Annotated in this window: 337 protein-coding genes, 6 tRNA genes, 1 other RNA gene and 8 pseudogenes; 142 read left to right on the top strand and 210 right to left on the bottom strand. The window is 60.2% G+C overall.

Annotated features, from left to right (window positions below; all coding sequences use genetic code 11):
* From ACSQ83_RS05785 to ACSQ83_RS05770, 4 genes and pseudogenes are all read right to left on the bottom strand, one after another.
* Window positions 1-420 (bottom strand): annotated as a pseudogene (locus ACSQ83_RS05785) (hypothetical protein); the annotation flags it as partial.
* Window positions 417-1361 carry an ABC transporter substrate-binding protein gene (locus ACSQ83_RS05780; RefSeq protein WP_436227484.1) on the bottom strand — a complete coding sequence of 315 codons (945 nt, stop codon included), beginning with the start codon at window positions 1359-1361 and terminating at the stop codon, window positions 417-419. The pseudogene ACSQ83_RS05785 and the gene ACSQ83_RS05780, both read right to left, overlap by 4 nt.
* A gap of 87 nt (window positions 1362-1448) precedes the next feature.
* Window positions 1449-2477, bottom strand: coding sequence for an ABC transporter permease (locus tag ACSQ83_RS05775; RefSeq protein ID WP_031361871.1), 1029 nt, complete (start codon window positions 2475-2477; stop codon window positions 1449-1451).
* Window positions 2470-4026, bottom strand: coding sequence for a sugar ABC transporter ATP-binding protein (locus tag ACSQ83_RS05770; RefSeq protein WP_436227483.1), 1557 nt, complete (start codon window positions 4024-4026; stop codon window positions 2470-2472). The genes ACSQ83_RS05775 and ACSQ83_RS05770 overlap by 8 nt, the downstream gene beginning before the upstream one ends.
* 276 nt (window positions 4027-4302) lie before the next feature.
* On the opposite strand from ACSQ83_RS05770, the gene ACSQ83_RS05765 reads away from it, so the two are divergent.
* The gene (locus ACSQ83_RS05765) at window positions 4303-4995 is read left to right on the top strand and encodes a FadR/GntR family transcriptional regulator (protein ID WP_414967845.1); all 693 of its coding nucleotides are present in this window, start codon (window positions 4303-4305) and stop codon (window positions 4993-4995) included.
* 318 nt (window positions 4996-5313) lie between these two features.
* Entirely contained in the window at window positions 5314-7515 is a 2202-nt protein-coding gene (locus ACSQ83_RS05760) for a TonB-dependent receptor (protein WP_414951978.1), read from the top strand.
* A gap of 164 nt (window positions 7516-7679) precedes the next feature.
* Here ACSQ83_RS05760 and ACSQ83_RS05755 read toward each other — a convergent pair whose 3' ends face one another.
* The 6 genes from ACSQ83_RS05755 to ACSQ83_RS05730 all read right to left on the bottom strand — a co-directional run bounded on the left by ACSQ83_RS05755 (window position 7680) and on the right by ACSQ83_RS05730 (window position 12944).
* Window positions 7680-9263, bottom strand: coding sequence for a PepSY-associated TM helix domain-containing protein (locus tag ACSQ83_RS05755; protein WP_436227482.1), 1584 nt, complete (start codon window positions 9261-9263; stop codon window positions 7680-7682).
* Between the two features lie 4 nt (window positions 9264-9267).
* Entirely contained in the window at window positions 9268-9576 is a 309-nt protein-coding gene (locus ACSQ83_RS05750) for a hypothetical protein (protein WP_436227481.1), read from the bottom strand.
* The gene (locus tag ACSQ83_RS05745) at window positions 9573-9860 is read right to left on the bottom strand and encodes a hypothetical protein (protein WP_414951981.1); all 288 of its coding nucleotides are present in this window, start codon (window positions 9858-9860) and stop codon (window positions 9573-9575) included. Before ACSQ83_RS05745 ends, ACSQ83_RS05750 begins: the two co-directional genes overlap by 4 nt.
* Before the next feature lie 610 nt (window positions 9861-10470).
* A complete protein-coding gene (locus ACSQ83_RS05740; RefSeq protein WP_436227480.1) occupies window positions 10471-10734 on the bottom strand; it encodes a hypothetical protein in 264 nt (87 codons plus the stop codon).
* A gap of 97 nt (window positions 10735-10831) precedes the next feature.
* On the bottom strand, window positions 10832-11971 hold the full coding sequence (locus ACSQ83_RS05735) for a Rieske 2Fe-2S domain-containing protein (protein ID WP_436227479.1): 1140 nt from the start codon (window positions 11969-11971) through the stop codon (window positions 10832-10834).
* 337 nt (window positions 11972-12308) lie between these two features.
* Window positions 12309-12944 (bottom strand): DUF938 domain-containing protein, encoded by a 636-nt coding sequence (locus ACSQ83_RS05730; RefSeq protein WP_436227478.1) that lies wholly within the window; start codon window positions 12942-12944, stop codon window positions 12309-12311.
* Between the two features lie 569 nt (window positions 12945-13513).
* Here ACSQ83_RS05730 and ACSQ83_RS05725 point away from each other — a divergent pair.
* The 4 genes from ACSQ83_RS05725 (at window position 13514) to ACSQ83_RS05710 (ending at window position 17449) form a co-directional block, all read left to right on the top strand.
* Entirely contained in the window at window positions 13514-14080 is a 567-nt protein-coding gene (locus ACSQ83_RS05725; protein WP_414951985.1) for an ankyrin repeat domain-containing protein, read from the top strand.
* Window positions 14081-14234: 154 nt separating this feature from the next.
* The gene (locus ACSQ83_RS05720) at window positions 14235-15359 is read left to right on the top strand and encodes a hypothetical protein (protein WP_436227477.1); all 1125 of its coding nucleotides are present in this window, start codon (window positions 14235-14237) and stop codon (window positions 15357-15359) included.
* 14 nt (window positions 15360-15373) lie between these two features.
* The gene (locus ACSQ83_RS05715; protein ID WP_436227476.1) at window positions 15374-16666 is read left to right on the top strand and encodes an MFS transporter; all 1293 of its coding nucleotides are present in this window, start codon (window positions 15374-15376) and stop codon (window positions 16664-16666) included.
* Window positions 16667-16705: 39 nt separating this feature from the next.
* Window positions 16706-17449 carry an enoyl-CoA hydratase/isomerase family protein gene (locus tag ACSQ83_RS05710; protein WP_414951988.1) on the top strand — a complete coding sequence of 248 codons (744 nt, stop codon included), beginning with the start codon at window positions 16706-16708 and terminating at the stop codon, window positions 17447-17449.
* Between the two features lies 1 nt (window position 17450).
* Here ACSQ83_RS05710 and ACSQ83_RS05705 read toward each other — a convergent pair whose 3' ends face one another.
* The gene (locus ACSQ83_RS05705; RefSeq protein WP_436227475.1) at window positions 17451-18848 is read right to left on the bottom strand and encodes an FAD-containing oxidoreductase; all 1398 of its coding nucleotides are present in this window, start codon (window positions 18846-18848) and stop codon (window positions 17451-17453) included.
* Window positions 18849-19075: 227 nt separating this feature from the next.
* On the opposite strand from ACSQ83_RS05705, the gene aldA reads away from it, so the two are divergent.
* From aldA to ACSQ83_RS05685, 4 genes are all read left to right on the top strand, one after another.
* Complete coding sequence (gene aldA / locus ACSQ83_RS05700) at window positions 19076-20500, top strand: aldehyde dehydrogenase (RefSeq protein WP_436227495.1); 1425 nt, start codon at window positions 19076-19078, stop codon at window positions 20498-20500.
* A gap of 86 nt (window positions 20501-20586) precedes the next feature.
* Window positions 20587-21918, top strand: coding sequence for an MFS transporter (locus tag ACSQ83_RS05695; RefSeq protein WP_436227474.1), 1332 nt, complete (start codon window positions 20587-20589; stop codon window positions 21916-21918).
* Complete coding sequence (locus tag ACSQ83_RS05690; RefSeq protein WP_436227473.1) at window positions 21915-23132, top strand: mandelate racemase/muconate lactonizing enzyme family protein; 1218 nt, start codon at window positions 21915-21917, stop codon at window positions 23130-23132. Before ACSQ83_RS05695 ends, ACSQ83_RS05690 begins: the two co-directional genes overlap by 4 nt.
* 15 nt (window positions 23133-23147) lie before the next feature.
* Window positions 23148-24815 (top strand): GMC family oxidoreductase, encoded by a 1668-nt coding sequence (locus tag ACSQ83_RS05685; RefSeq protein ID WP_436227472.1) that lies wholly within the window; start codon window positions 23148-23150, stop codon window positions 24813-24815.
* Here the strand turns inward: ACSQ83_RS05685 and ACSQ83_RS05680 are convergent.
* Window positions 24782-25678, bottom strand: a complete 897-nt coding sequence (locus tag ACSQ83_RS05680) for a LysR substrate-binding domain-containing protein (RefSeq protein ID WP_414952091.1) — start codon at window positions 25676-25678, stop codon at window positions 24782-24784. The two genes, ACSQ83_RS05685 and ACSQ83_RS05680, sit on opposite strands and share 34 nt — an antisense overlap.
* A gap of 340 nt (window positions 25679-26018) precedes the next feature.
* Between ACSQ83_RS05680 and ACSQ83_RS05675 the strand changes: the two genes are divergently transcribed.
* Window positions 26019-27320 (top strand): cation:proton antiporter, encoded by a 1302-nt coding sequence (locus ACSQ83_RS05675; protein WP_436227471.1) that lies wholly within the window; start codon window positions 26019-26021, stop codon window positions 27318-27320.
* Between the two features lie 61 nt (window positions 27321-27381).
* Here the strand turns inward: ACSQ83_RS05675 and ACSQ83_RS05670 are convergent, their stop codons facing one another.
* Window positions 27382-28491 (bottom strand): saccharopine dehydrogenase C-terminal domain-containing protein, encoded by a 1110-nt coding sequence (locus ACSQ83_RS05670; protein ID WP_436227470.1) that lies wholly within the window; start codon window positions 28489-28491, stop codon window positions 27382-27384.
* 150 nt (window positions 28492-28641) lie between these two features.
* Window positions 28642-29103 (bottom strand): Lrp/AsnC family transcriptional regulator, encoded by a 462-nt coding sequence (locus ACSQ83_RS05665; RefSeq protein WP_031356349.1) that lies wholly within the window; start codon window positions 29101-29103, stop codon window positions 28642-28644.
* 339 nt (window positions 29104-29442) lie between these two features.
* Between ACSQ83_RS05665 and ACSQ83_RS05660 the strand changes: the two genes are divergently transcribed.
* Both ACSQ83_RS05660 and ACSQ83_RS05655 read left to right on the top strand, forming a co-directional pair.
* Entirely contained in the window at window positions 29443-29961 is a 519-nt protein-coding gene (locus ACSQ83_RS05660) for a Spy/CpxP family protein refolding chaperone (RefSeq protein ID WP_436227469.1), read from the top strand.
* A gap of 179 nt (window positions 29962-30140) precedes the next feature.
* On the top strand, window positions 30141-30578 hold the full coding sequence (locus ACSQ83_RS05655) for a PGDYG domain-containing protein (RefSeq protein ID WP_436227468.1): 438 nt from the start codon (window positions 30141-30143) through the stop codon (window positions 30576-30578).
* 30 nt (window positions 30579-30608) lie between these two features.
* On the opposite strand, the gene ACSQ83_RS05650 is transcribed toward ACSQ83_RS05655, so the two are convergent.
* The 8 genes from ACSQ83_RS05650 to ACSQ83_RS05615 all read right to left on the bottom strand — a co-directional run bounded on the left by ACSQ83_RS05650 (window position 30609) and on the right by ACSQ83_RS05615 (window position 38399).
* The gene (locus ACSQ83_RS05650) at window positions 30609-30977 is read right to left on the bottom strand and encodes a DUF3022 domain-containing protein (RefSeq protein WP_414951997.1); all 369 of its coding nucleotides are present in this window, start codon (window positions 30975-30977) and stop codon (window positions 30609-30611) included.
* Between the two features lies 1 nt (window position 30978).
* Window positions 30979-31806, bottom strand: a complete 828-nt coding sequence (locus tag ACSQ83_RS05645) for a YhfC family intramembrane metalloprotease (RefSeq protein WP_436227467.1) — start codon at window positions 31804-31806, stop codon at window positions 30979-30981.
* Window positions 31807-31819: 13 nt separating this feature from the next.
* On the bottom strand, window positions 31820-32908 hold the full coding sequence (locus ACSQ83_RS05640) for a LacI family DNA-binding transcriptional regulator (protein WP_436227466.1): 1089 nt from the start codon (window positions 32906-32908) through the stop codon (window positions 31820-31822).
* A 79-nt stretch (window positions 32909-32987) separates the two neighbouring features.
* Complete coding sequence (locus tag ACSQ83_RS05635; protein ID WP_414967836.1) at window positions 32988-33956, bottom strand: NAD(P)-dependent oxidoreductase; 969 nt, start codon at window positions 33954-33956, stop codon at window positions 32988-32990.
* 49 nt (window positions 33957-34005) lie between these two features.
* Complete coding sequence (locus ACSQ83_RS05630; RefSeq protein WP_436227465.1) at window positions 34006-35304, bottom strand: MFS transporter; 1299 nt, start codon at window positions 35302-35304, stop codon at window positions 34006-34008.
* Window positions 35305-35342: 38 nt separating this feature from the next.
* Window positions 35343-36341 (bottom strand): sugar kinase, encoded by a 999-nt coding sequence (locus ACSQ83_RS05625; RefSeq protein WP_436227464.1) that lies wholly within the window; start codon window positions 36339-36341, stop codon window positions 35343-35345.
* A 57-nt stretch (window positions 36342-36398) separates the two neighbouring features.
* Window positions 36399-37157 carry a sugar phosphate isomerase/epimerase family protein gene (locus ACSQ83_RS05620; protein WP_436227463.1) on the bottom strand — a complete coding sequence of 253 codons (759 nt, stop codon included), beginning with the start codon at window positions 37155-37157 and terminating at the stop codon, window positions 36399-36401.
* A 351-nt stretch (window positions 37158-37508) separates the two neighbouring features.
* Window positions 37509-38399, bottom strand: coding sequence for a LysR family transcriptional regulator (locus ACSQ83_RS05615; RefSeq protein ID WP_436227462.1), 891 nt, complete (start codon window positions 38397-38399; stop codon window positions 37509-37511).
* 115 nt (window positions 38400-38514) lie between these two features.
* On the opposite strand from ACSQ83_RS05615, the gene ACSQ83_RS05610 reads away from it, so the two are divergent.
* From ACSQ83_RS05610 to ACSQ83_RS05600, 3 genes are all read left to right on the top strand, one after another.
* Window positions 38515-39600 carry a YeiH family protein gene (locus ACSQ83_RS05610; protein WP_436227461.1) on the top strand — a complete coding sequence of 362 codons (1086 nt, stop codon included), beginning with the start codon at window positions 38515-38517 and terminating at the stop codon, window positions 39598-39600.
* Window positions 39601-39774: 174 nt separating this feature from the next.
* Entirely contained in the window at window positions 39775-40509 is a 735-nt protein-coding gene (locus tag ACSQ83_RS05605) for a glutathione S-transferase (protein WP_436227460.1), read from the top strand.
* 44 nt (window positions 40510-40553) lie between these two features.
* Window positions 40554-41357, top strand: coding sequence for an aldo/keto reductase (locus ACSQ83_RS05600; RefSeq protein WP_414952007.1), 804 nt, complete (start codon window positions 40554-40556; stop codon window positions 41355-41357).
* Window positions 41358-41456: 99 nt separating this feature from the next.
* Here ACSQ83_RS05600 and cadR read toward each other — a convergent pair whose 3' ends face one another.
* A complete protein-coding gene (gene cadR, locus ACSQ83_RS05595) occupies window positions 41457-41888 on the bottom strand; it encodes a Cd(II)/Pb(II)-responsive transcriptional regulator (protein ID WP_436227459.1) in 432 nt (143 codons plus the stop codon).
* 80 nt (window positions 41889-41968) lie between these two features.
* On the opposite strand from cadR, the gene ACSQ83_RS05590 reads away from it, so the two are divergent.
* From ACSQ83_RS05590 to ACSQ83_RS05575, 4 genes are all read left to right on the top strand, one after another.
* Window positions 41969-44278: a heavy metal translocating P-type ATPase gene (locus ACSQ83_RS05590; RefSeq protein WP_436227458.1), complete on the top strand. Its 2310-nt coding sequence runs from the start codon at window positions 41969-41971 to the stop codon at window positions 44276-44278.
* 98 nt (window positions 44279-44376) lie between these two features.
* The gene (locus tag ACSQ83_RS05585; protein WP_436227457.1) at window positions 44377-46113 is read left to right on the top strand and encodes a ClcB-like voltage-gated chloride channel protein; all 1737 of its coding nucleotides are present in this window, start codon (window positions 44377-44379) and stop codon (window positions 46111-46113) included.
* Between the two features lie 300 nt (window positions 46114-46413).
* The gene (locus ACSQ83_RS05580; protein ID WP_414952011.1) at window positions 46414-46689 is read left to right on the top strand and encodes a hypothetical protein; all 276 of its coding nucleotides are present in this window, start codon (window positions 46414-46416) and stop codon (window positions 46687-46689) included.
* A 110-nt stretch (window positions 46690-46799) separates the two neighbouring features.
* Entirely contained in the window at window positions 46800-47042 is a 243-nt protein-coding gene (locus ACSQ83_RS05575; RefSeq protein ID WP_414952012.1) for a DUF2795 domain-containing protein, read from the top strand.
* A 24-nt stretch (window positions 47043-47066) separates the two neighbouring features.
* Here ACSQ83_RS05575 and ACSQ83_RS05570 read toward each other — a convergent pair whose 3' ends face one another.
* Window positions 47067-47687 carry a TetR/AcrR family transcriptional regulator gene (locus ACSQ83_RS05570; RefSeq protein ID WP_436227456.1) on the bottom strand — a complete coding sequence of 207 codons (621 nt, stop codon included), beginning with the start codon at window positions 47685-47687 and terminating at the stop codon, window positions 47067-47069.
* Window positions 47688-48091: 404 nt separating this feature from the next.
* On the opposite strand from ACSQ83_RS05570, the gene ACSQ83_RS05565 reads away from it, so the two are divergent.
* From ACSQ83_RS05565 to ACSQ83_RS05550, 4 genes are all read left to right on the top strand, one after another.
* Window positions 48092-49180 (top strand): efflux RND transporter periplasmic adaptor subunit, encoded by a 1089-nt coding sequence (locus ACSQ83_RS05565; protein WP_414952092.1) that lies wholly within the window; start codon window positions 48092-48094, stop codon window positions 49178-49180.
* The gene (locus ACSQ83_RS05560) at window positions 49177-52371 is read left to right on the top strand and encodes an efflux RND transporter permease subunit (protein ID WP_414967828.1); all 3195 of its coding nucleotides are present in this window, start codon (window positions 49177-49179) and stop codon (window positions 52369-52371) included. Before ACSQ83_RS05565 ends, ACSQ83_RS05560 begins: the two co-directional genes overlap by 4 nt.
* Complete coding sequence (locus tag ACSQ83_RS05555; protein ID WP_436227455.1) at window positions 52368-53843, top strand: efflux transporter outer membrane subunit; 1476 nt, start codon at window positions 52368-52370, stop codon at window positions 53841-53843. Before ACSQ83_RS05560 ends, ACSQ83_RS05555 begins: the two co-directional genes overlap by 4 nt.
* 348 nt (window positions 53844-54191) lie before the next feature.
* On the top strand, window positions 54192-55091 hold the full coding sequence (locus ACSQ83_RS05550) for a hypothetical protein (protein WP_436227454.1): 900 nt from the start codon (window positions 54192-54194) through the stop codon (window positions 55089-55091).
* 24 nt (window positions 55092-55115) lie between these two features.
* Here the strand turns inward: ACSQ83_RS05550 and ACSQ83_RS05545 are convergent, their stop codons facing one another.
* The 10 genes and pseudogenes from ACSQ83_RS05545 to ACSQ83_RS05500 form a co-directional block, all read right to left on the bottom strand.
* Window positions 55116-56252 carry a diguanylate cyclase gene (locus ACSQ83_RS05545; RefSeq protein ID WP_436227453.1) on the bottom strand — a complete coding sequence of 379 codons (1137 nt, stop codon included), beginning with the start codon at window positions 56250-56252 and terminating at the stop codon, window positions 55116-55118.
* A gap of 34 nt (window positions 56253-56286) precedes the next feature.
* The gene (locus tag ACSQ83_RS05540) at window positions 56287-57303 is read right to left on the bottom strand and encodes a chemotaxis response regulator protein-glutamate methylesterase (protein WP_436227452.1); all 1017 of its coding nucleotides are present in this window, start codon (window positions 57301-57303) and stop codon (window positions 56287-56289) included.
* A 25-nt stretch (window positions 57304-57328) separates the two neighbouring features.
* The gene (locus ACSQ83_RS05535; RefSeq protein WP_436227451.1) at window positions 57329-59683 is read right to left on the bottom strand and encodes a hybrid sensor histidine kinase/response regulator; all 2355 of its coding nucleotides are present in this window, start codon (window positions 59681-59683) and stop codon (window positions 57329-57331) included.
* The gene (locus ACSQ83_RS05530) at window positions 59680-60444 is read right to left on the bottom strand and encodes a chemotaxis protein CheW (RefSeq protein ID WP_436227450.1); all 765 of its coding nucleotides are present in this window, start codon (window positions 60442-60444) and stop codon (window positions 59680-59682) included. The genes ACSQ83_RS05535 and ACSQ83_RS05530 overlap by 4 nt, the downstream gene beginning before the upstream one ends.
* Window positions 60437-61816: pseudogene (locus ACSQ83_RS05525) on the bottom strand (CheR family methyltransferase). The gene ACSQ83_RS05530 and the pseudogene ACSQ83_RS05525 overlap by 8 nt, the downstream one beginning before the upstream one ends.
* A 134-nt stretch (window positions 61817-61950) precedes the next feature.
* The gene (locus tag ACSQ83_RS05520) at window positions 61951-62418 is read right to left on the bottom strand and encodes a chemotaxis protein CheW (protein WP_414952022.1); all 468 of its coding nucleotides are present in this window, start codon (window positions 62416-62418) and stop codon (window positions 61951-61953) included.
* Window positions 62419-62460: 42 nt separating this feature from the next.
* Window positions 62461-64026 (bottom strand): methyl-accepting chemotaxis protein, encoded by a 1566-nt coding sequence (locus tag ACSQ83_RS05515; RefSeq protein ID WP_436227494.1) that lies wholly within the window; start codon window positions 64024-64026, stop codon window positions 62461-62463.
* 657 nt (window positions 64027-64683) lie between these two features.
* Entirely contained in the window at window positions 64684-65961 is a 1278-nt protein-coding gene (locus ACSQ83_RS05510) for a type II toxin-antitoxin system HipA family toxin (RefSeq protein ID WP_436227449.1), read from the bottom strand.
* Window positions 65958-66230: a helix-turn-helix domain-containing protein gene (locus ACSQ83_RS05505; RefSeq protein WP_414967823.1), complete on the bottom strand. Its 273-nt coding sequence runs from the start codon at window positions 66228-66230 to the stop codon at window positions 65958-65960. The genes ACSQ83_RS05510 and ACSQ83_RS05505 overlap by 4 nt, the downstream gene beginning before the upstream one ends.
* A gap of 214 nt (window positions 66231-66444) precedes the next feature.
* A complete protein-coding gene (locus ACSQ83_RS05500) occupies window positions 66445-68850 on the bottom strand; it encodes an AsmA family protein (RefSeq protein ID WP_436227448.1) in 2406 nt (801 codons plus the stop codon).
* A gap of 214 nt (window positions 68851-69064) precedes the next feature.
* On the opposite strand from ACSQ83_RS05500, the gene ACSQ83_RS05495 reads away from it, so the two are divergent.
* Together ACSQ83_RS05495 and ACSQ83_RS05490 are read left to right on the top strand one after the other, a co-directional pair.
* Window positions 69065-69745: an ABC transporter ATP-binding protein gene (locus ACSQ83_RS05495; protein ID WP_436227447.1), complete on the top strand. Its 681-nt coding sequence runs from the start codon at window positions 69065-69067 to the stop codon at window positions 69743-69745.
* Window positions 69742-70554 carry an ABC transporter permease gene (locus ACSQ83_RS05490; RefSeq protein WP_414952028.1) on the top strand — a complete coding sequence of 271 codons (813 nt, stop codon included), beginning with the start codon at window positions 69742-69744 and terminating at the stop codon, window positions 70552-70554. The genes ACSQ83_RS05495 and ACSQ83_RS05490 overlap by 4 nt, the downstream gene beginning before the upstream one ends.
* Before the next feature lie 39 nt (window positions 70555-70593).
* On the opposite strand, the gene ACSQ83_RS05485 is transcribed toward ACSQ83_RS05490, so the two are convergent.
* The 9 genes from ACSQ83_RS05485 to ACSQ83_RS05445 all read right to left on the bottom strand — a co-directional run bounded on the left by ACSQ83_RS05485 (window position 70594) and on the right by ACSQ83_RS05445 (window position 82935).
* On the bottom strand, window positions 70594-72534 hold the full coding sequence (locus ACSQ83_RS05485) for a response regulator (RefSeq protein ID WP_436227446.1): 1941 nt from the start codon (window positions 72532-72534) through the stop codon (window positions 70594-70596).
* A gap of 139 nt (window positions 72535-72673) precedes the next feature.
* Window positions 72674-73138: a response regulator gene (locus ACSQ83_RS05480; protein ID WP_414952030.1), complete on the bottom strand. Its 465-nt coding sequence runs from the start codon at window positions 73136-73138 to the stop codon at window positions 72674-72676.
* 75 nt (window positions 73139-73213) lie between these two features.
* Window positions 73214-75670 (bottom strand): ATP-binding protein, encoded by a 2457-nt coding sequence (locus tag ACSQ83_RS05475; protein ID WP_436227445.1) that lies wholly within the window; start codon window positions 75668-75670, stop codon window positions 73214-73216.
* Entirely contained in the window at window positions 75667-76266 is a 600-nt protein-coding gene (locus ACSQ83_RS05470; RefSeq protein ID WP_436227444.1) for a biliverdin-producing heme oxygenase, read from the bottom strand. The genes ACSQ83_RS05475 and ACSQ83_RS05470 overlap by 4 nt, the downstream gene beginning before the upstream one ends.
* 378 nt (window positions 76267-76644) lie before the next feature.
* The gene (locus tag ACSQ83_RS05465) at window positions 76645-76971 is read right to left on the bottom strand and encodes a hypothetical protein (RefSeq protein WP_436227443.1); all 327 of its coding nucleotides are present in this window, start codon (window positions 76969-76971) and stop codon (window positions 76645-76647) included.
* 46 nt (window positions 76972-77017) lie between these two features.
* Window positions 77018-79927, bottom strand: coding sequence for a DNA ligase D (gene ligD / locus ACSQ83_RS05460; protein WP_436227442.1), 2910 nt, complete (start codon window positions 79925-79927; stop codon window positions 77018-77020).
* Window positions 79928-79994: 67 nt separating this feature from the next.
* Window positions 79995-80918: a Ku protein gene (locus tag ACSQ83_RS05455; RefSeq protein WP_414952035.1), complete on the bottom strand. Its 924-nt coding sequence runs from the start codon at window positions 80916-80918 to the stop codon at window positions 79995-79997.
* Between the two features lie 232 nt (window positions 80919-81150).
* Window positions 81151-81735 (bottom strand): DUF6013 family protein, encoded by a 585-nt coding sequence (locus tag ACSQ83_RS05450; RefSeq protein ID WP_414952036.1) that lies wholly within the window; start codon window positions 81733-81735, stop codon window positions 81151-81153.
* Between the two features lie 183 nt (window positions 81736-81918).
* The gene (locus ACSQ83_RS05445) at window positions 81919-82935 is read right to left on the bottom strand and encodes a zinc-binding alcohol dehydrogenase family protein (RefSeq protein WP_414952037.1); all 1017 of its coding nucleotides are present in this window, start codon (window positions 82933-82935) and stop codon (window positions 81919-81921) included.
* Between the two features lie 135 nt (window positions 82936-83070).
* Between ACSQ83_RS05445 and ACSQ83_RS05440 the strand changes: the two genes are divergently transcribed.
* Entirely contained in the window at window positions 83071-84021 is a 951-nt protein-coding gene (locus ACSQ83_RS05440) for a LysR family transcriptional regulator (RefSeq protein ID WP_436227441.1), read from the top strand.
* A 284-nt stretch (window positions 84022-84305) separates the two neighbouring features.
* Window positions 84306-84599 carry a BrnA antitoxin family protein gene (locus ACSQ83_RS05435; RefSeq protein WP_436227440.1) on the top strand — a complete coding sequence of 98 codons (294 nt, stop codon included), beginning with the start codon at window positions 84306-84308 and terminating at the stop codon, window positions 84597-84599.
* 32 nt (window positions 84600-84631) lie between these two features.
* Here ACSQ83_RS05435 and ACSQ83_RS05430 read toward each other — a convergent pair whose 3' ends face one another.
* A complete protein-coding gene (locus ACSQ83_RS05430; RefSeq protein WP_414952040.1) occupies window positions 84632-85870 on the bottom strand; it encodes a cytochrome P450 in 1239 nt (412 codons plus the stop codon).
* A gap of 129 nt (window positions 85871-85999) precedes the next feature.
* Between ACSQ83_RS05430 and serB the strand changes: the two genes are divergently transcribed.
* Window positions 86000-86848 (top strand): phosphoserine phosphatase SerB, encoded by an 849-nt coding sequence (gene serB / locus ACSQ83_RS05425; RefSeq protein ID WP_436227439.1) that lies wholly within the window; start codon window positions 86000-86002, stop codon window positions 86846-86848.
* A 21-nt stretch (window positions 86849-86869) separates the two neighbouring features.
* Here serB and ACSQ83_RS05420 read toward each other — a convergent pair whose 3' ends face one another.
* The 13 genes from ACSQ83_RS05420 to ACSQ83_RS05360 form a co-directional block, all read right to left on the bottom strand.
* Window positions 86870-87361, bottom strand: coding sequence for a GNAT family N-acetyltransferase (locus tag ACSQ83_RS05420; RefSeq protein ID WP_436227438.1), 492 nt, complete (start codon window positions 87359-87361; stop codon window positions 86870-86872).
* A complete protein-coding gene (locus tag ACSQ83_RS05415; RefSeq protein WP_414952043.1) occupies window positions 87358-87672 on the bottom strand; it encodes a DUF1778 domain-containing protein in 315 nt (104 codons plus the stop codon). Before ACSQ83_RS05415 ends, ACSQ83_RS05420 begins: the two co-directional genes overlap by 4 nt.
* A gap of 112 nt (window positions 87673-87784) precedes the next feature.
* Window positions 87785-88981 carry a cystathionine beta-lyase gene (locus ACSQ83_RS05410; protein ID WP_436227437.1) on the bottom strand — a complete coding sequence of 399 codons (1197 nt, stop codon included), beginning with the start codon at window positions 88979-88981 and terminating at the stop codon, window positions 87785-87787.
* A gap of 89 nt (window positions 88982-89070) precedes the next feature.
* A complete protein-coding gene (locus ACSQ83_RS05405) occupies window positions 89071-89730 on the bottom strand; it encodes a hypothetical protein (protein WP_436227436.1) in 660 nt (219 codons plus the stop codon).
* Between the two features lie 26 nt (window positions 89731-89756).
* A complete protein-coding gene (gene bktB / locus ACSQ83_RS05400) occupies window positions 89757-90944 on the bottom strand; it encodes a beta-ketothiolase BktB (RefSeq protein WP_414952046.1) in 1188 nt (395 codons plus the stop codon).
* Window positions 90945-90991: 47 nt separating this feature from the next.
* Window positions 90992-92383 (bottom strand): 30S ribosomal protein S12 methylthiotransferase RimO, encoded by a 1392-nt coding sequence (gene rimO, locus ACSQ83_RS05395; RefSeq protein WP_414952047.1) that lies wholly within the window; start codon window positions 92381-92383, stop codon window positions 90992-90994.
* A gap of 116 nt (window positions 92384-92499) precedes the next feature.
* Window positions 92500-93564, bottom strand: a complete 1065-nt coding sequence (locus tag ACSQ83_RS05390) for a tRNA dihydrouridine synthase (protein WP_436227435.1) — start codon at window positions 93562-93564, stop codon at window positions 92500-92502.
* Window positions 93565-93960: 396 nt separating this feature from the next.
* On the bottom strand, window positions 93961-94578 hold the full coding sequence (gene phaR / locus ACSQ83_RS05385) for a polyhydroxyalkanoate synthesis repressor PhaR (RefSeq protein ID WP_414952049.1): 618 nt from the start codon (window positions 94576-94578) through the stop codon (window positions 93961-93963).
* Between the two features lie 174 nt (window positions 94579-94752).
* Window positions 94753-95493: a 3-ketoacyl-ACP reductase gene (locus ACSQ83_RS05380; RefSeq protein ID WP_414967812.1), complete on the bottom strand. Its 741-nt coding sequence runs from the start codon at window positions 95491-95493 to the stop codon at window positions 94753-94755.
* A gap of 88 nt (window positions 95494-95581) precedes the next feature.
* Window positions 95582-96763, bottom strand: coding sequence for an acetyl-CoA C-acetyltransferase (locus tag ACSQ83_RS05375; RefSeq protein ID WP_436227434.1), 1182 nt, complete (start codon window positions 96761-96763; stop codon window positions 95582-95584).
* Window positions 96764-97067: 304 nt separating this feature from the next.
* Window positions 97068-99047 carry a class I poly(R)-hydroxyalkanoic acid synthase gene (gene phaC / locus ACSQ83_RS05370; protein WP_436227433.1) on the bottom strand — a complete coding sequence of 660 codons (1980 nt, stop codon included), beginning with the start codon at window positions 99045-99047 and terminating at the stop codon, window positions 97068-97070.
* 417 nt (window positions 99048-99464) lie between these two features.
* Window positions 99465-100358, bottom strand: a complete 894-nt coding sequence (gene pgeF, locus ACSQ83_RS05365) for a peptidoglycan editing factor PgeF (protein ID WP_436227432.1) — start codon at window positions 100356-100358, stop codon at window positions 99465-99467.
* A 5-nt stretch (window positions 100359-100363) separates the two neighbouring features.
* Window positions 100364-101614 carry an RluA family pseudouridine synthase gene (locus ACSQ83_RS05360; RefSeq protein WP_436227431.1) on the bottom strand — a complete coding sequence of 417 codons (1251 nt, stop codon included), beginning with the start codon at window positions 101612-101614 and terminating at the stop codon, window positions 100364-100366.
* Window positions 101615-101758: 144 nt separating this feature from the next.
* Between ACSQ83_RS05360 and ACSQ83_RS05355 the strand changes: the two genes are divergently transcribed.
* Window positions 101759-102544, top strand: coding sequence for an outer membrane protein assembly factor BamD (locus ACSQ83_RS05355; protein WP_414952093.1), 786 nt, complete (start codon window positions 101759-101761; stop codon window positions 102542-102544).
* Window positions 102545-102864: 320 nt separating this feature from the next.
* Window positions 102865-103272 (top strand): hypothetical protein, encoded by a 408-nt coding sequence (locus ACSQ83_RS05350; protein ID WP_436227430.1) that lies wholly within the window; start codon window positions 102865-102867, stop codon window positions 103270-103272.
* A 192-nt stretch (window positions 103273-103464) separates the two neighbouring features.
* Here ACSQ83_RS05350 and ACSQ83_RS05345 read toward each other — a convergent pair whose 3' ends face one another.
* The 3 genes from ACSQ83_RS05345 to ACSQ83_RS05335 all read right to left on the bottom strand — a co-directional run bounded on the left by ACSQ83_RS05345 (window position 103465) and on the right by ACSQ83_RS05335 (window position 107197).
* Window positions 103465-105687, bottom strand: coding sequence for an ATP-dependent DNA helicase (locus tag ACSQ83_RS05345; RefSeq protein ID WP_414952094.1), 2223 nt, complete (start codon window positions 105685-105687; stop codon window positions 103465-103467).
* A gap of 212 nt (window positions 105688-105899) precedes the next feature.
* On the bottom strand, window positions 105900-106121 hold the full coding sequence (locus ACSQ83_RS05340) for a DUF465 domain-containing protein (protein ID WP_414952057.1): 222 nt from the start codon (window positions 106119-106121) through the stop codon (window positions 105900-105902).
* A gap of 74 nt (window positions 106122-106195) precedes the next feature.
* Window positions 106196-107197: a colicin transporter gene (locus ACSQ83_RS05335; RefSeq protein WP_436227429.1), complete on the bottom strand. Its 1002-nt coding sequence runs from the start codon at window positions 107195-107197 to the stop codon at window positions 106196-106198.
* 216 nt (window positions 107198-107413) lie between these two features.
* On the opposite strand from ACSQ83_RS05335, the gene ACSQ83_RS05330 reads away from it, so the two are divergent.
* A complete protein-coding gene (locus ACSQ83_RS05330; RefSeq protein ID WP_436227428.1) occupies window positions 107414-109783 on the top strand; it encodes a Tex family protein in 2370 nt (789 codons plus the stop codon).
* Between the two features lie 128 nt (window positions 109784-109911).
* On the opposite strand, the gene ACSQ83_RS05325 is transcribed toward ACSQ83_RS05330, so the two are convergent.
* The 17 genes from ACSQ83_RS05325 to ndk form a co-directional block, all read right to left on the bottom strand.
* Window positions 109912-111804 carry a potassium transporter Kup gene (locus ACSQ83_RS05325; RefSeq protein ID WP_436227427.1) on the bottom strand — a complete coding sequence of 631 codons (1893 nt, stop codon included), beginning with the start codon at window positions 111802-111804 and terminating at the stop codon, window positions 109912-109914.
* A 271-nt stretch (window positions 111805-112075) separates the two neighbouring features.
* Window positions 112076-112636, bottom strand: coding sequence for a phosphoribosyltransferase (locus tag ACSQ83_RS05320; RefSeq protein ID WP_299706698.1), 561 nt, complete (start codon window positions 112634-112636; stop codon window positions 112076-112078).
* A 103-nt stretch (window positions 112637-112739) separates the two neighbouring features.
* A complete protein-coding gene (locus tag ACSQ83_RS05315; RefSeq protein WP_414952061.1) occupies window positions 112740-114086 on the bottom strand; it encodes an adenylosuccinate synthase in 1347 nt (448 codons plus the stop codon).
* 174 nt (window positions 114087-114260) lie between these two features.
* Window positions 114261-115412 carry an ATP phosphoribosyltransferase regulatory subunit gene (locus ACSQ83_RS05310; RefSeq protein WP_414952062.1) on the bottom strand — a complete coding sequence of 384 codons (1152 nt, stop codon included), beginning with the start codon at window positions 115410-115412 and terminating at the stop codon, window positions 114261-114263.
* Between the two features lie 150 nt (window positions 115413-115562).
* Complete coding sequence (locus ACSQ83_RS05305) at window positions 115563-115754, bottom strand: DUF2065 domain-containing protein (protein ID WP_031356417.1); 192 nt, start codon at window positions 115752-115754, stop codon at window positions 115563-115565.
* Window positions 115755-115799: 45 nt separating this feature from the next.
* The gene (hflC, locus tag ACSQ83_RS05300; RefSeq protein ID WP_436227426.1) at window positions 115800-116717 is read right to left on the bottom strand and encodes a protease modulator HflC; all 918 of its coding nucleotides are present in this window, start codon (window positions 116715-116717) and stop codon (window positions 115800-115802) included.
* A gap of 11 nt (window positions 116718-116728) precedes the next feature.
* Entirely contained in the window at window positions 116729-118210 is a 1482-nt protein-coding gene (gene hflK / locus ACSQ83_RS05295; RefSeq protein ID WP_436227493.1) for an FtsH protease activity modulator HflK, read from the bottom strand.
* A gap of 47 nt (window positions 118211-118257) precedes the next feature.
* On the bottom strand, window positions 118258-119544 hold the full coding sequence (hflX, locus tag ACSQ83_RS05290; RefSeq protein WP_414952065.1) for a GTPase HflX: 1287 nt from the start codon (window positions 119542-119544) through the stop codon (window positions 118258-118260).
* Window positions 119545-119573: 29 nt separating this feature from the next.
* A complete protein-coding gene (gene hfq / locus ACSQ83_RS05285) occupies window positions 119574-119810 on the bottom strand; it encodes an RNA chaperone Hfq (protein ID WP_031356421.1) in 237 nt (78 codons plus the stop codon).
* Window positions 119811-119961: 151 nt separating this feature from the next.
* Window positions 119962-121299: a ribosome biogenesis GTPase Der gene (der, locus tag ACSQ83_RS05280; RefSeq protein WP_414952066.1), complete on the bottom strand. Its 1338-nt coding sequence runs from the start codon at window positions 121297-121299 to the stop codon at window positions 119962-119964.
* A 505-nt stretch (window positions 121300-121804) separates the two neighbouring features.
* Entirely contained in the window at window positions 121805-122944 is a 1140-nt protein-coding gene (bamB, locus tag ACSQ83_RS05275; protein WP_414952067.1) for an outer membrane protein assembly factor BamB, read from the bottom strand.
* A gap of 161 nt (window positions 122945-123105) precedes the next feature.
* Window positions 123106-123735 carry a YfgM family protein gene (locus ACSQ83_RS05270; protein WP_414952068.1) on the bottom strand — a complete coding sequence of 210 codons (630 nt, stop codon included), beginning with the start codon at window positions 123733-123735 and terminating at the stop codon, window positions 123106-123108.
* Window positions 123736-123836: 101 nt separating this feature from the next.
* Complete coding sequence (gene hisS / locus ACSQ83_RS05265; RefSeq protein ID WP_414952069.1) at window positions 123837-125183, bottom strand: histidine--tRNA ligase; 1347 nt, start codon at window positions 125181-125183, stop codon at window positions 123837-123839.
* A gap of 6 nt (window positions 125184-125189) precedes the next feature.
* Window positions 125190-126509, bottom strand: coding sequence for a flavodoxin-dependent (E)-4-hydroxy-3-methylbut-2-enyl-diphosphate synthase (gene ispG, locus ACSQ83_RS05260; protein WP_436227425.1), 1320 nt, complete (start codon window positions 126507-126509; stop codon window positions 125190-125192).
* 252 nt (window positions 126510-126761) lie between these two features.
* The gene (locus tag ACSQ83_RS05255; protein ID WP_436227424.1) at window positions 126762-127940 is read right to left on the bottom strand and encodes a helix-turn-helix domain-containing protein; all 1179 of its coding nucleotides are present in this window, start codon (window positions 127938-127940) and stop codon (window positions 126762-126764) included.
* 213 nt (window positions 127941-128153) lie between these two features.
* Window positions 128154-129296, bottom strand: a complete 1143-nt coding sequence (gene rlmN / locus ACSQ83_RS05250; protein ID WP_414952072.1) for a 23S rRNA (adenine(2503)-C(2))-methyltransferase RlmN — start codon at window positions 129294-129296, stop codon at window positions 128154-128156.
* A gap of 99 nt (window positions 129297-129395) precedes the next feature.
* Window positions 129396-129821 carry a nucleoside-diphosphate kinase gene (gene ndk, locus ACSQ83_RS05245; protein ID WP_047897645.1) on the bottom strand — a complete coding sequence of 142 codons (426 nt, stop codon included), beginning with the start codon at window positions 129819-129821 and terminating at the stop codon, window positions 129396-129398.
* A gap of 432 nt (window positions 129822-130253) precedes the next feature.
* Here ndk and ACSQ83_RS05240 point away from each other — a divergent pair, with 432 nt between their 5' ends.
* A complete protein-coding gene (locus tag ACSQ83_RS05240) occupies window positions 130254-130952 on the top strand; it encodes a Bax inhibitor-1/YccA family protein (protein WP_436227423.1) in 699 nt (232 codons plus the stop codon).
* 93 nt (window positions 130953-131045) lie between these two features.
* On the opposite strand, the gene rlmD is transcribed toward ACSQ83_RS05240, so the two are convergent.
* The 6 genes and pseudogenes from rlmD to surE (ACSQ83_RS05210) form a co-directional block, all read right to left on the bottom strand.
* Window positions 131046-132350 (bottom strand): 23S rRNA (uracil(1939)-C(5))-methyltransferase RlmD, encoded by a 1305-nt coding sequence (gene rlmD, locus ACSQ83_RS05235; protein ID WP_436227492.1) that lies wholly within the window; start codon window positions 132348-132350, stop codon window positions 131046-131048.
* A 262-nt stretch (window positions 132351-132612) separates the two neighbouring features.
* Entirely contained in the window at window positions 132613-133389 is a 777-nt protein-coding gene (locus ACSQ83_RS05230; protein WP_414952075.1) for a 3'-5' exonuclease, read from the bottom strand.
* A gap of 35 nt (window positions 133390-133424) precedes the next feature.
* Window positions 133425-134426, bottom strand: a pseudogene (gene rpoS, locus ACSQ83_RS05225) (RNA polymerase sigma factor RpoS); the annotation flags it as partial.
* Window positions 134427-134530: 104 nt separating this feature from the next.
* Window positions 134531-135520: a peptidoglycan DD-metalloendopeptidase family protein gene (locus ACSQ83_RS05220; protein WP_436227422.1), complete on the bottom strand. Its 990-nt coding sequence runs from the start codon at window positions 135518-135520 to the stop codon at window positions 134531-134533.
* Between the two features lie 5 nt (window positions 135521-135525).
* Entirely contained in the window at window positions 135526-136749 is a 1224-nt protein-coding gene (locus tag ACSQ83_RS05215) for a protein-L-isoaspartate(D-aspartate) O-methyltransferase (RefSeq protein WP_436227421.1), read from the bottom strand.
* Window positions 136746-137504 (bottom strand): 5'/3'-nucleotidase SurE, encoded by a 759-nt coding sequence (gene surE, locus ACSQ83_RS05210; RefSeq protein WP_414952079.1) that lies wholly within the window; start codon window positions 137502-137504, stop codon window positions 136746-136748. The genes ACSQ83_RS05215 and surE (ACSQ83_RS05210) overlap by 4 nt, the downstream gene beginning before the upstream one ends.
* Before the next feature lie 196 nt (window positions 137505-137700).
* Between surE (ACSQ83_RS05210) and ACSQ83_RS05205 the strand changes: the two genes are divergently transcribed.
* A complete protein-coding gene (locus tag ACSQ83_RS05205) occupies window positions 137701-138678 on the top strand; it encodes an NADPH:quinone oxidoreductase family protein (RefSeq protein ID WP_436227420.1) in 978 nt (325 codons plus the stop codon).
* 13 nt (window positions 138679-138691) lie between these two features.
* Here ACSQ83_RS05205 and ACSQ83_RS05200 read toward each other — a convergent pair whose 3' ends face one another.
* From ACSQ83_RS05200 to ffs, 6 genes are all read right to left on the bottom strand, one after another.
* Window positions 138692-139897, bottom strand: a complete 1206-nt coding sequence (locus ACSQ83_RS05200; RefSeq protein WP_436227419.1) for a CaiB/BaiF CoA transferase family protein — start codon at window positions 139895-139897, stop codon at window positions 138692-138694.
* A 79-nt stretch (window positions 139898-139976) separates the two neighbouring features.
* Window positions 139977-140201 (bottom strand): DUF1653 domain-containing protein, encoded by a 225-nt coding sequence (locus ACSQ83_RS05195; RefSeq protein ID WP_165091505.1) that lies wholly within the window; start codon window positions 140199-140201, stop codon window positions 139977-139979.
* Window positions 140202-140244: 43 nt separating this feature from the next.
* Window positions 140245-140841 carry a recombination mediator RecR gene (gene recR / locus ACSQ83_RS05190; RefSeq protein WP_165091507.1) on the bottom strand — a complete coding sequence of 199 codons (597 nt, stop codon included), beginning with the start codon at window positions 140839-140841 and terminating at the stop codon, window positions 140245-140247.
* A gap of 35 nt (window positions 140842-140876) precedes the next feature.
* A complete protein-coding gene (locus ACSQ83_RS05185) occupies window positions 140877-141203 on the bottom strand; it encodes a YbaB/EbfC family nucleoid-associated protein (RefSeq protein ID WP_089163842.1) in 327 nt (108 codons plus the stop codon).
* Between the two features lie 333 nt (window positions 141204-141536).
* Window positions 141537-144347, bottom strand: coding sequence for a DNA polymerase III subunit gamma/tau (gene dnaX / locus ACSQ83_RS05180; protein ID WP_436227418.1), 2811 nt, complete (start codon window positions 144345-144347; stop codon window positions 141537-141539).
* A 366-nt stretch (window positions 144348-144713) separates the two neighbouring features.
* Window positions 144714-144812, bottom strand: an RNA gene (ffs, locus tag ACSQ83_RS05175) — signal recognition particle sRNA small type.
* Window positions 144813-145215: 403 nt separating this feature from the next.
* Here ffs and trxA point away from each other — a divergent pair.
* The 12 genes from trxA to ACSQ83_RS05115 all read left to right on the top strand — a co-directional run bounded on the left by trxA (window position 145216) and on the right by ACSQ83_RS05115 (window position 164040).
* On the top strand, window positions 145216-145542 hold the full coding sequence (trxA, locus tag ACSQ83_RS05170) for a thioredoxin TrxA (RefSeq protein WP_031356443.1): 327 nt from the start codon (window positions 145216-145218) through the stop codon (window positions 145540-145542).
* Between the two features lie 390 nt (window positions 145543-145932).
* Window positions 145933-147198, top strand: a complete 1266-nt coding sequence (rho, locus tag ACSQ83_RS05165; protein WP_031356444.1) for a transcription termination factor Rho — start codon at window positions 145933-145935, stop codon at window positions 147196-147198.
* Between the two features lie 177 nt (window positions 147199-147375).
* Complete coding sequence (locus ACSQ83_RS05160) at window positions 147376-147858, top strand: MerR family transcriptional regulator (RefSeq protein ID WP_414967794.1); 483 nt, start codon at window positions 147376-147378, stop codon at window positions 147856-147858.
* A complete protein-coding gene (locus ACSQ83_RS05155; RefSeq protein WP_414952086.1) occupies window positions 147855-149402 on the top strand; it encodes an MFS transporter in 1548 nt (515 codons plus the stop codon). The genes ACSQ83_RS05160 and ACSQ83_RS05155 overlap by 4 nt, the downstream gene beginning before the upstream one ends.
* 46 nt (window positions 149403-149448) lie before the next feature.
* Window positions 149449-150288: a M90 family metallopeptidase gene (locus tag ACSQ83_RS05150; RefSeq protein ID WP_436227417.1), complete on the top strand. Its 840-nt coding sequence runs from the start codon at window positions 149449-149451 to the stop codon at window positions 150286-150288.
* Between the two features lie 139 nt (window positions 150289-150427).
* Window positions 150428-150682, top strand: a complete 255-nt coding sequence (locus ACSQ83_RS05145) for a type B 50S ribosomal protein L31 (protein ID WP_299702926.1) — start codon at window positions 150428-150430, stop codon at window positions 150680-150682.
* A 304-nt stretch (window positions 150683-150986) separates the two neighbouring features.
* Complete coding sequence (locus tag ACSQ83_RS05140) at window positions 150987-152750, top strand: ArnT family glycosyltransferase (RefSeq protein ID WP_436227491.1); 1764 nt, start codon at window positions 150987-150989, stop codon at window positions 152748-152750.
* Window positions 152751-152752: 2 nt separating this feature from the next.
* Window positions 152753-154132, top strand: a complete 1380-nt coding sequence (locus tag ACSQ83_RS05135) for an MATE family efflux transporter (RefSeq protein WP_436227416.1) — start codon at window positions 152753-152755, stop codon at window positions 154130-154132.
* A 131-nt stretch (window positions 154133-154263) separates the two neighbouring features.
* Window positions 154264-160248, top strand: a complete 5985-nt coding sequence (locus ACSQ83_RS05130) for an MG2 domain-containing protein (RefSeq protein ID WP_436227415.1) — start codon at window positions 154264-154266, stop codon at window positions 160246-160248.
* A 4-nt stretch (window positions 160249-160252) separates the two neighbouring features.
* Entirely contained in the window at window positions 160253-162457 is a 2205-nt protein-coding gene (gene pbpC / locus ACSQ83_RS05125; RefSeq protein ID WP_436227414.1) for a penicillin-binding protein 1C, read from the top strand.
* 320 nt (window positions 162458-162777) lie between these two features.
* On the top strand, window positions 162778-163392 hold the full coding sequence (locus ACSQ83_RS05120; protein WP_414953885.1) for a ComEA family DNA-binding protein: 615 nt from the start codon (window positions 162778-162780) through the stop codon (window positions 163390-163392).
* 198 nt (window positions 163393-163590) lie between these two features.
* The gene (locus tag ACSQ83_RS05115; protein WP_414953886.1) at window positions 163591-164040 is read left to right on the top strand and encodes a YidB family protein; all 450 of its coding nucleotides are present in this window, start codon (window positions 163591-163593) and stop codon (window positions 164038-164040) included.
* A 111-nt stretch (window positions 164041-164151) separates the two neighbouring features.
* Here ACSQ83_RS05115 and ACSQ83_RS05110 read toward each other — a convergent pair whose 3' ends face one another.
* The 3 genes from ACSQ83_RS05110 to ACSQ83_RS05100 form a co-directional block, all read right to left on the bottom strand.
* Entirely contained in the window at window positions 164152-164586 is a 435-nt protein-coding gene (locus ACSQ83_RS05110; protein ID WP_436227413.1) for a nuclear transport factor 2 family protein, read from the bottom strand.
* Between the two features lie 247 nt (window positions 164587-164833).
* Window positions 164834-167431: an ATP-dependent chaperone ClpB gene (gene clpB / locus ACSQ83_RS05105; protein ID WP_436227412.1), complete on the bottom strand. Its 2598-nt coding sequence runs from the start codon at window positions 167429-167431 to the stop codon at window positions 164834-164836.
* Between the two features lie 353 nt (window positions 167432-167784).
* Window positions 167785-168276, bottom strand: coding sequence for an Rrf2 family transcriptional regulator (locus ACSQ83_RS05100; RefSeq protein WP_414953889.1), 492 nt, complete (start codon window positions 168274-168276; stop codon window positions 167785-167787).
* A 661-nt stretch (window positions 168277-168937) separates the two neighbouring features.
* Here ACSQ83_RS05100 and ACSQ83_RS05095 point away from each other — a divergent pair.
* A complete protein-coding gene (locus tag ACSQ83_RS05095) occupies window positions 168938-169537 on the top strand; it encodes a group III truncated hemoglobin (RefSeq protein ID WP_436227411.1) in 600 nt (199 codons plus the stop codon).
* Window positions 169538-169608: 71 nt separating this feature from the next.
* Here ACSQ83_RS05095 and moaE read toward each other — a convergent pair whose 3' ends face one another.
* The 3 genes from moaE to ACSQ83_RS05080 are packed head-to-tail and all read right to left on the bottom strand — an operon-like array spanning window position 169609 to window position 171598.
* Window positions 169609-170088, bottom strand: a complete 480-nt coding sequence (gene moaE / locus ACSQ83_RS05090) for a molybdopterin synthase catalytic subunit MoaE (protein WP_436227410.1) — start codon at window positions 170086-170088, stop codon at window positions 169609-169611.
* 1 nt (window position 170089) lies between these two features.
* Window positions 170090-170347 carry a molybdopterin converting factor subunit 1 gene (moaD, locus tag ACSQ83_RS05085; RefSeq protein ID WP_414953892.1) on the bottom strand — a complete coding sequence of 86 codons (258 nt, stop codon included), beginning with the start codon at window positions 170345-170347 and terminating at the stop codon, window positions 170090-170092.
* 18 nt (window positions 170348-170365) lie between these two features.
* Window positions 170366-171598, bottom strand: coding sequence for a molybdopterin molybdotransferase MoeA (locus ACSQ83_RS05080; protein WP_436227490.1), 1233 nt, complete (start codon window positions 171596-171598; stop codon window positions 170366-170368).
* Window positions 171599-171895: 297 nt separating this feature from the next.
* On the opposite strand from ACSQ83_RS05080, the gene ACSQ83_RS05075 reads away from it, so the two are divergent.
* The 6 genes from ACSQ83_RS05075 to ACSQ83_RS05050 all read left to right on the top strand — a co-directional run bounded on the left by ACSQ83_RS05075 (window position 171896) and on the right by ACSQ83_RS05050 (window position 177170).
* Entirely contained in the window at window positions 171896-172441 is a 546-nt protein-coding gene (locus tag ACSQ83_RS05075; protein ID WP_436227409.1) for an NUDIX hydrolase, read from the top strand.
* A 29-nt stretch (window positions 172442-172470) separates the two neighbouring features.
* On the top strand, window positions 172471-173220 hold the full coding sequence (gene aat / locus ACSQ83_RS05070) for a leucyl/phenylalanyl-tRNA--protein transferase (protein ID WP_436227408.1): 750 nt from the start codon (window positions 172471-172473) through the stop codon (window positions 173218-173220).
* Between the two features lie 165 nt (window positions 173221-173385).
* Window positions 173386-174267, top strand: a complete 882-nt coding sequence (locus ACSQ83_RS05065) for an arginyltransferase (protein ID WP_436227407.1) — start codon at window positions 173386-173388, stop codon at window positions 174265-174267.
* Between the two features lie 142 nt (window positions 174268-174409).
* Window positions 174410-175450: a quinone-dependent dihydroorotate dehydrogenase gene (locus tag ACSQ83_RS05060; RefSeq protein ID WP_436227406.1), complete on the top strand. Its 1041-nt coding sequence runs from the start codon at window positions 174410-174412 to the stop codon at window positions 175448-175450.
* A gap of 129 nt (window positions 175451-175579) precedes the next feature.
* Entirely contained in the window at window positions 175580-176371 is a 792-nt protein-coding gene (locus ACSQ83_RS05055) for a transporter substrate-binding domain-containing protein (protein ID WP_414953897.1), read from the top strand.
* Between the two features lie 139 nt (window positions 176372-176510).
* Entirely contained in the window at window positions 176511-177170 is a 660-nt protein-coding gene (locus tag ACSQ83_RS05050; protein ID WP_414953898.1) for an amino acid ABC transporter permease, read from the top strand.
* 28 nt (window positions 177171-177198) lie between these two features.
* Here the strand turns inward: ACSQ83_RS05050 and lepB are convergent, their stop codons facing one another.
* The 7 genes from lepB to ACSQ83_RS05015 all read right to left on the bottom strand — a co-directional run bounded on the left by lepB (window position 177199) and on the right by ACSQ83_RS05015 (window position 185416).
* Window positions 177199-177906, bottom strand: a complete 708-nt coding sequence (gene lepB, locus ACSQ83_RS05045; protein WP_436227405.1) for a signal peptidase I — start codon at window positions 177904-177906, stop codon at window positions 177199-177201.
* 80 nt (window positions 177907-177986) lie between these two features.
* Window positions 177987-178967 carry a Gfo/Idh/MocA family protein gene (locus tag ACSQ83_RS05040; RefSeq protein ID WP_436227404.1) on the bottom strand — a complete coding sequence of 327 codons (981 nt, stop codon included), beginning with the start codon at window positions 178965-178967 and terminating at the stop codon, window positions 177987-177989.
* A gap of 352 nt (window positions 178968-179319) precedes the next feature.
* The gene (locus ACSQ83_RS05035) at window positions 179320-180075 is read right to left on the bottom strand and encodes a FadR/GntR family transcriptional regulator (RefSeq protein ID WP_414953901.1); all 756 of its coding nucleotides are present in this window, start codon (window positions 180073-180075) and stop codon (window positions 179320-179322) included.
* A gap of 321 nt (window positions 180076-180396) precedes the next feature.
* Window positions 180397-181956, bottom strand: coding sequence for a mannose-1-phosphate guanylyltransferase/mannose-6-phosphate isomerase (locus tag ACSQ83_RS05030; protein ID WP_436227403.1), 1560 nt, complete (start codon window positions 181954-181956; stop codon window positions 180397-180399).
* 386 nt (window positions 181957-182342) lie between these two features.
* A complete protein-coding gene (locus ACSQ83_RS05025; RefSeq protein WP_436227402.1) occupies window positions 182343-183455 on the bottom strand; it encodes a glycosyltransferase family 4 protein in 1113 nt (370 codons plus the stop codon).
* Between the two features lie 112 nt (window positions 183456-183567).
* Window positions 183568-184767, bottom strand: coding sequence for a glycosyltransferase family 4 protein (locus ACSQ83_RS05020; RefSeq protein ID WP_436227401.1), 1200 nt, complete (start codon window positions 184765-184767; stop codon window positions 183568-183570).
* Between the two features lie 118 nt (window positions 184768-184885).
* On the bottom strand, window positions 184886-185416 hold the full coding sequence (locus ACSQ83_RS05015; protein WP_436227400.1) for a GNAT family N-acetyltransferase: 531 nt from the start codon (window positions 185414-185416) through the stop codon (window positions 184886-184888).
* 469 nt (window positions 185417-185885) lie between these two features.
* Here ACSQ83_RS05015 and ACSQ83_RS05010 point away from each other — a divergent pair, with 469 nt between their 5' ends.
* Window positions 185886-186923, top strand: a complete 1038-nt coding sequence (locus ACSQ83_RS05010) for a DUF1839 family protein (RefSeq protein ID WP_414969408.1) — start codon at window positions 185886-185888, stop codon at window positions 186921-186923.
* 185 nt (window positions 186924-187108) lie between these two features.
* A complete protein-coding gene (locus tag ACSQ83_RS05005; RefSeq protein ID WP_436227399.1) occupies window positions 187109-187435 on the top strand; it encodes a hypothetical protein in 327 nt (108 codons plus the stop codon).
* 280 nt (window positions 187436-187715) lie between these two features.
* On the opposite strand, the gene ACSQ83_RS05000 is transcribed toward ACSQ83_RS05005, so the two are convergent.
* The gene (locus tag ACSQ83_RS05000; RefSeq protein WP_436227398.1) at window positions 187716-188123 is read right to left on the bottom strand and encodes a hypothetical protein; all 408 of its coding nucleotides are present in this window, start codon (window positions 188121-188123) and stop codon (window positions 187716-187718) included.
* Window positions 188124-188324: 201 nt separating this feature from the next.
* On the opposite strand from ACSQ83_RS05000, the gene ACSQ83_RS04995 reads away from it, so the two are divergent.
* Window positions 188325-189059, top strand: coding sequence for a Crp/Fnr family transcriptional regulator (locus ACSQ83_RS04995; RefSeq protein ID WP_047897701.1), 735 nt, complete (start codon window positions 188325-188327; stop codon window positions 189057-189059).
* A 605-nt stretch (window positions 189060-189664) separates the two neighbouring features.
* Here ACSQ83_RS04995 and ACSQ83_RS04990 read toward each other — a convergent pair.
* The 7 genes from ACSQ83_RS04990 to rnr all read right to left on the bottom strand — a co-directional run bounded on the left by ACSQ83_RS04990 (window position 189665) and on the right by rnr (window position 197296).
* Window positions 189665-190837, bottom strand: a complete 1173-nt coding sequence (locus ACSQ83_RS04990) for a glycosyltransferase family 4 protein (protein ID WP_436227397.1) — start codon at window positions 190835-190837, stop codon at window positions 189665-189667.
* Between the two features lie 471 nt (window positions 190838-191308).
* Window positions 191309-191545, bottom strand: coding sequence for a hypothetical protein (locus tag ACSQ83_RS04985; protein ID WP_414953908.1), 237 nt, complete (start codon window positions 191543-191545; stop codon window positions 191309-191311).
* Window positions 191546-191887: 342 nt separating this feature from the next.
* Entirely contained in the window at window positions 191888-192583 is a 696-nt protein-coding gene (rpiA, locus tag ACSQ83_RS04980) for a ribose-5-phosphate isomerase RpiA (RefSeq protein ID WP_414953909.1), read from the bottom strand.
* Window positions 192584-192674: 91 nt separating this feature from the next.
* A complete protein-coding gene (locus tag ACSQ83_RS04975) occupies window positions 192675-193067 on the bottom strand; it encodes a SirB2 family protein (protein ID WP_436227396.1) in 393 nt (130 codons plus the stop codon).
* A gap of 15 nt (window positions 193068-193082) precedes the next feature.
* Window positions 193083-193913, bottom strand: coding sequence for an N-acetylmuramoyl-L-alanine amidase (locus ACSQ83_RS04970; RefSeq protein WP_414953911.1), 831 nt, complete (start codon window positions 193911-193913; stop codon window positions 193083-193085).
* A 9-nt stretch (window positions 193914-193922) separates the two neighbouring features.
* Entirely contained in the window at window positions 193923-194669 is a 747-nt protein-coding gene (gene rlmB, locus ACSQ83_RS04965) for a 23S rRNA (guanosine(2251)-2'-O)-methyltransferase RlmB (protein ID WP_299719165.1), read from the bottom strand.
* Window positions 194670-194782: 113 nt separating this feature from the next.
* Window positions 194783-197296, bottom strand: a complete 2514-nt coding sequence (gene rnr, locus ACSQ83_RS04960; RefSeq protein ID WP_436227395.1) for a ribonuclease R — start codon at window positions 197294-197296, stop codon at window positions 194783-194785.
* Window positions 197297-197612: 316 nt separating this feature from the next.
* Between rnr and ACSQ83_RS04955 the strand changes: the two genes are divergently transcribed.
* The 3 genes from ACSQ83_RS04955 to ACSQ83_RS04945 all read left to right on the top strand — a co-directional run bounded on the left by ACSQ83_RS04955 (window position 197613) and on the right by ACSQ83_RS04945 (window position 199891).
* Window positions 197613-197697, top strand: a tRNA-Leu gene (locus ACSQ83_RS04955).
* A complete protein-coding gene (locus ACSQ83_RS04950; RefSeq protein ID WP_436227394.1) occupies window positions 197688-197855 on the top strand; it encodes a hypothetical protein in 168 nt (55 codons plus the stop codon). The genes ACSQ83_RS04955 and ACSQ83_RS04950 overlap by 10 nt, the downstream gene beginning before the upstream one ends.
* A 431-nt stretch (window positions 197856-198286) precedes the next feature.
* Window positions 198287-199891 carry an MFS transporter gene (locus ACSQ83_RS04945; RefSeq protein ID WP_436227393.1) on the top strand — a complete coding sequence of 535 codons (1605 nt, stop codon included), beginning with the start codon at window positions 198287-198289 and terminating at the stop codon, window positions 199889-199891.
* Window positions 199892-199998: 107 nt separating this feature from the next.
* On the opposite strand, the gene ACSQ83_RS04940 is transcribed toward ACSQ83_RS04945, so the two are convergent.
* The 12 genes from ACSQ83_RS04940 to ACSQ83_RS04885 form a co-directional block, all read right to left on the bottom strand.
* Window positions 199999-200307, bottom strand: a complete 309-nt coding sequence (locus ACSQ83_RS04940) for an H-NS histone family protein (protein WP_436227392.1) — start codon at window positions 200305-200307, stop codon at window positions 199999-200001.
* A gap of 154 nt (window positions 200308-200461) precedes the next feature.
* Complete coding sequence (locus ACSQ83_RS04935) at window positions 200462-201634, bottom strand: NAD(P)/FAD-dependent oxidoreductase (protein WP_436227391.1); 1173 nt, start codon at window positions 201632-201634, stop codon at window positions 200462-200464.
* Window positions 201635-201759: 125 nt separating this feature from the next.
* Entirely contained in the window at window positions 201760-202530 is a 771-nt protein-coding gene (locus ACSQ83_RS04930; protein ID WP_436227390.1) for an NAD(P)-binding domain-containing protein, read from the bottom strand.
* 23 nt (window positions 202531-202553) lie between these two features.
* Window positions 202554-202922 carry a cupin domain-containing protein gene (locus ACSQ83_RS04925; RefSeq protein WP_436227389.1) on the bottom strand — a complete coding sequence of 123 codons (369 nt, stop codon included), beginning with the start codon at window positions 202920-202922 and terminating at the stop codon, window positions 202554-202556.
* A gap of 26 nt (window positions 202923-202948) precedes the next feature.
* Entirely contained in the window at window positions 202949-203785 is an 837-nt protein-coding gene (locus ACSQ83_RS04920) for a substrate-binding periplasmic protein (protein WP_414969416.1), read from the bottom strand.
* A 69-nt stretch (window positions 203786-203854) separates the two neighbouring features.
* Window positions 203855-204517: an amino acid ABC transporter permease gene (locus ACSQ83_RS04915; RefSeq protein WP_414953920.1), complete on the bottom strand. Its 663-nt coding sequence runs from the start codon at window positions 204515-204517 to the stop codon at window positions 203855-203857.
* Window positions 204514-205149, bottom strand: a complete 636-nt coding sequence (locus tag ACSQ83_RS04910) for an amino acid ABC transporter permease (RefSeq protein WP_414953921.1) — start codon at window positions 205147-205149, stop codon at window positions 204514-204516. Before ACSQ83_RS04910 ends, ACSQ83_RS04915 begins: the two co-directional genes overlap by 4 nt.
* Before the next feature lie 5 nt (window positions 205150-205154).
* Window positions 205155-205970 carry an amino acid ABC transporter ATP-binding protein gene (locus ACSQ83_RS04905; RefSeq protein WP_436227388.1) on the bottom strand — a complete coding sequence of 272 codons (816 nt, stop codon included), beginning with the start codon at window positions 205968-205970 and terminating at the stop codon, window positions 205155-205157.
* A gap of 188 nt (window positions 205971-206158) precedes the next feature.
* Window positions 206159-206677: a MarR family winged helix-turn-helix transcriptional regulator gene (locus ACSQ83_RS04900; protein WP_436227387.1), complete on the bottom strand. Its 519-nt coding sequence runs from the start codon at window positions 206675-206677 to the stop codon at window positions 206159-206161.
* A gap of 85 nt (window positions 206678-206762) precedes the next feature.
* Entirely contained in the window at window positions 206763-207722 is a 960-nt protein-coding gene (locus ACSQ83_RS04895) for an ornithine cyclodeaminase family protein (RefSeq protein ID WP_436227386.1), read from the bottom strand.
* Window positions 207719-209032, bottom strand: a complete 1314-nt coding sequence (locus ACSQ83_RS04890) for a M24 family metallopeptidase (RefSeq protein ID WP_436227385.1) — start codon at window positions 209030-209032, stop codon at window positions 207719-207721. Before ACSQ83_RS04890 ends, ACSQ83_RS04895 begins: the two co-directional genes overlap by 4 nt.
* A 247-nt stretch (window positions 209033-209279) precedes the next feature.
* Window positions 209280-211319 carry an FAD-dependent oxidoreductase gene (locus tag ACSQ83_RS04885; protein WP_436227384.1) on the bottom strand — a complete coding sequence of 680 codons (2040 nt, stop codon included), beginning with the start codon at window positions 211317-211319 and terminating at the stop codon, window positions 209280-209282.
* A gap of 262 nt (window positions 211320-211581) precedes the next feature.
* On the opposite strand from ACSQ83_RS04885, the gene ACSQ83_RS04880 reads away from it, so the two are divergent.
* Both ACSQ83_RS04880 and ACSQ83_RS04875 read left to right on the top strand, forming a co-directional pair.
* Window positions 211582-212220, top strand: a complete 639-nt coding sequence (locus ACSQ83_RS04880) for a TetR/AcrR family transcriptional regulator (protein WP_414953927.1) — start codon at window positions 211582-211584, stop codon at window positions 212218-212220.
* A gap of 97 nt (window positions 212221-212317) precedes the next feature.
* Window positions 212318-212402: transfer RNA gene (locus ACSQ83_RS04875), tRNA-Leu, on the top strand.
* A 189-nt stretch (window positions 212403-212591) separates the two neighbouring features.
* Here ACSQ83_RS04875 and ACSQ83_RS04870 read toward each other — a convergent pair.
* Complete coding sequence (locus tag ACSQ83_RS04870) at window positions 212592-212717, bottom strand: hypothetical protein (protein ID WP_436227383.1); 126 nt, start codon at window positions 212715-212717, stop codon at window positions 212592-212594.
* Window positions 212718-212924: 207 nt separating this feature from the next.
* Here ACSQ83_RS04870 and ACSQ83_RS04865 point away from each other — a divergent pair, with 207 nt between their 5' ends.
* The 5 genes from ACSQ83_RS04865 to ACSQ83_RS04845 all read left to right on the top strand — a co-directional run bounded on the left by ACSQ83_RS04865 (window position 212925) and on the right by ACSQ83_RS04845 (window position 216214).
* Window positions 212925-213839, top strand: a complete 915-nt coding sequence (locus ACSQ83_RS04865; protein ID WP_436227382.1) for a LysR substrate-binding domain-containing protein — start codon at window positions 212925-212927, stop codon at window positions 213837-213839.
* 117 nt (window positions 213840-213956) lie between these two features.
* The gene (locus tag ACSQ83_RS04860) at window positions 213957-214484 is read left to right on the top strand and encodes a hypothetical protein (protein ID WP_414953929.1); all 528 of its coding nucleotides are present in this window, start codon (window positions 213957-213959) and stop codon (window positions 214482-214484) included.
* 42 nt (window positions 214485-214526) lie between these two features.
* Window positions 214527-214919 (top strand): hypothetical protein, encoded by a 393-nt coding sequence (locus ACSQ83_RS04855; RefSeq protein WP_436227381.1) that lies wholly within the window; start codon window positions 214527-214529, stop codon window positions 214917-214919.
* 43 nt (window positions 214920-214962) lie between these two features.
* The gene (locus tag ACSQ83_RS04850) at window positions 214963-215634 is read left to right on the top strand and encodes a cation diffusion facilitator family transporter (RefSeq protein WP_436227380.1); all 672 of its coding nucleotides are present in this window, start codon (window positions 214963-214965) and stop codon (window positions 215632-215634) included.
* A gap of 139 nt (window positions 215635-215773) precedes the next feature.
* Window positions 215774-216214, top strand: a complete 441-nt coding sequence (locus ACSQ83_RS04845; RefSeq protein ID WP_436227379.1) for a nuclear transport factor 2 family protein — start codon at window positions 215774-215776, stop codon at window positions 216212-216214.
* Window positions 216215-216282: 68 nt separating this feature from the next.
* Here ACSQ83_RS04845 and ACSQ83_RS04840 read toward each other — a convergent pair whose 3' ends face one another.
* Window positions 216283-217848: a methyl-accepting chemotaxis protein gene (locus tag ACSQ83_RS04840; RefSeq protein WP_436227378.1), complete on the bottom strand. Its 1566-nt coding sequence runs from the start codon at window positions 217846-217848 to the stop codon at window positions 216283-216285.
* 405 nt (window positions 217849-218253) lie between these two features.
* On the opposite strand from ACSQ83_RS04840, the gene ACSQ83_RS04835 reads away from it, so the two are divergent.
* The gene (locus tag ACSQ83_RS04835; protein ID WP_436227377.1) at window positions 218254-219351 is read left to right on the top strand and encodes a DNA alkylation repair protein; all 1098 of its coding nucleotides are present in this window, start codon (window positions 218254-218256) and stop codon (window positions 219349-219351) included.
* 17 nt (window positions 219352-219368) lie between these two features.
* Here the strand turns inward: ACSQ83_RS04835 and ACSQ83_RS04830 are convergent, their stop codons facing one another.
* Complete coding sequence (locus ACSQ83_RS04830) at window positions 219369-220262, bottom strand: LysR family transcriptional regulator (RefSeq protein ID WP_436227376.1); 894 nt, start codon at window positions 220260-220262, stop codon at window positions 219369-219371.
* 122 nt (window positions 220263-220384) lie between these two features.
* Between ACSQ83_RS04830 and ACSQ83_RS04825 the strand changes: the two genes are divergently transcribed.
* The gene (locus tag ACSQ83_RS04825; RefSeq protein WP_436227375.1) at window positions 220385-221134 is read left to right on the top strand and encodes a sulfite exporter TauE/SafE family protein; all 750 of its coding nucleotides are present in this window, start codon (window positions 220385-220387) and stop codon (window positions 221132-221134) included.
* A gap of 199 nt (window positions 221135-221333) precedes the next feature.
* Here the strand turns inward: ACSQ83_RS04825 and ACSQ83_RS04820 are convergent, their stop codons facing one another.
* From ACSQ83_RS04820 to mdeB, 3 genes are all read right to left on the bottom strand, one after another.
* Complete coding sequence (locus ACSQ83_RS04820) at window positions 221334-222680, bottom strand: pyridoxal phosphate-dependent decarboxylase family protein (RefSeq protein ID WP_436227374.1); 1347 nt, start codon at window positions 222678-222680, stop codon at window positions 221334-221336.
* A 141-nt stretch (window positions 222681-222821) separates the two neighbouring features.
* The gene (locus ACSQ83_RS04815; protein WP_436227373.1) at window positions 222822-223592 is read right to left on the bottom strand and encodes an AraC family transcriptional regulator; all 771 of its coding nucleotides are present in this window, start codon (window positions 223590-223592) and stop codon (window positions 222822-222824) included.
* A gap of 79 nt (window positions 223593-223671) precedes the next feature.
* Window positions 223672-226392: an alpha-ketoglutarate dehydrogenase gene (gene mdeB / locus ACSQ83_RS04810; protein ID WP_436227372.1), complete on the bottom strand. Its 2721-nt coding sequence runs from the start codon at window positions 226390-226392 to the stop codon at window positions 223672-223674.
* Window positions 226393-226543: 151 nt separating this feature from the next.
* Between mdeB and ACSQ83_RS04805 the strand changes: the two genes are divergently transcribed.
* From ACSQ83_RS04805 to surE (ACSQ83_RS04755), 11 genes are all read left to right on the top strand, one after another.
* Window positions 226544-227074 carry an Lrp/AsnC family transcriptional regulator gene (locus ACSQ83_RS04805; protein ID WP_414951279.1) on the top strand — a complete coding sequence of 177 codons (531 nt, stop codon included), beginning with the start codon at window positions 226544-226546 and terminating at the stop codon, window positions 227072-227074.
* A gap of 114 nt (window positions 227075-227188) precedes the next feature.
* Window positions 227189-227440 (top strand): hypothetical protein, encoded by a 252-nt coding sequence (locus tag ACSQ83_RS04800; protein WP_436227489.1) that lies wholly within the window; start codon window positions 227189-227191, stop codon window positions 227438-227440.
* Between the two features lie 327 nt (window positions 227441-227767).
* Window positions 227768-228994 (top strand): MFS transporter, encoded by a 1227-nt coding sequence (locus ACSQ83_RS04795; RefSeq protein WP_414951280.1) that lies wholly within the window; start codon window positions 227768-227770, stop codon window positions 228992-228994.
* Window positions 228995-229223: 229 nt separating this feature from the next.
* The gene (locus tag ACSQ83_RS04790; protein ID WP_436227371.1) at window positions 229224-230048 is read left to right on the top strand and encodes a TetR/AcrR family transcriptional regulator; all 825 of its coding nucleotides are present in this window, start codon (window positions 229224-229226) and stop codon (window positions 230046-230048) included.
* Window positions 230049-230168: 120 nt separating this feature from the next.
* Window positions 230169-232673 carry an acyl-CoA dehydrogenase gene (locus tag ACSQ83_RS04785; protein WP_436227370.1) on the top strand — a complete coding sequence of 835 codons (2505 nt, stop codon included), beginning with the start codon at window positions 230169-230171 and terminating at the stop codon, window positions 232671-232673.
* Between the two features lie 63 nt (window positions 232674-232736).
* Window positions 232737-234167, top strand: a complete 1431-nt coding sequence (locus tag ACSQ83_RS04780; protein WP_436227369.1) for a 3-oxoacyl-ACP reductase — start codon at window positions 232737-232739, stop codon at window positions 234165-234167.
* Window positions 234168-234169: 2 nt separating this feature from the next.
* Window positions 234170-235102 (top strand): MaoC family dehydratase, encoded by a 933-nt coding sequence (locus tag ACSQ83_RS04775; protein WP_436227368.1) that lies wholly within the window; start codon window positions 234170-234172, stop codon window positions 235100-235102.
* A gap of 103 nt (window positions 235103-235205) precedes the next feature.
* Complete coding sequence (locus ACSQ83_RS04770) at window positions 235206-236519, top strand: acetyl-CoA C-acetyltransferase (RefSeq protein WP_436227367.1); 1314 nt, start codon at window positions 235206-235208, stop codon at window positions 236517-236519.
* 272 nt (window positions 236520-236791) lie between these two features.
* Entirely contained in the window at window positions 236792-237694 is a 903-nt protein-coding gene (locus ACSQ83_RS04765) for a DUF1571 domain-containing protein (RefSeq protein WP_436227488.1), read from the top strand.
* A 196-nt stretch (window positions 237695-237890) separates the two neighbouring features.
* Window positions 237891-238130, top strand: coding sequence for a hypothetical protein (locus tag ACSQ83_RS04760; RefSeq protein ID WP_414968191.1), 240 nt, complete (start codon window positions 237891-237893; stop codon window positions 238128-238130).
* Window positions 238131-238219: 89 nt separating this feature from the next.
* Window positions 238220-239023: a 5'/3'-nucleotidase SurE gene (gene surE, locus ACSQ83_RS04755; protein WP_436227366.1), complete on the top strand. Its 804-nt coding sequence runs from the start codon at window positions 238220-238222 to the stop codon at window positions 239021-239023.
* 46 nt (window positions 239024-239069) lie between these two features.
* Here surE (ACSQ83_RS04755) and ACSQ83_RS04750 read toward each other — a convergent pair.
* Window positions 239070-239648 (bottom strand): annotated as a pseudogene (locus tag ACSQ83_RS04750) (helix-turn-helix domain-containing protein); the annotation flags it as partial.
* Between ACSQ83_RS04750 and ACSQ83_RS04745 the strand changes: the two are divergent.
* Together ACSQ83_RS04745 and ACSQ83_RS04740 are read left to right on the top strand one after the other, a co-directional pair.
* A pseudogene (locus tag ACSQ83_RS04745) lies at window positions 239648-241221 on the top strand (ShlB/FhaC/HecB family hemolysin secretion/activation protein); the annotation flags it as partial. The pseudogenes ACSQ83_RS04750 and ACSQ83_RS04745 overlap by 1 nt on opposite strands.
* 170 nt (window positions 241222-241391) lie before the next feature.
* Window positions 241392-241865: a DUF2147 domain-containing protein gene (locus ACSQ83_RS04740; RefSeq protein WP_414968204.1), complete on the top strand. Its 474-nt coding sequence runs from the start codon at window positions 241392-241394 to the stop codon at window positions 241863-241865.
* A gap of 93 nt (window positions 241866-241958) precedes the next feature.
* Here the strand turns inward: ACSQ83_RS04740 and ACSQ83_RS04735 are convergent, their stop codons facing one another.
* The 6 genes from ACSQ83_RS04735 to typA form a co-directional block, all read right to left on the bottom strand.
* Window positions 241959-242420 carry a transposase gene (locus ACSQ83_RS04735; protein ID WP_414968205.1) on the bottom strand — a complete coding sequence of 154 codons (462 nt, stop codon included), beginning with the start codon at window positions 242418-242420 and terminating at the stop codon, window positions 241959-241961.
* A 166-nt stretch (window positions 242421-242586) separates the two neighbouring features.
* Window positions 242587-243684 carry a cell division protein ZapE gene (gene zapE, locus ACSQ83_RS04730; protein WP_414951324.1) on the bottom strand — a complete coding sequence of 366 codons (1098 nt, stop codon included), beginning with the start codon at window positions 243682-243684 and terminating at the stop codon, window positions 242587-242589.
* A gap of 126 nt (window positions 243685-243810) precedes the next feature.
* The gene (gene lpdA / locus ACSQ83_RS04725) at window positions 243811-245241 is read right to left on the bottom strand and encodes a dihydrolipoyl dehydrogenase (RefSeq protein ID WP_436227365.1); all 1431 of its coding nucleotides are present in this window, start codon (window positions 245239-245241) and stop codon (window positions 243811-243813) included.
* Between the two features lie 102 nt (window positions 245242-245343).
* The gene (odhB, locus tag ACSQ83_RS04720; protein ID WP_414951328.1) at window positions 245344-246645 is read right to left on the bottom strand and encodes a 2-oxoglutarate dehydrogenase complex dihydrolipoyllysine-residue succinyltransferase; all 1302 of its coding nucleotides are present in this window, start codon (window positions 246643-246645) and stop codon (window positions 245344-245346) included.
* Between the two features lie 217 nt (window positions 246646-246862).
* On the bottom strand, window positions 246863-249721 hold the full coding sequence (locus ACSQ83_RS04715) for a 2-oxoglutarate dehydrogenase E1 component (RefSeq protein ID WP_414951330.1): 2859 nt from the start codon (window positions 249719-249721) through the stop codon (window positions 246863-246865).
* A gap of 312 nt (window positions 249722-250033) precedes the next feature.
* Window positions 250034-251860: a translational GTPase TypA gene (typA, locus tag ACSQ83_RS04710; RefSeq protein WP_414951332.1), complete on the bottom strand. Its 1827-nt coding sequence runs from the start codon at window positions 251858-251860 to the stop codon at window positions 250034-250036.
* A gap of 389 nt (window positions 251861-252249) precedes the next feature.
* On the opposite strand from typA, the gene ACSQ83_RS04705 reads away from it, so the two are divergent.
* From ACSQ83_RS04705 to ACSQ83_RS04690, 4 genes are all read left to right on the top strand, one after another.
* The gene (locus ACSQ83_RS04705) at window positions 252250-252771 is read left to right on the top strand and encodes a MarR family winged helix-turn-helix transcriptional regulator (protein ID WP_436227364.1); all 522 of its coding nucleotides are present in this window, start codon (window positions 252250-252252) and stop codon (window positions 252769-252771) included.
* A gap of 133 nt (window positions 252772-252904) precedes the next feature.
* Entirely contained in the window at window positions 252905-254437 is a 1533-nt protein-coding gene (locus ACSQ83_RS04700) for an efflux transporter outer membrane subunit (protein WP_436227363.1), read from the top strand.
* Between the two features lie 48 nt (window positions 254438-254485).
* Window positions 254486-255742: an HlyD family secretion protein gene (locus tag ACSQ83_RS04695; RefSeq protein ID WP_414951337.1), complete on the top strand. Its 1257-nt coding sequence runs from the start codon at window positions 254486-254488 to the stop codon at window positions 255740-255742.
* Window positions 255743-255772: 30 nt separating this feature from the next.
* Window positions 255773-257332: a DHA2 family efflux MFS transporter permease subunit gene (locus tag ACSQ83_RS04690; RefSeq protein WP_414968208.1), complete on the top strand. Its 1560-nt coding sequence runs from the start codon at window positions 255773-255775 to the stop codon at window positions 257330-257332.
* Between the two features lie 78 nt (window positions 257333-257410).
* On the opposite strand, the gene truB is transcribed toward ACSQ83_RS04690, so the two are convergent.
* The 9 genes from truB to ACSQ83_RS04645 form a co-directional block, all read right to left on the bottom strand.
* Window positions 257411-258340, bottom strand: coding sequence for a tRNA pseudouridine(55) synthase TruB (truB, locus tag ACSQ83_RS04685; protein ID WP_436227362.1), 930 nt, complete (start codon window positions 258338-258340; stop codon window positions 257411-257413).
* A gap of 3 nt (window positions 258341-258343) precedes the next feature.
* A complete protein-coding gene (rbfA, locus tag ACSQ83_RS04680) occupies window positions 258344-258766 on the bottom strand; it encodes a 30S ribosome-binding factor RbfA (RefSeq protein WP_414951343.1) in 423 nt (140 codons plus the stop codon).
* A 135-nt stretch (window positions 258767-258901) separates the two neighbouring features.
* Window positions 258902-261901 (bottom strand): translation initiation factor IF-2, encoded by a 3000-nt coding sequence (infB, locus tag ACSQ83_RS04675; protein ID WP_436227361.1) that lies wholly within the window; start codon window positions 261899-261901, stop codon window positions 258902-258904.
* A gap of 93 nt (window positions 261902-261994) precedes the next feature.
* Entirely contained in the window at window positions 261995-263470 is a 1476-nt protein-coding gene (gene nusA / locus ACSQ83_RS04670) for a transcription termination factor NusA (protein ID WP_414951347.1), read from the bottom strand.
* Window positions 263467-263928, bottom strand: a complete 462-nt coding sequence (rimP, locus tag ACSQ83_RS04665; protein ID WP_414951488.1) for a ribosome maturation factor RimP — start codon at window positions 263926-263928, stop codon at window positions 263467-263469. The genes nusA and rimP overlap by 4 nt, the downstream gene beginning before the upstream one ends.
* A 423-nt stretch (window positions 263929-264351) precedes the next feature.
* On the bottom strand, window positions 264352-266322 hold the full coding sequence (rluB, locus tag ACSQ83_RS04660; RefSeq protein WP_436227360.1) for a 23S rRNA pseudouridine(2605) synthase RluB: 1971 nt from the start codon (window positions 266320-266322) through the stop codon (window positions 264352-264354).
* Window positions 266323-266422: 100 nt separating this feature from the next.
* The gene (gene scpB / locus ACSQ83_RS04655) at window positions 266423-267682 is read right to left on the bottom strand and encodes an SMC-Scp complex subunit ScpB (protein WP_436227359.1); all 1260 of its coding nucleotides are present in this window, start codon (window positions 267680-267682) and stop codon (window positions 266423-266425) included.
* A 433-nt stretch (window positions 267683-268115) separates the two neighbouring features.
* Window positions 268116-269393 (bottom strand): pyridoxal phosphate-dependent aminotransferase, encoded by a 1278-nt coding sequence (locus ACSQ83_RS04650; protein ID WP_436227358.1) that lies wholly within the window; start codon window positions 269391-269393, stop codon window positions 268116-268118.
* 183 nt (window positions 269394-269576) lie between these two features.
* Window positions 269577-270491 carry a LysR family transcriptional regulator gene (locus tag ACSQ83_RS04645; RefSeq protein WP_414968214.1) on the bottom strand — a complete coding sequence of 305 codons (915 nt, stop codon included), beginning with the start codon at window positions 270489-270491 and terminating at the stop codon, window positions 269577-269579.
* Window positions 270492-270903: 412 nt separating this feature from the next.
* Between ACSQ83_RS04645 and ACSQ83_RS04640 the strand changes: the two are divergent.
* Both ACSQ83_RS04640 and ACSQ83_RS04635 read left to right on the top strand, forming a co-directional pair.
* Window positions 270904-271299: pseudogene (locus ACSQ83_RS04640) on the top strand (transposase); the annotation flags it as partial.
* Between the two features lie 441 nt (window positions 271300-271740).
* Entirely contained in the window at window positions 271741-272001 is a 261-nt protein-coding gene (locus tag ACSQ83_RS04635) for a hypothetical protein (RefSeq protein WP_436227357.1), read from the top strand.
* 387 nt (window positions 272002-272388) lie between these two features.
* Here ACSQ83_RS04635 and ACSQ83_RS04630 read toward each other — a convergent pair whose 3' ends face one another.
* Window positions 272389-272703, bottom strand: a complete 315-nt coding sequence (locus ACSQ83_RS04630) for a hypothetical protein (RefSeq protein WP_414951358.1) — start codon at window positions 272701-272703, stop codon at window positions 272389-272391.
* 391 nt (window positions 272704-273094) lie between these two features.
* Here ACSQ83_RS04630 and ACSQ83_RS04625 point away from each other — a divergent pair, with 391 nt between their 5' ends.
* From ACSQ83_RS04625 to ACSQ83_RS04615, 3 genes are all read left to right on the top strand, one after another.
* The gene (locus ACSQ83_RS04625) at window positions 273095-273736 is read left to right on the top strand and encodes a YdcF family protein (protein WP_436227356.1); all 642 of its coding nucleotides are present in this window, start codon (window positions 273095-273097) and stop codon (window positions 273734-273736) included.
* Between the two features lie 295 nt (window positions 273737-274031).
* On the top strand, window positions 274032-274268 hold the full coding sequence (locus ACSQ83_RS04620) for a hypothetical protein (RefSeq protein WP_436227355.1): 237 nt from the start codon (window positions 274032-274034) through the stop codon (window positions 274266-274268).
* Window positions 274269-274508: 240 nt separating this feature from the next.
* Entirely contained in the window at window positions 274509-274772 is a 264-nt protein-coding gene (locus tag ACSQ83_RS04615) for a hypothetical protein (protein WP_031358965.1), read from the top strand.
* Between the two features lie 80 nt (window positions 274773-274852).
* Here ACSQ83_RS04615 and ACSQ83_RS04610 read toward each other — a convergent pair whose 3' ends face one another.
* Window positions 274853-275140, bottom strand: coding sequence for a putative quinol monooxygenase (locus ACSQ83_RS04610; protein ID WP_414951364.1), 288 nt, complete (start codon window positions 275138-275140; stop codon window positions 274853-274855).
* Window positions 275141-275808: 668 nt separating this feature from the next.
* Window positions 275809-277020 carry an outer membrane protein assembly factor BamC gene (gene bamC, locus ACSQ83_RS04605; RefSeq protein ID WP_436227354.1) on the bottom strand — a complete coding sequence of 404 codons (1212 nt, stop codon included), beginning with the start codon at window positions 277018-277020 and terminating at the stop codon, window positions 275809-275811.
* Between the two features lie 510 nt (window positions 277021-277530).
* On the opposite strand from bamC, the gene ACSQ83_RS04600 reads away from it, so the two are divergent.
* Together ACSQ83_RS04600 and ACSQ83_RS04595 are read left to right on the top strand one after the other, a co-directional pair.
* Window positions 277531-278025: a DUF2844 domain-containing protein gene (locus tag ACSQ83_RS04600; RefSeq protein ID WP_436227353.1), complete on the top strand. Its 495-nt coding sequence runs from the start codon at window positions 277531-277533 to the stop codon at window positions 278023-278025.
* A gap of 16 nt (window positions 278026-278041) precedes the next feature.
* Window positions 278042-279346, top strand: a complete 1305-nt coding sequence (locus ACSQ83_RS04595) for a DUF3443 domain-containing protein (protein ID WP_436227487.1) — start codon at window positions 278042-278044, stop codon at window positions 279344-279346.
* Between the two features lie 244 nt (window positions 279347-279590).
* Here the strand turns inward: ACSQ83_RS04595 and ACSQ83_RS04590 are convergent, their stop codons facing one another.
* The 9 genes from ACSQ83_RS04590 to ACSQ83_RS04550 all read right to left on the bottom strand — a co-directional run bounded on the left by ACSQ83_RS04590 (window position 279591) and on the right by ACSQ83_RS04550 (window position 289134).
* Window positions 279591-280460 (bottom strand): OmpA family protein, encoded by an 870-nt coding sequence (locus ACSQ83_RS04590; RefSeq protein WP_436227352.1) that lies wholly within the window; start codon window positions 280458-280460, stop codon window positions 279591-279593.
* Window positions 280461-280502: 42 nt separating this feature from the next.
* Window positions 280503-280655 carry a hypothetical protein gene (locus ACSQ83_RS04585; protein WP_436227351.1) on the bottom strand — a complete coding sequence of 51 codons (153 nt, stop codon included), beginning with the start codon at window positions 280653-280655 and terminating at the stop codon, window positions 280503-280505.
* 92 nt (window positions 280656-280747) lie between these two features.
* Entirely contained in the window at window positions 280748-283336 is a 2589-nt protein-coding gene (locus tag ACSQ83_RS04580; protein ID WP_436227350.1) for a YadA family autotransporter adhesin, read from the bottom strand.
* A 577-nt stretch (window positions 283337-283913) separates the two neighbouring features.
* Window positions 283914-284300: a 4-carboxymuconolactone decarboxylase gene (gene pcaC / locus ACSQ83_RS04575; protein WP_414951374.1), complete on the bottom strand. Its 387-nt coding sequence runs from the start codon at window positions 284298-284300 to the stop codon at window positions 283914-283916.
* 1 nt (window position 284301) lies between these two features.
* Window positions 284302-285090, bottom strand: coding sequence for a 3-oxoadipate enol-lactonase (gene pcaD, locus ACSQ83_RS04570; protein WP_436227349.1), 789 nt, complete (start codon window positions 285088-285090; stop codon window positions 284302-284304).
* A complete protein-coding gene (locus tag ACSQ83_RS04565; protein ID WP_436227348.1) occupies window positions 285090-286475 on the bottom strand; it encodes a 3-carboxy-cis,cis-muconate cycloisomerase in 1386 nt (461 codons plus the stop codon). The genes pcaD and ACSQ83_RS04565 overlap by 1 nt, the downstream gene beginning before the upstream one ends.
* Window positions 286475-287677, bottom strand: coding sequence for a 3-oxoadipyl-CoA thiolase (pcaF, locus tag ACSQ83_RS04560; protein WP_436227347.1), 1203 nt, complete (start codon window positions 287675-287677; stop codon window positions 286475-286477). The genes ACSQ83_RS04565 and pcaF overlap by 1 nt, the downstream gene beginning before the upstream one ends.
* A gap of 13 nt (window positions 287678-287690) precedes the next feature.
* Window positions 287691-288359, bottom strand: coding sequence for a 3-oxoacid CoA-transferase subunit B (locus ACSQ83_RS04555; protein WP_436227346.1), 669 nt, complete (start codon window positions 288357-288359; stop codon window positions 287691-287693).
* Between the two features lie 70 nt (window positions 288360-288429).
* Window positions 288430-289134: a 3-oxoacid CoA-transferase subunit A gene (locus tag ACSQ83_RS04550; RefSeq protein ID WP_436227345.1), complete on the bottom strand. Its 705-nt coding sequence runs from the start codon at window positions 289132-289134 to the stop codon at window positions 288430-288432.
* 206 nt (window positions 289135-289340) lie between these two features.
* Between ACSQ83_RS04550 and ACSQ83_RS04545 the strand changes: the two genes are divergently transcribed.
* From ACSQ83_RS04545 to ACSQ83_RS04515, 7 genes are all read left to right on the top strand, one after another.
* Complete coding sequence (locus ACSQ83_RS04545; RefSeq protein ID WP_414951382.1) at window positions 289341-290156, top strand: IclR family transcriptional regulator; 816 nt, start codon at window positions 289341-289343, stop codon at window positions 290154-290156.
* Window positions 290157-290207: 51 nt separating this feature from the next.
* The gene (locus ACSQ83_RS04540) at window positions 290208-291167 is read left to right on the top strand and encodes a LysR family transcriptional regulator (RefSeq protein ID WP_436227486.1); all 960 of its coding nucleotides are present in this window, start codon (window positions 290208-290210) and stop codon (window positions 291165-291167) included.
* 61 nt (window positions 291168-291228) lie between these two features.
* On the top strand, window positions 291229-292197 hold the full coding sequence (locus ACSQ83_RS04535; RefSeq protein ID WP_436227344.1) for a LysR family transcriptional regulator: 969 nt from the start codon (window positions 291229-291231) through the stop codon (window positions 292195-292197).
* Window positions 292198-292318: 121 nt separating this feature from the next.
* Window positions 292319-292696: a hypothetical protein gene (locus tag ACSQ83_RS04530; RefSeq protein WP_436227343.1), complete on the top strand. Its 378-nt coding sequence runs from the start codon at window positions 292319-292321 to the stop codon at window positions 292694-292696.
* A gap of 140 nt (window positions 292697-292836) precedes the next feature.
* Window positions 292837-292913, top strand: a tRNA-Pro gene (locus ACSQ83_RS04525).
* A gap of 607 nt (window positions 292914-293520) precedes the next feature.
* Window positions 293521-293862, top strand: coding sequence for a hypothetical protein (locus ACSQ83_RS04520; protein WP_436227342.1), 342 nt, complete (start codon window positions 293521-293523; stop codon window positions 293860-293862).
* A 534-nt stretch (window positions 293863-294396) separates the two neighbouring features.
* Complete coding sequence (locus ACSQ83_RS04515) at window positions 294397-294693, top strand: hypothetical protein (RefSeq protein WP_436227341.1); 297 nt, start codon at window positions 294397-294399, stop codon at window positions 294691-294693.
* A gap of 135 nt (window positions 294694-294828) precedes the next feature.
* On the opposite strand, the gene ACSQ83_RS04510 is transcribed toward ACSQ83_RS04515, so the two are convergent.
* From ACSQ83_RS04510 to ACSQ83_RS04495, 4 genes are all read right to left on the bottom strand, one after another.
* Window positions 294829-295155: an NIPSNAP family protein gene (locus ACSQ83_RS04510; protein ID WP_414951389.1), complete on the bottom strand. Its 327-nt coding sequence runs from the start codon at window positions 295153-295155 to the stop codon at window positions 294829-294831.
* A gap of 141 nt (window positions 295156-295296) precedes the next feature.
* A complete protein-coding gene (locus ACSQ83_RS04505) occupies window positions 295297-296796 on the bottom strand; it encodes an MFS transporter (protein ID WP_436227340.1) in 1500 nt (499 codons plus the stop codon).
* A gap of 162 nt (window positions 296797-296958) precedes the next feature.
* On the bottom strand, window positions 296959-297429 hold the full coding sequence (locus ACSQ83_RS04500; protein ID WP_436227339.1) for a VOC family protein: 471 nt from the start codon (window positions 297427-297429) through the stop codon (window positions 296959-296961).
* Window positions 297430-297683: 254 nt separating this feature from the next.
* Window positions 297684-298808 carry a Gfo/Idh/MocA family protein gene (locus ACSQ83_RS04495; protein ID WP_436227338.1) on the bottom strand — a complete coding sequence of 375 codons (1125 nt, stop codon included), beginning with the start codon at window positions 298806-298808 and terminating at the stop codon, window positions 297684-297686.
* Between the two features lie 258 nt (window positions 298809-299066).
* On the opposite strand from ACSQ83_RS04495, the gene ACSQ83_RS04490 reads away from it, so the two are divergent.
* A complete protein-coding gene (locus ACSQ83_RS04490) occupies window positions 299067-299312 on the top strand; it encodes a hypothetical protein (RefSeq protein ID WP_414951393.1) in 246 nt (81 codons plus the stop codon).
* Window positions 299313-299441: 129 nt separating this feature from the next.
* On the opposite strand, the gene ACSQ83_RS04485 is transcribed toward ACSQ83_RS04490, so the two are convergent.
* From ACSQ83_RS04485 to ACSQ83_RS04420, 14 genes are all read right to left on the bottom strand, one after another.
* Window positions 299442-299831: a MerR family transcriptional regulator gene (locus tag ACSQ83_RS04485; protein WP_414951394.1), complete on the bottom strand. Its 390-nt coding sequence runs from the start codon at window positions 299829-299831 to the stop codon at window positions 299442-299444.
* 87 nt (window positions 299832-299918) lie between these two features.
* Window positions 299919-300329, bottom strand: a complete 411-nt coding sequence (locus ACSQ83_RS04480) for an integration host factor subunit alpha (protein WP_031359001.1) — start codon at window positions 300327-300329, stop codon at window positions 299919-299921.
* A gap of 47 nt (window positions 300330-300376) precedes the next feature.
* The gene (gene pheT, locus ACSQ83_RS04475; protein ID WP_436227337.1) at window positions 300377-302812 is read right to left on the bottom strand and encodes a phenylalanine--tRNA ligase subunit beta; all 2436 of its coding nucleotides are present in this window, start codon (window positions 302810-302812) and stop codon (window positions 300377-300379) included.
* A gap of 96 nt (window positions 302813-302908) precedes the next feature.
* Window positions 302909-303922 carry a phenylalanine--tRNA ligase subunit alpha gene (pheS, locus tag ACSQ83_RS04470; protein WP_414951490.1) on the bottom strand — a complete coding sequence of 338 codons (1014 nt, stop codon included), beginning with the start codon at window positions 303920-303922 and terminating at the stop codon, window positions 302909-302911.
* Between the two features lie 209 nt (window positions 303923-304131).
* Window positions 304132-304491: a 50S ribosomal protein L20 gene (rplT, locus tag ACSQ83_RS04465; RefSeq protein WP_007585475.1), complete on the bottom strand. Its 360-nt coding sequence runs from the start codon at window positions 304489-304491 to the stop codon at window positions 304132-304134.
* 29 nt (window positions 304492-304520) lie between these two features.
* The gene (gene rpmI / locus ACSQ83_RS04460; protein WP_165091903.1) at window positions 304521-304718 is read right to left on the bottom strand and encodes a 50S ribosomal protein L35; all 198 of its coding nucleotides are present in this window, start codon (window positions 304716-304718) and stop codon (window positions 304521-304523) included.
* 224 nt (window positions 304719-304942) lie between these two features.
* Window positions 304943-305467 carry a translation initiation factor IF-3 gene (gene infC / locus ACSQ83_RS04455; RefSeq protein WP_075643994.1) on the bottom strand — a complete coding sequence of 175 codons (525 nt, stop codon included), beginning with the start codon at window positions 305465-305467 and terminating at the stop codon, window positions 304943-304945.
* Between the two features lie 50 nt (window positions 305468-305517).
* The gene (gene thrS, locus ACSQ83_RS04450) at window positions 305518-307425 is read right to left on the bottom strand and encodes a threonine--tRNA ligase (RefSeq protein ID WP_414968229.1); all 1908 of its coding nucleotides are present in this window, start codon (window positions 307423-307425) and stop codon (window positions 305518-305520) included.
* 279 nt (window positions 307426-307704) lie between these two features.
* Window positions 307705-307781: transfer RNA gene (locus ACSQ83_RS04445), tRNA-Val, on the bottom strand.
* 173 nt (window positions 307782-307954) lie between these two features.
* Entirely contained in the window at window positions 307955-310189 is a 2235-nt protein-coding gene (locus ACSQ83_RS04440; RefSeq protein ID WP_436227336.1) for a RelA/SpoT family protein, read from the bottom strand.
* A gap of 33 nt (window positions 310190-310222) precedes the next feature.
* Window positions 310223-310576: a RidA family protein gene (locus ACSQ83_RS04435; RefSeq protein ID WP_414951398.1), complete on the bottom strand. Its 354-nt coding sequence runs from the start codon at window positions 310574-310576 to the stop codon at window positions 310223-310225.
* 46 nt (window positions 310577-310622) lie between these two features.
* The gene (locus tag ACSQ83_RS04430) at window positions 310623-311540 is read right to left on the bottom strand and encodes an alpha/beta fold hydrolase (protein WP_414951399.1); all 918 of its coding nucleotides are present in this window, start codon (window positions 311538-311540) and stop codon (window positions 310623-310625) included.
* A 272-nt stretch (window positions 311541-311812) separates the two neighbouring features.
* Window positions 311813-312454: a CoA transferase subunit B gene (locus ACSQ83_RS04425; protein WP_436227335.1), complete on the bottom strand. Its 642-nt coding sequence runs from the start codon at window positions 312452-312454 to the stop codon at window positions 311813-311815.
* Between the two features lie 2 nt (window positions 312455-312456).
* Window positions 312457-313161, bottom strand: a complete 705-nt coding sequence (locus ACSQ83_RS04420) for a CoA transferase subunit A (RefSeq protein ID WP_436227334.1) — start codon at window positions 313159-313161, stop codon at window positions 312457-312459.
* Between the two features lie 195 nt (window positions 313162-313356).
* On the opposite strand from ACSQ83_RS04420, the gene ACSQ83_RS04415 reads away from it, so the two are divergent.
* Entirely contained in the window at window positions 313357-313902 is a 546-nt protein-coding gene (locus ACSQ83_RS04415) for a LuxR C-terminal-related transcriptional regulator (protein WP_414951402.1), read from the top strand.
* Here ACSQ83_RS04415 and ACSQ83_RS04410 read toward each other — a convergent pair.
* Both ACSQ83_RS04410 and ACSQ83_RS04405 read right to left on the bottom strand, forming a co-directional pair.
* Window positions 313899-314291 (bottom strand): acyl-CoA thioesterase, encoded by a 393-nt coding sequence (locus tag ACSQ83_RS04410; protein WP_414951492.1) that lies wholly within the window; start codon window positions 314289-314291, stop codon window positions 313899-313901. The genes ACSQ83_RS04415 and ACSQ83_RS04410 overlap by 4 nt on opposite strands.
* Window positions 314292-314350: 59 nt before the next feature.
* A complete protein-coding gene (locus ACSQ83_RS04405; RefSeq protein ID WP_414951403.1) occupies window positions 314351-315124 on the bottom strand; it encodes an SDR family oxidoreductase in 774 nt (257 codons plus the stop codon).
* A gap of 246 nt (window positions 315125-315370) precedes the next feature.
* Here ACSQ83_RS04405 and ACSQ83_RS04400 point away from each other — a divergent pair, with 246 nt between their 5' ends.
* Complete coding sequence (locus ACSQ83_RS04400; protein ID WP_436227333.1) at window positions 315371-317044, top strand: electron transfer flavoprotein-ubiquinone oxidoreductase; 1674 nt, start codon at window positions 315371-315373, stop codon at window positions 317042-317044.
* Window positions 317045-317102: 58 nt separating this feature from the next.
* Here ACSQ83_RS04400 and aroC read toward each other — a convergent pair whose 3' ends face one another.
* The 3 genes from aroC to ACSQ83_RS04385 form a co-directional block, all read right to left on the bottom strand.
* Window positions 317103-318206 (bottom strand): chorismate synthase, encoded by a 1104-nt coding sequence (gene aroC, locus ACSQ83_RS04395; protein ID WP_414968233.1) that lies wholly within the window; start codon window positions 318204-318206, stop codon window positions 317103-317105.
* 114 nt (window positions 318207-318320) lie between these two features.
* Complete coding sequence (locus ACSQ83_RS04390) at window positions 318321-320255, bottom strand: MFS transporter (protein ID WP_436227332.1); 1935 nt, start codon at window positions 320253-320255, stop codon at window positions 318321-318323.
* 168 nt (window positions 320256-320423) lie between these two features.
* Window positions 320424-320876: a CBS domain-containing protein gene (locus ACSQ83_RS04385; protein ID WP_031359018.1), complete on the bottom strand. Its 453-nt coding sequence runs from the start codon at window positions 320874-320876 to the stop codon at window positions 320424-320426.
* Between the two features lie 266 nt (window positions 320877-321142).
* On the opposite strand from ACSQ83_RS04385, the gene ACSQ83_RS04380 reads away from it, so the two are divergent.
* From ACSQ83_RS04380 to ACSQ83_RS04370, 3 genes are all read left to right on the top strand, one after another.
* A complete protein-coding gene (locus ACSQ83_RS04380) occupies window positions 321143-322468 on the top strand; it encodes an O-acetylhomoserine aminocarboxypropyltransferase (RefSeq protein WP_436227485.1) in 1326 nt (441 codons plus the stop codon).
* Complete coding sequence (locus ACSQ83_RS04375; protein ID WP_436227331.1) at window positions 322465-323286, top strand: alpha/beta fold hydrolase; 822 nt, start codon at window positions 322465-322467, stop codon at window positions 323284-323286. Before ACSQ83_RS04380 ends, ACSQ83_RS04375 begins: the two co-directional genes overlap by 4 nt.
* Window positions 323287-323485: 199 nt before the next feature.
* Entirely contained in the window at window positions 323486-323806 is a 321-nt protein-coding gene (locus tag ACSQ83_RS04370; RefSeq protein ID WP_060819075.1) for an Mpo1-like protein, read from the top strand.
* Between the two features lie 26 nt (window positions 323807-323832).
* On the opposite strand, the gene ACSQ83_RS04365 is transcribed toward ACSQ83_RS04370, so the two are convergent.
* A complete protein-coding gene (locus ACSQ83_RS04365; protein ID WP_414951408.1) occupies window positions 323833-325161 on the bottom strand; it encodes a YihY family inner membrane protein in 1329 nt (442 codons plus the stop codon).
* A gap of 101 nt (window positions 325162-325262) precedes the next feature.
* On the opposite strand from ACSQ83_RS04365, the gene wrbA reads away from it, so the two are divergent.
* The 4 genes from wrbA to ACSQ83_RS04345 all read left to right on the top strand — a co-directional run bounded on the left by wrbA (window position 325263) and on the right by ACSQ83_RS04345 (window position 328726).
* Window positions 325263-325865 carry an NAD(P)H:quinone oxidoreductase gene (wrbA, locus tag ACSQ83_RS04360; RefSeq protein WP_436227330.1) on the top strand — a complete coding sequence of 201 codons (603 nt, stop codon included), beginning with the start codon at window positions 325263-325265 and terminating at the stop codon, window positions 325863-325865.
* A 3-nt stretch (window positions 325866-325868) separates the two neighbouring features.
* Window positions 325869-326324: a DUF2069 domain-containing protein gene (locus ACSQ83_RS04355; RefSeq protein ID WP_414951410.1), complete on the top strand. Its 456-nt coding sequence runs from the start codon at window positions 325869-325871 to the stop codon at window positions 326322-326324.
* Between the two features lie 112 nt (window positions 326325-326436).
* Window positions 326437-327906, top strand: a complete 1470-nt coding sequence (locus tag ACSQ83_RS04350; protein WP_436227329.1) for an FAD-binding oxidoreductase — start codon at window positions 326437-326439, stop codon at window positions 327904-327906.
* A gap of 16 nt (window positions 327907-327922) precedes the next feature.
* Entirely contained in the window at window positions 327923-328726 is an 804-nt protein-coding gene (locus tag ACSQ83_RS04345; protein WP_436227328.1) for a metallophosphoesterase, read from the top strand.
* Window positions 328727-328996: 270 nt separating this feature from the next.
* Here the strand turns inward: ACSQ83_RS04345 and ACSQ83_RS04340 are convergent, their stop codons facing one another.
* Together ACSQ83_RS04340 and ACSQ83_RS04335 are read right to left on the bottom strand one after the other, a co-directional pair.
* A complete protein-coding gene (locus tag ACSQ83_RS04340) occupies window positions 328997-329167 on the bottom strand; it encodes a hypothetical protein (protein WP_160172471.1) in 171 nt (56 codons plus the stop codon).
* A gap of 211 nt (window positions 329168-329378) precedes the next feature.
* On the bottom strand, window positions 329379-330317 hold the full coding sequence (locus ACSQ83_RS04335) for a LysR family transcriptional regulator (RefSeq protein ID WP_436227327.1): 939 nt from the start codon (window positions 330315-330317) through the stop codon (window positions 329379-329381).
* Between the two features lie 196 nt (window positions 330318-330513).
* On the opposite strand from ACSQ83_RS04335, the gene ACSQ83_RS04330 reads away from it, so the two are divergent.
* From ACSQ83_RS04330 to ACSQ83_RS04315, 4 genes are read left to right on the top strand one after another with little or no spacing between them, the layout of a single operon-like run.
* Complete coding sequence (locus ACSQ83_RS04330; RefSeq protein ID WP_436227326.1) at window positions 330514-332025, top strand: efflux transporter outer membrane subunit; 1512 nt, start codon at window positions 330514-330516, stop codon at window positions 332023-332025.
* A 2-nt stretch (window positions 332026-332027) separates the two neighbouring features.
* Window positions 332028-334199, top strand: a complete 2172-nt coding sequence (locus ACSQ83_RS04325) for an FUSC family protein (RefSeq protein WP_436227325.1) — start codon at window positions 332028-332030, stop codon at window positions 334197-334199.
* Window positions 334189-334389, top strand: a complete 201-nt coding sequence (locus ACSQ83_RS04320; RefSeq protein WP_414951416.1) for a DUF1656 domain-containing protein — start codon at window positions 334189-334191, stop codon at window positions 334387-334389. The genes ACSQ83_RS04325 and ACSQ83_RS04320 overlap by 11 nt, the downstream gene beginning before the upstream one ends.
* A 38-nt stretch (window positions 334390-334427) precedes the next feature.
* Window positions 334428-335306 (top strand): efflux RND transporter periplasmic adaptor subunit, encoded by an 879-nt coding sequence (locus ACSQ83_RS04315; protein WP_436227324.1) that lies wholly within the window; start codon window positions 334428-334430, stop codon window positions 335304-335306.
* On the opposite strand, the gene astE is transcribed toward ACSQ83_RS04315, so the two are convergent.
* The 9 genes from astE to ACSQ83_RS04270 form a co-directional block, all read right to left on the bottom strand.
* Complete coding sequence (astE, locus tag ACSQ83_RS04310) at window positions 335301-336344, bottom strand: succinylglutamate desuccinylase (RefSeq protein WP_436227323.1); 1044 nt, start codon at window positions 336342-336344, stop codon at window positions 335301-335303. The genes ACSQ83_RS04315 and astE overlap by 6 nt on opposite strands.
* Window positions 336328-337671, bottom strand: coding sequence for an N-succinylarginine dihydrolase (astB, locus tag ACSQ83_RS04305; RefSeq protein WP_436227322.1), 1344 nt, complete (start codon window positions 337669-337671; stop codon window positions 336328-336330). The genes astE and astB overlap by 17 nt, the downstream gene beginning before the upstream one ends.
* Window positions 337672-337680: 9 nt before the next feature.
* Window positions 337681-339156 carry a succinylglutamate-semialdehyde dehydrogenase gene (astD, locus tag ACSQ83_RS04300; protein ID WP_436227321.1) on the bottom strand — a complete coding sequence of 492 codons (1476 nt, stop codon included), beginning with the start codon at window positions 339154-339156 and terminating at the stop codon, window positions 337681-337683.
* An 11-nt stretch (window positions 339157-339167) separates the two neighbouring features.
* Window positions 339168-340205 carry an arginine N-succinyltransferase gene (gene astA / locus ACSQ83_RS04295; RefSeq protein WP_436227320.1) on the bottom strand — a complete coding sequence of 346 codons (1038 nt, stop codon included), beginning with the start codon at window positions 340203-340205 and terminating at the stop codon, window positions 339168-339170.
* The gene (gene aruF, locus ACSQ83_RS04290) at window positions 340202-341257 is read right to left on the bottom strand and encodes an arginine/ornithine succinyltransferase subunit alpha (RefSeq protein ID WP_436227319.1); all 1056 of its coding nucleotides are present in this window, start codon (window positions 341255-341257) and stop codon (window positions 340202-340204) included. The genes astA and aruF overlap by 4 nt, the downstream gene beginning before the upstream one ends.
* A 43-nt stretch (window positions 341258-341300) precedes the next feature.
* Window positions 341301-342512: an aspartate aminotransferase family protein gene (locus ACSQ83_RS04285; protein WP_436227318.1), complete on the bottom strand. Its 1212-nt coding sequence runs from the start codon at window positions 342510-342512 to the stop codon at window positions 341301-341303.
* A gap of 221 nt (window positions 342513-342733) precedes the next feature.
* Window positions 342734-343549: an ABC transporter ATP-binding protein gene (locus ACSQ83_RS04280; RefSeq protein WP_165091971.1), complete on the bottom strand. Its 816-nt coding sequence runs from the start codon at window positions 343547-343549 to the stop codon at window positions 342734-342736.
* A gap of 141 nt (window positions 343550-343690) precedes the next feature.
* Window positions 343691-344119, bottom strand: a complete 429-nt coding sequence (locus ACSQ83_RS04275) for a hypothetical protein (RefSeq protein ID WP_436227317.1) — start codon at window positions 344117-344119, stop codon at window positions 343691-343693.
* Window positions 344120-344151: 32 nt separating this feature from the next.
* A complete protein-coding gene (locus tag ACSQ83_RS04270; RefSeq protein WP_436227316.1) occupies window positions 344152-345384 on the bottom strand; it encodes an EAL domain-containing protein in 1233 nt (410 codons plus the stop codon).
* 456 nt (window positions 345385-345840) lie between these two features.
* On the opposite strand from ACSQ83_RS04270, the gene ACSQ83_RS04265 reads away from it, so the two are divergent.
* From ACSQ83_RS04265 to rpsU, 4 genes are all read left to right on the top strand, one after another.
* Window positions 345841-346386, top strand: coding sequence for an N-acetyltransferase family protein (locus tag ACSQ83_RS04265; RefSeq protein WP_436227315.1), 546 nt, complete (start codon window positions 345841-345843; stop codon window positions 346384-346386).
* Window positions 346387-346513: 127 nt separating this feature from the next.
* On the top strand, window positions 346514-347107 hold the full coding sequence (locus ACSQ83_RS04260) for an IMPACT family protein (RefSeq protein ID WP_436227314.1): 594 nt from the start codon (window positions 346514-346516) through the stop codon (window positions 347105-347107).
* Window positions 347108-347112: 5 nt separating this feature from the next.
* Window positions 347113-347460, top strand: a complete 348-nt coding sequence (locus ACSQ83_RS04255) for a 2Fe-2S iron-sulfur cluster-binding protein (RefSeq protein ID WP_436227313.1) — start codon at window positions 347113-347115, stop codon at window positions 347458-347460.
* Between the two features lie 221 nt (window positions 347461-347681).
* Window positions 347682-347894: a 30S ribosomal protein S21 gene (gene rpsU, locus ACSQ83_RS04250; RefSeq protein ID WP_165093256.1), complete on the top strand. Its 213-nt coding sequence runs from the start codon at window positions 347682-347684 to the stop codon at window positions 347892-347894.
* 553 nt (window positions 347895-348447) lie between these two features.
* Here rpsU and ACSQ83_RS04245 read toward each other — a convergent pair.
* Together ACSQ83_RS04245 and ACSQ83_RS04240 are read right to left on the bottom strand one after the other, a co-directional pair.
* Window positions 348448-348524: transfer RNA gene (locus ACSQ83_RS04245), tRNA-Met, on the bottom strand.
* 78 nt (window positions 348525-348602) lie between these two features.
* Window positions 348603-350133, bottom strand: a pseudogene (locus ACSQ83_RS04240) (peptide MFS transporter).
* Between the two features lie 347 nt (window positions 350134-350480).
* Between ACSQ83_RS04240 and ACSQ83_RS04235 the strand changes: the two are divergent.
* The gene (locus tag ACSQ83_RS04235) at window positions 350481-351212 is read left to right on the top strand and encodes an SDR family oxidoreductase (protein WP_436227312.1); all 732 of its coding nucleotides are present in this window, start codon (window positions 350481-350483) and stop codon (window positions 351210-351212) included.
* Here ACSQ83_RS04235 and ACSQ83_RS04230 read toward each other — a convergent pair.
* The gene (locus ACSQ83_RS04230) at window positions 351152-351907 is read right to left on the bottom strand and encodes a ribonuclease HI family protein (protein WP_414951495.1); all 756 of its coding nucleotides are present in this window, start codon (window positions 351905-351907) and stop codon (window positions 351152-351154) included. The genes ACSQ83_RS04235 and ACSQ83_RS04230 overlap by 61 nt on opposite strands.
* Window positions 351908-352004: 97 nt before the next feature.
* The gene (locus ACSQ83_RS04225; protein ID WP_436227311.1) at window positions 352005-352172 is read right to left on the bottom strand and encodes a hypothetical protein; all 168 of its coding nucleotides are present in this window, start codon (window positions 352170-352172) and stop codon (window positions 352005-352007) included.
* Between the two features lie 106 nt (window positions 352173-352278).
* Here ACSQ83_RS04225 and ACSQ83_RS04220 point away from each other — a divergent pair.
* Window positions 352279-353773, top strand: a pseudogene (locus tag ACSQ83_RS04220) (autotransporter family protein).
* 54 nt (window positions 353774-353827) lie between these two features.
* On the opposite strand, the gene ACSQ83_RS04215 reads toward ACSQ83_RS04220, so the two are convergent.
* Window positions 353828-354532 (bottom strand): glutathione S-transferase N-terminal domain-containing protein, encoded by a 705-nt coding sequence (locus ACSQ83_RS04215; RefSeq protein ID WP_414951438.1) that lies wholly within the window; start codon window positions 354530-354532, stop codon window positions 353828-353830.
* 257 nt (window positions 354533-354789) lie between these two features.
* Between ACSQ83_RS04215 and ACSQ83_RS04210 the strand changes: the two genes are divergently transcribed.
* The 4 genes from ACSQ83_RS04210 (at window position 354790) to ACSQ83_RS04195 (ending at window position 357790) form a co-directional block, all read left to right on the top strand.
* A complete protein-coding gene (locus tag ACSQ83_RS04210; protein WP_436227310.1) occupies window positions 354790-356967 on the top strand; it encodes a malate synthase G in 2178 nt (725 codons plus the stop codon).
* A gap of 62 nt (window positions 356968-357029) precedes the next feature.
* The gene (locus tag ACSQ83_RS04205) at window positions 357030-357263 is read left to right on the top strand and encodes an AbrB/MazE/SpoVT family DNA-binding domain-containing protein (RefSeq protein WP_062092026.1); all 234 of its coding nucleotides are present in this window, start codon (window positions 357030-357032) and stop codon (window positions 357261-357263) included.
* Window positions 357256-357687: a PIN domain-containing protein gene (locus tag ACSQ83_RS04200; protein ID WP_414951440.1), complete on the top strand. Its 432-nt coding sequence runs from the start codon at window positions 357256-357258 to the stop codon at window positions 357685-357687. Before ACSQ83_RS04205 ends, ACSQ83_RS04200 begins: the two co-directional genes overlap by 8 nt.
* A gap of 13 nt (window positions 357688-357700) precedes the next feature.
* A tRNA-Ser gene (locus ACSQ83_RS04195) sits at window positions 357701-357790 on the top strand.
* 81 nt (window positions 357791-357871) lie between these two features.
* Here ACSQ83_RS04195 and ACSQ83_RS04190 read toward each other — a convergent pair.
* The 3 genes from ACSQ83_RS04190 to acs all read right to left on the bottom strand — a co-directional run bounded on the left by ACSQ83_RS04190 (window position 357872) and on the right by acs (window position 362367).
* Window positions 357872-359890: a sodium:solute symporter family protein gene (locus ACSQ83_RS04190; RefSeq protein WP_436227309.1), complete on the bottom strand. Its 2019-nt coding sequence runs from the start codon at window positions 359888-359890 to the stop codon at window positions 357872-357874.
* Window positions 359891-359897: 7 nt separating this feature from the next.
* The gene (locus ACSQ83_RS04185) at window positions 359898-360245 is read right to left on the bottom strand and encodes a DUF4212 domain-containing protein (RefSeq protein WP_436227308.1); all 348 of its coding nucleotides are present in this window, start codon (window positions 360243-360245) and stop codon (window positions 359898-359900) included.
* Window positions 360246-360384: 139 nt separating this feature from the next.
* Window positions 360385-362367, bottom strand: a complete 1983-nt coding sequence (acs, locus tag ACSQ83_RS04180; protein WP_436227307.1) for an acetate--CoA ligase — start codon at window positions 362365-362367, stop codon at window positions 360385-360387.
* A gap of 397 nt (window positions 362368-362764) precedes the next feature.
* On the opposite strand from acs, the gene ACSQ83_RS04175 reads away from it, so the two are divergent.
* The 9 genes from ACSQ83_RS04175 (at window position 362765) to ACSQ83_RS04135 (ending at window position 370676) form a co-directional block, all read left to right on the top strand.
* The gene (locus ACSQ83_RS04175; RefSeq protein ID WP_436227306.1) at window positions 362765-363676 is read left to right on the top strand and encodes a DMT family transporter; all 912 of its coding nucleotides are present in this window, start codon (window positions 362765-362767) and stop codon (window positions 363674-363676) included.
* Between the two features lie 252 nt (window positions 363677-363928).
* A complete protein-coding gene (locus tag ACSQ83_RS04170) occupies window positions 363929-364516 on the top strand; it encodes a TIGR00645 family protein (RefSeq protein ID WP_414951454.1) in 588 nt (195 codons plus the stop codon).
* 78 nt (window positions 364517-364594) lie between these two features.
* Window positions 364595-366118 (top strand): fumarate hydratase, encoded by a 1524-nt coding sequence (locus ACSQ83_RS04165; RefSeq protein ID WP_414951455.1) that lies wholly within the window; start codon window positions 364595-364597, stop codon window positions 366116-366118.
* Window positions 366119-366335: 217 nt separating this feature from the next.
* Window positions 366336-366812: a bacterioferritin gene (gene bfr / locus ACSQ83_RS04160; RefSeq protein WP_089158863.1), complete on the top strand. Its 477-nt coding sequence runs from the start codon at window positions 366336-366338 to the stop codon at window positions 366810-366812.
* Window positions 366813-366825: 13 nt separating this feature from the next.
* Window positions 366826-367752 (top strand): glutamate racemase, encoded by a 927-nt coding sequence (gene murI, locus ACSQ83_RS04155; RefSeq protein WP_414951456.1) that lies wholly within the window; start codon window positions 366826-366828, stop codon window positions 367750-367752.
* Window positions 367753-368007: 255 nt separating this feature from the next.
* Window positions 368008-368244: a (2Fe-2S)-binding protein gene (locus ACSQ83_RS04150; RefSeq protein WP_436227305.1), complete on the top strand. Its 237-nt coding sequence runs from the start codon at window positions 368008-368010 to the stop codon at window positions 368242-368244.
* 342 nt (window positions 368245-368586) lie between these two features.
* Window positions 368587-369363, top strand: coding sequence for an energy transducer TonB (locus ACSQ83_RS04145; RefSeq protein WP_436227304.1), 777 nt, complete (start codon window positions 368587-368589; stop codon window positions 369361-369363).
* A gap of 80 nt (window positions 369364-369443) precedes the next feature.
* Window positions 369444-370238 (top strand): MotA/TolQ/ExbB proton channel family protein, encoded by a 795-nt coding sequence (locus ACSQ83_RS04140; protein ID WP_414951459.1) that lies wholly within the window; start codon window positions 369444-369446, stop codon window positions 370236-370238.
* A gap of 12 nt (window positions 370239-370250) precedes the next feature.
* Window positions 370251-370676: an ExbD/TolR family protein gene (locus ACSQ83_RS04135; protein ID WP_414951460.1), complete on the top strand. Its 426-nt coding sequence runs from the start codon at window positions 370251-370253 to the stop codon at window positions 370674-370676.
* A gap of 353 nt (window positions 370677-371029) precedes the next feature.
* Here the strand turns inward: ACSQ83_RS04135 and ACSQ83_RS04130 are convergent, their stop codons facing one another.
* Entirely contained in the window at window positions 371030-371992 is a 963-nt protein-coding gene (locus ACSQ83_RS04130; RefSeq protein ID WP_414951461.1) for a LysR substrate-binding domain-containing protein, read from the bottom strand.
* 181 nt (window positions 371993-372173) lie between these two features.
* Here ACSQ83_RS04130 and ACSQ83_RS04125 point away from each other — a divergent pair, with 181 nt between their 5' ends.
* The 4 genes from ACSQ83_RS04125 to hemP all read left to right on the top strand — a co-directional run bounded on the left by ACSQ83_RS04125 (window position 372174) and on the right by hemP (window position 374556).
* Window positions 372174-373046, top strand: a complete 873-nt coding sequence (locus ACSQ83_RS04125; protein ID WP_436227303.1) for a pirin family protein — start codon at window positions 372174-372176, stop codon at window positions 373044-373046.
* 161 nt (window positions 373047-373207) lie between these two features.
* The gene (locus ACSQ83_RS04120; RefSeq protein WP_414951463.1) at window positions 373208-373618 is read left to right on the top strand and encodes an OsmC family protein; all 411 of its coding nucleotides are present in this window, start codon (window positions 373208-373210) and stop codon (window positions 373616-373618) included.
* A gap of 53 nt (window positions 373619-373671) precedes the next feature.
* Window positions 373672-374163: an SRPBCC family protein gene (locus ACSQ83_RS04115; RefSeq protein ID WP_436227302.1), complete on the top strand. Its 492-nt coding sequence runs from the start codon at window positions 373672-373674 to the stop codon at window positions 374161-374163.
* Between the two features lie 132 nt (window positions 374164-374295).
* Entirely contained in the window at window positions 374296-374556 is a 261-nt protein-coding gene (gene hemP, locus ACSQ83_RS04110; RefSeq protein ID WP_414951465.1) for a hemin uptake protein HemP, read from the top strand.
* A 266-nt stretch (window positions 374557-374822) separates the two neighbouring features.
* On the opposite strand, the gene ACSQ83_RS04105 is transcribed toward hemP, so the two are convergent.
* The 6 genes from ACSQ83_RS04105 to uvrB form a co-directional block, all read right to left on the bottom strand.
* On the bottom strand, window positions 374823-375236 hold the full coding sequence (locus ACSQ83_RS04105) for a GlcG/HbpS family heme-binding protein (protein ID WP_436227301.1): 414 nt from the start codon (window positions 375234-375236) through the stop codon (window positions 374823-374825).
* Between the two features lie 67 nt (window positions 375237-375303).
* Window positions 375304-376710, bottom strand: a complete 1407-nt coding sequence (locus ACSQ83_RS04100; protein ID WP_436227300.1) for a 4Fe-4S binding protein — start codon at window positions 376708-376710, stop codon at window positions 375304-375306.
* Window positions 376707-377552 (bottom strand): FTR1 family iron permease, encoded by an 846-nt coding sequence (locus ACSQ83_RS04095; RefSeq protein WP_436227299.1) that lies wholly within the window; start codon window positions 377550-377552, stop codon window positions 376707-376709. Before ACSQ83_RS04095 ends, ACSQ83_RS04100 begins: the two co-directional genes overlap by 4 nt.
* A gap of 79 nt (window positions 377553-377631) precedes the next feature.
* Window positions 377632-377979: a cupredoxin domain-containing protein gene (locus ACSQ83_RS04090; RefSeq protein WP_414951470.1), complete on the bottom strand. Its 348-nt coding sequence runs from the start codon at window positions 377977-377979 to the stop codon at window positions 377632-377634.
* Window positions 377980-378067: 88 nt separating this feature from the next.
* The gene (locus tag ACSQ83_RS04085) at window positions 378068-378616 is read right to left on the bottom strand and encodes an iron transporter (RefSeq protein ID WP_414951471.1); all 549 of its coding nucleotides are present in this window, start codon (window positions 378614-378616) and stop codon (window positions 378068-378070) included.
* A gap of 312 nt (window positions 378617-378928) precedes the next feature.
* Window positions 378929-381022 (bottom strand): excinuclease ABC subunit UvrB, encoded by a 2094-nt coding sequence (gene uvrB, locus ACSQ83_RS04080; RefSeq protein WP_414951472.1) that lies wholly within the window; start codon window positions 381020-381022, stop codon window positions 378929-378931.
* A gap of 475 nt (window positions 381023-381497) precedes the next feature.
* Between uvrB and ACSQ83_RS04075 the strand changes: the two genes are divergently transcribed.
* Window positions 381498-382697: an amino acid aminotransferase gene (locus ACSQ83_RS04075; RefSeq protein ID WP_414951474.1), complete on the top strand. Its 1200-nt coding sequence runs from the start codon at window positions 381498-381500 to the stop codon at window positions 382695-382697.
* A gap of 101 nt (window positions 382698-382798) precedes the next feature.
* Here the strand turns inward: ACSQ83_RS04075 and ACSQ83_RS04070 are convergent, their stop codons facing one another.
* Both ACSQ83_RS04070 and ACSQ83_RS04065 read right to left on the bottom strand, forming a co-directional pair.
* The gene (locus tag ACSQ83_RS04070) at window positions 382799-384040 is read right to left on the bottom strand and encodes a DUF3734 domain-containing protein (protein ID WP_436227298.1); all 1242 of its coding nucleotides are present in this window, start codon (window positions 384038-384040) and stop codon (window positions 382799-382801) included.
* 69 nt (window positions 384041-384109) lie between these two features.
* Window positions 384110-384907: a 3-hydroxybutyrate dehydrogenase gene (locus ACSQ83_RS04065; protein ID WP_436227297.1), complete on the bottom strand. Its 798-nt coding sequence runs from the start codon at window positions 384905-384907 to the stop codon at window positions 384110-384112.
* Window positions 384908-385151: 244 nt separating this feature from the next.
* On the opposite strand from ACSQ83_RS04065, the gene ACSQ83_RS04060 reads away from it, so the two are divergent.
* From ACSQ83_RS04060 to copM, 3 genes are all read left to right on the top strand, one after another.
* Window positions 385152-386123, top strand: a complete 972-nt coding sequence (locus tag ACSQ83_RS04060) for a potassium channel beta subunit family protein (protein WP_436227296.1) — start codon at window positions 385152-385154, stop codon at window positions 386121-386123.
* Between the two features lie 181 nt (window positions 386124-386304).
* The gene (locus ACSQ83_RS04055; protein WP_436227295.1) at window positions 386305-387150 is read left to right on the top strand and encodes a 23S rRNA (adenine(2030)-N(6))-methyltransferase RlmJ; all 846 of its coding nucleotides are present in this window, start codon (window positions 386305-386307) and stop codon (window positions 387148-387150) included.
* A gap of 771 nt (window positions 387151-387921) precedes the next feature.
* On the top strand, window positions 387922-388335 hold the full coding sequence (gene copM, locus ACSQ83_RS04050) for a CopM family metallochaperone (protein ID WP_436227294.1): 414 nt from the start codon (window positions 387922-387924) through the stop codon (window positions 388333-388335).
* 92 nt (window positions 388336-388427) lie between these two features.
* Here copM and ACSQ83_RS04045 read toward each other — a convergent pair whose 3' ends face one another.
* Window positions 388428-388574 (bottom strand): DUF3563 family protein, encoded by a 147-nt coding sequence (locus ACSQ83_RS04045; RefSeq protein ID WP_086382270.1) that lies wholly within the window; start codon window positions 388572-388574, stop codon window positions 388428-388430.
* A gap of 273 nt (window positions 388575-388847) precedes the next feature.
* On the bottom strand, window positions 388848-389234 hold the full coding sequence (cueR, locus tag ACSQ83_RS04040; RefSeq protein WP_414951480.1) for a Cu(I)-responsive transcriptional regulator: 387 nt from the start codon (window positions 389232-389234) through the stop codon (window positions 388848-388850).
* A gap of 98 nt (window positions 389235-389332) precedes the next feature.
* Between cueR and ACSQ83_RS04035 the strand changes: the two genes are divergently transcribed.
* Entirely contained in the window at window positions 389333-389539 is a 207-nt protein-coding gene (locus ACSQ83_RS04035) for a heavy-metal-associated domain-containing protein (protein WP_436227293.1), read from the top strand.
* Complete coding sequence (locus ACSQ83_RS04030) at window positions 389536-390462, top strand: dTDP-4-dehydrorhamnose reductase family protein (RefSeq protein WP_436227292.1); 927 nt, start codon at window positions 389536-389538, stop codon at window positions 390460-390462. The genes ACSQ83_RS04035 and ACSQ83_RS04030 overlap by 4 nt, the downstream gene beginning before the upstream one ends.
* Window positions 390463-390704 lie beyond the last annotated feature (242 nt).

Raw genomic sequence — 390704 nt, 5'->3', positions numbered from 1 at the left:
AAGTTGCGCGGTGAACTTCTTGAACTTGCCTTCGACCGGCACGTTCATTTGCTTCGATGTCGCCGTCACCATGCTTTTGGTCGTATCAACCTGGGCTTGAGCGGCGCTTGTGAATAAAGCGGTGGCGGCGGAAGCCGCTAATAACCATCGGTACAAGGGCGTTTGCATGTCAGGCTTAGGGTTGTAATCGATACGGCATGGTATGCGAGCCGATGTGCGGCGGATAGCCACACGGCAAGAACAGATTGTTCTACGGGTAAAGGTAATAGCGGAAGGTAATGGATAAGTTGCAACAATAAATCCGGGCATAAAAAAACGCAGTGCAAAAGGATCAATCTGCAATCCCTTCGCACTGCGCGTCACCTGCCCTGCCCTGCCTGCATCCGGAAACCAAAAACCAAAAAACCAATCCTCAATCAATACAACACGTTCTTCGCCACTGGCAGATCGATATTCCCCTTATCGACCATGACGACACCCGTATCGACAAACTTCGGCGGCGCTTTCTTCTCGATCACGCCAATCACCGTCTGAATGCCCTTATATCCCATCTGATACGACCCTTGCACAGCGATCGCCTGGATCGTTCCGTCCTTCACGAAGTTCTGCAGATCCGAATTGCCGTCGAAGCCAACCGCAATCACCTTGCCGGCCTTACCCGACTGAGCCAGCGCCCGACCCATACCAACCGCCGTCGGTTCATTCGCCCCGAAAATACCCTTCAGGTCGGGGTTCGCTGCAAGCACGTCGGTCGTCTGATTCAACGCGTTCGCCATCTGCGACTGCGAGTAATACGGGCCCACAACCTGCAACTTCGAATGCGCCGCCAGATACTTGCGGAACCCGCCCACGCGCCCTACTTCGGAGCCCGCACCGGCCACATACGACATCAACGCAATCTTGCCCGTCTGCCCCACGCGCTGGATCAGCGCCTGGGCGCACATCTCGCCGGCCTTTTCGTTATCGGTGGAGAGGAAAGCCTGGTAATACGGCTTGCCCGAATCGGACAGGGCCGAATCAATGATCACCACCGGAATATGCGCTTCCCACGCCTTCTTCACGGCCGGCACCAGCGCGTCCGGGTCCGATGCCGCCAGTACGATTCCCGCGACTTTCCGGTTCACCGCGTTCTCGACCATGTTCACTTCGGCGGCTATGTCGGATTCCGCGGCCGGGCCCTGGAAGGTCATCGTGTAACCCTTCTCGGATGCCAACGCAGCAGTTGCGCCCTTGTTCACGTTCTGCCAGTAGTTCGAATCGGCACTCTTCACGATCACGGCGATCTCGCCGCCCGCCGCGAACGCGCTGCTCGCGGCAACGGCCAGCACGGCTGCAAACATCGCTTTAGTAGTCAGTTTCATGTCTCGCTCCTGTTCATTTTGTAAGACCCCGTGGGACCCTTGCTTTCTTTCAACTAACGCGAACGCACGAGGCGCGTTCGATGAAACTCATCTCCGGTTCCGGATCTGGTCAATCCACACCGTCCCCAAGATCACCAGCCCGATGATGATCTGCTGGATGAAACTCGATACTCCGTTCATGTTCAGCCCGTTGCGCAAGATGCCGATCACGAACGCGCCAATCGCCGTGCCGGAAATCGTGCCGACGCCGCCCATCAGCGACGTGCCGCCAATCACCGCGCTCGCGATGGCATCGAGTTCATACATCACGCCTTCGTTCGGCTGCGCCGTCACCAGCCGCGACATCAGCACGCATCCGGTCAGCCCCGCGAGCGCACCGGACAGCACATAGGTGAACAGCTTCACGCGATTCACGTTCACGCCGGACAAGCGCGCCGCTTCCGCATTCGATCCAACCGCGTAGATGTGCCGCCCAAGCGATGTGCGGCTGAGCATGATGGCGACCAGCACCGCCAGCACGACCATGATGATCACGGGATACGGAATGCCCGGAAACACGATGTCAGGGAACCCGTCCGACCCCATGCGAACCACTCTGAAGAGTGAGCCATTACCCAGTTCTGCGAACGAATCGCCGAGTCCCGAGACCGGCCGTGCGCCGGTAATCTGCAACGCCACGCCGCGCGCGACCAGCATCATTCCCAATGTTGCGATGAACGGCGGCAGACCCATGCGCGTGACGAACAAGCCGTTGAACGCGCCGCAAATTGCGCCGACGACCACGCCGCCGAGCATGCCTATCGGCACGGGCACGCCTGCCTTCACGAGCATCGCGGCAACCACGCCTGAGAGCGCGAGCACCGATCCGACCGACAAGTCGATGCCCCCCGTAATGATCACGCACGTCGCGCCGAGTCCAAGATAAGCGATGGACGTCACCTGCAACGCCACGGTCATGCCATTGCCCAGCGACATGAACGCGTTGCTCGTCGCCGAGAACACGACGACCAGCATCACCAGGCTTCCCAGCGCCGCGAACTTCTGGATCAGGTCCTTGCGGCGTTCACGGGCGCGGGCACGGTCGGCGTGCGCCGGATCGGTAGTCATCTCAAGCATGGGTAATCCGTCCTGATGCGTAGTGCATGATTTCTTCCTGATTGGTCTTGCGGGTCTCGAGCACGCCCGCTATCTGGCCTTCATGAAACACGGCCACACGATCCGTCATGCCCATGATTTCGGGCAACTCCGAACTGATCAGCACAACGCCAATGCCCTGCGCCGCAAGCCGGTCCATGAGTTCGTAGATCGCGTATTTCGCACCGACGTCGATGCCGCGCGTGGGTTCATCGAAGAACAGGATCTTCGATTCGCGGAACAGCCATTTGCTGATCACGACTTTTTGCTGATTGCCACCCGAAAGATTGCGCGTGATCTGGTTCACGCCCGGGGTACGAATGCCCAGTGCATCGATATATTTGCGCGCGACCTTCGCCTCCTCGTCGAAACGGATAAACCCGCCCGCGCCCGAGACGGCCTCCACATTGGCGAGCGTGATGTTCTTCGCGACCGTCATCTGCAGCGCGAGACCATTGCCCTTGCGATCTTCAGAGAGATACGCAATGCCGTTGCGGATTGCATCGATAGGTGAATGGATCGAAAGCCGCTTGCCTTGCAACTGGACTTCACCCGCCTCGACGGGATCGGCGCCGAACACCGCGCGCGCCACTTCAGTGCGACCCGAGCCCATCAAGCCCGCGAAGCCGAGGATCTCTCCGCGGCGCAATTCAAAGCTCACTGGCCCGAACACATCGCGACGCTTCAGGCCGCTTACGCTTAGCAATACTTCATTCGTCGGCTGCGATTTGCGTTCGGGAAAGACATCGTCCAGATCGCGGCCGACCATATGCGAAACCACTTGCTCGATGGTGGTCGCGGCGAAGTCATCAGTGGAAATAGTTCGACCGTCGCGCAGCACGGTGACGCGATCGGCGATCTCGGCCAACTCGTCCAGCCGATGCGAAATGTAGACAATGCCCACGCCCGTCTGCCGCAACTCCTTGATGATCCGGAACAAATGCACGGTCTCGGATTCGGTCAGCGACGACGTAGGTTCATCCATGATCAGGAGGCGCGCGTTGAGCGACAGCGCTTTGGCGATCTCGATCATTTGCTGCTGCGCGACCGACAGCGATCCAACCAGCGTGCGCGGCAAGAGCTGCAGGCCGATGCGATCGAGCGCTGCCTGGGAATCGGTAGCGAGCCGCGCCCGGTCGATGAAAATCCCGCGCTTCGGCTCGCGCGCCAGGAAGATATTCTCCGCGATGGACAAATCCGGGATCAGGTTCAATTCCTGATGAATGATCGCGATGCCCGCAGCCTGCGCCTCGAGCGTGGAGGCGAAATGATGCTCGCGGCCGTCGATAAATATCTCGCCTTCGTCCGGCCGATATTGGCCGCTGACGATCTTCATGAGCGTCGACTTGCCCGCGCCGTTTTCACCGCAAATGGCGTGCACTTCGCCCGCGCGGACGTCAAAGCTGACGTTCTGCAGCGCGATCACGCCAGGGAACCGCTTGCCGACGCTGTTCAGGCGCAGCAACGGACCAGTTGTCACAGCGGGCGAGCGGGCGCCAGGCGGGGAGCCCTGTTCGGCTGCCACGTTCATTGCTGGGCCTCGTCGACTCGTATGAGCATTTGCACCGGCGTTGTCTCCTCGGCGGGGTCGCGGATTTCGTGGGTGGCGCCGATCATCGTTCTGGCACCAAAGTGGTCAAGCCAATTTTTTCGTCTCGTCATGTGGCCTTACCTGTTGCGAATGATAATGGCGATAGGCCCACTCTGGAATCGCGGTATTTACCCTTATATTCATCGGCATGCCGATCAAGCGATGCTGAAAGGAATTGGTCAAGCCACCTTACACTTCGATCCCCGCCCGACATCCATGACAACACCTGTTAAACCGGTTGAAACGCGGCGGCTGTATCAGACCATCGCCGATCAGATCAACTCGCTGATCCGCCTCGGCAGTTTCCAGGCGGGAACGCGCCTACCGCCGGAGCGCGAGCTCGCGCAGCAGCTGGGCGTGTCGCGGCCGTCGTTGCGGGAGGCGTTGATTGCATTGGAAATTCGCGGTCAGGTCGAAATCCGGATGGGCTCGGGCGTGTATGTCTGCGAAGGCAGCACGGAAGAACCGCCGCTGACCTCCATGGGTGAGAGCCCTACCGAGCTGATGCAGGCGCGTGCGGCTATTGAAGGAAGCGTGATCGTGCTGGCTTGCACGCGGCTCACGCCGGACGGAATGGCACGCCTGCACAAGAGCGTGCAGTCGATGCGCGAATTGATCGCGGAAGGACGCTCGCCGCTGGAACCGGACCGGCAGTTTCATATCGCCCTGGCTGAAATTGCGGGGAATTCGGTGCTGACCCGGCTGGTCGGCGAGTTATTCGATGGCCGTAACGACCCGATCGCCGCCAAGGTGAGCGGACTGGCGGAAAACATCACGACATGGGGCGTCGCGCTGTCCGAGCACGAACGGATCTTGAGGACGCTGGAAGCGCGGGACCCGATCGCCGCCCAAGCTGCTATCCGGTCGCACTTGAAGGCGTCGGAAGAACGGTGGGTGGGCGGGGTTTAAAGGGTGCCGCCCTGCCATTCGAGTAAATCCTATCGCTCGCCTTCCCCAGCAAGACTTCCCCGCGGTCCTGCATCGTTAACATTAGTGTAATTACAAATGATAACGATTCGCATTCGTGTATAATTTGTCAGCCGGTCTGTAGCTCCCTGTAATTTTTTACCAACCACAAGACCTGAACGACCCAAACATCGTTCGTGGCGCCATCGCTTGCCTGATGGCGCCACGAACGTGCGATCAAGATCGTCCGCTGCTTATAAGCCGCTACCTGCCTGCTCGCACTCACCCGCAACCGCTTCGCGTGCCAACTATCCAATCGCCATGTCTATTTTTACCGGTTCATCGTCCGTCCGACCGCTGTCCAACGCCGTTCGCCTCGCGTTCCTTTACGCGGCGCTGCCTCTGTCCATCGGCGTAACGTCCACCGCCCGGGCGCAGACCGCTTCACCGGAGGCGACGGAAAACGTCTTGCCCGCCGTGAAGGTCCAGGCGGCCAAAGAACCCCTGCCAGGCGACTTCGCGCCCGCCTACGATGGCGGCCAGATTGCTCGTGGTGCAAAGTTCGGAGTGCTCGGCAATCAGGAAATGATCAATGTGCCATTCAGCATGACGAGCTACACGTCGAAGGCGATCGAAGATCAGCAGGCGCATTCGATCGGCGACTTGCTGTCCCACGATCCCGGCGTTCGTCCGGCTTTCGGCTTCGGCAACTTCTCGGAAGTTTTCGTCATTCGCGGCTTTCAACTGACCGGGGACGACGTCTCGTTGAACGGCTTGTACGGAATTACGCCGCGCCAGCTGGTGGCCACCGAAGTGCTGGAACGGGTGGATGTATTCAAAGGTGCCAACGCGTTCCTGAACGGCGCGTCGCCGACAGGCTCCGCGGTGGGCGGCGGCATCAACCTGGAACTGAAACGCGCGGACGACAAGCCGCTTACGCGCGTCACCGTCGAAGGCAGCGGTTCGGGTCAACTAGGTACGCACGTCGATGTCGGCCGGCGCTTCGGCAGCGACGGGCAGTTCGGCATCCGTGTGAACAGCTCGATCCTCGGCGGCGAAACGAGCATCGACGATGAGTTCCGCCACAACACTTCAACCGCAGTCTCGATTGACTATCGCGGCGATAAAGTGCGTTTGTATGGCGATTTCCTTTATCAGCGCAAGAATATCGATCAAGGGCGCTCGACCGTTTCCGTGACCGGCGATACGGTCCCGACCGTTCCGTCCGCCGCTAACAATTTTGCCCAGCCCTGGACACAAAGCACGCTCGAAGACACGGTTGGTATCGCGCGAGCCGAATACGACTTCGCGCCCGCGTGGACGGCATATGTGAGCGGAGGTATCCATCGATCGCATGAGGACGGCACGTACTCGTCGCCCACCTTCAACGCCGATACCGGCACGACCGCGACGCGCGGCGATATCTTGCGCACCACCGACGCGCTGTCTGCCGAAGCCGGCGTACGCGGGCACTTCACAACGGGACCCGTCAGCCATTTGGTCAGCGCGGGGTTCGCGATCACGACGCTCGAGGATCGTGAAGCGTTCGCGTTCAGCGGCTCGTTCCCGACAAGCCTGTACGGTGGCGGCATCGTGCCCGAACCTGCGGCAAATGGGTTTGTCGCGGGAAGTTTCGCCGATCCGGGTCTGGCCGATCAGATCCTGACGCGCAGCGTAGCCGTGTCCGACACGCTCGGTTTCCTGAACGACCGCGTCCTGTTCACGATCGGCGCGCGTCATCAGCAACTGCATCAGAACAACTTCACCGTCGGCACCGACACCATCTCTTCTTCGTACGACCAGTCGATCACGACCCCGATCTTCGGCCTCGTCGTGAAGCCGACGAACAATATCGCGCTGTTTGCGAACCGCAGCGAGTCGCTGGCGGCCGGACAGAGCGCGCCTTCAACCGCTGCGAACGTCGGCCAGACGCTTGCACCGAACCGCACGAAGCAATACGAAGTGGGCGCGAAATACGACTCCAACCACTTCGGTGCGACGTTGTCGGCGTTCCAGATCGAGCAGCCGTCGGCCTACACCGACAGCACGACCAACGTGTTCGGCACCAATGGCACGCAGCGTCACCGCGGTCTGGAGTTGTCGGTGTATGGCGAACCGTTGCACGGCGTGCGTGTGCTCGCGGGCGCGACGATGATCAACGCCAAGCAACTCGATACGAACGAAGGCGCCACCGACGGCTATCGTCCTATCGGCGTGCCGAGCTACCTGTTCAACGTCGGCGCGGAATACGATCTGCCGATGCTGCCGGGCGTCACGGTCAATGCTGCGTGGATCCACACGAGCAACCAGTATCTCGACGCGCAGAACAAGTTGTCGATCCCGGCGTGGGACCGTTTCGATCTCGGCGCGCGCTATACAACGAGCGTGCTGAAACACGTCACCACCTTCCGCGCGACCGTGGAGAACATCACGAACAAGGCGTACTGGGCGTCGACGACCGGTGCGTACCTGACGCAGGGAAGACCGCGTACGCTGCTGCTCTCGATGACCGCGGACTTCTGAAAACGGGTTTGACTGCGAACCGGTCTTTGTGGAGGTGAATGGCCGGTCATAGCGCATCTGTTCGTTATACGAAGGACTTGCGCGGCTGCGAGGTAAGTTGAAGACAAAACGCGGGACATCGTGACGCAGGTTACCGTGTCCCGCGTTTTTTATGCGCAAACGCCTCACCGCGCGCGAGCGGAATATCCCCATACGCTGTCCTGCCGCCCGGTCGCAATCCGCTTCGCGGTCGCCCGCAGCATCCACGCAAAACACCCTGCGCCGATCAGTGCACATACATCCACGCCGGCGGCCGCAGGCTCAAACCACATCCCTGTGGAAGGGAAAATCCATCCGATGGCCGACGCCAGCGGCACCAGCAAAGTCGCCGCCGTTGTCAGCGCCAAAAGCTCCACCGATCCGCGCGCTCCGCCTCGCACAAACGCCCACGCAATGCTCGCCAGGAACACCGAGTAATAAATCCGGGCATGCCACGCCGGCAAATCCGCCACGCTGCCATTCAGCAACTTCCCCGCTGCGAGCGTCGCGGAAATCCCCGCCACGCAACCCAGCGTCACGCCGACAGTCAGCGCCGCCATGAAGTAGGTCGCGGACCGTTGCTTCAGCGGATCGGTACCTCGTTCGAGCTTCCGTCGGCTCTCGATCCAAAGCAGGTTGCCCGAATAAAACAGGAACGCGCCCGCCAGGCCAAGAAAGAAATATCCCCATTGAATCGGCTCGCCGCCATAACTGCCGAAGTGCAACGCGAAGAACGCGCTGGTGGCCGCGGACCACGCGTTTCCATCGGCGGCGCCGGGCAGGAATTGAGCGTTCAGAAAGCGCCCGGTCACCGGATCCAGCAACGCAAATCCTCCACTACGCGCCAGATATCGCGGATCGTCGCCACTCACCAATACCGTCGCGCCCGGTTCGCCCGCTCCCCGATAACTCAACTCCGCCGGCTCGAATTCCGGTGCGTGCTGCTTCACGGCGGCCACAATTTGCAGCGGTGAGACAAGCGTCGTTTTGCCATCCGGCACAACGGGCGCCCTCGCGTAATACGGGTTCTGCGCCGTCACGGTGGCGCTGAGCGTACCGCCATAAATCACACGATCCTGCACGGCGAAAATGGTGTCGCTCAAGCCGAATGCGACAACCGATAACGCCATCACGACATGGAACGGCAAGCTCAGGATGCCCACGACGTTGTGCGCATCGAGCCACATCCGCTTGAGGTTCTTGCCCACGCGCAACGCAAACAGATCCTTGGTCAGGCTCGGCAGCAGCACGATCACACCAGATACCAGCGCAAGCCCGTAAAGCAGCGACACCACGGCCATCACGCCCATGCCGACATCGAAACCGCCTGGAATGCCGGCCGTCATATGCAGGACATCGATGAAACTCGCTGCGTTCGACGCGCCGCGCGCATGCGTTTCGAGCTTGCCGCCAGCATCGAGCGTGGCGCTGAAACGTTGCGGCTTGCCGCGCTCGCGCCACGACAGACTAGCCGCGCCGGCAGGTTCGATCCGCAAGGTGAACTGGCGCCGCGCAGCAGGATGCGCAGCCAGCGTCTGCTCGATAACGGCAGGCGCCTGAGCCAGCGGGAAAACCTCGGCATGGACGGCCGGCGGCGTGACCCACGCGTTCAGTGTGTCCTTGAACATCGTCACCGCACCGGCATAGAACGCGATAAAAAGCGCAAGGCCGGCAACAATGCCCGTCCAGGTGTGAACCGTCTTGTAGACGCGGATGACGTCGCTGCGCATGGGGTTATCGAATGAAAAAGTGGCGGGCGAGCGCGAGCATCGCGAAGCCGAGCGCGTTCGCGGCGCCAAGCCAGGTCCAGGCGCGCAGGCCGCTTCGAAACACGAAACTGACGCTCATCACGCCGATCCAAACCGGCGGCACGAGCCACATGGCAACCTGGAATTTGTTCTGTACATCGAGTGGGCCGGGTGTCAGGCAGGCGAGCAGTCCACTCGCCACAATCGCAAGGCCGAAACCGCCGGTCACTCCCGCCAGCGTCTTGGACAACCAGTCCCGCGATAACGTCTCGCGCCGCGCCGTCTTCAACGTCACCTCGAAGCACCGCGAAACCGTGTCCGCTGCACGAGGACGCCGATAAACGGGCACGCAGTCAGGCACGCCATGGCCGCCGTGAACACGATGGCAAGCGAGGTAGCGGGATGCAGTTCATTTGCGCCGATCACCACCGCCAGGATGCTTGATGTTGCCGCGATCGTTCTAAAAAGCCGCGGCGCCAACGGGGCACGCAGCCAACGCTGTCCGGGCGCGGCGAGGTAAAACGCGAGAGCGCCGGCGATCGCGAGCAATACGGATCCCGACGTGAACAAATCTGACATGGAGAGCGTGCGGAAGTATTGCCTCAATCCACAAAACCGATTGAAACAAGTTATTGAGAATCATTATCATACAGAAGATTCACGTTTCGCAGGATAGCGGCGTCCACTGCAAGCGGAGAACACCTTGAACGATGACCACGTAAAAAGGCACCCAGAGGTCCGGAACGCCCTCACTCGCGCATGAACCGCCAATGCAAACGGCCCGCTAAAAGCGGGCCGTGAATGACCAAACATGCTGCGGGAAGTCGAGGATCTGGAAGAGAAAACCGAAGCCGGATAAAGATCAAACGAGCGGACGTTTGAACGCGCCCGTTTGCAGCTTTTGCATCGATTGAATCACTCCCAAACCACCCCTTCCGTTACTGCCGCTTGGACGCCTCCTTTTTCACTTTCTTGGCTTCCTTCTTTTCTTTCGGCGATTTGACAGCGACCTTCTTTTCGGTTTTCTTCGCGTCCTGGCTCTTGCTCATGATGTGCTCCGTGGTTGACCTTGCATTATTGCCCGAGCCACTGCAGTTTGGGAACATAGACGACGTAAAAATGCGTCGCCGGGACTCGCTGCAGGACCCGAGGTTGAAACGAAAACAAAGCGAAATCAAAGCTCAAACGCTTAGTCGATCTTCGAACGCAGTTCTTGCGCGCTCACTCGTAACGCCTCATAGCCGGAGCGTGCATGTTCCGGCAAATCCGGGTCGCCGATAAGCGTGCCCAGCGTCTCGATCACGCTGTAGAGAATGCCCTTGGCCGCGCCTGCCGCCATGACACCCGAGGCATAGGATTGATCGACGTGGCTGATCGCGGCATCGAAGTGGTCCTGTTCGGGAGGCGCTTCCGCCGCCGGTTTGACCGGGTTCTCTGTCGAGTTGGGTTCCATGATGGTCGACCTCTTCTGGTTAATACTTCATGACTGCGACGTCTTGATCAAGACGTTGGTGCTACGGCATTTTGTCGAGTGCACGAGTCCTCGGCGATCAATCACTAATCGGCTGGATCATATGCACACGACGTTCCGTCGCGGGTTCCCGAACCGGCGCGCCGCATTCAGTCAGCAGCGAACGCAGTTCGAGGATGACCGGGAAAACCTCATGGTTATGATCGGCGCCCTGCCGGTCATGCGCTTCCTGCTCGCGCTCCACAATCCACCGGTCTTCCTTGAAGATACGCTCCGTGAACCACACCAGCAATGGCCACGCGGCATCGAGAATGCCCGGGATTTTCGGCCGGCGGATGCACAGCAGGCCAAACGTGCGGTTGGTGCGCTGCTCGGTGTCGAGCGGCACGTACGCGATCCACAGGTCCATCACCATCGTCTGATCCTTGGTGCGGATCCTGAGCGTCTGGTACGGATACTCCGTGCGGATCGTCATGACGTCTTTGTTGTTGTCGTCAGGCTTCGTGCCGCGTTTCTGGCTGAACACCAGCGCCTCGCCGATCGGCTGCTTGCCCTCCTCGCGCGCGAACGTGTAGTTCACTTCCACCCAGTCCTCGCCACGGCTGCGCCCGACTGAACGCGCCTTCATCTGGCCCATTTGCTTGCGATGCAGGAACTGATGGTTCATGTCCATCAGGTTCTCGTGCATGAAGCTGTAGTGGCACTTCACTTCGCGGCCGAAGCGGCGGGTTTTGTAGGCTTTATCGCCGACAGAACCGAGCGCGGGAAACGGCGTGGTCTCGGCGAGCAGCGGGTCGCCGGGGAAAATAAAGATCAGCCCGGCTTCTTCGCGGCACGGATACGAGCGCACGCCGTTCGGCAGGCGCTCGCGCCCGAGATACGGGACGTCGATACAACGGCCGGTGCAGTCGTAGGTCCAGCCGTGATAACAGCATCGAATGGATTCGCCGTCGACCACGCCGGCGTGCAGCGGTACCTGTCGATGCGCGCAGCGGTCTTCCAGCGCGAACACTTTGTCGCTTTCGGTGCGGACGAGCACGACAGGGTCGCCGGCGAAACGAACGCCGTGCGCCTTGCCGCGTTTTACTTCCCGCGACCAGGCGACGGGATACCAGTGATCCGGGTGAATATCGACACGACGCAGATCGCGTGGCGCGGGTTGAGACTGTTGGGACGGAAGTTCGCTCGGGGCGACGTCCTGTTGCAGCGCTACATGCATGTACGATGCCTCCGCTTGAGGGAATCGGCAAGAAAACAGACGAAAAAAGTGCTTTGAGGAAACAGTGCAACCAAAGGCCTACCGCAGTCTACACGCCAGACGGCAAATGAGGCGCGACACGGGGTGGCGGGCGACGCCGGAAGTGGGCTGGACGGGCGTGCGCAGGCGGTGCGCCCGCGTTTTTGCGGCACTTCGCCACCAGGCCGGACAATATTCCTACGAGGATTTTGCGCCCTGCTTGCAGTGACCGCTGCGCTTTCCGTCCAGCCGATACGAAACCAAAAGGCCCGGTCTTGAACGAACGCGCGCTGCGCCGGATCTGCCCGCCTCACTCCCGTCAAATTCCAGTGCGCCGAAATATGAGGCAAAAGTTGTTCGCGGGCATGGGTACGGCTTCTTCCATCCACAGGTCTGCCTTGCGCCCGAGCGCCACCACGTCTTCCATGTTTCGAATTCCCCATGCGGGATTGGTGCCGCGAAGCTGGTTGTCGAAGGCTTCGTTGCTCGGGGCGGTATGCGCCCCGTCGCGCTTGTAAGGTCCATACAAGAAGAGCACGCCGGCGCTTCCCAGGTGCTCGCCGGCTCCCTGGAACAGCGCTTCGGCGGCCTCCCACGGCGCGATATGAATCATGTTGATGCACGCGATTGCCGCAAGGGAATCCTGCACGGGCCACGGGGCCGAGCGGACATCCAGGGCGATCGGCGCGTTGAGGTTGGAGAGTGAAACGTGCTGGCGCCATGCGTCGATGGAGGCGCGCGAAGCCGCGTCAGGATCGCTCGGTTGCCACGTGACACCCGGCAGCGCAGCAGCAAAGTGGACGGCATGCTGCCCCGTGCCGCTCGCAATTTCGAGGACGACGCCGGTCTTGGGCAGGACACGGCTCAGGACATCGAGGATGGGTCCGCGATTGCGTTCGGCGGCGGGTGCGATTCGACGCAGCGTGTCGGGGTGATCGGCGTTATTGGGGTTCACGGTGCGTTCCAGTTGAAGTGCTGGCGAGCGTAAGCGCGCGATAGACACAGGTCAAGCGAAGCGCCTCCGATCGCGTTCTTGACTGACCACGAGGAAAACACCAATGCCGGGAGCCCGGACGAACCGCCGGAGAAGCGGTGTAAAAAGGCCGCAACGAGGAACAAGCAACGCCGCCGTGAACGCCGACAATCCCCTCACTGACCATCAACGTCGCTCAAGAACGCAGGCCAATGAACACGCACCCTTTAGAATGACGCTCCAAACGCATTATCAGGGCGCGTTGAAAAGGACGGTAAGGCAAGTCGGCCGGACCAAGGCGCGATTCCTGCTATCCCGGTGCGGCCTGCTGCCAAACCTGTGTATCCTGACGCACTGATAGAAACTGCTGAAACCATGAACGACGCTAGGACCGCTGCCCGACCCGGTTAAACGATACCGCCGGACGTCGAAAGCTGACCGGATGATGGTCGAACGTTAAAGGCAGTATCAACGGCCATCGCCCGCCTGCTGCCCCGGTATCGAAAAGCGGCCGCGCCGCATCCGTCCATGCAATCCCAATGGAGCCTCCCATGCAACCCGATTCACCCGCAGGCATTCCCGGTCAAGGCCCGCAACCCTTGAGCGACGAACTCATCGATTTCGCGAGCGAAGTCTTCGACGTAGCCCGCCGCGGCGACGCCGCCATGCTCGACACCTTGTTGCATAAAGGCCTGCCGCCGAACCTGCGCAACGACAAGGGCGACACGCTTGTCATGCTCGCGAGCTACCACGGTCACGCTGATGCAGTGCGCGTGCTGCTCGAACACAAGGCAGACCCGAACCTGCGTAACGACAACGGCCAGACGCCTATCGCGGGCGCGGCGTTCAAGGGCTACAAACCGGTTATCGAGGCATTGCTGGAACACGGCGCGGACGTGGAAGGCTCATCGCCGGATGGACGCACCGCGTTGATGATCGCGGCCATGTTCAACCGGATGGAGATGGTGGAGTACCTGATCGAGAAAGGCGCGAACCCCGACGCGAAGGACGCGAACGGTTTCACCGCGCGCGACGCCGCCGCGAAGATGGGCGCCCCCGACACCGCCGCGCGGCTCGCGCAGGCGACCGAGGCGAAGTCGCGCCCGCCGGGCGTTTGAGCGAAGCCGGACCCATGAGACGAAACGGAACAAACCACGCGCAGCCGCCGGGCCGGCCCGTATCGCATCTCACCCTCAATCCACGCGCCGTCGATACCCCACGCAACGGCGCACGAATCTCGTGAAGGCGATCCTGCAAGATGGAGCTCTTGTGATGAGTGGCGGTTTCCCGCTTCGAGCGTACGAATGGCACTGGCGAACAGTGGCCCGGGCGCTTGCGATCCTCCTCGTCGTGGCGGTCATGTCGGGATGCAGCCTGTTCCCGCATCAGGCGCCCGCGCCGATCGTCGACTTGTCGACGCCGCAACCGCCCGCCGAGCCGGAAGTCGTGGAGCCGGAGGAGCCGGCATCGACGCCGGTCGTCACGCAGCCTCCCGTCGAACCGAAAGCGCCGCGCCCCGCGCCCAAACGGCGAGTGGTCGTGCCGAAAAAACCGCCGCCGCCCCCGCCGCCGCCCGTCGAAGAAAAAGCGCCGCCTGTGCCGCCGCCATTGCTCACCACGCGCATCATGCAACACGAGCAGATCCGCGGTTTGCTCGACAGCGAGATCCAGCGCCCGGACGGCAAGGTGATCGGCCGCGCGGTCGACATGTATGTCGATGCCAGCGGCAAACCGAAGATCATGATCGTGAACCTGGCGGGTTTTCTGGGTATCGGGGACCGCAAGGTGACGTTCCCGTGGACCGCGTTCCGGTTCAATCCGGCCACGAAAAAAGCGCCCATCACATTCGCGGTTCCGATTCCGGCGCCTGGCAGCAATCCAGCGTCGAACGCGGCGAAAGCGAAGGCCCAGGAAGCATCGGCGAGACCCGGTTCGGTCAATGACATTGCGCCGACGCTCGCTCAGCTCATCGACTCCAATGTGTCGCAGAAAAGCGGCGCGCGGATGGGCCGCGTCGTCGACGTGCTGGTCGATTCGCAGGCGCAGCCTCAGGCACTCGTGATCGATCTCTCCGATTCCCTCGCCGCCGACAAACGTCAAGTCGCCGCCAACTGGCCCGACCTGCACGTGGTCTCGCGCAACAAGGTAATGCAATTGCAACTGGATTTCACCGACGCACAGATCAAAGCCGCTCCAACTTACTCGCCCGATCAGCCGATCAAGATCATTTCGCCCGTCGTCCCGCCACCGGAACCCGCCGAATCGCCGGAGCCCGCTTCGGCTTCAGCTTCAACGGCTCCGGCTTCGGCTACGCCTCCGGTTGCGGCTGCTGCCTCTGGCCCGGCGTCAGGCGTGAAAGCCGGTGCGGCGGCCGTTGCGCGCCCCTCGAAACAATGAGGACGATCTGAGCTATGGGAATTGCACGAAGTCTGCGCGCGCTCGATTGGCTGAACTTCTTTGTCGCGAATGTGCAGACCGGCTTTGGGCCGTTTATCGCCTCTTATCTCGCCGCGAACAAATGGACGCAAGGCGAGATCGGGCTGATGCTGAGCGTCGGCACGATCAGCGCGATGGCGAGCCAGTTGCCCGCCGGCGCGCTCGTCGATGCGTTGCGCAACAAGAAAGGCGCGGCGGCCGCGGCCATCATCGCGATCATCGTGAGTGCGTTGCTGCTTGGCGCGAGCCCCACGTTTACGGTCGTGTTCGCGGCCGAAGTGCTGCACGGGTTTGCGAGCTGCATGCTCGTGCCGGCCATGGCCGCGATCTCGCTCGCGCTGGTTTCGCGCGCCGATCTCGGCAACCGGCTTGGGCGCAACGCGCGCTGGGCGTCGATCGGCAGTGCGCTCACGGCGGCAGCGATGGGTTTGTTCGGCGAATATCTCTCCCTGCGATCGGTGTTCTTCTTGACGGCGGCGCTGGCGTTGCCGGCGCTGATTGCGTTGAACATGATTCATCACGAGATGGCGCCGGTTGTACCGCGCATCAAAAAGGCCGCGGCGAAAGCGGGCGCGAGCATCGCGGGAGTGGTGAGCGCGGCCGGTGCTGACCGGCCCGAAAGCCTGCGGGATCTGCTGCGCGATCCGCGGCTCCTGACCTTTGCGGCGTGCGTGGTGCTGTTCCACTTGTCGAACGCCGCCATGCTGAACCTCGCTGCCGGCGAAGTCACGGCGCACATGGGCGACAACGTCCAGCTCGTGATCGCGGCGTGCATTATCGTGCCGCAGTTCATCGTGGCGGGGTTGTCGCCGTGGGTCGGGCGGCAGGCGCAAAGCTGGGGACGCAGGCCGGTGCTGATCATCGGTTTCTCGGCGCTGCCATTACGTGCGCTGCTGTTCGCGGCTGCGAGCAGCGCGAGCAGCCCTTACCTGCTGGTGCCGGTGCAGATGCTCGACGGTATCAGCGCGGCCGTGTTCGGCGTGATGCTGCCGCTGATTGCAGCCGACGTAGCCGGCGGCAAGGGCCGATACAACTTGTGTATTGGATTCTTCGGGCTGGCGGCGGGCGTGGGTGCAACATTGAGCACGGCGATAGCGGGTTTCGTCGCAGACAAGTTCGGCGTAAACACAAGCTTCTTTGGGCTGGCTGCAGCCGGCGCGCTGGCCGTGGCGCTGGTATGGCTGGCAATGCCGGAAACCAAGGATGCCGCCGCCAACGACGAAGCCGCCAAGGGCAAGGAACGCGAGGAACCTACTCCGGCGGCTTGAGTGGATCGCAGCGGATCTCAGTGGATCGAGCGAAGGAAAATGACGAATACCAGCACGGCCCCAGGTTTTTCCTGCTCACGGCACGAGGGCGTTGTCACTATCCAGCTCACGCGCGTGGAGCAACATAATCGTATTGATCCCGCTGATCTGCCCGGGCTCAGGGAAACGATTGCATCGGCGGCGAACGATGAAACAACCATAGCGTTGGTCGTCACAGGGACCGGCACGGCTACGTTCAGCTCGGGTTATACGTTGTCCGAGCTGGCTGCGGGCAATATCGACGATTCGTTTGAAAGCTTCCTGAACGAGCTCGAAGCCTGCCCGCTGCCCACGATCTGCGCGCTCAACGGCAGCGTCTATGGCGGGGCAACGGATCTTGCGCTCTGCTGCGATGTGCGCATAGGCGTAGAGCGCACGCGCATGTTCATGCCGGCTGCGCGAATCGGCTTGCACTATTACCCCGACGGCATGCGTCGATACGTTCGTGAGTTAGGTGTCGCTCAAGCGAAGCGGCTCTTTCTTACGGGCATGACATTGGATGCTGCTGAGATGCTGCGCATCGGCTTCCTGACCGAGCTTGTGCAACCCGCGCAACTGAGTTCGCGCACGGCGGAATACATCGATGCGCTTCGCGCTTGCGTACCGAATGCCGTGCGTTCAATGAAGCGTCAACTGAACGCTATTGCCAATAACGATCCCACGCTCAGGGCCGACAGAAGCGCTTACGAGCAATCACTTCAGAGTCCGGTCATCGCTGAACGCATCAGGCAGCGCCGCGGCTGATTTACTTCAACGGCTCAAGCATGCCGAGCAGCGTAGGAATCAGCTCGCTGACGGTCGGATGAATATGCATCGCGCGTTGCAACGTGATGTACGGCGCGTCGGCATTCATGATGTCGATGAACGTATGGATGGCTTCGTCGGCCTCAATCCCCAACATGGCCGCGCCGAGGATCTTCTTCGTTTCGGCATCGACCAGTACTTTCATGAAGCCATCTGTCTCGCCGCGTTCGCGAGCCCGGCCGACGCGTGACATCGGCAGGGTGGCGATCAATGCAGGCCGGCCGTCCTTGCGTACTTCCGTTTCGCTCATGCCCACGCGCGCAAACGGCGGATCAACGAAAACGGCGTAGCACATGATGCGCGAATCGACGCTGCGCGCCTCGCCGTCCACCACGTTCGACGCAATGATTTCATAATCGTTGTACGACGTATGGGTGAACGCGCCGCGACCGTTGACGTCACCCAGCGCCCAGACGCCCTTCGTCTGAGTGCGAAGCTGGCCATCCACATCGATCAGACCGTGCTTGTTCAACGCGATGCCAGCCTGCTCCAGCCCGAGGTCATCCGTGTTCGGCGTGCGTCCGGTCGCAAACAGCAAATGCGACGCTTCGATGCTTGTCTGATCCTGCGCCGGGTCCTTCAGCGTGATCCGAATCCCCTTGCCTGCCGGCTCGAGTTTCGACGCTTCGGTGTTGAACAAGAATTCCACGCCTTCCCGCAACATGACCTTCTGGATCTGAACCGCGAAGTCCTTGTCCTCACGTGCCAGCACGCGGTCGCCCCTAACGAGCACCGTCACGCGGCTGCCGAATCGACGGAACATCTGCGCGAATTCCAGCGCAATATAACTTCCGCCGACTATTGCCAGATGCTCCGGCAACTCGGTCAATTCGAGGATAGTCGAATTCGTAAGATGTGAAACACTGGCCAGCCCTTCGATCTCCGGCACGGTTGCACGCGTGCCGGTATTGATGAAGATAGCGTCCGCGTCGAGTTCCTGTTGCTCGCCGCCGGGCCCCGTCACGCTGATCGAATGCGCGCCTGTAAAACGGCCGTGGCCATTGAAGACCACCACGTTCGGCGTGCTGCGCAACCACTTCTCCACGCCGTTGCGCGACTCTGCAATCACCCCATCCTTACGCGCCTTCACTCGCGCCAGGTCGACCCGCACCTCGCCTTCCACGATCACCCCGTAGTCGCCGGCATGACGCACGACATGCGCCGCACGCGCGCTCGCCACGTAGGTCTTGGTCGGCGTGCAGCCCACGTTCACGCACGTGCCGCCGAACAAATGCCGTTCGATCACGGCGGTCCGCCGGCCGTTCTCGGCGAGCTTGACGGCGAGCGGGCCGCCGCCTTGTCCTGTGCCGATCACGATAGCGTCGAAGTGCTGTGCCATGCGAACCTCCCAATGAATAATCTTGCCGGATCAATGGACGAATGCCGCGTTTTCGCATGGTAGCTCGTCATAGTCGATCGCGCTGCATGAAAGCACCCGCCTCTCAGTGCGTTTTCCGCATGGGCGGGTCGAGTTTTAATCGCTTGTGGCCGAGTGTCACGCCCGATAAAACTACCGCCACTCACGTCGCGGATCACTGCGGCGCTTCAACTTTCCTGGCAATCACGATGCGCACCTACCTTAATTTCATTGATGGCCGTTTCGTCGAGTCGCAATCCGATTCTTTCTCCGACGTCAACAATCCCGCTACCTCGGCCAATATCGCGCGCGTCACGCTCGCTTCGCACGACGACGCGCTGCGTGCGGTCGAAGCCGCATCGCGTGCACAGAAAAAGTGGCGCGCCCTGACGGCGATTGAACGCGGAGAACATCTGCGCCGTTTCGCCAATGCCCTCGTTGAGCGCGCCCCGCAGATTGGTGCAGCGCTTGCGCTGGAGTCGGGCAAGAGCGTGGCCGATTCGGAGAACGAAGCCCGCTATGCCGCCGACATCACGCGATATCACGCGGAATGGGCGCGCCGGATTGAAGGCGAAGTCATTCCCAGCGATACGCCGAACGAAAACCTTGTTCTGCATCGCGAACCGATCGGCGTAGTGGCCTGCCTGATTCCGTTCAACTACCCGGTGTATACCCTGCTGCGCAAGATCGCGCCCGCGCTGATCACCGGGAACACCGTCGTCGTGCGGCCGAGCAATAACACGCCGGCTTCGGCATTCGAGATCGCCGAAGCGGCGCTTCAAGCCGGCCTGCCTGCGGGCGTCTTCAACGTGCTCGCGATGGACCACGCTACCGCCGGTGTCGTCTGCACGCATCCCTCAGTCGGCATGATTACGCTCACCGGCAGCGTGGGCGCCGGGCGCATCGTGCTCGATTATTGCAAGGCGAATATTGCCAAGCCTTCGCTGGAACTCGGCGGCAAGGCGCCGGCGATCATCGAGCCCGACGCCGATCTTGAAGCGGCAGCGAGCGCTATCGTGGCATCGAAGACCACGCATTGCGGGCAATTGTGTACGGCAATGGAGCGCGTCTATGTGCACGCCAGCGTGCACGACCATTTCGTCGAATTGCTGCGCGCGAAGATGCATGCGGTCAGCTTCGGCGACCGCTCGCAGGATGCATCGAAGATGGGTCCGCTCGTCAGCCGCTCGGCGCAGCTCAACGTTCATGCGATGGTCGAACGTGCTGTCGCCGAAGGCGCGACGATCGCGACGGGCGGCGTGTTGCCCGAAGGTCCCGGCTATTTCTATCCGGCAACGCTGCTGATCAATTGCCGCCACGACATGGAAATTGTCCGCGAAGAAATCTTTGGGCCCGTGCTGCCGGTGATCTCGTACAACACGCTCGACGACGCCCTCGCGATGGCGAACGACCATCAGTACGGCTTGTCGTCGGTTCTGTACACCGAGAACTATCGCACCGCGATGCGCGTCGCCAACGAAATTGAAGCCGGCGAACTGTACGTGAACCGCACGCCCGCTGATCCATACCAGGGCTTTCACGCCGGCTGGAAACGCTCGGGCCTCGGCGGCGATGACGGCAAGCACGGCATGCTCGAATTCACGCAGACGCGTCTTGTCGTCATGAAGTATTGAGCCTCATTGCGCTTTTAATCGATCAACATTTATTCGAGCATTTATAAAAACGGCGTTCAGATTTGAACAGCCGAAGGAGACTTATTGTGGAAAAAACCTTGACCGGCATTACACCGCCAATAGCAGATACAACCCGCGCGCAGCGATACATCCAGCTCATGCTGCTGGTGATTGCCGCGGGCGCGATCTATCCGCTGCTGTATTTGCGTCAGGTCTACCAGACGCCAATGCTCGAGTTTTTTCATATCGACAATAGCCAGCTTGGTTATTTGTATTCGATACTCGGCACCGTCTTCCTGATCAGCTATTTGCCGAGCGGCTGGCTTGCCGACCGCATCGCACCGCGTTTCCTGATCTGCTTTTCGTTGATCGCGACCGGCGGGCTTGGGCTCGTTTATTCGACCGCGCCCAGTTTCCCCGTTTTGCTCGCCGTGTTCTGTTGCTGGGGACTGACGACGGGCCTGACCTTCTGGGCTTCCATCCTGAAGCGCGTAAAGACCATCGCCGCGCACGACGAACAAGGCCGCTTCTTCGGCTTGCTCGACGGCGGACGCGGCTTGATCGAAGCGTTGCTTGCAACCATCGCGCTGGTGATCTTCGCGACCGCGACGGAGAAGCACGGCCTGCCGATCAACGTAGGCTTCAAATATGTCGTCTACCTGTATTCGGCCGTCTGTATCGGGCTCGGCTTGTTGATGGCGCTGGTCAAGGACCCGCCCGCCACGGCTCAGGAAAAACAGCAGGCAGCAGACGATCTCAAACACACGCATTCGCTGTGGAACGATCTGCTCACGCTGATGCGCATTCCACAGCTTTGGCTGATGGCGGCCATTGTGTTCTGCGGTTATCAGATCTTCTGGGCTACTTACAGCTTCTCCGCTTACCTGCAAGTCGGCGACCTCAAGATGACCGTGGTCATGGCCGGCACGCTCACCACGCTCAAGCTGTGGATGCGCCCGATTGGCGGCATTGGCGGCGGTTATCTCGGCGATCGTTTCTCCACGCTCGGCGTGTTGACCAGCGCGCTGTTTCTTGCGGCGCTCGGCCTGGTTGCGCTGGTCGTGCTGCCTACGCTCGGTCATATCGATCCGCGTGCCGGCGTTGCGATGATCGCTATCGTGGTGCTGGTGATCGGCATCCTTACATACGCCATTCGTGGGCTCTACTGGTCGCTGCTTGATCAATGCGGCATTCCGCTTCGTATAACGGGCTTGGCCATTGGCCTCGTTTCGCTGATCGGTTATTCGCCCGACGTGTTCCTGCCGCTCGTGAACGGCTGGACTACTGAGCATTTCCCCGGCCTCCTCGGCTACCAGTTTTACTTCTCCTACATTGCTGCGATCAGCGTGATTGGCGGCATCGCCGCGCTCGCGCTCAAGCGTATGCGCACGACCGTTGCAAAGGACGCCCTCCAATGAAAATCGTCTCTCTCGAAACGCATTTCGTCGCCGTACCGCCGCCACACCTGGGCGGCATGTACTGGATCTTCGTGAAGCTGAAAACCGCTTGCGGGATTGAAGGTGTAGGCGAAATTTATTCGGCGACGTTCCATCCGAAAGCGATGGCGCACATTATCGACGACGTGTTCGGGCGGTATCTGCAAGACCACGATCCGCATCACGTGGAGCGCTTTTTCCGCGAAGCGTATTCGAGCGGTTTCACGCAACGCCCCGATCTCACGATGATGGGCGTAGTCAGCGGCCTGGAAATGGCGTGCTGGGACATTATCGGCAAGGCAGCGGACAAGCCGGTGTATGAACTGTTGGGCGGACTCGTCAACGAACGGCTGCGCTCGTACACGTATCTCTACCCGAAGAACGCCGCAGGCGAATACGACTACGACGACGTCGACCTCGCCGCTGGATGTGCCGTACGCAATGCGGACCTCGGCTTCACCGCAGTCAAGTTCGATCCGGCCGGTCCGTACACCGCGTACTCGGGCCATCAGATTTCGCTCGAGGTTCTGGAGCGTTGCGAGACCTTCTGCAAGCGCATCCGCGAAGCTGTCGGCAACCGATGCGACCTGCTGTTCGGCACGCACGGGCAGATGGTTCCCTCGTCTGCTATCCGTCTTGCGCAACGTCTCGAGAAGTACGACCCGCTGTGGTTCGAAGAGCCCGTCCCGCCCGGTCAGGAAGACGCCATGGCGCAGGTCTCCCGGCACACCAGCATCCCTATTGCTGCCGGTGAGCGGCTCACGACCAAGTATGAATTTTTCAAGCTGCTGCAAGCGGGCGCGGCGTCCATTTTGCAATTGAACGTGGCGCGCTGCGGCGGCTTGCTCGAAGGCAAGAAAATCGCGGCCCTCGCCGAAGTTTATTACGCGCAGATCGCCCCGCATTTGTACAACGGTCCCATCGGCGCGGCCGCCAGCATCCAGCTCGCCGCCTGCACGCCCAACTTCCTGATCCAGGAAAGCATCGGCACCTGGGACGGCTTTCATGCCGAGATACTCAAGACGCCGATTCAATGGGAAGACGGTTATATCGTGCCGTCGAAGGCGCCGGGACTCGGCGTGGAATTGAACATGGATGTGGTACGTGCCCATTCTCCTTACACCGGCGATCGTCTGCACCTGCAGATGGCGTCAAAGCCTGCCGATGTCCGGGATTCCTCTCCGGCCAAAGGCTGAGGCCGAGTACACAACATGAATTACGACTACATCATCGTCGGCGCGGGATCGGCCGGCTGCATTCTCGCCGAGCGGCTGTCAGCGTCGGGACAATACTCCGTGCTCGTGCTCGAAGCAGGCGGCAAGGCCGACTCGTTCTGGTTCAAGATTCCGGTCGGGTTTGCCAAGACCTACTACGATCCGGGCTGCAACTGGATGTATTACACCGAGCCGGAAGCAGAGTTGGCGGACCGGAAAATCTATGCGCCGCGCGGCAAGGTGCAAGGCGGTTCCGGCTCCATCAACGCGATGATCTACGTGCGTGGCGCGCCCCGCGATTTCGACGACTGGGCGGCTGCAGGCAATGCGGGCTGGTCGTATAAAGACGTGCTGCCGTATTTCCGCAAGCTTGAAACTCATGAGGCCGGGAACACCGAAGTGCATGGGGCGAGCGGCCGGATCCACGTGACGTCGATGAAACGCGGCATTCACGCGATCACGCGTCACTTCCTCGATGCCTGCGATCAACTGAATATTCCGCGCAACGACGACTTCAACGGCGCGAAGATCGAAGGCGTTGGCGTCTACGATGTGAACACCCACAAGGGACAACGTGCGTCGAGCAATGTGGCGTATCTGGAGCCGGCGCTGAAGCGCTCGAACGTGCATATCGAACATCACGCGCTGACTTCGCGTGTGCTGTTCGATGGACTGCGCGCAACAGGGGTCGAGGTATCGCAGAACGGTGTCAAGAAGACTTTCCACGCCGGACGAGAAGTGATTTTGTGCGCGGGCGCAGTCGATACACCCAAGCTGCTGCAACTCTCCGGCATCGGACCGAAGGAACTGCTTGCACGCCACGGGATTCCTCTTGTGCATGCGTTGCCGGCCGTCGGCCAGAACCTGCAGGATCACCTTTGCGCGAGCTATTACTATCGCGCGAACATGCCTACCCTGAACGGCGATTTTGGTTCGTTGTTAGGCAAGCTGAAGCTCGGCCTGCAGTACTTGCTGACGCGCAAGGGACCGCTCGCAATGAGCGTGAATCAGGCCGGCGGCTTTTTCAGCACGGACCCGGCCAGCCCGCTTGCAAACCTCCAGCTTTACTTCAATCCGTTGTCGTACCGGATTCCGAAATCGAACCGCTCGCAGCTCACGCCCGAGCCGTATCCGGGCTTCCTGCTCGCGTTCAATCCGTGCCGGCCGACAAGCCGCGGATCGATCGAGATCGCATCGCCGAACGTCAGCGACGCTGCGTTGATCCACGCGAACTATCTGACGACGAAAAAGGATATCGATGAAGTGATCCAGGGCAGCCGGCTGATCCGCTCGATCATGCAGGCCCCGGCGTTGCGCGCGGTGACGGTGGAAGAAACGCTGCCGGGTGCATCGGTCGTACCCGATGGCGACGAAGCCGCCATGCTGCACTATTTCCGCGAGAACAGCGGCTCGATTTATCACCTGTGCGGATCGTGCGCAATGGGCCCGGACCCGCAGACCTCCGTGGTCGATGACCGCCTACGCGTGCATGGTATCGAGGCGTTGCGCATTGTCGATGCCTCCATTTTCCCGAACGTCACGTCCGGCAACATCAATGCACCCGTGATGATGGTGGCGGAGAAAGGCGCACAAATGATTCTCGACGATGCCACCGCGCCCACCACCTTCGTTCAACGCGAAGCGCTGGCCGCCGCTTCAGTCTGAAGCCACTGCTGGAAAAGCCGATGCGTCCCGCTTGCACGTTGCTCGGGACGCACCACTAGCCAGTACGATTGCCGCCCTTCTATCTCCACATCCAGCACCTGCCGCAATTGCCCGGACGCCAGTTCGGCCGCGATCATGTGACGATCGGCAATGGTGATGCCCATGCCGTCAATGGCCGCTTGTATCGATAAATCGAGCAGGTCGAATTCGTGGCCGTTGTCCGTGTGCACGCCTTCAATACGCGCAGCGCCCAGCCAGTGTTGCCAGGTCAGATACCGCTGATCTTCGCCCGACAAAACATGCAGCAAGGTGAAGCGGTTCAGGTCCACCGGCGTATCCGCGCCCGCGCGATCCAGCAACGCGGGCGACGCCACCGCGATATGCCGCTCGTGCATCAGCAAGGTACTTTCGAGGTTGCTCCATTCGCCATCGCCGAAACGCACCGCGCAATCCAGCCGGTTCGAATCCGCGATGCCATCGTCCACGCGCGTCGTGATGCTCAGGTCGAGTTGCGGAAATGCTTCACGCAGACGCCCGAGGCGCGGCACCAGCCAGCGCGCGGCAAAGGTCGGCGGGACGTTGATGCGCAAGCGGTTGACATCGTTTTTTTGACTGATCGCGCGAACCGTCAGTTCGATCTTGTCGAAGGACTGCTGCAACGCACGCAATAACACGCGACCGCTCGGCGTGAGGACGAGGTGCTGATGACGGCGGGAAAACAGCGTCTCGCCGAGCTGCTCCTCGAGCTGACGGACCTGCCGGCTGACCGCGCTTTGCGTGACGTTCAGCAACTCGGCTGCGCGAGTGAAGCTGCCGGTGGTACCGGCCGCCTCGAAGGCTTTGAGCGCATTCAGCGCGGGCATTTTACGTTTCACGATGATCTGGACAGTTCGTTTGGCGCGCGGAGTACCGGCGAGCCGGCGTGTGGGCAAGCGGATGCGCGCGACTTATTTACCCATTTACCCAGCCGGCCGTTTGCACCGTGTCGACGATAGCTTTATCCATCAAGCGGGCGCTCCGCAGGCGCATCATTGTGCCCGAGCCCCGGGCTTGCGCGGCGTGCTGGTGCACGAATAAAAGCTCCGTGCGTTTCAAGCGGCGAAACGTATTCATCTAGTACGTATTGCATGCGGCACATCGCGACGGCGCAGGTGGCACGCCCGTTGCTCTTATCCGCGTACGCTGCATTCTACTCAGGCTCTCATGACCGAAACGATATGGTTTCTCGTCGTTGGCGGTGTTCTCATTTTCATGGGGCTTGCCAGTTCGACGTTCAAACAACTGCCGATCAGCAGCGCCATGGTGTATCTCGCCATCGGTTTTGGGCTGGGTCCGTTTGGCATCGGATTGCTCAAGATCGACCTTCTGGGCGACGCCACCCTGCTGCGCCGGATTACCGAAGTCGCCATGCTCGTGTCGCTGTTCGCGATCGGCTTGCGCCTGCGCGTGCCGCCCACCGACCGCATCTGGCTCTTGCCCGTGCGCCTCGGCTTGTTCGCGATGGTCGCAACCGTCGCCATCATGACGCTGGCATGCGTCTATCTGCTGCACATGAATTGGGGACCCGCGCTGCTCATTGCCGCGATGCTCGCCCCGACCGACCCCGTGCTCGCCCATGACGTTCAAGTGCAGGTTCCCGGCGATATCGACCTGTTGCGCTTTTCGCTCACCGGCGAAGGAGGTTTGAACGACGGCATCGCTCTGCCGTTTGCGTTGCTGGGCATTGCGGTCTGTAACTATGAGGCGTCTCCGCAGCAAGCGCTCAGTTGGCATTTTGCCGGCGATGCCCTCTGGGGTGTCGCGGGTGCGTTGGCCGTTGGCTGGCTGCTTGGAGACCTCGCGGTGAGGCTGATTGCGTGGCTGCGCAGCCGCCATGCGCTGGCGCTCGGACCTGAGGGGTTTTATGCGCTGGGCTTGATCGCGCTTTCGTACGGCGTCGCCGAATTGATCCACACGTATGCGTTCCTTGCCGTATTCGCGGCGGGCTTGGCGATGCGGCGCGTCGAACAGAAGGCCAGCGGCGACAAGTCGGCGCATGAGGCGCTTGGCATTATCGATGCAGAAGATGTTGGTGCTACCGCCTCCGATCCGGATCGCGCGCATGCGTTTGTCGCGGAACGCGTACTCGGCTTCACGATAGAACTCGAACGGATCGCGGAAGTCGCGGTCATGCTGATGGTGGGCAGCGTGCTCGCCAATGTCTGGGACAAGCTGTTTACATGGCAAGGCGCCGCGGTCGTCGGCCTGCTGTTTTTGGTGGCGCGGCCGGTGTCGGTGCAGGCTTCGTTGCTGGGGTCATCGGCGACGGGCTCGCAGCGCTTGCTCACCAGCTGGTTCGGGATTCGCGGCGTTGGTTCGTTTTATTACCTGCTGTACGCACTGGAGCATGCGCCTCACAGCGTGGCTGAACCGCTCGCTCCGCTGGTGCTGGGCGTGATCGCGGCGTCGGTAATCCTGCATGGCATTACGTCGACGCCGCTGATGAATCGATACGGAAGAAATTGATCTGCCGGCCTGCGCGCCCCGCTTGAAACCATCCGCGCGGGGCGTCAGTGCGAGCGAAACCTCAGGCAGCCTGCAATTGCCGGACAACGCTGAGCGAACTCGCGCCTTCATACAACTGCCCGAACCGGTTCGCCAGGAACGCTTCGAGGGGCACCTGCTCCTGACGGATAAAGCCGCTTTGCGGCAACACGCCTTCGCGGAACAGATCGAGTTCCGCGCAGATCGCGCCAGCGGTCGTGATCTGAATCGCGCTCATTGGCACATCACACACGTTCTTCGCGAAGATCTTGCGCGTGAATACATCCTGCACGAGACGGCCCTCGCGCATCCCGGTCGCTGTGACGAATACCAGCACGACGTCCTGCGCCGTAGCCGGAATGGCGCGCCGGAACATTGCCTTCAATCCATCACGGTCACTCGACATGCGCAGGTCGTCGAGCAGGAACTTCATCAGTTCGCGATGCCCGGGATAACGCACCGACTTGTAATCCAGCGTTTCCACCTTGCCGGCCAGCGTTTCGCATAACGTACCGAGTCCGCCCGATGTATTGAACGCTTCGTACTCGGTGCCATCGAGCGAAAAATGTTCCAGTCCTTCCAGCGGCTGCACCCATTGCGTACTGCCATCGCGGATAGCCTCGCACGGTTGGCAATACTCGTTGATCAGGCCATCGATGCTCCAGGTCAGGTTGTATTTCAACGCGTTGGTCGGAAACTCAGGCAACGCGCCCACCCGCATCTTGACCTCGCGAACTTCGGCAAAACGCTTCGCCAGGTCGTGCGCCACGATACCGATAAACCCCGGCGCCAAACCGCATTGCGGCATGAAGGCGTGGCTGGAATGATTGGCGATCTCGCGGATCGCGTGCGTTGCCCGCACGTCTTCGGTCAGGTCGAAGTAATGGACGCCGGCTGCTTTCGCCGCTGTTGCGACGCTCACGGCGAGGTAATACGGCATTGCGTTAAGGAGTGCGTCGAAGCCAAGCAGCGCGAGACGCAATGCGTGTGCATCGGCGGAATCAACACGGCGGGTAGGGATACCCTGTGCTTCAAGCAAGTCGAGTGCGTGAGCATCGCGGTCGAAAACGACGACCTCGTAGTCGCCGGTTTCACGCAGCAATTGAGCGATGCTCTGGCCAATCAGGCCGGCGCCGATGAGGGCTATTTTCATGTTTATCTCCTTGGTGGGCGGTCGAGAGGCAAATCTCCAACCTCCAGTTTAGGAGCGCATGAATATTGATAAAAGACACAAAATGATGCGAATCGACTAGCAATTTCGACGTTTTGACGAAACCATAAGACAAATTGTCGCAAATCGCTCTTAACCCAGGCCGCCGCGATCCACTTTGCGGGCAAGAATGATCGATGTCGTCGTGCGTTCAACACCTTCCAGGCCGCCGATTTCATCGAGAAGATCGTTCAGCCGGTCGGGGGAATCCGCCCGCAGCCACGCAACATAATCGAACTCCCCGCTCACTGCGCAGAGCAGTTGCATCTCGGGCATCCTGGCGAAGCGCTTTTGCACATCGCGGCCATATTTCGGCGCCAGTTTGATGCCTACATAAGCCTGGATGCTGGCGTCGAGCACGTCTTGTCCCAGCCGTACGCCGTATCCCGCTATCACGCCAGTCTTCTCAAGCCGCGCGAGCCGGGCGATCACTGTCGTGCGCGCAATGCCGAGTTGACGCGCAAGTTCGGACACGCTTTCACGGGCGTTCACCTGCAAAGACGCAACGAGGTTCCGGTCGATGTCGTCGAGCTGATCAAGGCGCGGCGGTCGCATAAGGCGTGGTCCTTTAGTTAATTTTATTTACAGCGAGAGTACGGCACGAAGTCATGCAAAACTTCACGCTCGTGACAAAAGCATGAAGCAACGCAGCCATTAAAACACGGGCGCATCAATCTACGGCTGCCCGTGCTCGTTGGTTAAACTCCTACCCTTGGCGAACCCGGCTTGCCCGGTCATTGCGTTTTTTTCGCAGACGTATCGGTTGTAAGCAGTTGTGGCAACGCAAGCAATGCCGCGCGCTAACGTGATATTAATAGCGGCGTCGGCCAAACAACACACGTTACCTTTAGCATGTGTTGCTTGCCCCTTCTCAATGGACCCAAGGTGTCACCCATGAAAAAAACATTCGTTGCACTGGCTGCCTCGCTGGCCCTTTCCACGGCTTTCGCCCAATCGTCCGCTCCGGCTGCGCCCGCAGGCGCATCGGCACCGGATACGGCACGCGGCCAGGCGCGTGAAGCACGCGTCGAGCAACGCATTGCAGAACTGCATGCCAAGCTCAAGATCACCGCTGCCCAGGACGAGCAATGGAACAAGTTCGCCGACGTGATGCGCGACAATGGCCACACGATGGGTGATCTGTACCGTCAACGCATGGCGCTGGGCGACAACACGACCGCGCTCGACGACATGAAGCAGTACGAGCAGATCACGCAAGCGCACGCGGACGGCACGAAGCATCTGGTCGACGCCTTCGAGCCGCTGTACGCAAGCATGTCACCTGAGCAGAAGAAACTCGCCGACGCAAGCTTCCACCAGTCGGGCAAGCCGGGTACGCATAAAGGCCGCGCGCCGCATCGCAAGGCGCCGGCGGCGGCTGCGGCAGACGGTGCTTCGACCACCAAGCCCTAAGCTTCGCGCATCGGCCTGATCTGAAGGCTGAACTTCCCGGGGATTCTGCCCGTGAGCCGTGAAAAAAACGCTCGCATCGTGGTTTCGATGCGAGCGCTTTCGCATTTGGCGTTACATTTGGCGTTACGATCGCGGATTATTATCGTTTCGGCGTTTTCATTATTTCTCATTACATCCGTATGACAGCCATCACACTGACCCAACTCGACCTCACCACCGACCTCGCTGCGCATCGCGTGGTGAAGGACGAAACCGTCGCGGTCCAGTTTGCAGAGGAACCGGGCTCGCTGATGAGCCTGGAAGGTCCGAACCGCTATGCGCCCGGCGACGCGTTGATCACGGGCGCTACCGGCGAACGCTGGGTCGTATCGCGGGATCGCTTCGATGCAAAGTATGTCGCGCACGACGGGCTCACGCATGGCCATGCCGGGGCGTACCGGAACGTGCCGGTTGCGGTTCTCGCGAAGCAGATGCACGAAGCGTTTTCAATCGCGCGGTCTGAAGCCGGCGATGTGCTTCACGGCGAAGCTGGCGACTGGGTCACGCAATACGCGCCGGGCGACTACGGCGTAGTCAAGGCGGCGCGTTTCGCGAAGGTTTATAAGCGCGCTACGTAGAAACTGAAACAGCGCCCAGCAAACTCGTATTCAAGCAAAATCCTCGCCGATATCGATCTCCACCGTGCGCGGCACGGTCTCCCCTGCTGCGTACATCTCCTCGAGCGAACCGAGCGTGGCTTCCACGTAAGCACGCAGCACTGCGTAACTGCGCGCGTGCAGGCGTGGCGGCATCGCCCGGTAACGCGCGAGTGCAGCGGGATCGAAGCGGATATCGATGGCAATGCGGCGTGCCGCTGCACCAAAGCGCATTGCCACGTAATGAATCACGAGCGAAAGCTGGCCATCGTCGCCGGGACGCTCGGCAAATTGCGTCTGCTCAGGGAACAGGTCGCTGACCACACGGGCCAGCAATTCGATATCGGCGCTCGGGCACTCGTATTGATATTCGTCGTCCATCTCAGTCTCCGGCCTTTTCACGTGCCACGCGCGTTGCCCTACTCGCATCTGCCGCCACGCCCAGGAAATAACGCCGCAGCGCACGCATCACGATCAACCCGAACACGAGATACACGGCATCGGCGGCGAGCAGCGGAATCAAGCGCGCCTGATACAGCGCCACCGGCAACGCGATCAGCGCGTGCGCAATGATCATGAACGGCAGCGTGAAACGGAAACGCTCGCGCAGCATGTGCCACATTGCCACCGACAATCCCACCTGGAACACAAACGCAGCCGCGCGCTCGACCAGGAACATCGCGGCAGTTTCCGGCGCGAGACTGCCGAGCACCGCGTGCAGCCGCAGCAGCGACTCAGCCGGGACGCTCGTAAAATATTGATCGAGCATGCCGCGGTCAGCGAGCAGCGCGTAAAGGATCCACTGCAGTTGGACCAGCACGCCAACGAGCCACGCCTCCGCGCCGCCGTGGCCAATTCCGTAACCCAGCGCCGTGCCCGGCCGTTGCAATGAAGCGGGATTGCGCTTGATCAGCCATTTCATGCCGGCGTAGCGCCCGACTTCCTCGCAGATACCCGTCGCAAGCGCACCGTAGATCACGAAAATGGCCGGATTCAGCAGCAGGCCGACCGTGGTCGCGTTGCTCAGCACGAGCCCGTGGAGGCCGCGTTCGATCACCATCGAAAACAGTGCGAAGACTGCGATCCCGACAATCACGTCACGCCGCTCGAAACCAAACCGGGGTTTCGTCTTCCGATACAGCCAGATAGGCAACGCGGCAATCAGCAGCGTCGCGATAGTGATACAGACCAGCGTCAAGGCACTTACCATTAATTAAATTTCCTCAAAACTCTATGCCGCGATGGTTCGTTGATGTTGATTTCAATGCCGATGCCGATGCCGACGTCGATGCCCGCACGATCAGCTCGCCCGGCAGCAGGCATTCCCGCGCCGCCACAACCGCGCCTTCAATGCGTTCATGCAGGAATTCGACGGCGCGCTCGCCTATGGTATAGGTCGGCTGCCGCACGGTCGTCATGCCGGCTAGCTCGGCCCACTCGGAGTCATCGATACTCATCAGCGCCGCCCGCTGCTGCCACTCGGCGCCATGAAGCTCCTTCAGATGCAGCGCGACCCGCAACGCAACCGGCGCGTTCGCCGCGAACAGCGCTATGCGGCGATTCAGCCGTTGCGCAGCGTCGATGCGTGCATCGATTTCAGCAAGGGTTTCGTCATTATCCAGATCGAGCACGATCGTAGCCCCCGACACGCCCGACACCCCGAGCGCGCCGATAGTGTCACGAAATGCCGCTTCGCGCACGCGTCGCGAGCTGACCTGCGCGTACGGCTGCACGATAAACAGCAGTTCATCGAAACCCTGGTTCGCCAGATGATGGATCGCCATCCGCACCGCTTCGGTGTTGTCGAGCCCAACCATATCGGTGACGAGACCCTCGACCGAGCGGTCCACCAGCACCACCGGCACGCCGCCACGGGTGAGCGTTTCCAGCGTTTCTTCCTTCACGCCGAGCGCATTCACAATCACGCCTTCCACGCGATACGTGCTCAACAATTGCAGGTATCGCCGCTCCAGATCGACCTCGTTCGCGGCGTGGCAGATCAGCGGCATGTAACCATACGCGTGACAGGCTGCTTCCACGCCCTGCAGCACTTCGACGGTGTAAGGATTCGTCAGGTCGGCGACCAACATCCCTACCAGACGGTTGCGTCCTCGCTTCAACCCGCGCGCCATCTGGTTCGGACGGTAATCGAGCTTCGCGATCGCCTCTTCTATGCGCTCGCGCAATTCCGTCGACAACACACCCGTCTCGCCGTTCAAGTACCGCGAGATGCTGGTCTTGCCGGTGCCGGCTTCGCGCGCGACGTCGGTGATGGTCGCGCGCCGGTCATTCGAAAAATTGTCTCTTGCCATGTTCTCGTTCGACATCCGATAAAAACAAAGCGCGCCAGGGCGCGCTTAGTCCTTTGCAGCAAGCTTCTCGTCAAGCTGCTCAGCGCTTCAATGCTTCCGGATTCACCATGTTGTTCGTCAGCGTGCCGTTCAACGCGCCGATCAGGTTCTCGGCAGCATTCTTGTTCATCGCGTGGCGGGTTTCGTGCGTGGCCGAGCCAATATGCGGCAGCGCCACCACGTTCTTCATCTTGAGCAACGGCGAATCCGCAGGCAGCGGTTCTTTCACGAAAACGTCGAGGCCCGCGCCGAGGATCGTGCCGTCCTGCAAGGCTTGAATCAACGCTTCTTCATCGACGGTCGGTCCGCGCGATGCGTTGATCAGGATCGCGCTGCGCTTCATTTTCTTCAACTGCTCGGCACCGATCAGGTTGCGTGTTTCAGCGGTCAGCGGCACTTGCAGCAGCACGAAATCGGAAGTCTTCAGCAACTCGTCGAGATCAACCTTCTTCGCGCCGTAGTCACGTTCAGCTTGCGCGTTAGAACTGCGGTTCGTGTACAGCACGTTCATGCGGAAACCAAGTGACGCGCGTCGTGCCACCGCACCGCCAATGCGCCCCAGCCCGATGATACCGAGCGTTTTGCCCTGCACGTCGACACCAAAACAATCTTCGCCGATGCTCTTTGTCCACTTGCCCGCCTTCACCCATTCCGCCAGTTCCACCACGCGGCGCGCGCTTGCGAGGATCAGCGCGAAGACGGTATCCGCTGTCGATTCGGTCAGCACGTCCGGCGTATTCGTGAGCACGATGCCGCGGCGGTTGAGGTCGGCGATATCGAAGGCATCGAAACCTACCGACACCGTCGCCAGCGCCTTCAGCTTCGTTGCGCCTTCGAGCATGGCCGGCGTGATCTGCGTGCTCGCGCCGATAGCACCATCGGCATCTTTCAACGCCGCTACGAACGCGTCGTGCTGCTTCGGGTCGACGGTCGTGACATCCGCGTGTTCCTGCAAATACGCGAGCACGTCCGCGGGCAACGGCTTATAGGCGACGATCTTCTTTTTCATCGAAACAGGTCCTGTGGAGTCTGGAAGGAGGTTGGGTATCTCTGATGTCTCAAGCACGTGTGGCCAGTTTAGCGGCGGGCGCGACCGGCTGCGGTTTCACGACCAGCGTCAATATCACGGCTGCCACCAGCGCAGCGCTCATGAATACATACGACGCTGCAGGTGACCCCGTCGCGCCATTCAAGTAGCCGACCACATAGGATCCGACAAACGATCCAAGCGCACCCATGCTGTTGATCAGCGCCATTGCACCGCCCGCCACGTTTTTCGGCAACAACTCGGGCACGATCGCGAAAAATGGGCCATAAGGCGCGTACATGGCCGCTCCGGCGATCACGAGCAACGCATAGGAGCCCCAGAAACTCGTCGATCCAAGCAGGTACGATCCCGCGAAAGCGAACGCGCCGATCAACAAGAACGGCCATACAAACAACTTACGCCGCTCGAGTTTGTCCGACGCCCAGGATGCCGCGATCATCGCAATGGTTGCCGCGAGATACGGCACGGCCGACAGCCAGCCGGTCTCGACCATGCCAAACGTGGACGCGTTCTTGAGGATCGACGGCAGCCACAACACGAAGCCGTACACGCCGATGCTCCAGCAGAAATATTGCGCGGACAGCTTGATCACCGCAGGCGACTTGAACGCCTCGCCATAGTTCTTGACCGGTTTGATCGCCGCTTGTTCCGCGCGCATCGTGTTGTCCAGATCGCGTTTTTCCTGGTCCGACAGCCATTTAACCTGAGCCGGCTCGTCCTGCACGATGAACCACCAGATCACTGCCCAGATGATCGCCGGCGCACCCTCAACCACGAACATGTGGCGCCAGCCGAACGAGTTGATCAGGTAACCCGATACCACCGACATCCACAGCACCGTCACCGGATTGCCCAAAATCAGGAAGGTGTTGGCGCGCGAACGCTCGGATTTCGTGAACCAGTTGGAGATGAAGATCAGCATCGCGGGCATCACGGCCGCTTCCACGACACCAAGCATGAAACGCAGCACCATCAGCGAAGGGATGTTGGTGACCACGCCGGTCAGCGCCGCGCACCCGCCCCACAGGATCAGGCTCACGAACACGAGCTTCTTTACGCTGCGACGTTCGGCGTAGATCGCGCCGGGAATCTGGAAGAAGAAATAGCCCAGAAAGAACAATGCACCGATCAACGATGCCAGCCCCTTGCTGATGCCGAGATCGTGATTGATACCTGCCGCCGATGCGAAGCCGAAGTTCGCGCGGTCGAGATACGCGAGGCTGTACGTGATGAACACGATCGGCATGATCGTCCACCAGCGGCGTACCGCGAGCTTGGGATGAATGGTGTTGGGGCTGGCTGGCTGCATGGTTGTCTCCTTGGCTCGTTGGCTCTGTGAGAGCGGCTTTATAAGGCGACGTTGACCGCCTCGCCGTTGGCTTGTGTTCCGTTTCCGCCCGCTTGTTCCAGCGCATCGAGTTCGGCTCGGGTCGGAAGACCTTCGCTGTCGCCGATCACCTGGATCGCCAAGGCGCCGATGCGATTTCCCCGTGTCAGCGCATGACGCACGTCGTGCCCTTCCAGCATGGCGCTCACCACGCCGACCGCGAAACCATCGCCTGCGCCGACTGTATCGACGACATATTTCACGGGAATCGCCGGCACCGTGCCTTCGTCGTTATCCGCGGTCCGAAAGTACGCGCCGTGTGCGCCGAGCTTGACCACCACGCCCTTCGCGCCCTGATCCAGATAGAACTTTGCGATGTCCCCGGGCTCAGTGAAACCCGTCAGGATCTTGCCCTCGCTGACGCCCGGCATCACCCAGTCGGCGTGTGCGGCGAGCGCATTCAGAGCCTCCGCCATGGCTTCACGCGATGGCCAGAGCGTCGGGCGCAAGTTCGGATCGAAGGAGATGGTCTTGCCTGCCTTGCGCATTTCCTTCGCCATGTGAAAGGCAAGCTCACGGGAGGTCGCCGAAATGGCCGGTGCGACGCCCGTCAGATGCAAATGGCGCGCGCCCAGCACGTAGTCCGCCACGTAGTCATCGAGCGATAAATGGCTCGCCGCCGATCCCCGGCGGAAGTATTCGATCGCCGGATCGCTGCCGTCGTCGTTCTTCGATTTGAGCTGGAAAGCAGTCGGATAACGTTCGTCGATGGTGACGCAACCCGCGTCGATACCTTCCTGCGCGAGCACGTCGAGCACGAATCGGCCGAACGAATCGTGGCCGACGCGACTCATCCAGCCGACCCGAAAACCGAGCCGCGACAAACCGATCGCGACGTTCAGGTCCGCGCCGGCCACGCGCTTGGTGAACTGGCCGACCTTCGCTAGATCGCCGGTCTCGGCGGCGACGAACATCGTCATGGCTTCGCCGTAGGTCACGACATCGAGAGAGGGTGTCATAAGCGGTCCTTCGTCATTCATTGATGGATGGTGTTCAAGCTGGTTTCAAGCCAATTTTCAAGCCGATGCCAGTTGTTTGACGTAGCGGGCAGCATCGGCGGCAAGACTATCTTGATCGAATGGAAACTCGATACCGCGCGCAACGCCGGCCGGCAGATACGCCAGCAACTCTGCGAAGTGCGCGTCGTCGGTGGCGGGCGCCGTCGCGAAGCGGCGCGCCCCTTCGCCCTGCACGGCCTTGCAATGCACGTAACCCACGTACCGGGTCAGGCGCCTTGCTGCTTCGAGCGGATCTTGCTGCGCCCATTGCCAGTTGCCGGTATCGAAAGTCATGGAGAGCGTGTGCGGGCGGGTGTCCAGCGCCTCGAAAAGCGTGGAGAACGCATCGATTGTGCCGCCGGCTTTCATCTGGCCGTTTTCGACCACAACCTGCGCTTTGGAATTTCGGATGCCCGCAATCAGGCGATCGAGCGTCGCGGAATCCGTCGCTGTACCAACGCTTTCTGAGCCGCCGAGCTGGAATTTGACGATACGCGCATCGAGCGCCGCGGCTTCGTCCAGCGTCTGCTCCATTGCGGATTCATCGAGGGCGCCGGTATCGTCGAAAAGGGTCGCGGGGGTCGAATAGACCGACCAGATACCGGCCGCCCGGATTTGCTGACCAAGTTCGTACAGCGACGCGGGCTGCGATTGGGCCTGATAGGAGAACAATTCGCGGCGGACTTCGAAACCGGCGGCGCCCGCTTTTGCCGCGACTTGCGCCCACGCTGCGTGGCCGTCGCGGCGGATCGCGTCCGGACCGAATGCACTTGCCACGATCACTATCGAGACAGATGCGGGAACAGCCGCGCCAGCCCGGGTATTTTTGATCAGATTTTCAGACTTACGGTGTTCCACAGCAGAATTTGCCTTTATCGGTCAATGGAACCGGTTCCAATAACGAATTTCAAAAAATACGCGCGTCGCGTCTGAGTGATTCCGCATCATGCTCCTGGGGCTCAAGGGGCGCTATTCTGGAATTCCCTAGTGACCGATAGTTACCCGTGCTAGAGGACGATCGGGACGTCGGACGGCTGCTTTCGAACAAAACCCAGTTGCCCGTGATCTGGGATGGTCTGCATTTCACCGAAATTCGCATGCGCAGGCCAAGCTGATCGGCGGCAATCATCACTTATCAGCCCCATCCTCCACGCACAGCGCATAAAACCGCGCCGCCGCCCGCGACGCCGCCGCCCCATGCGGCATCAGTATCGAAAACCTTCTCGTCAACGGCTCCGGCGCAATCCGCAAGCGCAGCAGCGCGCCGTCCTCATGGCGCATGGACATCGCGGACACAAAACCAATCCCCATTCCCGCCCGCACCGCTTCTTTCACGCCTTCCACGCCCGCGATTTCCAACGCGACTCGCATCTGCACACCAGACCGCGCGCATGCGCGCTCGACCAGCTGACGCACGCCCGACCCGCCCTCGCGCAAAACCAGCGAATGAGCGCATATCGCTTTCAGCGTTACGCCGCCGGCTGCGCCGGCCAGCGGATGACCACTCGGCGCAATCGCCACGATCTCGTCCTCGCGCCACGCCGTGACTTCGGTTCCCGGCGGCAGATCGGCACCGGCCGGCCCTTCGATCATCGCGATATCCAGCGAACCCAGCGCCGCGATGATCTCCGTTGTATTGCCGCCGATCGTGTGAACCGTCACGTCCGGATGCTGCCGATGAAACTCCGCGATCAAATAGGGCAACAAGTAACTCGCCGGCGTCGTGCTCGCCCCGATCCGCAGCGTGCCGCGCTCGAGCCCCCGCAGCGCATTCCGGTACGCGTGGGCCTGCCCGACTGTCTCCCGGATTCGCGTGGCGTAGACGGCGAGCTGCTCGCCGGCGGCGGTCAAGCGGATGCCACGACCGGCGCGCTGATACAAAGGCTCGCCAAATTCATCCTGCAACTGGCGCAATTGCCCTGAAACAGCCGGCTGCGACAAATGCAGCGCGACGGCGGCACGGCTGATGTTGGCATGTTCGGCGACGGTGGCGAAGGTTATAAGCTGGTCTGGCGTCATTGGTACGTAACTATCGGCTGGATGGATAGTTTACATCCTAAATGACGATTTTTCATATCGATATATCAAGAATAGGATTAGCGCATCGAACACATCGACCAAAACGGAAAAGACCGTGAATTCCCTCGCCACTCCTGTCGCATCTCGTCCCGCTCCGTCCGCCCCCACCGGTCAAACGCGCGGTCAACTGAACGGCATCCTGTTCGTCGCGCTGTTCGCCGCCGCGGTCACTCAATTAGCCGCGCTGCCATTCATCTCCAATCTGGGACTCAGTCCACTGATCGTCGGCATTGTTGCCGGCGCGATCTACGGCAATGCGCTGCGCGACGGCATGCCGGAAAGCTGGGCGTCGGGCGTGAACTTCTCCGCTCGCAAGCTGCTGCGCATCGCGGTCGGCTTCTTCGGGATGCGTGTAAGCCTGCAAGAAATCGCGCAAGTCGGGCTGCCGGGGTTGACGGTGTCGGTACTGGTGGTGGTGAGCACGCTCGTCATTGGCACATGGGCGGGCATGAAGCTGATGAAACTTGACCGCGATACAGCATTGCTGACCGCGGCCGGTAGCGCGATCTGTGGCGCCGCAGCGGTGCTCGCGTTTGAATCGACGTTGCAGTCCGAGCCGCATAAAAGCGCGATGGCGGTCGGCAGCGTCGTATTGTTCGGCACGCTTTCCATGTTCCTCTACCCGCTTGCGCTGCACCTCGGCTGGCTGCATCTGGACACGCTGGGCGTCGGCCTGTTTTTCGGCGGCACGATCCACGAAGTGGCGCAGGTGGTGGGGGCGGCCAGCAACGTGAGCCCGGAAGCGACGCACATTGCGACTATCGTGAAAATGACCCGCGTGATGCTGCTCGTGCCCGTGCTGCTCGTGATCGGCATGTGGGTGAACCGCTCGCGTAACAGCGATCAAACAGATGGCAGCGGCACGAAGCGCAAGCTGGCGATTCCCTGGTTCGCGCTCGGTTTCCTCGCGCTCGTCATCGTGAATTCGTTGCACGTTTTGCCCGATACCGCCACGCACACGCTGAACACGCTCGATACCTTCGCGTTGACCATGGCGATGACCGCACTGGGCATCGAAACGCGGATCTCGCAGATTCGGCAGGCGGGACCCCGCGCGCTGGTAACCGGCGCGATTGTGTATGCCTGGCTGATCGGGGGAGGACTCGCGATAACCCTGGGCGTCGAGCGCCTGCTCGGGTAATGTTCGTAGAGGTGCCGCTTGCAGAGATAAACAAACCCCGCCGCCCGTGCGGGGTTTGTGCTTTTCAGCGGCATGACAAAGACGATGCAAGCAGACGATGCAAGCGCAACGGCACGCGTGTTGCTACCCTCTTGGCTTTGGGTTTCCAGCAATCACACCGCGAGGAGTTTGCCGATGGCCTACGAACTGTATTACTGGGATGGTCTTCAAGGCCGCGGAGAATATGTCCGGCTCGCGCTTGAGGACGCCGGCGCTGACTACGTTGACGTTGCACGCGGCGCGAAGAAGGATGGACAAGGCACCGGCGCCATGATGAAGATCATCAACAGCAAGACCGAGCCGCATATTCCGTTCGCTCCGCCATTCCTGAAGGATGGTGAGCTGATCATTCCCCACGTCGCAAACATTCTGCAATATCTCGGGCCGAAGCTTGGTCTTGCGCCGAAAGACGAAGGCCTGCGTTATGTCGCGCATGGCTTGCAGTTGACGATCGCGGACATGGTGACCGAGGTGCACGATACCCATCATCCGCTCGCAAGCGATCTGTATTACGAAGACCAGAAAGATGCCGCGAAGCAGCGCTCGAAGGATTTCATCTTGAACCGGGTGCCGAAGTTCATCGGCTATTTCGAGCGCGTACTCGCGCAAAATCCTCACGGCGATACGCAAATAATCGGCAACACGACAACGTATGTGGACCTGTCGATATTTCAACTTGTCGACGGCCTGCATTACGCCTTTCCGCGCGCGATGAAAAAATTCGGCAGCTTGTATCCGCGCGTGGCGGCATTGCACGACGCCGTGCTGGAACGACCGAATATCGCGGCTTATGTGGATTCGGAACGCCGGATTCCCTTCAACGAATCCGGCATTTTCCGTCATTACCCGGAACTGGATCAGGATGCCTGACCGGCCGGCCTGTATCGGATAAACGTATTCATTAGGAGTATCAGATGATCGACACAATTCCGTCGTTCGGACTCGGCACCTTTCGCGTGGACGCGGAGAAAACTTCCAGGTCCGTGACAAGCGCGCTGCAAATCGGGTATCGGCATATTGATACTGCGGTTCTATACAAGAACGAAGAAGCCGTCGGCAAAGGCGTGCGCGACTCGCTCGTGCCACGTGAGGATATCTGGGTCACCACCAAGGTCTGGCACGACCGGCTGCGTAGAGACGACGTGGTGAAAAGCCTTGAGGAAAGTCACAAGAAGCTGAATATCGGGACGATCGATCTCGCGCTGGTTCATTGGCCGTCGCCGGATAGCGTGGTGCCGATCGCCGAATCAATCGCGGGCTTTCAGGACGCGCAAAAGCAGCAGTTGATCCGGCATTTCGGCGTGTCGAACTTCACCGCGCCGTTGCTCGAGGAAGCGTTGAACGCGCCCGGCGGCGAGGGCATCGTGACGAACCAGTTTGAAATCAGCCCGTTCCTCGCGAACCGCAAGCTGGTCGAGGCAACGCAGAAGCTGGGCGTGAAGGTGACCGCGTATATGCCGCTCGGTGAAGGCCGCGCGCACAAGGATCCCACCCTGGTTGCCATCGCGAAGAAGCATGGCGTGACGGCTGCGCAAGTGACGTTTGCGTGGCTGCTGTCGCGCGATATCGTGGTGCTGTCTGCATCGACGAATCCGGAACACCAGGAAGTGAACTGGGACTCACAAAAGGTAAGACTGGACGCCGACGATATCGCGAAGATCGACGCGCTCGACGAAGGCCAGCGAAATGCGAAGCCGCCGTTCGCGCCGAAGTGGTGACCAGATAGTTTGACGTAGAACGCAACCCGGCTTCAATGCGACGAAGCCGGGTTTTCAACCGATCCCCGCTGCTTCACTCAGCCCAAACTCAGCCCGCGCTCAGCCCAAATGAGTCCGCTTCTCGCGTGCAGGCGCAACGTTGCTCGTAGAAAGCGCGTGCACGATGCCGCAGTCCGTCGCTGACTCTTCTGTCGTGCATTGCCCCCTCAACGCAACCAGTTGCGACTTGAGTTGCTTCAACTCCTCTATCCGCCTGTCCACATGAACAATGTGGTCGTCGACGAGCGAATTGATCGAGCCGCAGGGTTCGCCGGGTGCATCGGTTGCGCTGAGCAGACCGCGGATCTCATCATGCGTCATATCCAGCGAGCGGCAATTGCGGATGAACCGCAGCCGTTCCGCGTGCGTTTCCGTGTAATTCCGGTAATTGGAATCCGTACGGCTCGCCTGCGGCATTAAGCCCTCTTTCTCGTAAAAGCGAATAGTTTCAGTCGTGCACTGAGCGATTTTCGCCAATTCACCGATTTTCATTGCTTGCGCTCCTGGTCAATGCTTGACCTTGAAGTGGCTTCAGGACGTCTACTCAACCATATATTGCCTCTGGAGGCCACATGGTTGATCGATCCACTGTTATTAAAACTACGCCGCAGGACCACGGCGCGGCGTGTTGCGCGCATAACCATGTTGAAGTTGCCGGCAATGCGAAGCGCTCGCCGGCCGAGCCGTCGGGCGACAAATTATTACGCTCTGTTCCCGCCGAGGACACGCAAAGCGTCTTCTTCGTTGAAGAAATGGATTGCGCCGCAGAAATCGCTTTGATCGAGAACAAGCTTTCCGCGCTGCCCGCCGTTAGCGACATGAACTTCGACGTCATGCAGCGCCGGGTAACAGTCAGGCACGCGACCGGGCAGCAAGAAACCATCATGCAGGCGATTCACTCGGTGGGCATGTCCGCGACGATTATCGACCCTGATAGCATGAGCAAGGATGACGCTTCTCGTAAGCGCCGCCGCGCATGGCCACTCGCGCTGGCGGGTGCCGCGGCAGTGGGCTCCGAGATCCTCAGCTTCGCCGCACTTGGCGCGCCCCCGTCGAACTGGCTTCCCGCGTGGCTGCCGTCATGGGGTGTGCCGACCTCGCTACCGAACGCGATCGCGGCGGCGCTTGCGCTGGTTGCCGTCGTTGTGGGCGGTCTTGGCACCTACAGGAAAGGCTGGATCGCGCTGCGCCACGGCAACCTCAACATCAACGCACTGATGAGCATCGCCGTCACGGGCGCGCTGATGCTCGGCCAGTGGCCGGAAGCGGCGATGGTCATGGTGCTGTTCAGCGTCGCCGAACTGATTGAATCAAAATCGCTCGACCGGGCGCGCAATGCTGTCGGCAAGCTGCTGCAACTCTCGCCGGATCGCGTGACCCTGCAGCAGGCCGATGGTACCTGGAGTGACGTCGATGCCCATCAAGTCGGTATCGGCGCCGTTGTGCGGGTGAAGCCCGGTGAGCGGATAGGACTTGACGGCGTCGTCACGGCAGGCCGTTCGGCGGTCAATCAGGCGGCGATCAGCGGCGAAAGCCTTCCCGTCGATAAATCCCCCGGCGATGCCGTCTTTGCCGGCACGCTGAACGCGTCGGGATCGCTTGACTATCGGGTCACGGCTCGTGCCGATGGCACCCTGCTCGCGCGGATTATTCACGCGGTATCGGCGGCGCAAGCGTCGAAGGCACCCACGCAGCGTTTCGTCGATCGATTCGCGCGAATTTACACGCCCGTGATCTTTGCGCTCGCCCTGCTCGTGGCCATCGTGCCGCCGCTTTTATTCAGCGGCATATGGCAGACCTGGATCTACAAGGCGCTCGTGCTGCTCGTCATCGCGTGTCCGTGCGCGCTGGTCATCTCCACGCCGGTAACGATCGCAAGTGGCCTCGCCGCTGCCGCCCGCAAGGGGATTCTCGTCAAGGGCGGCGTCTATCTCGAGATGGGGCGCGCACTCACCGCCCTCGCCTTCGACAAGACCGGCACCATCACGCGCGGCGTTCCTGTTCAGACCGACGTCCATATCATGGCCGGCGCCGACGCGCAGCTTTGCGGCCTGCTCGCTGCCAGTCTCGCGGGGCGCTCGGATCACCCGGTATCCAGAGCCGTGGCGCAAGCGGCGAACATCGGGGAATTGAACCGATTCAAGGTCGAAGAGTTTGAAGCACTGCCCGGCCGCGGCGTGCAAGGCATGCTGGACGGACGCAGCTATGCGCTTGGCAACCGGCGTCTGGTCACGGAGCGCGGCTTCCTGAGCGCGGACACGTCCAAGCGTCTGGATGCACTGGAAAGCGAGGGCAAGACCGCCGTCGTGCTGATCGATGACAAGGGCGTGCTCGCGCTATTCGCGGTCGCTGATGAAATCCGCGATGGCAGCCGCGATGCAATCGCCGCGCTTCGCAGGCTGAACGTGCGCACCGTGATGCTAAGCGGCGACAACGAGCGCGCCGTTACGGCCATTGCACGCGAAGCCGGTATCGATGAAGCGCACGGAAACCAGTTGCCCGAAGACAAACTCAGCGCGATAGCGACCCTGGCGTCGAACGGCGCGCGGGTCGGCATGGTCGGCGACGGTATCAACGACGCGCCCGCACTCGCGCGCGCGGATATCGGCTTTGCGATGGGTGTCATGGGCTCGGACGCCGCCATTGAAACGGCCGATGTGGCGCTGATGGACGACGACCTGCGCAAGGTGGCCGCGTTCATCGGTTTATCGAAGGCGACGCATTCCATTCTGGTCCAGAACATCGCGCTGGCGCTGGGTATCAAGGCCGCGTTCCTGGTCATGGCGCTGACCGGTTCCTCAACGCTCTGGATGGCCGTGATCGCCGACGTAGGCGCAAGTCTGCTCGTGATCGGCAACGGCCTCAGGCTGCTGCGCAAATAGCGGCAAGGCGCTCTCGAGCGTGTCGGATGTGCGACGTTTTTTCCACCGCATGGATGATATCCTTGCCCGCACATTCCGCCGCCCCGTCCAGAGCTTACGTGCTTTCATTTCTTCTTAAACTTCGCACCCGGGCACAGATCCGGTTTCGCTTCTCCGAGTCCCACTCCATGCTCGTTTGGGCCGTGATTGTCGGCGTGGCGGGCGCGTTCGCGACCTCGGCGTTTCGGCTTGGTATCGACGAGATGCAGCGGCTTTTTGGCGGCGATCACGGTAACTTCGTCGAGATGGCCACGCGGCTGCCGTGGCCCGTGCGGGTCGCGTTGCCAACGGCGGGCGGATTGATCGCGGGCCTGTGCCTGCTGATCGCCCGGCGTCGCTCCACCGGTCAGGCGAATGCCGACTACATGGAAGCCGTGACCATAGGCGATGGCGTCGTGCCGGTCTGGCAAAGCCTGTGGCGCAGCATCTCGTCGCTGTTCACCATCGCGAGCGGCGGGTCCATCGGTCGCGAAGGGTCGATGGTGCAGCTCGCCGCATTGTGCGCGTCGCTGATCGGACGCTGGGTTCACTTCGATCCGCCGCGCCTGCGCTTGCTCGTCGCCTGCGGCGCGGCGGCCGGGATCACCTCGGCGTACAACGCGCCTATCGCCGGCGCGTTCTTCGTGACCGAGCTCGTACTCGGCTCCATGGCCATGGAAAGCTTCGGGCCGATCGTGGTGTCGTCTGTGGTGGCGAACATCACCATGCGCGAGTTCGCCGGCTATCGGCCGCCTTACGAAATGCCCGTGTTTCCAACGGTCACCGGCGTCGAAGTGCTGCTGTTTGTCCTGCTTGGGTTGCTATGCGGCGTGCTCGCACCGTATTTCCTGCGGCTGCTGGCGGCATCGAAACAACGCTTCGCCAAGCTGCCCCTGCCCTTGCCGATCCGCCTCGGATTCGGCGGCTTGATTGTCGGCGTGATCTCGATCTGGTACCCGGAGGTCTGGGGCAACGGCTATGAAGTCGTCAACTCGATCCTGCATCATTCGTGGACCTGGGAAGCGCTGGCCGCGGTGCTGTTCTTCAAGATCATCGCGACCGCGGCAACGGCGGGTTCCGGCGCGGTCGGCGGGATTTTCACGCCGACGCTCTTCGTCGGCGCGGTGGTCGGCTGCTTGTTCGGACTGGCGGCGCATACCATCTGGCCGGACTCCACGTCCGCGCCGTTTGCCTACGCGATGGTCGGCATGGGCGCGTTCCTCGCTGCAGCCACGCATGCGCCGTTGATGGCAATTCTGATGATCTTCGAAATGACGTTGAGCTATCAGGTCATGCTGCCGCTGATGCTCTCTTGCGTGGTGGCGTTTTTCATCGCGCGGGCGTCGGCGCAGACGTCGATGTACGAAGTCACGCTGCGTCGAGACCGTGACGAAAAAGAGCGCACGCGGCTTGCTGCCACGCAGATGCGCGAACTCGTGAAACCGGCCGATACCGTTGTCCCGCTCGATGCAGACGTAAAGGCGATGACTCGCGTGTTCCTCGAATATCCGGTGAAGTACCTTTACGTCGTTGATGTGGACGGCCAGTTTCGCGGCGTGGTGGCGCTGAAGGACATTACGTCCGATCTGCTAGATGAACGCGATACCGCCATCAAAACTGCTGAAGATTATCTGCAGCCTCATTTCGATGTCCTTACACCGAATATGTCGCTGGGTGAAGCGTTGCAGCATTTTCTCGCGTTCCAGGGCGAGCGGTTGCCGGTCATCGACTGCCCGGCGCGACCGGTGTTGCTTGGCGTTGTCTATAAAACATCGCTTCTCGATGCTTACTTCCGATTAAACCCCGCATCGCGCTGAGTGCCCGATATTGCTCTGATTGTGCAAAATTGCGGCAGTGCCGGAGCATCAATAACGCTTCCGGTTACGACCTTATTCTAGAATTTGCTCGAAGAACGGCCGCAGACGCCGCTAGAAACGAGGCTCGGCCGGCACGCACCATTCGTCAGCTAAAGCCCTGTCATACCGCACTTATTGATTGGCATAGCGTTTGCTCGATTCCTCGCTACTATTCTCCGTATAGCCTCGTGTTTGTGCTGCCTGTACGTCGCTTGTGCAAGCTCGCATGAGTTTGTGTACTAGTGTCTGGAGGGTTGAGCGATGAAAACCTCAACGGCTTTATTGATGGTTCTGGTGTCCGTGTCGTGTTACGCCGCGCCAATTCACACCGACGACGCAGCCATCTATGCTGCGCGCCAGGCTGAAACCATGCGCGCAGCGCTTGCCATTCGCGCCAATGCGCCGCCGGTCTCGCCGCCGGCGCCGGAGGTGCCTGCGCAGGAACTCAATCACGCGCACTGGTTCCATGTGGAATTGCCGAAGTCGCGCTCGCCCAGTCACGGCATGTCGAGCCAGGTAATAGACGTTCAGACTTAGATGTTCAGACTTAGATGTTCAGACGTAGAACCGCACGCATGAAGCTGCGCCGTCTGCATGGCGCTTCGGATTGACCACGAAACAACCACGCAAAACAACCAAGGGCAGCAATGACCGATACGCACGTGAATGCCAGCTTGAATGACGAACCGATCGATGATGAAATCGCAGAGGTCCTGCGTGACTTGAAGTTTCCGACCAACAAGGATGGCATTGTCGATGCGGCGCGCGCTGCAGGCGTGAGCAACGACGTCATTGCCGTATTCGATGGATTGCCTGAGCAGGATTACGCGAGCGCAGACGCCGTAGAGCAGTTGCTAGGCAGTAACGGCGGATCGGGCCTTTCCATCTGAGCGATGTTTGGCCCCACGCTTGAATCAAACCACGTCGGATCCAAACACTACTCGGCTGAAGAACTTCGCCAGGACGGCTTCGGACATTTCGCTGCCGCAAGCCTGCGGGTCCGACGTATAAAAAAACTGCATCCCGTCGATCAACGCAGTCAGCCCAAGCGCAAGCTGCTCGGCCGGCATGGGCAGCGGCGTTCCCGCCCGCTCTGAAAACGCGACAATATATGCGGTCGTGTGTTGCAGCAATTCCCGGATGAATGCATTGAATTGCGCGCGAAATTTCGCATCGCGGCTTGATTGCAATTTCGCTTCAACCCACAGCAGAAAACACTTGTTGTCGCGATAACACTCGCTGTAATACTGCAGCAAGCGGGCTTCCATATCGGCGCGGCTGGCTTCGCCATCGAAGATCGAATGCAGGCGGCCCATGATCCCGTCGTGATCGCGCTTGAGCAATTCCAGGAACAAAGCCGACTTGCTGCCGAAGTTTGAATAGAACGCACCGCGCGTATAACCGGCGGCCGCAGCAATGTCCTCGACGCTGGCGGCAACAAACCCCTTCTTCATGAAAACAGCTTGCGCAGCGTCCAGCAAACGCTCACGCGTCTGATCACGGCTTTGCTCCCGGGTGAGGCGAATTCGTTTCATCGGCTGAGTTTAGCATCTCAAAATTGGATTATGATACGACTTTGATTCCAGATACATAGTTGTATTAGAATTCATCGCGTATCTGGCGATTGGGACTGGAAAGCTTTATAGCCGTGGCCTGCCGCCTGTCCAGCTCTCCGTGCCCGAGTAACGCCACATCTTGAAATGCGCAGCGACTGGCCTTGTCGACGCTGCGCACCGACCGTGCATGCAAGCCCGTCTTGCACGCACGGGAAGCTTTTGCGCCGAGGTCATTCGTGATTCTGCAAGTCTGCCGCCGCACGTTGCGCACGTTGTCACTGCTCCGATCGCGGTCGATTCCGTTCAAGTTCCTGCCGTTCAAGTTCCCCGCATCGGGATCTCTTTTCGTTCGACACACCGCTGCGTGGTCAGTCGGCGCGGCGATGGTCGTCGCACTCAGCGCATGCGGCAAGAAGGAAGCGCCGCCGGTTGCGCTGCGTCCGGTGGTCGCCATGGCTGCCGTCGCCGACACGCACACGGTGCAGTCGTCGCTGCCGGCAACTATCGAATCTCGCTACTCGACGCCGCTCTCATTTCGCGTAGGCGGGAAGATCATCGAGCGCCGTGTGCGTTTGGGCGATAGCGTGAAAGCCGGTGAGATCGTGGCAAAACTCGATCCCGCCGATAACGCCAAGAACGCCGCGAGCACAGCCGCGCAACTCTCCGCCGCCGAGCACCAGCTCACTTACGCCGAGCAGCAACTCACGCGCGACCGCGCGCAGGCGCAGGAAAACCTGATCGCACGCGCGCAACTCGAACAAACCGAAAATGCCTATGCCGCCGCGCTGGCGCAGCGCAATCAGGCACAGGCACAAGCCGCGTTATCGGCCGATCAGTTGAAATACACCACGCTGATTGCCGACCGCGCCGGCGTCATCACGGCGGAACAGGCTGACACAGGGCAAAACGTATCGGCGGGACAAGCCGTCTATAACCTCGCGTGGAGCGGCGAGATCGACGTGGTGTCGGACGTGCCGGAAACCGCGCTTGGTTCTCTCGTGGTCGGCCAGAAAGCCACCGTGACGCTTCCCGCGCTGGGAGGCAAACAATTCGCGGCCCGCGTACGCGAAGTGTCGCCGGCCGCCGATCCTCAAAGCCGTACGTATCGCGTCAGGATGACGCTTGAAGCACCCACGCCGGAAGTCCGGCTTGGCATGACCGCAGACGTGGCGTTCGCGCAAGTGGCTGGGTCGAATGCATCGGGCGCATCAGGTGCGCCCGGCCAGGCGTTCACCCTGCCCTCCACCGCGCTGTTCCACGCCGGTAAATTACCTGCGGTCTGGATCGTGAAGGCGGATGACTCGCTCGAATTGCGGCGCGTGGACGTGACCCGATACGGCGAGCGCACCGTGACGGTTTCCAACGGCATCGCACCCGGTGACCGGGTGGTATGGCAAGGTGTCCATACCGTTTCTGCCGGCCAGAAAGTTCGCGTGGTTGCCCCCTTGCATCCGGAAGATTTCGCGTCATGAGCGACCTCGACCGGGAATCGGAGAAAGCAGCGGCCAATGCTGCCGCGGCAGCGTCGGGCGATTATCGTCACGAAGAAGGCAGCTTTAATCTCTCGGCCTGGGCTCTGCGCCATCAGGCACTGGTTGTCTTCCTGATCGCGATGGCAACCATCTTCGGGGTCCTCGCGTACACCCGGCTCGCGCAATCGGAGGACCCGCCGTTCACGTTCCGCGTGATGGTCATCCAGACCTTCTGGCCAGGCGCCACCGCGCAGCAGATGCAGGAACAGGTCACCGACAAGATCGCGAAAAAGCTTCAGGAAACACCCGCTACCGACTTCCTTCGCAGCTACTCGCGCCCCGGCGAATCACTGCTGTTTTTCTCGATGAAAGACGGCGCGCCCGCGAAAGACGTGCCTGAAGAGTGGTATCAGGTGCGCAAGAAAGTCGGGGACATTGCGTACACGCTGCCGAGAGGTGTGCAAGGTCCGTACTTCAACGACGAGTTCGGCGATGTCTTCACGAATATCTACACGCTCGAAGGCGATGGTTTTTCGCCAGTGCAACTTCATGATTACGCCGACTCGCTGCGCACGGTCTTGCTGCGCGTGCCCGGCGTGGCGAAGGTTAATTATTTCGGCGACCAGGACGAGCGCGTCTACGTGGAGATCGCGAACACGCAACTCACGCGGCTAGGCATCTCGCCGCAGCAGATTGCGCAGGCTATCGACGGTCAGAATGCAGTGGCACCCTCCGGTACGCTGAATACGCCGAACGATCGCGTGTTCGTGCGGCCGACCGGCCAGATCACCGACATGGCTGCGCTCGCCAACACGCTGATCCGCGTGAACGGGCGCTCGTTTCGCCTGGGCGACATAGCGACCGTCAAGCGCGGATATCTCGATCCCCCGGCCACGCAAATGCGCGCGGGCGAGAAGCCGGTGCTGGGCATTGGCATCACGATGCAGCCCGGTCAGGACGTGGTGCAATTGGGCAAGGCGCTCGACGCGAAGGTCGCCGAGTTGCGCGGTCAACTGCCCGCCGGCCTCGTGCTCAACGAAGTGTCGAGCATGCCGCACGCGGTATCGAAGTCAGTCGATGACTTTCTCGAAGCGGTCGCCGAAGCCGTCATCATCGTGCTGATCGTGAGCCTGGTGTCGCTGGGTGTGCGCACGGGCATGGTGGTCGTGATCTCGATTCCAGTCGTGCTCGCGGTCACGGCCCTCTTCATGTATCTCTTCGATATCGGCCTGCACAAGGTCTCGCTCGGAACGCTGATTCTCGCGCTGGGACTGCTGGTCGACGACGCGATCATCGCCGTCGAAATGATGGCCGTGAAGCTCGAACAGGGCTGGAATCGCTCGCGCGCCGCGGCCTACGCCTATACCAGCACTGCGTTCCCCATGCTCACGGGCACGCTCGTGACGGTAGCCGGTTTCCTGCCGATCGCGCTGGCCAAATCCAGTACCGGCGAATACACGCGCTCGATCTTCGAGGTGTCGGCCATTGCGTTGATCGCGTCGTGGTTCGCGGCCGTCGTGCTGATTCCGCTGCTTGGCTACAAGCTGTTGCCCGAGCGCAAGCGCGAGGCACATCACGCGCACGATCATGAACACGATATCTACAACACCAGGTTCTACACGCGTCTGCGCGGCTGGCTGACGTGGTGTATTGAGCGGCGCTTCGTGGTGCTCGGCGTCACGCTCGTGCTGTTCGTGATCGCGCTCGCTGGCTTTACGCTTATTCCTCAACAATTCTTTCCGAGTTCGGACCGCTCGGAACTGCTCGTCGATGTACGCCTGCAAGAAGGCGCCTCGTTCGAAGCCACGCTACGCGAGACAAAGCGGCTCGAGAAGGTCCTGGAGGGACGGCCCGAGATTGACCACATAGTGAATTTCGTCGGGTCGGGCGCGCCGCGCTTCTATCTGCCGCTCGATCAGCAATTGCAAGTAGCGAACTTCGCGCAGTTCGTGATCACAGCGAAGTCCGTCGAAGATCGCGAGAAGCTCGCGCGCTGGTTGGAACCCGTGTTGCGGGAGAAGTTTTCGTCCATTCGCACGCGCTTGTCGCGGCTCGAAAACGGTCCACCGGTTGGATATCCGGTGCAGTTCCGCGTAAGCGGCGACGATCTGCCGACAGTGCGCGGCATCGCCGAAAAGGTCTTCGCCGAAATGAGCGCTAACAGCGGTACGACTAATGTCCAGTACGACTGGGATGAACCGTCGGAGCGTTCGGTGCGTTTCGATATCGACCAGAAGAAGGCGCGGGAACTCGGTATCAGTTCGCAGGACGTATCGGATTTCCTCGCGATGCAACTGACGGGTTATACCGTCACGCAGTATCGTGAACATGACAAGCTGATCAGCGTCGACTTGCGTGCGCCGAAAAGCGAACGGGTCGATCCGGCGAAACTCGCCACGCTCGCCATGCCCACGCCGAACGGTCCCGTGCCGCTGGGAACGATCGGGCATGTGGTGAACGATCTGGAATACGGCGTGATCTGGGAACGCGACCGTCAGCCGACCATCACCGTGCAGTCGGACGTGAAGGCCGGCGCGCAGGGCATTGACGTGACGCATGCGATCGAGAAGAAACTCGCTACGTTGCGCGCGGGCTTGCCGGTGGGGTATCGGATCGAAGTGGGCGGACCGGTCGAGGAAAGCGAGAAAGGCCAGTCCTCCATCAACGCGCAAATGCCGATCATGGCGATTGTCGTCCTGACGCTGCTGATGATCCAGTTGCAGAGCTTCGCGCGCGTGATGATGGTGGTGCTCACCGCACCGCTCGGCTTGATTGGCGTCGTGATCGCGTTGCTGCTGTTCAACAAGCCGTTCGGTTTTGTCGCCATGCTGGGCGTAATCGCCATGTTCGGGATCATCATGCGCAACTCGGTGATTCTCGTCGACCAGATCGAGCAGGACATTGCCGCGGGGCATCCACGCTTTGACGCTATCGTTGGCGCGACCGTACGGCGTTTCCGCCCGATCACGCTGACGGCGGCCGCTGCGGTGCTCGCATTGATCCCGCTGTTGCGCAGCAACTTCTTCGGCCCGATGGCAACTGCGCTGATGGGCGGCATCACGAGCGCGACCGTGCTTACGCTGTTTTACTTGCCGGCGTTGTATGCGGCTTCGTTCAAGGTGCGGCGTAACGAGCGCGCGGGGTTTGAAGACCCGGACACGCCCGATGCCCGCAATGGAGGCCGGTCATGAACCGCCCTGTCCTCACCGCTCTCAGCTTTGCAGCAGCCCTTTCGGCGTGCTCGTTTGGCCCGGATGGAAAACCGCCCGTCATGCCGACGGTGGCCCACTACGGCGCCGACGCGCAGCCAGTGCGCACCGTTACCGCCGAAGGGGTATCGCAGAATTTCGATGCCGGCGCCAAACCGGTTCCCGAGTGGTGGAAGCTATACCGCTCCGAGCCGTTGAATGCGCTAGTCGATGAAGGCTTGCGCAACAGCCCAAGCCTCGCCGCGACGGACAAGACCCTCGCTGCGGCACGCGAGCAACTGCGGGCACAAGTCGGCGAGTCGATGCTGCCAAGTATCGATCTCGGCGGGCAGACGGACCGGGAGCGTGCGATCGGGGTGCCGAACTTCGGTCCGCCCACTGTGCTCTACAACCTCTTTGTCGGCCAGATTCGGGCGCAATACACGTTCGACTTGTTCGGCGCGGCGCGACTCGCTGACCGGGCGCTCGCCGCGCAGGTGGACAGCCAGTCCTGGCAATTCGATGCTGCCCGCCGCGCGCTCGCCGCAAACATTGTCACGGGCGCGATTGGTGCGGCGTCGTTGCGCGCGCAAATCGATACGACCGAACGACTGATCGTCCTCGCCAATGAAGACGCGCGAGAAACGCAGCGCCGCAACGAACTCGGTTCGGCGTCGCACGCGGACGCGCTCAATGCGCAATCGAACGCCGCGTCCCTTGCCGCTTCGCTGCCGGGGCTGCGCGCCCAGTGGCTTGCAAACCGCCATGCGCTCGCCGTGATGCTTGGCCGGACACCGGATCAGGCGCCGCCGGATCTCGATCTTGCGTCGCTCACCGTGCCGGGTAATGTGCCGGTGGTCGTGCCATCGGAATTGCTTGCCAGCCGCCCCGATATCCAGGCAGCCGATGCGCTGCTCAAAGCGGCCGCGGCGCAAGTCGGCGTCGCGACGGCGCAGATGTTTCCGAGCCTGACGCTGTCGGCATCGATGGGGAAAGCGGGTTTCAGCTGGCCGGCGGCCTTGTCGGGCGCGGGCGCGATCTGGGGCATAGGCGCGTCGCTGTCGCAACCGCTGTTTCATGGCGGCGCATTGCTCGCCCAGAAGCGCGCCGCGCAAGCGAGTTATGAGGCGGCCGTGGCGCAATACAAGCAGACCGTGCTGACCGCGTTCCGTAACGTGGCAGATTCGCTCGCGGCGCTCGAGCAGGATAACCAGGCACTCAGTTTCGCCGATACCGCCAGCCGCGCTTCAATGAGCGCGTTCACGGATTCGGCGGCGCGCGAGCGGCTGGGGGCAATTCCGCCTTCAGCGTCACGGGCGAGCGAGCGCCAGTATCGCAATGCACGGCTGGATGCTATCCGCTATGAAAGCGCGCGGCTCAGCGATACCGCATTGCTATTCCAGGCAATGGGTTCGCCAGCCGGCAGCGCGACGGACCCTGCGCCTGCGGGCAAAGTGACCGAGGCAGCGAAATAGCCCTCGCTCGTGACCGGTGCGTTCTCTCTCTTCCAACGCGTAAAAACTGAAGCGAGCGCTGTATGCAAAGAGCCGTTCCGACGTAAATCGGAACGGCTCTTTGCACTTGATCGGCACAACAGGACAGTAAGCGCGTCATCGGAAGAAGCCTGAGATCAAGGACATCGAAAGTCACGATTTCAGCGTCGCCGAAAACATCGTAGTGCCATCAAAATTCGCACCTAACCTTCCTTCAACTTAACTTCTTCAATTTCTTCGCCGAAAACTTTCACTATTCAGATAAATCGCGTTATTTCGGATCGGACTTTCCCATAGGCTGCGAGCTTTCGTGTATTTAAGGGAAATGCCATGTCTCGTTCACCGCTTCGCGACCTGTTTCGGCTCGTTCATTCAGGACTGGAAAAAGTCGCACTGGCATGCGCCGCCTTTGGTTTGATGCACGCGACAGCTCGCGCGGGCGAATCCGCTGTTGACAGCGTGGCCGCGGGTGAGCAATGGAGCAGTCACGCCGCGCCCAATCTCGTAGTGGACGACGCCTGGAGCAACCCCGCCGTACCCAGTGTCGCGATCGACGATGCCTGGAGCGCACCGGCTGCCGATCGGTTGAAATCGTCCAGACAAATCCACGCTGCGGTGTCGACATCACAAGTGTTACCAGCGTCTTCATCAGCACAACAGCCACTGGCGGCCGCAGCGATGCGTGCGCCGCTAGCAACGGCCATCGAGGAAGCACCCTCTGTTCTCGTGATGGATCACTCCGACTGGAACGAAACGCCGCGTGGACGTGCTCCCGGTCTGATTGCATCCCATGACGCGTGGCTCAAGCGCATTACGCCCGTAGCCAAACCAACCGAACCAGCTGAACCAGCGAAAGCGCCAGTACACAGCGCGCCCCCAACGTCGGCCGATCCGTGGAGCGCTCCCCCGGCCGGCGGCGTTACATCGGATGATGTTTGGGCACCTGCGCCGGTGGCTTCTTCCGCTGCCGTCGACGCCGGCTCGCACTCGAATTTCGTGGTTACGCCCCACGTCAGGCTTGCGCTCATCAGCGAAGCTCAGGACGCTTCATCTTCTGACGCATCGCCAACAGTTTCGGCAACCGGTCGGCCGATGAATCGACGGACCCGTCCGATTGTTCACCACTCCTCGAACGCATCGCGGTCATCGGCGACGCGGCGCGCAAAGGCAACCAAAGCGCCAGTGCGCGCGTGGTGCTGTTCGGGATCGGCGAGCGCGCGGTATCGGTAACTCGCTGCCAGGCTAAACAAGAAATCAACTCGCGATTTCCACCCGATTACGTCCGTCACGCTTGGCCCGATACAAAGCCAAATCGGCGGCTTCAATCAACTGCTTCATGTCTTCACCGGGCTGCGGCACCTGCATGACGCCGCCCACGCTTATCGTGAGCCGATCGCTTGCCGAACCCGTATGCGGCACGGCAAGCGCCTCCACCGCCATGCGGATCTTTTCGCCGAGCAGGCGCAAGCCGCCAGTCGATGTTGACGGCAACACCACCGCGAATTCCTCGCCGCCGAAACGGGCGGCGAGATCGGCGGGACGGTTCAGGCTCGATTCAATCGCACGCGCGACGAGCTTCAGCACGTCATCGCCTGCTACGTGGCCGTAGGTGTCGTTGTACGACTTGAAGTTATCCACATCGATCATCAGCAAGCCGAGCTGCGACCGTTCGCGCGCTGCGCGTTTCCACTCGGCGGTCACGTAGTCGTCCAGGCAGCGCCGGTTCGATAAACCCGTCAGCCCGTCCGAATTGGTCAGGCGCTGCAGTTCCAGATTGGTCTCAAGCAGCTTTTGCTGCGACATCCGCAACGCGCGATACGCCTCGTCTCGCTGCAGCAAATTCAGATACGAGCGCGAGTGGTATCGAATCCGCGCAATCAGTTCGATCGTGTCCGGCAGCTTCACCAGATAATCGTTGGCGCCCGCGGCAAACGCGGCGCTCTTGATGCGCGGTTCTTCCTTCGTCGACAACACGATGATCGGGATATCACGGGTCGCCTCGTTCTCGCGATATTGACGCACCAGCGTCAGCCCATCGACGCCCGGCATGACCAGATCCTGCAGGATCACGGTCGGCCGCGTGGCCTGTGCAATGCGCAACGCGTCCTCGGGATTGGCGCAGTAATGAAAATCGAGCCGCGGCTGATCCTTCAGCGCCCGGCGCACCGCTTCCGCAACAATGGTCTGGTCGTCGACCAGCAGCACCATGACCGCGCTGTCGGCGGCGCTGGGCGCATCCATTGCATCGGCAAGCAGATCGTGGGCCGAGCGCTCGTCGGTTGCAGTATCGAGGGGAGCCGCCGGGCTTTCCGGACGGGATTCCTGGATGGCCTGCTCGCGCCTTGCGCGCTCCGCCAACGGATCTGCATTTCGATGTTCCCGATGTTCCATAACCGAATCCTGTTCTGAGTCGAGTTCGAGCGCGTCATTTGCGCGACGATGTGAACGCCTTTTGCACGGCATTCGCGATGTTCGGGAGGGGCAGGATGGCGACCGCCGCGTTCAGGGCTGCCGCTGCTTTCGGCATGCCGTACACGGCGGATGTCGCTTCGTCCTGCGCGATCGTGTGATAACCCTTGGCACGCATGGCGGCGAGGCCCGCCGCGCCATCGCGTCCCATGCCGGTCAGCAGCACGCCGACCGCATTGCCGCTCCAGCGCGCAACGACGCTTTGAAAAAACACATCGATAGATGGGCGGTACGGCGTCGCCAGCGGCTCTTTCGTGTATCCGAGCCTGTTGCCGCCGCCGCAGAAATGCAGGTGGTCGTTGGTCGCCGCGAGCAGCACGCAACCCGGCTCCGGCCGGTCGCCCTCGCGCGCCACGCGCACGGGCAGCGTCGATTGTTCGTTGAGCCAGTCGGCCATGCCGATCGCAAAGGCCTGGTCCACGTGCTGGACAATCACCGTAGCCGGCGCAAAGTCGGCCGGCAGCGCGGCCAGCAGCGTCGCCAGCGCGCTTGGGCCGCCGGCCGACGCGCCGATCGCGAGCAAATCGGTGTCGGAGGTAATACGCGGTGCGGCGGCGATTGGATTCGCGGCGGCTTTCGTGGCCTGCCGGGCGGCAATCTGGTCGATCTTGGCGGTCAGCGCCGCGATCCCCCGCTTTGCATCCGGGCCGGCGAGCACCGGGGTATCGACGGCATCCAGCGCGCCTGCGCCCATCGCCTCGTAGACCCGCCACGCGTTCGCGCCTACATCCACGGTCACGATCAGGATCGCGCACGGCGTTTCGCGCATGATGCGCCGCGTGGCTTCCGTGCCGTCCATATGCGGCATGACGAGATCCATCAGTACGACGTCGGGTTTCTGCGCCAGGCAGTAATCGACTGCCTGCGCGCCGTCACGGGCGACCCAGATCACCTCGAAGTCACGCCGCGTCGCCAGTGCCTGGCGCATGGCGTCCACCGCCAGCGGCATGTCGTTCACGATCCCGATCTTCATCGCTCGCCTCTCTTTTTTAGTGTTCTCACGACTGCGCTTCGCCGATCAGATCCCGCACTGCATCGAGCAAGGTCTGGTCGTGGAAACTGCCTTTCGCCAGATAATAGTCCGCTCCTGCATCCAGCCCCCGCTGGCGGTCTTCCGCGCGATCCTTGTACGACACGATCATCACCGGGGTCTCGCGCAGTTGCGGATCGCGCCGGATCAGCGTCACCAGTTCGATGCCGTCAAGGCGCGGCATGTCGATGTCGGAGATCACCAGGTTGAAGTGCTCGCTGCGCACCGCGTTCCAGCCGTCCATGCCGTCGACGGCAACCGTCACGTCGTAACCGCGCCCGGCCAGCAGCTTGCGTTCGAGTTCACGCACAGTGAGCGAGTCGTCTACCACCAGCACGCGTTTTCTCGACGCGGCGACCACGCTCGTCATGCCCGAAGAAACACGCCCAAGCTCGCCGTCGACAACCAGCTTTTCGACCGCGCGCAGCCAGTCGTCGAGATCGGCGATCAGCAGCGGATCACCGTTTTCCATCAACGCACCCGCTGCGATATTCGGTATCTTCCCCAGGCGTTTGTCGAGCGGTTGCACGACCAGCATGCGTTCGCCGAGAAAGCGGTCGACGACCACGCCGTAGCACGTCGCGCCCTGACCGATCACGACGACATTGAGCGTGTCGCGGGCGGTTTCGAACGAGCCTGAGCGCAGGATCTGGTGAGCGGTGACAATGCCGAGCCGCCGCCCTTCGAACGCGAAATGCTGATGTCCTTCGAGCAGGTCGATCGATGCCCGCGGCAGGACGAGCGTGCGTGTCACGTGCGCGAGCGGCAGACCGTACGGCTCGCCATCCACTTCGACGATCAGACTGCGAATCACCGACAGCGTTAGCGGCAACTGCATCAAAAAACGCGTGCCGCCCAGTGCTTCCTGCGTAACGCGCAAGTTGCCGCGCACCTGGCGCACGACGTCCTGCACGGCATCAAGGCCGACGCCGCGGCCGGAGACATCGGTGACGGTATCGCGCATCGAGAAGCCGGGCAGGAACAGGAACTCCAATAGTTCGGCATCCGAAAGACGTGCAGCCGTGGTCTCGTTGGCAAGGCGTTTCCGGACGATGGCCCGGCGCAGCGCGTCGAGGTCCACGCCGCCGCCGTCGTCGCTGACGCTGATAAAAAGCGACCCGGCGCTATGGCGGGCTTCCAGCGTGATCGTGCCTTCCGGCGGTTTGCCTAGAGCGCGCCGCAACGATGGCGCTTCAATGCCGTGATCGACGGCGTTACGCAACAAATGACCCAGCGGCGCGTCGAGCAGGTCGAGGATGTCGCGATCCACTTCCGTCGCTTCGCCCGCAATCACGAAGCGCACTTGTTTATCGAGCGAGCGCGCGACGTCGCGGACCATGCGCGCAAAACCGCCGGTGGCATCGACGAAAGGCCGCATCCGGCATTCAAGCGCTTCGTCGTAGAGTTGCTGCGAGAGATGCGTCGAACGCCGGTCGTAGTTTTCAAGTTCGGCCAGACGCTCACCGAGCTGGCGATGCGCTTCCGCGTTCAGGCGGCGCACCTCGTCCAGCGCATCGAGGGTGCGTGCGTCGAGCGCTGCTGTTGCAGTCGGGGCCAAGAAGCCAGCCGATGAACCCGTTGCCGAGGCAGCCGCCTCGGTCAGCGATTCGTGCAGGAAATCAAGCGCCCGGCTGGCGTCCCGCTGGATCCGCTTCACGCGCAACATGGAGTGCGCGAACGGCTTGAGCCAACGCGACTCAACCAGCGATTCACCTGAATGACTCAACAAGCGGTCGAGGGTATCGGCGCGAACGCGCAGCATGCGGGCCGGTTCGCGCACTTCAGTGGAACGGGCCTGATCGGACGCGGCTTGCTCGACCACCGGCGCGGAGAGTGTCAGTTCATTCGATAGATCAAGGTCAGCGCCAGACTGAGGCACGTCTAAAACCAATGCGGACGTCGCGACGGTAGCGCCGTTCATCCGTGCATTCAAGGCATCGACGAATGCGTCCACGTCGGTTTGCGACAAACTTTCGTCACCGGACCCCTGCCCGATCTTCAAGATCAGGTCGACGCCGCTCAGCAGCACATCGATCATGCCGGCGTCCACGCTGACGCGGCCCTGTTGTGCGCCGACGAAGCAGTCTTCCATCACATGCGCGAGGCTCACGCCGTCCGGCACGCCGACGATCCGCGCCGCGCCCTTCAGCGAGTGCGCCGCCCGCATGCAGGCTTCGAGCGTCACCGGATCGCGCGGGGCGCGTTCCAGCGCGAGCAGGCCATCGCTCAGGATCTGAGCCTGCGCCCGTGCTTCCTCGCGAAACAAGTCGATGAGCGACGGCTGGCGGCGGCTTGACCCCTGTCCCGTTTCAGCGCCGCTCATGTGAAGCTCCGGTTCAAGGTCTCGAAGAGTTTGGCCGCGTCGAGCAGACCGACCGTCACGCCATTCCACGCCGTCACGGCGACCGCGTGGGATGCCGACATGCTGGCGATGGTCGTTGGCACCGCCTGGAAATCTGCGCGCGCAAAACGATGCACGCCGTCGACTGCATCGACGGGAAACACGATCGGATTGCCAAGATCACCGTGCTCGCCAGCGTCTGTGCCCGGTTCAATGACCAGCAAGCGCGCAAGATCCCGGGCGTCGGTACCTTGCTGCTCCGGTCTGCGTCCATCCTGGCCCACCACCGACGTAATCCCGAACAAGCGCGCCAGCGACGCACATACGAGCAACGTGCCGCGCACATTCACCACGCCGAGCACCGCGCGATGACGCCGGTGCGGCAACGAGTGAATCGGGCGCAACTGAGCGACCTGCTGGAAGATCGCGGTGGGCAAAGCCAGCCATTCATCGCCGATGCGAAATACGAGCCACGACGTGGCATCGGCCTCGCGAGCCGCATAGTCGGTCAGCGACTGCGCCGTCTGGCGATGCAGGGGAGTGTGTTCGATCGCGGTATCGGCGGAATGCTCGCGGTCCAGCACGCGTGCCGCGGCGGCATTGTGGACAGGACAATTGCGGCAATGGATGTACTCGGCCAGGCGCGGACACGAACCATCGCCGCGAACGCCGATGCGGTTCCAGCAGTCGTCGATCGGAGCATCCATATCTGCGGTAAAACTCAGGTCGCGAGGATCACTCATGGCGGCCTCCTGATGCACGTTCGGCACGTTCAGCGCGGGCCAGCAACAGCTGCGAGCCCGCGCTATCGCCCTCCAGCCTGAGCACGGCGGCAAGATGCGTCAGCGCCTCGCCATGCCCGGGGTCAAGATAAAGCGCGCGTTTGTAAAACCCCCTCGCCTCGCTTTGCTCACCTTGTGCATCGGCGATCACACCAAGCAAGTAGTACGCGTTAGCGGCGGCCGGATGCGCCTTGAGATAGGACCGCGCGATATCGGCGGCTTCGAGCAAGGCGCCAGCATCGGCAAGTGCCTGGGCTTGTTTGAGCGTGCCCGGCTTGGCGGCAGAGTGTGCGTGGACCGACATGTCTGGCGCTGCGCGCGGCGCGCCGAATGAAAATGAGCGTGGCGATGCATCGTTCAGGTTCGTAGCCGGCACGCCTCGATGGCTAAACGCACGCTCCACCGGCGCTTTTGGCGTCGCCGCTCTCGCGGCAAATTCCATTGCCCGCTCTGCAGCGGCAATGGCAGCGAACAATGCGCGTGGCTGAACGCCCAAACTTTGTTCGCCCGGACTGCGCGCATTGGTCAGCGTCGGCCGAGCACTCCCGTCTCCCTCTTCCGGCCGTCTGAACGCGAACGCCAGAACCAGTTTCGCCGACGCCATGCCTTCACGCATCATCAGCCCCGTTTCCGCCGGTCCGACAAACAGTGTTCCGCCCAGCGCGAGCAGGCCGTCCAGCACCCGCATGGCCGTGTGCTGCGTCTGCCGGCCAAAGTAGATCAGCACGTTGCGGCAGAAGACAAAATCGAAGGGTTCGAACGTCTGCGGATCGAGCGTCAGCAGATTCGCCTAGCGAAACTGCACTCGCTCCGTCACCTCCGGCAACAGCCGCCATTGAGCACCCGCCTGCGCGAAAAAACGCTCGCGAAATCCGAGCGCGCGGCTGCGGAACGCATTGCCGCCATAGTGCGCGTGGCGGGCGATATCGAGCGCATGGCCGCTGATATCGATGGCATCGATGGAAAAACGCTCGGGCGCAATCCCCGCGTCGAGCATGGCCATGGCGGCGGAGTAAGCCTCCTCGCCCGTCGAGCACGGCAGGCTCAGGATTCGCACCGGCTTGAACGGCTGATCGAGCAGCCGCGTCCGCGCCAGCTTGACCAATGCGTTGAACGCCTCGGTATCGCGGAAAAACCACGTCTCCGGAACAACCACTGCTTCTATCAAGGCCTGCAATTGGGCCGGCACGCCGTTCACCACCAGCCAGAACGCTTCGAGATTGGCCCGCGATTCGTCCAGGCCATCGGCACCTGCCGCCCGCCACGCCGCAAACCGGTCCGATACGGCCCGTTCGATCGCATTCTCGCCGATCGACACCGGGTCCAGACCCATGGTCCGTTGTAAAAGCCCGGCGAACTGCACGACTTGCGCGTGCGGGAGCGGCTCGCGACGGCTTTCATGCAGCGCGTGGGTCTTGTCCAGCGCGTGCGCCGTGCGACGGGCCTGATCGGAACGCGTACCGTGCTTCATGCTTCGCTCTGCGTAAAGAGTTGCGCTTGCACGTGCTCCGGCAACAGGTGTTCAATGCGGACCCATTGAACGAGACCTTGAGCGTCGCGTGCGAGCGGCCCGAGATAGCGCGCGTCAGTCGCTTCGATACCAGCAGGGCTGAACGCGGCAACGTCGAGTGTCAGCGTTCGTGTGGCGCGTTCGAGCAAGATGCCGAGGCGCTTATGTTCGACACCTGTCGGGCCTTCATGCGGATAGAACACCAGGGCGAGGCGCGTGGACAAACGTTCGTGCGAACGCCGGCCCAACGCGAGCGCAGCCAGGTCGATGACCGGTACGGGCAACGCTTCATATTCCAGCACACCCGCGACCCAATCCGGCACGCTGGGCATGGTCTTCAGCGGCACAAGCGACAGCATGCGCTCGACTTGCGAACTGTCGATCACATAGCGGTCGTTATCGAGCGTGAACTGGATGAAGAGCATGGTCTCAGTGGCCGATCGAATGGTCGGAAAGTGCGCGGGACATTACGTCGCCACCTTGAAGCGAGATACGCCGGTGCGCAGGCCATTCGCGGTGTGCGTGAGGTCATCGATAGCTTGCGTCGACTGGCGCAGCGACTCGGCCGTCTGCTGCGCGGCTTCGGACAATTGCGCGAGCGCCTGCGTGATCTGGTCGGCGCCCGTCGCCTGCGTCTGCATGCCTTCATTGACCATGACGAACCGCGGCGCGAGCGTCTGCACCTGCTGGATGATCTGCGATAGTTGGCCGCCGACCTGCTGCACGTCCGTCATGCCGCGCCGGACTTCTTCGGAGAATTTGTCCATGCCCATCACGCCCGCCGCGACCGCTGACTGGATCTCCTTCACCATCTGTTCGATATCGAAAGTGGCGACCGCCGTCTGGTCTGCGAGACGGCGGATCTCGGTTGCCACCACCGCAAAACCGCGCCCATATTCACCGGCCTTTTCCGCCTCTATTGCCGCATTCAGCGACAGCAGGTTGGTCTGGTCTGCGACCTTCGTAATGGTGGCCACCACCTGGTTGATGTTGCTCGCGCGTTCGTTGAGGATCGCGAGCTTGCCGTTCACCGATCCCGCGGCTTCCATCACGAGCCGCATGGTGTCTTCCATCCGCGTCAGGCCCACTTGGCCCGTTCCGGCGAGCAGCGCCGACTGCTCGGCCACGCCGGACACTTCGTTCATCGTGCGCACGAGATCGCGCGACGTGGCAAAGATCTCTCGCGACGTGGCGCCGATCTCGGTCGTCGTCGCGGCGGTTTCGCTTGCCGTGGCCTGCTGTTCGCGGGCCGTCGCGGCAATTTCCGCCACCGATGTCGTGACTTGCACCGCCGACTTCTGCGCCTGACCGACCAAGCCGGTCAGTTCGTCGGTCATGCGGTTGAAGCCCGCTCCCAGCGCGCCGAATTCATCCCCGCGTTCCAGTTGCAGGCGCTGCGACAGATCGCCGGTACGCATTGCATCGACGACCTCCACCAGCCGCTGCATCGGCACCGCGATCGCCCTGAGCAACAGGAAGCCGGCCCATGCCGCCACCAGGAAGGTCGCCAGCACGACTACGAGCAACGTGATCTCAGCCTTGCTGACAGAATCGCGAATGCTCTTCGACGAGCGCGTCTGCTGCTCGTTGTTGCGTTCGACAAGCGCCCGCACCACGGTCCGCCCCGTTTCCCAGACCGGCGTGAGCTGGGTGTTGAAGGCGCTGACGGCAGCCGCCTTCGACGCCGGCATATCGGCCAGGATCTGCTCCTGGATCGGCGCATAAAGAGAGCGCTGCTGCTTGAAATCGTTGAAGAGCCGGCGATCGGTTTCATCGAAAACCGTCGACGCGTACTGGTCGATCAGCTTGTCGAGCGAATCGCGGGTTTCCGCAATGCGCTGGGTGTCGCGACGGACCTGGTCAGGCTCGGTATCGATAAATATCAGCCGCTGGGTCACCGTGTAGTTTTCAAACCACGCCGCCCGGATGGTCGTCGCGAGATAGACGCCCGGCGACGAATCTTCTTCCTGGCTGCGCGCATCCCGGTCGATTGCACCGAGAAGGATGTACGAACAGACGGCCATCACCAGCATCAGCGCGAGGATCACGCCGAAGCTCACAAGAATCCGATTTCGAATGGTTAACTGCTTCACGCATGAACCTTTTTCAGTAGGGTTGTGCTTGAGCGCCGGTAAGTGAGCGCACGGCACCCCGGTCGACAAAGGGGTGCGGCGCAATTTTAAGACGGAAAACGAAACGCCTTGCGGATAAATACAGGCTTTTGTCCGACTGTTGCTAGTCGCAGCATTCATGCGGATGGCGACAGTGGCCGACGTTGTGCACAGAAATTGGGGACGACCCTGTTGACAACGTTCTGACAAACCCCGGAACGCGTTGAACGGAAACGCTTTTCAGGCGCAGCTTCAAAGCTCGCCGGGCATGCGGATTCGAGTGTTTTAGCCAGCGAAGTTGTGCACACAAACTGTTGAAGAACCTGTGGACAAGCGTGAGGTTATCTTCTCAAGTCGTTGATAAATAAGCACAGATTTGAATCGATTCGTTTTGAACCATGCGTTGCGTGCCGGTTTGGTGTGTTGCCTGGCCCGGCACCAACCGGCGAGTTATCCCCAGTAATTGTGGGCAGGCTTGTTGATAAGCTCGGGGCTCAACGCTTAAGTCGCTGACGCAGCACGGTTTAATCGACGTGACTCAAAAGCGGTGACTCGTCAGCGCTTTGCGGTGCTGACGTCTCAGGGAACACGAAAGGCCGGACGCTTCACATGAGCGACAGGAATTGGGCCAGTGCGACGGATCACCTCTCGAATCCGCTCGAGCAGGTCGTCGGCCTTGTATCGATCGTCGTGGCTGAGGCGCTCGGACACGGTATCGAATGCCTGGTCGATACGCAGCAGGATCGCTTCGGCTTCAGCGCGTTTTAGGCCCAGCCGCTCGCCATATGCAATCAGCTGCCCGGGCACGGGGAAAACCTTCGACTTGTTCAGGTTCAGCGCCATCCGGCCGTCCAGCAACGGATACACGCCCGTGCAGACGACATCGTAGATAGGCGAGAGCCGGCGCGGGCCGGTTGGATCGCTATAGATAATGCCGATGTTCTTCATATGCGCGTCGCCATCGCGTAGAAAACACGAGAGTGCGACGCGCTCGAACAGACGCAGCGATTGCGCACGGAAATCGGCGCCGGTGTAGACCTCCACCGCCCGCCCGATCATCTCGTAGCTGCCGCGATATTTGTCGTTGCCGGTCAGCACGCTCATGTCCTCGAAGCCGAGCGGCGTGCCGTCCGGCGCACGGTCAAAACGCGCCATGACGAACAGCAGGCCGTCGTTGGAGAGCCAGAAATCCGGCACGTCGAAACCCGCCTCGCGCGCCACCGACATGCACAGGAATTCGTTGCGGGCGATCCCCTCATAGTCGTCGCCCTCGGCCTTCACGATCACCGTGGTCAGCGGCAACGCCGCGTGTGCGTCGATCGTTGCCACGCTTGCGGGACGCTCCGGAGCGAGCGGCACGACGGTCTTCGGCTGCACGCCCGAAATGCCCGAACCGAGCGCATATTTGTTCACCAGCCGCTCGAACAATTGTCCTGATGGCGACGACAGCAGTTCGTCAAGCCGCTCGCCTTCGCCTTCGGGCACGGTCTGGCCGTGCAGCGCGTAGGTGAGTCTGCCAATCTGGTTTCGTCCGGCGAGGAACAGCAGGAACATGTCGCTGGGCGTGCCGAAACGGGCCAGCCGTTCTTCGATGATGTATCGCAAATAACCTTCCGGGCGATTCATCGCGAACACGTTCATCAGCGCGCCGCTGCTGTAGCTCTTGCGCCGTACAGGCATGGTCAGCGAAATAGCCGCGTCCGGCTCGACTTCGCCATAGTTGAAGACGAACGTGCTCTCCTTCGCCAGCAAACCGGCCATGCCCTGCGGCGTGTGGACGTCGAGACGGCGAATTTTGCCGAAGAGCTGTTCCAGGTCGAACGGCGGAGCGGGCTTAAGCGGCGACGGCGTGCTCATTCATCCTCCCTGAAGAAGAAGTCGAGGTCTTCGTAGACCACCGTGTCTTTCGGGCGCAGCGTGAAGTCGTAGCCGAGCGCGTTGGCGATCCGGCAAAGCTCATGAAGGCCGACGTTCTGCGCGCCCTCCGCATTGGTGATTGTGCGCCGGGCCACGCCCGCGCGATCAGCCAGCGTCTGCTGACTCATGCGTCGCTCACGACGGAGCGAGCGAAGTTCCGCTGCCACTCGCTCGAAATTGCTGATGGGGTCTGTGTATTTGCGCGTCATGAGGCGCAATTGTAGGCTTTTTTTGATTTTTGCGCAGTATGATGCGCATTTTTTCTAACCGTTTTTTGTCGATCGGTCATGACAAAATGCGCATCATACTGCGCATTTTTGTACATAGAAGTTAAAAATGCGCGTCAAGACGCGCATTTTTAGGCGTTGAATAGTTGGACGACATTGATTCATCTTACGAAATGGGCTACCTCCGTGCCGCCTGTCAGCTGCCGCGATAAAGCGCCGCACTGGCCGGCGTCGACACTGCCGGACGGGCCGAGCTTCCCTTTCCACTTTTCGTCGCCTCGTTCGACTTGTCGGACGACGAGGACCCGGCCGCCGGATTTGTCACCCCCGGCTCCATATACCCGGGCGCACCCTTCGCCTTTTGCTTCTGTCCCGGCGGTGGCGCTGACGGCGCAGTACGCATATCGGCAAGCATTTGCGTGCACGGCAGCGGTTTGTTGTTACTCGGTGCGATCAACGGAATCAGCGCGGCAAAGGGGTTCAGCAAACCAAGCCCGACCGCCGCCACGCCGCGTGCCGCCAGCGCGCCGGCACTCACGCCCACATGCGGGTCCTTGAACGTCCCCTTCACGTATAGCGGCGAGCGCAACGAAAACACCCGGAAACCCTTCGTGTGCGGATGAATGTTCAGGTCCATCTCCTCGGTCTTCAGATTGACGGTGCCGTCCATGTTGATCACGGCATCGTCGGTATCGAGGGCAAAGACGCGCGAATCCAGCACGCCATTCGTCGCGACAAAATCCGCCGCCGCACAGTTGATCTTCACGTCGTGCTTGCCGAAGAGCTTTTCATAGACCGCGTTCGCCACGTTCAGCCCTGCCGCTTCCATGTACAGCCGGCTGACCGTGCCGTCGGTGATCAGCGTCTTGATCTCGCCGTTCATGGTTCCGGCGAGTGCGGCCGGCGAGTTACCCGTCGCCGATAACGCCGCGTCTCCGTTCACTTCACCCAGCGCTGATTGCATCGTCTTGACGGTCGGCAGCAACTGCTTGAGCTTCAGATGCCGCGCCGACGTCGAGAAACGGCCCTCGAGCGGCTCCTTGCTGCCATCGAGGTGAATGTTGGACGACAACGTCCCGCCCGCCACGCCGAACGACAGCGGTTCGAACGACAGCACGCCGTCCGTCATCAGCACGTGCGTATAGAGGTTGGTGATCGGCAGCGCCGGGTCCTTGATGATCTTGCGGCCGGTGAACTTCACGTCGGCGTCTATCGCCTTCCATCGATCAGTCTTGAACTCCTCGGTCGGCAGCGCCTTCGACGACGGTTGCTTCTCGGTGTCGCCACGTTTCGCTTTGCTCGCGTTGGAATCGGCGCCGATGATCGGTGCGAGATCGGAGAATTGAAGCAGGTTCGATACAAGCTCGCCCGAGAGCAAGGGCCGCGGCTTGCGTCCCACGAACGTCAGCGAGCCGTTCAGGTCGCTACCGCCCACGCGGCCGGTGAAGTTCTCGTACCTGAAGACATTGCCGTCGGCCTTGAACTGGCCGACGAGCCGCCCTTCCGTCGCATACGGTGGCGTTGCCGGCAGCGTCACGCCGACGATCGGATACAGATGCTCGAGGCTCACGCCCTGCAGCCAAAGCCGCAAGTCGAGTGCGGCGAGGTGAGCCGGGTCCGTCACCGTCCCGACAAATGCAATATGCGTATCGCCGATACGAATATCGGCCTGCACGGGGAACGGGCGCATGGCGTCCTGCAACGCCAGCACGCCGCCGACCTTGCCGTCGCCTGAAACCGCCACGCTGTTGTATTTGCCCTTCACCGTCCAGCCGATGCCATAAGGCGGCACGGGCGGCTTCGGCCCTTCCTTCGTGGTAATGCTGGTGTTCGCCGAGACGCTCGCCGGATTCGGCGCGCTCGCATTTTCAGCGGCTGCGGCCGATGCCGCGGAGGCAGCCGCTGCTTCAGATGCCGCCGCTTTATCGACTTGCTGGTTCAGCTTGGTCGCGCCGCTCTTGCCGACCACTTGCGCCGACGATTTCTGCGATGCCGCTTCCTGCTGCTTCATCACGTCGCCGATAGGAATCATCTGGCCCAGCGTATTCACAACGACTTGCATGTCCGCTTTCGTGATTTCATCGGCATAGGCAATATTGCCTTGGTTCAGCGCGATGTCATGCAATTGAAGGTTCCAGGTCGACGGTTCAGCCGATTGCTTGAACTTCAGCGTCCAGTTATTGCGGTTGTCTTTCAGGCGTTCCAGATCGACTGAGGGATTCACCAGATTGATCGATGGAATCACAATGTTATGCGCGAGCAGCGGCAGAATTGCGACCTGGAAATCGATCTCGTCGAGCGTCGCGAAGAACTTTTGTTTAGTCCAGTCGGGGTTTGCAATCGTGATTTTTTCCGCCGAGAAACGCGGCCACGGAACCCAGCGGCGCCAGCCGGTTTCACCGGGCGGCCGCTGCCAGCCGACCTTCAGGTCGCCTGTAATCTGGAACTGCCGGCCGATGGCCTGCGAGACTTTATCGTCGACCCAGGGACGGGCCCGGTTCCAGTCGAAGGTTAAGAAAACGATCACCAGCACAGCGATCAGGACGATCAGAATGCCAATGATCCAGGCGACTGTTTTTCCGATTTTCCGGCCAAGCGCCATAGCGGCTCCCTCTATTTTTCTTGAAACATCGGGCAGCACGTCCCGTGCCCGGCGATGATATCGACTGGTTTTACATACCGGTCAGCCCCCGCATGTACGCCGTCCCCGATGCGCATACAGCCATATCCGGACTCAAGTGCAACACACCCGGGATCGCTTGGGCATCGCTGATTTATGATTGCGCTCCGAGACCATTCCCGAGCCTGTCTTCGCCATGTCCACGCCAGCCGACACGCCCCTGATCCGCGCCACAGCGCTCACCCGCCGCGATCCCGTGCGCGGCGTAGTCTTGCTGCATCCCACCACGTTTGCCTTGTCAGGCGGTCAGCGTGCAGTTGTCACCGGCCCGTCGGGGTCGGGCAAGAGCGTGTTCCTGCGTGCGCTTGCCTTGCTCGATCGTGCCGATGACGGCGTGATCCAGTGGCGCGACAAAACCATCACGCGCGCCCGTATTCCCGCGTACCGGCGGCGAATTGCTTATATCGCGCAACGCCCGGCCATGCTCGATGGCAGCGTGGAAGACAACCTGCGTTACCCGTTTTCGCTGAAGGTGTACCAGGACGTACGCTTCGATCGCGAGCGCGTGCTCAGCCTGGCCCGGCGCGCCGGCCGCGAAGCCGATTTCCTCGATAAACGCGCAAGCGAGCTATCGGGCGGCGAAGCGCAGATTGCCGCGTTGATCCGCGTACTGCAAGTGGAGCCCGACGTGCTGCTCCTCGATGAACCGACGGCATCGCTCGACCCCGCTTCCGCGCTCGAAATAGAAGCGCTCGTCGGCGCCTGGTTCGACGAACACCCGGGCGAACGCGCCAGCATTTGGGTGTCGCACGATCCGGCGCAGGCGCAGCGTGTTGGCGAACGCCAGCTCGTGATGACCGCGGGAACCTTGTCATGAGCGGCTATCAGAACCTGAGTCTGCTCGATATCGGGATCGCGGCGGCGCTAATCCTGGTCAACGGGTTGCTATCGATCGCGCTGAAGCTCGACCTGGAGCGCAAGCTGATGTGGGCGGCGGTCCGCACGGTCGTGCAACTGCTTGCCATTGGGTACGTGCTCGGCTGGGTCTTCCAGTTTTCACGCTGGTACGTCGTCTTGCCGCTCATGGCGCTGATGACGCTGATCGCGGGACTGTCGGCATCGAATCGCGGAAGGCGCACGTACGTCGGGCAGCGCGTCGATAGCGTCGTGTCGATCTGGGTCAGTTCGTGGCTGGTGGCCGCCGTGGGATTGTTCGTCGTGATCCGGATTCATCCGTGGTACGAGCCGCAATACGCCATACCGATCCTCGGCATGATCCTCGGCAACACGCTGACGGGGGTATCGCTTGGTATCGAACGGATGACGGAGGAACTGACGGCGGGACGCGGCACGGTAGAGATGTCGCTCGCGCTCGGCGCCACGCGATGGGAAGCGGCTCAGGGACCCGCGCGACAAGCCGTGCGGGCTGGCATGATCCCGACGCTGAACCAGATGACCGTAGTCGGCCTCGTGAGCCTGCCGGGCATGATGACGGGCCAGGTGCTGGCGGGGCAATCGCCGCTGCAGGCGGTCCGCTATCAGATCGTCATCATGTTTTTTATCGCGGCTTCATCGGCTCTGGGAACGGTGGGCGCGGTGTTGCTGACCTACCGGCGGCTGTTCTCGCCGGAACACCGCTTCATGGCGTCGAAGCTCGTGGAACGGGACAAGCCGAAGCGCGGATAAATGAAGCGTGCAAAGCTACTGTTTGGGAAACCCCATGCACTAAGCGCCGCCCGGCCGCCGCGCCAACGCATGAATCAGCGACTCCAGCCGCGCGAAGTCGACCGGCTTGGTCAGGTGATCCAAAAACCCGGCATCGCGGCATCGACGGATATCTTCGTCCATGCCGTATCCCGTGATGGCAACCGACGGTTTGCCGGGTTGCAAGTCAGTCCACGCGCGCGCGACTTCGAGCCCGCTGCCATCGGGCAGTCCGATATCGCTGACCAGCAGATCGAACGTTTCACCCCGCGCCAAAGCCAGCGCTTCCGCGACCGTGGTGGCAACGCCGACCTGATGTCCGAGCAACTCCAGCACCTGCGCCATGGCGGACGAGGTGTATTCGTTGTCCTCGACGAGCAGGACCTTCAGCGACCGCACGATTTCATCGGGGTCCCGCATCGCGCGAGGCGACGTTTCATCTTCCGTCCCCGCCTTGACGAGCGGCAGCGTCAGCGTGAACCGCGCGCCCCTGTCACGCCCATCGCTCTGCGCCGTGAGCGTTCCGCCATGCTTCAACGCAAGCGTACTGGCGATAGCCAGGCCCAGCCCCAATCCGCCGAACGCCCGCGTGATGGAATCGTCGGCTTGTTCGAAGGCCGAGAAGATCCGCGGCAACGCTTCGGCGCTAATCCCGATGCCGCTATCGATGACTGAAATCGCGACAGTCGATACATCGGGATTCCACATCCGCACCGCAATACGGCCGCCCGCCGGCGTGAACTTCACCGCGTTTTTCATCAGGTTCCACACGATCTGCTGCAAGCGCGCGGCATCGCCGAAAACCAAGGTAGAAGTAGCGCCCAAGGTCGTTTCCAGCGTCAGGCCCTTGCCGCGCAGATCCGACTCCGACATATCGAGCGCGCTCGACATCAGCGTCTCCAGCACCACGTTCGCAAAGTTCAGCGACAGCTTGCCGCGCGCGATGCTGGTCAGGTCGAGCAGATCGTCGATCAGCCGCGCTTCGAGCTCCACATTGCGGCGGATCAGTTCGAGCGTCGCCCGGGCATCGGCGGGCAACGCGTGGCGTATCTCCAGCAAACGCACGGCAGCAACGATTGGCGTCAATGGCGTGCGCAGTTCATGCGACAACACCGCCAGGAAGTGATCCTTCGCCCGATTCGCGGTCTCTGCCTGTTCCTTCGCGACGCGCAACGCATCGGCGGCCATGTGCTCTTCGGTGACGTCGCGGATGATCTTCGAGTAGCCGATCAGCTCGCCGTTATCGGCACGAATCGCTGTTGTCACACCCGACGCAAAAAACGAGCGGCCGTCCCGGCGCCAGAGCCAGCGGTCGTCGCTCGCGCTGCCATCAACTTGCGCCGTTTCCAGTTCCTGCGCAAACACATGGGTGTCACGATCTTCCTGACCGTAGAACACTTCGGCCGACCGTCCGACCACATCCTGCGCCGCGAACCCGAGAATTCTCTCCGATGCCGCGTTCCAGGTCCGGATCCGCCCTTCCTGGTCGAGCGTGATGACGGCGTAATCCTTCAGCGCATCCACCAGCAAGCGAAAGTGCGTTTCGGTCTCCCGCAGAGCGCGCTCAACCGCAATCCGCTGCTGGCGCTCGGTGCTTTCCGTCAAGGCGCGCCGCACGACGGCAGGCAGCCGTTGCAGGCGCTGCTTCAGCACATAGTCGGTGGCGCCGCGCTTGAGCATGTCGACGGCATGCTCTTCGCCGAGCACACCCGAGACGAAGATAAACGGCGTATGCGGCACGCGTTCGCGGGCGATCGCCAACGCTTCGACGCCGGAGAACACCGGCATCACGAAGTCCGCGAGGATGACATCGAAGTCGGACGCCTCGAGCGCCGCTATGAAACCCTGCTCCGTATAGACGATTTGCACGTCGACCTTATAGTCGGCGCGTTCAAGCTGCGTCAGGGTCAGTTCCGCGTCGAGCGCGTTGTCTTCTACGAGAAGCAGATGCAAAGGCTGCATGGTCAGGGCACTCAGGCGAGCCGGCACACGCGATACTGCCGGGCAGGTCGCATCGGGCAGCAATACAACGAAGGGACCAGCGGGACCCGGCGGCTACGCCAGGTCCCGTGCAGGGGGAAGACACCAGTGTGCACCAGATTCACTCCGGCGCGAACTGGCGGCGAAGTCGCGTTGATCCGGGCGGCGGCTCGTTGAGCACGGCCCAGAACACGCCGAGATCGGCAATCGCCTGCACAAATTCGTTGAACTCGACCGGCTTCACCACATACGCGTTCACACCGAGCGCGTAGCTGCGCACCAGATCCTGCTCCTCCCGCGACGACGTCAGCATGACCACCGGAATCGCCTTCAGCGCCTCGGTGGAACGGATGGTTTCCAGCACTTCCAGCCCGTCTATTTTCGGCAGCTTCAAGTCGAGCAGGATGACCGCGGGATTGCCTGGATTGCGCTCGTTCCATTCGCCTTCGCAACGCAGGTAATCGATTGCTTCCTGGCCGTCGCGCGCCACGATCACTTCGTTGGCAAGCTGGCTTTTGCCGAGCGCCACGAGGGTTAGTTCGAGATCGCTGGGATTGTCTTCGACAAGCAAAATGGGTTTCAGCATGGTCCGGTATGACGGGTTGAAATAAACGATGGTGAGATCACGGTGGTGAGATCGATTCGGCGCTCAGTTCCGGGTTTAAGGCAGTCCCGGCTTACGCACCCTGCCGGCGGCGGTTTCGTCAGGTTCCGCCCTGAACACCTTAGGCAATGAAAAGTGGAACGCGGCGCCCTCGCCTTCGCGGCCTTCGGCCCAGGTCCTGCCGTCGTGCCGCTCTATGACGCGGCGCACGTTCGCCAAGCCAATGCCGGTGCCGTCGAACTCTTCCGCGCGATGCAGCCGCTGGAACACGCCAAACAGCTTGTTCACGTACTTCATGTTGAACCCGACGCCATTGTCCCGCACGCTGACAATGTACTCATCGGCTGTCGAATTCACCAACAGCTCAATTTTCGCCGATTCTCGCGTACGCGTATATTTCACCGCGTTCGAGAACAGATTGCGCAGCGCGATCTGCAGGAACGCCGGGTCACCGGTTACCGTCGGCATCTCCGGGATAATCCATTCCACCTTCCGGTTCGCTGTCTCGGCGGCAAATTCTTGCGCGACTGATCTCACCAACTGGTTCAGGTCGACGCTCACCGGGCGCAATGCGGCACGGCCCATTTGTGAAAACGTCAGCAAGTCGTCGACAAGCACGCCGGCGAAACGCGCCGACTCGAGCATGTTGTTCAGGAAGCGCTTGCTGCGCTCGGACAGCGTCTCGCCTTCGCTTTCCCGCAGCAAGTCGCCATACCCGGCAATATGTCGCAGCGGTGCGCGCAAATCGTGCGAGACGGAATATGAAAACGCCTCGAGCTCCTTGTTCGCACGACGCAATTCATTCGCGAGTTCCGCCAGTTCTTCGGCGCGGCGCAACACGATATTGAGCATGCCCAGGCGGAATTCGCCGGCAATTTCGAGCTCCACCGGATGCCAGCGCAGCGACCGGTTGCGCACGGTTTCGAGCCAGGGCGCAAAGTCCTTTCGCGGCGCCACGCTGCCGTACTGACTCGACGCCCCTTTGACCGGTTCGCCCGCCCACGTGATCGTGCGCGTTGTTTCAGGACGGAACCAGATGACGTAATTGCGAAAAATCTGTGAGATAGGCACGGCCAGGATGCCGCTCGCGGTGTCCGTGTAATGAGACGCCCGCGGCCACTCTTTCGATAAGGAATCGGTTGCGTAGACACCCGTCGTGCTCGACGCGAGCCACTGCGCCAACGCGAGCACGGTCTGTGCATCGGGAGTGGAGCCCACCAGCGTGGCCTGGCCTTCCACCACGATCGCGGCGCCAGTCGATCCGGCGAAACACAGCAAATCGCCGGGCTTCGATTTAAGAACCGATACGTAGTCGTCTTGCTCAGCCAGCACGGCCATGAGCTGCGACATCGTGCGCCGCAGGCCCAGCAGATAAGCCGTCTCCGCACGCTCTTCCTTCGCCTCGAGCTGCAGCGACAGGAGCTGCCCAAGATGCTCGATCGCGACCCTCACTTCGAACGGCACGAGGCGCGCGTCGTGGTCGTGACAGGAAATCAGGCCCCAGAGCTTGTCGCGCACGACCAGCGACACCGACATCGACGCATGCGTACCCATGTTGCGCATGTACTCGAGATGGATCGGCGAGAAGCTGCGCAGCGCGGCATACGTGAGGTCGGTCGGGCGGCCGGTTGCAGGGTTCACGGGCGGAACGAGCCGCGCGGTTTTTGCGTTCACGTTTGCGACGAGCCGTACGCGCTGTTTCACATATAACGCTCGGGCCTGACGGGGGATATCGGAGGCGGGAAACAACTGATCCAGGAACGACGTGTACCCGTCCTCGATATGCTCCGCCAGCACGTGGCTACGGCCCTCGTCATCGAATTTGTAGATCAGCACGCGGCCGAAACCTGACATTTCGCGCACCTCGCGCACGGCCAGGTTCACGAGTTCGGTCAAGGTCACCACGTCCTGCAGGCTGCGCGTGAAGGTACGCACGAGCGGATACATCGATGCAAATACGTCCGCGGTCGGATGCCGCGCCACTTCGAGTTCGACGATCAGGTTGCCGTCGTGCCGATGCATGGTGATGTCGAGTTCAGGACCGTCCGTTGCCGCGGACAAGTGCTCCTGTGCGGATTCACGCGGGACGAAAAGCGGATTGCTGATCACGCCGAGATATAGAGGCGCTTCGTCGAGCATCGCCGTGGCAGCAGCATGAGCCACGCGTGCAGCAGCAGCCGCGCCGACCACCGTATCCAGCGGTTCGCCCAGCAATTGCTCCAATGGCCTGCCCACGAGCGTGGCGACATTCTCGCTGGCCTGGACGATGGTCAGCGTGCCGGAAAGGCAAAGCAGATAACCATGCGGCTGGATGCCGCCGGGAATGTGGATAGGTTCGGCGTCGCACTGCGCGTTCGTCGCGCCCGCACCGCGCTCCGTGAGGGTCGCGGATGCAGCGAGCGCCGCCTGATCCGCCACCGGGCCCGAGTTCGCACCCGAACTCGACCCGTCGAGATCACTCAACCCGCGCATGGACGCCGTTTGCTGCGACATCGGCTCTGACGCGCTGCTCATGCCGTTGCCCCCCATCCTGTGCGAACCGGGTCGAGCCAGCCGTGCAACCCGTCGAACGTGGCGATCGCAGCTTGCACCGCTTCGTCGTACTGCTCCGGCGGCACGTTCGCGCTCGCGGTCTCGCGAAACGCGTTCCACATGCTGCCCGTCCGCAATCCATAAGCTTCGAAATAAGCGTTGCCGGCACCGCTTGGTAGGCCGAGCACTGTCGCGACGTGCGGCGCGATGAAACGCCCCCCGAGCGTGGAGCCTTCCATCACGTACATGGAGCCGAAGACATGGCCGATGCTGTCCATCGCAGGCAACTGTTCAACTTTTGTGACCCCGTTCGCGCGATTGATATCGCTCGTCAGGTGCGCCAGGTCCGACTCAAGCATCGGCGCTTTGCGGCGCCCTTCGAAAAAATCGTGCAGATGGGCGGGCATGGAGGCCGCGGCCGCGTCCTCCCACGGTGCGACGTATCCGTAAAAGCCTTCGAGCAAGGCCACATAGTCCTCGCGCAACCACTCACGGCGCATCAGGTCCAGTGCGTTTTCCAGCCGTTCATGACACTCGGCAGTTTCGTTTTTCAGGCGGGACAGAAGATCGTATTGCATGATCCGTTTATCAGGTTTTGCCGCTGGGTTGTCGGACCCGAAGTCAGATACCGGATCAGGGAAGCCATGGCGGACTTGGCGTGCGGTTTTGCGGCAATTCAGGTGGCTGCGACTTGGGCTTCCACGTGACTACGGCCGGCGGGACATCAAAGCTATCGAACACGCTCGGGCCCGCTTCGAACTTCGCGCCGGATCGGCATGGATTACCGATACACAACTCAGCTCGCACGCAAAAATGGTAGAAACAACTGCAGCGGATGGCGCGAACGCCTTTCCCAGCTTGGCTCGCACCGGTTCGTGCGCGCATTCCAATACCGCGCGCCCATTCTACGCAAGAGGCGCTTTGTTGACCACGGGCAGCAAAGCGGCAGCGCCGCATCACCGCTCGCGCTTACGGCCTTGATCCGTCGGTGAACCCGTTTGCGTGCGTTCCCGCGTGCGCTCCTGATACTCCGCGCCGCCGCGGCGATCCGTGTCTTGCAAACCACGCTCCAGGTCTTCGTGAGCCTGCTCTCCGACCTCACGCGGTTCGTCTTCCTGTTGCGACTCAGGGCTCTGATCGGCTTCATGCGGCAGCGGCACGTCTGCGCCGTCATCGTGTTTTTGCTGCGCCGGATGCTTGCTTTCGAGTTCACGTCCGTCCTGCGCCGGACCCTGACGCGTGGCGCTGGCAGCGTCGTGCGATGTCTTGCCTTGCTTCGTCATTGCAACCTCGTTGTGTTGATCGTGATGCGGTGATCTTCCCCTTCGTTCACTCGAGATCAAGCCGCTTCTTCATGGCAGCAGTGATGCGTTGCCGTGTTTTCGCGTATTGGCTCCACGGATCGGTTTTAAGCGCGTCCAGGCGCTCATGCAGGTTGCCGATGTTCCACTGATCGCCGCTCGTAGTGGCATCGAGTTCATCCCATCCGATAGGAACCGACGCCCCCATGCCCGGGCGCGCGCGAAGCGAAAATGCGGCGACCGTGCTCGAGCCCCGGTTGTTGCGCAAGTAGTCGACGAAGATCTTGTCCCGCCGATTCTGCTTGCCCATCTTCGCGGAAAAATACTTGGGCAGCGTGCTGGCCATGTGCTGCGCGACCGCCTGCGAGAATCCCTTCACCTCGTCCCAGCCGGCTTGCGGTGTAAGCGGCACGACCACATGCAAGCCCTTGCCGCCGCTCGTCTTGCAAAACGATTCAAGCCCGAGTTCCATCAGCAACTCATGCGTCAGGCGCGCGGCCTCCTGCATCCGGCCCCAGCCGAGCCCTTCGCCTGGATCAAGATCGAAGACCATGCGGTCGGGCTTCTCAAGTTTGGCCGCGAGCGCATTCCAGGTGTGCATCTCGATCGTGCCCATTTGCGCCGCGCCCACGAGTGCGCCGACGTTTTCTATCGTGATGAGCGCGGGATGGCCAGGGTCGATACCCGGATGTTGCTTCACATTCGGAATGGTCAGCTTTTCGCTGTGCTTCTGAAAGAACAACTCGCCGCCGATATCCTCCGGCGCACGCACCAGCGACACCGGCCGGTCTTTGAGATGCGGCAACATCCATGGCGCGACGGCCTCGTAGTAAAGCGCGAGATCGAGCTTGCGAGTGCCTGCCGATGGATCGATCACACGATCGGGATGACTGATCTTTACGCCCGCTACAAGCTCGGTACCAGCTGGACTGCGCGCCGTCTTTTTAGCGGCGGCATTCCTTGCGGTTTTTGCTGAAGGCGTCGCTGATTGACTGGCAGGTTTCGACGGATCGGTTGTCTTCGACAACGTTTTTTTCGTCGCCGCTTTCACCGCGCGCGTCGCTTTGGCGGCACTCTTGGCCGCTGTCTTCTTCGCTGGTTTCTTGTCCTGATCGTTGTCATCGTCCAATGCGACCTCCTTCGTCGATTTCGGCACTTCCTTGACGATTTCCCGCGCCGGCTTGTCGTCCCTCAGGCTCACGAACGATGCTTGCCGCACGATCCGCTCCGACGTCCACTCAGCGAAATTGCATTCAGCGACCAGTTCCGGCTTGACCCAATGCACCGGCGTGCGGCTGCGTTCTTTGGGCGCGCTGGCGAAGGGCATGGTCTTGACTTCGCGTGCATCGAGTTGCTTTTTGACCGCGCGCAGAGTCGATGCATCGAAGCCGCTGCCCACGCGACCCGCGTATTGCAGCTTGCCGTTCGCGTCGTACACGCCGAGCAATAACGCGCCAAACTGCCCGCGACTACCCGTCGGCTCCGAATACCCGCCGACCACGAACTCCTGCCGGCGCCGGCATTTAAGCTTGATCCATGCGCTGCTTCGCCCCGGCGTATAAGTGCTGTCGCGCCGTTTGCCGATGATCCCCTCCAGCGCCATGTCGCAAGCGCTCTTCAAAAGATCATCGACGCTGAATTCGAAGTCGGCGGAGAAGCGCAGCGCGTCGTCATCGACCGGTTCCAGCAGCGCTTTCAAAATCGCTCTCCGCTGCACCAGCGGCACGCCACGCAGGTCGTAACCGTTAAGGTAAGGGATATCGAAGAAATAGACAGCGATGTCCTGTGGGCGATTGGCATCGAAGGCGTTCTGCAGTTTCTGGAAGCTGGGCAGGTCGTTGTCGTCGAGCACGACCGCCTCGCCGTCGAGCCACGCGCTATCCACATCGAGCTGGTTCAACGCGTTGACCTGGCGGCTGAACTTGTCGGTCCAGTCATGGCCGTTGCGCGTGAAGACCTGCGTGGATTTTGCCTTCGATGCAGCCTGCCGATCGATGCGCACGAGAACCCGATAACCATCGAACTTGATTTCATACGACCAGTCATCGCTCGATGGCGCCGTGTCCACGAGCGTCGCAAGTTGAGGTTTCATGGCAGCAGGAAGCTTCGCACGCACCGCGTCCTGGATCGCAGGGTTCTCGGCGAGTGTGCGAAGCGATTCGTCGCTCCGGTTCGCCACGATATCCGGACGCGGACGCTCAGGGCTCTTGCCTTGATCCTTCACAGCGGGTCGCTTTGGCGGCGGCGCGGATTTCGTTGCTTTGCTGGTCGTTGCGCTCGCCTTGGCAGCGGTCTTTCGCTCGGTCCTTTCGCGTATTTCACCGCTCTTCGTGCGCGCGCCGAGCGAGTCGCTCATCACGCTGCCCGGTTGCTTCAGCAGTACGTCGTAATCGGCCTCGTTGCGCGCTTCGTCGTCGCGTTCCTTGATCAGCAGCCACTGCTCTTTGTCGCTATTGCCACGCATGTTGCTGCGTACGAGCGTCCAGCCGCCGTGCAGTTTTTCACCGTGCAGGATGAACTTGAGCTTGCCCTTTGCGTACGTTTCACGAGCTTCATCAATCGTGCCGGCCTGCGGCTCCCACGTCCCTCGATCCCACACGATCACACTGCCCGCGCCGTAATTTCCCTCGGGGATACTGCCTTCGAACGAGCCGTAATCGACGGGATGATCTTCCACATGCACGGCCAGCCGTTTCACCGACGGATCGAGACTCGGCCCCTTCGGTACAGCCCAGGATTTCAGCGTGCCGTCGAGTTCGAGACGAAAATCGTAATGAAGACGCCGTGCATCGTGTTCCTGGATAACGAACGAAAGCGCGCTCGCCTGAGCCTTCTTCGACGCACGCCGGACCTTGGCCTTGTCAGCCGCCTGGCCGGAAGGCTCGGGCGTCTGGTTGAAGCGCCTCATGCGCTGATAGGTGTCGAGTTTATCGGCCATTAGCGGATCGCTTTTCGTAATGCGTTCAGATGAGGTCTAACGCGTGATTCAGCGCACGACGACCGCCTTATGCGCGTTTGCGCCGCGTCGTTGTCTTGCGTGCCGGTTTAGACGCGGGTTCGGGCGCATCAGCCTCGGCGTCGGCCGTGTCATCCTCGGCGCTGCTGGCAGTTTTAGCGCCGCGTTTCGTCGGCTTACCCTTCTTCAAGCTGCGCTTCAAGAGTTCGGACAAGTCGAGGATCTCCGCCGATGCCTTGCGCGGCGTGCCCTCTTCCACCTCCGACACTTCCTCCGTATTGCCTTCCTTCACCTTCTTGTTGACGAGCGCCATGATGTCTTCACGGAACGTGTCGTGATAGTCGTGCGGGTTCCATGTATCGCTCATGTCATCGATCAATCGCTGCGCCATCTCCAGCTCTTTCGGCGACACCCCCGCCTTCTTCGAGTTTTCGTCCGGGAACTTGAAGTCATCGAACTCGCGCACTTCATCGGCCCAGCGCAGCGTATTGAGCGCGAGCGCCGGACCCACCGGAATCAACGCGGCGAGATGCTGTTTGTTGTGCAGCACCACGTTAGCTATCCCGACCTTTCCCGACGCCTTCAACGCATCGCGCAACAACGCATACACTTTCTCGCCCTTGCGATCGGGCGCGAGGTAATACGGGGTATCGAGGGAAAGAAACGAGATTTCGGGCGCTTCGACGAACGCGAGGATGTCCACGGTTTGCGTCGATTCCGGATTAGCCGAACGGATCTCGGCATCGCTCATCACGACGTATTTGCCTTTCTCGTACTCGAAGCCACGAACGATGTTGTCGCGCGTGACGTCTTTACCCGTGTTCTTGTTGAATTGCTTATAGCCGATGGGGTCCATCGAGCGCTTGTCGAGCAGGTTAAAGCCGACCTTCTCCGACTGCGTGGCCGGATACAGCTGCACGGGGACGTGAACCAGCCCAAAGCTGATCGCGCCTTTCCAGATCATGTGTGGCATCGCGAATGACCTTTTCGAAAGCCGCTCTGACGGCGTGACAGGACGAACGGCAACAACGATTAGCACGCGCCGATAGACGCATGATCGTTATCGGGTTGCAGAAAACGTGCCAGATGGGACAAGCGCGCCGGCTAGAGCGGGCGCTTATGTGAGCAAGCGGATGCGAGCAAACCGCACGACCTTGTACGCAAGGTGCAAGTCGCCGGCCTTGCTAACCTCGCCGGGCGAGACCTTATTTCCGGCTCGCGCTGATCGTGAGTTTTGTGCCGTCGCTGAGCGTGATGTCTTTGCCGGCGCCGCCGGTGGGCATCGTGAAATGGACCATCTGGCTAAAGAAGTTATCGGTAGGACATTGAAGCTTTTTTCCGCCCACGATAACCGCCGAGGCCGGGCGCGGCGCGTGGCCCTGGAAGCTCAACTGGACATCGGCGTCCCCGCTGCTCGCGACCACCGCCGCGAAACGGATCTTCACCTGACGCACCGTCGTGCCGCTTGCGTTGCGGATTGCATCCACGTCCGGACACGCATCCGGAACATTCAGCGAACCACCGGCAGGCTTGCTTTGCCAGGTGAAGTCATCGGTCTGGCCCGAGCGGATCGTGCGCGTTTCCTGCGCGCTGCCCCAGTTCTTCGACGCCATCTTCACCGTGTATTTGATCGGCCCGTCGTAGGCGACTTCCGACAGCACCTTGATGCTGGGAGTCGCATGAGCGGCTGGTTCAACCACGCAAGCCAGCAGCGCAATCGCGGCGCTTGCGGCAATCACACGAGTTTGCGAAGACCAGCCAACCTGAATAAAACCCGAACGATCGATCATGCGAAAACCCCTCCGTTTGCATCCGTCACGCCAGGAAACCAGCAACAGCGCCGGGGTGGCCGCGCCGTGCGTGTGGCGCGATCAGTCTAGCGCGACGCGCACCACGGGTTTCTCATGGGAAACCCGTGGCGCGCATGCGGCCTGCAACGAATTCGCCGATCGTAACGCTCAACGAATGGCCAATCAGAAACCGGTCAGCACCAGTTTTCCAATCGCACGCCCTTCTTCCAAAAGGCGGTGCGCTTCGCGCAGGTTCGTCGCATTGATCTTGCCGAGGTCACGGCCGAGCGTCGTCTTGATCGTGCCTGCGTCGATCAGTCGCGCCACTTCGGTCAGCAGCTTATGTTGTTCGATCATGTCGGGCGTGCCGAACATCGAGCGCGTGAACATGAACTCCCAATGGAACGCGGCGCTTTTCGCTTTCAGCAATTCAACGGCAATCGGCTTGGCGTTTTCGACGATCGTACAGATGCCCCCTTGCGGTGCAATGACAGCGGCAGCGGCCGGAAAATGTTTGTCCGTGTCGTTGAAGATCAGCACGTAGTCGACTTGCTCGAAGCCCGCGTCCTTCAGTTGCTTCGGCATGTCGCCGAAGTGATCGACTATATGGTCCGCGCCCAGCTCGGTCGCCCACTTCGCCGACTCCGGCCGCGATGCCGTCGCGATCACCTTCAGCTTCGCGACTTTTTTCGCGAGCTGGATACCGATCGAACCCACTCCGCCGGCGCCGCCCACGATCAGCACGGACTTGCCCGCGTCGTGCCCTTCCGCCGATACCCCCAGCCGGTCGAACAGGGCTTCCCATGCGGTAATCGTCGTGAGCGGCAAGGCCGCTGCGTGCGAGAAGTCGAGCGAGCCAGGCTTCACGCCAACGATACGTTCATCGACCAGATGGAACTCGCTGTTCGTACCCGGCCGCGTGATGCTGCCGGCATAAAAGACGGGATCGCCCACTTTGAACAGCGTCACGTCCGGGCCGACCGCTTCGACCACGCCCGATGCGTCCCAGCCCAGCACGCGCGGCGTTTCCTCGACCTTGTCCTTTGGCGCACGCACTTTTGTATCGACGGGGTTCACGCCGATCGCTTCAATCTTTACCAGCAAGTCGCGGCCGGCCGGCGTGGGTTTGTCCATTTCCACATCCATCAACGATTCCGGGTTTGAGATGGGCAGGTAACGGGTCAGGGCAATGGCTTTCATGGAATAGCTCCTTAGGGTGGTTCAAGCGTCGGATGTGCAACGCAATGCATGAACCCGATGTTAAGGGCTTTCAGCTTCGCGTGAAACCGTCATAATCGTTGAAACATTTTATTGAAAATCACGAAGATGACGAAAATGGACAGGGTGAACGAATTACCTCATAAGGCGCAGCTCGACTTGCTGGATGTCGCACTGTTCGTGCGGTCCGCGGCTTTATCGAACCTGTCCGCGGCGGGGCGGGAATTCGGCTTGTCCGCTGCAGTCGCGAGCGCCCGGCTTGCGCAACTCGAACGGCAGCTTGGCGCGCGGCTTTTACATCGGACGACGCGGCGCATCAGCGTCACGCAGGAAGGCGAGATTTTCGCGAGGCACGCCCGCGCACTGCTCGACGCCGCCGATGCCGCCCGCGCTTCGGTTGGACGCGCGTTCGAGCAACCACAAGGACGTTTGCGCGTGACCATGCCGTCTTCGCTCGGGCGGCAGCATGTCTCGCTGGTCATTCCCGAGTTCTTGCGGCGCTATCCGGGCGTGAGTCTGGACTTGCGCCTGACTGACCAGATAGTCGATCTCGTCGATAAAGGCATCGATCTGGCGGTGCGTCTTGGCGCGCTAAAGGATTCGACGCTCGTCGCGAAAAAACTCGCTAGCAATCGACGCGTGTTGTGTGCGTCGCCCGCGTATCTCGCTGCGCACGGCACGCCGCGCCACCCCGCCGATCTCGCGCTGCACGAGTGCGCGATTTTGTCGGGTCAACGGGATTGGGCGTTTGTCACGCCGACCGGGACTATCGATGTGCGCGTGTCCGGCCGGCTCGAAACGGACAACGGCGAAGTCATCCGGGATGCGTTGGTTGACGGGTTTGGGATCGGGTTGAAATCGACGTGGAGCGTGGCGCCGTTTCTGCACAGCGGCGAACTGGTAACCGTGCTCGATAGCTATCCGCTCGCAGAAACGGTGGCGATCTGGGCGATCTACCCAAGTCGCGCATTCGTGCCGCCGAAAACAACGGCGTTTATCGATTTCCTGATTGAGCATTTCGGCGATCCGCCTTACTGGGACGTCGACCCGCAACGAGTGATGCGGTAGCCATCGTCCCGTAAATGCAAATAGGAATTTGCGTATTCTTAAAATTTTGGGCGAGCGGGATTATTGCAATGCAATGACGAATTGGAGCCGGCGCGCCAGTCGCGTGCATCCCTCGGCAATTCATCTTGCTGTCCTCGTGTTCGCGGTTTTTTCAGCCAAAACACATATAAATTTTGGGTGTACAAATAATCCTTGTACTCACCGTTATTTGGGGGGTACATCATTCGGCAACAAAATTCACGTTATTAGTTTACGGAAGGCGAACTCTCGCGAGGTAAAGCAGTATGAGCAAACAGAACAAACCAGAAGCGCTGGACGAGAACCCCGAATGGGGTGAAGCCGAGTTCGCCCGTGCGCGGTCTGCATCGGACGTTTTACCGGAGCTGTTCGGGCGCGAGCGAGCAGCAGAAATCCTGCGTCCACGCGGACGGCCGAAGCTGGAGAATCCGAAGCTACCCATCAAACTGCGCATTGATCCGGACGTGGTCGACGCGTATAAAGCGCAAGGTGATGGCTGGCAAACACGAATGAATGCCGCGTTGCGCGACTACGCGAAATCCCACGGATTGATGCGTTGAAAGAGGAGTAAGCGAGGGAAATGGCGCGCCATTCAGGGCGCCTTTACCCCTTCCTCAATCACCTTCACCGGTGCCTTCACAAATCCCCGAAATCGCGCCCGCGACGCCCGCACCGGCTTCCCTGCAAGTTCGTAATCCGGCAACCGCGCAACAAACCGCCCGATCGCAATTCGCGCCTCCAGCCGCGCCAGCGACAACCCCGCGCACTGATGAATCCCGAACCCAAACGCAAGATGCCGGTTCGGCTCGCGAGCGATATCGAAGTGATCCGCCGCCTCAAACTGCTCCGGATCGCGATTCGCCGCCCCAATGCACAGTGTCACCGGCGTTCCGCGCGCCACCGGCATCCCGGCAATATGCGTATCCACGGTCGTGATCCGATTGCCCAGCTGATTCGAACTTTCATAGCGCAAACATTCCTCGATGGCACTATCGATCGATGCCGGATTCGCCAATAACCGCGCCCGCTGCTCTGGCCATTGCGCGAGTAACACGATGCCGTTGCCGATCAGATTGGTCGTCGTCTCGTGTCCCGCGTTCAGGATAAAAATGCAGTTGTGCAGCAACTCGGCTTCGTCCAGGCGCTCCCCGTCGGCTTCGCTTTGAATCAGCCGCGTCAGCACGTCATGTTGCGGATCGCCGGGATGCGCGCGACGGCGTGCAACCAGCGTCACCAGATAATCGATGAAATCCGTTACTGCCCGATTCCCCCGCGCTTCCTGCTCCGGGGTGAGCGCAGGCTCCAGTGCGCCGAGAATCGCGAGCGACCAGTCGCGCAATGGCGCGCGTTCATCATGCGGCACGTCGAGCAGGTTGCCGATCACTTCAACTGGAATCGCTGATGCGAAATCATCGATTAAATCGATCTCGCCGCGTGCGGCAGCCTGATCGAGAAGACCATCGATCAAGCTCACGAGACCCGGTTCCATTGCCGCAATCGCACGCGCGGTCAGCGCGCCCGCGATCAGTTTGCGCACACGCGTGTGACGCGGCGGATCGTTGAAAACGAGACTTGTCGTGTGATGCGCGAACAGCGGAGTCTGGACGCCATACTTCGGGCCGAATTCCACGGTCTTGTCCGAACTGAAGGTTTTCGGATCGCGATACACGGCCTGAACGTCGCGGTAGCGCGTCAGAAACAACGAGCCATCGGGCATCGTCTTGATCGGCTCGTTGACGCGCAACGCGTCGTAGACCGGATACGGATCGGCGTAAAACGCGGCGTCGAGCTTGCGCAGATCGAAGTCGAGCGCGCGTTCGGTCGGGGTCATGCGAGTCTCCGTCGTTTTATCGGCAACCATCATAGCGGCGCGGCGCGCAGGTCCGCCATCAGTCGGGACCATTACAATGACGGGTCTTGCGCACCTTTCCCACGCAATTTTTCTCGCTCGCCGCCCGTCATGAACCTTGTCATCCAAAGCCTCGATCCGATCGCCGATACGCACCTGAAGCCGCTCACCGCCCTCGCCCGCACGCACGGCAAGCAGAGCGAGCGGGCGGATGCCGGCCGGGTGTTGCGCCTGAGCGGTGCGGATCCGCTGCAGCGTCCGGATATCGATGCTTATTGCGGCACGCATCGGCTGGATTACGCGTTCATCGACGCGGCATTGCGCCTGAGCGACTTCGGCCTCGTCGCCATGGACATGGATTCGACGCTGATCACGATCGAGTGTATTGACGAGATCGCCGATTTTTGCGGCCTGAAAGCAGAGGTTGCGGCGATCACGGAAGCGTCAATGCGCGGCGAGATCAAGGACTTCAACGAGAGCCTGACGCGGCGGGTCGCGCTGCTGAAGGGCCTCGATGCGAGCGCGTTGGAACGGGTTTATGAAGAACGGCTGCGCTTGTCGCCGGGCGCCGAAATCATGCTCGCGGGCGCGAAGGCGGCGGGATTGAAAACCCTGCTGGTATCCGGCGGTTTCACGTTCTTTACGGAGAAACTGAAGGCGCGCCTAGGGCTAGATTTCACGCGCGCGAATACGCTCGAAATGGTCGATGGCAAGCTGACCGGAAAGGTCAGCGGCGAGATCGTCAATGCCGATGTCAAGGCGCGGACGCTGCGTGAAACGTGCACGCAACTGGGTATTGATCCACAGCGCTCGATCGCCATGGGCGACGGGTCGAACGACCTGAAGATGATGGCGGAAGCGGGCTTGTCGGTGGCGTTCCGGGCGAAGCCGGTGGTGCGCGAAGCGGCAGGACTGGCGTTGAACTTCGTGGGACTGGACGGGCTGCTGCGGTTGTTTTGAACGGGCCCCGCCGGCAGTTCGCTAACTGCCTTGCCCAAGATCGGCGAGAACGATCTGAAGCATCATCGGATCAAGAGGCGAGGGTTCAAAACCCATCTGCTCGTAAAAAGCTTTTGCCTCTGCCGAAAGCGCATGGACGATAAGCCCACGCACACCAATCAAATCGGCTGCGCGGACAGCACGTAATGCGACATCGCGAATCAATGCACGCCCCCATCCTTTGCCATGTCTGGAATGATCTACGGCGAGCCGCGCCAGGACGATGACCGGAATTGGATCGGGCATATTGCGGCGAAATTTACCTGTCACTCCGTCGGCAACGACAGCTCCCGACGCCAGCGCGTAGTACGCCAGGACTCGACGGTCCTCGCAGACAACAAAGGTACGCGACGCGCCGGTAATTTGATTTTTCAGGGCTCGTCGTTTAAGCCACTGGTTGAGACTATCGACGCCGCAGTCGAAAGATTCCGTGCTGTGGTGCTCGGTCAGTGGCGCAGGTGCTGAAAAAGTCACGCGTCGTCCCAGGGCGGCGGGGTATTCATCGTCTTAAGCAGACGTTCATTGCCACGGGTTGGCGCGTCGAGCCGGGCGAGAAACGCCGCATAAGCTTCGGGGCTTGCCACAATCAAGACTTGGTCAAGCAACGCCTCTTCCGCTGCGGAGCGGGCCGCCTCAAGGATGAAATCCGTTCGGTTCTTGCCGCGCGCCTTAGCCGCGCGGTCTATCAGGCTGCGTTCCTCGGGCTTTATTCTGATGTTGAGCGTGTCACGCGTGGCGGAGCTGGTACGTGGCGTTGGCATATTGTTTCTCCAAAGAGGCATCATTATAGCTCCGCAATGACATTGTCATTACGAAAAACTTGCCCCCGAAACTCGGCCAATTCACGGCGGTGCTGACAATCCAGCGCCGGCGCACGTCACCGAATAAAGGACCCCTTTACCCTTCCAACCCCGCGAGCGCCTGCTCCAGATCCGCACGCAGATCGGCCTCATCTTCCAGCCCGATATAAAACCGCACCAGCACGCCGTCATGCGGCCAACTTCCCGCGGTGCGCATCGACTTGATGTCGTACGGCATTGCCAGACTATTCGCGCCGCCCCAGCTCCAGCCGATAGCGAAGTTTTCCAGCGCTTCGACAAAGGTATCGATCTGCGCCGGGCTGTAGCGTTTATCGAAGACCACGGAGAACAGTCCACCCGCCCCCGTGAAATCGCGTTTGAAGAATTCATGACCCGGGCAATCCGTCAACGCTGGATGCAGCACCGCTGAAATCTCCGGACGCGCCTTGAGCCACTGAGCCAGCGCGAGCGCCGTCCGGTCATGAGCGTCGAAGCGGATTTGCATGCTCGGCAAACTGCGCAGCACGAGCGAACAATCATCCGAGGACACGCCAATCCCCATGCGCATCCGCGCACTCTTCATTCGCAAGTGGATAGCTTTGTCCGCGGTGATGGTCGCGCCCATCAGGATGTCGCTTGCACCGGACTGGTATTTCGTCAGCGCCTGCACCGAGATATCGACGCCATGCTCGAACGGCTTGAATGCGAGACCGGCCGAATACGTGTTGTCGATAGCGGTCAAGATATTGCGCGCCCGCGCGACCTTCGTGATCGCGGGTACGTCCTGCACTTCCATGGTCACCGAACCCGGCGCTTCGAGCCAGATCAGCCTGGTGTTCGGCCGGATCAACGCGTCGATGCCCGCGCCGATCATCGGATCGTAATACGTGACTTCGAGCCCGAAATCCGCCACGAGCCAGTCCGCGTGATCGCGATTCGGCGAGTACGCGTTGTCGGGGATCATCACGTGATCGCCGGCCTTCACCAAGCCGAAATACACGTTCGATATAGCCGATAACCCCGAAGGCTGCAGCAGCGCATGCTTGCCGCCCTCGATCACCGCCAGCCGCTGCGCCAGCGCGAGCGATGTGGGCGTGGCATGGAGGCCGTATCGCCATTGACTATCGTCGCTCCAGACGAGCGCGCGCATGGTGGCGAGATCCGGAAACACCACGGTCGACGCCCGTGTAACCGGCATCGAGAACGAATCAAAACCGGGGGTCAACTGATCCTCCGGATGAACGATGCGGGTCTGCAGGCTGCGCGCATTGGACGAATTGCTGGAATCGGTCATGAGTGTCCTGCTTGTTCGAGGCTATAAGAAAAAAGCGTCATCGCGTGAAGCCGATGACGCCGTGTTACATCGAACGGCGAGTTCGTATTTCACTCGCCGATGATCACATTGCTGGTCCCGCCCAGCGCGTGGCCCGCTGCCGGAGGAGCGGGCTCCAGCGATGGCGCAGCCGATTGCGGCGCCTTCGGTGCAACCGCCCCGGTGGCCGGAGCAGGGGCAGGCGCAAGACCCGACCCGAGCGGCTTGAGGTCGAAGGGCAGCGGATTGGAATCGTCGGCGTTCATCCGTTCGCCCGACACGCTGCCATCGGCTGCAAACTTGCCGACCCAGTTGCCCGTAATGTGCGTGCCGTCATTCGACTCTTCGATCTCGAGCGTATCGCCATCGCGATCTCCCGCAACCACAATGACCGTCGATGCCCCCGCGAACCGGTATTCGCCGTGCACGCCAGTACGCTCATCGGTTTTATCGCCGAGCTTCATCTCGATCTGCTTGTCGCCAAGCGTGCCGACATAGGTCGGGAAACGCGCGTAAGCCGGATTGGGCGTCAGCGGCTTAGCGGGCGGAAGCGCCAGCGTTTCAATTGCTTCGGCCGTACCCGGTGACTGCAGGCCCAAATTGCCTGGCGTAGCCGCTGCGCGTGCCGCCGACACGGCCCGGTTGCCGTCCGGCGGCATCGCCGAATTACAGCCGGCGAGCAATAGCGCTGCCGCCATCGCCGCGACTGCCGCCACTTTCATTTGCGTCATCGAATAGTTTCCTGTCCTTACCATGCTCATACGCGTTCGAAAATTGCCGCGATGCCCTGCCCGCCGCCAATGCACATTGTCACCAGCGCATAACGTCCGCCCACGCGCTGCAGTTCGTACAACGCCTTCACGGTGATCAACGCGCCGGTTGCGCCAATCGGATGACCGAGCGAGATGCCCGAGCCGTTCGGATTGACCTTCGCGGGGTCCATCTCCAGTTCCTTCGATACCGCGCACGCCTGCGCCGCAAACGCTTCATTAGCTTCGATCACATCGAGGTCGCCAACGTTCAAGCCTGCGCGCTCCAACGCCTTGCGCGTAGCCGGAATCGGACCAATGCCCATGTATTTCGGATCGACGCCCGCGTGCGCATACGAGACCAGCCGCGCGAGCGGCTTCAGGCCGCGTGATTCAGCCGCACCGCGTTCCATCAACACGACGGCCGCAGCCGCGTCGTTGATACCCGACGCATTACCCGCCGTCACCGTGCCGTTTTCCTTGGCAAATACAGGCTTGAGCTTCGTGAAATCCTGGAGCGTGGCGTTCAGACGAACGTGCTCGTCGGTATCGAAGACGACGTCGCCTTTCTTCGACGCCTGCGTGACCGCAAGAATCTGTTCCTTGAAATAACCCGCTTCGATAGCCCGCGCCGCGCGCCGATGCGATTCGAGCGCAAGCTCGTCCTGCATCTCGCGCGAAATGCCGTACTTCGCGGCGACGTTTTCAGCCGTCACGCCCATGTGGATTGCATCGAAGGGATCATGCAGCGCGCCGAGCATCATGTCGATGAGACGCGCGTCGCCCATGCGCTGGCCGAAGCGCGCCGACGGCGCGAGATACGGCGCTCGGCTCATGCTTTCCGCGCCTCCGCCGATGGCGACATCAGTGTCGCCAAGCAGAATGGATTGAGCAGCGGAGACGATCGCCTGCAGGCCCGAACCGCACAGGCGGTTGACGGTCAGCGCGGGCGCATGTTGCGCCACGCCACCGTTCAACGCGGCGACGCGCGCCAGGTACATGTCCTTGGGTTCGGTCTGGATCACGTTACCGAACACCACATGACCCACATCCTCGCCCGATACATTCGCGCGGGCCAAGACCTCACGCACCACGCGAGCGCCGAGATCCGTCGGGCTGAAGTCCTTCAGCGCACCGCCGAAATCACCAATTGCGGTCCGCACGCCGCTGACCACCATCACTTCACGTTGCGCCATGACAGCTCCTTCGTCTCAGTAGTTTTGTGCTTTGCTAAATCCGCCGCTCAGACTTCGCCCCACAGGTCGTGGCCATCGGCGCCGGTGATTTTCACCGACACGAAATCGCCCGCCTTGTAGCGCTTCGACGCCTTCTTTGCCGGCTCGATATACACCACGCCGTCGATCTCCGGCGCGTCCGCCGCCGTCCGGCCGACACCGCCTTCGTTGCTGAGTTCATCGACGAGCACTTTCAGCGTCTTGCCGATCTTGCGTTTCATGCGTTCCGCCGACAACTCCTCGGCCAGTTCCATGAATCGTGCACGACGCTCCTCGCGCACTTCGTCAGGCAACGCGCCGTCGAGTTCGTTCGCCGTTGCGCCTTCGACCGGCGAATAGGCGAAACATCCAACCCGATCCAGATCGGCGATACGAAGGAAGTCCAGCAGCGTCTGAAACTGCTCTTCCGTTTCACCCGGGAAGCCGGCGATAAACGTGCTCCGAATGGTCAGGTCCGGGCACATCGCGCGCCACTTCTGCACACGCTCGAGCACCTTCTCGGCGTTCGCCGGACGCTTCATGCGCTTGAGCACTTCGGGGTGCGCGTGCTGGAACGGCACGTCCAGATACGGCAGCACGTGGCCTTTCAACGGACCTTCGGCCATCATCGGGATGACTTCGTCCACGCTCGGATACGGGTACACGTAATGCAAGCGGACCCACGCGCCGTATTGCACCGCGAGTTCGCCCAACGCACCGACGAGGTCCGTCATGCGCGTCTTGATCGGCTTGCCGTTCCAGAACCCGGTGCGATATTTGACATCGACGCCATAGGCGCTCGTATCCTGCGAAATCACGAGCAGTTCCTTGACGCCGGATTTGAACAGGTTCTCGGCTTCGAGCATCACGTCGGCCACCGGGCGCGAGACCAGATCGCCGCGCATGGACGGGATGATGCAGAACGTGCACCGGTGGTTACATCCTTCCGATATCTTCAGATACGCGTAATGCCGCGGCGTCAGCTTGATGCCGGCGGGTGGCACGAGATCGATGAATGGATCATGCGGCTTGGGCAAATGCAGGTGCACGTGGCTCATGACTTCGGCCGTTGCGTGCGGCCCGGTGACGGCCAGCACTTTCGGATGCACTTCCTGGATCAGGCCTGTGCCGCTCGCGCTTTTTTTTGCACCGAGACAACCGGTCACGATCACCTTGCCATTCTCGTGGAGCGCCTCGCCGATGGCGTCGAGACTTTCCTGCACCGCTTCATCGATAAAACCGCAGGTGTTGACCACGACGAGATCAGCGCCGTCGTAGGAGGGAGAGATCTCGTAACCTTCCGCGCGCAGTTGGGTGATGATCTGCTCGGAATCCACCAAGGCTTTTGGGCATCCGAGTGAAACGAACCCGACTTTAGGGGCCGAAACGGTCGGCACGGCGGGGGAAATGGTCTGCGACATAGGTGAGTCCGGCGTATAGCGGTGACGATGGCGACAAATGGGGACGGTGCGGCAAGGCCAAGAGGTCCGATGTCCGTAAGGACCACGCCCGGACAACGTCCCGCGCACGCAACCGTTTATTGTACCGCGCCAGCGAAGCCGGGGCCGGCCGCGCGGTAAGGCATTGATGGATCAAGCGGAGCGAGCGCCATGCGTGGATATGCCGGAATCAAGTCTGGCACCAAGTCACGAACCGACATCGCGCGCTCGATCACTTCAAGAATTTCGCGCGGATCATGCAAGCGCCGGATGGCGGCGTGAAGCTCGGCAGCCTCCGCCCAGGTGCGCTTCAGATAGCTGAGCCACATCTTGACGCGTCCATGTTCATGACGGGACGCGACACGGACTTGCAATTTCCGCAGGTAATCGGCGAGTTGACCCAGCACGGCCGGCCATTCCTCGCTGGAGGGCGTCCTGTCCACCAATCCGCGGATACGCAACGCCAGGAAGGGATCAGAGACGGCGCCGCGCCCGATCATCACGTCCGCGCAGCCGCTGGCCGCCCGGCATCGCTCCCAGTCGGCGACGGTCCAGACTTCTCCGTTAGCCACGACCGGCACGTCCACGGCGGCATCGATACGGGCGATCCACTCCCAGTGGGCCGGCGGCCGGTAGGCGTCGTCACGCGTTCTGGCGTGCACGACAAGCGACGCAGCGCCGCCTTCCGCCAGCGCCGTGGCGCAGTCGATTGCGAGCGAAGTATCTGACACGCCGAGCCGCATTTTTGCCGTCACGGCGATGCCGGCGGGCACCGCTGCGCGCACGGACGACACGATCCGGTTCAGTTGTTCAGGGTGCGCCAGGAGCATCGCGCCGCCGCCGTGCCGATTGACGATTTTGGCGGGGCAGCCGAAATTCAAATCGATTCCATGCGGCGACAAACTGGCCGCGGTGGCCGCGTTAAGCGCCATCCAATCAGGATCGCTGCCGAGCAATTGGATCACCATTGGCGCGCCGCCGGGCGTACGGCCTCCGTGCAGGACTTCGGGGGTATCTCTCTCGTAGACACTTCGGGGGAGCACTGAACCGGTCACCCTGACGAATTCGGACACGCAGGCGTCGAATCCGCCTGTGCTGGTCAGCACGTCACGCAGCACGTAGTCCGCAAGCCCTTCCATGGGCGCAAGAAATAGCCGGCTCATGCGGGAACTGCGCATAAGCTGTGTTTGCGAAACTTGCGGTTATGCGAGCGAGACAAAGCCGGCTTTCGGAGTGACGGGCGTGGCGATACAGGACAAGTTGTGCTCTCTGAGGATGTGAATGCCGGTCGGTGTTTGCGCAGAGGACACGCACGAAGCTGACAAGCACGACGGCGGCACGTGCTGCCGTTAGCATCGCCGATTGCAAGCACGACAGCAGACTCTTGAAAAGGCCAGAACCGGCGCGGTAAACGCCCCACCAGAACGAAGTATACGGCTCGGGCGCTGTGAACCTGTATTGTACCGTCAGTGACGCGCGCTCGAATCCTGCGCGCCTATCCCCGACCCGCGAGGCTTTCCAAGCCGTCGCAAGTCTCCTTCAAACCACCCCACATCAGCTTACTTCTTCTCCGGCGTGCTATCCGGCGGAGTCGTAGCAGTTGTCGGCGTCCCGGCCGCACCCGTCGTCCCCGGCGTCGGAAACGGGAACGTGTTGAACATCGACTTCGCCTGGGTCTGCATCTGCTCCTGCATCTGCACGAACATGTTCTTCGATTGCTCGATATAGCTCGTCATCATCCCCTGCATCATGGGCGCCTGCATGTTCATGAACTGCGACCAGACCTCAGGGTTGAGCGGCACCGCATTACCGTCGATCAACCCCTTCGACTGGTCGGTGAGCTTATGCTGGATGTCGATGAACGCCTGGATATTCTTTTCCAGATATGTCCCCATCATGCCCTGCATCGCGTTGCCATAGAAGCGGATGATCTGCGAGAGCATGACCGATGAAAACATCGGCAAGCCACCGCTTTCTTCTTCCAGAATGATCTGCAATAGGATGCTGCGCGTCAGATCCTCGGCGGACTTGGCGTCCATGACCTTGAACTCTTCCTGGTCGAGCACGAGCTGTTTGACGTCGGAAAGCGTGATGTAGGTACTGGTTTCGGTATCGTAGAGCCGGCGATTCGGATATTTTTTTATGAGTCGTTCGGCGGATTTCTTTGTAGTGGTCATGTAACGCCTTTAAACGCAAAACTCAAACTGTGCCGACGGACTCCGCGTGATTGAAAGCGACGCAAGCCGCCGGTTCGTAGTCGGTGCCGGTGACCCGGCATCCAGTTGCAACGCCCCGCTCCGACGCGAGACGGGCAGCGCGCACAACCTGATGGCGCGCCGCCAGAAACACCCTTACCCCATGTGCAAGCCGCCATTCAGCGAGAAATCGGCGCCCGTTGAAAAGCCCGATTCCTCCGAAGCCAGCCACGCCACGATCGAACCAATTTCTTCCGGCCGTCCAAGCCGGCGAACCGGAATGGTCGCGACGATTTTCTCCAGCACATCAGGGCGGATCGACTTCACCATGTCCGTCCCGATGTACCCCGGCGAAATGGTATTGACCGTCACGCCCTTGGTCGCCACTTCCTGCGCCAACGCCATCGTAAAGCCGTGAATACCGGCCTTCGCGGTGGAATAGTTGGTCTGGCCGAACTGTCCTTTCTGACCATTCACCGACGAAATATTGATCACGCGTCCAAAACCACGCTCGACCATGCCATCGATAACCTGCTTGGTCACGTTGAAGAGACTCGTCAGGTTGGTATCGATAACCGCAGTCCAGTCTTCGTGCGTCATCTTCCGGAACACGACGTCGCGCGTGATGCCCGCGTTGTTCACCAGAATGTCGACTTCGCCGACTTCAGCCTTGACCTTGTCGAAAGCGTTCTTGGTCGACTCCCAGTCACCCACATTGCCTTCGGAGGCGATGAACTCGTAACCCAGCGCCTTTTGCTCGTCGAGCCATTTGACCCGGCGCGGCGAATTCGGACCGCAACCCGCGACGACCGTGTAGCCGTCCTTATGCAGCCGTTGGCAGATACTCGTACCAATGCCGCCCATGCCACCCGTCACATACGCTACTCGTTTCGTCATTGCTCGCTCCGTTTATCGTTATGCGCGCCTGCAGCCGGGCTTGCCTGCCACCCGAACCGCGGCGCGCGGTGCATAACGCACTGTCTCCCTACGGCCGCTCTACTGCGAGCGCCACGCCCATACCGCCGCCGATACACAGCGACGCCAGTCCTTTCTTCGCATCGCGCTTCTGCATTTCGTGCAGCAGCGTAACGAGAATCCGGCAGCCGGATGCACCAATCGGATGACCGATCGCGATCGCCCCGCCGTTCACGTTGACCTTCGACGTGTCCCAGCCCATTTGCTGATGCACGGCCAGCGCCTGCGCTGCAAATGCTTCGTTGATTTCCATCAGGTCGAGGTCCGAAGCTGACCAGCCCGCGCGTTCCAGACAACGCTTCGATGCCGGCACCGGGCCCATGCCCATCACTTTCGGATCGACACCCGCGTTCGCGTACGCTTTGATGCGCGCGATCGGCGTGAGACCAAGCGCCTCGGCTTTTTTCGCGGACATCACGATCACGCCAGCCGCGCCATCGTTAAGACCCGAGGCGTTTGCCGCGGTCACGGTGCCTTCCTTCGAGAACGCAGGCTTCAAGCCCGCCAGCGACTCAGCCGTCACGCCATGACGCACGAATTCGTCGGTGGCAAAACGCAGCGGCTCGCCTTTGCGTTGAGGAATTTCAACGGGCACGATTTCATCGTTGAAACGGCCCGACTTCTGCGCCGCTTCCGCCTTGTTCTGCGACAGCGCCGCAAACGCATCCTGCGCTTCACGCGTAATGCCGTATTCCTTCGCGACGTTTTCCGCCGTGACGCCCATATGGATCGAGTTGAACGCGTCCCACAGGCCGTCCACGATCATCGAATCGATCAGCTTCGCGTCGCCCATGCGAAAACCGTCGCGCGAGCCCGGCAGCACGTGCGGCGCGGCGCTCATGTTTTCCTGACCGCCGGCAATCACGATGTCGGCATCGCCCGCAATAATTGCGTTCGCCGCCAGCATCACGGCCTTCAGGCCCGATCCGCACACCTTGTTGATGGTCATGCCCGGCACCGAAGTGGGCAAGCCGGCCTTGATCAGCGACTGGCGTGCCGGATTCTGGCCGGAGCCCGCCGTCAGAACCTGGCCGAGAATCACTTCACTGATCTGCTCCGGCTTGAGGTTCGATCGCTCGAGCAACGCGCGAATCACGATTGCGCCCAGATCGGGTGCGGCGATTTTAGCCAGCGACCCGCCGAATTTGCCGACGGCCGTCCGTGCGGCCGATACGATCACTACGTCTGTCATTTCAGTTCCTTTGAGAATCGAAAGTGGTAGCCCGGGTTTAGCCGGCTGACTGCGTGGCCGGCTGGATGCGTGTTCGCGCTTGCCCCTTGTTTGCCTGCGCCGTATTCAACCCGTGCAGGCGACGCTCTCAACAGCGCTGGCGTTACTGTTTCTTCAGGTTACTTCGGGTTTCAGCAACTGCAATAAAACGGCACGTCGGATACTGTTGCGCTGTCGCGCCTGAAATGCAATCGGGTCCGATCCGCATGACCTGCGCCGGCCGCTAATTGAAAACGTGTTCAGCCGGTCAGATCACCCAAAAATCTTATTGATCCCGCTGCAGGACATAACGTCCCGGCGCCGGCTCGATCACCGGAAAATCCTCGGACCCCAAGCTTGCCTTCGGCTTTACTTTCTTGCCGCCGTAGCCATCGAGCCATTGCGTCCACGTCGGCCACCAGCTACCCGGATGTTCAGTCGCGCCTTCGAACCATGTATCGGGGTCTTCGGGCAGGGTTTTATCGGCGTTATCGAGAAGCCAGAAACTGCGCTTGTTCTTCGAGGGCGGATTGATCACGCCCGCAATGTGTCCCGATGCCCCGAGCACGAACGTCTGCGGCCCGGTCAGCAAAGGTGCGGATGCGTAAGCCGCCGTCCACGGCACGATGTGATCCTCGCGCGAACCGTACAGGAACGTCGGCACATCGATCTTCGACAAATCCACCTGCTCACCGCATGCAGTCAGTTCGCCCGGATTGCGCAGGCGATTCTCCAGATACGTGTTACGCAGATACCAGACGAACATCGGGCCCGGCAGATTAGTTGAATCGCTGTTCCAGTAAAGCAGGTCGAACGCCTGTGGCGTGCGCCCCTTCAGGTAGTTGTCCACCACGTAATTCCACACCAGGTCGTTCGGGCGCAGATACGAGAACGTGTTGGCGAACTCGACACCGCGCATCAGCGCTGGCGGCTTGCCGCCGTTGCCGCCAATGGTCTGCTCGCGCATCTGCACATGCTGCTCATCGATGAACACATCGAGCACGCCCGTGTCGGAAAAATCGAGCATGGCGGTCAGCAGCGTCATGGATGCAACGGGATGTTCGCCACGCGCGGCCAGCACGGCCAGGGCAGTTGCGAGCATCGTGCCGCCGACGCAGAAGCCGAGCGTGTTGATCTGCTCGCGGCCACTGATCTGCTTGACGACATTGATAGGCGTAAGCACGCCTTCATCGATGTAATCGTCCCAGGTCTTGTGCGCAATCGATGCATCGGCATTACGCCACGAGATCATGAAAACCTGATGGCCGGCATCAAGCGCATGGCCAACAAGCGAGCCTTCCGGCTGCAGGTCGAGAATGTAGAACTTGTTGATGCACGGCGGCACGATCAACAGCGGCCGCTCTTTCACGGTCGCCGTGCGCGGTGTGTACTGGATCAGTTGCAGCAAGTCGTTCTCAAACACGACTGAGCCTTGCGTAGTCGCAATGTTCTTGCCGACCACAAACCCCGATTCGTCGCTTTGCTGGATCTTGCCGCGCTGCATGTCGGCGAGCAGATTCATCATGCCCTTTTGCAGACTTTCGCCGCGGCTTTCGATCAGCGCTTTCTGCGCATCCGGATTCAACGCGATGTAATTGCTTGGCGATGCCGCGGCTGCCCACTGCTGCACGGCGAACCTGATTCGTTCGCGAGTCTTGTGATCGGCTTCGACCGATTCCGCGAGCTCCTGCAAATAACGCGCGTTCAGCACATACCACGCGGCAGCGAATGCGAAACCGGGCGCGGATTGCCACGCGGGCGCGCTGAAGCGGCGGTCTTTCAGCGTCGTCAGGTCGATGCTTCGCTCAGTGGCCTGCTTGATGAGTTCCGCGGCATCGCGCGAGAAACTGGACTGGAGTTCCTGCAGGCGCTGCGGCGCGATAGCGGCGGTCGGAATATTCGGCATCGCTGGCATTGCAAACGGCAACTGGGCGCTGCTACTACCGCCGTTACCGCCGCTCATGCCCGGAAAACCAGCAAACCCGGGAAAGCTCGGAAAACCACCCAGCGCCGCAAACGGATTAGCCGATACCGATCCCGGCGATTCCACCTGGCCCGGATTCGCCTGGGCAGCAATCTTTTGCCACTGGGCCGGGTCCGCTACCGCGCGCCATGTGTTGAGCCATTGCTCGAACATCTTTTGCACGGCCGCTGGATCTGCGGCAGGCATTCCAAAAGGCGCAGCCGGTGCGCCAGGTGTTGACTTGGCATCGGCTGGACGTGATGAACCCGGTGACGATGAAGATGATGATCTGGAGGCAGCCATATCCGCGTTTGACCTAAGCGTCCCGAGAGACTGAGTTGCTGATGCAGGCGTGACGTGGAGCCGCGTCGTCGTGATCGTTGTGCCGGGCCGCTAAACGCCCGACCGCGATGATGTGACCTTGCCACGCCGTGCGCTTTTGTGAAACATTCTTGCTCCACGGTGCAAGGCGTGTCAATGCGTCGCCTTGATTTTGACGCAGTGCGATATTTTTTTCATCATCGTTTTCCCGATGTGACGCGCTGATGAATGTCAAGAATTGTTGCGCAACATAAGGATGACATAGGGACGGGATAAGGCGCTTCTGTCACGGCCAGCCACGTTTTAGCCGCGCAGCAAAAAATGTGCGCCTACAGCGTAGGCGCACATCAGGTCATATAGGTGTTTTGAGCCGGAAAGTACCCGGGACTGGTCAGGGGTTTACTCTGCCAGCCAGATCATCGCGGCCATGCGCCCCGTTGTCCGATCCCGTCGATACGAATAGAACCGGTCCACGTCAGTCATCGTGCAAAACGTGCCGCCGTGGATATGCTCGGGCAGCACGCCTGCCCGTTGCAGGCGCAAACGGGCGAGTGCATAGAGATCGGCGAGATATTTGTGTTTCTCTTCGCGCCGGGCAAACGCCGCAACGGTCGCATCACGATATGCAGGGTCCGCCGCAGCAACGAACGCGTCGAGCACGTCCTCACCCACCTCGAACGCTGCCGGACCAATTGCCGGACCCAGCCATGCGTGCACGGTGCTGGCCTGCACGCCGGCGAGATGCGCGACCCGCTCCGCCGTCTTTTCCACTATTCCGGCCGCCAGTCCACGCCAGCCTGCATGCGCTGCGCCGACGGCACGGCCGGCTGCATCGCAGAAAAGTACCGGCAGGCAGTCCGCGATCATCACGGCGCACACGACTTCCGCGTGATCCGTCACCGCGGCGTCTGCCTTGACCACCGATTCGGGAGAACCGGCGCAGCGGTCGATCACCGATCCGGCATCTTCGATCCGTGCGCCATGCACTTGCTCGAGCCATGCAACCGGAGCGCCGGTAAGTTCCACGACACGCCTGCGATTTTCAATCACGGCGTCGGGCTCGTCACCCGTATGCAGGCCGAGGTTGAGGCCGCCGCTGCCGTTCACGCCGCCATACGGCGCGGCGCTGACGCCGCCGTTGCGCGTGGTCGCAAGCGCCCTTACTCGCGGCGACACCGCAGCATGAGCGCTGGACCAGTCGGGCCAGAGGCAATCGTCATTGCGAAGCGGCGGGTAATCAGCAAACTTAGCCGTGAAGCTGGACGCTAAATCAGCCCCGGATGACGTCACCATTTGCTTTATTCCTCGTCGTCATCATCGTCGTATTCGATGGGCTGCGACTCGTCCCAGCCGCCGCGCGCCTGCACGCCGCCATCGTCTTCATCGATGAAATCTGCGTCTTCCGGATCGAGATCCGTCGCTTCGTCGCGACCCAGACCGAGTTCCGCCGCGAGCGCTTCGATATCGTCCGGCACGTCAGCGCGCCAGCTGATGTCGCGGCCCGTGGTGGGATGAATCAGCCCGAGCCGCCACGCATGCAACGCCTGCCGATTGAACCCGTCCGGCAACGGCTGAACCGACCGCTTGCCACGTGCGTGGCCGTAGATCGGATCGCCCAGCAACGGATGACGGATATGCGCGCAATGCACGCGGATCTGGTGAGTACGGCCGGTATCGAGATCGCAGTGAACCGCGGACACGGGCTGGTTGTTCCACATCGCGCGGTCGATGGTGCGATAGTGCGTGCGGGCGTATTTCCCCGATGCGCTCTCCACCACCGCCATACGCGTGCGGTCACGCGGATCGCGGCCAATCGGGGCATCGATGGTGCCTTCGTCCGGCATCGTCCCCCACACCAGCGCGACGTAACGGCGCTTCACCGTGCGGGCCTGCAACTGCCGCGTCAGAATGGTTTGGGCTTCGAGCGTGCGTGCCACCACCATCAGCCCTGACGTCTCCTTATCCAGCCGATGCACAATGCCCGCGCGTGGCAAGCCGGCGGCCGCATCGCCGTATCGATACAACAAGCCGTTAAGCAGCGTGCCGCTCCAGTTTCCCGCGGCCGGATGCACGACCATGCCCGCGGGCTTGTTGATGACCACGAGCGCGTCATCTTCATAGACGATCTCAAGCGGCACCGGCTCCGGTGTGAACGCAAGCTGTTCGGGCAGCAAATCGGGGATCAGCGTAATGGTCGCGCCCAATGGCACCGGCTGCCGGATCTTCGCGGGCGCGCCGTCGACCACCACGCGTTGCGCATCAATCCAGGTCTGCAGGCGGCTGCGCGAAAACTCGGGGAATAAACGCGCCATGACTTTGTCGAGGCGCTCGCCGGCGTACTCGTCGGGGACGATGATCGTGCGCGGCGTTTCAGCGTCGGCGCGGCGCTCGTGCAGGTTGGTGGGCACGGGTTTGCCGTGAGTTTCGCTTGGCGCGTCCGGCGCAGCGGCCGGTTCGGTCAAATCGTCCGGACGTGCGTCGTCGGCCGATGCGCTTGGGCTATAATCTTTGCTGCGATCTTTGGTACGACTTGTACTTGAGCGGGTCATTAGACTGAAAAGCTGGGAATTAGCCAGAAAGGCATGAGCTAGAAAATGCAAGCACTGATGCGAGCCGTGAATCAAGCTTTGAGAACCGTTTTGAACCCTGTCCGTCAACTGGTCCGGCTTTCGTCGAACTCGTCTGTCAAGGTCATGGCGCTGGCTGCGAGTGCCGCCATTGTCGCGGGCTGTCATGGTTTGCCCGAGAAAACCGACGAGACGGCAACGTGGAATAACGGCAAATTATACTCGGAGGCGCAAGATTCGCTGACCGGCGGCGACTTCGGCAAATGCGCGAAGTATTTCGAGAACCTTGAAGGTCGCGACCCGTTCGGTCATTTTGCGCAACAAGCGCAGATCAATGTGGCTTACTGCGACTGGAAAGACGGCGAGACCGCCTCCGCGGATTCAGCCATCGACCGCTTCATCAAGTTGCATCCGGATCACCCGGACATTGCCTACGCGTATTACCTGAAAGGCATGATCCACTTCAACGACGACCTCGGTCTGTTCGGCCGCTTTTCCGGCCAGGACATGAGTGAGCGGGACCCCGTGTCGCTGCGCGAATCGTACGACGCATTCAAGGTCGTGGTCGACAAATATCCGCAAAGCAAGTATGCGCCCGATGCCGCTCAACGCATGCGCTACATTGTGAACGCGCTGGCTTCGCATGAAGTTCACGCTGCGGATTATTACTATCGGCGTGGCGCTTATGTGGCGGCAATCAACCGCGCGCAACTCGCGATCCGTGAATACCGGAATGCGCCTGCAACGGAAGACGCGTTGCATATCATGATGCTGTCTTACGGCAAGCTCGACCAGCCGCAACTGGAAGGCGACACGAAGCGCGTGCTGGCTGCTACGTTCCCGGACAGCCCATATGTCACCGGCAAGTCGCGCCCGGGTAAGGAAAACAAATCGTGGTGGCAAATCTGGTAAGCGGTTTGTCACGCTGAACGCTGCAAGAAACACGTTGCAAAAGCCGTATTGCAGTTCAGTCAAGTCTTGTAAGAAAGCCGCGCTCATTTCAGAGCGCGGCTTTTTTTTGCACGACCTTTTCACAGGCTTAACCGGATGCCCGGCTCCGTTATCCGATGCCAATGGCGTACGTGTCATTTCCGGTTACACAAAGACGGAAAAATCGCCGCGAAATTCATACACTTATGAATAGCAGGTTTGGTTCGAAACGGTCTGCGCTGTGCAAGGTCCGGTTGGGGAATCAAAATCCTGAAACGACGCGAATAATCGAGGTGATCATCATGAACGGGCGTAGAGCGTGCCAGCTATTGCTGGTGCTGGCGACTCTGGGTGCAAGCGGCGCCGCCACGGCTGGGGGCTACTATCACGGCGGCGGCGGGGGCTATTACCATGGCGGCGGGTACTATCACGGCGGCGGTTATTACCACGGCGGTTGTTGCAGCGGGTCAGTTGGCCTCTATTTTGGCCCGGGTTTTATCGGTGGCTACCCGTATCCATACCCGTATTACTCGGGGTACTACCCTGGCTATTACCCTTATGCACCTTATGCGGCCGTGCCAGTCGGCGACGCCGCTCTGCCAGCGGAGTACGTTGAACAGGGGCAGCAAGTGAATATGGCTGGCGGCAATGCGCCGCAAACGGGCTACTGGTATACTGCGCCAGGCCCGAGGGCTATTACCCGTACGTGAAGGCTTGCCCTGCGGGTTGGCAGAAGGTGTCGCCCCAACCACCCGGCGGTTGACTTGCATAGCGCGCTGCCGTTCGATCAACGCAGTTTGATTCGGCGTCACGTCCGCGAGGCAGTGCATTAGGCCAACAACGCGCCGAGGACTGGGCGCTCAGACAGGCGGCCGGTTCAGGGGTTCAAGGTCGCGCCGCGCTCAGTCGTCTTCTTGATCCGCGACCGTTTCCGGATCGGAGAAGAAAGCGCGCACCACTTCCAGTTCGCGCGTGCGCTTGAACGGCGGCAGGCTTTGCCAGATGCGCCGGCCGTAGGGTTTATCGACGAGACGGGTATCGCAGATCATCAGCACGCCACGATCCGTTTCCGCGCGAATCAACCGCCCAGCGCCCTGCTTCAGCGTAATCACCGCTTGCGGCAGCTGATGCACGGCGAACGGGCTCAAGCCCTTCTTGGTCAACGCATCCAGCCTTGCCGACAACACCGGGTCATCGGGCGGCGCAAACGGCAGTTTGTCGATAACCACCAGCGACAGCGCGTCGCCACGCACGTCCACCCCTTCCCAGAAGCTCTGGCTGCCCACCAGGATCGCGTTGCCGTAAGAGCGGAAGCGGTCGAGCAACTCGGTACGGCTGGCATCGCCCTGAACCAGCAGCGGGTAGTCCCAGCCGCGCTGCTCGATCGTGTCACGCAATCGCATCGCAATCCGGTCGACCGCGCGCAACGTCGTGCACAGGAAAAACACGCCGCCCTTCGATGCCTCGATCACCGGCAACGCGCCATCGAACACGGCGTCGGTGAAATTCGGCGACGACGGTTGCGGCAGGTTACGCGGCACATACAACAAGCCTTGCGTCGGGTAATCGAAGGGACTGGGCAGCGTCATTGAGCGACGCGCGTTCAGGCCCATTTGCGCGGCGTAATGCGTGAAATCCCCTCGCACCGACAACGTTGCCGATGTAAAGATCCACGCCCGCGGCACACCGGCCCGCTGCTTCGAGAAAATCGGCGCGACGGACAGCGGCGTCTCATGCAACTGCACCGTATGCGAGAACACTTCGATCCATCGCACCATTTCGTTTGGATCGGCTTTTGCCGCCGCTTCGGCTTCCTCGGCCACAGCCTTTTCGACCGAAGTTGGCGGCGCGGTCCAGCCGCCCAGCAAGCCCTGCAATTCGCGCGCACGGCGTAGCAACGCACCCAGCGACTCGGCCCGCTCAGCGTGCTCGCCCAAGGCCTTGGTGAGTGCGTCGAGATGCTCTTCGAGCGTATCGAGCGCGTCGAATAGCGGATGGTCGTCGGAAAGCTGACCGAGCGACATGCGCACTGAATCTTCTTTGAACGCCAACCTTACGTCGCGAGCTGCACGTTCCAGCGCTGCGCCGAGTTTCGTCCAGTCGGAGAAATCGCGGGCGTGACTCAAACCTTCCGCTACCGCATCGCGGGCCAGTTCGAGAAACTGCGTGGTGGAGACCGTCTCGCCGAAAAACAGCGTCGCGGTTTCGGGCAACTGATGCGCTTCGTCGAAGATGATGGTGTTGGCCGTGGGCAGCAACTCGGCCATGCCGGTGTCGCGCAGCATGACATCGGCGAAAAACAGGTGGTGATTCACCACCACGATATCCGCCTGCTGCGCCTCGCGCCGCGCCTGCATCACGAAACACTCTTTGTACTGCGGACATTCCTGGCCGAGACAGTTGTCGCGCGTGGACGTGACCATGGGCCAGACCGGCGAGTTCTCGGGCACGCTCGCGAGTTCGGCTTTGTCGCCAGTGCGCGTGATCTTGGCGAAACGGATGATTTCCTGCAGATGCGACGTGTCCTGGCGCGTAGGCAAACGGCCGTTGTCGGCCGTGCGCTGCAGGTAGTAGTGACACAGGTAATTCGCGCGCCCTTTGAGCATGGCGACCGAAACCGGCACGGCAAGCGCGTCCCGCACGGTAGGAATGTCGCGCTGGAACAGCTGGTCCTGCAAGTGCTTCGTGCCGGTCGAGACGATCACCTTGCCGCCCCACAGCATGGCCGGCACGAGATACGCGAACGTCTTGCCGGTACCCGTACCCGCTTCAACGATCAGCGTATTCTCTCCGCCGTCGATTCCCGTCGATGCCATCGCCACACCCAACTCGTCCGCGCCTTCTTCATGAACGACGGGCGCATCCGATGGCCCGAGCTTGCGCGCGGGCCGGCGTTGCGCGTCGAACATCGCGGGTTCGGGCATGGCGCGCCCGGACGCCTCCATGGCGGCGGCGACTGCGCGGGCCATGTCGACCTGTGAAGCACGCGAGCGATAACCATCGATTTGACGCGCCAACAGACCCTCGGCGGCGAAAATCGCGTCGAGTTCGGTGCGGCGCTTCGGTGCCAGCGTGAGCGAAAGCGTGGTGTCGACGACACCCGCCTTCGCGGCCGGCTTCAGCACGGATTCCGCGTTCTCTGTGAGGGCATTGTCGGGCGAATTCAAAGGAATGTTCCTGCTTGTGTTCCGGCTTACGACACGTGTCAGCAAGCCAGTTTCGCTACCCTTGCCGACGAGGCGCCAAGGGCGGCTGGCGTAAAAATTCTTCCGGCCCGCGCATGCGTCACGCGCATGTCATTTGCGCTTTATTTGCACTTCCCTTGCGCATCAAGGATTCAAGCGCGCGTGTCCGGTTCCAACTGCAACTGCAGCAGGATGATGGTGTCCTTGACCTTGAGTTTGCGCTTCTTCAGGCGCCTGATCTCGAAGTCGTTGATGCCGGGAACCTCAGCCATCTTGCCGATAAGACTATCCAGGCCGTGATGCTCCGCTTCCAGCTCCGCGATCCGTTCACGGATCGTCCCCGTGTCGACTGCTGCTGCAGGATACGCATGCATATTCGCCTCCCTGGTGGCGGCGCGCCGCATAAGGTCACTGACGGCATCGCCCGAGGTTACTGTCCGGCTCCGGCTTACTTCGGTTGTTGCTGTTGCTGTTGTTGCTGCTTGAGTTGTGCCTGGTGCGCCTGGTCTGCCGCGTCCTGCTGTGCACGCTGTTGCTGCTTGGCGGCCGCTTCCTTCTGCCGGGCTGCGACTTCCGTCTGATGCTCGGCAGCGTCGCGTTGCTTGGCTGCAAAGCGTTCCGCCTTGTCCTCGCGCTCTTTCGCGTCCTGCACGCCGCGCGCGGCGGCATCGGCCAGTTTCTTCTGGTAATCCGCCTGCTTGCGGTCGTAATCAGCCTGGTTCGCTGCGCGCTGAGGCGCTTCCGCATTTCGCTGCGCCGCCGACAACGCGTTCTGGCGCTGCTTCTCTTCGAACGATTCCTGGCTTGCTTTCTCGCTCGCCGCGCGTTGCGGCGCCTCGGACGCATACTGCGCGCGCTTGAGCGCCGTTTGCTGGTCACGCTGCTGCGCGTGCTGCAAGCGTTGTTCGTCGTCAAGCGCCAACTGTTCCGTGCGAATTTGCCTGGCTACTTCACGCTTGGCGTCGCGGGCTTTGTCCAGGCAGTGATTGACGAAGAAATCGCTGTAGCAATTGTGCTGCTTGACCCCGTAGGTATAGTTGTTCTCCGCGCTGCGAACGTCCAATGCCTTCTGACGCGCGCCGAAGCCGTTGGTGTCCGCAGTGGCTAGCGCTGCGCCGCCATCGCCGGCTTCGATCTGACCCGCCGGCACGCCCGATGCCGCTTGCGCAGCGCTGTCTTGCGCGCCGCTTTCAACGAGCGGCGTTTGCGTGACCGACGTACCCGGGTTGATGGGCTTCGGTGACTGCGCCATGGCGGCCGTCCCGGCACCCGCGCAGGCTAGCGCGATCAATGTTGCCGCGACACAACGGGCGAACGGCAAGACCTGCCGCACAATGGCAACACCGCCCGGTGCGGCCGGACCGGTCGAGGCGAACGAATCGACTGGAGCAGTCGGCAAAGCGGGCGAAAGGCGGGAAGTCGGCAACGTGATAGCCAGCGTGATAGACAAGGAGACGGTCAAGGAGACGAAGGTAGCAAGAAAGCGAAATAGCAGCTTCTACGATGCCGAAATTCTATCACCGAGCGCCGGAGCCCTCCGGCATTTATGGCAAAATGCCCCGCTTCACCAACCCGGCAAAAGTGTCCGCGCGGCTTACAGTGAAATGCGAGTGAAATGCGCGGTACGAAAAGCCCTTGATGAGCCAGCAGGCTGACGCAGACCCCCATGACGGAAACCGTAGCACTCAAGATTGTCCAGCGCATCGCCGCCGAGTTGAATGTGCAGCCGCGGCAGGTCGCCGCGACCGTGCAGCTTCTCGATGAAGGCTCCACCGTTCCGTTCATCGCCCGATATAGAAAGGAAGTCACGGGCAATCTCGACGACACGCAATTGCGCAATCTCGAGGAACGGCTCATCTATCTCCGCGAGCTCGAAGACCGGCGCGCGACGATTGTCCAGAGCATCGACGAGCAGGGCAAACTCACGCCCGAGCTGCGCGCAGCCATTGAAGGCGCCGACAGCAAGCAGGTGCTCGAAGACCTGTATCTCCCTTACAAACCGAAGCGCCGCACGCGTGCGCAGATCGCCCGTGAAGCCGGCCTGCAGCCGCTCGCGGACGCCCTCCTCGCCGACCCGACGCTCGATCCGCAAACAGAAGCCGCGCGTTATGTGGATGCCGAAAAAGGGGTCGCCGATATCAAGGCCGCGCTCGATGGCGCCCGCGACATCCTCTCGGAGCAGTTTGGCGAAACGGCGGAAATTCTCGGCAAGGTTCGCGATTACCTGTTCAAGCAAGGCAGCGTGATCTCGACCGTCGTGGAAGGGAAAGAAACCGAGGAAGGCGAGAAATTCCGCGACTACTACGACTATTCGGAAACCATCCGTACGGTCCCGTCGCACCGGGCGCTCGCGCTTTTTCGCGGACGCAATGCCGGCGTATTGATGGTCAAGCTGGGCCTGGGCGAAGAGCTCGACGCACAGGTGCCGCATCCCGGCGAAGCGATGATCGCGCGTCACGTGGGCATCGCGAATCAGGGCCGGCCAGCCGATAAATGGCTCTCGGACGTGTGCCGCTGGTGCTGGCGTGTGAAAGTGCAGCCGAATATCGAAAATGATTTGCTGACGAATTTGCGCGAAGAGGCTGAAGCCGAGGCCATTCGCGTATTTGCCCGCAACCTGAAGGACCTTTTGCTTGCCGCGCCGGCAGGTCCGAAAGCCGTGATCGGCCTCGATCCGGGCATGCGTACCGGCGTTAAAGTGGCCGTGGTCGATCGCACCGGCAAGCTGCTCGCCACCGACGTTATTTATCCGCACGAACCCCGTCGCGACTGGGACGGCTCGCTCGCCAAGCTCGCGCGGATCGCCGCGCAGACGCAGGCCGAGCTGATCAGTATCGGCAACGGTACGGCGTCTCGTGAAACCGACAAGCTCGCGAGCGAATTGATCGCGAGGCATCCGGAACTGAAGCTGCAGAAGATCGTGGTGTCGGAGGCAGGAGCATCGATTTATTCGGCGTCCGAACTGGCATCGAAGGAGTTTCCTGATCTCGATGTCACCCTGCGCGGTGCTGTATCCATTGCACGGCGACTGCAGGATCCGCTCGCGGAACTCGTCAAGATCGATCCGAAAGCGATTGGCGTCGGCCAGTATCAGCATGACGTCAATCAACGCGACCTCGCCCGCTCGCTCGATGCAGTGGTCGAAGACTGCGTGAACGCGGTCGGCGTGGACGCCAATACGGCATCGGTTGCGCTGCTTGCACGCGTGTCGGGATTGAACACCACGCTTGCGCGCAATATCGTCGATTTCCGCGATGCCAACGGCCCCTTTGCATCGCGTGATCAATTGAAGAAAGTGCCCCGTCTCGGCGATAAAACCTTCGAACAAGCCGCTGGATTCCTGCGCATCAACAACGGCTCGAATCCGCTGGACCGCTCGTCGGTGCACCCGGAAGCGTATCCGGTGGTTGAACGCATCCTGGCCAAGATCAAGAAGCACGCCGCCGATGTCATGGGCAAGCGCGAAGCGTTGTCGGGTTTGTCGCCGGCGGAATTCGTCGACGAGCGTTTCGGTTTGCCGACCGTGCGCGACATCCTCGCGGAACTTGAAAAGCCGGGTCGCGATCCGCGTCCGGAGTTCAAGACGGCCACGTTCCGTGACGGCGTCGAAAAGCTCTCCGATCTCACGCCGGGCATGATCCTGGAAGGCGTGGTCACGAACGTCGCGGCGTTTGGCGCGTTCGTCGATATCGGCGTGCATCAGGATGGCTTGGTGCACGTATCGGCGATGTCGACGAAGTTCATCAAGGACCCGCACGAAGTGGTGAAAGCCGGGCAAGTCGTGAAGGTGAAAGTGGTGGAGACCGACGTGAAGCGCCAGCGGATCGCGCTGACCATGCGTCTCGACGATGACTTCGCCGCCGAGGGCTCTCCGGCTCAACAACCGCAACGTGGCGCGCAAGACCGCCGTGGCGGCTCGGGTGGCGGAGGCAGCGCTCGCGATGTCCGGAGCAACAACAGCGGCAACGGTGGCGGCAGGCGCGAACCGGAAGCGGCAAGCGCGATGGCAGCGGCGTTTGCCAAGCTGAAAAAATAGATCGAGCCACACGGTTCGATAGAAATAAAAACGGCCCGTTCGCAATGAACGGGCCGTTTTTTTTAGCTACCTCGACGGGTCAAACCGGGCAGCGCATACGCCACCACGGTCCAACGCGGATACCACCATCAAATCTCGATCTTCGTCCCCAACTCGACCACCCGGTTCGCGGGAATACTGAAGAAGTCCGTCGGCTTCGCGGCGTTTTGGTGCATCCACGCGAACACCCGTTCGCGCCACACCGACATGCCCGGCAGCTGCGTCGGCACCACGGTTTCGCGCGCCATGAAGAACGACGTATCCATGAGCTCGAACGTCATGTCGTGGGTACGGCCGATCTCATCGAGCACTGCCTTGACATCGGGCGTTTCGTTAAAGCCGTACTGTGCTTTCACGAGGAAGAGACCGCCGCTTGCGTCCTTGACTTCCACACGCTTGTCGTCATCGACGTACGGCACGTCGCGCGTAACGAAATTCAGGAAGATGGTCCGTTCATGCAGGACCTTGTTGTGCTTCAGGTTGTGCAGCAGGCTGACAGGCACGAGCGAGTCGTTACCAGTCAGGTAGATTGCCGTCCCCGACACCCGATGCGGCGGATGCGCAAGCAATCCCTGCAGGAACGGCATCAACGGAATACCGTCGGCGGCAGTCCGGTCCTTGACGATCATGCGGCCCTTGAACCACGTCATCAGCAGGAAGAACAGCACGCCGCCAATACCCAGCGGCAACCATCCGCCCTGTTCGATCTTGAGCAGGCTGGCGCCGAAGAACCCGACATCGACGATAAAAAACACGCCGATGATTGCGCCCACCAGAAACTTGTTCCAGCCCCACAGCTTGGTCATCACGACAGACGCGAGAATGGTCGTGACCAGCATGGTTGCCGTGACGGCAAGCCCGTACGCGGCGGCGAGATTCTCCGAGCTTTTGAAGCCGATCACAATGCACAGGATGACGAACAACAGCATCCAGTTCACGACCGGGATATAGATCTGCCCGATCGCCAGATCCGATGTATGCAGGATCTTCATACGCGGCACGTAACCAAGCTGGATAGCTTGGCTCGTCAGCGAATACGCGCCTGAAATAACGGCCTGCGATGCGATCACCGTTGCTACCGTGGACAGGATCACCAGAGGCAACAAAGCCCATGCCGGCGCCAGGAGAAAGAACGGACTTTCGGCGGCTTCCGGCGAGTGCATCAGCAACGCACCCTGGCCGAAATAATTGAGCACGAGCGACGGCATGACGAGGCCATACCACGCGTAACGAATGGGCTTGGCGCCGAAGTGCCCCATATCGGCATACAGCGCTTCTGCGCCGGTCAGTACCAGCACGACCGACCCGAGCACGATATACGCCTGCACCACGTGGGCGGCCATGAACGAAAACGCGTAGTACGGATTCAACGCGATCAATACGCGCGGCACTTGCACGATGTGATAAACGCCAAGCACGGCCAGCGTCACGAACCACAGGCCCATGATCGGACCGAAGAGCTTGCCGACCACCGACGTACCGCGGCGCTGGATCCAGAAGAGCATCACAAGAATGACAATGGTGATGGGGATCACCCATTCAGAAAGCGCCGGTGAGACGATTTCCAGCCCTTCCACCGCCGAGATCACCGACATCGCCGGTGTTATCACAGCATCGCCGTAAAACATGCATGCGCCGAAAATGCCGAGCATCATCAGCACGCCGGTTGCACGTCCTGACCCTTTCAACGTGCGCAATGCGAGCGTCATCAGAGCGAGGACTCCGCCTTCGCCGTTGTTGTCGGCGCGCATCACGAAGAGCACGTACTTGATGGAGACCACGATCATGATCGCCCAGAACAGCAGCGAGATGACACCAAGGATGGAGGCTTCGCTCAGTTGAATACCGTGCGATTTGCTGAAGGCTTCTTTCAACGCGTACAGCGGGCTGGTGCCGATATCGCCGAACACCACGCCGATTGCGGCAAGTGCGAGGGCAGGTAGCGGCTGTTTGCGCTCGTGCGCGTGAGTCATTTTGTTCATAAACGCGGGAAGCCGTCCGAAGCGGAAAAAACGAACGCCATTCTAACGTTGCGTGCGGCGCCCGACCGGCCTGTTGTGATACCGCTACGACCGGAGCGAGACGGCAGTTTAGCATTGCGGCAAAGCCACGAAGGTGCATGCGCGGCGCTTTCCGCCTTTAGCCCGTTTTAACTGGCTGCGACTGGCTATAAGCAAAAAAACGCCGCTCGATCACACCAGATTGGCGAATCGAACGGCGTTTCGTTTCGGTTTCATTCTTTCAGGAATTGAATCAACCCCGCTCGTCCTGCACGCCGCGCTTGATCCACGCACCGAGGTTATGAGGCCGGACAGTGTCCCATTCTTCAAACGGTTGATGAATCCACGGATTTGTTTCAAGAAACTGCACGAAGTAATCGGGCTTCACCTTGGAGCAGCCTTTGTACCAAAGCACGGCGGAACGCACGGCCGTGACCGCCGGATACCGGTCCTTCAGGTGCTGTTGCACGCGCGAAAGCGTGACGCCGGAGTCAACGAGGTCATCTACAAGCAGCACGTTGCCGGACAGCTCGCCGCGCGTCATAGTGATGTATTGCCCGATATCGAGTGCGCCCTGCTCCGTGCCGGCCGCCTCGCGATACGAACTCGTCGCCAGGATGGCAAGCGGCAGGTCATAGATGCGCGAAAGCTGGTCGCCGACCCGCAGGCCGCCACGTGCAAGACACAGGATATTGTCGAACTTCCAGCCGGAGTCATGCACGGCGAGCGCGAGCAATTCGATCAGCCGGTGATATTCGTCCCAGCCGACCCACAGGTTCCGGTCGTCGTTGCGCGGATCTTTCATCGCGATCATGGTAAAACTCTTTTCGATATGTACAACACTGTACGTCTGTTGAATATGCAAAAGTGGCCGCTCATTCGCGGCCACTTTCGTCGATGCTACACGTCCGGGCTACTTAAACCTTGAACGGATGACGCAGCAGAATGGTTTCATCGCGATCCGGACCGGTCGACACCATGTCGATAGGCACGCCCGCCACTTCCTGGATACGCGAGAGATAGTCACGCGCGTTGGCCGGCAAACTGTCCCATTGCGTGATGCCAATGGTGCTTTCCTTCCAGCCGCCGAACGTCTCGTACACCGGCTCGCAACGCGCCACTTCCGAAGCACCGCGCGGCAGGATGTCCACGTCTTTGCCATCGAGCTTGTAGCCCACGCACAGCTTCACTTCTTCCAGGCCGTCGAGCACGTCGAGCTTCGTCATGCACAAACCCGAGATACCGTTGATCTGAATCGAGCGGCGCAGCGCGGCAGCGTCAAGCCAGCCGGTCCGGCGCGGACGGCCAGTGACCGAGCCGAATTCCTTGCCAACGGTCGCGAGCGTCAGGCCAACCTGCTCCTGGCGACTGGCGTTGTCGGCGTCATACAACTCGCTCGGGAACGGACCTGCGCCCACGCGCGTGCAATACGCTTTCGTGATGCCGAGAATGTAGTTGAGCTTTTGCGGACCCACGCCCGCACCCGCAGTCGCCGCGCCCGCCACGCAATTGCTCGACGTGACATACGGGTACGTGCCGTGATCGACGTCGAGCAACGTGCCTTGCGCACCTTCGAACAGCAGGTTGCGGCCAGCGTGGTTTTCGTCATAGAGACGGCGCGACACGTCGGTCACCATGGGCGCAAGGCGCTCGGCGTAGCCGAACATGGTGTCCAGCGTTTCCTGGTAATCCACCGCAGGAGCGCCCAGATACCCGGTCAGCACGAAATTGTGGAAATCGAGGGTTTCGCGCAGGCGCTCAGCGAAAACTTCGCGGTCGTACAGATCTTGCACGCGCAAGCCGCGACGGCCGACCTTGTCTTCATACGCCGGGCCAATGCCGCGCCCGGTCGTGCCGATCTTCGCTGCACCGCGCCGCGCTTCGCGAGCCTGGTCGATAGCGATGTGATACGGAAGGATCAGGTTGGCGGCTTCGGAGATGAACAGCCGCTTCTGGACGTCGACGCCTGCCGACTCCAGCTCGCCGATTTCCTTGAAGAGCGCTTCCGGCGACAACACAACACCATTGCCGATATAGCAGGCAGTGCCGGCGCGCATGATGCCCGAGGGAATCAGTCGAAGGATGGTTTTCTTGCCGCCGATAATCAGCGTGTGGCCGGCGTTATGACCGCCCTGGAAGCGCACGACGCCTTGGGCGTGGTCCGTCAACCAGTCGACGATCTTGCCCTTGCCTTCATCACCCCACTGGGTGCCGACCACGACGACGTTGCGCCCCGGGTTCACATTCACTGCGCTGGCAGACATGTCAATTTGATAGCTGGTTAAAAAAGCATTTTACCTATGTTCGCGGAAGGTTCCGAGTTTTTCCCGGTATTTGCGAACGCGTATTGATATTTCATCGATTGGATCTGGCAAGAATTTTGCCTGCGGTTTGCCGCCATGTGTCGATAAAAATCGGACCGGCAAACCGCAAAACCGCTAGGAACGGGCCTCTACGACCCACTTTCCATCACGTTCCACCAGCACGCGATCGAACGCGAATTCATCGAGATCATGGTTGTGACCAGGCAACGCCTGGATCACCACTTCGCCTGCGTCGCGCAATTGCGCAACTGCCTTGAGCAGCGGTTCGTCGTGCTTCCACGGAGCGAGGACCGCGCTGCCGCGGGCATCGACGGGGGAAATACGCGCGACTTCGCGCAGGTCGAGCGAGAAACCCGTTGCCGGGCGCGCGCGGCCGTAGGCCAAACCGACATCGTCGTAACGGCCGCCTCGCGCCACCGCATTCGGCACGCCGTCAACGTAAGCCGAGAACATCACGCCGCTGTGGTACGCGTAACCGCGCAGATCGGCGAGATCGATCATCAACTCGGCGCCGTTCGCTTGAGCCGCCAGGAACGCGAGGTCGTCTAGTGCCCGGCCGATCACCGGAAGATTCGGCAGCCGCGCCCGCGCTTCGTCGAGCACGGCAGCGTCGCCATACAGGGACGGCAACGCGCGCAATGCGTCCCGGGCTACATCGCCGAGCTTGGCCGTGAGCTCGTTCAGACGCGGCACATCCTTCGCGCCGAGCGCGTCGAACAGCGCTTCACCGAGCGCCGCCGCCGACGGTTCCAACTCAAGCAGCGCCGACAAGACACCGGCGTGGCAGAGGTCGAGGCGCACTTTATCGAGGCCGCTCAGACGCAGCGAATCCAGCATCAATTGCTGGATCTCGAGATCCGCTTCCAGTCCTGCATGGCCGTAGATTTCCGCGCCGATCTGAATCTGCTCGCGCGTAGCGTGCAGACCGCGCGGGCGCGTGTGCAGCACGTTGCCTGCATAGCAAAGACGCGTTACACCTTGCCGATTCAGCAAATGCGCGTCGATACGCGATACCTGCGGCGTAATGTCAGCACGCAGGCCGAGCGTGCGGCCGGACAATTGATCGACGAGTTTGAAGGTGCGCAGATTCAGGTCGCTGCCGCCGCTGGTGAGCAGCGACTCGAGATACTCGAGCATGGGCGGCATGACAAGTTCGTAGCCGTACGAACGAAAACGGTCGAGCATCCGACGGCGCAATTCTTCAATCTTGCGAGCCTCGGACGGCAAGACGTCGGCGATATTCTCGGGAAGTAACCAGGTGGACATCGATGCGTTTCCTACGGAGCGTTTGAGCGCGGCGGGATTCTCGCCGCAGATGAGCGCAAGCTTTGAGTCTATGGGTGACTGGAGACTACACGTCGACCCGCTTTGAATTTTTGGGTTGCCAGGGTCAAGCCGCTGGGTCAAGTCGTTGGGTCAAGTCGCAATAATCAGCAGGATAACGCCAAGCACCATGGCGATCAGTCCGCCGATACGAATCTGGTGCGGCGGCCGTTGTGCGATCCGGCGGAACGTATCGCGCCAGGAGTTAGGGAAGACGAACGGAAACATCCCCTCAATAATCAGCATCAACGCGATCGCGAGCAGTAACGATGCAGCCATATCCATTCGATTAAAGGCGCCGCGGCTTTTCGCCGCGACGCTTGGACGATCTCAGCGCTTGCGCGCGAGCGTCGGTGGGGTGGCATCGCTGCCGCTCGGCGCAGCACCACCATTCGGGCTGCGCATGAAGCGGAAGAAATCGCTGCTCGGATCGACAACCATGACGTCGCCGGCATTGAAGGTCTTTTTATACGCTTCGAGGCTTTGATAGAACTGGTAGAACTGCGGATCGACGCCGTATGCATCGGCGGCAATAGACGCAGCCTTGCCGTCACCCTCACCCTTGATCGTCTGCGCTTCCTTGTAAGCATCGGCAAGAATGGATTCCTGCTGACGCTCCGCGGCCGCTTTCAGTGCATCGGCGTCTGCCGTCCCCTTCGCGCGTTCCTCGGCTGCCGCTTGCTGGCGCGCCGCGATCATGCGTTTGTAGACTGAATCGGCCACCGCCGGCGGAAAGTCGATGCGCGTCAGTTGCAAGTCCACCAGCTCCACGCCGAACGCCGCTGCAGGCTGCTCGATCGCTTTCTGCGCTTCGGTCGCAATCACCTGCTGCTCACCCAGCACATCCGTCAGCGGACGTTTGGTGAACGACGACGTCAACGCCGTGCGCGTCAGCGCGGCCAGCCGGTCCTGCGCCGTCTGCGTGTTCTTCTCGTTGCTTTCAAACAGCTTGAGCGGATCGGCCACGCGATACTTGATGACCGTATTCACGATCACTTCGTTCTTGTCCGATGTGTTGAAGCGATCCGAGCCTGCTTCGTCGAGCGTGAGCGTGCGGGTGTCGATCAGCGTCAGCGTCTGGAACGGCGGCGGCAACTTGAAATGGAGGCCGGGCGTGACGAGCGTGGGCGTACCGCCGCCATGTGCTGTGACCACACCCGCGTGGCGTTCATCGACCACGAACATCATGGAGGAACCGATGAACAATACGATTACCACGGCTACGACAAGCGCAATGATTCGATTCATGATCGCGCTCCTCATTGCGTGTCGTCTTCGCGCGAACGCGAACGGAACGCATCGCGCGAGCGCAATGGGTCACCCGATGACTGCGCGGCGGCGCCCGAAGCAGCAGCAGACGCTGCGGCGCTTGCAGGAGCGGCGGACTGGGCAGTCACGGCCGAAGCCGCCGATGCGCTTTCGGCACGCGCATCCTGCGTGATGGAGCCTCCGATCACGCCGGCAGGCGCGGCGCCGACCGGTTGACTGGCGCCCGAAGGCACCGTCCCTGCGGCGACACCCGACGCGCCCGATGGCACCGTTCCAGCAGCCGCTGCGTTCGCGTTCTGACGGTTTGCATCGACGAGTTTGTCGAGCGGCAGATACACCACGTTGTTCGAGCTCTTGCTGTCGACGAACACCTTCGTCGCACGCGAATAAATCTGCTGCATTGTGTCCAGATACATGCGTTGACGAATCACTGCCGGCGCCTTCGAATATTCTGCATAGACTTGCTTAAAGCGCTCGGCATTGCCTTGCGCCTGCGAAACGACCCGGTTGCTATAGCCCTTCGCGTCGTCGACCATGCGCGCCGCGTCGGTCTTCGCGCGCGGCAACAGTTGATCGGCATAGGCTTTCGCGGTGTCGACCGCGCGCTCGTTGTCCTGGCGCACCTTCGCGGCGTCTTCAAACGCCGGCTGAACTTGGGCCGGCACCTGCACGCTTTCGATGGTCACGCCCGTCACCTGCAAGCCCGTCTTGTACAAATCGAGCGATGCCTGGATGGTGTCGAGAAGCTTCGCGCGCAATGCTTCGCGATCCTTGAAAAGCAGGTCGTCGGTGCTGTGCGTGCCCGCGATCTCGCGAATGGCCGCCTGCGCCGATTCCGTCACGTTTTGATCAGGATCGACATTGCGGAACAGATAGTCGGTAGCCGACTTGATCTGATACTGCACGGCAAACCGCACCTCGACGATATCCGCGTCGTGCGTCAGCAGCGATGCGTCGCGCACGTTGGCCTGGGTCACGGTGTTGTTGCGACCGACTTCGACCGAACGAATTTGCGACGTATTGACGATCTCGTGCGACTCGAACGGATACGGTAGACGCCAATGGATACCCGCATCCGCCGACTCCTCATACTTCCCGAAGCGCGACACGACACCCACATTGCCATCCTGTACGACGAATACGCCGCTACCCAGATAGATCGCAATCAAGACGCCGACAACTATGCCCAAGCCGATCTTGGCGCCGCGGCCGTTGTCAGCACGCGGACCGCCGCCGGCCGGCTTCTTGCCGAACAAGCCCGCGAGTTTCTTGTTGAAGTCACGCCACATTTCGTCGAGATCCGGCGGCCCTTCGCCGTCCTTGTCCTTCGATGGGCGCTTTTGTTCCTGCGGACGCTTCTGCTCCTGGCTTTTGCCATCGCCATTGCCGTCGCCCCGTCCCCAGCGCGGGTCGTTGATCGAAAAGACGGCATGCGAAAGCTGCCGGTTACTCCGCTCGTTGTAGTCGTTCACTCGGTGATTCACCATTAGACAGCCGGGTCAATGCAAATCGGAACAGATCAGTGCCCGTGCTCGGGGACCTTGCGGTCATCACTTTCACTTTCGTCGGCTGACCGGTGATCTTCCGGTAGCGCGGTTCCGTCGTCGGATGTGCTATCCATGGACTCCGGCACGATTGTGCCGTCCGGAAGTTCCGTGTACTCGTTGTTATCTTTGGGTTCGGAAGCCGCAAATTCGGCGATCGCCGTGCGCAGTGCGTCGAGTCCCTGACCCGTTCGCGCGCTTAAAAAGACGCGCAAAATATTACCATACTCATCCCTTTCAACCGGATCGTTACGGGCCGCGAGCTCAGGCACTGCATCGATCTTGTTGAAGACGAGGATTTGCGGAATGCCGTCGGCGCCAATGCTGCTCAGCACCTTGTTGACTTCCTCGATCTGGTCGAGCCGCACCATGCTCGATGCATCCACTACATGCAGCAGCAAGTCCGCCTGAACCGTCTCTTCAAGCGTTGCGCGAAATGCCGCGACCAGTTGGTGAGGCAGGTCGCGAATGAACCCGACCGTATCCGACACCACGGCCTGACCCGCTTCCTCGCCGAGATAAACCCGGCGCGAGGTGGTGTCGAGCGTGGCGAACAACTGGTCCGCCGCGTAGGCCTGCGCTTTCGTCAACGCGTTGAAGAGCGTCGACTTGCCCGCGTTCGTATAACCGACAAGCGATACCGATGTAGTCCGGTTGCGCCCGCGCTGGCGTCGCTGCGTGCCATGTTGACGCTGCAGCTTCTTCAGCTTCGCCTTCAGCGCCTTGATCCGCTCGCCGATCAAACGGCGGTCGGTTTCAAGCTGCGTTTCACCCGGGCCGCGCAAGCCGATACCGCCCTTTTGCCGCTCAAGGTGAGTCCACGCACGGATCAACCGGGTGGACAAGTAGGTGAGCTGGGCGAGTTCGACCTGCAGCTTGCCTTCATGACTGCGGGCACGCTGCGCGAAAATATCGAGGATAAGACTGGTGCGGTCGATCACGCGCCTGTCCAGCGCCGTTTCCAGATTGCGCTGCTGCGCGGGCGCGAGGGCGTGATTAAAAATGACGAGTTCCACGTCGTTGGCTTCGCACGCGAGGCGCAGCTCTTCGACTTTGCCGCTGCCGACAAACATCTTGGCATCGGGGCTGGAACGGCGACCGGTCAGGGTGACGGCGGGATGAGCACCCGCACTTTGTGCGAGCAGACTGAGTTCTTCGAGACTGGCATCGAAATCGATTTTTCCGAAGTCGACACCGACAAGCGCTGCGTTGATCAAATTAATATTTTCATTTTGAAGCGACCGGTGAATTAGCACGTTCATTCATGCCATCACACCGGACGCTGCGAGGTTTAGGGCGTTTCTGCATCCGGGTGGAAATTCACTGGACGCGCCGGCACGACCGTGGAAATGGCGTGCTTATAGACCATTTGGGTAACCGTATTCCGGAGCAACACGACGTACTGGTCGAACGATTCAATATTGCCTTGCAGCTTGATGCCGTTGACCAGGTAGATCGATACAGGCACATGCTCTTTTCGCAGTGCGTTCAAAAACGGGTCTTGTAACAATTGCCCTTTGTTGCTCATAGCAAACTCCGTATTATTTTTGCAGGTTGACGTGATTGCGACGAAGAAAAAGAGATCCGCCGTCAATCGCTACACTATAGCCGATTTTCATTTTCGCACCAGCGCGCCACGGCCGCCTGAAACCCGGCGAAACGCTTGGTGCACGCGGGATTCAGCCTTTGTCCGCGTAAGGGTTCGCGCTTGAACGGAACTCTATGCGCAATGGAGTCCCTACCAGCCCAAAAGTTTCTCTGAAGCGCCCTTCGAGGTAACGTTTATAGGTGTCGGTGATCGCGTCGAGGGCATTTCCGTGCACGACGATGATCGGCGGATTTTGTCCACCCTGGTGCGCATAACGCAGCTTCGGACGAATCGGTCCGCGGCGGCGCGGCTGCTGAAATTCAACCGCGTCGATCAGCGCGCGCGTAAGCTTCGGCGTGGGCAACTTGGCCATGGCGGCGGCGTAGGCGTCATCCACTGACTTCATCAACTGGCTGATGCCCGTCTTTTCCAGCGCCGACACGTAATGAAATTTAGCAAAGTCCAAAAACTTGAGCTTGCGCGTCAGGTCGGCCTTGGTGCGCTCGCGCACATGCGAATCCAATCCGTCCCATTTATTCACCCCTACCACCAGCGCACGTCCTTGCTCGACCACGAAGCCCGCAATATGCGCATCCTGGTCGGAGATGTCCTGTTGCGCATCCAGCAGCAGAATCACTACGTTAGCGTCGGAAATGGACTGTAACGTCTTCACCACCGAAAACTTTTCCACCGCTTCGAACACCTTGCCGCGACGACGCAACCCAGCCGTATCGATCAGGGTGTATTTGCGGCCGCTTCGCTCGAAATCAATATAGATGGAGTCGCGCGTGGTGCCGGGCATGTCGAACGCGATCACCCGCTCCTCGCCGACCAACGCATTGATCAGTGTCGACTTGCCGACGTTCGGGCGTCCCACGATCGCGATTTTCACGCCGCGCGCCGCCTTTTCCTCGGGGTCTTCTTCCGGCTGGCCGGCATAGGCTATTTCGAGCGCGTCACCGATCATTTCCGTGACGCCGTCGCCATGCGCCGCAGAGATTGCGCGCGGGTCCCCGAGGCCCAGTTCGTAGAAGTCTGCGGCAACGGCGCTGTACTTCATGCCTTCGGCCTTGTTGACCACGAGGAACAGCGGCCGCCCGCTCTTGCGCAGGTAGTCCGCAATCGCCTTGTCTTGCGGCGCGAGTCCGTTGCGACCGTCGGTGATGAAGACGACCACGTCGGCCTCTTCCACTGCCTGGCGTGTCTGGCGCGCCATTTGGTGCAGGATGCCGTCTTTCGCGACAGGCTCGAAACCGCCGGTGTCGACGACCAGATAAGGCCGGTCGCCAACCCGCCCTTCGCCGTAGTGGCGATCCCGGGTAAGGCCGGGCAAGTCGGCGACGAGTGCATCGCGCGAACGGGTCAGGCGGTTGAAAAGCGTCGATTTCCCCACATTGGGGCGCCCCACGAGGGCAATTACGGGTTTCATCAGATGGTGTTCACAGTTGAACGCAAGGCGGATGATTCCGGCCCGGCGCGCGCCGGATAAAAGTCCGGAAACGGCGAGCCGCGAGTGTGCGTGGCCCGGCGGTGTGTCGAAAATTAGCACGGTTCCAGCGGAGCGACCGCGGCGTGCAGCGATGTTCCACGTTCATGGCGTTTGAAGCGCATGTGGAACGCGCTGAGCGCTCCGCCAAACGACATGATCGATCGAGCAACGTCACCCGAAGGTGTGGACCGGCTTGTACAAAACTGCTGCCGGAATCCCGATGCCTGGTGATGCCTGTTGTTACTTGTACCGTTACCTGTACTGCCTGTGTGCTACCTGTGTGCTGCTTGTGCGCTTATTTGCCACACGATAATTTCGTCGCGCGGGCTTTAATGAATCGATTCTATTCGCACGGCGCGGACTCAAAAACAAAAAAGTCCGGAAAACGCGAACGGCCGGCAAAGCCGGCACGTTCGGCAAAACGCTATCGCATCAAACCATTCAATCAACGCGGACGGAAACCGTACAGCCCGCCATCGTGCGTCAGGATAACCAAAGTATCGCCCGCCAGCACCGGCGCAGCGGTGATTGCGCTGCCGTCAGTCTTGGCCCGGCCGACGAATTCGCCATTAGCCGTTGAAAGGAAATGCACGTAACCCTGGTAGTCGCCAATCACGACCGCGCGGCCCAGGATGAACGGCACGCTGACCATGCGATTCTTCAGCTTGTCGTTCTTCCAGAGCGGCGCGCCGTCGATCCCGCTAAACGCGTTGACGATCGACCAGTCGTCGCCGGCTGCAACAATTTCATTATCCTGCGCCAGGCCGCTGTCGCTCGAAAATGCCTTTTCCCATTGCGGACGGCCGGAATTCGCATCGAAACAGCCAATGCGACCCTGGAAGGTCACCGCGCACGTCTCCGATCCCACTAGCGTTGGCGCGCCGGTTACGTCGTTGATACGCTCGACTTCAGTGACTCCCTTCGGGAATGACACCGGTGTCTGCCAGTAGGTATCGCCAGTCTGCAGATTGATTGCTGCGAAGGTACCGCCCGGGAAGCCCGCCAGGACCGCCTGGGAAGCCGCGAACGTCATGCCGGCAGCCACACGCAGGTTGAGCGGCACGGCGCGCGCCTGGAAGATCCACTTTTGTTCGCCGGTCTGCGCGTTGAACGCGATGACCTTGCCATCGATTGTCCGAACGACAACCACGTCATTGCCGACCAGCGGCGGCGAGATGATTTCGCCCGGCGCAGTTGCTGTCCAGAGTTGCTTGCCGTCCGGTCCGAGCACGTACACGCTGCCTTTCAGGCCACCGACCGCAGTCAGGTTACCGTCGCTGCCCACGCCCGCCGACAGATCGTCCTTAAGCTTGATGCGCCATACGTCCTGACCAGTCTTTGCATCGATCTTCGCTACCGTGCCGTTGGCGCCCGCCGCGTAGACGAAGTCACCGACCGCCACCGGCGAGAACAGGTAACGACCGGCCTTGCCGACGCTCGCCTTCCAGGCCTGCTCCACGGTTAGAACCGGCTTGATGTCGACAAGCGGAGTCGGTACGCGGCGCTCGTCCTTGGTGGCGCAGGCGGTGAGCATAACCGTCATCGCGCAAGCGAGCGGGAGAGCGTAGCGTTTCAGAAAGGTCATCGGTGGACGCAACATGAATAAGTGAAATCGGTTGATCGGTGTGCGGCGTGGTGCTCGGCCAAGTTAGATGCACCATTGCAAACCGGTGACTTTAACCTAGTGAGCAGCGCGCCCGCATAAGGACGTGGTCGGCTGACAGACTTCGAGGCCCGCCGTCGGCGCTAGCCCCCGAGTGCGTCCAGCTTGAACTGGACCAGTTGACGGGCGGACGAATCGGATTTCGGCAGCGTGTCGAGTGCGACCTTGTAGGCCGCGCGCGCGTCATCGCGCTTACCTTCGGCCACCAGCAGGTCGCCGCGACGGTCCGACACCACGCCCTTGAACGCGTCGAGCGGCGCGTCGGCGAGTACCTTCAGCCCAGCGTCATATGCCTTTTCGTCGAGCAGCAACAAAGACAGCCGCAATTTCGCGATCTGTTTGTATTCAGCGTCTTTCGCGTGATCGGCGGCCCATTGCAGTTGGGTTTTAGCCCCTGCACTGTCCCCTGCGGTGTACAGCGATTTGGCGGCGGCCAGCGCCGTCATCTGCGCATAAGCGGTGCCGCCGAACTTGTCTTCCATGTCCGTCGCCGAGCGCGTGACCATTGCCTTGTCACTCGATGCCACCGCTTGCTGCACCTGGTCGTAGAGCACGGCGGCTTCCGCAGCCTGCCGGCGCTGCCAGAAATTCCAGCCGTTCCAGCCGGCCGCGACGACGAGCACCGCAAGAACAATCCAGGTCGTGGAATTGCCCCATTTCGCCCACCAGGCTTTCAGGTTTTCAAGTGACTCTTGTTCTTCGTGATAGCTCATGCCCTGCGTATTCCTTGACTGCTTTTGTGTTCACGCGCAACGCTGCACGCCATTGTTTCGGCCCGCCGCACGGCTTTGACCGCGCGGCGCCGCCCGATAAATTAGTCGGCGCCGTCGTCGGCGGTTGCCACCATCGCATTGATTAGAAATTCGGTCAAGTCTTCCACTGGCACCGTGGCTTGCTCGTTCTTTTGACCCGTCGACTCGACCGATGCGCTACGCAGCGGCTTCACGCCAACCATCCCCTGCGCCAGTTCATTCTCGCCCAGCACCACGGCAAATGCCGCGCCGCTGGCATCGGCCTTTTTCATCTGCGATTTGAAGCTCGCCGGCGTGCCGTCCGGGCTGCAATGCAGAATCACGTCCAGGCCGGTATCGCGCAGCCGCTCGGCGATGATAAACGCCTGCTCCGCCGCCGCTTCGCCTTGGTGCACCACGTAGATGTCGGTTCCTTCCGGCGCCGGCACGAGATCTTCTTCTTTCAGCAATTCAAGAATGCGCTCGACACCCATCGCCCAGCCGCACGCCGCCGTTGCCTTGCCGCCAAGCTGCTCGATCAGCGGATCGTAGCGGCCGCCGCCCGCCACCGTGCCTTGCGCGCCGAGCTTGTCGGTCACCCATTCGAACACGGTGAGGTTGTAGTAATCGAGGCCACGAACTAGACGCGGATTGATCTTGAACGGAATGTTGTTCGCCCTCAGCAAACGCTGAACACCGTCGAAGTGCGCGAGCGATTCGGCCCCAAGGAAATCGACGAGCTTCGGCGCGTTCTGCGCAATCTCCTGCATGGCGGGATTCTTGGTATCCAGCACGCGCAGCGGATTGGTATAGAGACGGCGCTTCGATTCTTCGTCGAGTGCATCGACGTGCTGCTCGAGATAGGCGATCAATTCCTTGCGATGCGCCGCGCGCTCTTCCGGCTGGCCGAGCGAGTTCAATTCGAGCCGAATTCCGGAAAGTCCAAGATCGTCCCACAAGCGCTGGCACATCATGATGATTTCAGCGTCGGTGTCCGGTCCTGCAAAGCCGAGCGCTTCCACGCCGACCTGATAAAACTGGCGATACCGCCCGCGCTGCGGACGTTCGTGACGGAACATGGGACCGATGTACCACAGCCGCTTGGGGCCGTCGTAAAGCAGATTGTGTTCAATCGATGCACGCACCACAGCCGCCGTATTTTCCGGGCGCAGCGTGAGTTGCTCGCCGTTGAGGGCGTCGGTGAAACTGTACATTTCCTTCTCGACAATATCCGTCACTTCGCCAATGCCACGCGTGAACAACTGCGTGGGCTCGAGAATCGGCGTGCGGATCTGCTGATAGCCGTATGCGCGCAGCATCGACCTGACGGTGCTTTCGAAGAATTCCCACAACGCGGCATCCTGCGGGAGGATGTCGTTCATGCCCTTCACGCCGCTTAGCTTCTCAAGCTTTTTCTTCTGTTCAGTCATCTGTCTTTAAAGTGTTTCTGCCTGCGCGGTTTCGCGCTTGCCGTAAATCCGCGTCACGTACTCGCTGACGATTTGCTGGAAATCCTGGGCGATATGCTCGCCGCGCAGCGTCTTGACCTTCACGCCATCGATAAACACCGGCGCTGCCGGGTTCTCGCCCGACCCCGGCAAACTGATGCCGATATTCGCCTGCTTCGACTCGCCCGGCCCGTTCACGATGCAACCCATCACCGCGACATGCATTTTTTCGACGCCGGGGAATTCGTCGCGCCAAACGGGCATTGCGTTACGCAGGTACGTTTGAATCTGCGACGCCAGTTCCTGGAACAACGTGCTTGTCGTGCGTCCGCAACCCGGGCACGCAATCACCATCGGCGTAAACGAACGCAGGCCCATGGTCTGCAAAATTTCCTGGCCGACGATCACTTCGCCGGTCCGTGCGCCGCCCGGTTCCGGCGTAAGCGAGATGCGGATGGTGTCGCCGATTCCTTCCTGCAGCAGCACCGACAACGCCGCCGTCGACGCCACAATGCCCTTCGATCCCATTCCCGCTTCGGTCAAACCAAGGTGCAGCGCGAAGCTGCAGCGCTTCGCCAATTCGCGATACACCGCGATCAGGTCCTGCACGCCGCTTACCTTGCACGACAGGATAATCTTGTCGCGTCCGAGGCCGAGTTCGACCGCGCGTTCCGCCGACCCGATCGCCGATTGAATCAGCGCTTCATACATCACGCTTTGCGCTTCCCAAGGCGTGGGACGGGCCGCGTTCTCATCCATCATCCGCGCGAGCAGATCCTGGTCGAGGCTGCCCCAGTTCACGCCGATCCGGACCGGCTTGTCATAGCGCGCAGCCGCTTCGATCATCTGGGCGAACTGGGTGTCGCGTTTGGCTCCCGCGCCAACGTTGCCCGGATTGATCCGGTATTTCGACAACGCTTCGGCGCACGCAGGATAGTCACGCAACAGCGTATGACCGTTGTAATGAAAGTCCCCGACGAGCGGCACCGTCACGCCCATCCGGTCAAGCTGCTCGCGTACTGCCGGCACTGCTGCTGCTGCTTCGGGCGTATTCACCGTGATCCGCACCAGTTCCGAGCCGGCTTGCGCCAGTTCCTTGATCTGGATCGCCGTGCCGATGGCGTCGGCGGTATCGGTGTTCGTCATCGACTGGATGCGCACGGGCGCATCGCCGCCGATTGTGACGAGCTGGCCGCCCCAACGGACGTCGACAGCGTGCGACGCCCGCCGTTTCCACGATCCGCCGAAGACTGGCTCCGTCGAACAGATCTTGCTTTCAATAAGGGGTTGTTGAGCTTCGGATTGCATCTAGAGACCCTTTGCGCCGCCGGCTATCACACGGTGACGCGTATCTGGACATGAATGAGACTCGAGGACATAAAAACGGCGCCGCCACCTTTGCGACGCCTTGATGAAATCTTCGCACAACTCCGTGTCAAGGCTGAGAACCGACCTCAAAGCCCCTCGCGCCATGTGGCGTAATTTCTTCAAGCCCACGTTATATAACGGCGCGGGCTCAACCACACACGAGTGCACACACGAGTGGACGCGCGGACGAAATCAGGGCAGCGAAAAACGGGCGACGTTGCCCTTCGCGGGGCCAAATTTGGCCGGGTCGACGGGTTGTCCGTCGAACGTCAGCGAATCGAGGCCTGCCCGATTTCCAACCGTGACCTTAAACGGCGCGTCACCTGCGACTTTCTGCACGTTGCCAGCCTTGACCAGGCCCGAGAACACTTCCTTGCCGTCCTTCTGGCGCACGCTGAACCAGCTGTCGCTCGCCACCTTCAATTCGATCTCGTTGCCACCGGTGCCGACTGAAGCAGTTGCCGACGCCGAAGTTGCTGCAACCGCCGACGACGCGGATTTCGGCGCATTCGCCAACGGAGCGCTTGCGCTCTGTGCACGCGCTGCGGCGCCCTGGACAGCCGTAATCGTGGATGAAGACGCCGCAAGCGCGTTCGTACCCAGCGGGCTCGGCATAGGCTGAGCCCCTGCCTGCGTTCCAGCCTGAACTCCGGCTCCATTCGCCGGGGCTTCACTAGCGGCGTCAGCAGAGGCGACTGCCCCCGTGTTGGCCGTTGCATCGTCAGTCGCTGCCACCGACGAACCTGCACTGGTGTCGCTGTTCGTGGCCTGAGTTGCGCGATTGGCGCTGGCCTTCAGCCGGGCAAACCATGCGGCAGAATCCCCACCCGTGTGCCACATGGCGAGCGCAATCACCGCAACGATCACCGCCGCTACGCCCCACAACCAGGACCGGCGCCGCGGCGAACTGCCCAGCGGCACTGACACGCGGCCGCGCGGCAAACCCGCACCTGACGATGCCGGCAACGATAAATTTTGCTCGACCGGACCATTCGCGTGACGCAGCGCGGCCGTGAAGGGAGCCGGGTCGGCGCCCATGATTTTCGCGTAACTGCGCACAATGCCAGTCGCGAAGTTCCGGTCGGGGAAAAGGCTGAGATCGCCGCTTTCGAGCGCACGTAGTTTCTGCGGCGACACCTTCAACCGCGCGGATACATCGTCCAGAGACCAGTTCTTCGCTTCGCGAAGCTGCGTAAGCCGCGCGCCAACCGCGGCGACAGAATCAAGACTCGCTGCCTGCTGAATGCCGCCCGCGGTACTGGCGACGCTCGCGGCGTTTTCGGGCTGGTTTCCGGGCAAAACGCCGGACTGACTGCCTGATTGGCCAGCTTTATGAGCGCCGAAAGGCGTCGGGTGCTGCGGCTCACTCATCCCAATTTCCTCGCATCGATTCTTTTTGTCGCTGTTCAGCTTCGTTGCTGACCTTAGCGCCACCGTGGCTGCAGCCGAGTTGGCGTTGCAGACGGCTTTATAACAAAATGCACGGCATTGTGTGCCGACTTCTATCGTTTATTGCCGGATTTTCCGCTTTTTTCACCGGATAGGGCGCCGCAGGTCGGCGGCGCGATTATCCCGCCCAAAGCTTCAGACAGCGCGAACCTCGATCACCTTCGCCGTCTTGCCCATACGCTGGGCCAGACGCGTACGGTCCTGAACCTCGCCGGCCAACTGCCCGCATGCCGCGTCGATGTCGTCGCCGCGCGTCTTGCGCACGGTTGTCACGACGCCGGCGTCCATCAGCACTTGCGCGAATCGCTTGATCTGTTCGTTGCTCGATCGCGTCAAACCGGACTCGGGGAACGGATTGAACGGAATCAGGTTGAATTTGCATGGCACATCACGCGTCAGCGCGATCAGTTCGCGCGCGTGCGCTTCGCTGTCGTTCACGCCGTCGAGCATGCAATATTCGAATGTGATGAAATCGCGCGGCGCAACCTTCAAATAACGCTGGCAGGCCGCCATCAATTCCCGCAGGGGGTATTTCTTGTTCAGCGGCACCAGCATGTCGCGCAGCGAATCGATGGGCGCATGCAGCGACACGGCAAGCGCGACCGGCAGGTCTGCGCCCAGACGGTCCATCATGGGCACGACGCCCGACGTGGACAACGTCACGCGGCGACGCGACAGCCCGTACGCGTTGTCGTCGAGCATCAGCCGCATGGCCGGCACGACGGCGTCATAGTTGAGCAAGGGTTCGCCCATGCCCATCATCACGACGTTCGTCACGACGCGATCGGCCTTGCCGTTATTCGGCGCTCCATAGGTGCCACTTTTGGACGCCCGCAGCGCAAACTCGGCCATGCGCAACTGGCCGATGATTTCGCCCGTGCTCAGGTTGCGCGAAAAGCCTTGCTTGCCGGTGGAGCAGAACCGGCAATTCACGGCGCAGCCCGCTTGCGACGACACGCAAAGGGTCCCGCGATTTTCTTCCGGGATATATACGGTTTCGACCGCGTTGCTATTTCCCACGTCGATCAGCCACTTGCGTGTGCCGTCGGTGGAAACGTGATCGCGGACGATGGAAGGCATGTCCAGGCTTGCCCGCCCCTTTAACTTCTGACGCAGCGATTTCGCCAGGTCCGTCATGCCGTCGAAGTCGTCGACGCCGAACTGGTGAATCCAGCGTTGCAATTGCTTGGCGCGAAACGGCTTTTCGCCCAGGCTGTCGCAATAAGCGACGAGCCCGGCGGCATCGAGATCAAGAAGGTTGACTGTTGCAGCTGTCATTTCGATTCTGCCATTTCCTTGCTGAGCGAAAAATGGACCGCGTTCTAAGCCGCGCTCCAGCTATTTCGCGCCAATTCCAGCGATAAATCTACTCCCGAATCAACGCGAATAGACGTTCACTTCGGGGAAGAAGAAAGCGATTTCCTGACGTGCGGTTTCAGCGGCGTCCGAACCATGCACCGCGTTAGCGTCGATGCTGTCGGCGAAATCCGCGCGGATCGTGCCCTTGTCAGCCTTTTTCGGGTCCGTTGCGCCCATCAGGTCGCGATTCGTCAGGATGGCGTTCTCGCCTTCCAGCGCCTGGATCATCACGGGGCCGGAGATCATGAATTCGACCAGGTCCTTGAAGAACGGGCGTGCAGCGTGAACCGCATAGAACTTTTCCGCATCAGCGCGCGACAGGTGGACCATGCGAGCTGCGATGATCTTGAGGCCAGCTTGCTCAAAACGGCTGTAGATCTGACCGATCACATTCTTTGCCACTGCATCCGGTTTAATAATCGACAGGGTGCGCTCGATCGCCATGAAAAACTCCAAAAAATGAACGGGTTACGAATATAAATGAATCGACAATTGTAGCACGAAGCGTTGTATGATTGCGATGGAAACCTTACGACTCCGTAAGCATCAAAGCAAGTGACGAATTGCAGTGCGGATCACAGCGTGGGTATGAAACGCGCCGTAATTTTACCGGTCCCGGTAGTGCACAGCAGCAACGTTGATTTCGGCGCAAGATAGGCCCATATTTCGTGTCAGAAGGGCTTTCAGGCTCGCGGCGTACAATGCAGCTAGAAGATGTTCGCGGCGTATCGTCCAACGAAGGTCCAATGAAGCCGCCTGACCGACAAAGCCGTGTTTTTGCATCGCAGCTTTCGCACGGCGGCGTCGGCGTTTTACGGCAAATCGAGCCGGTTTTTGAACCAGATGGCTTTACACAAGTTTAGGCAAGGAGAAACCATGAACGAATCCCCTTACGGTTTTGGTCGCAGCGGTAGTGTCACGTCGTCCGAAACCCGCAACCGCGTACTACGGAACACCTATTGGCTCCTCGCAATATCCATGGTCCCAACCGTGTTGGGCGCGTGGGTCGGGGTGGCAACAGGTTTCTCCCTGTTTGCGGCTACCAGCCCCGCCATGAGCTTCATTGCCTTCATGGCAATCGCGTTCGGCTTCATGTTCGCCATTGAGCGCACCAAGAACAGCAGTATCGGTGTATTCGTGTTGCTCGGCTTCACGTTCTTCATGGGTCTGATGCTGTCCCGTCTGCTGAGCTTCGTCCTCGGCTACACGAACGGGCCGCAGCTCATCATGATGGCGTTTGGTGGCACTGGTGTGATCTTCGCCGCCATGGCGACTATTGCAACGGTCAGCAAGCGTGACTTTTCCGGTCTCGGCAAGTGGCTCTTCATGGGCGTACTGGTGCTGCTGCTGGCCGCGTTTGCGAACGTGTTCCTGCACCTGCCGGCCTTGATGCTGACGGTCTCCGTGCTGGCCATCGTGATCTTCTCGGCGTACATGCTCTTCGACGTCCAGCGGGTAGTGAATGGCGGTGAAACGAACTACATCAGCGCCGCGCTCGCGATCTACCTGGATTTGTACAACGTGTTCACCAACCTGTTGATGCTGCTCGGTATCTTCGGTGGCAATCGGAATTGATTGCGCTTTAGTTTTGCTTCGCAAGTGAAAACCGGCCTTTTCGAAGGCCGGTTTTTTATGCACGCAAATCTGGGAAATTCAAAGCTCGGAGAGTCAATCGCGCTCGAACAGCGCAATCGATTCGACGTGCGATGTATGCGGAAACATGTTCACCACGCCCGCGCCCTTCATGCGGTAACCCGCATCGCGCACGAGCACGCCCGCGTCCCGGGCGAGCGTTGCCGGATTGCACGACACGTACACAATTCGCTTAGGCAACACGCCCTCGCCGCTCTGCGCCATTTCTCCCAACGCCTTCGATACCGCCAGCGCGCCCTCACGCGGCGGATCAATGAGGATCTTGTCGAAGGGACCTAGCGCGCGAAAATCGTCCGTTGTGATCTCGAAGAGGTTTCGGCATGCGAACGACGTATGCTCATGAACGCCATTGATCCGGGCATTTTCTAGCGCCCGTTCAGTCAGGCCCTCGCTCCCCTCGATTCCCACCACCTCACGCGCCATCCGCGCGAGCGGCAACGTGAAATTGCCGATGCCGCAAAACAAATCCAGTACCCGATCCGTTCGCTGCGCGGCCAGCAACCGCAACGCGCGGCTAACGAGCACCCGGTTGATCTGATGATTGACCTGAGTGAAATCGGTTGGCTTGAACGGCATGCGGATGCCGAATTCCGGCAGCGTGTAGGCCAGATCCCGCTCAACGGGATAAAACGCAAAAGCGGTCTCCGGTCCTTTCGGCTGCAGCCAGAATTGAACGCCATGGGCATCGGCGAAAGTACGCAGCAGCGCTTCATCCGCCTGCGTCAACGGCTCGAGAATCCGCAGCACCAGCGCGGTCGTCTCGGCGCCAACGGCCACTTCAATCTGCGGCAGGCGGTCGCGAATGGATAAATCGCGGACGAGCGACCGCAGCGGCATCAACAGCGCCGACACGTTCGGGTGCAGGACGTCGCACGTTTCCATATCGGCGACAAAACTGCTCTTTTTCTCGTGGAATCCCACGAGCGCGCCGCCCTTTCCCGCAATCAGCCGCACAGCCAGCCGTGCCCGATACCGATATCCCCACGACGGCCCGTGAATTGGCCGGTAGATCGTTTCCGCGTGGAGCTTGCCGATGTGCTGGAGGTTGTCCTCGAGGACCCGTTGCTTGACGGCAATTTGCGCGCGCACATCGAGGTGCTGCATGGAGCAGCCGCCGCATTTGCTGAAATAGGGGCATTTCGGCCGCGTGCGCATGACGCTTTCACGCAGGATTTTGATCAGCAGTGCTTGCTCAAACGCGGCCTTCCTCCGAAAGCTCGCGTACAACACGCGTTCGCCCGGCAGCGCGCCTTCCACGAAAATAACCTTGCCTTCCGAGCCGTCCTCGGCCGTCGCACGACCGACACCCTGCGCATCCATATCGAGCGATTTGATTTCGATCTCGATTGGCGCGGCCGAAGGGTCCAGAGGAACGATTCGAGTGGGCGGATTCCAGCGATTACGCGATTTTTTTCGAGCGTGAGACACCTGCGGACTTCCTGGCTAATGTGAAACTTGGTGAACGAAGTGAACAATCGGGAAGCGGAAAGCGGAAAGCGAAACGAAACGCGGGGCGAAGACCCCGGAAAAGAGCAACAAAGGCGAGATTGTAGACGATGCCGGGGCAGCCCCGGCGCGGCACTCAGTTGTCGAAGGCAGCCAGATATTCGGCCCAATGGGACGCCGGTTCCAGCGCGAGCGCATTTTTTACGAAGCTGATCTCGTCGGCATACTCTTCGGCGGAAAAACCGCCGCGCATCAGTTGGAAACGGCAGTACATCAGATACGTGTTGACCACGTCCGTCTCGCAATAATTGCGGATTTCTTCGATGCGCCCTTCCGAGTACGCCTGCCAGACCATGCCGCCGTCCATGCCCAGCTTTCCCGGGAAACCGCAGAGCTTGGCAAGCGCGTCCAGCGGCGCGTTCGCCCGCGCCTGGTACATCGCGAGCACGTCCATGAGGTCAGTATGGCGCGCATGGTAACGGCTGATGTAGTTGTTGTAGCGAAACTCGCGATCGTCATTGCCCAGGTCCCAATAGCGGGACGCTGTCACGCCGTGCACCAGCGCGCGGTAGTGCAGCACGGGCAGATCAAAACCGCCGCCATTCCATGAAACGAGTTGAGGCGTGTATTTTTCGATTACACGAAAAAACGACTGGATCAGCGAAGCCTCGGAATCGGTCGTCGTGCCGAGCGAACGCACGCGAAACCCCGTGTTATCGCGAAACACGCATGAAATGGCCGCAATGCGTTGCAGATGATGCGGCAGGAAGTCGTTCCCCACCTTTTCACGGCGCGCGGCGAACGCATGCTCCGCCACCTCGATATCGGTGAGCGTGGCGGGAAGAGAATCGAGACGGCGAATACCGTCGACATCGGGAATGGTCTCGATGTCGAATACGAGAATTGGAGTCATTATTTTTTTAAGGACGGCGTTGCAAAGCGCCTTGCCTAAAGCACGGCGTCTTTTCGCACGCCATTCGATGCGAAGAACCGCTTGAGTCGGACCAGCGCTTCCTGCTGAATCTGGCGCACGCGTTCGCGCGTCAAGCCCATTTCGTCGGCGAGTTCTTCGAGCGTGGCCGGCTCAATATGATTCAGGCCGAAACGGCGCTCAATAACGTGCCGGTGTTTGTCGGAGAGACGGGAAAGCCACAGCTTCGTAAGCGTTTCCAGTTCGCGATGCTGAACTTCCGAATCCGGCGACTGACTTGCGTCGTCGGATAGCAAATCGAGCAGGCTGCTCGCCGGGTCAAGATCGAGCGGCGCGTCGAGCGACGCCGTGTGTTCATTGAGGGCGAGGATGTCGGTGACTTCCTCGGGCGTTTTGCCGGTGAGATGCGCAATGTCGTCAATGCTCGCGTCTCGCCGGTCCGGCGCAATGGCCGCCGTCGAATTCGCCGAGCTTTTTTCGAGATGACGTTTCGCGCGAAGCACCTGATTGAGTTCGCGAATCACATGAACGGGCAAACGCACTGTGCGCGCCTGATTCATGATCGCGCGCTCGATGCTCTGGCGGATCCACCACGTGGCATACGTCGAAAACCGGAAGCCACGCGTGGGATCGAATTTTTCGATAGCGTGCATCAAGCCGAGATTGCCCTCCTCGATCAGATCGAGCAGCGGCACACCGCGATTCAAATAGCCCTTCGCGATACTGACCACCAGCCGCAAATTGCGCTCGATCATGACCTGGCGCGCTTCGAATTCGCCGGCTTTCGCCAGCCGCGAATAGCGCTGCTCTTCCTCGACCGTCAGCAGCGGCTTCACGCTAATGCGGTTCAGGTAATGCTGGATTGTGTCGGCCGTGAGTTCAGCCTGCAAAATAGACTTGAAGTCATCGACGTCGGGTACGGAATCAGCGGCACCCTCGACGGCATCCTTGCCATTCGCGCCACCGTCTTCGTCTGAATCGAGTTCGGCATCAGCCGTTTCGCCTTCAGACTCGTCTGCCTGATTCGAAGCGCCGTCTTCCACCGTTGTCTGCGTGGGTCGGCTGATTGTCTCAGTCTCGGCTTGCGGCGGTTGGCGCTTCGATTTAGGCATGATGATTTCGCTTATTGCGGCGGCAAATACTTCAGAGGGTCGACAGGTTTGCCCTGCCGGCGAACTTCGAAATGCAACATCACGCGGTCCGAATCGCTGTTGCCCATCTCGGCGATTTTCTGCCCTTTTGTCACCGCGTCTCCCTCTTTTACCATCAAAGCACTGTTATGTGCGTACGCGGTAAGAAAAGTTGCGTCGTGCTTGATGATCACAAGATTGCCGTATCCGCGCAGACCGTTGCCGGAGTAGACAACCCGTCCGTCAGCCGCCGCATTGACCGGATCTCCGCTCGCGCCGCCAATGTTCAAGCCTTTGTTCTTCGCCTCGTCGAACGTGCCGAGAATCGGTCCGCGCGCCGGCCAGATGAACGCCGGCTGTGCAGCCGGAACCGCAGCTGCCCCATTGTCGACACCCGTTCCCGGCGGCGGCGTCATGGCCAGTCCGGGCGCTGCCGTACCCGGCATTGCACCCATGCCTGACGACGTGCCGTAATTCGGCGCCGGCGGCGTGCTGCCGTTTGCATAGCCACTCGCGCCCGGTACAGTCGACGTATTCGCGCCGTAAGTATTATTGAGCGGCTGAGCTTGCACCCCGCCGCCAACAATGGGAGCGGTAGAAACGCCCGGTGTTGCCGCCGCGAGATTGGCGCCCGGAGGCGCCACGCGCAACAACTGGTCGACTTCGATCTGATTCGGATTCGTCATGTTGTTCCACGACGCAATGTCCCGATAATTCTGGCCGTTTTCCAGGGCGATCCGGTATAGGGTGTCACCCGGCTTCACCCGGTAGTAACCCGGCGGCGGCGGACCCGGCGGCAACATCGATCCATCCTGGGCAGCCTGCGTGCCGATAGCGGATCCAGTCCGGTCGACGACGGGCGCCTGATCCATCCGGGTCGCGCAGGCGGCCAGTGCGGACAGCGCCGCGACGCATACACCGCGCTGAACCACCGACAGACCGGGGTTCGCGCTCACATTTCGTTTAGCACGCAACATACTCATCGGTGTCAAATCACTCCGGATTTTAAGGGTACAAAGAAAACCCGATCGAGCTGCGATTCGCGCCATTGAGTGGGCGAAACGCGCTCGACGAGCGTCAGTATCTGCGCTTGCGCCGTCTGCGATCCGACGGGCGCAACAAGTCTGCCGCCGACGGCAAGTTGATCGAGCAACGCCTGCGGAACGTCGAGTCCGGCACAAGCAATCACAATGGCGTCAAACGGCGCGACTGCCGGCAACCCGAGACGGCCATCGCCGTAATGCAGGCGGATATTTGGTACGCGCAACGGCCGCAGATTGAGCTTCGCTCGCTCAGATAACGGCCGGATCCGCTCAATGGAATACACGTCGGTCGCCACCTGCGACAGGACAGCCGCCTGATATCCGCAACCCGTGCCAATTTCCAGCACATTCCTGAGCGTGCGACCGGCGGCGACCAGCTCGATCATCCGCGCGACTACCGATGGCTTCGAGATAGTCTGATGATGCCCGATCGGCAGCGCCGCATCTTCGTAAGCCTGCGTGGCAAGTCCGGGATCGACGAACATATGGCGCGGCACCGCGGCCATGGCAGCGAGCACGCGTGCATCCGTTATACCGTTGGCGCGCAGCCTTTCGACCATGCGCTCACGTACTCGTTCCGATGTCAGCGCATGAGTGCTTTGCTGCCCGGCCTGGGCCGCAGCCTTTCGGACGTTGGATCTGGCCTCGGGCTGCGACGCCGTTTGCAACCTGGCCGGTTGTGAGTTCGATTTGGCGTCCGGCTTCACATGCGTCCGGGACCTGGGTTGAGCGTCGCGTGTTTCGTTCGGACGCGCACCCGCACGCAGCGCGCCGGGCTGATGGTGCGCCACAACCGTGGATGGTTTCGATGCAGCGTGCACTCTCGCAGCAGACCGATGCCCGTCTCCCGCCGATGCGGCTGAACTCCCCGCCACACCCCGCGCCGCCGTGTTGCTCGCGAGCGCCTTCGGCTCGGCTTTCGCCGCCGCATTTGTCTTTATGCCGGGATGCATCCCGGCCGACGGTTTTGCTGCCCTTGCCGCCGCCAGTTTCGGCGCAGCGGCGGAAGCCTTGTGCGTAGTTGCAGCCGATTTCAAACCGCCGTTGCCGCCCGGTATCGCCTTCAATGCCGGCTTGCTGCGCGCATCGGGGCGCGCAGTCGCCTTGCGTGGCTCACGCACCAGATCGGCGAGCGCCAGCGGAAAGCGTTTCGCACGTTCGTCGGTCATGAACGGCGGCTCCGTGCCTCGGCCCACTCGCGGGTCGCGGGCAGCAGTTTGGTATGCGTCAGGTCGAGCTGCAGCGGCGTGATCGAGATATGGCCGTTCGCCACGGCATGGAAGTCCGTTCCTTCACTGGCATCGAGTGCGTCGCCGGACGGCCCGATCCACCAGATCGGATTACCGCGCGGATCGATCTGACGAACGACAGGCTGCGATGGATGACGCTTGCCCAGCCGCGTAATGCACCACTCGCCCATCTGGTCATACGGCAGACTCGGAATGTTCACATTGAGCAGCGGATGGCCGGGCATGGGATGCGCGAGGTAGTGCGCGACGATCTCCGCCGCCACGCGCGCCGCGTCCTCCAGATGCAGCCAGTCCCGTCCGACCAGCGAGAAGGCAATGGCGGGCACGCCGAACATGAAACCTTCGGTGGCTGCGGCGACCGTACCGGAATACAGCGTGTCCTCCCCCATGTTCTGGCCGTTGTTGATACCGGATACGACCAGATCCGGCTGCTCGGCCAGCATGCCCGTCAGCGCGATGTGCACCGAGTCCGTTGGCGTGCCGTTCACGTAGTTAAAACCATTCGCCGCAGTATGAATGCTGAGCGGCCGCGACAGCGTGAGCGAGTTCGAAGCGCCGCTGCAGTTTTGCTCGGGCGCCATCACGGTGACTTCGCCAAGCGGCTGCATGGCCGCATGCAGCACGTTAAGGCCGCGTGCCTGATAACCGTCGTCGTTGCTGAGTAGGATTCGCATTCGACGATTGTAACCGAGGAAGGAAGGCCCACGGATCGACGTCGGGGCACTCGGCCAAACGGTCTGCTATTGCGCTTTGCAGAGGGCAAATTGGTCGCGATTTGTAGACCGTTCGGCCAACGAGACGTAGGCAAGAGCACGTTCGTACGGCCCTGATCTACACTGCCAGATCACGATTATTTCACCCGGAGACACCATGCGCGCCATTCGATGCAACCAGTTCGGACCGCCGGAATCCCTCGCCCTGGAAACACTCCCCGACCTCCAGCCCGGGCCGGGCCAGGTAGTGATCGACGTGCGCGCCGCGAGCGTGAATTTTCCTGACGTCCTCGTGATCCAGAACAAGTATCAGATGAAGCCCGACCTGCCGTTCACACCGGGTTCCGAGTTCGCGGGTGTGGTGCGAGCCGTAGGCCCGGACGTCACGCGATTGAAGGCCGGCATGCGAGTGGCCGCCTATACGGCGCAAGGCGCATTCGCCGAGCAGGCGTTGGCAAGCGAGGCAGCGTGCATGCCATTGCCTGACGACATCGACTTCGCCAGCGCTGCGGCCATCACGCTCGCGTACGGGACATCGCACCACGCGGTGGTCGACCGGGGCGCACTGAAGGCCGGCGAAACCATGCTCGTGCTGGGAGCGGCGGGCGGCGTGGGGCTGGCGGCCGTGGAAATCGGCAAGGCGCTGGGTGCGCGCGTGATTGCGGCGGCGTCGAGTCCGGAGAAGCTCGCGTTGTGCGTGGAACATGGTGCGGACGCCACCATCGACTACACGAGTGAAAACCTGCGCGAACGGATCAAGGCGCTGACAGACGGGAATGGGCCCGACGTCATCTACGATCCGGTCGGCGGCGAGTACGCGGAGCCGGCTTTTCGCAGTATCGGGTGGCGCGGTAGATATCTTGTGGTCGGGTTTGCGAATGGCGACATTCCAAAATTGCCGCTCAATCTTGCACTGCTCAAGGGCGCGAGTATTGTGGGTGTGTTTTGGGGCCAGCATATCCAGCGCGAGCCAGATTTGGCGAGTGCCGCGATGCAGCAGATTTTTGGCTGGATCAAGGACGGCCAGGTACGGCCGCACGTCACGAAGCGTTATGCCCTCGAAGAGACCGCCGCGGCATTGAATGACATGGCCAGCCGACGCGTCTCCGGGAAGATCGTGATCGAACCTCGATGAATCACGCCAATGCTTAAATTGCCTTGTCCGCCCGCAGTCGCGCAATCTCTTCGGGCGCGTAGCCGAGGGATTGCAGGACGTCATCGGTGTGTTCGCCGAGTTGCGGGCCAAGCCAGCGCGTCTCGCCCGGCGTTTCCGACAATTTCGGCGTGACGTTCGGCAGCGCGATCTCCCGACCATCCTGCCAGGGAAAATGCTGGATCATCTGGCGCGCGATGTATTGCGGATCGGTGAACATATCGGCCACGCTGTAGATTCGGCCCGCAGGCACATCCGCAGCGTTGAGCACAGCGAGCGCCTCATCGATGGAACGGGTGCAAAGCCATACACGGATAGCGTCGTCAATTTCCCGAGTGCGCGGCACACGTCCGTCATTCGATGTCAGCGCAGGATCGTTGCCCAGGTCCTCGCGGCCGATCGCGAGCATGAGCCGTTTGAAGATTGGATCGCTGTTGCCGCCAATCACAATACTGCCGTCGCGGCACGGATACGTGTTCGACGGCACGATGCCCGGCAACGACGCGCCGGTGCGCTCGCGGATCATGCCGTACACGCCGTATTCGGGTACGACGCTTTCCATCATATTGAACACGGCTTCGTACAGCGCGACATCGACGACTTGTCCCTTGCCGCCATTCGCTTGCCGATGATGCAGCGCCATCAACGCGCCAATCACGCCATGCAGCGCGGCAATGGAGTCACCAATGGAAATGCCGATGCGCGGCGGCGGCAAGTCCGGATAACCGGTGATGTGGCGCAATCCGCCCATCGATTCAGCGATGGCGCCAAAGCCCGGCCGATCGCGATACGGCCCGGTCTGGCCGTAGCCCGACAGCCGCACCATCACGAGGCCCGGGTTTTCGGCGGATAACACCTCATAGCCGAGCCCGAGTTTTTCGAGCAAGCCCGGACGAAAATTCTCAACGACGATATCGGCTTCCTTCGCCAGTCTCCGGACGATTTGCTTGCCGTCAGGAGACTTGAGATTGACTGTCACCGATTTTTTATTGCGTGCCTGGACGGCCCACCATAGCGATGTCCCGCCTACTTCCGGATACAGCTTGCGCCATTTGCGCAGCGGATCGCCGCCATTCGGATCTTCGATCTTGATCACGTCGGCGCCGAACTCGCCCATGAAGCGCGCGGCGAACGGCCCGGCGATCAGCGTACCGAGTTCGAGCACCTTGACGCCGGCGAGCGGTCCCGTAGAAGCGCTCATGGTGTCTCCTTCGTTGTCGTTTTAAAAACGGTTTCAGAGCGGCTTGAAATAGCGTGATGCTTGACGCGCCACACGGTTTTTACAGCGGAATGTCGAGCGCCTTGAACCGCGGCGACCCGTCGGCGAGCGTGCCGTTAAACAGTTCCGCAGGACGCACCCACAGGCCATGATCGTGCGGCCAGAGATGCTCATAGACGATCATCGCCTCTTCCGTCTCCGAATGCCGCGCCACGCCAATCACGCGATATAAACCGCCCTTGTAATGCCGGTGCGTGGCGAGCGCCAACGCTTCTGCTTCGGTCATATTGTTGCCTTGTTACGGTATGACTAGGATCCACGACTGCGGTCTAAACCGAGCGCCTGTCGAGCATTGCACGCGCGATCGTGCCCGCGTCAACGTATTCAAGTTCGCCGCCGACCGGCACGCCGCGCGCAAGACGCGTCACCTTCAGGCCCTTCGACTTGAGCGTCTGTGCAAGGTAATGGGCGGTCGCCTCGCCTTCGTTCGTGAAGTTCGTGGCAAGCACGATTTCCTTCACGAGGCCGTCAGTGGCTCGCTGGATCAGGCGATCGAAATGGATCTCTTTCGGCCCGATACCATCCAGCGGACTCAGCCGTCCCATCAACACGAAATACAGTCCGCGATACGTCAGGGTCTGTTCGAGCATGATCTGATCGGCCGGCGTTTCGACGACACAAAGCAGTTCAGGATCGCGTTCGGGATCGTCGCAGACTTCGCAAATCGCCGCCTCGGTGAACGTGTTGCATTTCTCGCAATGTTGCAGATGCTCGGTGGCGAACATCAACGACCGGCCAAGCTTTTCAGCGCCTGGCCGGTCGTGCTGCATCAGATGATAGGCCATGCGCTGCGCCGACTTGGGACCCACGCCCGGCAGCGCACGCAGCGCTTCGACGAGCGCCGACAAGGCGGAAGGTTGTTTCATGCGCTGATGGCCCTATGCTCTGAGGATTGAGATGTTTAGAACGGCAGCTTGAAACCCGGCGGCATTGGCATGCCGGCCGTCATGCCGCTCATCTTTTCCTGCGTGGTGGCTTCGGCTTTGCGCACGGCGTCGTTGAACGCGGCAGCAACGAGATCCTCCAGCATGTCCTTGTCGTCGGCGAGCAGGCTCGGGTCGATCGTCACACGGCGGACGTCGTTCTTGCACGTCATGACCACCTTCACGAGACCGGCGCCGGACTGCCCTTCCACTTCGACCAGGGCAAGTTCGTCCTGCATCTTCTTCATGTTGTCCTGCATCTGCTGAGCTTGCTTCATCAAGCCGGCGAGTTGGTTCTTCATCATGGTCGGGCTCCTTGCTCGAAACGGGGTAAAGAGAATGGATGCGTGCCGCGCGGTTCGGGATCGGCTCGGGTCCGCGCCGGCTGTGAATGGGTGATGGTTGTAGCCTTGCGTGCTCTATGTGCTTTACAACGGGTGTTCGATGTCCTTTGAACCGTCCGGCGTGAAAGGGGCCTCACCTTCATGCTTGCCCGGCGTTCTTGATCCGAAGCTTAGATGCTTTCTCTGACTCGTTCGCTCTGCGGGGGTTCTGGCTTTAACGCATTTCAGCGATCTCACGGGCCGCGTAGCTTAACGGCTTTCGGTGTCAGCCCTTCTTCGCTCACGACGAAATCGTCAACCCGCCGATGCCGCGTTCTGCCCGCCATCCTGCGGGCTACCCGATGCCAACGGCTTGATCGAACCCTGCACAATACTTGCGCCAAAATCGCGGATCAGCGATTGCACGAACGGGTTCTGCGTAATCTCCTTTTCCGCCTCCTGCTGGCGCTGCGCGCGAGCAGCGGCGTCGATCGCAGCAGCCGTACGGCGCGCTGGGCCGACGCTCACGTTTACATCGATCGGCCGGCCCAGCTTGTCGGTTAATGCAACCTTCAGCTTCGCCACTTGTGCGCTTTCGGCGTATTGCGGCACCGGCACAGCAAGCGTGATCGATGTGCCGTCACACGCGGTGAGTTCGCTGTTGAAAGCGAGCTGGTAAGCGATACCCTTCAGCGGCAAATCCACGGCGAGCGTTGGCCAGTCACCGCTCACGCCAAGCGCATCGAGCGGGACGGCGGGCGGCAGCGGACGTGCATCGACGCGGGGCGCCGGCTTGGCGGCGGGCGCATCGTTGAAGCGCAGGTCGTCGGGGCCGCTGTCGAACGCGGGCATGAAACCGTCGTCGGGCGGCATGAAATAGCCCTCTTCCGACGACACCGGCTGATAGTCGTCCAGCGGCATTTCTTCCCACGGAGGAGTTGCGCCGCCATTGTTCTTGCTCGCTACGGCGCCAGCACCGTTCGCGCCGCTGCCATTTCTATCTGTGCCGTTCGCGTTCGGCTGCGCACCACCGAACCTGGAGTCACCTGCGGCGGGCGCTGCATTTCGATCAGCCGAAGCCGCAAGCCGGCGTGGCACGGGAACCTGCACGGTCGGCGTTGCCTTCGGGGCTGCGGGCTTGCGCACCGGTTCGGGAGCACGCACACCGCGATCCGACGAGACCCGATTGCCTGCACTGCGCAACACGTCGAGCGCGGCGCTAGCACCGCCCGTCGCACGCGGCGATGCGATTTTTTCAGCTGAGGGCACCGCCCGGCTTGCTGGCCGACTGGCAGCGTCGCGATCGACGAGTTCCTGAGCCGCTGCGGCCAAAGTCGAGGCGCTGGAATCAGGTTCTGATTCAGGAACAACCGAGACGTCCTCCGACGACCCATGGCAACTGACGGTCGACGAAGGCGCATCTGCGGCGGGCTCGGGATCTAAAGCGACGGCCGCTACGTCAGATGATGCCGGTCCAGCAGGGTTGTTCACCGGCGCGCTTTGCGCATCCGCTGCGTCCACCTTGGCGCCATCGTTATGCAAGTCGACAGCCTTGTCGGTCAGCGCATCAGCCGTTGCATCTTCCCTCGCACCCTCTGGATCGATAGCACCACCCGGTGCAACGGCGGAGGTATCGATACCCTCATCCGTTCGATCAGGCTCCGCGATCATTTGCGCGTTCGCAGCCGGCTTAGGCTCGGGCTTAACTGCAATGCTCTGCACGGCATTCTGACTAGCCGCTGCGAGATCTTCCCGCGGTTCCGATTCAGCAACCGCCTTCGGAGCTGAATCGTCAGCCGCGCTGTGCCGTGCCACGGCCGTTTGATCTGCATCCCGCGCGCGATCCACACTCGTTGTGGCGACTCCAGTAGAGGCAGCATCGGAGACACGATTTACCGCTGGCTTCGGAGCCTCCGCACTCGGCAAACTCGCCCCACCGGCGACGACACCACTCGGCGCCGATGCGCGTGTCCCCGCGCTGGACGAACCCACAACCGCCTGCCTTACCCGCGCGCCGCCTCCGCCGCCTCCGCCCGGACCACCCGCGGGTTCGAACGCGAGCATGCGCAGCAGCGTCATGGTGAAACCAGCGTATTCATCGGGTGCCAGGCCCATCTCGCCGCGCCCGATCGTTGCAATCTGATAGAACAGTTGCACGTGCTCGGCACTCAGCAAGTCGGCGAAACGGCGGATATCGGTTGCCTCCGGCCATTCGTCCAGCACCGAAGCCGGCGCAAATTGCGCCCATGCGATCCGATGCAACAAGCCGGCCAGATCTTGCAGTGCCGTGGAAAACGACAAACTGCGCAACGCCATTTCGTCCGCGATGGCAAGCACGCCCTCCCCGTCGCCGGCCGCGAGGGTATCGAGCAAGCGGATCAGGTAACTCTGGTCGAGCGCGCCGAGCATGCCGCGCACGGCCTCCTCCGTGACCTGGTTCGCCGAATACGCAATGGCCTGGTCAGTGAGTGAAAGCGCGTCTCGCATGCTGCCGTCGGCGGCACGCGACAAGAGCCGCAACGCTTGCAGCTCAAACGGTATCTGCTCTTCGCCCAGCACATGTTCCAGATGCCCCACGATCTGCCCTGCCGGCATCTGCTTCAGATTGAACTGCAGGCAGCGCGACAGCACAGTGACGGGGATCTTCTGGGGATCGGTGGTGGCGAGGATGAATTTGACGTGTGCGGGCGGCTCTTCCAGCGTCTTCAACATGGCGTTGAACGCGTGGTTCGTTAGCATGTGCACTTCGTCGATCATGTAGACCTTGAAACGCGCGTCGACCGGGGCGTACACCGCGCGTTCCAGCAGCGCTGCCATTTCGTCCACGCCGCGATTACTGGCCGCGTCCATCTCCACATAATCGACGAACCGCCCTTCATCGATCTCCTTGCACGCCCGGCATATGCCGCACGGAGTGGAAGTTACGCCGGTCTCGCAATTGAGCGCCTTGGCGAAGATGCGCGACAGCGTCGTCTTGCCAACACCGCGCGTGCCGGTGAACAGATAGGCGTGGTGCAGTCGCCCGCCGTCGAGCGCGTGCGTCAGCGCGCGAACCACGTGCTCCTGGCCGACGAGCGAAGCGAAAGATTTGGGCCGCCACTTGCGTGCGAGAACTTGATAGGTCATGCCGAAATTGTATCAGCAACGTCAAGAGGCAAAAGCGTTTCGCGGCGGCGCGCACGCCTGCGGAAGCGATGCATAGGAAGCTGCACTGCATATGGGCAGAACCGCTTATTGGCCGGCAAAAGACCTCGATGGGAAATGCGAATGAAAAACGCGAAAACGGAGGTAGGACCCAGCGCGAAAGACGCAGATCTGCCAGGACATCCGAAAAGCGGGAGGCAGGAGGTTTTAAACCAGGGACAAACCGATGCGACGTTTGGGGAAATTACGAAGTTTGAAGAAGGAATAAGACGAGGGAATATGACGAGGTACTAAGAACGGTTGGAAGATGGCGACGCAAATAACAGCGAAACAAACAAGAAAAGCGAAGGTGACGAGCCCGACCCTCGGCACTGGTAGAAAACGGCTGTGGCTGCTTCGTTCCCGACCTGACCAGGTTGACCGCGCCACCATGCGAGGAGGCCCGTCACGGAGAATCATATCAGAGAAGAATCGCCGCGCCCACCACCAAGCGAAGTGCTATTGCAATCCCGGCACGTAATCTCCATATTCGTGTTGTGGGGCGGCGGCCTTGGTGGATGGACTCCTTGTACATCGATACACGGCTGAAACGAGCGCAATAACACGCGCCGGAGGTTCGTCCAGAAGGGGCCTATCGGTACCGGGCAACAGATAGCAAAGTAAGCTAAGATGACAATTTGAAGCACCGGCTAATCGCCGTGTGACGGGCAGAAAGCGGCTTTTCCGGCAACGGATGCGCCCATCCAAGCGAGCGGTTCTACACCCCGCAGCGCGGCGAACTATTTCCTGTTTTGGTGTATCGTGGCGAGCATTCAAACGCGGGCCTCGAAATCATAGAGGTATTCACATAATGAGCGAATCGATCAAACATATCAGCGACGCATCCTTTGACCAGGACGTCACGAAATCGGATAAACCCGTCTTGCTCGACTTCTGGGCGGAATGGTGCGGTCCTTGCAAGATGATTGCTCCGATCCTCGATGAAGTGGCCAAGGACTACGGCGACCGCCTGCAGATCGCCAAGATCAATGTGGACGAGCATCAATCGACACCGGTGAAGTTTGGAGTGCGCGGTATCCCCACGCTGATCCTGTTCAAGAATGGTGCCGTAGCCGCGCAGAAGGTCGGCGCATTGTCCAAGTCGCAACTGACCGCGTTTCTGGACAGCAATCTGTGATTTGAAGCTGCAGGGCGGATGTTGTTATCCAAAGTTGTGACTCGAAGCCGGAAAGCTCGCAATGGCATTTCCGACTTTCGCGGATCCGCCCTCTCCCAGCGACAAGACCTGGCGTCTGTGCCGGGTTTGATCACTGACTAATTAATACAAGTAAAACGGAAAAAGCAGCTAGCTACACGCGGTGATTCCAGCAAATTGTTGTGAGGTCACAACATGCGCGAATCACACTGTCACCACGGCCACCCGGGGGCCTGTCGGCATGTGCTATGCTAGAATCCTAAGACTGCAAGACGTTTCTTAAGACGGCAAGACGTTTAGGTCCTTGAGCGTTCAGCTCACTTCTCCTCCCAAATTCTCTGTTGTACCTCTTCTCCCTGGCGGGAAATCCGTATGCATTTATCCGAGCTCAAGTCTCAGCACGTCTCCGCATTGATCGAAATGGCCAATGGCCTGGAGATCGAAAACGCCAATCGACTGCGCAAGCAGGAATTGATGTTCGCGATTCTTAAAAAGCGCGCCAAGACTGGCGACACGATCTTCGGCGACGGCACGCTCGAAGTATTACCTGACGGCTTCGGCTTCCTGCGGTCGCCCGAGACTTCATATCTCGCCAGCACGGACGACATCTACATTAGCCCGTCGCAGATCCGCCGCTTCAACCTGCACACAGGCGACACCATCGAAGGTGAAGTGCGTACGCCGAAAGACGGCGAGCGCTACTTTGCACTGGTCAAGGTGGACAAGGTCAACGGCCAGGCGCCGGAAGCCTCGAAGCACAAGATCATGTTCGAAAACCTGACGCCGCTGCATCCGAATAAACCGATGCCGCTCGAGCGCGAAATGCGCGGCGAAGAGAACGTGACGGGCCGGATCATCGACATGATCTCGCCTATCGGCAAGGGTCAGCGCGGGTTGCTGGTCGCATCGCCGAAATCGGGCAAGACCGTGATGCTGCAGCACATTGCGCACGCGATCAAATCGAACCATCCGGATATCGTTCTGTTCGTGCTGCTGATCGACGAACGGCCGGAAGAAGTGACGGAAATGCAGCGTTCGGTGGTCGGCGAAGTGATTGCCTCCACCTTCGACGAACCGGCCGCGCGCCACGTGCAAGTCGCGGAAATGGTGATCGAAAAGGCGAAGCGCCTGGTCGAAATGAAGCACGATGTCGTGATTCTGCTCGACTCCATCACGCGTCTCGCACGCGCCTACAACACGGTGGTGCCGGCCTCGGGCAAGGTGCTCACCGGTGGTGTGGACGCAAACGCACTGCAACGTCCGAAGCGCTTCTTCGGCGCCGCACGCAATATTGAGGAAGGCGGTTCGCTGACCATCATCGGCACGGCGCTGATTGAAACCGGCAGCCGGATGGACGACGTGATCTACGAAGAGTTCAAGGGCACCGGCAACATGGAAGTGCACCTGGAACGCCGCCTCGCAGAAAAGCGTGTGTATCCGTCGATCAACCTGAACAAGTCGGGTACACGCCGCGAAGAACTGCTGATCAAGCCGGACCTGCTGCAAAAAGTCTGGGTGCTGCGCAAGTTCATTCACGACATGGACGAAGTCGAATCCATGGAGTTCCTGCTCGACAAGATCCGTCAAACCAAGAACAACGCTGAGTTCTTCGATCTGATGCGCCGCGGCGGCAGTTAATTCCGCGTAGTAAATCCAACGCGCTGGTTCGAAACATGAAAAGCCGCCCGCATTCGCGGGCGGCTTTTTTTCGTCGGGCGAAACGCGCGCCACGATTGACAACATGTACGTTAACGTTCATGTTGATCTATAATTTTGGGGCATCCACATCCGCCGATAAAACCATCGGCCAGCACCATGTCCAGCGAACTGCTCACCGTACGCGACGCCGCCGAACGCCTCGGCGTCACCCCGCGCACACTGAAATACTACGAAGAGCGCGGTCTCGTTACGCCCAGCCGTAGCGAGGGGCGTTATCGGCTCTACGATGAAAACGACCTGGAGCGCTTCGGGCGGATCTTGCGGCTGCGATCGCTGGGATTTTCGCTGCACGGCATCGTGGAAATGCTCAAGCGGCCGCTCGAAAAAACGGAGGCTGGGAAGAACCGCTATTCGACGGAGTCGCTGGCGGACATCCGCCAGGGTCTGCAGCAGCAACTTGATGCTATCGATACCCGCATTGAGTCCGTGCGTCGCGAGCTGAAGGAAGCGCAAGCGGTGCGCGCCGAACTGCGTCTCGACTTGGACTACGTAGAAGCCCGGCTCGCTGGCCAGCCTGCCGACGCATTGCTCGAACAACGATCGAAAGCAAGCGCGAAGGCCGGAGGTAAAAAGGCGTGAGCGCGCGGGCACCGGTGTTCACCGTCGAGCGATTGCGCGGCGATTTTTTCCCGTGGGTGCTCGCGCTCGTGACCGGGCTGGATTACTTCGACAACGCCATCTTCTCGTTTTTCGCCAGCTACATTGCGGGCGGAATCAATGCATCGCCGGATGAACTCGTGTGGTCATCGAGTGCTTACGCGGTTGCCGCGGTGCTCGGGATCTTGCAGCAGCAATGGTGGGTCGACCGTCTCGGACACCGGCGTTATGTGGCCGGCTGCATGCTGTTGTACGCGTGCGGCGCGATGATGTCGGCGCTCACTGAAACCTCGTTGCAACTGATGTTCACCCGCGGTTTGCAAGGCTATTTCATCGGTCCAATGATGGGCGCGTGCCGCATCCTCATCCAGGTGAGCTTTACGCCGCAAAAACGCGCCGGCGCGACGCGGGCGTTCCTGATCCTCATTGTCGGCAGCAGCGCGGTTGCGCCTTTGCTTGGCGGCTGGTTGGTGTCGCACTTCGACTGGCGCGCACTGTTCGCCTGCACCGCGCCCGCGGGACTCGCGTTCGCCGTCCTGGCGATGCTCGCGCTGCCTGATACCGGCAACGTGGTGCGGGAAGAACGTGGCGCGACCAGTTTCTGGCCGTATCTCTTGTTTGCATTCGCGCAGGGCGCGCTGCAGATCGTGATGCAACAAGTGCGCTTCGTACACTTCAGCACATCGCCCGCGCTCGTGCTGCTGACGGTGGCGGGGATTGGCGCCCTCGCCTGGTTCGCGTGGCATCAATGGCACCACCCTGCGCCGCTCGTGCGCCTTCACGCGCTGCGCGAACGCTCGTTTCAGGTCGGTCTCTTGCTTTACATGTTCTATTACTTCGAGTCGACGGGGTTCAGCTACCTGATCTCACGATTCCTGGAACAGGGACTTGGTTATCCGGTCGAGAACACGGGCCAGCTGGTAGGTATCACGTCGCTGATCTCGGGTTCCGCGCTGTTCCTGTATTTCAAATTCACGAAATATGTGCCGCGCAAAAAATGGATCATCGTGCCGGGTTTTGCGATCGCGGCGCTGATCGGATGGATGATGACGCGCATGTCGCCGGACGTGGCCCAAAGCGACCTGATCCTGCCCATGCTGCTGCGTGGATTGTTGCTGCTTTTCATCGTGTTGCCCGTCGCTAACCTGACGTTCAGAATCTTCGAGATCGAGGAGTTTACGCACGGCTACCGGCTGAAGAATATCGTGCGGCAGTTGACGCTCTCGTTTGCGACGGCGGCAGTGATTATTGTCGAACAGCATCGGGAAGCGTTGCATCAGTCGCGTCTCGCCGAAGCCGTGAATCCGTACAATCCGGAGTTTCAACACGCCGCGAATGCACTCGCGAATGGCTTCGCAGCAGCTGGCCATTCAGCCGTCGATGCCCACGCGCTCGCGATTGCAACCATCGCCCGCACGGTCGCGCAACAAGCGAGTTTCCTGGCTTCGCTCGACGGCTTTTATTTCCTGATGGGCGTGGCGATTTGCGGTGGCGTGTTCGCGCTCTGGCAGAAACAAATCGATTGAGCCAGAGAGCGATTCGATAAACCATCAAGAGAACAATACAGATCTCATGGCTAATTTCCTGACCCGGCTGATCAGCGGAAATCGTCGTGGAAGAGCACTGCGCAAACACGCCATCGACGACGCGCTCTGGCAAAACACGCTCGATCGCCTGCCGTTTTTCGGCCATCTCGACGACGCCGAACGCGCCCGGTTACGCGAATGCACCACGCTTTTTATCGCGGAAAAGGAGTTTTCAACCGCCCACGATCTGCCGCTCACCGATGCGATGATCGTCGCCATCGCGGCGCAAGCTTGCCTGCCCGTGCTGAACCTGAGCCTGGAGTTGTATCGCGGCTGGGTCGGCGTGATCGTGTATCCGGGTGAGTTCGTGATCCGCAAGACGGTCGAGGACGAGGCTGGCGTGGTGCATGAGATCGAGCATGACGCGAGCGGCGAGGCGTGGGAGGGCGGGCCCGTCGTGCTGTCGTGGGAAGACGCGCAGATGACCGACGGCGAGGATGCCTACAACGTGGTGATCCACGAATTCGCGCACAAGATCGACATGCTCAATGGCGAGGCGGACGGCCATCCCCCGCTCTTTCGACGCTGGCACGCGCCGCTCGATTCGAACGCCTGGAACGACGTCTTCGATCACGCTTATGACCATTTTTGTGCTCAAGTCGATGCCGTTCCACCGCGCCGCTGGGGCCGGTTTGAGCGCGAATCGCTGATTGATCCCTACGCGGCGGACCATCCGTCGGAGTTTTTTGCGGTCTGCAGTGAGGCGCTGTTCGTACAGCCGGCGGCGTTTGAGCGGGAATATCCGGAGTTGTATCGGCTGCTTGCGCGGTATTACCGGCAAGATCCCGCGGGCGTAGGTGCGCTGGCCGTGTCAGGGCAGCAATGATGCCCGGCGCCTCAGTCCGGAGTCGCCTGAAAACATGCCAAACGGCTGTTTTTCTGGCATAATCTCCGCTTTTCGACCTCAGGCAAGTGGCTCGCTAGATCCGTGTGGGCTGGCTACCAACAGATACCAAGGAAAGACCATGAAAGAAGGCATTCACCCGAATTACCGCGAAGTGCTGTTTGTCGACATCTCGAACGACTTCAAGTTCATCACCCGTTCGACGATCAACACGCGCGAAACCGGCGAGTTCGAGGGCAAGACGTACCCGCTGGCAAAGATCGAAGTGTCGTCGGAATCGCATCCGTTCTACACCGGCAATCAGAAGATCATGGACACGGCTGGCCGCGTCGAGAAATTCAACAAGAAGTTCGCAGCATTTTCGGCAAAGAAGTAATTTGTCGAGAGAACAGCCCAGGCTGGATTCGAAGAAAGGCAGCGAAAGCTGCCTTTTTTTCGTCTGTGCCCCGTGCATTGCTGCAATTTGGAGACAATCCGGCGGTCTCGCTTCGCCTAATTCCACAGAACCCGGGCCCTTACAAGCACCGCAATGACGCGCGCGACGCCGCCCGTCTACAATGCCGGATTCGGTAAAAAACGCACGACCCGCCGAGGCACGAGATTCGCGTGTCATGCAAGACCCAAGCGCCGCCGCCTTACCCTATTGGCGCTCCATCAGTTTTGTTTCCTCGCCCAAACGCATGCGAAATGTCGTCCGTCTGACCGCCTCAGCCACCAGCGCCCTGCCGCGCTGGCTGCTGCTCGCTATTTGTATTATCTACGCGTCGTTTGGCCTGTTCGGCCGCGATCCGTGGAAAAACGAGGACGCAGCGGGCTTCGGCGTCATGTGGACGATGGCCAACGGCAGCGTGAAAGACTGGCTGCTGCCGAACCTGCTCGGCAAGGCGCTGACCGGCGACGGTCCGTTCATGTACTGGTTCGGCGCGGGTTTTATCCGCCTGCTGAGCCCGTGGGTCGATGCAAGCAATGCATCGCGCGTAATAACCGGCTTGCTGTTTTGTATCGCCTGCGCGTTTGTCTGGTACACGGCGTATCTGCTTGGCCGTCGCGACGAGGCGCAACCATTCAAATATGCATTCGGCGGAGAGCCGGAACCGCGCGACTACGGCCGCACGCTCGCCGATGGTGCGCTCCTGATCCTGCTCGCCTGCTTTGGTCTCGCCGAACGCGGCCACGAAACCACGCCCCAGCTTGCTCAGTTCGCAGGCACCGCCATGCTGGTCTACGGCCTCGTGCGTAGCTGCGACAAACCGATCCAGGGCGCGCTGATCTGGGGCGCGGCCATCGGTTTCGTGGGGTTGTCGAGTAGCCCGGTGCTGGTGCTGGCACTGCTGATCTGCACGCTGGCAATGACGGTGATCGTGCGCGAGGTGCGGCCGTTTTATCTGCTCGTGCTCGGCGTGCCCGTTGCTGTCATCCTGATCGGCGCTTGGGTGTGGCCCGTGCTGCACTTCTACCCGGACGACGGCGAATGGTGGCTGCGCCAATGGTGGCGCAACAGTTTCGACTCGTTTTCGGGTTCGCCGATCCAGGCGCTCTCCTACGCCCTCAAGAATCTACCGCTTTTCACGTGGCCGGCGTGGCCGCTTGCTATCTGGACCTTTGTCAGCTGGAGCGGATTGCGGCGCTCGCCGCATGTGGCCGTGCCGTTATCCGTGATCGGGCCGCTGCTGGTTTTGGTGATACTGCAAAGTCACCAGTCGAACCGCCTGTTCATGCTGTTGCTGCCGCCTTTGTCCGTATTGGCCACGTTCGCGCTGCCGACGCTCAAGCGCGGGGCGATCAACGCTATCGACTGGTTCGCAATGTTGAGTTTCACCCTGCTCGCCACGTTTGTCTGGCTTGTCTGGACCGCGGGCTTGTATGGCTTCCCCGCGCCGCTCGCCCGCAATCTCGCGCGTCTCGCGCCCGGTTTCCAGCCCGAGTTCAAGATCCTGTCGTTCGTGTGCGCGGTCGCCGTGACGGTCTGCTGGTTTTCGCTCGCGCGCTGGCGCCTCGCGCGTCATCCGAAGGTGTTGTGGCGCAGCGTCGTGCTGTCGAGCGCCGGCACCACGCTGATGTGGGTGCTGCTGATGACGTTGTGGTTGCCGGTGGTGAACTACAGCCGGACGTATCGCGACGTGGCTGAGCAGATTGCCGATCATCTGCCGCCTGACTACACCTGCATTTCGCCGGTCCGTCTGGGCGATGCGCAGATTGCAACTTTCGCGTATTTCGGCGGCATGCATTTCGCCTTCGATGAAGACTGCGACGTGATCCTGCGTCAGGACACGCAGGATTATGGCGAGCCTTCGTCGATCTCCTCGTTCGAGTGGAAGCTCGTGTGGGAAGGCCGGCGAGTGGCCGACCGCGACGAGCGGTTCCGGCTGTACGTGCGCATCGAGCGGCCGGTGCCGCCGGTCAAGCGGCCGCGACCGAAATCACTGCATCGCGGAAGCAGCTGACCATGTGGCCCGATGTCCGCAAGATCGTGGCCCTGGCGTGGCCGGTGCTGATCGGCCAACTGGCGATCATCGCATTCAGCGTGATCGATACGGCCATGGTCGGTCGATATTCCGCCACGGATCTTGCAGCGCTCGGTCTCGGTTCGTCGATCTACATCTCTGTCTATATTGGTTTGACGGGCATCCTGACGGCATTGCAACCCATTGCCGGACAATTGTTCGGTGCGCGGCGTGAAGCCGAGATTGGCGAGGAAGTCCGGCAGGCGCTATGGTTGGCGGCGGTATTGTCGGTGATTGGCTTTGTTTGTTTGTATTTCCCGCAGCCTCTCCTGAGTATCGCCGATACCCCTCCCGCCCTGCACGACCGCACCCTCGCCTATTTGCGCATCCTGTCGCTCGGACTGCCCGCGAGTCTTGCGTTTCGGGTCTATGGCTCGCTCGCGAACGCGGTGGGCAAACCCCGCCTCGTGATGTTCCTGCAAGTCGGTGCGCTGATGCTGAAGGTCCCGCTCAACCTGTGGTTCATCTTCGGCGGATTCGGCGTGCCGGCGCTGGGTGGTCCAGGCTGCGCAATCGCGAGCACGATGATCAACTGGCTGATCGCCATCGTTGGAATAACGGTGCTGGTGCGTGTCGAGTTTTTCGGGCCGTTCGGCATATTTTCGCGCTTTTGCTGGCCCGTCTGGCATCGTCAGAAAGCGCTGCTGAAACTCGGCATTCCGATGGGGCTGTCCTACCTGATCGAAGTGACGTCTTACACGTTCATGGCGCTGTTCATCTCGCATTTCGGCACGACGACGCTGGCTGGACATCAGATCGCCGGCAACATTGGCGCGGTGCTCTACATGACGCCGCTGTCCATTGGCGTGGCGTCCGCGACCCTCGTTTCGCAAGCACTTGGCGCAGAACGTTTCGATGCCGCCCGTTCGCTCGCCCGCCACGGCATTGCGTTGTCGTGCGGTATCGCGTGCGTGTACGGCGCCGCGTTGTTCGCGCTACGGCCTCACTTGCTCGCGGCCTACACGCCCGACAGCCAGGTGATCGCAGCGGCCATGCCCTTGTTGGCGATTGTCGTGTTCTATCATTTCTTCGATGCCCTCCAGATCACCACCGCGTTCGTGCTGCGCGCCTACAAGGTGGCGGTCGTGCCGACGGTGATCTACGCGGTCGCTTTGTGGGGCATCGGGCTGGGCGGCGGGTACTTGCTCGGGTTTGACGTGGGCGGTTTTGCGCCCGCCTGGTTGCAGGGCGCACGTGGGTTCTGGGTGGCGAACTCGTTAAGCCTGGGCGTGGCGGGCGTAGGACTGTTTCTCTACTGGCGACACATCAGCACACGGCACATCCCGGATGATCGTGCCCGCGCAGGACCTGAGCCAGTTTAGATTCAACCGCACCAACCGCGCACTCGATGCAATCAGCTCTCGCGCGTTGTCATAAAATGAAATCAATTGGCAAGGATGACGTAACACTCCGGTAAAATCGCCAGCGTTTTGGCCACCCTGGAACGAGTGCGATGATCCGCGTCATAAAAAAACAACGCTGGCCCATGGCGGCGCTTGCCGCCCTTTCCTTGCTCGCCGCGGGTTTGCTCGGCGCCACGCATCGCGCCGACGCCGCTCGCACGCTAAGCGTATCGCCACAGGGCAAGGTCACGCAGGTGCGCCAGGTGGTCGTCAAGTTCGACGAAGCGATGATCGCGTTCGGCGACCCGGCGGCCAAAGCTCCGGCTCAGGTCCATTGCAGCGGGGGACCATCGGCGGGATCCGCGCATTGGATCGACGATAAAACCTGGGCCTTCGACTTCGCACAAGACCTCACGCCCGGCATGCGCTGCTCAGTCGCGCTGAACGACGGTCTCAAATCCACTGCGGGCAACGCGCTCACCGGCCCACGCCAGTTCCGCTTCGAAACGGGCGGCCCGTTTGTCACGCAAGTCATGCCCGGCGGCGGCGAGATAGAAGAAGACCAGATCTTCGTGTTGCGCCTGAACGGCCCCGCGACAGAAGCGTCGGCGTTGCAAAACATCTGGTGCGAATCGAGTGGATTGGGTAACCGGATTCCCGTCAAGAACGTCGACGCCAACGCACGCGCCGCGCTCCTCAAACGTTTCCGCCTCGACAAAGACAGCGCACGCGTGCTCACGCTCGCGTGCCAGCAAACCTTGCCGTCCGCCACGAAGATGCAACTCGTGTACGGTGCGGGCGTCGCCGGTCCGAGCGGCCTCGCCAACGACGTGGAGAAGCGCTTCGACTTCGATGTACGCGAACCCTTCACCGCGAGTTTTTCGTGCGAACGTGAGAACGCCAAGGCGCCCTGCACGCCGTTGCGCCCGCTGAGCATTCGATTCAGCTCGCCGGTGCCGCGCGCGGACGCCGAGAAAATCACCTTGCACGGCCCAGGCGGCAAGACCTCGCCCCAGTTCGATCCCGATGAAAAAGACAGCGACATCACCAGTGTCAAGTTCGCGGCGCCCTTGCCCGAACACGCGGATTTATCGATAGAACTGCCTGCAGGACTCAAGGATTCCAGCGGCCGCACGCTATCGAACGCGGACCTCTTTCCGCTGAAGACATCGACGGCGCCCATGCCGCCGCTTGCGAAGTTTTCATCGTCGACATTCGGGATCATCGAGCGCTTCGCCGAGCCGAACATGCCCGCCATGTTGCCGGTCACGCTGCGCCACGTGGAAGCCGACCTGAAGGTGAACGGGCTCAACGCGGGGTCATCGAGCGTGACAAAACTGCGCGTGGATGCTGATAGCGAAATCCGTCGATGGATGAAAACCGTCGATCGTTTCGACGGCTTTTCGATGTCCGTCGCACAGATCAAAAAAGACATGCCGCTGGCGCTGAACAACGGCATCAAGCCGGTCTACGCCCAGGGCAGCACGGCGAAAGATCCGCAAATCGATATCCGCTCGCTGTCCTTGCTGACAAAGCAACCGGGCGTTGAAACCCTGAGCGTGCCGCAAGCCGATCCCAAGTCGTTGCGGCCTTTTGAAGTGGTCGGCATTCCGCTTCCCAAACCCGGTTTCTATGTAGTCGAACTGGCATCGCCAGCGCTGGGCGCATCGTTGCTCGGCAAACAGCAAGACATGTACGTGCGCACCTCGGTGCTCGTCACCAACCTTGGCGTGCATTTCAAGCAAGGCCGCGAAAACAGCATTGTCTGGGTGACCGCGCTCGATAGCGGCAAACCTGTTCCGAACGCGCAAGTGCGCGTGACGGATTGCAACGGCGAACAACTTGCTGCCGGGAAAACGGATGCGCGTGGCATCGCGACGATCAGCAAACCGCTGGCGTCAGCCCGCCCTTGCGATGAAAACAGCCTCGACTATTCGGGCTTTTTCGTCTCGGCGCGCGTCGATGATCCGAAGACTGGCCCGGACATGGCGTTCGTGCGGTCGGACTGGAATCGCGGGATCGAGTCGTGGCGCTTCAACGTGCCCACCGACATGAGCCGCGATCAAACCACGCGCGCCACGACCGTATTCGACCGCACGCTGCTGCGCGCGGGCGAAACGGTATCGATGAAACATTTGATGCGCGAGGAAACGCTCACCGGTTTTGCATTCCCCTCCCATCTGCCGTCGCGCGTGACGATCCGTCATGAGGGCAGCGGCCAGACCTACCATCTGCCGCTCAAATGGGCGGCCGACAAGAGCGCCGATTCCACCTTCCCGATTCCCGCCGCCGCGAAGCTCGGCGAATACAGCGTGACGCTGGATGACGGTTCGACGAATTCGGACTCGGACGATAACAACGACGACAACAGCGACAATTCCGGATCGGACCACATGAGCATCGAAACCGGCAATTTCCGCGTGGAGGAATTTCGTCTGCCGGTGTTCAAGGGATCGATCGGCATTCGCGATCAGAAGACCGGTGCACTGGTCGCCGCGACTACAGCGCCGCTGGCGGTACAGATTGAATATGTGTCGGGTGGACCCGCATCGAATTTGCCGGTGCAAGTGTCGGCGCTGATGAAAGATACATCGCCGTCATTTGCTTCGCAGTTCGAATCGTTCAGCTTCGCGCCGTACAAGAAGCCTGCCGATGACGGCGCCAGCGCACCCGCAACCGAAGGTGACGACGACAACAGCAACGCGCAGGAAGACACGTCCACGGCCAAGCTTATCGCCGATAAAACCGCGCTCACGCTCGACCGCAATGGCACGGGAACGCTCACGCTCAAGTCGCTGCCGGTGGTGGAAGCGCCGAAACAGTTGGCACTGGACGCGACCTTCGCCGACCCGAACGGCGAGATCCAGACGCTGCGCGGCAGCGCCACGCTTTGGCCTGCGGCTGTTGCTGCCGGCATCAAGGCAGGCGACTGGGTATCTGTCGGCAACGCAGTGCCGGTGCAGGCACTCGCCGTCGACTTGCAAGGCAAGCCGCGAGCGGGCGTTGCGCTCGAAATCCGCGGCGTGGCGCGTACCATGACAAGCTCGCGCAAGCGCATGGTCGGCGGCTTCTACGCGTACGACAACCACACGGAAACGAAGGATCTCGGCACGCTTTGCAACGGCAAGAGCGACGACCACGGCCTGCTTTCCTGCGAGGCCAAACTCAAGGAAGCGGGCAACGTCGACCTCATTGTCACTGCCAAGGACGGCGATGGACGCGTGGCGAATGCGACCACCTCGGTCTGGGTCACGCGCGAAGATCAACTCTGGTTCGGCGGCGAAAACACGGACCGCATCGACGTGCTGCCTGAAAAAACCAGCTACGAACCCGGCGAAACCGCGCGCTTCCAGGTGCGCATGCCGTTTCGCTTCGCGACTGCGCTGGTGGCGGTGGAGCGCGAGGGTATCGTGGAAACGAAGGTCGTTGAGCTGGATGGCAAGAACCCGACTGTCGAGCTGAAAGTACAGGATTCGTGGGGACCGAATGTCTACGTCTCCGTGCTCGCCATTCGCGGTCGGATTCACGAAGTGCCGTGGTATTCATTCTTCACGTGGGGCTGGAAAGCGCCGCTCGATTGGGTCCACGCGTTCTGGTACGAAGGGCGGCAATATGAGGCGCCTACGCCGCTGGTCGATTTGTCGAAGCCTGCGTTCCGTTACGGGCTCGGCGAGATCAAGGTGGGGACCGCCTCGCACAAGCTCGGCGTGACGGTCACTCCGGATGCGAAATCCTACGCCGTACGCACAAAGGCGCATGTGAAAGTCCGCGTGACGCTGCCGGGCGGCAAGCCGGCACCGGCCGGCACGCAGATCGCGTTGGCCGCCGTCGATGAAGCCCTGCTCGAACTGATGCCGAATCAAAGCTGGAACGTACTCGACGCCATGCTGCAGCGGCGCGCGTATGGCGTGGAGACATCGACGGCGCAAATGGAGATCATCGGACGCCGTCACTTCGGGCGTAAAGCCGTGCCGGCCGGCGGTGGCGGTGGACATAGTTCGACGCGTGAACTGTTCGATACGCTCCTGCTCTGGAACCCGCGCGTGACGCTCGATGCAAACGGCGAAGCAACTGTAGATGTGCCGCTCAACGACGCGTTGACGAGCTTCCGCATAGTCGCGATCGGGGCTGTGGGCGCGGGTCAATTCGGTACCGGCAGTGCATCGATACGCAGCACGCAGGATCTGCAGTTGATCTCTGGCCTGCCGCCGCTCGTCCGCGTAGGCGACCAGTTCCGTGCGTTGTTCACGCTGCGCAATACGACCGCACGGACGATGCAGGTCGTCGTGACGCCCCATGTTTCGTCGCTCGATCTCGCCGCGCAGAACGTGACGCTGGCGCCGGAGTCATCGCAGGAAATCTCGTGGGATGTGAAGACGCCGGATGCCATTGGCATGGCTGCAACGGGCGCGTTGAACTGGGAGATAAGCGCGGCGGAACAAGGCGGTCCGAAAGCCGCCGATGCCGTGAAGCTCACGCAGCGCGTGGTGGCCGCCATTCCCGTGACCGTGCAGCAAGCCACGATCACGCAGGTTGACGGGTCGTTCGCGTTGCCTGTCGCGCCGCCGGAGACCGCGGTGGCATCGGCTGACGGACAGATTCGCGGTGGCATTGCCGTGACGCTGCAGCCGAAACTCGCCGATGGCCTGCCGGGTGTGCGGCGCTGGTTCGAACGTTATCCCTATAGTTGCCTCGAGCAGCAGACGTCCCGCGCGTTAGGTCTCGATGACCTCACGCAATGGCAGACGGTGATCGCGAGGATGCCTTCCTATCTGGATAGTGACGGGCTCGCCAATTACTTCCCGCCATCGGACGATTCCCGGCCGTACGGTAGTCCGGCGTTGTCCGCTTATCTGCTCGCAGTCAGCGATGAAGCATCGAAAGCCGATCCCCGCTTCGCATTGCCCGACGACCTTCGCGACAAGCTCGCAGGCGCATTGACCAACTTCGTGGAAGGCAAGATCGAGCGGAAATTCTGGGCACCGCGTCAAGACCTGGACTTCGTAAAGCTCTCGGCAATTGAAGCATTGTCCCGATACGGCCTGGCCGCACCGCGCATGCTCGGCTCGATCACCATCGCGCCGAATCAATGGCCGACGTCCGCGCTGCTCGACTACTACTCGATCCTTTCGCGTGTCGACGGCATTGCACAACGCGACGATCAGCGTGCTCAAGTCGAACAGATCCTGCGCGCTCGCCTGACGTATTCGGGCACGCGCCTCACCTTCTCGACCGCCGCCGACGACGATCTCTACTGGCTCATGACCGGCCCGGAAACGAACGCGGCGCGAACAGCCCTGCTTTTCGCCGATAACCCCGCGTGGAAAGACGAAATGCCGCGCCTGGTCGGCGGTTTGCTCGCGTTGCAGACGAACGGTGCGTGGCAAACCACGACGTCGAACCTATGGGGCAAGCTCGCCGTGCAGCGCTTCTCAAAGGTGTTCGAAAACACACCGGTGAGCGGACAAACGCGCATTGCGCTCGGCACGACGGAGAAGGCCGTGGCATGGAATGCACCGGCCTCGCCCGCCAATCCGCGCAACGTGACCTTGCCTTGGACTTCCGGCACGTTGAACCTGACGCAAGACGGCACGGGCAAGCCATGGGCGACCATCGAAAGCCTCGCGGCCGTCGCGTTGAAGGCGCCGTTCGCGGCGGGGTATCGGATCACGAAGACCATCACGCCAATCGATCCGGCTGTCAAAGGCACGCTTTCGCGTGGTGACATCGTGCGCGTGCATATCGACATCGATGCGCAAAGCGATATGACATGGGTCGTCGTCAACGATCCGATTCCGGCAGGTGCAACGATCCTCGGTTCGGGCCTCGGCCGCGACTCGGAGGCCGCGACCGAAGGCGAGAAGAGCCCGCAAGGCGCTTGGCCGGCGTTTGTCGAACGGGGTTTCGATGGATATCGCGCGTATTACGACTATCTGCCGAAGGGGAAATTGCAGGTGGAATACACGGTCCGGCTGAACAATGCGGGCACATTTGGGTTGCCGCCTACGCGCGTAGAAGCGCTCTACGCGCCCTCCGTGTTCGGCGCGACTCCCAACGCAACAATGGTCGTTGCTCCACTGGCCGCTGCCAAATAACGCGATGAAACGCGCCGCCCTCGCCCTCGTCTGTTGCATGCTTGCAAGCTCGGCGCATGCGCTGCCAAGCTTTGACGAAGTGCGCGCGGGTTGGCGCAGTTCCGACTGGGTGCTGCTCGCTCGCAATGGCGAACCGCTGCAGCGTACACGTATCGATACAACCGAGCGGCGCGGCGACTGGGTCGCTTTGCAGGATGTGTCGCCGGCATTGCGCGAGGCGATTGTTGTCTCCGAGGACAAGCGTTTCTACGAGCACAGCGGCGTGGATTGGCGTGGCGCAGCGGCCGCGGCGTGGGCCAATCTCTGGAACACCCGGACGCGCGGGGCATCGACGGTGACCATGCAACTGACCGGTTTGATCGATGAAGATCGCCGGCCGGGACGCCGTTCAATAGGCGAGAAAGCGACGCAGACGGTCGGCGCGTTATGGCTCGATCACGCCTGGCGCAAGGACCAGATTCTCGAGGCATACCTCAATCTCGTGCCGTTTCGCGGTGAGATCGTCGGTTTATCGGCTTTATCGCAGACCTTGTTCGGCAAGCTTCCGTCCGGGCTGAACGAGCGTGAAGCCGCGCTGACCGCCGCGCTGGTGCGTGCGCCGAATGCGAATTACGCGAAGGTATCGGCGCGGACGTGCGGCATTTTGCGTGACATGGATCGGGCGCGACCTGCTGCCACCGACCCTTGCGCGAACCTCGACAGCTACGTGCAATTGACGCTCACGCGAACCGCTTCAGCCTCTGCAAGGTCCTCGGGCGACGACGCGCTCGCGCCGCACTTCGCGCGCCGCGTGGCCGGCGAAGTGCATCCCGCAGCCGGCGCGCGGGTCCAGTCCACGCTCGATGCGTCGTTGCAGCGCTTTGCCCGCGACTCGCTCGCGCGCACCTTGCTCGAACTCAACTCGCGCGCGCATCAGCGCAATGTGCACGATGGCGCCGCGATCGTCATCGATAACCGCAGCGGCGAGATCCTCGCGTGGGTCGGCTCGGCGGGCGGCTTGTCGAACGCGCCGGAAGTCGACGCCGTCGTCGCGTTGCGCCAGGCCGGCTCGACGCTGAAGCCGTTCTTGTACGCTCAGGCTATCGACGAAAAACGTCTAACCCCGGCCTCTTTACTCGACGACGCCCCGCTCGATCTCGCCACCGGCGGCGGCCTGTATATCCCGCAAAACTACGATCACGATTTCAAGGGTTGGGTGAGCATGCGCACCGCGCTCGGGTCGTCGCTGAATGTGCCGGCGGTGCGCACGCTCGTGATGGTCACGCCGCACCGGTTCGCAAAAACGCTGGTGTCACTCGGCCTGCCGCTCACGCAAGCCGGCGATTACTACGGCTTCAGTCTCGCGCTCGGCAGCGCGGACGTGACGCTCGCGAGCCTCGCGAACGCGTATCGGACGCTCGCGAACGGCGGTCTTACCGGGCCGATGTCCGACTTGCCGGCGCATACCGCCGCTGCATCCGGTACGCGAGTTTTCAGCCCGCAAGCCAGTTTTATCGTGACGAACATCCTCGCCGATAACAACGCGCGCACACGCACTTTCGGTTTCGACAGCGTCCTCGCCACGCGCTTTTTCAGCGCCGTGAAAACCGGCACGAGCAAGGACATGCGCGATAACTGGGCGGTCGGCTACACTTCGCGCTATACGGTGGGCGTATGGGTGGGCAACGCGGACGGTGAGCCGATGTGGGACGTCTCCGGCGTCACGGGTGCAGCGCCGGTGTGGGCTGCGCTGGTGAACTACCTGCACCGGCGCACGCCAAGCCGCGCGCCCATCGCGCCGCCGGGCGTGGTTCAGACCATGATTGTTTATCAAAACGATATCGAGCCGGCACGCGACGACTGGTTCCTGAGCGGCACGCAAATGTCGCGGATCGGGTTGTCGTCGAATGCGGAAGGCGCGGCCGTACGCAACGGCACGGCCCGGATCTCGTCTCCCACCGACGGCACTATTTTCGCGCTCGATCCCGATATTCCCGCCGCACGCCAGCGGGTCTGGTTCGAGAGCGCGCAAAGCGCCCCTGCGGGCAGCGTGTGGCGGCTGGACGGCAAATTGGCCGGCCCTTCCCGCTCAACCAGCTCGACACGAATGGCATGGTTGCCTTGGCCGGGCCATCACACATTGGAACTGGTCGACCGCCAGGGCGTAGTCGTCGATTCCGTGAAATTCGAAGTACGCGGCGCGTTTGCCAAAATCAAGACAAAGGGTTGATCGGGATTAAGAATCGAATGCGGATAGCGTCAAATCCGACAAGCTTATATCCCGAATTGTTAAATCTGGACCGACCCGACTTCATCCGCCATGAGTCTGGTGATAATCGCTAAACGAATTGAAACTAGTCAGCGGATTGGGTACAACCGGCAAAATAACAGCCAGTGATGTTGTAAAAATTAATCCCGCTCACACCGGACAGGGGTCACTGGCATTATCCTGACCCGCATTTTGTCCTATGCTTGTTGGACTTTCTGGCCCGGCTCCAGTTAGGCTGGCATCGATTCCTCTTTTTATTTTTTCAACCTGGAGCACTTGTCATGCTTAAAAAGCTGTTGATGCTTTGTCTGGCCCTCGCGTTGTCCATAGGCGCCGCGTTCGCGGCCGTCGACGTCAATACGGCGGACCAAACCTCCCTTGAAGCGGTCAAGGGGCTGGGGCCGGTGAAGTCGAAAGCGATCATCGATGAACGGACGAAGAACGGCCCGTTCAAGGATGCAGACGATCTCGCCAGCCGCGTGAAAGGCCTCGGCGCGAAATCCGTGACGAATCTGGAGCAGGCCGGACTGACGATCGGCGGATCATCCGCGCCGCCCTCGGGGTTGAAGGCCGGCAAGACACGGACAGTGACCAACGCGGACACCGCATCGCCCGCTAAGTCGACGGTGAAATCGTCCACGGCCGCAACCGCCGCTACGTCACCCGCCGCGACCACGGCCACGACGCCGGCAGTCACACCTGCAGCGACGCCGGACGCGGCTTCTACCACCAAGGGCAAGAAGGGTAAGAAAGCCAAGGCCGGCGCGGCGGCTAGCTCGAGCGCGGCGACCAGCACGGCACCCACAGCGACGGCCGACGCGGCGTCAGGAGCGAGTGGCGCCAAGGCGAAGAAGTCCAAGAAAAAGAAAGCCGCCAGCGACGCGGCAGCAACCTGAGGACGGCGAAGCAGTTCGGCATGAACCAGAGAGTGGAATGGCCAGCAACGCATAGCTCGAATTCATGCCGCCCAGTTCGCCTTGCAGCAGAAACAGTCCGGCCGTTCCTCAACGAACGGCACGTTTTCCGTCCGGCACTGGCAAACCGGCATGATGCCGGACGGCATTTAACCAGCATCGTTTTCAAGTGAGACAGCCATGAGCCTACTCGATACCCTCGCCTCCTCCTTCGGCAACTCGTCTCAAGGTGGCGGCGCACAGTCCGGCCTAGTCGCGATTGCGATGGAATTCGTCAACAACCAGCCCGGCGGCCTGAACGGCTTGATTCAGCGATTCCATGAAAATGGCGCGGGCGATATCGTCTCGTCGTGGGTCGGCAACGGCGAAAACAAACCCATCAGTTCGGACACCGTGACGAATGTGCTTGGTTCGGATGCGGTCAGCGAGTTGGCACAGAAAGCGGGTCTGTCCGGCGATCAGGTTTCCGGCATCCTGGCTTCAGTGTTGCCGCATCTCGTGAATCACGCGACGCCGGACGGCCAGGTGCCGGCAGACGGCAAGCTGGACGTGGGAAGCCTGCTAGGGTCTCTTGGTGGCCTCGGTGGTCTGGCAGGCCTGTTCGGCAAGAGCGAAGAACCGAAGGCGTAAGCGTTTTTCGCCTGGTTTTAGGCAGCAGTAAAAGAAACAAAAAGGGGCAACGGAGTGATCCGTTGCCCCTTTTTGTTGGTGCGGCGAGCGCTGGCGCTCATGCAGCCGGATTCAATATTTGTAGCCTTGGCGAGCGAGTAGCTTCCAGCCCTTGCCGGACTTCTTCCACACCATCAGTTGATCCAGCTCGACGTCGGTCTTCTTGCCGCCGCTTTCGACCGTCGTCGAGAAATGATCGCGCACGATGGCGTTATCGCCGGCTAGCGTCGTGCTCGGCTTTGTCAGGTCGATACGCAGATAGTGGGTCTGGCCGCTCGTCAGCGTATCGATGTACACCTGCTGATTCTGGACCGATCCGTTCGAGTGACCGTAGCTCAAGGTGCTGGCGGTGAGTGCCTTCAGTTCGTCGCCGTTGGCCGCGATCATTGCGGCGTGCAGGCGCTGGACGGCAGCGTCTAGCGATGCCTGATCACCGGTCTTTGCCTGAAGGTTGACCGATACGGCGCACACAACGGCCGCCGCCAACAGCATCTGGAGTTTTGTCATGGAAATTTGGATAACGTGTTATTTTAGAAGTCAGACGTCTGGTAATTACTTTTTTGCATTTTCATAGACTATATACTCATAATGCGCAATTTTAGATCAGACGTCAGATAAGTTTTTCGAAGATTAGCACGGCGCTCGGTGACTGCTAATCAGGTAAACCCGCCCAAGCCTGACCAATAAAAAACGCCCGACAAACTTCGTCGGGCGTTCTTCAACAGCAGCAATACGTGGATCCAGCCCGCGTCCCTTAATGCACAACGCGATCGAACACCAGCTCGCCATCCCGCATATCGACGGGGATCACGTCCTTCGGTCCGAACTTGCCGGCCAGAATCAGCTTTGCGACCGGGTTCTCGATCTGTTGCTGGATCGCGCGCTTCAACGGCCGAGCACCAAACACCGGGTCGTAACCCACCTTGCCGATATGCTCCAGCGCCGCCTCCGACACGTCGAGTTGCATCTCCAGCTTCGCGAGCCGCTCGTGCAGCCGTTGCAACTGGATCTTCGCGATCATCTGGATGTTCTCGCGGTCGAGCGAATGGAACACCACGACGTCGTCAATCCGGTTCAGAAATTCCGGCCGGAAGTGCAGCTTGACCTCTTCCCAGACGGCTTCCTTCACCGCTTCGTGCGGCTCACCGACCATCGACTGGATCACGTGCGATCCAAGATTCGATGTCATCACGATCACCGTGTTCTTGAAGTCCACGGTGCGCCCTTGCCCGTCAGTCATGCGTCCGTCGTCGAGCACTTGCAGCAGCACGTTGAATACGTCCGGATGCGCCTTCTCGATTTCATCGAGCAGGATCACGCTGTACGGCTTGCGACGCACCAGCTCGGTCAGGTAACCGCCTTCCTCATAACCGACATAACCCGGCGGCGCGCCAATCAACCGCGCGACGCTGTGCTTCTCCATGAACTCACTCATGTCGATACGGATCATGTGATCTTCCGAATCGAACAGGAACGCTGCGAGCGCCTTGCACAACTCAGTCTTGCCCACACCCGTCGGCCCAAGGAACAGGAACGAACCATACGGACGGTTCGGGTCCGACAACCCGGCGCGCGAACGGCGGATGGCATCGGCCACTGCACCAATCGCTTCGTCCTGACCCACCACGCGGTCATGCAGCTTGCCTTCGATCTGCAGCAGTTTCTCGCGCTCGCCTTGCATCATCCGCGACACGGGAATGCCGGTGGAACGCGACACCACTTCCGCGATTTCCTCGGCGCCCACTTGCGTGCGCAAGAGGCGCGGCCGTGTGGGGTTGCTCTGCTCCGCGGTCTCGGACTGCGTCACCTGCTTCAGTTGCGCCTCGAGCCCGGGCAGCTTGCCGTACTGCAATTCGGCAACCTTCTCTAACTTGCCCTCGCGCTGCAACCGCACGATGTCCGCACGCACTTTCTCGATCTCTTCCTTCAGCGTCGCGCTGCCTTGCACGGCCGCTTTCTCCGCCATCCAGATTTCCTCTAGATCGGAATACTCGCGACCCAGCCGCTCGATTTCAGCCTCGATCAACTGCAAGCGCTTCTGCGACGCCTCGTCCTTTTCCTTCTTCACGGCTTCGCGCTCGATCTTCAGCTGGATCAACCGCCGATCGAGCCGGTCCATCTCTTCGGGCTTCGAATCGATTTCCATCTTGACCCTTGACGCTGCTTCGTCAATCAGGTCGATGGCTTTATCGGGGAGAAAACGGTCCGTGATATAGCGATGCGACAGTTCCGCCGCCGCGACGATCGCCGGATCGGTGATTTCAACGCCGTGATGCAGCTCGTACCGTTCCTTCAACCCGCGCAGGATCGCGATGGTCGCTTCCACCGACGGTTCATCGACCAGCACCTTCTGGAACCGGCGCTCGAGCGCTGCGTCCTTTTCGATGTATTTCCGATACTCGTCGAGCGTCGTTGCACCGATGCAATGCAGCTCGCCGCGCGAGAGCGCCGGCTTGAGCATGTTGCCGGCGTCCATGGCACCCTCGGCTTTGCCGGCACCCACCATGGTATGAATTTCATCGATGAAAACGATGGTCTGGCCTTCGTCCTTGGCAATATCGCTGAGCACGGATTTGAGCCGCTCTTCGAATTCCCCGCGATACTTGGCGCCGGCCAGCAACGCCGCCATATCAAGCGACAGCACGCGTTTGCTCTTCAGCGATTCCGGCACTTCGCCGTTCACGATCCGCTGCGCGAGACCTTCCACAATCGCCGTCTTGCCCACGCCCGGCTCGCCGATCAGCACCGGATTGTTCTTCGTCCGGCGTTGCAGGATCTGGATGGAACGGCGAATTTCGTCGTCCCGGCCGATGACCGGATCGAGCTTGCCGGCGCGTGCGCGCTCGGTCAGGTCGACGGTGTATTTCTTCAGCGCGCCGCGTTGGCTCTCGGCGTCCTGGCTATTCACCTGCGCACCGCCGCGAACCGAATTGATCGCCGCTTCGAGCGCCTTGCGCGTGAGGCCGTGTTGCTTGGCGATACGGCCGGCTTCGCCCTTGTCGTCGGCGATGGCAAGCAGGTACATCTCGCTCGCGATAAACGTGTCGTTGAGCTTCTGCGCTTCTTTGTCGGCGCTGTTCAGCAAGCCGGCGAGATCGCGGCTGACCTGGACATTGCCGTCCGTGCCCTGGACTTGCGGCAGACGCGTCATGGCGTCCTTGAGCGCGGTTTGCAGCGCCTGAACCTGCACGCCTGCCTGCGACAACAGCGAGCGCGCCGAACCGTCTTGCTGCGCGATCAGCGCGGAAAGCAGGTGAATTGGTTCGATATATTGATTGTCATTGCCGACGGCGAGACTCTGCGCGTCAGCGAGTGCTTCCTGGAACTTCGTAGTTAGCTTGTCGATTCTCATATTGAGACCTCCAAATCGGGATGTGTTCAAAATGAGGCGTGATCCGGCACTTTCAAGCGTTCCGCTGCCCAAAAACCGCATTTTTCTGCGAAATGCCGATTGACGCGCTTGGGTGGTGCCGGGCGGCTAATAGCGGTTGTTAACGGTTGATCCTGGTCGTGATGTGCAAAAACGTCGAGTCGGGAACCGCACCGTACGTTGGCGTTCGTCGAGCGTGGGTGTCAGGGACCGGTCAGGGTCTATTGTGATCGGATCGTGACGGCGATGGGCTGATCCAGATCGAAGAATCAGCGCGGGTCAGGCGAGTCTGCCGGGCAAATTGCGCTCAGTCACTCACTCAGCCACTCACTCAGTCAGCCATGCCCGGCGATACGATTGAGGCCCGCCGCGGCCGGCATGAATCGCACGATGCCGAGCGCGCCCGCGAGTTCATCAGCCGGCGACGCCAGATCGCCAACCGTATGCTGGTCGAGTTCCGCGAGAAACGCATCGCGTGCAGCCGCGAACAGCCCTCGCAACTTGCAATGGGACTGGATCACGCAATGCCGATGGGGTTCGCTTTCATCGGCGAAGCAACCGACTATCGAAAAATCGTTCTCTGTCTTGCGCACGACCTCGCCTACGCTCAGCGAGCGCGTGCGCGGGTCGAGCCTCAGACCGCCGTTACGGCCGCGTACGGTTTCCACCCAGCCCAGCTCTCCAAGCCGCTGCACCACCTTCATCAGATGGTTCTTGGAGATCCCGTAGGCATCGGAGATCTCCTGAATGGTCGACAGCCCCTCGGGCCGGACGGCCAAATAGAGCATGACGCGCAACGAATAGTCGGTGTAATCGGTCAGTCGCATGGGTGGATTGCGTTTTTCGCGTAATTAGTCGCGTATCAGTCGCGGAATCTGTCGAATGAGCCGATCGCATGTTCACGTCGGTCCGGAGCGTAGCAAAGCTTTAATTGCACGGATAAGGGTAAGGGTACGCCATCGCGCGGCACGAGTAGGCAGGCAGACGCTACACCTGACCGTGATCGGCCGCGCCTGAGACGAACCGTTCAGCGTGCCGTCGGCCACCTCGCCACAACCGCTGCGGCCAATCGCCGCTTGGCGTCATCCACTACGTCACGATTAAACGTCGATTATCATGACCACAGTCAGCAGGGTGTCAATCAACCTCACTTCGCTTAATTGCCGCGCGTATTAGTCGCAGTTTTTGACCTGACTCATTCGCACGGCTCATTTGCTTAAATCAACGGCCAGCATTTTCTGGCCCCATTTACAGATGGCGCGTATGACGTTGATTCCATAAGCCGGCCTTGTGCGCCCGCTTCGTCGACGCGCTTCATGAGCCCATTTGGCGATAGGTTCGTAGTTTATTCTGTTCCCGTCAATCGTCTGCTGTAATTGGTATTTACTAATATCCGGCCAGTCGGAATGCGCTCTCCGTTTTCAAGAGTCACTGATCTGCATTTCGCCTGCCAGAATAAATCTCCACTGAATCCTGTTATCGAACCTTATGAGCAAGCCCCTGATTGAACCGTCCAGCCAGCCGGCGCCATTGCCGACGCCATTTGTCCGAATCGCGGAACCCGACGAAAACAATATCCGGGAACTGGTCCACGCGTTCTACCGGCGTGTGGACGATGACGTCCTGCTTGGACCCATCTTCGCCCGCGAACTCGCTGGGCGTTGGGACGCGCATTTGGCGAAGATGACGACCTTCTGGTCGAGTCTGGTGCTTGGAACGAAGGGATACAGGGGCAACGTTCAAGAGGCGCACCGGCCACTCGGCGATATTGGACCCCAGCACTTCGCCCGCTGGCTCACGCTTTTCCTCGATACCGTCAACACCCGCTACGAGCCTACCGCTGCCGTGCAGTTCATGGAGCCAGCGCTGCGTATTGCGCAAAGCCTGCAACTGAGCAAATTCGGCTGGGATTACGCCATTCCGGACGAACAACTCGCTTTGATGGCATCGCTCAAGCGTCTGCGCACGGGTCGCGGCGAAAACGAGCCTTCAACGGAGTTGCCCGACCGGAGCCGCGGTGGACCCTTTCCAGTCGGGCTGTCGAGTGTTGAAGATACCGAACAACGCGACGAATCGAACGAAACATAATTACTTACGCCTGGGCGCACCCGCCCAGGTCGCCAGCGACACAGCGGAAAGCAGCGCTGGCCGCGGATTGCTTACGCCCCCGCCCCTTTTTGCGCACTCAGATTCCATCGCGTCAACGCAGCGTCGTCGGATTCACGGGCATCGACCCATTTCTCGCCGTGTTCCGTCGTTTCCTTCTTCCAGAACGGCGCCTGCGTTTTCAGATAATCCATCACGAACGCACACGATTCGAACGCTTGCGCCCGGTGCACGGCGGTTGTCACGACCAGCACAATCTGGTCGAGCGGCAAGAGTTTCCCCACGCGATGCACGATCAGCACGTCCGATCCCGGCCAGCGGTCCCGAGCCTGCTCGGCGATGGCCTCCAGCGCCTTTTCGGTCATGCCCGGATAGTGTTCCAACTCCATCGCCTGGACCGTTTGGCCCTCGTTCAAATCCCTCACCGTACCGACAAAACACGCCACCGCGCCCACCTTGGGGTTATCCGCGCGCAACGCGGCGACTTCCGTGCTGAGATCGAAATCGGCTTCCTGCACGCGTACTCGCGTCATCTCAGCCTCCCGTGACGGGCGGGAAAAACGCGACTTCGCAGCCTTCCGTGATGCGCCGCGACGGGTCCGTCATCTCGTGATTGCACGCCATGCGCAGCGAGCGGCCCTCGGCAAGCGTTTCCGCCCATGCACCGCCGCGCATGCGCAGCCAGGCGCGCACGTCGCCGACGCTGGATACGCTGTCCGGCACATCCACGCTCTCGTTCGCCACGCCCAGCGCTTCACGCACGCCCGCAAAAAACCTTAATTCAACTTTCATGATTGCCTTCGACGCAACTCAACGCATCAGTTCTGAAAACGGGATAAAACGCACGGTCTCACCGGCCTGGATAGCGTGATTCGGCGGGTTGTCGATCAGGCCGTCGCCCCATACCGTGGATGTCAACACAGCCGAGCTTTGATTCCCGAACACCTCCAGGCCGCCGGATTCGTTCACGCGTGCACGCAGGAATTCGTTGCGCCGGTCACCCTTCTTTTGCATGAAGTCGGCCCGCATGGAGTACACGCGCGGCTCAACCGCTTCAGCGCCCGCCAACCGCAGGATGAACGGCCGCACGAACAGCAGGAACGTGCAGAAACTGGAGACCGGATTGCCCGGCAATCCAATAAAAAATGCCTCTCCGCCGCTTTGATCGGCCGACTCGCGCCGCACCGCGCCGAACGCGAGCGGTTTGCCGGGTTTCATCGCAATCTGCCACATGGAAATGCGGCCTTCGGCTTCCACAGCCGGTTTCACATGATCTTCCTCACCAACCGACACCCCCCCGCACGTGAGGATCAGGTCATGATCACGCGCCGCCTGCCGCAGGGTTTCGCGAGTGGCGTCCAGACGGTCAGGCACGATACCGAGGTCGGTCACGTCGCAACCCAACTTTTCGAGCAACGCGCGCAGCGTAAAACGATTCGAGTTGTAGATTGCACCGGGGCGCAACGGCTCGCCCGGCATGGTGAGTTCGTCGCCGGTAAAAAACACGGCCACGCGCACTTTGCGCACCACGTCGAGCGCAGCGCTTCCCACCGATGCCGCGAGCCCCAGCGCCTGCGGCGTCAGCCGCGTGCCTGCCGGCAGGATCACGGAGCCGCGACGGATGTCGGCGCCTTGCTGCGTGATCCATTCGCCCTCCGCCGGCACCTGGGAGAAGGTCGCGCCGGCGTTATCGGAGCGAACCATTTCCTGCATCACGATGGAGTCCGCGCCCGGCGGCACGGTGGCACCGGTGAAGATGCGCGCGACCGTCCCGGCAGCCAGCGGCTCGGCAGTCTGGCCAGCCGGCACACGCTGCGACACGGGTAGCGTCACGGCGTTCGCATCGGACGCGCCGGCGAGATCCGCGGCCCGCACCGCGTAGCCGTCCATGGAACTGGTACGCATGGGCGGCACGTCGAGCGGCGATACGACGGCCGCAGCCAGCACGCGACCGAGTGCGTCGAAGGTATCGACGGTTTGCGCGCCGTCCACTTGGCGCGCAGCCGCCAGCAAGGTGGCGAGTGCGTCGGCAGTGGACAGCATTGGCGGGCGTGGAGCGGCGGGCGTGGTGGACATCGTCGGGATTCGTATAGGCCGTAAATGAGCAGGGGCAGCGCCAAAAGCGTCGCGTCCGAAGCACTTATTGTAACGAGAAGCCGGCAGCTAGCGTCCGCCCGGTTGTGTCCGATCCGGGCTCATCGGCCATCTGGACAAGTGCTGGACAATGCTGCGCCCAGGCACCCACTCCGGCTTGGCGGCGGCTTTTTCGACTGCCGCCCGCGCTGCTGCGCGACACGGGCTCGGTGATACACTCGCACGACACTTTCAGACTTCTCCCCTATGAAATTCTGTTCCGTCTGCGGCCACGAGGTCGGCCTGAGCATTCCGCCTGGCGATAACCGCCAGCGCTACGTCTGCGGCAATTGCGGCACGGTGCATTATCAGAATCCGCGCAATGTGGTCGGGACCGTGCCGGTCTGGGACGACAAGGTGCTGCTCTGCCGGCGCGCGATCGAACCGCGCTACGGCTACTGGACCTTGCCGGCGGGTTTCATGGAAATGGGCGAAACCACCAGCGAAGGTGCCTCGCGCGAAACGCTAGAGGAAGCCGGCGCACGCGTCGAAATCCAGAGTCTCTTCACGCTGCTGAACGTGCCTCATGTGCACCAGGTGCATCTCTTCTATCTGGCACGGCTGCTGGATCTGGACATCGACGCCGGAGAGGAAAGTCTCGAAGTGAAACTCTTCGACGAGAGCGACATCCCCTGGGACGAAATCGCCTTCCCGACGGTCGGGCAGACGCTGCGTTTCTTCTTCGCCGACCGCGCCGCCGGCAATTACGCGCTGCATACCGGCGACATCTTCCGCTCGCTGCGCGAAGGCTGAGCGCCCCGCGCTGATCACTCCCGAGAATCATGGTTCCCTGGCTCGCCTCCGACGATCCGTTCCCCCCTGTCGAGCGCGCGCTCGACGAGGCAAGCGGCGCGCCCGGATTACTTGCGGCCAGCGCTGAATTGCAGAGCAGCCGTCTTGTGGATGCGTATCAGCGCGGCATTTTCCCGTGGTATTCCGATGGCCAGCCGGTGCTCTGGTGGAGTCCCGATCCGCGCATGGTGCTGATTCCCGACGAATTCAAAGTCTCCGATTCATTGCGTAAAACGCTGCGGCGGGTGTTGCGCGAGGCATCGTGGGAAATTCGCGTGGACGAAGATTTCGCCGGCGTGATGCGTGCGTGCGCCCAGACGCCGCGCGAAGGCCAGCGCGGCACGTGGATCACGGCGGATATCGTGGAAGCGTATTCCTCGCTGCATCGCGAAGGACGGGCGCACAGCATTGAAACGTGGTTCGAGGGCAAGCGCGTGGGTGGTCTTTATGGCGTGTCGTTCGGGCGGATGTTTTTCGGCGAATCGATGTTCGCGCATCGCACCGATGCCTCGAAAATTGCGCTCGCGGCGCTCATCGGACACCTGCGCCACCATAAAATAGAGATGATAGACTGCCAGCAGAATACGTCGCATCTGGCCTCCCTGGGCGGCCGGGAGATCTCCCGCAAGGTATTTGTGAGACATCTGCGCGGGGCGGTCGGCGAGCCGCCGGTGCCCTGGCGGTTCGACAAATATGCGCTGCTTGAAACGCTTCGGCCTCCCGTGTTGCCACCTGAATGAATGAGACCGGTTTCGAAGACATCCGCCATGATCGAACGTGACGATCAGACGTCATGCGTCGCAGGCAAAATAGCGAAACGACCGAGGATTTCCGCCCTGCATCGAACCGCTGCGGCACGGTTGGGACGGTAAGTAAGTTATACGTTTAGAACGAGAGCTGCCAACGTGACTCACCCCAATGAGCTGCCGCTTTCTCCCCTTTCGGCGTTGCAATTCTATGCAACGGCGCCGTACCCCTGCAGCTATCTGGACGGGCGCATTGCGCGCTCTCAGGTCGCGACGCCCAGTCACCTGATCAACTCCGACGTCTACACCGAACTCGTCAAGGCGGGTTTCCGGCGCTCCGGGGTCTTCACCTATCGCCCATATTGCGACGGCTGCCGCGCCTGCGTGCCGGTGCGCGTGCCTATTGAAAACTTCAAGCCGAACCGCACCCAGCGGCGCGTCTGGAAGCAGCATGGCGGGCTGGTGGCGAGCGTCGCACCGCTGCACTACGACGAAGAGCACTACGCGCTCTATATGCGATATCAGTCGGCGCGGCACGCGGGCGGCGGCATGGATCGCGACAGCCGCGACCAGTACGAGCAATTTTTGCTGCAAAGCCGGATCAACTCGCGCCTCGTGGAATTCCGCGAGCCTGTGCGCGCCGGCAACCCCGCAGACTCTGCGGATCCGGATGCAAGCCTGCACAACAGTCTCGTCGATGATCCGCCGGAGCCCGGCACGCTGCGCATGATCAGCATGATCGACATTCTCGGCGACGGACTTTCGTCGGTTTACACGTTTTTCGAACCCGGCCTGCCGCACACCAGCTTCGGCACTTACAACATCCTGTGGCAGATCGAGCAAGCGCGCAGCCTGGATTTGCCTCACGTCTATCTGGGTTACTGGATTCGTGAGAGCGACAAAATGGCGTACAAGGCGAATTTCCGGCCACTGGAGGGCTTGATCGACGGGCACTGGAGCTTGCTCGATCCCACTACGATGCACTCCGCCGGAACACCGCCCATGCCAGGCAAGATGCCCGCAGACAAAGCGCGGCGCTGACCTCGACGGCGCTCCTGCGACATTCTCTCCCCCGGCATTGTCCAAGGCGCTTTTCATCGGCGTGTCATCGCTTTTCGGCGGGCCCGCGCAAAGCCGTTAAAATGGCGCGTCTCAATTTACGCCGCTCCGGCCTTTCCTCCTCGTGTTCAGCTCTCTCTACCCGCTCGCCCGCGCGCAACTTTTTCGCATGGATGCGGAAGATGCCCATCACCTGACATTGCGTATGCTGGGCGCCGCCGGCCGCACCGGCCTGGCCGGCATGCTCGCCGAGCGCGCCGCTGATTCACCGCGTACCGTCATGGGCCTGAGCTTTCGCAATCCGGTCGGACTTGCGGCGGGGCTGGACAAAGACGGGGCTTGTATCGACGGACTGGCATCGCTCGGGTTCGGATTTATCGAAGTGGGAACGGTCACACCGCGCGCGCAACCCGGCAATCCGCGCCCGCGCATGTTTCGCCTGCCCGACGCGCAGGCGCTGATCAACCGGCTTGGATTCAACAACCGCGGCGTCGACCAGTTTGTCGAGAACGTCAAGGCCGCGCGGTATCGCGGCGTGCTGGGATTGAATATTGGCAAGAATGCCGATACCCCCATAGAACGCGCTGCCGAAGATTACTTGTATTGCCTCGAACGTGTGTATCCGTTCGCGAGCTACGTGACGATCAACATCTCGTCGCCGAACACGAAAAACCTGCGCCAGTTGCAAGGCGCGGGCGAACTGGACGCACTGCTCGGCGCGCTGAAGGACAAACAACAACGTCTGTCCGACCTGCACGGCAAGCTCGTGCCCCTCGCGTTGAAGATCGCCCCCGATCTCGACGACGAGCAGGTCAAGGAGATTGCCGCGACCCTGCTACGCCACAAGATTGATGGCGTGATCGCGACCAACACAACGCTGTCGCGCACTGCGGTGACGGGCATGAAACACGGCGATGAAGCCGGTGGTTTGTCAGGCAAGCCGGTTTTCGAAGCATCGAATGCAGTGATCCGCAAGTTGCGTGCGGAATTGGGCAGCGAAGTGCCGATCATTGGCGTGGGCGGCATCATGTCGGGCGACGACGCGCGCGAGAAACTCGCAGCGGGTGCATCGCTCGTGCAGATCTACACGGGCTTGATCTACCGGGGCCCGGCGCTCGTGACAGAATGCGTCGAAGCGCTGGCCCGCGCGAGTGCCGCTGCATGACCGCGTCTTTTTTGACTACACACGCTCATACCCACATGAGCAAACGATCTGAAGAGCGCATTGCGTTTTAGCTATCATCGCTGCACTTTAGATTACTGACAAAAAACCAGGACAAAGGCAATCCACCTCATGAAACTCTCTCTCTTCAAAAAAGTGCTCGTGGCAGGCTTGATCGGCGCATCGCTCTCGGCCGTCGCACACGCAGAAGACCTGCTGGATTCGGTCAAGCAACGCGGTACGTTGCGCATCGGCCTGGAAGGTACGTTCCCCCCGTTCAACTCGAAGACGCCGCAAGGTGAACTCGTTGGCTTCGACGTCGACATCGCGAAGGCGGTTGCAGCGAAGCTAGGCGTGAAGCCGGTGTTCGTGACGACTGAATGGAGCGGGATCATCGCGGGTCTGCAGGCTGACAAGTTCGATGTGATCGTGAACCAGGTCGGCATTACCGATGCCCGCAAGCAGACGCTCGATTTCTCGCCTGCCTACACGTATTCGAATGCGCAACTGATTCAGCGCAAGGACGACACGCGCGACTTCAAGACGCTTGACGACCTGAAGGGTAAGAAGCTTGGCGTGGGTTTGGGCACAAACTACATGGACATGGCGAAGGCCGTTCCGGGTATCGATGTGAAGACGTATCCGGGCGCGCCTGAGTACCTGCGCGATCTGGCGTCGAACCGTCTGGACGCTGCATTGAACGACCGCCTGATGCTTGCGTACCTGATGAAGAACTCGCAGTTGCCGCTGCGCACGGGCGCGAATGTGGGCCCGGGCAATCCGTCGGGGATTCCGTTCAAGAAGGGTAATCCGAAGTTCGAGAAAGCCATTGATGACGCAATGACCCAGCTCGAAGCCGACGGTACGTTCACGAAAATCTCGGACAAGTGGTTCGGTATCGACGTGACGAAGCCAGCAAAATAAGCCAGCGAAGCAAGCCGGTGACGCAAGCCGGCGCTTTAAAAACCGGACCCTCACGCGTTCGGCATCGGGGCGGCTTCTTCGGGATGCCGCCCTTTGCATTTGATGCCCGCCTCCGACGTAACGCCTACTCTATTGCCCCATGTCCACGACATCCCTGCTCGTTCAATCCATACCGGCCCTTGCACAAGGCGCCGTCCTGACGATCAAGTTCGCGGTCTATTCGATGTTCTTCGGCCTGATCGCGGGCACGATACTCGCGACCATGGGCATCAGCCGAAGCCGCACGCTGGTCGGCATTGGGCGCGCTTATGTGAGTGTCATGCGGGGTACGCCGCTGCTGGTGCAGATCTTCGTGATCTATTACGGACTGCCGAGCCTGGGTATTTCGCTCGATCCCACGCCGGCGGGGGTGATCGCGTTATCGGCGAATGTGGCGGCTTATCTTTCCGAAAGCATGCGCGGCGCCATTCTCGGGATCCAGAGTGGGCAGTGGCTGGCGGCCTATAGCTTGGGTTTGTCGAGGATGCAGACGTTGCGGTATGTGATTGGACCGCAGGCATTGCGGATTGCCGTGCCCAGCCTTTCCAATAGCCTCATCAGCCTGATCAAGGATACCTCGCTTGTTTCCGTGATCACGGTGACTGAATTGCTCCGGAGTGCGCAGGAAGTGATCGCGGCGACGTATCAGCCGTTGCCGTTATATCTCGCTGCCGCCGTGGTGTATTGGGTGCTGTGCAGCATCCTGGAATTCGTGCAGCGGTTGTTCGAACGAAGGCTGGCGTTGCCGGGAAGACATTAAGAAGGGAGCGTTCGCCGGCACTGCTCTCTCAGGATTTGTCCTTTGGCGCGAGCGCGGCGTTTGGATCCAGCCTCGCCCCGAACCGGTCCAGTCTCGGCATATGATGCCGGTCGGGATCCAGCGAATACGCTACCCGCGTTGCCCTTCCCATTAATTCACTGCGTGGGAAAAACCCGAAATACCGCGAGTCCGCGCTGTCGTCGCGGTTGTCTCCAAGCATCAGATACTCGCCTTTAGGCACCGTCACCGGCCCAAATGAGCGTCGCGGACTGGGCGCCAGCACCGACAATCTCACCACATGCGTAACGTGCCCAAGCTTCTCGTCAAGATACTCGCCGGGCGAAGACGCATCGCCCTCCACTCCGGTGATATCGACTGGCTGATAACCCGCCCGCTTGCCGTCGATATAAAGCACGTTGTCCCGCATCGCGACCACATCGCCGGGAAGCCCGATCAACCGCTTGACGATCAGTTCATGTGCCGCCGATGAATCCACCGTCACAATGTCGCCGCGCTGCGGATCGTGGAGGTGCGCAAGCGCGACGTGCGTGAATGGAATGCGCAGGTCGTACGCCATCTTGTCGACAACAATCCGGTCACCTTCGCGAATGGTGGGCAGCATGGAACCGCTTGGCACCACGTTCCAGTCGGCGATAGCGCTGCGAAACAGCGCCATTAACACGAGAAACGCAATCAGGTTCCGATATTCGCGCCAGAGTCGGGGTAACAGTCGCATGGTGGAGAATGCCGGCGGGTGAGGACGACGCAGCTTAACGTCTAAACCTGAAATGGCGCTTAAATTAAATGGACCCGTGCCTATTCCGTTTCGAAAGGAAACCGCACGCCTAGGTCGCGGCGAGCCGCGTCGGTGATCGAAATCATCTGCATGGAGACGGCGTGCCGCATGATCGGGCTCTCGGTCTCGCCGCTGCGCAGCAGTTCGCAAAAATGCGCAGTCTCGTAGTTCAAGCCACCGCCTTCGAACGGCGCATCCAGCTCAACGGTGCGGCCATCCAGATAGCGGATCGTCGCGCGTGCAGGATTCCACCAGTTTTCATGGATGGTCACCGTGCCGCCGGTGCCGGCCAGCAATGCGTCGCCCTTGCCTTGCAGATCCAGCCCGCAGAACAACTGCGCAACGCCCCGTTCATGCCGCACGTTCAAGCTCGCGAAGGTGTCCACGCCGGTCTGTCCGACGCGCCCGAAAGTCTGCACCTCAAGCGGTTCGCCCAGCCAGTCCACGGCGAGAAACGCTTCATAGATACCGATGTCGAGCAACGCGCCGCCACCCATTTCCATCGAATACGAGGGGTGCGAAAGCGGTACGTTCGCGATCGAACAACCGGCTCGAACCAGACCAATTTCACCAATAGGGTCAGCCGCAAGACGGTCGCGCAACTGCGTGTAAAGCGGATAGAACGGCGGTTTCATCGCTTCCATGAACAGCAGCTTCGATGACCGCGCGACGTCGATCATTTCCTGCAACGCCCGCGCGTTGACGGCCGCCGGCTTCTCGCAAAGCACGGCACGTCCTGCCTGGAAAGCACGCAGCGCGTACTGGGGATGGCTGTCCTGCATCGTCGCAATGTAGAGCGCGTCGATGTTCTCGAGCAGCGCGTCGAAGCTCTCGTATGCCTTGGTATGAAACTGCGAGGCGAACGCTTGCGCCGTTTCGGGGCGTCGCGACCAGACTCCGCCCAGCGTCGTGCCGGGCACAAAGGCCAGCCCCTGAGCGAATCTGTGTGCAATGTTTCCCGCGCCAACGATGCCCCAGCGGATCGTGCTCTGTGCGTTCATCTGTCCTGCTCCCCGCATGCAATGTGAATAGTCGGCCAAGGCCGGCGATGCGCACATTGTCCCATTGTCTGCCGCGCAAGTGATCTGCGTGAAGACTGGACGATGAATGCACGACCATGCGCAACGCGTCGCGTTTGGAACGCCAGGCTCAAGAGAATAGGTTGGGAGGGGTATCGTTCGACGCGCGGACCATCAGGCTTCAAGGTCAGGCAGGAAAATTGAGTGAAACGTTTGCGTAAGTAAAAACCCGATTAGGGCGCTGCTCGCGCCCGGCCACGATAAACGTGACCAGAAACATCGGGCCAGCTTCGACACGCCGGAACCCTCCCGGACGCGAAGCTTCGACCAGGCGTCAGGCGCCGGCCGACTCGGATTCGCCGACCGGTGGCGACGAACTGTCCTCGCGGCGTTCAAGCGAAAAGGCTCGTCCGACTTCCTCCGCGGTGACATCGATCAGCGTGCTCATCGCGCGCTCGGACAACCCGGCATCGTGAGCCTCGATTGCTTCCACCACGCGGCGCTGCGCTTCAAGCGTCGCGTCACGCATGGTCGCGATCCCCGCCACGATCGGATAGACCGTCACCAGCGCGCCCCGCACGATAGCCGTCATCTGCTGGAAAAACTGGTTGCCGCTCGCGGCCACAATGCGCGTATGCAACGCGACATCGGCGGCCTGATACTCGGGCTCGCTGCCATTGAGCGACGCAAGCGCGTCGAACGCATCGCGAATCCCGCTCACTTCGTCCGGCGTCGCACGGGTTGCTGCCAACGCGGCCGCACGCGGCTCGATCAACATGCGGAACTCGATCACGTCGCGCAAGAACGCCTGATCCGGCGTCGCACGGAAGCGCCAGCTCACCACGTCCTCATCGATCAGCCGCCAGTCGCTCATCGGCCGGATCCGCGTGCCCGTCTTGGGACGCACATCCAGCATGTGACGCGCGAGCAGCATGCTCAAGGCCTCTCGCATCACGGTCCGACTCACGTCGAACTCCTTCGACAAGACGTCCTGCGGCGGCAGGATCGCGCCGTACTTCTGTTCGACGATGCCCGATACGAGCCCGTCCATCACCTTAGCCACCAGTGATCGCTCTTTGTTTTCGTCCATCACCCCTCTCCCCTTGCCCTACATTGTGTCCCTGCGCGTCCGGCGGGCTTCCCCAAGCTTGCCGGAAGGCCCGGTGAGTCCTGCTGATTCATCAGGTCAATCAAATCGATCAGACCAATCAGCAGCCCTGACCGTGCACGATAAATTGCGTCTTCAATACCGCCAGCGCCAGTCGGAATGTCCCTCTCAAGGGTTATCCCTTTCCTATGGTCCTCGCGTCTCGCGATACTGCCTCGGCAATCGCTGTATCAAGTACTTCTTGATACCTGTGATTTAAGTGCTTCGTAACGCCCCATCTTCATGCCACACCCTCATCAGTGTTCAGCCTGCTGCCGCCTTCTCGGTTGCGCGTCCGTACTGATCGTCGAAACGCACGATGTCGTCTTCGCCCAGATACGTCCCCGATTGCACCTCGATCATTTCGAGCGGCGTCTTGCCCGGGTTTTCGAGCCTGTGCGTGGTACCGAGGGGAATGTACGTGGACTGATTTTCGCTGACCAGAAAGGTCTCTGTCCCGCGGGTGACGAGAGCGGTGCCTCGGACGACGATCCAGTGTTCCGCACGATGGTGGTGCATCTGCAGCGAGAGCCGCGCGCCCGGTTTCACCACAATGCGCTTTACCTGGAAACGTTCGCCATGATCGATGGAATCATAGAAACCCCAAGGCCGCTGAACCTTACGATGATCATGCGCCTCGGCGCCTTTGGCGGCTTTCAGGCGCCCTACCATCGCCTTCACTTCCTGCACGCGGTCCTTCGATGCAACAAGGATCGCATCCGCCGTTTCCACGACGACGACACCGGTCACGCCGACGCACGCGACCAGGCGGCCGTCGGAATGCGCGAAACTGTCTGTTGACCCTTCGAAGATCACACGGCCGCGAGCAACGTTGCCGTCGTCGTCCTTGTTCGACAGGTCCCATACGGCGTCCCACGCACCGACATCGGACCAGCCGGCGGTGAGCGGCACCACGACGCCTGGAAACTGAGGCGTCTGCGTTATCCGCTCCATGACGGCGAAATCGATTGAATCGGAGGGGCACGCTTCGAACGCGCCGAGATCGAGTTGTGTGAAGCCGTCCTGATGCAAGCCACGTTCAGACGCGCTCACGCACGCGGCGTAGATAGCTGGCTGAAAGTGCTCGATGGCGGCAAGCCAGACCGACGCCCGACATACGAAAATGCCGCTGTTCCACCAGTACTCGCCGGACGCGAGATATTGCTCGGCAATTTCCCGGCGCGGCTTTTCGACGAACCGTTCGAGCACCCGCGCTTGAGGGGCGCCATCATCAGCCATCCCCAGAGCGGCGCCGGCCTTGATATAGCCGTAGCCTGTCTCGACCTTGTCGGGCACGACACCCAGCGTAACGAGCGCGCCGCTTGCCGCGTGTTCGATCGCCTTGGCGATCGTTCGACGGAACGCATCGAGGTCGGTCACGGCGTGATCGGCGGGCATGGCCACCATGACCGGGTCATCGCCCGATCCGGCAGCCACTGCCGCCAACGCAGCGAGCGTAAGCGCCGGTGCAGTATTGCGGGCGCAGGGCTCGAGCACAATGCGTGCTCGACGGCCATTACGCTCGATCTGCTGGGCAATCAGCAACTTGTGCTCACTGCCGCAGACCACGATCATTTCTTCGCTGGTCGCAAAGTGCACCGTGTCGCGGTCGTGGGTCGCCACATCCAGACCGTCAAGACGGCGGAGCGTGGCTTCGAGCAACGATTCCGCGCCCATGAGTTCGATGAGTTGCTTGGGGAACTGCTGCCGCGATAACGGCCACAGACGCGTGCCGGAACCGCCGGCGAGAATGACCGGCTGCACGCGAAGACTCGCAGCACCCGTCTTGGGGGTACCGGTAAGCGGATAGTGGGACACGTCCACAGTGACTCCTGAAGCATTGAAGCTGATTGAGGGCCGAACGCGTCATACAGGTACGGACGCGTGAAGAACACGCATCGATTGATGCGCTATTTAAGCAGGTAAATTTATTTCGTTGTGTGCGCGTGCGAACGCCCGCACGCTATTCGGTCGATCCGCCGTTCAAGGCACCCGGCCGGCTCGCGTGACCGGGATGCGCGCCTGACCTATTCGATGAGTCGCGCCGAGTGCGCCCATTACACTTTCACTAGACCGATGATTCAGTGCGCCCGCACACACTGCACAAGCACACCCTGATATTTCGCCATCGTGGGGCAACCGCGCTGCAGCGCAATGCGTAATGAGCAATGCGCACCGGTGTGGCCGTGCAGCGCTGCCCGTCACGTCACTCACGCAGCCGGCGCACGCCGTGTCGACGGACGGTTCTTCCGTTCGCACCGCGCGATCGCTTGCTCATAGACCGCCAGATGCTCCGTGTACACGCGCTCAACCGAAAAGCGCTCCAGATTCAGCTTCGCACGCGCAGCATATTGCGCACGTATCGGTGAATCCATCAGCAGCCATCCCATCTTGGCGGCCAGTTGCATCGGCTCCTGTGGAGCAACGAGCACGCCTGCACCGCCGTTTTCCAGCATCTCCGGCACACCGCCTACTTTGGTCGCGAGGATCGCACAACCCGCCTCCCGCGCTTCGCTGATCGCCAGCGGCCCGGGCGCCTGGTGAGCCGCGAACACGAAGAGATCCGCTTCGTTCAGATACGCCCGGGGATCCGGGACGAACCCTGTGAACCTGACATGATTCGCAATGCCAAGTTGTTCGGCCAGACTTTCCATCACCCCGCGATCAGCTCCCTCTCCTACCAGATAAAGCTGCGCGTCTTGCGCCTGCTCTTGGGTCTGCAGCACATGCGCAAACGCGTGCAGCAGATCGGCAACGCCGTTACGCTCGAACATCGCTGCCACGCACACCACGTTCGGATGCTGCAACTGCAATGGTGATGGCTGCCGTGCGGGGAAACGCGGCGAACCGATCGTGCCGCTTGCCACCACGCTCAAGGTGTTCGCGAGCACGCCACGCTCCAGCATCGCGTCGCGGGCCGCGTGGCTCATCACGATCACGCGATCACCGAACCGCACCATCGAAGCGCCTTTCTGAATATCGTGATGAACGGTGGTGACCAGCGCGAAGCGGCGGCGCATGCTGCCGAAGCGCGAGATCAATGCGCCGGTCATCATGTGCGCGTGCACGACGTCGGGATTGAAGCGTTCGATCAACCGGCCAAACCCCGCGATCATGGCCGGCACACGCCAAGGCTGGCGCGACTGATGCAGCAGCGAATGCGTGACGCCATGGCGACGCAGCAGCGGCTCAAAGGTACCGCCTGCTGAAGCAACCACGACGTCGTGTCCGGCGCGCGCCTGCATGCACGCCAGATCGACCATCGCGTTGACGGCGCCGTTGCCGTTGCATTGCGCATGCGAGGCCAGGTGAACGATTTTCATAACTAGGTCTGGTTCGAGGTTAAGCGGCGCCTGGCGCGCTGGGGCCCTTCTTTCTTATGCTGGTGACTGCGGGGTACTTGTGGCTACAGCGTTTCAACACGCGTCGATCAGTTCATCTCTTCATCGATACAGCCTCTTGGCGAGTCCGCGCGTTGCGGCCAGCGGCCTTGCGCGTTTTCGTTCTCGCAATGTCTTCGAACAGCGCGAGATAGCGGGCTGCCATGGTCTGCCATGACAGCGTCGCGGCCAGCGCCTGAGCTGCTTGTCCCATTTCGCGCGTACGCAGCGGGTCGGATGCAATCAGCGAGATGGCTTCGGCCATCGACGTTTCGTTGTCGGGATCGTCCAGCACGATGCCGCACTCCTCCGTGACCACTTCCGCGCCGCCGGTCGTGTGCACGGTGATCACCGGCAACGCGCAGGCAAGCGCCTCGAGCAGCGCGACGCTCATGCCTTCGTAACGCGACGGGAACACAGATGCATCGACGCAACGCATCAGCGTGGGCATATCGCGGATCATCCCGACGAAATGCACGCGATCCGCCACGCCGAGCGCCGCGGCCATTGCCGGATACGGACTGTTCGCCACGCCGCCGGCCACGGCAAGATGAACATTGGAAGGACACTTCACGAGTGCACGCAGCACGGTGTCGAGGTTCTTGCGCGCGTTGCGCAGGTCGCCCGTGAACAGCACCATGAACGGGTCTTCGGGCAACTTGAAACGCTCGCGCTGCGATGTCTGCGACAAGTCCGGCGAGAACTCGACGTTATCCACGCCGTTATGGATCACGCGGATCTTGTCACGCGACATGCCAAGCGATACGAGTTCCGAACTCACCTTCTCCGACACCGGCACCAGCACGCGTGCACGACTGAACGCCCAGCGTTCGCACCACGCATTGAGCCGCGTGAACAACAGTTGATACGCGGCATGCAGTCCGCCGGTCAGCTGAAACGGGTAATAGCCGCTCTTGTACCAAGCGTTGTGGACGAAGTGGATGACGTTCACATCGGAATCCGTCCACGCGATAAAGCCATTGACCTGCACTACATCGAACGCGTGACGATGAGCGCGAATCCACGCAGCGGCGCGCAATGCGAACATCTGGTATTGCAGCAAGCGCGTGGGCACCCGGCTCGCGGCTATGCGAACCACGGTCACGCGCGAATGCTGGCTCAAGGTTTCGTCGACACCAGTGCTGAGCAGCGTGACGCAATGTCCCGCTGCCAGCGCCGCCTGGACGACCTCGTAGTTGACGCGCCCTTGGCCGTCGTTGCGGCCGACGGTATGGGTGACGATAAGTAGATTCAAACGGCCCTCGCTGGATACTGAGTGTTCTGTCGTGCTTGTCCGGTACCCGGCTGGCATCCAGCTAAATCCGCCAGCCTGATCAGGCCGATCGGTGACGGCGGCTGCGTTCTGTACAACTTCAAACTTCTTCGACCACATCGATGAAATCCGCTTCGCCGGCCCGCTGGTTCGTCCGGGCGTTATATCGGCTCTTGCGTATCAGCCCGATCAAGCGAACCCCGCGCTCGACGAATGGGCCCTGATCCTTGCGAAATCCGAATGCCTCGTAAAATCCGCGCAGACTCACCGGCGCCAGCAAGCGCACACCGTGTCCGGGCCACCGTTCGCCCGCTGCCGCAAGGACACGTGTAATCAGCGCCGCAGCCGTGCCGTCGCCGCGCCGTAGCGGGCTCGTGAGGATCTTGTCCACCATCACCACGTTCGACGCGTCCGGCCCCATGCTGCCCTCGTGCAAGCGCGCGTAGGCCATCACCGGCATCGGCCGCGAGATGTCGTCGACTGCAAAGACATGAAGCGATGTTTCATCGCGTCCGTCCGGGTCCAGATGCACATGGGACTGTTCGACAACGAACACAGCGCTTCGCGCCCGCAGGATCAAATACAGCTCCCGTGCGGTTATTTGCTCGAAGTCGAGTGCTTTCCAGTTCATGTTCCGGTCCCGGTCCAGATGAAGCCGGCAGCACCGGCTTATTCGATGTTCATACCTTAAGTCGTAGACCGCTTAACTTCCGTGCGGCATCGCACCGACGCAACCCCTTGTCAATCCGTCAAATACGGGTATCCGAACCGCAATCGGTGAATGACGAACTGCCGCGATAAAGAGCCTGGAACAAGAGCCTGAAACAAAAGTCCCACACCGCCTGCGCGGGATGAGCTTCCAGGTTTCAAAACAAATGTGCGCCAGGTTGCCGATTGCACGACCAGCCCGTTCCGGCCATGCCCCGGTCACGCGACCGAGCCGATATCAAGCGGCTGCAACTGATCCTGGGTGAAACACCTTTAGTGACGCTTTTTTGGGGCTATTACATGAAATCCGCACTGCGTCGCATCCTTACCGAATTCGCCCGGCGAGACGTTCCCACCTGTTCGCCTATCCGCGCCGGACTCGAGGTACTGTCATGACTGCCGTCCATGGCAGCGGCGCCACGGGTTCAAGCCGCGAGCGCGCCCGGGTCGTGCAATTGCACCCGCTCCACACGCGTGTGCGCAAACACCAGTCGCACTCGCTGCACCAGGGCGAACGGGTCTGGGCGGAAACGAATTGCTACGTGGATCTGTGGATCGAGCTGCTGCACGGCTATGGACTCGATCCACGCGCAGCGCTTGCCTTTACGGTGACGCAAGACTTCGAAGGGGACCAGTTCACGTTCGTCAAGTTTCCGCTGGAGGACCTCGACAAGCTGTACGGTTTGCAGGTCCAGGAACTGGCCATCTACGATTCGCTTGAAGACCGGGTGCGTACGCAGACCCAGCGCGGCCATACGGTTCTGGCTCAAGTCGATGCGTTTTACTTGCCCGATACGCGCGCCACGTCATACCGGAACGAACACACGAAGACGACTATCGGCGTGGATTACATCGATCCGCGCGCGCGCCGGCTTGGTTATTTCCACAACACGGGTTACTTCGTGCTCGACGGCGAGGACTATGAAGGCGTGTTTCGACGGCTGCCGGAACTCGATGGCCGTCCCGAGCTGCTGTTTCCCTACGTGGAGTTCTGCAAGCGCGTCCGGGCGCCGCTGAGCGGCACGGAACTGGCGGAAGCATCGGCGGATCTGCTGGTCGCGCATTTGCAACGGCGTCCGGCGCGCAATCCGATCACGCAATGGCGCGCGGCTTTTCCCGAGCACCTGGAGATGTTGTTCGAGCGCGGCGCCGATCACTTCAACCAGTACACATTCAACGTCATGCGCCAACTCGGCTCGAACTTCGAATTCATGTCGAGATATCTCGTCTGGATGCGCGAGCGCGGTTTCGCTATCCCTGAGTCGATGCCGACGGCCGCGCAACGTATCGCGACCGAGTCGATGGTGATGCAGTTCCGGCTGGTACGGGCCGTTGCCCGCGGCCGGCGCGACCCCTGTCACGAGTGTTTCGATGTACTGGAAGAGTCCTACGCCAAAATCGTGGAGCCGCTTGCGGCGCTGATCAGCTAAGGGCCCGTCATCAATCGCTGGCCTTTGTCATCCGCCGTTACTCGGGCGGACTACATCCCCTCTCGACGAAATCGTCATGAGTGGCCCGGGCCAGTCCTTGGCGTCCGGCTCGCATTTCGAGAGTTCGTCACCACGCGTACCGAAGGCTATGCCAGGCCACTGCGTTGAGTGCTAATGGACAGCTCGTGGACAGCTCGTCGGATCGCTTTCAGCGCCCGTGCCAAGCACGTTTCATCGTGCGCGATAAGAGACCGGCAAAGTCCAATCTGACACTCCGTCGCCGTGCGCTTTTGATGACCACTGGTATCGACTGGTCCTATGCAGAAAAAGGCCGCGCGGACTACATGCACAGACTTGCAACACTTTGCGAAGCCCGGCTCGACGACACAAAACTGCTCGATTTCAATTCGATGTTTGTCGCGCACGATCGCGAACTTCATCGCGATGGTCACAGCACGTTCCACCTCCGCGTTCGCCTTGCAATACGCAAACGCTTGCGAGCTCCGATGTGACACGCTGATGACCGCATACACATGACGACGGGTCTTGCATCTGCGATACCTTGCCCGGAGCCTCAAGGTTCGATTCGCGGTTTTCGTCGAGCAAGCAGCGAAGAAAGTTGCGGGCTGTTAGTGCATGCCAAACGTTTGGCACGCTGAGCTCACGTTGTTGATCCACGCTACCTTTTGATGCTCGACGGGTTCCCTCTTTCACCCGGCCGTGATCGCCATATCCCGCTAGCTGCTCGCCGACGCAACACTTCTCATCCGCCAAAAAGCGAGGTTCGTGCACTCAACGCAACGTTTTCAATACACGGCTCGCGTAACGAAAAGGCCGACCGAAACAAGGCGAGTTGCCTCCCATCAGGCGGTGCAAGCGTGTCAAGCGGTGCTCGAAAGCAACTGCGTTCGCTAGCGCACCAAGTTGATGGAACAGTTCTGAATCAATTATCAAACAACCGATGATTGGTGGCTCAAGCCCCCGGCTCATCAGCTCGCAGGGTCGCTTCGCGCGTTCAGAAAAAAACTCAAATGGGCCACCAGCAAGGCATTGCGCAGACAAAAGCATGCGCTGCATCAATCGCATCAATAGTGTCCGTCTAACGACGCCATGTTCAAGAGTGAAACAAAAATATCCATCTGCTGATTTGCGCTCATCGTGCTTGATACACGACCCCATGATGGCATTGAGAATGCACATCGCTGGCACGGTCCTCGCTAAATGAGTCTCGCAGCACTGGCATTGTCCAAAACGAATTTAACTAAATGACGATGCCGGACTGCTTACGGGGCTGGTCGCGACACGTTTCGATGGATGCCGTCAGATGCATCCGCGAAACGAATCGCTGACCGGTAAATAACAAGTAAGGCGCAACGCGCAAAGTTACGAGAGAAGAACATCATGCTGACCCTTCAGTCCGACCTGCATGGCAATCATTTGTTGGGTGCGCTTCCCGCACACGAATGGCAGGCCCTCACGCCGCACCTTGAACTGGTTCAACTTCGCACCGACCAATTGCTGTGCGATTCGGGACAACGAATTCATCACGTGTATTTCCCCACCACCGCCATCATCTCGTTGCTGCATACGATGGAAGACGGCGGTTCAGTAGAAATCGCAGCAGTCGGCCGCGAAGGCATGACCGGCGTACCGGTACTGACTGGCGGTGAAACCATGCCGACGCGCGTCCAGGTGCAATGCCCGGGCTTCGCTTATCGCATGAGCGCATCGGCATTGCGTGAACAGTTTGGCCGCTCTGACTTCCTGCGTCGCCTGATGCTTTTGTACATGCAAGCACTCCTCACGCAAGTTGCGCAAACGGCAGCATGCAATCGTCATCACTCGCTCAACAAGCAACTGTGCCGCTGGCTTCTCATCGAAATCGATCGCACCACGTCGAACCAGTTGCAAGTCACGCAACAGTTGATCGCCGACATGCTTGGCGTGCGTCGTGAAGGCGTGACAGAAGCCGCAGGCAAGCTGCATGACGCCGGCCTGATCCATCACAGCCGTGGCTGCATCAAGGTCCTGGATCGTGAAGGCCTGGAGTCGCGTGCATGCGAATGCTACGGCATCGTCAAGCGTGAATTCGACCGGTTGCTGCCGCGCCTGCATCAGGTTGAAGCGGTTCACTGACCGCGGGAAAGGAGCAGGAGCGAAGGAGCCAGAGCATGGCCTCAAGTGTTCGGCGCTTAGCCCCTTTGCAGCCTGCCCAAGCGCAAGACCGTGTCGATCATCGCCGCTAGAGAGTATCCCGGGGTGATCGTCCGATTGCGTTCCCCTTAGCGAAGGGGATGGCGAATGCCATTGAGCGATCGCGTACGCAGTCTGTGAGAGATGGACTCTGTTCGACGCTTGGGTCTTCCCGCGAAAAAGCCCATGACAATGGTGCTTGAGAACACATCTGTCTGCCGGCCTCACGCAATGCCGTGCATCCTTGGCTTTCAACAACGCACCTTTCGAGACATCGATCGAAGGGCTTCGCGCTTACCCATGTATGAACCGGCACGCGGTGCTGAACGGCAAGGGACTGTTGTGTACGTTGACGCAGGCTGCAGTGGCGGACGGAGACGGACGAACGCCAAGGCAGTGCAATGGATGGCCGCTATGTGCCTCGGATAGCGATAAAGAAAATAGCCGACTCACGCAGACCGCCAAGACCGAAAGCAGTAACCCAGACCACCACTCCCAAAACCGGCAGCCCCAAATCAGCCCGCCGGCGCGAACGAATAACCGTCGCTCTATATGACCTTGACATACACCGGCGGCATAACGCTCGTCAGCTCGCTTTCCCGGCTAGGACCGGCCTTGGCCATTGCGTTCAATACCTCAACGACAAACCGGCGGCGAAAGTCGGCAGCGCCGAACCGTTCAGCATTCTTGCGGCACGCGGCAATCGTAAAGGCATGCGAGGAATCCTCGAACCGCTCGACGGCATCACACAACGACGCCGATGTCTGAGTCATGAAATGCAAACCCGTCGCGCCGGGAGATCCGAGCGGAACCACCGACTCCAGCGCCCCACCCTTGCCATAAGCAATCACTGGCGTGCCACACGCCTGCGCTTCCACGATGGCAATGCCAAAATCCTCTTCCGCGGCATACACAAACGCCTTGGCACGCTGCATATGGTCCTTCAAGACATCGAATGACTGATAACCCAAGATGCTCACATTGGGTGTCGCCTTCGAACGTACCAAATCCATCTGCGGTCCATCGCCAATCACCACCAGCTTACGATCGGGCATGGAAGCAAACGCTTCCACGATCATATCGATACGCTTGTAAGGCACCATCCGCGAAGCGGTCAAATAAAAGTCGCCCTTCTCGTCCCCCACCTCGAATGCCTGGACATCAACGGGCGGCGGAATCACAGCCGCTTCTCGTCGGTAGGTCTTCAAGATACGGCGCGCCACGAACTGCGAATTTGCAATCAGGCGGTCGACGCCATTAGCTGAACGCGAATCCCAGTTACGCAGGTAATGCAGCAGCATGCGAGCCGCCCATGATCGCGGTCCATGATCGAGACGCGCTTCACGCAAATACTGATGTTGCAAATCCCACGCATAACGAATGGGTGAATGCACGTAGCTCACATGAGTCTGGTCGGGCCCGACCAGCACACCCTTCGCTACCGCATGCGAACTCGAGAGAACAAGGTCATAACCAGACAAGTCAAATTGTTCGATAGCAAGCGGCATCAGCGGTAAATAACCCCGATACTTTTTCTTTGCGTAGGGAAGCCGCTGAATGAAGGAGGTCTTTACCGGCTTGTTATGAACGATAGAGCGGTCTTCGAGGAAGTCTACGAGACTGAAAATATCTGCCTGCGGAAAGCACGCAATCATTTGCTCCAGCACCTTCTCTGCGCCGCCCGTCGTCACCAGCCAGTCGTGAACAATAGCCACTTTCATGATGAAACCCGTCTGCCGCAGCGTTTGCTGCCAATGAAACGAGTTTAGAGATAGTCACTACATGCTTACGTTCGTACGCCCACACAGATCAACCATCGTGTTACGAATATTGAGCGCGGTGCCCGCTTGCCCACGGTTGATGCATTTATCGGCTCGGTTCGCCGATCCGCGACGCGCTGTTATCGATGCTCATAAAATCCGCAGCCAGCTTATCAATTTCATAAAGGGGCTTTATTCCTGGAGCATTGAAACGAGAACTACATCGCAAGTTCACTTGGCGTCGTCGATAGAAGTGGTCGTGCATGCGTCCACGCGTATGGCGACGTGAAGCTGGCAAAGCATCACTCAGTGCTGATGCTATTGCAAAGACCAAAACACACTCAAAGAAAAAATAAGTAAAACAGTTAAAGATTAGAAACCCCCGATCCATGATATGCCGAGCTCTTTCAATAACCTGCTTACGTGACTGCTTTAACGCTTGCTTAGATTGCGTGGCATGGCGAGTTGAATCTCGTACAGGGCGGCAAGCATAGCCAGGTAAGCACGTTCGCTTTCTGCCTCCTCAAGCGACATTCCCTTGCAGGTCTGCCCGCCCATGATCATGCCAAGGCACAACGCATAGTTGCCTGCGAATGCAGTAGGTGATGGCTCTACGTGCTTGAGCCGCGAGTAAGACGCATCGAGCGTCTTGCGAAGATTGGTTTGCATCGCCGAACTCCCTTTATTGTTTAGACCTTTGACTTCACGCCCACGCATCAGCCGCTATACAAGCTATTACGCTTTTTAACGCAGACAGAATGTTCGCGGTCGCGCAATAAGTGGGCTTGGAGCGTGTTGCTCTGGGGACTGGCTTATTTTGACTGACTGCCTGTTCTTCTCGATCAGAGATATCTTACTAACCACATACAACATTGAAGCGCTTTGTTTCGCGCATCCGGGCTTGAGGCCGCGTTCAGATCGCCCTTCCTGGATTGCAGCAAATTGCAAAGCGCAAAAAAAAAGCGCGGCCAGCGTGAAGCCTCCGCGCACGGTTAGAGCTTGTCGCAAGCCTTAGCGCTGCGTGTAATCGATCCGTTCCACGCCGCCAGGCGCTCCTAGCAGACATACGTTCGCGCCACGCGCCGCGAACAATCCAACCGTCACCACGCCCGGCCATGCATTGAGCTGCGCTTCAAGCGCGAGCGGATCGTCGATCTTCAACGTCTTCACGTCGATGATCTCATTGCCGTTGTCGGTGATAAACGGCGAACCGTCTTGCGTCACGCGCAGCACCGGAACACCGCCCAATGCCGTGATGCGCCGGCCGATCGCCGTGCGTGCCATCGGCACGACTTCAATGGGCAACGGAAACGTCCCAAGCACCTCGACGCGTTTGCTTGCGTCCGCGATACAGACAAACACGTCCGCCACCGACGCCACGATCTTCTCGCGCGTCAGCGCCCCGCCGCCGCCCTTGATCATCGCGCCATGCGGGTCGATTTCGTCGGCACCATCCACGTACACCGGCAACGATTCGATCTCGTTCAACTCCAGCACCTTGAAACCATGCGCTTCGAGCCGGGCCGTAGAGGCAAGCGAGCTCGATACCGCTCCGCGATACCGCGACTTCGTGCTGGCGATGGCATCGATAAAACAATTCGCCGTCGTGCCCGTACCGACGCCGATCACCGCGCCTTCGGGTACGTTGGCGTGGACATAAGCGGCCGCTTCGGCAGCGACCAGTTGCTTCAGTTCGTCTTGGGTCATGGCGAGGGTGACAGCGTCGAGGGGAAAAGCTCAATTCTAGCCGAGCGCGGCGGCGCAGCGTTTCGGGGCTGTGTCAGCTGCAGCCGTCCACTCAAACGTGCACGAAAAACCCGAGTGGATTATGCGTCCGCGCTACCGATGCAATAAACGCGAACACGATGATTGCCAGCAGGCCGAACACCGCTCGCGCGCCTTTCGTGCGAGCGCGTTTGAGCGCAAACGTACCCAGCACGATATACACGATCAGCCCGACAATCTTCGCCGACAGCCACGCCGCATTCGGCCCAAAGCCGATGATTCCCACCAGCCCGATAGCGCTCAACAGCAGCAACGTATCCACGATATGCGGCACGATCTTCACCGCCCGTTTTTGCAGCAGTGTCGATTCCCGCAGCATCCAGACATAGCGGATGATAAAAGCCAAAATGCTGAGCGCAGCGCAGGTCATATGCACGGAGCGCAGCGGCAAATAGAGATCAGACATGGGCGCGAAGAACCTTTAAGGGAAGTATTTATCGAGCAACGCGGCCGCGATTGCATCGGTTTCTGCATCGGGGTTGCCCGCGTAATCGGCGGGGCGAAAGTGCATCTGGAATGCGGCGATCACACGGCGCGTCTTGTCGTCGAGCACGCCGTCTGTCGCGACGTCATAGCCGTATCGATGGAGTTTTTGCTGCAAGGCAGCCACTTCGACAAGCGACTTGGGATCGCGTCCGGCGAGGCGTTGAGTCACCGTAGCGTCATCCGGCCATGCGCCAATACCGTTGTCGTAAAGCGTGCGCCAGGGGAACGCGGGGCCCGGATCGGTCTTGCGTTGGGGCGCGATGTCGCTATGACCTACCACGCGCGTAGGCGGAATCTTGTAGCGCGTGACAATGTCCTTCGCGAGCTTCACGAGCGCATCGACTTGTGCCGGCGGATACGGTTGCCAGGTGCGTCCCTGCGGTGTATCGATAGGACCCACGTTGACGTTCTCAATGCCGATGGATGCCGCGTTCAGTTCCGTCGTTCCCTGCCATTCGCTTTGGCCCGCATGCCACGCCCGCTCCGATTCCGGTACGAGCTGATAGACGACCGGTTCGCCATTACTCACAGGCGGATTGTCGGGCACGACATAGTGGACGCTGACATCATCGCCCGTCAGGACTGCGAGCGATCGCGCTTCGTTGCCTTGCGTGTAATGCATGACGAGAAAGCGCACACGCGAGTCGGCGCTAGGCGCGTGATATCGCGTATCGGCAATGTAGGCGCCACGATTGATCTCAGTGCTGGAGCACGCCGCGAGCAGCGCGCAGCACACACCGCAAATGACAGCCAAACTGAATCGCATGACGTGCGCTTACTTCTTCTTCACCGACCGTTGCCGCACGGCTTCGAACAAACAAATCCCGCTCGCCACCGACACATTCAGACTTTCGACGCTGCCCGCCATCGGGATCTTCATGATCTCGTCACAGGTCTCGCCGGTGAGACGCCGCATGCCCTCGCCTTCCGCGCCGACAACGATCGCCACCGGACCATCGAGCTTCGTCTCATAGACGCTCGCCGTGGCATCGCCCGATGTGCCGATCACCCACACGCCCGCGTCCTTCAATTCACGCAATGCACGCGCGAGGTTCGTCACGGTGATGTACGGCACGGTTTCAGCGGCGCCGCTCGCGACCTTCGCGGCCGTTGCGTTCAATCCGGCCGAACGATCGCGCGGAGCGATCACGGCATGCGCGCCGGCGGCATCGGCTACACGCAAACACGCGCCGAGGTTATGCGGGTCGGTCACGCCGTCCAGCACCAGCAGCAACGGCGTACCGCTGACGCCATCGAGCAGTTCCGCCAGGTTCTGCGCGAGCGGCATGTCGGTCGCCCGCGCGACCACGCCTTGATGGCCGACGTTGCCCGACAGGCCCCACAGGCGCGCTTCGTCGGCGGCGATCAGGCGAATGCCCGCTTCCTTGGCTGTGCGCAGGAAATCCGTCATGCGCCGGTCCTTGCGGGTCGGATCGTAGAGAATTTCTTCGATCGTCGATGCGTCCGCGCGAACCCGTGCGGTCACCGCGTGAAAACCATACAAAACTTTAAGACGTGACATGACTGGACCAGACCGTATTCAAACAAAACAAAATGGAAACGCGGCCCGGTGCGTGATGCATCGGGCCGCGCATTTCAAACTGAGGCGCGTCGCCTTCGTCGCTACCGCGCGCCTCAGCGCTTCTTTCGTGGCGGATGACTCTTGGCCGCCGCCTTTGGCGCCGCGCCGCGTTTCTTCGCCACCGCCACGTCCTTGGCGATAGTAGGCGGCAGTGCCGCCGCGGCTGCCTTGCCCATGGCCTGAGCCGCCGCCTTCTTGCCGCCGCGGTCGCGCCGCCGGCTATTCACGCTGCTGCCTTCGTCAGACGGGAACGGCCGCACACGCGGTCCCGCGCCCACGCCCGCACCATTTGCGGCGGAGTGTTCGACGGCAGGCGCCGAGGTCCGTCCTGGCGGCTTGACGGGGGTATCGCGGACCAGCCGGAAGTCGATCTTGCGTGAATCCAGATCGACGCGGCTGACCTGCACGCGCACCCGATCCGACATGCGGTAGCGAATGCCTGTGCGTTCGCCGCGCAGTTCGTTCTTGATCTCGTCGTACTGGAAGTAATCGGCGCCGAGCTCGGTGATATGCACCAGTCCTTCGATAAACAGCGAATCCAGTTGCACGAAGATCCCGAACGTCGTCACGCCGTTCACCATGCCGCCGTATTCTTCGCCGAGCTTGTCGCGCATGAAATAGCACTTGAGCCAGGCTTCCACGTCGCGCGACGCTTCGTCGGCACGGCGTTCATTCGACGAACAATGCAGTCCGAGCTCTTCCCAGATCGCGACATTGTTGCGCTGACGGCTGCGCGATTCGTCATCGGATTTCTGCATGGCCCGTGCGGCCTTCGTCAGGCCCGTGCTGAGCGTGACGTCGTGACCCACTTCGGGCTGATACTTCTTGCCCTGCAGAATGGCGTAGATCGAGCGATGCGTAAGCAAGTCGGGGTATCGGCGAATCGGGCTCGTGAAGTGCGCATACGCTTCGTACGCGAGCCCGAAGTGACCAATGTTGTCCGGACTGTAGACTGCCTGCTGCATGGAACGCAGCACCATGCTCTGCAGCATCTGTGCGTCCGGCCGATCGCGCACCATAGCCATGAGCGCGGCGTAATCGCTTGCATGCGGCTTCTCGCCGCCACCCAGCGACAAGCCCACGCCACGCAGGAACGCGCGCAGGTTTTCGAGCTTTTCGGGCGTCGGCCCGGCATGCACGCGATACAAGCCCGGGTGTTTGTGGCGCTTGAGGAAGTCAGCCGCACAAACGTTCGCGGCCAGCATGCATTCCTCGATCAGCCGATGCGCGTCGTTGCGATGGCGCGGCACGATCTGCTCGATCTTGCCCTGCGCATTGCAGACGATGTACGTCTCGGTCGTATCGAAATCGATCGCACCACGTTTCTGGCGCGCTGCGTGCAGCGACTTATACACGCCGTACAGGTTCTGCAATTGCGGCAACAGGTCGGCGCGCTTCGCTGCTTCCGGACCCTTCGTGTTGGTCAGGACTGAAGCAACTTCCGTGTACGTCAGGCGCGCTGCCGAATGCATCACGGCGGGATAGAACTGGTACGCCTTGATCTCGCCGCGCGCGGTGATCACCATGTCGCATACGAGCACACAACGATCCACGTGCGGATTCAGCGAACACAGGCCATTCGATAACTTCTCCGGCAGCATGGGAATCACGCGCCGCGGAAAATACACCGACGTGCTGCGATCGAGCGCATCGACATCCAGCGCTTCGTTCGGACGCACGTAATGCGAGACGTCGGCAATCGCGACCAACAAACGGAAGCCCGTACCGCGACCGACCGTCATGGGTTCGCAATAGACGGCGTCGTCGAAGTCGCGTGCGTCTTCACCATCGATAGTGACCAGCGGCACATCACGCAAATCCACGCGATGCCGGATATCGACGGGGCGTACTTCGTCCGGCAACTTCGAGGCCTGCTCGAGCGCGCGGTCGCTGAACTCGTGCGGCACGCCGTATTTGCGCACCGCGATTTCGATTTCCATGCCCGGATCGTCAATGTCGCCGATCACTTCCGCCACGCGTCCGAGCGGCTGCGAATGGCGGCTCGGGAAGTCGGTGAGATCCACCGAGACCACTTGCCCCACTTTCGCCTTCTTCGGATTCTGCGTGATCAGGATGTCGTGGCCAATGCGCTTGTCTTCGGGCACGAGGAGCAGCGCGCCGTTCTCGCTGATCAGCCGGCCGATGATGCGTTTATTCGCACGATCCGTGACTTCCACGATATGGCCCTCAGGCCGCCCGCGCCGGTCATACCCGACAATGCGCGCAAGCACGCGGTCGTTGTGCATGACCTTCTGCATCTCGCCGTTGGGCAGGAACAGGTCGTCCTGGCCGTCGTCGCGAATCAGGAAGCCGAAGCCGTCGCGATGGCCTTGAACCCGGCCGGCAACGAAGTTCGAGGGATGCGTGAGTTGGTAATAGCCGCGTTTGTCGAGACGGACCTGGCCGTCGCGCTCCATGGCTCCCAATCGCTTGAAAAATCCTTCGCGCTCCTGGCGCTTGATCGACAGAGCTTCGGCGATGTCGTTCGCAGCGAGCGGCGCTTCGCTCGTGCGCAACACGCCGAGAATTTCTTCGCGGCTCGGAATCGGATACGGATATTTGTTCAAGGGCTTATCGATGATCTCTTCTCGTCTAACTGAATGTCGCGGTTAATGGGGGATTACCCGTCGGCAATCCCATCCCAGCTTTACTTTCCAGCCCCGCCCGGGACTGGATCGGCGCGTTGCCGGGACGTTGCACTTAACGTTGTTCCGGTTCGTTCACGAATAGTTTGCGAACCATTCTAACACCCGCCAACCGGGGCACATCGGCTCGCAAGCCATATGGGTACTGGCTCGGAGCCGTGTTTCAGTTTCGGTCTCAAAATGCTTGACAGCGCGATACGCCCGGCTATAATTGCGTTCTTTGCTGCACACGCACCTTGCCCAGGTGGCGGAATTGGTAGACGCACATGGTTCAGGTCCATGCGCCGCGAGGCGTGGAGGTTCGAGTCCTCTCTTGGGCACCAAGATTCAAATTCGGAGCAGTCCGAAGTCGGAAAACCCCGTCAATCCTTGTGATTACGGGGTTTTTTGTTTTTTGCGTGTCGAGGCGCTGCTGTTCGAGCCGGAGTTGGAGATTGCATTGCGCAACGTCGAAACTGCGCTGGAGCGTCGCCCCTCCTGATCGGCCAGAGATTTTTACTTCGCGCGCGTCCGAACCGGGCAAAAACCTGTCTGCTCAAATATCGCCCCCCGCACGGCGAAAGAAAACTTCCAGAGGCTTTGCCCGCACTCCGACGTTATTGCGATCAAAACGCTGCTTGGGGGACACTCATCTTCCACTCTCGCACAATAACTTAGGAATGCAGATGTATTGAAACGACGGAAGCGGTCAATCCATACCCATCAAAGCAGCCACGACCATCGCCGGCAAAATCAGAGCCTGCAACAGGGTTATTCGCACCCCGCTTTTCATTATTCGCAATTCCCGACAGATGAATTCGCATTGTCTTTCTTTATCCATAACTCAGACACCCCTAGCATTGCCCCATCCTCAGAATCAGGACAGCCCGTTGCGCTCCTCCTGTATCGCATGAACCTAAGGGAATCTTATCGATGCACTCCGCGAATGTTTCCCCAACGGTGCCGCGAACGACTCGCGCCAAAATCCTTGTTCTCTTTGCGGTGATTTTAGCCTGCATCAGCCTGCCTTTAAGTCTGTCGGCGGGACCTGCCGCTCAAACTTTCATCGGCCGGGACCTTCCGGGCGGGACCGTTGCGCTGTCCTGGATCACCAACGCCTTCATGCTCGCCTGCGGCAGCACGCTGATGGTGGCGGGTGCGCTTGCCGATCACTATGGCCGCAAGAAAATCTTCTTCATCGGCATGTTCGTCATGACGCTCGTTTCGCTTGTGATGCCGCTCGCGCCAAGCGTCTTGTGGCTCGACTTCCTTCGCGTCCCGCATGGCCTTGCGGCTGCTTGTGCCTATGCCGGCGGCGTGTCAATGCTGGCACAGGAATTTGAAGGCGCGGCGCGTGTCAGGATTTTCAGCCTTATCGGCATCGCGTTTGGCGCAGGCCTTGCCTTCGGCCCGACGCTGGCCGGCATTCTGATCGCCCTCTTTAACTGGCATGCGGTCTTCCTCAGCAGCGCGGTGATCAGTTTTATCGCACTGATCTTGTGCATTTTCTACATGACGGACAGCAAGAATCCATCGGCGCATGGTCTCGACTGGGCAGGCGCCGGCACCTTCACTCTCATGCTGACGCTCTTCACCTTTGCAGTGGTCGAAGCCCCGGTGCATGGATGGACTGGCCCGCTTGACCTGGGACTCTTTTTGGCGAGCGGTGTGGTACTGGTCGTTTTTGTTGTGATCGAGACGAAAGTCTTGAATCCCATGCTTGATCTCAGCCTTTTCCGCTATCCGCGCTTCGTGGGCGCGCAGCTTCTGCCGCTCGCGACTGCATATTCCTATATTGCGTTGCTCGTGATTCTGCCGCTGCGTTTTATCGGGATTGAAGGGCTCAATGCCCTCGATGCGGGGATACTGATGCTGTATTTTTCCGCGCCGCTGCTCATCGTCCCGTTCCTTTCGGCAATGCTCACCCGATTTATTCCGGTTGGCATTCTTTCGGGCATAGGCATGCTGATCTCGGTCGGGGGGCTCTTTCTGCTCGCCCAGGTGCCGCTAGGAGATCATGGCATTTTGATGCGAGTGGATCTGCTTCTGATTGGCCTGGGTGCTGCTATTCCGTGGGGCTTGATGGATAACCTCGCGGTCAGCGTCGTCCCTAGCGATAAAGCCGGAATGGCCGTTGGTATCTTTGGCGCGTTGCGCGTTTCGATCGATAGCACCGCCATGGCCATTGTGGGTTCGTTGCTGGCGTTCTTCGCCCGGCAAACCCTGACTGAGATCAGGCCGGATCAGAATCCGGACACCCTGGCGTCAGGCGCGGCGCAACTTGCCGCTGGAACGCTGGCGAAAGCTGGGGCAATCCTTTCGGGTTTCGATCACGCGCACTTGCTGCTCGCCTATGATCTCGCGTTCAAGAAGCTGCTTTGGGTTGCGATTATCCTGACCTTGGGTGCCGCGGTATTGGTCTTTGTACTGCTTGGACGTGTTCGCTCAGACCACGGAGAAGTTGCAGGAGAAAAGAAGGACGAGACGCGTCGTGATGTAGCTGCACCGTTAGGGCAGGAATCGCCTGCATTGGATTAACGGCATCCTGTACCAATGTTTCGCACCGCCAAAGCAGAGCTGAAGGCCGGTGTCTTTTCGGACGTGGCCTTCGCTGAAACTTCACTGAAAATCGTCGCTGAAAACTCTCACTGACCTCGAAACAGCGACGGCTGAATCAGGAAATCGTCGCGGTTCTTGTCTGCAATCCATTGCGGCGCCCGTCCCCGGCCGCTCCATGTCGCCCCGGTAGCCGGGTCGCGGTACTTGGCGTTCGGGACCGGCGGGATCAACCGGGCATGAGCCTTGGTACCGATCAGCTCCTGCAGGGAGATTTTATATTCCGTCATTTTCGCGACGATCTCGCGCAGCGCGCGATCTGCTTCCTGCTCCCGCGCCTGCTCCAATTCCCGCTGAAGCGCTTCGCGCTGCGCCAGTAGTTCCTTCAAACCAGGCATTACCGTTTCCATATTTTCCGAAATCAATTAGGTCGAGTTTGACGCAGCCAACGCTGCCTGACCACTGAATATTAACCTCTATGCTGGTCACAATAAAGATTTAGCCGCGACTCGCTTCGTTAATTCGATCCATTGAAATCCGAAACGCATCGCGCTAAACGACGTTCTTTTCAACGATCGGACGGCATTCCAGTACCCGCTCCCAGCTCAGCGACGACAGGTCGAGCGAAGTGTATTTTCCGGACAGGATCAACTCGCTCACGCCACGCCCGGTCGCCGGTCCTTGCTGTAGTCCGTGACCGCTGAAGCCATTTGCGAAGACACAATTCTCGATGTCCGGGTGATAGCCAATAATCGCATTCTGGTCGAGCACGTTGTACTCGTAATAGCCCGACCAGCAGTTTTCAACGCGCAGAGCTTCGAATTCCGGAACACGATGTGCGAGCGTCGGCCAGATGACATCGTCGAAGATCGCGTGGTCGACTTCGTCCAGCGGCAGGTCATCCGGGTCATTATCCGCGGTCGGCGACGTACCGCAAATATAGGTCCTCCCCTCTGGGCGAAAATAGACCCCGGTCGGATCGATCAGCAAAGGGCAGTGTTCCAATCGCGCAGGCGACGACACATTAAAGATGCTCCGCCGCCGCGCAAAAACAGGGATGTCGATACCCATCATTTCCGATACCTTGCGTGCCCAGGCACCCGCTGCATTAACCACCGTATCGCAGGCATAACGCTCGCCATTGCTCGCCACCGCATGCGTGACGCGCCGGCCGTCCCGCACCAGTCCTGTCACGTCCGCCGCCACGTAGCGCGAGCCGAGCGACTGTGCCTTCTTGCGAAGTGCCTGCACAAGGCCATAGCCGTCGAACCACCCTTCTCCGCTCTCGCCAAACGCGCCGGCAACGAGGTCCTCGACATTCAGCCAGGGAAACTTCGCGCGCAACGCGTCTTGCGCCATCAGCGTGATGTCCGCGCCAAGCTTCCTCTGCAACGCGTGGTTTTCACGAAGCGTTGCGTCGCCTGCCTGGCTAGCAAGGAAAAGATAACCTCCTTCGTGAAGATCAATTGCCGGCTTGAACCCGTCGACTTCAAGAATGTCCCCAATACCGCGAAGAAAATCGATGCCGTACAACGACATTTGAATGGAAAGCGGCGTGGAGAATTGCTGCCGGATCGATGCGGCCGACAGTGCCGACGACGACTTCGCATAGCTCGGGTCGCGCTCGATGACGGTCACGTCAACCGTCGGATCCGAAGCACGCAGAAAATAGGCGATGGAACTTCCAATGACCCCGCCGCCAACTATAACGACCTTAGAACTCACGACTCACTCCACATGGTTGTAACCCGACGACTCGCTTTTGCGAGTCGTTCCTTTTGCATATTTCCCTTAAGCCGTCTTCACATACCCTCAAGCAACTGCAGATTGATACCCTAGCACCAGAGCCGTCACGCGGGTAGGTTTAGCATTTCCGCAAGCTGTGCAATGGCTTCTTTCCATGGGGCGTCGAAGTGACCTGCCTTCAAATAATCGAGTCCGGTCTTGGTAAATGTCCGCTCGGTCGCAATGCCCGCAGAGAGTTCAAGAAGACCCTTCTCCGGCTTGCCCAAGGCAAAGCTGGCCGGCCCCGCGATATTACCGAGGGTCAGCGCACGAGCAGCGTCGGGCTCAAGCCCATGCCGCTCGAGTTCAACCGCAAGCGCGTGAGCAAGGTCGTATATCCAAGTCGACGCGCATACGGAAATTATTGCCGCGTTAAACGCAGCCTCACTTGGCAACGCAACGACATTGCCAGCACAAGAGAGCAACGGCATGAGTCGCGGCGCTGGCGGATAAAGCGGGATAGGACCCGGCGCTATTTCGATGTAACTGCCCGGCATGATGAGATGCACGCCCTCCACTTCCGGCAGCATGGCGCGAAGCTCGTCGAGGCGAATACCTGCCATTGCGGAAAGGACGATGTGCCGACGCTCCCAACGCAAATTCGCCAACGCCGCCTTAGCCTGTTCCGGCCTCACGCTCAGGAGGATCACGTCGGCGCCCGCCAACACCTCTTCGGCTGACGCAGCCACCACGCAATGCCGATTTCGCGCCAGCGTGCTGGCGATCCCGGCATTGCGCGGCGAGAGCAAGACCTTACCGTCGTACCCACCTCGACGCAGCGCCGTAATAAAATACGAAGCGAATTGTCCCGTTCCGATTACGCCAAGACCAGCCATGGATGAGTCCGGTATCGGCATGATTAGATCAACGCTGCCGCAGTATTCCGATAGATCAGCATAACTATGCATCCCTGTTCTGAAACAGCGGTATGCTGCGTGCCCGGCGAACGCACGCAATACTGCCCACGCAAGTAAGTACGGTCTTCATCCGAAAATTCACCGTCGAGCACGTAGATCTCCTCTAGCAAATCATGACTGTGCAACCCCGCTCTCGCACCGGCTTCAACCCGCATCAAAACAGTGGACTCGCCGGTCGAAGGATTCTCGAACAACGTCACAATATCGAATCCCGGCGTATCCGATGGCTGCCACTGAAGGGCAGTCGCATCGAGAAAATGCGAGCCCTTCACATCGGGACCCAACGCGACTCGCATGCCTGTGTTGATCATTGCCTCTCCTCAATACGGGACATGGGTCACTGAACCAGCCGCGGTTGACCGACATCGGCTGCTGAGGGCTCCAGACCATGCGCCTTCAGGATTCGCGCGATATCGCCAGACTTGTGCAGCTCAGCAATGTCCGCGCTCAGCGCATCGCCCAGGGCCTGATTCGACTTCGTGTACGGAAATGCAGTCTGGCCCGGCTGAACCGACGCCGGGACCCTGGGGTCCGGCTTCACCGGCATGATCTTGATGGAAACATACCCCCCCTTCTTCTGATCGTATTGCGCAACAGCGAAGCTGTCCGTCCCGACGTCAATCCGGCCAGCCGCCAGATCCTGCGCCATGGCGACCGGATTAGGATAGAGGGTCAGCGAACTGCCGAGTACCTTCTGGAGATCGCCCGTCCAGAGATAACCCTGAACCGATCCCACGCGCTTGCCCTGCAAACCGGCGATGGTGTCGATACCGTCCTTGGAGATAACGCCCATCTGATCGAGGTACATCGGGCCGCTAAGCCCAAGGACCTTCGCGCGGTCAGCCGTCCGGTACCAGTCGCCCATTCCTATATCCGCTTTCCCCGACACGACCGACTGAATGACGGCAGCCGGATCCACCGTGCTGATCGAAAGCTTCAGGCATTCCTTCGCCGCGATGAGCTTGACGATATCGCCGTCAACGCCACCAATATCCGTGCTGCCCGCCGGAATCGAATACGGAGGAAATACCCATGCTGCCACCGATAAAGTGCCGGACGTAATGGTCGGAAACGTATGAGCGGGCTTGCACTGATCCGCGAAGGCGGAATAGGTGACGCAGGACAAAAGGAGGCCGGCGCAGAGTCTCCTGAAGAATTGTTCGGACGTTTTCATGTCGTTTTCCTATCGTGGCTTCAGTGGAGGGATATTCACGGGCAGCTAAGCGGCAAAGACGGAGCGAATCTATCGAACGGCATGACGTCCCAATCTTCGTTCAAGTACGGAAACAAACAGCGTTGCGGGAATGCAGATGACAGCGAACATCAAGCCGGCAAGGATCAGGACCGGCATGTATTCAAACGTCGTGGACCCGATATTCGATGCCCGGCTGACCAGTTCAGGAAGCGCGATCGTGAAGCAGAGCGACGTTGCCTGAAGCATCATTATCGAAAACCCGAGTAGCGCGGGAAGCGCAACCCTAAGACCTTGAGGAACGATCACAAAGCGCAGTGCGTCGAGGCCGTTGAGTCCGATCACTAACGCAGCCTCTTTTTGCCCATACGGGACGGCTTCGAATCCCGCGCGGATGATCTCGCTGGTATAGGCGCCGGTGCAGCACGCGAGCGCAACCACTGCCGACGCGAACGATGACAACGTAAGGCCCGCCGTCGGCAAGCCGAAATAGACGAACTGGAGCAGGATAAGAACGGGCGCTCCTCTGCCGATTTCAACGAACGTCAACGCGGGGAACCTGATCGCCTTCGACTTGGCCGGCACCGCAAGCGCGAGTACGAGCCCTAACGGAATGCCTATCGCGAGGCTTAGGGCGGTCACTTCGAGCGAGAGGCCATAACCGTCAATGAGCTCCGGAAGCCAGCCCTTCCAAAGGTTGAGAAGCTCCATCATCTCGATACCCTCGAACGCAATTGAACATCGGCCCAGCGCGACAGCCACGCGATCGGCAAACTCAGGAGGATGTAAAGAAGCGCCGCGGCCGCGTAGACGCTCAGCCCGCGAAAAGTCTGTTGAGAAATGTGATACGACTGGTAGGCCAGATCAGTCACGCCGATGGTCGACGCGACGGCTGAGTCCTTTAGCAGGCCGATAAGATAGGTAGCACCGGACGGTAATGCGATCCTCGTCAACTGCGGCAGAACGACGTCGCGAAACTGCTGGCTCCGCGTCAGGTTCAACACCTTCGCCGCTTCGAATTGTCCCGGGTGAATAGCGGTCAGCGCGCCTCGATAGATCTCGGACATGTTGGCGGCGGTCACCAAGCCGAGGCCCACCACCGCGGCAGTAAACGGGCTCATGGCTATGAGGCCGTTGCCAATGCCAAAGAACACAAAAAAGAGCCAGACGATGGGTGGAATTGACCGGCAGGACACAACAATTGCCGTCGACGTAAGCCGCAACCAGCCGGTAGTCGAAAGGCGCATTGCGCAAAGCGGCAATCCGAGCAGCGCGCCCAGAATGAACGACGCAAGGGTGAGCGCGATTGTCCACGGCACGCCCTTCAGGATTGCGGTGAGATCCATGATCATTACCGGTCCCTCACTGCGCTAAGAAATTTGGCCGCGCGTTCGGTCTTGGGAGCGCGCATGATCTCGGCACTGGGTCCTTCCTCGAGTATGTGACCTTCAGCCATCAGGATCACGCGATCCGAAACGTTCTCTGCAAAATGCATCTCGTGAGTGACGACGATCATCGTCATGCCCGATACAGCAAGCTCCTTCATGACGGCCAGCACTTCGAGGCCTAACTCCGGGTCCAGTGCGGAAGTGGGTTCGTCGAACAACATGATTTCCGGCTCCAGAGCCAATGCACGCGCAATCGCGATCCGCTGCTGCTGCCCGCCGGAACACCGTGCGGGATACTGGCCCGCTTTGTCAGCCAAGCCAACGCGGGCGAGAAGGTCCATTGATCTTGCGTCCGCCTCTTTTCTGGAGCGGCCCATGGTGCGTTCCTGCGCAAGACTGACGTTGCGCAGCACGGAGAGATGGGGAAACAGGTTGAAGGACTGAAAAACCATGCCGATCTTCCGGCGCAATGCGACGAGGTCCCGTCGGGAGACTGGGCTCCCAGCGTCGATCGTTACGCCTCCGATTGTCACCTTGCCTTCGTTCGGCGGCTCGAGTTGATTGATACACCGAAGCAATGTGCTTTTTCCGGAACCGCTGGGGCCAATGATCGCGATGACCTCGCCGACTTGCATCTGAAAGCTGATGTTCGTAAGGACCCTGTGCGTGCCGTATGTCTTGCTCACCGATTCAACGCAAAGTATCGGTTCGCCCGTTAGCCCGGCGCGCTGCGAGGCGGCCGGCCCGGACTCTAGAAAGGGAGAAGCAATACTATTCATGGAACTCACTCCGTGAACTTCGTGCGAAACCGGTCTCGGTTGCCCGGGGCTTATATAGATGCACGGCCAGACCATTTGACTAAGCCAAAAAACAGACCTCAAGTGATGCTTTCGCACCATGTAGTGCACAAATTGAATCAACTGTTCGTGGGCTCTTCGTGGGCTTCGCAGCGCTTCGCTCCACGCCTTCACCACTCATGGCGAAACTGCATCAGCTTGTTCAGCACTTGATCGAGCAACGCGCGCTCCGATGAGCTCAACCCGCTCAGCATGGCCGACTGCCTCTCGATAGCAACCGGCACCACACGTTCGTAGAGCTTCCGCCCGCTCTCGTTCAGGATGAGTGAGCTCTCACGCCGGTCAAGCGGATTGATCTTGCGCCGAATCATTTTTCTTTCGCTGAGTCGCGTCACCGCACGGCTGATACTGTTTTTTGGACGGCCGGTCACGTCGCAAATTGTCTTGGCTGCCATCGGACCATAGGAACTCAGGCAGCTCAGCACATTAAACTCGTCACGGCCGACGTCGAAGTCACGACTCATCGCTGTAAAGCATGGCTCGGTGTAGTAGTTCGACCAGAGCGTGAAGCGCCATGCGTCGCTGATCGGTCCGTTCGTGACGACCGCGGCGAACACGTCTTGAGTATTAATCACGCTATCGGATGCCTTCAGTTCCGTTTCCTGACTATCCTCAACTGTACTAACCATATTTTCTTATCCTTGAATTCAACAACCGGGCGAAGCCATATACAGGCCCCATCTAGACTGACAGCGGGCCATGCGCTCCCGACTCTCAATGAAAGGAGTCAGTCAACCATTCCGCCACCATTAGATCCAGATGACCGCCGCCACCATTTTTGAACAGGGTAATTTCCTGCGGGTCGTGCCGTCCCGGAATCTCCTTCCTGCACAAATCAAAGAGGTCTCCTCGTATGTCCGACAGCGTGATGGTTCCATTCTTCAGCGGTTGAACTATGTCGCCACAATGCTCGGCCGTGAGCCCCAGATGGTCCACAAATATGCTCGACCGGAGAATGGCGGTGTCGTTCGTCTCGCGCATGTCCGGGGTGAAACCGCCGACAAGATCGACATGGCACCCGGGCTTAAGCCACTTGCCATCGAGCACGGGTGTAGAGGACGAGGTTAGACACACCACGATGTCAGCGTCCGCAACACTTGCCTCGAGGTCATTCGACACATGAAAATCGACGGGCAGAAAACGCTCCGCTATCAACTGTTCTGCGCGATCTCGGTTCCGGTTCCATACGGCAATCCGTTCGATGGTCGGGCAAACCGCGTGCAGGTAAGTCAGATGAGTCCTGGCCTGAGCGCCAGCGCCGAGCACGACCAGTTTCATCGGGCTGACCGGAGCGAGGTACCGCGCCGCGAGTGCCGAATCAGCCGCAGTCTTGCATCGGGTAAAGCTTTCACCCACTATGAAAGACCTGAAGCGCCCATCCAGCCGGTCGACCAATGCGAACGCCGAATGATACGTAGGCGAAGGCTGATTCAATTGACCGTTATCGGGGGAGATCGAGACGAGTTTTGCGCCCATCGATCCGTCCGGTCGTGCCCCTACCCAGACGAGCAACTCGGCACTCGGCCGATCATCCCTCAAGCTTGCCGTATGAAGTCGCCCAACGGTTTCGTATCCCTCCAGATGCTTCATTTCCATTGCATCGATCAGTGCAATTGGGGAAGCCCGGGCCAGCACCGCGTCGGCATCAATCACGCGAGGAAGGGCTTCGCTCATGACGAGTATTGACGACCAAGAAGCGGACTTTGCGAGAGGACAACTGACCCGTTCGCTGTTATCAGCACTTGCTCTTCAAGCTTGACGCCCTCTTTACCGCCCTGCTCGCCGATATAACTCTCCACCGACACAACCATGTTTTCCTGGAAGGTTCCGTCGTATCCCCATGCATCGAAGTCGACGGCATAGGCGACACTCGGATATTCATCCACCAGCCCGACGCCGTGAAGCATCATCATGTATCGGTTATGCACATAACGCTCCGGAACCGGCCAGCATTGTTCGGCGAATTCGCGGAACGACAGTCCCGCGCGAAGCAGACCCACGTTGTGCATGATCTGGTCTTCCGCGAAGCCAAGAAGATTTCCCTGCCTTGCTGACATGGTCCGACCTGGACAAACAAAACTTCGGGAGATGTCGGACAGGTAGCCGCCCGGCCCGACCATATCCGTGTCGAAGCAAACCATGTCACCCGCTTCGATCACCCTGTTCGTTGCATCCTGGAACCATGGGTTGGTGCGCGGCCCCGAATTCAGCAAGCGGCTTTCGGCCCACTCCCCACCATGTGCGATGTTCGTCTCATGCAGGATGCTCCACAACTGGTTCTCGGTCACACCGGCATGAAGCGACTCGACCATGCGCGATATACCCAGATCGCATACGGCCATGGACACCTCGTGCTGCGCGATCTCCTCCGGCGACTTGATCAGCCGCGCTTGCTCCGTAAGCGGCTGCGCGTCGAACAATTCGATGCCATGTGCCTTGAGGCGCTCCGCGCCCCAGGGATCGCAGCGATCAACCGCTAACCTTCGATTACCGGCGCCATAGGTGGAAACCAGATCGGCCACTTCCCTGGCCCATAACGTAGCCTTTTCCTCGACTCTCGGACCGGCAAGAAAGTACAGCCAAGGAATGGCTGGACGTATCTCGTCGATGGTTTCAATGCCTTCGCTGTTGTGTTGGCTGCTAGTGAAGTCAAACAGGATCACCGGTCCGTCTGTAGCGATATACACATAACGACTCGGGGAATGCATGACCCAAAGCCCTAGATTGTTCGTGTCGGTGGCGTAACGGATGTTCAACGGATCCGCCAGAAGTATCCCGCCGTAATCATGCGAACGCAGTTGCGCGCGAATTCTTTCGAGACGATATGCGCGAAGCGAGCGCCGGTCGATGCCCTCAAACCGTTCAATCAGCGTCCGGTCGACAGGCGCGATCCGATGCCCCTTGACGGCCTGATCCTCTCGATACTCACGACCATCGCGAGGACGTTGCAAGGTCCGGCCGGAAAGGCTCGCATCACGATCCATGGTTACGTCCATCCTCTATCGACTTGTTGTCCGATCACCGATGATTTCAGATTAGTCCCACGTGGAACCATATGTCAAGGTATCAAAAACGCCGATTTAGCGCGGTGTGGCTAGCCGGGTTTTGAAGCGTTTGCATAATAGATTGACGCGCCCGCAGCTTACGCACGACTCCACGATAACCAATCTTGATTAGTTATCCATATCGCTAAAAAAGCCGGTTAAAACCTTGACGAAACCGCCGTCTCGGCTACAGGTCCTTGACCAGTCGAAGCGCGTCGTAGATTGCCGCATGCGTGTTGCGTGCGGACACCGCATCGCCTATGCGGAAAAGCTGGAAGGCGCCTTCCGGGTTGGACTTGCGTGACTGTTTCGTCCCACCAATAAGATCGTCGTAGTCGAGGGCGCCGAGGTTGCTCGACATCGGCTTCAGTTCGAAATACAAATCGTCCATGGGAATCGTTCCGTGATTCACCACGACCTGATCGTGACGTTGCTCCTTGCGGACGCCGCCATAATCGCTGCCCACGACCGCGACAAGGCCGTTATCGTCACGATGCACCGAAGCGAGCCTGTAGGTCACAGTGAACGTCACGTCCAGCGTCTGAAGCGATCGCATATATGGAACGAGGTTCATGCTCATCACTTCGGGCGAGAACGAGCGATCCGGCGTCATGATCTCGACCTTCCCTCCGGCTTGCGCGATCACCTCGGCAGCTTGCAGCGCTGCATGGTCACCGGCGTCGTCGAAGATCAGGACGTTCGCGCCGGGCTTGACGTCGACGGAGATGATGTCCCATGTCGATACCACCAGCTCGTTTCCTTCGCGCAAAACGTCGGTGCGGGGCATTCCCCCGGTTGCCACGATCACCACATCCGGGTTTTCAGCTTGCACGGTCGCCGACTCCGCCCACGTGTTGAACTTGAACGTCACGCCAAGTCGCTCACATTGGGACATCCGCCAGTCGATGATGCCGATCATCTCCTTGCGCCGCGCGTTCTGCGCGGTCAGGCGGATCTGGCCGCCGGGGTGGTTCGTCGCCTCCAGCACGACGACCTCATGTCCTCGCTCACCGGCCACGCGGGCGGCCTCGAGTCCCGCAGGACCGGCCCCGACAATCACTACTTTGCGCCTGACCGGCGCACGTTTTATGTCGTGCGGCATGGTGGTTTCGCGGCCCGTGGCGGCATTGTGGATACAGTACGCCGCGCCACCCTGATAGATTCGATCGAGACAATAGTTCGCGCCAACGCACGGTCGAATGTCGTCTTCGCGGCGCTCGATAATCTTGCGCACAATGTGCGGGTCTGTCATGTGCGCGCGCGTCATGCCGACCATGTCGATCTTGCCTGACTCGATTGCATGCCGGGCCGTGGGCACGTCCTGGATTCGCGCTGCGTGAAAGGTGGGGAACTCGGTCGCCTTCTTGATCTCACCGGCAAAGTCCAGATGAGGCGCGCTTTTCATGCCCTGGATCGGGATGATGTCGGTCAATCCGGCATCGGTTTCCAGATGCCCACGGATCACATTGAGGAAATCGACAAGGCCGCTGTCCTTCAGCTTCTTCGATATATACAGCCCGTCCTCTTTCGTGAGGCCGCCTTCAATAATCTCGTCGGCGGTGTATCGGATGCCGAGCAGGAAGTCCGGGCCCACTCGCTTGCGCATGGCCGTCAGGACGTCGAAGGTGAATTTCATCCGGTTGTCCAGCGAGCCGCCATAGGGTGCATCGAGCGTATTCGTGAGCGGCGACCAGAACTGATCCATCAGGTGTCCGTAGGCTTCCAGCTCGAGCCCGTCGAGCCCGGCCGCCTTCATTCGCTCCGCGGCGTCCGCATAGTCCTTGATGATGCGCTCGATGTCCCAGTCCTCGAGTTTCTTCGGAAAGGAGCGATGCGCCGGCTCCCGGTTGTGCGAGGGGGACACGGCCGGAAGCCAGTCGCCCTTGTCCCAACGCGTGCGCCGTCCGAGGTGTGTCAACTGGATCATGACCGCTGCGCCGTGCTCGTGGCATTCATCGGCGAGATCCTTCATCCAGTGCACGACCTCGTCCTTGTACGCGAGCACGTTGTTGAAGACCGGTGGGCTGTCCTTCGATACCGCCGCCGAGCCGGCAGTCATGGTGAGCGCGATCCCCGCCTTCGCGCGCTCGACGTGATACGCGCGGTACTGCTCCTTCGGCATGCCGTCCTCCGCGTACGCCGGCTCGTGCGACGTGGTCATGATGCGGTTGCGGAACGTCAGATGTTTGATGGTGTAAGGCTGAAGGAGCGGGTCGTTTGACGACATGGCGTGGCCTTTTGACGATTTTGTTTGGGGGACGCAAACAAGATTATTCACTCCGTACACCTGTGTCAAGTATCTCGACTACAATGAACATTAGACTGCGTGATTGCGGATCTGCGCCAAGTCGGGCTGCGGGGTGCGGGAACAAAACAAAGCGCTTTGACCCGGACCGGCCGACACGCCAAAATGGCGGCGCTTTCGTTTTCGTTGTGGACCTTCGCTCTGCGATCCGGCGATCACTCGTGCTTTAAGGAATTTTTTACCTATGGATCAACCGACTGCCGATGCGGGAAGAGGGTCGCCCGAAGCGTGGCTTGAGGTCGCCTACGACAGCCTGCGCGACGCCGGCGTCGATTCCGTGCGCATCCTCCCGTTGGCCAAGAAGCTGAATCTATCGAGGACCAGCTTCTACTGGTTTTTCAAGGACCGCGAGGAGTTGCTGGCCGCGCTGCTGGAGCGCTGGCGGGCCAAGAACACGGGCAACTGGGTCAAGCAGACCGAGGCCTACGCCGAAACAATCTGCGAAGCGGTGCTGAACGTGTTTGATTGCTGGCTCGACGACCAGATCTTCGATTCGCGGTTTGAAGCCGCTATCCGGAGCTGGGCGCTGCAGTCGCCTGAGATTGCCGGCGAGATCCAGGTGGCGGACCAGCTTCGCCTTGCCGCGCTCACGCAATTATTCGAGCGTTACGAATACGAACCCATCTCCGCCGATGTGCGCGCGAGAGCAATCTACCTGACGCAGATGGGCTATATATCGATGAAAAGCGAGGAGGAGTTGTCGGTGCGCATGATGCGCATTGCCGAGTACGTCGAGGTCTTTACGGGCCGACGGCCGGAAGACCGCGAACTCGACCGGTTTTTCATGCGGCATCACTATCAGGCGGGCTATCAAGCAGGTTGATCGACGCAGTTTTTCCTCTCCTTTCGATTCATTTCCTACGCGGCCATTGACAGGTTTGAATCGTTCGCTAAAATAGCACTCTTGGTTGTATCGGTAGGCCCAGGTGGCGGAATTGGTAGACGCACATGGTTCAGGTCCATGCGCCGCAAGGTGTGGAGGTTCGAGTCCTCTCTTGGGCACCAACAAGTAGTCAGCAAGACAGTTAGCGTAGTAAAAAAAAACCCCGTACGCCTTGAGCCTGCGGGGTTTTGTTTTTGGCGAACCGGAGTCGCCCGATAACGTGCGCGGTTTTTCGTGTGCCGGTTTCGAGGCAACGCCAAGTCCAAGACCAGGCAGCCCCCCCCCTCTCGCATAAAGACACATGCCCTCGATCATCGGTAAGCGCGCAGGCTGAGATATCCGATCAGATCCTGGAACATCGTCGCGATGGTGTCCGCGCGAAGGAGCCGCTCGCCAAGATACATCTCGCCGTTCATAAGTATCTGCAGGACTGCCATGTAATGGCACCGCATGCTGAACGCACCGCCTATAAAAACTCGGGCCGCTCATTGATCTCGAATGGAACCGGCCTAACCGATCCATCGGCTTGCCGGTTGTGCACGGTCGCCGCGCGCGCCGCGGCTGCAAGGTGAAGTCGTCCCGCGTGCTATGTTGGCGATCGACAGAACATCGCCCGACCATGAAATGACTTGGATGCAGCATCTATGAGATCGTCCAGCGAGAATCTCTCTAGCGGAATTAGCGTATTTGCTGCTGTCGTCGATGCGGGCACGTTCGCCGCCGCGTCCGAATTGGTGGGTATGTCGCCACCCGGGGTTAGCCGGGCAATCGCCCGACTCGAAAGGCGGCTGAAAACACGGCTCTTCAATCGGACGACCCGCGCCGTTTCGCTTACTGAAGAAGGCCGACGGTTCTACGAGCAGGTCATGCCGCATCTGAGGGGAATGGAGGAAGCGGCCGCTGCCGCGACAGGTGGCGCGACGACCGTGCGCGGAAGGCTGCGGATCAATCTTGATCCGGTTTTTTCGCGCATCATTCTGGGCCCGAAGCTCGACGAATTCATGGACACGCATCCTGAACTTGAACTCGAGTTCATTGCACGAGATCAGCTCGGTGACCTCGTCGTGGACGGTTTCGATCTGGCCTTGCGATTTGGCGAACCTCGTTCATCCAGTCTGATTGCACGCAAGCTCCTCGATAGCGCGATTGTCACGGTCGCATCGCCCTCTTACCTCGCCCGCCGGGGGCGCCCAACCGAGCCTCAAGAGCTGGAGCGCGAGGGGCACCGATGCCTCGAATTCCGCAACCCGGAAACCGGAAAGCCGTATCCGTGGGAGTTTCATCGCAAGCGCAAAAAGCTGGTCGTCGAAACGAATGGACGACTCACGGTAAATGACCCGAGCGCACTTCTCAACGCGTGTCTGGCCGGTTCCGGCGTCGCGCAGATGCTACTTCTAGGAGCCGAGCACCTGATCCGGGAGGGTCGGCTGGTCAACCTGTTTCCAGACTGGCCGGATGAGCGCTTCCCGCTCTATGCGTACCATCCATCACGGCAACACGTGCCGGCCAAGACAAGGATATTTCTCGACTTTATCGTCGCTTTGACGCGTACGAGTTAGCAAGGCGGCATCGTTCGCCAAGCTCGCGCCCGGGCGTGGCAAGCATCGCAAAGAAGGCCGGTGTAAGATCGCTCCGTTACCAAGACGATGCCATCGATTCCACACTGGATACTGACCATGTACAAGCTGTTATTGGCTGGTGCAGCCGCCCTGACTTTCTCCGTGGGAGCCCTCGCAGCTGCGCCCGATGCTTACAAGGATCCAGTGGACGCTCAGAGCCTGGACACGATTCGATCAAAATTCAGCGAGCTCATACAACTGGCAAATCGCCATGATTTCAAGGCTCTGCATGAGATGTTCTGGCAATCCCCTTCAGCCCTTCTCGTTGCCAAAAGCGCGATTCCATCTGAAGGAAACTGGGCGGGTTTCTGGGGTAACGAAGCGATCGATCAGAAGCTGCACGATATTGGCACGTCCGGCCCGGTCGTCCTCCAGCCGGATTACTCGAAGGTGAAGGTTGTAGGCTTGACGCCGGACGTAGCGCAATCTTATGCGCCAGTGAATATCACGGTTTCCTACGCGGGTCAGGATGGAACGCCAAAGCCCTTTCTAGTGCTAATCAACTGGATAAAAGTCGGTCAGGATTGGAAAGTCGCCTCGGAGATACTCCTGCCCGTACCGCCAGTGCCTAAAGCGAATAGCTAGGCGCCATTGGATGCGTTCAGAGCCAGGGTCTTTTCTTTTTAAATGTTTGAAGCGCTGCGTGTCAGGATCGAACGCCGCGCACTCGCTCATCGACGCAAGATCGACGCCGTGAAATGCGGCGTCGATCGTCAGAAAGACCGACAGCATGGTGAAAGAAAACACCGTATCGCTTTGAGCCTGCGGGATTTTCGTTTTCAAGCATTGCGCGCTTCTCTACTGGAAGGATCCCAGGACATCCAGCCGCGTCGGTTGGATCATTTTCAGCCGCGCGGCACGCCGATCCGGCGAATATCCCGCAACGCTCTCTTTCGGATCGATCGTTCGATCCTTCTGCAAAACCGCTCGTCCGTTTCCCACTCAACGGTGCGGCGCCACAAGCCCGTCGGGCAAGCGCTCCTCCGCGACCTCGGCCAGTGTCATATCTTCGCCACGTAGGGCGGTTACGGTGCTGTACCTACACTAAAAACTCTCCTCCACGATGTCGTCGACGTCCGAGCACGGCCGCGAGAACAACAATGCCGCCGTCAAGGCGACCCAGGTGAGCGTTCTGTTAAACGCTGCCTTGATGACCATGCAGATTGCTGTCGGCTGGCTCGCATACTCGGACGGTTTGCTGGCTGACGGTGTGCATACGCTTGCCGATTTGGCTGCGGACGTGATGGTGCTGGCTGTCTTGCGCCTCAGCGCCACGGCAGCGCACCGGAACGTCAATGACCAGTATGATCGCTACGAAACCATAGGAGCACTACTGATCTCCTTTCTCTTGATCGCAACGGGATTGGAAACCCTCTGGAGCAGTCTCGGACACGCCGTCAATGCAGCGACGACTTCCGGCGTGCACGCGAGCGCGCTGGTCGTCGCGTTGTTTGTGATCGTCGCCAAGGAGGCGCTGTTTCGGTACATCATGTCGGCCGCTAAACGCACCCGTTCCACCATCCTCGTTGCAAGCGCCTGGCATGCGCGATCGGATGCGATCTCGGCGTTGATAGCGGCAGTCGGCATTCTGGGCAGCATGGCCGGACTGGCGATATCGGATCGGCTGGCCGCTGCGGTCATCGGCATCATGATCGCTCGGATGGGCTTCAACCTCGGCTGGAAAGCCTTCAAAGACTCCTTCGCTCGACCCGCCAGCGAGACCGCCGGGCAATAAGGCCACGGGTTACTCTTCTCGCAGTTAGCACGTGCGGGCACTCAATCATATGCGTGTGTCCAAGGCCGCTCGCCACCCGCTATAGACCACCGCAACACTCTGCTGCAATACTTCCCGCTGACGCCCGGCGTGCGCGCCCATGATGACGCTCGCAATCGGGAACAAATCGGGATCGTTTGTACTTAAAAAGGAAAATAACGAAATGAACGGAAACGGATTGAGCGACGTCGAATTCCCCGTGCAAAAACAACTCGAGGCTTACAACGCCCGGGATATCGAAGACTTCATGCAATGGTGGGCCGACGACTGTGAATACTATGAGTTTCCATCACGCTTGTTGGCCAGCGGCTCAGGCGCGATCCGCGAACGGCACGTCGCCCGGTTCAGCGAATCCAATCTTCACGGCGAGCTCGTCAAGCGGATATCCGTTGGCAACCTGGTGGTCGATCAAGAGCGCGTCACGCGCACCTTTCCGGACGGTCCCGGCGAGATCGATGTCATCGCTATCTACGAAATCGAGAATGGGAAAATAGCCAAGGCATGGTTCAAGATGGGCACGCCGAGGCTACATACTGCTTAGACACTCTGCAGATACAAAACACCGCGAGGGCGCCAGACATTCAAGCGCCCTCTCACCCGCTTCAGCCCTTAGTACCGCGTTACTCTTCCCTCATCGGGAATCTTGAATACCGATACCGCGGCCTTCAGGTGACGCGTCTGCTCATGCAGCGACGCAGCCGCCGAGGCCGCCTGCTCCACCAGCGCCGCGTTCTGCTGCGTCATTTCATCCATCTGCACAACCGCCTGATTAACCTGCTCGATGCCCGTGCTTTGCTCGAGCGACGAGGCGCTGATCTCGGCCATCATTTGCGTGAGGCGCGAGATTGACGTCGATACCTCACGCATTGCCTGACCGGCACGTTCCGCGAGCGCCGACCCATCGTTCACTTGCGACACCGATTCGCCAATCAGCTCCTTGATCTCCTTCGCCGATTGCGCGCTGCGTTGCGCAAGCCCGCGCACTTCGCTCGCCACGACCGCGAATCCACGACCCTGCTCACCCGCACGCGCCGCTTCAACAGCCGCATTCAGCGCAAGAATATTGGTCTGGAACGCGATGCCATCAATCACCGCGATGATCTCCGCGATCTTGTCCGAGCTCCTCGCGATACTGCTCATTTTCTCGACCACCTGATCGACCACGCCCGTGCCTCGTGATGTTGCGGTGAGCGCATCGCCTGCAAGGCCGTTTGCGTCACGTGCATGCTCGGCGTTCTGGCGCACGGTCGCGGTCAACTCTTCCATGCTCGATGCAGTCTCTTCCAGCGATGCCGCCTGATTCTCGGTGCGCGCGGACAGATCCGCATTGCCGGTGGCGATTTCATCGGCGCCAAGATTGATTGAGTCCGACGACTCGCGCACCGTCTTTACCGTATGCGCGACGCTTGCCTGCATCGATGCCAAACCGGCGAACAAGCGGCCAATTTCGTTGGTGCCGCGATCAGCAATATGCTCGTCGAGCTTGCCTTCGGCGATCCGTTCGAAGTGACGGCCGGCTTCTTCGAGCGGCGCCACAACACCACGGCGCAACGCGACGTGCACAAACGCGACGCCCGCTGCGAGCAGCACGAAAATCGCCAAGCCAACGCTGCGGAAAAGACCAAGCCGTGCATCGATGGAATCAAGATACGACTGGCTCGCGGCATCGCCGAACCGGGCAAAGTTTTGTTGCTCGGCGAGGTAACGGTCCTGGAACCCCTGGGTCGGCTGATCGAGGAACGCCTGGAGATTGTTGGCGTCGAGGTACTGGGTCAATTCACTCAATGCACCGTGATACGCCTGGTATTTTTCCTGCAATGCGGCCGTGCGCGCCTTGTTTTCATCGCCGGTTTTGGGCGCGTTGACGAAGGCGGTGAACGACTTGTCGGCTTGAGCCAACTGCTCGCGCGCGTGCTGGACAATGTCGACCGGCTCGGTGCCGCCGCGCGCCATGCGGGTGCCGGCGCGCGACAGGTTGATCCGTGCATCCATCAATCGCTGGGTGGTTTCATTGACCTCGTTGACTTGCTTGATCGCGATGTTCGACAGATTACCGACGTCATCGTGAGTGGCGGTCAGCGACCAAAAACCCAGGCCTTCAGTGACGACCTGGAAAAGACAGAACACGACGAGAACGACCAGCAGGCCGGTGGAGACACTCGCTTTTTTAAGCATATTGACGACTCTTCGTAACGTTGAATTCGATATGGCCCTTCAACGTGTCTTAGCGCGTCAAACAATGAATATCTCTCTGCAGCACCCCTCCACCGCGCTCGATCTGGAGAGCACGAGCCGGCCGACGGTGTTATTGCGTGCAGATGGAGAAAGTTATTGCAGGATGATCGTCGAGTGATCTAAGACAGCGTTGAAACCTGACAGGCCGGCCTCTTGTTAACGGCGCCGTCAGCGGATACTTAAGTTCTCTAAAAGAGACCAGTAGACTTTGAGTTGCGCCTGAACCGGCCCTAAAAACATCGCTCCTGACAAGATCTGGCAGAGGTTGCAGATACACTTCTCGTCCAAGCTTGCCCGCAGCAGCGCCTGCAACCCCAGCGAAATTCCAACAAGAAAACGATAACGATGTCGGACACCGAAAACACAGCACTAAAAGAGATCTTCAACGAGCGCCGTTTCCGCGATATGGCGCTCGACGTCAAAGCGGTTTATCCCTCATTCGACACGCGGCGGTTCCTCAAGATCCCGCTAGCCGGGCTCAACGACCTGACCTTGATGCAGCGTCTGCGCCACATGACCCAGGCGCTGCATGCCACCCTTCCTGCGGATTATCGCCAGGCGCTCGAGGTTCTTCGTGCGCTCGCACTGCGTATCGAACCGGGATTCTCCACGCTGGTCCTTCCCGATTACGTTGGCCAATACGGTCTGGACGATTTCGATGTATCGATGGACGCGCTCAAGACTTTCACGGCCCTCGGCTCATCGGAGTTCGCGGTGCGCGAATTCTTGCGCAAGGATTCGAAGCGAGCGCTTGCCGTCATGAAAGTCTGGTCACGCGATGACAGCGATGCCGTGCGGCGCCTCGCAAGCGAGGGAAGCCGTCCGCGCTTGCCATGGTCTTTCCGGCTCGACGCAATCCAGGCAGATCCTTCGCTGGCTGCGCCAATTCTGGAAAACCTGCGCTCGGACACGAGCCTCTATGTTCGCAAGTCGGTCGCCAACCATCTGAACGATGTCACCAAATCACATCCTGAGTGGGTGCTGGACCGGCTCGCGACGTGGCCGATCGAGAACGCTCACACGGCGTGGATCGCAAAGCGTGCCCTGCGCTCGCTGATCAAGGCCGGCAATGCTCGCGCATTGGCGGTGATCGGCGCGGGCGGCGTGCCCGATGTCAAGCTCAGCAAGTTCGCCGTGACGCCACGACAGGTTGCATTGGGCGAGCGCGTGACCTTGTCATTCGACCTTGCGTCGAAGTGCCCGGAAAGCCAGCGGCTTGTGATCGACTACAGAATGCACTATGTGAAGAAATCGGGCGTGACGGCCGCGAAAGTATTCAAGCTCAAGGAGTTGACTCTCGAAGGCGGCCAAAAGGTAGTCATAGAACGCACGCAGAACATCCGCGACTTCACCACGCGCGTGCACTACGCCGGCCGGCACGATGTCGAAATCCTGGTGAACGGGGTATGCCTCGCCAAGGGATATTTCGACCTGAGTTGCTAACCTTGACGTATCAGCGGTCACGCGTCGGCAACCGCGACAAGCGCGTCAACGAGCGCGCGTTCCGGTCGTTGCAACGTCTCAAGATCACGAACACAGATCAGGAGTTGACGCGTAGCCCAAGGGTCGGTCAACTCCACCGTGTGCACGCCGGGCGTCCCTCGATACCGCTTCGCAGCCGTCGCCGGCACGATCCCCAGACCGGCCCCCTGCTCGACCATGCTGCAGATGTTTTCGAAGGTCCGCACCCGCGCGCGAAAGTAGAACTGCTGCCCGGCAAACAACGCCTGCTCCCCGAGATACTCCTGCAGCGCACTGCCCGCGCTCAGCCCGATGAAATCTTCCTCAACCACCTCTTTGAGCGCAACCCGTCGACGCCCGCAGAGCGCATGATCCCGCGCAACGATCAGGACCAGCTTGTCGATGGCGAACGGAAACGTCTGCAATGTCCCGTGCTCGACCGCATCGGAAACAATGCCGATCTCTGCAGAACCATTGAGGACCGCCTTGACCGTCTCGGTGCTCTGCCGCTCCTTCAAGTCGATGTGAACATTCGGATGATGCCGAAGAAATCCTGCGAGCGGGCGAGGCAGGAACTCCGTTGCCGCAGCGGTATTCGCCCACACCCGCACCCGCGTTCTACGCGCCTCGGCGTGCTCCCCCAGTTCGCCCCGCATTCGCGCAATCTGGCCGAGTACCAGGCGCGCGTGGTGCGCCAGCGTATCGCCCGCCGGCGTGGATTCGACACCGCGTCGGCCACGCTCCAGCAGCGGGAGACCCAAAGCCTCTTCCATGCCGCGCAAACGCGCGCTAGCGGACGGCAAGGACATATTCGCCTGAGCCGCACCGTGCGTGATGCTGCCGGTTTCGAGGATGAACAGGAAAAGGCGCAGGTCGATCAGGTCGAAGCGCATGGCTGTGGAATTTTTGGTTGATCAGCCTTAGTTATACCCTAAGGCACAGTACACATCATCCGCATTGTGGCCATAGCGAATCTGGGGAAAATGAGGGCAGACAATTTCCCCGGGAAGCATTGATGACCTCATCTGATACCGTGCGCATCGCTGCCATTACGCTGACCTTCCTGATCGCCGGCACCGTAAAAGGCGTCACGGGCATGGGCCTGCCTACCGTGGCCATGGGGGTGCTCGGAGCGCTCATGCTGCCGGCCGAAGCCGCTGCGCTGCTGATCCTGCCGTCATTCGTCACCAACGTCTGGCAGCTTGTTGCAGGTCCACGCCTGGGCGCGCTCGTCAGGCGCTTCTGGCCGATGATGGCGGGCATTGTGATCGGCACCGTGGCGGCAGCTTCGTTCATTGCCGGCAGCGGCGGAGTCTGGGCTGTGACCGGACTAGGCGCTGCGTTGACGCTCTACGCGGTCTCCGGGTTGATGTCGTGGCACTTCGCCGTGCCGCAACGGCATGAGCGGCGCCTGTCCCCTCTGATTGGTGTGGTGACCGGTCTTGTCACGGGAGGAACCGGCGTTTTTGTCGTGCCGGCCGTGCCTTATCTTCAGGCGCTCGACCTGAGAAAAGAAGATCTCGTTCAGGCGCTCGGACTATCATTTACGGTGTCGACCGTGGCATTGGCGATCGGCCTTGCTCGCGCGAGCGCGTTCACAACAGCCGATCTCACCAGCTCGCTGCTCGCTGTCGTTCCTGCCCTGTTCGGCATGTGGATCGGTCAACTCATACGTGGCCATATCAGCCCCACGACCTTCCGCCGATGGTTCTTCATCTGCATGCTGGCGCTCGGTCTTCAACTGCTGTTACGGCATTTGATTTAAGCGTTGGGCCGGAGGCATGCCACCGGCGTCGACTCTTTGGGAGACCTGAAACAATGCTCTCGCCATTTCTCGAAACACTGGGTGCGCTGGCGGTATTGGCCAGCCTTGCAATCAAGCTTCGCGCGTTTCTTGACCGGAACCGATAGCCCCGGCCAATCGTGCTCTACCACGCCAAATCGTGCGATGAATGCAGCGTCGTCTAGCGCGGCTTTGCAAGCCCGCTCAACAATCGCACCAGCGCGTCTGCTTCATGTTCCGTCGTTCGCCACGACGACACGCTGATCCGGAACGCCGGCCGCCCTTGCCAGACAGTCGCGCCGAACCACGCCTCGCCAGAAGCCTGGACCGCTTCACGGGCAGCGACGGTAAGTTCATCGGTCTGCGCGCGAACCAGGATCTGGTTCAGCGTGACGCGGTTCAGGATCTCGAATCCCTCCCGCTCCAGTCCGTCTGCAATGCGACGCGCCAGTACGCAAAACTGGTCGACCATCGACGCCACGCCTTCACGTCCCAACGACCGCAACGCTGCCCAGACCGGTATGCCGCGAGCCTGTCGCGAGAACTCCAGCGTCAGGTTTTTCTGGGCGTCTCTTGCGCCGCTCAAATACACCGCATCGCTGTTCATTGCAGCGGCGAGCGCCTCGCTATCGCGGCAGATGGCCATCGCGCAGTCATAGGGCGTGTTCAGCGTTTTATGAGCGTCGGTGGTCCAGCTATCGGCCGCTTCTATTCCTTTCGTGAGTCCCACATGCGAAGACGCGCGCGCCCACATGCCGAACGCCGCATCCACATGAACCCATGCGCCCGCGGCTTTGGCCTTCGGGATGAGCACGTCGAAGGGATCGAACTCTCCTGTGTTGACCTCGCCCGCCTGCAAACACAGGATGGTCATGTCATCGAGCGCAGGCAGGCAGTCCGGGTCCACTTGACCATGGTCGTTGACCGGTGCGAACAGTATCTTGTTCATGCCGAAACCAAGCAACCGAAGCGCCTTTTTCACGGTGATATGCACAAGCTCGGACACCACGACCTTGACCTCGGGCGCGCCCATCAATCCGTCGTTGTCGAAGTCCCAGCCCTTGCGTGCGAGCAACGAGCGACGCGCGGCGGCAAGGCTGCTTATCGTGCAAGCCGTCGCACTGGTTCCAAACCCCACGGCACTTTCGCGAGGCAGGTCCAGCACGTCGAGCACCCAGCCGGCAGCGACCCGTTCGAGCGTGGCCGCAACCGGCGAATTGTCGAATGACGATGCGCACTGGTCCCATGCAAGCATCAGCCGTTCTGCAGCGGCAGCAGCGGGCAGAGACGCGCCTATCACGAAGCCAAAGTAACTAGGCCCGTTCGACGCAACCGTGCCGGGCGAGCCGATATCGTCCAGCATGCGCAGCACGTCTTCCGGCGCATACCCGTGTGCCGGCAGCGGCTCCTTGAATGTGGCGAGTGCTTGCAGCGCGGCTTGATCCGGGAACACGCGGCGTGCAGGAATGGATTCGGTGTAGCGACGGGCGCGGTCATCGGCTTCAGTCAGCAGGGTGAGTTCGTTCATGGATTTTTCATCGAAGTAATAAGGGATGCGAAGGGGTGCACCCTTGTGGCCCAAGATGTATTGCGATGTCGACTGCCAGAATACCAGTGCACGAAGGCTTCTGCTGGCATCGGGCAAGCGGACTCCCGTACGCGCCGCAGGTTAGACGAAATATTGGGTTGGCGTCACGCCGAAGGTCCGGCGAAACATCGCGATGAACGCGCTGACGTTTTCGTAGCCAAGGTCGAGCGCAATGGTCGTGACGGCCACGCCCGATGCAAGCATCTCCAACGCCCGCATCAAACGTGCGCGCTGACGCCATTCCGAAAAGCTGAACCCGGTCTCATCGATAAACCGCCGGGTCAAGGTTCGCGTCGCCACGCCGCCCCAGGCGGCCCACTCCTCCAGCCGGCGGTTATCGGCGAGATCGTCTGCCAGCGCGCGAGCGATCCGGAGCACGCGCGCATCGCGTGGCATGGGCAAGCCAAAGGCTTCACGCGGCGACGAGCGAATTTCATCGAGGATGACACCGGCCACGCGCATTTGCGCCGCGTCCAGCGTGGCGTCCTGCCAGGTTGCCGCGCGGCTAACGGCCTCGCGTAACAGGCCGGATGTGCGGATCGTGCAGGGCTCGATCGGGAGATCTATACAGGCGTTCTCGCTGACGTACACGCTCCATCCTGAGAACGCGCCATGTGAACGAACCGAATGCGGCAGGTTGGGCGGAAGCCAGACCGCGTGGATCGCAGGCACGACCCATTGGCTGTCATCGGTTCCAACCGACAGCAACCCGCGAACCGCACCGAAGATCTGACCACGGGCGTGGCGATGAGATCCGGTGACGCGCGCAGCATCGCCGGACAGCTCGACGGCCAAGAGCACCGGGCCGTCGGCTAATTCAGTTTTTACAGGATCAAGAAGCGGAGCGGACATGACCGGGAAACCCTCTGGAACGGCTCTTATACCGCAACGCCCGGTCTCCGCACAATACGTCGTGTACTTCTCCTTTCTACTACCTCTGCCAGGGAGCGCCCAGCGCCGACGCCACCTTCCCATACTGCTGCGACGCTTTTCGCACGATGGCGATATCGATCTCCCCGTCGTCGGCCAGTGCTTTCAGCGCTGCAATCACAATGGACGCGCGATCCACCTCGAAGAACTCGCGCAGCGCCTGACGCGTGTCGCTGCGACCGAAGCCGTCGGTGCCGAGCGTCACGTAGCGACGCGGCACGTAAGCGCGGATCAGTTCGGGCACGGCGCGAACATAGTCCGTTGCCGCGATCACCGGGCCGCGCGATGCAGACAACATGGTGCTCACATACGGCGCCGGAGCCGTCTCGCCGAGACGCGCAAGCCGTTCAGACGCCATGCCTTCGCGCTGCAATTCGGTGAAGCTCGTCACGCTCCATACCGATGCCTCAATGCCCCAATCGTCGCGCAACATTTTCTGCGCCGCGATGACCTCGACGAGTATCGCGCCGGCGCCGAGCAACTGCACCTGCGCCGTCGCGTCCGGTGCCGTCGCGAGCGGATACATGCCTTTGAGGATGCCCTCGCGCAGGGTCTCGAGGTCGCCGCCGGGCACCGATGGCTGCGCGTAATTCTCGTTCATCACCGTGACGTAATAGAACACGTCGCGTTGGCGCTCGACCATCTCGCGCATGCCTTCGTCGACGATAGCCGCGAGCTCATAAGCAAACGCGGGATCGTAGGCGCGGCAGTTCGGTATCGTCGATGCCACCAGGTGGCTGCTGCCATCCTGATGCTGCAGCCCTTCGCCGCCAAGCGTGGTCTTGCCCGCAGTCGCACCGATCAGGAACCCGCGTGCGCGCTGGTCCGCCGCGGCCCAGATGATGTCGCCAATGCGCTGAAAACCGAACATCGAGTAATAGATGTAGAACGGCAGCATGGGCAGATCGTGCACGCTGTACGACGTCGCGGCGGCGATCCATGACGACATTGCGCCGGCTTCGGAAATGCCCTCTTCGAGAATTTGTCCTTTGGTATCCTCACGGTAATACAGCATGGAGCCAAGATCCTCCGGCTCGTACAACTGCCCGAGCGGCGAATAGATGCCGACCTGCCGGAACATGTTCGCCATGCCGAACGTACGCGCTTCATCGGCAACCACGGGCACCACGCGGGACCCAAGCGTTGCGTCCTTCATCAGCGTACCGAACATGCGCACGATCGCCATGGTGGTCGACATTTCCTTGCCTGCCGCGTCGATGGCGAACTGGCCCCAGGTTGTCATCGGCGGGACGATCAGCCCCTTCGACGCTACTCTCCGCCTTCTGGGCAGATAGCCTCCAAGACCTGCGCGTCGTGCGTGCAGGTACTGCATCTCCGGACTGTCTTCCGCAGGTTTGTAGAACTTGACCGCTTCGACATCGGCGTCCGACAGCGGCAGGCGAAAACGATCGCGGAACGCCTTCAGGTCATCGAAGCCAAGCTTCTTTTGCTGGTGCGTCGTCATCCTGCCCTGACCCGATGTACCCATGCCGAAGCCTTTCATCGTCTTGGCAAGGATCACGGTTGGCTGGCCTCGATGACCCAGCGCCTTCGCGTAAGCCGCGTGCAGTTTGCGCACATCGTGGCCGCCACGGCGCAAGCCGTCGATATCTTCATCGCTCAGATGCGAAGCCAACGCGGCAAGCTCCGGATTCTGGCCGAAGAAGCGCTCGCGGTTATAACCGCCATCGTTGGCCGAGAAGGTCTGGAACTGGCCATCGACCGTATGTGCGAATGCACGCAGCAACGCGTTCGTCTGATCGCGTGCGAAGAGTGCGTCCCAGTCGGAACCCCACAGGACCTTGATCACGTTCCAGCCCGCGCCAATGAACTGCGCTTCAAGCTCGTCGATAATGCGGCCGTTGCTGCGTACCGGACCATCGAGCCGCTGCAGATTGCAGTTGATGACGAACACCAGGTTGTCGAGTTGTTCGCGCGCAGCGAGGGATAACGCGCCAATCGATTCCGGCTCGTCCATCTCGCCATCGCCAAAGAAGCCCCACACCTTGCGGTCCTGCGTCTTCGCAAGGCCGCGGTTTTGCAGGTAACGCATGAAGCGCGCTTGATAGATCGAGTTGATCGGACCGATGCCCATCGAGCCCGTGGGGAACTGCCAGAAGTCCGGCATGAGCCACGGATGCGGATACGAACACAGTCCGGGTCCTGCTATCTCCTGCCGGTAATGCTCCAGATGTTCTTCGCTAAGAAAGCCTTCGAGGTACGCGCGGGCATACACACCCGGCGATGAATGCGGCTGGAAATAGACAAGATCGCCACCCGTGCCCACGCCCGCATCCGGTGCAGCCGCGCGGAAGAAATGATTGAAGCCCACTTCGAAGAGATCGGCCGCCGAGGCATAACTCGCTATGTGACCGCCAAGCTCGCCGTAAGCCTTGTTGGCGCGCACGACCATCGCGAGCGCATTCCAGCGCAACGCGGCGGCGAGCCTTTCCTCGATCTCCAGGTTGCCCGGATAACGCGGCTGCTCTGCAACAGGAATGGTGTTGATATAGGGCGTGACACGCGCTCTCGACGACTCGATACCCAACGACAGCGCATGCTCGGCGAGGCGGTCATAAAGATATTGCGCGCGATCCCGGCCAACGTGTTCGGTGACTGCATCCAGCGCCTCCAGCCATTCAGCGGTCTCCTCGGGGTCGGTGTCTTCGCGGCCTCGGGATATCGACAGAATCTGTTCGCTTCCGCTGGATAAATCAGTCATGGCACGGCTCCGCATTGAATGGGGGGATAGCGTTGGCATTCAATACAGCTTAACTATTACGCCGCAGAATGTGCCTCTGATTTGCTTTTAATCAGGCTCAGGGATAGTGTATTTATTCCGCGTATGCCCATTTCCCCAGAATATTCGAGCTATGACCACATCGCCTAAACGGCTGGACCGCATTGACATCGGCATCCTGAACCAGTTGCAGCAGAATGCGCGCATCACCAATTCGGAACTGGCGCGGGCAGTGAACCTGTCGCAGACGCCGTGTTTCAACCGGGTTCGCGCGCTCGAAAAGCTGGGGCTTTTTAAACAACAGGTCACGTTGCTGAATCCGGAACCGCTGGGGCTTCGGATCAACGTGTTCATTCAGGTGAGCCTGACGAAACAGGATGAAGACGCGCTGCGGCGTTTTGAAGAAGCGATCGGCGAGCGGCCTGAGGTCATGGAGTGTTACTTGATGACGGGCGACGCGGATTACCTGCTGCGCGTGATGATGCCGGATATCCAGGCACTGCAGCGGTTCATCATTGAACGGCTCACGAAGATACCGGGCATTTCGAACATCCGTTCAAGCTTCGCGCTCAAGCAGGTACGCTATAAGACGGCGCTGCCGCTGCCGCTGTCGGGGTTGACGTTGCATGAACCTGACGAGAATGCCGACGCGGAGTGGAGTTAGCTTCTAATAGTCTGTGGGTTTGGCGTGGAAAGCGTATCGAATGGCATTGACGCCGCAGCGCGTCCGGTTGCCGCTCTCTAAAGTCGGAGGGTCAACCACACCAAGGAGTACATGATGCGCGCTGCAGATATTCTTCCCGATCACCTCAACGAAGCCACGCTAAACGGCATCACCGTCCGCAAAGGCACCGTTGGTGCATTCCTCGCCAATGCGCGAGTCTGGATCGATCCTTTAACGACGGCGAATGAGCGTGCAGCAGCGGAGAACGATATTGTCGGTGCCGTCCCCGCATTGCGCGCGCTTGGCGTGTTCGATGTGCTGGAGATTCGTGACGCCGGTTTACGGGCGCTGGTTGACTCGCACTAACGCGTAGCTACCTAAAACCGCGATGTGCCCGCAAGTACATCGCGTTCATCTTCACACTCATTTAATACAATAATAATTCAATTAACTTTCATTTTCTTTAATTCACCCACTTAACCGAAAGCTACCCGATTGATCCGTTGCGCGAAAAGCATCAAACCGCACCGGGGTTAATACCAATTTGGCGGATCGTTGCGAGCATTGAATTAAACAGCGGCGTACACTCCAACCTGCCGACACCAGCCGAGCGCCTTATTCAGCGCGGCGCAGAGAAGGTCTCGGTCACGTCGTCATGGTTGATCAATTACGCGAAATGGGGAGATTACGGTAATGAGCTGGACGCGAGAACAAAGAAACGTGACGATTGCGGCCTATTTAGGCTGGACGCTCGATGCCTTCGATTTCTTTCTAATGGTTTTCATATTGAAAGATATCGCCACTGAATTCAATACGAAGATTCCGGCGGTCGCTTTAGGTATTACGCTGACACTCGCGATGCGGCCTATTGGAGCGCTGATCTTCGGCCGTCTCGCCGATAAATACGGCCGGCGTCCAACGTTAATGGTCAATATCGCCATCTATTCGCTGCTGGAATTGCTGTCGGGTTTCTCGCCGAATCTCTTTACGTTGCTCGTGCTGCGCTCGCTGTTCGGTATTGCAATGGGCGGCGAATGGGGCGTGGGCTCTGCCCTCACCATGGAGACCGTGCCGACCAAAGCGCGCGGCTTCGTCTCGGGCCTTTTGCAAGCGGGTTATCCGAGCGGCTATTTGCTGGCGTCTATTGTGTTCGGCCTCGCGTATCAATACGTCGGCTGGCGCGGTATGTTCTTCATTGGCGTGGCGCCCGCATTACTGGTTTTATATGTGCGCGCACACGTGCCTGAATCGCCGGCATGGAAGGCCATGGAGAAAAAACCACGGCCCGGTTTGCTGAAGACGCTCAAGCAGAACTGGAAGTTGTCCGTCTATGCGATTGTCCTGATGACCGCGTTTAACTTCTTCTCGCATGGCACCCAGGATCTTTATCCGACCTTCCTGCGCGAACAACATCACTTCGATCCGCACACGGTTGCGCTCATCACGATCGTCCTGAATATCGGGGCAATCTGCGGCGGGCTGTTCTTCGGGTCGATGTCGGAGAAAATCGGGCGCCGCTGGGCAATCTTTATTGCCGCGTTGATCGCGCTGCCGGTATTGCCGCTGTGGGCGTTCTCGAGTGGCCCGGTAGCCCTGGCCGCCGGAGCGTTCCTGATGCAGATCTCGGTTCAAGGGGCCTGGGGCGTGATCCCGGTTCACCTGAATGAGATTTCGCCCGACGAAATTCGCGCCACGTTTCCCGGCCTTATTTATCAGTTGGGGAATCTGCTGGCTTCGGTCAATGCCACCATGCAAGCGTCTATCGCCATCAAGAATGGCAATAACTATGGACTTGCCATGGCGCTGGTCGGCGGCACGGTTGCCGTGGTGATCGCGGGGCTTATTTTCTTTAGCCGAGAACGGCGAGGTATCGATATGACCGAATCCGCCAAGCAGGTCGCGGCGACCAGTACGGTCTAAGTATTTTTTATCCGATGGAGACGCGCTCGCGTCTCCATTTTTCCACTCGATTCAACTCTGTTTGCTCCCTCCCCGCGCACGATCGTTCTCTTTCTAGAGAGCACGCTCCATGAAATGGCTTGTGGATACGCCCAAAGCTTTTTATCTTGATTAGAACGCCCGTTTTAATTAAAGGCTTTACTCGACCATTCCCAGAATGTGGACCGCCGCCGCGGTCCCGGAGACGCTAGTGCCAACCCGTTCCACGCTCGCCGCATCTAGTCGCCCATCGAGTCGTCCAACATCACGCACGGCCGGCGATACGAAAACCCGCTTGCTCGACGCCGCCGAATCGCTGTTCATCGACGCCGGTTACGAAGGCATGTCGATGCGGCTCATCACCGCTCGCGCCGACGCCAACCTCGCCGCCGTGAACTATCACTTCGGCGGCAAGGACGCACTGATCCACGCGATGCTCACGCGCCGGCTCGATGGTCTTAACCAGAATCGCCTGGCCCTGCTCGAACGCTTCCAGTCGTCATTGGGTTCGCAACTCACTTGCGAGCACATCCTTGGCGCACTGTTTATCCCGGCGCTGCAGCAATCGCGCTGCGTCGAGAAAAGCGGCCCTGCTTTGCTGCGCCTGCTCGGCCGCGCTTACACCGATCCGTCGCCGTTCATCCGCAACTTCCTGCGTGGCATTTATGCGGATGTCGCCGAGCGCTTCTTCGATGCGTTTCAAACGGTCCTGCCTCATTTGCCTCGCGAAGAACTTGGATGGCGGCTGCACTTTTGCATCGGCTCGCTTAGCGGCATTCTGGCCGGCGCCGATACGAGCAGCCTTATCGCCGATTTCACGCAGGGCCAGCGTCTGGAGGACTCGCAATTAATCGCCCGTCTCGCGCTCGTCATGGTGGCCGCGCTCAAAGCGCCCTTGTCTGCGCCAAACGGTGTGTGCCCGTTCGCTTCCATGTTCTTCGAGCGCGAACCGGCATCGGATGGCGCGTTGTCTGCGAGCTCTGTGAACGCAAATTCGTTCGCGCTGGATACCGCGTCGCAACATGCCACTGCCTGAATCAAAAACGATGAGGACGCGCGCGTCGGGAATGTAATGTGCTGAACAATAAGCTGCCGATGCACACCGCCTCCATCCCGTTCCAGCGCACACTATCGAACAACAACAGGAGAGGTCGTCATGACAGCCAGCTTCGTGGTCGCACTGTTTATCGTGAGCGGTGCTCTGCTGTATATGCAAGCGCCCGCCGCCGCGTGGCTCGCGTGGACAGTGATCTGGGTGGCTATCGGCTGGTTCGCGGGCGTGACTGGAGCGGTCGTCACCGCGCTCCTTGCGATCGTCTTTGTGCTGCCCGCACTCGTGCTTGCCATCAAGCCGCTGCGCCGTGCACTACTAACTAAATCCATCTTCGATCTGTTCCGCAAGATCCTGCCGGAGATGTCGCCAACCGAACGCGATGCAATTGAAGCCGGCACGGTCTGGTGGGACGCATCGCTGTTCTCAGGACGCCCCGAATGGGACACGCTGCTCGCCCTCGGCGCACCGGTACTCACGGCTGAAGAGCGCGCGTTCATCGATACGGAATGCACGCAACTCTGCGATCTCGCGAACGACTGGGAAACGACGGCGGTCTGGCAAGACCTGTCACCGCAAACGTGGCAGTTCATCAAGTCGAAAGGCTTCCTCGGCATGATCATTCCGAAGCAGTACGGCGGCAAGCAATTCTCGGCCTACGCGCATTCGCAGGTCATCATGAAACTCGCCACGCGCTGCTCTGCGGCAGCGGTTTCGGTGATGGTGCCCAACTCGCTCGGCCCCGCCGAATTGCTGATGCACTACGGGACTGACGCGCAGAAGAATTACTATCTGCCGCGTCTCGCTCGCGGCGATGAAATCCCCTGCTTCGCGCTGACCAGCCCCTACGCGGGCTCGGACGCGGCGGCGATCCCCGATGTAGGTATCGTCTGCAAGGGCTTGCACGACGGCCGCGAAACGCTCGGCTTTCGCGTGACATGGGAGAAGCGCTACATCACGCTTGGGCCGATCGCCACCGTGCTCGGCCTCGCGTTTCGCGCGCTCGATCCCGATCATTTGCTTGGCGCCAGCGACGAAGCCGGCATCACGTGCGCGCTCATCCCGACGAATCACCCGGGCGTGAATATCGGCCGCCGTCACTGGCCCCTGAACGCGGTGTTCCAGAACGGACCGAACTGGGGCAACGACGTCTTCATCCCGCTCGACTGGGTGATCGGCGGGCGCGAGCAGGTTGGCAACGGCTGGCGCATGCTGATGGAATGTCTCGCAGCAGGACGCGCCATTTCATTGCCCTCATCGAACGTCGGAATGGCGAAGCTGGCCGTGCGCGGCACCGGTGCGTACTCAGCCGTGCGGCGTCAGTTTCGTACCGCCATCGGCAAGTTTGAAGGCATACAGGAAGCGCTCGGGCGCATGGGCGGCAACCTGTATGTGATGGACGCGGCACGTCGCTTGTCGGCACAAGGCGTTGATCTTGGCGAGAAACCGTCGGTGATTTCGGCGATCGCGAAATATCACATCACCGAACGCGCGCGCAAAGTGATCAACGACGGCATGGACGTGGTCGCGGGCAAAGGCATCTGCATGGGGCCATCGAATTTCCTTGCGCGCGCTTACCAGCAAGTGCCTATTTCAATCACGGTGGAAGGCGCAAACATCCTCACGCGCTGCCTCATCATCTTTGGTCAAGGCGCGATCCGCTGTCATCCGTACGTGCTCAAAGAGATGACCGCTACGCGCAATGCCGATCGCGCCCAGGGCCTGCGTGATTTTGACAACGCCTTCTTCAGTCACGCGAACTTCACGGCATCGAATGCGGTGCGCAGCTTCGTGTTCGCGCTGGGCGGCAGCGCGCTGATCCCCAAGCCCCCCCGGGCCGACGCGCGTCTTGTGCCTTACTATCGCGCGGCCACTCGACTCGCCACGGCATTCGCGCTGCTCGCGGATGTCTCGATGTTTGTCCTCGGCGGCGAACTGAAGCGGCGCGAACGCCTGTCGGCAAGACTCGGCGATATCCTCTCGCAGCTCTATCTGATCTCGGCCACGCTGAAGCGCTTCGAAGACGACGGCCGTCCTGAAGCCGATCTTCCGCTCGTGCGCTGGGGTGTTGAAGACGCGCTGCATCAGGCGCAAACAGCTTTCGAAGGCGTGCTCGTGAACTATCCGAAGCCGTTAGCAGCAGGCTTCGTGCGCGTGCTCGCGTTTCCTTTCGGCATGCCGCATCGCGTGCCGGGGGATCGGTTGGGAACGGCTATCGCCGAGTTGATGACCACGCCCAGTGACGCCCGCGAACGTTTGATTGCGGACTCGTACGCGCCGCCCGTGCATATCGATCCGCTTGGTTACGGCGAGCTGATGTTCGCGCTGAGTCCGCGTTATGCCGAGATCGAGCACAAGCTGCGCGATGCGGTCAAAGCAAAGAAAATCCCGCCGATGCCGCAAAACCTGCCCGATCTCGATGCGTGGGCCGCGACCTGCGAAATGCAGGGTTTGATCGATGCAAGCGAACGTCAGGTACTCTCCGAGTACGCGCGTTACGGCGTGGAAGTCGTCAAGGTCGACGACTTCGGCGCGGATTTCGGTATGCTCGATGCATTGAAGAAACGCCAGGAAGCACTGGCCAAAGAGCCTGAAGAAATCCACGCTTGAGTTTGTTATAAGCTCATTCAGGCCCTACTCCCAGGCAAACGCTAAACCGTTTTTCAGGCAGGCATGAAAGATCGTTATCTCGACTTCGTCAATTCCCCTTTCGGCGCGAGCGTTGCGCGTTCTATCGGCTTGCCTCAGCCCGAAGTTCTGCGGCGGCATGCACAAGGCCGCGCGGAATTCGACGGTATAGCAGCGATAGGCGCCGGCCCCTCGCCCACGCTGTTCGAGCCGTTGATCACGCTGCTGACTGCTCTCGGCATGACGAGCGTCGCCCACGAAAGTGCGCTTGGCTGGTTGCCCGTTGCGGCAAAACATGGCGCCATGAGCGGACGTTTCGAACCGCGCTCGGCCGGCGCGCCGCCGAACGACCGCGTGCAGGCATTGATCTTCGACGCCACGGGTATCACCGACAGCACCCAACTGCATGCGCTTTACGGCTTCTTCCACGATGCAATCCGGTCGGTGGCGAAGAGCGGCCGTATCGTTGTACTGGGACTGCCACCGCGATCCAGCGCGTCGCCGCGTGCGTGGACCGCGCAACGTGCGCTCGAAGGCATGACACGTTCGCTCGGCAAGGAAGCGCGTGGCGGCATCTCGTCGAATCTGCTTCAGGTGGAACCGGGCGCCGATATTGAAGGGGCATTACGTTTTCTGCTCTCGCCGCGCTCGGCGTATGTATCGGGGCAAGTCGTGCATATCGATACCACGCCTGCTACGCCGCCCGCCGACTGGAACCAGCCGCTTGCGGGGAAACGTGCGCTTGTCACCGGCGCGGCACGCGGGATCGGCGCAGCGATTGCACAGGTGCTGGCCGATCGCGGCGCGCACGTGATCGGGCTCGATGTCCCGCAGGCGCAAGACGCGCTGGACCAGACCATGCTCGCGCTGGAGGATGGGTGGCCGTCGAAAGGGGCGCACACGGCGCTCGTCGTGGATATCGCGGCACCCGAGGCGCCCGCGACCATTGCGGCCGCGCTGCTGGCCATGGGCGGTATCGATATCGTCGTACACAACGCCGGCATCACGCGCGACAAGACTATCGCGAAGATGACGGAAGCCGCGTGGGACAGCGTGATCGATGTGAACCTCTCCGCGCAGGAACGCATAGACGACCTGCTGCTCGATCGGAACGTGCTGCACGCAGGCGGCCGGATCATCGGGGTATCGTCGATTAGCGGCATTGCCGGCAATCTCGGTCAGACGAATTACGCGACCTCGAAGGCCGGCGTGATCGGACGCGTGCAAAGCATGGCGGAGCCGCTGCGCGCGCGGGGCATCACGATCAACGCGGTGGCGCCGGGGTTTATCGAAACGCAGATGACCGCCCGGATTCCACTGGGCCTTCGCGAAGCCGGACGACGCATGAATTCAATGAGCCAGGGCGGCCAGCCCGTGGATGTGGCAGAGACCATCGCGTGGCTCGCCAGTCCCGCGTCCGCAGGCATCACCGGCAACGTGGTGCGCGTGTGCGGACAAAGCCTGATCGGAGCATGACCATGGGCATACCGCCTCTGTCTAACTCGCCGTCAGGTTCATCCTCAAACTCGGCACGCATGCGCACGGTGATCCTTGGCGCCCTGCCGCCACCCGCGAAACTTTATGGCCGTGCGTTGCAGGGCATTTTTAAACGGCCCGAAGCGGTCGATCAACTACCGCTGCTGCGCCTCGTTCGTCCAAACGTGGCACTCGATCCCGAACAGATCGGCCGCTATGCACGCGTATGCGGTTTTATCCCCGAGCAAGGCGTGCCTGTCACCTTCCCTCACGTGATGGCGTTCCCGCTGCACCTGATGCTGCTCACCGATCCCGCGTTTCCATGGCCAGCGATGGGTCTCGTGCATGTGTCAAACAGCGTACGCTTGCGGCGCACGCTGCACTCGGGACAGGCGTTGCGCATTGAAGTGGAAAGCGGTGAACTGGTGGCGCACGACAAGGGCCAGGCGTTCACGCTGCACACGCGAATTTATCGTGGAGGTGAGGCGGTCTGGGATGCGGACAGCGTATATCTGAAGCGCGGCGTTACGGGTCACCATCACGCTTCCATTCCTCAAACCGACACCACCACGCCGCCTTTGCTGATCCGTGAAGCGCGTTGGCAGCTTCCCGCGCAACTGGGCCGCGATTATGCAAAAGCGTCCGGCGACTTCAACCCGATTCATCTGCACGCCCTTTCGGCGAAAGCGTTCGGCTTCCGACGCGCCATTGCGCATGGCATGTGGACACTCGGGCGCACGCTGGCGGCGTTGCAACCGTCAAAGCAACTCGATGCCGCGAATGTGCAGGCCGACTTCAAGTCACCCATCTTCCTGCCGGCTGAAACCACGTTATGGACAGCAGCTTTGTCCGCGACAGCGCGCGACTTTGAAGTACGAGATCTGGCGGGTGAGCGCTTGCATCTGCGCGGCCGCTTCGAGTGGGAACTGCCATGATTGCGGCCCGTGTTTTATACATTATCATACGGTGTTCTAAACAATTTACGCTGACCGAACCCGAGCCTGAAGCGCCCATCGTATCCCTCGACGAGACCTCATCATGACTGTGAGCGCCCTTCCCGCCGCGCGTCGCGTAGCCATTCTCGGCAGCAACCGGATTCCGTTCGCCCGCTCCAATACGGCGTATTCGACGGCATCGAATCAGGACATGCTGACGTTCGCGCTGCAAGGGGTGATCGACCGATACGACCTGCACGGCCTGCGTCTCGGCGAAGTTGCGGCGGGTGCGGTGATCAAGCATTCACGTGACTTCAATCTCACGCGCGAGGCCGTGCTGTCCACCACGCTCGCCCGGGAAACGCCCGCTTACGACGTCAGTCAGGCATGCGGAACGGGCCTTGAAACCGCGATCCTGGTCGCGAACAAGATCGCGCTCGGCCAGATCGATGTGGGCATTGCAAGCGGCGTGGATACCACCTCGGACGCGCCCATTGGCGTGAACGAACGGATGCGCAAGATCCTGCTCGAAGCGAACCGCGGCAAGTCCGCGGCGCAGCGCATGAGCGCGCTGGCGAAGCTGCGGCCCGGCATGTTGCTCAAGCCCATGCTGCCGCGTAACAGCGAACCTCGCACCGGCCTTTCGATGGGTGAACATTGCGAACTGATGGCCAAGCGCTGGAAGATATCGCGCGAGTCGCAGGACGAGCTTGCACTCGATAGTCATCGAAAGCTGGCGGCTGCGTACGAGCGCGGTTTTTTCAACGACCTGATGACGCCGTACAAGGGTCTTTCACGCGATAACATCCTGCGGCTGGATCTCACGCTCGAGCGGCTCGCCGCGCTGAAGCCCGTCTTCGACCGCGACGCAGGTACGCTGACGGCCGGCAATTCCACGCCGCTCACCGATGGCGCATCGGCGGTGTTACTGGCATCGGAAGAATGGGCGGCCGCGCGCAACTTGCCCGTGCTCGCTTATCTCACGCTCTCAGCAACCGCGGCCGTCGATTTCTTCGACAAGAAAGAAGGCCTCCTGATGGCGCCAGCGTACGCGGTCCCGCGATTGCTCCAACGAGCGGGACTGGCGCTGCGAGACTTTGACTTCTACGAGATCCATGAAGCATTCGCGGCGCAAGTGTTGTGCACGCTCGCGGCTTGGGAAGATGAGGAATACTGCCGCACGCAACTCGGCCTGGACGGCCCGTTCGGCTCGATCGAGCGCAGCCGCATGAATATCAACGGAGGATCGCTGGCAACGGGGCATCCGTTTGCGGCGACCGGCGGACGGATCGTCGGGACGCTTGCGAAGATGCTGGCGATGCCGGCGCAAACGCCCGGCGACACGCAAACGCGCCGAGGTCTCATCTCGATCTGTGCAGCGGGTGGTCAGGGCGTTGTTGCCATTCTGGAGCGATGACGCAGGTGGCTAAACGAAGATAAACCCCGATAAAACAAACCGCACTGGAATTTAAGCTCTCCGTGATCGTTCTAACCTTCTGACGTTCTAACAAACGGAAATTTGTTCGCCGTGAACTGCGCGACGAATACGCAGCCCAAGCAACATAAACGGTCACGGAGAACTTCATGCATCGAGCACGAGCGCGTCGACAAAATAGCAAGCTGATCCGCGCACGCGCATGGGTCCCGGGTCTGCTGACCGCCCTCGCCCTGTCGGCCGTGACCATGAGCATGAGCATGCCCGCGAACGCACAACTGGCAGCCAGCACGGCCACGGCCGCGCTGCCAACGTCCGCTGCCACCTCCGCAGCCGGTACGGCGCTCTCCGCCAATGCAGCGAGCACACCGCCGAAGACGCCCGCGGCGCAGGTCGGCAAACTCCCGCTCGACGGCCAGGTCCGCTGGCTGACTCACGCCGCGCGCAGCGGCATGCTCGCCAACATGAGCGACACGGCGCTGGTTTCGCTATTCAAATCGCTGGATCCGCTTACCGTGCCGCGTTATCTGAAGAATGGCCCGAACGGTTATCCGTCGTATGAGTTCACCATGTTGCGGCGTGAACGCATCCACGGCATGTGGCCGAGTCAGGACGACCACATGCTCGTGCGCGTGACACGTGACCCGCTGCGGGTCTACGCAAAATGGCTGCCCGATGGCGGGCACGCGGGCCAGGAGATCCTCTACGACGAAACCGCGCGTCCCAATGAAATGTACGGCCATCTGGGCGGCCTGCTCAAGGTGATTGCGATCTGGACGTCAGTCGACGGCTCGCTCGCGCGCTCGCAATCGCGGCATTCCGTCCGCGATCTTGGGACCGAATACATCACGCAACAATTCCTGGCCGAGGGCGAGAAATTCGCCGACGCCGGGGTTACGCGCGCCAACAACATTGAAGTGAAAACGATTGATGGCGCCCGCGTGGTCGCGTTCACTTACGAAACTCCTTCAGGACAGCCCAACTTCTATGCAAAGAAGGAGATCCTCGGACTGGACCTGAGGCGGCCCTATTTCCGGACAGCTGAATCCTTCGATAACGACGGCAAGATTTTCGAAAGCATCGTGTTCCAGAACATCGCGCCGAAGACATTCGACGATGCCGCGTTCAACCCCAAGAACCCCGCTTACAATTTTTAACCTCTTCGGTCACAATTTTTCGTCTCGTCAATCGTCCTCATAGCAGACGCACGCGTGGCATTTGGCCTGTTTTAAGTTTCGCCTAAGAGTTGATCGATACCCTTGCCCAACTTTATCGAAACTTCACGCGCTGCTGTAGGGTGCAATCGACGCGCTGCACGACACAAAGACAAAGCATTAACGAAAGGAGTTCGTCATGAACCTCCGCGACGCATCGGCTCCGGTACGGGCCATCAAACGATTACTCAGCCACCACGAAATCGCCACACTGCTGTTGCTGCTGCACGCACCGATCGACGTGATGGCCGCGCCCCCCGACGTTGCTTCGCTGAGCGAATACGGCTACGTGGAAATGGTGTCGCCTACGCCGGGCGAGTCCAAGTTCCGCCTGACCGATGACGGCAATGCAGTGCTGCGCGGGCTCGGCATCAGGTAACTCCGCTTTTGCTCACGCTTTAACCCGGCACCGCGATCTCTGGAATAATCGGTTAGTGACGCTCTCACTCAATCGAAAGGAGATGTGCAATGCCCGCTTCAATTTCTGCTTCGCTGCCTGGTCCCCGGCCCAGACTCGCACGCGTTCTGCTGACCAACGACGATGGTATCGACGCACCCGGCCTAGCCGTGCTCGAAGCGGTGGCCGCTGAAATCGCGGACGAAGTGTGGGTCGTCGCCCCCGAGCACGATCAAAGCGGCACGTCACATTCCATCAGCCTCCATTCGCCGTTGCGCGTGAGCGAGCATGGCAAGCGCCGCTTCGGCGTGCTCGGAACTCCGGGTGATTGCGTAGTCATGGCCGTGCGCCACCTGATGCAAGACGCGCCACCCACGCTGGTGCTGTCGGGCATCAACCGCGGCGGCAACCTGGGCGTGGAGACCATATTCTCCGGCACGGTCGGCGCGGCCATGACGGCCTTGCTGCTCGGCTTGCCATCCATTGCATTGAGCCAGACCTTCAGCGACCGCGACAACGTGCGCTGGGATACGGCGCGCGAACTCGCGCCCGGTGTGATCTGCTCACTGGTCGACTTCGACTACGATGCGCCCACCTGCTTCAACGTGAATTTCCCCGATATTGACGCCGCGTTGGCCGGCCCGCTCACCGCGACTCGCCAGGGCGTGGGACTGGTCGAAGGTATCGAGGTACTGCCGCAAACTGATCCGCGTGGCTTGCAATATCACTGGCTGCGTTTTCAGCGCAGTGCGCGTGAGAATTCGGCCGACAGCGAGACGACCGTGGTCGGATCAGGACGCGTGTCGGTGACGCCATTGCAATTCGAACGCACCGACGAACGCACGTTCGCCGCATTGACGAAAGCACTGGCGTAGAAGTTGAGCGCGGCGAGAGCGTTATTCTCGCCGCCATTGCGAGTTCCTAACTCACCACACGCGTTTCAGGCTCTTCATCGAAGATCTGGAATTTGCGCATTTTTTCCCACAGCACCTCGCGGCTGATGCCCAGGTGACTCGCCGTATCCTGGCGCCTCCAGCCATTCGCATCGAGCGCGGCCAGCACGCGGTTGCGTTCGTTCATGTCCCACTTGCTGCGGTCGACCATCACTTCAGCGCTCAGCTCCGGCGGAACCGGCTGGGCAGTGCGGGCAAGCGCGAGGAGGCGCTGCAGCCGCGCGGTGTCCCAAGATCCCACTTGCCGCACGGTCACGCCTATGCGCTCCGCCAGGTTGCGTAGTTCGCGCACGTTGCCGGGGAAATAACTATCGGCGACAGCATCGGCCAGCCAGTACGGCAACTCGGGCAAGCTAGCGAGTTTTTCCTGGCCCACCACCTGCGCGATGAACGACTTGAACAACGCAATCTTGTCGACTGCCCCGCGTTCTTCCAGCGACGGAATCTTCAACTCGATCACCGCCAGCCGGTAGTAAAGATCCGCACGAAACTCACCTTCCTTTACCCGTTGCGGCAGGCTCTTGTTCGTCGCGGCAACTAGCCGGAAAAGTAAACGCGCCGCAAAAACCGCCGGCCGTTACCGTCGATGTCCAGCCTCAGACCCCGCACGTCCAGGAATTGCTTGCACGTCATCTGACGCCACAGAAGATCGAAGTGGAAGGCGTAAAAGCCATTCCCTTCGATGAAGTCGCGCAACGCTTCACCCCTCTCGTGGGCAAGGACGTCACCATCGGCGAATTGATGGAGACGGCAAACGGCGTGACCGCGCTCTACAAGGAACGGGGCTACGCGCTCTCCTTTGCTTTCGTGCCCGCGCAGACCTTCGAAAACGGCGTCGTACGCATCACCGTGGTGGAGGGTTACGTCGCCGATATCAAGATCAAGGGCGATCCCGGCACCGCTGAGAAACGCATTCGCGCGATTGCTGACCGGATTCGCGCCGACCGGCCGCTGCGGCAAGAAACCTTCGAACGCTACGTCAATGTGCTGGGACTCACGCCCGGCGTGAAGATCGCGGCGACCGTCGCGCCACCGCAGACCACCGACGGTGCGACCACACTCGATCTCGATGTCGAGCGCAAGCCGTTCAATATCGCGACCGGCATAGACATGAATCATCCCGGCGTGCAGGGCATTGTCACCGCGACGGAAAACGGCCTGCTCGGCCAGGGCGAGACGCTAGGTGTCTCCGCGCTATTGCCCAAGGGCCGCAACGATCAAACCTATTTCGATGTCAACGGCTCGCTGCCAATAGGCACCGATGGTTTCACCGTCAAGGCAGATGCTTCGCATTACTACGGACATCCTGTCGATAACCCCGGCCTGCCCTCTTACGTCGAGCGCACGGTCGTCAATGACAAAGCCGGTTTGTCCGCGTCGTATCCGTTCGTGTTGAGCAACACGCGCAGCCTGATCGGCACGGTGGGCGCATACGCTTCGCACGATGAGGACCGCTACAAGAACACCATCACGGGCGCACAACTTGGGCAGCGCTCGCAAGTGCGTGTGACGACGTTGCAACTCGACTACACCGGCGTGGATACGGGAACTGTCCGGCGTGCGAGCCTGAACGTGGCGAAAGCGTTCGACGTACTTGGCGCATCGAAGTCGGCGGACACGAATATCCCGGGCGTTATTACGGCCAACCCCGCATCGCTCACATTCGTGCGAACGGGTGCGACCGTTTCGCAGACCAATGAATGGCCGTTCAAGATCGGCACTTCGATTGCAGCAACCGGGCAATACAGCGCGAGCTCCTTGCCGACATCGGAACAGATTGCGTTTGGCGGCCAACGCTTCGCGCTGGGTTATCAGCCGGGAGAAGTATCGGGCGATTCGGGCTGGGCCGCGTCGGCGGAAATCAACCGGCCGTTTGCGATCGGACTGGCGTTCCTGAAGACCTTCACGCCCTATCCGTCGATACCGCCCACACGTATCTTCACACCGCCGGCGCAAAACCGAGCCGCCTTGCATCAGTTGGCATAGGCTTCCGGATCTCCGATGCCAAGTACTACAGCCTGGATTTATCGCTGGCGAAACCCGTTGGCGATGCACCGGTGGAAGGGAACGGCTCGCGCAGCCCGCGCGTCAACGCGACCTTCTCCTACCAATTCGATTGAATGTGACAGGCTCCGGCGAGCAACCTGCCCGACTAGAGGGTTTGTACAAAACGCTCCCCATGCTTTGTCGTATTCTGTCCGGCACGCGGCACCCGCGATAGCCGGCCACAGCCGGCAATAATGACGACATGGTCAGAGAATCAAGAGACGTTTTACCTCAAGGAGGAAGCATGACGGGATTTACCCAACGCGCGCATCGGCATGTGGGACGCATCCTGCTTGCCGGTGCACTACTCGCCTCAGGCGCAGCCAGCGTGGCGCAGGCGGCATCGCCCGCGGGACTCTGGCAAACCATCGACGACAAGACCGGTCAGCCCAAGGCGCTTGTGCAAATCGTCCAGGACGGCGACGGCACGCTCACCGGCAAGATCCTCACCGGCCTTGGCAGCAACGACGACCCGACTCGCCGATGCACCGCCTGCACCGATTCACGCAAGGACCAGTTGATGAAAGGCATGACCATCATCGACGGCATGAAACCCGATGGCGATACGTGGGACGGCGGCCAGATTCTCGACCCCGAGAACGGCAAGCTGTATAAATGCAAGATGCACCTGGATGACGGCGGACAGAAACTCGTGGTGCGCGGATATATTGGCGTGTCGCTGCTCGGACGTTCGCAAACCTGGGTTCGGCAGCAGTAGACAGTAGGAACGCTGCGTCTGACCGTGTAACGCATAAAAAAACCGGCTGAAGACGTTAAGTCTCCAGCCGGTTTTTTTATTCACTGGTGAGCGTCAAGCCGCGTGGCGCACACCGGCCCGGGGATATTCAACCGGTTCCGAATTAAGCGGGCCGAGCGGCATGAGCATTGGCCTTGCGTCGGCATGCATCTCGCCATCCGCTGCAATCGCATGGCCGCCCAACCCCTCGGGCAACTCCGTTGGCACTCGCATGCGCGACGTCATCAACGAATACAACCCTTCACTCGCGACGCCAAACAGCTGCTGCATCACCCGCCCGAGCACACCGGAGTCGTGCCATGCCTTGAAGCGCCGGTGACACGTCTGATACGACGGATATTTGCGCGGTAACGTTGACCATGAAGCGCCGCTATACATCACCCAGAGCACGCCGTTGAGCACTGCTCGCGTATTGGCGAGCGGGCGCCCGCGCAACTCGGAACGGGGCCGCAACTCTGGCAACAAAGGCGCGACCATTTGCCATTCTTCGTCGGACATATCGCGGTAAGGCTTCATGGTTCTCTCCAATCACAAGTTAGTGATTAGAAGATACCGATCTGTCCGGAACCCCGGAATAAGACATGTCCGAATCTTGAAATACACTCCAAAGCCTTACGGCAGTAAGCTCACGTCGAAATTATGAGTCTCGCATTGTCAATTCGGCCGTTCGGCCAACGCTGCGTCAAGTCAACGATGTATCCACCAGCCGGCGCTCCGACTCCAGATATTCCTTGGACTGCATCTCGGTGATGCGCGACACCGTGCGGGCAAACTCATTGGCCATCGGACCTTCCACGTAGAGTTCTTCCGCCGGCACCGCCGCCGACATCAACAGCTTCACCTTGTGGTCATAGAACACGTCGATCAGCCACGTAAACCGCCGCGCCTCCGACGCATTGCGCGGCGACATCTTCGGTACCTCGGAGAGAATCACCGCGTGGAAGCGGCTCGCCAGTTCGAGGTAATCGTTCTGTGAACGCGGACCGCCGCAGAGCGTCGCGAAGTCGAACCAGACCACGCCATCGGCTTTGCGCAGCGCCTTCAATTCACGCTTCTCGATGCGCAGGATCGGGCTTTCGTCCGGCACGGCGGCCAGCTTCGCGAAGTCGGCACGCAGCGCTTTGTCGGCGGCCGCGCCCAGCGGCGTGTGATACGCCGTCACTTGCGACAAAGTACGCTTACGATAATCCGTGCCGGCATCGACGTTGATCACGTCCAGCTTCGACTTGATCAGCTCAATGGCGGGCAGCAACCGGTCGCGATGCAAGCCATCCGGGTAAAGCAAGTCCGGGTCATAGTTGGACGTCATCACGAACTGCACGCCGGCGCCAAACAAGCGGTCGAGCAGCCGATAAAGAATCATGGCGTCGGCAATATCCGAGATGTGGAACTCGTCGAAACAGATCAACCGATAACGCTTCGCCACGCGTCGCGCGAGTTCATCGAGCGGATCGGACGTGCCCTTCAACTCTTCCAGCTCACGATGCACCTCACGCATGAACTCGTGGAAATGCAGGCGCGTCTTGCGCTGAACCGGCACGACCGCGAAGAAGCTGTCCATCAGGAAGCTCTTGCCGCGCCCCACGCCGCCCCACATGTAGACGCCACGCGGCAAATCCGGGTGCGAAATCAGTTTCTTGAACGCGTTCGAGCGGCGCGCTTTGTACGCGACCCACTCGTCGTAGCAGCGTTGCAAACGTTCGACCGCGGCCAGTTGCGCTGCGTCCGACTGATAACCCCGCGTCTGCAGTTCGTTTTCGTAGTATTCGCTAACGTTCATGATGCGGTTCATGGTGCGAGGTTTTTCAAGGCAAAGAAGCTAAGAAAGCTGAGGGCCGTGGATAAAACAAAGGCGAGCGGGAAAACTCCCGCCCGCCTTCGTCCTGCTGCTCAAACGATGCTGCAATTACATATTGAGCGCGCGTTTGTCGACGGCGAGCGCTGCTTCGCGCATCACTTCCGACAACGACGGATGCGGATGGCAGATCCGGCCGATATCTTCCGATGCCGCCTTGAACTCCATCGCCACAACCGCTTCAGCGATCAGGTCCGACGCATTCGCCGCGATGATGTGGCAACCGAGCAGTTCGTCGGTCTTCGCATCGGCGATCATCTTGACGAACCCGTCCGCCTTGCCGATACCCAGCGCGCGGCCGTTCGCCATCATCGGGAACTGGCCGGTCTTGATCTCGCGGCCTTCAGCCTTGAGCTGCTGTTCCGTCTTGCCGACCCACGCAATTTCCGGTTCGGTGTAGATCACCCACGGAATGCAGTTGTAATCGATATGCGGCTTCTGACCGTCGATGATCTCAGCCACCAGCACGCCTTCGTCTTCCGCCTTGTGCGCGAGCATCGGGCCACGCACCACGTCGCCGATCGCGTACACGTTCGGAACGGTGGTCGCGCAATGGTCATTCACAGGAACAAAACCGCGTTCGTCCGTCTTCAGGCCGATGGCGTCAAGACCGAGATCGTCCGTGTTCGGCACGCGGCCGATCGACACGATCAAACGGTCGGCATCGAGCGTCTGCGCGTTGCCGTCCTTGTCCGTGTACGCCACCGAAACGCTTGAATCCGTCGTCTTCACTTCGCCGATTTTCACGCCGAGATGAATGTCCAGGCCTTGCTTCTTGAATTGCTTCGCAGCTTCTTTCGCGAGCGAGTCGTCGCATGCGCCGAGGAACGCGGGCAGCGCTTCGAGCACCGTCACGTCCGCGCCCAAACGACGCCACACCGAGCCCAGTTCCAGCCCGATCACGCCGGCGCCAATCACGGCGAGCTTCTTCGGCACGGCATCGAACGACAGCGCGCCTTCGTTGTCCGCGACAATCTTGTTGTCGACCGGAATGCCCGGCAGATGACGCGCCTTCGATCCCGTCGCGATGATCACGTTCTTCGCCGTCACGGTTTCGGTTTCCGCTTCGCCGCTCACTTCGATCTGCACGCCGGCGTCCGTCTTGCCCGTGAACTTGCCATGACCCTTCAGCCACGTGATCTTGTTCTTGCGGAACAGGAACTCGATGCCCTTCGTCATCTTCTCGACAATGCCTTCCTTGCGGGCAAGCATCTTCGTGAGATCGAGCTTAACGTCGCCCACGTTGATACCGTGATCGCCGAGGTGATGCAAAACGTTTTCAAATTCTTCCGACGATGCCAGCAACGCCTTCGACGGAATGCAGCCCACGTTGAGACACGTGCCGCCAAGCTTCAGGTTGCCTGTCGGGTTCTTCCAGCCTTCAATACACGCAACCGACTTGCCGAGCTGCGCTGCACGAATCGCCGCGATGTAACCACCAGGGCCTGCACCAATCACGACGACATCAAATTCTTTGGACATGACTATCCTTCTCTTGTTGGATACACGACGCGCCGGGCCTACCGAACGCGCCATGAGTCCCAAATAAGGTTTTACTGCCAGATTTAAAGGGCCAACAACGGCTTAGATGTCCAGCAACAAGCGAGACGGATCTTCCAGCGCATCCTTCATCGCGACCAGCGACAACACCGCTTCGCGGCCGTCGATGATCCGATGGTCGTAAGACAGCGCCAGGTAGTTCATCGGACGAATCACGATCTGGCCGTTCTCGACCACCGCGCGTTCCTTCGTTGCGTGCACGCCCAGAATGGCCGACTGCGGCGGATTGATAATCGGCGTGGACAACATGGAACCGAACACACCGCCGTTCGAGATCGAGAACGTACCGCCCGTCATTTCTTCGATAGACAGCTTGCCGTCGCGTGCCTTCACGCCGTATTCAGCAATCTTCTTTTCGATGTCAGCCAGGCTCAATTGATCCGCATTGCGAACGATCGGCACTACGAGACCACGCGGCGAGCCGACAGCGATACCGATATCGAAGTAACCGTGATAAACGATGTCGTTTCCGTCGATCGACGCGTTGACCAGCGGGTACTTCTTCAGCGCGTGGACAGCGGCCTTCACGAAGAACGACATGAAGCCGAGCTTCACGCCATGTTCCTTCTCGAACTTGTCCTTGTACTTGTTGCGCAGGTCCATCACCGGCGCCATGTTCACTTCATTGAACGTGGTCAGGATGGCGTTGGTCTGCTGCGATTCGAGCAGACGCTCGGCGATACGTGCGCGCAGACGCGACATCGGCACGCGTTGTTCCGGACGGTCCTTCAGCCATTGATCAGCGCCCGGCGCCTTCACGTCCGGCAGGGACGGCTTGGCGGCCTTGGCAGGAGCGGCGGGCTTTGCAGCAGGCGCGGAGACCGCAGCGGAAACAGCCGGCGCGCCTTGCGTGGCGGCCAGTGCATCGCCCTTCGTGATACGGCCATCGCGGCCCGAACCGGAAACCTGATCGCTCGAGACGTTCTTCTCTGCCAGGATCTTCGCAGCCGATGGCGAAGCCGAGGTGTTCGAAGCCGAAGCGCTCGCCGTTGCCGGTGCAGCTTCCTGTTGCGGTTGGGCGGCCGGTGCCGGCTGCACTTCGGCAGCGCCTGCGGCGGCGGCAACGGGCGCTGCGCCCGCTTTCGCATCCGTATCGATCGTCGCGATCAATTCTTCTGCCGTCACTATGTCACCGTCATGCTTGATCACTTGCCCCAGCACACCTGCAGCCGGTGCCGGCACTTCCAGCACGACTTTATCTGTTTCAACTTCGACGAGAATTTCGTCGATGGCAACAGCTTCGCCAGGCTTTTTCTTCCACGTCAGCAAAGTGCCTTCGGATACGGACTCAGAGAGCTGGGGAACCTTGACTTCTACGATAGACATTATGTTTTTTCCTGAATGTATCTGGGTACAACGTCAATTCCTGGAGAGTTCGACGCCGTCAATTTCTGGATGACCAGAGCGTGTCAATGCAGCGCGTCTAACCAATCAATGGCGAGCGCTGCTTGTGCATTCCACGTTCAAAATCGAAACTTGAATCACAGGACAGCGCGCGAAAAACCGGGGCGCCGCCAACAGCGGCGCTCCCCGGTCACAGCCGTTACTTCGAGATCGTCTGTGCGCCCTTCAACCGGCCAAACGCGCCTTCGATCAGCGCCTTCAGCTGCTCGTAGTGTTTCGCGTAATAGCCGACTGCCGGGGATGCCGATGCCGGACGGCCGCTGTACGCCAGCTTCTGTCCTTCACGCATGCCTTCACGCAGATGATGCTCGACGTAGAACCAGGCGCCCTGGTTCTGCGGCTCGTCCTGTGCCCAGACCACTTCGTTCGCGTTTTCGTATTTCTTGATTTCCGCGTCGAACTGCTTGTGGGCAAACGGATACAACTGCTCGATACGGATGATCGCGACGTCGTTCGCCTTCGCTTCGCGACGATGCGCCACGAGGTCGTAATACACGCGACCCGAACACACGATCACGCGCTTGACCTTCTTCGGCTCGATCGTGCCGTCCACTTCGCCGATGATCGGCTGGAACGAGCCCTTCGCCAGTTCCGACAGATCCGACACCGCTTCCTTGTGACGCAGCAGCGACTTCGGCGTGGCGACGATCAGCGGCTTCCTGAACAAGCGGATCATCTGACGGCGCAACAGATGGAAAATCTGCGCCGGCGTGGTCGGCTGGACCACTTGCATGTTGTGGTCCGCGCAAAGCTGCAGGAATCGTTCGATACGCGCCGACGAGTGCTCCGGACCTTGACCTTCATAACCGTGCGGCAGCAGCATGGTGAGACCCGAAACACGGCCCCACTTCACTTCGCCCGACGAGATGAACTGGTCGATCACGACTTGCGCGCCGTTCACGAAGTCGCCGAATTGCGCTTCCCACGCGACCAGCGTGTTCGGTTCCGCGGTCGAATAACCGTACTCGAAACCGAGCACCGCTTCTTCCGACAACACCGAGTCGATCACGGTGAACTTCGCCTGACCTTCAGCAATGTTCTGCAGCGGAATGTACGTGCCGTCGTTCCAGCGCTCGCGGTTCTGATCGTGCAGCACAGCGTGACGGTGCGTGAACGTGCCACGGCCCGAATCCTGGCCCGTGAGACGCACGGCATAACCCGATGCCACCAGCGACGCGTAAGCCAGATGCTCGCCCATGCCCCAGTCGAGCTTTGCTTCGCCACGGCCCATCGCGCGACGATCGTTGATCACGCGCTCGACCAGCGGATGCACCTTGAAGTTATCGGGAACCGTGGTGATGCGGTCCGCGAGACGCTTCAGTTCAGCCAACGGAACGGCTGTATCAGCGGCGTCGGTCCACTTGCGGTTCAGGAACGGAACCCAGTCCACCGCGTACTTGCTCTTGTAGTTCGAGAGCACCGGATCGACCGTGTGATGACCATCGTCCATTGCCTGGCGATACGCCTTCACGTAACCATCTGCGTCTTCCGCCGTGATCACGCCTTGCTGCACGAGCTTTTCAGCGTACAGCGCGCGCGTACCCGGATGCTTCGCAATCGTCTTGTACATCAACGGCTGCGTGACCGCCGGCGTGTCCTGCTCGTTGTGACCCAACTTGCGGAAACAGATGATGTCGACAACCACGTCCTTGTGGAACTGCATGCGAAAATCGATAGCCAGCTGCGTGCACAGCACGACCGCTTCCGGATCGTCGCCGTTCACGTGCAGCACCGGCGCTTCGATCATCTTCGCCACGTCCGAGCAATACAGCGTCGAACGCGCATCGCGCGGGTCGGACGTCGTAAAGCCGATCTGGTTATTAATGACGATATGCAGCGTGCCGTGCGTGCCGTAACCGCGCGTTTGCGCGAGGTTCAGCGTTTCCATCACCACGCCCTGACCGGCAAACGCCGCGTCGCCGTGGATCTGGACCGGCAGCACTTGCAGGCCGTCGATGTCGCCGCGGCGATCCATCCGTGCCTTGGCCGATCCTTCGACCACCGGGTTCACGATTTCAAGGTGCGACGGGTTGAACGCGAGCGACAGGTGGACCGGGCCGCCGTCGGTTGAAACGTCCGACGAGAAACCCTTGTGATACTTCACGTCACCGGCCGGCAGGTCATCGACGTGTTTGCCTTCGAATTCGGCGAAGAGATCAGCCGGCATCTTGCCCAGCGTGTTCACCAGGACGTTCAAACGCCCGCGGTGAGCCATGCCGATGATGATTTCCTGCACGCCCGCAGCGCCGGCGTGACGCACGACTTCGTCCATCGACGCGATGAAACTCTCGCCGCCTTCCAGCGAAAAGCGCTTCTGGCCGACGTACTTCGTGTGCAGGAAACGCTCAAGCCCTTCGGACGCCGTCAGGCGCTGAAGAATGTGCTTTTTCTTGTCGGGGGAGAAATTCGGGGTGGAGCGGATCGATTCGAGCTTTTCTTTCCACCAGCGCTTCTGTTCCGGATCGCTGATGTACATGAACTCGGCGCCGATCGTGCCGCAGTACGTGTCACGCAATGCCTTCACGATCTCACGCAGCGATGCCTGCTCGAAACCGAAATACAGGTTCTGCGCATGGAACATCTGATCCATGTCGGCTTCGGTGAAGTCGTAGAACGCGGGTTCAAGCTCAGGAATGGCCGGGCGCTCACGGCGCTTCAGCGGATCGAGGTTGGCCCATTGGGAGCCGAGGAAACGGTAAGCGCCAATCAGCGACTGGACGTAGACCTGCTTGCGCGCGGTCGCCAGATCACCACTACTTTCGCGCGGCACGAAGCCGTTCGATTTCGCGCGTTGCGCGAACGATTCGACGATCGGGCCGTGGGCCACGTCGTTGTGATTCGTCCCATCCGATGCAGGCACGTTCTGCAAAGCATCGAAATAGGTACGCCAGGTCTCGGGCACTGACGCGGGATTATCGAGATATGCCTCGTACTGTTCTTCAACATACGGGGCATTACCGCCGAACAAATAGGAGTTCAGCTGGGAATTCTTCATCATTTTTACGCTCACCTTTCTTCGAGTTTCTCGAGAAATAGCGGGTTACTCAACCTTCCGCAACACGGCCTGACCGTTTAGCGGATTGCGCGAATCAAGTCTGCTTGGAAGGACCTAAAACTGGCAATACTTTCTCTAGCATAGCACAGATCAATACGTCGACGCGCCGATAGCCGCACCCCGAATGCTTATCCAGCGGGCTTTCGGGGACCTTTCGCGAATAAGGGACACATGAAAAAGGACGTGCTCAGGACTCGCCGAGGCAATAAAAAAGCCGCCCGAAGGCGGCTTTTCCCAACACGCGGCTTCGCGTGATTAGTCCACTGCGCCCTTACGGCTGGCGCTACGACGCTCGTGTTCCTTCAAGTAACGCTTGCGCAGACGGATGGACAGCGGCGTCACTTCGACCAGCTCGTCGTCATCGATAAACTCAACGGCGTATTCCAGCGACATCTGGATCGGCGGCACGAGACGCACCGCTTCGTCCGTTCCCGACGAACGCACGTTGGTCAACTGCTTGCCCTTGATCGGATTCACGACCAGGTCGTTGTCACGGCTGTGAATGCCGATGATCATGCCTTCGTACAATGCGTCGCCCGGCGACACGAACATGCGGCCGCGATCCTGCAGCTTCCACAATGCGTACGCGACTGCGGCGCCGTCGTCCTGCGAAATCAGCACGCCGTTACGACGCTCACCCACACCGCCTTCCTTCACCGGCTGATACGAATCAAACGTGTGGCTCATCAGGCCCGTGCCGCGCGTGAGCGTCAGGAATTCCGACTGGAAGCCGATCAGGCCACGCGCCGAAATACGATACTCAAGACGCGTACGGCCACGGCCATCCGACGCCATGTCGAGCATTTCGCCCTTGCGGCGACCCAGCTCTTCCATCACGCCGCCTTGGTTTGCATCTTCCATGTCGACGGTCAGGTTTTCGTACGGCTCGTGCTTCACGCCGTCGACTTCGGTCATCACCACGCGCGGACGCGATACTGCGAGTTCGTAACCTTCACGACGCATGTTTTCCACAAGAATGGTCAGGTGCAACTCACCACGGCCCATCACTTCGAACGTGGTTTCGTCACCGGTTTCATTCACGCGCAACGCTACGTTGTGGTTCAGTTCCTTGAACAGGCGGTCACGGATCTGACGGCTCGTCACGAACTTGCCTTCACGGCCAGCCAGCGGCGACGAGTTCACCAGGAAGTTCATGGTCAGCGTGGGTTCGTCCACGGTGATCATGGGCAATGCTTCCGGGGTGTCGATGGCGCAAATGGTCACGCCAATGCCAATTTCCTCGATACCGTTGATCAGCACGATGTCGCCGGCTTCGGCTTCTTCGACCTGCACGCGCTCCAGGCCCTTGAACGACAGGACCTGATTGATCTTGCGGTTCAGGATCGCGCCGTCAGGACCCGTACGCACGGCGACAGCCATGCCCGGCTTGATACGGCCACGCGTGATCCGGCCAATGCCGATACGGCCAACGTACGACGAAAAGTCGAGCGACGTGATCTGAAGCTGCAGCGGCGCTTCCGGATCAGCCGGGCGAACCGGAACGTGTTCCAGCACGGCGTCGAACAGCGGACGCATGTCGCCTTCGCGCACGTCCGGGTTCAGGCCGGCATAACCGTTCAGGCCCGATGCATAGACGATCGGGAAATCGAGTTGTTCTTCGGTAGCACCCAGCTTGTCGAACAGGTCGAACGTCTGGTTGATCACCCAGTCGATCCGCGCGCCCGGCCGGTCGACCTTGTTGATCACCACGATCGGCTTGAGTCCCAGCGCCAGCGCCTTCTTCGTCACGAAGCGCGTTTGCGGCATGGGGCCTTCAACGGCGTCCACCAGCAGCAGCACGGAGTCGACCATGGACAGTACACGCTCCACCTCGCCGCCAAAGTCGGCGTGTCCCGGGGTGTCGACAATGTTGATATGCGTGCCTTCATACTCGACCGCGCAGTTTTTCGACAGGATCGTGATGCCACGTTCCTTTTCGATGTCGTTCGAGTCCATCACGCGCTCGACCACTTGCTGGTTCTCTCGGAACGTGGCCGTCTGGCGGAGCAATTGGTCGACGAGCGTAGTCTTGCCGTGGTCGACGTGGGCGATGATGGCGATATTGCGGAGGGCGCGAGTCATAGGAGGCTGAGGAGCTTGTACATACAGTTGAGCGCCGTGGGTGGGTGCAAGCAGCAGGCCATGGAATCAACTCAGAAAGAAATCTCCACGCCCCCCGCACTCGGCGCGATGGGAACCCGAGAGTGTAACACGCCGGCGTGTCCTCTTCCGCCCCATCGTGCAATAGGACATAACCCGGAAGCGTTTTCCTATTTCAAGACAGCCGAAAACCGGCGTCAACACCTGCCGTCACCCCTCAGCGGGCCTTGAGCAGATCTCAAAATAACAACACCTCGTGACAGAACTCACTAATTAAGAGAATTCTTAACGCGAAGGTCGAAGTCCTTGCCGTGTCAACTATGTGATTCTATAATCTTGCATAGTCAATTATTGCAAGCGCACGAGAATCCATGAGCGACACCCCCGAGCCGATTCCCGAAATCGCGGCCTACGAACTCAGCGAAAGCGTGGGTTACCTGCTGAGCCGGGTCCGCTCGACCTTGTGGAACAGCGTCACCCAGCTCACGATGGCCGATCTCGGCATCACGAGCACGCAGGCCAGCATCATGTTCATGCTGGCGAGCGGCAGGAGCCTTGCCGCTGCGGATCTCGCCCGCGAATATGGCATCGACGCCAGCGCCGTGACCCGCCTGATCGACCGTCTGGAAAAGCGCGGACTCATTACACGCTTGCGCAGCGAGGAAGACCGGCGGGTCGTCCGGCTGGCGTTGACCGAGGAAGGCCGCGCCCTTGCTGGACAGATTCCGGCCATCTTTACCGGGGTGCTCGACAGGCTGTTAAGCGGATTTACGCCAGAGGAAGTAGGCTTCCTGAAAAGCATGCTCCGTCGAATCCTGCTGAATTCGGGCGACCCCGCCGCTATTGCGTTGCTCGGCCTGCAGGATAAATCCGCACCCAAACCCTCCTATTGATGACACGTCGCGCGCCGCTTGATGGTGCCCGCGCAATGACCGCACTTTCCCGTCGCGCGACCGGTATCGTAATAAAAATGAAAGAAATTAGTTGCAGCGTCCATCTTTACCCTCCCTATCAAAGAGCCGAGCGATGAAACTCTTTTATTCGTCCGCGTCCGCGCCTGTCGCTGCGCGCAGCGCCCTGGCTGCCGCCGTGGCGGCGTTCGCGCTGGCAGGTTGCGCGAATTACGCCGGCATCAAAAGCGACAAGCAAATCGCCCAGCCGCAAAGCGACGCGCTGCAAGCCGCGCAAAGCCTGCCGTCGCAAGGCGGCCAGTGGCCGTCACTCGACTGGGCCAAGCAGTTCGGCGATCCGCAATTGACGCAATTGATCGATGAAGCGCTGGCCGGCAGCCCGTCGATTGCGCAGGCGCAGGCGCGCATCGCGAAGGCGTCGTCCTATATCGAGTCGTCGCGCTCCGCGCTTTATCCGAAGGTGAACGGCTCGTATTCGTGGACACGCGAACTCTATTCCGCCAACGCGCTGTACCCGCCTCCGTACGGTGGGTCCTGGTATAGCGAAAACAACGCGCTCGTGAGCGCGTCGTGGGACCTCGATCTGTGGGGCAAGAATCGCGCACGGCTGGATCAGGCGGTCTCGCAGCAGAAGGCCACCGAGGCCGACATGCAGCAGGCCCGCGTCACGCTGGCAGCGTCCGTTGCGCAGACCTATAACCAGCTCGCGTTGCTCTACGCTTTGCGCGACGTGGCTCAACGGGAGATCGCGAACAGGACGGATATCGGGCGCATCACGAACGGCCGGGTGCTGGCGGGCCTGGACACGAACGTGGAAAGCCGTACCGCCGAAGGCAATATTGCGACGAGCCAGACCAACCTGTCCGAACTCGACGGCCAGATCACGACTACGCGTTATCAGCTGGGCGCGTTGCTCGGCCAGGGTCCGGATCGTGGCTTGAAGATCACTACGCCGGTACTGAATACGAAGGTCGAGGTCACGCTGCCGGACAACGTGCCGGCCGATCTGATTTCGCGCCGTCCGGATATTGTCGCGGCCCGCTGGCAAGTGGAAGCGGCGACATCGGACATCAAGGAAGCGAAGGCCGAGTTTTTCCCTGACATCAATTTGTCGGCGGCAGCAGGCTTCGATGCGTTCGGGTGGGGCCGTTTCCTCAACTTCACCAGCCGCCAGTTCCAGGCAGGACCCGCCATCCATTTGCCGATCTTCGATGCCGGCGCATTGCGCTCGCAGTTGAAGGGCCGGTACGCGGATTTTGACCTGGACGTAGCCAACTACAACCAGGCCCTGATCAACGCGCTCAGCGAAGTTGCCACGCAGATCTCGTCGATCCGTTCGGTCGATCAGCAGACCAGCGACGCAGTGCGCGCACTCGATGCCTCGACGCATGCGTACCAGCTCGCTGTGATTCGCTACAAAGCGGGTTTATCGCAGCAACTGCAAGTGCTCACCGCCGATCAGAACCGGCTGGCGAACGAGCAGACCGTGACGAATCTGCGCATGAAGCGCCGCGACCTGCAAGTGGGCCTCATCAAGGCGCTGGGCGGCGGATTCGACGCCGCGGATACGAACCTGGCCATCGACGGGCAAGTGTCGAAGAGCGCACCGTCGCAGACCGCGTCGACTGCGCCCCAGACAGCCAACTGAATCTGAATCGACTAGCAGCAACCCAAGACAGAGAATACGGAGCCATTCATGAGCGACCCTCAACAAAACGCCGCAGCCGCGCCGGCGCCCAAGACCAACAACACCAAGCGCCGGGTGCTGATGAGCCTGATCGTACTGGTCGTGATCATCGCGGCGATTGCTTACGGGCTGTACTACTTCCTGATCGCGCGTTTCCACGAAAGCACGGATGACGCTTACGTGAACGGCAATATCGTGCAGATCACGCCGCAAGTAGTTGGCACAGTGATTTCGGTGAACGCCGACGACACGCAAACCGTGAAGATGGGCGACCCGCTCGTCGTACTCGATCCCGCCGACTCCAAGGTCGCGCTCGATCAAGCCGAAGCGAATCTCGCGCAGACGGTACGCCAGGTGCGCACGCTGTTCGTCAACGACAACCAGTACGCGGCGCAAGTCGCGCTGCGTCAGTCGGATCTCTCGCGTGCACAGGACGACTTGCGCCGCCGCATGACGATTGCGCAGACGGGCGCGGTCTCGGGCGAAGAAATCTCGCACGCCAAGGACGCGGTCCGTGGTGCGCAAGCATCGCTTAACGCCGCGCAGCAGGAATTGCAGTCGAACCGTTCGTTGACGTCGAACACGACCATCGCCAGCCATCCGAACGTGCTCGCCGCTGCCGCGAAGGTCCGCGATTCGTACATCAACTTTGCCCGCAACACCATGCCGGCGCCGGTGACGGGTTATGTCGCGAAACGTTCGGTGCAGGTTGGCCAGCGCGTTTCGCCGGGTAATCCGCTGATGGCAATCGTGCCGCTGAACGGCGTATGGGTCGATGCCAACTTCAAGGAAGTGCAGCTCACGCATATGCGCATTGGCCAGCCGGTTGAACTCACCGCCGACGTGTACGGCTCGAGCGTTGTGTTCCACGGCAAGGTGATCGGCTTCTCGGCGGGCACCGGCTCGGCGTTCTCGCTGCTGCCGGCGCAAAACGCCACCGGTAACTGGATCAAGGTGGTGCAGCGTCTGCCGGTGCGCATCGGGCTCGACCCGCAGGAACTTGAGAAGCATCCGCTGCGCATCGGTTTGTCGATGAACGTGGACGTGACGATCAAGGACGAGAACGGCGGCCAGCTCGGCGCGGCGCCCAACACGGTGTATCAGACGGACGTGTTCGCCAAGTACGGCGATCAGGCCGACGCCGAGATCGCCCGGATTATCGAAGCGAATGAAGGCGCGTCGGGTCCGGGTACGGGCGGTTCGCAGAAAACGTCGAAGGAAAATGTTCAGCCGGCGACCAAGCAAGACCTCGCCAAGCTGATGTAAGCGCTCGCACACGTTTTCCGGAATCGTTATATGTCTCAACCCAACGCCGTTCATCCGCCGCTAGAGGGCGCGAAACTCGTGATCGGTACGATCGCGGTCTCGCTCGCGGTGTTCATGAACGTGCTCGATACGTCGATTGCCAACGTGTCCATTCCGTCGATCTCCGGTGACCTCGGGGTATCGTCGGATCAGGGCACGTGGGTGATCACGTCGTTCGCCGTCGCCAATGCAATCTCGGTGCCGCTGACCGGCTGGCTCACGCAGCGCTTCGGGCAGGTGCGCCTGTTCATGACGTCGATCGTGCTGTTCGTGCTCGCTTCATGGCTGTGCGGACTGGCGCCTACGCTGCCCTTCCTGCTCGCCGCGCGCGTGTTGCAAGGCGCGGTCGCCGGCCCGATGATCCCGCTTTCGCAAACCTTGCTGCTTGCAAGTTATCCAAGAGCGAAAGCGCCCATGGCGCTCTCCATGTGGTCGATGACCACGCTGATCGCGCCGGTCGCCGGGCCAATCCTCGGCGGCTGGATCTCGGACAACATTTCCTGGCCGTGGATCTTCTACGTCAACATTCCGGTGGGATTCGTCGCGGCCATTGCGACGTTCATGATCTTCCGCGACCGGGATTCGGTGATCCGCAAGGCGCCTATCGATACCGTGGGTCTCGGTCTGCTTGTTCTATGGGTCGGCTCACTGCAGATCATGCTCGATAAGGGCAAGGATCTCGACTGGTTCAACTCGACCACCATCGTGGTGTTGACGCTGATTGCCGTGATCGCGCTGGCATTCTTCATCGTGTGGGAGCTGACGGCGGAGCATCCGGTCGTCGATTTGTCACTCTTCAAGCTGCGCAATTTCACGGGCGGGACGATCGCGCTCGCGGTCGGCTACGGACTCTATTTCGGCAACCTGGTGCTGCTGCCGCTGTGGTTGCAGACCGATATTGGCTACACGGCGACCAACGCAGGTCTCGTCCTGGCGCCAGTCGGACTGTTCGCAGTCTTGCTCTCACCGGTGGTCGGCAAGTTCCTGCCGCGCATCGATCCGCGCAAGATCGCGACCGTCGCGTTTCTCATCTTCGCGCTCGTGTTCTGGATGCGCTCACGCTATACCACGGGCGTGGACACCTTCTCGCTGATGATGCCTACCGTGATCCAGGGGATCGCCATGGCTGGGTTTTTCATCCCGCTCGTGTCCATCACGCTGTCGGGGTTGCCGGGAAACCGGATTCCAGCGGCATCGGGATTGTCGAACTTCGTGCGGATCATGTGCGGCGGCATTGGCACATCGATTTTTTCAACAGCCTGGGATCATCGATCCAATGTCCATCACGCGCAACTCATGGAGCAGGCTAACGCGTATAACCCGACCTTCAATGCATCCATGCAGCAGTTCGGTGCGGCGGGCTTCAGCCAGTCGCAGGGGTATGGGCTCTTCAATAGCATGGCCACGCAGCAAGCTGCGCAGTTGGGCGTGAACGATTTGTTCTATATATCGGCGGGGATTTTCGTCGCGCTGATCGCGTTGATCTGGATCACGAAACCGGAGAGATCGGGCGGCGGGGATTCAGCGGCCGCAGCTTCGGCGGCGCATTGAAGCTCGGTTGATGTCAGTTGATCTGCAATAAAAAAACGCCACGAAATTTCGTGGCGTTTTTTGTTCCTTGGCCGCTCTTCAAGCCGCCGATACCACCAGCCGCTCCGGCGCCAACACACCCTCGCCCGCTCGCGCGACACCGAGCAAACGCTGGTCATCGAGCGCATAGACGCGCACACGGTCGGCCTCAGCCGGCGCATCCGCTATATCCGATAACTTCAGCCGCTGCCCTTGCGCGAATCGACGCGTGGCATCGGCGTCGAGATGAACTGCCGGGAACGTCGACAACAACGCATCCACCGGCTGCAGCCAGCTATCGCGCTCGGCAGGCGCAGCGTCTTCAAGCGTGTCGAGCGTGATTGCATGTTCGAGCGTCAACACGCCTACGCCCGTGCGACGTAGCGCAACCAGATGCGCGCCACATCCCAGCTTTTCACCGATATCTTCAGCAAGCGTCCGCACATAAGTGCCCTTGCTGCATGTCACGCGAAACGTCACATCCGGCAACGCGCATGCAATCAGATCAAGCGCGTGAATGGTCACGTTGCGCGCTTCGCGCTCAACCGTCTGACCGGCACGCGCGTATTCGTACAACGGCTTGCCATCGCGCTTGAGTGCGGAATACATCGGCGGAATCTGCGCGATATCGCCGCGAAAATGACCCATCGCGTCCTGGATCGCGGCTTCGTCACAGGTCACATCACGCGTTTGCAAAGCTTCGCCTTCTGCATCACCGGTCGTCGTGCGCACGCCGAGACGCATGGTTGCTTCGTACGTTTTATCGGCCTCGAGCAAATCCTGCGAAAACTTGGTCGCTTCGCCGAAACACAGCGGCAGCAGACCCGTCGCAAGCGGATCGAGCGTGCCGGTATGCCCAGCCTTCTTCGCGAGATAGATTTTCTTGGCGCGAATCAGCGCGTCGTTACTCGACAGTCCGAGCGGCTTGTCGAGCAGCAACACGCCATCCAGTAAACGACGCGGAATCTTCGGGCGGGTAGAACCGTTCATCGATCAGGCGCCCTTCTCGTCGTCTGTTTTGTTTTCTTCTTCGCCGTTTTGCTCAGGCGCTTCGTCGTCCAACGCACGCGTGGAATTCGCCTCATCGATCAGCTTCGACATTTCCACCGCCCGCACCACGGTCTGGTCGTAATGGAAATGCAGCGTTGGCACCGTATGAATATGCAGACGCTTGAACAACAGATTATGCAAATGCCCGGCTGCGTGATTCAACCCGGCTTCCGTTTCCTTCGGATCGCCGGTCAGCGTCGTGAAGTACACCTTCGCGTGGGCGTAATCGGGCGTCAGTTCGACGCTCTGAAACGTCACCATGCCAATGCGCGGATCTTTGACATCGCGCACCAGTTCGGAGAGATCGCGCTGGATCTGATCCGCAATCTGCACATTGCGGTTGGGTGAAGTACGTTTCTTGGCCATGATGTTTCCGTAAATTGGTATGCGCCGGACTCGTGTGGGCGCTCAAGGGCGCTCGCCCAGGAAAATGCCCATGCAAATAAAAAGGGCGGAGCGGGCGTGAAGCCCCCTCCGCCCTCGAGTCCAGCGGTGAATCTTTTATAGCGTACGCGCGACTTCCGTCACTTCGAAGATCTCGAACTGGTCACCTTCGACCATGTCGTTGTAGTTCTTCAGCGAAATACCGCACTCGAAGCCCTGACGCACTTCCTTCGCGTCGTCCTTGAAGCGCTTGAGCGAGTCGATCTCGCCCGTGTGAACCACCACGTTGTTGCGCAACACGCGAACCATGGAGCTCCGCTTGACGACGCCGTCGGTAACCATACAACCCGCGATCGCGCCGATCTTCGGTACACGAATGATTTGCCGAACTTCCATCATACCGGTGACCACTTCGCGCTTCTCCGGCGCCAACATGCCCGACATGGCCGCCTTCACTTCATCCACAGCGTCATAGATGATGTTGTAGTAGCGAATGTCGATACCGTTCGACTCCGCCACCTTGCGCGCCTGAGCGTCGGCCCGCGTGTTGAAGCCGATGATGACCGCCTTCGATGCCGTTGCCAGGTTGACGTCCGACTCGCTGATCGCGCCGACCGCGCTGTGCACGATCTGCACGCGCACTTCGTTGGTCGACAGCTTGATAAGCGACTGCACCAGCGCTTCTTGCGAACCTTGCACGTCGGCCTTGACGATCAACGGCAGATTCTGCACGTTGCCTTCCGTCATGGACTCGAGCATGTTTTCGAGCTTCGCTGCCTGCTGCTTTGCCAGCTTGACGTCGCGGAACTTGCCTTGACGGAACAGGGCGATTTCACGCGCCTTGCGTTCGTCCGGCAGGACCATGACTTCTTCACCAGCGCCCGGCACTTCCGACAAACCTTGAATCTCGACCGGAATCGACGGACCCGCCGACTTGATCGGCTTGCCGGTTTCGTCGAGCATGGCCCGAACACGACCAAAAGCCGAACCCGCCAGCACGATGTCACCGCGATTCAATGTACCCGACGTCACCAGGATGGTCGCAACCGGACCCTTACCCTTGTCGAGCTTCGCTTCGATCACGAGACCCTTCGCAGGTGCATCGACCGGCGCCTTCAGTTCCATGACTTCGGCTTGCAGCAACAGGTTTTCCAGCAAGCTTTCGATACCAGCACCGGTTTTCGCCGACACTTCGATGAACGGCGAATCACCACCGTACTCTTCCGGCACCACGCCTTCTGCAACCAGTTCCTGCTTCACGCGCTCAGGCGCCGCACCCGGCTTGTCGATCTTGTTGATCGCCACGACGATAGGCACGCCACCCGCCTTCGCGTGAGCGATGGCTTCCTTCGTTTGCGGCATCACGCCGTCATCCGCTGCGACCACCAGAATCACGATGTCCGTTGCCTTTGCACCGCGAGCACGCATGGCCGTGAAGGCCTCGTGACCCGGCGTGTCCAGGAACGTAATCACGCCGCGAGGCGTTTCCACGTGGTATGCACCAATGTGCTGCGTAATCCCGCCCGCTTCACCCGACGCAACTTTCGCGCGGCGAATGTAATCGAGCAGCGAGGTCTTGCCGTGGTCGACGTGACCCATGACCGTGACAACCGGCGGACGCGGCAGGCGTTCGCCCACTTCTTCCTGCGTTTCGCCTTCGGACAGCAACGCTTCCGGATCGTCCAGCTTGGCCGCAACCGCGCTGTGACCCAGTTCTTCGACGACGATCATCGCCGTTTCCTGGTCCAGCACCTGGTTGATCGTGACCATCTGGCCCAGCTTCATCATCACCTTGATGACTTCCGAAGCCTTCACCGACATCTTGTGCGCCAGATCCGCCACCGACACCGTTTCCGGCACATGCACTTCCCGCACCACTGGTTCTGTCGGTGCCTGGAAGTTCGTCTGATCCTGATGCTTGCCGCGACCCTTCGGGCCGCCGCGCCAGCCGCGATCTACACCGCCGCTGGTGTCGCCACGCGTCTTGATACCGCGACGCTTGGCTGCATCGTCCTGCCAGCTGCTCTTGCCGCCGGCCTTCTTCTTGTCCGGTCCCAGCGACGGCGTGGTAGCCGCCGGTGCACCTGCAGCCGGCTTTTTAGCCACTGCCGGACGGGCAGGCGCCGAACCTTCCGGACGTGCCGGCTTGTGCAGCGTACCCTTGGCTTCCGCGGCCTTCGCGCCTTCCGCTGCTTTGGCGGCGACAACCGCTGCGGCAGCAGCAGCCACGGCAGCAGGCGACGGCTCAGGCGGTTTCGCCTGTTGAGCCTTACGCGGCGTGTTCATCATTTCGCGGATAGCACGCGCTTCGGCTTCAGCCGCTGCACGGCGTTTCGCGATCTGGTCGTGCTCGGCACGCGCCTTTTCGGTCGCGGCGCGCGCGGCGTCTTCCGCCTTCTTCGCAGCTTCGCGTTGAGCGGCACGTTCGGCAGCGGCCTTCTCGTCGACTTGCGGCACGACAACTTCAACCTTTACCGGTTCGTCAGCGACCTGTTCCGTCTTTGACTCCGTGCGGGATTCCTTACGCGCTGTAGAAGCAGCACGCGAGATTTCCGCGGCTTCCGCCTGAGCGGCAGCGCGCTTCGCCTCTTCTTCCTCGGCACGGCGACGCTCGGCTTCAGCAGCCGCTTCACGCTCGACCCGCTCAGCTTCTTCGCGCTCGAAGCGTTCCTGGCGTTCCTTCAACTCCAGCGCTTCTTTCTCGAGCAATTCGGCAGCATGACGCGCCTCTTCGTCGCGACGCTGCAATTCGGCTTCGTCGACTTCATCTTCTTCGACGTGGTTCGCACCTTCAACGACCTGTTCAACACCGCTCTGATCGCGCTGAACAAACACGCGCTTCTTGCGGACCTCGACCTGAATGGTGCGAGCTTTACCCGTAGAGTCGGACTGTTTGATTTCCGACGTATGCCGGCGGGTCAAAGTGATCTTGCGTTTGTCGGCATCGGCGGAACCGTGCGACTTGCGCAAGTGTTCGAGCAGGCGCGACTTGTCCGTCTCGGACAAATCGTCGTCTTCGCTCGCTTTCGTGACGCCAGCCGCCTGCAACTGCTCGAGCAGGACGCCCGCAGGCATTTTGAGTTCCGCGGCAAATTGGGCTACGTTGTTACTCGCCATTCATTCCTCTTGATGCAAGGACAAATTCCCTGCTGTTTGATCGGGGTCATGCGGCCTAACGGCCGCGATATGTCAGTGCGCCATGGTCATTTCTCACTGGAACCAGTGTTCACGTGCTTTCATGATCAACGCCTTAGCGGCATCCTCTTCAATACTGGTCATCTCGACCAGTTCATCCACAGCCAGCTCGGCGAGTTCGTCGCGCGTCCGGATCTGGTGTTCTTCGAGCTTCGCGTACAACTCATCCGTCATACCTTCGAGGCTCTTCAGGTCGAGCGCAACACCTTCGACCTTCTCTTCATTCGCGATCGCCAGCGTCAGAAGCGCGTCACGGGAGCGGTTACGCAACTCGTGAACAGTGTCTTCGTCGAAGGCTTCAATTTCGAGCATTTCGTTGAGCGGCACATACGCGATCTCTTCGAGGCTGGTAAAGCCTTCGTCGATGAGAATGTCGGCCACTTCTTCATCAACGTCGAGTCGCGCCATGAACAGGCTGCGTAGCGTGCCACGCTCTTCGTTTTGCTTCAGCGCGGACTCGTCCGGCGTCATGATGTTGATTTGCCAGCCGGTCAATTCGCTGGCAAGACGCACGTTCTGGCCGCTGCGGCCAATAGCAACCGCGAGTTCGTTCTCGTCAACGACGACGTCCATGGAGTGTTTTTCTTCATCCACGACGATCGACTGTACGGCAGCCGGCGCGAGCGCGCCGATCACGAACTGTGCGGGGTCCTCTGACCATAGCACGATGTCGACGTTCTCGCCACCGAGCTCATTTCGCACCGCCTGGACCCGCGAACCGCGAATTCCGACGCAGGTGCCAATTGGGTCGATGCGTTTGTCGTAAGCAATCACCCCGATTTTCGCACGCACGCCAGGATCACGCGCGGCCGCCTTGATTTCGAGCAGACCCTGCTCGATTTCCGGCACTTCCATTTCAAACAGCTTCATCAGGAACTCGGGTGCCGTGCGCGAGAGTTCGATCTGTGGACCACGTGCCGTGCGGTCAACCTTCGCGATATAAGCGCGAACCCGGTCGCCGACTCGCAGGTTTTCCTTCGGAATCAACTGGTCGCGGCGCAACAGCGCCTCCACACGGCCCGATTCGACGATGAAATTGCCCTTGTCCAGACGCTTGACCGCGCCGGTCATGATCTTTTCGCCGCGTTCCAGGAAGTCGTTCAGGATCTGCTCGCGCTCAGCGTCGCGAACCTTCTGAAGAATCACCTGCTTCGCAGCTTGCGCGCCGATCCGGCCGAACTCGATGGACGGAATGGGTTGCTCGATGTACTCATCGATTTGCGCGTCAGGCTTCTCTTCCTTCGCTTCGAACAGCAGGATTTCCTGGTCGGGTTCCTGCAGGCCGGCTTCGTCCGGCACCACTTTCCAGCGACGGAAGGTTTCGTGCTCGCCGCTTTCACGGTCGATTGCCACGCGGATATCCACGTCTTCCTCGAACAGCTTCTTCGTTGCCGAAGCAAGCGCTGCTTCGAGCGCTGCGTACACCACGTCCTTGTTGACGTTTTTCTCGCGCGCCAGCGCATCCGCCAGCATCAAAACTTCGCGACTCATTGTTTGCGGCTCCTAAAGTCAACTTTGGGGACGAGACGTGCTTTATCGAGGTCTGCGAGCGTGAAATCGAGCATCGCAGCGCCGCCGTCCTTCCCTTCGAATTCCAAACCAATCGACTCGCCTTCCGGGGCATGCAGGATGCCACGGTACGACTTGCGCCCGTCCAGCGGCTTCTTTAATGTGATAGTGACTTCGCTGCCTGCGAAGCGTTCGAAATCCGCCAATTTCTTGAGCGGACGGTCGAGACCCGGCGACCCGACTTCGAGCCGTGAGTAATCGATATTCTCCACTTCGAACAGATACTGAAGCTGACGTGTGACTTTCTCACAGTCTTCAATCGCGATGCCGGTGGGCTGGTCGATGGAGATACGCAGCAAACCGCCCCCCGCGCGCTCGATATCGACAAGTTCGTAGCCCAGGCCCGAGACCGTGGTTTCGATGATTTCCGTCAGTTGCACAGTGAAAGACTCCAAGATGTTCGCGCGCTCCACGCCGAACACCTGCGGACCGCGCCTTGAGCTGGCGCACTTTCGTTGCCCCAAGATGCTGAACCGAACGGCCAAAAAAAAATGGGCGCAACGCCCATCCTTCTGTACCGAGATCACATCCGGGCGGCGAAACAAACACCATGCCCAGCGACTTCGTGATTTTAGCCATTTTTCGGGATAAACGCAACCAATGCGCCCTGTATATAGCCATTTGACGGCCATTTACAAGGCAAATCGAAGGCACTCATCACGCTTTTACCGGACTTTCTCCGGGGCTAAAGTCATCGTGCTGAATTTAAGGGACGTCTCAGGCGGGCAATTTGGTCGCCCGCCTTTCGGCCCTAGTCACATGCCGTGCCACGCAAACCTGCGAGTTGGCGCGACGTTTGACTCTTAGCGACCGCGCGTCCGGTTGCGCGGTGCCGGGCGAGCACCGCCGCGGCCTGCGCCGCCCGCGTTACCGCCGTTACCTTGCGGCCCGGCGCCGGCCGGACCCTGACCTTGGCGGCCGCCTTGGCCCGGGCGCTTGCCGCCGCCATTTGCCGAGCGTCCACCTGCGCCGTTGCCACTACCCATCGCGGGTGAACCCGGCGGACGACTGCCGCGCGGGCCACCGGCGGAACCGCCTGGACGCGGCATCGCGCGATTGCCATTCGCTTCGCCGCCGCCTGCACGATTGCCGTTTGCTTCCCGGCCGCCGTTGCTGCCGCGCGCGCCATAGCCACCGCCGCTGCCGCCGTTGCCTGCATAACCGCCACTGGAACCGCCACCGAACCCGCCCGGTGCGCCGCGCCTTCCGCCTGGACCGCCAGGGCCGCCGCGTGTAGGCGTCGTCTGGGCGAATCGGCCGTGCGAACTGAGCACCGGCTCACGCGTGATGATGCCCATCGACGTTTGCAGCGGATCGGGCTGGATACGCGGTGCAGCGCTGCGCGCGCCCCGCTCTTCCGCCGGCGCCTTGAGTCCGACCGATGCGAGGAGACCACGCACTTCGTTGTCTTCAAGTTCTTCCCAACGACCGCGCTTGAGGCCCTTGGGCAAAGCGATCGGGCCGTGCCGGGTACGAATCAGCCGGCTTACCATCAGGCCGGCGGCTTCGAACATGCGGCGCACTTCGCGGTTGCGGCCTTCAGCAAGCGCCACGTGGTACCAATGATTCGTGCCTTCGCCGCCGCCATCGCGGATACGAAGGAAGTTCGCCGGGCCATCTTCCAACTCCACGCCGTGCAGGAGTTTCTGACGCATGCCTTCCGACAACTCGCCCACCACCCGCACCGCGTATTCACGCTCGACGCTGTAACGCGGGTGCATGAATCGGTTAGCCAGGTCGCCAGACGTAGTCAGCAGCAGCAAACCTTCAGTGTTGAAGTCGAGCCGCCCGACCGCAAGCCATTTGGCTGTTTTCATCGGCGGGAGATTGTCGAAGACCGAAGGACGGCCTTCCGGATCGGCGTGGCTGACAATCTCGCCAGTCGGTTTGTGATACAGCAGGATGCGCGGCGGTTTGCTAGCGAGCTTCCGCTTGACCGGCTTGCCGTTGATGCGAACCTGGTCGGTCGGCATGATGCGCTGGCCGATATGCGCCGGCTCACCATTCACTGACACCCGCCCGGCTACGATCAGCTCTTCCATGTCGCGGCGCGAGCCCATGCCTGCTTCGGCGAGCACTTTGTGCAGCTTCGGCGTGTCGTCGTCCGCTTCGAGTACGCGTTTTTGCGGGGCGGGCCGGCCACGGCGCAACATCGGAGCGCGCAGGTCGCCCGAGGTGTTGTCGGCATCGAAGGCCGGCGATGTCACATACGCGAAAACATCGTCTTCGCTACCAGTTGCGGCTGCCGACACTGCCGGTGCTGCCGCGTCATCGCGGCGACCGCGTTTTTGACCTTGTCCGGGTTGAGCCGATTGAGCCTGCCGCGGCGGGCGACGGCCACCTTCACGCGGCGGCTGGCCTTCGCGAGCGCCTTCAGCCGAAGCTTCGCGCCCTTCACGCGGAACGCGGGGCTTGCTACCTGACCCGGTGCGTGCGCCGTCCGCGCTACCTGCGCCGTTGCGCGGTCCACGCGAGCCTGCGTCCTTGCGCGGCATGCGCACCTGCGCCGCGACCACGCCATCCGGAGGTGTCTCAGCGATTACGCCAGCCGGCGCCGGTAACAGCGTACCGTCGGCACCCTTGTTCTTCGCGACGGCGCGACGGCGGGCAATCAGGCTGCGAGGCCCGCGCCGCAATCCGCGACGCGGTCGTTCTTCGCCGTCAGCGGGTTCGTCGTTGCGTGTGCGTTCGCTTGCATCGGCCTGGCCATGTGCTTCATCGGCACGAACGGGGCGCTCGGATTCGGGCGAATCGCTGTCGTGGGAATGTGTCAAAACAACCTCAATTGTGTCGGGTCGCGCGCCTGTCGCAGGCGCGTCAAAAAATCCGGCCGATGGTGATTAGCAGCCGAATGAAGGTTCGGGCAAACAGGCCTCAGGCGCGGCGCGCAGTCTGGTCGTCCGGTGCGTTGAATTCGTCGGTTTCGTTTGCTTCGTCCGGCGCATTCGATGCGTCGAATAGCTTCGATGCATCCGGTGTATCCGCGTTGTCAGCGCCATCGGATTCATCTGCGGCGTGCGGTAATGCGTGTCGCGCAGCGTCGCTTGTCAATGCGCCGGCATCCGGCGCCGCCTCGCGACGGTTGACCGCGTCGCCGGGCGTTGTTTTTACTGAGTCCTGCCCGATATCCGTCGCCGCTTCGCGCGGTTCCGAACCGGTCAGGGGCACCGCTTGCTGCGGTTTGAATTGCACCGGGGCGTTCGTTCGCGCATCGGCGTTCTCCTCGTTCTCAGGCTCGTCAGCGCGGGCATGTGAAGGCAAAAACGGTTCGCCTGCAACGTGGACTGCTTCAGCCGCCGCGGGTTCCTGCGGATGTGACAACTGGGGCGCTTCATTCGTGTTCGTGTTCGGTGTATCCGGTGTATCTGCTTCGGCAGCATCGACAACCACTCCATGCTCGCCATTCGGCTCGCTGCCAGCGATAGCCGGCGCGGTTGCGGTCACGTCAGCGTCAGACAAAAGCGCGGATAATGGCGGTTCTTCCGCGTTCGATGTGTCCGGCAATAAAACAGGTCCGCCCTTCGATTCCAGCCCTTGCACCAGCGCAGCGCCGATGGCGGCAGCGTCGTCGCCGGGGAAATCGATCGCATGTTGCGCGAGCAGCGACGCTTCCAATTGCGCCGACGGGTTGTCGAGTGCGGGCAGCTCGTCCAGCGCGCTCAAGCCCAGGTCATCCAGGAACTGCTTGGTGGTGGCGTAGAGCGCCGGCCGGCCCGGCACGTCGCGATGACCGATCACCTCGATCCAGCCGCGGTCTTCCAGTTGCTTTACCACCTGCGTGTTCACCGTGACACCGCGAATTTCTTCGATGTCACCGCGCGTTACAGGTTGCCGGTAACCAATGATCGCGAGCGTTTCAAGTACGGCTCGCGAATATTTGGGCGGCTTTTCCGGGTGTAGCCGATCGAGATAGGCCCGCATTGCAGGTTTGCTCTGAAACCGCCATCCGGACGCCAGCGCCACAAGTTCCACGCCGCGTCCTGACCAATCCTGCTTCAGGGCGTCGAGCAAGGTGCGAACTGTGTCTGCCGATATATCGTCGGCGAAAAGCTTGCGCAACTCGGCGAGTTTCAGCGGCTCCTGCGCGCAGATCAAGGCAGTCTCGAGGACGATCTTCGCCTCTTGGGTATTCATGCAGCTAGATAGGACCCTGTATGGTCTATGAACCGGTCAAGTCAGGCCGAATCGAATGACGCCGACTACTCGAACCATTCGCTACGTTCAGACTGGAAAACCGTGGACGAGGATACTGACGACGCGCTCGCCCGATTTCTGATCGGTCATATTGATTGGGAGCACGCACCGGGGGGAGGCAAAACACGGGATCAGATCCTGATCGCCGAGCTTTTCCCAGCCGGACGAAGTAGCGCTTTCCAAGGCGGAAGCACGTGACTGGACGCATATTACGCAAAAACAAACGATGCGTAAAGGTGAAACATAAGGTCGCCGCCAGACTCACGTCTGGCGGCCTTCTGGAGCCGAAACCCTGGCTTCCTGTCCCTGTTTATTCGCCCATTGCGCCGCGCCGCGTGCAACTCCGTACCGGTTTGGCCGCCAGCTTGGTCATTTACCCGGCCAGGTTTGCCTCCGGGTTTGCCTCCATGAACGCTCGCAGACGTGTGACCCCGGCGTCCAGGCGAGCGGTATCGCACGCGTAGCACCAGCGCGCAAACCCCTCTCCTTCAGGACCGAACGCACTTCCGGGAGCGAGTCCGAGCGCGCTTTCGCGCACGAGCGCCTTGCACAACTCGAGACTGCGGTCAGCACCCGGCAGTTTGAAGAACAAGTACATGGAACCGGCTGGCGCCCGTACGTCGATACCCGGAATCCGCTGCAGTGCCGTCACGAGGTAATCGCGGCTAGCCCGAAGGTCGGCGACCAATGCTTGCGTAAATTGCTCGCCCTCCTTCACTGCGGTAATCCCGGCCATCTGGACGAACGACGGTGCGCAAGACGTGTTGTACTCAACCAGCTTGCCGAGATCCTCCATCAGGCGCTCAGGCGCCACGATCCAGCCGAGCCGCCAGCCCGTCATCAGCCACGCTTTGGAAAACGAATTCACCGCTATCACTCGTTCGTCGCGAGTCGCCAGATCAAGGAACGAAGGCGCGACCGTGGCGTCATCGCCGTAATAGAGGCGCTCGTAGACTTCGTCTGCAATCAGCCAGATGCCGAGTTGCCGGCATCGATCAAGCACGGCCTGCTGCTGCTCGCGTGTCATGACCCAACCGGTAGGATTGTTCGGCGAGTTGATCATCAACATGCGCGTGCCGGGTGTCAGAGCGGCCAGCAGTTTGTCGAGATCGAGCGTCCAGCCGTTCGAGCCATAGGTCAACGCGACCGTTTCCACGGTAGCACCAAGAATTTTGGGGATTTCGACCAGATTCGGCCACAGCGGCGTGACCGCGACCACGCGGTCACCTGCGCCCGCGACCAGTTGCGTTGCCAGCATCAGTGCATTGACCCCGGCGCTCGTCACCGCAATTTCAGCAGGCCGGGTGGCGCCATGCAGCTTGCCGACATAGTCAGCAAGCGCCTCGCGCAGCGGCGCGATGCCCAGGTTATGCGTATAGAACGTTGCACCATCGGCGAGCGCGCGGCTGGCGGCGTCGCGGATGAACTGCGGCGTGACCTGATCTGACTCGCCAAACCAGAAAGGCAATACATCCGGGACACCGAAACCTGCATTGGCGACCTCTCGGATCTGCGACGGGCGCAGCGCGCGGACGGCGTCACGGGCATTCGGCGCACGTTCGCCTTCTGCCTGTGCGCTTGCTGCTGCGCTGGTGGGTGCATTAGTCAGTACACCAAGTTCCGAGATAACCGCGCCTTCTGACTCGCTCATTGCCGCCTCCGCCGATGGAAAGCGAAAGTCTAACGCGACGCCTTCCGAAAAGCGCTGTACGGCGCTCGCGTTAGCCATCAGGCCAGTTCTGGCGCGCTGGGTGGCGGGTCGATAGAGCAAAAGCCGAGGAAATCCCGCGACAACGGCCCGCACATTTAGCCCTCAACGCGATCAAGCAATCGGCTAAGCCAGTTCTTCCACACGTTTTGGCAATCCGGCGACCAGCCCCCACACCGACTCGGCGGCAGGCGACAACGAACGGTCACGCCGTCGCACCAGTTCGACAGTTCGCTCGACGCGCGGCACCAGCGGCAATGCGACCAGCGACGAATTCGCCGGCAATGGGAGCGCCAGCCAAGGCAGCACGCTAATGCCCACGCCCGCCTCCACCAGTCCGAACACCGTAGCGGAATGACCTAGTTCCTGCACCACGTCGGCGATAACGTGATGTTCACGGAGCACGGCATCGATAATCGGACGGCTTCCGGAGGCGTGATCCAGCATGACCAGGCGTTCGCCGGACAATGCGGCCCACGGCACTTCCCGCACCGCCGCCAGAGCATGGTCTCTTCGCACAACCGCACAAAACGAATCGGTCATCACAACTTCCCCATACAGGTCGTCATTGGCATACGGACCGATCGCCACACCAAAATCGACTTCGCCAGACTTGACCTTGCGAATGACGTCGCTCTGGAGGTCATCGCGCAAACCCAGCGAAATCAGCGGAAATTCACGAACACAAGACGAGATGACGAGCGGCATGAGACGGCAGGCCACCGTCGGACTGGCCGCGACAATGACCCGTCCACGCCGTTGCTGGCCGAGATCGCGAATCTCGCGAAGCGCTTCATCGAGATCGGACAACAGCCGTGACACGCTGCCCACGAGATTCGCGCCGACATCGGTGAGTTGCACTTCGCGCGTGGTCCGATCGACCAGTTTCAGGCCGATTTCACCCTCGAGCTCACGCACGCAACGGCTCACCGCCGACTGCGTCAGGCCGATTTCATCGCCGGCCCGGCTGAAGCTTTGCAGCTTGGCGACTTCGATAAACACGCGCAGCTGTCGCAACGTCACATTGAGCGCCCGGCTCATACGATTTCCTCATCAATCCACTGCATAAATGCAGATTGTATATCGCCACGCTTAAGAAAACGGTTTCATCGAGCGGCACGCTGCGGTGCAGCAAAAATGCATTCGCGCACGCAGGATGGGCTTATTGCACTTGATTGGTGATTGTCCCGATTTCATTAACTGCACTTATAGCGTCTCATACGGGCCATGCTGGCATCGCGCCAGCCTACTGCCGCGAGGCTTTCCGACCGATCGATACACACATGGCACGGTTCTCGCATTTACTTGTGCAGAGGTCGGCGCCATTGCAGTTCTAAACGCAAATCGTCCGTCGCAATGCTTGCTCCGACCTTACCTGGGTTCGATCTTCGAATTCCGACCAGAGTGCGCGGCGCGGGGCAGCGCACCGGGGTTAGCTTCGCTGAGGTGAAACATGATGTTCGACGATCTAAGAGATAACGAGTGGGCGCTGGTTGAGGCCTTGTTTTGCGCAGAACCGGCACGCAGCGAACGACGCGGTCGTCCGCGTGTGGAAGCACGCGCTGTCGTCAATGCCGTCCTGTGGGTCCTGTCCACGGGCGAAGGCTGGTCGAAGTTGCCGGGCCGCTATCCGTCGCCGCCGACTTGCCGTCGACGGTTCGACGAATGGCAAGCTGACGGTACGCTTGCCGAGATCGTGAAACGGCTGGGCAACAACGGTCGCGAGGTGTCGTTGCGGGGCCGGATCGGTTCCACCGCTGCGAAGCCGCCTGCACCGCCGAGCCGCGATCGCCTGCGTGGCGCATTCTGGACGAATCCGGAATCGTGGCGCGCGCCGGTCAAGATGGCCTGACAGCCTGGAACAACGCGGTAACCGGCACGTTCTTCGGGCTATATCGATGATCGCTGCACGACCGCGTGTACCGCTAACGTTACGCGAAGCACCCGCGAGCAGGTTTCCTGCGTTTTATCCCGGTTCCACCCGATGTAACTCCTCGGGTGATGAATCGACGGTCTGCACTCGCAGGCCATTCTACTCAGCCAAAAAGTTGCCGGCAGGCGCTCGCTTTTCGTTCATCGAAAGGGAGCGCATGGCGTGCATGGCCTCCACGCACAGTGACGTCGCGCTCCACGGGAGCGTTTGAACGTGCGTCCTCCGACGGCTTGTCGCAGCCAATCAGGGCCGCGGGGAAACAACTCTTTACCAATATTTACAGCATCCTTTCGCATGCTGGCTTAGCTTAGGAAGCTAGCTAGCGAGCCAATATCGGTTCGAAGGGGAGTTTCGATCATGAAACCAATGTCACTGCTCGTGTGCGGCATTGTGCTTTCATCACTGAGTACGGGGCTGACAGTGCACGCGGAGTCGTCCGCGGGCAACTTCGCGCTGCGCCCGAATACACAAGCGAGCTTGCAGGACTGGAGGAAGGAACAGGTGCGTGGTGCGGAGTTGACCGAATCCGCGCCGCGTGGGGACTTGCGAGGCGATATCGCGAGTAATGCGCGCGCACGTCCCGAGCCGGATCGCGGAGGCCGCTCGCATAAGCATTGAGGAGACTGCGCATTGAGGAAACCGCGTAAGTTCAAGCGCGGTGAGTCATAAGGCGAGCAAGATCATAAGTCGAGCAAGACCGCCGGAATGGCGCGGTTTCAAACCCTATTTGTGTCGATCGCGGTTCTTCCGGGAACCCTTCTTCATCGCGCCAGTCGGACGTTATGCCATGAGCACAGCGTGGCAGAAGTAGATCCGGTAAGCCCGTATCCTCGTGATACGGGCTTTTTTTGTCGGCGGTTGACCGATGTCGTGAGTCGGCCGCTTTCACAGATTACCCATTCGGCGCAGAAATGGCGCTATTGCAGCCGCAACCGTTTGCCCGGCGTAAAACCACTAGATCGGCGCTGAAACGCTAAACCCTTTACTGCGAAAGTTGGAAGGGCTTCAAGCGCGCGCTTCGGCCAACGGTTCCTGAAGGACGGCCGGAGAATACGCTGCATTGCGATGCAGATCCCAGTCCATCGAACGCTCGTCACGGGCGAGACGGGAGAACTCCAGTTTGCCCCGCTCGGTCACTACCGCAATGTCCACGGGAGCGTGAAACCCGGGAGCGGGCGCTACGGTGCGCTGCCGGACCAGTTCCAGCAGGCCCAGGTCGCGTAGATGGCTGAAAACGTTTGGGCGCCTTGCCCACGGAACTTGACGATACTGAGCTCGCCGGAGCGCTTCAAGTACGGCTTCGTTTGAATACGTGGTCATCTCGTTATATCTTCCAGTGCAGCCGTGACGACGCCACATGGCAGTAACTGACTGCCAGCGGCACCGACTAAACGCGGCACGCCCCGAAACCAGTCAAGACGCCAACTTCGCGGCCCCTGACCGGAACTCGCAGCCGCCGCTTGCGCTAGGTGCTGCTTATTTCTGCTTACCGCTGCTTATAATTTCGAGCGCCCGTTAAACGCGCACTACACAACGCGTTCCGCAGTTCCGGCGATGCATTCCTATGAATGCGATGACCACGATGCGGATTATCTCGAAAACCTATACGTTACCTCAAACCAAATTGGTTCTTATAACTTTATTGCTGCTTTTCTTTGCACTGTTCGCAGTTTGGCGACAACACCGGCGTGCAGTCGCGCTTGTTTGCATCGTGCTGTTCTGGGTGCTGGGCGCAGGTTGGCTTTCCGCACCCCTGCTTCACCTTGCACAGCGCGGGTTTGAGGAGAAATCGACGCCACAGCAGGTGCATTTCGCATCGCGAACGACTTTTATCCTGCTGGGCGGCGGCACGCGTTATGACATCGACAACCACCTGATTCCAAAACGCGATCCGTTCACACGTATTGTTGTCACAGCAGAGCTGTATCGCGATTGCCGTCGAGCGGGCGGTGCTTGCAGGGTGATCGTAAGTGGCGGCAACCCGCAGCATCACGAACAAGCTGAAGCCGACAACTATGGACCCTTCCTGCTGGCTCGCGGCGTAAGCGCCAGCGACCTCGTGCTCGAAAACGAAAGCCTCAATACGTACCAGAATGCGCGCAACGTTGCGAGCATCGTGCAGCCGGAACGCGATGAAACCCTGGTGCTGATTACGTCCGCTTATCACATGCGCCGGTCATTGCTCGCCTTCAATGCCTTTGGCCTCGACACGCAAGTTTTCGTCAGCAATGTGCGGCAATCCACGCCGACCTTCTTTCCGCGCTTACGCGGTTTCGTCGATGCGGAAACTGCCCTGCATGAACTGATTGGCATCGCACGCTTTCGTGTGTACCGACGCATGGGGCTATATTGAATCGCATCGTGATTGCGAGCCGCTGGAATTGCGAGGCATGTGTCAACACTGTTACTCATCTCGAAATTCAGTACTAGAAACCAATGCGCTTCGCCGGTATTATCGCCGGCTCAGTCAATCGACTGGCCGGGCTGATGCTCTGTTAGAGTCAAACCGCAGGGTCATTGCTTAAATGTGACGGCACTGTAACTACATGTAACGATTCGCGAGCAGGATCGGTATTTGCTTCGCAGCGTGTAATGTCTCGCTAATCGGGACAGGCCAACCCGGGTTCAACGATTCTATGGAGGTAACAATGAAGAAAATGTCCCTGGCAGTCTTGTTTTCCCTGAGCGCAATGACCGGTGCAGCATTCGCACAGTCCGATCAAGGCGTCACGATGAGTACGGATCCGGCCAAAATCTCGGATATCGAACAGCGCGCGCAGGACCTGCAATCGCGCCAATCGGCTGTGCCGAGCGACATGCCAATGCACAAGGGCTCCACGCATCACAAGAAGGGCATGAAGCATTCGAAAGGCATGGCCGAATAAGCGATAAGGTTTAACCGTCGCAACGGCCCGCAAACGTTAGCGGTTGGCGAACCCGTTCGCCAACCATTCAACGAACCGCTCGCCCCAAAAAGCCGGATATGACGCACAAGGCGTTGTATCCGGCTTTTGTACGTTTGCGACGACTTCAGGAAACCTTCAGGAATCGATGCGTTCACCGGCGCGGCGTATGCTACATTCCGCGTCGATAAAATTGAATCGCACTCGTGTGCGGAGGATCGTATGAGCAACATCCAGCTGGATATCGAATGGACCGAAGCAGCATCACGCAAGATTGAAAAGCTGATGCCGCGCAACGCAAAGGACAAGGACGCGTATCTCGCGCTGCCGCCCGTGGAATGCCTGCCTATGGAAGGCGATGTGCTGTTCCTCGGCCCGGACGGCAAACAACAGCCGTTTATCGTAGCCGAGCGTCAGTATCATCATGACGGCGACGCCGACTGGACCATCATCCTGATCCTCGACGTACCGCACGAGACTCACTAAGTGCTGATGCGGTTTGGATGATCGGGCAGTCAGAAATGGCTACGCGGACGCAGTGACTTTTGCGCGGCCTGTTTAAGCGCTCAGAGCTTTGCCACTACGTTGATTTCGCCGTGTTCAATCAGGTCCGGCAGCGTTTTGCCGAGCGCCTGAATGTGCGGTGTTTGATTGTGCTCAGCCAGCGCCGCCTCGCTCTGCCAGCGCTCGTAGAATACGAATCGGCGTGGCTCCTTGATGTCACGATGCAGGTCATACTGCAGCGCTCCGGGTTCTTTGCGCGTAGGCGCCACGATGCCCTGCAGGACCTCCCTCAGCTTGTCTTCGTTACCCGGTTTGGCGACGAACGTTGCGACCACGGCGATTTCTGTCATGACTTGACTCCAGATTAAAAGGATCAAGCATAACGTCGACACTGCACGCTCGCTGAAACGACTTTTGAAACGACAAGAAAAAAGCCCGCGTCCCTTTTGGGGAGCGCGGGCAAAAGCCGTCGCCCTACGAGGATAGGCGACGGGGCCATCGAGATCCGCTTGGCCAGCGGATCGCAATTCGTGAAAGAAAATTGGGTGACGTATGGTTGCGTGAAGCAGGAGGCAGCTTCGTCCAGGCGCCACGCAGATTACATGCCACACATACAATGTAATCCCTATGCAGTTGATTCCTATAAGCTTTCCCGCACATAAAAAACCAAAAACAGCGCCTGATGCAAACACGTCACTACCGGCTGTCACGTGACAGCGCCATCATGAAGGTCCGCCTACTTCCCTCTGATGTCTGTCGCCCGAAGCGTAACGCAGCGGTCGCATTCACTCGCGCGCGTTACCGCGCATTCGAATGCAAAAGGCATCTTCGAAACCCTCAACTAAACTCAGAGGTATAAAAAAACCCGCCTGAACTTCAGGCGGGTTAGTCGCGAACTTGGTCATTCCGCTCAGTCTTTCGGTGACATTCCGCTTACTGCCCACTGATTACGCTTATTGATTCAATTTGCTAAATCAGCCACGTGAACCACGTTTGCAGAAGGTCACTGCAGTTTGCCTCAACGCAATTGGTCGTCGAGCAAGCCCATGATCTGACGTGCTTGCGGCGAGGAATCGACGTCACCCTTGCTGTCGATGATCGACACACGCGTCTGCGTCTCTGTCAGCGCCCGCACGTTGATCTCGTAGTTCTTGGGTAGCTTCTCTTTCTTACCGTGGAACACCTGGCTCCAGAAGCCCTGCTCCGCCGACGTCAAGTCCTTCGGGTCGACATACCGGACGAAATAAATACCACGGCCACGATCCCGGTCATCGACAGTGAAGTTCGTCCGGTCGAGCGCCAGACCGACGCGCAGCCATGCGCGATCGTAGGGTTCCGGCAAGTTGAGCTCAACCGAATTTGCTTCAGGCACCACGTCTTCCTTGATCGGCGTCTGTGCTGAGAGAGCGACGTTCTGTGCCGCTCTCTGCGCTGACGTGGTGGCCGTGGGTGAGTTCCCTGCCGCGGCCGCTGCCATGGCAGCGTCGGTGGCACCGGTCTGACCGCTAGCCTGGCGCGCGTCGGCCAGTGCGAGGTTCGCCATCAAGCGCTTCAGGTATTCACCTTCCAGGGCGGGGTCGTTCGGCTTGGCCTGCCACTGGCTTTGATCGTTGTTGGTTCCCGTCAGCGCTTCACGCATGCCCTTCTGGCTGATGAACACGTACGTGCCGCCGTTCGGTGCGGCCTCAAGGCGAGTGCGGTACTTGTTGCGTTCGGCTGCAACGTACGAGTTGCCCGTTGCTATTGTCAGCGTGTTGCGGATCAGCCCGTCTGAGATCGCCGGGTGGGTTTCGTTCCAGTCCGTTTCCATGACGCCCTTGTCGCGCGCGTCCACGACAAGCAGAAAGCCCTGTTCCTGCCAGAAACGGCGAATCTGCGGCCAGACCTGCTCCGGCGCCTTGGTGTCGATAACCAGCCAGCGCTCCGTGCCGTCACGCTGAATATGCATGCCAGAGACGGGCGGGATGACCGTGGGCGCGCTCGGCGCGGCCTTCTGCACCTGCTGGAGGTCCGAAAGCGAAGCCTGCCCGCCTTGAGGCGGTAACGAACGCTGATCCCCCGTTTCGTCGAGCAGATTGGGCGGGACCGCGAGCGATGCCTGTTTTGCGCGGCCATCGCTCTTGTAATTGATTGCATCGGGAGACGACGTACCGCATCCGGCAACAAGGCCTCCCACCATCAAGAGGGCCGCGACCTTCAAAGCCGGCTTGTTCACACGAAAATCTGTCATGTTTGGGAAATCCTTCCGCTACGCCACGGCGTTTTCCGTGGATCAACCAAGCATTTTACCGGTCCCGCGCGTCGCCGTGCAAAAACAGTGCCCCCGACGTCGTAATACCTGGACGACGTGGCCCGGGGAACGTCTCCCTTGCATGAATTCCAAGCAGGGAAATTTGCGCTGGTATTGCACGTCTGGATAGACGAATCAAGCCACGCTTGCAGACTTGCCTGCATCCATTTCCCCCTCGCTTTCCGGCTTCATTTTCTCGCCCGCCAAAACCCACTTTTCATCTCATAAATCGCAGCAACGATGACCGCGAAGACAATTTATGACATTTACTCTTGCTTTGTCCTAGTCTATTTTTAGCAACCAACACATTGTTTAATAAGCACTTTTAACTAATTTTCGAGGCGCTTTTAAAGCGTCCTACAAGATAATTCCTATCTCGATTTTTTAAAGCATATCTATCCTAAAATTAATTCTCGATAACAAGAACGGCCACGAGAACGGAGTAACACCATGCCTCACTTCAAGTCCCTCGCCCCTCTTCGGGCAACCGCTGCCGCACTGGTGATCGCGGCAAGCGGATCGGCGCATGCACAACTTGGTAGCACCGTCGCGATCGCGGCATCGGGTACAGCAAGTTCGTCCAACGCAGCGGATGGCACTGCCCAGGTATTGCATCAGGCCGAGAACAGCGCGGCGCGCTGGCAGGAATCGACCGACGCCAATCAGATTCGCGTGCGCCAGTACGTATCTTCCTCGGGCCAGGTCTATGCCGTCAGTTGGGACGGCCCGGCCATGCCCGATGTCGCAGTGCTGCTCAGCAACTGGTTCGATCGGTATAGGCAAGAAGCAAGCGCTGCGTTACCGAACGCAAGTGGGCTGCACTCATCGCGGGTAAGCAGCAGCGATCTCATGGTGGAAACGGCAGTGCGCCTGCGCGATTTCAGCGGACGTGCGTGGCTTCCCAGCGCGTTGCCGGCCGGCGTCACGGCAGCAGACATTGAATAGGGGAATCATACGAAACCTGACTTGCGTACTTATCACGGCGATTGTTGCCGCTAGCGTCACGATAGCCGGCTGCGGCGGCGGCGGCAGTGGCGGTAATGGTTCAACCGGCGCCGCAGCACCCGCGGCAAGTTCCCCGGCGGCCGCAAGCGCTCCGCTCGCGTCTAGCGGCGCTTCCGCTGCCAGCGCCCCTGTTGTCGCAGCTCCATCCGAACCTATCGCGCCAGCCAACACGGTGACTCAATCGACCACACCGAACGTGCAGCCCATTACCGTCGCGCAAATCGCGACCGGTACGCGCAACATGCTGCAAACCAGCGTGACGATCTGCGTTCCGGGAACAAGCACGTGCCAGACGATCGACAATATTCAGGTGGACACGGGATCGCAAGGATTCCGCATTCTTGCTTCCGCGCTCTTGCCATCTTTGGCGCTACCCTCCGTGACGACCAGCACGGGTGCAACGGCGGCAAGCTGCACCGTATTCGGATCGGGCTACACATGGGGCTCGGTCCGCACTGCCGACGTGCATCTGGCCGGTGAGGTAGCAGCGGCGACATCGATCCAGGTCATTGCGGACCCGGTTGTTCCGGCTGTGCCCACGGACTGCGGTAACTCGGGCCTGCCGATGCTGACCGCTACCGCTCTGCGCAGCAACGGTATTCTCGGCGTAGGCCCGTTCAGCGCCGACTGCGGCGGCGGCTGCGCCACGACCGCGCTGCCACGCTGGTACTACAGCTGCTCATCGAGCACGCGCGTGGCAACTGCGCTACCGGTTGCACAGCAGGTGACCAATCCGATCAGCCGATTCGCCACCGACAACAATGGTATTGTCATCGACCTTCCCGCCGTCGCCGCTACCGGAGCAGCGAGCGTTACCAGCACCATGACGTTCGGAATCGGCTCACAGTCGAACAATCTGCTTGGCAGCGCTCAGGTCCTCCCGAGTAACTCGACGACAGGGTTTGTTTCGACAGCATTTCAAGGACAAACCTACAGCAGGAGCTTCATCGACAGCGGCTCGAACGGCTTGTTCTTCGCACTGAGTACCGCGCCAACATGCGGCTTCTGGTTCTGTCCAACCGCCGTGCAAAGTCTGGCTGCAACCGTTGCCGGCATCAATGGCGCGACAAGCAACGTAACGTTCACCATAGGAAACGCGACGTCGCTATTCGCAAGCGGCAACAACGCGCTCGGCAATCTGGCGGGACCAGCAAGCAACTATTTCGACTGGGGTCTGCCCTTCTTCTTCGGGAGACGGATCTTTACGGCTATCGAAGCGAGTGTGACACCCGCGGGCAATGGTCCTTACTATGCGTTCTAGGCCCTAAGCAATGTGCCGCGACGGCTCCTGATCAGCGAGCTGCCGCGGCAAACGTTGAAGGCTTCGTCACGATTCGCGCGTGCTCGAACTCTCCCGGTTCCGGGTGCTCGCGAACATGCATGTGCTGTGTTACCCGCAACAGCGCCGCTTGCCTGTCCTGTAAAGCACGACCATGTTCTCCAACGAACGATACGAAGCCAACCGTATCGGAGATACACATGGTCTTGACTGGATCAGCTTGGATTCACGCCCCCTGATCTTCCTTGTGTAAAAAGCGCAACTCGACACGCCGATCGTTTGCTAGACAAGTCACCAGCGCACGTCGGTCTCGCATCCGGCAATCCGTTCCCGGCGATGCCCGGCCATAACCTCGTGCCTGCACGGTAGTCGCCACGCCACCTGATATCAGATAACGCTGGACAGTCTCGGCACGCTGATGCGAAAGCCGCCGGTTGTATGCCTCACTGCCCACACGGTCAGTGAAACCCGACACGGTAATCGACGACACAGCAGTGTCGCCCTTCACGTCCTCGATCAAGCTATCGAGCTTCTCTCGGCCTTCCGATGTGATCGATTCGACGCTGCTACCGTTGAACGCGAACAACGCGTCGACAGACAACGTCACAAGCTTGGGCAATGGGACCGTCGATCTCGACGCCTCCGGTGGAATCACGCAGCTTTCAAGGCTCTGCTGTGCTTCACCGAGTGCTGACTCGACCATATCGACCTTGGTTCTTGCCGTGCCGAACTGACGGGTCCACGCGTCATGGCCCGCATGCATCAACTTGACTTCGGCACATGCTGTCTGCTTTTGTGCCTGCGGACAATTAACAAACCGCGGATCAGCAATGATCGCCTGCAAGCTTGTCATCAGGTCCGGACGCAGCACTGCGACCGTGCGCAACGGCGGATTATCGGGCAACAACTGCTGCGTGCCTTCAAGTCCAGCCGTCAGATGCGCAGCTTCACCAATCGACTCTTCCACAAAGCCCCAACGATCTCTCGCATCGATCTCGCTTTTTGCCACATCGATCCAGCATTGATCTTTGTAGCCAAAATAGTTGTCCTTGCGTTGATCCAGCTGGTCCAGTCGTGCTTGCAGTAGGTCCAGCACCTCTTGAGGTTTATCGATTCGCCCATAGACGCTGCCCCAAGGCTACACGGCCGCACCCGCTTGCGTGCTTTGCTGGGTGCCGAACCCCGTTTGCAGAACGGTAGAGTCCTGGATGCCCAGACTGTCACGCAGTTCCGTGTTGGCGCAACCCGCCAGCGTATAAACGCAGGCGGCGGCGAGGATAATGTTTTTCATGGTTCGACCCGGTGACATCCGGGGCATCAAGCTCCGTGGACTGGCTGTGCGTACCGCCCGTGACGGCGGCAAAGTTCAATTCGCTACGCGGGTCAACTGCCGAACACGTAACCCACGCCCGCACGCACGATGGTGCTGTTGCCACCCGACGACGACACTCCGCCATTGAAATTGATATTGCCCTTGTCATTCCAGCGCGAAACACCAATGCCCATCGCCGCCTGCCCGCGATAAGCTGCGACGCCTGCATTTAACGTCGTTCGCCCCGGCAGGTACGGCGTCACGACGTTGAGCGCCGACGCAGACGCAATCCCCTTGCGCGTGTTGCGATCAAGGTCGCGAATTTGTTGGTCGGTATTGTTGAAGCGCTGATCGGTATAGCTATTGGCCTGACTGAGAGTAGAACTGGCCGACTGGTTCAATTGGCTGAGGTTGACAGCGTCCGTTGCCAACGTACCGGCCGCGACATTCGTAATCTGCCGTTCGTTGCCCACCGCTCCCACCGATACCGACGACGCACGATCCGCCAGCGAGCCCGCCCCCAGCGCCACCGAATTGGCCGCGCTGGCTGTCGCGTTCGCCCCCATTGCGACGGCATGAGTGCCGCTCGCAGTGGCCGCTTCGGTTGATGTACCTCCGGCAGCGCTGTAAAGCGCGCTGCTCGATGTCACGAAGTTGCTGACATGAGTGACGATATCGTTCAACTGAGCCAGGTTCACGGCGTCGGTAGCGAGCGTCCCTGCCGCCACGTTATGGATTGTGGTGCCGCCTGCAATGCCCTGTCCGAGCGTGACATTGCTGAAATCCGTCGCGCCGCTTGCGTTCTTGTCATAGGAGAGTGCGGTGACTGCCTTGCCAGTCTGGTCGACCAGACCTGCGCTCTTCAGCTGCCCGACGTTGACCGCGTCGGTGTCGGCCGTGCCCGCCTGCACATTGGTAATCTGCCGCTCGTTGCCCGATGCGCCCACCGACACGCTGTTTACGCGATCCGCCACCGAGTTCGCGCCGATGGCAACCGTGTTACCGGCAACGGCTTGTGCGTTACCCCCGATCGCAGTGGCGTTGAGGCCGCTTGCGGTTGCTGCGGCAAGCGTTGTGTTCGATACAAAATATTTGAGCGCGGCGCCATTCTGAAGACCGTCGACAAGTTGCGCTGTCTGGAACCACTGGTCGCCGTTGATTGCGTCCGTACTGCCTGCTTTTACGGCGCCAGCCGCCACGTTGTGCAATGCGACGGGCGACACAGCGTCCGAACCACCTAGCGTCACGCTGCTTCGATTAATCGCGCCATCCGCGTTAGTGTCATAGGTGATGGCCGAAAGCGTATTGCCCTTCGAATTGATCAACCCGGCGTCCTTCAGTTGAGCGACATTCACCGCGTCCTGATCCGCCACGCCCGCCTTCAGGTTCGAGAGGACAGTGCCGCCGGTTCCACCCAGCACGACATTCGATTTGGTGTCGCTCGTGTACGCAAGTTTCAACGGTTCCGCTCGAGTCAGCGTGGCGAGCGAGGTAGCTACGTCTTGAACGTTTGTATTGGTCGCGTTCAGTTGGGCACCGTTGACCGCGTCGCTGCTCTGCGTGCTCAACGCGCCCGCCTTGAGGTTCGTGATCGTCACGGCAGGCGCGGCTGCCTGCCCCGGCGTTCCCGGCAATGCTCCGCGCAGCGTAATCACATTTTTATCGACACCGTCATAGGCCACAAAGGCGTTGGTCATTGTGCCCAGTGCGTTCGTGGTCGCACCAAGCGCCTTTAGTTGACTCACGTTGACCGCGTCCGTTGCACTCACCCCAGGCGCCACGTGCGCGATTCGCCGCTCCGACCCAACGTTACCCACGGATACCACGTTGGCTAACGAACCATCGCTGTTCGCGCCGAGCACGACGCTGTTATTTCCGCTTGCCGTTACATTGCTGCCAAGAACGAACGAATCTGCGCCAAAAGCCTTGTTACCGTTTCCCACTACGTAGGTTCCCGCTCCGCCCACGAAGTTGTCCTTGCCGATTCCTCCCGCGCCCGCGGAATAAACCTGCGTGGCCGAGCCAATTGCAAGTGAATCCGTGGCATCCGTGCTAACACTTGTGCGCCAGCCCATGGCAAGTCCATGGTCGGAAGATGCACTTGTGCGAACGCCGAGTGCAGTTGATTCATTACCTGTTGATGACACCCCGACTCCAACCGCCGCCGAGCCCGCAGTCGCGCTCACGTAAGAGCCCACCGCAACAGAATAATCCCCGGCCGCGTGAGCGTTCACGCCCATTGCGACCGCATTCGTGCCGACCGCGGTGGTAGGAGTCGAGCCGTCGATTGTCCCGGACACGATCAACTGATCCGGTGTAAGGCCGGACCCGTATAACGGGACCGCCGCAAGCCGGCCTGCACCTTCACTGCCCGACTCGGAGGCGCGTGGGGCAACAGCGCTCAATGCCTCGCTTACTTGCGATGAATAGACTCGCGCGCGTTCGTTCGAAACCTTCGCCAGGTTATCGACAAGCACAGCCCTCGATACTTGCGGCATCAACATCAAGGAAACGGGGGCAAGCGCCAGGAATACCACGGTGCCCATTCTCGTTCGCCAGTTGGAGCAAGCGATCTTCGAAACACCGGATAAGCTAGCCACACACAAGTCGACCGACACTTCATTTTGTTTCTTCACTACCACGCGCTGCGTCTTGTTCATTTTTTTTGCTCACTCAGGTCTTAGACACGCGGACGCGCCCTCGGAATCATTGGCATCGGGTCCCGGATAGTCGATCGATCGGGACCAGCGACTTTGAGCGTGCGCAGGAATGCACACAGCCATCGAATTGCTTCGGTAGCCAGCAGACGGTCATCAGTGCGGTTCCTGTCAGGCGGAAAGCCGCTAGCACGCTCGTGTGCCACTGTGACAGGTCAAGATAAATTTCCCCTATCAGTAAACTCTTAAAACGATGGGAGATAGGCCATTCGATAGGGGTTTCGAGCCTTCAGTGTGCGGTATTTGTGCTTATTTTGATGTGGTGGTCAAGATGAGATATCCAGGATCGACCTCTCGCACGTATCCTGAATACGTTAAATTGCTAGGTGAAGTGCGTGAGCGGGCGTCAACCCCGCTACCCCAAATGCAAAGACGGCGGCGTGGTTCACCACGCCGCCGTCCTGATCAAACAACACCCAACCATCGTCTTATGAACCGTCACACATTGAGCATGGCGCTCAGCGAGCCCATGCTTGTCTCCGCCTTGCTCCTGAATTTCGTTTGTCCGTCGGGACGATCGCTACGCCGCGCGATCGTCCTCGTCAAAGATTTTTTGTGCCAGATGAAACGCCGAATTCGCTGCCGGAACACCGCAATAAATCGCTGTCTGCAGCAGCACCTCTTTGATCTCGTCGCGTGTGACGCCGTTGTTTTTTGCCGCCCGCAAATGCAGCGCGAGTTCTTCGCTGCGGTTGAGCGCGACCATCATCGAAATGGTCAAGAGGCTGCGGGTATGGCGCGGCAAACCGGGACGTGTCCAGATGTCGCCCCATGCGTAGCGCGTAATCAGGTTCTGGAATTCGGTCGTGAGATCCGTGCGGTTCTCGAGCGAGCGCGTGACATGCGCATCGCCAAGCACCTCGCGGCGTACGTTCAATCCCGCTTCGTAACGTTCGTCTTCAGTCATGTCAGGCACCCAGGAACTCAAGCAGCGTTTTCGTGTAAACGTCCGCTTGCTCGATGTTCGACAAGTGCGCGGCATCGAGTTCGACGTAACGTGAGTCTTCGATATATCCGGCCAGTTCGCGCCCTTGCGCAGCGGTCGTGGACTGGTCATGCGTGCCCGAAATAACCAGCACCGGCGCCTTGATGGTCTTCGCTTCTTCGCGTGCATCGGCATCCCGGATCGCTTCGCAATTCGATGCGTAACCTTCGCCGGAGGTGTGACGGAACACATCACGAATGCCCGACATGACAAGCGGCTGCGCGGCCATGAAGCCAGCCGTGAACCAGCGCGACAGAACGGCGTCGGCCAATGCCGGCATGCCACCCTCCTCGCGGGCTTTGGCGGCCCGCGGCGTCCAGATTGCGTCCGAGCCGATCAGCGCCGCCGTATTCGACAAGACCACGCGTTCGAAGCGCTCCGGGTGGCGTGCAGCGAGCGCGATGCCGGTCAGCCCGCCCATCGACAGCCCGCAATAGTGCGCGCGCTTGACACCGAGTGCGTCGAGCAAACCGATCACGTCGCCGACGAGCTGGCTCAGCGTGTACGGCCCCTTGGGCACGTCCGATCGGCCATGACCGCGCGTGTCGTAACGCAACACGCGATATTTCGCCGCGAGCGTTTCGACTTGCGGCGTCCACATCGAGGCATCGGCGCCGAGCGAATTCGACAACACGAGCCAGGGTGCATCGCTGCCGGCGGTGGCATCGATGCGATAAAAAAGTTGAATACCGTTGACGGCGGCAAAAGGCATTACGAAAAACTCCTGGAGGAAGGGACTCGATGCAAACGCAGCGCGGCATCGACAAAAGCGTGCGCCTGGCCCACGTAGTTGGCCGGGTCGAGCAAGGCTTGCAGTTGAACAAGCGAGAGATGTTGCGTGACGCGTGCGTCGTTCGAGAGCACGTCGTAAAGCGTTGCGCCGGTTGCCACGGCTTCTTTCGATGCATGTTCGACGAGCGTGTGCGCGTCGAGCCTGCCAATTCGATCACCGAGCGCGAGCATCACCGCTTCGCCGAGAATCAGTCCGTGCGTCAGATCCAGGTTGGCTGCGAGACGCCCGCAATTTACTTCGATGTTCGAAACAATCGCCGTGATCTGCGCGAGCGCACCGCCCGTCAGGCGGGCAAGATCTGGCAGCGCTTCCCATTCGGCCTGCCAGCCCCCGAGCGCGCGTTCATGTTCCTGGACCATGCCGCTGAACACAGTTGCGACCAGATTCGGCGCGCGCATGGCGGCTGTTAAAACAGCAGCGCAGCCCACGGGGTTGCGCTTATGCGGCATCGTGGATGAACCGCCCTTGCCCGCTGCGGCCGGCTCGGCCAGTTCGCCGACTTCCGTTTGCATCTGCAGCGATATGTCGCGGGCGATTTTTCCGAGCGTCCCGATCAGCATCCCGAAACATGCCGCCGCTTCCGCGATGCGATCCCGCTGGGTATGCCACGGCAGCGCGGGAAGTTGCAAGCCGAGGTCATCGGCAAGCGATTGGGCGACCGGCGGCGCCTTGTCCCTCAGGCTCGCCAACGTGCCCGCCGCACCGCCGAACTGCAACGCCAGCGCCCGCGAACGGCACTGCGCAACACGCTCGCGATGCCGCGTCAACGCGTCGAGCCATTGGGCGAATTTAAGGCCGAGCGTGACCGGCAACGCCTGCTGAAGCCAGGTCCTGCCGATCGCCGGCGTCGTCCGATATGTCTGCGCCTGAAGCGCGAGCGCGTCGCAAGCGTCATGCAAACCCGCTTCCAGCAAATCGAACGTGGCGCGCAGTTGCAAGACAGTACCGGTATCGATAATGTCCTGGCTCGTCGCGCCCCAATGCACGTACTTGGCGGCATCGGCATCTTCAAGCTTGACCGCCGCGGTCAGCAGCTTCACCAGCGGAATGGCGAGATTGCCGCCAGACGCAGCGCCGGCCATCAACGCGTCAGCATCGATCAGATCGGCGTTGCAAGCGGCCACGATCGCCGCCACTGCACTAGAAGGAATCACGCCATGTTCAGCCGATGCCCGCGCAAGCGCCGCCTCCACATCCAGCATCGACTGGACGGTCTGACGCGCGGACCACACGGCGTTCATCTCGCGCGTGCCGCAGATCAGGTCCGTCAGCCGTCCCGACGCCGCAAATGTCGGCTCAGACATCACACACGCTCGATAGCGATCGCAATGCCCTGACCCACGCCAATACACATCGTGCACAGCGCAAAGCGTCCACCGGTCCGATGCAGCTGATACATCGCGGTCGTCACCAGGCGTGCACCGCTCATGCCGAGCGGATGACCAAGCGCGATTGCGCCGCCGTTCGGATTGACGCGTGGATCGTCGTCGGCAATGCCGAGCATGCGCAGTACAGCCAAACCTTGCGATGCAAACGCCTCGTTCAGCTCGATCACATCGAATTGATCGATGGTCATGCCCAGGCGCTTCATCAGCTTCTGCGACGCGGGCGCCGGGCCAATGCCCATCACGCGCGGCGGCACGCCAGCAGTCGCAATGCCCAACACGCGCGCACGCGGCACGAGACCGAAGCGCTTGGCGCTGTCTTCATCGGCGATAAGCAAAGCCGCCGCGCCATCGTTCACGCCCGACGCATTGCCTGCCGTCACCGTGCCATCGGGACGCACGACGCCCTTCAGTCTCGCGAGCGCTTCCATGCTCGTTTCGCGCGGATGTTCGTCCAGCGAGACCAGCACCGGATCGCCCTTTTTCTGCGCGATGGAAACCGGCACGATCTCCTGCGCGAGCGTTCCGTCCTTCTGCGCGCGCGATGCTTTCTGCTGGCTGCGCACAGCAAACGCATCCTGGTCCTCGCGGCTCACCTTGTAGTCGGTCGCGACGTTTTCGGCCGTTTCCGGCATCGAATCCACGCCATACATCTTCTTCATCAGCGGATTGACGAATCGCCAGCCGATGGTGGTGTCGAAGATCTCTGCCTGACGCGAGAACGCCGTGGTCGCCTTGCCCTGCACGAATGGCGCGCGGCTCATGCTTTCCACGCCGCCCGCGATCATCAGCGCCGCTTCGCCCGACTTGATCGCCCGTGCAGCCACGCCGATTGCATCCATGCCCGATCCGCACAAACGGTTGATCGTCGAGCCGGGAATGCCTTCAGGCAAACCGGCCAACAAAGCCGACATGCGCGCGACGTTGCGGTTGTCTTCGCCCGCCTGGTTCGCGCAGCCGAAGATCAGGTCATCGACGGCGTTCCAGTCCACGTCCTTGTTGCGTTCCATCAACGCGCGCAGCGGCACGGCGCCGAGGTCATCGGCACGAACTGAGGACAACGCGCCGCCGTAACGGCCGACCGGTGTGCGAATCGCGTCGCAAATAAAGGCTTCTTTCATGCACTTCTCCTGATTACGCGTCGAGCGTGTTAGCCGCTTCGAGCGGTTCAAACGTCAGCGGCACTTGCGCCAGTTTCTGCAGTTCGTCGAACGACAAGCCTTCGATAATCTCCCGCACCACGAACCCGTTCGGCGTCACGTCGAACACGCCGTGATCCGTGTACACGCGATTCACGCAATTCACGCCTGTCACCGGATACGAACACTCGGGCACCAGCTTGCTTTCGCCTTGCTTCGTGAGCAGTTCCATCATCACGTAGACCTTCTTCGCGCCGATCGCCAGATCCATCGCGCCGCCGACAGCGGGAATGGCATCGGGCGCGCCGGTATGCCAGTTGGCGAGGTCACCCTTCGCGGACACCTGGAACGCGCCGAGCACGCAGATATCGAGGTGGCCGCCGCGCATCATCGCGAACGAATCGGCGTGGTGGAAATACGCGCCGCCGGTGAGCAGCGTCACGTGTTGTTTGCCGGCGTTGATAAGTTCGTCGTCTTCCGTGCCCTTCTGCGGCGCCGGCCCCATGCCGAGCAGACCGTTTTCGCTGTGCAGGAAGATTTCGCGATCCGCCGCGAGATGGTTGGCGACGAGCGTCGGCGCGCCGATACCCAGGTTCACATACGCGCCTTCCTGAATGTCACGGGCGACACGTTTCGCCATTTCGTCACGAGTCAGTTTTTTCATATCGATGTCCTTGCTTGATGCATTCGTTATTGCTGCCGGGCTAAGAGGCTTCCGCTCAAGCAGCTCTTGCTCAAGCCGCTTTATCCGCCGCCAGCGCTGCCGCGTGCACCGCTTGCGGCACCTCGATCACGCGCTGCACGAAGATACCCGGCGTTACGATGTCTTCCGGATCCAGCGCGCCGAGCGGCACGACTTGCGAAACCTGCACGATGGCCGTTTTGGCGGCCATTGCCATGATCGGCCCGAAGTTACGCGCCGTCTTGCGATACACGAGATTGCCCCAGCGGTCGCCCTTGAACGCCTTGATCAGCGCAAAATCGGCGTGCAGCGGCGCTTCAAGCACGTAATGGCGGCCATCGATAAAACGCGTTTCCTTGCCTTCAGCCAGCTTCGTGCCGTAGGCCGTAGGCGTGAAAAATCCGCCGATACCCGCACCCGCCGCGCGAATGCGTTCTGCGAGATTGCCTTGCGGCACGAGTTCAAGTTCGAGTTCGCCCGCGCGATACAAACCGTCGAACACTTGCGAATCGCTCTGGCGCGGGAACGAACAGATGATCTTGCGCACGCGCTTCGCTTTTAACAGCGCCGCGAGGCCGGTCTCGCCATTGCCCGCGTTGTTGTTCACGATAGTCAGTTCGCGCGCGCCCTGCTCGATCAGCGCATCGATGAGTTCTGACGGCATGCCCGCCGTGCCGAATCCACCGATCATCACGGTCGCGCCGTCCTGAACGTCCTTCACCGCTGAACTCAGTGAGTCGAAAATCTTGTTGATCATGCCGTGTCTTCCTTAATCAAAGCGCGCCGGGTGATTTGATTCCGACCGGCATTGCTTGCATTTTTAAGTTCGCTGTGCGAACATGGATTCGTTTAGCGAACAAACGTATGGTATTCCCGCATTCGTTGCGCTGTCAATGAACCTCGGGTTTGTACCGATGCATTGGCAATTTGCCTGATGGACAGGACCAAAAGGACCAGACAGCGATGACCACGTCCCCTGCTGAAGCCGATCTACCTGATCCAGAATCTCCTTCGCGGCCCGGCGATGCTTATGTGCAATCGTTCGCGCGCGGTTTATCGGTGATTCGCTCCTTCGATGCTACGCGCCCGGCGCAGACCTTGTCGGAGGTCGCCGCCGCGTCGGGGCTGACGCGCGCCGGCGCGCGGCGCATTCTGCTGACGCTCCAGGCGCTTGGTTACGTCGACGCCGACGGGCGGTATTTCACGCTGACGGCGAAAATCCTCGACCTGGGTTTTGCCTATCTGACGTCGATGCCGTTCTGGAATCTTGCTGAACCTGTGATGGAAGAGCTGGTGGGCCAGGTGCATGAGAGCTGTTCGGCAGCCGTGTTGAACGGCACCGAGATCGTGTACGTGTTGCGCGTGCCTACGCATAAGATCATCACGATCAACTTGTCTATCGGCAGCCGGTTGCCGGCGTTCTGCACGTCGCTCGGACGCGTGCTGCTCGCCGCGCTCGACGAAGACAAACTCGATGCCGTACTCGATGCTAGTCCGCTGGAAGCCCGCACGCCGCGCACGCTCACCGATAAAACCGCGCTGAAAGCCGCGCTGGCGGTGGTGCGCAAGCAAGGCTGGTCGATCGTCGACCAGGAACTGGAAGAAGGCCTGATTTCGATGTCCGCGCCCATCCGCGACCGGCAGGGACGCGTGATCGCGGCGCTCAACATCAGTGGCAACGCGCAGCGCAAGAACGCGAAGCAGATGGTGAAGGCATTCCTCGATCCACTGCTGGACGCGGCCCAGCGTGTCTCCGAGATGGTCGCGAGACGTGGCTAAGCCCCGGCGGAGGCCGATCAGATCATGCCGATGAAACCCGGTGACCTCGCGCTGCACGAACTCGATCTGAACCTGATCCCGTATCTCGTCGCGATCGAGGAGACACGCAACGTGAGCCGCGCGGCCGAGCGGCTTGGCGTGAGCCAGCCGCGTGTCAGCACGGCGCTTGGCCGCTTGCGCGAGTATTTCAACGATCCGTTGTTCGTCCGGACATCGCGCGGCATGGAACCGACGCCGCGCGCCCTCGCACTGGTGCCCGCGGCACGCGAGGCGCTGAACCGGATCGAACGCGGCTTGCTCGACACGCAGCACTTCGATCCCGCCCTCACCACCGATACCTTCGCCATCGCGCTATCCGATGTCGGCGAAATCGTGTTCTTGCCGCGCCTGTTGCAGACGCTCGCCAGCGTCGCGCCACGGGCAAACCTGCGGTCGGTATCGCTGAAACACGATCAGGTCGAACGCGCTCTGGAAAGCGGTGACATCGATCTGGCCATTGGCTATTTCCCCGATCTCGCCGGCAACAACTTCTTCCAGCAGCGGCTCTTTTCGCATCGCTTCATCTGTCTGATGCGACGCGATCACCCCTATTCGCGCGGCCCGCTGACCCTTGAGCAATATGTTGAATGCGGCCACGCGGTCGTGCGCGCCGAGGGCCGAAGCCAGGAAGTCCTGGAAAATTTCCTGGAGAAGAAACGCATCCGCCGCCGCGCCGTGCTCGAGACGCCGCACTTCATGTCCTTGCCGTTTATTCTGTCGCGCACTGACTTGATCGCCACGGTGCCGCATGCCATCGGCTATGCGTACGCGGCTGAACATGCGGCCATTACGCTGGCCGAACCGCCGCTGCCCTTGCCGAACTTCGATCTGAAGCAGCACTGGCATCGTAAGTTTCACAACGATCCGCGAATCCTGTGGCTACGCGGCGTGGTCGCGTCGCTTTTCAACGATGAACTCGACGAGTGGCCCAAACGCCCCGAACAATCGAAGCGCGAAGATAAACGCCGGTAAACTGAGCACTTTCTTTCCTATCAGGAAAGTGTCATGGACGCTGAGATATGGATGCCGAGTCATGGACGCATTAACTAGTCTGCGAGTGTTCCGCGATGTTGTAGAAGCTGGCAGCTTTGTCAAAGCCGCCGAGCGGCTCGATATCTCCACAGCGATGACCAGCAAGCACGTTGCCAATCTCGAACGGCAACTGGGTGTTCGCCTGCTGAACAGGACCACGCGTCATCTGAGCCTGACGGAAGCTGGCAGTGTTTATTACGAGCAGTGCCGGGAAGCGCTGGATATCCTGCAGGCCGCTGAAGCCGCAGTCGGGTCACAAACCGATCAACCGCGCGGCGTACTCAAGATCACGGCGCCGGGCTGGTTTGCGACCGCGAAGTTCGCCGATATCCTGGTTGCGTATCGGGCCCGTTATCCGGAAGTACTGATCGATCTGCGACTGGAAAACCGCTTCGTCGATCTGGTGGAAGAAGGCTATGACATGGCGTTGCGTGCGACGTCGGAACCGTCGCCTACGATGATCGTGCGACCGCTCTGCAGAGTGCCGTTCGTGCTGGTGGGATCGCCGGATTATCTGAAGCAGCGCGGATATCCGCGGCATCCCAGCGAACTCGGCGAACGCCACGAAATCGTGCTGCCGACTTACACCAGCGTGGAGACGGTTGAGTTTTCCGGACCGGATGGTGTTTTCGCGGTGAAGAACAGCGCCGTGCTCAAGACCAACGACAGTTCCATGATGCTGCAGCTCGTGCGCGCTGGAATTGGACTTGCCTACTTCCCCGAATGGATCGTTGCGCAGGAGTTGGCATCAGGCGCGCTGACGCGTCTTTTCCCCGATTACACGACGTTCGCACCGCGCGTGTACGCCGTCTACACGAGCCGCAAATACATGACGACCAAGGTGCGTACCTTCATCGATTTCATCTCGACAGCACTCGCCGCCGATGATTCCGTCGATGGCTCCATGCCGCGTCCAATAGCCCCGCCGCGCTCGCGGGTATCTTCGCCCGCGCCTGGAAAACTAGGATAAATCGTATTCAAATCACATTACCGCTCGTGTGAAGATCGCGCCGATTCGCTTGTTCGACTCTCCGAAATCGACCACCGATGGCCCTGCTCCTTCCACTAACAAGACTACCAAGCGGCGTGTGATGAATTTCCCCTGGTTTCCGTTGATCCTCAATTTCCTGCTGTTGGGGGCGTTTGTGTTTGTATCCAACACGCTGAACACCGGGCGTCGCGCCCCCGTGTTTAACGGCGCGCTGATTTTCATTGGCTTTTGCTGCCTGGCGATGCTGCTGGATTTCACTCTGACTTTCATTTTTGCTTCAGCCACCACGACCGATCGTGAGCGATATATCGATCTGTCGTCGTTGTCCGCTTGTGGCGAGCGCGCAGTGGCTTACGCCATTCCGTGCGTGGTTGCGGCTGTGATGGCGCTAAGGTTTCGCGCGAGGAACCGGAGTGCGGTCGAGCCATCGGTGACTATTCATACCTCTGATTACACGCAGTCCGAGTTGCGGTATTGAGGTTGCGAACTTCGGCGTGCCGCGCGCTGGCGGAATGAACGTCATTTGCGCGATGTAAGAGTGAAACTGACGGGCTTTTGCTTCGAAGATGCTCTCCAGGTTCTAAAACTTAAGAGTCTCTGATATACTCGTCCTTCTTTCGGGGCGTAGCGCAGCCTGGTAGCGTACCTGCATGGGGTGCAGGGGGTCGCAAGTTCAAATCTTGTCGCCCCGACCAAGACAGCAGTATGAAAACAAGGACTTAGCTCTCACGGGCTAAGTCCTTTTTTCTTTGCTTCATGCATTCGTGCACGCTCCCACTCAGACGGAGTGCGTGCGAACGGTTGAATCGAAGTACGTCGATTCAGCTCACAGACAGGGCGTCGATCCCAGCTCAACTCGCAATCAAAACGTCGACTCGCACATCACGGGAGATCCCGCCCATTGGCGCCACACCGCTGATCAACTCATGCAGAGCGGCTAGCCGCAATTTGTCCTGAACCCGAAGTCCGGGGCGCGCTTGAAGCCCCTCTATATGCGTAGACCAATAGCTGCTTCGAATCAAACGTGGACGTCGAACGAGCTCATTCAGCGTCTTTTCCACCATGTCGATTTCTGCGCTTACCGACTTCATTGAGGTCTCCGGTCTAATAGGTAGCGCTCTGTATGACGACAGGAATCGGAAAAACTTTAGCTCAAGTACGATTTCGGGCGATGGAAACGGTAATAACGGACCTTTTAACCAAGGTTTTTTGCGCGCTCAAAAGGTTAAGGCGAGTCCCAACGACGCGGAACCCTCGTAGCGATAGATCACGTACACTTTTATGGTTCGGGGAGGACGGACCATGGGAAATAGATATGAACGCTTTCGCATGTCGCGGCCGTTTACGTACAGAGGTGTCCAATACCATCCAGGGCTATTGGTGGTTCTTGCCGTGCAATTGCTCTGTCTAAGCGCGTTCGCGTTTTCACCGCATAGTCTCGATCACAACAAGTGGCTGTCCGCGGCAATCGCATTCAGTCTGCTCTTCGGACTGATCCTGTCACTGGGTTTCTTTGGGACGTGGAATCAGTTCAGAGACGATGTCGGTTTTTGGACGTTCCTCAATACGAACCCGGTCGAATCTGCGGTCGCAATTGCCGCGGCGGGCGAGGTAGTTACGATCCTGTTGATACCGCTACGCTAAGAGACTTCACGCAGGTCGACCCGCACACGACCTGCCAAATCGGCCTCTTTTTTACACAGGTATCCGAATCAATCTGCGTGATTTTGCCTCGAGGGCAAAGCAATTACTTACCGTGCGAAGTGACTTCCGATCTGACCCAATGCCAGTATCGCGTCAAACGTTTGCGTATCCACCGCATATGGCTTTAAGCATTCAATGACACCGGCGGCGGGAAAAATAATCATCGTAAAAAGCGAATTTTGTTGCACTGCACGCATCCGATTCTGCCACCGCAGCGTATAGACCGGGGATGACCGCATCGTGACGAAGCGGCATCTATAACCTGTTCAGCCGGGGCGCCGCGGAGACAAAATTACCCGTCTGAACACACTGCATCCAACAACTATAAAAATTAACCAGCCAGGCGCGGATTGTTCTCGCCGCCGCTGCTCTGCTGAAACCGGGGTCACACACATGAGAGCCAGTCAACAAAGCCGGACACGAAATATCAAAGCCACTTTCGACACAAAGACGTGTTCCGTTCACGCAATGATCGTGTCGAGAAGCGCTTCGCATATTGCGAGCACGTTGTCCGAATCACAGCGTAACAACGCACTTGCCGAAGCTATCGCTGAAGTCAGGAAAGACTACGGCGACAAATCTGTCGAAGCGTTTCTGGATGCGTTGAAAGAGTGGTTCAATCAACGCGATTATCGGGTGACCGCCGAACTGACCGGCTACTTTCAAAGACACGGATGCCTGCCGGAAATCGAGCAGTCCGCATCGCCGCGACGCCGGATCGCTCGGGGTACATCGAAGGCGGAAAGCACTCTCTCGGCGCGTGCCGCCTGAATCGCGGCGTTATAAATCAGCGCTCTGAAATCGGGCGTCAAGCGCGCCGCCTATGCCGGGCGCGAAAACGCCCGGTTATCGAATCCGACAACCGGGCGTGTTGCTACATTTAGCGCCTAAAAATGCCTCAAGCCATCAACGCAAAGCGGAATAAGCCGTCGGCGACAGAAAGTGGTTTTCAATCCGCTCGACAATAGGCTGCTTCGCCTCCGTTTCCGCACGCTTCGCGATCCATTCGGCATCGGCCTGGAACGCGTTCCACTTGGTTTCGCGCTCAGCCAGGCTTTCCCATTTCAGCAGATAGGTCAACGCGTGGTTGCTCGGACCGGCCAGCGTGGTCCAAAAGCCGATCGGTTCGATCCCGTATTTCTTGAAGAAGTCGAGCGTAATGTTGGTGAACCGGTCGTTCAACGCGGGCAGACGACCCGGCGCGCAGTGATAAATACGCATTTCAACGATCATTTTTTCCTCATGGACATAAAGTAATGCAGCGATCAAAACCGCTGCGGTTGGAATTCGCCATGAGGGAATCGTACCGCGTTTGGCGCTGCCCGCTCGCGGCCAAGCGATCATCGCCGGCCGCGAGCTAACATCAAGCGCGGATCAAGCTTGTTTGACGGTGACGGAGGCTGTATCGAAATCCTCGGCGTCGACGTCATAACCCGAGGGTTCCCATCGAATTGACAGCAGCGCGGTCAGCCCGGCAAGCGGCGCCACCGCGATGATCCAGAATACCTTCGTGCCAAGTGCCGCCGAAAGGACGGGAAACAGGAACAACGAAACAGTCGAACTCGCGCGCATCAGCGTCTGGTTGAAACCCACGCCCACACCACGCAACGACGTCGGATAACTGAGCGACGCAAACGTCATGCTGTGCGAACCCGGACCAAAGCCCTGCCCCAGCAGGAAAATCGCGAGAAATCCGATTGCCAGCACGACTTGCGCGCCACTCGCGGGACGGCCGACGACCGCCAGTCCGATCAACGCCGTCAATTGGAACGCGTAACCCAGCACGGTCAGCTTCCACGCGCCGACTTTCGGCACCGATCGCACGGCGATCAATCCGCCCACGAACGCAAAACACAGGTTCAACGCGAGCGAGGCGAGGATGGTGGTAAGCATCGACTGCGCGAGAAAGCTGGAAATGATGACCGGAAGTCCAAACGCCACGGCGTTGTACGCAAACGATGAAGCCACCGCGATGACCGTTGCGAGCACCGTGCGTCGCAGATACACGCCGCGCAGCAATGCGCCGTAGTTGCTCCATGCCGCTTTATGCACAGGTTGTCTAACGCTTTGCAGTGCGCCCGAATCGACCTCGACATCAATGCCATACGAGCGTTTCAAAATCTGCGCCGCGCCACGCAAATCGCCCTGGTTCGCCGCCCAGACTGGCGACTCGCTGATATACCGGCTGCGAATCGCGATGATCACAAGCGCCGGCAACGCGCCGAAACCCAGCGTCAGCCGCCACAGCCAGCCCGAATGGCTCGCCGGCAAGACCGCATACAACGCGAGCACGAGCAAATAGGACACACTGATGGCGGCATACCACGTCGGGCACCACATCGCGATGCGCGCCGCCTTGTTGCCGCGTCCGTTCAGCCGCGAAAATTCGGCGAGGAACGCCATCGCGACCGGCAAGTCGATGCCAACGCCCAGTCCCATCACGAATCGCGCCCCGCCGAGTACCCAGGCATTGGGCGCCAGCCCGCACGCGATGGCCGCGACCACGAAGAAGAACATATCGGCCATGAAGACGCGATATCGGCCGATCTTATCGGTCAGATAGCCGCCCAGGAACGCGCCGATGATCGCGCCAAACGTAATAGCTGATGCGACAAAACCGGTCGCCGCCGGCGTCAGCGAAAACTCGCGGGCGATATCCTTCACGCCGAACGCCAGCGCGCCGAGATCGTAGGCGTCGAGGAACACGCCCCCGAGTGCGATGGCGATGACGATGCGCGCGTCGCTGCCGACTGCGGCACCGCGATTGACGAGTTGCGAGACATCGGCCGCGCTGCGAATAACGGGCCGCGCGGTGGCGCCGGCGGACGCGGATACTGCCGCGACGGCGCGCTCGGGCGCAAAGGAAATCGACATGGGAGGTGCAATGACAAAGGCTGCGGAACGCGCGATGCTACCGGCGTACGCCCGTCATCCCAAATTCATTTTTGTTATTTGTCGAATGACGGCGGCGCCGCGGACAGGTTCGACATTCAAATACGCGGCGCCCTGCTAATCATTGAAGCAAACTTCTGACAATTACGTCGGCATTATCTTGGCCATGCCTTCGCGGATCTCATCTTCGGTCAGATCGCGCATATGCGTCGCGAGAGACCAGCGATGGCCGAACGGGTCTTCGATCTGGCCGTAGCGGTCGCCCCAGAACATATCGGTGACGGGCATGGTGGCCTTTGCACCGGCTGCGACGGCTTGCGCAAAAGCGGAATCCACGTCTTTCACATACAAATGCAGCGTGACGGGCGAGCCTTTCAGCGTCAACGGTCCGCTATGGCCGCAATTCGGGAACTCCTCGGCAAGCATGAGCGTCGAGTCGCCAATACCCAGCATGGCGTGCATCACCGATCCATCGGGACCGGGCAATCGCGATTGCTCGACCGCGTTGAATGCTTTTTTATAGAACTCGATGGCGTCGGCCGCGCCCTTGCAAACCAGGTGAGGCGTGATCGTATGCATCCCTTCCGGGATCGGTTTGACAGCTGCATTGGACATTGCTTTGCTCCTGGAGGTAACAGGTTGACCAAATAACTTGAGAGAAAGCGCTGAACACGCGCCCTCTGTCGACACGACGTGCGATCGGCCCGCAAATCGACACGTCGGGCGGACTTTTTTTATGCGCTCGAAGGCGTCGGTTCGACTGTCCATTGTCCTGTAACGACCCGGCTATTTCTTTGACAGCGCACAGCGGAGAGTCCGTTTTAAGACTCGCTTCGATGGCTTATTTGCGCTTGCGCCCGGCTTTTTTGCTATTCGATCTGCTCCCAGCCATTCGCCTTCGACGATGCCAGCACCGCATCCACGATGCGCGCCGAGCGCCAGCCGTCGTCGAATGTCGGCAAACCTTCGCGCGTTTCGCCGCGAATCACCGCGTAAGTGTCCGCCACGAACGCCTCGAAACATTGCGCATAACCTTGCGCGTGGCCGGCCGGCAGCGTCGCCAGGCGACGCTGCTCCGCGCTTCCTCGCGACGGATCTCGCACCAGCAGCCGCGTGGAATCGCGTTCGCCGACCCACAGCCGCTCCGGATCCTCCTGATCGAATACAAGGCTCGCCTTCGCGCCATCGATTTCGAACCACAACCGGTTCTTCCTCCCCGCCGACACCTGGCTGACCGTCAGCGTAGTCAGCACGCCGGTTTTAGTACGCAGCAAGGCGCCAGCGATATCTTCCGTGCCCACCGTTTGCGTCGGACCGCCCTTCCCTGCCGACGTAAACGATTGCACCGAACCAGCGGGCCGCTCAGCGACCGTTGTCTGCAAGCTCGCCACAACTGAATCGAAGCGCTCGCCGCTGATCCATTCCACCAGGTCGCACCAATGCGAGCCGATATCCGCAAATGCCCGCGATGGACCACCCAACGCTGCATCGACGCGCCAGTTGGTATCGTCCACGCCCAGCAGCCAGTCCTGCAGATAACTGCCGTGGATCAGTTGCAGCGCCCCCACGCTGCCGTCCTGCACGAGCGCACGCGCTTCACGGACCATCGGGTGATAGCGATAGACGAACGGAACCGTCGCGACACGACCCGCTTTGCGCGCAGCCAGCGCCAGCGCTTCGGCATCGCTCGCGCGAGTTGCCAGCGGCTTCTCGCAGACGACATGCTTGCCGGCATCGAGCGCGGCCATGGCTTGCGAAAAGTGGCTGGCGTTCGGCGTGCAAACGTGAATAACCGATACAGAAGGGTCCGCAATCGCCTCTTCCACCGACGCATAAGCCCGTTCGATTCCCAAGCGAGCGGCCGCCCGCTCCGCGCGGCTTTTATTCGACGACGCGACTCCGCACACCTTCGCGCCAGCCAGCCGTATCGCTCGCGTGTGAACCTCGCCCATCATGCCAGCGCCGATAATCGCAACCCCCAATGTCTCCGCCATGCTCCACTCCCTCCTCGTTGTCTCGAAACACGATACCCGCTGAGCGTGGAATGGAGCAATCGGGGGATTCGTGTCGTCATGTGTTATGTCCCCGTTTTGCGCTCGTCTGCCCCTGTTTTGCTTGTGTACACTCTTGCTCCGGCGCGTTTTCGACAACGTCGAGACGACCGCGCGACGACTTCCCCACGAGTTTCGGCGCTCACCTATTTTCGCCAGATTCACCCTAAAGTTTTTTTACCCGCTGCCGAAAGCCCTTCTATGGACCACGAAATCAACCAACCAGCCGACTCAAACGATCCCACCTTCCAGAGGGCGCGAGCGTTGAGTCTGAGCGTCGGCGCAATCCGGAAAGCGCAGGGGAAAAAATGCCCCGGCGATTTCCCGGTTGGCACTATTGAATGGCATGCGGTGGTTGAGGAATTTGCGAACGATGTACTGAAAGCGATGCTGTCAGAACCGGATTTGCCGATCCTGGAACTCAAGCGCGACAACGCTCGAAAATAACAGCCTCGGGCGAAGTTTAAAACTCGTAAAACCGCACCCGTTCCCGCTCGAATCAAAAATGAAAAAGGCGTCGCCGATTAAATCAGCGACGCCTTTTTGCTTGAGTTTCTGCTTGATTCTGACGAATCGTCAACCGCCCAGTAAATCGATCACTTGCAGAATCTCCTTACGCAATTGATCGACATCGACCGACACATTTGCTTGAGGAACCGCGCCGCCTTCCTGCGGATCTTCGATATCACCGGCCGAACCGTTCGGGCGACCATGTGAATCGAGACGATTGCGCGCACCGTTGATTGTAAAACCCTGCTCATAAAGCAATTCACGAATGCGGCGGATCAGCAGCACTTCGTGATGCTGATAATAGCGGCGATTGCCCCGGCGCTTGACAGGCCTCAGTTGCGTGAATTCCTGTTCCCAGTAGCGCAGCACATGCGGCTTGACGCCGCACAGCTCGCTCACCTCACCGATGGTGAAGTAGCGCTTGGCTGGAATCGGAGGCAGGACGACTTTTTCCATCGTCAATCAACCAATAGGGTGAATGTCGCGAATGGGGCTAATGTCGCTAATAAGCGGAGAGGCGGCACTTGGCAAATGCCCGTCACTTCAGCGGCCGAAACTGTTTTCAGCACCGGCTTCCACCAGCGCTTTCAACTTCTGACTCGCATGAAACGTGACAACACGACGCGCCGCGATGGGAATCGCTTCCCCCGTTTTTGGATTACGTCCGGGACGTTGCGGTTTGTCGCGTAACTGAAAGTTGCCAAAGCCAGATAGCTTGACACTGTCGCCGCTTTCAAGCGCGTCGCGAATGACCTCGAAAAATGCTTCCACCATATCTTTGGCTTCGCGCTTATTCAACCCGACATGGTCAAATAGCATTTCGGCCAATTCGGCTTTTGTCAGCGTAGGCGTTTCTGCCGTTGCCGCACCGTTCGAAGTGGGAACATCTCGGATCATGGCGCTGCGTTGCGCCGAAAGAAGGGCTTCGAAATCACTCGAGTTCATTTGGTTCATATCGAAAAAATGGCGTAACGATGAAGACGGAGGGGGCCAACTGCAGGCTATCCGCGCAATCGCGCGCCATGTACTCGAGCCAAGCGTTCCACCAATGTTTTGATGGCCGTTTCGACCGTTTCGTCCTGAAGCGTCCCGCCAGTATCTTGCAACGTTACACGGAAGGCAAGGCTTTTCTCATGCGCGTCCAACCCACCGGAAGTGCTTGATTTTGGACGAAATTCGTCGAATAAAGCAACCCTGGTGACATGCTTGCAGGCGGCCTCGGAACGGGCACTTTCCAGCTCGTCGATAAGCGCCTGCACTTCCACTTTCTGGTCCACGACAATCGCAATATCGCGGCGAACCGGCGGGAATTTCGGCACTTCTGACGGAACCGGCAACGCGCGCTGCATCAGCGCTTCAGCGTCGATTTCGAACAAAACCGGCGCGTTCGGTAAATCGTATTTCTGCATCCAGCGCGGGTGCAGATCACCGATCCAGCCCACGGCCCGGCCGTCAATTTCGATTCGCGCGCTACGCCCCGGATGCAACGCCGGATGTTCGGCTTTCACGAAACGCGGGACGACCGGCGCGAACAGCGCTTCCACGTCGCCTTTCACATCGAAGAAATCAACGGTGCGTAACGGTTTCGTTCCCCATTGCTCTTCGAGCGCGGGGCCGTAAGCCAGGCCGCCTATCATCTTCGGCTGGTCAAAACCTTCAATAGCCAGTTCGCCTGCTTTGATCGCCGGATCGTGCAGGAACACACGGCCCGCTTCGAACACGCGAATCCGGTCTGCGCGCCGGTTCAGGTTGTAACGCAGCACGCTGATCAGGCTGCCGAACAACGTGGTGCGCATGACCGAAAGCTGGCTGGCGATGGGATTCAGCAATTTCACAGGATTCGTGTTGCCGGCGAAATCCGCTTCCCACTCGGCATCGACGAAACTGAAGTTCACGGTTTCCGCGTAATCGCGTGCGGCCACGGCGTGGCGCAGCACGTGAATCGAACGCTTCGTTTCGTTGGTCGGACGCATTTCGCTCGTCGCGACCGGCGGCCGCGCCGGGATCTTCTCGAAGCCGTAAATACGCGCAACTTCCTCGATCAGGTCTTCTTCAATCTCGATATCGAACCGATACGGCGGCGGCGTGACAGCAAACGTGTCGCCTTCGCGCGTGAAGGTGAGGCCTAAACGCGTGAAAATCTGCGCGATTTCCTCAGCGCCAATAGCCACGCCGATAATCCGGTTCGCCCGCGACACGCGCATGCTCACCGGTTCGCGCGTGGGCACGTTCAGCGTCTGGTCATCGACGGGACCGGCGTTACCGCCGCAAATATCGAGGATCAACCTGGAAATACGCTCGATATGCTCAACGGTCGTCGAATAATCCACGCCGCGCTCGAAGCGATGCGCCGCATCCGTAGAAAAGTTGTACCTGCGCGCGCGGCCGCGAATGCTGTCCGGCCACCAGAACGCGGCTTCCAGGTAAATGTTGGTCGTCTCGAGCGAGACGGCGGTGCTGTCACCGCCCATGATCCCGGCGAGGCTTTCGACCTGATGGTCATCGGCGATCACGCCGACGGTTTCATCGAGTTCCACGGTGTTGCCGTTCAGCAGCTTGAGCGTCTCGCCCTTCTTTCCCCAGCGCACTTCGATCCCGCCGTGGATCTTGTCGAGATCGAATACGTGCGTCGGGCGGCCGAGTTCAAGCATCACGTAATTCGAGATATCGACGAGCGCAGAGATGCTGCGCTGACCCGAACGTTCGAGACGTTCGACTATCCAGTGCGGCGTTTTCGCGTGCGCGTTCACGCCGCGAATCACGCGGCCTGAAAAGCGTCCGCACAGGTCCGGCGCCAACACTTTGACCGGCAGCACTTCGTTAATGGTGACGTCAACCGGCGGCATCTCGAGCGCATGCAACGGCGCGCCCGTGATCGCAGCGGTTTCCCGCGCGACGCCGAATACCGACAAACAATCGGCCTTGTTCGGCGTGAGCTTGATTTCGAAAACGGTGTCGTCGAGATTGAGCGTCTGGCGAATGTCCTGGCCAATCGGGGTATCGGCGGGAAGGATCAGCAAACCGCTGTGATCTTCCGACAGCTTCAATTCGCGCGCCGAACACAACATGCCCTGACTTTCGACGCCGCGCAGCTTGGACAACTTGATTGCGAACGGTGCACCGCCCGCTTCCGCCGGCGGCAATTCGGCGCCGACCAGCGCGACCGGCACCTTGATGCCCGGCGACACGTTCGGCGCGCCGCACACAATGGTCAGCGTCTCGCCGGTACCGGCGTCGACCTGACACACGTTGAGCTTGTCAGCGTTCGGATGCTTCGCCACTTCCAGCACCTGCCCGACGACGATCTTCGTGGTCGGCGGCGCCACGGGCGCGAGCCCTTCCACCTCGAGACCCGCCATGGTCAGCGCGTGCGAGAGTTCATCGGTCGAGAGCTTCGGATCGACGAAAGTTCTAAGCCAGGATTCCGGGAATTGCATGTGTGTCTAGTTTCGAAATGAGGTTCGACATAAGTCGTGTCTGCGTCCGGACTGTTAAATCTCTATGTCCGGACAACGGCCCGCAGCAAGTTGCATTCAGGCAAATTGCTCGAGGAAACGCAGATCGTTTTCGAAGAACAGGCGCAAGTCCTGCACGCCATAACGCAGCATGGTCAGGCGTTCGAGGCCGCTGCCAAACGCAAAGCCGATATACCGCTCCGGGTCGAGTCCCATGTTGCGGATCACGTTCGGATGAACTTGTCCCGAACCCGAGATTTCGAGCCATTTACCGGCGTTCTTGCCGTGCTCGAACATCATGTCGATTTCAGCGGACGGCTCGGTGAACGGGAAATACGACGGCCGGAAACGCACGAGAATATCGTCGCGCTCAAAGAATTTCTTCAGGAAGTCCGAGTACACGCCTTTCAGGTCGGCAAAGCTGATGTTCTCGTCGATCCACAAACCTTCGACCTGGTTGAACATCGGCGAATGCGTGGCGTCGCTATCCACCCGATACGTCCGGCCCGGCACGATCACCTTGATCGGCGGTTTATTCATGCGCGCGTAGCGCACCTGCATCGGGCTGGTATGCGTGCGCAGCAGCAGTTGCCGGCCATCCGCATCCTTTCCATCGATATAAAACGTGTCCTGCATCGAGCGCGCCGGATGGTTTTCCGGGCTGTTCAATGCAGTGAAGTTGTACCAGTCCGTTTCGATTTCGGGGCCATCGGCCACATCGAAACCAATCGTGCTGAAAATTTGTTCCACGCGTTCCCACGTGCGCATCACCGGATGCAGGCTGCCGGCGCCGAGACCGCGGCCAGGCAACGTGACATCGATCGATTCCGACGCAAGACGCTGATTCAGCAACACGTCCGCCAGCGCCTGACGGCGCGCGTTCAGCGCTGCTTCCACCTGCTGCTTGGTCGCATTGATGCGTGCGCCCTCGGTCTTGCGGGCTTCAGGATCGAGTTTGCCCAAGCCTTTCAGCAGATCCGTGAGCACACCGGACTTACCAAGAAAGCGGGCCTTTTCGTTTTCGAGCGTAGCCGCATCGGCGGCATTTTCGAAGGCATTTCGCGCGTCGGCGACAATCTGGTCCAGATCCATTGATCCCATCATTTCCGCGTCAAAGTTCTTCTGATCGTTTCCGGGCCGATGTTTGCGCAAACGGTGCTTTGTTGCGTTTCAGCCCGGCTTCACCGGCTTCACCAACAAAAACGGGGCTCGACAAGAGCCCCGTTTTCTGTCGCTGCGCTGTCCGGTTAGAGACAGCGCTACGACGAACAATGCAATACCAATCCAGCTAAATAGCTCGATCAGGCTGCAACGGCGGCTTTTACCTGCTTGACGATCGCAGCAAAAGCAGCCTTGTCGAACACAGCCATGTCGGCCAGCACCTTGCGGTCGAGTTCGATCGAAGCCTTCTTCAGGCCGTTGATGAACACGCTGTACGTCATGTCGTGCTGACGCACCGCCGCGTTGATACGCGTGATCCACAATGCACGGAACACACGCTTCTTGTTGCGGCGATCGCGATAGGCATATTGCCCGGCGCGCATGACCGCTTGCTTGGCGATGCGATAGACGTTATTGCGACGGCCGCGGTAACCCTTGGCCAGCTTGATAATCTTCTTGTGACGGGCCCGTGCGGTAACCCCACGTTTGACTCTAGGCATAATGCGCTCCTGTGAGTGTCAGTTAAGGGTTAAGCGAACGGCAACATTGCGCGCACGGAGTTCATATCAGATGCATGAACAGCCGTGGAACCGCGCAAATGGCGTTTGACCTTGGTGGTCTTCTTGGTAAGAATGTGACGCTTGAAGGCTTGACCACGCTTGATGGTACCGCCCGGACGCACCACGAAGCGCTTTGCAGCACTCTTCTTGGTTTTCATCTTCGGCATGAAACTACTCCAGTTTATTAGATGGATATGGGTGTGCGGTCGATCCATTCGATCCTGACCCGCCCTTCGAAACCCACATGCCACTTATGAGCGGCAGACTTTTGACAGCCACCGCTTTTTCATGAGCACCGCCATTATCCGGTGATGCCCTGAAACCTGCTCAAACGATGCCGCGCTGACCTTTGATGCTTTCCGGCCGCGCGATCCATCGCCTAATTCTTCAATTACTTCTTTTTCTTCGGGGCCATGACCATGATCATCTGGCGCCCTTCCATCTTCGGCATTTGCTCGACTTGACCATGCTCTTCGAGGTCGGTCTTCAACCGCTCGAGCACGCGCATGCCGATTTCCTGGTGAGCCATTTCCCGACCGCGAAAACGCAACGTGATTTTCGTCTTGTCGCCATCTTCGAGGAAGCGCGTGAGATTGCGCAATTTCACGTTGTAGTCACCGTCGTCGGTGCCCGGCCGGAACTTGACTTCCTTGACCTGAACGATCTTCTGCTTGAGCTTGGCCTCGTGCTGCTTCTTAGCTTCCGAGTACTTGAACTTACCGTAATCCATCAATCGGCAAACAGGTGGAACGGCCTGCGGCGCGATTTCGACGAGATCCACGTCCTGCTGTTCCGACATGCGGAAAGCATCGGCCAGTTTCACGATTCCGAGTGGCTCGTTGTCCACTCCGACCAAGCGCACTTCCGGTGCAGTAATTTCCCCGTTGATGCGATGTGCAGACTTATCAGTAGCGATGTTACGTTTCCTCTAAAAATCTAAAAAAACTAGCCGCGCTGCGGGTGGGCTTACTTGTACGCCTGCACGTCCTGCTGCAGACGCTCAAGGAATGCATCGACCGGCATCACGCCAGCATCGATACCGCCACGAGCACGCACGGCTACGGTTTGTGCCTCACGCTCCTTGTCCCCGACGACCAGCAAATACGGGACCTTCTGCAGCGTGTGCTCTCGTATTTTATAGCTAATCTTCTCGTTGCGCAAATCGCTCTCTACTCTAAGCCCTTGTTTTTGCAACGATTGGGTCACTTGCAGTGCATATTCCGCCTGACTTTCAGCGATATTCAGCACCACAGCCTGCACCGGCGCGAGCCAGGAAGGCATTGCACCAGCGTAGTGCTCGATCAGAATGCCGAGGAAACGTTCCATGGATCCGACGATTGCACGGTGCAACATCACCGGGCGCTTGCGGCTGTTGTCTTCCGACACGTACTCCGCGCCGAGGCGTTCCGGCAGAACCATGTCGAGCTGCAGCGTTCCGCATTGCCACGATCGGCCGAGCGCGTCCTTGATGTGGTACTCGACCTTCGGACCGTAGAACGCACCCTCGCCCGGCAGTTCTTCCCATGTGAGACCGCACGCCGTCAGCGCTTCGCGCAGGCCCTGTTCGGAGCGATCCCAGGTTTCGTCGGTACCGGCACGCGCGTCGGGACGCAGCGACAGCTTGATGTCGATCTGATCGAAGCCGAAATCCTTGTAGATGCTCATCGCGAGCGTATTGAACGCGATGGACTCCTCGATGAACTGGTCTTCCGTACAGAAAATGTGGGCGTCGTCCTGAACGAAACCACGCACGCGCATCAGGCCATGCAACGCGCCCGACGCTTCATTGCGATGGCACGAGCCGAATTCCGCGTAACGCAGCGGCAGGTCGCGGTATGAACGCAAGCCATGATTGAACACCTGCACGTGGCCAGGACAGTTCATCGGCTTGATGGCGTAATCGCGCTTCTCCGACTCCGTCGTGAACATGTTTTCACGATAGTTCTGCCAGTGGCCCGACGCTTCCCACAACGAGCGGTCCATAATCATCGGCGTCTTGATTTCGAGGTAACCGACTTCGCTCAGGCGACGGCGAATGTATTGCTCGACTTGTTGCCAGATCGCCCAGCCCTTCGGATGCCAGAACACCATGCCCGGCGCTTCTTCCTGCAGATGAAACAGGTCGAGTTGCTTCGCGAGCTTGCGGTGATCGCGCTTCTCGGCTTCCTCGAGCATGTGCAGATACGCTTCCTGGTCTTCCTTCTTCGTCCAGGCCGTGCCGTAAATGCGCTGCAATTGTTCGTTCTTCGAATCGCCGCGCCAGTAGGCGCCCGCGACCTTCATCAGCTTGAAGACCTTCAGCTTGCCCGTGGACGGCACGTGCGGGCCGCGGCAAAGATCGGTGAAACCGCCGTGTGAGTACAGCTTGATGTCGTCGGTGGACGGGATCGATTCAATGATCTCCGCCTTGTACTTCTCGCCAATGCTCTTGAAGTAGTCGACCGCTTCGCCACGCGTGACCACGCGGCGCGACACCGGCTCGTCCTTCTTCGCGATTTCGGCCATGCGCTTTTCGATCTTCTCGAGATCTTCCGGCGTGAAGGGACGGCTGTACGCGAAGTCGTAGTAGAAGCCGTTCTCGATCACCGGGCCAATGGTCACTTGCGCGTCCGGATACAGATCCTTGACGGCGTAAGCCAGCAAATGCGCCGTGGAGTGGCGAATGATGTCGAGACCGTCAGCGTCTTTTTCCGTGACGATAGCGAGCGACGCGTCGTGATCGATCAGCGTGGATGTATCGACGAGCTCGCCGTCGAGCTTGCCGCCCAGCGCAGCCTTCGCGAGTCCCGCGCCAATCGACGCGGCGACTTCCGCAACCGTCACAGGGTGGTCGTACTGTCGAACCGACCCGTCAGGCAAACGTATCGAAACCATTTCGTTCTCCAAGACGCCGGCGGCCGGCGCCCAAGTTCATTCAACAATGCCTTGCAAACGCCAGGTCAATCGCGCGAAGGCAAAAAAAATGCGGCCCCACATTTTGAGGGGCCGCATTCACTTTTCCTACAACTGCAAAGGCGAAAGTGGTCCTCGACTAGCGTCGCTCCGAAGTTGTTTCGGTCAACGTTCGCGGTGCCATCTTGTTCATTTGCCTTTCGCGCCAAGACGCTTGCTGCAGTTCTGAAAATCCAGCGTGAACCGGATTTTCACTTTCGTTGGTAGGCTCGATTGGACTCGAACCAACGACCCCCACCATGTCAAGGTGGTGCTCTAACCAGCTGAGCTACGAGCCTGAAGAAGCGAAATTATATGGAGCGTTTTGAATCTTGGCAAGTGCTTTCCTGCGATGACACTGCAGATATTCGTCGATACGTTTAAGAAGCATCAACAATGCGCTTCAAATTCAACGCGTTATGGGCGTATCAAGCGTGTGCGGCAGCAAGTGTTTTCCTCGCGAGCCCGCAACTCAGGCCCGTCGCGACGCGCTCACCACACCCTGTACTTCACTCAGCAACGAGCACGCGCGCTGAATTTGCGCGGCGCTCGACACCTCTACCGTAAATTGCATGTACGCCACGTTGCGCCGGCTTTGCGTCTTCACGCCGGTCACGTTCATCTTCTCGCGTGCGAAGACTTCCGAAATATCGCGCAGCAGGCCTTGCCGGTCGTTCGATTCCACGGCGAGATCGACCGGATATACCGACGATCCGCGCCCGTTCATTACGTCGGCCGACCACGCTGTTTCAAGCACGCGCTCAGGCGAACGCTCGGCCATGCGCTGGAATGTCGGGCAGTCACTGCGATGGATCGACATGCCCTTGCCGCGCGTGACGAAGCCCGCGATGCGATCCGGCGGAGCCGGACGGCAACACCTTGCCAGTTGTGTCAACAACGCGTCTACGCCGACGACCAGCACGCCGGTAGACGCACCTTGCGCCACGCTTTGCCCGCTGCTGCGCTTCTCGAATTGCGCGGGCGCTTCGGGCTCCGGTTCCGGCGGCGGCGTGTCGTGCAGCGCCTGCTCGATGTTGCGCAGGCTGAACTCTTCCTTGGCGACAACCGCGTACAGATCTTCAGGTGTCTTGAAGCCGAGCTTCGACGCCAGCTGGTCGAGGTTGACCGAAGTCTTTCCCTCACGCTGCAGCGTCTTTTCAACGAGCGCGCGCCCGTTCGCGATGTTTTCTTCAGAATCGACCGCGTTGAACCACGCGCGCACCTTTTGCCTGGCACGCGGGCTGTGCAAATAGCCGAGCAACGGATTGAGCCAGTCGCGCGACGGGCCGCCCTCCTTCACTGCGACGATCTCAACCGTCTGGCCATTTTGCAACGGCGTGTTGAGCGGCACCATGGCCCCGTCGACACGAGCGCCACGGCAACGATGCCCAAGCTCGCTATGCAGGTGATACGCGAAGTCAACAGCGGTCGAGCCTTGCGGCATGGCGATCACGCGTGCTTGCGGCGTGAGCACGTAGATATGGTCGTCGTCGAGCGTGGCCTCGCGCAAATGTTGCCACGGCTGCGCACCCGGCTGATCGCCCTCGGATACGTCCTCTTTCCACGCCAGCAACTGACGCAACCACGCGATCTTTTCGTCGTATTTGTCACTGGCCGTTACCTGGCCGCCATAAGCGCGCGTGCCGGCTTCCTTGTAGCGCCAGTGGGCCGCCACGCCGTATTCGGCGAAACCGTGCATTTCCTGCGTGCGGATCTGGACTTCAAATGCTCGCCCGTCATCGCCTACCACGACGGTATGCAGCGACCGGTACCCATTCGCTTTTGGCCGCGAAATGTAGTCGTCGAACTCCCGTGGCACCGGTTGCCACAAGTTATGGACGATACCAAGCACCGTGTAGCAATCCTTGATGTCGTCGACGATCACACGAAACGCGCGCACGTCATTCAGCTCGGAAAAATCCAGTTCCTTGCCGCGCATCTTTTTCCAGATGCTGTAGATGTGCTTCGGCCGGCCGCTCACTTCCGCCCGGATGTTCGCGGTGGCCAGCTCCTTCTGCAAGCGTGCGATAGCGTCAGTCACATAGGCTTCGCGCTCGACACGTTTCTCGTCAAGCAACTTGGCGATACGCTTGTAGGTGGGCGGTTCCTCGAAGCGAAACGCGAGGTCCTCCAGTTCCCACTTCAATTGCCAGATGCCCAGCCGGTTCGCAAGCGGCGCATAGATCTCAAGTGTTTCACGCGGCACATCGGGCGAAGGCTCAAGCTTGTTCGCGGCGTAGTAGCGCAATGACTGCAGCCGTGAAGCCAGCCGGATCAACACCACGCGGATATCTTGCGCGAACGCGAGCAGCATCTTGCGCAGTGCTTCGACCTGCGCACGGCGCGCCGCCTGCGCGTCGCGTCCCGTCTCCGGCAACGTTGCCTGGGTAGCCCGTGAACTGAGCGAACCCAGCCGCCACAACTTGCGGACATCGGCGACCAGGCCTTGCACTTCCGCGCCGAACCGCTCGCTGATGACAAGCTCCGGATTGTCGATGTGCGGCGCAATGGCAAACAGCGCCGCCGCCACGATGGCCGCCGGATCGACATTCAAGGTCTGCATGATCCGCGCCGTGCCGGCAGCGTGCTCGACCAGCAATTCCCCGCTCGTCAACCGCGCGTCTTTCGCATGTTCGCGGACGAACGCGAGCGCGTCGTCGATGGACGGCGCCGGGTTCAACGCACGGGGAACGGCGGTATCAGGCATACGGGTTAATCTATTGCTCGCAATGTTTCGGGCTTAGCCAAGCACGGCAGCAACGACCACCACTTCCACGAGGCAAGCCGGATTCGCAAGCTTCGCTTCCACGGTAGCGCGCGGCGGCGCATTGCCTTCCGGTACCCACATGTCCCACGCCGCGTTCATGGCGGCGAAATGGACCAGGTCGGCGAGATAAATCTGCACTGACAAAAGCTGCGTCTTGTCGCTGCCGGCTTCTTCCAGCAAACGGTCGATATGGCCAAGAACTTCGCGGGTCTGGCCCGTGATGTCCTGGTCGGTGTCTTCAGCGATCTGGCCCGCGAGATAAATGGTGCCGTTGTGGATCGCGATTTCCGAAAGACGCGCGCCAACATGGTGACGAATGACTGCCATGAGTGTTCCTGAGTGAATGGTCAAAAAATCCGGACGAAGCTCAATATTATGCCTCGGACGTTTCAGTATCGAGGAAGAACCGGTACGCAATCTCAATCTGATCGGGCGCCAGGAACGCCGGCGCGTGACCCACGCCCGCGATCTCCCTGGCCGTCACGGCGTGCCCGCTCGCGACCATTTTTTCGACGGTCTCGCGTGACAGCAAGTCCGAATGCTCACCCCGCACGACCAGCACCGGATGCTGAATGGACGCCAGCGAACGCCACAGGATCGCCTCGCCGAGCGAGGCCGCGTTCGCGTCTGCCGCAGCGAACGGGACCGCGATCTTCGGGTCGTATCGATACCCCCAGCGCCCTTCGCGCTCCTGCATCAACGGCATGTTGATCGCCCGCCATTCGTCGGCGGTCAGCGGCCCGAACGACGCGGCGAGTTGCGCCGCGTTGTCGATGCCTTCCTGCAGCGTGGCAAAGGTTTCGCCGCGGCCGAGATACGTGCCGATACGTTCCAGCGCCACCGGTTCAATATGCGGCCCGACGTCATTGAGCAGCATTTTCCGGATGGGTGAATTCGGCAATCCGGCGAGCCCAAGGCCGATCAGTCCGCCCATGGACGTTCCAAACCAATCCACCGTTTCAACATTCAGCCGTGCAACGAGCGCGACCATGTCGCACACGTACTGGGGCACGCCGTAATGCTTGGGATCAACCAGCCAGTCCGATAGACCCCTTCCGACCACATCCGGACACACCACCCGATACTCGCTGGCGAACGCCTTCGCGACTTCGTCGAAATCCCGGCCTGAGCGCGTCAGCCCGTGCACGCAGACAAGCACGCGCGGGTTCGCCGGATCACCCCATTCGGTATAAGCCATGCGATGCAGGCCCGACGGGCTGATGCACTGCACGTGGCGCTGACGTGGCGTGGGAACAAACGAAGGCGCAGCTTCGACGATAGACGCGGACATAAGATTTTCCTCGGTGCGATGGCGCTGCGGCAGTCGGATAACTCAACTGAAATCGATTGTAAACGCTTTGCCGAATGCGCTTCGGCGCGATGCCGCAGCGTTAGCCGAACGGTCTGAACAAAGGCGCCATGTGCGGCCTCAAAACGCGAACCGCAAGCCCGGTTACGGCCCGATCGGCCTGTAGCAAACGCAGCAAGCCAAAAATAAAAAACCGTTCCGACTCACATCGGAACGGTTCAATTCGGCTGATAAAACAACCGTTGCGAAAGACCTTACTTGACGCCGCTCACATCGAGTGGAGCACCTGTTTTCTGCTGGATCTCTTCCACGCTGACGCCCGGCGCGAGTTCGACAAGTTTCAGTCCGGCATCGGTGATATCGATTACGCCAAGATCCGTAATGATCCGGTCGACCACGCCAACACCCGTCAGCGGCAACGTACAGGCTTCGAGAATCTTGTGCTGATCGCCCTTCGCCACATGCTCCATCAACACGATCACGCGCTTCACGCCCGCGACCAGATCCATCGCGCCGCCCATGCCCTTGATCATCTTGCCAGGGATCATCCAGTTGGCCAGGTCACCCGTCTTGCTGATCTGCATGGCGCCCAGGATGGCCAGGTTCACGTGGCCGCCACGGATCATCGCGAACGAATCCGCCGATGAAAAAATCGACGATCCCGGCAGCGTGGTCACCGTTTGCTTGCCGGCATTGATCAGGTCGGCATCGACTTCTTCTTCCGTCGGCGACGGCCCGATGCCGAGCAGGCCGTTTTCTGATTGCAACCACACTTCCATGCCTTCCGGCACAAAGTTAGCCACCAGCGTGGGCAAACCAATGCCCAGATTCACGTAAAAACCGTCCTGCAATTCCTTGCCCGCCCGCGCGGCCATCTGGTTCCGGTCCCATGCCATGATCAGTCTCCTTTTGCGCGCACGACGCGTTGTTCAATGCGTTTTTCCGGATGTGCGTTCAGCACGATGCGCTGCACGAAAATGCCCGGCGTGTGAATAGCGTCGGGATCGAGCGCGCCCGTTTCCACGATTTCCTCCACTTCGACCACCGTGATCTTGCCGGCCATGGCGCACATCGGGTTGAAGTTGCGGGCTGTGCGGCGATAAATCAAATTGCCCGATTTATCGGCTTTCCACGCTTTCACCAGCGCGACATCAGCGGTGAGCGAATGTTCGAGCACGTAGTGATTCTCGCCAAATTGACGCGTTTCCTTGCCGTCCGCGATCACCGTGCCATAGCCCGTGTTGGTAAAAAACGCCGGAATACCCGAGCCGCCCGCGCGCAGCTTTTCGGCCAGCGTGCCTTGCGGCGTGAATTCGAGTTCGAGTTCGCCGGCCAGATACTGGCGCTCGAATTCCTTGTTCTCGCCGACATACGACGAAATCATCTTCTTGACCTGACGGGTTTCGAGCAGCAGCCCGAGTCCGAAGCCGTCAACGCCCGCGTTGTTGCTGATGCAGGTGATGCCCTGAACGCCAGTGTCGCGCAATGCCGCGATCAGCGCTTCGGGAATGCCGCACAGACCAAAACCGCCCACGGCAAACGTCTGCCCGTCCTTCACGATGCCATCGAGCGCCTCTTTCGCGCTGGGATAGATCTTGTTCATCTGTTTGTCCCTTCCTGATCTGGATGAAATTTGTTTGTTTAGTCGTCTACGCGACTGATTTGCTTGGCGCGAGACGACTTTCTCACGTGGCGAAAGAGTACGACGCCGGATCGATCCGGCACAATACGCAAAAATACATAAGTAGTAGCCGTATTGAACAGATTGAAATAGTTAAACCCGACACGTGCGAGCCAAATGCGTCAACTGGATTACCAAACAGCGTTTCATCTTGCGCCAGTCGGACTGGTGTTGTCACGAGAACGGATCATCGAAGACTGCAATGCGCAGCTCTGCGCAATTTTCGGTGTCGCGCCGGAAGCCTTGCTGGGCCAGTCGTTCCAGGTGCTGTATCCGTCGCCCGTGGAGTTCGAGCGGATCGGCGAGCGCATCGCCGCGTTGATGCATCGCCAGGGCAGCTACGCCGATGACCGCATCATGAAACGCGCAAACGGGGAATTGTTCTGGTGCCACGTGACAGGGCGCTCGCTCGACCTGAGCGCGCCGCACGCGGCCGGCGTATGGACCTTCGAGGACCTGAGCGCGACGCGGCGGGTAGCAATCGAACTGACGCCCCGCGAGCGCGAAATTGCCGCGCAACTCGTTACCGGCAAGACCAGCAAGCAGATCGGCCGCGCGCTTGATATCAGTTCGCGGACCGTGGATATCTACCGGTCGCGGCTCATGCGTAAATATGACACGGGCAACGCGACCGAGTTGCTGCAACGGCTGTTAGGCGACTAGACGGGCGTTCCCGCTGTCTCGATGGCATGGCGCAGCAGATCAGGAATCTGCACCGATTTCGCCGCCGCGTAGTCGATCCACACGCATTTCGCCGTGCCCCGGGCATAGAGCGTAGCGGGATCGTCGGCGCGATAGAGCTCGAAACGCGTGTCGAAACTGCTGCGGCCCGGCGGCCCCACGAACATGCTGCCGATCACGTCGCCGGGATAGTGGAGCTGCCGCAGGAATTCCATCGATGCATTCACGATCACCGGCCCCTGCCCTTCAACGTTGGCGCCGGCCAAGGCCAGTTGCCGGAACCACGAGATCCGCGTTTCTTCCATGAACCGGAAGTAGACCGTGTTGTTCACGTGGCCGAAGGCGTCCATGTCGCCCCAGCGCAGCGGCATGGGCAGATCGATGACACGATGAAAACCGGCTGTCGCGCTCGTCTGATCGAGAATCTGGCTCATAGGCCAAACCCGTCGTCGGCGGCGATTACCGAGCCGTTGATGAACTGTGATTCGTCGGCGGCCAGCAGCAGCAACAAGCCATCAAGGTCTTCAGGCGTACCCACCCGGCGACGCGGCAGCATGGACAGCAGTTTCTGGCCAGCCTCGCTTTTCCAGTGATGGTGATTAAGCTCGGTATCGATATAACCCGGGCAGATCGCGTTCACATTGATGCCGTGACGCCCCCATTCCTGCGCCATCGCCTTCGTCATATGAATGACTGCGGCCTTGCTCATGGAGTAGATGCCGATCTGCGGCAAGGTTTTGAGCCCCGCCATGGACGCGATATTGATGATCCGGTAGCCCGGTTTGGTCGTGCCGTTGCCACGCATGATCATCCGTTTGGCGACTTCCTGCGCGACAAAAAACGCGCCGCGCGTATTGGTATCGAATACGAAATCGAAGTCGGACGGCGTCACATCCGTCAATTTTTGCTGCGTCGAGACGCCCGAATTGTTCACGAGGATGTCGATCGTGCCGGCCTCCGTCTCCGCGTGGGCGACGGCCGACTTGATGCTCTGGTAGTCCGTGACGTCGAGCGACACGACGTGCGCCGCGCCGCCGGACGCCTCGATCTCGGCGCGCAATTCCTTCAGGCGCTCGGTGCGCCGGCTTGCCAGCACGACCCTTGCGCCCGCCTGCGACAGCACTTGCGCGAAGCGCTTGCCAAGTCCGCTGGAGGCGCCGGTGATCAGCGCGCATTTGCCTTCCAGGTTAATCGAACGGCCCATTGTTTTTCCTTGGTTGAAAGCGATTGAGGTGCCCGGATCGAACTGGCTTTACGTTGTCCGCCCTAAGGTTCGCTCCACGATTCGCCCTAAATAAGCATCGAACAGCGTCGAATCCAAACAGCCGGTATGCTATCCTAAAATAATACGATCGTGCTAATTTCAGGATCGCCGGTTGCACCCCGCGAAGGGTTCCCTGACAATACGCGATCCCCAAAAAAGCATTCTAACGTTAGACAGGAGCATTGGATGACCCCGGAGAGTCTCATCGAGCAGTACGGTCCCCGTGAATCCATGGAGTACGACGTCGTGATTGTGGGCGGCGGTCCTGCGGGGTTATCGGCGGCTATTCGGCTGAAGCAGCTGGCGCAGGAAAAAGGCGTGGAGCTGGGTGTCTGCGTGCTGGAGAAAGGCTCGGAGATCGGTGCGCACATTCTGTCGGGCGCCGTCATGGACCCGCGGGCGTTGAGCGAATTGCTGCCTGACTGGAAGGCTCAAGGCGCACCGCTCAATGTAGAAGTCACCGAGGATCGCTTCCTGTTCTTGTCGAAGGACAGTGCAAAACAGGTGCCGAACTGGCTGCTTCCCGACAACTTCAAGAACCACGGCAACTATGTCGTGAGCTTGGCGAACGTGACGCGCTGGCTGGGGCAACAGGCGGAAGCGCTGGGCGTAGAGATCTTCCCGGGCTTTCCTGCAGCCGAAGTGCTCTATACGGAAGACGGCGCCGTGCGCGGCGTGGCGACGGGCAACATGGGCGTGGGCAAGAACGGCGAGGCGACCGGCAACTTCCAGCTCGGCATGGAATTGCACGCGAAATACACCCTGTTTTGCGAAGGCGCGCGCGGCAATCTGGGCCGCCAGCTCATGGATAAATTCAAGCTCGGCCGCGATGCCGATCCGCAGGTCTACGGCCTTGGCATTAAAGAGCTCTGGCAGATCGATCCGTCGAAACATAAGCCGGGCCTGGTGATCCACACCGCCGGCTGGCCGCTTGAAACAGATACCTACGGCGGCTCGTTCCTCTATCACATGGACGATAACCAGGTGATGGTCGGCTTTGTCGTCGGTCTGGGGTACTCGAATCCGTACCTCTCGCCGTTCGAGGAATTCCAGCGCTACAAGACGCATCCGGCGATACGCACGTTCCTTGAAGGCGGCAAGCGTGTTTCGTATGGAGCGCGCGCGATTACGGCCGGCGGGTTGATGTCGTTGCCGAAATTGGTGTTCCCGGGCGGAGCGCTGGCCGGCGACGATGCCGGGTTTCTGAATGCATCGCGGATCAAGGGCAGTCATGCCGCGATCAAGTCCGGCAAGATGGCCGCCGAAGCCGCGTTCGACGCCGTGCAAGCCGGTCGTCGAGCCGACGAATTGAGCGCCTATCCGGACGCGTTTAATAGCTCGTGGCTCAAGACGGAGCTATATCGCGCACGCAATTTCAAGCAGTGGATGAGCAAGGGCCTGTATCTCGGCACGTTCATGGTCGGGCTCGAGCAGAAAGTCATGGGCGGCAATGTGCCGTGGACGCTTCATCATCAACACGCCGATAACGAAACGCTCAAACCTGCGTCGCAATGCAAGCCGATCGTGTATCCGAAGCCGGATGGGAAGCTGACGTTTGACCGGCTGGCGTCGGTGTTTATATCGAATACGAATCACGAGGAAAACCAGCCTCCGCATTTGACGCTGAAGGATGCATCGGTGCCGGTGGATGTGAACTTGAGAACGTATGCGGGACCGGAAGGCCGATATTGCCCGGCGCAAGTGTATGAGTTCGTGAAGAACGACGACGGCAGCGAGCGCCTGCAGATCAACGCGCAGAACTGCGTGCACTGCAAGACGTGCGATATTAAAGACCCGACGCAGAATATCGTGTGGGTACCGCCAGAGGGCGGCGGCGGGCCGAATTATCCGAACATGTGATCGTTCGGGTTTTTCTTGAAAAATAGCGCCGGTTCTTATGTCCAGAACCGGCGCTATTTTATTTGGCGATATGCGCAGCGATGTGAGGCGTCGTCGTCACCACATCGCCATTTTGCGCACGATGCCGTAACGCATGATCGATCAGTACGAGCGCGAGCAGCGCTTCGGCTATCGGCGTCGCCCGGATGCCAACGCACGGATCGTGACGGCCGAAGGTTTCGACGGTGGCCGAATGGCCGGCTTTATCGATGGATTCACGCGGCGTGCGGATGCTCGACGTCGGTTTGATCGCAATCGATACCGTGATGTCCTGCCCGCTTGATATGCCGCCCAACACGCCGCCGGCGTTGTTCGCCGCGAACCCCTCTGGCGTCATTTCGTCGCCGTGAACCGAGCCGCGTTGCGCGACGCTCGCGAAACCCGCGCCAATTTCAACGCCTTTCACGGCGTTGATGCCCATCATCGCTTTCGCGATGTCGGCGTCGAGGCGGTCATAAAGCGGCTCACCCAGCCCGGCCGGCACGCCCGTCGCAATCACGCCGATGCGCGCGCCGATGGAGTCGCCGTCCTTGCGCAGCGCGTCCATATATTCTTCGAGACGCGGCACGATCTCCGCATTCGGCGCGAAAAACGGGTTTTCGCGCACGTGTTCCCACGCAACGAACGGAATCGGGATCTCGCCAAGCGCGCCCATGAAACCGCGTGTTTCGATACCCATACGCTCACGCAGCCATTTCTTCGCCACCGCGCCGGCAGCCACGGTCGGCGCCGTCAGCCGCGCCGACGACCGGCCGCCGCCGCGATAATCACGGATGCCGTACTTCTGCCAGTAGGTGTAATCGGCGTGCCCGGGACGAAAGGTCTCGACGATATTGCCGTAATCCTTGCTGCGCTGATCCGTATTGCGGATCAGCAACGCGATAGGCGTGCCGGTCGTCTTCCCTTCGAACACGCCGGAAAGAATCTCGACCTGATCGGCTTCCTGACGCTGCGTCACATGCCGCGACGTACCCGGTCTGCGCCGATCCAGTTCGATCTGGATATCGGCCTCCGAGAGTTCCATTCCCGGCGGGCAGCCGTCGATCACGCAGCCGATCGCGGGACCGTGCGACTCGCCGAAGTTCGTGACGGTGAAAAGCGTGCCGAGTGTGTTGCCGGACATGAGCGTCGTCCTGAAAAAGCGAAAGAGCCAATATTATGCCAGCCGAGCGTGGATTAAGCCCCCGGGCGCGGGGGCGTTCGGCTGCTCCGTGCTGCGCGAGGCCCTACTCGCGCCCTATTTGCGGACGCCTCGCAGCGTCGAGACTACTTGTTGCAGATGCTCCGGCGTGGCATCGGCGGGATCGATCGGCTCACCGACTGCCAGCGTCAAGCGGCTCATCACGCCGCGATGAATGGGACGCGGCCAGCGGTTGTCGTCGTGGCGCGAAAAAACGCTGCCCCACAAACCGCGTAAAGCGATGGGCACCACCGGGGCCGAATGGCGCTTGAGAATCTCTCTGATGCCATGGCGGAACGGGTTGATATCGCCAGTTCGGGTGAGCTTGCCTTCCGGGAAGATGCAGACCAGATCGCCGTCGGCGAGCGCACGGCCGCAAGCGTCGTAGGCTTTTTCCAGCAGTTTTGCGTCTTCGTGAGCAGGCGCAATGGGAATGGCCTTGACGTGACGGAACAGCCAGCCGATCAGCGGCGAGCGGAAAATCCGATGATCCATCACGAAGCGGATCGGCCGCGGACTTTCCGACATGATCACGATGGCGTCGACGAAACTCACGTGATTGCACACCAGCACGGCGGCTCCGTGTTCGGGAATGCGCTCGGCGTTCACAAGCCTGATCCGGTAGAACGTATGCACGAGAATCCACGCGAGAAAGCGCAGCAGGAATTCGGGCACGAGCGAATAAATGTATGCGGCCACCACGATGTTCAGCAACGCCGTGGTGAGAAACAGCCCCGGAATGCCGACGCCCGCGGACGTCAGGCCAACCGCCATCAGCGCCGACACAATCATGAAGAACGAGTTGAGGATGTTGTTCGCGGCAATGATGCGCGCACGGTGCGTCGGCTGGCTGCGCGACTGGATCAGCGCGTAGAGCGGCACGCTGTAGAAACCGCCGAACATGGTGAGCAGGAACAGGTCGGCCAGGATGCGCCAATGCACGCCTAGTTGAAGAAATTCACCGACGCCCATCAGATGGCCCGCCGGCGTGATGCCGTGACTGGCAAAAAACAAGTCGATGGCAAAAACGCTGATGCCAATGGACCCGAGCGGCACAAGTCCGACCTCGACACGGCGATTGGAGAGCTTTTCACACATCATCGAACCGATGCCAATACCAATCGAAAACGTGCCGAGCAACACGGTCACCACATCCGGATTCGCCGACAGGACGTCCTTCGCGAAGTTGAAGAACGACGTAAGAAAAGTCGCGCCGACGAACCACAGCCACGAAATCCCAAGCAAGCTCAGGAACACGGTACGGTCCTGGCGCGCGAGCGCGAGGTTGCGCCACGTCTCGCTGAACGGATTCCAGTTGATCTTCAGATCGGGCTGCAGCGCCGCGGTTTTCGGCACGAAGCTTGATGCAACGCGTCCGATCAGCGCGACCGTCAGGCAGGACGCGGCGAGCAAAATGGCGCCGTGCTCGGCCCAACCTGCCGCCGCGCCGCCCATGATCGTCCCGATCAGGATCGCCACGAACGTCCCCATTTCGACCAGTCCGTTACCGCCCACAAGTTCCGATGGCTGGAGATGCTGCGGCAAATACGCATATTTCACCGGTCCAAACACAGTCGAATGCACGCCCATGAGGAACGTGCAAACGTAAAGCAGCGGCGCGCTGTGCCATATGAATCCCGCGCCGCCAATCAGCATCACCACGATTTCGAACGTCTTGACGAAGCGCGTAAGTGTGGCCTTATCGTATTTATCGGCGACCTGGCCTGATGTCGCGGAAAAAAGCACAAAGGGGATGATGAAGATGGCGGAGATCAGAAAGGCGGCGGTTTTCGGATCGACGCCCGAAAAGCGTGCAGCCTGAAACGTGACCAGCGATGTAAAGCCGACCTTAAAGACGTTGTCGTTGAGCGCGCCGAGAAACTGCGTCCAGAAGAACGGTGCGAAACGGCGTTCACGCAACAAGCGGAACTGACTGTCGCCATGTTCGGCGCCGGCCTTTTTCGCGCGGAGTGATGGGGATGTTTCGCTCATGGATTGTTGGAGTTGGCAGTTGAGAGAGTGGTGATCTGGTGAAGAGGCGAAAAAAATGCGCGCCGCTCGGGCGCGCATTTTTGTGCGTGATGTTGTGAGGCGCTGTGGCTCGGCTGTGTGCGTTTCGAGCGGCTTAGTGCGAACGGCGCTACTCGCGCGGCACCCCGATCAACGCGCCTCTTCTTGCTGCTCCGGCCAGTCGCGGATATACGCCTTGAGCATCTTGTTCTCAAAACCCTGCTCTTCCACTACTGCCTTGGCCACGTCATAGAACGAGATCACGCCCATCAATACGTTCTTTTCCATGACCGGCAGATAACGAACGTGATGCTCGAGCATCATCCGGCGCACCTCGTTCACGTCCGTTTCCGGCGTACACGTGATGGGGTGGTCGTCCATGACCTTGCGGATAGTGGACGTGCCCACGCTGCCGCCGTTTTCGCTCAGCGTGAGAATAATCTCGCGGAACGTCAGCATGCCGGCGAGATCGCCGTATTCAATCACCACGAGTGAACCAATGTCGTGTGACGCCATTGTGTTGATTGCTTCATGCAGCGGCGTATCGGGTGTCACCGTAAAGAGCGCGTTGCCCTTGACGTTCAAAATGTCGCTGACTCGCATGATTGTCTCCTCGCGAAAAGCCTGAATATCTATCGATCCTAGCGGAAAGGCACTTAAAAAGAAAGCGCGCAAGAACCCCGTGTTTTGTCTGTAAAAGCCAAGCGGGGCGGGCTTTTGCACCGGGTCGGCGCGTGCAGCGCCAAGGCTGCCCTTGCGCTGCATGGCCGCGCGCCGGCTCAAACGCCGACGCTGGCGTCTACCCCAAGTTTGTCTGACCACACCCGATGTTACGATAAATGACTCTTTTCCAAGGTAGCCCGCCCACGATGCCCGCCAACCGCTTCGACACGCTCGTGCTGCACGCCGGCGCTGCGCCCGACCCTGCCACCGGCGCCCGCGCCACGCCGATTTACCAGACCACGTCTTTCTCGTTCCGCGATACCGACCACGCTGCTTCGCTCTTCAACATGGAGCGCTCAGGACATGTCTACTCGCGCATTTCGAACCCGACCGTCGCCGTTTTCGAGGAGCGCGTAGCCGCGCTGGAAGGCGGCGTGGGCGCGATCGGCACCGCCAGCGGACAGGCCGCGCTGCATTTGGCGATAGCAACGCTGATGGGCGCGGGTTCGCACGTGGTGGCATCAAGCGCGCTCTACGGCGGCTCGCATAACCTGCTGCATTACACGATGCGGCGCTTCGGCATTGACACCACCTTCGTGCCGCCGCACGACCCCGACGCCTGGCGCGCCGCCATTCGGCCCAACACGCGGCTGCTGTTCGGCGAAACGCTGGGGAATCCCGGACTCGATGTTCTCGACATTGAAACCATTGCGGACATCGCCCATTCGAACCACGTACCGCTGCTGGTGGATTCGACCTTCACCACGCCGTATCTGCTGCGTCCGTTTGACCATGGCGCTGACTTCGTCTACCACTCGGCGACCAAGTTCCTGGGCGGCCACGGCACGACAATTGGCGGCGTGCTGGTGGACGGCGGCACGTTCGACTTCACCTCTACTAACCTCTTCCCCGAATTCACCGAACCCTACAACGGTTTTCACGGCATGGTCTTCGCCGAAGAAAGCACTGTCGCACCGTTCCTGCTGCGGGCCCGTCGCGAAGGCTTGCGCGACTTTGGAGCCTGCCTGCATCCGCAAGCTGCATGGCAACTGTTGCAAGGCATTGAAACCTTGCCGTTGCGGATGGACCGGCACGTCGCCAACACCCGCAAAGTGGTCGAATTCCTGCTCGCCCACCCTGCTGTGGAAGGCGTGGCCTATCCGGAACTCGACAGCCATCGCGACTACGCGCTCGCTAAACGCCTGCTGCCGCGCGGCGCCGGCGCCGTCTTCAGTTTCGACCTGCGTGGCGACGTAGCGGCAGCTCGACGCTTCATTGAAGCGTTGACGCTGTTCTCGCATCTCGCGAACGTCGGCGATGCACGCTCGCTTGTCATCCACCCTGCTTCGACCACGCATTTCCGCATGGACGCCGCCGCCCTCGCCGCAGCGGGTATTGCACCGGGACGTATCCGGCTGTCGATTGGCCTGGAAGATCCCGACGATCTCATTGATGACCTCAAGCGCGGCCTGAAGGCATCGCAGAAGGCTGCATCGAGCGCTCCCCGGAGTGGCGACGGGAGCCGCGCATGATGCTCGACGTCGAGGGCGCACCGGCCTACGCCTACACTGGCGGTCACGCGTTCGAGCCTGACCGTCCGGTGGCCGTATTCGTACATGGCGCCGAGCACGATCACAGCGTCTGGGCATTGCAGACGCGCTACTTTGCGCATCACGGCATGAACGTGCTCGCTGTGGATCTTCCCGGTCACTGCCGCAGCGCAGGCCCGGCGCGGCGAAGCATCGCAGCGCTCGCGGACTGGCTGGTGGCGTTACTCGACGCCGCCAAGGTCGACAAGGCGATGCTGATCGGCCACAGCATGGGCACGCTGATCGCGCTCGATTGCGCCGCGCGTTATCCGTCCCGCGTCACCCGTGTTGCGCTGCTCGCTACCGCCTTTCCAATGACCGTGTCCGATACGCTCCTCGATGCCGCGCTCGATCGCGAACCCGATGCCATTGACATGGTCAACCAATGGTCACACTCGTCGATCGCCGCAAAACCGTCCTGCCCCGCGCCGGGCTTCTGGCTACATGGCGCCAACCAGCGCCTGATGGAACGAGTGACCACTCGCGGTGAATCCGGCCTCTTCCATGCCGATTTCAATGCCTGCAACGCGTATGCAGACGGACTGGAACGAGCAGCGGCGCTACGTTGCCCGGTGCAGGTCATTGCGGGTCGCCTGGATGCCATGACGCCGCCGCGCGCCAGCCGCACACTGATCGACGCGATGAAGCAAGCGGGCGTATCTGTTGAAACAGTCATGCTGGACGCAGGCCACGCACTGATGAGCGAGCAACCCGATGCAACTCTCGCCGCATTATTCCGTTTTGCGATGCAACCGGCTTAAGTGACAGAGCACGTTTCCGTTCATCAACTTAGTTCATGAATCAAGCTTAACTGCCCTCTTCCCGCTCCGCCACTAGCCGGATGGGAGGGGGTCTCAAACTTTTTCCAGATCCGAATTGAACGCAGTTGCGCGGCGGGCTCAATCGCCGGAGAATGAATCTTGCTGAGCCAATGCTGCAACCTGCTCGAAGGAGACTGTCATGGCCCAAACCGCGCATTCGGATCACTTCGCGAGCTTCGCCGAGTTCTATCCGTATTACCTCGAAGAGCACCGTAACGTGGTGTCCCGCCGGCTGCACTTCATCGGTTCTCTGGGTGTCATTGGCTGTCTTGCAATGGCCATTGCCACGGGCGATTGGCTCTGGCTTCCGGCCGCAGTCATTTGCGGCTACGGCTTCGCCTGGGTCGGCCATTTCTTCTTTGAGAAAAACCGCCCGGCCACCTTTCGTCATCCGCTCTATAGCCTGATGGGCGACTGGGTCATGTTCAAGGACATCTGTATCGGCAGGATTTCGCTTTAGGGGCGGTCACCCTCAGGGGCGGTTTTTCAGGCAGCTTGATGCGGCATGGACGTCACCGCTTGTGCCGCGGGAGCACCTTCCTGACGAGATGCTGCGCGCGCCGCCAGCAGGGTCGCCAACGTAATCTCAAGTTTCTCGTTGCTCAGCGCATTCATTAACGCGGCGCGGTCAATGTGCGAGGAATCGAGTCGCAACTGATAGTCCAGCTCGTCGCGTTCAATCACGAACAAATCAAACAGACTTGCTACCGTGATCTGTTGCGGATTGGAGATCAGCACATAGCGCGGCACCCGAAGGTTCTCCAGCCTCGCAATCCATTCCAGAGAGTCGAGCTTGCGAACCAGGCGCATGGACGTATCCACGTCACAACGCAACATCCGCGCAAGCTCGAGGCCGGTGTAACCCGGTAGCCCAGCTTCACGCGCTTCCGCAAGGCGAGCGAGTAATTCGAGGGCATCGAGCAGATCGCTCCCCGGAAAATCATTTCGATGAAACTGCCCAATCCGGATTGCCGGCAACGCGGACGTGAGCATTGCACCGATCAGTGTGATCATCCAGCACAAGTAGACCCATAGCAGGAACACGGGCAACGCAGCGAACGCGCCATACACAGCTGTGTAAGTTGGGATACGGCGCACGTAATAACCGAAACCGCGCTTCGTCAGTTCGAATGCGATAGCTGCCACGAGTCCGCCAACGAGCGCGTCGCGCCACTCCACTTTGCAATTCGGCAGGAACACATAGAGCATGGAGAACGCCAGCATGGTGAACGGCAGCGTCGCGCTGGCGAGCGCCCACTCGATCACCGGTGGCAAAAGATTATGCGAACCGGCAAATGCGATGGATTGCGCAAACAGGTAGGACGACATCGACAAGCTCACGCCAAACAGAATTGGGCCGAGCGTGATGATGGCCCAATACACCAGGACGCGTTGAGCAAATGGCCGCGATTTGCGCACGCGCCAGATCACGTTGAACGCGGACTCGACGGTCATCATGGTCATCACCGACGTGACGAACAAGATGATCATGCCGACCGTGGTCAACCCCTTCGCCTTCGACGCAAACTGATTCAGGTACTTGAAGATCTGGCTGTTGATCTGCGACGGCATCAGGTGCGCGGCAAGGAAATCCTGCAACGACATCTGGAATGAAGCGAAGATGGGAAACGCGGTAAAGAGCGCGAAGGCGACCGTCGCAAGCGGCACGAGCGACAGCACGGTGGTGAACGTCAGACTGCCGGCCACCTGCGGCACTCGATCCTCACCCGTACGACGGGCGACGAAGCCGGCAAGCCGCTTCGTTGTGTCGAGATTGATGGGAAACTTCAGCAAGAACCTCTCTCCTTGAAACATGACAACAGATCCGCAAGGCGGCTTGAACAGCCAAGCAAAAGCACGCCAAATGCCACGTCCACGCACCCGATCCTTATAATACCCGTTCACCGAAAAGGCTCATGAACGACATTCTCGTGCTCTATTACAGCCGCAACGGCGCCACCCGCGAGCTCGCCCAGGCGATCGCTCAAGGCGTTGACAGTGTGCCCGGCATGCAGGCGCGCGTGCGTACCGTGCCCACTGTCTCCACCGTTTGCGAAGCTACGCAGCCGGATATTCCCGCCGATGGCCCACCCTACGCCGAAGTGCGCGACCTTGAAGAATGCGCCGGCCTGGCGCTCGGGTCGCCCACGCGGTTCGGCAACATGGCGGCATCACTAAAATATTTCCTCGACGGCACTTCGCCGCAATGGTTGTCCGGCGCGCTCGCCGGCAAACCCGCGAGCGTCTTCACTTCCACGGGCAGCTTGCATGGCGGGCAGGAAAGCACCCTGCTTTCCATGATGCTGCCCTTGCTCCACCACGGCATGCTGATAGTGGGCATTCCGTACACCGAGCCGAAGCTGACCACTACCCAAACCGGGGGCACGCCTTATGGCGCGTCCCACTTCGCCCGCGCTGAAACGGGCGGCAGCGGCATCTCTGCGGACGAGAAAGCATTGGCCATGGCGCTCGGCGCGCGTCTGGCCACGACCGCGCTCGCCCTTCAACGCGGCGCCTGATCGATGACCACTACGCCCGTCCCGGACGCAGCCAACACCCAACCCGGCTTTGCACGCGGAGCCCTGCTGAGCCTGATTGCGCTGATTGCATTGTCGATTGCGTGGGAGCTTTGGCTCGCGCCGCTGCGACCGGGCGGCTCCGCGCTTGCACTCAAGGCAGTCCCGCTGCTGTTCGCGCTGCGCGGCACGCTCCGGCGCAACGTGTACACGCTGCAATGGGCGTCGATGCTCGTGCTGCTTTACCTTGCCGAAGGCATCGTGCGCGGCATGACCGACGGCGGATTGTCAGCACGCCTTGGCTGGCTCGAAGCATTGCTCGCCCTTGTGTTCTTTGTCTGCGCGCTTGGCTTTGTTGCACCGTTCAAACGCGCAGCGCGCGCCGCGAAGCGAGCAAGGGCCGCTGCCGTCTCAATACCGGACTCAACGCCAGACTCATCGTCAACCGGAAATCATTTGTAGCACGGAATATTCCGCGCCGACGAGACCTATGCCGTCCGGCCAGGGTTCGCCCGGCCGAACGTTACGCGATACTGTGCCACCTGTCGTCCACGCCAACGCTTTTTCGAAACCCATGACCGCATCCGATCGTTCACGTAACTTTGTTGAAGCCTGCATCGAAGCAATTGGCGCCGCCCACGTGCTGACCGACGCTCATGACACCGCGCCGTTTCTCACGGACTGGCGCAAGCGCTATCACGGTCAGACGTGTGCCGTGGTGCTTCCCGGCACGACCGGGCAGGTCGCCAAAGTGGTGCAGCTCGCGCGGGAATTCCGCTTCCCTATCGTGCCGCAAGGCGGCAACACCGGACACTCCGGCGGGGCAACGCCAGACGCCAGCGGCACACAGGTCGTCATCAGTTTGCGCAGACTGAGCCGGATTCGCGATGTCGATCCGCTTAACAACACCATCACGGTGGAAGCGGGCGTAATCCTTGCCGACATCCAGGCGCGCGCCGAGCAGGAACAGCGGCTCTTTGCCCTGAGCCTCGCCGCCGAGGGCAGTTGCACCATCGGCGGCAATCTTTCAACGAACGCCGGCGGCACTGCCGTTCTGCGCTACGGCAACACGCGCGAGTTGTGCCTCGGGCTGGAAGTGGTGACGCCGCAGGGTGAAATCTGGGACGGCTTGCGCGGGCTGCGCAAGGACAACACCGGCTACGATCTGCGCGACCTGTATATCGGCGCGGAAGGGACGCTCGGCATCATCACCGCGGCGGTAATGAAACTGCATCCGGCGCCTGTCGCTCGCGTAACGGCACTGGCAGCGCTCGCCTCACCGCAAGCAGCGCTCGATTTCCTTGCTACCGCGCAACGATATGCAGGCCCGTTGCTGACGGGCTTTGAACTGATGTCGGACTTTTCGCTTCATCTCGTCACTACGCATTTCCCGCAGATGCGTTATCCGTTCAGTCAGAAACACGGCCAGACCGTGTTGCTCGAATTATCCGATAGCGAAAGCGAGGAGCATGGCCGCGCGTTGTTCGAACGGCTCATGGAACATGCAATGGAACAAGGACTGGTCAAGGATGCAGTGGTTGCAGAGAATTTGTCGCAGTCAAAGGCGTTCTGGAACTTGCGCGAACACATTCCGCTTGCACAGGCCGCGGAAGGACTCAATATCAAGCACGATATTGCGGTGCCTATTTCCCGCATCGGGCATTTCATTCAGGCAACCGACGCGCTCATCGCCCAAGCCATTCCGGGTGTACGCATGGTGACCTTCGGCCATCTCGGCGACGGTAATCTGCACTACAACGTGCAGGCGCCGGAAGGAGTCGATCCCGAAAGCTTTCTCGCCGAATTCCAGGCGCCGGTCAATGCGCTTGTGTATGAAAGCGTGCACGCGCATCGTGGCAGTATCAGCGCCGAGCATGGCTTGGGACAATTGAAGGTGGCCGAAGCAATGCACTACAAATCACCGGTTGAGGTGCGGCTCATGCGCGCGCTCAAGGCAACGCTCGACCCCGAGAACCTGATGAATCCGGGCAAGGTCCTGCCGGACGTGCGTGCGCCGGGCGCGTCGCACACGTTGTCACAGTAGTAAGGAGATAAGTGCCGTGAAGATTCGCGTTCTGTCCGACCTGCATCTAGAGCACGACGAACCCCTGGCCATTCCGTATGCGGAGGCCGATCTCGTCGTGCTGGCCGGCGACATCCACAATCATGCGGAGGGTCTGCGCTGGGCGGCGGAAAACTTCGGTTCGCAGGTACCCGTGGTTTATGTGCCGGGCAATCATGAATATTACGACGGCGAATTCGGCGCACTCGAAAGCGCCATGCAGGACGCCGCGCGCAGTTTGCCCAACGTGCATTTCCTGAACAACACCACCCTCACTGACCGATACGGGAAATGGCGCGTGCTCGGCACTACGTTGTGGACCGATTTCGCGCTGTTCGGCGCGAGCGATGAAGACATGCGCGAGTCCATCGCAGCGTCGGAGCGGGTGATGCTCGACTACCGTGGCGTGATCCAGGTCGCCTGGCCGGAGCCAGAAGATGAGCCGCGCTCCTTCAGTCCCAGCGACTCGCTGGCGCTCCATGGGCAAGCGCGGGCCTGGCTTGCGGATGAGTTGGCAAAGCCTTTCGATGGCAAGACGATTGTGGTCACGCATCACGCGCCGCTCAAGCAAAGTCTGGCTGAGAAGTTTGCGACGGACCGGGCATCGGCGGGTTTTGTGAGCGATCTACCTTCGCTCGTGCGTGAACCGGTCGCGCTGTGGGTTCACGGCCACACGCATACCGCATTCGATTATTTCGTAGGAGACACGCGCGTGATCTGTAACCCGCGTGGATATCGGGATAGGCGCACGGGTGCACCTGAAAATCCGTCGTTCAAATGGGATAACGTGGTCGAGATCTGAACAGGGGAGGCGCGAAAAACGCGTTTTCGGAGGGAGGCGATACAGGCATGTCTGACGGGTGCAAACTAACCGACCAAGAAGCAACCGTTCGACCGATCAGCGTGATGGCTAAAAACGGGCTAAAAACGCCCGTTCCAGGACGAAAAATCCAAAACGTCAGACGCGCACTAAACCAGCGGCCGACAGCCGGCGAGATACAATTTCCCCGGCGCAGGTCCAAAAACACTGCGCCATAAAAAACAAAAAGACCGATAGCTCGGTCTTTTTTTCTCAACGATCCGAAGAATCGCGCGATTGACGGTTCTTACGTTCATTGATACGGATCGGGATCAGGCGCGCGCGTTTCGCGTTTTCGCGGGCCGTACGCAGCAGTTCGCGGGTGGCAGGCACGGCGATCAGAGCCAGCAGTGCATAGATGGCGATCATCAGCGGCGTATTCATAACTTCCTCAGATATTGTCGAATCGGTAAAAAGTGAATCGGTGAAGCTAAAAGACAGACTACAAGCTATCAAGATGCAGCCGAAATAGACGTAAGCAAGTGTTGCATTGCGACAACTATACAGCATCGATAAAAGCACACTAAGCAGCCGCGCGTTAACTAGCCCCTTAACTACCTCATTACCCGCTTAGCCCATTCTCCTGCTCATAAGTTTATGACGCCACAAATTCTTGCAGGGATTTTTCATCGGCGGCGAGTGCGGCAGGCAACTCAGCACGCAAATACTCGACCCAGGTCCGGATCTTCGCGTCCAGGTACTGACGCGAGGGATACAACGCAAACAGATTGAGCATCTGCATGGTGTATTGCGGCAAGACACGCACCAAGGACCCCGCGCGCAACGCAGGCAGGGCCGATGAAGTGGGCAATATTCCCACGCCCATACCCTCGCTGATTGCCACTGCCATGGCTTCCGCCACATTCACCGTGAAGGTCGATGGCCCGAGGGTGACGGTTTCCTGTCCGTTCGGACCATCGAAGGTCCATTTGTTCGGCGGAAACGCGGGCGTAATGAGTTGCAAACACGTGTGCCGCACCAGATCGGACAAGACATGCGGCACACCGTGTTCCTGGATATAGCCCGGCGACGCACAAGCGATGCTGAACGCGCTTCCCAGGCGCTGGGAAACCAGCCCTGAATCGGGCAACTCGGTCCCAAGCACAATAGACACGTCAAAACCTTCATCCAGCAGGTCGGGCACGCGCTGCGCAAGCGTCAGGTCGATCTGCACCGATGGATGCAGTTTTCGGTAACGCGAAATCATCGGCACGATGTAATGCTGGCCGATACCCGCCATGGCGTGCATCTTGAGCTTGCCGGCCGGGCGCGCGTGCGCGTCGCCGGCTTCCGCTTCCGCCTGATCCACATACGCCAGAATCTGCTCGCAGCGCTGCAAATAACGCTCGCCGGCTTCGGTCAGCGCGATCCGGCGCGTCGTCCGGTTGAGTAAGCGAGTGCGCAAGTGCGCTTCGAGATCGGAGACGGCGCGCGATGCATAAGCGGTGGTCGTGTTCAGTTGCTGAGCCGCGGCAGTGAAGCTGCCGGCTTCAACAACCCGCGAGAACACGCGCATGTTTTGAAGCGTATCCATGAGCCTTGGGTCTCGTTCCGGTGATCCCGCATTGTTACGCCATAAGCAACGATGATTACATCAAAACGCGTAACAATGCTTTTCATTTTTGCCAGTTACTCGCCAATCGAGGCAAAAATATAATTCTGGCCTGTGTCTCAATCCGATTTGAGAAATAATTTTGCGAATTCGCACGATCAGAAAGACCATCGTTCCGATGGTTCTTACATTAATTTTAACAATAGCAGGCTGCGCGAGCACGAAAAACGTCAGTCCCGAAGATACGCTTCAGGACACGTCGTCGCTCGATGCCGGCGCGACGCTGCGTGCGGCTAACACCGACGCGGCGTGGCCGGCGTCGACATGGTGGCGCGCCTACAACGACCCGCAACTCGACGCCTGGGTTGCCCGCGCGCAGGCCGGGAATCCGACGCTGGCGCTGGCCGCCGCACGCGTGCGCGAAGCCCGTTCGATGGCCGGCGTGGCGCAAGCCGCGCTCGCGCCTCAAGTCGATGGATCGATGGCGATCAACCGCCAGCAGTGGCCGGAAAGCGGCTATTACGGTCCCGGCCCGTACAACAACGTCAACACCTGGGACAACACGGCCGCGCTGCAGCTCTCGTACAACCTCGACCTCTGGGGCCGCGACGGCAACGCGGCGGAACGCGCGCTGGATGCCACCCACGCGCGCGCCGCCGATGCCCGTGCAGCACAACTCGAACTCGAAGCGAACGTGGTGCGCGCGTACATCGGTTTATCGCAGGGATTTGCGTTGCGCGACATCGCTCAATCCACGCTCGACCAGCAGCAGAAAATCGCGGCGCGTGCGCGTCGGCGGCTGCAGGGCGGGATTGGAACGCAGCTTGAAGTGGCGCAGGCGGAAGCGTCGTTGCCGGATTACGAGCGCCAGGTCGAGACCTACGATGAAGCGATCGCGCTCGCCCGCAATCAGCTTGCGGCGCTCGCCGGCGCGGGCCCGGGTGCGGGCGATTCGATCACGCGTCCCGTGCTGTCGCTGGCAACGCCTCTTGGCTTGCCATCGGCTTTGCCTGCTGAACTGATCGGACGTCGACCGGATGTGGTCGCGGCACGCTGGACTGTAGCCGCTCAGGCGCGCGGTATCGATGTCGCGAAGGCGCAGTTCTATCCGAACATCAACTTGATGGCGTCGCTGACGCAAATGTCCGCGGGCGGCGCGCTGCTGACCTTCCTCACCGGTAACGGTAGCGGCTGGACTGCGGGACCTGCCATCACGCTGCCTATCTTTGAAGGCGGCCGGCTGCGCTCGCAACTCGGGGCGGCATCGGCGCAATACGATCAGGCCGTCGATCACTACAACGCCACGCTGGTTGCAGCATTGCGCGACGTCGCCGATCAGGTCGTACGGCTCCAGTCGCTCGATCGCCAGCTCGACTCGTCCGGCCGCTCGGTCGCCGCCGCGCAGAAGAGTTATCGGCTGGCTGACGAGGGGTATAAGCGCGGCTTGACCGATTACCTGAACGTGCTCGTCGCACAGACGCAATTGCTGCGCGCCCAGGACGGCGAGGCACGCGTGCGCGCCGAACGGCTCGCCGTGTATGCGACGTTCTCGGCGGCGTTGGGCGGCGGCATCGACAGTTCCACCGATAGCCCCGCCAGCAGTCCCACAGACACGCAGATGAAACCGGCGAAGCATATCGGGCCGTTCGCCGAGCACAGAAACGCGTCATCTGGCGAGCGGAGCGAGTGAGCATGTCGACGCCCTCCTCCTCGCTGAACCGACCTCATTCGCTGCTGGCAGACTGGGCAGCGACCGACGGTCTCGCCTGGATTCACATCTTCAAGGCGGCGTTGGCAGCGTTCCTCGCGCTGTGGATTGCGATGCGTCTCGACCTGCCGCAACCACGCACCGCGATGACAACCGTGTTCGTCGTGATGCAACCGCAAAGCGGCATGGTGCTGGCGAAAAGCTTCTACCGTTTCTGCGGAACGCTCGTCGGCCTCGTAGTGATGCTCGCGTTGATCAGCCTGTTCTCGCAACAGCCGGTTTTGTTTTTATCGGCGACAGCGCTCTGGGTCGGCATCTGCACCGCGGGCGCGGCACGTAACCGTAACTTTCGGTCGTACGGTTTTGTGTTGTCGGGCTATACGGCCGCGCTCATTGGCATACCGGCTGCGCAGCATGCGGACGCCTCGTTTCTGTCGGCGATGACGCGCGTTGCCGAAGTATCGTTAGGCATCCTGTGTTCAGGCGCAGTCAGCGCGCTCGTGTTTCCGCGCCATGCCGGCGCGCAAGTCCGGACCTCTGTGCGCACGCGTTTCACCGCGTTCGTGGATTACGTGTCGAAGGCGTTGGGCGGCGGTATTGAACGTTCGCAAATCGAGCGCATCAATGCGGCATTCGTCGCGGACATCGTCGGGCTTGAGGCTGCGCGGAGTGTGGCCGTGTTCGAAGATCCCGACACACGCATGCGCAGCGGCCGGGTCGCGTTACTGAACGCCGAGTTCATGAGCGTTTCGACACGCTTTCACGCGCTGCATCAGTTGATGAACCGTCTGCGCGTCAACGGTGCAGCGGCGACGGTCGACGCTTTGGAACCCTATTTCCGCGAGGTCGCGCCGTTGCTGAGCGCAGCGGGCGGGCCGGTGGAGAAAGCCGCCGATGCAGCTCACGCCGCCGCGCAACTCGATACCTTCAAGGCCTGGCTGCCCAAGCGTATCCGCGCAACGCGACGCGCGCTTGATCCTGCAATCGATCTGCTCGAATTCGATACCGCCGCCGAGTTGCTGTATCGCTTCGTGGATGACCTGCATGCCTACACGCTGACTTACGCGTCGCTCGCGGTGCCCACGCACGAGCGCGAGCACCGCATCACGCGTTATGTGCCGAAGACCAGCTTGCTCGCAGCCGGCGTGTCCGGACTGCGGGCGTTCGCCGTGATCCTGGTCCTGAGCGGCTTCTGGATCATATCGGCGTGGCCCAGCGGCGGCACGGCCGTGCTCGACGCGGCAGCGGTGATTGCGCTCGCCTCATCGTCGCCGCGACCTACGCAAATGGCCTTCCAGATGGCCGCAGGCACGGCGCTCGCGACCGTCGCCGGCATGATCGTGGTGTTTGGGTTGTATCCGCATATCGATGGATTCTTGTTGCTGTCGGCCGCGCTCCTGCCGTTCCTGATGCTGGGCGTCTTCATCAGTACGCGGCCCGGCATGATGGGCGTCGGCGTCGGGTATTGCATCTTCTTCTGCTTTCTAGCGGGTCCCGACAACCTCATTCAGTACGATCCGTCGGGCTTTATCAACGACGCCATTGCGCTCGTCGTTTCCATGCTTGCTTGTTCGATGGCCTTTGCCGTGCTGCTGCCCACCGACGCGCCATGGCTGCGCCGTCTGCTGTTGCGTGAACTGCGGCGGCAGGTGGTGACAGCGAGCCAAGGCAGCCTGACCCGGCTCGCGATGCGCTTTGAAAGCGGTGCGCGCGATTTGCTTTCGCAGATCGACGCGCTTGCAGCAGGTCGTGAGGATCTGCAGCGCGAAGCATTGCGCTGGCTGTTCGCGGTGCTTGAAGTGGGCCACGCGGTGATTGACCTGCGTACCGAGTTGAGCCGCGCGGACAGCGATACCGGCGCTGCCGCGCGCGCGTCCAGGGCGTCGATCACACAGGCATTGCATCAGGTAGCGCGCCTCTTCGATCATCCCACCACTCCGCGCTTCGATGCCGCGTTGTCGGCGACCGCGGTGGCTATTGAACATCTGCGGGCGCAGCTCGATACCGTGCATGAGCCGCGCGAGGAACGCCATCGGCTGGATCGGATGTCGAGTCATCTGCATTTCATTCGTACGGCCTTGCTCGATCCACAATCGCCGCTGGGCCATCTCAGCCAGCGCGAACGCCCGCAAGAAGGAGCGCCCCATGCCGCGTGATATCGCAATTCTCGACGCCTACGTACCGACGATCCTGCTGCTGTTTATCGCAGGCGGCTTGCTGACGTGGTTTGTTGATCGGCTACTGGCGCTCACGGGCTTGTATCGCGTGGTGTGGCATCCCTCGCTCTTTCGCGCGTGCCTGCTCGTGTGCACCTGCGGGCTGTTTGGGCTCGCGGTGTATCGCTAAGCCGTCGCTGAACATTATTGAAGGATTAAAACCGCATCATGATCATCAGGAAAATTTTCGGGCTCTTCATGACCGCGCTCATTTTCTGCGCGGCCATCTTGATCGGGCGCGTGCTGTGGGTGCATTACATGGACCAGCCGTGGACCCGCGACGGACGCGTGCGCGCGGACGTGATCAACGTCGCGCCTGATGTCTCCGGCGCGGTCGTGACCATGCCGGTCGCCGATAACCAGCTCGTCCACAAAGGCGATCTGCTGATGGAAATCGATCCGTCGCATTACAGGATTGCCGTCGAACAAGCGCAGGCTGCGGTTGCCGCGCGCCAAGCAGATTTACGCATGCGTCGCGACGACGCCGCGCGCCGCGCGGATCTGGACAACGAGGTGGTGTCGAAGGAGTCACGCGATAACGCAAGCCAGGCCGCATCCGGCGCCGCCGCGAACTTGCAGCAAGCGCAGGCAGCGCTCGATGCCGCCGAGCTGAATCTGGCGCGCACGAAAGTGTTTGCGCCAGTGGACGGCTACGTGACGAACCTGAACGTGCATCGCGGCGACTACGCGACAACAGGCGCAGCGAAACTCGCTATCGTCGATAGCCATTCGTTCTGGGTCTACGGATATTTCGAGGAAACGAAGCTGCCGCGTGTGCGTATTGGCGATAAGGCTGAGATGCGGCTGATGAGCGGCGGCGTGTTGAAGGGCCACGTACAGAGTATTTCCCGCGGCATTTACGATCGCGACAATCCACAAAGCCGCGAGCTGCTCGCCGATGTGAACCCCACGTTCAACTGGGTCCGGCTCGCGCAACGCGTGCCGGTGCGGATTCATATCGACGAGGTCCCAGCAGATGTCGTGCTGGCTGCGGGGACTACGTGTACCGTGGTCGTGGCCCCTACTGGCAAGCAGAGCAACTTATAACGAATCGAATGTTTCCTGAGTCGTATCGATAACCATAAGCCCCGCTCTCAAGCCCGGCTTGACCGTCGGATTCGGAAACACGATGCGCTCCTCGTCGCGCAGCACTTCGTACGCGTAATCGCCATCCTCGGCGAGCACCGTGCCGCGCGCGAACGGCGTGAAGTTCGCGACATCGCCGGCTACGTGCAGCTTGAACGCCTCGCTCTGTTTGTTGATTTGTCCGACGACGGTGAACACTTTCAATGTCTGGCTAGACGGTTTGGTCGGCGCAAGCCCCGCAATCAGCCGCCGCAACGCGGCGTCTGAAGCCGCGAAACGCGATAGATCGTTGTGCCCGAATGCCCGCACCTTGCCAAGCTCCAGCGTGCACGCGAGCGCCCCGCATTGCTCTGCAGTGAAATGCGTGAACGTGTTCGACTTCTCCTTGTGCAGCAATACCGCCGACAACCCCGCATCTTGTAACCAGTCGAACATCGCGGGTGACAATGGCTCAGCCGTGTAGGGCAGCAACGCAAACTGCTCGAACACAGACGGGCGGATGGCCGTGTGCATATCGATATGCCACTTTGCGTGGGTAGCGTCGCCCTCGGCTTCGGCTTTAGCTTCCGCGAAAAACGCCCGAGTGACATTCTCAAGTTCTGCTGCGCGCGGCGATTCATGACTCGCAGCAAGCTCAAGATAGCGGCCGTTGAACAGCCGGTTGAGATCGTCATCGCGATACCGGCAGGACGCACGCATCGCGTCGATATTGCCAAAGATGACCAGCACGCGGCTCCTCAGCGCCGCCTTGCCGCTCGCGATATCCGCGACGAGCATCGACAGCATTTCGATCGGCGCGGTTTCATCGCCATGAATTCCCGCCGATGCCGCCACGCTTTGCAGCGTCGCGTTCTGTGGTTCAAAGCGAACGATGCCGTCTCCCAGCCACGCCCACTTCACGCCGCTCGGCAACGTGCCTTCAGTCAGTGCGGGCTTTTTCCCATCGAGCACAAAGTCGAGAAAGTTCGCGAACATGGTCGCCTCAGCGCTGGAAGTCATAGATAGCACCAAGCTTGAGAATCCCAGTCAACGCATCAAGCGCCGCGCGTGATTCATCGAGAAGTTTCAGGTCGGCGAGATCACCGGGTGCAATACGGTCACGATAGTGCGTGTCGATCCAGGCATCGAGTTGCGCGAACAATGTGTCGTTCATCCACACGCCAGGGTTGACTATGCCCCGCTCCGTATCGTTGAGCACTACACGAAGGCGCAAGCACGCAGGACCACCGCCGTTCTTCATGCTCTCGCGAAGATCGAAGACGAGGACGTCGTCAACGGACGTGGCACGTCCTTTCAATGAATCGAGGTACTTGGCGACACGTTCGTTTTCGCGGCACTCCTGCGGCACAACCAGCACCTGCCGGCCGTCTGGTCGCGTCAGCAACTGGCTATTGAACAGATACGAGGAGACGGCATCGGCCACACAGACTTCGTCTTCCGGCACTTCAATAGCGGTGAATGCGCCGCCATGTGTTTCGAGTTTCGCCCGAAGCTGGTCGTACACGCCGGCCTGATCGAGGAACGCGCGCTGGTGGCAGAACAGCGTGTTGCGGTTGCCCACGGCGATCACGTCGTTATGAAACACGCCGGCATCGATCACATCAGGAAGCTGTTGCGCGAACACGGTCGCGTCGTCCGATAGCCCGTGAAGGCGAGCAACCGCACGGCTTGCCTCAAGCGTTTGGCGTGCGGGAAAACGCTTCGGTTCTGCCGTGCCTTGAGCGTATTCGCTGCGTCCGTAGACGAAAAATTCCACGCCCTTCTCGCCATACTCGTTGCAAAAACGCGTGTGGTTTGCCGCGCCTTCATCGCCCAACGCAGGCGTTCCCGGCAATGCGTGATGGATCTTGAAATGTTTCTCATCGGCGAAAATGGCCGAGAGCGAACGGCGCGTTTCCTCATGCTCGATCGCACGATGCAACTTCGTGCTGAGATTGGCCGGCGTGAAATGCACGCGGCCATCGTTCGTATCCGCCGATGGACTCACCGTCGCCGCGTTCGCGGTCCACATTGCCGAAGCGGAGCTCGCAGCAGCAAGCAATTCTGGCGCTTCACGCGCAGCACGTTCGACGACCGTAGCGTCGTCGCCGGTGAAACCCAGGCTGCGCAGCAACTTGAGCGACGGGCGCTCGAGCGGCGGCAACACACCTTGATGAAATCCAAGGTCGGCCAGTTGCTTCATCTTGCGCAAGCCCTGCTTCGCCGCGGCTTTCGGATTGGCGGCCGATTTCTCGTTGTTGCGCGACGCGACATTGCCGAACGACAGCCCCGCATAGTTGTGCGTCGGGCCGACCAGCCCGTCGAAGTTCGCTTCGAATGCTTGCATCGTGGTTCCTCAGAACTGAAGGCCGGGCGAGACGCTCGCGGGCATTTGCAACTGGGTGCTTTCGACGGACGCCATAGGATACGAGCAATAGTCCGCTGCGTAAAACGCGCTCGGACGCTGGTTGCCGGAGCGGCCGATACCACCGAACGGCGCCGCTGACGACGCGCCATTGGTCGGCCGGTTCCAGTTCACAATGCCGGCTCGAATGGTACGCTGGAAGTGCGTCCACGCGGCTTCGTCGTCGGCTAACAGGCCCGCGGACAAACCGAACGCGGTGTCGTTGGCGCGCTCTATTGCCTGATCGAAACTGCTGTAGCGCGTGAGTTGCAGCATCGGGCCAAAGTGCTCTTCGTCGGGGACGTTGCGCGCATTCGTCACGTCGATGATCGCAGGAGTAACGAAGCCAAGCTGCGCCGAGCGTTGCGTCATTTGAAGCAACGGCTTGCCGCCCGCTTCGATCAACTGCGCCTGCGCCTGCACGAGCTTCGCGGCTGCGCGCGCCGAGATCACCGCGCCCATGAACGGTTGTGGGTCTGCGTCGAAGGCGCCGGTTTTGATCTTCGACGTCACGTCGATCAGGCGCTCGGTGAACCGCTCGCCGAACGCATTGTCCGGAACGAACAACCGGCGCGCGCACGTGCAGCGCTGCCCCGCCGACAAATACGCCGACTGGATCGTGTGATGCACGGCGGCATCAATGTCCTCGACTTGAGCCACGACCAGCGGATTGTTGCCGCCCATTTCCAGCGCGAGCACGATCTCCGGACGACCGCCGAATTGCCGATGCAACAACGTGCCGGTATCCGAGCTGCCAGTGAAGAACAGTCCATCGATCTGCCGATGATTCGCAAGCGCAATGCCGGTGTCCTTCTCGCCTTGCACCAGGTTCAGCACGCCGGCGGGCAAGCCGGCTTGCGCCCACAAATCCACCGTCAGCGCGGCGACACCGGGCGCGAATTCCGATGGCTTGAACACGACCGTATTCCCCGCGATCAACGCCGGGACAATATGCCCATTCGGCAAATGTCCCGGGAAGTTGTACGGGCCAAACACGGCCACCACACCATGCGGACGATGCCGAAGTACGGCTATGCCGTCGGCCATTTCCTGGCGTTTCTCGCCGGTGCGTTCGTGGTACGACTTGACGGAGATATCGACTTTAGCGGACATCGTCGCAGCTTCGGTCCGCGCTTCCCACAACGGCTTGCCCGTCTCGAGGCCAATGGTATGAGCCAGCGTTTCCTTGTGCCCGGTCAGCAACGCCGCGAAACGCCGAGTGATGGCTATGCGTTCGTCCAGCGTCAACGCGGACCACGAAGCGAAAGCGCGTCGCGCTGAAAGCACGGCGTGCTCGACGTCCTGAACCGACGCGCTCGCGCCTTCCCACACCACGTCACCATTGCCCGGATTGCGCGACGCGAACGGGGCGCCCGTGCCCTCGGTCCACGTTCCGTCGATAAACAATTGAGTCGAAATCGTCGTCATGATCCTTGTCCTTAACTTGCTTTCTTTGAGCGCGGCTGCGATGCCAAGACGCGCACCGTATCGCCGGCTTGCACGCGAAGCGCATCGGCTTCTTCAGGCGTCAGCAAAAAGCTGCCGTCTTCGGGCACGCCGAACGTCGCGCCGCAGCGGAAGTCGTCCAGCGACGTATTCGATACCAGGCTGCGAGCCTCGCCGTGCACTGCACGCTCACCCACGCGCACCGTCACCAGCACGCTCTCGCGCACCGTGCGCAAGTCGGCTACGTGGCATTCGAGGACCGGGCCGGCATCGAAGATATCGACGTGATTTTCATAGCGCAGCCCTTCCGTTTCGAGCATCTTGCGGGCAGGCATGGTGTCGCGATGCGTCAACCCGACCGCCGCTTGCGCGTCTTCCGGCAGCATGGCGAGATAGACCGGATATCGCGGCATCAACTCGGCCAGGAACGACTTCTTGCCGTGCGAGCTGAGATAGTCGGCAGCGTTGAAATCGATCTGGTAAAAGTGCGATCCCACTGCCTGCCAGAATGGCGATGCGCCGCTTTCGTCGAAGTGACCGCGCAGTTCGGCGCAAAGACGCTCCGGAAAGCGCTCGCGGAATTGCGCGATAAACATGAAGCGCGAACGCGACAGCAAACCGCCCACGCCGGCCGTGCGATATCGCGGGCTTAAAAAAAGCGAACAGACTTCGGCATAACCGGTGAGATCGTGTGAGATGTTGAGCAGCGACATCTTGGTCCACACGCCCAGGTCGCGGCTCGCATGCACGACCGTCGACACGCGATAGTTATAAAACGGCTGCTCCAGTCCGACTTCCGTTTCAATACCGCACACGCCCGCAATGTCGCCGGTGGCCGTGTCTTCCATCGCAAACAGATACCCTGCTTCGAAGGCTGCGGCTTCGTCGGCAAGCGTGCGTCGTGCACGTTCAACGCGCGCAGTCAGCGCATCGCGATCCGGCTTGAAGGTGGTGAGTCCCGGTCCGGTCTCGTGCGCGAGCGCGACAAGCGCGTCGACATCTCCAGGCTGCACGCAGCGGACAACGATCATTGCAATTCTCCCGAAGCCTGATGAAGTGGCACACAACGCACCGTATCGGAATCTTTCACGCTTAGAACCTCGCACAGCTCGGCGGACAAGGGCGCACCGCTCACACGCGACGACGGCAAATTGACCAACGCGCATCGAAACGCGTGCGCGCCGCCGGCAGCAATCAGGTACGGCGTGCCCGACGTGCCCGTGTCGTCCTGAGCCGCTCGCACGGCGCGAACTTCGTTCGCCAACACGGACGCACTGCGTTCAACCGCGACGGTCAGAACAGGGCCTGCATCGAAGATATCGACGAAACGATCCGGCTCGAAACCTTCCTCAAGATGGATGTCATACGCGAGCAACGCGCCGTCGTCCGGTTCGCCCAGCACGCGTTGTGCTTCGGGCGGCAACAAAGGCACGTAGAGCGGATAACTCGGCATGACTTCTGCGATAAACGTACGGCTGCGGCCACCCGATTCCAGTTCGACCTGCTCGAAATCGCGGCCAAAGAATTTCCGCCCGACCGCTTCCCAGAATGGCGATACGCCCGCTTCGTCGGTAACGCCAAGCATGAGCGAGAAGATGTCGTCGGAGAAACGCTTGCGGTTCGCGGCCACGTACATCATGCGGGCACGGGAGAGCAGATGCGCGGCGGCATCGTGCGTGGCCTCGCGCACCGACAGGTCAATATAGAAACCCGTCAGGCGGCTCTTGCCCGTGAGTTCATGCGACATGGTGAGCGCGTGGATCTTGCGGTTCACCTTGAGCTCCCGCGACGCGTGGATCAGCGCGTCATTGCGGAACGCGTAGAACGGTTCCGAATATCCCGCCGATGCCACGATGCTCGAACTGCCAAGCAACGCACCGGTCGTGGTCTGTTCGAGCACGAACAGGTAAAACTCCTCGCCCGGAAACTCGACTTCCGCGCGAAACGAATCTTCGGAGAGCGCAACGCGCGTTTCCAGCACACGGCGGTCGCGCGGCAACGAATGCAGTACCGGATGCGCGGCATTCGCCATCCGTTCGAGCGCGTCGAGATCGGCGAGTCTTGCGGGGCGGACGATTAACATCGGCGGTTCCGTTGGTTGAAAGAATTGACCGAAGCCCGCACGCTCAATGCGCCAACTCGGCGATGGCCTTTTCGATGCGCGCAAACCCTTCGTCGAGATCAGCCATGGGCATGATCAGCGACGGCGCGAAACGCAGCACGTTCGGCCCTGCAATCAGCATGATCACGCCGTTTTTCGCGGCGGCAGTGAGCACATCCTTGGCGCGGTCCTTGTAAGCATCGGCGAGTTCGGCGCCAATCAAAAGGCCCTTGCCGCGGATCTCCTTGAACACGGAGAAACGCTCGTCAATGCGCTTCAAATGCGCCTTGATCGCGGCGCTGCGTTGTTGCACGCCTTCGAGCAAGGCGGGGTCGCTGATCAGTTCAACCACCTTGTCCGCAATAGCCGCGCCCAACGGATTGCCGCCGTAGGTCGTTCCGTGCACGCCAACCTTGAAATGCGCGGCGATCTTGTCAGTGGTCAGCATTGCACCGATCGGGAAACCGTTGCCGAGCGCCTTCGCGGTCGTGAGGATGTCCGGCGTCACGCCGTAGCCCATGTACGCGTAGAACGTGCCGGTACGGCCCACGCCCGTTTGTACCTCATCAAAAATCAGCAGTGCGCCATGCTGGTCGCAAGCCTCGCGCAGACTCTGGAGGAACGCGAGATCGGCGGGCAGCACGCCACCTTCGCCCTGCACCGGCTCGACGATTACCGCGCAGGTTTGCGGGCCAATTGCGGCACGCGCGGCGGCGAGGTCGTTATAAGGAAGATGGGTGATGCCTTGCGGCGTCGGGCCGAAGCCCTCGGCGTATTTCGGCTGGCCGCCCACGCTGACGGTGAACAACGTCCGGCCGTGGAACGACTGCGTGAACGAGATGATTTCGACTTTCTGCGGACCGGTGTTGTCGATCGCGTAACGGCGCGCGAGTTTCAGCGCGGCTTCGTTCGCTTCCGCGCCGGAATTGGCGAAGAACGCGCGGTCGGCGAAGGTCAGGTTGGTGAGGCGAGTCGCCAGCCGCAGCACCGGTTCGTTGGTGTAGCCATTGCCGATATGCCAGAGTTTCTGACCTTGATCGTGGAGTACTTTCAGCAGTTCGGGATGCGCGTGACCCAGCGCCGTTACCGCAATACCGCCGGCGAAATCAACATAGTCACGACCTTCCGTGTCCCACACGCGGGAACCAAGTCCGCGATCCGGCACGAAATTCGCCGGGGAGAAAAGAGGCACCATCACTTCGTCGAACGTACCGCGCGTTACATTGAGATCCGTCATGAACCGCTCCTTAGCTTGTTCGGGTATTCAGCTTATGTTCCACCATGCACATCGTTCTCAGATGGTAGGCGCGCCCGGGCGCCGCGTCTTGCGGGAACGCGACAAGGTTTCATGGTATTCGAGGGGATTGACGCTCGTAAGTCAGCCGAAAGGCCTAGGCGTGCGGAGCGATCACGCCGATCGCCCCGCCAAGGCCTTGTAGCCGCGCCGATAAGCCCAGCTTACTTGAGGCTTCCAGAGAGGAACTGCTTCAGCCGTTCGCTCCTGGGCGTGCTCAGCACTTCAGCCGGCGCGCCCTCTTCTTCTGTCCGGCCCTGGTGCAGAAACATCACATGATTCGATACATTGCGCGCAAAGCCCATCTCATGTGTCACGACGATCATCGTGCGGCCTTCTTCGGCCAGCTTCTGCATGACCTTGAGCACTTCGCCCACCAGCTCGGGATCGAGCGCGGACGTGGGTTCATCGAAGAGCATCACGTCGGGATGCATGGCGAGCGCGCGGGCAATGGCCACGCGCTGCTGCTGCCCGCCCGACAAGTGCGACGGATATTGCTTCTCCACCTTCGGCGCCAGCCCGACCTTCTCAAGGCATTCCCGCGCCCGTTCGCTCGCTTCCTTCTTCGATAACCCCAGCACGTGCATCGGCGCTTCCATGACGTTTTCAATCGATGTCATGTGCGCCCACAAGTTGAAATGCTGGAACACCATCGCGAGCTTCGTGCGCACGCGCTGCAACTGCTTGTGGTCGGCCACTTCGAGATTGCCCATGCGGTCGGCTTTCGTGCGCACCGGCTCGCCGTCGACGATGATCTCGCCCGCGTTCGGCCGTTCGAGGAAATTGATGCAGCGCAGGAAGGTACTTTTGCCCGAGCCGCTCGAGCCGATGATGCTGATCACATCGCCGGCGTTGGCCGCGAGCGAGACGCCCTTGAGCACCTCGTTCTCGCCGAAGCGCTTGTGGATATCGCGGGCGACGAGTTTGACCGCGGCGTTTTGCGCGGCGGCCGATGCAGCATTTTGTGCGGATGATTCCAACGCATTCTCCCCGGAAGATGGGTCTGGCGGGCTTCATGAGTCTGATAGCCCGCCCTATGTCGATCATGGCTGCGGATTCTACCGAAAGCCGCCAGCGAGCAGTCATAGGGACAAACGCCCTCGCCCGGCAGCAGCCTAAGGTCACTCCTTTTCAGCAGGTGCTGGCGTGACAGCGCGCACTTGCTGCGCCACGCGCCCATTGGCGATCGCGATCTCGGGACTGGTTTGGAGCAACGGGAGGTATTGCGCGTCGAATGCAGTATGGCGATCCTTCGCGCCGAACATGGCCGTGACCGCGTGCGCCATGTCGATACGGCCGTCCGGCGTGGCTTCGTCGTCATCGAGCACGTCGTCAAGCGCGGCAATCAGGGTGGAGAGCGGGCCCAGCCATTTGTAAGCGCTGCCGTTAATCACGATCTGCAGGAACTCGCCCGGCGACACCACGCCGAATTCGGCTTCGTGGCGGGTACGCAATTCGTCGAGGATGCTACGGTGCAGCGCCAGCAGCGGATGGCGCACGTCCTTGAGAAACGCGGTTGCAACCGGATCGGTCATCCTGGTGATGGTCATGGTCATTGCCCCGAAGTGGAAATGAGGCAAGCCTACACTGTCGCCGGACCACGTCCTACATAGCGAATAAAATCCGGCGCCGTCAGCGGCGCGGAAAATAGCCAGCCTTGCCCGAATTGGGCGCCGCGCGTGCGCAGGTAACACGCCTGCTCCTCGCGCTCGATCCCTTCGGCAACCACCTGGACATGCAGCGTCAGCGCCATGTCGATAATGTGCGACGCCACGCTACTGGATGCCGAGTCCTGATCGACGGTATCGACGAAAGACTTGTCGATCTTCAGCGCATCCACCTGGAAATTCTGCAGGTGCGAGAGGCTCGAATAACCCGTCCCGAAGTCGTCGATATACACCGGATGCCCGGCATCGCGGAACGCCTGGATCACTTCCTTGGCGGCATCGGCATCGAGAAAACAGCGCTCGGTCGCCTCGATCCGGATCTGCTGCGGCGCGATCTTCGCCGCCTCGAGCGCGGGTGTGAGGCGCTCCAGGAACCGCCGCGATGTCAGGTCCGGCGCGCTCAGGTTGATCGATACATAGAGCTCGCTATAGCGCTGCAAGAACTCGCCAAGTTCGAGCAGGACCGTATCGAATACCTGGTCGGTGATGGCCTGGATCAGGCCACGATGTTCCGCGAGCGGAATGAAATGATCGGGACGCACGATGCGATTCTGGTGCTTCCAGCGCACCAGCGCTTCGGCGCCAATACAGCGGCGCGTGGCGAGATCGACAATCGGCTGATACGCGACGATGAATTGATGCCGGCGCACGGCATCGCTGAGCTGCCCGGTTGGCGAGAGACGGCGCACCATCAAGAGGCCGAGCCACGCGGAAAGCGTCAGGCCGCTCGCGATACCCGCAAGCAGCCAGGTCCAGGGCAGCGCGCGCAGCCGTTCAGCGAAAGTCGCATCCGATGTGCGCGCGACGTTCGTCGTGTTGACCACGCTTGCTGATTCAAAGCCGCTATGGGGCGTACTAATATTCCCGGGATTCGCGGGTATCACCGCAGTGGCGAATCCGGGCAGCGGAAGCTGCGCAAATAACCGGGACGGTGCGGACACAACGGGCGTGTTTGCGATCAGGCGGATCGCACCGGTGTCGACCATGCGCACAACGTAGCTTTCGAGCGCAGCGGCTTCCCGTGCTGCAGCGACGCGTTCATCCACGCCGGGCGCAAACAGGACGCACAATACGCCCGGCAACAACGCCACGATTAGCACGATGCCTGCCAGGAACGCCACGCGCCCGCTGTGTTTGAACGTGCTCATCGTGCGCTCATTTCGCGACGCCTTTGCGCCGGATGCGCGCTGAATGATGGATTTTAATGAGGCACCTGTTGACATCTGCGTCGATTTTGTCAAGGTTGGGTGGCTCGCGCCTAGTGCGCCGTTAGCGCTGTTGATAGTGGTCCGGTTGTTCAGGCCGTAAGTGGTGTCCGCTTGGCTGACAACCGTATCCCTGTTTCCTTGCATGGTCCCTGCAAACGGCCCAGTTTAGCGGCGAGATACACCGGGCTTCAATGCTTCGCGGCTCACGAAATGCCCGCTTTGGTGGGCTGGCGCACGCCGGCTCAGTGCTTTTCCGGCACGCACGCAGAGACGTCTTGGAATTGGCGGATGAGTCCGATAGTCGTGAGAAAATCAGACCTTTGGTTGATGACATTTCTCATGACTGTCATTGGCCGCATTATTGGCTGATTAACACTTGAACCATGGAGGCACTCGATGGCATTGCACGAAGCCGGCGCTCTCACGATCCGCGACGCGAACGCTACCGATTTCGAAACGATCACCCGCATTTATGCTCATTACGTGCTGCATGCTCTTGCGACCTTCGAGGAAACGCCGCCGGGCGTCGACGAGATGCGTCAACGTCACGCGGCCATCACCGGTGCGGGCCTGCCCTACCTCGTAGCGCAGATGGATGGCGTGGTGGTGGGTTACACGTATGCGACCGCGTATCGGCAGAGATCGGCGTACAGGCACACCATAGAAGATTCGGTTTATATCGCCGATGGTTTCGGTGGACGTGGTCTCGGTCTCGCGCTCCTCACGGCGCTGATCGAACGTTGCGATGCAGGGCCGTGGCGCGAACTCGTGGCCGTGATCGGCAACAGTGGCAACGCCGGGTCGATTGCGTTGCATGCGCGTCTTGGATTCGAGCATGTCGGCGTGTTGCGCAAGGTCGGCTACAAACATGGCCAATGGGTGGACACAGTGCTGATGCAACGATCCCTCGGCGAAGACAAGGCGTTGATTCCGCAGGAATGAGCCATATAAGGTGTACCGGAGGGTGTGCGCGGTTCATCGCCGCATAGTTCGCAGCGACACCGCTTTCACCCTACCATTGCAATGCATCGCGCCCCTCTCCTCACCTCTCTTTCAGCCTGAGCTTTAGTTGCCCACTTACACCCTCGCCGCCGCCGTCAGTGCAGAAATCGATATCCGCAAAAGCCGTTTTATCGCGTTGGCGATTCCTGTCGCCGATCGCGCGGCCGCGATGCTCGAACTCGACGCACTGCGCGCTCAGCATCCCAGCGCCACGCATGTCTGCTGGGCGTTGCTGGCGGGCGGTGAATCCGGCATGTCCGACGACGGTGAGCCTTCGGGCACCGCCGGCCGGCCGATCCTGGAAGTGCTGCGGCATCACGAAGTGGATGGCGTGCTGGCCGCCGTCGTGCGCTACTACGGCGGCATCAAGCTCGGCGCCGGAGGCCTGGTCCGTGCGTACACGGACGCCATTGCAACCACGATGCAACTGGCCGAGCGCATAGAACGCGTGGCGCTCGGCGTGCTGCAAGTGGAAGTGGACTACGCCGATGAAGCGCGCGTGCGCCGCTGGGTCGACCAGGAAGGCCATGCACTCGATGAACCCCGCTACGGCATGGCCGTAAGCCTGTCGATCCAGATGCCGCTTGCCGTGCGCGACCAGGCCGCCGATGTTATCCGCGACCTGACCCACGGTCGCGCGGTCATTACCAAAGCGCCCTGAGCATCATGAGCGCCGCCGACCGTCCACGCTCTTTTACGATCACGCTGCTGCCTTCGCAGCGCGCGTTCGCGTCAACCGGGCAGACCACGATCCTTGAAGCGGCCGCGCTTGCCGGGCTGCGCCTGTCGAGTTCGTGCCGCAACGGCACGTGCCGCGCTTGCTTGTGCCGTCTGCTCGATGGCGCCGTGCAGTATCGGATCGACTGGCCGGGGTTGAGTGCGGGCGAAAAGGCCACGGGCTGGATTCTGCCGTGCGTGGCGCTGCCTACGTCCGACTTGACGATCGATCAAGTGGATTTCCTGGAAATTCCGAATTCCACCGGCACAAAACGACCTCGCGGCCGGGGTTTTTGAGCGCGTGAATCGGCCTCGGAATGCGTGCTGCGCAAACCGTCGGCGACCCAAGGCCGGCACCCGGGTAATCCGGGATTGTTGTCTTTTATCAAAGACATACGATGACATTCCCGAGCGCCGAAGCGCGTCTGATTGTTCCGCCGCGTGTAATCGATGCGCCGAAAAGTGTACAATTGCCTTTTACCCGATTTTCTGGCAGGGCCAGACCAACTGAGATATCAATGACAAAAGTATTGTTGAAAGAGAACGAGCCTTTCGACGTCGCCATGCGCCGTTTTCGTCGCACCGTCGAACGTACCGGCCTGATTCAGGAACTGAAGTCGCGTATGGCTTATGAAAAGCCGACCACCGAGCGCAAGCGCAAGAAAGCTGCTGCTGTTGCTCGCCTGCGCAAGCAGATCCGCCGCGCGCAATTGCCCAAGAAAATGTATTGATGGTGTTGTACGTCTGAACGGCAGCTTGCAGGTCGACCCAGTTCGATCGAAGCGCCGAGTAGCCAGGAGCTTGTTCGATCGGCCCCGGTGTAGGCCAGATAAGTGCGAGGTAATTGTCCGACACACGGACGACCCTTGATACGAATGCGAGCGTCCAAATCCGTGGCCCGCGATTCGTGGCTCGATCCGCGAATAAATCATAGGCACTGCGCCCATCGAGGCGAAGCTTGAGCGGCAGCCGCATTCAGCACCGTCTAGCGCGCCCTTGCTGAATCGAGCATGTCGGATTGACCGCATGAAGCCATCGACAGATCGTGCGGAAATAGAAACCGCACTCCACGCTTGGCTTCCGTTGAAGGCTCGAAGACAACGAGTGCTGATAACTGTATCGGCCCTGTCCCTCGCATCCAGAATTCGAAACCTGCGCGATTTATATCGTGTGGGATTTTTGTGCCTGACGAATAGTCACGAACAGTCACCGAAGCACTTTTCGACCGTGCACGACCGTAAACGCATAAAGCCCGGTTAGACCGGGCTTTATGCGTTTAATCTTTGGTTGCGGGGGTAGGATTTGAACCTACGACCTTCGGGTTATGAGCCCGACGAGCTGCCAGACTGCTCCACCCCGCGAAAAAGATTATAGCGCTAAGGGTATGTCAGGTCAAACCGAATCGAAGAATATTGTGAATGAATGCGAGTGCGTTGACGTTATTGCATCGATGCCGGCTTTGCCGGAAACGGATCTGTCCCACTACGTACCACGTCCACACAACGCCGACGTTCTCGCGACAAGCGATTTAACAGCGGCAGCAAAATAATGGCGACGGCAGCCCCGCCGGCCGCGAGCCAGCCAAGTCCGAAAAATAGCTTCGTATAAAGCGGCAGCGATTGCAGCGAACTCAGGTCGTTGGACGGCATGCGCGCGAAGTTGGCGACCACGCTGCCCAGATACTGCGATACCCCGGTCGCGACGTAATACGCGCCCATCATGAAACCGCTCATGCGTGCGGGCACGTAGTGGGCGATCATCGCGAGGCCCAGCCCGGACACCAGGAGTTCGCCAAGCGAATAGAGCCCGTAGCCACCGACCATGAACCACGACGACACGCGGCCATCGACGGCATATCGGCCGCTGAACGCGAACACGCAAAATCCCAGCGCCACCACCATGAAACCCAGCGCGTACTTTGCGGCGATGGGGACGTCATGACCACTGTTCGCGAGGCGCGTATACGCGATCGCGAGGAACGGACTCAGCAGCATGATCCACAGTGGATTCAACGCCTGGAATTGGGCAGCGCTCCATGAGAACAAGGTCACGTTGAAGAGCGTGAACGATGCGTCCACGTTGCGCAGCGCGAACAAGGTCAGCGACGTGCACATCTGCTGATAAAAGATGAAGAACAGTATGACCTGCAGCGTGAGGATCAATGCTGCGAGCAAACCAGCGCGCTCGCTTCGATCGCATTTCAACTGCATCCAGCCAAAGATCATGAGCACGGCAGCACCTGCCCCGTATACGCAGATCGCAGCCACCCCTTCGTTCTGCAGCACGAACACTGTCGCTAGACCCAGGGCCACGCCGCCCAATGCGACCACGGCGAAGCGGCGCCACTTGGATCGGCTCGTCGTCCGGCGCGGAGCCGATGTGCCCGACCGTACGCCGCATCAGCATGAAGTTGATCAAGCCCAGCACCATGCCCGCGAAACACACGGCGAAAGCCGCGTGCAAGCCCCAGTGATCCTTGATCCACGGTGTTGCGAGCATCGAAATGGTCGAGCAGATATCGACCGACATATAGTAGATGGTGAACGCGCTGTCGAGCCGCGCATCATCACCTTCGTAAATGCGCCGCACGAGATTCGCCGCGCTCGCCTTGAAGAGGCCATTGCCCACCACGATCACACCTAGCGCCGCGTACAGGTATCCCGATGAATCGAACGGAATGGAAAGCATCAGATAACCCGATGCCAAAACGCACGCGCCGAAGATCATCGTGCGCCGCGCACCCAGCACCTTGTCGCCAATCCAGCCGCCAATTGCAGGCGCCGAGAACACGAGTGCGGTGAACGCGCCCCACGTGAGGTTCGCGCGCGAATCGGCGAAACCAAGTTTGTCGATCATGAACAGCACGAGTAACGCAGCCATGCCGTAATAACCGAAACGCTCCCACATCTCGATCAGGAAAACGGTCGTGAACGAACGCGTCTGAGACGCGCCGGACGGATGTGGAGTCATGGGTCATTCTCGTTAAGGGTGGACGTCGCCTCCTGCCTTCGAATCGTTCGCACCGCATGGCGACCTATTCATTAATACAGGAGTCCGATACATGGGAAGCCGGGATTATCTTATCCCAACACTTTGGGGGAATGTGTGGCAAAGGCTTGCACATACAGCGTTCAGTTTTTTTGAGATTAAGGACGCGGTTGAAAATCAGATGGAGCTATATTTTCGGATTGGATACGTTTTTTATTCCACCAATCATTTCGTATAACGATCTATTTCATTTTTTTGGCATGGGACAGCAAGCTTTTTGAAACTCATGGTAACTTTGTGTCTTTAATCATTCTCAGGTGTACGTCGATATGAACACTATCAAGGCGATTCTCACCGGCCACACACGCGGTCTCGGCGCGGCGCTGGCCGACCTCATGCTGTCACGCGGCATCGAGGTGCTTGGGGTATCGCGTACGAGGAGCAGCACGTCCGCTTCGTCCCTCTTGCGGGAAGTCGAACTCGATCTCACGAATTCCGCTGCGTTAGGCGAATGGCTTTGGACTGAAACGCTCACCCGGTTTATCGATGGTGGGCATACCGTCCTGCTGATCAACAATGCCGGCATGTTGCAACCGGTTGGCCCAATTGAAGCGCAAGACGTGAACGCGATCGGGCGATCAGTGAGCCTGAATGTTGCCGCGCCGCTGATGTTGTCGGCAGCAGTAGCAGCAGCAAGCCACGCGGCTTCTGATCGACGGATTGTGCATATCTCGAGTGGCGCGGGCCGCAACGCCTATCCCGGCTGGAGCATCTATTGCGCGACGAAGGCGGCGCTCGACCATCACGCGCGCGCAGTCACGCTGGATCGCAACCGGGCGTTGAAAATCTGCAGCGTTGCACCGGGCGTAATCGATACCGACATGCAGGCCGAGATTCGCGGCACGGGTCTGGAGCACTTTCCGTTGCGGGAGAAATTCGATGAACTCAAACGCAGCGGTCAACTTTCCACCCCAGCCGACGCTGCGCGAAAAGTGCTCGACTACGCGTTAAGCGATACGTTCGGCGACACGCCCGCGGTGGACGTGCGCGATCTTTCGTGAATGTCCGCGTCAAGCGCATGAGGATCGTGGCGAACGGCGTGCTGCGAAAGCGCATCGGCGGCGGCGTTGCGGGCGCGGGGAATCCACTGAAGGCGAACATCGGCGAGCTGGGCGATCAAAGCGCGCGCCTGCGCCGCGTAAGTGCTTAGCGCGGGCGCACTACTGGCTTCATCGCGGAGCACGTCTTCAATGACGACCTGACTGTCGCCATGAATCACCAGCTTGGCCGGCGCCGGCTTTCGCGCTACCGCGGCTTCGAGCACCGCGATCAAAGCAAGATATTCCGCTTCGCAACTGTCGCCATGACCGGCGCGCGCGCTGATTTTCACAACCTCGCCGTCAGGACTCTCCAGCATGCCGCCAATGCCGATCTTGCCAGGATTCGGATACGCGGAACCATCGAACCACGCATGCCAGGCAGCGGCATCACGGACAACGGGCCGGACTTTTCGGGCTGCGCGTGCGGCTGCACGTTCTTGTTCACGATGGTGTCGCGCCTGCTCAGCTGCGACCCTTTCCCGATGCCGTGCGCTCACGAGCTCCGCGAGCGTCCTTGTGCCGGCGGATTTTTCCAGTGTCTGCGTCAAGGCAGCGTGAGCAGAGAGCGAAGTGAGCTTCGACAAACGCCGGCTCGTCGCGCGCTCCTTTTTGTAGGCAATAAGCAATAGCTCTTCGAACTCGAACATGCCGGGCATTGAGGTCAAATGATGTGATCGAATGCCGAGCTTAACAAGTTTTTGCAACGGGTCGAAAATCGGAGCGCAGAGAACCTTGGCTGCTGATATCAAGCACCTATGGCGATGGCGCCGCGATCACCACGCTGGCGTGCCGATTCTCCGAGCCTCGGGCGTCGTCGTGTCCGGTCAGGTCAGTCGCGCCCGATGTTGAAACAATCCGCGCTTCCACCACGACCTCATGTTGAGCCGACAGTGTCGGTTGCGTCGACGGCGAGCGAGTCATCGAGAACGATCGTAGTCGGGAGCTCACCTGCAGTTAGTCGACGCTCAGCGGGTCGGCTCGCTCGGCGGCTACGGCAAGATCGACGGCTCCGTTATCAAACGAAGGCTTGATTGGTATAGGCAACGCGCTGCCATCGCTTGCCGCGGGCCCCGATGCCGATTTTGCAGTCGCCGGAAACCTCGACAACATCGGCACCATCGCCATGTCCAACCGGGTCGCAGGCGATCGCATGACCGTCTCGGGAGGCACCTACACATCCAGCGGCGGCAAGCTGCTCATCGATACCGTGCTCAACCAGGGCGGTGCGGCATCTAGCTCCGACATGCCGGTCGCGGACAGCACCACGCTTGGCACAAAGGGCCCAACGCAAGTGGTCGTCAAGAATGTCGGCGGCGCGGGCGCGGTGACCTTCGGCAATGGCATCGAGGTGGTCCAGGTCACCGACCCCACCCACTCGGCCGCCGGCGCATTCACGCTGCTCGGGCGCGTGGTCGCCGGTCCGTATGAATACAAGCTGAACCAAGGCGGCGCGCAGAGCGCCGATGGCAACTGGTATCTGAGCTCGGAGCAGGCCCCCCACGCCTCCGGATCCACCTACGCCACCTACCCCCCGGACCCGCCCACACCACCGGCGCCGCCCACGCCGCTCTATAGGTCGGAAGTCGCGGCTTATCTGGCTAACCAGCACGTGGCAGGGCAGATGTTCGTGCGCAGCCACGGATGACCGCAGCAGCGGCGGCAACGGCGCTCCTGCGCTCGCGCCCAGCCTGTCTGTCCTCCCCGAGGATGTCTGGATACGCGTTGTAGGCAGCAACGAAGGCACCAACAGCAACAGCGGCGTCTTCGGCGTCAGCACCGACTCCTTTCTCATGCAAGGCGGCATCGAGGCATACCAGGCAAGACTGGCCGGCAGCGCCGATCTCCTGCATATCGGGCTGCTCGCCAATTACACCACGGCCAGAAGCGACGCTCAGGCCGCCGGCAATCCGGCGAGCGCCCACGGCGACGTGCAAGGCTATGGCGTCGGCGCTTATGCGACCTGGTACCAGAGCGAACAAAGCCGCCTGGGCCCCTACGCCGATACCTGGACCGAATACGGCTGGTTCAACAACAGCGTGACCGGCGACGAGCTGCGCACCGTCAAATACAACGCCCGCGGCTGGGCCATATCGGGCGAGCTCGGGTACGCGGTGCCCCTGATCGCCGATTGGGTGCTCGTACCGAAGGGCCAGATTATCTATGTGAACTATAAGGAAGACGCCATCACCGAGCCTAACGGCACCCAGGTCAGCGGAGGCAATTCCAGCGGCGTGCTCACCCGGCTGGGCGCGCGCCTGCAGCTCACCGTGAAGTTCAGCGCCGACAAATCCGCCCAGTTTTACGCCACCGCCCACTGGTGGTACACCAACACCAGCAGCACCGTTTCGTTCACCCAGTTACCCGAGGGCGGCCTTTATCCCGCCAATCGATACCAGCTCAAACTCGGCGTCAACGGCAATCTGGGCAAACGCTGGAGCGCCTGGAGCAATCTCAGCGGCGCATGGGGCGCTCAGGACTATCACGAGTACATCGTGCGCGCCGGGCTGAAATATGCCTGGTAGCCTATGAAAAGCGGGCGCACGGTTAAAGCCCCGCCGTGCCCCGCCATTCATCCCTTATCCCCGCTTGGGAATGTTTAAGCCCTTCTCTACTGCTGGACGCGCCACAAACGCATCGAGCGCACGCCTGACATTCGGAAAGTTTTCAATACCCACCAGGTCGCCCGCTTCGTAAAAGCCGATCAGATTTCGTATCCACGGAAAGCTGGCTATGTCGGCGATCGTGTACGTGTCGCCCATGATCCATTCGCGCCCTTCCAGCCGTTGCTCAACCACCGCAAGCAGACGTTTCGCCTCAGCCACGTACCGGTCGCGCGGGCGCTTGTCTTCGTAGTCCTTGCCGGCGAATTTGTTGAAGAAGCCGAGCTGGCCGAACATCGGGCCAATGCCGCCCATCTGGAACATGACCCACTGGATCGTCTCATAGCGGTCGGCCACATCGTGCGGGATGAACTGGCCGGACTTGTCGGCGAGATAAATCAGGATCGCACCGGACTCGAATAACGGCAGCGGCTTGCCGTCCGGGCCATCGGGATCGATGATTGCAGGGATCTTGTTGTTCGGATTCAGCGATAAAAACGCCGGCGACATCTGGTCGTTGGTCTCGAAGCTCACCAAATGCGGCTCGTACGGCAGCCCGGTTTCCTCCAGCATGATCGAGACCTTGACGCCGTTGGGCGTCGGCAGCGAATAAAGCTGAACCCGGTCAGGATGCTGCGCAGGCCATTTTGCTGTGATGGGGAAAGCGGACAAATCAGTCATGGTTATCCTTTAGACAAAAGCGTGAAGAGCGCGGCAATCAGGCTCGCCGGGGCAGTTTATGGGTCCGTTTCAGCGTACAGGACAACAAATATAGTCACTCCTGTAGATCTTGTCTTGGCGCACTCCGGCTGGGTATTGAGGTGGTCGCCTATGCCGGAACCGGATCAAAGCAACCAAGAAGCGTTAACATGTCACTACATCGCTGCAAGGCGGCGAACGCTTTACGCGGACAGAATACAAACGAGCCGGAGTTACCTATGAGTCAAATGATCAAGCGAAACGGATTGCAGGTCGCAGCCGAGCTTAGCCAGTATGTCGATGACGAAGCGCTGTCGGGAATTGGTATAGAGAGCGAAACGTTCTGGAAAGGCTTCGATTATCTCGTCCACGATCTCGCGCCGAAGAACCGCGCGCTGCTCGCCGAACGTGACCGGTTGCAGACGGAGCTGGACCAGTGGCATCGAAAGAATCCGGGACCCGTGCGTGATCTGAAGGCGTATCGCGCGTTTCTGGAAGGTATTGGTTACATCGTGCCTACAGAGGCGGCCGTGCAGGCCACGACCCAGAACGTCGATACGGAAATCGCCGAACAAGCCGGGCCGCAACTCGTCGTGCCGCTGTCCAATCAGCGTTACGCGCTCAACGCCGCGAACGCGCGCTGGGGCAGTCTTTACGATGCGCTCTACGGCACCGACGCGATTCCCGACACGGATGGCGCCGAACGTACCAAGCAATTCAACCCGGCTCGCGGGGCAGCGGTGATTGCCCGCGCTCGCGCGTTCCTCGATGAAGCCGCGCCGCTCGCCAACGGTTCTCACGTTGATGCCACCGCGTATGGCGTGGAAAGCGGCAAGCTTGTCGTCACGTTAAAAAACGGTTCGTCGGCGTTGAAATCGCCCGCTCAGTTCATTGGTTTCCAGGGCGATGCCAGCTCGCCTTCGGCCGTGCTGCTCAAGCATCATGGCCTGCACTTCGAGATCCAGATCGACGCGACGGATTCCATCGGCAAGACGGATGCCGCGCACGTGAAGGACGTGCTCATGGAAGCGGCGGTCTCGACGATTATCGATTGCGAGGATTCAGTTGCAGCCGTCGATGCCGCCGACAAGGTCGAGCTTTACCGCAACTGGACCGGCCTGATGAAGGGCGATCTGGCCGAGGAAGTCACGAAGAACGGCAAGACCTTCACGCGCCGCCTGAACGCCGATCGCGAATACACCGCACCCGATGGCTCGACGGTCAAGCTGCATGGCCGCTCGCTGTTGTTCATCCGTAATGTCGGGCATCTGATGACGAATCCGGCCGTCGTCGATCGCGATGGACACGAGATTCCCGAAGGCATTCTCGACGCCGTGATGACGTCGCTGGGCGCGATGCACGACCTAAAAAACAAGCTCAATTCGCGTACGGGATCGATTTACATCGTCAAGCCGAAGATGCACGGACCGGCGGAAGTCGCGTTCTCCGACGAGCTTTTCGGTCGCGTGGAAGACCTGCTCGGCCTGTCGCGCCACACGATCAAGATGGGGATCATGGACGAGGAACGGCGCACGAGCGTCAATCTGCAGGCGTGCATTGCGGTGGCATCGGCGCGGGTGGCGTTCATCAATACGGGCTTCCTCGACCGCACCGGCGACGAGATGCACAGCGCGATGGAAGCCGGTCCGATGATGCGCAAGGGCGACATGAAATCGTCGGCGTGGATCACGGCTTATGAGCGCAATAACGTGCTCGCGGGTTTGAGCTCGGGACTGCGTGGGCGCGCGCAAATTGGTAAAGGCATGTGGGCCATGCCCGACCTGATGCACGCGATGCTCGAGCAGAAGATCGCTCATCCGCAAGCGGGCGCGAATACGGCGTGGGTGCCCTCGCCCACCGCCGCGACGCTGCATGCACTGCATTACCATCAGGTCGATGTGCAAGCCGTGCAGCAGGAGCTGGAAAAGACCAGCTACGCCAGCGCACGCGATGAGCTGCTCGATGGTCTGCTGACGATTCCTGTCGTGGAAAAGGCGCAATGGCCGGAGGAGGAAATTCGCCAGGAAATCGAGAATAACGTGCAGGGGATTCTGGGTTACGTGGTGCGATGGATTGATCAGGGCGTGGGATGTTCGAAGGTGCCGGATATCCACGATGTCGGCCTGATGGAAGACCGCGCGACGCTGCGGATTTCAAGCCAGCATATTGCGAACTGGCTGTATCACGGGGTGGTGTCGGCGGCGCTGGTCAACGAGACGTTCGAGCGCATGGCGACAGTCGTGGACAAGCAGAACGCCAACGACCCGCAGTATCAGCCGATGGCCGGGCACTTTGAAACGTCACTGGCTTTCAAGGCGGCGAAGGCGCTGGTTTTTGAAGGCCGCGCGCAGCCGAGTGGGTATACGGAGCCGTTGCTGCATAGGTTCCGGCTGGAAGTTAAGCAGCAGCACGGTTGAAAGATCGGAGGCTGATTCTCACTGGATATACAATACATGAACGTATATCCAGCGAGGCAGTCATGCAAGTATCCAAGTGGGGAAACAGTCTGGCGATCCGCCTCCCTGCGGCGGTAGTGGAAGCGCTTGAATTGCACGAAGGCGACGACGTGGAAGTTGTTATCGCGGGTGCTCGCGAATTCCAGATCAAGAAGAAGCCGACTGGCCGGGCATTGCTTGACCGGCTCCGTCAGTATCGTGGGCGCCTTCCCGCTGACTTCACGTTCAACCGCGACGACGCCAATCGCGATGGCTAAGGTCTTTCTGGATAGCAACATCGCGCTGTATCTTCTATCCGGGGACGCGACAAAAGCAGACCGTGCCGAGGGTTTGATGGCCGAAGGCGGAGTCATCAGCGTTCAAGTGCTGAATGAAATCGCCAATGTGACCCGGCGCAAGCTGGCCATGTCGTGGAACGAGACAAACGATGTGCTGGACGCGGTTCGGGCGGTGTGCACGACCGAGCCACTGACGATGGAAACCCACGACACCGGTCGACGGATTTCAGAGCGATACGGGCTGTCCGTGTATGACGCGATGATTGCGGCAGCAGCGTTGCTTGCCGGATGCGACGTCCTTTACTCCGAGGACATGCATGATGGGTTGGTCATCGAGGAGAGGTTGCGGATTGTTAATCCGTTTGCTGCAGGGGGCTGGCACAGCCCCGGGAGTTTGCTATAATCCGCGACTTGCTGGAGAGATGGATGAGCGGTTTAAGTCGCACGCCTGGAAAGCGTGTTTAGGGTCAAACCTAACCGGGGTTCGAATCCCCGTCTCTCCGCCAAGAATACGTTTCGCATTGTTGAGCAGCATCCGAAACCCGCATCGCGCCTTGTGCCGACGCGGGTTTTTGCGTCTCTTCCCCTCACGGATGCCGAATATAATCGACCAGCGCCCTCGTATACGCGTCCGGTTTCCGATCAAACAAACTCACCACCACCGCCACGAAAAACCCCGCCGGCACTCCAAACACCCCTGAACTGATCGACTCGATCCCGAACCACCGCCCGCCCGACCACCCCGTCATCTGCGTGAAATACGGATACGTCGACAGGATGTAATAGACGCACACGCTCAAGCCCGCCAGCATCCCCGCGACCGCCCCGAGTTTCGTCGTCCGCTTCCAGAACACCCCAAGCACCAACACCGGAAACATACTGGACGCCGCCAACGAGAACGCCGCCCCCACAAGAAACAAAATATTCCCGGTATTGAGCGAAGCCACATAAGAAGCAAACAACGCCACGCCCAACAACAATATCTTCGATATGGTGACCCTTCGCTGACTGCTCGCGGTCTTGTCGACCATGCAGTAATAAACATCGTGCGAGAGCGCATTCGCGATCGTCAGCAGCAAGCCATCGGCGGTAGAAAGCGCTGCCGCCAACGCGCCCGCCGCGATCAAGCCCGACATCACATACGGCAACCCCGCAATCTCCGGCGCGGCGAGCACGACCATGTCCGGCTGCATCTGGATACCGGACCAGCGCACGATGCCATCGCCGTTCACATCGCCGATATGAATCAGATACGGCTCCACCTTGCGCCATTGCATGACCCACGCAGGAAGATCGGCGAACTTGTGCCCGACGATTCCCGTCAGCATTTCATACTTGATCAGCACCGCGAGCACGGGCACGGTCACATAAAACAGCGCGACAAAAAACAGCGTCCATCCAACCGAGCGCCGCGCGGAAGCCACCGATGTCGTCGTGTTATAGCGGGTCAAAATATGCGGCAAACTCGCCGTCCCCAACGACAAACACAGCAACAACGACAAGAAATTCCGCCTGTGCAGGCGCGCGCTTTCATCGTCGGAAGGGGGAAATGCTTCGGCCACCGGCACCGGTGGCGCGGCGCGTTCGAGCATCGCATCGCGGGCGCGGGTCCATTGCACGTTCGCCTCGGCAGGCGTCTTCGGGAACGACGCCAGTTCGCGTTCCCGCTCGTTGATATCGCGTAACGGCCCGTTATGCCGGCGCAAGTCCGCGATCTCCTCCATCAACTGAGCTTGGCCCGTATGAAACGACGCGGGCAATTCATCAATCTGCGTCTGGATCTCCTGCGCCTGGCGCCGGTAATCGTCGCGGACCCTGGCTTCTTCAGGCGAGTGTTCAACCGCGCGCTCCAGCACTTCCACGCGCTCCAGCAAGCGCCCATACGAAAGCTGCGGCAACCAGCCGAGCCCCTCGCGATGCGCGATCATCGAAACAGGAATCAGCATGGCGCTGATCAGGATGATGTACTGCGCGACCTGCGTCCACGTGACCGCACGCATGCCACCAAGGAACGAACATACGAGAATGCCGGCGAGACCGCAGAAGATTCCGATCGCGAAATCGATACCGATAAACCGCGACGCAATCAGCCCTATGCCCTGGATCTGCGCGACCAGATAAACGAACGAACACAAAATGGCCGCGAACGCTGCTATCCCTCGCACGAGGTTGCTCGAAAAGCGCGTACCGAGAAAGTCGGGGATGGTGTAGCGAGCAAGCTTGCGCACATACGGCGCGAGCAGAAACGCGACGAGACAGTAGCCTCCGGTCCAGCCCATCATGTAGGCAAGGCCGTCGTAACCGGTTGCATAGATGGACCCGGCCAGACCGATAAACGATGCCGCCGACAACCAGTCCGCCGCGGTCGCCATGCCGTTGAACGCAGACGGCACGCGCCGTCCGGCCACGTAATACTCGACAAGATCCGACGTCCGCGACAACAACCCGATCACGGCATACACGGCGATCGGCACGAACAGGAACACATAACCGATCCACATGCCCGGCCCGGTCACGCGCTCGATCCGCGCCATCACGTAGATGAACAGGAAGAAGCCGAGCGTGTAAAGCGCGTAGGCCCGGATGAGTCGATGGGTGAGCTTCATCGGCAATTCACGGCTCGGGCTTATCGATAGTCCGCACCGAAAGCCGCGCAAGGGTCCGTTGCAGACGGGCATCGGCGAATTGCATCAGCACGATATACACCACGATCAACGCGACATAAACAAGGATCGCGCCCTGCGCGCCGAAGTAGAACGGCAACGGAAAGCCTGCGAAACGCACGTGATCTAGCTGCGCTGCCATGAGCGGAATGCCGAACGAGACGACGAATCCGATCAGCATCAACACCGATATCACCACAAGATTCATTCGCCAGTACACCCGATGCGCATGCGCCATCGCCTCCGTGACGGGCGGTGGTCCGGCAAGACTCGAAGCAGGCGGTGGAATTGAAGACATGTGCTTATCTACCAAATGCTTTGAGAAGCGGCAATCGGGATCGACATCGTGTGCCGGTTGAAACTACAGGCTCGCGATACAAAAACGGCTCCCTGGAACAGGGAGCCGTTTTTTCAAGCCAGATGATACTCAAGTCAAATTAACGCGCTTCGCCGAGTTGATCCAGGATCGCGGGATTCTCGAGCGTCGAGATGTCTTGCGTAATCTCCTCGCCCTTCGCAAGCGATCGCAGCAAGCGCCGCATGATCTTGCCCGAACGGGTCTTGGGCAAGTTCTCGCCGAAGCGAATGTCCTTCGGTTTGGCGATCGGACCGATCTCCTTGCCGACCCACGCGCGCAGTTCATTGGCGATCTGCTTGGCTTCATCGCCTTCAGGACGCGGGCGCTTCAGCACGACGAACGCGCATACCGCTTCGCCGGTCGTATCGTCGGGACGGCCAACCACTGCAGCCTCCGCCACGATCGGATTCGACACCAGCGCCGACTCGATCTCCATGGTCCCCAGCCGATGCCCCGACACGTTCAGCACGTCGTCGATACGGCCCATGATCGTGAAGTAGCCAGAGTCCTTGTCGCGTACGGCGCCGTCGCCGGCGAGATACAGCTTGCCGCCGAGTTCTTCGGGGAAGTAGCTCTTTTTGTAGCGGTCCGGATCGCCCCACACGTTGCGCAACGCCGACGGCCACGGCCGCTTGATCACCAGAATCCCGCCCTGCCCGTTCGGCACGTCCTGACCGGTTTCATCGACTACAGCAGCCATGATGCCGGGCAACGGCAGCGTGCAGGAACCGGGCACGAGCGGCGTTGCGCCCGGCAGCGGCGTGATCATGTGACCGCCGGTTTCAGTCTGCCACCACGTATCGACAATAGGACAAATACCTCGGCCCACGTTCTCGTGATACCACATCCACGCTTCCGGATTAATCGGCTCGCCGACGGTGCCGAGAATGCGCAGCGACGTCAGGTCGAAGCTCTTCGGATGCACTTTTGCATCGGCTTCGGCCATCTTGATGAGTGAACGGATCGCGGTCGGCGCGGTGTAGAAGATCGTGACCTTGTGCTTTGCGATCATGTCCCAGAAGCGCCCGGCGTTCGGGTAGGTCGGCACGCCTTCGAACACGACCTGGGTTGCACCAATAGCAGTCGGACCATACGCGATATAGCTATGCCCCGTGATCCAGCCAATGTCGGCAGTACACCAGAACACGTCGTCCGGCTTGGCGTCGAAGGTCCACTTCATGGTCTGCGCGGCCCACAGCAAAAAGCCGCCCGTGCTGTGCTGCACGCCCTTCGGTTTGCCCGTGGAACCGGACGTGTAGAGAATGAACAGCGGATGTTCGGCGCCGACCCATTCCGGCTCGCACGTATCGGCTTCATGCTCGACGAGCTCGTGCATCCACAGGTCGCGGCCTTCGTGCCATTGCGTCTTGCCGCCCGTGCGCTTGTACACGATCACGCTCTTGACCGCATCGCAACCGCCGGCTGCAATGGCTTCATCGGCGATGCTCTTCAACGGCAGCGCTTTACCGCCGCGCATTTGTTCGTCCGACGTGACGAGCGCAACGGCGCCCACGTCCACGAGCCGCTCGTTAAGCGACTTCGACGAGAACCCGCCGAACACGACCGAGTGCGTCGCACCGATCCGCGCGCAGGCTTGCATGGCGACCACGCCTTCCACCGACATCGGCATGTAGATCACCACGCGATCGCCCTTCTTCACGCCGCGCTTCTTCAGCGCATTGGCGAAGCGGCAAACGCGCTGCAAAAGATCCTGGTACGTGACGTTCACGACAGTGCCGTCATCGGCTTCGAAGATGATCGCCTTCTTCGCGCCATGCCCGGCTTCCACATGACGGTCGATGCAGTTATACGACGCGTTGATTTCGCCGTCTTCGAACCACTTGTAGAACGGTGGATTCGATTCATCGAGCACGGTGGTGAACGGCTTGTGCCAGCTAAGCGTCTCGCGTGCGAGTCGCGCCCAGAAGCCTTCGTAATCGCGTTCGGCTTCGGACGTCAAAGCCTTGTACGCGTCCATGCCGGAGATCGCTGCACCGGCCATTGCTTTGGCCGATGGCGGGAAAATACGGCGTTCCTGGAGTACGGATTCAATCGCAGACATCGACAACCCCTTCTTTGATGGTGAATCTGATAGCCGCGATTCCGGAGCGCAGGCTCCAAAACCGCTATGTCTTCAGGCGTGGACGACATGCGCGTGCACTACGCGTCGTGCCGTGTCTCCTGCCTCTGTGCGTGGCCTGCTCGTGCAGCGCAGCATACGCGCGCCAGGCTTCATACCCGGACGATAAGCCGCGTGCCTTACCCGCTACTTACGCAACCCAGTCAATATCCACGGGGTATACACGTAGGGGCAGGCACTTTTACAATGCGGCCTTTTCGACCCCTTACTACAATGATGCGCCTTGCTCTTGCGCGCTGCTTCGCTTGGGCGACTTCCATTGAGCGAGATCAATGATGCGCCATGCCATGTTAACTGAACTCGTCGTCCGGATTCCAGCTTGAATCGTTACGCGCTCTACCTCATCGCAGCCATGCTGCTGGTTGGAAGCAATGTCGGCGTCGGCAAGTCGGTGGTTGCGTTCATTCCCGTCTCGCTGTTCGCGTTGCTGCGTTTCGTCATTGCAATGGCGGTGCTCTGGCCGTTGTTGCGTCCCGCGAAGATCAGGCGGGTCAAGCGCGGCGAGTGGGCCAACTTGTTCCAGCAAGCGTTCTTCGGCACCTTCATGTTCACGCTGCTGATGCTCAACGGCGTGCAGCGCACGAGCGCCGTCGCGGCGGGCGTGATCACCAGCACGATTCCGGCTGTCGTCGCATTGTTCTCGTGGTTTTTCCTGAAGGAACGCCCGAACGGGCGTGCGTTAATTTCCATCGCGCTCGCCATTGTCGGCGTCGTCGTGATCAACGTCGCGCAAGGGACGGCCGGCGCGCACGGAGCGGGCGGCGCGTCGCACGATACGTCGCTGCTCGGCAACCTGATGGTGCTTGGCGCGGTATGTTGCGAGTCGTTCTACGTGATCCTGTCGCGACGCCTGACGCAGACGCTTCCCGCCATCGATATCTGCGCCTATACGCATTTCTTCGGTTTCTTGCTGATGCTCCCGCTCGGGTTGTCGGCGCTCGTCAGCTTCGATTACAGCAGCGTCAGCCTGAGTGTCTGGAGCCTTGTGCTCTGGTACGGGCTTTCGGCGAGCATCTTCTCGTTCTGGCTGTGGATGAAAGGCATCCGGCACGTGGACGGCAGTCTCGCGGGGGTATTTTCCGGGCTATTGCCGATCGCAGCAGCGCTCTACGGCATTGTGTTTCTTGGCGAACGTCCGACGATTGCGCATGGAATCGCGCTGGCGTGCGTGGTCACCGGCATCGTCCTCGCCAGCATGAAGTCGAAAACCGCGCCGCCGATGATTTCCTGACCGGTTTCACGCGCGCGTCTGAACTGCCGCTGACCAGGTATTGGCGCCCGCGGCGTGTTCGGACTTCCTTAAGGGTTGACCCGCAACCCGTCGGCGGCGTCGCGCTACAATAACGAGCTTTCTCAAAAATGTGCGCGAGGTCCATTTTCGCGCGGTTAGCCTCATCGTTTCGTCTCATTTCACCCGTTTCGCGCTCTCCACGACCAAAGCAGTTACTGGATTCAATCAACCCTCCACGACCCGGCACCGCTCATGTCCGTATCCCCGAACATCCCCGGCACCCGTCCTCCCCGCCCTTCAATGAAGCCGCTTCCCGCCGTCATTTTCATGAGCCGCTGGCTTCAGGTGCCGCTCTATCTCGGCCTGATCGTGGCGCAAGGCGTGTATGTCGTGCTGTTCCTGAAGGAGGTCTGGCACCTCGTCACGCACATGACCACGCTCGACGAGACCAACATCATGCTGGTCGTCCTCGGCCTGATCGACGTCGTGATGATCTCGAACCTGCTGATCATGGTGATCGTGGGCGGCTATGAAACCTTCGTCTCACGACTCGGCGTGGAAGGTCACCCGGATCAGCCCGAGTGGCTCGATCACGTGAACGCCGGCGTGCTGAAGGTGAAACTTTCCATGGCGCTCATCAGCATCTCGTCCATCCATCTGCTGAAAACGTTTATCAACCCGGACCAGTACTCCGAGCACGCCGTGATGTGGCAAGTGATCATCCACGTGGCGTTCCTCGTGTCGGCGCTTGTCATGGCATGGGTCGACCGCCTGACCACGCATACGCATCCGGAGCATTTTCACGAGCCTTCCGGCACGCCCGCGAAGGCGCACGAGTAAGCAGCAGCACAACACCTGAGCGCTTTTTGAAGCGCCGCAAACAGTCCCAATAACGCACCGTTCGCCCACGTTCAAGCCATGACCATCATCAAGCAGGAAGACCTGATCCAGAGCATTGCGGATTCGCTGCAGCACATCAGCTATTACCATCCGCTCGACTACATCCAGGCACTCGGCCGCGCGTACGAACTCGAAGAGAGTCCTGCTGCAAAAGACGCCATCGCGCAAATCCTGACGAACAGCCGCATGTGCGCGGAAGGCCATCGGCCGATCTGCCAAGACACCGGCATCGTCACGGTGTTCGTGAAAGTAGGCATGGACGTGCGTTGGGACGGTGCGACCATGGGCGTCACCGACATGATCAACGAAGGCGTGCGCCGCGGTTACCTGAATCCGGATAACGTGCTGCGCGCGTCCATCGTGAGCCCGCCCGAAGGCGCGCGCAAGAACACGAAAGACAACACGCCGGCGGTGATTCACTACGAGATAGTCCCCGGCAATAAAGTTGATGTCCAGATCGCAGCCAAGGGCGGCGGCTCGGAGAACAAGACGAAGTTCGCGATGCTGAACCCATCGGATTCGATCGTCGACTGGGTGCTCAAAACCGTGCCGTTGATGGGCGCCGGTTGGTGCCCGCCCGGCATGCTCGGAATCGGCATCGGCGGCACGGCGGAGAAGGCGATGGTCATGGCGAAGGAATCGCTGATGGACGCCATCGACATTCAAGACATCATCGCACGTGGACCGCAAGACTGGATCGAAGAGCTGCGCGTGGAGCTGCACGAAAAGGTGAACGCGCTGGGTATCGGCGCGCAGGGTCTGGGCGGCCTTTCCACCGTGCTCGATGTCAAGATCATGGCCGCGCCCACGCACGCGGCATCGAAGCCGATCGCGATCATCCCGAACTGCGCGGCCACGCGTCACGCGCATTTCACGCTCGACGGTTCAGGCGTGGCGCAACTCGATGTGCCTTCACTCGATGCCTGGCCGAAAGTCGAATGGGTCGCGAATACGGAGACGAGCCAGCGCGTGGACCTGAACACGCTGACGAAGCAACAAGTTGCCGCGTGGAAGCCCGGCCAGACGTTGCTGCTGTCGGGCAAGATGCTGACAGGCCGGGATGCCGCGCACAAACGTATCGCCGACATGCTCGCCAAAGGCGAAAAGCTCCCCGTCGATTTCACGAATCGCGTGATCTATTACGTGGGTCCGGTGGACCCCGTTCGCGAGGAAGTCGTTGGACCGGCTGGTCCCACCACGGCCACGCGCATGGACAAGTTCACCGACATGATGCTGTCGCAGACCGGCTTGATCTCGATGATCGGGAAGGCCGAGCGCGGCCCGGTTGCTATCGAGGCAATCAAGAAGCACAAGGCCGCGTACATGATGGCAGTGGGCGGCGCGGCGTATTTGGTCTCGAAGGCGATTCGGGGCGCGGAGGTGATCGCGTTCGAAGACCTGGGTATGGAAGCCATCTATGAATTCGACGTGCAGGATATGCCGGTCACCGTTGCCGTTGATTCGACCGGGACCTCTGTCCATCAGACGGGTCCGAAGGAATGGCAAGCAAAGATCGGCAAGATTCCGGTCGCGACGGTTTAAACTACCGCCCTAGCAATACGCGCTGACAAGAGCCGGGCCACGTGCCCGGCTCTTTCATTTTCGAGCTATTGCGCAGAGAACCATTTTCATTCTCATTCCACTGCGCAGAAATACAAAATCTCCGCCAAATAGCGGGGAAAACACCATTTTTCATCTTGGCTTTTTAAACTTGAGCGGTTATGTTTGAAAAGCTGAAACGCCCACACAAGGAACTTACATGCAAGGCGATATCAAAGCCCTCGAATACCTCAACCAGCAGCTGAAGAATGAGCTGACTGCGATCAACCAGTACTTCCTGCATGCACGCATGTACAAGCACTGGGGGCTGGAGAAGCTCGGCAAGCATGAATACGATGAGTCGATCGGCGAGATGAAGCATGCCGACTGGCTGATCCAGCGTATTTTCATGCTCGACGGCCTGCCGAACCTTCAGGATTTGCACAAGCTGCTGATTGGTGAAGAGACCGAAGAAATCCTTAAGTGCGACTTGAAACTCGAACAGATTTCACAGAGCACCTGCAAGGAAGCAATTGCGTATTGCGAATCGGTTCGCGATTTCATCTCGCGTGAAATCTTCGTGAAGATTCTCGACGATACGGAAGAGCATATCGACTGGCTGGAAACGCAGATCGATCTGGTGGCGAAGGTCGGCATCCAGAACTATCAGCAGACCATGATGGGCGAGAACGAGTAAACTACCGGCCACAATGCCCTTCGACGCCCTTCGTTCAGCGGGTCGCTCCGCTGTCATTTCTGCTGCTGGTTCCCCCGTCAGTTCCTCTCTCGAGGCGCCAGGTTCGAGCGCGCCCGTTGCCATTTTCGATTCGGGCCTCGGCGGTTTGTCCGTGTTGCGCGCAGTGCGCGCCGCCTTGCCGGACGAACGGCTGATCTATGTGGCGGACTCGTTGTACGCGCCGTATGGCGAACGCGATGACGACTTTATCGCCGACCGGACGCTTGCGATTGGCGAATGGCTGGTGTCGCAGGGCGCGAAGACGCTGGTGGTTGCCTGCAACACGGCGACCTCGCAATCCATCGCTCAAACCCGGGAACGCTTGTCCATTCCAGTGATCGGCGTGGAACCGGGTATCAAGCCGGCGGCGCTCACGTCGCAAACGCGCGTGGTGGGCGTACTGGCAACCGCCGTTACGTTACGCAGCGCGCGCTTTCAAGCTCTGGCCGAACGCCATACCAGTGATTGCCAGTTCATCCTGCAACCGGGGCACGGCCTCGTGCAGGCAGTGGAACGCTGCGACACGAATTCGCCAGAACTTGTTGCGCTGCTGCGAAGCTACGTGCAACCCATGCTCGACGCCAACGCAGACACGCTGGTGCTTGGCTGTACGCACTACCCCTTTCTCGATGAAGCCATCCGCTCCATTTCCGGCGACCGGCTCAAGCTGGTCGATACGAGTGTCGCGATTGCGCGGCAACTCGAACGGCAACTGGACTCGTTTGGGCTGCGGGCTGCGCCTGCTCAGGCTCAGGCAGTCGAATTGCCGCGCTTTTACTCCACGAACGATGGTCGGGCTCTGCGGCAACTCGCAGCGTCGCTACTCGGACTGGATGTGACCGTAGAACGCGTTGTGATCCCTTCACGGCGAACGCTGGAACTGGAATCCGATCCGGTCTGAGGCCGCGACTCTCCGTCTGCCCCCTCGCGCCGCCCTCATCAAAGTCACAAAAACCCTGCTTGCGCGGCTAAAAAGCCCCTTCGAGGCACGCGGTTTCAGTTGCTTGCACAGGTATGGCGCCTTACGCGACAAGCCTCCGCGCCCCGCCCCTTTTTCCCGTCCGCTTCCTGTTGAAAAAAACCGCTCACCCCTATTGCCAACCAACGCATAAGGAATGATAATAATTCGCATTAACGTTAGCTATTGCGGTTAATCATGATCGTCTGTGTGTGCAAGTCAGTGTCGGACAGAAAGATTCGCGCCTCGATTGCGGAAGGCGTTGCTACCTTCGACGAACTGCAATTCGAACTGGGTGTTGCCATGTGCTGCGGCAAATGCGAAGACACCGTGCGCGACGTGATGCTCGAAAGCGGTTGCGCCTCGCATTGCGCTACGCGTGGCGATCAGCATCAGGTAGTACCGCTGACGTTCTACGAACGCAAGGCGGCGTAAGCACGCAAGGATCAACGGGGATTCGCCCAGCGCGGACCCCTTAAGTGTTACCGCCCTGCAATGACTACGTAACAGCTCCAGCGCTTGATTTTAAGCCTATCGTCACCGCTCGCAGCGTTTCCAAGTGTAATTCGCAGTCCCCGCTTCTCCGCCCGCAAGCCAGGTCACTTTGAGCCAGCCCGCCAACCCCCGTTCAAGGAGGGAATGATGGAATTGCTGATCGGTTTCGTGGCCACGCTGTTTATTTCTCTGCTCATCTTTCGAAAATGAAGTCCTCCAGTCTCACATGCTGCATGGGCTTTCGCTGTTCGTACGGCGTCACTGCCGTAGAACCACGCTGATATGCCGTCTCCCCTGATTTCGCCCGGCAATTCGGCTGCGGCGCTTAATGCTCACTCCTCCCGTTCGATCGAATCCTCTGGCCTCAGTCCGCGTGTGATTGCAGCGAGCGTCGCTGTGGTGGCGATTCACGTGGCCCTGCTCTCAATCGTCCTCACGATGCGAAATGAGCCGCCGCCGCTTGCGATCGAATCGAAGACGATTACTGCCGAACTGATCAGTCCCGCGCCGCCACAACCTGTTGCAGCGCCCGTGGCCATTCAGTCAGCGCCCGTGCCGACGCCGCCGAAACCGGTTCCACCGAAGCCGCAACCAAAACCCAAGCCCGTCATTCAGCCGCGCGTGAAGGCCGCGCCAACGCCGTTGCCGCAAACCACGGCGCCCTCGCCCGTTGCGGCAACCGCGCCTGAGCCCGCTCCTGCTCCGCCCACGCCGCCCGTTGCGGCGGCGCCCGCTGCAGCGGCGCCGGCTATTGGGCATCCGACGATGGAGCTGAACGCGCCGAAGGACGTCGCGCATCTTGAATGCAACATCGCGGTGCCGGACTACCCGGCCATGTCGCGTCGTCGCGGGGAATCGGGGACGGCGCTGGTGAAATTCGTCGTCGGGCTGACGGGGAAGATCGAGAACATCGAACTGAAGAAGAGCAGCGGTTCGTCGCGACTGGATGACGCCGCGCTCGACGCCATGCGTTCAAGCGCATGCAAGCCCTATAAGGAAAACGGCGTGGCGATCCGCGCTGCGTATTCCCAGCCGTTCGTTTTTGGCCTGAACGACTAGCGCGGCCGTTGAGACCGATACAACGGCTGGCGGATAAAACAAAGAACTCGACCTAATTTTAGATATTTACAGGAACTGCAATGCAAAACTACGGCTTGGCGCATGTCTGGGCGCAAGGGGATTTTGTCACGCGGGGTATCGCGCTCGCGCTGGCGATCATGTCGATCCTGTCGTGGACAGTGATTGTCGTGAAGGGACTGAACGTGGTGCGCCTGAAGCGCCTCACGAAGAATGCCGAGCAGGCGTTCTGGCATTCGGACGATTTCGCCGACGGCATCAAGAAGCTCAGCAGCCATTCCTCGAACGCGCAGGACAATCCGTTTCTCGCTCTCGCCCTCTCGGGTCAGGACGCCGCCGATCATCACCATCAGACGCAACCGCATCTGCACGACCGCATGGACGTGTCGGACTGGATCACGCGCTGCCTGAAGGACACCATGGATGAAGGCGTCGGACGCATGCAAGCGGGGCTCGCCGTGCTCGCATCGATCGGCAGCACGGCGCCATTCGTCGGTTTGTTCGGCACGGTGTGGGGGATCTATCACGCGTTGCTGACCATTGGCGCAACCGGTCAGACCTCCATCGATCAAGTCGCGGGACCTGTTGGCGAGTCGCTGATCATGACGGCGTTCGGCCTGTTCGTCGCGATTCCGGCAGTGCTCGGCTACAACGCGTTGACGCGCGGAAACAAGACCATCGTCACGAAGCTGAACCGTTTCGCGCATGGCTTGCACGCATTCTTCGTGACGGGCACCAAGCTCGCATCCAGCAAACGTGGCGACGGCCTGCGCCTCGCCACGCAATATGCTGCGAGCGCTGCGGCAACTGCCGGGTCGACGTCTGGATCCAAGCAGCCTGCATCGCGTGTGAGCTAAGGGGACGTCGCCATGGCCATGAGCCCTTTCTCCAGTGACGAGGACGACGGCATGATGAGCGAGATCAACATGACGCCGCTCGTCGACGTCATGTTGGTTCTCCTGATCATCTTTCTCGTCACGATTCCCGCGATCAACCACGCGGTGAAAATCGATTTGCCGAAGGCGAGCAGCCAGCCGCAAGACACGAAACCGGCGCACGTGGACGTTGCTGTCGAAGCAGACGGAACGGTGCTTTGGAATGACCAGAAAGTGGACGATGCCGCGCTGCAGTCGCGCATCGTCGACGCGTCGAAGCAAACGCCGCAGCCGGAATTGCGTTTGCGCGCGGACCGCAAGGTGCCGTATGAGCGTGTTGCCGATGTGATGTCGGCGGCGCAAGGCGGCGGGTTATCGAAGATCGGCTTTGTCACCGAGCCGAAGGCGGGCGGGAAGTAGCGCGGCACGATTTGCCCGCGGAACCCAAGCCCCAAAGTAAAAGGCCTTCATCGCAATGATGAAGGCCTTTTTTTGTGTGCGCGCCGGCACATTCGGGCTAGCGATTACTTTGGCGTCGAGACATTCGAATCCGCAGTATCGCTGCATGCGACAGCCGTGCTCGACACGGACAGCGCGATTAGCCCTATCAGGCCTACTATAAAAGTGGCCGTGAGTTTTCGCATAAGCAGCTCCTTAGCGAAGAGATTTCAATATAGCGCCGGAGCACAGCACGTTCAAGGCGATGGCGATTGAATCTGACCATCACAAGCGCGCGCTTCAATGTCAGAAACTTACACATCCGGCGCGATTAGTCACACTGTTTCGCGAGCGGCCTCTGCAGGGAGAGGACATTCTCCCGGGAAGCGATTGCTGTCATTGATCGACTCGACAAGAAAATCGACGAAAGCACGAATTGCCGGCACCATGCCCTGCCGCGATAAAAACACCGCATAGAGTTGCGGCGCCGGAAAAGTCCACCCGGGCATGACCGGCGACATCTGGCCTGTGCGCAGCGCAGCGCCGTACATCATCTCAGGCAACGCGGCGATACCCACGCCCCGCAGCACCGCTTCGCGGATCATGCCAAGGTCCGCGGTGACAAGGCGCGGTTCATGCTCGAACTCGTGACGCGTGCCGTCGGGCGCGATCAGGCGATACACGTGGCGGCCGTCGGTAGCGGGGACGTCGATGGTATCGAACTGCGCCAGTTCCGACGGCGTGAGCGGCGGCGCGTTCGGTTTGAGCAGCGAGGGCGCCGCGACAAGCATCTGCTCCGTGCGCCACAGCGGGCGTGCAACGATGGTCGAATTGACCGGCGGTTCCGAGCGCACGCGCAATGCGACATCGACCGCATCTTCGAACAAATCGATCACGCGATTCGTCACGCTCAGCACGACACGGACGTCGGGGTATCGATGCAGGAAATCGGGCATCACCTCCGACAAGAACGTCTGCGCGATCGTCACCGGCACGCTGACCCGCACACTGCCGCGCGGCGAATCACGCAGGCTATGCACAATATCGACAGCCGCCTGGGCCTCGGAAAGCATCGCCTTGCAATGCTGATAGAAAAGCTGGCCGGCTTCGGTGAGCGCGAGTTTTCGCGTGGACCGCTGCATCAAACGCACACCGAGCGACGTCTCAAGCTCCGACACGCGCCGCGACAAACGCGACTTGGAAATACCCAGCACCCGCTCCGCCGCCGAGAAACCGCCGTGCTCGACAACGTACGAAAAATACATCAGGTCATTGAGGTCATGCGAATCAGGTTTCATGCGGTCAAGTCTTTCATCGGGTTTTCGTTCAAATTTCGTTGTTCTACAGGTGGGACAATCCATTGCGGTTTGACGGCTTTTTACGCGAAATATCGTCCATATAATAGCGCTATGTTTTAAATTTGGCGCTAATGCCTCACCCGTTTCATCGGCCACGCTGGCCTACCCACGCGAGGACAAAATGGAAAGCACACGCAGTATTGAACGCACGATTGCCGCGCTCCGCACCGTGGAGGGTGGCGGTTTTGTCGTACATCGCCCGTTTCCGACACGGCTCTTGATGGATTTCGACCCTTTCCTGCTCCTCGATGAAATGGGCCCTGTCGACTACGCGCCCGGCGAGGCGAAAGGCGCGCCCGATCATCCGCATCGGGGCTTTGAAACCGTGACGTACGTGCTCGAGGGCCAGTTCGGCCACAAGGATTCGGCGGGACATTCCGGCACGCTGCGTCAGGGCGACGTGCAATGGATGACAGCCGGCGCGGGCGTGGTTCACAGCGAAATGCCCGATCCCGAATTCACGCGCACCGGCGGTCGCGTACACGGCTTGCAACTGTGGGTGAACTTGCCCAAGCGCGACAAGATGATTCCGCCGCATTACCAGGAAATCGCGTCGGGACAGATTCCGGTCGCGACCAGCGATGACGGCCGCGTGCGCGTGAAAGTCATCGCGGGTGAAGCGCTTGGCGTCAAGGCGGCGATCGAAACGCGTACGCCCATTCTTTATCAGCATTTTTCGCTGCAACCGGGCGCATCGGTCGTGCATCCCGTGCCGCGTGACTTTCGCGTGTTTGGGTATGCGTTGTCGGGCAACGGCTTATACGGCGAAGCGAAACAAGCCGTGCCGGCGCAGCAGATGATCGTGTTTGCGAACGATGGCGACACAATTACCTTCGCCGCCGGCGATGAGCCGCTCGAGTTGCTGCTGATCGGTGGCGTGCCGCTGAAGGAGCCCGTGGTCCGCTACGGCCCGTTTGTGATGAACACGGAGGAAGAGATCCGCCAGGCCGTGGTCGATTACCAAGCGGGCCGCATGGGCGCAATCACCCACTAGGCAGGCTCGCCGCAGTTGGGCGGGCATGATCGGACCGTGCGTTTCACCGGCGCGGCACGAACGACACTATTTGCGTCACAATAGTCGTTCGTGCCGCGCCGTTTTATCGTCTGCTTTTATTGCCCGCACTGTCTGCCCATTTACTCACTCCGGGGTTCCGCATGTCCGAAAAGTTTGTGACGCCGGCTGTTACCGCCCACATCGATGCGACGGATTTTCAGGTTTCGTTAAGCGATGGCCAGCACGACTGGATCGCCGACGAACCGTCGTCGCACGGTGGCGCGGATACCGGTCCCACTCCGCACAGCTTGTTGCTGTCGAGCCTGGGCGCATGTACGTCGATCACGCTGAAGATGTACGCAAAGCACAAGGCATGGCCGCTTGAAGCAGTGCACGTGACGCTTAACCTGGATATCACGCCCGAGGGTACTCTGATCGACCGCCAGATCCTCTTGACCGGCGAACTCGATAACACCCAGCGGGAACGGCTTTTGCAAATTGCCAATGCGTGCCCGGTGCACAAGATTCTTAGCGGCACGATCATGATTCAGTCGGGCCTTACATCTGCATAAGCGCCGCGCTGTCCCGCTAATTACGCAATTGAACAACTAAGGAAACTGTCGTTTTGAATTTCGAACACCTCATCCAGATCAACGACCCGCTCAATCCATTTGTGGAATCGATGACCCGCGAACAGGTCTGGCATGGACTTGTACTGCGTGTGGAGCAGCCGCAATTGTTTGTGATCGGCCTGGATCGCTGCGTGATCCTGTCCCGTGTTGGTAGCGTGCTCGAACGCGAACTGCACTACGGTCAGGCGCTTGTGCGTGACCGCGTGACGCTGATCCCCGAAACCAGTGTTCGCTACGACATCCTGCCGACCGCCGCACACGTCGGCGGCTCGCTGACCATGGCGATCGAGCAACCGGACGAGCTTCAGTTGTTCCTGCGTTTCACCTACGCCACCACCCTGCCTGTAGCCGATGATCCCCACGCGAGCCCCGAGGTGCTTCAGACGCAGGAGATCGTGAAGTCGGCGTATCGGGAAGCGGATATCGACACTGTGCGGATCATCCGGCAATTCGCGCACGGCAATCTCGAAGGTCCGCTGCACTAAGGCATCAGACCGTTTCGATAGCCAGACAGCCAATGACTATCGAAACATCTAATCGATGAAAACTTCGTTGTTGTAAATGGGAATGGTTATCATTAAGATTACTCCATCGACTCAACGAACGGATTCTTCGACATGACCGACCTCCTGCGCTCCAACACGCTTCGGCTACGTCGCCCTGTCGAACGCTCCGCGGCAGCAACTATTTCGCGGCCGCGGACGTCGGCTGTAACGACCGCACGTCCTGCGCCGCCGGGCAGCGGGTCGGAGAGCGGTGAGCGTTCGCTAAGGAGCGACACGTTGCTGCAAGGCCATAGCCATATCAGCATCATGCATAACGGTGAAACGTATCAACTACGCGCAACGCGCCTCGGCAAGTTGATTCTCACGAAGTAACACGCAGAAGCAGGACAGAATTTCAGTACCGGGTATTGTGGGGACCACCTCTTCGAGAGGTGTTTGGCACTAGCCAGCAATGACGGCTTGCACGCGAGACTTTAGACCCCTTCGTGCAAACACCAGCCAGTCGTCGATAGCCAGCGAAGCCGCTTTTTTTGATCCCAATCGTGTGCTTTGAAAAGCACCGTCAGTTAAGCAAAAAGCACGTTTTCTCGCGAAAACGTGCTTTTTTAACTTTTAAGCTTGTTCCAATCGCGCAGCGCTTAAACGCTCTCGATCCCCAATGCCGCAATACCCGCTCGCGCCACCGCTGCGTCCTGATCGGACTTCACGCCCGACACACCCACTGCGCCCACGATATCCGTTCCCACCACGATCGGCACACCGCCTTCCAGCATGGCGGTCATCGGTGCGCTCAAGAACGCGGTGCGGCCTTGCTTGATCATGTCTTCATACACTTTCGTTTCGCGTCGGCCGAGCGCGGCGGTGCGCGCCTTGCCCGCCGACATCTCGGCCGTGCTCGCGCCTGCGCCGTCCAGCCTGTGCAGGTGAAGCAAATGACCGCCGTCATCGACGATAGCAATCGCCACGCACCACTTGTTCGCCAGCGCATGCGCTTCAGCTGCGGCCGCGATGGTCTTTACATCGGCGTCGGTCAATACGGGTTTTGTTCTCATTTCATCACCTAAGGATAGTCGTTGCGTCGGTTGCGTTGATAAGGAAATTGGCTCGATACCCGCAACGTTACCGCGAAAAGCCCCAGAACATCAGGTACCAGGCGCTATCGACGACGGCGAGTGCGGCGATCACCCACAGCATCGCAAGGCCTTGTGCCACAAATCGCCCAGGTGCATATCGGCCGATAACGCGCCACGCGAGCCACGCGCTCCACAGGTTTGCGAGCCCGAGCAAGCCCAGGCGGACATCGGTCACCCACCAAAGCGGCAAATGCTCGGCGCGCAGCAACGACACCGTCGTCGCCGATAAACCCAGGAACACGCCGGCGCCCGCCACGGGAATCAGCGCCTGCGTCAGGTGATGCAAGCGGGTGAAACTGAACCGGCCGAGCATGCGCGTGCCGGCCGCCAGCAAGGCCAGGAGCGCCGTGCCATACACGAGCCCCGTCACCACGATATAACCCACGACCATCCCGCCATCGAGCCACGAGAAGACATCGTTTTGTTCGGGGTAGTGCGTGAACAGGAACCAGGGCGCGTTGGTATCGAGCGGCCAGAGGATATTGCGATCGATCAGCCACGACGCAAAGATCTGCTTCAGGTCGACAAACCACGTGCTCACGGTCCAGTGAAAAGCGCCAATAGCAATGCCCAGCAAGCCGTACAGAATGAGCGCGGTGTCCCACGGATTCGCTTGTTTATCGCCGAGTTGCACGACTTCGGCCGAGGGCGAACGCCACTCGAGAGAAATGGCGTCCCGATGCCCGTTGCAACGACCGCACATATGGCAATCCGACGCGCCTTTCATGGCGCGCAGCGGCACCAGCGGCGCGCAGTTGACGGGGATCACGCGATGCCCGTGCTCACCCTCTTTATACGAGCGGCGCCATGCATCCTCGTTGACCTTATAGTGAAACGGCGCGAGCCGCGCCAGAAGCGAAAATACCCCGTTCACGGGGCAGAGATATTTGCACCACACGCGTTTCTCGCGCCCGTATAACACCCCAACAATCATGGCGCCGAGCGTCGAGCCGCCGAGCACCAGCAACACGGCTTTCGGATATTGATAAACGCTGACCATCTGGCCATAAATGGTGGTGATGCCAAACGCGACGAACGGCCAGCCGCCCCAGCGCAACCAGCGTGGAATCGCCCAGCCGCGCCCGAACTTGCTCGCAAACTCGGTCAGCGCACCTTCGGGACACAGCACGCCGCACCACACGCGCCCGAGCATCACCATGGAGAGCAGGACGAAGGGCCACCAGATGCCCCAGAACACAAACTGCGCGGCCAGCGTCAGGTTGGTCCAGAGATGCGCGGTATTGTCCGGCAGCGGCATGACCGCTGGCACGAGAATCAGGAACGCATAAACGGCAACCACGATCCACTGAATGCCGCGGATCGTGCTGCCGTGTTGTTGCATCCATTGGCCGGCTTGCTGCAGCCGGCCGGGCCGATTCATCACGTCGCTCATGCCGCCCTTCTCGCCGATTTTTGCGCCATCTGGTTTTTCGATCGGCGCAGCAGCAGGAAAATCACGGCCCAGTACACCGCATACGCAATCAGGTTCATACCGGCCGGATGCGCGCGATACCCCGTAAGCGTGGCGACCAGCGAACCGAAGGTGCTGGAGTCATCGAGTAGCCACGAAGTGTTCCATACCTGATTCATGACGACCGGCAGGATCTCCTTGTCGATGAGTTTATCGACGCCTGTTTCGAACAATCCCGCCGCGAGGAACAACAGCATGATTTCCGTCACGCGGAAGAAAAGCCGCCACGAGAAAATCTTGCCGCCAAGCTGAAGCAGATAAAACGTCAGGAACGCCAGCGCCAGGCCGATCGCGACCGCGAGATACTGCATCGGATCAACGTGCCCCGACTGTCCGAAGCCGAGTCCGTATAGGAAAATGACCGTCTCGCTGCCTTCACGCGCAATCGCGAGCGCGACCAGCAATGTCACGCCCCACCAATTCGCGTCCTGCTTGCTCCTTTGCAGCGATGCTTCCATGTCGCGTTTCATCGACCGGCCGTGGTGCTTCATCCACAGCACCATTTGCACGATCAGCACGCACGCCACCAGGACCATGCCGGTCTGGAAATAATCCTGTGCATCGCCTGACAGCACTTCCGTGAATCCGACCAGCGCCGCGCCCAGCGTCACTGCGGCCAGCAACCCGACCACCACACCCGCCCACAAATACGGTATGCCGCGACGCGCGTCGGCGTCGCCATTTTTCAGCCATGCGTACAGGATGCCGACGACCAGCAGCGCCTCGACACTCTCCCGCCACACGATGAAAAGAACCTGACCCATTACTTATCTCCCGCTCTTGCAGACCAAAGTGGTTAGCGCGTAACGCCGAGCGGACAGCGCGCCAACCAGCCGAGTGACCTCACTTCGCGACGATGACACCCTGCGCCGACTGATGAAAATCATCGAAGAACTTGTATTCGCCCTTGTCCAGCGGCGCGATCACGACGAACGAATCAGCACCCGGCGCGAGCACTTTTTCCTTGCGCAACTGGATGCTTTCGAATTCAGCCGCACCCTTGCCGATGTTGTGCACTTCGATCTTGATGCGCTGCCCCGCCGGCACTTCAATACGCGTGGGATTCAGCTTGCCGTCGTTCATTTCCAGCCTGAAGGTCGGCAGGTCGGCGGCTTGGGCCGCGGCAGCACTGGCGAACCATCCAGCCGCCAAGGCTAGCGAGGCGGCGACCAACTTGGTTTTACGTTGCATGCATACTTCCTGGCTGCGACGCCCGGCGGGACGTGTCACTTCACGCTGATCTACGGCTTGCCGGACGCCTGATTCGACTATCGACTACTTAGTAACCGCCCTTCTTGCCGATACCGGCGAACGGGAAATCGTATTCGATCGTGTACGGCTTGAACCACGGACCCACGCCCGTTTCCTTGTCGACGTGACGGCCGAAGGCCATGTGGCCGGTTTGCATCGGCGGCGCGATGTTGAGTTTCAGGTGGTATTTGCCCGGGCCGAAAAGCTTCACGTTGTCGCCGTAATGCGGGCCGTCGTTGGCGACCATGCCCATCATGTCGCCCTTGATGGTTTGCGTCGTGCCGACCTTGGTCAGCTCGTACGTCACTTGCAGGTAAGGCATCCAGTCGCCTTCCGCAAAGCCGTTCGGATTGTTCTTCACGGCGTGGATGTCGGCTTCGAGGTGCACGTCCGAATCCGAGGCCTTGCGCATCATGCCTTCCGGTTCCATGGTGATCGGCTGCAGGTACACCGCGCCAACCTCCATGCCGTTCTCGATATGCTGCTTGCCGATCGGATATTCGGCAGCCGATGCCGACGCCATTGCCGCAAGCGCAATTGCAGCTACCGAGCCGCGTACGAAAGTTGAAACCTGCATCCTTCACTCCTTCTTGTTATTGAACGGCCACGCGCTGCGCGCTCGCTCTGGTCTTGGTCAGTTCACCGATCAGTGGGCGACGATGATGGGTAATCGGAATGAGAACGCAACAAACAACGTTAATACGAACCATTCTCAATGAGTAGAGAGTTTAGCACCGATCTAGGGGCCGGACAATTTGATGGGAATCAACAAGCCTTGTGCCTGCTGGGTTTTTGAGATGACGGAACACTTTTCGAGCTGGAATTTCACGCAAAAAAAAACGCGGCGAACCCTTCCGGGCCGCCGCGTCCTGTCCTGAAACCCTTACATTCAGTTGATACCCGTAATGTGATCACCCACGTTTGCGCCAAACACGCGCTGCCTCAGAAGCGACAGTTGGTCGCGCGTTTGCGCAGCTTTCTCGAATTCGAGGTTCTTCGCGTGATCCATCATCTGCTTTTCGAGCCGCTTGATTTCCTTCGATATCTGCTTTTCAGACATATCTTCGAACTTCGCGCGGGTCTGGGCTTCCTTCAGTTCGGCGCGGGCATCGTCGGCGTTATAAACACCGTCGATGATGTCCTTGATCCGCTTGGTCACGCCACGCGGGGTGATGCCCATCGCGAGATTGTGCGCAATCTGCTTCGTCCGACGCCGTTCGGTCTCGCCGATAGCACGTTTCATCGAGTCCGTGACTTTGTCGCCATAAAGAATCGCCTTGCCGTTCACGTTACGCGCAGCCCGGCCGATCGTCTGGATCAGCGAGCGCTCCGCGCGCAGGAAACCTTCCTTGTCGGCGTCGAGGATCGCGACCAGCGACACCTCCGGAATATCGAGCCCTTCTCGCAGCAAGTTGATCCCGACCAGCACGTCGAATGTGCCGAGACGCAGATCACGGATAATTTCCACGCGCTCGACCGTATCGATGTCGCTGTGCAGATAGCGCACTTTCACGCCGTGATCCGCGAGAAACTCGGTCAGCTGTTCGGCCATGCGCTTGGTCAGCACCGTCACCAGCACACGCTCATGCACCTTGACGCGCGCATTGATCTCGCCGAGCACATCGTCCACTTGAGAACGCGCCGGACGCACTTCAATATCGGGATCGACCAGGCCGGTCGGACGCACCAGCTGTTCGGCCACCTGCCCCGACGTGCGGTTTTCGTAATCGGCCGGCGTGGCTGAAACGAAGATCGCCTGGCGCATCTTGCGTTCGAATTCGTTGAATTTCAGCGGCCGGTTGTCCAGCGCCGACGGCATCCGGAACCCATAATCGACGAGATTCTCCTTGCGCGCCTTGTCGCCGTTATACATGCCGTTCAACTGGCCGATCAGCACATGCGACTCGTCAAGCAACATGAGCGCGTCGGGCGGCAAATAATCGACAAGCGTTGGCGGAGGTTCACCCGGCGCTGCGCCGGAAAAGTGCCGCGAATAGTTCTCGATGCCTTTGCAAAAACCCAGTTCCTGCAGCATTTCCAGGTCGAAACGCGTGCGCTGTTCGAGCCGCTGCGCCTCCACCAGCTTGCCGTCCTTGTGGAAGAACTCGAGCCGCTCGCGCAATTCCAGCTTGATCGTCTCGATAGCGCGCATCACCGTGTCGCGTGGCGTCACGTAGTGCGACGACGGATACACGGTAAAACGCGGAATCTTGTTTCGCACGCGGCCGGTGAGCGGATCGAAGAGTTGCATCGACTCAATTTCGTCATCGAACAGCTCGACGCGCACCGCCATTTCGGCATGCTCGGCCGGGAAGATGTCGATGGTGTCGCCGCGCACGCGAAACGTCCCGCGTGAAAAATCGGCTTCATTGCGGCTGTACTGCATCGCGATCAGGCGCGCGATGATGTCACGCTGCCCCATTTTGTCGCCGGTACGCAGCGTCAGAATCATCTTGTGATATTCCGACGGATTGCCAATACCGTAAATTGCGGACACGGTCGCCACGATCACCACATCGCGCCGCTCCAGCAGGCTTTTGGTCGCCGAGAGCCGCATTTGCTCGATGTGCTCATTGATCGACGAATCCTTCTCGATAAACAAATCGCGCTGCGGAACGTAGGCTTCCGGCTGGTAATAATCGTAGTAAGAAACGAAGTATTCAACGGCATTGCGCGGGAAAAACTCGCGGAATTCCGCGTAAAGCTGCGCGGCAAGCGTCTTGTTCGGTGCGAACACAATGGCCGGCCGTCCCATGCGCGCGATCACGTTCGCCATGGTGAACGTCTTGCCCGAGCCCGTTACGCCAAGCAAAGTCTGGAACGACAAGCCGTCCTCAATGCCTTCCACGAGCGTTGCGATCGCCGTCGGCTGGTCGCCGGCGGGTGGATACGGTTGATAAAGCTGGAACGGTGAACCTTCGAAAGTGACGAATTTGGATTCGTCGAGGGTTTCGGTGGTTTCGAGTAGCGGGGTATCGGACATGAGGAAGAGGTGCCTTGGCCGAGAGCAAACACCCATTCTAGCGGTTCGCGCTGGAGCGGGTTTGGACGGCGAATCAGGAATGTTGGAACAGGTTCAGAGCAGTCAGCGCGAGGTTTTCGCGCAATGCCCAATGTTTCCAAGATGGGGCGACGCCCCGAAATCGCAAGTGATTGTTTTGGCTGATGAAAGCTTGGGAATATTGTTTAGGCACGCGGCCCTCCGTCGTCCTGGTTTTCGTGGAAAGTTAGCAAAATGCCGGAAAAAAATGGCCAAATCCTGCATTTCTTCCGTTTCGCCAAGCCGAAAAGCGGCGGCCGATTCGTTACAATGCCGAACTGGGGTTTTCATCGATGGGACGGAGTTTAGTTGGCTCCTGTTGGCTCCCTGAGGCCCGGTTTGCGCCGCTTTTAGCGATTGAGCAGCCGATTCCCCATCCCGATCGCCCGTGCCGCCTTTCCACTACCGTCGATAAATCATGTCTCTTTTCTCAGCCGTCGAGCTTGCCCCCCGTGACCCGATTCTGGGCCTGAACGAAGCCTTCAACGCCGATCCGCGCACCACCAAGGTCAATCTCGGCGTGGGCGTGTATTTCAACGAAGAAGGCAAGATTCCGCTTCTGCGCGCTGTTCGCGAAGCCGAAAAAGCGCGTACGGAACTCGCCGCGCCGCGTGGTTATCTGCCTATTGAAGGTATCGCTGCGTACGACGCAGCCGTACAAAAGCTGCTGCTCGGCAATGATTCGCCGTTGATCGCAGACGGCCGCGTGATCACGGCTCAGGCGCTGGGTGGAACGGGTGCGCTCAAGATTGGCGCCGACTTCCTGAAGCGGTTGAATCCCACGGGCAAAGTCGCCATCAGCGACCCGAGCTGGGAAAACCATCGCGCGTTGTTCGAATACGCGGGTTTCGACGTGTTGAGCTACCCGTACTACGACGCAGCCACGCACGGCGTGAAGTTCGACGCCATGCTGGAAGCGTTCAACAGCTATCCGGCCGGAACGGTCGTCGTGCTGCATGCGTGCTGCCATAACCCGACCGGCGTCGACCTGACCGCTGCGCAGTGGCAACAAGTCGTGGAAACGGTGAAGGCGCGCTCCTTGGTTCCGTTCCTCGATATCGCCTATCAGGGCTTCGGCGAGAACATCGACGCTGACGCTGCGGCCGTCCGTCTCTTCGCCAAGGCAGATATCAACGTATTCGTGTCATCGTCGTTCTCCAAGTCGTTCTCGCTGTATGGCGAACGTGTGGGCGCACTGTCGATCATTACGAGCGCCAAGGAAGAAGCCACGCGCGTGTTGTCGCAACTCAAGCGCGTGATCCGCACGAACTATTCGAATCCGCCGACGCACGGTGGTTCAGTCGTCGCCGCCGTCCTCGCTTCGCCTGAATTGCGCGCTACGTGGGAACAGGAACTCGGCGAAATGCGTGACCGCATTCGCGCCATGCGTAACGGCCTGGTCGAGCACATCAAGGCAGCAGGCGTGCAGCGCGACTTTGGCTTCGTGAACCAGCAGCGCGGCATGTTTTCGTACTCGGGCCTGACCTCGCCGCAAGTCGATCGTCTTCGTGAGGAGTTCGGGATCTATGCCGTCAGCACGGGCCGCATCTGCGTGGCCGCGTTGAACACGCGCAATCTTGAAGTGGTGGCCAACGCCGTCGCAACCGTGCTGAAGTAAGTTTGGGTTTTATGGTCTCTTTTGTGGCCTAAAAAGCGGCGCTCCGTGTGAGCGCCGTTTTTTTGCAATGCGGGCGTGTTGCAGACAAGAACGTCCACGCGCTAGTTGCGCCCGTCGCGATGAATATCGTGCGTGATGAAACCCGCGTCGTTGTTGGGCATATCCAGCCAATCGCGATGCGAGAGCGTGCCGCGAATATCGGACAAGCCGCTTTCCCAGTGCTCGCGCATGGTCGACAGCCCAAACTGAAAGTCCTTATAGTTCCCTTCGTACTCCTTGTGCCGGTAGATAAGGTGGATCACGTTATAACGCTTCGAACACGCAAGTTCCTGGGCCGTCTTGCACCACGGATCGCTGTTGCGGATGTCTACCGGCACTTTGTCCAGCACTTCCCTCAATACGTTCCTAAACCGCTGTGAACGCTGCATCGCGTCGGTAACGAACCGCGTCCGGCTGGAGTATTGAATGTCCTTCACGCGCCCCAATACGTCGACAATACTGTCCGGCACGGGTCCACGCGCGCTCCACAAATCGACCTGGAACGCGAGCGTGTCACGACGCGGCGTAGCCTGCACAATCTCGTAAAGCGGCGTATTGGACATCAGGCCACCGTCCCAGAAATACTCGCCATCAACTTCGACAGCCGCAAAACCCGGCGGCAACGCCCCCGAAGCCATGAAATGCTCCGCACGCAACTTCATGTGAGTGTTGTCGAAATACGCGAAATTACCGGTAGCAACGTTTACCGCACCCACCGACACCCGTGTATCACGCGAGTTGATCCGATCGAAATCGCAAAACCGTTCGAGCGTCCCCTTGAGAGGACCTGTGTCATAAAAGCTCGCCGTGTCCGGCTCTCCTGCAGCCAATGGTGAGGGCGGCGGAAAACGCGGGATGAAAAACCCTTTCTGTCCTTCGACCAGCGCGCCCATGGCCTGCATGGCGGTGAAAGCCTTGCGGATCTCATCGGTGGAATTAAAGAACGCGTGTTCAACAAAAGCGGGCAACGGCGGCATGAAAGCGGGCTGGCAGATCGTCTCCCAAAACTCCAGCAAACGTGGCACACGATCCTCGAGCGCGTTCCCGGCGATGATCGCCGTGTTCAACGCGCCAATCGAGATTCCTGCAATCCAGTTCGGGTGAATGCCAGCCTCGTTCAACCCCTGATATACGCCCGCTTGATAAGCACCGAGCGCACCTCCGCCCTGCAACATCAACGCGATGGTTTCATACGGCGGCAACTTGATACGCTTCTGCGCTTCAGGGCCGCCCGAGACACTTGCCTCAGGTGATTCCCCAAGGTCCAGCGACGTCACTTTGCGAGGTTCTTTCGTCCGTTTCATTCCTTTTGTCTCATTCTGTCTGCGTGCAATGCCCGTTCGCTCTGCCATCGATACTCCTTGTTTGAAGGCTTATTGCATGTACCAGCCATGACTCACCACGATCGATTGACCCGTGAGCGCGGCCGTGGGGAAAGCTGCGAGGAACAGAACCGTTTGCGCCACGTCTTCCACCGTTGTGAACACGCCGTCGACAGTACCGCCCAGCATCACGTTCCGGACTACGTCTTCTTCGGTGATGCCCAGCTCCTTGGCCTGCTCCGGAATCTGCTTGTCGACCAACGGCGTACGTACGAAGCCCGGACACACCACGTGGGAGCGAACGTGATGCTTCGCGCCCTCCTTCGCCAAGACACGGGCTAGTCCGAGCAACGCGTGCTTGGCCGTGACATACGCGGACTTGAGCGCCGACGCCTCATGCGAATGCACCGATTCCATGTAGATCACGACACCGCCGCGATCGTCCTTGTACATATGCTTGAGCGCAGCTTTCGTCGTCAGAAATGCTCCATCGACGTGAATGGCCTGCATCTTCTTCCAGTCGGAATACGCGTAGTTTTCGATCGGATTGACGATCTGCACGCCGGCATTCGACACCAGGATATCGACTGAGCCGAATTCCGCCGCCACTCGGTCAATACCGGCATTCACCGCCTGTTCGTCGGTAACGTCCATGACCACGCCTAGCGCCCGGCCGCCCTGCGAGCGGATCTGCTCGGCCACGGCGTCGGCGGCGTCCTGCTTCAGGTCCGCTATGGCGACCGCTGCACCCGCCTCCGCAAAGCTCAGGGCGATTTGCTTACCGATCCCGCTCGCCGCGCCCGTGACCACCGCCACCTTGCCCGCCAGACTCGTATTCAGTGATGTCATTTGTCGCCTCTCCTTCGTTCAGGTTCGGACAATGAAACCACGCAACGCCACGCCGATCAACCTCGATAAATGTCATAGGCCGTTCGGTCAGCTATTCGATGCCCTCCGGCCGCGCTATCGTTCAAACACGCATCCAATGAACGTAAGGGCTGGCCAAGTCGTGCATGGCCACGCGAATCCCGAAATCGGATTAAGCTTTGAAACCGCCTGAAGCAGCTCAAACCGGAAACTGGAGATCACGAATATGAACTATCGTCGGCTAGGACGTTCCGGCTTGCAGGTCAGCGAATTGTCGATCGGCTCGTGGGTAACCTACGGCACGCAGGTCGATCATCGCGCGGCGCGCGAGTCGCTCGCTGCCGCCCGCGATCACGGTGTAAATTTCTTCGATAACGCCGAGGTTTATTCCAAAGGCAAGTCCGAGGAAATCATGGGCCGCGCGCTAAAAGAACTCGCGTGGCCGAGGGTCAGCTATGTGGTGTCGACCAAGTTTTTCTTCGGTATCAACGAAGGGCCGAACCAGCAGCAAACGCTCAGCCGCAAATACCTGCATAACGCCATTGACGGGTCGCTTGCTCGCCTGCAACTCGATTACGTCGATCTCGTGTTTTGTCATCGGCCCGATCCGCATACGCTGATTGAGGAAACCGTATGGGCAATGAGCGACATCATCGCGCGCGGTAAAGCGCTGTATTGGGGCACATCGGAATGGAGCGCCGATGAGATTCGCACGGCGTACGACATTGCCGAGCGGCACCATCTGCATAAACCCGTGATGGAGCAGCCGGAGTACAACTTGTTGCATCGCAAGCGGGTCGAGAACGAATACAAGCGTCTCTATGAAGACATTGGATTGGGTCTGACAACCTGGAGTCCGCTCGCGTCAGGCTTGCTCACCGGCAAGTATCGAGATGGCGTTCCGTCGGACAGCCGCGCGCAGCTTCAAGGTTACGAGTGGTTGGCCAAAAAACTGACCGACACGGGCGCGAATAATATTGTTGCGCGGCTTGCGGAAGTTTCCGACGAGCTTGGCTGCTCGGTTTCACAGCTTTCACTCGCCTGGATTTTGCTCAATCCGAATGTCAGCACAGTCATTACGGGCGCATCAAGGGTTGAACAGATTCACGAGAATATGAAGGCCATCGATGTCGTGCAGAAGATCACGCCGGTGGTAAAGCAGCGCATCGAGGAAATTGTGGGCGACGCGTTCGTCTGACGGTCTTGTCTGGCTTGTCTGACGCGTTAGCCTTGACAAGGAGGGGCGTCGGCTACAATAACGACCCTGCCGCGTGCGCCTTGTGGTGCCGTAGAGCGCCTTTACATCCTGGCGCTCAGGTACTTTCTTCGTCCGTCTGGCTCAGGCCGCGCTCATTCTCGTCTTGCTCACTCATTTTGCCATGCTCAGTTATCGACACGCCTTTCACGCAGGCAACCACGCAGACGTCCTGAAACATTCGGTCGTCGTGCAGTTGCTGCAACACCTTGCCCAGAAGGACAAGGGGTTCTGGTATATCGACACCCACGCGGGCGCCGGCGTGTATTCGCTGGCCGACGGATTTGCGACCAAAACAGGCGAGTTCGAAACAGGCATTGCCAAGATTTGGACCAAGCGTGATTTGCCAGGATTGCTGAAGGATTACGTCAAAGAGGTAAAGGCGCTGAATACGGACGGCAAACTGCAGTTTTATCCCGGCTCGCCCTATCTTGCCTGGCGAGTGATGCGCGAACAGGATCGCATGCGGTTGTTCGAGCTGCATTCCACCGAAATCGACGTGTTGCGCCACAATTTCCGCGACGCCGGCCGGCGTGCGGTGCTCTTCGAAGGCGATGGTTTCGACGGCATCATCAAGCTGTTGCCGCCACCGCCGCGACGTGCGCTCGTCCTGATCGATCCGTCGTACGAAGACAAACGCGACTACGCACGCACGCTGAATTGCCTTGAGGAAAGCCTGAAGCGCTTCGCGACCGGCACCTACGCAATCTGGTATCCGCAAGTGACGCGGCTCGAGTCACAGCGTTTCGCCGAACAACTGAAGCGCGTTCAACCCAAGAACTGGCTTCATGCGTCATTAACCGTGAGCAAACCACCCGTGGATGGCTTTGGCTTGTTCGGGAGCGGGATGTTCATCGTAAATCCGCCGTATACGCTTGCGGCTGAATTGAAAGAGACGCTGCCCTATCTCGTCGAAGCACTCGGCCAGGATAGCAAGGCCGCGTTCAAACTTGAACATCGCGGTGACTGAACGCCCCTGAGCCGTTCGCCGTTAATCTAGCGACGTGGTAACCGCACCGGTTACCGTATGCGAGTCCGACGATCGGTTTCGGTTTGGCCCGGTCGACACGGGGCTAGGTGTTGCGACCGATTTCGGCGTTGTAACGAGTATTGGTGTGATTATTGGAGGCTGCCCGGGTGACTGACGCCCTTGCGGCACTCCAGGCTTGGGCGGAGCCGGGGCCTGAGTTTGAGTGCCGGTTGGCACCCCGTAAGATGCGCTGGAATGAGGTGATGTCGAACGTAGCCTACGGCGGCTAGTGGACGGCGCCTGCTGTCCGCCCGAAGAGGAACCGTACCCTTGCCCGCCATGATGTCCGCCTTGCTGAAGATCGATATAAGGCGAAACAACGATCGTCTGCTGATCTTGCTGCGTCAACTCGGGCAACTTGGCCATCGGATGTGCGGGCACCATGCCCGATTCATTCAACGGACCTGTCTGCAAAACCGTACCGCCGGCGCCGCTTTGCATTCCTGTCTGCGTACCCAAAATTAGCGGCTGACCACCCGCCTGGGCGAAAGCGCTCACCGTCGCCAAACCCGAAACCAGGCATAGCACCGCAATCACCGCACATTTGATAGGTCGAAGTTCCGGACTCACAGAGCCCCCCGTTTGTCGAATAAATGGTCGCCGATACGGATATCGGTCCGATTCTTTTCACATCATATAAAAGCGCTTTACCTTACCGTGATGGCAAGCTTTAAGCTAGCTCTCCCGAAAGTCGACATTCAAGGAGATTCGATGACGTTCCCGAAAACCTTCCTCGCCGACGCAGCCGCGTTCGCAGTCTCACTCGCTGTCTCGATGCCCGCTGCGTTTGCACAGACGCCGGCATCTTCTGCATCGATGGCAGGCATGGATATGTCAGCCGCGAACGGCAACCAAGGTGATTCCGCCTCGACGAAGGAATTCCAGGCAGCCGATCATTCGATGATGTCCGGCATGTCTGGCGTCGAATACACCGGTGACGCCGATCACGATTTTCTCGCGCACATGATCCCGCACCACGAGGGCGCCGTTGCGATGGCAAAGATCGAGCTGAAGTACGGCAAGGACGCCAAGTTGCGGGCCTTGGCCAAGGAGATCATTGCTTCGCAGGGCAAGGAAATCACCTTCATGAAGCAATGGCTCGCGGCGCACCCGCAGAAAAAGTGACCACAATGACCTGAGCGGCGAACGTAGCGCAGAAATGACAAAGCCCCGCACGCGGGGCTTGATCAATTTTTCAACCGGGTGTTTCGGTGAAATTACAGCGAGTAGCCTTCGGTTTCCAACGAGCGGATACGCTTTTCGAGTTGGACGATATCCGACGATTGGGCCAGATATTCTTCGCGACGATTACGTTCGGCGGTTTCAAACCAGACACTGACTTTTTCGAGCAAGAATGCAAACATGATTTTTTCTCCAAGGATTTCAAATGAATCCCCGGCGGTTCGGGTCAGGGATATCCCTCGAAAGGGTTAACCCTAATTATAGGGGAACCGCGCTGGAGGTGTTAGTGAAATGCCTGCATTGGGTGCATTCTTATTTGGAATGGTGCATGCACCGCCACAGTACAAGTGGTTGATTTATCTAGAGTTCCTGGAAATTTCCAGAATTGACTGTTGTTTTTGCACATCTATAGTGCGCAACCGGCCGAACAGACCTGTTTGTACGCACCAAGTTGTTCACTCAGCCAATCTTTCCAGAATGGGGCAATCAGGCCGGCCATCACCGTGGCAATTAACCGCCAAATGAGCGAGCGTGTCCCGCATATCTGTCAGTTCCGCAATGCGCCTATCTAGTTCCGCGACATGTTCCAGCGCGATTGCCTTGACCTCCGCGCTGGCACGCTGCCGGTCCTGCCACAGGGCCAGAAGTTTGCGAATATCGTCGACCAGAAAGCCAAGCCGACGTGCTTGACGAACAAAACGTAGCGCGTGAACCTCGTGAGTCCCGTACATTCGATACCCCGATGTTGTCCGGTCAACCGGCGGCAAAAGGCCAACACTCTCGTAATACCTAATCATCTTGGCTGTCACGCCGGACGCGCGAGCCGCTTCGCCGATATTCATCGCAGATACTCCTAAATTTTCCATAAGACTCTACACCTTCCAACCATAGGAAGGTATAGCATGGTTCGCTCTTACAAAACTCTAGGCAAGGAATTGATATGGCTGAATTTCAGGTAGAGGGCATGACCTGCCAGCATTGCGTCGCCGCCGTCACGCGCTCGATCCACGAAATCGACGCCGCCGCGCAAGTTCAAGTGAATCTCGAACTTGGACGGGTTGTGGTGGCATCGAGCGAAACCGTCGATGCGCTCAAGGACGCGATTGATGAAGCGGGTTACACAGTCATATCGGCGAAGGCCGCATGACTCGCGGGCCGCATTTCAGGGTTGCATTAATTGGCGCGTCCGGCCTGCTCGGTCGCGCTGTTGCAAAAGAACTTGCCAGGAAAGCAGGATGGCAGGTGATACGAACCGCGTTTCGTCATGGCGACGCGAATACCATCACCCTCGATATCCGCGACGAGGGTGCTGTCCGCCAGTTCATCGCTGACCAGGCGCCAGACGCGATTATTGTGGCCGCGGCGGAACGGCGTCCGGACATTTGCGAGAATGATCCGATGCTCGCGCGAGCGTTGAATGTTGACGCGTTAAGTTTTATCGTGAGTGCCGCACAAGAACTTGGTTCGTGGATCCTATCTATCTCGACTGACTACGTCTTTGATGGCACGCAAGCGCCCTATCAGCCGGAGGACGCGCCGAATCCCCTTAACGCATACGGTCGCAGCAAGCTTGAGGGCGAGCAGGCGCTGCTGCAATCCGGAGCGCGGTCGTGCGTGCTGCGTTTGCCGCTCCTCTATGGTCCGGTGGTCAACTGGGATGAGTCAGCAGTGACGAGCTTGGCGCCGGCGATTGTGGAATCGGCGCGCGGCGCAGTTCCAGCGGTGATGGACGCTTGGGCAACGCGCTACCCCACCTTCACGCCTGACGTGGCGGTCATGATCCGACAGCTATTGGAACGTCATGAAATTGGTGAGGCAATATCCGGCGTGATGCACTGGTCCGGCGATGAGCCCATGACAAAGTTCGACATTGCGCAACAGATCGCGCAAGTGCTGAACATCGATGCCCGCATCACAGCACAACAAACACCGATCGATGCTACCCCCCGTCCGCGAAATTGCCATCTCGCTTCGAATGCGTTGGAGGTTTTGAATATAGGACAACGAACGCCTTTCGATACCGCAATCCGCACGGTGCTAAAGAACTGGCCATACCCGACAAACCCGTGAATCGCTACGAATCTCGGGCATAGCCGAACAAGCTATGTCCGAATGACGCGGCTCGTCTACATTTTGGGTGCTTACCGAATATTTGAAGCCAACCAAGGCTGTTAGTTTGGCGTCGGCCTGAGTCTATTGATGGTCTCGCTCGATTGAATTGGCCCGCATCGCAGATTGAAGAGCGATGGTCATAACAAGCGATTGATCGAAGCGAGGAACTTCACGACAAACGGAGTCCGAAACGCAAAAAC

This window comes from Caballeronia sp. LjRoot29 (genome assembly GCF_964252755.1).
Classification (GTDB): Bacteria; Pseudomonadota; Gammaproteobacteria; order Burkholderiales; family Burkholderiaceae; genus Caballeronia.
Note: the sequence above shows the minus strand (reverse complement) of the source record. Positions and strands in the feature narration are given on the sequence as shown.

Coding starts and splice junctions, on each gene's coding strand:
- ACSQ83_RS05780 (WP_436227484.1), bottom strand. CDS start 1,361: ATGAAACTGACTACTAAAGCGATGTTTGCAGCCGTGCTGGCCGTTGCC.
- ACSQ83_RS05775 (WP_031361871.1), bottom strand. CDS start 2,477: ATGCTTGAGATGACTACCGATCCGGCGCACGCCGACCGTGCCCGCGCC.
- ACSQ83_RS05770 (WP_436227483.1), bottom strand. CDS start 4,026: ATGAACGTGGCAGCCGAACAGGGCTCCCCGCCTGGCGCCCGCTCGCCC.
- ACSQ83_RS05765 (WP_414967845.1), top strand. CDS start 4,303: ATGACAACACCTGTTAAACCGGTTGAAACGCGGCGGCTGTATCAGACC.
- ACSQ83_RS05760 (WP_414951978.1), top strand. CDS start 5,314: ATGTCTATTTTTACCGGTTCATCGTCCGTCCGACCGCTGTCCAACGCC.
- ACSQ83_RS05755 (WP_436227482.1), bottom strand. CDS start 9,263: ATGCGCAGCGACGTCATCCGCGTCTACAAGACGGTTCACACCTGGACG.
- ACSQ83_RS05745 (WP_414951981.1), bottom strand. CDS start 9,860: ATGTCAGATTTGTTCACGTCGGGATCCGTATTGCTCGCGATCGCCGGC.
- ACSQ83_RS05740 (WP_436227480.1), bottom strand. CDS start 10,734: ATGGAACCCAACTCGACAGAGAACCCGGTCAAACCGGCGGCGGAAGCG.
- ACSQ83_RS05735 (WP_436227479.1), bottom strand. CDS start 11,971: ATGCATGTAGCGCTGCAACAGGACGTCGCCCCGAGCGAACTTCCGTCC.
- ACSQ83_RS05725 (WP_414951985.1), top strand. CDS start 13,514: ATGCAACCCGATTCACCCGCAGGCATTCCCGGTCAAGGCCCGCAACCC.
- ACSQ83_RS05720 (WP_436227477.1), top strand. CDS start 14,235: ATGAGTGGCGGTTTCCCGCTTCGAGCGTACGAATGGCACTGGCGAACA.
- ACSQ83_RS05715 (WP_436227476.1), top strand. CDS start 15,374: ATGGGAATTGCACGAAGTCTGCGCGCGCTCGATTGGCTGAACTTCTTT.
- ACSQ83_RS05710 (WP_414951988.1), top strand. CDS start 16,706: ATGACGAATACCAGCACGGCCCCAGGTTTTTCCTGCTCACGGCACGAG.
- ACSQ83_RS05705 (WP_436227475.1), bottom strand. CDS start 18,848: ATGGCACAGCACTTCGACGCTATCGTGATCGGCACAGGACAAGGCGGC.
- aldA (WP_436227495.1), top strand. CDS start 19,076: ATGCGCACCTACCTTAATTTCATTGATGGCCGTTTCGTCGAGTCGCAA.
- ACSQ83_RS05690 (WP_436227473.1), top strand. CDS start 21,915: ATGAAAATCGTCTCTCTCGAAACGCATTTCGTCGCCGTACCGCCGCCA.
- ACSQ83_RS05685 (WP_436227472.1), top strand. CDS start 23,148: ATGAATTACGACTACATCATCGTCGGCGCGGGATCGGCCGGCTGCATT.
- ACSQ83_RS05680 (WP_414952091.1), bottom strand. CDS start 25,678: ATGCCCGCGCTGAATGCGCTCAAAGCCTTCGAGGCGGCCGGTACCACC.
- ACSQ83_RS05675 (WP_436227471.1), top strand. CDS start 26,019: ATGACCGAAACGATATGGTTTCTCGTCGTTGGCGGTGTTCTCATTTTC.
- ACSQ83_RS05670 (WP_436227470.1), bottom strand. CDS start 28,491: ATGAAAATAGCCCTCATCGGCGCCGGCCTGATTGGCCAGAGCATCGCT.
- ACSQ83_RS05665 (WP_031356349.1), bottom strand. CDS start 29,103: ATGCGACCGCCGCGCCTTGATCAGCTCGACGACATCGACCGGAACCTC.
- ACSQ83_RS05660 (WP_436227469.1), top strand. CDS start 29,443: ATGAAAAAAACATTCGTTGCACTGGCTGCCTCGCTGGCCCTTTCCACG.
- ACSQ83_RS05655 (WP_436227468.1), top strand. CDS start 30,141: ATGACAGCCATCACACTGACCCAACTCGACCTCACCACCGACCTCGCT.
- ACSQ83_RS05650 (WP_414951997.1), bottom strand. CDS start 30,977: ATGGACGACGAATATCAATACGAGTGCCCGAGCGCCGATATCGAATTG.
- ACSQ83_RS05645 (WP_436227467.1), bottom strand. CDS start 31,806: ATGGTAAGTGCCTTGACGCTGGTCTGTATCACTATCGCGACGCTGCTG.
- ACSQ83_RS05640 (WP_436227466.1), bottom strand. CDS start 32,908: ATGGCAAGAGACAATTTTTCGAATGACCGGCGCGCGACCATCACCGAC.
- ACSQ83_RS05635 (WP_414967836.1), bottom strand. CDS start 33,956: ATGAAAAAGAAGATCGTCGCCTATAAGCCGTTGCCCGCGGACGTGCTC.
- ACSQ83_RS05630 (WP_436227465.1), bottom strand. CDS start 35,304: ATGCAGCCAGCCAGCCCCAACACCATTCATCCCAAGCTCGCGGTACGC.
- ACSQ83_RS05625 (WP_436227464.1), bottom strand. CDS start 36,341: ATGACACCCTCTCTCGATGTCGTGACCTACGGCGAAGCCATGACGATG.
- ACSQ83_RS05615 (WP_436227462.1), bottom strand. CDS start 38,399: ATGACGCCAGACCAGCTTATAACCTTCGCCACCGTCGCCGAACATGCC.
- ACSQ83_RS05605 (WP_436227460.1), top strand. CDS start 39,775: ATGGCCTACGAACTGTATTACTGGGATGGTCTTCAAGGCCGCGGAGAA.
- ACSQ83_RS05600 (WP_414952007.1), top strand. CDS start 40,554: ATGATCGACACAATTCCGTCGTTCGGACTCGGCACCTTTCGCGTGGAC.
- cadR (WP_436227459.1), bottom strand. CDS start 41,888: ATGAAAATCGGTGAATTGGCGAAAATCGCTCAGTGCACGACTGAAACT.
- ACSQ83_RS05590 (WP_436227458.1), top strand. CDS start 41,969: ATGGTTGATCGATCCACTGTTATTAAAACTACGCCGCAGGACCACGGC.
- ACSQ83_RS05580 (WP_414952011.1), top strand. CDS start 46,414: ATGAAAACCTCAACGGCTTTATTGATGGTTCTGGTGTCCGTGTCGTGT.
- ACSQ83_RS05575 (WP_414952012.1), top strand. CDS start 46,800: ATGACCGATACGCACGTGAATGCCAGCTTGAATGACGAACCGATCGAT.
- ACSQ83_RS05570 (WP_436227456.1), bottom strand. CDS start 47,687: ATGAAACGAATTCGCCTCACCCGGGAGCAAAGCCGTGATCAGACGCGT.
- ACSQ83_RS05565 (WP_414952092.1), top strand. CDS start 48,092: ATGGTCGTCGCACTCAGCGCATGCGGCAAGAAGGAAGCGCCGCCGGTT.
- ACSQ83_RS05560 (WP_414967828.1), top strand. CDS start 49,177: ATGAGCGACCTCGACCGGGAATCGGAGAAAGCAGCGGCCAATGCTGCC.
- ACSQ83_RS05555 (WP_436227455.1), top strand. CDS start 52,368: ATGAACCGCCCTGTCCTCACCGCTCTCAGCTTTGCAGCAGCCCTTTCG.
- ACSQ83_RS05550 (WP_436227454.1), top strand. CDS start 54,192: ATGTCTCGTTCACCGCTTCGCGACCTGTTTCGGCTCGTTCATTCAGGA.
- ACSQ83_RS05545 (WP_436227453.1), bottom strand. CDS start 56,252: ATGGAACATCGGGAACATCGAAATGCAGATCCGTTGGCGGAGCGCGCA.
- ACSQ83_RS05540 (WP_436227452.1), bottom strand. CDS start 57,303: ATGAAGATCGGGATCGTGAACGACATGCCGCTGGCGGTGGACGCCATG.
- ACSQ83_RS05535 (WP_436227451.1), bottom strand. CDS start 59,683: ATGAGCGGCGCTGAAACGGGACAGGGGTCAAGCCGCCGCCAGCCGTCG.
- ACSQ83_RS05530 (WP_436227450.1), bottom strand. CDS start 60,444: ATGAGTGATCCTCGCGACCTGAGTTTTACCGCAGATATGGATGCTCCG.
- ACSQ83_RS05520 (WP_414952022.1), bottom strand. CDS start 62,418: ATGCTCTTCATCCAGTTCACGCTCGATAACGACCGCTATGTGATCGAC.
- ACSQ83_RS05515 (WP_436227494.1), bottom strand. CDS start 64,026: ATGCTGGTGATGGCCGTCTGTTCGTACATCCTTCTCGGTGCAATCGAC.
- ACSQ83_RS05510 (WP_436227449.1), bottom strand. CDS start 65,961: ATGAGCACGCCGTCGCCGCTTAAGCCCGCTCCGCCGTTCGACCTGGAA.
- ACSQ83_RS05505 (WP_414967823.1), bottom strand. CDS start 66,230: ATGACGCGCAAATACACAGACCCCATCAGCAATTTCGAGCGAGTGGCA.
- ACSQ83_RS05500 (WP_436227448.1), bottom strand. CDS start 68,850: ATGGCGCTTGGCCGGAAAATCGGAAAAACAGTCGCCTGGATCATTGGC.
- ACSQ83_RS05495 (WP_436227447.1), top strand. CDS start 69,065: ATGTCCACGCCAGCCGACACGCCCCTGATCCGCGCCACAGCGCTCACC.
- ACSQ83_RS05490 (WP_414952028.1), top strand. CDS start 69,742: ATGAGCGGCTATCAGAACCTGAGTCTGCTCGATATCGGGATCGCGGCG.
- ACSQ83_RS05485 (WP_436227446.1), bottom strand. CDS start 72,534: ATGCAGCCTTTGCATCTGCTTCTCGTAGAAGACAACGCGCTCGACGCG.
- ACSQ83_RS05480 (WP_414952030.1), bottom strand. CDS start 73,138: ATGCTGAAACCCATTTTGCTTGTCGAAGACAATCCCAGCGATCTCGAA.
- ACSQ83_RS05475 (WP_436227445.1), bottom strand. CDS start 75,670: ATGAGCAGCGCGTCAGAGCCGATGTCGCAGCAAACGGCGTCCATGCGC.
- ACSQ83_RS05470 (WP_436227444.1), bottom strand. CDS start 76,266: ATGCAATACGATCTTCTGTCCCGCCTGAAAAACGAAACTGCCGAGTGT.
- ACSQ83_RS05465 (WP_436227443.1), bottom strand. CDS start 76,971: ATGACGAAGCAAGGCAAGACATCGCACGACGCTGCCAGCGCCACGCGT.
- ligD (WP_436227442.1), bottom strand. CDS start 79,927: ATGGCCGATAAACTCGACACCTATCAGCGCATGAGGCGCTTCAACCAG.
- ACSQ83_RS05455 (WP_414952035.1), bottom strand. CDS start 80,918: ATGCCACACATGATCTGGAAAGGCGCGATCAGCTTTGGGCTGGTTCAC.
- ACSQ83_RS05450 (WP_414952036.1), bottom strand. CDS start 81,735: ATGATCGATCGTTCGGGTTTTATTCAGGTTGGCTGGTCTTCGCAAACT.
- ACSQ83_RS05445 (WP_414952037.1), bottom strand. CDS start 82,935: ATGAAAGCCATTGCCCTGACCCGTTACCTGCCCATCTCAAACCCGGAA.
- ACSQ83_RS05440 (WP_436227441.1), top strand. CDS start 83,071: ATGGACAGGGTGAACGAATTACCTCATAAGGCGCAGCTCGACTTGCTG.
- ACSQ83_RS05435 (WP_436227440.1), top strand. CDS start 84,306: ATGAGCAAACAGAACAAACCAGAAGCGCTGGACGAGAACCCCGAATGG.
- ACSQ83_RS05430 (WP_414952040.1), bottom strand. CDS start 85,870: ATGACCCCGACCGAACGCGCGCTCGACTTCGATCTGCGCAAGCTCGAC.
- serB (WP_436227439.1), top strand. CDS start 86,000: ATGAACCTTGTCATCCAAAGCCTCGATCCGATCGCCGATACGCACCTG.
- ACSQ83_RS05415 (WP_414952043.1), bottom strand. CDS start 87,672: ATGATGCCTCTTTGGAGAAACAATATGCCAACGCCACGTACCAGCTCC.
- ACSQ83_RS05410 (WP_436227437.1), bottom strand. CDS start 88,981: ATGACCGATTCCAGCAATTCGTCCAATGCGCGCAGCCTGCAGACCCGC.
- ACSQ83_RS05405 (WP_436227436.1), bottom strand. CDS start 89,730: ATGACGCAAATGAAAGTGGCGGCAGTCGCGGCGATGGCGGCAGCGCTA.
- bktB (WP_414952046.1), bottom strand. CDS start 90,944: ATGGCGCAACGTGAAGTGATGGTGGTCAGCGGCGTGCGGACCGCAATT.
- rimO (WP_414952047.1), bottom strand. CDS start 92,383: ATGTCGCAGACCATTTCCCCCGCCGTGCCGACCGTTTCGGCCCCTAAA.
- ACSQ83_RS05390 (WP_436227435.1), bottom strand. CDS start 93,564: ATGAGCCGGCTATTTCTTGCGCCCATGGAAGGGCTTGCGGACTACGTG.
- phaR (WP_414952049.1), bottom strand. CDS start 94,578: ATGACCACTACAAAGAAATCCGCCGAACGACTCATAAAAAAATATCCG.
- ACSQ83_RS05380 (WP_414967812.1), bottom strand. CDS start 95,493: ATGACGAAACGAGTAGCGTATGTGACGGGTGGCATGGGCGGCATTGGT.
- ACSQ83_RS05375 (WP_436227434.1), bottom strand. CDS start 96,763: ATGACAGACGTAGTGATCGTATCGGCCGCACGGACGGCCGTCGGCAAA.
- phaC (WP_436227433.1), bottom strand. CDS start 99,047: ATGGCTGCCTCCAGATCATCATCTTCATCGTCACCGGGTTCATCACGT.
- pgeF (WP_436227432.1), bottom strand. CDS start 100,358: ATGGTGACGTCATCCGGGGCTGATTTAGCGTCCAGCTTCACGGCTAAG.
- ACSQ83_RS05360 (WP_436227431.1), bottom strand. CDS start 101,614: ATGACCCGCTCAAGTACAAGTCGTACCAAAGATCGCAGCAAAGATTAT.
- ACSQ83_RS05355 (WP_414952093.1), top strand. CDS start 101,759: ATGGCGCTGGCTGCGAGTGCCGCCATTGTCGCGGGCTGTCATGGTTTG.
- ACSQ83_RS05350 (WP_436227430.1), top strand. CDS start 102,865: ATGAACGGGCGTAGAGCGTGCCAGCTATTGCTGGTGCTGGCGACTCTG.
- ACSQ83_RS05340 (WP_414952057.1), bottom strand. CDS start 106,121: ATGCATGCGTATCCTGCAGCAGCAGTCGACACGGGGACGATCCGTGAA.
- ACSQ83_RS05330 (WP_436227428.1), top strand. CDS start 107,414: ATGACGGAAACCGTAGCACTCAAGATTGTCCAGCGCATCGCCGCCGAG.
- ACSQ83_RS05325 (WP_436227427.1), bottom strand. CDS start 111,804: ATGAACAAAATGACTCACGCGCACGAGCGCAAACAGCCGCTACCTGCC.
- ACSQ83_RS05320 (WP_299706698.1), bottom strand. CDS start 112,636: ATGATCGCGATGAAAGATCCGCGCAACGACGACCGGAACCTGTGGGTC.
- ACSQ83_RS05315 (WP_414952061.1), bottom strand. CDS start 114,086: ATGTCTGCCAGCGCAGTGAATGTGAACCCGGGGCGCAACGTCGTCGTG.
- ACSQ83_RS05310 (WP_414952062.1), bottom strand. CDS start 115,412: ATGTCCACCTGGTTACTTCCCGAGAATATCGCCGACGTCTTGCCGTCC.
- ACSQ83_RS05305 (WP_031356417.1), bottom strand. CDS start 115,754: ATGGATATGGCTGCATCGTTACTGCTCGCGATCGCGTTGATGCTGATT.
- hflC (WP_436227426.1), bottom strand. CDS start 116,717: ATGAATCGAATCATTGCGCTTGTCGTAGCCGTGGTAATCGTATTGTTC.
- hflX (WP_414952065.1), bottom strand. CDS start 119,544: ATGAACGTGCTAATTCACCGGTCGCTTCAAAATGAAAATATTAATTTG.
- hfq (WP_031356421.1), bottom strand. CDS start 119,810: ATGAGCAACAAAGGGCAATTGTTACAAGACCCGTTTTTGAACGCACTG.
- der (WP_414952066.1), bottom strand. CDS start 121,299: ATGAAACCCGTAATTGCCCTCGTGGGGCGCCCCAATGTGGGGAAATCG.
- bamB (WP_414952067.1), bottom strand. CDS start 122,944: ATGACCTTTCTGAAACGCTACGCTCTCCCGCTCGCTTGCGCGATGACG.
- ACSQ83_RS05270 (WP_414952068.1), bottom strand. CDS start 123,735: ATGAGCTATCACGAAGAACAAGAGTCACTTGAAAACCTGAAAGCCTGG.
- hisS (WP_414952069.1), bottom strand. CDS start 125,183: ATGACTGAACAGAAGAAAAAGCTTGAGAAGCTAAGCGGCGTGAAGGGC.
- ispG (WP_436227425.1), bottom strand. CDS start 126,509: ATGCAATCCGAAGCTCAACAACCCCTTATTGAAAGCAAGATCTGTTCG.
- ACSQ83_RS05255 (WP_436227424.1), bottom strand. CDS start 127,940: ATGAGTGAGCCGCAGCACCCGACGCCTTTCGGCGCTCATAAAGCTGGC.
- rlmN (WP_414952072.1), bottom strand. CDS start 129,296: ATGACAGCTGCAACAGTCAACCTTCTTGATCTCGATGCCGCCGGGCTC.
- ndk (WP_047897645.1), bottom strand. CDS start 129,821: ATGGCGATCGAGCGCACCCTGTCGATTATTAAACCGGATGCAGTGGCA.
- ACSQ83_RS05240 (WP_436227423.1), top strand. CDS start 130,254: ATGAACGAATCCCCTTACGGTTTTGGTCGCAGCGGTAGTGTCACGTCG.
- rlmD (WP_436227492.1), bottom strand. CDS start 132,350: ATGGATGCGCAGGGTGTCGGTCGTGCGACGGCCGAGGACGGCTCGGAA.
- ACSQ83_RS05230 (WP_414952075.1), bottom strand. CDS start 133,389: ATGACTCCAATTCTCGTATTCGACATCGAGACCATTCCCGATGTCGAC.
- ACSQ83_RS05220 (WP_436227422.1), bottom strand. CDS start 135,520: ATGAGTATGTTGCGTGCTAAACGAAATGTGAGCGCGAACCCCGGTCTG.
- ACSQ83_RS05215 (WP_436227421.1), bottom strand. CDS start 136,749: ATGACCGACGAACGTGCGAAACGCTTTCCGCTGGCGCTCGCCGATCTG.
- surE (WP_414952079.1), bottom strand. CDS start 137,504: ATGCGAATCCTACTCAGCAACGACGACGGTTATCAGGCACGCGGCCTT.
- ACSQ83_RS05205 (WP_436227420.1), top strand. CDS start 137,701: ATGCGCGCCATTCGATGCAACCAGTTCGGACCGCCGGAATCCCTCGCC.
- ACSQ83_RS05200 (WP_436227419.1), bottom strand. CDS start 139,897: ATGAGCGCTTCTACGGGACCGCTCGCCGGCGTCAAGGTGCTCGAACTC.
- ACSQ83_RS05195 (WP_165091505.1), bottom strand. CDS start 140,201: ATGACCGAAGCAGAAGCGTTGGCGCTCGCCACGCACCGGCATTACAAG.
- recR (WP_165091507.1), bottom strand. CDS start 140,841: ATGAAACAACCTTCCGCCTTGTCGGCGCTCGTCGAAGCGCTGCGTGCG.
- ACSQ83_RS05185 (WP_089163842.1), bottom strand. CDS start 141,203: ATGATGAAGAACCAACTCGCCGGCTTGATGAAGCAAGCTCAGCAGATG.
- dnaX (WP_436227418.1), bottom strand. CDS start 144,347: ATGACCTATCAAGTTCTCGCACGCAAGTGGCGGCCCAAATCTTTCGCT.
- trxA (WP_031356443.1), top strand. CDS start 145,216: ATGAGCGAATCGATCAAACATATCAGCGACGCATCCTTTGACCAGGAC.
- rho (WP_031356444.1), top strand. CDS start 145,933: ATGCATTTATCCGAGCTCAAGTCTCAGCACGTCTCCGCATTGATCGAA.
- ACSQ83_RS05160 (WP_414967794.1), top strand. CDS start 147,376: ATGTCCAGCGAACTGCTCACCGTACGCGACGCCGCCGAACGCCTCGGC.
- ACSQ83_RS05150 (WP_436227417.1), top strand. CDS start 149,449: ATGGCTAATTTCCTGACCCGGCTGATCAGCGGAAATCGTCGTGGAAGA.
- ACSQ83_RS05145 (WP_299702926.1), top strand. CDS start 150,428: ATGAAAGAAGGCATTCACCCGAATTACCGCGAAGTGCTGTTTGTCGAC.
- ACSQ83_RS05140 (WP_436227491.1), top strand. CDS start 150,987: ATGCGAAATGTCGTCCGTCTGACCGCCTCAGCCACCAGCGCCCTGCCG.
- ACSQ83_RS05135 (WP_436227416.1), top strand. CDS start 152,753: ATGTGGCCCGATGTCCGCAAGATCGTGGCCCTGGCGTGGCCGGTGCTG.
- ACSQ83_RS05130 (WP_436227415.1), top strand. CDS start 154,264: ATGATCCGCGTCATAAAAAAACAACGCTGGCCCATGGCGGCGCTTGCC.
- pbpC (WP_436227414.1), top strand. CDS start 160,253: ATGAAACGCGCCGCCCTCGCCCTCGTCTGTTGCATGCTTGCAAGCTCG.
- ACSQ83_RS05120 (WP_414953885.1), top strand. CDS start 162,778: ATGCTTAAAAAGCTGTTGATGCTTTGTCTGGCCCTCGCGTTGTCCATA.
- ACSQ83_RS05115 (WP_414953886.1), top strand. CDS start 163,591: ATGAGCCTACTCGATACCCTCGCCTCCTCCTTCGGCAACTCGTCTCAA.
- ACSQ83_RS05110 (WP_436227413.1), bottom strand. CDS start 164,586: ATGACAAAACTCCAGATGCTGTTGGCGGCGGCCGTTGTGTGCGCCGTA.
- clpB (WP_436227412.1), bottom strand. CDS start 167,431: ATGAGAATCGACAAGCTAACTACGAAGTTCCAGGAAGCACTCGCTGAC.
- ACSQ83_RS05100 (WP_414953889.1), bottom strand. CDS start 168,276: ATGCGACTGACCGATTACACCGACTATTCGTTGCGCGTCATGCTCTAT.
- ACSQ83_RS05095 (WP_436227411.1), top strand. CDS start 168,938: ATGAGCAAGCCCCTGATTGAACCGTCCAGCCAGCCGGCGCCATTGCCG.
- moaE (WP_436227410.1), bottom strand. CDS start 170,088: ATGACGCGAGTACGCGTGCAGGAAGCCGATTTCGATCTCAGCACGGAA.
- moaD (WP_414953892.1), bottom strand. CDS start 170,347: ATGAAAGTTGAATTAAGGTTTTTTGCGGGCGTGCGTGAAGCGCTGGGC.
- ACSQ83_RS05080 (WP_436227490.1), bottom strand. CDS start 171,598: ATGCTGTCCACTGCCGACGCACTCGCCACCTTGCTGGCGGCTGCGCGC.
- ACSQ83_RS05075 (WP_436227409.1), top strand. CDS start 171,896: ATGAAATTCTGTTCCGTCTGCGGCCACGAGGTCGGCCTGAGCATTCCG.
- aat (WP_436227408.1), top strand. CDS start 172,471: ATGGTTCCCTGGCTCGCCTCCGACGATCCGTTCCCCCCTGTCGAGCGC.
- ACSQ83_RS05055 (WP_414953897.1), top strand. CDS start 175,580: ATGAAACTCTCTCTCTTCAAAAAAGTGCTCGTGGCAGGCTTGATCGGC.
- ACSQ83_RS05050 (WP_414953898.1), top strand. CDS start 176,511: ATGTCCACGACATCCCTGCTCGTTCAATCCATACCGGCCCTTGCACAA.
- lepB (WP_436227405.1), bottom strand. CDS start 177,906: ATGCGACTGTTACCCCGACTCTGGCGCGAATATCGGAACCTGATTGCG.
- ACSQ83_RS05040 (WP_436227404.1), bottom strand. CDS start 178,967: ATGAACGCACAGAGCACGATCCGCTGGGGCATCGTTGGCGCGGGAAAC.
- ACSQ83_RS05035 (WP_414953901.1), bottom strand. CDS start 180,075: ATGGACGAAAACAAAGAGCGATCACTGGTGGCTAAGGTGATGGACGGG.
- ACSQ83_RS05025 (WP_436227402.1), bottom strand. CDS start 183,455: ATGAAAATCGTTCACCTGGCCTCGCATGCGCAATGCAACGGCAACGGC.
- ACSQ83_RS05015 (WP_436227400.1), bottom strand. CDS start 185,416: ATGAACTGGAAAGCACTCGACTTCGAGCAAATAACCGCACGGGAGCTG.
- ACSQ83_RS05010 (WP_414969408.1), top strand. CDS start 185,886: ATGACTGCCGTCCATGGCAGCGGCGCCACGGGTTCAAGCCGCGAGCGC.
- ACSQ83_RS05000 (WP_436227398.1), bottom strand. CDS start 188,123: ATGTGCATTCTCAATGCCATCATGGGGTCGTGTATCAAGCACGATGAG.
- ACSQ83_RS04995 (WP_047897701.1), top strand. CDS start 188,325: ATGCTGACCCTTCAGTCCGACCTGCATGGCAATCATTTGTTGGGTGCG.
- ACSQ83_RS04990 (WP_436227397.1), bottom strand. CDS start 190,837: ATGAAAGTGGCTATTGTTCACGACTGGCTGGTGACGACGGGCGGCGCA.
- ACSQ83_RS04985 (WP_414953908.1), bottom strand. CDS start 191,545: ATGCAAACCAATCTTCGCAAGACGCTCGATGCGTCTTACTCGCGGCTC.
- rpiA (WP_414953909.1), bottom strand. CDS start 192,583: ATGACCCAAGACGAACTGAAGCAACTGGTCGCTGCCGAAGCGGCCGCT.
- ACSQ83_RS04975 (WP_436227396.1), bottom strand. CDS start 193,067: ATGTCTGATCTCTATTTGCCGCTGCGCTCCGTGCATATGACCTGCGCT.
- ACSQ83_RS04970 (WP_414953911.1), bottom strand. CDS start 193,913: ATGCGATTCAGTTTGGCTGTCATTTGCGGTGTGTGCTGCGCGCTGCTC.
- rlmB (WP_299719165.1), bottom strand. CDS start 194,669: ATGTCACGTCTTAAAGTTTTGTATGGTTTTCACGCGGTGACCGCACGG.
- ACSQ83_RS04945 (WP_436227393.1), top strand. CDS start 198,287: ATGCACTCCGCGAATGTTTCCCCAACGGTGCCGCGAACGACTCGCGCC.
- ACSQ83_RS04940 (WP_436227392.1), bottom strand. CDS start 200,307: ATGCCTGGTTTGAAGGAACTACTGGCGCAGCGCGAAGCGCTTCAGCGG.
- ACSQ83_RS04930 (WP_436227390.1), bottom strand. CDS start 202,530: ATGGCTGGTCTTGGCGTAATCGGAACGGGACAATTCGCTTCGTATTTT.
- ACSQ83_RS04925 (WP_436227389.1), bottom strand. CDS start 202,922: ATGATCAACACAGGCATGCGAGTCGCGTTGGGTCCCGATGTGAAGGGC.
- ACSQ83_RS04920 (WP_414969416.1), bottom strand. CDS start 203,785: ATGAAAACGTCCGAACAATTCTTCAGGAGACTCTGCGCCGGCCTCCTT.
- ACSQ83_RS04915 (WP_414953920.1), bottom strand. CDS start 204,517: ATGATGGAGCTTCTCAACCTTTGGAAGGGCTGGCTTCCGGAGCTCATT.
- ACSQ83_RS04910 (WP_414953921.1), bottom strand. CDS start 205,149: ATGGATCTCACCGCAATCCTGAAGGGCGTGCCGTGGACAATCGCGCTC.
- ACSQ83_RS04905 (WP_436227388.1), bottom strand. CDS start 205,970: ATGAATAGTATTGCTTCTCCCTTTCTAGAGTCCGGGCCGGCCGCCTCG.
- ACSQ83_RS04900 (WP_436227387.1), bottom strand. CDS start 206,677: ATGGTTAGTACAGTTGAGGATAGTCAGGAAACGGAACTGAAGGCATCC.
- ACSQ83_RS04895 (WP_436227386.1), bottom strand. CDS start 207,722: ATGAGCGAAGCCCTTCCTCGCGTGATTGATGCCGACGCGGTGCTGGCC.
- ACSQ83_RS04890 (WP_436227385.1), bottom strand. CDS start 209,032: ATGGATCGTGATGCGAGCCTTTCCGGCCGGACCTTGCAACGTCCTCGC.
- ACSQ83_RS04885 (WP_436227384.1), bottom strand. CDS start 211,319: ATGTCGTCAAACGACCCGCTCCTTCAGCCTTACACCATCAAACATCTG.
- ACSQ83_RS04880 (WP_414953927.1), top strand. CDS start 211,582: ATGGATCAACCGACTGCCGATGCGGGAAGAGGGTCGCCCGAAGCGTGG.
- ACSQ83_RS04870 (WP_436227383.1), bottom strand. CDS start 212,717: ATGGCAGTCCTGCAGATACTTATGAACGGCGAGATGTATCTTGGCGAG.
- ACSQ83_RS04865 (WP_436227382.1), top strand. CDS start 212,925: ATGAGATCGTCCAGCGAGAATCTCTCTAGCGGAATTAGCGTATTTGCT.
- ACSQ83_RS04860 (WP_414953929.1), top strand. CDS start 213,957: ATGTACAAGCTGTTATTGGCTGGTGCAGCCGCCCTGACTTTCTCCGTG.
- ACSQ83_RS04855 (WP_436227381.1), top strand. CDS start 214,527: ATGTTTGAAGCGCTGCGTGTCAGGATCGAACGCCGCGCACTCGCTCAT.
- ACSQ83_RS04850 (WP_436227380.1), top strand. CDS start 214,963: ATGTCGTCGACGTCCGAGCACGGCCGCGAGAACAACAATGCCGCCGTC.
- ACSQ83_RS04845 (WP_436227379.1), top strand. CDS start 215,774: ATGATGACGCTCGCAATCGGGAACAAATCGGGATCGTTTGTACTTAAA.
- ACSQ83_RS04840 (WP_436227378.1), bottom strand. CDS start 217,848: ATGCTTAAAAAAGCGAGTGTCTCCACCGGCCTGCTGGTCGTTCTCGTC.
- ACSQ83_RS04835 (WP_436227377.1), top strand. CDS start 218,254: ATGTCGGACACCGAAAACACAGCACTAAAAGAGATCTTCAACGAGCGC.
- ACSQ83_RS04830 (WP_436227376.1), bottom strand. CDS start 220,262: ATGCGCTTCGACCTGATCGACCTGCGCCTTTTCCTGTTCATCCTCGAA.
- ACSQ83_RS04825 (WP_436227375.1), top strand. CDS start 220,385: ATGACCTCATCTGATACCGTGCGCATCGCTGCCATTACGCTGACCTTC.
- ACSQ83_RS04820 (WP_436227374.1), bottom strand. CDS start 222,680: ATGAACGAACTCACCCTGCTGACTGAAGCCGATGACCGCGCCCGTCGC.
- ACSQ83_RS04815 (WP_436227373.1), bottom strand. CDS start 223,592: ATGTCCGCTCCGCTTCTTGATCCTGTAAAAACTGAATTAGCCGACGGC.
- mdeB (WP_436227372.1), bottom strand. CDS start 226,392: ATGACTGATTTATCCAGCGGAAGCGAACAGATTCTGTCGATATCCCGA.
- ACSQ83_RS04805 (WP_414951279.1), top strand. CDS start 226,544: ATGACCACATCGCCTAAACGGCTGGACCGCATTGACATCGGCATCCTG.
- ACSQ83_RS04800 (WP_436227489.1), top strand. CDS start 227,189: ATGCGCGCTGCAGATATTCTTCCCGATCACCTCAACGAAGCCACGCTA.
- ACSQ83_RS04795 (WP_414951280.1), top strand. CDS start 227,768: ATGAGCTGGACGCGAGAACAAAGAAACGTGACGATTGCGGCCTATTTA.
- ACSQ83_RS04785 (WP_436227370.1), top strand. CDS start 230,169: ATGACAGCCAGCTTCGTGGTCGCACTGTTTATCGTGAGCGGTGCTCTG.
- ACSQ83_RS04780 (WP_436227369.1), top strand. CDS start 232,737: ATGAAAGATCGTTATCTCGACTTCGTCAATTCCCCTTTCGGCGCGAGC.
- ACSQ83_RS04775 (WP_436227368.1), top strand. CDS start 234,170: ATGGGCATACCGCCTCTGTCTAACTCGCCGTCAGGTTCATCCTCAAAC.
- ACSQ83_RS04770 (WP_436227367.1), top strand. CDS start 235,206: ATGACTGTGAGCGCCCTTCCCGCCGCGCGTCGCGTAGCCATTCTCGGC.
- ACSQ83_RS04765 (WP_436227488.1), top strand. CDS start 236,792: ATGAGCATGCCCGCGAACGCACAACTGGCAGCCAGCACGGCCACGGCC.
- ACSQ83_RS04760 (WP_414968191.1), top strand. CDS start 237,891: ATGAACCTCCGCGACGCATCGGCTCCGGTACGGGCCATCAAACGATTA.
- surE (WP_436227366.1), top strand. CDS start 238,220: ATGCCCGCTTCAATTTCTGCTTCGCTGCCTGGTCCCCGGCCCAGACTC.
- ACSQ83_RS04740 (WP_414968204.1), top strand. CDS start 241,392: ATGACGGGATTTACCCAACGCGCGCATCGGCATGTGGGACGCATCCTG.
- ACSQ83_RS04735 (WP_414968205.1), bottom strand. CDS start 242,420: ATGAAGCCTTACCGCGATATGTCCGACGAAGAATGGCAAATGGTCGCG.
- zapE (WP_414951324.1), bottom strand. CDS start 243,684: ATGAACGTTAGCGAATACTACGAAAACGAACTGCAGACGCGGGGTTAT.
- lpdA (WP_436227365.1), bottom strand. CDS start 245,241: ATGTCCAAAGAATTTGATGTCGTCGTGATTGGTGCAGGCCCTGGTGGT.
- odhB (WP_414951328.1), bottom strand. CDS start 246,645: ATGTCTATCGTAGAAGTCAAGGTTCCCCAGCTCTCTGAGTCCGTATCC.
- ACSQ83_RS04715 (WP_414951330.1), bottom strand. CDS start 249,721: ATGATGAAGAATTCCCAGCTGAACTCCTATTTGTTCGGCGGTAATGCC.
- typA (WP_414951332.1), bottom strand. CDS start 251,860: ATGACTCGCGCCCTCCGCAATATCGCCATCATCGCCCACGTCGACCAC.
- ACSQ83_RS04705 (WP_436227364.1), top strand. CDS start 252,250: ATGAGCGACACCCCCGAGCCGATTCCCGAAATCGCGGCCTACGAACTC.
- ACSQ83_RS04700 (WP_436227363.1), top strand. CDS start 252,905: ATGAAACTCTTTTATTCGTCCGCGTCCGCGCCTGTCGCTGCGCGCAGC.
- ACSQ83_RS04695 (WP_414951337.1), top strand. CDS start 254,486: ATGAGCGACCCTCAACAAAACGCCGCAGCCGCGCCGGCGCCCAAGACC.
- ACSQ83_RS04690 (WP_414968208.1), top strand. CDS start 255,773: ATGTCTCAACCCAACGCCGTTCATCCGCCGCTAGAGGGCGCGAAACTC.
- truB (WP_436227362.1), bottom strand. CDS start 258,340: ATGAACGGTTCTACCCGCCCGAAGATTCCGCGTCGTTTACTGGATGGC.
- rbfA (WP_414951343.1), bottom strand. CDS start 258,766: ATGGCCAAGAAACGTACTTCACCCAACCGCAATGTGCAGATTGCGGAT.
- infB (WP_436227361.1), bottom strand. CDS start 261,901: ATGGCGAGTAACAACGTAGCCCAATTTGCCGCGGAACTCAAAATGCCT.
- nusA (WP_414951347.1), bottom strand. CDS start 263,470: ATGAGTCGCGAAGTTTTGATGCTGGCGGATGCGCTGGCGCGCGAGAAA.
- scpB (WP_436227359.1), bottom strand. CDS start 267,682: ATGAATACCCAAGAGGCGAAGATCGTCCTCGAGACTGCCTTGATCTGC.
- ACSQ83_RS04650 (WP_436227358.1), bottom strand. CDS start 269,393: ATGAGCGAGTCAGAAGGCGCGGTTATCTCGGAACTTGGTGTACTGACT.
- ACSQ83_RS04645 (WP_414968214.1), bottom strand. CDS start 270,491: ATGAGCCGGGCGCTCAATGTGACGTTGCGACAGCTGCGCGTGTTTATC.
- ACSQ83_RS04635 (WP_436227357.1), top strand. CDS start 271,741: ATGAAACCAATGTCACTGCTCGTGTGCGGCATTGTGCTTTCATCACTG.
- ACSQ83_RS04630 (WP_414951358.1), bottom strand. CDS start 272,703: ATGACCACGTATTCAAACGAAGCCGTACTTGAAGCGCTCCGGCGAGCT.
- ACSQ83_RS04620 (WP_436227355.1), top strand. CDS start 274,032: ATGAAGAAAATGTCCCTGGCAGTCTTGTTTTCCCTGAGCGCAATGACC.
- ACSQ83_RS04615 (WP_031358965.1), top strand. CDS start 274,509: ATGAGCAACATCCAGCTGGATATCGAATGGACCGAAGCAGCATCACGC.
- ACSQ83_RS04610 (WP_414951364.1), bottom strand. CDS start 275,140: ATGACAGAAATCGCCGTGGTCGCAACGTTCGTCGCCAAACCGGGTAAC.
- bamC (WP_436227354.1), bottom strand. CDS start 277,020: ATGACAGATTTTCGTGTGAACAAGCCGGCTTTGAAGGTCGCGGCCCTC.
- ACSQ83_RS04600 (WP_436227353.1), top strand. CDS start 277,531: ATGCCTCACTTCAAGTCCCTCGCCCCTCTTCGGGCAACCGCTGCCGCA.
- ACSQ83_RS04585 (WP_436227351.1), bottom strand. CDS start 280,655: ATGAAAAACATTATCCTCGCCGCCGCCTGCGTTTATACGCTGGCGGGT.
- ACSQ83_RS04580 (WP_436227350.1), bottom strand. CDS start 283,336: ATGAACAAGACGCAGCGCGTGGTAGTGAAGAAACAAAATGAAGTGTCG.
- pcaC (WP_414951374.1), bottom strand. CDS start 284,300: ATGACTGAAGACGAACGTTACGAAGCGGGATTGAACGTACGCCGCGAG.
- pcaD (WP_436227349.1), bottom strand. CDS start 285,090: ATGCCTTTTGCCGCCGTCAACGGTATTCAACTTTTTTATCGCATCGAT.
- ACSQ83_RS04565 (WP_436227348.1), bottom strand. CDS start 286,475: ATGTCTGAGCCGACATTTGCGGCGTCGGGACGGCTGACGGACCTGATC.
- pcaF (WP_436227347.1), bottom strand. CDS start 287,677: ATGAAAGAAGCCTTTATTTGCGACGCGATTCGCACACCGGTCGGCCGT.
- ACSQ83_RS04555 (WP_436227346.1), bottom strand. CDS start 288,359: ATGAAAAAACTGACTCGTGACGAAATGGCGAAACGTGTCGCCCGTGAC.
- ACSQ83_RS04550 (WP_436227345.1), bottom strand. CDS start 289,134: ATGATCAACAAGATTTTCGACTCACTGAGTTCAGCGGTGAAGGACGTT.
- ACSQ83_RS04545 (WP_414951382.1), top strand. CDS start 289,341: ATGACCACGTCCCCTGCTGAAGCCGATCTACCTGATCCAGAATCTCCT.
- ACSQ83_RS04535 (WP_436227344.1), top strand. CDS start 291,229: ATGGACGCATTAACTAGTCTGCGAGTGTTCCGCGATGTTGTAGAAGCT.
- ACSQ83_RS04530 (WP_436227343.1), top strand. CDS start 292,319: ATGAATTTCCCCTGGTTTCCGTTGATCCTCAATTTCCTGCTGTTGGGG.
- ACSQ83_RS04520 (WP_436227342.1), top strand. CDS start 293,521: ATGGGAAATAGATATGAACGCTTTCGCATGTCGCGGCCGTTTACGTAC.
- ACSQ83_RS04510 (WP_414951389.1), bottom strand. CDS start 295,155: ATGATCGTTGAAATGCGTATTTATCACTGCGCGCCGGGTCGTCTGCCC.
- ACSQ83_RS04505 (WP_436227340.1), bottom strand. CDS start 296,796: ATGTCGATTTCCTTTGCGCCCGAGCGCGCCGTCGCGGCAGTATCCGCG.
- ACSQ83_RS04500 (WP_436227339.1), bottom strand. CDS start 297,429: ATGTCCAATGCAGCTGTCAAACCGATCCCGGAAGGGATGCATACGATC.
- ACSQ83_RS04495 (WP_436227338.1), bottom strand. CDS start 298,808: ATGGCGGAGACATTGGGGGTTGCGATTATCGGCGCTGGCATGATGGGC.
- ACSQ83_RS04490 (WP_414951393.1), top strand. CDS start 299,067: ATGGACCACGAAATCAACCAACCAGCCGACTCAAACGATCCCACCTTC.
- ACSQ83_RS04485 (WP_414951394.1), bottom strand. CDS start 299,831: ATGGAAAAAGTCGTCCTGCCTCCGATTCCAGCCAAGCGCTACTTCACC.
- ACSQ83_RS04480 (WP_031359001.1), bottom strand. CDS start 300,329: ATGAACCAAATGAACTCGAGTGATTTCGAAGCCCTTCTTTCGGCGCAA.
- pheT (WP_436227337.1), bottom strand. CDS start 302,812: ATGCAATTCCCGGAATCCTGGCTTAGAACTTTCGTCGATCCGAAGCTC.
- pheS (WP_414951490.1), bottom strand. CDS start 303,922: ATGGATCTGGACCAGATTGTCGCCGACGCGCGAAATGCCTTCGAAAAT.
- rplT (WP_007585475.1), bottom strand. CDS start 304,491: ATGCCTAGAGTCAAACGTGGGGTTACCGCACGGGCCCGTCACAAGAAG.
- rpmI (WP_165091903.1), bottom strand. CDS start 304,718: ATGCCGAAGATGAAAACCAAGAAGAGTGCTGCAAAGCGCTTCGTGGTG.
- thrS (WP_414968229.1), bottom strand. CDS start 307,425: ATGGTTTCGATACGTTTGCCTGACGGGTCGGTTCGACAGTACGACCAC.
- ACSQ83_RS04440 (WP_436227336.1), bottom strand. CDS start 310,189: ATGCCTGATACCGCCGTTCCCCGTGCGTTGAACCCGGCGCCGTCCATC.
- ACSQ83_RS04435 (WP_414951398.1), bottom strand. CDS start 310,576: ATGGCAGTCATTCGTCACCATGTTGGCGCGCGTCTTTCGGAAATCGCG.
- ACSQ83_RS04430 (WP_414951399.1), bottom strand. CDS start 311,540: ATGTCCGCGTCTATCGTCGAAGCTGCGCCTTCGTTTGTTCCCACGCCA.
- ACSQ83_RS04425 (WP_436227335.1), bottom strand. CDS start 312,454: ATGGCATGGGACCGGAACCAGATGGCCGCGCGGGCGGGCAAGGAATTG.
- ACSQ83_RS04420 (WP_436227334.1), bottom strand. CDS start 313,161: ATGAACAAGATCTATCCCAGCGCGAAAGAGGCGCTCGATGGCATCGTG.
- ACSQ83_RS04415 (WP_414951402.1), top strand. CDS start 313,357: ATGCGTCAACTGGATTACCAAACAGCGTTTCATCTTGCGCCAGTCGGA.
- ACSQ83_RS04410 (WP_414951492.1), bottom strand. CDS start 314,291: ATGCCGCTGCGCTGGGGCGACATGGACGCCTTCGGCCACGTGAACAAC.
- ACSQ83_RS04405 (WP_414951403.1), bottom strand. CDS start 315,124: ATGGGCCGTTCGATTAACCTGGAAGGCAAATGCGCGCTGATCACCGGC.
- ACSQ83_RS04400 (WP_436227333.1), top strand. CDS start 315,371: ATGACCCCGGAGAGTCTCATCGAGCAGTACGGTCCCCGTGAATCCATG.
- aroC (WP_414968233.1), bottom strand. CDS start 318,206: ATGTCCGGCAACACACTCGGCACGCTTTTCACCGTCACGAACTTCGGC.
- ACSQ83_RS04390 (WP_436227332.1), bottom strand. CDS start 320,255: ATGAGCGAAACATCCCCATCACTCCGCGCGAAAAAGGCCGGCGCCGAA.
- ACSQ83_RS04385 (WP_031359018.1), bottom strand. CDS start 320,876: ATGCGAGTCAGCGACATTTTGAACGTCAAGGGCAACGCGCTCTTTACG.
- ACSQ83_RS04380 (WP_436227485.1), top strand. CDS start 321,143: ATGCCCGCCAACCGCTTCGACACGCTCGTGCTGCACGCCGGCGCTGCG.
- ACSQ83_RS04375 (WP_436227331.1), top strand. CDS start 322,465: ATGATGCTCGACGTCGAGGGCGCACCGGCCTACGCCTACACTGGCGGT.
- ACSQ83_RS04370 (WP_060819075.1), top strand. CDS start 323,486: ATGGCCCAAACCGCGCATTCGGATCACTTCGCGAGCTTCGCCGAGTTC.
- ACSQ83_RS04365 (WP_414951408.1), bottom strand. CDS start 325,161: ATGTTTCAAGGAGAGAGGTTCTTGCTGAAGTTTCCCATCAATCTCGAC.
- wrbA (WP_436227330.1), top strand. CDS start 325,263: ATGAACGACATTCTCGTGCTCTATTACAGCCGCAACGGCGCCACCCGC.
- ACSQ83_RS04355 (WP_414951410.1), top strand. CDS start 325,869: ATGACCACTACGCCCGTCCCGGACGCAGCCAACACCCAACCCGGCTTT.
- ACSQ83_RS04350 (WP_436227329.1), top strand. CDS start 326,437: ATGACCGCATCCGATCGTTCACGTAACTTTGTTGAAGCCTGCATCGAA.
- ACSQ83_RS04340 (WP_160172471.1), bottom strand. CDS start 329,167: ATGAATACGCCGCTGATGATCGCCATCTATGCACTGCTGGCTCTGATC.
- ACSQ83_RS04335 (WP_436227327.1), bottom strand. CDS start 330,317: ATGGATACGCTTCAAAACATGCGCGTGTTCTCGCGGGTTGTTGAAGCC.
- ACSQ83_RS04330 (WP_436227326.1), top strand. CDS start 330,514: ATGGTTCTTACATTAATTTTAACAATAGCAGGCTGCGCGAGCACGAAA.
- ACSQ83_RS04325 (WP_436227325.1), top strand. CDS start 332,028: ATGTCGACGCCCTCCTCCTCGCTGAACCGACCTCATTCGCTGCTGGCA.
- ACSQ83_RS04320 (WP_414951416.1), top strand. CDS start 334,189: ATGCCGCGTGATATCGCAATTCTCGACGCCTACGTACCGACGATCCTG.
- ACSQ83_RS04315 (WP_436227324.1), top strand. CDS start 334,428: ATGATCATCAGGAAAATTTTCGGGCTCTTCATGACCGCGCTCATTTTC.
- astE (WP_436227323.1), bottom strand. CDS start 336,344: ATGACTTCCAGCGCTGAGGCGACCATGTTCGCGAACTTTCTCGACTTT.
- astB (WP_436227322.1), bottom strand. CDS start 337,671: ATGCAAGCATTCGAAGCGAACTTCGACGGGCTGGTCGGCCCGACGCAC.
- astD (WP_436227321.1), bottom strand. CDS start 339,156: ATGACGACGATTTCGACTCAATTGTTTATCGACGGAACGTGGACCGAG.
- astA (WP_436227320.1), bottom strand. CDS start 340,205: ATGATCGTTGTCCGCTGCGTGCAGCCTGGAGATGTCGACGCGCTTGTC.
- aruF (WP_436227319.1), bottom strand. CDS start 341,257: ATGTTAATCGTCCGCCCCGCAAGACTCGCCGATCTCGACGCGCTCGAA.
- ACSQ83_RS04285 (WP_436227318.1), bottom strand. CDS start 342,512: ATGACGGATCTCAATGTAACGCGCGGTACGTTCGACGAAGTGATGGTG.
- ACSQ83_RS04275 (WP_436227317.1), bottom strand. CDS start 344,119: ATGACCATCACCAGGATGACCGATCCGGTTGCAACCGCGTTTCTCAAG.
- ACSQ83_RS04270 (WP_436227316.1), bottom strand. CDS start 345,384: ATGAGCACGTTCAAACACAGCGGGCGCGTGGCGTTCCTGGCAGGCATC.
- ACSQ83_RS04265 (WP_436227315.1), top strand. CDS start 345,841: ATGGCATTGCACGAAGCCGGCGCTCTCACGATCCGCGACGCGAACGCT.
- ACSQ83_RS04255 (WP_436227313.1), top strand. CDS start 347,113: ATGAGCGCCGCCGACCGTCCACGCTCTTTTACGATCACGCTGCTGCCT.
- rpsU (WP_165093256.1), top strand. CDS start 347,682: ATGACAAAAGTATTGTTGAAAGAGAACGAGCCTTTCGACGTCGCCATG.
- ACSQ83_RS04235 (WP_436227312.1), top strand. CDS start 350,481: ATGAACACTATCAAGGCGATTCTCACCGGCCACACACGCGGTCTCGGC.
- ACSQ83_RS04230 (WP_414951495.1), bottom strand. CDS start 351,907: ATGCCCGGCATGTTCGAGTTCGAAGAGCTATTGCTTATTGCCTACAAA.
- ACSQ83_RS04225 (WP_436227311.1), bottom strand. CDS start 352,172: ATGACTCGCTCGCCGTCGACGCAACCGACACTGTCGGCTCAACATGAG.
- ACSQ83_RS04215 (WP_414951438.1), bottom strand. CDS start 354,532: ATGACTGATTTGTCCGCTTTCCCCATCACAGCAAAATGGCCTGCGCAG.
- ACSQ83_RS04210 (WP_436227310.1), top strand. CDS start 354,790: ATGAGTCAAATGATCAAGCGAAACGGATTGCAGGTCGCAGCCGAGCTT.
- ACSQ83_RS04205 (WP_062092026.1), top strand. CDS start 357,030: ATGCAAGTATCCAAGTGGGGAAACAGTCTGGCGATCCGCCTCCCTGCG.
- ACSQ83_RS04200 (WP_414951440.1), top strand. CDS start 357,256: ATGGCTAAGGTCTTTCTGGATAGCAACATCGCGCTGTATCTTCTATCC.
- ACSQ83_RS04190 (WP_436227309.1), bottom strand. CDS start 359,890: ATGAAGCTCACCCATCGACTCATCCGGGCCTACGCGCTTTACACGCTC.
- ACSQ83_RS04185 (WP_436227308.1), bottom strand. CDS start 360,245: ATGTCTTCAATTCCACCGCCTGCTTCGAGTCTTGCCGGACCACCGCCC.
- acs (WP_436227307.1), bottom strand. CDS start 362,367: ATGTCTGCGATTGAATCCGTACTCCAGGAACGCCGTATTTTCCCGCCA.
- ACSQ83_RS04170 (WP_414951454.1), top strand. CDS start 363,929: ATGTCCGTATCCCCGAACATCCCCGGCACCCGTCCTCCCCGCCCTTCA.
- ACSQ83_RS04165 (WP_414951455.1), top strand. CDS start 364,595: ATGACCATCATCAAGCAGGAAGACCTGATCCAGAGCATTGCGGATTCG.
- bfr (WP_089158863.1), top strand. CDS start 366,336: ATGCAAGGCGATATCAAAGCCCTCGAATACCTCAACCAGCAGCTGAAG.
- murI (WP_414951456.1), top strand. CDS start 366,826: ATGCCCTTCGACGCCCTTCGTTCAGCGGGTCGCTCCGCTGTCATTTCT.
- ACSQ83_RS04150 (WP_436227305.1), top strand. CDS start 368,008: ATGATCGTCTGTGTGTGCAAGTCAGTGTCGGACAGAAAGATTCGCGCC.
- ACSQ83_RS04145 (WP_436227304.1), top strand. CDS start 368,587: ATGCCGTCTCCCCTGATTTCGCCCGGCAATTCGGCTGCGGCGCTTAAT.
- ACSQ83_RS04140 (WP_414951459.1), top strand. CDS start 369,444: ATGCAAAACTACGGCTTGGCGCATGTCTGGGCGCAAGGGGATTTTGTC.
- ACSQ83_RS04135 (WP_414951460.1), top strand. CDS start 370,251: ATGGCCATGAGCCCTTTCTCCAGTGACGAGGACGACGGCATGATGAGC.
- ACSQ83_RS04130 (WP_414951461.1), bottom strand. CDS start 371,992: ATGAAACCTGATTCGCATGACCTCAATGACCTGATGTATTTTTCGTAC.
- ACSQ83_RS04125 (WP_436227303.1), top strand. CDS start 372,174: ATGGAAAGCACACGCAGTATTGAACGCACGATTGCCGCGCTCCGCACC.
- ACSQ83_RS04120 (WP_414951463.1), top strand. CDS start 373,208: ATGTCCGAAAAGTTTGTGACGCCGGCTGTTACCGCCCACATCGATGCG.
- hemP (WP_414951465.1), top strand. CDS start 374,296: ATGACCGACCTCCTGCGCTCCAACACGCTTCGGCTACGTCGCCCTGTC.
- ACSQ83_RS04105 (WP_436227301.1), bottom strand. CDS start 375,236: ATGAGAACAAAACCCGTATTGACCGACGCCGATGTAAAGACCATCGCG.
- ACSQ83_RS04100 (WP_436227300.1), bottom strand. CDS start 376,710: ATGAGCGACGTGATGAATCGGCCCGGCCGGCTGCAGCAAGCCGGCCAA.
- ACSQ83_RS04095 (WP_436227299.1), bottom strand. CDS start 377,552: ATGGGTCAGGTTCTTTTCATCGTGTGGCGGGAGAGTGTCGAGGCGCTG.
- ACSQ83_RS04090 (WP_414951470.1), bottom strand. CDS start 377,979: ATGCAACGTAAAACCAAGTTGGTCGCCGCCTCGCTAGCCTTGGCGGCT.
- ACSQ83_RS04085 (WP_414951471.1), bottom strand. CDS start 378,616: ATGCAGGTTTCAACTTTCGTACGCGGCTCGGTAGCTGCAATTGCGCTT.
- uvrB (WP_414951472.1), bottom strand. CDS start 381,022: ATGTCCGATACCCCGCTACTCGAAACCACCGAAACCCTCGACGAATCC.
- ACSQ83_RS04075 (WP_414951474.1), top strand. CDS start 381,498: ATGTCTCTTTTCTCAGCCGTCGAGCTTGCCCCCCGTGACCCGATTCTG.
- ACSQ83_RS04070 (WP_436227298.1), bottom strand. CDS start 384,040: ATGAAACGGACGAAAGAACCTCGCAAAGTGACGTCGCTGGACCTTGGG.
- ACSQ83_RS04065 (WP_436227297.1), bottom strand. CDS start 384,907: ATGACATCACTGAATACGAGTCTGGCGGGCAAGGTGGCGGTGGTCACG.
- ACSQ83_RS04060 (WP_436227296.1), top strand. CDS start 385,152: ATGAACTATCGTCGGCTAGGACGTTCCGGCTTGCAGGTCAGCGAATTG.
- ACSQ83_RS04055 (WP_436227295.1), top strand. CDS start 386,305: ATGCTCAGTTATCGACACGCCTTTCACGCAGGCAACCACGCAGACGTC.
- copM (WP_436227294.1), top strand. CDS start 387,922: ATGACGTTCCCGAAAACCTTCCTCGCCGACGCAGCCGCGTTCGCAGTC.
- ACSQ83_RS04045 (WP_086382270.1), bottom strand. CDS start 388,574: ATGTTTGCATTCTTGCTCGAAAAAGTCAGTGTCTGGTTTGAAACCGCC.
- cueR (WP_414951480.1), bottom strand. CDS start 389,234: ATGAATATCGGCGAAGCGGCTCGCGCGTCCGGCGTGACAGCCAAGATG.
- ACSQ83_RS04035 (WP_436227293.1), top strand. CDS start 389,333: ATGGCTGAATTTCAGGTAGAGGGCATGACCTGCCAGCATTGCGTCGCC.
- ACSQ83_RS04030 (WP_436227292.1), top strand. CDS start 389,536: ATGACTCGCGGGCCGCATTTCAGGGTTGCATTAATTGGCGCGTCCGGC.